The 455,772-nt window shown below is 66.7% G+C and carries 420 protein-coding genes, 12 tRNA genes, 1 other RNA gene, 1 pseudogene and 3 riboswitches (2 of these 437 only partly in view); of the genes and pseudogenes, 148 read left to right on the plus strand and 286 right to left on the minus strand.

Annotation, left to right across the window (positions count from 1 at the left end):
- Both ACIQCM_RS01320 and ACIQCM_RS01325 read left to right on the plus strand, forming a co-directional pair.
- On the plus strand, nt 1-1,014 hold the 3' portion of the coding sequence (locus ACIQCM_RS01320) for a glycosyltransferase family 9 protein (protein ID WP_400603803.1). Its footprint begins 129 nt before the window's first position; 1,014 of the gene's 1,143 nt are visible here — the last part of the coding sequence; its start codon lies beyond the left edge, outside the window; its stop codon occupies nt 1,012-1,014.
- Nucleotides 1,011-1,985 carry a glycosyltransferase family 9 protein gene (locus ACIQCM_RS01325; protein WP_400604291.1) on the plus strand — a complete coding sequence of 325 codons (975 nt, stop codon included), beginning with the start codon at nt 1,011-1,013 and terminating at the stop codon, nt 1,983-1,985. Before ACIQCM_RS01320 ends, ACIQCM_RS01325 begins: the two co-directional genes overlap by 4 nt.
- A gap of 76 nt (nt 1,986-2,061) precedes the next feature.
- Here ACIQCM_RS01325 and ACIQCM_RS01330 read toward each other — a convergent pair.
- Nucleotides 2,062-2,144: transfer RNA gene (locus ACIQCM_RS01330), tRNA-Leu, on the minus strand.
- A 163-nt stretch (nt 2,145-2,307) separates the two neighbouring features.
- Here ACIQCM_RS01330 and ACIQCM_RS01335 point away from each other — a divergent pair.
- Complete coding sequence (locus ACIQCM_RS01335) at nt 2,308-3,612, plus strand: M20/M25/M40 family metallo-hydrolase (RefSeq protein WP_400603801.1); 1,305 nt, start codon at nt 2,308-2,310, stop codon at nt 3,610-3,612.
- A gap of 15 nt (nt 3,613-3,627) precedes the next feature.
- Here the strand turns inward: ACIQCM_RS01335 and ACIQCM_RS01340 are convergent, their stop codons facing one another.
- Nucleotides 3,628-3,861 carry a DUF5703 family protein gene (locus tag ACIQCM_RS01340; protein WP_400603800.1) on the minus strand — a complete coding sequence of 78 codons (234 nt, stop codon included), beginning with the start codon at nt 3,859-3,861 and terminating at the stop codon, nt 3,628-3,630.
- Between the two features lie 39 nt (nt 3,862-3,900).
- Between ACIQCM_RS01340 and ACIQCM_RS01345 the strand changes: the two genes are divergently transcribed.
- Nucleotides 3,901-4,161 carry a hypothetical protein gene (locus ACIQCM_RS01345; RefSeq protein WP_400603798.1) on the plus strand — a complete coding sequence of 87 codons (261 nt, stop codon included), beginning with the start codon at nt 3,901-3,903 and terminating at the stop codon, nt 4,159-4,161.
- Nucleotides 4,162-4,176: 15 nt separating this feature from the next.
- Here the strand turns inward: ACIQCM_RS01345 and ACIQCM_RS01350 are convergent, their stop codons facing one another.
- Entirely contained in the window at nt 4,177-5,109 is a 933-nt protein-coding gene (locus ACIQCM_RS01350) for an aldo/keto reductase (protein WP_400603796.1), read from the minus strand.
- A gap of 52 nt (nt 5,110-5,161) precedes the next feature.
- Here ACIQCM_RS01350 and ACIQCM_RS01355 point away from each other — a divergent pair, with 52 nt between their 5' ends.
- Together ACIQCM_RS01355 and mshC are read left to right on the plus strand one after the other, a co-directional pair.
- Nucleotides 5,162-5,995, plus strand: coding sequence for an undecaprenyl-diphosphate phosphatase (locus ACIQCM_RS01355; RefSeq protein ID WP_400603795.1), 834 nt, complete (start codon nt 5,162-5,164; stop codon nt 5,993-5,995).
- 15 nt (nt 5,996-6,010) lie between these two features.
- Nucleotides 6,011-7,288, plus strand: a complete 1,278-nt coding sequence (gene mshC / locus ACIQCM_RS01360) for a cysteine--1-D-myo-inosityl 2-amino-2-deoxy-alpha-D-glucopyranoside ligase (RefSeq protein ID WP_400603793.1) — start codon at nt 6,011-6,013, stop codon at nt 7,286-7,288.
- Between the two features lie 16 nt (nt 7,289-7,304).
- Here mshC and ACIQCM_RS01365 read toward each other — a convergent pair whose 3' ends face one another.
- Nucleotides 7,305-8,210 (minus strand): PAC2 family protein, encoded by a 906-nt coding sequence (locus ACIQCM_RS01365; protein ID WP_400603791.1) that lies wholly within the window; start codon nt 8,208-8,210, stop codon nt 7,305-7,307.
- Between the two features lie 142 nt (nt 8,211-8,352).
- On the opposite strand from ACIQCM_RS01365, the gene ACIQCM_RS01370 reads away from it, so the two are divergent.
- From ACIQCM_RS01370 to ACIQCM_RS01455, 18 genes are all read left to right on the plus strand, one after another.
- Entirely contained in the window at nt 8,353-9,090 is a 738-nt protein-coding gene (locus tag ACIQCM_RS01370) for an HAD family hydrolase (RefSeq protein WP_400603789.1), read from the plus strand.
- Nucleotides 9,083-10,246 (plus strand): site-2 protease family protein, encoded by a 1,164-nt coding sequence (locus ACIQCM_RS01375; RefSeq protein ID WP_400603788.1) that lies wholly within the window; start codon nt 9,083-9,085, stop codon nt 10,244-10,246. The genes ACIQCM_RS01370 and ACIQCM_RS01375 overlap by 8 nt, the downstream gene beginning before the upstream one ends.
- 99 nt (nt 10,247-10,345) lie before the next feature.
- Nucleotides 10,346-11,410: a tRNA (adenine-N1)-methyltransferase gene (locus ACIQCM_RS01380; RefSeq protein ID WP_400603786.1), complete on the plus strand. Its 1,065-nt coding sequence runs from the start codon at nt 10,346-10,348 to the stop codon at nt 11,408-11,410.
- 84 nt (nt 11,411-11,494) lie between these two features.
- Nucleotides 11,495-13,246 carry a proteasome ATPase gene (gene arc, locus ACIQCM_RS01385; RefSeq protein WP_400603783.1) on the plus strand — a complete coding sequence of 584 codons (1,752 nt, stop codon included), beginning with the start codon at nt 11,495-11,497 and terminating at the stop codon, nt 13,244-13,246.
- A gap of 50 nt (nt 13,247-13,296) precedes the next feature.
- On the plus strand, nt 13,297-14,916 hold the full coding sequence (dop, locus tag ACIQCM_RS01390; protein ID WP_400604289.1) for a depupylase/deamidase Dop: 1,620 nt from the start codon (nt 13,297-13,299) through the stop codon (nt 14,914-14,916).
- A gap of 83 nt (nt 14,917-14,999) precedes the next feature.
- Entirely contained in the window at nt 15,000-15,203 is a 204-nt protein-coding gene (locus ACIQCM_RS01395) for a ubiquitin-like protein Pup (protein WP_400603781.1), read from the plus strand.
- Nucleotides 15,204-15,289: 86 nt separating this feature from the next.
- Complete coding sequence (prcB, locus tag ACIQCM_RS01400) at nt 15,290-16,108, plus strand: proteasome subunit beta (protein WP_400603779.1); 819 nt, start codon at nt 15,290-15,292, stop codon at nt 16,106-16,108.
- A 1-nt stretch (nt 16,109) separates the two neighbouring features.
- Nucleotides 16,110-16,829, plus strand: a complete 720-nt coding sequence (prcA, locus tag ACIQCM_RS01405) for a proteasome subunit alpha (RefSeq protein ID WP_400603777.1) — start codon at nt 16,110-16,112, stop codon at nt 16,827-16,829.
- The gene (pafA, locus tag ACIQCM_RS01410; RefSeq protein WP_400603775.1) at nt 16,829-18,193 is read left to right on the plus strand and encodes a Pup--protein ligase; all 1,365 of its coding nucleotides are present in this window, start codon (nt 16,829-16,831) and stop codon (nt 18,191-18,193) included. Before prcA ends, pafA begins: the two co-directional genes overlap by 1 nt.
- Before the next feature lie 112 nt (nt 18,194-18,305).
- On the plus strand, nt 18,306-19,232 hold the full coding sequence (locus ACIQCM_RS01415) for an FKBP-type peptidyl-prolyl cis-trans isomerase (protein WP_400603773.1): 927 nt from the start codon (nt 18,306-18,308) through the stop codon (nt 19,230-19,232).
- An 89-nt stretch (nt 19,233-19,321) separates the two neighbouring features.
- Nucleotides 19,322-19,717: an FKBP-type peptidyl-prolyl cis-trans isomerase gene (locus tag ACIQCM_RS01420; RefSeq protein ID WP_066275847.1), complete on the plus strand. Its 396-nt coding sequence runs from the start codon at nt 19,322-19,324 to the stop codon at nt 19,715-19,717.
- 101 nt (nt 19,718-19,818) lie between these two features.
- Nucleotides 19,819-21,819, plus strand: coding sequence for a helix-turn-helix transcriptional regulator (locus ACIQCM_RS01425; protein WP_400603772.1), 2,001 nt, complete (start codon nt 19,819-19,821; stop codon nt 21,817-21,819).
- A 10-nt stretch (nt 21,820-21,829) separates the two neighbouring features.
- Entirely contained in the window at nt 21,830-22,177 is a 348-nt protein-coding gene (locus ACIQCM_RS01430; RefSeq protein ID WP_400603770.1) for a hypothetical protein, read from the plus strand.
- A gap of 33 nt (nt 22,178-22,210) precedes the next feature.
- The gene (gene tatA, locus ACIQCM_RS01435) at nt 22,211-22,483 is read left to right on the plus strand and encodes a Sec-independent protein translocase subunit TatA (RefSeq protein ID WP_400603768.1); all 273 of its coding nucleotides are present in this window, start codon (nt 22,211-22,213) and stop codon (nt 22,481-22,483) included.
- Nucleotides 22,484-22,531: 48 nt separating this feature from the next.
- A complete protein-coding gene (gene tatC / locus ACIQCM_RS01440) occupies nt 22,532-23,326 on the plus strand; it encodes a twin-arginine translocase subunit TatC (RefSeq protein WP_400604287.1) in 795 nt (264 codons plus the stop codon).
- 20 nt (nt 23,327-23,346) lie between these two features.
- On the plus strand, nt 23,347-26,268 hold the full coding sequence (locus tag ACIQCM_RS01445) for a DEAD/DEAH box helicase (RefSeq protein ID WP_400603767.1): 2,922 nt from the start codon (nt 23,347-23,349) through the stop codon (nt 26,266-26,268).
- A gap of 43 nt (nt 26,269-26,311) precedes the next feature.
- Nucleotides 26,312-27,967, plus strand: coding sequence for an amidohydrolase (locus ACIQCM_RS01450; protein ID WP_400603765.1), 1,656 nt, complete (start codon nt 26,312-26,314; stop codon nt 27,965-27,967).
- Nucleotides 27,968-28,068: 101 nt separating this feature from the next.
- Nucleotides 28,069-28,809, plus strand: a complete 741-nt coding sequence (locus tag ACIQCM_RS01455; RefSeq protein ID WP_400603763.1) for a polyprenol monophosphomannose synthase — start codon at nt 28,069-28,071, stop codon at nt 28,807-28,809.
- 92 nt (nt 28,810-28,901) lie between these two features.
- Here the strand turns inward: ACIQCM_RS01455 and ACIQCM_RS01460 are convergent, their stop codons facing one another.
- From ACIQCM_RS01460 to ACIQCM_RS01495, 8 genes are all read right to left on the minus strand, one after another.
- Entirely contained in the window at nt 28,902-29,249 is a 348-nt protein-coding gene (locus tag ACIQCM_RS01460; protein WP_013600997.1) for an RNA polymerase-binding protein RbpA, read from the minus strand.
- A 249-nt stretch (nt 29,250-29,498) separates the two neighbouring features.
- On the minus strand, nt 29,499-30,461 hold the full coding sequence (locus ACIQCM_RS01465) for an SPFH domain-containing protein (RefSeq protein ID WP_400603761.1): 963 nt from the start codon (nt 30,459-30,461) through the stop codon (nt 29,499-29,501).
- Nucleotides 30,462-30,517: 56 nt separating this feature from the next.
- On the minus strand, nt 30,518-30,985 hold the full coding sequence (locus ACIQCM_RS01470) for an NfeD family protein (protein WP_400603759.1): 468 nt from the start codon (nt 30,983-30,985) through the stop codon (nt 30,518-30,520).
- A 159-nt stretch (nt 30,986-31,144) separates the two neighbouring features.
- Complete coding sequence (locus tag ACIQCM_RS01475; RefSeq protein ID WP_400603757.1) at nt 31,145-32,005, minus strand: putative RNA methyltransferase; 861 nt, start codon at nt 32,003-32,005, stop codon at nt 31,145-31,147.
- Nucleotides 31,998-32,696, minus strand: a complete 699-nt coding sequence (locus ACIQCM_RS01480) for a peptide deformylase (protein WP_400603755.1) — start codon at nt 32,694-32,696, stop codon at nt 31,998-32,000. The genes ACIQCM_RS01475 and ACIQCM_RS01480 overlap by 8 nt, the downstream gene beginning before the upstream one ends.
- A 55-nt stretch (nt 32,697-32,751) precedes the next feature.
- Nucleotides 32,752-33,906: an FAD-dependent oxidoreductase gene (locus tag ACIQCM_RS01485; protein ID WP_400603753.1), complete on the minus strand. Its 1,155-nt coding sequence runs from the start codon at nt 33,904-33,906 to the stop codon at nt 32,752-32,754.
- A complete protein-coding gene (locus ACIQCM_RS01490) occupies nt 33,899-34,576 on the minus strand; it encodes a class I SAM-dependent methyltransferase (RefSeq protein ID WP_400603751.1) in 678 nt (225 codons plus the stop codon). The genes ACIQCM_RS01485 and ACIQCM_RS01490 overlap by 8 nt, the downstream gene beginning before the upstream one ends.
- A gap of 14 nt (nt 34,577-34,590) precedes the next feature.
- The gene (locus tag ACIQCM_RS01495; protein ID WP_400603749.1) at nt 34,591-35,817 is read right to left on the minus strand and encodes a type III polyketide synthase; all 1,227 of its coding nucleotides are present in this window, start codon (nt 35,815-35,817) and stop codon (nt 34,591-34,593) included.
- Between the two features lie 243 nt (nt 35,818-36,060).
- Between ACIQCM_RS01495 and ACIQCM_RS01500 the strand changes: the two genes are divergently transcribed.
- Both ACIQCM_RS01500 and ACIQCM_RS01505 read left to right on the plus strand, forming a co-directional pair.
- On the plus strand, nt 36,061-36,312 hold the full coding sequence (locus tag ACIQCM_RS01500) for a helix-turn-helix domain-containing protein (protein ID WP_400603747.1): 252 nt from the start codon (nt 36,061-36,063) through the stop codon (nt 36,310-36,312).
- Nucleotides 36,313-36,703: 391 nt separating this feature from the next.
- The gene (locus ACIQCM_RS01505; protein ID WP_400603744.1) at nt 36,704-36,895 is read left to right on the plus strand and encodes a hypothetical protein; all 192 of its coding nucleotides are present in this window, start codon (nt 36,704-36,706) and stop codon (nt 36,893-36,895) included.
- A 169-nt stretch (nt 36,896-37,064) separates the two neighbouring features.
- Here the strand turns inward: ACIQCM_RS01505 and ACIQCM_RS01510 are convergent, their stop codons facing one another.
- From ACIQCM_RS01510 to ACIQCM_RS01520, 3 genes are all read right to left on the minus strand, one after another.
- Entirely contained in the window at nt 37,065-37,403 is a 339-nt protein-coding gene (locus ACIQCM_RS01510; protein WP_400603743.1) for a hypothetical protein, read from the minus strand.
- A gap of 170 nt (nt 37,404-37,573) precedes the next feature.
- Nucleotides 37,574-39,970 (minus strand): hypothetical protein, encoded by a 2,397-nt coding sequence (locus ACIQCM_RS01515; RefSeq protein WP_400603741.1) that lies wholly within the window; start codon nt 39,968-39,970, stop codon nt 37,574-37,576.
- Between the two features lie 700 nt (nt 39,971-40,670).
- Nucleotides 40,671-41,144 carry a VOC family protein gene (locus ACIQCM_RS01520; protein WP_400603739.1) on the minus strand — a complete coding sequence of 158 codons (474 nt, stop codon included), beginning with the start codon at nt 41,142-41,144 and terminating at the stop codon, nt 40,671-40,673.
- An 86-nt stretch (nt 41,145-41,230) separates the two neighbouring features.
- Between ACIQCM_RS01520 and ACIQCM_RS01525 the strand changes: the two genes are divergently transcribed.
- Nucleotides 41,231-41,641 (plus strand): DUF3054 domain-containing protein, encoded by a 411-nt coding sequence (locus ACIQCM_RS01525; protein WP_400603737.1) that lies wholly within the window; start codon nt 41,231-41,233, stop codon nt 41,639-41,641.
- 71 nt (nt 41,642-41,712) lie between these two features.
- The gene (locus tag ACIQCM_RS01530; RefSeq protein ID WP_377215891.1) at nt 41,713-41,994 is read left to right on the plus strand and encodes an Lrp/AsnC family transcriptional regulator; all 282 of its coding nucleotides are present in this window, start codon (nt 41,713-41,715) and stop codon (nt 41,992-41,994) included.
- 10 nt (nt 41,995-42,004) lie between these two features.
- Here the strand turns inward: ACIQCM_RS01530 and trpD are convergent, their stop codons facing one another.
- On the minus strand, nt 42,005-43,060 hold the full coding sequence (gene trpD, locus ACIQCM_RS01535; protein ID WP_400603735.1) for an anthranilate phosphoribosyltransferase: 1,056 nt from the start codon (nt 43,058-43,060) through the stop codon (nt 42,005-42,007).
- A gap of 112 nt (nt 43,061-43,172) precedes the next feature.
- Between trpD and ACIQCM_RS01540 the strand changes: the two genes are divergently transcribed.
- The 4 genes from ACIQCM_RS01540 (at nt 43,173) to ACIQCM_RS01555 (ending at nt 47,541) form a co-directional block, all read left to right on the plus strand.
- The gene (locus tag ACIQCM_RS01540; protein WP_400603733.1) at nt 43,173-43,847 is read left to right on the plus strand and encodes a heme-copper oxidase subunit III; all 675 of its coding nucleotides are present in this window, start codon (nt 43,173-43,175) and stop codon (nt 43,845-43,847) included.
- A gap of 86 nt (nt 43,848-43,933) precedes the next feature.
- The gene (locus ACIQCM_RS01545; protein WP_400603732.1) at nt 43,934-44,722 is read left to right on the plus strand and encodes a c-type cytochrome; all 789 of its coding nucleotides are present in this window, start codon (nt 43,934-43,936) and stop codon (nt 44,720-44,722) included.
- 100 nt (nt 44,723-44,822) lie between these two features.
- A complete protein-coding gene (locus ACIQCM_RS01550) occupies nt 44,823-45,893 on the plus strand; it encodes a Rieske 2Fe-2S domain-containing protein (protein ID WP_400603730.1) in 1,071 nt (356 codons plus the stop codon).
- Nucleotides 45,871-47,541, plus strand: a complete 1,671-nt coding sequence (locus ACIQCM_RS01555) for a cytochrome bc complex cytochrome b subunit (RefSeq protein ID WP_400603728.1) — start codon at nt 45,871-45,873, stop codon at nt 47,539-47,541. The genes ACIQCM_RS01550 and ACIQCM_RS01555 overlap by 23 nt, the downstream gene beginning before the upstream one ends.
- A 95-nt stretch (nt 47,542-47,636) precedes the next feature.
- Here ACIQCM_RS01555 and ACIQCM_RS01560 read toward each other — a convergent pair whose 3' ends face one another.
- Nucleotides 47,637-48,407 carry a GntR family transcriptional regulator gene (locus tag ACIQCM_RS01560; protein ID WP_400603726.1) on the minus strand — a complete coding sequence of 257 codons (771 nt, stop codon included), beginning with the start codon at nt 48,405-48,407 and terminating at the stop codon, nt 47,637-47,639.
- Nucleotides 48,408-48,611: 204 nt separating this feature from the next.
- Between ACIQCM_RS01560 and ACIQCM_RS01565 the strand changes: the two genes are divergently transcribed.
- Nucleotides 48,612-48,875 (plus strand): HPr family phosphocarrier protein, encoded by a 264-nt coding sequence (locus tag ACIQCM_RS01565; RefSeq protein WP_400633651.1) that lies wholly within the window; start codon nt 48,612-48,614, stop codon nt 48,873-48,875.
- 88 nt (nt 48,876-48,963) lie between these two features.
- On the opposite strand, the gene ACIQCM_RS01570 is transcribed toward ACIQCM_RS01565, so the two are convergent.
- The 5 genes from ACIQCM_RS01570 to ACIQCM_RS01590 all read right to left on the minus strand — a co-directional run bounded on the left by ACIQCM_RS01570 (nt 48,964) and on the right by ACIQCM_RS01590 (nt 54,092).
- On the minus strand, nt 48,964-49,365 hold the full coding sequence (locus ACIQCM_RS01570) for a cytochrome c oxidase subunit 4 (RefSeq protein ID WP_377216181.1): 402 nt from the start codon (nt 49,363-49,365) through the stop codon (nt 48,964-48,966).
- A complete protein-coding gene (gene ctaD / locus ACIQCM_RS01575) occupies nt 49,362-51,089 on the minus strand; it encodes a cytochrome c oxidase subunit I (protein ID WP_377216180.1) in 1,728 nt (575 codons plus the stop codon). Before ctaD ends, ACIQCM_RS01570 begins: the two co-directional genes overlap by 4 nt.
- Before the next feature lie 10 nt (nt 51,090-51,099).
- Nucleotides 51,100-51,972 (minus strand): cytochrome c oxidase subunit II, encoded by an 873-nt coding sequence (gene coxB / locus ACIQCM_RS01580; protein ID WP_400603722.1) that lies wholly within the window; start codon nt 51,970-51,972, stop codon nt 51,100-51,102.
- Between the two features lie 185 nt (nt 51,973-52,157).
- Nucleotides 52,158-52,547: a HesB/IscA family protein gene (locus ACIQCM_RS01585; protein WP_400603720.1), complete on the minus strand. Its 390-nt coding sequence runs from the start codon at nt 52,545-52,547 to the stop codon at nt 52,158-52,160.
- Between the two features lie 108 nt (nt 52,548-52,655).
- Nucleotides 52,656-54,092 (minus strand): dipeptidase, encoded by a 1,437-nt coding sequence (locus ACIQCM_RS01590; protein WP_400603719.1) that lies wholly within the window; start codon nt 54,090-54,092, stop codon nt 52,656-52,658.
- An 89-nt stretch (nt 54,093-54,181) separates the two neighbouring features.
- Here ACIQCM_RS01590 and ACIQCM_RS01595 point away from each other — a divergent pair, with 89 nt between their 5' ends.
- Entirely contained in the window at nt 54,182-54,784 is a 603-nt protein-coding gene (locus tag ACIQCM_RS01595) for a DUF3043 domain-containing protein (RefSeq protein ID WP_400603717.1), read from the plus strand.
- Nucleotides 54,785-54,858: 74 nt separating this feature from the next.
- On the opposite strand, the gene ACIQCM_RS01600 is transcribed toward ACIQCM_RS01595, so the two are convergent.
- Nucleotides 54,859-55,962, minus strand: a complete 1,104-nt coding sequence (locus ACIQCM_RS01600; RefSeq protein ID WP_400603715.1) for a quinone-dependent dihydroorotate dehydrogenase — start codon at nt 55,960-55,962, stop codon at nt 54,859-54,861.
- 107 nt (nt 55,963-56,069) lie between these two features.
- Between ACIQCM_RS01600 and ACIQCM_RS01605 the strand changes: the two genes are divergently transcribed.
- Nucleotides 56,070-57,092, plus strand: a complete 1,023-nt coding sequence (locus ACIQCM_RS01605) for an alpha/beta hydrolase (protein WP_400603713.1) — start codon at nt 56,070-56,072, stop codon at nt 57,090-57,092.
- Here the strand turns inward: ACIQCM_RS01605 and ACIQCM_RS01610 are convergent.
- From ACIQCM_RS01610 to leuA, 3 genes are all read right to left on the minus strand, one after another.
- Nucleotides 57,041-57,874 (minus strand): isoprenyl transferase, encoded by an 834-nt coding sequence (locus tag ACIQCM_RS01610; protein WP_400603711.1) that lies wholly within the window; start codon nt 57,872-57,874, stop codon nt 57,041-57,043. The two genes, ACIQCM_RS01605 and ACIQCM_RS01610, sit on opposite strands and share 52 nt — an antisense overlap.
- A gap of 2 nt (nt 57,875-57,876) precedes the next feature.
- A complete protein-coding gene (gene recO / locus ACIQCM_RS01615; protein WP_400603709.1) occupies nt 57,877-58,629 on the minus strand; it encodes a DNA repair protein RecO in 753 nt (250 codons plus the stop codon).
- Between the two features lie 107 nt (nt 58,630-58,736).
- Nucleotides 58,737-60,476, minus strand: coding sequence for a 2-isopropylmalate synthase (gene leuA / locus ACIQCM_RS01620; RefSeq protein WP_400603708.1), 1,740 nt, complete (start codon nt 60,474-60,476; stop codon nt 58,737-58,739).
- A 252-nt stretch (nt 60,477-60,728) separates the two neighbouring features.
- On the opposite strand from leuA, the gene ACIQCM_RS01625 reads away from it, so the two are divergent.
- On the plus strand, nt 60,729-62,681 hold the full coding sequence (locus ACIQCM_RS01625) for a M13 family metallopeptidase (protein WP_400603706.1): 1,953 nt from the start codon (nt 60,729-60,731) through the stop codon (nt 62,679-62,681).
- Nucleotides 62,682-62,705: 24 nt separating this feature from the next.
- On the opposite strand, the gene ACIQCM_RS01630 is transcribed toward ACIQCM_RS01625, so the two are convergent.
- From ACIQCM_RS01630 to ACIQCM_RS01650, 5 genes are all read right to left on the minus strand, one after another.
- Nucleotides 62,706-64,157 carry an LCP family protein gene (locus ACIQCM_RS01630; protein ID WP_400603704.1) on the minus strand — a complete coding sequence of 484 codons (1,452 nt, stop codon included), beginning with the start codon at nt 64,155-64,157 and terminating at the stop codon, nt 62,706-62,708.
- Nucleotides 64,158-64,393: 236 nt separating this feature from the next.
- A complete protein-coding gene (era, locus tag ACIQCM_RS01635; RefSeq protein WP_400603702.1) occupies nt 64,394-65,353 on the minus strand; it encodes a GTPase Era in 960 nt (319 codons plus the stop codon).
- The gene (locus ACIQCM_RS01640) at nt 65,337-66,668 is read right to left on the minus strand and encodes a hemolysin family protein (protein WP_400603701.1); all 1,332 of its coding nucleotides are present in this window, start codon (nt 66,666-66,668) and stop codon (nt 65,337-65,339) included. The genes era and ACIQCM_RS01640 overlap by 17 nt, the downstream gene beginning before the upstream one ends.
- The gene (gene ybeY / locus ACIQCM_RS01645) at nt 66,665-67,138 is read right to left on the minus strand and encodes an rRNA maturation RNase YbeY (protein ID WP_400603698.1); all 474 of its coding nucleotides are present in this window, start codon (nt 67,136-67,138) and stop codon (nt 66,665-66,667) included. The genes ACIQCM_RS01640 and ybeY overlap by 4 nt, the downstream gene beginning before the upstream one ends.
- Entirely contained in the window at nt 67,135-68,220 is a 1,086-nt protein-coding gene (locus ACIQCM_RS01650; protein ID WP_400603693.1) for a PhoH family protein, read from the minus strand. The genes ybeY and ACIQCM_RS01650 overlap by 4 nt, the downstream gene beginning before the upstream one ends.
- A gap of 405 nt (nt 68,221-68,625) precedes the next feature.
- Between ACIQCM_RS01650 and ACIQCM_RS01655 the strand changes: the two genes are divergently transcribed.
- Complete coding sequence (locus tag ACIQCM_RS01655; protein WP_400603691.1) at nt 68,626-69,534, plus strand: GerMN domain-containing protein; 909 nt, start codon at nt 68,626-68,628, stop codon at nt 69,532-69,534.
- Here the strand turns inward: ACIQCM_RS01655 and ACIQCM_RS01660 are convergent.
- From ACIQCM_RS01660 to hrcA, 3 genes are read right to left on the minus strand one after another with little or no spacing between them, the layout of a single operon-like run.
- The gene (locus ACIQCM_RS01660) at nt 69,521-70,300 is read right to left on the minus strand and encodes a 16S rRNA (uracil(1498)-N(3))-methyltransferase (protein WP_400603689.1); all 780 of its coding nucleotides are present in this window, start codon (nt 70,298-70,300) and stop codon (nt 69,521-69,523) included. The two genes, ACIQCM_RS01655 and ACIQCM_RS01660, sit on opposite strands and share 14 nt — an antisense overlap.
- 2 nt (nt 70,301-70,302) lie before the next feature.
- The gene (gene dnaJ, locus ACIQCM_RS01665) at nt 70,303-71,430 is read right to left on the minus strand and encodes a molecular chaperone DnaJ (RefSeq protein ID WP_400603688.1); all 1,128 of its coding nucleotides are present in this window, start codon (nt 71,428-71,430) and stop codon (nt 70,303-70,305) included.
- A gap of 27 nt (nt 71,431-71,457) precedes the next feature.
- Nucleotides 71,458-72,471, minus strand: coding sequence for a heat-inducible transcriptional repressor HrcA (gene hrcA, locus ACIQCM_RS01670; protein ID WP_400603686.1), 1,014 nt, complete (start codon nt 72,469-72,471; stop codon nt 71,458-71,460).
- A gap of 175 nt (nt 72,472-72,646) precedes the next feature.
- Here hrcA and ACIQCM_RS01675 point away from each other — a divergent pair, with 175 nt between their 5' ends.
- The gene (locus ACIQCM_RS01675; RefSeq protein WP_400603684.1) at nt 72,647-73,501 is read left to right on the plus strand and encodes a DUF3097 domain-containing protein; all 855 of its coding nucleotides are present in this window, start codon (nt 72,647-72,649) and stop codon (nt 73,499-73,501) included.
- Nucleotides 73,502-73,625: 124 nt separating this feature from the next.
- A complete protein-coding gene (locus ACIQCM_RS01680) occupies nt 73,626-74,045 on the plus strand; it encodes a DUF4870 domain-containing protein (protein ID WP_377216159.1) in 420 nt (139 codons plus the stop codon).
- An 83-nt stretch (nt 74,046-74,128) separates the two neighbouring features.
- Here the strand turns inward: ACIQCM_RS01680 and hemW are convergent, their stop codons facing one another.
- Nucleotides 74,129-75,358 carry a radical SAM family heme chaperone HemW gene (hemW, locus tag ACIQCM_RS01685; RefSeq protein WP_400603682.1) on the minus strand — a complete coding sequence of 410 codons (1,230 nt, stop codon included), beginning with the start codon at nt 75,356-75,358 and terminating at the stop codon, nt 74,129-74,131.
- Between the two features lie 36 nt (nt 75,359-75,394).
- The gene (lepA, locus tag ACIQCM_RS01690; protein WP_400603680.1) at nt 75,395-77,248 is read right to left on the minus strand and encodes a translation elongation factor 4; all 1,854 of its coding nucleotides are present in this window, start codon (nt 77,246-77,248) and stop codon (nt 75,395-75,397) included.
- A 425-nt stretch (nt 77,249-77,673) separates the two neighbouring features.
- On the opposite strand from lepA, the gene rpsT reads away from it, so the two are divergent.
- Nucleotides 77,674-77,934, plus strand: a complete 261-nt coding sequence (gene rpsT / locus ACIQCM_RS01695) for a 30S ribosomal protein S20 (RefSeq protein WP_056739236.1) — start codon at nt 77,674-77,676, stop codon at nt 77,932-77,934.
- Between the two features lie 86 nt (nt 77,935-78,020).
- On the opposite strand, the gene holA is transcribed toward rpsT, so the two are convergent.
- The 8 genes from holA to ACIQCM_RS01735 all read right to left on the minus strand — a co-directional run bounded on the left by holA (nt 78,021) and on the right by ACIQCM_RS01735 (nt 90,217).
- Nucleotides 78,021-78,914, minus strand: coding sequence for a DNA polymerase III subunit delta (gene holA / locus ACIQCM_RS01700; RefSeq protein WP_400603678.1), 894 nt, complete (start codon nt 78,912-78,914; stop codon nt 78,021-78,023).
- Nucleotides 78,863-80,722: a ComEC/Rec2 family competence protein gene (locus ACIQCM_RS01705; protein ID WP_400603676.1), complete on the minus strand. Its 1,860-nt coding sequence runs from the start codon at nt 80,720-80,722 to the stop codon at nt 78,863-78,865. The genes holA and ACIQCM_RS01705 overlap by 52 nt, the downstream gene beginning before the upstream one ends.
- A gap of 258 nt (nt 80,723-80,980) precedes the next feature.
- Entirely contained in the window at nt 80,981-81,910 is a 930-nt protein-coding gene (locus ACIQCM_RS01710) for a ComEA family DNA-binding protein (RefSeq protein WP_400603674.1), read from the minus strand.
- Nucleotides 81,911-82,036: 126 nt separating this feature from the next.
- Nucleotides 82,037-82,999: a DegV family protein gene (locus tag ACIQCM_RS01715; protein WP_400603673.1), complete on the minus strand. Its 963-nt coding sequence runs from the start codon at nt 82,997-82,999 to the stop codon at nt 82,037-82,039.
- 31 nt (nt 83,000-83,030) lie between these two features.
- The gene (gene leuS, locus ACIQCM_RS01720) at nt 83,031-85,559 is read right to left on the minus strand and encodes a leucine--tRNA ligase (protein WP_400603671.1); all 2,529 of its coding nucleotides are present in this window, start codon (nt 85,557-85,559) and stop codon (nt 83,031-83,033) included.
- 438 nt (nt 85,560-85,997) lie between these two features.
- Nucleotides 85,998-87,512 (minus strand): glycerol kinase GlpK, encoded by a 1,515-nt coding sequence (gene glpK, locus ACIQCM_RS01725; protein ID WP_400603669.1) that lies wholly within the window; start codon nt 87,510-87,512, stop codon nt 85,998-86,000.
- Between the two features lie 55 nt (nt 87,513-87,567).
- Entirely contained in the window at nt 87,568-88,317 is a 750-nt protein-coding gene (locus ACIQCM_RS01730; RefSeq protein ID WP_400603667.1) for an MIP/aquaporin family protein, read from the minus strand.
- Between the two features lie 88 nt (nt 88,318-88,405).
- Nucleotides 88,406-90,217 (minus strand): glycerol-3-phosphate dehydrogenase/oxidase, encoded by a 1,812-nt coding sequence (locus ACIQCM_RS01735; protein ID WP_400603665.1) that lies wholly within the window; start codon nt 90,215-90,217, stop codon nt 88,406-88,408.
- Between the two features lie 123 nt (nt 90,218-90,340).
- Here ACIQCM_RS01735 and ACIQCM_RS01740 point away from each other — a divergent pair, with 123 nt between their 5' ends.
- The 4 genes from ACIQCM_RS01740 to ACIQCM_RS01755 are packed head-to-tail and all read left to right on the plus strand — an operon-like array spanning nt 90,341 to nt 94,207.
- Nucleotides 90,341-91,306 carry a sugar-binding transcriptional regulator gene (locus ACIQCM_RS01740; protein ID WP_400603664.1) on the plus strand — a complete coding sequence of 322 codons (966 nt, stop codon included), beginning with the start codon at nt 90,341-90,343 and terminating at the stop codon, nt 91,304-91,306.
- A gap of 19 nt (nt 91,307-91,325) precedes the next feature.
- Complete coding sequence (locus tag ACIQCM_RS01745; RefSeq protein ID WP_400603662.1) at nt 91,326-92,195, plus strand: aldo/keto reductase; 870 nt, start codon at nt 91,326-91,328, stop codon at nt 92,193-92,195.
- A gap of 9 nt (nt 92,196-92,204) precedes the next feature.
- Nucleotides 92,205-93,134: an alpha/beta fold hydrolase gene (locus tag ACIQCM_RS01750; RefSeq protein WP_400603660.1), complete on the plus strand. Its 930-nt coding sequence runs from the start codon at nt 92,205-92,207 to the stop codon at nt 93,132-93,134.
- A complete protein-coding gene (locus ACIQCM_RS01755) occupies nt 93,131-94,207 on the plus strand; it encodes a glycosyltransferase family 4 protein (protein ID WP_400603658.1) in 1,077 nt (358 codons plus the stop codon). Before ACIQCM_RS01750 ends, ACIQCM_RS01755 begins: the two co-directional genes overlap by 4 nt.
- Here ACIQCM_RS01755 and ACIQCM_RS01760 read toward each other — a convergent pair.
- The 13 genes from ACIQCM_RS01760 to pyrR all read right to left on the minus strand — a co-directional run bounded on the left by ACIQCM_RS01760 (nt 94,204) and on the right by pyrR (nt 109,230).
- A complete protein-coding gene (locus tag ACIQCM_RS01760; RefSeq protein ID WP_400604285.1) occupies nt 94,204-96,228 on the minus strand; it encodes a primosomal protein N' in 2,025 nt (674 codons plus the stop codon). The genes ACIQCM_RS01755 and ACIQCM_RS01760 overlap by 4 nt on opposite strands.
- 114 nt (nt 96,229-96,342) lie before the next feature.
- Nucleotides 96,343-97,578: a methionine adenosyltransferase gene (metK, locus tag ACIQCM_RS01765; RefSeq protein ID WP_400603656.1), complete on the minus strand. Its 1,236-nt coding sequence runs from the start codon at nt 97,576-97,578 to the stop codon at nt 96,343-96,345.
- Nucleotides 97,579-97,664: 86 nt separating this feature from the next.
- Nucleotides 97,665-98,903, minus strand: a complete 1,239-nt coding sequence (gene coaBC, locus ACIQCM_RS01770; protein ID WP_400603654.1) for a bifunctional phosphopantothenoylcysteine decarboxylase/phosphopantothenate--cysteine ligase CoaBC — start codon at nt 98,901-98,903, stop codon at nt 97,665-97,667.
- 35 nt (nt 98,904-98,938) lie between these two features.
- Complete coding sequence (gene rpoZ / locus ACIQCM_RS01775; protein ID WP_003800778.1) at nt 98,939-99,199, minus strand: DNA-directed RNA polymerase subunit omega; 261 nt, start codon at nt 99,197-99,199, stop codon at nt 98,939-98,941.
- Nucleotides 99,200-99,239: 40 nt separating this feature from the next.
- Nucleotides 99,240-99,812 (minus strand): guanylate kinase, encoded by a 573-nt coding sequence (gmk, locus tag ACIQCM_RS01780; protein ID WP_400603652.1) that lies wholly within the window; start codon nt 99,810-99,812, stop codon nt 99,240-99,242.
- A gap of 61 nt (nt 99,813-99,873) precedes the next feature.
- Nucleotides 99,874-100,191, minus strand: a complete 318-nt coding sequence (gene mihF / locus ACIQCM_RS01785) for an integration host factor, actinobacterial type (protein WP_400603650.1) — start codon at nt 100,189-100,191, stop codon at nt 99,874-99,876.
- Between the two features lie 113 nt (nt 100,192-100,304).
- Nucleotides 100,305-101,174 carry an orotidine-5'-phosphate decarboxylase gene (pyrF, locus tag ACIQCM_RS01790; RefSeq protein ID WP_400603648.1) on the minus strand — a complete coding sequence of 290 codons (870 nt, stop codon included), beginning with the start codon at nt 101,172-101,174 and terminating at the stop codon, nt 100,305-100,307.
- The gene (gene carB / locus ACIQCM_RS01795) at nt 101,167-104,481 is read right to left on the minus strand and encodes a carbamoyl-phosphate synthase large subunit (protein ID WP_400603646.1); all 3,315 of its coding nucleotides are present in this window, start codon (nt 104,479-104,481) and stop codon (nt 101,167-101,169) included. The genes pyrF and carB overlap by 8 nt, the downstream gene beginning before the upstream one ends.
- Nucleotides 104,481-105,743 (minus strand): glutamine-hydrolyzing carbamoyl-phosphate synthase small subunit, encoded by a 1,263-nt coding sequence (carA, locus tag ACIQCM_RS01800; RefSeq protein ID WP_400603644.1) that lies wholly within the window; start codon nt 105,741-105,743, stop codon nt 104,481-104,483. Before carA ends, carB begins: the two co-directional genes overlap by 1 nt.
- A 19-nt stretch (nt 105,744-105,762) precedes the next feature.
- Nucleotides 105,763-106,284, minus strand: a complete 522-nt coding sequence (locus tag ACIQCM_RS01805; RefSeq protein ID WP_400603643.1) for a hypothetical protein — start codon at nt 106,282-106,284, stop codon at nt 105,763-105,765.
- Complete coding sequence (locus tag ACIQCM_RS01810) at nt 106,284-107,624, minus strand: dihydroorotase (RefSeq protein WP_400603641.1); 1,341 nt, start codon at nt 107,622-107,624, stop codon at nt 106,284-106,286. The genes ACIQCM_RS01805 and ACIQCM_RS01810 overlap by 1 nt, the downstream gene beginning before the upstream one ends.
- A complete protein-coding gene (locus ACIQCM_RS01815; protein WP_400603639.1) occupies nt 107,624-108,646 on the minus strand; it encodes an aspartate carbamoyltransferase catalytic subunit in 1,023 nt (340 codons plus the stop codon). The genes ACIQCM_RS01810 and ACIQCM_RS01815 overlap by 1 nt, the downstream gene beginning before the upstream one ends.
- Nucleotides 108,643-109,230, minus strand: a complete 588-nt coding sequence (pyrR, locus tag ACIQCM_RS01820; RefSeq protein ID WP_400603637.1) for a bifunctional pyr operon transcriptional regulator/uracil phosphoribosyltransferase PyrR — start codon at nt 109,228-109,230, stop codon at nt 108,643-108,645. Before pyrR ends, ACIQCM_RS01815 begins: the two co-directional genes overlap by 4 nt.
- Nucleotides 109,231-109,390: 160 nt before the next feature.
- On the opposite strand from pyrR, the gene ACIQCM_RS01825 reads away from it, so the two are divergent.
- The gene (locus ACIQCM_RS01825) at nt 109,391-110,629 is read left to right on the plus strand and encodes a PrsW family intramembrane metalloprotease (protein WP_400603635.1); all 1,239 of its coding nucleotides are present in this window, start codon (nt 109,391-109,393) and stop codon (nt 110,627-110,629) included.
- A gap of 79 nt (nt 110,630-110,708) precedes the next feature.
- Here ACIQCM_RS01825 and nusB read toward each other — a convergent pair whose 3' ends face one another.
- From nusB to mltG, 8 genes are all read right to left on the minus strand, one after another.
- The gene (gene nusB / locus ACIQCM_RS01830; RefSeq protein WP_400603633.1) at nt 110,709-111,119 is read right to left on the minus strand and encodes a transcription antitermination factor NusB; all 411 of its coding nucleotides are present in this window, start codon (nt 111,117-111,119) and stop codon (nt 110,709-110,711) included.
- Entirely contained in the window at nt 111,119-111,682 is a 564-nt protein-coding gene (gene efp, locus ACIQCM_RS01835) for an elongation factor P (protein WP_377216132.1), read from the minus strand. Before efp ends, nusB begins: the two co-directional genes overlap by 1 nt.
- 194 nt (nt 111,683-111,876) lie before the next feature.
- Nucleotides 111,877-112,395 (minus strand): tetratricopeptide repeat protein, encoded by a 519-nt coding sequence (locus ACIQCM_RS01840; protein WP_400603631.1) that lies wholly within the window; start codon nt 112,393-112,395, stop codon nt 111,877-111,879.
- Nucleotides 112,395-113,486 carry a 3-dehydroquinate synthase gene (aroB, locus tag ACIQCM_RS01845; RefSeq protein ID WP_400603629.1) on the minus strand — a complete coding sequence of 364 codons (1,092 nt, stop codon included), beginning with the start codon at nt 113,484-113,486 and terminating at the stop codon, nt 112,395-112,397. The genes ACIQCM_RS01840 and aroB overlap by 1 nt, the downstream gene beginning before the upstream one ends.
- Nucleotides 113,483-113,992, minus strand: a complete 510-nt coding sequence (locus ACIQCM_RS01850; RefSeq protein ID WP_400604283.1) for a shikimate kinase — start codon at nt 113,990-113,992, stop codon at nt 113,483-113,485. Before ACIQCM_RS01850 ends, aroB begins: the two co-directional genes overlap by 4 nt.
- A gap of 68 nt (nt 113,993-114,060) precedes the next feature.
- On the minus strand, nt 114,061-115,260 hold the full coding sequence (gene aroC, locus ACIQCM_RS01855; protein WP_400603627.1) for a chorismate synthase: 1,200 nt from the start codon (nt 115,258-115,260) through the stop codon (nt 114,061-114,063).
- A gap of 26 nt (nt 115,261-115,286) precedes the next feature.
- Nucleotides 115,287-116,147, minus strand: a complete 861-nt coding sequence (locus ACIQCM_RS01860) for a shikimate dehydrogenase (RefSeq protein ID WP_400603625.1) — start codon at nt 116,145-116,147, stop codon at nt 115,287-115,289.
- The gene (gene mltG, locus ACIQCM_RS01865; protein ID WP_400603623.1) at nt 116,144-117,235 is read right to left on the minus strand and encodes an endolytic transglycosylase MltG; all 1,092 of its coding nucleotides are present in this window, start codon (nt 117,233-117,235) and stop codon (nt 116,144-116,146) included. The genes ACIQCM_RS01860 and mltG overlap by 4 nt, the downstream gene beginning before the upstream one ends.
- A gap of 6 nt (nt 117,236-117,241) precedes the next feature.
- Between mltG and ACIQCM_RS01870 the strand changes: the two genes are divergently transcribed.
- Nucleotides 117,242-117,451 carry a hypothetical protein gene (locus tag ACIQCM_RS01870; protein WP_400603622.1) on the plus strand — a complete coding sequence of 70 codons (210 nt, stop codon included), beginning with the start codon at nt 117,242-117,244 and terminating at the stop codon, nt 117,449-117,451.
- Between the two features lie 362 nt (nt 117,452-117,813).
- Here the strand turns inward: ACIQCM_RS01870 and ruvX are convergent, their stop codons facing one another.
- The 6 genes from ruvX to ACIQCM_RS01900 all read right to left on the minus strand — a co-directional run bounded on the left by ruvX (nt 117,814) and on the right by ACIQCM_RS01900 (nt 124,231).
- Nucleotides 117,814-118,413, minus strand: a complete 600-nt coding sequence (gene ruvX, locus ACIQCM_RS01875) for a Holliday junction resolvase RuvX (protein WP_400603620.1) — start codon at nt 118,411-118,413, stop codon at nt 117,814-117,816.
- An 8-nt stretch (nt 118,414-118,421) separates the two neighbouring features.
- Complete coding sequence (gene alaS, locus ACIQCM_RS01880) at nt 118,422-121,100, minus strand: alanine--tRNA ligase (protein ID WP_400603618.1); 2,679 nt, start codon at nt 121,098-121,100, stop codon at nt 118,422-118,424.
- A gap of 130 nt (nt 121,101-121,230) precedes the next feature.
- Nucleotides 121,231-121,482, minus strand: coding sequence for a DUF6167 family protein (locus ACIQCM_RS01885; RefSeq protein ID WP_400603616.1), 252 nt, complete (start codon nt 121,480-121,482; stop codon nt 121,231-121,233).
- Nucleotides 121,483-121,501: 19 nt separating this feature from the next.
- The gene (locus ACIQCM_RS01890; RefSeq protein ID WP_400603614.1) at nt 121,502-121,876 is read right to left on the minus strand and encodes a DUF948 domain-containing protein; all 375 of its coding nucleotides are present in this window, start codon (nt 121,874-121,876) and stop codon (nt 121,502-121,504) included.
- Nucleotides 121,877-122,021: 145 nt separating this feature from the next.
- Nucleotides 122,022-122,648 (minus strand): 30S ribosomal protein S4, encoded by a 627-nt coding sequence (rpsD, locus tag ACIQCM_RS01895; RefSeq protein WP_009357431.1) that lies wholly within the window; start codon nt 122,646-122,648, stop codon nt 122,022-122,024.
- Nucleotides 122,649-122,818: 170 nt separating this feature from the next.
- The gene (locus ACIQCM_RS01900) at nt 122,819-124,231 is read right to left on the minus strand and encodes a replication-associated recombination protein A (RefSeq protein WP_400603612.1); all 1,413 of its coding nucleotides are present in this window, start codon (nt 124,229-124,231) and stop codon (nt 122,819-122,821) included.
- Nucleotides 124,232-124,369: 138 nt separating this feature from the next.
- Here ACIQCM_RS01900 and ACIQCM_RS01905 point away from each other — a divergent pair, with 138 nt between their 5' ends.
- Nucleotides 124,370-125,047, plus strand: a complete 678-nt coding sequence (locus ACIQCM_RS01905; RefSeq protein ID WP_400603610.1) for an acVLRF1 family peptidyl-tRNA hydrolase — start codon at nt 124,370-124,372, stop codon at nt 125,045-125,047.
- A 132-nt stretch (nt 125,048-125,179) separates the two neighbouring features.
- Here ACIQCM_RS01905 and aspS read toward each other — a convergent pair whose 3' ends face one another.
- Nucleotides 125,180-126,970 (minus strand): aspartate--tRNA ligase, encoded by a 1,791-nt coding sequence (aspS, locus tag ACIQCM_RS01910; protein WP_400603608.1) that lies wholly within the window; start codon nt 126,968-126,970, stop codon nt 125,180-125,182.
- Between the two features lie 105 nt (nt 126,971-127,075).
- On the opposite strand from aspS, the gene ACIQCM_RS01915 reads away from it, so the two are divergent.
- Nucleotides 127,076-128,335 carry an APC family permease gene (locus tag ACIQCM_RS01915; protein ID WP_400603606.1) on the plus strand — a complete coding sequence of 420 codons (1,260 nt, stop codon included), beginning with the start codon at nt 127,076-127,078 and terminating at the stop codon, nt 128,333-128,335.
- A 1-nt stretch (nt 128,336) separates the two neighbouring features.
- On the opposite strand, the gene hisS is transcribed toward ACIQCM_RS01915, so the two are convergent.
- Nucleotides 128,337-129,695 (minus strand): histidine--tRNA ligase, encoded by a 1,359-nt coding sequence (gene hisS, locus ACIQCM_RS01920; protein ID WP_400603605.1) that lies wholly within the window; start codon nt 129,693-129,695, stop codon nt 128,337-128,339.
- A gap of 220 nt (nt 129,696-129,915) precedes the next feature.
- Here hisS and ACIQCM_RS01925 point away from each other — a divergent pair, with 220 nt between their 5' ends.
- The 3 genes from ACIQCM_RS01925 to ACIQCM_RS01935 all read left to right on the plus strand — a co-directional run bounded on the left by ACIQCM_RS01925 (nt 129,916) and on the right by ACIQCM_RS01935 (nt 133,074).
- Entirely contained in the window at nt 129,916-130,722 is an 807-nt protein-coding gene (locus ACIQCM_RS01925) for a peptidylprolyl isomerase (protein ID WP_400604282.1), read from the plus strand.
- Between the two features lie 66 nt (nt 130,723-130,788).
- On the plus strand, nt 130,789-132,231 hold the full coding sequence (locus ACIQCM_RS01930) for a DUF349 domain-containing protein (protein ID WP_400603604.1): 1,443 nt from the start codon (nt 130,789-130,791) through the stop codon (nt 132,229-132,231).
- Between the two features lie 102 nt (nt 132,232-132,333).
- Complete coding sequence (locus tag ACIQCM_RS01935) at nt 132,334-133,074, plus strand: type IV toxin-antitoxin system AbiEi family antitoxin (protein ID WP_400603602.1); 741 nt, start codon at nt 132,334-132,336, stop codon at nt 133,072-133,074.
- Here the strand turns inward: ACIQCM_RS01935 and ACIQCM_RS01940 are convergent.
- The 9 genes from ACIQCM_RS01940 to pdxT form a co-directional block, all read right to left on the minus strand.
- Entirely contained in the window at nt 132,955-135,345 is a 2,391-nt protein-coding gene (locus ACIQCM_RS01940) for a RelA/SpoT family protein (protein ID WP_400603600.1), read from the minus strand. The genes ACIQCM_RS01935 and ACIQCM_RS01940 overlap by 120 nt on opposite strands.
- A gap of 128 nt (nt 135,346-135,473) precedes the next feature.
- A complete protein-coding gene (secF, locus tag ACIQCM_RS01945; protein ID WP_400603598.1) occupies nt 135,474-136,490 on the minus strand; it encodes a protein translocase subunit SecF in 1,017 nt (338 codons plus the stop codon).
- A complete protein-coding gene (gene secD, locus ACIQCM_RS01950) occupies nt 136,490-138,247 on the minus strand; it encodes a protein translocase subunit SecD (RefSeq protein ID WP_400603596.1) in 1,758 nt (585 codons plus the stop codon). The genes secF and secD overlap by 1 nt, the downstream gene beginning before the upstream one ends.
- Before the next feature lie 97 nt (nt 138,248-138,344).
- Nucleotides 138,345-138,794, minus strand: a complete 450-nt coding sequence (yajC, locus tag ACIQCM_RS01955; protein ID WP_400603594.1) for a preprotein translocase subunit YajC — start codon at nt 138,792-138,794, stop codon at nt 138,345-138,347.
- Between the two features lie 138 nt (nt 138,795-138,932).
- Nucleotides 138,933-140,018, minus strand: a complete 1,086-nt coding sequence (gene ruvB / locus ACIQCM_RS01960; protein WP_400603592.1) for a Holliday junction branch migration DNA helicase RuvB — start codon at nt 140,016-140,018, stop codon at nt 138,933-138,935.
- Nucleotides 140,011-140,655: a Holliday junction branch migration protein RuvA gene (ruvA, locus tag ACIQCM_RS01965; protein WP_400603590.1), complete on the minus strand. Its 645-nt coding sequence runs from the start codon at nt 140,653-140,655 to the stop codon at nt 140,011-140,013. The genes ruvB and ruvA overlap by 8 nt, the downstream gene beginning before the upstream one ends.
- 88 nt (nt 140,656-140,743) lie before the next feature.
- A complete protein-coding gene (gene ruvC / locus ACIQCM_RS01970; protein WP_400603588.1) occupies nt 140,744-141,322 on the minus strand; it encodes a crossover junction endodeoxyribonuclease RuvC in 579 nt (192 codons plus the stop codon).
- A 10-nt stretch (nt 141,323-141,332) separates the two neighbouring features.
- Complete coding sequence (locus tag ACIQCM_RS01975) at nt 141,333-142,088, minus strand: YebC/PmpR family DNA-binding transcriptional regulator (RefSeq protein ID WP_400603586.1); 756 nt, start codon at nt 142,086-142,088, stop codon at nt 141,333-141,335.
- A 3-nt stretch (nt 142,089-142,091) separates the two neighbouring features.
- A complete protein-coding gene (pdxT, locus tag ACIQCM_RS01980; protein WP_400603585.1) occupies nt 142,092-142,802 on the minus strand; it encodes a pyridoxal 5'-phosphate synthase glutaminase subunit PdxT in 711 nt (236 codons plus the stop codon).
- A gap of 89 nt (nt 142,803-142,891) precedes the next feature.
- Between pdxT and ACIQCM_RS01985 the strand changes: the two genes are divergently transcribed.
- From ACIQCM_RS01985 to ACIQCM_RS01995, 3 genes are all read left to right on the plus strand, one after another.
- Complete coding sequence (locus ACIQCM_RS01985; protein ID WP_400603583.1) at nt 142,892-144,184, plus strand: MurT ligase domain-containing protein; 1,293 nt, start codon at nt 142,892-142,894, stop codon at nt 144,182-144,184.
- Nucleotides 144,181-144,933 carry a type 1 glutamine amidotransferase gene (locus ACIQCM_RS01990; protein WP_400603581.1) on the plus strand — a complete coding sequence of 251 codons (753 nt, stop codon included), beginning with the start codon at nt 144,181-144,183 and terminating at the stop codon, nt 144,931-144,933. The genes ACIQCM_RS01985 and ACIQCM_RS01990 overlap by 4 nt, the downstream gene beginning before the upstream one ends.
- Before the next feature lie 63 nt (nt 144,934-144,996).
- Complete coding sequence (locus tag ACIQCM_RS01995; protein ID WP_400603579.1) at nt 144,997-147,009, plus strand: M3 family metallopeptidase; 2,013 nt, start codon at nt 144,997-144,999, stop codon at nt 147,007-147,009.
- A 241-nt stretch (nt 147,010-147,250) separates the two neighbouring features.
- Here the strand turns inward: ACIQCM_RS01995 and pdxS are convergent, their stop codons facing one another.
- The 6 genes from pdxS to ACIQCM_RS02025 all read right to left on the minus strand — a co-directional run bounded on the left by pdxS (nt 147,251) and on the right by ACIQCM_RS02025 (nt 155,400).
- Nucleotides 147,251-148,177: a pyridoxal 5'-phosphate synthase lyase subunit PdxS gene (gene pdxS / locus ACIQCM_RS02000; RefSeq protein ID WP_377216101.1), complete on the minus strand. Its 927-nt coding sequence runs from the start codon at nt 148,175-148,177 to the stop codon at nt 147,251-147,253.
- 144 nt (nt 148,178-148,321) lie between these two features.
- Nucleotides 148,322-148,945: a phosphatidylinositol phosphate synthase gene (gene pgsA, locus ACIQCM_RS02005; protein ID WP_400603577.1), complete on the minus strand. Its 624-nt coding sequence runs from the start codon at nt 148,943-148,945 to the stop codon at nt 148,322-148,324.
- The gene (locus tag ACIQCM_RS02010; RefSeq protein ID WP_400603575.1) at nt 148,938-149,522 is read right to left on the minus strand and encodes an HIT family protein; all 585 of its coding nucleotides are present in this window, start codon (nt 149,520-149,522) and stop codon (nt 148,938-148,940) included. Before ACIQCM_RS02010 ends, pgsA begins: the two co-directional genes overlap by 8 nt.
- Before the next feature lie 17 nt (nt 149,523-149,539).
- Nucleotides 149,540-151,549: a threonine--tRNA ligase gene (gene thrS, locus ACIQCM_RS02015; RefSeq protein ID WP_400603574.1), complete on the minus strand. Its 2,010-nt coding sequence runs from the start codon at nt 151,547-151,549 to the stop codon at nt 149,540-149,542.
- A gap of 72 nt (nt 151,550-151,621) precedes the next feature.
- Nucleotides 151,622-155,062, minus strand: a complete 3,441-nt coding sequence (locus ACIQCM_RS02020; protein ID WP_400603572.1) for a DNA polymerase III subunit alpha — start codon at nt 155,060-155,062, stop codon at nt 151,622-151,624.
- Nucleotides 155,059-155,400, minus strand: a complete 342-nt coding sequence (locus tag ACIQCM_RS02025) for a DUF6504 family protein (protein ID WP_400603571.1) — start codon at nt 155,398-155,400, stop codon at nt 155,059-155,061. The genes ACIQCM_RS02020 and ACIQCM_RS02025 overlap by 4 nt, the downstream gene beginning before the upstream one ends.
- Nucleotides 155,401-155,528: 128 nt before the next feature.
- Here ACIQCM_RS02025 and ACIQCM_RS02030 point away from each other — a divergent pair, with 128 nt between their 5' ends.
- Complete coding sequence (locus ACIQCM_RS02030; protein ID WP_400603570.1) at nt 155,529-155,918, plus strand: hypothetical protein; 390 nt, start codon at nt 155,529-155,531, stop codon at nt 155,916-155,918.
- A 6-nt stretch (nt 155,919-155,924) separates the two neighbouring features.
- Here ACIQCM_RS02030 and ACIQCM_RS02035 read toward each other — a convergent pair whose 3' ends face one another.
- Complete coding sequence (locus ACIQCM_RS02035; RefSeq protein ID WP_400603568.1) at nt 155,925-156,245, minus strand: chorismate mutase; 321 nt, start codon at nt 156,243-156,245, stop codon at nt 155,925-155,927.
- 19 nt (nt 156,246-156,264) lie between these two features.
- Here ACIQCM_RS02035 and ACIQCM_RS02040 point away from each other — a divergent pair, with 19 nt between their 5' ends.
- Entirely contained in the window at nt 156,265-156,687 is a 423-nt protein-coding gene (locus ACIQCM_RS02040) for a VOC family protein (RefSeq protein WP_400603566.1), read from the plus strand.
- 36 nt (nt 156,688-156,723) lie between these two features.
- Here ACIQCM_RS02040 and ACIQCM_RS02045 read toward each other — a convergent pair whose 3' ends face one another.
- Nucleotides 156,724-157,488 (minus strand): SOS response-associated peptidase, encoded by a 765-nt coding sequence (locus ACIQCM_RS02045; RefSeq protein WP_400603564.1) that lies wholly within the window; start codon nt 157,486-157,488, stop codon nt 156,724-156,726.
- A gap of 98 nt (nt 157,489-157,586) precedes the next feature.
- Here ACIQCM_RS02045 and ACIQCM_RS02050 point away from each other — a divergent pair, with 98 nt between their 5' ends.
- Nucleotides 157,587-157,844 carry a mycoredoxin gene (locus ACIQCM_RS02050; RefSeq protein WP_050684421.1) on the plus strand — a complete coding sequence of 86 codons (258 nt, stop codon included), beginning with the start codon at nt 157,587-157,589 and terminating at the stop codon, nt 157,842-157,844.
- Nucleotides 157,845-157,989: 145 nt separating this feature from the next.
- Nucleotides 157,990-158,151: pseudogene (locus ACIQCM_RS02055) on the plus strand (MBL fold metallo-hydrolase); the annotation flags it as partial.
- A 91-nt stretch (nt 158,152-158,242) separates the two neighbouring features.
- Here the strand turns inward: ACIQCM_RS02055 and ACIQCM_RS02060 are convergent.
- A complete protein-coding gene (locus ACIQCM_RS02060; protein ID WP_400604281.1) occupies nt 158,243-158,989 on the minus strand; it encodes a biotin/lipoate A/B protein ligase family protein in 747 nt (248 codons plus the stop codon).
- Between the two features lie 16 nt (nt 158,990-159,005).
- Between ACIQCM_RS02060 and ACIQCM_RS02065 the strand changes: the two genes are divergently transcribed.
- Nucleotides 159,006-159,398 carry a DUF2177 family protein gene (locus ACIQCM_RS02065; protein WP_400603563.1) on the plus strand — a complete coding sequence of 131 codons (393 nt, stop codon included), beginning with the start codon at nt 159,006-159,008 and terminating at the stop codon, nt 159,396-159,398.
- A 28-nt stretch (nt 159,399-159,426) separates the two neighbouring features.
- On the opposite strand, the gene ACIQCM_RS02070 is transcribed toward ACIQCM_RS02065, so the two are convergent.
- A complete protein-coding gene (locus ACIQCM_RS02070; RefSeq protein WP_400603561.1) occupies nt 159,427-160,230 on the minus strand; it encodes a thioesterase family protein in 804 nt (267 codons plus the stop codon).
- Between the two features lie 161 nt (nt 160,231-160,391).
- Here ACIQCM_RS02070 and ACIQCM_RS02075 point away from each other — a divergent pair, with 161 nt between their 5' ends.
- A complete protein-coding gene (locus tag ACIQCM_RS02075) occupies nt 160,392-161,069 on the plus strand; it encodes an endonuclease/exonuclease/phosphatase family protein (protein ID WP_400603559.1) in 678 nt (225 codons plus the stop codon).
- Here ACIQCM_RS02075 and ACIQCM_RS02080 read toward each other — a convergent pair.
- Together ACIQCM_RS02080 and ACIQCM_RS02085 are read right to left on the minus strand one after the other, a co-directional pair.
- On the minus strand, nt 161,066-161,569 hold the full coding sequence (locus ACIQCM_RS02080) for an NUDIX domain-containing protein (protein WP_400603558.1): 504 nt from the start codon (nt 161,567-161,569) through the stop codon (nt 161,066-161,068). The two genes, ACIQCM_RS02075 and ACIQCM_RS02080, sit on opposite strands and share 4 nt — an antisense overlap.
- Before the next feature lie 85 nt (nt 161,570-161,654).
- A complete protein-coding gene (locus ACIQCM_RS02085; protein WP_377216083.1) occupies nt 161,655-161,846 on the minus strand; it encodes a DUF1918 domain-containing protein in 192 nt (63 codons plus the stop codon).
- Nucleotides 161,847-162,024: 178 nt separating this feature from the next.
- Here ACIQCM_RS02085 and ACIQCM_RS02090 point away from each other — a divergent pair, with 178 nt between their 5' ends.
- A complete protein-coding gene (locus ACIQCM_RS02090) occupies nt 162,025-162,918 on the plus strand; it encodes a glucose 1-dehydrogenase (RefSeq protein ID WP_400603557.1) in 894 nt (297 codons plus the stop codon).
- Nucleotides 162,919-162,958: 40 nt separating this feature from the next.
- On the opposite strand, the gene ACIQCM_RS02095 is transcribed toward ACIQCM_RS02090, so the two are convergent.
- Genes ACIQCM_RS02095 through ACIQCM_RS02105 form a run of 3 tightly spaced genes read right to left on the minus strand, consistent with a single transcriptional unit; the run spans nt 162,959 to nt 164,269 of the window.
- Nucleotides 162,959-163,411 carry a DUF1810 domain-containing protein gene (locus tag ACIQCM_RS02095; RefSeq protein WP_400603555.1) on the minus strand — a complete coding sequence of 151 codons (453 nt, stop codon included), beginning with the start codon at nt 163,409-163,411 and terminating at the stop codon, nt 162,959-162,961.
- Complete coding sequence (locus tag ACIQCM_RS02100; protein ID WP_400603553.1) at nt 163,404-163,916, minus strand: DNA alkylation repair protein; 513 nt, start codon at nt 163,914-163,916, stop codon at nt 163,404-163,406. The genes ACIQCM_RS02095 and ACIQCM_RS02100 overlap by 8 nt, the downstream gene beginning before the upstream one ends.
- A complete protein-coding gene (locus ACIQCM_RS02105) occupies nt 163,913-164,269 on the minus strand; it encodes a TraR/DksA family transcriptional regulator (RefSeq protein WP_400603551.1) in 357 nt (118 codons plus the stop codon). The genes ACIQCM_RS02100 and ACIQCM_RS02105 overlap by 4 nt, the downstream gene beginning before the upstream one ends.
- A gap of 435 nt (nt 164,270-164,704) precedes the next feature.
- Nucleotides 164,705-164,874: riboswitch (cyclic di-AMP (ydaO/yuaA leader) on the plus strand.
- A gap of 3 nt (nt 164,875-164,877) precedes the next feature.
- Between ACIQCM_RS02105 and ACIQCM_RS02110 the strand changes: the two genes are divergently transcribed.
- Nucleotides 164,878-165,696, plus strand: a complete 819-nt coding sequence (locus tag ACIQCM_RS02110; RefSeq protein WP_400603550.1) for a LysM peptidoglycan-binding domain-containing protein — start codon at nt 164,878-164,880, stop codon at nt 165,694-165,696.
- 88 nt (nt 165,697-165,784) lie between these two features.
- On the opposite strand, the gene ACIQCM_RS02115 is transcribed toward ACIQCM_RS02110, so the two are convergent.
- Nucleotides 165,785-167,275, minus strand: a complete 1,491-nt coding sequence (locus tag ACIQCM_RS02115; protein WP_400603548.1) for a YdiU family protein — start codon at nt 167,273-167,275, stop codon at nt 165,785-165,787.
- A gap of 63 nt (nt 167,276-167,338) precedes the next feature.
- Nucleotides 167,339-167,578, minus strand: a complete 240-nt coding sequence (locus ACIQCM_RS02120; protein ID WP_400603546.1) for a hypothetical protein — start codon at nt 167,576-167,578, stop codon at nt 167,339-167,341.
- A gap of 171 nt (nt 167,579-167,749) precedes the next feature.
- Between ACIQCM_RS02120 and ACIQCM_RS02125 the strand changes: the two genes are divergently transcribed.
- Genes ACIQCM_RS02125 through ACIQCM_RS02135 form a run of 3 tightly spaced genes read left to right on the plus strand, consistent with a single transcriptional unit; the run spans nt 167,750 to nt 169,822 of the window.
- On the plus strand, nt 167,750-168,613 hold the full coding sequence (locus ACIQCM_RS02125) for a universal stress protein (RefSeq protein ID WP_400603543.1): 864 nt from the start codon (nt 167,750-167,752) through the stop codon (nt 168,611-168,613).
- 32 nt (nt 168,614-168,645) lie between these two features.
- Nucleotides 168,646-169,512 carry a universal stress protein gene (locus ACIQCM_RS02130; RefSeq protein WP_400603541.1) on the plus strand — a complete coding sequence of 289 codons (867 nt, stop codon included), beginning with the start codon at nt 168,646-168,648 and terminating at the stop codon, nt 169,510-169,512.
- Between the two features lie 25 nt (nt 169,513-169,537).
- Nucleotides 169,538-169,822: a DUF3040 domain-containing protein gene (locus ACIQCM_RS02135; protein ID WP_400603539.1), complete on the plus strand. Its 285-nt coding sequence runs from the start codon at nt 169,538-169,540 to the stop codon at nt 169,820-169,822.
- A 262-nt stretch (nt 169,823-170,084) separates the two neighbouring features.
- Here the strand turns inward: ACIQCM_RS02135 and ACIQCM_RS02140 are convergent, their stop codons facing one another.
- Nucleotides 170,085-170,555, minus strand: a complete 471-nt coding sequence (locus tag ACIQCM_RS02140) for a DUF4383 domain-containing protein (protein WP_400603537.1) — start codon at nt 170,553-170,555, stop codon at nt 170,085-170,087.
- A 184-nt stretch (nt 170,556-170,739) separates the two neighbouring features.
- Nucleotides 170,740-171,771, minus strand: coding sequence for an ANTAR domain-containing protein (locus ACIQCM_RS02145; protein ID WP_400603535.1), 1,032 nt, complete (start codon nt 171,769-171,771; stop codon nt 170,740-170,742).
- Between the two features lie 322 nt (nt 171,772-172,093).
- On the opposite strand from ACIQCM_RS02145, the gene ACIQCM_RS02150 reads away from it, so the two are divergent.
- From ACIQCM_RS02150 to ACIQCM_RS02180, 7 genes are all read left to right on the plus strand, one after another.
- Nucleotides 172,094-172,561 (plus strand): Hsp20/alpha crystallin family protein, encoded by a 468-nt coding sequence (locus ACIQCM_RS02150; RefSeq protein ID WP_400603533.1) that lies wholly within the window; start codon nt 172,094-172,096, stop codon nt 172,559-172,561.
- Nucleotides 172,562-173,089: 528 nt separating this feature from the next.
- A complete protein-coding gene (locus ACIQCM_RS02155; RefSeq protein WP_400603531.1) occupies nt 173,090-173,836 on the plus strand; it encodes a glucose 1-dehydrogenase in 747 nt (248 codons plus the stop codon).
- Nucleotides 173,837-173,854: 18 nt separating this feature from the next.
- Nucleotides 173,855-175,669, plus strand: coding sequence for an acetate--CoA ligase (gene acsA / locus ACIQCM_RS02160; RefSeq protein ID WP_400603529.1), 1,815 nt, complete (start codon nt 173,855-173,857; stop codon nt 175,667-175,669).
- Entirely contained in the window at nt 175,666-176,685 is a 1,020-nt protein-coding gene (pdhA, locus tag ACIQCM_RS02165; RefSeq protein WP_400603527.1) for a pyruvate dehydrogenase (acetyl-transferring) E1 component subunit alpha, read from the plus strand. The genes acsA and pdhA overlap by 4 nt, the downstream gene beginning before the upstream one ends.
- On the plus strand, nt 176,682-177,662 hold the full coding sequence (locus tag ACIQCM_RS02170; protein ID WP_400603525.1) for an alpha-ketoacid dehydrogenase subunit beta: 981 nt from the start codon (nt 176,682-176,684) through the stop codon (nt 177,660-177,662). Before pdhA ends, ACIQCM_RS02170 begins: the two co-directional genes overlap by 4 nt.
- A complete protein-coding gene (locus tag ACIQCM_RS02175; protein ID WP_400603523.1) occupies nt 177,655-178,950 on the plus strand; it encodes a dihydrolipoamide acetyltransferase family protein in 1,296 nt (431 codons plus the stop codon). The genes ACIQCM_RS02170 and ACIQCM_RS02175 overlap by 8 nt, the downstream gene beginning before the upstream one ends.
- Nucleotides 178,947-179,189: an acyl carrier protein gene (locus tag ACIQCM_RS02180; protein ID WP_400603521.1), complete on the plus strand. Its 243-nt coding sequence runs from the start codon at nt 178,947-178,949 to the stop codon at nt 179,187-179,189. The genes ACIQCM_RS02175 and ACIQCM_RS02180 overlap by 4 nt, the downstream gene beginning before the upstream one ends.
- Before the next feature lie 36 nt (nt 179,190-179,225).
- Here ACIQCM_RS02180 and ACIQCM_RS02185 read toward each other — a convergent pair whose 3' ends face one another.
- From ACIQCM_RS02185 to ACIQCM_RS02210, 6 genes are all read right to left on the minus strand, one after another.
- Nucleotides 179,226-180,260: an ATP-dependent 6-phosphofructokinase gene (locus ACIQCM_RS02185; protein ID WP_400603519.1), complete on the minus strand. Its 1,035-nt coding sequence runs from the start codon at nt 180,258-180,260 to the stop codon at nt 179,226-179,228.
- Entirely contained in the window at nt 180,257-183,439 is a 3,183-nt protein-coding gene (locus ACIQCM_RS02190; RefSeq protein ID WP_400603518.1) for a beta-phosphoglucomutase family hydrolase, read from the minus strand. Before ACIQCM_RS02190 ends, ACIQCM_RS02185 begins: the two co-directional genes overlap by 4 nt.
- Nucleotides 183,440-183,482: 43 nt before the next feature.
- Nucleotides 183,483-185,900: a phosphoenolpyruvate synthase gene (gene ppsA, locus ACIQCM_RS02195; protein WP_400603516.1), complete on the minus strand. Its 2,418-nt coding sequence runs from the start codon at nt 185,898-185,900 to the stop codon at nt 183,483-183,485.
- Nucleotides 185,901-185,984: 84 nt separating this feature from the next.
- Nucleotides 185,985-188,552: a cation-translocating P-type ATPase gene (locus ACIQCM_RS02200; RefSeq protein WP_400603514.1), complete on the minus strand. Its 2,568-nt coding sequence runs from the start codon at nt 188,550-188,552 to the stop codon at nt 185,985-185,987.
- The gene (locus tag ACIQCM_RS02205) at nt 188,549-190,477 is read right to left on the minus strand and encodes a heavy metal translocating P-type ATPase (protein ID WP_400604280.1); all 1,929 of its coding nucleotides are present in this window, start codon (nt 190,475-190,477) and stop codon (nt 188,549-188,551) included. The genes ACIQCM_RS02200 and ACIQCM_RS02205 overlap by 4 nt, the downstream gene beginning before the upstream one ends.
- Nucleotides 190,478-190,530: 53 nt before the next feature.
- Nucleotides 190,531-191,001, minus strand: a complete 471-nt coding sequence (locus ACIQCM_RS02210) for a pyridoxamine 5'-phosphate oxidase family protein (RefSeq protein WP_400603512.1) — start codon at nt 190,999-191,001, stop codon at nt 190,531-190,533.
- Nucleotides 191,002-191,174: 173 nt separating this feature from the next.
- On the opposite strand from ACIQCM_RS02210, the gene ACIQCM_RS02215 reads away from it, so the two are divergent.
- The 3 genes from ACIQCM_RS02215 (at nt 191,175) to ACIQCM_RS02225 (ending at nt 192,539) form a co-directional block, all read left to right on the plus strand.
- Entirely contained in the window at nt 191,175-191,615 is a 441-nt protein-coding gene (locus tag ACIQCM_RS02215; protein WP_400603510.1) for a flavodoxin family protein, read from the plus strand.
- Nucleotides 191,616-191,634: 19 nt separating this feature from the next.
- Nucleotides 191,635-192,009, plus strand: a complete 375-nt coding sequence (locus ACIQCM_RS02220; protein WP_400603508.1) for a DUF5655 domain-containing protein — start codon at nt 191,635-191,637, stop codon at nt 192,007-192,009.
- 65 nt (nt 192,010-192,074) lie between these two features.
- A complete protein-coding gene (locus ACIQCM_RS02225) occupies nt 192,075-192,539 on the plus strand; it encodes a GyrI-like domain-containing protein (protein WP_400603506.1) in 465 nt (154 codons plus the stop codon).
- Nucleotides 192,540-192,563: 24 nt separating this feature from the next.
- On the opposite strand, the gene ACIQCM_RS02230 is transcribed toward ACIQCM_RS02225, so the two are convergent.
- Together ACIQCM_RS02230 and ACIQCM_RS02235 are read right to left on the minus strand one after the other, a co-directional pair.
- Nucleotides 192,564-193,028 carry a DUF1003 domain-containing protein gene (locus ACIQCM_RS02230; protein WP_400603504.1) on the minus strand — a complete coding sequence of 155 codons (465 nt, stop codon included), beginning with the start codon at nt 193,026-193,028 and terminating at the stop codon, nt 192,564-192,566.
- Between the two features lie 155 nt (nt 193,029-193,183).
- Nucleotides 193,184-194,611: a DUF5129 domain-containing protein gene (locus ACIQCM_RS02235; RefSeq protein WP_400603503.1), complete on the minus strand. Its 1,428-nt coding sequence runs from the start codon at nt 194,609-194,611 to the stop codon at nt 193,184-193,186.
- Between the two features lie 272 nt (nt 194,612-194,883).
- Here ACIQCM_RS02235 and ACIQCM_RS02240 point away from each other — a divergent pair, with 272 nt between their 5' ends.
- Genes ACIQCM_RS02240 through ACIQCM_RS02255 form a run of 4 tightly spaced genes read left to right on the plus strand, consistent with a single transcriptional unit; the run spans nt 194,884 to nt 198,742 of the window.
- Nucleotides 194,884-195,747: a universal stress protein gene (locus ACIQCM_RS02240; protein ID WP_400603501.1), complete on the plus strand. Its 864-nt coding sequence runs from the start codon at nt 194,884-194,886 to the stop codon at nt 195,745-195,747.
- A 6-nt stretch (nt 195,748-195,753) separates the two neighbouring features.
- Entirely contained in the window at nt 195,754-196,653 is a 900-nt protein-coding gene (locus ACIQCM_RS02245) for an HNH endonuclease (RefSeq protein WP_400603499.1), read from the plus strand.
- 40 nt (nt 196,654-196,693) lie between these two features.
- Nucleotides 196,694-197,743, plus strand: a complete 1,050-nt coding sequence (locus ACIQCM_RS02250; protein ID WP_400603498.1) for an alpha/beta hydrolase — start codon at nt 196,694-196,696, stop codon at nt 197,741-197,743.
- A gap of 48 nt (nt 197,744-197,791) precedes the next feature.
- On the plus strand, nt 197,792-198,742 hold the full coding sequence (locus ACIQCM_RS02255; RefSeq protein ID WP_400603496.1) for an alpha/beta fold hydrolase: 951 nt from the start codon (nt 197,792-197,794) through the stop codon (nt 198,740-198,742).
- Here ACIQCM_RS02255 and ACIQCM_RS02260 read toward each other — a convergent pair.
- Complete coding sequence (locus ACIQCM_RS02260) at nt 198,739-199,485, minus strand: glycosyltransferase (RefSeq protein WP_400603494.1); 747 nt, start codon at nt 199,483-199,485, stop codon at nt 198,739-198,741. The genes ACIQCM_RS02255 and ACIQCM_RS02260 overlap by 4 nt on opposite strands.
- Before the next feature lie 288 nt (nt 199,486-199,773).
- Between ACIQCM_RS02260 and ACIQCM_RS02265 the strand changes: the two genes are divergently transcribed.
- The 3 genes from ACIQCM_RS02265 to ACIQCM_RS02275 all read left to right on the plus strand — a co-directional run bounded on the left by ACIQCM_RS02265 (nt 199,774) and on the right by ACIQCM_RS02275 (nt 203,465).
- A complete protein-coding gene (locus ACIQCM_RS02265; RefSeq protein WP_400603492.1) occupies nt 199,774-200,520 on the plus strand; it encodes a dienelactone hydrolase family protein in 747 nt (248 codons plus the stop codon).
- Between the two features lie 190 nt (nt 200,521-200,710).
- Entirely contained in the window at nt 200,711-202,267 is a 1,557-nt protein-coding gene (locus ACIQCM_RS02270; RefSeq protein WP_400603490.1) for a DUF222 domain-containing protein, read from the plus strand.
- Between the two features lie 571 nt (nt 202,268-202,838).
- Nucleotides 202,839-203,465, plus strand: a complete 627-nt coding sequence (locus tag ACIQCM_RS02275; RefSeq protein ID WP_400603488.1) for a GNAT family N-acetyltransferase — start codon at nt 202,839-202,841, stop codon at nt 203,463-203,465.
- A gap of 21 nt (nt 203,466-203,486) precedes the next feature.
- Here the strand turns inward: ACIQCM_RS02275 and nrdF are convergent, their stop codons facing one another.
- The 8 genes from nrdF to ACIQCM_RS02315 form a co-directional block, all read right to left on the minus strand.
- Complete coding sequence (nrdF, locus tag ACIQCM_RS02280) at nt 203,487-204,461, minus strand: class 1b ribonucleoside-diphosphate reductase subunit beta (RefSeq protein ID WP_400603486.1); 975 nt, start codon at nt 204,459-204,461, stop codon at nt 203,487-203,489.
- Nucleotides 204,462-204,553: 92 nt separating this feature from the next.
- Nucleotides 204,554-206,674 (minus strand): class 1b ribonucleoside-diphosphate reductase subunit alpha, encoded by a 2,121-nt coding sequence (gene nrdE, locus ACIQCM_RS02285; RefSeq protein ID WP_400604278.1) that lies wholly within the window; start codon nt 206,672-206,674, stop codon nt 204,554-204,556.
- A gap of 20 nt (nt 206,675-206,694) precedes the next feature.
- A complete protein-coding gene (nrdI, locus tag ACIQCM_RS02290) occupies nt 206,695-207,153 on the minus strand; it encodes a class Ib ribonucleoside-diphosphate reductase assembly flavoprotein NrdI (protein ID WP_400604276.1) in 459 nt (152 codons plus the stop codon).
- Nucleotides 207,154-207,275: 122 nt separating this feature from the next.
- Nucleotides 207,276-207,521, minus strand: coding sequence for a glutaredoxin-like protein NrdH (gene nrdH / locus ACIQCM_RS02295; RefSeq protein ID WP_377216047.1), 246 nt, complete (start codon nt 207,519-207,521; stop codon nt 207,276-207,278).
- A gap of 409 nt (nt 207,522-207,930) precedes the next feature.
- Nucleotides 207,931-208,500, minus strand: a complete 570-nt coding sequence (locus tag ACIQCM_RS02300) for a TspO/MBR family protein (RefSeq protein ID WP_400603484.1) — start codon at nt 208,498-208,500, stop codon at nt 207,931-207,933.
- 71 nt (nt 208,501-208,571) lie between these two features.
- Nucleotides 208,572-209,906, minus strand: coding sequence for a class I SAM-dependent methyltransferase (locus tag ACIQCM_RS02305; protein ID WP_400603482.1), 1,335 nt, complete (start codon nt 209,904-209,906; stop codon nt 208,572-208,574).
- Nucleotides 209,903-210,652, minus strand: a complete 750-nt coding sequence (locus ACIQCM_RS02310; protein ID WP_400603481.1) for a DUF1365 domain-containing protein — start codon at nt 210,650-210,652, stop codon at nt 209,903-209,905. The genes ACIQCM_RS02305 and ACIQCM_RS02310 overlap by 4 nt, the downstream gene beginning before the upstream one ends.
- A complete protein-coding gene (locus tag ACIQCM_RS02315) occupies nt 210,649-212,040 on the minus strand; it encodes an NAD(P)/FAD-dependent oxidoreductase (RefSeq protein ID WP_400603480.1) in 1,392 nt (463 codons plus the stop codon). The genes ACIQCM_RS02310 and ACIQCM_RS02315 overlap by 4 nt, the downstream gene beginning before the upstream one ends.
- 143 nt (nt 212,041-212,183) lie before the next feature.
- Here ACIQCM_RS02315 and ACIQCM_RS02320 point away from each other — a divergent pair, with 143 nt between their 5' ends.
- Nucleotides 212,184-213,101, plus strand: coding sequence for a LysR family transcriptional regulator (locus ACIQCM_RS02320; RefSeq protein WP_400603479.1), 918 nt, complete (start codon nt 212,184-212,186; stop codon nt 213,099-213,101).
- Between the two features lie 45 nt (nt 213,102-213,146).
- On the plus strand, nt 213,147-213,653 hold the full coding sequence (locus tag ACIQCM_RS02325; protein ID WP_400603478.1) for a DUF2004 domain-containing protein: 507 nt from the start codon (nt 213,147-213,149) through the stop codon (nt 213,651-213,653).
- Nucleotides 213,654-213,713: 60 nt separating this feature from the next.
- On the opposite strand, the gene metE is transcribed toward ACIQCM_RS02325, so the two are convergent.
- Nucleotides 213,714-216,056, minus strand: a complete 2,343-nt coding sequence (gene metE, locus ACIQCM_RS02330) for a 5-methyltetrahydropteroyltriglutamate--homocysteine S-methyltransferase (RefSeq protein WP_400603477.1) — start codon at nt 216,054-216,056, stop codon at nt 213,714-213,716.
- 87 nt (nt 216,057-216,143) lie between these two features.
- Nucleotides 216,144-217,100, minus strand: coding sequence for a methylenetetrahydrofolate reductase (locus ACIQCM_RS02335; RefSeq protein WP_400603476.1), 957 nt, complete (start codon nt 217,098-217,100; stop codon nt 216,144-216,146).
- A 376-nt stretch (nt 217,101-217,476) separates the two neighbouring features.
- Here ACIQCM_RS02335 and ACIQCM_RS02340 point away from each other — a divergent pair, with 376 nt between their 5' ends.
- Nucleotides 217,477-217,680 carry a hypothetical protein gene (locus ACIQCM_RS02340; protein ID WP_400603475.1) on the plus strand — a complete coding sequence of 68 codons (204 nt, stop codon included), beginning with the start codon at nt 217,477-217,479 and terminating at the stop codon, nt 217,678-217,680.
- A gap of 25 nt (nt 217,681-217,705) precedes the next feature.
- Here ACIQCM_RS02340 and ACIQCM_RS02345 read toward each other — a convergent pair whose 3' ends face one another.
- The 6 genes from ACIQCM_RS02345 to ACIQCM_RS02370 form a co-directional block, all read right to left on the minus strand.
- Nucleotides 217,706-218,524 (minus strand): carbohydrate ABC transporter permease, encoded by an 819-nt coding sequence (locus ACIQCM_RS02345; protein ID WP_400603474.1) that lies wholly within the window; start codon nt 218,522-218,524, stop codon nt 217,706-217,708.
- Nucleotides 218,521-219,402, minus strand: a complete 882-nt coding sequence (locus ACIQCM_RS02350; RefSeq protein ID WP_400603473.1) for a carbohydrate ABC transporter permease — start codon at nt 219,400-219,402, stop codon at nt 218,521-218,523. Before ACIQCM_RS02350 ends, ACIQCM_RS02345 begins: the two co-directional genes overlap by 4 nt.
- Nucleotides 219,403-219,405: 3 nt before the next feature.
- Nucleotides 219,406-220,770, minus strand: a complete 1,365-nt coding sequence (locus ACIQCM_RS02355; protein ID WP_400603472.1) for an extracellular solute-binding protein — start codon at nt 220,768-220,770, stop codon at nt 219,406-219,408.
- Between the two features lie 3 nt (nt 220,771-220,773).
- Nucleotides 220,774-221,976, minus strand: a complete 1,203-nt coding sequence (locus tag ACIQCM_RS02360; RefSeq protein ID WP_400604274.1) for an ROK family transcriptional regulator — start codon at nt 221,974-221,976, stop codon at nt 220,774-220,776.
- Between the two features lie 289 nt (nt 221,977-222,265).
- Nucleotides 222,266-223,495, minus strand: a complete 1,230-nt coding sequence (locus ACIQCM_RS02365) for a class I SAM-dependent methyltransferase (RefSeq protein WP_400603471.1) — start codon at nt 223,493-223,495, stop codon at nt 222,266-222,268.
- Between the two features lie 67 nt (nt 223,496-223,562).
- Entirely contained in the window at nt 223,563-224,645 is a 1,083-nt protein-coding gene (locus ACIQCM_RS02370; protein ID WP_400603470.1) for an FAD-dependent oxidoreductase, read from the minus strand.
- A 110-nt stretch (nt 224,646-224,755) separates the two neighbouring features.
- Here ACIQCM_RS02370 and ACIQCM_RS02375 point away from each other — a divergent pair, with 110 nt between their 5' ends.
- Entirely contained in the window at nt 224,756-226,075 is a 1,320-nt protein-coding gene (locus ACIQCM_RS02375; protein ID WP_400603469.1) for a class I SAM-dependent methyltransferase, read from the plus strand.
- A gap of 90 nt (nt 226,076-226,165) precedes the next feature.
- On the opposite strand, the gene ACIQCM_RS02380 is transcribed toward ACIQCM_RS02375, so the two are convergent.
- The 13 genes from ACIQCM_RS02380 to ACIQCM_RS02440 all read right to left on the minus strand — a co-directional run bounded on the left by ACIQCM_RS02380 (nt 226,166) and on the right by ACIQCM_RS02440 (nt 239,744).
- Nucleotides 226,166-226,238 (minus strand) — tRNA-Ala (locus tag ACIQCM_RS02380).
- A 206-nt stretch (nt 226,239-226,444) separates the two neighbouring features.
- Nucleotides 226,445-226,517: transfer RNA gene (locus tag ACIQCM_RS02385), tRNA-Ala, on the minus strand.
- A 115-nt stretch (nt 226,518-226,632) separates the two neighbouring features.
- On the minus strand, nt 226,633-227,034 hold the full coding sequence (rsfS, locus tag ACIQCM_RS02390; RefSeq protein WP_400603468.1) for a ribosome silencing factor: 402 nt from the start codon (nt 227,032-227,034) through the stop codon (nt 226,633-226,635).
- A 45-nt stretch (nt 227,035-227,079) separates the two neighbouring features.
- Nucleotides 227,080-228,375 (minus strand): hypothetical protein, encoded by a 1,296-nt coding sequence (locus ACIQCM_RS02395; protein ID WP_400603467.1) that lies wholly within the window; start codon nt 228,373-228,375, stop codon nt 227,080-227,082.
- A gap of 7 nt (nt 228,376-228,382) precedes the next feature.
- Nucleotides 228,383-229,012 (minus strand): nicotinate-nucleotide adenylyltransferase, encoded by a 630-nt coding sequence (gene nadD, locus ACIQCM_RS02400; RefSeq protein WP_400604273.1) that lies wholly within the window; start codon nt 229,010-229,012, stop codon nt 228,383-228,385.
- A 40-nt stretch (nt 229,013-229,052) separates the two neighbouring features.
- Entirely contained in the window at nt 229,053-229,286 is a 234-nt protein-coding gene (locus ACIQCM_RS02405) for a hypothetical protein (RefSeq protein WP_377216029.1), read from the minus strand.
- Nucleotides 229,287-229,362: 76 nt separating this feature from the next.
- Nucleotides 229,363-230,742, minus strand: coding sequence for a glutamate-5-semialdehyde dehydrogenase (locus ACIQCM_RS02410; protein ID WP_400603466.1), 1,380 nt, complete (start codon nt 230,740-230,742; stop codon nt 229,363-229,365).
- On the minus strand, nt 230,739-231,938 hold the full coding sequence (gene proB / locus ACIQCM_RS02415) for a glutamate 5-kinase (RefSeq protein WP_400603465.1): 1,200 nt from the start codon (nt 231,936-231,938) through the stop codon (nt 230,739-230,741). The genes ACIQCM_RS02410 and proB overlap by 4 nt, the downstream gene beginning before the upstream one ends.
- The gene (obgE, locus tag ACIQCM_RS02420; RefSeq protein ID WP_400603464.1) at nt 231,928-233,517 is read right to left on the minus strand and encodes a GTPase ObgE; all 1,590 of its coding nucleotides are present in this window, start codon (nt 233,515-233,517) and stop codon (nt 231,928-231,930) included. The genes proB and obgE overlap by 11 nt, the downstream gene beginning before the upstream one ends.
- 116 nt (nt 233,518-233,633) lie before the next feature.
- Nucleotides 233,634-233,897, minus strand: a complete 264-nt coding sequence (rpmA, locus tag ACIQCM_RS02425) for a 50S ribosomal protein L27 (RefSeq protein ID WP_400603463.1) — start codon at nt 233,895-233,897, stop codon at nt 233,634-233,636.
- Between the two features lie 61 nt (nt 233,898-233,958).
- Nucleotides 233,959-234,267 (minus strand): 50S ribosomal protein L21, encoded by a 309-nt coding sequence (gene rplU, locus ACIQCM_RS02430; protein WP_003803420.1) that lies wholly within the window; start codon nt 234,265-234,267, stop codon nt 233,959-233,961.
- A gap of 334 nt (nt 234,268-234,601) precedes the next feature.
- The gene (locus ACIQCM_RS02435; RefSeq protein WP_400603462.1) at nt 234,602-236,125 is read right to left on the minus strand and encodes a bifunctional hydroxymethylpyrimidine kinase/phosphomethylpyrimidine kinase; all 1,524 of its coding nucleotides are present in this window, start codon (nt 236,123-236,125) and stop codon (nt 234,602-234,604) included.
- Nucleotides 236,115-236,212: riboswitch (TPP riboswitch) on the minus strand. Its footprint overlaps the gene before it by 11 nt.
- 118 nt (nt 236,213-236,330) lie before the next feature.
- Complete coding sequence (locus ACIQCM_RS02440; protein WP_400603461.1) at nt 236,331-239,744, minus strand: Rne/Rng family ribonuclease; 3,414 nt, start codon at nt 239,742-239,744, stop codon at nt 236,331-236,333.
- Between the two features lie 537 nt (nt 239,745-240,281).
- Between ACIQCM_RS02440 and ACIQCM_RS02445 the strand changes: the two genes are divergently transcribed.
- Both ACIQCM_RS02445 and ACIQCM_RS02450 read left to right on the plus strand, forming a co-directional pair.
- Nucleotides 240,282-240,932, plus strand: a complete 651-nt coding sequence (locus ACIQCM_RS02445) for a vitamin K epoxide reductase family protein (RefSeq protein ID WP_400604271.1) — start codon at nt 240,282-240,284, stop codon at nt 240,930-240,932.
- A gap of 146 nt (nt 240,933-241,078) precedes the next feature.
- Complete coding sequence (locus ACIQCM_RS02450; RefSeq protein ID WP_400603460.1) at nt 241,079-241,366, plus strand: hypothetical protein; 288 nt, start codon at nt 241,079-241,081, stop codon at nt 241,364-241,366.
- 131 nt (nt 241,367-241,497) lie between these two features.
- Here the strand turns inward: ACIQCM_RS02450 and ndk are convergent, their stop codons facing one another.
- From ndk to ileS, 4 genes are read right to left on the minus strand one after another with little or no spacing between them, the layout of a single operon-like run.
- Nucleotides 241,498-241,917: a nucleoside-diphosphate kinase gene (gene ndk / locus ACIQCM_RS02455; RefSeq protein WP_400603458.1), complete on the minus strand. Its 420-nt coding sequence runs from the start codon at nt 241,915-241,917 to the stop codon at nt 241,498-241,500.
- Nucleotides 241,918-241,958: 41 nt separating this feature from the next.
- Nucleotides 241,959-242,429: a DUF4233 domain-containing protein gene (locus tag ACIQCM_RS02460; protein WP_400603456.1), complete on the minus strand. Its 471-nt coding sequence runs from the start codon at nt 242,427-242,429 to the stop codon at nt 241,959-241,961.
- 2 nt (nt 242,430-242,431) lie between these two features.
- Nucleotides 242,432-243,802: a bifunctional folylpolyglutamate synthase/dihydrofolate synthase gene (locus ACIQCM_RS02465; protein WP_400603455.1), complete on the minus strand. Its 1,371-nt coding sequence runs from the start codon at nt 243,800-243,802 to the stop codon at nt 242,432-242,434.
- A 4-nt stretch (nt 243,803-243,806) separates the two neighbouring features.
- A complete protein-coding gene (gene ileS, locus ACIQCM_RS02470; protein WP_400603454.1) occupies nt 243,807-247,124 on the minus strand; it encodes an isoleucine--tRNA ligase in 3,318 nt (1,105 codons plus the stop codon).
- A gap of 419 nt (nt 247,125-247,543) precedes the next feature.
- On the opposite strand from ileS, the gene ACIQCM_RS02475 reads away from it, so the two are divergent.
- The 4 genes from ACIQCM_RS02475 (at nt 247,544) to ACIQCM_RS02490 (ending at nt 250,518) form a co-directional block, all read left to right on the plus strand.
- The gene (locus ACIQCM_RS02475; protein ID WP_400603453.1) at nt 247,544-248,089 is read left to right on the plus strand and encodes a hypothetical protein; all 546 of its coding nucleotides are present in this window, start codon (nt 247,544-247,546) and stop codon (nt 248,087-248,089) included.
- Nucleotides 248,062-249,297, plus strand: coding sequence for a sensor histidine kinase (locus tag ACIQCM_RS02480; protein ID WP_400603452.1), 1,236 nt, complete (start codon nt 248,062-248,064; stop codon nt 249,295-249,297). Before ACIQCM_RS02475 ends, ACIQCM_RS02480 begins: the two co-directional genes overlap by 28 nt.
- On the plus strand, nt 249,287-249,994 hold the full coding sequence (locus ACIQCM_RS02485) for a response regulator (RefSeq protein ID WP_400603451.1): 708 nt from the start codon (nt 249,287-249,289) through the stop codon (nt 249,992-249,994). The genes ACIQCM_RS02480 and ACIQCM_RS02485 overlap by 11 nt, the downstream gene beginning before the upstream one ends.
- Before the next feature lie 137 nt (nt 249,995-250,131).
- Nucleotides 250,132-250,518 carry a hypothetical protein gene (locus ACIQCM_RS02490; RefSeq protein WP_400603450.1) on the plus strand — a complete coding sequence of 129 codons (387 nt, stop codon included), beginning with the start codon at nt 250,132-250,134 and terminating at the stop codon, nt 250,516-250,518.
- A gap of 7 nt (nt 250,519-250,525) precedes the next feature.
- Here the strand turns inward: ACIQCM_RS02490 and ACIQCM_RS02495 are convergent, their stop codons facing one another.
- The gene (locus tag ACIQCM_RS02495; protein WP_400603449.1) at nt 250,526-251,287 is read right to left on the minus strand and encodes an SDR family oxidoreductase; all 762 of its coding nucleotides are present in this window, start codon (nt 251,285-251,287) and stop codon (nt 250,526-250,528) included.
- Nucleotides 251,288-251,357: 70 nt separating this feature from the next.
- On the opposite strand from ACIQCM_RS02495, the gene valS reads away from it, so the two are divergent.
- Nucleotides 251,358-253,976 (plus strand): valine--tRNA ligase, encoded by a 2,619-nt coding sequence (gene valS, locus ACIQCM_RS02500; RefSeq protein ID WP_400603448.1) that lies wholly within the window; start codon nt 251,358-251,360, stop codon nt 253,974-253,976.
- Between the two features lie 289 nt (nt 253,977-254,265).
- On the opposite strand, the gene ACIQCM_RS02505 is transcribed toward valS, so the two are convergent.
- The 6 genes from ACIQCM_RS02505 to ACIQCM_RS02530 form a co-directional block, all read right to left on the minus strand.
- A complete protein-coding gene (locus ACIQCM_RS02505; protein ID WP_400603447.1) occupies nt 254,266-254,898 on the minus strand; it encodes a disulfide bond formation protein DsbA in 633 nt (210 codons plus the stop codon).
- 36 nt (nt 254,899-254,934) lie between these two features.
- Nucleotides 254,935-256,215: an ATP-dependent Clp protease ATP-binding subunit ClpX gene (clpX, locus tag ACIQCM_RS02510; RefSeq protein ID WP_400603446.1), complete on the minus strand. Its 1,281-nt coding sequence runs from the start codon at nt 256,213-256,215 to the stop codon at nt 254,935-254,937.
- 175 nt (nt 256,216-256,390) lie between these two features.
- Nucleotides 256,391-257,050, minus strand: coding sequence for an ATP-dependent Clp protease proteolytic subunit (locus ACIQCM_RS02515; protein WP_058267539.1), 660 nt, complete (start codon nt 257,048-257,050; stop codon nt 256,391-256,393).
- 36 nt (nt 257,051-257,086) lie between these two features.
- Nucleotides 257,087-257,707, minus strand: coding sequence for an ATP-dependent Clp protease proteolytic subunit (locus ACIQCM_RS02520; protein ID WP_400604269.1), 621 nt, complete (start codon nt 257,705-257,707; stop codon nt 257,087-257,089).
- A 248-nt stretch (nt 257,708-257,955) separates the two neighbouring features.
- Nucleotides 257,956-259,320, minus strand: a complete 1,365-nt coding sequence (tig, locus tag ACIQCM_RS02525) for a trigger factor (protein ID WP_400603445.1) — start codon at nt 259,318-259,320, stop codon at nt 257,956-257,958.
- Nucleotides 259,321-259,400: 80 nt separating this feature from the next.
- Nucleotides 259,401-259,475, minus strand: a tRNA-Pro gene (locus tag ACIQCM_RS02530).
- A 116-nt stretch (nt 259,476-259,591) separates the two neighbouring features.
- On the opposite strand from ACIQCM_RS02530, the gene ACIQCM_RS02535 reads away from it, so the two are divergent.
- Nucleotides 259,592-259,665, plus strand: a tRNA-Gly gene (locus ACIQCM_RS02535).
- Nucleotides 259,666-259,715: 50 nt separating this feature from the next.
- On the opposite strand, the gene ACIQCM_RS02540 is transcribed toward ACIQCM_RS02535, so the two are convergent.
- From ACIQCM_RS02540 to ACIQCM_RS02550, 3 genes are all read right to left on the minus strand, one after another.
- Entirely contained in the window at nt 259,716-260,645 is a 930-nt protein-coding gene (locus tag ACIQCM_RS02540) for an Fpg/Nei family DNA glycosylase (RefSeq protein ID WP_400603444.1), read from the minus strand.
- Nucleotides 260,645-261,139: a ribose-5-phosphate isomerase gene (locus ACIQCM_RS02545; RefSeq protein WP_400603443.1), complete on the minus strand. Its 495-nt coding sequence runs from the start codon at nt 261,137-261,139 to the stop codon at nt 260,645-260,647. Before ACIQCM_RS02545 ends, ACIQCM_RS02540 begins: the two co-directional genes overlap by 1 nt.
- Nucleotides 261,140-261,216: 77 nt before the next feature.
- On the minus strand, nt 261,217-262,236 hold the full coding sequence (locus ACIQCM_RS02550; RefSeq protein WP_400603442.1) for a hypothetical protein: 1,020 nt from the start codon (nt 262,234-262,236) through the stop codon (nt 261,217-261,219).
- A gap of 146 nt (nt 262,237-262,382) precedes the next feature.
- Between ACIQCM_RS02550 and pepN the strand changes: the two genes are divergently transcribed.
- From pepN to ACIQCM_RS02570, 4 genes are all read left to right on the plus strand, one after another.
- On the plus strand, nt 262,383-264,977 hold the full coding sequence (gene pepN, locus ACIQCM_RS02555) for an aminopeptidase N (protein WP_400603441.1): 2,595 nt from the start codon (nt 262,383-262,385) through the stop codon (nt 264,975-264,977).
- Nucleotides 264,974-265,447 (plus strand): OsmC family protein, encoded by a 474-nt coding sequence (locus tag ACIQCM_RS02560; protein ID WP_400603440.1) that lies wholly within the window; start codon nt 264,974-264,976, stop codon nt 265,445-265,447. Before pepN ends, ACIQCM_RS02560 begins: the two co-directional genes overlap by 4 nt.
- Nucleotides 265,448-265,516: 69 nt before the next feature.
- On the plus strand, nt 265,517-266,200 hold the full coding sequence (locus ACIQCM_RS02565; protein WP_400603439.1) for a mechanosensitive ion channel family protein: 684 nt from the start codon (nt 265,517-265,519) through the stop codon (nt 266,198-266,200).
- Nucleotides 266,201-266,202: 2 nt separating this feature from the next.
- Nucleotides 266,203-266,655 carry a globin gene (locus tag ACIQCM_RS02570; RefSeq protein ID WP_400603438.1) on the plus strand — a complete coding sequence of 151 codons (453 nt, stop codon included), beginning with the start codon at nt 266,203-266,205 and terminating at the stop codon, nt 266,653-266,655.
- 14 nt (nt 266,656-266,669) lie between these two features.
- Here ACIQCM_RS02570 and ACIQCM_RS02575 read toward each other — a convergent pair whose 3' ends face one another.
- On the minus strand, nt 266,670-267,329 hold the full coding sequence (locus ACIQCM_RS02575) for a hypothetical protein (RefSeq protein ID WP_400603437.1): 660 nt from the start codon (nt 267,327-267,329) through the stop codon (nt 266,670-266,672).
- 62 nt (nt 267,330-267,391) lie between these two features.
- Between ACIQCM_RS02575 and ACIQCM_RS02580 the strand changes: the two genes are divergently transcribed.
- Nucleotides 267,392-268,372: an acyl-CoA thioesterase gene (locus tag ACIQCM_RS02580; protein WP_400603436.1), complete on the plus strand. Its 981-nt coding sequence runs from the start codon at nt 267,392-267,394 to the stop codon at nt 268,370-268,372.
- Nucleotides 268,373-268,459: 87 nt separating this feature from the next.
- Here the strand turns inward: ACIQCM_RS02580 and ettA are convergent, their stop codons facing one another.
- The 3 genes from ettA to ACIQCM_RS02595 all read right to left on the minus strand — a co-directional run bounded on the left by ettA (nt 268,460) and on the right by ACIQCM_RS02595 (nt 271,410).
- Nucleotides 268,460-270,142: an energy-dependent translational throttle protein EttA gene (gene ettA / locus ACIQCM_RS02585; protein WP_400603435.1), complete on the minus strand. Its 1,683-nt coding sequence runs from the start codon at nt 270,140-270,142 to the stop codon at nt 268,460-268,462.
- Nucleotides 270,143-270,194: 52 nt separating this feature from the next.
- A complete protein-coding gene (locus ACIQCM_RS02590) occupies nt 270,195-270,788 on the minus strand; it encodes a DUF6993 domain-containing protein (protein WP_400603434.1) in 594 nt (197 codons plus the stop codon).
- A gap of 61 nt (nt 270,789-270,849) precedes the next feature.
- Complete coding sequence (locus ACIQCM_RS02595) at nt 270,850-271,410, minus strand: single-stranded DNA-binding protein (protein WP_400603433.1); 561 nt, start codon at nt 271,408-271,410, stop codon at nt 270,850-270,852.
- A gap of 220 nt (nt 271,411-271,630) precedes the next feature.
- Here ACIQCM_RS02595 and ACIQCM_RS02600 point away from each other — a divergent pair.
- A tRNA-Arg gene (locus tag ACIQCM_RS02600) sits at nt 271,631-271,703 on the plus strand.
- 455 nt (nt 271,704-272,158) lie between these two features.
- On the opposite strand, the gene mptB is transcribed toward ACIQCM_RS02600, so the two are convergent.
- Nucleotides 272,159-273,715 carry a polyprenol phosphomannose-dependent alpha 1,6 mannosyltransferase MptB gene (mptB, locus tag ACIQCM_RS02605; protein WP_400603432.1) on the minus strand — a complete coding sequence of 519 codons (1,557 nt, stop codon included), beginning with the start codon at nt 273,713-273,715 and terminating at the stop codon, nt 272,159-272,161.
- 175 nt (nt 273,716-273,890) lie between these two features.
- Here mptB and orn point away from each other — a divergent pair, with 175 nt between their 5' ends.
- The 3 genes from orn to def all read left to right on the plus strand — a co-directional run bounded on the left by orn (nt 273,891) and on the right by def (nt 275,384).
- Nucleotides 273,891-274,517 carry an oligoribonuclease gene (orn, locus tag ACIQCM_RS02610; protein WP_400603431.1) on the plus strand — a complete coding sequence of 209 codons (627 nt, stop codon included), beginning with the start codon at nt 273,891-273,893 and terminating at the stop codon, nt 274,515-274,517.
- Nucleotides 274,518-274,645: 128 nt separating this feature from the next.
- Nucleotides 274,646-274,718 (plus strand) — tRNA-His (locus ACIQCM_RS02615).
- 93 nt (nt 274,719-274,811) lie between these two features.
- Nucleotides 274,812-275,384: a peptide deformylase gene (gene def / locus ACIQCM_RS02620; protein WP_400603430.1), complete on the plus strand. Its 573-nt coding sequence runs from the start codon at nt 274,812-274,814 to the stop codon at nt 275,382-275,384.
- A gap of 12 nt (nt 275,385-275,396) precedes the next feature.
- Here the strand turns inward: def and ACIQCM_RS02625 are convergent, their stop codons facing one another.
- The 5 genes from ACIQCM_RS02625 to rnpB all read right to left on the minus strand — a co-directional run bounded on the left by ACIQCM_RS02625 (nt 275,397) and on the right by rnpB (nt 279,273).
- Complete coding sequence (locus ACIQCM_RS02625) at nt 275,397-276,194, minus strand: HNH endonuclease family protein (protein WP_400603429.1); 798 nt, start codon at nt 276,192-276,194, stop codon at nt 275,397-275,399.
- 119 nt (nt 276,195-276,313) lie between these two features.
- The gene (locus ACIQCM_RS02630; RefSeq protein WP_400603428.1) at nt 276,314-276,523 is read right to left on the minus strand and encodes a hypothetical protein; all 210 of its coding nucleotides are present in this window, start codon (nt 276,521-276,523) and stop codon (nt 276,314-276,316) included.
- Between the two features lie 66 nt (nt 276,524-276,589).
- A complete protein-coding gene (locus ACIQCM_RS02635) occupies nt 276,590-278,068 on the minus strand; it encodes a glyceraldehyde-3-phosphate dehydrogenase (RefSeq protein ID WP_400603427.1) in 1,479 nt (492 codons plus the stop codon).
- Nucleotides 278,069-278,313: 245 nt separating this feature from the next.
- On the minus strand, nt 278,314-278,823 hold the full coding sequence (locus ACIQCM_RS02640) for a TspO/MBR family protein (RefSeq protein ID WP_400603426.1): 510 nt from the start codon (nt 278,821-278,823) through the stop codon (nt 278,314-278,316).
- Between the two features lie 62 nt (nt 278,824-278,885).
- Nucleotides 278,886-279,273, minus strand: an RNA gene (gene rnpB, locus ACIQCM_RS02645) — RNase P RNA component class A.
- A gap of 55 nt (nt 279,274-279,328) precedes the next feature.
- Between rnpB and ACIQCM_RS02650 the strand changes: the two genes are divergently transcribed.
- Nucleotides 279,329-280,093 (plus strand): YaaA family protein, encoded by a 765-nt coding sequence (locus ACIQCM_RS02650; RefSeq protein ID WP_400603425.1) that lies wholly within the window; start codon nt 279,329-279,331, stop codon nt 280,091-280,093.
- Between the two features lie 15 nt (nt 280,094-280,108).
- On the opposite strand, the gene ACIQCM_RS02655 is transcribed toward ACIQCM_RS02650, so the two are convergent.
- On the minus strand, nt 280,109-280,846 hold the full coding sequence (locus tag ACIQCM_RS02655; RefSeq protein WP_400603424.1) for a zinc ribbon domain-containing protein: 738 nt from the start codon (nt 280,844-280,846) through the stop codon (nt 280,109-280,111).
- Nucleotides 280,847-280,936: 90 nt separating this feature from the next.
- On the minus strand, nt 280,937-281,875 hold the full coding sequence (locus ACIQCM_RS02660; RefSeq protein WP_400603423.1) for a Nif3-like dinuclear metal center hexameric protein: 939 nt from the start codon (nt 281,873-281,875) through the stop codon (nt 280,937-280,939).
- Nucleotides 281,876-281,954: 79 nt separating this feature from the next.
- Between ACIQCM_RS02660 and msrA the strand changes: the two genes are divergently transcribed.
- The 3 genes from msrA (at nt 281,955) to epsC (ending at nt 284,102) form a co-directional block, all read left to right on the plus strand.
- Nucleotides 281,955-282,479 carry a peptide-methionine (S)-S-oxide reductase MsrA gene (msrA, locus tag ACIQCM_RS02665; RefSeq protein WP_400603422.1) on the plus strand — a complete coding sequence of 175 codons (525 nt, stop codon included), beginning with the start codon at nt 281,955-281,957 and terminating at the stop codon, nt 282,477-282,479.
- Nucleotides 282,480-282,543: 64 nt separating this feature from the next.
- On the plus strand, nt 282,544-283,479 hold the full coding sequence (gene cysK, locus ACIQCM_RS02670) for a cysteine synthase A (protein ID WP_400603421.1): 936 nt from the start codon (nt 282,544-282,546) through the stop codon (nt 283,477-283,479).
- 38 nt (nt 283,480-283,517) lie between these two features.
- On the plus strand, nt 283,518-284,102 hold the full coding sequence (epsC, locus tag ACIQCM_RS02675; RefSeq protein ID WP_400603419.1) for a serine O-acetyltransferase EpsC: 585 nt from the start codon (nt 283,518-283,520) through the stop codon (nt 284,100-284,102).
- An 89-nt stretch (nt 284,103-284,191) separates the two neighbouring features.
- Here the strand turns inward: epsC and gndA are convergent, their stop codons facing one another.
- On the minus strand, nt 284,192-285,628 hold the full coding sequence (gene gndA / locus ACIQCM_RS02680) for an NADP-dependent phosphogluconate dehydrogenase (RefSeq protein ID WP_400603418.1): 1,437 nt from the start codon (nt 285,626-285,628) through the stop codon (nt 284,192-284,194).
- A gap of 194 nt (nt 285,629-285,822) precedes the next feature.
- Between gndA and ACIQCM_RS02685 the strand changes: the two genes are divergently transcribed.
- Entirely contained in the window at nt 285,823-286,548 is a 726-nt protein-coding gene (locus ACIQCM_RS02685; protein ID WP_400603417.1) for a FadR/GntR family transcriptional regulator, read from the plus strand.
- Between the two features lie 124 nt (nt 286,549-286,672).
- Here ACIQCM_RS02685 and ACIQCM_RS02690 read toward each other — a convergent pair whose 3' ends face one another.
- The 5 genes from ACIQCM_RS02690 to ACIQCM_RS02710 all read right to left on the minus strand — a co-directional run bounded on the left by ACIQCM_RS02690 (nt 286,673) and on the right by ACIQCM_RS02710 (nt 289,073).
- A complete protein-coding gene (locus ACIQCM_RS02690; RefSeq protein ID WP_400603416.1) occupies nt 286,673-286,963 on the minus strand; it encodes a hypothetical protein in 291 nt (96 codons plus the stop codon).
- Between the two features lie 104 nt (nt 286,964-287,067).
- Nucleotides 287,068-287,143: transfer RNA gene (locus ACIQCM_RS02695), tRNA-Val, on the minus strand.
- A gap of 92 nt (nt 287,144-287,235) precedes the next feature.
- Nucleotides 287,236-288,156 (minus strand): NAD-dependent protein deacetylase, encoded by a 921-nt coding sequence (locus ACIQCM_RS02700; RefSeq protein ID WP_400603415.1) that lies wholly within the window; start codon nt 288,154-288,156, stop codon nt 287,236-287,238.
- Between the two features lie 6 nt (nt 288,157-288,162).
- Nucleotides 288,163-288,657: a peroxiredoxin gene (locus ACIQCM_RS02705; RefSeq protein WP_400603414.1), complete on the minus strand. Its 495-nt coding sequence runs from the start codon at nt 288,655-288,657 to the stop codon at nt 288,163-288,165.
- Entirely contained in the window at nt 288,654-289,073 is a 420-nt protein-coding gene (locus ACIQCM_RS02710; RefSeq protein WP_400603413.1) for a DUF3052 domain-containing protein, read from the minus strand. Before ACIQCM_RS02710 ends, ACIQCM_RS02705 begins: the two co-directional genes overlap by 4 nt.
- A 426-nt stretch (nt 289,074-289,499) precedes the next feature.
- Between ACIQCM_RS02710 and aceE the strand changes: the two genes are divergently transcribed.
- The 6 genes from aceE (at nt 289,500) to ACIQCM_RS02740 (ending at nt 297,449) form a co-directional block, all read left to right on the plus strand.
- Complete coding sequence (gene aceE / locus ACIQCM_RS02715; RefSeq protein ID WP_400603412.1) at nt 289,500-292,241, plus strand: pyruvate dehydrogenase (acetyl-transferring), homodimeric type; 2,742 nt, start codon at nt 289,500-289,502, stop codon at nt 292,239-292,241.
- A 171-nt stretch (nt 292,242-292,412) separates the two neighbouring features.
- Entirely contained in the window at nt 292,413-293,657 is a 1,245-nt protein-coding gene (locus ACIQCM_RS02720; protein WP_400603411.1) for a PucR family transcriptional regulator, read from the plus strand.
- Between the two features lie 88 nt (nt 293,658-293,745).
- Nucleotides 293,746-294,675 (plus strand): ACP S-malonyltransferase, encoded by a 930-nt coding sequence (locus ACIQCM_RS02725; RefSeq protein ID WP_400603410.1) that lies wholly within the window; start codon nt 293,746-293,748, stop codon nt 294,673-294,675.
- Nucleotides 294,672-295,733, plus strand: a complete 1,062-nt coding sequence (locus ACIQCM_RS02730) for a beta-ketoacyl-ACP synthase III (RefSeq protein WP_400603409.1) — start codon at nt 294,672-294,674, stop codon at nt 295,731-295,733. Before ACIQCM_RS02725 ends, ACIQCM_RS02730 begins: the two co-directional genes overlap by 4 nt.
- Before the next feature lie 79 nt (nt 295,734-295,812).
- A complete protein-coding gene (locus ACIQCM_RS02735; RefSeq protein ID WP_377215979.1) occupies nt 295,813-296,058 on the plus strand; it encodes an acyl carrier protein in 246 nt (81 codons plus the stop codon).
- 155 nt (nt 296,059-296,213) lie between these two features.
- Nucleotides 296,214-297,449 (plus strand): beta-ketoacyl-[acyl-carrier-protein] synthase family protein, encoded by a 1,236-nt coding sequence (locus ACIQCM_RS02740; protein WP_400633646.1) that lies wholly within the window; start codon nt 296,214-296,216, stop codon nt 297,447-297,449.
- A 139-nt stretch (nt 297,450-297,588) separates the two neighbouring features.
- On the opposite strand, the gene ACIQCM_RS02745 is transcribed toward ACIQCM_RS02740, so the two are convergent.
- The 17 genes from ACIQCM_RS02745 to ACIQCM_RS02825 all read right to left on the minus strand — a co-directional run bounded on the left by ACIQCM_RS02745 (nt 297,589) and on the right by ACIQCM_RS02825 (nt 310,782).
- Complete coding sequence (locus ACIQCM_RS02745; RefSeq protein WP_400603407.1) at nt 297,589-298,092, minus strand: DUF3145 domain-containing protein; 504 nt, start codon at nt 298,090-298,092, stop codon at nt 297,589-297,591.
- A gap of 269 nt (nt 298,093-298,361) precedes the next feature.
- Nucleotides 298,362-299,288: a tyrosine recombinase XerC gene (locus tag ACIQCM_RS02750; RefSeq protein WP_400603406.1), complete on the minus strand. Its 927-nt coding sequence runs from the start codon at nt 299,286-299,288 to the stop codon at nt 298,362-298,364.
- A 78-nt stretch (nt 299,289-299,366) separates the two neighbouring features.
- Nucleotides 299,367-300,551 (minus strand): DNA-processing protein DprA, encoded by a 1,185-nt coding sequence (gene dprA, locus ACIQCM_RS02755; RefSeq protein WP_400603405.1) that lies wholly within the window; start codon nt 300,549-300,551, stop codon nt 299,367-299,369.
- A gap of 11 nt (nt 300,552-300,562) precedes the next feature.
- Nucleotides 300,563-302,107, minus strand: a complete 1,545-nt coding sequence (locus ACIQCM_RS02760) for a YifB family Mg chelatase-like AAA ATPase (protein WP_400603404.1) — start codon at nt 302,105-302,107, stop codon at nt 300,563-300,565.
- Nucleotides 302,107-302,463, minus strand: coding sequence for a YraN family protein (locus tag ACIQCM_RS02765; protein ID WP_400603403.1), 357 nt, complete (start codon nt 302,461-302,463; stop codon nt 302,107-302,109). Before ACIQCM_RS02765 ends, ACIQCM_RS02760 begins: the two co-directional genes overlap by 1 nt.
- Nucleotides 302,464-302,572: 109 nt before the next feature.
- Nucleotides 302,573-302,899, minus strand: a complete 327-nt coding sequence (locus ACIQCM_RS02770) for a DUF2469 domain-containing protein (protein WP_056335405.1) — start codon at nt 302,897-302,899, stop codon at nt 302,573-302,575.
- Between the two features lie 39 nt (nt 302,900-302,938).
- Nucleotides 302,939-303,724 (minus strand): ribonuclease HII, encoded by a 786-nt coding sequence (locus tag ACIQCM_RS02775; protein WP_400603402.1) that lies wholly within the window; start codon nt 303,722-303,724, stop codon nt 302,939-302,941.
- A 2-nt stretch (nt 303,725-303,726) separates the two neighbouring features.
- A complete protein-coding gene (gene lepB / locus ACIQCM_RS02780) occupies nt 303,727-304,542 on the minus strand; it encodes a signal peptidase I (protein ID WP_400603401.1) in 816 nt (271 codons plus the stop codon).
- The gene (gene lepB / locus ACIQCM_RS02785) at nt 304,543-305,220 is read right to left on the minus strand and encodes a signal peptidase I (RefSeq protein WP_400603399.1); all 678 of its coding nucleotides are present in this window, start codon (nt 305,218-305,220) and stop codon (nt 304,543-304,545) included.
- 79 nt (nt 305,221-305,299) lie between these two features.
- The gene (rplS, locus tag ACIQCM_RS02790; RefSeq protein WP_377215969.1) at nt 305,300-305,659 is read right to left on the minus strand and encodes a 50S ribosomal protein L19; all 360 of its coding nucleotides are present in this window, start codon (nt 305,657-305,659) and stop codon (nt 305,300-305,302) included.
- Nucleotides 305,660-305,880: 221 nt separating this feature from the next.
- Complete coding sequence (gene trmD, locus ACIQCM_RS02795; RefSeq protein ID WP_400603398.1) at nt 305,881-306,675, minus strand: tRNA (guanosine(37)-N1)-methyltransferase TrmD; 795 nt, start codon at nt 306,673-306,675, stop codon at nt 305,881-305,883.
- Nucleotides 306,676-307,221, minus strand: coding sequence for a ribosome maturation factor RimM (gene rimM, locus ACIQCM_RS02800; protein WP_400603397.1), 546 nt, complete (start codon nt 307,219-307,221; stop codon nt 306,676-306,678).
- Nucleotides 307,222-307,326: 105 nt separating this feature from the next.
- A complete protein-coding gene (locus ACIQCM_RS02805; RefSeq protein ID WP_377215966.1) occupies nt 307,327-307,569 on the minus strand; it encodes an RNA-binding protein in 243 nt (80 codons plus the stop codon).
- A 1-nt stretch (nt 307,570) separates the two neighbouring features.
- The gene (rpsP, locus tag ACIQCM_RS02810) at nt 307,571-307,993 is read right to left on the minus strand and encodes a 30S ribosomal protein S16 (protein ID WP_377215965.1); all 423 of its coding nucleotides are present in this window, start codon (nt 307,991-307,993) and stop codon (nt 307,571-307,573) included.
- 199 nt (nt 307,994-308,192) lie between these two features.
- The gene (locus ACIQCM_RS02815) at nt 308,193-308,633 is read right to left on the minus strand and encodes a hypothetical protein (protein ID WP_400603396.1); all 441 of its coding nucleotides are present in this window, start codon (nt 308,631-308,633) and stop codon (nt 308,193-308,195) included.
- A 90-nt stretch (nt 308,634-308,723) separates the two neighbouring features.
- The gene (locus ACIQCM_RS02820; RefSeq protein WP_400603395.1) at nt 308,724-309,620 is read right to left on the minus strand and encodes a VOC family protein; all 897 of its coding nucleotides are present in this window, start codon (nt 309,618-309,620) and stop codon (nt 308,724-308,726) included.
- 64 nt (nt 309,621-309,684) lie between these two features.
- Nucleotides 309,685-310,782 (minus strand): amidohydrolase family protein, encoded by a 1,098-nt coding sequence (locus ACIQCM_RS02825; RefSeq protein ID WP_400603394.1) that lies wholly within the window; start codon nt 310,780-310,782, stop codon nt 309,685-309,687.
- Nucleotides 310,783-310,861: 79 nt separating this feature from the next.
- Nucleotides 310,862-310,969: riboswitch (TPP riboswitch) on the plus strand.
- Between ACIQCM_RS02825 and thiC the strand changes: the two genes are divergently transcribed.
- Complete coding sequence (thiC, locus tag ACIQCM_RS02830; RefSeq protein ID WP_400603393.1) at nt 310,964-312,769, plus strand: phosphomethylpyrimidine synthase ThiC; 1,806 nt, start codon at nt 310,964-310,966, stop codon at nt 312,767-312,769. (Overlaps the previous riboswitch by 6 nt.)
- A gap of 70 nt (nt 312,770-312,839) precedes the next feature.
- On the opposite strand, the gene ACIQCM_RS02835 is transcribed toward thiC, so the two are convergent.
- The gene (locus ACIQCM_RS02835; protein WP_400603392.1) at nt 312,840-313,427 is read right to left on the minus strand and encodes an alpha/beta fold hydrolase; all 588 of its coding nucleotides are present in this window, start codon (nt 313,425-313,427) and stop codon (nt 312,840-312,842) included.
- Between the two features lie 48 nt (nt 313,428-313,475).
- The gene (gene ffh, locus ACIQCM_RS02840; RefSeq protein WP_400603391.1) at nt 313,476-315,056 is read right to left on the minus strand and encodes a signal recognition particle protein; all 1,581 of its coding nucleotides are present in this window, start codon (nt 315,054-315,056) and stop codon (nt 313,476-313,478) included.
- A 79-nt stretch (nt 315,057-315,135) separates the two neighbouring features.
- Between ffh and ACIQCM_RS02845 the strand changes: the two genes are divergently transcribed.
- Complete coding sequence (locus tag ACIQCM_RS02845; RefSeq protein ID WP_400603390.1) at nt 315,136-316,560, plus strand: glucose-6-phosphate dehydrogenase; 1,425 nt, start codon at nt 315,136-315,138, stop codon at nt 316,558-316,560.
- Nucleotides 316,561-316,653: 93 nt separating this feature from the next.
- On the opposite strand, the gene ACIQCM_RS02850 is transcribed toward ACIQCM_RS02845, so the two are convergent.
- Together ACIQCM_RS02850 and ACIQCM_RS02855 are read right to left on the minus strand one after the other, a co-directional pair.
- Nucleotides 316,654-316,992: a P-II family nitrogen regulator gene (locus ACIQCM_RS02850; RefSeq protein ID WP_050687078.1), complete on the minus strand. Its 339-nt coding sequence runs from the start codon at nt 316,990-316,992 to the stop codon at nt 316,654-316,656.
- Complete coding sequence (locus ACIQCM_RS02855) at nt 316,989-318,347, minus strand: ammonium transporter (RefSeq protein ID WP_400603389.1); 1,359 nt, start codon at nt 318,345-318,347, stop codon at nt 316,989-316,991. Before ACIQCM_RS02855 ends, ACIQCM_RS02850 begins: the two co-directional genes overlap by 4 nt.
- Nucleotides 318,348-318,574: 227 nt before the next feature.
- Between ACIQCM_RS02855 and ACIQCM_RS02860 the strand changes: the two genes are divergently transcribed.
- Nucleotides 318,575-319,813 carry an MFS transporter gene (locus ACIQCM_RS02860; RefSeq protein WP_400603388.1) on the plus strand — a complete coding sequence of 413 codons (1,239 nt, stop codon included), beginning with the start codon at nt 318,575-318,577 and terminating at the stop codon, nt 319,811-319,813.
- 40 nt (nt 319,814-319,853) lie between these two features.
- On the opposite strand, the gene ftsY is transcribed toward ACIQCM_RS02860, so the two are convergent.
- The 7 genes from ftsY to coaD all read right to left on the minus strand — a co-directional run bounded on the left by ftsY (nt 319,854) and on the right by coaD (nt 327,909).
- Nucleotides 319,854-321,056: a signal recognition particle-docking protein FtsY gene (ftsY, locus tag ACIQCM_RS02865; protein WP_400603387.1), complete on the minus strand. Its 1,203-nt coding sequence runs from the start codon at nt 321,054-321,056 to the stop codon at nt 319,854-319,856.
- Between the two features lie 23 nt (nt 321,057-321,079).
- Complete coding sequence (smc, locus tag ACIQCM_RS02870) at nt 321,080-324,685, minus strand: chromosome segregation protein SMC (RefSeq protein ID WP_400603386.1); 3,606 nt, start codon at nt 324,683-324,685, stop codon at nt 321,080-321,082.
- Nucleotides 324,686-324,851: 166 nt separating this feature from the next.
- On the minus strand, nt 324,852-325,802 hold the full coding sequence (gene mutM / locus ACIQCM_RS02875; RefSeq protein ID WP_400603385.1) for a bifunctional DNA-formamidopyrimidine glycosylase/DNA-(apurinic or apyrimidinic site) lyase: 951 nt from the start codon (nt 325,800-325,802) through the stop codon (nt 324,852-324,854).
- A 5-nt stretch (nt 325,803-325,807) separates the two neighbouring features.
- The gene (gene rnc / locus ACIQCM_RS02880; RefSeq protein ID WP_400603384.1) at nt 325,808-326,500 is read right to left on the minus strand and encodes a ribonuclease III; all 693 of its coding nucleotides are present in this window, start codon (nt 326,498-326,500) and stop codon (nt 325,808-325,810) included.
- Between the two features lie 20 nt (nt 326,501-326,520).
- A complete protein-coding gene (gene rpmF / locus ACIQCM_RS02885; RefSeq protein WP_009356569.1) occupies nt 326,521-326,724 on the minus strand; it encodes a 50S ribosomal protein L32 in 204 nt (67 codons plus the stop codon).
- 36 nt (nt 326,725-326,760) lie between these two features.
- Complete coding sequence (locus ACIQCM_RS02890) at nt 326,761-327,285, minus strand: YceD family protein (RefSeq protein ID WP_400604267.1); 525 nt, start codon at nt 327,283-327,285, stop codon at nt 326,761-326,763.
- A gap of 123 nt (nt 327,286-327,408) precedes the next feature.
- A complete protein-coding gene (gene coaD, locus ACIQCM_RS02895; RefSeq protein WP_400603383.1) occupies nt 327,409-327,909 on the minus strand; it encodes a pantetheine-phosphate adenylyltransferase in 501 nt (166 codons plus the stop codon).
- A 43-nt stretch (nt 327,910-327,952) separates the two neighbouring features.
- Between coaD and ACIQCM_RS02900 the strand changes: the two genes are divergently transcribed.
- A complete protein-coding gene (locus tag ACIQCM_RS02900) occupies nt 327,953-329,182 on the plus strand; it encodes an aminotransferase class I/II-fold pyridoxal phosphate-dependent enzyme (protein ID WP_400603382.1) in 1,230 nt (409 codons plus the stop codon).
- Nucleotides 329,182-329,970: a spermidine synthase gene (locus tag ACIQCM_RS02905; protein ID WP_400603381.1), complete on the plus strand. Its 789-nt coding sequence runs from the start codon at nt 329,182-329,184 to the stop codon at nt 329,968-329,970. The genes ACIQCM_RS02900 and ACIQCM_RS02905 overlap by 1 nt, the downstream gene beginning before the upstream one ends.
- Before the next feature lie 24 nt (nt 329,971-329,994).
- Here ACIQCM_RS02905 and rsmD read toward each other — a convergent pair whose 3' ends face one another.
- From rsmD to thiL, 4 genes are read right to left on the minus strand one after another with little or no spacing between them, the layout of a single operon-like run.
- The gene (gene rsmD / locus ACIQCM_RS02910; protein WP_400603380.1) at nt 329,995-330,600 is read right to left on the minus strand and encodes a 16S rRNA (guanine(966)-N(2))-methyltransferase RsmD; all 606 of its coding nucleotides are present in this window, start codon (nt 330,598-330,600) and stop codon (nt 329,995-329,997) included.
- Nucleotides 330,601-330,660: 60 nt separating this feature from the next.
- The gene (locus ACIQCM_RS02915; protein ID WP_400603379.1) at nt 330,661-332,961 is read right to left on the minus strand and encodes an ATP-dependent DNA helicase RecG; all 2,301 of its coding nucleotides are present in this window, start codon (nt 332,959-332,961) and stop codon (nt 330,661-330,663) included.
- Entirely contained in the window at nt 332,951-333,943 is a 993-nt protein-coding gene (locus tag ACIQCM_RS02920; protein ID WP_400603378.1) for a DAK2 domain-containing protein, read from the minus strand. The genes ACIQCM_RS02915 and ACIQCM_RS02920 overlap by 11 nt, the downstream gene beginning before the upstream one ends.
- Nucleotides 333,944-333,965: 22 nt before the next feature.
- On the minus strand, nt 333,966-335,039 hold the full coding sequence (gene thiL, locus ACIQCM_RS02925) for a thiamine-phosphate kinase (protein ID WP_400604266.1): 1,074 nt from the start codon (nt 335,037-335,039) through the stop codon (nt 333,966-333,968).
- Nucleotides 335,040-335,164: 125 nt separating this feature from the next.
- Here thiL and ACIQCM_RS02930 point away from each other — a divergent pair, with 125 nt between their 5' ends.
- Entirely contained in the window at nt 335,165-335,689 is a 525-nt protein-coding gene (locus ACIQCM_RS02930) for a DUF3515 domain-containing protein (protein ID WP_400603377.1), read from the plus strand.
- Between the two features lie 127 nt (nt 335,690-335,816).
- Complete coding sequence (locus ACIQCM_RS02935; protein WP_400603376.1) at nt 335,817-336,794, plus strand: hypothetical protein; 978 nt, start codon at nt 335,817-335,819, stop codon at nt 336,792-336,794.
- Nucleotides 336,795-336,810: 16 nt separating this feature from the next.
- Here ACIQCM_RS02935 and ACIQCM_RS02940 read toward each other — a convergent pair whose 3' ends face one another.
- From ACIQCM_RS02940 to leuC, 6 genes are all read right to left on the minus strand, one after another.
- On the minus strand, nt 336,811-337,959 hold the full coding sequence (locus tag ACIQCM_RS02940; protein ID WP_400603375.1) for a D-alanine--D-alanine ligase family protein: 1,149 nt from the start codon (nt 337,957-337,959) through the stop codon (nt 336,811-336,813).
- Between the two features lies 1 nt (nt 337,960).
- On the minus strand, nt 337,961-339,013 hold the full coding sequence (locus ACIQCM_RS02945) for an NAD(P)H-dependent glycerol-3-phosphate dehydrogenase (RefSeq protein WP_400603374.1): 1,053 nt from the start codon (nt 339,011-339,013) through the stop codon (nt 337,961-337,963).
- Nucleotides 339,010-339,777, minus strand: a complete 768-nt coding sequence (locus tag ACIQCM_RS02950) for a lysophospholipid acyltransferase family protein (protein WP_400603373.1) — start codon at nt 339,775-339,777, stop codon at nt 339,010-339,012. Before ACIQCM_RS02950 ends, ACIQCM_RS02945 begins: the two co-directional genes overlap by 4 nt.
- A gap of 10 nt (nt 339,778-339,787) precedes the next feature.
- On the minus strand, nt 339,788-341,113 hold the full coding sequence (gene murA / locus ACIQCM_RS02955; protein WP_400603372.1) for a UDP-N-acetylglucosamine 1-carboxyvinyltransferase: 1,326 nt from the start codon (nt 341,111-341,113) through the stop codon (nt 339,788-339,790).
- Nucleotides 341,114-341,285: 172 nt separating this feature from the next.
- On the minus strand, nt 341,286-341,888 hold the full coding sequence (leuD, locus tag ACIQCM_RS02960; protein ID WP_400603371.1) for a 3-isopropylmalate dehydratase small subunit: 603 nt from the start codon (nt 341,886-341,888) through the stop codon (nt 341,286-341,288).
- Nucleotides 341,889-341,897: 9 nt separating this feature from the next.
- On the minus strand, nt 341,898-343,352 hold the full coding sequence (gene leuC / locus ACIQCM_RS02965) for a 3-isopropylmalate dehydratase large subunit (RefSeq protein ID WP_400603370.1): 1,455 nt from the start codon (nt 343,350-343,352) through the stop codon (nt 341,898-341,900).
- 138 nt (nt 343,353-343,490) lie between these two features.
- On the opposite strand from leuC, the gene ACIQCM_RS02970 reads away from it, so the two are divergent.
- On the plus strand, nt 343,491-344,210 hold the full coding sequence (locus tag ACIQCM_RS02970) for an IclR family transcriptional regulator (protein ID WP_400603369.1): 720 nt from the start codon (nt 343,491-343,493) through the stop codon (nt 344,208-344,210).
- Nucleotides 344,211-344,265: 55 nt separating this feature from the next.
- Nucleotides 344,266-344,826, plus strand: coding sequence for a DUF1697 domain-containing protein (locus ACIQCM_RS02975; protein WP_400603368.1), 561 nt, complete (start codon nt 344,266-344,268; stop codon nt 344,824-344,826).
- Here the strand turns inward: ACIQCM_RS02975 and ACIQCM_RS02980 are convergent.
- The 20 genes from ACIQCM_RS02980 to ACIQCM_RS03075 form a co-directional block, all read right to left on the minus strand.
- On the minus strand, nt 344,798-346,408 hold the full coding sequence (locus tag ACIQCM_RS02980) for a GTPase (RefSeq protein ID WP_400603367.1): 1,611 nt from the start codon (nt 346,406-346,408) through the stop codon (nt 344,798-344,800). The genes ACIQCM_RS02975 and ACIQCM_RS02980 overlap by 29 nt on opposite strands.
- Nucleotides 346,405-348,114 carry a dynamin family protein gene (locus ACIQCM_RS02985; RefSeq protein WP_400604265.1) on the minus strand — a complete coding sequence of 570 codons (1,710 nt, stop codon included), beginning with the start codon at nt 348,112-348,114 and terminating at the stop codon, nt 346,405-346,407. Before ACIQCM_RS02985 ends, ACIQCM_RS02980 begins: the two co-directional genes overlap by 4 nt.
- A 166-nt stretch (nt 348,115-348,280) precedes the next feature.
- Nucleotides 348,281-348,356 (minus strand) — tRNA-Glu (locus ACIQCM_RS02990).
- A gap of 131 nt (nt 348,357-348,487) precedes the next feature.
- Nucleotides 348,488-348,559 (minus strand) — tRNA-Gln (locus ACIQCM_RS02995).
- 151 nt (nt 348,560-348,710) lie between these two features.
- Entirely contained in the window at nt 348,711-349,448 is a 738-nt protein-coding gene (locus ACIQCM_RS03000; RefSeq protein WP_400603366.1) for an HAD family hydrolase, read from the minus strand.
- Nucleotides 349,448-350,962 carry a glutamate--tRNA ligase gene (gltX, locus tag ACIQCM_RS03005; RefSeq protein ID WP_400603365.1) on the minus strand — a complete coding sequence of 505 codons (1,515 nt, stop codon included), beginning with the start codon at nt 350,960-350,962 and terminating at the stop codon, nt 349,448-349,450. The genes ACIQCM_RS03000 and gltX overlap by 1 nt, the downstream gene beginning before the upstream one ends.
- Before the next feature lie 55 nt (nt 350,963-351,017).
- On the minus strand, nt 351,018-351,794 hold the full coding sequence (locus ACIQCM_RS03010; protein WP_400603364.1) for a fumarylacetoacetate hydrolase family protein: 777 nt from the start codon (nt 351,792-351,794) through the stop codon (nt 351,018-351,020).
- 5 nt (nt 351,795-351,799) lie between these two features.
- Nucleotides 351,800-352,603, minus strand: coding sequence for an MBL fold metallo-hydrolase (locus ACIQCM_RS03015; RefSeq protein WP_400603363.1), 804 nt, complete (start codon nt 352,601-352,603; stop codon nt 351,800-351,802).
- 115 nt (nt 352,604-352,718) lie between these two features.
- Nucleotides 352,719-353,831 (minus strand): branched-chain amino acid aminotransferase, encoded by a 1,113-nt coding sequence (locus tag ACIQCM_RS03020; protein ID WP_400603362.1) that lies wholly within the window; start codon nt 353,829-353,831, stop codon nt 352,719-352,721.
- Nucleotides 353,832-353,932: 101 nt separating this feature from the next.
- Entirely contained in the window at nt 353,933-354,982 is a 1,050-nt protein-coding gene (locus ACIQCM_RS03025) for a 3-isopropylmalate dehydrogenase (protein ID WP_400603361.1), read from the minus strand.
- Between the two features lie 125 nt (nt 354,983-355,107).
- A complete protein-coding gene (locus ACIQCM_RS03030; RefSeq protein ID WP_400603360.1) occupies nt 355,108-355,950 on the minus strand; it encodes a hypothetical protein in 843 nt (280 codons plus the stop codon).
- Between the two features lie 292 nt (nt 355,951-356,242).
- Nucleotides 356,243-357,802, minus strand: coding sequence for a methionine--tRNA ligase (gene metG / locus ACIQCM_RS03035; protein WP_400603359.1), 1,560 nt, complete (start codon nt 357,800-357,802; stop codon nt 356,243-356,245).
- Between the two features lie 35 nt (nt 357,803-357,837).
- Nucleotides 357,838-358,593: an ABC transporter ATP-binding protein gene (locus ACIQCM_RS03040; protein ID WP_377215926.1), complete on the minus strand. Its 756-nt coding sequence runs from the start codon at nt 358,591-358,593 to the stop codon at nt 357,838-357,840.
- Nucleotides 358,590-361,385 carry an ABC transporter permease gene (locus ACIQCM_RS03045; protein ID WP_400603358.1) on the minus strand — a complete coding sequence of 932 codons (2,796 nt, stop codon included), beginning with the start codon at nt 361,383-361,385 and terminating at the stop codon, nt 358,590-358,592. Before ACIQCM_RS03045 ends, ACIQCM_RS03040 begins: the two co-directional genes overlap by 4 nt.
- 228 nt (nt 361,386-361,613) lie before the next feature.
- Entirely contained in the window at nt 361,614-363,203 is a 1,590-nt protein-coding gene (gene serA / locus ACIQCM_RS03050) for a phosphoglycerate dehydrogenase (RefSeq protein ID WP_400603357.1), read from the minus strand.
- A 123-nt stretch (nt 363,204-363,326) separates the two neighbouring features.
- The gene (gene ilvC / locus ACIQCM_RS03055) at nt 363,327-364,352 is read right to left on the minus strand and encodes a ketol-acid reductoisomerase (RefSeq protein WP_400603356.1); all 1,026 of its coding nucleotides are present in this window, start codon (nt 364,350-364,352) and stop codon (nt 363,327-363,329) included.
- A gap of 62 nt (nt 364,353-364,414) precedes the next feature.
- On the minus strand, nt 364,415-364,927 hold the full coding sequence (gene ilvN, locus ACIQCM_RS03060) for an acetolactate synthase small subunit (RefSeq protein ID WP_018768340.1): 513 nt from the start codon (nt 364,925-364,927) through the stop codon (nt 364,415-364,417).
- Nucleotides 364,928-364,930: 3 nt separating this feature from the next.
- On the minus strand, nt 364,931-366,835 hold the full coding sequence (locus tag ACIQCM_RS03065) for an acetolactate synthase large subunit (protein WP_400603355.1): 1,905 nt from the start codon (nt 366,833-366,835) through the stop codon (nt 364,931-364,933).
- A 367-nt stretch (nt 366,836-367,202) separates the two neighbouring features.
- A complete protein-coding gene (gene ilvD, locus ACIQCM_RS03070; protein ID WP_400603354.1) occupies nt 367,203-368,921 on the minus strand; it encodes a dihydroxy-acid dehydratase in 1,719 nt (572 codons plus the stop codon).
- Nucleotides 368,922-369,069: 148 nt separating this feature from the next.
- Nucleotides 369,070-369,987 carry a LysR family transcriptional regulator gene (locus ACIQCM_RS03075; protein ID WP_400603353.1) on the minus strand — a complete coding sequence of 306 codons (918 nt, stop codon included), beginning with the start codon at nt 369,985-369,987 and terminating at the stop codon, nt 369,070-369,072.
- Nucleotides 369,988-370,128: 141 nt separating this feature from the next.
- Here ACIQCM_RS03075 and ACIQCM_RS03080 point away from each other — a divergent pair, with 141 nt between their 5' ends.
- The 3 genes from ACIQCM_RS03080 (at nt 370,129) to ACIQCM_RS03090 (ending at nt 372,386) form a co-directional block, all read left to right on the plus strand.
- Nucleotides 370,129-370,986: a hypothetical protein gene (locus ACIQCM_RS03080; RefSeq protein WP_400603352.1), complete on the plus strand. Its 858-nt coding sequence runs from the start codon at nt 370,129-370,131 to the stop codon at nt 370,984-370,986.
- A 54-nt stretch (nt 370,987-371,040) separates the two neighbouring features.
- Nucleotides 371,041-372,195 (plus strand): PQQ-dependent sugar dehydrogenase, encoded by a 1,155-nt coding sequence (locus tag ACIQCM_RS03085; RefSeq protein ID WP_400603351.1) that lies wholly within the window; start codon nt 371,041-371,043, stop codon nt 372,193-372,195.
- Nucleotides 372,196-372,310: 115 nt separating this feature from the next.
- Nucleotides 372,311-372,386 (plus strand) — tRNA-Lys (locus tag ACIQCM_RS03090).
- A gap of 213 nt (nt 372,387-372,599) precedes the next feature.
- On the opposite strand, the gene ACIQCM_RS03095 is transcribed toward ACIQCM_RS03090, so the two are convergent.
- On the minus strand, nt 372,600-373,052 hold the full coding sequence (locus ACIQCM_RS03095) for a MarR family winged helix-turn-helix transcriptional regulator (protein ID WP_400604264.1): 453 nt from the start codon (nt 373,050-373,052) through the stop codon (nt 372,600-372,602).
- A 96-nt stretch (nt 373,053-373,148) separates the two neighbouring features.
- Between ACIQCM_RS03095 and bcp the strand changes: the two genes are divergently transcribed.
- The 8 genes from bcp to ACIQCM_RS03135 all read left to right on the plus strand — a co-directional run bounded on the left by bcp (nt 373,149) and on the right by ACIQCM_RS03135 (nt 382,997).
- Nucleotides 373,149-373,622, plus strand: coding sequence for a thioredoxin-dependent thiol peroxidase (bcp, locus tag ACIQCM_RS03100; RefSeq protein WP_400603350.1), 474 nt, complete (start codon nt 373,149-373,151; stop codon nt 373,620-373,622).
- A gap of 86 nt (nt 373,623-373,708) precedes the next feature.
- Nucleotides 373,709-373,790 (plus strand) — tRNA-Leu (locus tag ACIQCM_RS03105).
- A 212-nt stretch (nt 373,791-374,002) separates the two neighbouring features.
- Nucleotides 374,003-374,665 carry a fasciclin domain-containing protein gene (locus ACIQCM_RS03110; RefSeq protein WP_400603349.1) on the plus strand — a complete coding sequence of 221 codons (663 nt, stop codon included), beginning with the start codon at nt 374,003-374,005 and terminating at the stop codon, nt 374,663-374,665.
- A gap of 123 nt (nt 374,666-374,788) precedes the next feature.
- Complete coding sequence (locus tag ACIQCM_RS03115) at nt 374,789-376,459, plus strand: ABC transporter substrate-binding protein (RefSeq protein WP_400603348.1); 1,671 nt, start codon at nt 374,789-374,791, stop codon at nt 376,457-376,459.
- Nucleotides 376,460-376,538: 79 nt separating this feature from the next.
- The gene (locus ACIQCM_RS03120) at nt 376,539-378,041 is read left to right on the plus strand and encodes a malate:quinone oxidoreductase (protein ID WP_400603347.1); all 1,503 of its coding nucleotides are present in this window, start codon (nt 376,539-376,541) and stop codon (nt 378,039-378,041) included.
- Nucleotides 378,042-378,062: 21 nt separating this feature from the next.
- The gene (locus tag ACIQCM_RS03125) at nt 378,063-381,302 is read left to right on the plus strand and encodes an efflux RND transporter permease subunit (protein ID WP_400603346.1); all 3,240 of its coding nucleotides are present in this window, start codon (nt 378,063-378,065) and stop codon (nt 381,300-381,302) included.
- A gap of 123 nt (nt 381,303-381,425) precedes the next feature.
- Complete coding sequence (locus tag ACIQCM_RS03130; protein ID WP_400603345.1) at nt 381,426-382,535, plus strand: LLM class flavin-dependent oxidoreductase; 1,110 nt, start codon at nt 381,426-381,428, stop codon at nt 382,533-382,535.
- Complete coding sequence (locus tag ACIQCM_RS03135) at nt 382,536-382,997, plus strand: MarR family winged helix-turn-helix transcriptional regulator (protein ID WP_400603344.1); 462 nt, start codon at nt 382,536-382,538, stop codon at nt 382,995-382,997.
- Here the strand turns inward: ACIQCM_RS03135 and ACIQCM_RS03140 are convergent.
- Together ACIQCM_RS03140 and ACIQCM_RS03145 are read right to left on the minus strand one after the other, a co-directional pair.
- Entirely contained in the window at nt 382,994-383,797 is an 804-nt protein-coding gene (locus ACIQCM_RS03140) for a transglutaminase family protein (RefSeq protein ID WP_400603343.1), read from the minus strand. The two genes, ACIQCM_RS03135 and ACIQCM_RS03140, sit on opposite strands and share 4 nt — an antisense overlap.
- Before the next feature lie 74 nt (nt 383,798-383,871).
- A complete protein-coding gene (locus ACIQCM_RS03145; RefSeq protein ID WP_400603342.1) occupies nt 383,872-384,696 on the minus strand; it encodes a hypothetical protein in 825 nt (274 codons plus the stop codon).
- Nucleotides 384,697-384,825: 129 nt separating this feature from the next.
- Between ACIQCM_RS03145 and ACIQCM_RS03150 the strand changes: the two genes are divergently transcribed.
- A complete protein-coding gene (locus ACIQCM_RS03150; protein ID WP_400603341.1) occupies nt 384,826-385,485 on the plus strand; it encodes a DUF1684 domain-containing protein in 660 nt (219 codons plus the stop codon).
- A gap of 19 nt (nt 385,486-385,504) precedes the next feature.
- Here ACIQCM_RS03150 and ACIQCM_RS03155 read toward each other — a convergent pair whose 3' ends face one another.
- The 6 genes from ACIQCM_RS03155 to ACIQCM_RS03180 all read right to left on the minus strand — a co-directional run bounded on the left by ACIQCM_RS03155 (nt 385,505) and on the right by ACIQCM_RS03180 (nt 392,027).
- Nucleotides 385,505-386,665 (minus strand): cysteine desulfurase family protein, encoded by a 1,161-nt coding sequence (locus ACIQCM_RS03155; protein WP_400603340.1) that lies wholly within the window; start codon nt 386,663-386,665, stop codon nt 385,505-385,507.
- A gap of 3 nt (nt 386,666-386,668) precedes the next feature.
- Nucleotides 386,669-387,568: a carboxylating nicotinate-nucleotide diphosphorylase gene (nadC, locus tag ACIQCM_RS03160; RefSeq protein ID WP_400603339.1), complete on the minus strand. Its 900-nt coding sequence runs from the start codon at nt 387,566-387,568 to the stop codon at nt 386,669-386,671.
- The gene (nadB, locus tag ACIQCM_RS03165; RefSeq protein ID WP_400603338.1) at nt 387,561-389,348 is read right to left on the minus strand and encodes an L-aspartate oxidase; all 1,788 of its coding nucleotides are present in this window, start codon (nt 389,346-389,348) and stop codon (nt 387,561-387,563) included. Before nadB ends, nadC begins: the two co-directional genes overlap by 8 nt.
- A 10-nt stretch (nt 389,349-389,358) precedes the next feature.
- Nucleotides 389,359-390,669 carry a quinolinate synthase NadA gene (gene nadA / locus ACIQCM_RS03170; RefSeq protein ID WP_400603337.1) on the minus strand — a complete coding sequence of 437 codons (1,311 nt, stop codon included), beginning with the start codon at nt 390,667-390,669 and terminating at the stop codon, nt 389,359-389,361.
- Nucleotides 390,666-391,376 carry an NUDIX hydrolase gene (locus ACIQCM_RS03175; RefSeq protein ID WP_400604262.1) on the minus strand — a complete coding sequence of 237 codons (711 nt, stop codon included), beginning with the start codon at nt 391,374-391,376 and terminating at the stop codon, nt 390,666-390,668. The genes nadA and ACIQCM_RS03175 overlap by 4 nt, the downstream gene beginning before the upstream one ends.
- A gap of 183 nt (nt 391,377-391,559) precedes the next feature.
- The gene (locus tag ACIQCM_RS03180) at nt 391,560-392,027 is read right to left on the minus strand and encodes an Lrp/AsnC family transcriptional regulator (protein WP_400604261.1); all 468 of its coding nucleotides are present in this window, start codon (nt 392,025-392,027) and stop codon (nt 391,560-391,562) included.
- A gap of 180 nt (nt 392,028-392,207) precedes the next feature.
- Between ACIQCM_RS03180 and ACIQCM_RS03185 the strand changes: the two genes are divergently transcribed.
- The 4 genes from ACIQCM_RS03185 to ACIQCM_RS03200 all read left to right on the plus strand — a co-directional run bounded on the left by ACIQCM_RS03185 (nt 392,208) and on the right by ACIQCM_RS03200 (nt 395,601).
- A complete protein-coding gene (locus ACIQCM_RS03185; protein ID WP_400603336.1) occupies nt 392,208-393,638 on the plus strand; it encodes an amino acid permease in 1,431 nt (476 codons plus the stop codon).
- A gap of 140 nt (nt 393,639-393,778) precedes the next feature.
- Entirely contained in the window at nt 393,779-394,036 is a 258-nt protein-coding gene (locus tag ACIQCM_RS03190) for a biotin/lipoyl-containing protein (protein WP_400603335.1), read from the plus strand.
- A gap of 4 nt (nt 394,037-394,040) precedes the next feature.
- Nucleotides 394,041-394,868 (plus strand): alpha/beta fold hydrolase, encoded by an 828-nt coding sequence (locus tag ACIQCM_RS03195; protein ID WP_400603334.1) that lies wholly within the window; start codon nt 394,041-394,043, stop codon nt 394,866-394,868.
- An 85-nt stretch (nt 394,869-394,953) separates the two neighbouring features.
- Nucleotides 394,954-395,601 carry a phosphoribosyltransferase gene (locus tag ACIQCM_RS03200; RefSeq protein WP_400603332.1) on the plus strand — a complete coding sequence of 216 codons (648 nt, stop codon included), beginning with the start codon at nt 394,954-394,956 and terminating at the stop codon, nt 395,599-395,601.
- 133 nt (nt 395,602-395,734) lie between these two features.
- Here the strand turns inward: ACIQCM_RS03200 and ACIQCM_RS03205 are convergent, their stop codons facing one another.
- Nucleotides 395,735-397,069: an MFS transporter gene (locus ACIQCM_RS03205; RefSeq protein ID WP_400603331.1), complete on the minus strand. Its 1,335-nt coding sequence runs from the start codon at nt 397,067-397,069 to the stop codon at nt 395,735-395,737.
- Nucleotides 397,070-397,306: 237 nt separating this feature from the next.
- Here ACIQCM_RS03205 and ACIQCM_RS03210 point away from each other — a divergent pair, with 237 nt between their 5' ends.
- Complete coding sequence (locus ACIQCM_RS03210; protein ID WP_400603330.1) at nt 397,307-398,044, plus strand: IclR family transcriptional regulator; 738 nt, start codon at nt 397,307-397,309, stop codon at nt 398,042-398,044.
- Here the strand turns inward: ACIQCM_RS03210 and ACIQCM_RS03215 are convergent.
- The 3 genes from ACIQCM_RS03215 to ACIQCM_RS03225 form a co-directional block, all read right to left on the minus strand.
- Complete coding sequence (locus ACIQCM_RS03215) at nt 398,041-401,085, minus strand: AAA family ATPase (protein ID WP_400603329.1); 3,045 nt, start codon at nt 401,083-401,085, stop codon at nt 398,041-398,043. The genes ACIQCM_RS03210 and ACIQCM_RS03215 overlap by 4 nt on opposite strands.
- On the minus strand, nt 401,082-402,260 hold the full coding sequence (locus tag ACIQCM_RS03220) for an exonuclease SbcCD subunit D (protein ID WP_400603328.1): 1,179 nt from the start codon (nt 402,258-402,260) through the stop codon (nt 401,082-401,084). Before ACIQCM_RS03220 ends, ACIQCM_RS03215 begins: the two co-directional genes overlap by 4 nt.
- 67 nt (nt 402,261-402,327) lie before the next feature.
- Nucleotides 402,328-403,266, minus strand: a complete 939-nt coding sequence (locus tag ACIQCM_RS03225; RefSeq protein WP_400603327.1) for an aquaporin — start codon at nt 403,264-403,266, stop codon at nt 402,328-402,330.
- A gap of 147 nt (nt 403,267-403,413) precedes the next feature.
- Between ACIQCM_RS03225 and ACIQCM_RS03230 the strand changes: the two genes are divergently transcribed.
- Nucleotides 403,414-404,505: an ADP-ribosylglycohydrolase family protein gene (locus ACIQCM_RS03230; protein WP_400603326.1), complete on the plus strand. Its 1,092-nt coding sequence runs from the start codon at nt 403,414-403,416 to the stop codon at nt 404,503-404,505.
- On the opposite strand, the gene ACIQCM_RS03235 is transcribed toward ACIQCM_RS03230, so the two are convergent.
- Entirely contained in the window at nt 404,486-404,965 is a 480-nt protein-coding gene (locus tag ACIQCM_RS03235) for a DUF4395 domain-containing protein (protein WP_400603325.1), read from the minus strand. The genes ACIQCM_RS03230 and ACIQCM_RS03235 overlap by 20 nt on opposite strands.
- Nucleotides 404,966-404,989: 24 nt before the next feature.
- Nucleotides 404,990-406,018, minus strand: coding sequence for an exonuclease domain-containing protein (locus ACIQCM_RS03240; protein ID WP_400603324.1), 1,029 nt, complete (start codon nt 406,016-406,018; stop codon nt 404,990-404,992).
- Nucleotides 406,019-406,086: 68 nt separating this feature from the next.
- Here ACIQCM_RS03240 and ACIQCM_RS03245 point away from each other — a divergent pair, with 68 nt between their 5' ends.
- Entirely contained in the window at nt 406,087-406,881 is a 795-nt protein-coding gene (locus tag ACIQCM_RS03245; protein ID WP_400604259.1) for a DedA family protein, read from the plus strand.
- 31 nt (nt 406,882-406,912) lie between these two features.
- On the opposite strand, the gene rdgB is transcribed toward ACIQCM_RS03245, so the two are convergent.
- From rdgB to clpS, 6 genes are all read right to left on the minus strand, one after another.
- Nucleotides 406,913-407,581, minus strand: coding sequence for an RdgB/HAM1 family non-canonical purine NTP pyrophosphatase (gene rdgB, locus ACIQCM_RS03250; RefSeq protein WP_400603323.1), 669 nt, complete (start codon nt 407,579-407,581; stop codon nt 406,913-406,915).
- Complete coding sequence (gene rph, locus ACIQCM_RS03255) at nt 407,578-408,336, minus strand: ribonuclease PH (protein WP_400536266.1); 759 nt, start codon at nt 408,334-408,336, stop codon at nt 407,578-407,580. Before rph ends, rdgB begins: the two co-directional genes overlap by 4 nt.
- Nucleotides 408,337-408,406: 70 nt before the next feature.
- A complete protein-coding gene (locus ACIQCM_RS03260) occupies nt 408,407-409,204 on the minus strand; it encodes an MBL fold metallo-hydrolase (RefSeq protein WP_400603322.1) in 798 nt (265 codons plus the stop codon).
- A complete protein-coding gene (murI, locus tag ACIQCM_RS03265) occupies nt 409,201-410,187 on the minus strand; it encodes a glutamate racemase (RefSeq protein WP_400604258.1) in 987 nt (328 codons plus the stop codon). The genes ACIQCM_RS03260 and murI overlap by 4 nt, the downstream gene beginning before the upstream one ends.
- Nucleotides 410,188-410,286: 99 nt before the next feature.
- On the minus strand, nt 410,287-410,853 hold the full coding sequence (locus tag ACIQCM_RS03270) for a DUF2017 domain-containing protein (RefSeq protein WP_400603321.1): 567 nt from the start codon (nt 410,851-410,853) through the stop codon (nt 410,287-410,289).
- Nucleotides 410,846-411,229 (minus strand): ATP-dependent Clp protease adapter ClpS, encoded by a 384-nt coding sequence (gene clpS / locus ACIQCM_RS03275; RefSeq protein WP_400603320.1) that lies wholly within the window; start codon nt 411,227-411,229, stop codon nt 410,846-410,848. The genes ACIQCM_RS03270 and clpS overlap by 8 nt, the downstream gene beginning before the upstream one ends.
- A gap of 155 nt (nt 411,230-411,384) precedes the next feature.
- Here clpS and ACIQCM_RS03280 point away from each other — a divergent pair, with 155 nt between their 5' ends.
- Together ACIQCM_RS03280 and ACIQCM_RS03285 are read left to right on the plus strand one after the other, a co-directional pair.
- Nucleotides 411,385-412,713, plus strand: coding sequence for a nicotinate phosphoribosyltransferase (locus tag ACIQCM_RS03280; protein WP_400603319.1), 1,329 nt, complete (start codon nt 411,385-411,387; stop codon nt 412,711-412,713).
- Nucleotides 412,713-413,339, plus strand: a complete 627-nt coding sequence (locus ACIQCM_RS03285; protein WP_400603318.1) for an isochorismatase family protein — start codon at nt 412,713-412,715, stop codon at nt 413,337-413,339. Before ACIQCM_RS03280 ends, ACIQCM_RS03285 begins: the two co-directional genes overlap by 1 nt.
- Nucleotides 413,340-413,343: 4 nt before the next feature.
- On the opposite strand, the gene ACIQCM_RS03290 is transcribed toward ACIQCM_RS03285, so the two are convergent.
- The 8 genes from ACIQCM_RS03290 to ACIQCM_RS03325 form a co-directional block, all read right to left on the minus strand.
- A complete protein-coding gene (locus ACIQCM_RS03290) occupies nt 413,344-415,125 on the minus strand; it encodes a DEAD/DEAH box helicase (protein WP_400603317.1) in 1,782 nt (593 codons plus the stop codon).
- A complete protein-coding gene (locus ACIQCM_RS03295; protein ID WP_377216911.1) occupies nt 415,125-415,466 on the minus strand; it encodes a DUF3039 domain-containing protein in 342 nt (113 codons plus the stop codon). Before ACIQCM_RS03295 ends, ACIQCM_RS03290 begins: the two co-directional genes overlap by 1 nt.
- A 123-nt stretch (nt 415,467-415,589) precedes the next feature.
- The gene (gene nagB, locus ACIQCM_RS03300; RefSeq protein WP_400603316.1) at nt 415,590-416,363 is read right to left on the minus strand and encodes a glucosamine-6-phosphate deaminase; all 774 of its coding nucleotides are present in this window, start codon (nt 416,361-416,363) and stop codon (nt 415,590-415,592) included.
- A gap of 70 nt (nt 416,364-416,433) precedes the next feature.
- Entirely contained in the window at nt 416,434-418,002 is a 1,569-nt protein-coding gene (locus tag ACIQCM_RS03305) for a transporter (RefSeq protein WP_400603315.1), read from the minus strand.
- The gene (locus ACIQCM_RS03310) at nt 417,984-418,772 is read right to left on the minus strand and encodes an ABC transporter ATP-binding protein (RefSeq protein WP_400603314.1); all 789 of its coding nucleotides are present in this window, start codon (nt 418,770-418,772) and stop codon (nt 417,984-417,986) included. Before ACIQCM_RS03310 ends, ACIQCM_RS03305 begins: the two co-directional genes overlap by 19 nt.
- A gap of 16 nt (nt 418,773-418,788) precedes the next feature.
- Nucleotides 418,789-419,886, minus strand: a complete 1,098-nt coding sequence (locus tag ACIQCM_RS03315; RefSeq protein ID WP_400603313.1) for an NADH:flavin oxidoreductase/NADH oxidase — start codon at nt 419,884-419,886, stop codon at nt 418,789-418,791.
- Nucleotides 419,886-420,875 (minus strand): co-chaperone YbbN, encoded by a 990-nt coding sequence (locus tag ACIQCM_RS03320; protein WP_400603311.1) that lies wholly within the window; start codon nt 420,873-420,875, stop codon nt 419,886-419,888. The genes ACIQCM_RS03315 and ACIQCM_RS03320 overlap by 1 nt, the downstream gene beginning before the upstream one ends.
- Nucleotides 420,876-420,931: 56 nt before the next feature.
- Entirely contained in the window at nt 420,932-422,644 is a 1,713-nt protein-coding gene (locus ACIQCM_RS03325) for a hypothetical protein (protein WP_400603310.1), read from the minus strand.
- A 438-nt stretch (nt 422,645-423,082) separates the two neighbouring features.
- Between ACIQCM_RS03325 and ACIQCM_RS03330 the strand changes: the two genes are divergently transcribed.
- Nucleotides 423,083-424,267 (plus strand): AI-2E family transporter, encoded by a 1,185-nt coding sequence (locus ACIQCM_RS03330; RefSeq protein WP_400604256.1) that lies wholly within the window; start codon nt 423,083-423,085, stop codon nt 424,265-424,267.
- Nucleotides 424,268-424,342: 75 nt separating this feature from the next.
- Here the strand turns inward: ACIQCM_RS03330 and ACIQCM_RS03335 are convergent, their stop codons facing one another.
- Complete coding sequence (locus ACIQCM_RS03335) at nt 424,343-425,140, minus strand: alpha/beta hydrolase (protein WP_400603309.1); 798 nt, start codon at nt 425,138-425,140, stop codon at nt 424,343-424,345.
- A gap of 92 nt (nt 425,141-425,232) precedes the next feature.
- On the minus strand, nt 425,233-425,592 hold the full coding sequence (locus tag ACIQCM_RS03340; protein ID WP_400603308.1) for an ATP/GTP-binding protein: 360 nt from the start codon (nt 425,590-425,592) through the stop codon (nt 425,233-425,235).
- A gap of 71 nt (nt 425,593-425,663) precedes the next feature.
- Here ACIQCM_RS03340 and nucS point away from each other — a divergent pair, with 71 nt between their 5' ends.
- Both nucS and ACIQCM_RS03350 read left to right on the plus strand, forming a co-directional pair.
- On the plus strand, nt 425,664-426,359 hold the full coding sequence (gene nucS / locus ACIQCM_RS03345) for an endonuclease NucS (protein WP_400603307.1): 696 nt from the start codon (nt 425,664-425,666) through the stop codon (nt 426,357-426,359).
- A gap of 276 nt (nt 426,360-426,635) precedes the next feature.
- Nucleotides 426,636-426,839, plus strand: coding sequence for a cold-shock protein (locus tag ACIQCM_RS03350; RefSeq protein WP_011692441.1), 204 nt, complete (start codon nt 426,636-426,638; stop codon nt 426,837-426,839).
- A gap of 90 nt (nt 426,840-426,929) precedes the next feature.
- Here ACIQCM_RS03350 and ACIQCM_RS03355 read toward each other — a convergent pair whose 3' ends face one another.
- The 16 genes from ACIQCM_RS03355 to ACIQCM_RS03430 form a co-directional block, all read right to left on the minus strand.
- The gene (locus tag ACIQCM_RS03355; RefSeq protein WP_400603306.1) at nt 426,930-427,319 is read right to left on the minus strand and encodes an ArsR/SmtB family transcription factor; all 390 of its coding nucleotides are present in this window, start codon (nt 427,317-427,319) and stop codon (nt 426,930-426,932) included.
- Nucleotides 427,282-428,646, minus strand: a complete 1,365-nt coding sequence (locus ACIQCM_RS03360) for an MFS transporter (protein WP_400603305.1) — start codon at nt 428,644-428,646, stop codon at nt 427,282-427,284. The genes ACIQCM_RS03355 and ACIQCM_RS03360 overlap by 38 nt, the downstream gene beginning before the upstream one ends.
- A gap of 82 nt (nt 428,647-428,728) precedes the next feature.
- Nucleotides 428,729-431,344, minus strand: coding sequence for a bifunctional lysylphosphatidylglycerol flippase/synthetase MprF (locus ACIQCM_RS03365; protein ID WP_400604254.1), 2,616 nt, complete (start codon nt 431,342-431,344; stop codon nt 428,729-428,731).
- A 44-nt stretch (nt 431,345-431,388) separates the two neighbouring features.
- Entirely contained in the window at nt 431,389-432,726 is a 1,338-nt protein-coding gene (locus ACIQCM_RS03370) for an alpha/beta hydrolase (RefSeq protein ID WP_400603304.1), read from the minus strand.
- A 5-nt stretch (nt 432,727-432,731) separates the two neighbouring features.
- A complete protein-coding gene (locus tag ACIQCM_RS03375; protein WP_400603303.1) occupies nt 432,732-433,163 on the minus strand; it encodes a DUF2550 domain-containing protein in 432 nt (143 codons plus the stop codon).
- A gap of 10 nt (nt 433,164-433,173) precedes the next feature.
- Complete coding sequence (locus tag ACIQCM_RS03380) at nt 433,174-433,458, minus strand: F0F1 ATP synthase subunit epsilon (protein ID WP_400603302.1); 285 nt, start codon at nt 433,456-433,458, stop codon at nt 433,174-433,176.
- A gap of 1 nt (nt 433,459) precedes the next feature.
- The gene (atpD, locus tag ACIQCM_RS03385) at nt 433,460-434,914 is read right to left on the minus strand and encodes a F0F1 ATP synthase subunit beta (RefSeq protein ID WP_400603301.1); all 1,455 of its coding nucleotides are present in this window, start codon (nt 434,912-434,914) and stop codon (nt 433,460-433,462) included.
- Nucleotides 434,915-434,998: 84 nt separating this feature from the next.
- Nucleotides 434,999-435,889 (minus strand): F0F1 ATP synthase subunit gamma, encoded by an 891-nt coding sequence (locus tag ACIQCM_RS03390; RefSeq protein ID WP_400603300.1) that lies wholly within the window; start codon nt 435,887-435,889, stop codon nt 434,999-435,001.
- 73 nt (nt 435,890-435,962) lie between these two features.
- A complete protein-coding gene (gene atpA, locus ACIQCM_RS03395; RefSeq protein ID WP_400603299.1) occupies nt 435,963-437,600 on the minus strand; it encodes a F0F1 ATP synthase subunit alpha in 1,638 nt (545 codons plus the stop codon).
- 82 nt (nt 437,601-437,682) lie between these two features.
- Nucleotides 437,683-438,510, minus strand: a complete 828-nt coding sequence (locus tag ACIQCM_RS03400; RefSeq protein ID WP_400603298.1) for a F0F1 ATP synthase subunit delta — start codon at nt 438,508-438,510, stop codon at nt 437,683-437,685.
- Complete coding sequence (locus tag ACIQCM_RS03405) at nt 438,510-439,061, minus strand: F0F1 ATP synthase subunit B (protein WP_400603297.1); 552 nt, start codon at nt 439,059-439,061, stop codon at nt 438,510-438,512. The genes ACIQCM_RS03400 and ACIQCM_RS03405 overlap by 1 nt, the downstream gene beginning before the upstream one ends.
- A 52-nt stretch (nt 439,062-439,113) precedes the next feature.
- Complete coding sequence (gene atpE / locus ACIQCM_RS03410; protein WP_009356484.1) at nt 439,114-439,317, minus strand: ATP synthase F0 subunit C; 204 nt, start codon at nt 439,315-439,317, stop codon at nt 439,114-439,116.
- Between the two features lie 79 nt (nt 439,318-439,396).
- A complete protein-coding gene (gene atpB / locus ACIQCM_RS03415) occupies nt 439,397-440,197 on the minus strand; it encodes a F0F1 ATP synthase subunit A (RefSeq protein WP_400603296.1) in 801 nt (266 codons plus the stop codon).
- Between the two features lie 81 nt (nt 440,198-440,278).
- A complete protein-coding gene (locus ACIQCM_RS03420) occupies nt 440,279-440,617 on the minus strand; it encodes a hypothetical protein (protein ID WP_400603295.1) in 339 nt (112 codons plus the stop codon).
- Complete coding sequence (locus ACIQCM_RS03425; protein WP_400603294.1) at nt 440,610-441,092, minus strand: hypothetical protein; 483 nt, start codon at nt 441,090-441,092, stop codon at nt 440,610-440,612. The genes ACIQCM_RS03420 and ACIQCM_RS03425 overlap by 8 nt, the downstream gene beginning before the upstream one ends.
- Nucleotides 441,093-441,205: 113 nt before the next feature.
- Nucleotides 441,206-442,318 (minus strand): MraY family glycosyltransferase, encoded by a 1,113-nt coding sequence (locus tag ACIQCM_RS03430; protein ID WP_400603293.1) that lies wholly within the window; start codon nt 442,316-442,318, stop codon nt 441,206-441,208.
- Between the two features lie 290 nt (nt 442,319-442,608).
- Here ACIQCM_RS03430 and ACIQCM_RS03435 point away from each other — a divergent pair, with 290 nt between their 5' ends.
- Nucleotides 442,609-443,505, plus strand: a complete 897-nt coding sequence (locus tag ACIQCM_RS03435) for a glycosyltransferase (RefSeq protein ID WP_400603292.1) — start codon at nt 442,609-442,611, stop codon at nt 443,503-443,505.
- 82 nt (nt 443,506-443,587) lie between these two features.
- Here the strand turns inward: ACIQCM_RS03435 and ACIQCM_RS03440 are convergent, their stop codons facing one another.
- The 10 genes from ACIQCM_RS03440 to argS form a co-directional block, all read right to left on the minus strand.
- Nucleotides 443,588-444,343, minus strand: a complete 756-nt coding sequence (locus ACIQCM_RS03440; RefSeq protein WP_400603291.1) for a WecB/TagA/CpsF family glycosyltransferase — start codon at nt 444,341-444,343, stop codon at nt 443,588-443,590.
- A complete protein-coding gene (locus tag ACIQCM_RS03445) occupies nt 444,343-445,146 on the minus strand; it encodes an L-threonylcarbamoyladenylate synthase (RefSeq protein ID WP_400603290.1) in 804 nt (267 codons plus the stop codon). The genes ACIQCM_RS03440 and ACIQCM_RS03445 overlap by 1 nt, the downstream gene beginning before the upstream one ends.
- Before the next feature lie 12 nt (nt 445,147-445,158).
- Nucleotides 445,159-446,025 (minus strand): peptide chain release factor N(5)-glutamine methyltransferase, encoded by an 867-nt coding sequence (gene prmC / locus ACIQCM_RS03450; RefSeq protein ID WP_400603289.1) that lies wholly within the window; start codon nt 446,023-446,025, stop codon nt 445,159-445,161.
- 9 nt (nt 446,026-446,034) lie between these two features.
- Nucleotides 446,035-447,108 (minus strand): peptide chain release factor 1, encoded by a 1,074-nt coding sequence (gene prfA, locus ACIQCM_RS03455; protein WP_400603288.1) that lies wholly within the window; start codon nt 447,106-447,108, stop codon nt 446,035-446,037.
- A 314-nt stretch (nt 447,109-447,422) separates the two neighbouring features.
- Nucleotides 447,423-449,489 (minus strand): transcription termination factor Rho, encoded by a 2,067-nt coding sequence (gene rho / locus ACIQCM_RS03460; protein WP_400603287.1) that lies wholly within the window; start codon nt 449,487-449,489, stop codon nt 447,423-447,425.
- 293 nt (nt 449,490-449,782) lie between these two features.
- Nucleotides 449,783-450,757: a homoserine kinase gene (gene thrB, locus ACIQCM_RS03465; RefSeq protein WP_400603286.1), complete on the minus strand. Its 975-nt coding sequence runs from the start codon at nt 450,755-450,757 to the stop codon at nt 449,783-449,785.
- Nucleotides 450,758-450,759: 2 nt separating this feature from the next.
- The gene (thrC, locus tag ACIQCM_RS03470; RefSeq protein WP_400603285.1) at nt 450,760-451,866 is read right to left on the minus strand and encodes a threonine synthase; all 1,107 of its coding nucleotides are present in this window, start codon (nt 451,864-451,866) and stop codon (nt 450,760-450,762) included.
- Nucleotides 451,867-453,183 carry a homoserine dehydrogenase gene (locus ACIQCM_RS03475; RefSeq protein ID WP_400603284.1) on the minus strand — a complete coding sequence of 439 codons (1,317 nt, stop codon included), beginning with the start codon at nt 453,181-453,183 and terminating at the stop codon, nt 451,867-451,869.
- Complete coding sequence (gene lysA, locus ACIQCM_RS03480; protein ID WP_400603283.1) at nt 453,184-454,677, minus strand: diaminopimelate decarboxylase; 1,494 nt, start codon at nt 454,675-454,677, stop codon at nt 453,184-453,186.
- 5 nt (nt 454,678-454,682) lie between these two features.
- Nucleotides 454,683-455,772 carry the 3' portion of an arginine--tRNA ligase gene (argS, locus tag ACIQCM_RS03485; protein ID WP_400603282.1) on the minus strand. 575 nt of this gene lie beyond the right edge of the window, so the window shows 1,090 of its 1,665 coding nt (coding positions 576-1,665); its start codon lies beyond the right edge, outside the window; the stop codon is at nt 454,683-454,685.

Raw genomic sequence — 455,772 nt, forward strand, 5'->3', positions numbered from 1 at the left:
TACGCCCTGCCTGCGGTAAGTGCCCTGGCGGCGGCCTACCCTGAGGCGGAAATCACATTACTCGGCACCCCCATCCACCAGGAGGTGCTGGCCGTAACGGACAGCCCCGTGACCGGGGTAGAGGTCCTGCCGTATGCCGTGGGAGTGCGGCCGGGCGAGGAGGACCCGGCAGCCGTGGAAGCTTTCTTCAGGCGGATGGCGGGCTTGGACCTGGACCTTGCTGTACAGCTGCATGGCGGGGGACGTTACTCGAACCCCTTTCTGCTCCAGCTGGGCGCGCGGCACACCGTGGGCACGAGGACCCCGGATGCGGCGCACCTGGAGCGCAGTGTTCCGTACCTCTACTACCAGCACGAACCGCTGCGCGCCCTTGAGGTGGCAGGGTTCGCCGGCGCCTATCCCTGCGACCTCGAGGCCCGGCTGGCGCCCGCGGGCCAAAAGGCGGACAACCTTCCATCCGACGACGGCGCCAGCGCACCCCTGGTGGTAATTCATCCGGGAGCAACGGATCCCCGGCGCCGCTGGCCGGCCTCGCGGTTTGCTGACCTCGCGCGCGCGTGCGCGGCCGAGGGCTTCCGGGTTGATGTGGTGGGGGACCGCAGCGAACTGTCCCTGGCGGAGGACATCGTCGCGGGAGCCGGATCCAGCGGCGTCCGGTCCGTGGCGGGATCCCTGGACATGGAGCAGCTCGTCGTTTTACTGTCCTCGGCTTCGGTGGTTGTTGGCAATGACAGCGGCCCACGGCATCTCGCCCAGGCCCTTGGTGTTCCGACGGTGGGCATCTACTGGGCAGGCAACATCATCAACGCGGGTGCGCTCGGACGAAGCCTGCACCGGCTGCATGCGTCCTGGGTGACTGTCTGCCCCGTCTGCGGCATCGACGTCACGCAGGTGGGATGGACGGCACCGCGTTGCCCGCACGATGAATCCCTCGTGGCCGGGATACCGGTGGAAGGTGTCCTCGATGATGTCCGCAGCCTTGCCGCGACTGGCGGAACCGGGTGGCAGGTTTGACCGCCGCCGGGGCGGGAACCGAGGCAGCGGGTGTTGCGGCTTTGTCCGGCCACCGGCCGGAACTGCTCGTGCTTCGCGCATTGAAGCTGGGGGATCTGCTGGTGGCCGTGCCGGCCCTGAAAGGACTCCGGCGGGCCTTCCCCGAACACCGGCTTTTGTACGCCGCGCAGGGATGGCTTGCGGAGGCACTGGACCTGGTGGGCGGCTATGAACTGCTGCCTACGCAAGGGCTGGAGCAGCCCTTGGCCAAGGAACCCGGCGCCGTGGATGTTGCCGTCAACCTGCATGGCGGCGGACCGGAGAGCCGGGCGAGGATCGACGCCCTAAAGGCGAAGCGCACCATCGCTCATGCGGGCCCCAAGCATGAAGGACCTCCGTGGCGGGACGATCTGCACGAGCGCGAACGCTGGGTACGGTTGCTCGAGTGGCACGGAATTGCTGCCGATCCTGCGGACGTGGGAATCGCCCGTCCCCAGGAAGCCGGTCCGGCTCCGGGCGCAGCCGTCCTGCACGTCGGCGCGGCATATGGGAGCCGGCTGTGGCCCGCCGGAAGGTTCGCGGAGGTGGCATCGGTGCTCGCCGCTGCGGGCCACCGGGTGGTCTTTACCGGAGGATCGGCAGAAGCGGCGCGGGCGGTGGAGGTGTGCCGGCTGGCCGGGCTTCCGGCCGAAGCCGTGCTGGCCGGACGGCTGGGGCTTGCCGCCTTTGCCGCGGCTGTGGCGGAAGCCTCGGTCGTCGTCTCCGCTGATACGGGTGCCGCACACCTGGCTTCGGCGTACGGGACGCCGTCCGTGGTCCTGTTCGGGCCGGCGCCGCCGGAAATCTGGGGACCTCCGCCGGGCCCCCACGTGGTACTCACGCGCCCGGAGCTTCGGCGCGGTGATGCTTTTGCTGCCGACCCTGACCCTGCCTTGCTGGGCGTCCAGGTCTCCGACGTGCTGGCAGCGCTGCGGGGACTCGGCGTACTCTGAGAGGCAATGGTCGTTAAAAGCCGAACACCCCGGTCCAAAGACCGGGGTGTTCCCTGATGAATCAATTCATCTTTTGTGCGCGGAGGGGGACTTGAACCCCCACCCCCTTTCGAGGACTAGCACCTCAAGCTAGCGCGTCTGCCATTCCGCCACCCGCGCAGGTGGTATTTCGGGAAGCGTTCCCGCTTTTCAGCGTTTCGCGCCTCTCCGAAGCAGCGAGAAAAACTCTAACACGAACTTTCCGGAAACATGGAATCGGCCCTCTTGGGTAGTCTGGGGGCAGCAATCCAGCCGGTGACGTTGCCCATCAAAAGGAGTTCGCATGCCTGACATCCTGCCCGAGGACGAGGTCGTCCGGATTTGCCAGGAACTCATCCGGATCGACACTTCCAACTATGGAGACGGCTCGGGTCCGGGGGAGCGGGCGGCTGCTGAATATACGGCCGGGCTGATCGCGGAGGTCGGCATGGAGGCCGAGATCTTCGAATCGGCACCCGGCCGGGCCAATGTTGTCACCAGGCTGGAAGGGCAGGATCCTTCCGCCAGCGCCCTGGTGGTGCACGGCCATCTCGACGTTGTCCCCGCGTTGCGTGACCAGTGGTCCGTCGATCCGTTCGGCGCGGAACTCAAGGACGGCCTGATCTGGGGCCGCGGCGCCGTGGACATGAAGGACATGGATGCGATGATCCTCTCCGTCCTGCGCAGTTTCGTCCGGTCCGGCACAAAGCCGAAGCGGGACATCATCTTTGCGTTCTTCGCGGACGAGGAAGCCGGCGGCGCTTATGGCGCGCGCTACGCCGTGGAGAAGCGCCCCGAACTCTTCGACGGTGCCACCGAAGCGATCTCGGAGGTCGGCGGTTTCTCCGCCACCATCGGAGGCCAGCGGACTTACCTCCTGCAGACGGCCGAGAAGGGCATTTCCTGGCTGCGCCTCGTAGCCCATGGCCGGGCTGGGCATGGCTCCCAGATCAGCACGGACAACGCCGTTACCCGGCTCGCGGCAGCGGTCACCCGCATCGGCGAGTATCAGTGGCCCATCGAACTGACTCCCACCACGCGGCAGTTCCTGGACGGGGTGACGGAACTCACGGGAGTGGAGTTCGACGCCGGTAATCCGGACCTCCTGCTGGACCAGCTGGGTACGGTGGCCAGGTTCGTCGGAGCCACCTTGCAGAACACCACCAACCCCACGCTTCTAAAGGGCGGCTACAAGCACAACGTCATTCCGGAGTCGGCTGAGGCGCTGATCGACTGCCGCACCCTCCCGGGCCAGCAGGAACAGGTGTTGGAGATTGTGCGTACCCTGGCCGGTGCCGGAGTGGACGTCAGCTATGTGCACCAGGACGTGTCGCTTGAAGTGCCGTTTGCAGGCAACCTGGTCGACGCCATGATCGATGCCCTTCACTCCGAGGACCCCGGCGCGAAGGTGCTGCCGTACACGCTCTCCGGCGGTACGGACAACAAGTCATTAAGCCGCCTGGGCATCACGGGTTATGGCTTCGCACCGCTGATGCTGCCGGACGACCTGGATTTCACCGGCATGTTCCACGGCGTGGATGAGCGCGTACCGGCCGACAGCCTGAAGTTCGGCGCACGGGTACTGAACACGCTGCTGACGAACTACTGACGGCACGGGCGGGAGCTAAACGGTCCGCTGGACCTGCATCACCCTGCGGCGGAGCCAGAAGCGACGGCCGCCGCCCATGTACAGCTTGCTGCGCTCCAGTTCCCACTTGCCGTATTCGGAGTGCTCCACCAGGCGGCGCCGGGCTTCATGCAGGGAATCGACGGGGCTGACCGTCAGTACGAGGTACTCGTACTGCCTCAAATAGTCCCGTTCCCGCCGGACCGAGCTGGTGAGAAATTGTTCCTTCATTGCCCTCCATTTTCGTCCTTTTCCGGCTAACGTGAAGTCATGAGCATCGATCCGCGTGTCGCGCTTCAGTCCCTGACCACCGCTTTGGAAGAACACCTTATAGCAGCATCCAACCGCCGCGGGGACGGTGATCCGTCCGTGGAAGCAGCGTTTTTCGCCGTGGCGGACGCCTTCGAAGTCTACGAAGACGCCCTCTATGAGGCCTACAACGAGGTGACTCCGCTTCAGGTCTTCGACGACGAGGACGATGAAGAAATGGACGTGGACGACGACGAGGATCTGGAGATCGTCGACGAGTAGCCTGTGTGCGCAGCCCTAGGCGGCCGAAACGTCCTCAAGTGCCAGGGAGATTTCCGGAGGCAGGGGAACGAGCTGGGCGTCAAGCACTTCCTTGAGCTGGGCCGGGGTCCTGGCGCCCACCACCGCAGTTGCCACGCCGGGCTGTGCCAGCAGCCAGCTGAGTGAAACGTCCAGGGGGGTACGCCCGAGCCCCTTGGCAGCCATGCAGACCGCATCCACCGTCCGGGTCGGCGCCTCGCCGAGGTACCGTTCCACGTAGGAGGCCTCGGTGGCCGAAGCAGCACGCGACCCGGACGGAATCCCCCCACGGTACTTGGCTGTCAGCACGCCGCGCCCAAGAGGGCCCCACGCCATCAGCCCAAGGCCCGCGTCTTCGACGGCCGGTATCAGCTCCGGCTCCGGAGCGCGGTTCAGGAGTGAGTACTCGGCCTGGGCCGCCACGAGGGGGAACCGGGCCAGGGCCGCCGCCTTGGCCGCCTGCCAGCCTGCGAAATTGGCAATGCCCGCGTACCGCGCCCGGCCCGTCCGCACCGCGAATTCCATGGCCGAAAGCGTCTCGTCGAGGGGAACGTTGCCGTCCCACGCCTCGGCAAGCCAGACGTCAACGTAGTCCGTCCCCAACCGCGCAAGGCTTGCGTCGAGTCCGTTGAGCAGGGCGCCGCGGGAGGTATCGATCCTTCGGCGGCCCCCCGCCGTCGTCATTCCTGCCTTGGTGCTGATGGACACTTCGGTCCGTGCAACCACGTCACCGAGCAGCGACCCGATCAGGGCCTCGGCCGCGCCGTCGCCGTAGGAAGCCGAGGTATCGATGTGCCGGCCGCCGCCGTTGAGGAACGTCTGCAGCAGCTCGGAGGCATCCTGTTCATCCGTTTCGGCGCCCCAGGACATGGTGCCGAGTGAGAGGGCGGAGACCCGCAATCCGCTGTTGCCGACGTAACGCTGCTGCATAGCAGCAAGCTTACGGCCAGAATCCCTGGCGGCCATGACGTAGTGTCGTAGCGTGAACTGGTTTGAGGCGGCCCTGTTGGGCCTTGTGCAGGGACTGACCGAATTCCTACCCATTTCGTCCAGCGCCCACCTGAGGATCGTCGGGCAGTTCCTCCCCAACGCTGCCGATCCCGGCGCCGCCTTCACCGCCATTACCCAACTGGGCACGGAGACCGCCGTTCTCGTCTATTTCTGGCGTGACATCGTCCGCATCGTGAAGGCCTGGGCGGGCTCGCTGGCCGGGAAGGTCTCCCGCCAGGATCCGGATGCCCGGATGGGCTGGCTGGTGATCCTGGGCAGCCTTCCCATCGTGGTCCTGGGGCTCCTTTTCCAGGACCAGATCGAATCGGTGCTGCGCAGTTTATGGATCGTCGCCACGATGCTGATCGTCTTCGGTTTGATCCTCGCTGTGGCTGACGCCGTAGGCCGGCAGGAACGGGAGCTCAGCCGCCTGACGTACAGGCACGGCATTCTTTTTGGCTTTGCCCAGGCCCTGGCTCTGATCCCCGGGGTTTCACGGTCCGGCGGAACCATCACGGCCGGGCTGCTCATGGGGTACACGCGTGAGGCCGCTGCCCGCTACTCGTTCCTCCTGGCCATTCCGGCGGTGTTCGGCAGCGGGCTCTTCCAGCTCTACAAGGTGGTGTCCAAGGACGGCGTAAGCGGCCCCTTCGGACTGCCGGAGACTGCGCTGGCTACCGTGATTGCCTTCGTGGTGGGCTACGTCATCATTGGCTGGTTCCTGAAGTTCGTCTCCACGCGCAGCTACCGGCTGTTTGTCTGGTACCGCATCGGCCTGGGACTCGCCGTGTATCTGCTGCTCGGTTTCGGCGTCATCAGCGCGTAGCACTAGGCTTGGCATGTGAAATCCTGGACTTCCCGCCCCGTCCCTGGCCTGCCCGGCGCCATGCCTTCCATCCGGCTGTTCGACACTGTCGCGGGCCGCGAAGTGGAACTCGACGGAGGCGCAGAACCGTCCATGTATGTCTGCGGAATCACGCCGTATGACGCCACGCACATGGGGCATGCCGCCAGCTACGTTGCCTTTGATCTCCTGAACCGGGCCTGGCGGGACGCAGGCAGCCAGGTGGCCTACGTGCAGAACGTGACGGACGTGGATGACCCCCTCCTGGAACGGGCAACTGCCACCGGTGTGGACTGGCGCGACCTCGCCGCCAGCCAGATCGAGCTGTTCCAGACCGACATGGAGGCGCTCAACGTCCTGGCGCCGGACCGATACATAGGCGCCGTCGAATCGATCGGCCTGATTGTGCCCGAGGTTGAACGGCTGCTGGACATGGGCCTGGCCTACCGGGTTGCCGGCACCGGCGGGGAGCCGGACGGGGATGTTTATTACGACGTCGAGGCGGCCGGCAAACAGTCCGTGGCGCCGGACGCCTGGACCCTGGGCTCCGTCTCAGGCCTCAGCGAAAGTGAAATGCTCGAACTCTTCGCCGAACGGGGCGGCGATCCCGGCCGCGCCGGCAAACGCCAGGCCCTTGACCCGCTGCTGTGGCGGGTGGAGCGCGAGGGCGAGCCCAGTTGGCCCGGAGGATCCCTCGGTGCCGGACGCCCGGGATGGCATATTGAGTGCACCGTCATCGCTCAGCGTTATCTCCCGGCGCCCTTCACAGTGCAGGGCGGCGGATCGGACCTGATCTTCCCGCACCACGAGATGGGCGCGGGACATGCGTATTCCCTGGCCGGCGTGCCGCTGGCCCGGCACTACGCCCACGCAGGCATGGTGGGGCTGGACGGCGAGAAAATGAGCAAGTCGAAGGGCAACCTGGTCCTGGTCTCAAAGCTACGGGCAGCCGGTGAGGATCCGGCGGCAATCCGCCTGGCCATCCTGGCCCACCACTACCGCTCTGACTGGTCCTGGACCGACGAAGGGTTCGCCGCAGCCAAGCGGGACCTCGAGGTATGGCGGCGCGCCCTGGAGCACGCCCCGCAGGGATCTGCCGTGCCGCTTCTTGCCGCCATGCGCACCGCGCTGGCCCAAGATCTGAACGCACCTGCCGCCATCGCCGCCGTTTCGCGGTGGGCTCGTGAGGCAATGGACAATGCCGGGCCCGCCAGCGGGACCGACCGCGACCTGGTGGCAGATGCGGTGGACGCACTCCTGGGAATCAGGCTCTGAGTTTTAGGACGTCCGGCTAGGGCCGGTCCTGGCCGCGCCGCTTCAGGTACCGCTCGAACTCGCGGGCGATGGATTCGCCGGTGGCCTCGGGGAGATCCGCCGTATCCTTGGCCTCTTCCAGTTGCCGCACGTAAGCGGCAATTTCCGGGTCCTCCGTTGCGAGCTCATCCACGCCGCGTTCCCAGGCGGCCGCTTCCTCAGCGAGCTCGTGGGTGTCCAGCGGAACCTGGAGCAGTTCCTCAATCCTGTGCAGCAGCGCCAGCTGGGCCTTAGGTGACGGAGCCTGCGCCACGTAGTGCGGCACGGCCGCCCACAGCGAAACGGTGGGAATTCCCGCGAGCAGCGCAACCTCGGCCATCACGCCAACGATGCCCACGGGCCCCTCGTACTGCGAGGCTTCCAGGTTCATGCGCTCACGGAGTGCGGCGTCGTCCGAGGAAGTGCTGACCGGAATGGGCCGGCTGTGCGGCACATCCGCGAGGAGCGCTCCCACCAGCACCAGGTATTCGACGTGCAGGGCCTCGGCGTGCACCAGCAGTTCGGCCGTATAAGCCCGCCACTTATAGGACGGTTCGATCCCCTGGACGAAGATCACGTCTACGTTTGAGTTCGGGACGCTGGCCTTGAAAATCCGGGTGGAAGGCCACTTGATCTTGCGTTCACCGGCTGCGTTGCGGCGCACCGTGGGCCGGGTGAACTGAAAATCGTAGTACTCATCGGCATCGATGGATGCGACCTTCTTGCCGCCCCAGGCCCTGTTCAGGTAGCGCAGTGAATCGCTGGCGGCTTCCCCTGCGTCATTCCAGCCCTCGAACGCCGCAAGCATCACGGTTACGCGCTGTCCCTCAGCCGCCGGCTGCAGGAACCGTTCCCGCCCGGGTTCGGCACCTTGCCCGCTGGTGTCTTCCTCGAAGCTATTCATTTCTTCACCCTACGTCCAAGACGCGCCCTTGCGCAGGGATTGCAGCGCGCCCGCCCCTCTGCGCGCCATGGGCGGCACTGCGGCGGTACGCCCATGGCGTACCTGCCGGAAAGCCCTCTGGCTCCCACCGTAGACTTGACCCATGGAACCCACACCCGCCCACGCCCCACTCAAAGCCGTCCTGTGGGACATGGATGGAACCATCGTGGACACCGAGCCATACTGGATCGCGGCCGAGCATGCCCTGGTGGAAGCCCATGGTGGAACCTGGAGCCATGAGCAGGCAATGCAGCTGGTGGGGCAGTCGCTGAGCTACTCTGCCGGGGTGCTCCAGAAGGCCGGTGTGGCGCTGGAGATCCGGGAAATCATCGACACCCTCACGGAAGCGGTGGTCGGCAGGGTCAAAGAGCAGGTGCCTTGGCGTCCCGGGGCCCGCGAACTCCTCGAGGAACTGCACCACGCCGGCATCCGGTGTGCACTCGTGACCATGTCCGAGGGGCCGCTGGCCCGCCAGGTGGTGGCCAGCCTGCCCCGGCCCTACTTCGACGTCGTGGTCACCGGAGACACCGTCACCCGGGGCAAGCCGCACCCCGAGGCGTACCTGACCGCCGTCGACCTGCTACGGGAAATCGACGCCCCCCTGGAAATCAGGCACTGCGTGGCACTGGAAGATTCGGCACCGGGGGTCGCGGCAGCCGTGGCTTCCGGCGTCGCCACCGCCGCCATTCCGCACATCGTGCCGCTCCCCGAACACGACGCCTATACACTGTGGGATTCGCTGGCCGGACGGTCCGTCGCAGACCTCCGGGAACTGCTGTCCGCTGCCGGCAGCAGCGAAACGGACGCTGAGGCGGCTTCGCTTGGGACCGCCCATGGCTAATCCCCAGCCGGCTGGGCGCCGCGAGGGCATTCCGCTGGGACGGATCGCCGGCGTACCCGTCATCCTGGCCTACTCGTGGTTCATCATTGCGGCCTTCACCGTGATCATCTATGGCCCCATGCTGCTCAGGAACAACCCGGCGCTTGGCTTCAGCGCATACCTTGTGGCCTTCGCCTACGCCCTGCTGCTCCTGGTTTCGGTGCTGGTCCATGAGCTGGCCCACGCCCTGACCGCCCGGATTTATGGCTGGCCCACGCAGAAAATCGTCTTGAACCTGTGGGGCGGGCATACGCATTTCGAGAGCTTCACGGCCACCCCGGGCAGGTCTGTCCTGGTGGCGCTGGCCGGGCCGGCCGCCAACCTGCTTCTGGCGGGCGGTGCCTGGGTCGTGTTGAGCACCGCGAACCTGGCCAGTGTCGCCGAAATCCTCACCAATATCTTTATGTGGGCCAACTTCCTGATCGGCATTTTCAACGTACTGCCGGGACTGCCGCTGGACGGGGGACGCCTGGTGGAATCCGCCGTGTGGAAGGTCACCGGCAGCCAGGCCAGGGGCACCGTCGCTGCCGGCTGGGCGGGGCGCGTAATCGTGGTCGCCATCGGCTACTGGTTCATTGGCAGGCCGGTGCTCGCGGGCAGCCCACCGGATTTCTCGTTGCTGATGATTTCGCTGCTTGTAGGCGGCTTCCTGTGGGTGGGTGCCTCTGCGGCGATCCAGCAGGGCACGCTCCGCGGCCGCCTGCCCCTGGTCACTGCGGCGGGCCTGTCGACGCCGGCGCTTGGCCTGCCTGCGACAGCTTCCGTTGACGAGGCGCGCCGGTACGCCGGGCAGGCGGGCGCCGTGGTGGTCTGCGGACCGGACGGCCGGCCGCAGGGTGTGGTTGACCCCGCGGCGCTGGCTGCCGTTCCGGCTGCTGTGTCGCCCTCGACGCCGGTCACTGCGGTTTCGTACGCGCTGGCGCCCGGCGCCTACGTCCCCGAGTGGTCCAGGGGCCAGGAGCTGGTGCAGTTCCTTTCCCAGGTGGAGGGCCGCCAGTATGCCGTGGTGGATCACAACGGCATCGTGACCGGTCTCCTGTCCCAGGAAGCGGTGGTCGCTGCCATCACGGGCAGGCGGCAGGCAGCAGACAGGCGCGCTAAGGGCCGGAACGGGTAGAGTTACCTGCCGGTCGTGCATTGCCGCAGCAGCCGCCACACCATCATCCGGGTGCCGGCCTGCACAGGCATAAAAGGTTTACAGGAGCGAGGAAACATCATGAGCAGCGAAACTGCCGTCAACGACGCCCACGGAGCAGCCCGGGCCGGTGCTGCCGCCGGAGGCTCGCAGCCGGTGGGCGCTGCCCGCCGCCGAGGCCCGTTCCGGGAAGGTGAGCGCGTCCAGCTCACCGATGAGCGCGGCCGGATGAACACGGTCACCCTGGAGCGCGGCGGAGCCTTCCACACCCACCGGGGTTTCCTGAACCACGATGACATCATCGGCAAAGTGGACGGCTCCGTTGTGGTCAACAACGTGGGCCAGCAGTACCAGACCCTGCGACCGTTGCTGTCCGATTTTGTGCTGTCCATGCCGCGCGGTGCCGCCGTCGTCTACCCGAAGGACGCCGGCCAGATCGTGACCATGGCGGACATTTTCCCAGGCGCGCGGGTGGTTGAGGCCGGTGTCGGCTCCGGCGCACTGTCCATCTCGCTGCTGCGGGCCGTGGGGGACAACGGCTACCTCCACTCCTTTGAGCGTCGGGAAGAATTCGCTGACATCGCACGCGGCAACGTGGAAACCATCTTCGGCGGCCCGCACCCCGCGTGGCAGATCTCCCTGGGCGACTTCCAGGAAGAAGTGGTCCGCAGCGAAGCACCGGGTTCAGTGGACCGCGTAGTGCTGGACATGCTGGCGCCCTGGGAATGTCTGGACGCAGTGGCTACCGTGCTGGCGCCTGGCGGCGTCTGGATCAACTACGTGGCTACCGTTACCCAGCTGTCCCGCACCGCAGAGGCAATCCGCGCCGACGGCCGCTTCACGGAGCCGGACGCGTGGGAGTCGATGGTCCGCGGCTGGCACCTGGAGGGACTGGCTGTCCGCCCGGACCACCGAATGGTGGCCCACACCGGTTTCCTGCTCGTGACCCGCCGGCTGGCGGACGGCGTCACGGGCATCTCCGTCAAGCGCCGGCCTTCCAAGACGGAGTTCAACGAAGAGGACGTCAACGCCTGGACGCCCGGCGCGGTGGGCGAGCGTGCCGTGTCGGACAAGAAACTGCGCCGCGCAGCCCGGGACGCCATTGCCGGCACCAACGTCAAGGACGCACCCGAGGTTACGAACTAGTCCACATTTCGGGAGTCTCCCCGTCCTACCTGCCTTCTTGGGACTAATGTCTTAAAGAGAAGCGCAGGAAGGGGCTGATACATCATGGAGACGCCGAACCAGGACTCCGGACGTACACCGGCAGAGGAGTCTGCCGCCAATGACCTCTCGGTCGCCGACCGCCAGGTCAACATCCTCCGGGACAAGCTCAGGCACATTGACCGCCAGCTGGCGGCGGCAACGCAGAACAACTCCAAGCTGGTCAACATGCTTGAGACGGCGAAGGCCGAAATCCTCCGGCTCAAGAACGCCCTGGACCAGGAAGGGCAGCCGCCCTACAGCTTTGGCACCGTCCTGCAGCTGAACCCGCGCCGCCAGCCCTCGCCCGGCGCCAGCGGCCAGGCGGCCACCGAAGAGTCCGTTGACATCTTCAACGCCGGCCGGAAAATGCGCGTGGGAATCAGCCCGCTGGTGAACATGAACCAGCTTGCCGTCGGGCAGGAGGTGCTGCTGAACGAGGCACTCCTGATCGTGGCGGGCCTGGGCTATGAACGTGCCGGCGAGCTGGCCACACTGAAGGAGATGCTCGGGTCCGACCGGGCCCTGGTGGTGGGCCGTGCCGACGAGGAACGGGTAGTGCGCCTCTCCGGGGCCCTCATGGCCGAGCAGCTTCGGGTGGGGGATGCGCTTTCGGTCGACTCCCGCACAGGCTACGCACTGGAAAAGGTGCCGCGTTCGGAAGTCGAGAACCTGGTGCTGGAAGAAGTCCCGGATATTACGTATGAGGACATCGGCGGCCTGGGACCGCAGATTGAGCAGATCAGGGACGCTGTGGAGCTGCCTTTCCTGCACCCCGGCCTCTACCGGGAGCACGGGCTCAAGGCGCCGAAGGGCATCCTGCTCTACGGGCCTCCGGGCTGCGGTAAGACGCTGATTGCCAAGGCCGTCGCCAATTCGCTGGCCGCCCGTGCCGCGGAGCGGTCGGGAAACGTGGACCTGAAGAGCTACTTCCTGAACATCAAGGGCCCGGAACTGCTGGATAAGTACGTTGGCGAGACGGAACGCCACATCCGGCTGATTTTCTCCCGCGCCCGTGAGAAGGCATCTGACGGCAGCCCCGTAGTGGTGTTCTTCGATGAGATGGACTCCCTGTTCCGGACCCGTGGCACAGGCATCTCATCCGACGTCGAGACCACCATCGTGCCCCAGCTCCTGAGCGAGATCGACGGCGTGGAGCGCCTGGACAACGTCATTGTCATCGGCGCGTCCAACCGGGAGGATATGATCGACCCCGCGATCCTGCGGCCCGGCCGCCTGGACGTGAAGGTCAAGATCCAGCGCCCCGACGCGGAGGCCGCCGCGGACATCTTCAACAAATACATCACCACGGACCTGCCGTTCCATGAGTCCGACCTGGCGGAGCATCACGGAGATGTCCAGGCGACGGTGGACGCCATGGTCCAGCGCACGGTGGAGGCCATGTACTCCACCGACAAGTCCAATGAGTTCCTGGAGGTCACCTACGCCAACGGCGATACTGAAATGCTGTACTTCAAGGATTTCAACTCCGGTGCTGTGGTCCAGAACGTGGTAGACCGGGCCAAGAAGTACGCCATCAAGGACCTGCTCACCACCAACCAGAAAGGCCTGCGCATCGAGCACCTGCTGCGGGCGGTGGTTGACGAGTTCCGCGAGCACGAGGACATGCCGAACACCACGAACCCGGATGACTGGGCAAGGATCTCCGGCAAGAAGGGCGAACGGATCACGTACATCCGCACCATCGTCCAGGGCAAGGCCGGCCAGGAGCCCGGGAAGTCCATCGAAACCATGCCGACCACCGGACAGTATCTGTGACGCCTGCAGCTGAGCCCGCCGGCGGGGAAGCGCTCCCCGCCGGCGGGGCCATGCGCGTGATGGGGGCGGAGACCGAGTACGGCATCCACGCACCGTCGGCGCCCTCTGCCAACGCCACCATGATGAGCGCCCGGGTAGTGCAGGCGTACGCGCAGGTAACCCGCCAGCGTGCCGCCGGGGGAGCGGAGACCCGCTGGGACTACACGGACGAAGAACCCCTCCACGATGCCCGCGGCTGGACCCTCGAGAGGTCCGCCGCCCATCCCAGCCAGCTGACGGACCAGCCGCCGGTGCTCGACGCCGAAGCCGTGGCCCTTGCCTACGGCCAGGAGGACCTGGAACTCGACGGGGAGGACGAGTCCGGTACCCTGCTGATGAATATGGTCCTGGGTAACGGCGCACGCCTGTACGTGGACCACGCCCATCCCGAATATTCCAGCCCGGAAGTCACCAACCCCCGTGACGCCGTCGCCTGGGATGCCGCCGGGGACCTGGTGGGGCTTGCGGCTGTACGCCGCCTGGCGGCCGACCCGGACCTGCCGCCGGTGAACCTCTACAAGAACAACACGGACAACAAATCGGTCTCTTACGGGTCGCACGAGAACTACCTGATGCCCCGCTCGGTGCCCTTTGGCGAGATAGTGCGTGGCCTGACCCCCTTCTTCGTCAGCCGGCAGGTGATCTGCGGTTCCGGCAGGGTGGGCATCGGGCAGGACAGCTCCACTCCCGGCTACCAAATCAGCCAGCGGGCGGACTTCTTCGAGGCTGAAGTAGGGCTTGAAACCACCATCCGCAGGCCCATCATCAATACCCGCGACGAACCGCACGCCACCGCTGATAAATACCGGCGGCTGCACGTGATCATCGGCGACGCCAACCTGAGCCAGGTTTCCAATTACCTGAAGTTTGGCACCACCGCCATGGTGCTGAGCCTGATCGAGGCCGGGCTCGCCCCCAGGATCGGGGTCCACGAACCGGTCGCGGCGCTGCAGGCGATCAGCCATGACACCCTGCTCACCACAAAGGTCCGCCTGCTGGACGGCAGACGCGTCACGGCGCTGGATCTGCAGTGGATGTACCACGAGGCAGCGGCGAAGCTTGCCCAGGACACCGGGGTGGGCGATGCCGCCTACGGTGACGGCCACACCCATGACGTCCTGGACCGCTGGGCAACAGTCCTCACCCAGCTGGACATGGACCGTGCGGCAGCAGCAGGTTCGGTGGAGTGGGTGGCCAAGCTTTCCCTCCTGAATGGCTACCGGGACCGCGACGGACTGGAGTGGAACGATGCCCGGCTTGGCCTGGTGGATCTCCAGTGGGCTGATCTCCGGCCGGAGAAGGGTCTCTACTACCGGCTCCTTGCCCGCGGCCGTATGCAAAGGATCGTGGACGACGCCGGCATCGCGGCTGCAGTATCCGAGCCGCCACCGGATACGCGCGCCTTTTTCCGGGGGAGGTGCGTGAGCAGCTTCGGCAAGAACGTGGTAGGCGCCAGTTGGGACTCGGTCATCTTCGATGTGCCGGGATCCGGACGCCTCCAGCGCGTGCCCACCAGGGAGCCCCTGCGGGGAACCAAAGCGCTCACCGGCCCGTTATTCCAGCGCCACCGTGAAGCCGGCCCGTTCCTTGCGGAACTGCTGGGGCACAAATCTTCTCCGCCTGCGGCGTAAACCCTTCCGGAGGGGCGCCACCGTGGCAGGATGGGCTTATCGCCGGATCCACAGGGTCCGGCTGGGAAGAAAAGAGGGTAGAAATGGCAGGCCAGGAGCAGCAGCAGCCGCAACCGCGGGACAGTCAGGTGGAAGAGGAGCTCCCCGAAGCCCCTCCCGCCCCGCCCGAGGCCCAGGCCTCGGCGTCCACGGAAGGTGTCGATGACCTCCTCGACGAGATCGATGGTGTCTTGGAATCCAATGCCGAAGAATTCGTCCGGGCGTTCGTCCAAAAAGGCGGCCAGTAGAAGGCAGCCCGGAGGTGGCGGAAGCCGCAGACTGCCGGGGGCTGGACCGACGCTGAGTTGAACCACCACGTTCTAGGAGTGCATGAGTGCAGGAATCATCCGCCAACCAAGTAGCTGCCAACGCCACCTCGTCCTTCACTGAACACCTGCAGCGGGACCGTCCTGACCTTCTGCCCTACAACCGGCATGTCCAGCACGGTGCTCCAACTGCGCCGCTGCAGGCGCCGCACGCCACCACCATCGTGGCGATGAGCTACGGGGGCGGCGTGCTGATGGCAGGAGACCGGCGCGCCACCATGGGCAACATCATCGCGAGCCGGCACATCGAAAAGGTCTTTCCTGCAGACCACTACTCGGTCCTGGGCATCGCGGGAACTGCCGGCATCGCCATCGACCTGACCAGGCTCTTCCAGGTGGAGCTGGAACACTACGAAAAAATCGAAGGCACACAGCTGAGCCTCGAAGGTAAAGCGAACCGGCTTGGCGCCATGATCCGCGGGAACCTGCCCATGGCCCTTCAGGGCCTGGCGGTGGTACCGCTCTTCGCCGGGTTCGACACCGGCGCGGGCGTGGGACGGCTGTTCTCGTACGATGTCACCGGGGGCCGGTATGAGGAACGCGAGCACCACACGGTCGGCTCCGGCTCAGTCTTCGCCCGCGGCGCCCTGAAGAAACTGTGGCGGCCCAACCTCAGCGAAGAGGAAGCCGTGGCCATAGCGGTGGAGTCCCTTTACGACGCAGCCGACGACGATTCCGCCACGGGCGGTCCGGACACCGTCCGCCAGCTCTGGCCAGTGGTGTACACGGTGGATGCCTCCGGCGCACGGCGCGTCTCCGAGGAGCGGCTTGCCGCGGCGGCCCGGAACGTGATCGAAGCGCGGACCATCGCCGGACGGGAGGCCTAGGATGACGCAACAGTTCTACGTCTCGCCTGAACAGCTCATGAAGGACCGGGCGGATTTTGCCCGGAAAGGAATTGCCCGCGGACGGTCCGTGGTGGTCATCAGCTGTGCGGACGGCATAGCGCTCGTGGCCGAGAACCCTTCTCCATCCCTGCATAAGATCGGGGAGATCTACGACAAGATCGCGTTCGCCGCGGTTGGAAAGTACAACGAATTCGAAAGCCTCCGCCAGGCGGGCGTGCGCTACGCTGACGTCCGGGGCTACTCCTACGACCGTGAAGACGTCACCGCGCGTGGGCTGGCAAGTGTCTACGCCCAGAGCCTCGGAGCCGTCTTCACTGCCGAACAGAAGCCCTTCGAGGTGGAGTTGGCCGTCGCCGAGGTAGGCCGGACCCAGGCCGAGGACCACCTATACCGGTTGACGTTTGACGGTTCCATTGCGGACGAACACAGCTTCGTGGTCATGGGCGGGCAGGCTGAGAAGGTCTCCGCCGCCATCGAGGGCGGCTGGCAGGCGACGCTTGGCTTTGCCGACGCCGTGCGCCTGGCCATGTCCGGCCTGGCCGCCGCAACGGAGTCCGAAGGGCCGGCCGTCCCCGTTCCCTCCCGCGCCCTTGAGGTTGCCGTCCTGGACAGGCTCTCGGAAACCACGCGCGGCACCCGTCGCGCGTTCCGGCGGCTCAATGACGCGGACATTACTGCAGTGCTGGCCCGGGAGGACTGATGGACAAACGGATTTTTGGCATCGAAACCGAATTCGGGATCTCCTATTCGAGCCCGGATTCCCGGCCCCTCGCCCCGGAGGAAGTGGCGCGGTACCTGTTCCGCAAAGTGGTCAGCTGGGGACGCTCCTCCAATGTGTTCCTCACCAACGGGTCTCGCCTGTACCTCGACGTCGGCTCGCACCCCGAATATGCCACGGCGGAATGCGACGACCTCGCACAGCTGATTGCCCATGACCGTGCCGGTGAACTGATCCTGGACGACCTGGTGGATGAGGCCCAGGCGCGGCTGGCGGCCGAGGGTTTCAACGGCACCGTCTACCTTTTCAAGAACAACACGGATTCGGCGGGCAACTCCTATGGCAGCCATGAGAACTACCTGATCCCCAGGCGCGGCGAGTTTTCCAGGCTTGCCGAGATCCTGATTCCCTTCCTGGTGACGCGCCAGCTTATTGCCGGCGCCGGCAAAATCCTCAAGACCCCGCACGGGGCCACCTACGCGTTCTCCCAGCGCGCGGACCACATCTGGGAAGGCGTCTCTTCCGCCACCACCCGGTCCCGCCCGATCATCAACACCCGTGACGAACCCCATGCGGATGCCGAGTTCTACCGGCGCCTGCACGTCATCGTAGGGGACTCCAACATGTCTGAGACCACGGCCCTGATGAAGGTGGGCACCGTGGACCTGGTGTTGCGCATGATCGAGGCCGGGGTCATTATGCGGGACATGCGGATGGAAAACCCCATCCGGAGCATCCGCGAGATCTCCCACGACCTCAGCGGCAGGGCGCTGGTGCGGCTCGCCAACGGCCGGCAGCTGACCGCACTCGAAATCCAGCAGGAGTACTTGTCCAAAGTCACAGCCTTCGTCCACGACCACGGCGCGCACAACCCGCATGTGCCCCTGATCCTGGACCTCTGGGAACGGACGTTGAAGGCCATTGAATCCGGCGACACCCGCGGCATCGAAACCGAAATCGACTGGGCCATCAAGAAGAAGCTGATGGACTCCTACCGGGAACGCCACGGCCTTGGCCTGGATGCACCGCGCATCGCCCAGCTCGACCTCACGTACCACGACATTTCCCGTTCCCGCGGCCTCTACTACCTTCTGCAGTCGCGGGGCGCCGTCCGGCGGATCGTGGACGACACCGTCATCAAGGACGCCGTCGACGCCCCGCCGCAGACCACACGGGCCAAACTGCGCGGCGACTTCGTCCGCCGTGCCCAGGAACTGGGCCGGGACTACACCGTGGACTGGGTGCACCTGAAGCTCAACGACCGGGCCCACCAGACCATCCTGTGCAAGGATCCCTTCCGGAGCGTGGATGAACGCGTGGATGCGCTCCTGGAGACTATGGGCTGACTCCCAGCTTTAGGGGCTATTCTGGACAGGGCCGTTTTCCCGGCCCCTGGCGACGCCGGCCGCGTCCTGCGGTCCCGTCGCATCCATCCTGCCCCAACGAAAGTTTTCTTACGTGCGCCGACTACTAGCAATCCTTCTCCCCGGCCTCCTGATGCTCACCGCCTGCAGCGGTACGGCATCAGAGCCGGAGCCCACCAGCCAATCGGCCGGGGAGACTGCAAAGTTCGACTCCCTCAAACTGACGGACAACGGGGATAAGAAAGCCCCCGGCGTCGAGTTCGACAAGCCCCTGGAGGTCGCAGAGCCCACCGTCAAGGTGGTCGCCGAAGGCAGCGGTGAACCCCTCAAGGCGAACCAGGTGGCAAACATCTCCATCCTTGCGCTGAACGGAACCGACGGCAGCACCCTGGAGGACACCTTCCCGAATGATCCGGAACCGCTGGAGCTGAACGAGGAGCTCAAGACCGGCAGCGCCGTGATCTACAACGCCTTTGTAGGTGCCAAAGTCGGCTCCAGCCTGGCCCTCGCCGTGCCCGGCCAGGCCGGTGCTGAAGGAGCCCAGGCGCAGCCCACGCAGCTGCTCGTCATCAAGGTCGTGTCCGCAAAGGATGTCACGCCTGCCCTCGAGAAGCCCGAAGGTGAGGCTGTAACTCCGCCTGCCGGCCTGCCCACTGTCACCGAAAAGGACGGCGTCCCAGAAATCTCCGTAAAGGGTGCTTCCGCTCCAAAGAAGCTCGTGGCACAGGACCTGATCAAGGGCAAGGGGGCCGTGGTCAAGGCCACCGACACCCTGACCGTGAACTACGTGGGCGTGAACCTTGAGGGCGGTGACAAGTTCGATTCGAGCTTCGACCGCGGCGAACCTGCCTCCTTCGCGCTGAACCAGGTCATCAAGGGCTGGACCCAGGGACTGGCCGGCAAGACTGTCGGATCCCGCGTCCTCCTGGTGGTCCCCAAGGACCTGGCGTACGGCGACGCCGGCCAGGGCAAAGCAAAGGGTGACCTGGTGTTCGTAGTGGACATCCTCGGCACCAAGTAGCCAGACTGGGTGCAGCGCGGCCCGTGCAGCGAAGCCAGGCACCCGCAACAAGGACCCCACAAGCACAGCACCAGAACAAAGGAGCAACCATGTCATTTGGACAGCGCGAATTCGACCGCCAGAAGCCTGAGATTGATTTTCCGGAAGGTGACGTCCCCACGGAACTCGTCATCACGGACCTGATCGAAGGCGACGGGCGCGAAGCCAAGGCCGGAGACACCGTGTCCACGCATTATGTGGGTGTCGCATGGTCCACCGGCGAAGAGTTTGACGCTTCGTGGGGCCGCGGCGCACCGCTGGACTTCCGCGTAGGCGTTGGCCAGGTCATCCAGGGCTGGGACCAGGGGCTCCTGGGCATGAAGGTCGGCGGCCGCCGCCGGCTGGAAATCCCGTCCGAACTGGCCTACGGCTCCCGGGGCGCCGGTGGAGCCATTGCGCCCAACGAAGCCCTGATCTTCGTGGTGGACCTGGTGGGCGTGCGCTAAACGCCCTCCCGTCCGGCAAGCGCGGCAGCTCCAGGCGACATTGTCGCCCGGTGCTGCCGCGCTTCCTGCGTTCCAGGGCCAGGTTTAGTAACGTAGCGAGCGTGCCTGTATCGCGTACCGAACGTCTCCTGAACCTGCTGATAGCGCTCCTCAATACCCGCTATGGCCTGGGGCGCGATGACTTGCGCGAGAAGGTCTACCACGACACGTCCGGCAATGACGTGGCATTTGGCCGGATGTTCGAACGGGACAAAAACGACCTCCGCCGGATGGGCTTCGAGGTGGAGACCCTCACCGACACCGGCTGGGCAGAAGATGACAGCACCACCACGCGCTACCGGATCGGCAAGGATTCGAACCGGCTCCCGGAAGTCCAGTTCGGACCCGAGGAATGGACGGTCCTCCTTCTGGCATCCCAGCTTTGGGAGCGCGCGGCGCTGGGCACTGCCGCCCGCAGCGCCGTCCGGAAACTCCAGTCGTCCGGAAGCCTGGCTGCCGTTGAGCTGCCCGCAGGCGTCCAGCCACGCATCAAACCCGCCGGCCAGGCGTTCGACGACCTCGTCGCCGCCATGCATGCCCGCCACCCGGTCGCCTTCACTTACCTGGCCGGAAGCACCGGCAGGGAAGAACTCCGCACCATCGAGCCCTGGGGGCTGGGCAGCCGGTTCGGCCAGTGGTATCTCATGGGTTATGACCGGGCCCGGCAGGCGCCCCGCCATTTCCGGCTGTCGCGGTTCACCAGCGCGGTCACCACGCTGGACAAGGACACCTACACCCCGCCTCCCGGTTTCAACATCCGCGAAGAACTGGACCGCCTCCCCGAATTGCCGCTCCGCACCGCCGTCGTACGCGTCAGGAAAGGCCGCCTGCTGGCACTCCGCCGACGCGCCGCGGATGGCAATGGCGTCCCGCCCGCTCCAGCGGAGGAAACAGACGACGGCGGCTACGACACTTTGGGCCTTCCGTTCCGGGACCCCGAGGTGCTCGCCGAGGAAATCGCATCCTACGGTCCGGACGCTGTTGCGGTGGCACCCGGGGAGCTTGTTGCCGCCGTCCGGCGGCGGCTGCGCGCTGCAGCGGAATTCAGCGCTTCCCCGAAGCCGCGCTACGAATTTCCCGGCGCCGGCGCCGGTGCCCGCAGCACCGGCAAGGGGACTTCGGAAGACCAGTTGCAGCGGATGCTCCAGCTGGTGCCGTTCCTCGTCCATAACCAGGGCCTCCGCATCGAGGAGGTGGCCTCGCACTTCGGGATCAGCCGGCGCCAGCTGGAGAGCGACCTTCACATCCTCATCTGCTCGGGCCTTCCCGGCGGTTACCCGGATGACCTGCTGGATATCCAGTGGGAGGACGGGCGCGTCTATATCAGCCAGGACCTGGACCTCACCCGGCCGGTGCGGTTCACGGTAGAAGAGGCATCGGCGCTGCTGACCGGGGTGGAGACCCTGCGCGGGCTGCCGGGAGTGGCCGGGGGAGGGGCGCTGGAGGCGGTTGCCCTAAAGCTCAGCGCCGCTGCCGGCGAGGAGGGACGCCGCGCGGCCGCCCTGTCCGGCCCCCCGGTCACCCCGGCAGCCGCGGATATGCACGGCACCGTCCGCGACGCCATCGCCGGCGGCCGTCAGTTGCGGCTGACTTATCTTTCACCTCAGCGGGACAGCCTGACCGTCCGCGACGTTGATCCGGTACGCCTCTATTCCCAGGACGACGTCTGGTACTTCGAAGCGTATTGCCACCTGGTGCAGGGGACCCGGAATTTTCGGCTGGACCGGGTTCAGGAACTGGAGCCCAACGGCCGCGAGGTCTCCGCCACGGTCCCTGCCGCGGGGGGATCACCAGACAGGCTTTTCACGCCGAACAACGGCGACACCACCGTAACGGTGCAGCTCACCCGGCAGGGCCGCGGGCTGGCGGAGGATTACTACGCCGAGCGGGTGGCGGAATTGCCCGACGGCGGGATGGTTGTGGACATCCGGTTCGGCAACACGGCGTGGCTGCCGATGTTCGTCGCCCAGCACGGCGGTACGGCCAGGATCCTGGCGCCGGACGAACTCGGTGATGCCGCCCGGCACTGGATCGCCGACGCGCTGGCCAAATACGACGGCTAGACTTTTCAGCATGCCTTGGTGGTCGTGGATCCTGATCTGGGTGTCTCTCGTGGCACTTGCCCTGCTGTTCTATGTCCTCCTGGGCATCCGCCTGTTCCGGCAGTTCATGGCTGCCATGGCGGACCTCAGTGCGGCAGGGGAACGGCTGGGCAGGCTTGGGCCCCTCGACCCCGGGGCGGAGGTGGCAGGCACCGGCCAGGCGGTTCCGGGGTCTGCTGTTTTTGCCCCGCCCGCGGCGATGCGACATGATTACGAGGCATCCAAGGCGGTCCGCAGCGATGAACGGCGCCGGCGCCGGGTGCAGCGCAAAGCTGACCGCGGCCAGCCGCAACGGCTAAAAGATCTGGACCTCGCCTAGAGGTAGGATGTATGCAGACGAAAGGATTTAGACATGAGGCTTGAGGGCTGGCACCTGATCATCATTATCGTTTTGGCGCTTGTGCTGTTTGCAGCGCCGAAACTGCCCGGAATGGCGCGGAGCCTGGGGCAGTCCATGCGCATCTTCAAATCCGAAGTGCGCGAAATGAAAAAAGAGGGCAAAACGGAGGACACCTCCGGACAAACGGGTCCCGGACCGGTGGAGGGCAGGGTTGTCAACCACCCCCAGTCGAACGCCGGCGGTCCCGCGGACGGCACTGACGTTCCGCCTTCATCCCGCGCCTGACACCACGTGGCCATAGCGATGGGGCGGCAGGCAAACCCCGAGGGCCGCATGCCGCTGGTGGACCACCTTCGGGAACTGCGGAACAGGCTGTTCAAGTCCGCCATCGGCGTCGTCCTGGGAACGGTCGCGGGATTCATCCTCTACCAGCCCATGCTTGCGGCCCTGATCAGGCCGATTACGGACCTCAATGAAAAAGAGGGTCGACTGGCGAGCCTGAACTTCGACGGGGTTGCTAGCTCCTTCGACCTGATGGTTCAGATTTCGGTGTTCATGGGTCTCATTTTGGCCAGCCCGGTTTGGCTCTACCAGCTCTGGGCGTTCATCGTTCCCGGGCTCCACAAAAAAGAACGGCGTATGGCCCTGGGCTTCGTGGCAGCCGCCGTTCCCCTGTTCGTCGGCGGCGTGGTGCTGGCGTGGCTGGTCCTGCCCAACGCGGTGCGGGTGCTGACGGACTTCACTCCCGCCGGTGCGTCCAACTTCATCACAGCCCAGGTGTACCTGTCTTTCGTGACCCGGCTGATGCTGGCCTTCGGCATCGCCTTCCTCCTGCCCGTAGTCCTCTTCGGACTCAACGTGGCAGGCCTCCTGCGCGGGGCCCAGCTGGTGAAAAGCTGGCGCATTACAGTCTTCCTGGTCTGCCTGTTCGCTGCCATGGCGGCGCCGGGCGCGGATGCCATGAGCATGTTCTACCTGGCGGTCCCCATGCTGGCCCTGTTCTTCCTTGCCGTGGTCCTGTGCCTGATGAACGACAAACGGCGGGACCGGCGCACGGCAAAACGCGCAGAGGAGACGGAAGCCTCGGCCAACATCGCCACGCCAGGCAGCGAGCTCAAGAACCTCTGAGCTCCTATTAGGCTTGGGGTATGTCCTCCAATACCGGGCCGATTTCTTCCGGGCCCCCGCCCGGCGGTCCCAGCGATCCCGAAGAACTTTCCCCGGCCGAAAGGTACCGTGCCAGCGCCGAGCGCAGGGCGGAGGCGGCCACCTACCTGGGTTCCTTTATCCGGACACTGGACTTTGAGCTCGACGACTTCCAGCGCCAGGCGTGCCGTTCCCTGCAGGAGGGCAGGGGAGTCCTCGTGGCTGCGCCCACCGGAGCCGGAAAAACCATCGTGGGCGAGTTCGCCATCTACCTTGCACTGCAGCGCGGCCTCAAGGCGTTTTACACCACGCCCATCAAGGCGCTGAGCAACCAGAAGTTCAGCGAACTGGGCGAAAAATACGGCGCAGAAAATGTGGGACTCCTCACCGGCGACACCAGCATCAACGGGGATGCCCCGGTAGTCGTCATGACCACCGAAGTCCTGCGCAACATGCTCTACGCGGACTCGGAAACGCTGTTCGACCTTGGCTACGTGGTGATGGACGAGGTGCACTACCTCGCGGACCGGTTCCGTGGCGCCGTCTGGGAGGAGGTCATCATCCACCTTCCCAGTGAAGTGCAGGTGGTTTCGCTCAGCGCCACAGTCTCCAACGCCGAGGAGTTCGGCGCCTGGCTGGACACGGTGCGGGGCGACACGGACATCATCGTCTCCGAACACCGTCCGGTGCCGCTGTGGCAGCACGTTATGGTCGGCCGCCGGATCATTGACCTGTTCGCCGGTGAAACCACCTTCGACGAAATCGCACCGCCGGTCGACGGGGAGCGCGCCGGATCCGCCAGGGAAGTGCAGCCGGGGCGCGGCTTCGACGTCAACCCGGACCTGCTGGCGGTGGCCCGCAGCGAGGTCCGGCAGGGTTTCCGGAGCAGGCCCGGGCGGCGGGACCAGCGCGGCCGCCGCGGCAACGAGCGTCCCGCCCCCCGCGGCCAGGACGGGTCAGCAGTACGGCGGGCCAGCCGTCCGCAGGTCATCGCCAGCCTGGACCGGATGGACCTGTTGCCGGCCATCACATTCATCTTCTCCCGGGCCGGCTGCGATGCCGCCGTAGCGCAGTGCGTGGCTTCGGGCCTGTGGCTGACCACCGAAAAGGAGCAGCGCATCATCGCCCAACGGGTGGACGAGGCGGCCCTGGAAATCCCATCCGATGATCTGGACGTCCTCGGCTTCTGGAGCTGGCGGGACGGACTGCTCCGCGGATTCGCTGCCCACCACGCCGGCATGCTGCCCACCTTCAAGGAAGTCGTGGAAAAGCTCTTCGTGGACGGCCTGGTCAAAGCTGTCTTCGCGACCGAAACGCTCGCTCTGGGCGTGAACATGCCGGCCCGCTCCGTGGTCCTGGAGAAGCTGGACAAGTTTAACGGCGAATCCCACGTGGACATCACGGCAGGGGAATACACACAGCTCACGGGCCGGGCCGGGCGGCGGGGCATCGACATTGAAGGCCATGCCGTGGTCCTGTGGCAGCCGGGAACCGATCCCACCGCGGTGGCCGGGCTCGCCTCCCGGCGGACGTATCCGCTGAACTCCAGTTTCCGTCCCACCTACAACATGAGCATCAACCTGCTGGCCCAGTTCGGGCGGGCCCGGGCGCGTGAGATCCTCGAATCCTCGTTCGCCCAGTTCCAGGCGGACCGTTCAGTGGTGGGACTTGCCCGCCAGGTCCGGAGCCGCGAGGAGTCCCTGGCCGGCTACGCCAAATCGATGACCTGCCACCTGGGGGACTTCACCGAATACGCTCGCCTGCGCCGCGAACTCTCCGACGCGGAAAACGCCGGCTCCCGGTCCATGTCCCGCGCGCGGAAGTCCCTCAGCGCTGATTCCCTGGCCCGCCTGCTTCCCGGCGACGTGGTCAACATTCCCGGCGGCAGGGCGCCGGGACCGGCCGTCGTCCTCAGTGCCGACCACGGCAGCCGGGATCCCCGTCCGGCCATCCTGACCCTGGACAGCCAGCTGCGCAGGATCGGCACCGATGATCTCGAAGGTCCCATCACCCCGGTGACGCGCATCCGCATCCCCAAAGCCTTCAACGCCAAGGTTCCGAAATCCCGCAGGGACCTGGCCTCGTCCGCACGGAACGCTCTGCGGGAGAACAGGCCGCCGTCGCCCGGGAACAACCGGAGCAACGACTTTGGACGCGCGGCGGGATCACCCAACCAGGAGAAGCGCATCACCGAGCTGCGCCGCGCCCTGCGTGCGCACCCCTGCCATGGGTGCAGCGAACGGGAGGACCACGCCCGGTGGGCGGAACGGTGGTGGAAGCTCCGGCGCGAGACGGACGGGCTGGTTCGCCAGATCCAGGGCCGTACCAATACCATTGCCAAGACATTCGACCGTGTGTGTGACGTTTTGGCCGCCTACGGATACCTGGAGGCGGCCGGCGACGGCGGGCTGGCGATCAGCCCCCACGGCCAGCGGCTGCGCCGGATCTACGGAGAGAAGGACCTGCTGATTTCGCAGTCCCTCCGGCTGGGCGCTTTTGATGACCTCGACGCCGCAGAGGTTGCTGCCCTTGCCAGCGTGCTGGTGTACCAGGCCAAGCGCGAGGACCGGGGCCTGCGCCCGCGGATGCCCAGCGTATCGCTGGAGACGTCGGTGGATATCGTGGTCAGGGAATGGTCTGCGCTTGAGGACGTGGAGGAAGACCACAAGCTTCCGCTCACGGGGGAGCCGGAGCTCGGGCTCGTGTGGCCACTCTACAAATGGGCCCGCGGCCGCCATCTCCAGGACGTCCTGAGCGGCACCGACCTCGCAGCCGGCGACTTTGTCCGCTGGGTGAAGCAGGTGGTGGACCTCCTGGACCAGCTGGCCAAGATCCCCGGCCTGGATCCCCGACTTGCCCGGCTGTGCGGTGACGCCATCGCCCTGGTCCGCCGCGGCGTCGTAGCTTATTCGTCTGTTCTCTAACCCGCCGGTCTCATTGGCCGGCGCGCACCCAGGAGCCTTTCCTATGACCCAATCCACGTCCGCCACCCGCCGCGCCCCGGTCCTCTACCGGAACGGCTCGGTTTACACTGCCGCTGACCCCTTCGCCACAGCGATGCTGGTGGACGGCGACACCGTCGCCTGGGTCGGCTCCGAGCAGGCCGCGTCCTCCATTGCAGACAGCTCCATGGATGTCATCGACCTGCGGGGAGCCCTCGTTGCTCCGGGATTCGTCGACTCCCACGTGCACCTGACGGAGACGGGCCTTGCCCTGGATTCCCTCCAGCTCGGGACGGTGCGTTCAGCGCGCGAGCTGCTGGACGCCGTCGCGTCCGCCCCCGGTGAAGGCCCTGTCCTGGGGCACGGGTGGGACGAGACAACCTGGGGCGACGCTGTTCTCCCGGACGCCGCGGAACTGGAGCGCGCCGCCCGCGGCAGGCACGTTTACCTGGCCCGTGTGGATGTCCACTCGGCGCTGGTGTCAGCGTCCCTCGCCGACGCTGCGGGGCTGGCCGGGCAGGCCGGGTACGACGGCGGCGCGCGGGTATCGCGCGCGGCGCACGCGGCCGCGCGCCAGGCCACACGGAGGCTGCCGGAGCACGAGCTGCGCCGCCACCAATCGCGTGCACTGGCCGAAGCCGCCGCCAATGGATACGTGGCGGTGGCTGAAATGGGTGCACCGCACATCGGCGGTGAGGCCGACCTGCGCGTCGCTGCCGGCTGGGACGGGACTGGCCCTGCCGCCGGTCCTGGACCATTCCCCGAGGTGCTCCTTTATTGGGGCGAGCTTGCCGTGTCCGAAGACCATGCCCGGCACCTTGCCGCCCAGTTCGGCGGCACCGTACGCGGACTCGCCGGAGACCTGAACGTCGACGGATCCATCGGTTCGCGCACCGCCGCACTGCGGGACGGGTACGCCGACGCGCAGGGGGAACGGGGCAGCCTGTACCTGTCCGCGGAGGAGGCTGCGGCTCATCTGGCTGCATGCTCGCTGGCGGGGCTTCAGGGCGGCTTCCACATCATCGGTGACGCAGGCCTCGATACTGCGCTGGAGGCACTGGACCTGGCGGCCGCCGAGGTGGGCGGGCAACGGATCCGCGCGGCGGGACACCGGTTTGAACACGTTGAGATGATCGATGCGGCCGCCGTGAAGAAGCTGGCCCACTATTCCGTGACCGTCAGCGCACAGCCGGCCTTCGATGCGGCGTGGGGCAACCCGGGCGGTCTGTACGGGAAGCGGCTGGGGGAGCGGAGCCACGGCATGAACCCGTTCGCCACGCTCTATGCGGCCGGCGTCCCCGTCTGCTTTGGCAGCGACAGCCCGGTGACCCCGCTGCGGCCCTGGGCCAGTGTCCGCGCCTGCCTTGAGCACAACACGGACGCGGAACGCATATCCGCCCGCGCGGCGTTCCTGGGACACACCCGGGCCGGTTGGCGGGCAGCGAGGTACAGCAACCCCATGGCGGGACAACTTGTCCCGGGCGCCCCGGCGAGTTTCGCCGTGTGGGATGTTGAGGAATTGATGGTCCAGGTGGCCGACGGCCGGGTGCAATCCTGGAGCACGGATCCGCGGGCGCGCACGCCGCTCCTGCCCGCACTGGACACGGGGGCGGATCCGGTCTGCCTCCAGACTGTCCGGGACGGAGCGGAGCTGTTCGCCAGCCCGGCGCTCCGTTCCTGACAACGGATCAGCCGTCGCCCGCCCTATAATGGATAGTTGCGCCTGCCGCTCATCCCCTGACGGCCAGGCGCCCCGACCGCTCCCACCCGGAAAGGCCCTCAGTGCGCGTCCTTACCATCATCCCCACCTACAACGAGCTGGAATCGCTGCCCAAGACCCTTAAGCGTCTTCGGGACGCAGTGCCGGCGTCGGATGTCCTGGTGGTTGACGACAACAGCCCTGACGGTACCGGCAAGCTGGCGGACACGTTTGCCGCGCAGGACGCCCAGGTCCATGTACTGCACCGCAAGGGCAAGGAAGGGCTCGGGGCTGCCTACATCGCAGGTTTCAAATGGGGCCTTGACGCCGGATACGACGTTCTCGTTGAGATGGACGCGGACGGCTCCCACCAGCCGGAACAGCTGCCGCAGCTCCTCGACGCCATCGGGCAGGGGGCGGATTTGGCCATGGGGTCCCGCTGGGTACCCGGCGGCAGCGTGGTGAACTGGCCGCTCTACCGTCAGGCCATTTCCCGCGTTGGCAGCACCTATGCGCGCCTGATGCTGGGCCTGAAGATCAAGGACGTCACGGGCGGTTACCGCGCGTTCCGGCGCACCACGCTGGAAAAGCTCAACCTCGACCAGGTGGACTCTGTCGGCTACGGCTTCCAGGTGGACCTCGCCTGGCGCGTGGCCAAGCTGGGCCTGCGGATCGAAGAGCGGCCCATCACCTTCGTTGAGCGGGAGCTGGGTGCTTCCAAGATGAGTGGAAACATCGTCGTGGAGGCAATGGTCAATGTCACCAAGTGGGGCCTGCTGGCCCGCTGGAACACCCTGACCCGGGGGAAGGCCGCCCGTCGGTAGGGGTTCCTGCCACGCGCAAGGGGCGGCGGCTGCATCTGCAGCGGCCGCCCCTTTTTGCGTTAGGCATATGTTCCGGTGACGGAGCCTGGTTCCTAGGCGCTGCGCCGTTCGCCGCGGCGTTCCCGCAGGATGGTCAGCCGGTCCTCGAGGATCTGCTCAAGCTCAGGCAGGGAGCGGCGTTCCAGCAGCATGTCCCAGTGCGTCCGGACAGCTTTGTCGTTGCTTGTGTCAGGGCGTTCGCCGTCAACCAGAAGGGCTTCCTTGCCGGTCTTGGAAACCCATACCGGGGGAATCTCTGCCTCGGAGGAGAAGGTGACAAACACCTGCTCGCCGTCCTCGCAACGGTATTCAACGCGCTGGCGCGGAGCCGGCTCAACTCCGGACTCGGTCTCCATGCTCTGCGCACCAAGGCGCATGCCCCGCAGGCTGCGATCGCTCATGATTTCTCCCTCTGGTCGGTTCGCGGAGCAGGACTCCGCGGCAGCCGGCGGCGCCGGGGCGCCACCGGACTATCGTTTGCGCTTTGCTGCATCATAGGATTCAACGCATCGCCAAGCTCTCTTGTTCCAGCGGATTTGCACCGGCCGGACAAATACCCCATTATACGGGCGTATATGGCTGTGCGGCAAAAACAGGGGGCCGGCAATTCGGATACCTTCCGGTTCCGCCGGCCCTTGCCCGCGGCGCGCTTAAGGTTCGGCCCGGTCCACCACGGGATCCGCCGGCTTGGCGCCCACCTCATCGAACAGTCCACCTGATGCGCCGGAGCTGGTCCCGCCCAGCGCGTTCCCGATTCCCTTCAATGCCTCGCCCACTTCGCTGGGAATGATCCACAGCTTGTTGGCCGAACCCTCGGCCAGTTTGGGCAGGGTCTGCAGGTACTGGTACGCCAGGAGCTTCTGGTCGGGATTGCCGCGGTGAATGGCATCGAAGACCTTCTGGATGGCCTGCGCTTCACCGTCCGCCCGAAGGATGGCCGCCTTGGCGTCGCCTTCGGCGGCGAGGATTGAGGCCTGGCGCTGCCCTTCCGCCGTGAGGATGGCCGACTGTTTGGTGCCTTCGGCGGTGAGGATGGCTGCCCGGCGGTCGCGCTCGGCGCGCATCTGCTTTTCCATCGAGTCCTGGATGGAGTGCGGCGGATCGATGGCCTTCAGCTCCACACGGGAGACCCGGATGCCCCAGCGGCCTGTGGCCTCGTCGAGGACACCCCGCAGCTGACCGTTGATCTGGTCGCGTGAGGTAAGCGCCTGCTCGAGGTTCAGGCCACCCACCACGTTTCGAAGCGTGGTTGTGGTGAGCTGCTCCACGGCCTGGATGTAGTTCGCGATCTCATAGGTGGCCGAACGTGCATCGGTGACCTGGAAGTAGACCACGGTGTCGATGGACACCACGAGGTTGTCCTCGGTGATCACCGGCTGGGGCGGGAAGGAGACAACCTGCTCCCGCAGGTCCAGGAGGGGAAGCAACCGGTCCACGAACGGGATGAGGATGGTCAGCCCCGGGTTCAGCGTGCGCTGGTATTTGCCCAGCCTTTCCACCACCCCTGCCCTGGCCTGCGGAATGATCCGTACCGAACGGACCAGGACGATAATCACAAAGACGATCAGGACCGCGAGCACTATGGTCAGCGCGGCACCTCCGGCGTTACCCATGCATTCCTTCTTCCCAATCCATTGTGGCTGTGGCGGTACCGGCTATGCCGGGGCGGTCAGGTACCCGGAGGCGGCGGCGGTTCCACGGCGGATACCACGGCGGTGGCTCCCTCGATGGCGGAAACGACCACGCGCTGCCCGGCCGGCAGGACGCCCGAGGTGGAACGCGCAGTCCAGATGTCGCCTCCGATCTTGACCAGGCCGCCGTCGGACGTTATGGGTTCCATCACCACGGCTTGCTCACCGATCAGCCGGTCGATGTTGCTCCGCTGGGCCGCCGGCCCGCTTTTAAGGTGCGCCAGGGCAACAGGGCGGACGAAACCGATCATCAACAGCGACACCACGCAAAAGGCCACGATCTGGAGCCAGAGGTCCGCCCCCGCGAAGTCGGCGATGAGTGCTGCCAGAGCGCCGCCGCCGAGCATGATGAAGAAGAGGTCCAGGGTGATCATCTCGACCACGGCAAAGGTCAGGAAAGCGGTGAGCCACAATGCCCACCAGTTTTCGCCCAACCACTCGAACAATTCGTGCCCCCTTTGCAGCGCGTCTGCCGTGTGTGCCGCCCGTGCCTTTCTTCCCATCGTAGGCGCGGCCGCCGCAATGTGGGCAGGATCATACGGCCGGGAGCTTCACCGTGGCCAAGTCGTTACCGCAAGGCTGCCGTTCCGTGCTCACGAGGCGTGTCAGCGGAGCGTGAAAACCGACACCTGGAACCGTGCGTCGGCTGCCAGGGGTTCCGCCACGGCGGCGAGGCGCGCTTCAACGCTGTTCCTGTCCAGGTGGTGCCCTGCCGGACCCATGAGTGCCAGGTGGGCGGCGTCCTGGCGGGAGAGCTGCAGCGGAATATCCACAGCGGTCGAACCCTGGGTGTCAAAGTATTCCGCCATTGCCTGGCCCAGGCGGTCCTCCTTGCTTTCCTCGATCCCGAGCATGCCGGTCAGCGCCGCGATGGCGGCGAGGTGCCCGCGACGCGGGGTAACCACCACGAGCCGGCCGCCCGGCCGTAGGACGCGGGCGAATTCGGCGGGATTGCGCGGTGCGAAAATGACCGTAACGGCGTCCACTGAACTGTCCGCCAAGGGCAGCGGCCGCCACACATCCCACACCAGATTCAGGGCTTCGGGGTTCAGGCGCGCGGCGCGGCGAAGCCCAAACTTCGAGATGTCCAGGCCCAGCGCGGCGACCGGCCGGCCCGTTGCCGCAGCAGCATCCAGGACGGCCCTCAGGTAGTGGCCGGTTCCCGTCCCGGAGTCCAGGACTGCCGGGTGTTCACCAAGGGAAGGAACGACGGCGGCCGCCACGGCTTCTGCCAACGGATCATAGTGCCCGCGGGACAGGAAGTTCACGCGCGCCTCCACCATCGCGGCGGAGTCGGGTTCAAAGGGTGTGCCCTTGCCCACCAGGAAGTTGAAGTAGCCTTGGCGAGCGGCATCGAAGCTGTGGCCGGACGCGCAGGAGAGACTGCGCGGAGCGGTCCCGTCCCGATCGGGGCTGAGGGGCCCGGAGCACACCGGGCACAGCAGAGGCAGGCCCAGGTCAGGCACGGAAGTCTTCCCGGGAACTGCTGATTCCGGCCGGTGCGGCTTCAAAGCCGAGTCCCTCCTGTGCCTTGCTGATTCCGGCCTCGGCCCAGTGCGCGGCATACTCGGCATTGGTGCTCAGGGAACGGAGCTGCGCCCGGTCAACGTAGAGAACTCCGTTCAGATGATCCGTCTCGTGCTGCACGATGCGGGCCTGCCAGCCGGAAAACTCCCGCCGCTGCGCCACGCCGTCGGGCGTCTGGAACTCCAGCAGAACCGACTCGGGGCGCGCCACCACCGCCTGGAGGCCATTGAGCGAGAGGCAACCTTCATAGAAGGACGCAGTGGCCGATCCGGCGGGGCTGTAGCGCGGGTTCAGGATGGCCAGGAACTCCAGGGGGCTTCGGCGCCGCAGGGCAGCTGCCTCCGGATCGACGTCGAACTGGTCCTCGAGCACCGCAAGCTGCAGGGGAATGCCCAGCTGGGGTGCCGCCAGCCCGACACCGGGGGCTTCGTGCATCACCTGCCGCATAAGTGCGATGAGCCGGTCCAACCGGTCCCGTGACAACTGCCCGTCGAAGACCGCGGACCGCTGGCGCAGGGCCGGATGGCCCGCCTGCACGATAGAAGGCAGGGTTCCGGCCTCGAGGATGCTGTCCACGAGCCCGCTGATTTCAGCGGCGCCCAGCGGCGTCACCGGAGGGGTGTGCTTCATGGCCCCAGCCTATCGGCCGGACCGCGTCAGGCTGGTACTTCGTCCCGCTGATGCCCTACTGCATGGTGAAACGGCGGGCCACCCATCTGTTGACGGCGGGAACTGCTGCAGCCGTGCCGACGGCCGCATTGCGGACGGTGAGCAGGGGAGCGGGCAGGGGTCGGCCCAGCATCATGTTGATTTCCGCCTGGCGCCTGGCCACGGTGGCTGCCCGCCGCCGGGCATGCCGGTAGGCCCGGATTTGCCGTTCCGGCCAGGGCCCGGTCAGGATGCGCCGGACCAGGGGTGCAACGCTGGCGGCGTCCAGCCAGCCGAGGTTCATGCCTTGGCCGCCGATGGGGCTGATCTCATGCGCCGCGTCGCCCAGCAGGATGGTCCGGCCACGCACCGTTTCGCGGGCAATGGCGGAGCGGACACTAAAAGCGCTCAGCATGGTGTTCGTGGCAGGAGCCGGACTGATTCCGGTTCTCTGGCTCACGAGCCGGGCCAAGTCCGAGGCATCGGCGTCCCCGGCAGGGGCTGACAGCCGCACCACCCAGCGCCGCAGACCGCCGGGCAGGGGAAAGGATTCCACGATCCCCTCAGGCTCCAGAAAAAGCAGGGCCCGTTCCGGGTCCAGGTCCCCGGCCGAAAAATCACCCATCAGGTAGTGGTCCGGGTAGCTTCTCCTGGCCACGTGCGGGCCGAAGTACTCCCGCAGCCCGGACCGGGCTCCGTCCGCGGCGACCAGGACGCCCGCGGTGAGTGCGGCCCGGGGCGTCCCGCCTGCGGCACGGCGGACCGAGAAGGTGACCGCGCCGCCGTCGTCCGTTAAGTGTGTAACTTCCGTTCCACGCACGATGGCCTCGGGATCGAGGGCAAGGACCCGCTCCTCCAGGATCTCCTCTGTCCTGAACTGCGGAAGCGCCAGGATGAAGGGGAAATCCTCCGCGACCCGGCCGAAGTCCATGATGCCCACCTCCCGCCCCCGGCTCATGGCCGCTCCGGAACGGATCGCCGCCCCGTCCCGGACCATCGCCGAAGCGGCCCCGGCCCGGTCCAGGGCGCGCAGTGCCGGCGGATGGACGCCGATGGCCCGCGAGTGGCGCTCGCGCGTATGCCGTTGTTCGTACACCCGGACGCTCAGGCCTTGCTGCAGCAGCAGGGCGGCGAGGTACAGGCCCACGGGACCGGCGCCGGCAATGGCGACGTCCGGCCCCGATTCAGCCATGCCGCACAAGGGCGTGGTGGAACGCGGCGGTGCGGGCGACGGCCCAGCCTGGAGGCGCGGCGGCGGACAGTTCCGCCGGCGTATAGCTGCGGCGGATGGATGTCAGTCCGTCCGCCCGGATGAACGACTGCCGAAAGGGGAGTGCGGCAACGCTGAACAGCGCGTAGGCCGCCGGGCTGCGGCGCAGGTCGTTGTGGAGGCAGACACGGGTGGCGAGGGTTTCCGAGTCGTGCAGCAACTGGCTGAGCCCGCCCGCGCTCAGATGGTGGAGGACGTGGTTGGAGATGACAACGTCGTAACGCCTCCCTTCCGCCACCAGGTCGGAGCTGTGTGCCTGGCGGAATTCCACCCCCGGCACCGGAGGCCGGCGGAGCGCAAAGGAAGTGGCCCGGGGGTCGGGATCGATGCCGGTAATTCGCAGGTCCAGGCCGTCCCGCCAGCCCCAGAGACGCAGGGTCACGGCGAGATCTCCAGCGCCGGAGCCGACATCGAGCAGCGTGCCCCTACCGGAGGCGGCGGCGAGCGGACGTATTTCGCGGGTGTAGAGCCTGCGCCACCCGGACAGCAGCCGGTTCACGACGCCGAACTGGCGGTAGGTGTTTTCCAGCCGCACGGGGTCGCAGTCCGGCTGGTCCATGAGCTCTTCCGCCGCTGCCGCCCTGTGGCGCATCAGGAGGGGCACGCTCAGCCCACCGGCGCTTCCGCCCGGTCATGATCCGCCACACTTGTGGTGGCGCCCGGTTGCTGCCGCAGCTTGGTGAAGAGACCAGTCTCCACGGTCAATCCAGGTCCGAATGCCATGGAGCAGATCCTTTCGCCGGCGTCCCGCTCCTGTCCGGTGTACCGCCCCTGTCCGGTGTCCGTTACGGGCGGCTGCGCGAGGATGTGCTTTAGAACAAAGAGGACCGTCGCACTGCTCATGTTGCCGTAGTCGCGGAGGGTTTCGCGCGCCGGGACGAGCTGCGTATCCGTGAGCCCCAGACGGGACTGGACCTTGTCCAGGATGCTCCGGCCGCCCGGGTGGATGGCCCAGTGGGGGATGGAGGCGTAGGGGAGTGGCTCGAGCTCCGGATCCCGTGCCAGCAGGGGCTGGAGGGCGCCGATGATGTGGTCATCGATGATGTGCGGCACATAGTTTCCCAGGATCATCTCGAATCCGTGGTCGCCGATGTTCCAGGCCATGGAATCCTCGCCGACGGGGGTCAGGACTGTTTCGAAGTGGTCCAGCTGGAGCAGGGCTGACCCCCGCGCCCCGGGACGGGCGGTGATCACTGCCGCTGCGGCACCGTCGGCAAAGAGGGCGGACCCCATGATAGTGTCCGGGTCGTTGGAGGTGCGGACGTGCAGGGAGCAGAGTTCCGCGCAGACCACCAGGACCACAGCGTCGGGGTCTGCCTCGCAGAAATGTTTCGCCGCGCGGAGGGCGGGAAAGGCCGCATAGCAACCCATGAACCCCAGGTGATAGCGCTGCACGGCCGGATTGAGGCCAAGTTCCCTGACAATTTTGTAGTCCGGACCGGGGTTGAAGAAGCCGGTGCAGGAGACGGTGACCAGATGAGTTATGTCAAGTAAGTCCAAATCCGGGCACGCATCCACCGCTGCCCGCGCTGCCTCGACGAAGAGCTTTGTGGCCTCGCGGCCGAAAATCTCGTTGCGGATCTTCGTGCTCGGGTTCAGAAGGAGGCCGGTGGCGGCGTCAAAGAACTGCGGATCTTCGGCGCGGTGCTCCCGGGTCAGCTCATCGACGGCCGTATACCGCGTATCAATGGCAGCGGAATCGAAGCACGTACTGACCAGCCTCGAGCCGAGCCTGGTGAGGCCGGGCTGTGCGGCAAACACGTCCCGGGCCTCGGACTGGATGAGCTTCGTCCGTGGAACTGCAGTTTCGAGTGCTTGCACGTAGACCGTCATCAACACATTCTTAGTGAGCCTGCAGAATTAGACAATGGCCTGACCTGCCTGTTTGCTGCCGAAAAGGGCTGTGCAGCACTGCTTCCCGTCAGGGCCCCGGGCGCCGATAATCTACATTATGTCACGTTGTACTCTTCGTATCTCATCAGATGAATCATCGTCACCCCTCTCCCGCGGAATTCCGAACCACGCGTTCAGGGCGGCTTCCGCCGCGCCATTCAGGGGTTTTACCCGACTCCAAACGTGGCCGAGCGCGGCATCATCCTGTCCCGGCCGCAGGTCTACCGCATCGTCAACCAGAAGCCGGAGCGGGTCGCTCTGCAGGTTATCGCAGCTATCTGCAACATCTTTGCCTGCGGCCCCGAAGACCTCATCACCATCACCGCCGCTGACGTCCGGGCACGCAAGACCGGTACCGGCAACTCCCCCAATGTCGTGGACCTGAACCGCACCGTCCGCCCGCGCCGGGCCCGCATCATCGACGATGACCACTGAACTCCCGGAAGGACTCACGCCGCGCAACACCGTCCGCGGGCGGCCCCGCACGACCGGCTGCGTCCAGTGCGCGCGCTGCGGCCGCAACGCCGGCAGGACCAGGGCGAGCTGGCCAGAAGGCAAGATATGCGGTCCCTGCTTCACCATTGCAACCCGAACCCACGGCACCTGCCCCGACTGCGGGCAGCACAGGCTACTCCCCGGCCCAGCCGCACAGGATGGAGGACCACGGTGCGCACCCTGCGCCGGTATCCTCCATAACTTCCACTGCGCCCGCTGCAACCAAGAGGGTGAGTTCTACCGCCGCGGCATATGCGCCCGCTGCGCACTCCGGGACGACCTCACCGCCCTACTGCTCACCAATCCGGCGGATCCGACAATTGCAAACCGCATGGTCGAAGTCCTTTGCCAAGCCGATCGACCGGAAAGCATCATCACTTGGAAACGCTCCCTGGACGACCACCTGGCCGTCACACCGGCACCACTGGTCGCGGACGCACTCGGCTACAGCTACCAGGTCGCCTTCCTCCACGCCGACGCCGCAGGTGAACCGTGGTCCAGATATGTCGACCGGCGGACTTGACCTAGAGGGGGTCCGGCTTCATCCGGAAACCAGGACTCTCACCCCAGGCCACGCCGTGGATTCCCTCGGCAGCGGCCACGATTCGGCTCCTCCCATCTATGACTAGCAAGGAAGCCACCCGGCGCATTGATCTCGCCTTTTGGATGCGCCCTAACACTGCCTCCGGCGCCTACGAGAGGTAATCCTCGATCGCAGCTAATGCATCCAGTCGCCATCGATCATCAACTTCATATAGGAGATGTCGCAGTTCTGCGAGTGTTTCAAATGGTGCAGCCAGAAGGTCTACGGGAGGTGCAAGACCAACGAACTCAGCTTCATTGGAGTCCGGCACTAACAACTTTGTCCGTTCCTCATAGAGGCGTATCTGGTCGTCGAACATGGCCCCAGCCACGTCTTCCCGACCCCGGGCTACCAACTGATCGAGACTCCGACGGAAGACATCCGACATCAGTTCCGTCGGTTCCGGCAACGCAACTGTGTGGCACACGCCTTGCTCGTCAACCCACACTTTTCCTCCGACTGCAGTTGTCGGTCATGCCACTCCTTGGTAAAGGCTCATCGGCCGAAGAGATCAGATTACGCTCCAAACTTGATACCCAGGGGTGCCAGAGGTTGCTCTGCGAATTTCATCTTTGCGAACATCGTTGCCGCTCTACGTGTGGCCCTTCGTTCAGGTTGTCAGCGTCGCTTGCCCTTATTCTTCATCCGCTTTATTGCCCGACGCGCCGAAGGCGGAATAGGCGGGATTCTCCGACCTACTGGCTGGAGCTTCATTTCCGCGATAAGCCCGTCGAGCACGGAATCACTCTGTGGGACCGAGTTGAAATAGAAGGTGTCCTCCAGGGAGCCGTTCTCGTCGAAAATCCAGCCGTAGGCGCGATCTGCTTGCAACTGGTAATGCTTGACCTTCGCGTAGAGCTGCAGCCGTTCCTTGACCTCGATGATCGGGGTGCCAGAGGGGCATGTAGCCATAAACACCGTCGAGAAACCCCACATGCCCGCATTTGCGGTCATGGCGTCGTGGTACATGCCGTCCTTGCGAGTAGCTCGGGCGCAAGTCTTGATCATTGACAAGAGGCGCATCTGCCCTTCGCCGGATAGCGCGAGAAGGTCCGCTCCGCAGCGGAACCAGCCGGGTTTGCCTGCCGCGGTAAGTTGGTCGATCAATTCGAGCATCTCGGCCGGCGCGTTCATGGTTGGCTTGGCGGGGTGCTCATCCTGCGGGAGCTTGTCGCGGTTCATCCAGGCTGTCAGCTCAACACAATCGTCGCTGACCATAGTGCCCACGGCTGAACGTTGGTAACGACGGCGTGCCGCCTTCGTGACCGGTGGCAACGTCGGATGTGTGGCCTTGACCTCATCTGGGTCCGCTTCGACATAGAGATCGGCAGCGAGGAACAGCATGTAGAGATCGAGCTCGTCGAGAGCGCGGTAGTAGGTGGTCACGGGGCTGTCGGTGCGCCGCCTCAGGTAGAGCAAAAACTCTGACGGACGTTCGCCGATCTCCGCTATGACAGCGAGATCGTGCAGCGATAGAATCAGCGGCGGCCGGTCTTTGGGTAGGATCCCCGCGTGCTGGAGATCGGCGAGGTTAGTGCCGAGCGGACCGATGTCGTCGAGCACCACGACAAGAGTCCGTACCTCACGAATGCTTGATAGGTCCAGCCAGGTGGTGGGGCTCTCCCAGATGCCGTGATTGGTTTCGATGAGCTCGCGAAGGCGGGTGGCTTGGCGCGCGCCGTCCCCTAGGGTCGCCTTGAGGTCGTTCGTCAGGCGTCGCACATCGCCGCGTCGAGCCTGGTCGGCGATCGACTTCCCCTTCACTTCTACGACGACCGCGACATCATCAATTACGAAGAGTGCGTCGCCTTCAACATCGTCGGCGGATTGACGATGGGTCGTACTGTCGGGCCCGAGCTCGTCTGCGGAGACACCCGCCTTGGGAGCAAGGTAGTGGTAACTCTCGCGAAAGGTCCTAGCCCCGAGAACAGTCTCCAGGTAGCTCTTGGCGAGTTCCTCACTGACCGGTTGCCTGGCCTTTTGGTCATACCTGCGCACATCGGGGGAATTGGGAGGAAGCGCGCGCTCGAAAATCCGCCGGAGCACGTCCAGGCCGATCTCATTGGATGTCAGCGCAAAATTGTCGTCTCCGTCGGACATCAACGGTCGCACTAGGAACGGATTATTGCCCATCAGTAGATCGAAGACTCGCTCGCCCGGGCTTCTCGAGTCGTCGAACTGCTGCGCGAACGAAGTGAGGACCCTCCTCGCTGTTGCGACGTCCAATCCCGACGCGATTGCGACGTCGGACGACGTGATGATGGACCGGTCGGCGGGGAGGAACATGAACGGGATCATCCCGGACATGAACTGCTCTATGACCTCGCGAGGAACGTCCTTGGGGTCGAGGTGCTGGTGCGCCATCAAGAGATCACCGGTCTCGTCGCGGAGGCGGGTCATCCGTTCAGCAGAGATTTCATTCATCGCCGATCGCACTGCCACTACGTCGGAGTACCCGTAGCCGAGGTGCGTCCGCATGAGTTCGCTCGAGACTGCCGTCTCGAACAACCTGCCGTCGTGTCCGTCGCGGATGTGGTCGTATTGCAAGTTCCGAATGTTCAGTACAGCGCCCTGGTACTCGCTAGCCAGCCGACCGAGCGGTTCACGGCGGAGTTGGCCCTCTACCAGCTGACGATAGCTAGCTATTCTGGCCAGCCTGACGCAGCGCTCGTGCAAGCCCGAGATCACCTCGTGCGGCCGAGTGTCCCCCCGTGGGATGGGATCTGGCTTGCGAGATGGCCTCGCCAGTAGGATGGCTGCGACGATCTCCACCGGCAGTGATGCGCCGCCAGGCGGTGCGAGCCGGGGGTCGGGGACGATGGAGAACTCCCGCATCCGCATCAACTCGATGACATCAAAGGCGTCGGCGTCTGCGACCAGATCGAGGATTGCTGCGACATCCTTCTCGATGTTCTCGCGCAGGATCGCGCGTGCATCCGAAGGGGTCCTGCAGTTGCGGAAGGGTAGGAGTTCATTCAGCGAGTCATCAAACGACTCTGGATCGAAATCACCCATTACCCTTCCCAGCGGGTGAAAGGTAGACATGCCACACTCCTGATCTCGGGGTTACGAGCATAAAACGCGCCGACGACAATCGGAGGCGCGCCGAGCTGGAGGTCTCTCCATTCGGCATCCACTTTCCTGTCCGGAGCACGCTTGCGCTCGGTGACGCGCTGAGGCGAATGAGATTGGCGTGCCCGGGCCACAGGAACTTCCTGACCGGCGACAGTATGACGGCCTTGCCGCACGCGATGGAGCCTGCAATCTGATCCCTGTCCTAAGGGACAGGACTACGTCCATGCCGGTCTTGTTGGCCATCGACTGGAGACAAGCGCGCCCTCGAGCCCCTGCTGCCGCCGACTCGGCCACCACGCTTGTCCTGCGTTCCATGTCCTCCCTGAGCGAATACACCCATAGTTGATACGCAGAGGTGCCAGTAGTCTTCAACCTTTGCATCCCCCAATGACGTTCTCTCTATGAGTTTCCACAACAGGCCTGGGCCACTCCAGCAGTCGTGCAACTACGCACTCCGCCTGATGGACGCACCGACAAGTGCCCCCAGGCCGAGCCCCAGCGCGAAACCCAGCACCGGATTGTCAAAGACAGCCAGTCCGAGCGTGATACCCACGGCCGCACCGACCAGTGAACAGATCCACAACGCCTTATTCATCGCCGGCCGTTCGCAAAGTATGCCGCTCCCCTGCCCACAAACCACTCAGCCCCCGTAGGCCCTCTGGAGTGCTTCGATGTCCAGCTTGCCCATTCCCAGCATTGCGTCCATGGCCCGGCGCGACCCGGCGGCATCCGGGCCGCCGATCAGCGCGGGCAGTCCGGTGGGTATGATTTGCCAGGTCAGACCGAACCGGTCCGTAAGCCATCCGCAGCGCCCCCCGGAGCCGCCTTCGGTCAGCGCATTCCAGTACCTGTCGATCGTTTCCTGGTCCTCGCAGTCGACCACCAGCGAGACAGCCTCCGTAAACGGGGCTCCCCGGGAGCCGTTGAGCGCCATGAACCGTCGCCCCTCAATCTCGAACTCCACGGCGGCAGCGTGAGCCGAACCTCCCGGTCCGCCGTCGCCAAACCGCGACACATTCAGAATCCGGCTTTCGTCAAAGACAGATGTGTAAAACTCTGCTGCCTGCTCCGCCTGGTCTGTGAACCACAGGCAGGTTCCAATGTTCCGCGGCATGGTGCCCCCTTTCGCCCCGAGCCTAGCCCCACCATGTGACGCGCACAACGGCCGAAGGCGCAGCCTCCGGACGCTAGGCTCAAAGCATGCCTTTTTTGCATCACCGCCGCGTCCCTCCGGCCGCCTCGTCCGTGACCGCCGCGGCATTTGCTGACGCCCTCCTGATTATGCTGTTCGCCGCCGTGGGCCGCGGAGCCCACGAACGCGGAGACGTCGTGACGGGCGTCCTGCTGACTGCCTGGCCGTTCCTGGCGGGTGCTGCCGTGGGCTGGCTTGCGTCCAGGGCGTGGCGCTCACCGCTGTCGGTGCGCAGGGCCGGCGTCGTGATTTGGCTTTGCAGCCTCGCGGTCGGAATGCTCCTGCGGCTTCTGACAGGACAAGCCGTGGTGCTCCCCTTCGTGATCGTCGCGTTCCTGAGCCTTGGCGTGTTGCTGCTCGGCTATAGGATGCTGGCTGCAGTGGCTGCGCGTTCCACAGCGAAGGGAACAGCGCGCTGATGTAATAGGCTGGCAGCACCGAAAAGCCTGCCGGGCCCTGCTACGGCGCAACTGATCCGAAAGGATTCACTGTGATCACCGCATTCGTTCTGATCAAGACCGACGCCGCCCGCATCCCGGAAACGGCTGAAGAGATCTCAGCCATCGAAGGCATCAGCGAAGTTTACTCGGTCACTGGCGAATGGGACCTGATCGCCGTGGCGCGGGTGGCCAGGCACGAAGACCTTGCCGACGTCATTGCGGACAAGCTTTCCAAGGTGCCCGCGGTAGTTCACACCACCACGCACATTGCCTTCCGGGCCTACTCACAGCACGACCTCGACGCCGCCTTCGCCCTCGGATTCGAGCAGTAGGCAGTACGGATCAGGGCCGGGTCAGCGTTACCCATTTTTCAAGGATGGCTGCCGCAGCGCCGGAATCAATCGACTCTTCGGCCCGGACATAGGCGTTCCGCATCCGTTCGAGGAACGTCCCATCAGCACTTGTGTCGAACGCCACCAGCCCGGCCGCCGCGTTAACGAGCACCGCATCACGGGCCGGGCCGGCTTTTCCTGCCAGGACGTCCCGGACCACCTGGGCGTTGGCCTGCGCGTCTCCGCCACGAAGCTGTTCAACCGTCGCCAGCCTGATGCCCAGGTCTTCGGGCGAAAAGCCCACTTCCGTCACTGCACCGTCCCGGATCTCCCACACGGTGGAGGGTCCGGTGGTGGTCAGCTCGTCCAGTCCGTCATCGCCGCGGAACACCAGGCCCCTGCTCCCCCGCCGGGCCAGCACCCCTGCCACCAGCGGCGCCATCCGGGCGTTGGCGACGCCGACGGCCGACGCCTGCACCCGTGCCGGGTTCGTCAGTGGGCCCAGGAAGTTGAACGCTGTGGGGATGGCAAGTTCCCGGCGCGGCACAGCGGTGTGCCGGAAGGACGGATGGAAGACCTGGGCGAAGCAGAAAGTGATGCCCGCCTCTTCGGCGTTCCTCGCCACACCTTCGATGGGAAGGTCCAGGCGAACACCGAGCGCTTCGAGCACGTCGGCGGAGCCCGAGGACGACGACGACGCCCGGTTTCCGTGCTTGACGACCCTTGCGCCTGCCCCGGCGGCCACCAGGGCGGCCATGCTGGAAATATTCACCGTGTTGAGCTGGTCGCCGCCGGTGCCGACGATGTCCAGTTTCTCACCTGCAATGGAGATGGGCTTGGCGTGCAGCAGCATCGTCTCCACCAGGCCGGACAGTTCCTCTACCGTCTCCCCCTTGGCGCTGAGGGCCACAAGGAAACCCGCAATCTGGGCAGGTGTTGCTTCTCCGGACATGATCCTGTCCATCGCCCAGGAGGTGTCGTCCGCAGTGAGGTCCGTACCCTTAATCAACGCCGAGATGAGGCGGGGCCAGGAGTTGGCCGGCGCCGCGGATGCCTGAGAAGTCACGTCCTGATGCTATCGATCACACCAGCGGGTGACCAATGTGAACGGCCCCGGGGAACTTTTCACCGCGATTTCGCGTCTTTGTAGAAAAAGTCTTTCCAAAAGGCGGTTTGCGTTGGGCAGCACGGACTTTTACAGACATAATGTCTATGTGACATCTGCGACCCATGCCCCCAGTACCCCGGCGCACCCCACGCTGAACCGCCCCAATATGGTTTCCGTTGGAACCGTAGTGTGGCTCTCCAGCGAGTTGATGTTCTTTGCCGGCCTCTTTGCCATGTACTTCACGCTCCGCTCCACCAGTGGTGAGATGTGGGCGGAAGAGACCGCCAAACTGAACTTCCCGTTTGCGCTCGCCAACACCATCGTCCTCGTGGCAAGTTCCTTCACCTGCCAGATGGGCGTCTTCGCCGCTGAGCGCCTCCAGCCCCGCCGCGCCGGTGGTGTCTTCCAGTTCGGTCGCTGGGGAATGAACGAATGGTTCACCCTCACGTTCCTGATGGGCGCGTTCTTCGTCGCCGGCCAGGCCACCGAATACGCGATGCTCGTCTCTGAGCACGTTTCGCTCTCCTCCAATGCGTACGGCTCGGCCTTCTACATGACCACCGGCTTCCACGGCCTGCACGTCATCGGCGGCCTCGTGGCCTTCCTGCTGATCATGGGCCGCTCCTTCGCGGCCAAGAAGTTTGGCCACTTCGAGGCAACTTCAGCGATTGTCACGTCTTACTACTGGCACTTCGTTGACGTGGTGTGGATCGGCCTCTTCCTGGTCATCTACGTACTGCAGTAGCCAGCTTTGATTCTTTTTCTACAAGAGGCAGAATTTCAGGTAGCGGCTCCCGGAGCCGGCGCACGAACGAATAAAGGAACCACCACGTGAAGGCACTCTCACAAAAGCGGCGTCACCCACTTGCAGCACTAGCGCTGCTTCTGATGGGCCTCCTCCTCACGGGTGGAATCTACGCTGCGGCCACCTCCGTTAACGAGGCGAAGGCCTCCAGCACGAGCTACAGCTCCGAGGACGTTGAAGAGGGCGGCAAGCTGTTCGCCGCAAACTGCGCCACCTGCCACGGCATGGGTGCAAGCGGCACCCAGGATGGTCCGTCCCTCGTGGGCGTCGGCGCAGCATCCGTGGACTTCCAGGTGGGAACGGGCCGCATGCCGATGCAGATGAACGGTCCGCAGGCGTTGAAGAAGCCCGTCCAGTTCAACGACGAACAGACCCAGCAGCTTGCAGCGTACGTTGCTTCCCTGGGCGCCGGTCCGGCAATCCCCGGTGAAGAACTGCTCGACGAAGGCGGCGACGCAGCAGAAGGCGGCGAGCTGTTCCGGGTTAACTGCGCCATGTGCCACAACGCTGCAGCCGCCGGCGGCGCGCTGACCAGGGGCAAGTTCGCGCCCGCCCTGGCAGACGTGTCCGGCAAGCACATCTACGAGGCCATGGTCACCGGCCCGCAGAACATGCCCGTCTTCAGCGACTCAAACATCTCCCCTGAAGGCAAGCGCGACATCATCACCTTCCTGAAGCAGATTGAGACCACCGGTTCGCCCGGTGGCGCCGACCTGGGCTCCCTGGGTCCGGTCGCTGAAGGTCTGTTCGTTTGGGTCGCCGGCCTGGGCGTCATCATCGCCTTCACCATCTGGCTCACGTCACGCACGTCCTAGGCACCCGCCCGCATGGGCATCGACTTCTGCTGGTCAACAGCAGCTTGAAATTAGAAACTAACCCGGCACCCGCCGGGACGAGAGAAGGATGAGGCGAATTATGGGCAACCATAGTGACGGCAGTCCGAACCACTCGGGCACCGTAGCTACGGCTGGTCAGAATGAGGTGGAGAAGTTCCAGGACCCTGGAATTCCCCCGCACCGTTTGCGCCTGGCTGACACGGACCCGAAGGCCGCAAAGCGGGCAGAACGGCAGGTCGCCTTACTATTTGGCATCTCTGTTGTTGGAACCCTGATCTTCCTGGTGGCGTACTTCGCCATCGACCTGAGCGAGGATTCCGGCATTGCCACCATCCGGCTCCAGAACGCACTGCTTGGCCTGGGCACTGCCTTTGCCATGCTGGGTATCGGAACCGGCATCGTGCACTGGGCCAAGGCCTTGATGCCCGACCATGAAGTCTCGGAAGAGCGCCACGCGATCCGCTACGAAGAGGACCGCCAGGCGGCCGTCCGCATCGTTGACGACATCGTTGAGGAAACCGGCATCAAGCGCCGCCCGCTGATCCGGAACACCCTCCTGGGTGCTGTCGCACTGGCACCCCTGCCCGCCGTCGCCATCTTCGGCGATCTGGGACCGCGTCCGGATAACAAGCTGGCGCACACCATGTGGGCACCGCAGGAGGGCAAGCTCAAACGGCTGACCCGCGACCCCGACGGTACTCCCATCAAGGCCTCCGACGTCACGATCGGTTCTGCCTTCCACGTCATTCCGGAGGGCCTCAACGAGCTCCACGAAGGCAAGCTGAACGAGAAGGCCAAGGCCGTCGTCCTGCTCATGCGTCTGGATCCCGCGTCGCTCAACCCTTCCGAGGGCCGTGAAGACTGGGGCTACAACGGTATTGTTGCGTACTCCAAGATCTGCACCCACGTGGGATGCCCTGTTGCCCTTTACGAGCAGCAGACCCACCACCTGCTGTGCCCGTGCCACCAGTCCACCTTCGACCTCACTCAAGAGTGCAAGGTGATCTTCGGACCGGCCAGCCGCCCGCTGCCCCAGCTGCCCATCGCAGTCGACGACGAGGGCTACCTGGTCGCTACCAGCGACTTCAAAGAACCTGTAGGACCGAGTTACTGGGAGCGTGATATGCATGAGCGCAGCATCAACAGCTGAGCCCGCTTTCGTCGCCAAAACCAAGACAGGCCGGATCACCGACTTTGTTGACGCACGCGTTGGCGGTTCCGGTATCCTCCGTGAATTCGGCCGCAAGGTTTTCCCGGACCACTGGTCCTTCATGTTCGGTGAAGTGGCACTGTACTCCTTTGTGGTGCTGCTGCTCTCGGGCACGTTCCTGACGTTTTTCTTTGATCCCTCCATGGCTGAAACGCACTACGACGGCTCCTATGTGCCGTTGAAGGGCGTCGAGATGTCGGTGGCTTACAGCTCGTCACTGGACATCTCGTTTGACATCCGCGGCGGCCTCTTTATGCGCCAGGTGCACCACTGGGCTGCACTGCTCTTCGTTGCCTCCATTGCAGTCCACATGCTGCGCGTGTTCTTTACGGGCGCCTTCCGGAAGCCCCGCGAGATGAACTGGGTGGTGGGCGGCGTCCTGCTCATCCTGGCTATGGCTGCAGGCTTCACCGGCTACTCGCTCCCCGATGACCTGCTGTCCGGCAACGGCCTCCGCATCATCGACGGCGTCATCAAGTCCATTCCGGTCATCGGTACCTACATCTCGTTCTTCCTCTTCGGCGGCGAGTTCCCTGGCACAGCAGTCATTGGCCGGCTGTATGTCCTGCACATCCTGCTGGTGCCGGCCCTGATCCTGCTGATGATCGTGCTGCACCTCTTCATGGTTGTGGTCCACAAGCACACCCAGTACCCCGGCCCCGGACGTAACGACAACAACGTGGTGGGCTACCCGCTGGGTCCTGTCTACGCAGCAAAGGCCGGCGGCTTCTTCTTCATTGTGTTCGGTGTCCTGGCGCTGATGGCAGCGTTCTTTACCATCAACCCGATTTGGAACTACGGCCCGTACGACCCCTCCCCTGTTTCGGCCGGCACCCAGCCGGACTGGTACATCGGTTTCGTTGACGGCGCGCTGCGGCTCATGCCGGGCGTTATCGGGGACTTCCACTTCGAGTACGTGATCTTCGGTTACACACTCACCCTGAACGTGCTGCTCCCGGCTTTGGTGCCGGCGGGCATCCTCTTCACGGTCATGTTCATGTACCCGTGGATCGAAAGCTGGATCACCAAGGACACCCGCGAGCACCACGTCCTGGACCGTCCACGCAACGCTCCCACCCGTACCGCGATCGGCATGGCAGGCTTTGTCTGGTATTGCGTGATGTGGGCTGCTGCAGGTTCCGACCTCATCGCCACGCATTTCCACGTTTCCCTGAACGACGTGACCTACTGGCTGAGGGCGCTGTTCTTCATCGGTCCGGTCATCGCCTTCATCGTCACCAAGCGCGTGGCACTTGCCCTCCAGCGCAAAGACCGTGAAATCGCGCTCCATGGCCGGGAGACCGGCCGTATCGTGCGCCTGCCGCATGGCGAGTTCATTGAAGTTCACGCACCGCTGGATGAGTACAAGCGCTACAAGCTCGTGGGCTTCGAGTCACCCACGGTGATTCCGGCCCAGCCGAACGAGCACGGCGTGGTCACGCGCAAGGAGAAGCGCCGCGCGTTCCTCTCACAGTGGTTCTTCGAAGACCGCGTTGCCCCGGCGACCCCTGCGGAGCTCGAGGCCGCCCACGGCCACGGACACGCGGCCGTTGAAGCAGCCGACGAGTCCAGGAGCCTGAGCCACTAGGCTCCGCTCGTTATACGAAGAAGGCCCGGTCCATGCGGACCGGGCCTTCTTGTATCTGCCTGACGTCCATGGCGACCAAGGCAGGGCACGCGGACTCAGTGGTTTCGTGCCCGCCGCGCCCCGGGCCGCTGCAGCGGAACCCACAGTTTATAGCGGTCGGCCCGGTAATAGGAGACGGAGTAATCCACCATGGCGCGGGCCACGAAGGCATGCCTCTGGATCTTCAGCAGGGGCGAACCCACTTCCACATTCAGCAGCCTCGCCGTGGACGGTGAGGCGGCGGTCGCTTCGATCATGTCCTCGCCCCACTCCATCACAAGCCCGAACTGCTCACTGAGGACGTTGTAGAGCGACGTGGGCGGCTCCTGGTCCAGCAGGCCGGGCACACGGTGGGCCGGGATGAAGTTCTCATCGACGCTCATCGGCTCCCCATCGGCCAGCAGGAGGCGCCGGAAGCGGATCAGGGGTGTCCCCTCCTCCACCTGCAGCTCGCGGGCAAGGAAGGCACTGGCGCCGATCTGTTCAAAGCTCAGGACCTTCGCGGCGGGTACCATGCCGCGTCGCTGCATCTCTTCGCTGTACGATGTCAGCTTCACCTGCAGGTCCACTTTCGGCTTGCGCACGAAGGTCCCCAGCCCCACCACGCGTTCGATGACCTCCTCCCCTACCAGGGCATCGATCGCCTGCCGTACGGTCATCCGGGCCAGGCCGAAACGCTCGGCGAGATCCCGCTCGGACGGCAGGGCAGAGCCTGGAGGACACGACTCCGAGATGTAGCTCCGCAAAATTTCCCGGAGCTGGACGTAAATGGCGATGCCGCTTTCGCGGTCAATGGTTCCTGTGACGGCCGCAGCGCTGCCTGCCATGGTTTTGTTCTCCCTGCCGTTGGGTGCAGCATCCATTTTATGACAGGTCTAGACCGCCGTATCGCCTGACGCAATGTGGCAAGTACGTGCCCCGGGCACGCAGACGATGCGGATATATTTGATGGGAAATTGCACAGCGGCTTCCCGGAGGAGCCGAACCGAGGAGTACTTTTGCCATCACGCAAGGCCGTAGTCAGGGCCCTGGTGGGCCTGCACGCCCGACCCGCCGCTGAATTCGTCCGTGCCGTTAATGAGTCCGGGCTTCCTGTCGTGATCAGGAAGGACGGAACGGCCGACGCCGATGCCCGCTCGTTGCTGCAGGTTATGGCAGCGGACTTCCAGCACGGCTGCGAAGTTCGCCTGGAGGTCGACGCAGGTGCGGTACCGGAAGCGCACGGCGCCGGGGACACCGATCGGATTCTTGCATCCCTTGCGGCCCTCCTCGAGTCCCAGGGAAGCGTCCACTGACGCGGAAGGGCGGCCTACTTGCGGGACACAAAACGACGACGGGCCCCACCGGTGGTGGGGCCCGTCGTCGTTACTTATGTAGTCTGCGCTAGTGCGCGTGATCTCCGCGGCTGTACTCGTAGACCCAGCCGACCAGGGCTACTACCGCCAGGCCGGCAGCTACGAAGACAATCCACCAGCCCACGGCCAGGCCCAGGAATCCGCCCGCGCAGGCGAGGCCGAGTACCAGCGGCCACCAGCTCCAGGGGCTGAAGTGTCCCTGCTCGCCGGCGCCTTCGTGGATTTCGGCGTCGCTGCGGTCCTCGGGGCGCAGGCCCACGCGCTTCGCGGTGAAGCCCAGGTAAGCACCAATCATGCCTGCGAGTCCGCCGACCAGGAGGACTCCCAGGATGCCGACCCATTCGCTCCAGTCGGTCAGGAACCCATAAACGATCGAAACGGGAACGAAGAAGAAGACTCCGGCTCCAAAGATCCAAGATTCGATTTTCACTGGGCGGTGTCCTTCTGGTCAGCGTTGCCCAGTGCCTGTGCAACGGGAGCGGGCGACTCAACGGTGTGCACCTGGCGAAGCTCGGGGTGGTGCAGGTCCAGGGCGGGACGCTCCGAACGGATCCGGGGCAGGGACGTGAAGTTGTGGCGCGGCGGCGGGCAGGAGGTTGCCCACTCCAGCGACGCACCGAAGCCCCACGGGTCGTCCACGGTGACGCGGTCGTTGCTGCGCCAGGTGATGTAAACGTTCCAGAAGAACGGGATCAGCGAGGCGCCCAGGACGAATGAAGCCACGGTGGAGAATTGGTTCATCCAGGTGAAGTTGTCCTCCACCAGGTAGTCGGCGTAACGGCGCGGCATGCCCTCGACACCCAGCCAGTGCTGGATGAGGAACGTGCCGTGGAAGCCGAGGAACAGCAGCCAGAAGTGGATCTTGCCCAGGCGCTCGTTCAGCATCTTGCCGGTCCACTTGGGCCACCAGAAGTAGAAGCCTGCGAACATGGCGAAGACAACCGTGCCGAAGACCACGTAGTGGAAGTGCGCCACCACGAAGTAGGAGTCCGAAACGTGGAAGTCAAGCGGGGGTGAGGCCAGGATGATGCCGGTCAGGCCACCGAAGAGGAACGTAATGATGAAGCCGATGCTCCACAGCATGGGGGTCTCGAAGGTCAGCGACCCCCGCCACATGGTGCCGATCCAGTTGAAGAACTTCACGCCGGTGGGCACCGCGATGAGCATGGTCATGAACGCGAAGAACGGCAGCAGAACAGAGCCGGTGACGTACATGTGGTGGGCCCAGACCGTAACGGAAAGGGCAGCGATCGCAATCGTCGCGTAGACAAGACCCTTGTAACCAAAGATCGGCTTGCGGCTGAACACCGGGAAGATCTCGGAAACGATGCCGAAGAAGGGCAGGGCGATAATGTACACCTCGGGATGGCCGAAGAACCAGAACAGGTGCTGCCAGAGGACTGCGCCACCGTTTTCCGGGTCGAAGATGTGAGCACCGAAGCGGCGGTCCGCGCCGAGCGCAAACAGGGCTGCTGCCAGCGGCGGGAAGGCCATCAGTACCAGGATCGCGGTGATAAGCGTGTTCCAGGTGAAGATCGGCATGCGCCACATGGTCATGCCCGGGGCGCGCATGCAGATGATGGTGGTGATGAAGTTGACCGCACCGAGGATCGTACCGAAGCCGGACAGCGCCAGGCCGAAGACCCACAGGTCACCGCCGACGCCCGGGCTGAACGTGGTGTTGGACAGCGGCGCGTAAGCGAACCAGCCGAAGGAGGCCGCGCCCTGCGGGGTGATGAAGCCGGACACAGCAATCGTGGAGCCGAACAGGAAGAACCAGAACGCCAGGGCGTTCAGCCGCGGGAAGGCAACGTCAGGCGCCCCGATCTGGAGCGGCATGATGACGTTCGCGAACCCGGCGAAAAGCGGAGTCGCGAACATGAGCAGCATGACCGTGCCGTGCATGGTAAACAGCTGGTTGTACTGTTCCTTGGTCTGCAGGATCTGCATGCCCGGCTCGAAGAGTTCGGCACGGATAAGCAGCGCCATGACGCCGCCGAAGCAGAAGAACACGAAGGACGCGATCAGGTACATGTACCCGATGGTCTTGTGGTCGGTGGAGGTGATCCAGTTGACGACGATGCGTCCCTTGGATTTGGGGACCACGGGAGCAGCCAGGGCTCCGGTGGGTGCGGGTTGGGTGTATGTAGCCACGTCGCTGCCCTTACTTGATTTCGTTCACGTTCGGGTTGCGGTCGTACTCGTTGCCGATGAGGCCCGTGTTTCCGGCCGCCTTCAGTTCATCCAGGTGTGCCTGGAATTCAGCTTCGGACACCACCTTGACTCGGAACAGCATTTCGGAGTGGTACTCACCGCAGAGTTCGGCGCACTTGCCGTCATAGGTTCCCTCCTTGGTGGGAGTGAACCGGATGTAGTTGGTCTTGCCGGGGATCATGTCGCGCTTCTGCAGGAAGGCAGGAACCCAGAAAGAGTGGATAACGTCGCGGGCGTTAAGCTCGAGGTCAACAGACTTGTTCACCGGCAGGTACAGCGTGGGCAGCAGTTCCTTGTTGATGGTGTTGCCCGTCAGGTGCGCCTGGACGCCGGCCTCGTGGACGTCTTCTTCAATGACGTCCCCGGCCTTGTAGTTGAAGTCCCAGGCCCACTGCTTGCCGCGGACATCCACAACGACGTCCGCAGGCTGCGACCGGTCGTCAATGGCCTGCTGGTCGCGGTCGGTGAAGTAGAAGAACACCAGGACCATGAAGATGGGGATGGTCAGGTAGAAGACTTCCAGGGGCAGGTTGAAGCTGGTCTGCCGCGGGAAACCCACGGTCCCCTTGCGCCGGCGGTAGGCCACCAGGCACCAGATGATCAGGCCCCAGGTAATGACACCCACCACGAGGGCGGCAATCCATGAGTTGACCCAGAGGTCCATGATGCGGTCGGTGTTGCTGGTGGTGCCACGCTCGGTGGGCAGCCACCCCTTCTCTACCTCTGGCGAACATCCGGTCAAAGCCAACGCGCCGGCAACTGCCAAGCCTGTGATCGTGGTGATCGTTTTGCGTCGGCTGCCGGTTCGGTTCTGCGAACTCACAGACGGCCCTTCCTACTTGATGCTGTTGCCCGGGCAGCCATTGGCGCTCCGGGCACACTAAAAGTTTTACTACTCGGTGTAGAGCTTACCGCTCCGCCGGGCGTTTCGCCCACATGTCGGCGCCGTGGCTCCCCACTGTTCTGCTCGCGGGGCGTCCGGCGCCGGCATCGGGCGAAATGACCGGGCTAGTGGAAGGAATCTCCACAGGCGCAGGAGCCACCGGCGTTGGGGTTGTCGATGGTGAAGCCCTGCTTGGAGATGGTGTCCTCGAAGTCAATGCTGGCGCCGGTGAGGTACGGAACGCTCATCTTGTCTACGACAACTTCCACGCCGTCGAAGTCACGGACGGCGTCCCCGTCCAGCAGCCTTTCGTCGAAGTAGAGCTGGTAGATCAGCCCTGAGCAGCCGCCGGGCTGCACGGCAACCCGAAGGCGCAGGTCCGTGCGGCCTTCCTGTTCGAGAAGGCTGCGTACCTTGCCTGCGGCGACGTCGGTGAGGTTAACCTCGTGGACGGGCAGTTCGTCACTGGCCGCGGCGGTGGTTTCAGTGCTGTTCTCATTGGTTGCGGTGCTCATGTGGCCTACCTTCTTTGAGCGGTCCTGGCGGCACTGCCGTGGCAGTGCCTGCCCTTACGGATTCGGTATGGGCTATAGCTACATGCTACGTCGGACAGGCGTGTAGCTCTAACTCCCTGCGTAACCATGCCCGGCCTGCCCTTGTTCCCGGAGGCCATCATTATTCAGCCGGACCAGCATGAGCGCTTCGGCCAGGACCGCGTTGCGGAAATCGCCAAGGTGCAGTGACTCGTTGGCGCTGTGCGCCCGTGAGTCCGGGTCCTCCACCCCGGTCACCAGGATCTGCACGTCGGGATACATCTCGGTGAGGTCCGCGATGAAGGGGATGGAGCCGCCGATGCCCGTCTCGACGGCCGGCACTCCCCATGCTTCGCCCAACGCCCACATGGCCAGCGCGGCCGCGGGCGAGGACGTATCGGTGGAAAAGGGGTTGCCGCTCTCGCCCGGGGTGAAAATGACTTTGGCGCCGAAGGGTGCGTTCTCTTCGACATGCCGGCGCATGGCCGCCATGGCCTCGGCGGGGTCCTGCCCCGGGGCCAGGCGCAGGCTGAACTTTGCCCGGGCGCGGGGCAGCAGCGTATTCGACGCGACATCCACTGCCGGCGCATCAATACCGATGATCGACAGCGCAGGCTTGGTCCAGAGGCGCGAGGCGATACTTCCCGTCCCGGCCAGGCGCACCCCGTCAAGCACGGACGCATCCGCCCTGTAGTCCGCCTCCGGCAGGTCAACTACCGCCGTGTCCGTGGCCACGAGCCCGCGCACCGCCACATTCCCGTCATCGTCATGGAGCGTCGCAATCAGGCGGGACAGCAGGGTGGGAGCATCCAGCACCGGACCGCCGAACATGCCCGAGTGCACCGCATGGCTGAGGACCTGGACCTCGATGGTGCCGTCTACAAGGCCGCGCAGGCTGGTGGTCAGCGCCGGCGTGCCCACCTTCCAGTTGCTGGAGTCGGCAACCACGATGACATCAGCCCGGAGCAGCTCCCGGTGCGTTTCCAGGAACCTGCGGAAAGTCGGCGACCCGGCTTCCTCCTCGCCCTCGAAGAAGAACGTCACGCCCAGGCCGAAGGAATCGCCCAGAACCTCCGCCGCCGCGGCGTAGGCGGCAATGTGGGCCATGATTCCGGCTTTGTCGTCCGCCGCGCCGCGGCCGTAGAGCCTGCCTTCCTTTTCGACGGCGACGAACGGCCGGGTCTCCCACAGGGCCTCATCACCGGCCGGCTGGACGTCATGGTGGGCGTAGAGCAGGATGGTCGGCTTGCCTTCTCTTGCAGGACGGCGGGCGACGACGGCCGGTCCCCCTGGCGTTCCGTCCTCCTTGTCGCAGCCCAGCACGCTGACCTCGGCCAGGCCGGCGGCCCGCAGCAGGGCGGCGGTGGCGTCCGCGCTCCGGTCCAGCGGGGCGCGGTCGAAACTGGGCCACGCGATCCCCGGGATGGCCACCAGTTCCTTAAGCCTGGCAAGGGTGTCGTGGAAACTGTTATCGATTGCTGCGCGGAGGTCTTCCGTCAGGCTGCTTTCGGCAGGGGTGGAGGTCATGCAGAAAACATTACCTCCGTCACATCCGCCGCTTTCCACGCCCCGGCCGGGAAGGAACCGGCAGCCCCCGCGCAAGGTATTCTGTACGGGTGTTCGGACGTAAAAAGGAAGCGCCCTCGGCGCAGGAAACAGTAGACCAGCAGGCGGCAGAAGCCGCGGCGCGCCAGGGCGGAGTGTCCGGCAAGGGCGCCCCCACCCCTACCCGCAAGGCCCAGGAAGCGGCCCGCAAGCGGCCGTTGGTGCCGGAGGACCGCAAGGCATCCAAGGCAGCCGAACGCCAGGCAGTGCAGGAGCAGCGCCTGAAAATGCGGCAGGCCCTGGACACCGGAGACGAGAGGTTCCTGCCCCTGCGGGACAAGGGCCCGCAGAAGCGCTTTGCCCGCGACTTCGTGGACGCACGGTTCAGCCTGGGCGAGTACTTGATGTTCGGCGCACTGGTCTTCGTGCTGGTTTCCCTGGTGGTTCCTGCTTCCAGCGACCTGATGGTCTACGTGCTGGGCGGCTTCTGGCTGATGTTCCTGGCCGTCTTCGTGGACGTGTTCATCCTGTCACGCAAGCTCCGCAAGGCGCTCACCGCCAAGTTCGGCGAGGTGGAACGCGGCACCGTCTGGTACGGCTCCATGCGTTCACTCCAGTTCCGTAAGCTTCGGCTTCCCAAGCCGCAGGTCAAGCGCGGGCAGTACCCGGCCTGACGGCATCATCATCGCATCGCCGTTTAGGACGGCAGCACAGAACCCCGGCGGAGCAGCCCGCCGGGGTTCGTTCTTTAAGAAAATGGAACTGCTTCGGGCGGCTGGCCTGCCTGGCGGCGGTTCCGCGCCAGCCCCTTGTTAATGCGGGCCGCCCAGAACGGACCCTCATAGAGGAAGGCCGTATACCCCTGCACCAGGGTGGCACCCGCATCCAGCCGGTCCTGCACGTCCCGGGCCGTCTCCACGCCTCCCACTGCAACGAGGGTGAGCTGGTCACCGACGGCGTCCTTGAGCCGCCGCAGGACTTCAAGGGACCGCTGCTTAAGCGGTGCGCCGGAGAGCCCGCCGGCGCCGCAGCGCTCCACTTGGTCGGCAGGTGTGGCCAGGCCGCTCCGCCCGATGGTGGTGTTCGTGGCGATGATGCCGTCAAGCTTCAGCTCCAGCGCAAGCCGGGCAACATCGTCGATATCCTCGTCGCTGAGGTCCGGCGCGATTTTGACGAGAAGGGGAACGTGCCGCCCGGCCGCCCGGTCCGCCTCCTCCCCCACCGCCAGGAGGAGCGGACGCAGCGTTTCGACGTCCTGCAGCAGCCGAAGGCCGGGGGTGTTGGGAGAACTGACATTGACCACCAGGTAGTCGGCCGCCGGGGCGAGGCTCCTGGCACTGACAAGGTAGTCCGCCACGGCATCCCCGAGCTCAACGGCCTTGGTCTTGCCAATGTTCACGCCGATGATGGGCCGGACCGCCGGGTGCCTGCGCTGGAGGGCAGCCCGCGCAGCCTTCAGGCGGGGCGCAACTGCCGCGGCGCCGTCGTTATTGAACCCCATGCGGTTGATGACCGCACGGTCCTGGACCAGCCGGAAAAGCCGGGGCTTTTCATTGCCCGGCTGGGCCTGCCCGGTGATGGTACCCACCTCCACATGGCCAAAGCCGAGCTCGGTCAGCGCCTCGATACCGTGGCCCTCCTTGTCAAACCCCGCGGCGAGCCCGAAAGGAGAGGGAAATGTCAGGCCGAACGCCGGGGTCCGGAGCGATGCGGCCGGGGCTGTCAGCTTCTGCAGGACCTTCCCGGCGCCTGTCCGGTGCGCCAGCCGGATCCCCTTGAATCCGAGGGTGTGGGCGCGCTCGGCGTCCATCCATGAAAAGGCCAGCCTGAAGAAAGTGGGGTAAACGCGCATGCCTCTAGTTTTCCGTCTTCCGAGGCCCAGACCAAACCGCGCCCTGCCGTGCCCCGCAGATCGGTTAGCCGGGTGGCAGTTCCTGGCCGGGCGGTTAACATGGGCCCATGCAGTGGCAGCAGGACATCCTGGGCGGCGGGTTCGAGTCATTGGCGTTCGTTGCCTCCGGGGTGGACGGCGTGGAACGCACCGCCACCCTGGTGCGGCTCCGCCCGGGGCCGGGGACCGCGGATCAACCGCCAAGGAAATCCCCTGCGGGCAGGACGCCAGGGGGTGCCGTACTGTTCCTGCACGGATGGAGCGATTACTTCTTCAACACCGACCTTGCCCGCTTCTGGACAAACCGCGGTTACGCGTTCTACGCCCTGGACATGCATAACCACGGGCGCAGTATCCGCCCCGGGCTGCCGGGCGGCTTCGTGGCAGACCTCGCCGACTATGACGCCGAACTGGCCGTGGCCATCAGCCTGATCCGCAACGAGGCCGGCGCGCCCTTGACGTTAATGGGACACTCCACGGGCGGCTTGGTCGCTGCCCTCTGGGCCAGCCGGCACCCCGAAGGCCTCGCCGCACTGGTACTCAACAGCCCTTGGCTGGAAATGCACGGCAGCGCACTGGTCCGTCGGGCAGCGGCGGGGGTGGTTGGCCCCGTCGCACGCTTCCGCCCTGAAGCGGTGCTCCGCCTGCCGGAGCGTGGCTACTACTGGCGGACCATCAGCAGTGCAGCGGAAGGCGAATGGGACCTGGACGACCGGTACCGGCCGCCCATGGCCTTTCCCGTCCGCGCGGGCTGGCTGAACGCGGTGCTGGCAGGCCACGCGCGGGTGGCCCGGGGGCTCGGCCTGGACATTCCGGTTCTGGTGCTGCTCTCCCGGGCCAGCGCCACGGGACTCTCATGGTCAGACGAGATGCGGCGGGCTGATGCGGTCCTTGACGTGGGCATCATCGCAGCCCGGGCCCTGACGCTGGGCCGGACGGTGACAGTGGAACGGATCGAGGGCGGGCTCCATGACGTTTTCCTCTCACCTCCGGAAGTCCGGCGCGACGCGTATGCCCGGCTTGGCCGCTGGCTGACCGCCTATGGAGCTGAAAGGCGCGCTGGAGGCGCTGCATCCACGGCACCGCCATAACGCCGGTCACGCCGTGCGTACTCTTCCACGGCAGCCCACAACGTTCTGCGGTCCACGTCCGGCCAAAGAGTGTGCATGAACACGAACTCGGCGTAAGCCGACTGCCAGAGCAGGAAATTGGAAAGGCGCTGCTCACCGGAACTGCGCAGGAACAGGTCCACGTCCGGCAGGTCCGGTTCGTCCAGGTACTTCTGGATGGTGCGCTCGGTGATGGCGCCGGGCTTGAGCCTGCCGGCAGCGACATCCCCGGCAATGGCGGAGACCGCGTCAGTAATCTCCGCCCGGCCGCCGTAATTGACGCACATGGTCAACGTGCAGGTGCTGTTCCCGGCCGTGAAGTCTTCCGCCTCCTCCAGTTCCCGGATCACCGATCCCCAGAGCCGCGGCCTGCGGCCGGCCCAGCGGACCCGGACGCCCCATTCGTCCAGCTGGTTCCTCTGGCGGCGTAGCACGTCCTTGTTAAATCCCATCAGGAAGCGGACTTCCTCCGGGGAGCGGCGCCAGTTTTCCGTGGAAAATGCATACACGCTCACGTACTCGATGCCCAGTTCAATGGCACCGGCCATGACATCCAAGAGCGCCGGTTCCCCGGCCTTGTGTCCTTCGATGCGCGGAAGGCCCCGTTGGTTGGCCCACCGACCGTTGCCGTCCATCACGATGGCCACGTGCCGGGGGATGAACTCCTGCGGGATGGATGGTGCCACCGCTCCTGAGGGGTGCGGGTAGGGTGCCACGACTGGGCGGGTGCGCCGGGCGGGGTTCTTCTTTTTTCCGAGGGCCACAGTCAGCTACGCTCCACATGCTTGAGGGATTTCAGTACTCGTTCCAGGTGCCACTGGAGGTAGGCCGCCACCAGGCCGGCGGCTTCCTTGCGGTGGACGGGCAGGGAAGCATCGGCGGTGGCCCAGTCCCCCGTCAGCAGTGCGGCCAGCAGCACCACGGTCTCCGCTGCCGGCGCGGGTGAACCCGGTGGCCGGCAGTCCCCGCACACCATGCCGCCGAGGGGAGCCGCGAAGGCCGAGTGGGGGCCGGTGCGCCCGCATCGGGCGCAGTCCGTGAAGCTGGGCGCCCATCCACCGGTTGCCAGGGCACGCAGCAGGTAGGAGTCCAGGATCAGCCCGGCTGCATGGTCATCCCGGCTAAGCGCCGCGAGGGCGCCCACCAGCAGGTTGTACTGGGCGGTGCCGGCTTCACCGTCCACGTCTGTCAGCTTCTCCGCGGTCTCCGTCATTGCCGCCGCAACGGTGTACCTGCCGTAGTCCGCGGCGATGCTGCCGCCATAGGCGCCCTTGGCCACGGCCTGCGTGACGATGTCGAGGGTCCGCCCCGAAACGAGCTGCAGGTCGGCCACCATGAAGGGTTCCAGGCGGGCGCCGAAGCGGCTGCTGGTGCGGCGCACGCCCTTCGCCACCGCCCTGACCTGGCCGTGGTGCTTGGTGAGCAGGGTGATGATACGGTCCGCTTCGCCGAGTTTGTGGGTACGGAGCACGACGGCGTCGTCCCGGTACGCGCGGGAAGCGAAAGACTGTTGGGCCACGCTTTATCTTCCCATCCCCGGCGGCGGCAATGCTCCGCTGCCGCACCGCGCAGTTCGAAAAACGACAAAGTGCCGCCGGAACCTCCGGCGGCACTCTGGACGAAGGGTCAGGCCTGCGCGTCCCGGATGGCCCGGTTGACGGCCGAGATGACGGCCTTCAGGGAGGACATGCTGGTGTTGGCATCGATGCCGACACCCCACAGGACCCGCTCCCCCACCGCGCATTCCACGTACGCGGCGGCCATGGCGTTGCCGCCCTCGGAGAGGGCGTGCTCGCTGTAGTCCAGCACCCGCACGTCCACGCCGTCTTCGCGCAGGATGCTCAGCAGTGCGGCGATGGGGCCGTTCCCGGTGCCTGTGCGGCTCACCTGTACTCCGTCAACGGTGAGCGCTGCATGCAGCGTCATGCCGCCGTCGTCGTCCGTTTCCGTCTTCACCGCACCCAGGGAGTAACGGCCCCACTGGCCGTCTTCCTCGCCCGAGGGCAGGTATTCGTCCTGGAAGATCTGCCACAGCTGAGCGCCGCTGACTTCCCCGCCAACGGTGTCCGTGCGGCGCTGGATCACGCCGGAGAACTCGATCTGCGCGCGGCGGGGAAGGTCCAGGCTGTGCTCGTTCTTAAGCAGGTAGGCAACCCCGCCCTTGCCGGACTGGGAGTTCACCCGAATCACGGCCTCGTAGCTGCGGCCCAGGTCTTTGGGATCCACGGGCAGGTACGGCACCTCCCACTTGAAGTCCGCAATCTCCTGGCCGGCTGTGGCGGCATCACGCTCGAGCGCTTCCAGGCCCTTTTTGATGGCGTCCTGATGCGAGCCGGAGAAGGCCGTGAACACAAGATCGCCGCCGTACGGGGAACGCTCGGGAACCGGCAGCTGGTTGCAGTATTCGACGGTCCGGCGGACGTCGTCGATGTTGGAGAAATCGATCATGGGGTCAATGCCCTGCACGAACATGTTCAGGCCCAGCGTGACCAGGTCCACGTTGCCCGTGCGTTCACCGTTGCCGAAGAGGCAGCCTTCGATGCGGTCCGCCCCGGCCATGTAGCCCAGCTCGGCAGCAGCCACGCCGGTTCCCCGGTCATTATGCGGGTGCAGCGAGAGGATGATGCCCTCACGGGGGTGCAGGTGCCGGCTCATCCACTCGATCGAATCGGCGTAGACGTTGGGCGTGGCCATCTCCACAGTTGCGGGCAGGTTGATGATCACCTGGCGGTCCGCAGAAGCTTCGAACACATCGGCAACGGCGTTGCACACCCGGGCTGCGTACTCCAGTTCGGTGCCGGTAAAGGACTCCGGGGAGTATTCGTAGGTGACGTGCGTGTCCACGAGGGTTTCCTCGTACTTCTTGCACAGCCGCGCACCCTGCAGGGCGATGTCGAGGATACCGTCTTCATCCTGGTTGAAAACCACCCGGCGCTGAAGCACCGAGGTGGAGTTGTACAGGTGGACGATGGCCTGCTTGGCGCCGACCAGGGATTCGTAGGTCCGTTCGATCAGGTGTTCGCGGGCCTGGGTGAGGACCTGGATGGTGACGTCATCCGGAATGTGGTTGCCCTCGATGAGCTGGCGGACAAAATCGAAGTCCGTCTGTGACGCCGACGGGAACCCGACCTCGATCTCCTTGTAGCCCATGCGCACCAGCAGGTCGAACATCTTCATCTTGCGGGCGGGGCTCATGGGGTCGATCAGCGCCTGGTTGCCGTCCCGCAGGTCGACCGCGCACCAGCGCGGAGCCTTGGTGATGACCTTGTCCGGCCAGGTGCGGTCAGGCAGCTCCACCTTGATAACGTCCTGGAACGGGGTGTAGCGGTGGGCAGGCATTCCTGAGGGCTTCTGTGCGTTTCGCATTACTATCGGGGCCTTTTCTGGGGTTCTTCGTTGAAAGGTGGCCGGGCAACACAAACTCCGCAGCGAGGGTGGGCCTTGCGCTAGATCGCGTCTGAGGCCTCGCCGCGGCAGCTAAGAAGGAGCAGTTCTGCACGCACCATTTGAGGGTAACACGGGTGCGTAAGATGAAAGGGCGCTACCGTCCGTAAAGTCCACCATGCAGACGCCTGGCCGTTCGACACCGGAACCGGGCCCGCGGCAAAAGGAGTTTCAGTGCCCAATTCCGGCATCGACCTGTCCACCTTCGACCACACCGTCAGGCCGCAGGATGACCTGTACCGGCACGTTAACGGGGCATGGCTGAAAGCCACGCAGATCCCTGAGGACCGGCCGCTGGAAGGTACGTTCACTGCCCTGCGCGACGGTTCCGAGCTGGCAGTGCGGGCCATCATCGAAGAGGCCGCCGGCAAGGGGGCCGCAGCGAACGGCATCGAGCGGAAGATCGGCGACCTTTACAACAGCTTCATGGATGAGGCCGGAGTGGAGGCCAAAGGCATGGAGCCCATAAGGCAGCGGCTGGCGGATGTCCACGCCACGGCGTCGGCGGCCGACCTGGTCTCCCTCACGGGCCGCCTGTTCCGGGCCGACGTGGGCGGACTCTTCTACATCTACCCGGCTCCCGATGCCGGGAACCCTGACCGGATCCTGCTCTACATCGGCCAGGGCGGCCTGGGTCTTCCGGACGAGTCGTATTACCGCGAAGACAAGTTCGCACCGCTGGTGGCCGAATACACCGGCCACGTGGAACGCATGTTCGCCCTGGCTGGACTGCCGGACCCTGCAGCGGCCGCCGCGCGGGTGGTGGAGCTCGAAACCCGGCTTGCTGCACACCACTGGGACAACGTCACGCTCCGCGACCCCCGGAAGACGTACAACCTGAAGACCGCCGGCGAGGCCGCCGCGCTCTTCCCCCACCTCACCGCGTGGTGCGAGGCGGCCGGCATCGACGCGGACAAGCGCGCCGAACTGGTCGTCAGCACCCCGGGATTCTTCGAGGGCGCGGCAGGACTTCTGGACGAGGTGCCGCTCTCCACCTGGCAGGAGTGGCTGGCCATGCGGGTCATCGGTGCTGCCGCCCCCTATCTGCCTTCCGCGTTCGTGGACGCCAACTTCGACTTCTACGGCACGGCCCTTAGCGGCACGCCGCAGAACAAGGCCCGCTGGAAGCGGGGCGTCGCCGTCGTGGAGGCTGCCCTCGGTGAAGCCGTAGGGCAGATATACGTGCAGCGGCACTTCCCGGAGGCCCATAAAGCCCGCATGCAGGCACTGGTGGACAACCTCATCGAGGCGTACCGCCGGAGCATCACCTCGGTGAGCTGGATGGGCGGGACAACCATCGCCGAAGCGCTGCGCAAGCTGGAAGCCTTCCGCGCAAAGATCGGCTACCCGGAAAAGTGGATCGACTACTCAGCCGTGGAGATCGACCCGCAGGACCTCCTTGGCAACGTGGAGCGTGCCCACAATGCCGACGTCGAACGCCATCTCGACGAGGTGGGCAAACCGGTGGACCGGGACAAGTGGCTGATGACGCCGCAGACGGTCAACGCCTACTACCACCCGATGATGAACGAGATCGTGTTCCCCGCCGCTATCCTGCAGCCGCCGTTCTTCACGGCAGACGCTGACGATGCCGTCAACTACGGGGGCATCGGCGCCGTTATTGGCCACGAAATCGGGCACGGCTTCGACGACCAGGGATCCCAGTTCGACGGCGGCGGCGCGCTGCGGAACTGGTGGACCGAGGAGGACCGCAAGGCGTTCGAATCCCTGACCGCCAGGCTCATTGCCCAGTACGATGCACTCTCGCCGTATGCGGCACCCGGCCACAACGTCAACGGGCGGCTCACCCTGGGCGAGAACATCGGGGACCTGGCCGGCCTGGCCATTGCGTATAAGGCCTACCTGATCAGCCTGGACGGCAAGGAGCCGGAAGTCCTGGACGGCTTGACCGGCCGGCAGAGGTTCTTTGCCTCATGGGCCGCCGGCTGGCGCCAGGTGATCAGGCAGGAGGAAGCAATCCGGCGGCTGGCCACGGACCCGCACTCCCCCAACGAATTCCGCACCAACGCAATCGCCCGGAACCTGGACGCTTTCCATGACGCCTTTGCCGTCACCGACCAGGACGCCATGTGGATGGCTCCGGAGGAACGCGTCAGTATCTGGTAGCCGTTCCGCACCTGCCGGCCTGCGCTACTCCTGCACGATCAGGGCAGGATTGGCCTGCTGGCAGGTGCTGTCCTTGGCGGTCTGGTTGACGATGTCCTTCGGCAGCGCGACCCCGCCATACTTCACCCCTGAAGGGAAATCGGTTCCCAGGTAGACCTGGACGCCGTACACGCCGTCCGCGGGGAGGATCTGCGCCGCCGGGATTCCGAAAATCTTAGCCACGTCCGGTGCCACGTCCGCGAAGTCGGGGCCGTAGTACACCACAGACTGTTCCACCGCAGGAGCCTCGTACTGGCTGGCCTGGGTAAACCCTGCCGCGATCACGGCTTCGACGATTTCCTGTGCGCGGCCGGGCTCTCCGGTTCCGTTGGCTACCGCCACGGGCTGCAGGCTCTTGTCATACGGCGACGCAGGCGGAGTGGTGGGCTTGGGGGCGGTTGGCTTGGGCGTGGCGCCGGGCGACGGCGTGGCCGGGGCCGGGGCCGAAGGGTCGGTAAGGTCCACGTCCTTGCGCATGGCGGCGAAGAGCTGTGACCCTGCCGGTTCTGCGATCTCCAGCCGGTTGGGGTCGCTTTCGGCGGGCCTGGTGGGCACCGCGACGAAGGCGACCTTGCTGACGTCGATGTCCTTGAGCCTGGTGCCGATGGTCAGCAGGGTGGGCACGGAGGCCAGGCCTTCATCTACGGTCAGGTTCTGCGTGACCACGTCCGCGATCTTGAGCATCCGGGGCGGATCGGACAGGGTGCCTTCGTCCTTGATCTTGCGGGTGAGGGAGGAAAGGAAGCCCTGCTGGGCCTTGATCCGGCCCAGGTCGCCGCCGTCGGCAAAAGCGTGGCGGGTGCGGAGGAACGCCAGTGCCATCTCGCCTTGGACGGAAGAGGTTCCGGCGGGGAGGCGCAACCGCGAATCGGGATCGTAGACAGCGTCGCTGATGCATACCTCCACGCCGCCCACCGCGTTGGAAAGCTCTTTGACGGCGTTGAAATCGGCCATCATGAAGTGGTCCACCTCAAGGCCGGTGATTTCGTTGACCGTATCGACGGCGCAGCCGATGCCGGCCTCCGCCATGGCCTCATTGATCATGACGCCGGACCGGGCCGGGAACGTCCGGCCCGAGCCGGGGTCCCGGCACTCAGGAATGTCCACCAGCAGGTCGCGGGGGAAGCTGATCACGCTGACACGCTTGTTGTCCTCGGAAATGTCCATCAGCATCATGACGTCCGAGTTGCCGTAGCCGGTCGAATCCTCCGCGGCACCGTATTTTGAGTTCTTGCCGTCCCGCGTGTCCGAGCCCAGAATCAGGATCTGCAGCCGCCCCTTGGCGTCGTCGGGGACTTCGCTTCCGCCGCCGCCGGCATTCAGGGGCGCCTTGGAGATGTTGTTCTGCAGCCGAAGGAACCAGAAACCGGCAAAGGCGAGGGCTCCTGCCAGGGCCACCGCCAGGATTCCTGTGACGATCTTTAGCCAAAGGGGCATGCCGTGCGGAGGGCCCATATGGCGCGCGGCTCCGGCAGGACCGGTGCCGGCGTGGCGGGATACCGGCGCCGGCCCTCCGGAGGCATCCGCTCCGTTCCCGCGCATGTCACGGCCTCGACCCACGTCCTGAACCTTCCTCTAAAAAAAATCAAAATCCGGTCCATTTTAGTGGTCCAGTCTGGGAACTTGCCGGGCAGCGCGCCGGACTGCCCGGGCTAGGCCCGGGCGTTGGCCGGTCAGAACCCGAGTTTAACCAACTGCTTCGGGTCACGCTGCCAGTCCTTGGCCACCTTCACATGGAGGTCCAGGTAGATCCTGGTTCCGAGCAGCGCTTCAATCCCCTTGCGGGCGTTCGTGCCCACTTCGCGCAGCCTGCTTCCACCCTTGCCGATGATGATGGCCTTCTGCGAGGGCCGCTCGACGTAAAGGTTCACGCGTACGTCCAGCAACGGGTTGTCCTCTGGCCGGTCCTCCCGCGGAACGATCTCCTCCACGACGACAGCCAGTGAGTGCGGCAGTTCGTCGCGGACGCCCTCGAGGGCGGCCTCGCGGATGAGCTCGGCCACCATAACGGCTTCGGGTTCGTCCGTGAGCTCACCGTCCGGATACAGCGGAGGCGACGGCGGCATGTGGCTGATCAGTACGTCAGCCACGGTGTCCACCTGGAAGCCGTCGCTGGCGGAAACGGGCACGATGTCCTTCCAGCCTTCCGCCCCGAGAACCTCCCGGCCCAGCGCAGCAACCGCGAGCAGCTGCTCCGTCAGTGCCTGGCGGTCCACCAGGTCCGCCTTGGTCACTATCGCGATGACCGGCTTCCGTCCCACCGCGGCCAATTGGGCTGCGATGAACTTGTCGCCGGGGCCGATTTTCTCATTGGCCGGAAGGCAGAAACCGATCGCATCGACCTCGGCCAACGTGTCCGCCACAAGGTCGTTCAGGCGCTTGCCCAAGAGAGTGCGGGGCCGGTGCAGACCCGGGGTGTCCACCAGGATCAGCTGCGCATTCCCGCGGTGCACGATTCCACGGATGGTGTGCCGGGTCGTTTGCGGTTTCGCGGAGGTGATGGCCACCTTCTTGCCCACCAGCGCATTGGTGAGAGTGGACTTACCGGCATTGGGCCGGCCCACCAGCACCGAAAACCCTGCCCTGAAACCACCGAATTCTTCCTCGCCGGCTGCCTTATTTTTCTTGCTCACGTGGAACTCCCTGCTGGGTTGCTTCCGCCTCGTCGAGGAGGTCTTCAAGGTCAGTGTCTTCTTTTGTCACCCGTGCCGCAATGATGTGGCTGACACGGTTGCGGCGGCCTTCGAGGCGGTCGGCTCGTAAAGCCAACCCGTGCACGTGCACGGCGCTGCCCACGATGGGGACGCGGCCCAGCGCTTTGGCGAGGAGCCCGCCCACGGTGTCCACTTCGTCGTCGTCGAGCTCAATGTCAAAAAGTTCGCCGAGATCGTCGATGCTCATCCGCGCGCTGACCCGGTAGGAACCGTCCCCCAGTTCGACGGCCTCGGCGCTTTCGGTGTCGTATTCGTCGACGATTTCGCCGACAATTTCCTCAATAAGGTCTTCGAGTGTGACCAGCCCGGCCGTGCCCCCGTATTCGTCGATCACGATCGCCACATGCGTGGATTCCTTCTGGAGCTCGCGGAGCAGGTCGCTGACCGGCTTGGACTCGGGCACGTAGCGCACTTCCCGGGCCAGTGTTTCCACCGGCGGCGGCTCCTCGCCCGGGGCCAGCCCGTGCAGGACGGCGGCGACGTCCTTGAGATAGACGATTCCGAGGATGTGGTCCGCGTCCTCGCGGATCACCGGCACCCGGGAGTAGCCGGAGCGCAGGAAGAGTGACATGGCCTGCCGGAGGGTGGAACCGGCGTCTATGCTCAGGATGTCCGTCCGCGGGACCATCACGGCGCGCACCAACGTGTCCCCGAAGTCGAAGACTGACTGGATCATTTCCGCTTCGGTGTCCTCGATCATGTCCGATTCGCTGGCCCGCTCCACCAGCTCGCGGAACTCCTGTTCGCTGAAGAACGCCTCGTCACCGACAGGCGCGCCAGGGGCTGCTGAGCTGCCGAGTGCCACAAGCCAGCCGGGGATCGGTCCAAGGACCCAGGTCAGGAAGCGGATCATGGGCGCAGTGAACCGGACCACGGCGGTTGAGTGCAGCCGGCCGAACTGGCGGGGCGATACGCCGACAATGACGAAACCGAGAATTGCCATGATGCCGGTGGCAGCGAGGCCGGCCAGCCAGACGTTATCGAGCAGGCTGTAGAGCAGCACCGCGACTGCCACCGCCGAGGCCATCTCGAACCAGATGCGCCAGAACCGCAGGGCCCGGATGTGGGCTACGGGATGGGCCAGGATTTTGCGCATGGCGCCCGCGGGGTTCCGGTCCAGGGCGTCTTCTGCCTCGTGCCGGGGAAGGAAGTTGAATGCGGCCTCGGCCGCCGTCAGTACAGCCGCCGTGCCCAGGAACACCAGGGACATGACGACCAGGAGCGATTCGGTCACTGGGTGGTCTCGGCAGGCGCTTCTTTGCCGGTGAACCCGGAAAGGAGTTCCCGCTGGAGCCCAAACATCTCGGCTTTCTCCTCGGGTTCTGCGTGGTCATAGCCCAGCAGGTGCAGGATTCCGTGGGTAGTAAGGAGCAGCATCTCGTCCTCGAGGCCATGCCCGGCGTTCCGGGCCTGGATTTCGGCGACCTGGGGGCAGATGGCAATGTCGCCCAGCATGCCCTGCGGCGTGGGGCGGTCCGGCGTCCCCGGAGTCAGCTCGTCCATGGGAACGGACAGCACGTCCGTGGCCCCGGGCTCGTCCATCAGCTCGATGTGCAGCTTTTCCATTGCCGGCTCATCGACCAGCATGATGGAAAGTTCAGCCTGCGGATGGATAAAGAGCTGTCCGAAGATGTACCTAGCCAGTGCCACAAGCGCGGCTTCGTCCACCTGGACGCCGGATTCGTTGTTGACCTCGATGCTCACGCGTGTTCCCCCCGCTTTTCCCGTACGGCCGAATGTTTCACGCGGCTGCGCTGCGCGTCGTCCCAGATGCTGTAGGCGTTGACGATGTCGCCTACCAGCCGGTGCCGCACTACATCCGCTGCGTCCAGGACAGAGAAGTTGACGCCCTCGATGCCGCGCAGGATCTCCTCCACGATGCGGAGCCCGGAGCGCGTGCCGAACGGCAGGTCCACCTGGGTTACGTCGCCGGTCACCACCATCTTGGAACCGAAACCAAGCCTGGTCAGGAACATCTTCATCTGCTCCGGAGTCGTATTCTGGGCCTCGTCCAGGATGATGAACGCGTCGTTGAGGGTGCGGCCGCGCATGTACGCCAGCGGTGCCACCTCGATGGTCCCGGCAGCCATCAGCCGTGGAATGGACTCGGGGTCCATCATGTCGTGCAGCGCATCGTAAAGCGGGCGCAGGTAGGGGTCGATCTTGTCGCTGAGTGTGCCTGGCAGGAAACCCAGCCGCTCGCCCGCTTCAACCGCAGGACGGGTGAGAATGATCCGGCTGACTTCCTTTTGCTGGAGCGCCTGGACGGCCTTGGCCATCGCGAGGTAGGTCTTTCCGGTACCCGCAGGGCCGATGCCGAAGATCACCGTGTTGTCGTCGATGGCGTCAACGTAGTTTTTCTGGTTCAGCGTTTTGGGCCGGATGGTGCGGCCCCGGCTGGAGAGGATGTCGTGGGTAAGGACGTCTACGGGATTCTGCAGGGACTGGCTGCGCAGGAGGACGGCAAGCTGCTGGAGCACTGCCGGGGTGATGACGGTCCCTTTCGACACGAGCCCACGGACCTCGTCGAGGAGGCGCATGATCCGCGGCACCTCGGCGGGCGGCCCGCTGATGGTCAGCTCGTTGCCGCGGACGTGGAAACTGACGTTGGGGAACTGCTCTTCGATAAAGCGCAGCGCTTCATCATGGCTGCCCAGGGACTGAACCATCTGGTCGGAGTTATCGAAGAGGACCACCTCCGTCCGGACTCCCGGAAGGGAATGGGGGAACTCTGCTGCGGCGCCCTCTCCGGTGAGCCGGCGCTTTCCGTTCGCTGATTCAGTCATAGTGCTGGCCCGCGGGCCCGTGATCCCCTTCAAGTCTGAGAAACGTTTGCCGCCGGGAAGCGCAAGGCCGGTGCCGGCGTCGTTTTTCCCAACGGGTCCTTACATCTTACGCCAGGAGGCCCCTGCGGCGGCGCCTGTCCGCTCCGGGAAGCGCGCCCGGAGGAGAGCCGGCCGCCGGCGCCGGGCGGTTATGTCTCAAGTTCATATCAGCCGGATATCGTTCCCGTTGCAGTTCGCGCGGGAGGGCCTGATCCGGGTTTCCAGAGCCTCTTGCTGTGCCATGCTTGAAATCCAGCTTCCGTTGGAAGGAGCCGTCCGGGGACCGGCCCACCACCCAGAAAGGACAGGGCCATTATCGTGCCGGAAACCACCGCTCCCCCTAGGGGTGCACGGACGGGCCGCCGTGTGCGTGCCGCGGTCGTGGCGGGTTTCCTGGCTGTGCCCCTGCTGCTGACCGGCTGCGTCGTCGAACCTGTCCCGGCGCCTTCCGGACCGCTTGGGCCGGGCACCACTGCCGGGGGAGGAACCCCCGGGGTCCCTGCCACCAGCGCCCCGCTTGAAACGACGCAGTCCTCCAACAAGGCCCCGGTGTATTGGATTGGCCGCAGCGGCCAAAACGTCTTTCTTTACCGCGAGTTCCGCGATGTGCCGGAGCAGGAAAATCCGGTCACCCGGGCACTGCGGGCCATGATGTCCGAGCAACCGCTGGATCCTGATTTCTTCACGCCATGGCAGAATCCCAGCAGCCTTGCCACGTCCATCTCGGGCAAGGATGTCATCAACGTGGACGTCTCCGAGGACGCATTCAACAGCAACCTGGACGCGGACATGGCTGCCCGTGCCGTCCAGCAGCTCGTGTACACGGCAACGGCCGCCGCTGCGAGTTCAGGCCTGATCGACTCCGGCCAGCAGATCAGGGTACGGATCCTGGTGGACGGCCATACTGACTACCCTGCCTTCAAACACATCCGGCTGGGCGACCTGATGTCCCGCGCCCCGGGCATGGTGGCCCCGGTGTGGATTATCGACCCGCAGGAGGGCGTGGAGGTGGGTGCCGGCAGCGTCAAGATCACCGGGCGCAGCACCAAGGCCGGAAGCAGGCTGCGCTGGCAGATCCTGAAAGGCACGGAGGGCGCAGTGAAGATGCCGTACCTCACGGGCGAAACCACCGCCGCCGCAGAGGCCGGACAGTCGGGCATCTTCACGCTGGCCCCCAAGCTTCCCGCCGGGGACTACGAGCTGAAGGTTGCCCAGGCGGGAACCGGCGACGGCCCGGACCTGAATGCGGACACCAGGACGTTCAGCGTCCGGTAGTGCCCCAGCGTCCCAGCACATCGCTGGCGAGGACGACGGCGGCCGGCCCGGCCGTGGAGGAGCGCAGGACGTGGCTGCCGAGCAACGCGGTCACCGCCCCCTTATCGCAGAGCCGCGTCACCTCGCGCGGGCTGATGCCGCCTTCCGGCCCCACGATCAGCAGCACCTCCCGAACGCCCGCCCCATCGCGTCCCTGCCATGATTCAAGGACGCTCCGCAGCGGGCGGACGGCGTCCTCATGGAGGATCACTGCCAGGTCCGCGGCTTCGACGGCCGCGGCAAGGGCGGAGGTGTCGACGGCGGGACGCACCTCCGGCACCCAGGCGCGCCGCGCCTGCTTTGCCGCAGCTGCAACGACGGACTGCCACTTGGCGTGCGCTTTTGCGGCCCGGTCACCCTTCCAGCGCACGATGGAACGTTCCGACTGCCATGGGACCACCGCATCGATTCCGAGTTCCGTCGCCGTCTCGATGGCCAGTTCGTCGCGGTCGCCCTTGGCGAGGGCCTGGACCAGCACCAGCCGGACGTCCGGCCGGGCCTCGTCAGTAAGGGAGAGGCACTCGACTTCCAGGCCGGACGGGCCGGCCGACGCCACCGTTCCGGTCAGGCGCCGGCCGGCACCGTCGACGATGTCCACGGGTTCACCCTGCGCGAGGCGTTTGACCGCGACCGCATGCCGGGCTTCGGGTCCTTCCAGGACAAACGTGTCACCAGGACCGGTCCCGTCGAGGCCGCCGGCAGAGGTGAAAAAGACGGGGTTGCTCACCGCTACAGGTTACCCAGCCGATCCCGAAGCTTTGCGAACATGCCGCCGCTGGCGGCGAGCTTGCCCTCGGTGATCTGTTCGCCGCGGAGCTTGGCCAACTGCCGCAGGAGGTCTTCCTGCGCAGCGTCCAGCCGGGCGGGGGTTTCCACCTGCAGGTGGACCTTCAGGTCCCCCCGGCCGTATCCGCGCAGGTGGGTCACGCCCAGTCCGCGGAGGGTGATGATTTCGCCCGACTGGGTGCCGGGCTTGACGTCGATTTCCTGGACGCCGTCGAAGGTTTCCAGGCTGACATCCGTGCCCAGCGCTGCCGCCGTCATGGGGATGTTCAAGGTGGCGTGCAGGTCATCGCCGTCACGGACGTACGTGGGATCGTTGTTGACCCGGATTTCCACGTAGAGGTCGCCTGACGGCCCGCCCGCGGGACCGGCCTCCCCCTGTCCCGAGAGCTGGATGCGGGTTCCGGTGGCAACGCCGGCAGGAACCTTGATGGTGAGTGACCGGCGGCTGCGGATGCGGCCCTGGCCGCTGCACTCGTTGCACGGATCCTTGATGACGGTGCCGAAGCCCTCACACGTACCGCAGGGTGCGGCGGTCATGACCTGTCCAAGAATGGAACGGACTGCCCGCTGGACCTGGCCGCTGCCGCCGCAGATGTCACAGCGCTCAGGGTGCGATCCCGGCTGGCAGCAGGAGCCCTCGCAGGTGGGGCAGGTAACGGCGGTATCGACCTCAAGCTTCTTGTTGACGCCAAAGACGGCGTCGCGCAGTTCAATGCGCACGCTGATCAGGGCGTCCTGCCCGCGGCGGACACGCGACGCCGGGCCGGTGGTGCCTCCGGCTCCGAAGAATGTGTCGAAGATGTCCTGGAAGGCGAAGCCCTGGCCGGCATATCCACCGCCGCCGAACCCGTTGTCCGTGCCGTTCTCGTTGCCCGTGGTGTCGTAGACGCGGCGCTTCTGCGGATCCGAGAGGACCTCGTAGGCGTGGGTCACTGCCTTAAAGCGGTCCGAGGCATCCTGGCCGGGGTTGACGTCGGGGTGGAGCGTGCGGGCCAGCTTGCGGTAGGCCTTCTTGATCTCTTCCCCCGTAGCCTCCGGCGAGACTCCAAGGACGTCATAGTGGCTGCTCAAAGTTGGTTTCTCTTCCTTGTTGTAACGTCAGGGTCCCAGGATCCGGGACAGGTACCGTGCCACGGCGCGCACGGCGGCCATGGTGGTGGGGTAGTCCATCCGCGTGGGTCCGAGTACTCCGATTTTCGCTGCACTGTCCGGACCGTAGCCCGTAGCCACCACGGAAGCTTCCGCCAGGCCGTCGTACGGGTTTTCCCGTCCGATGCTCACGGCCACGCCGCGGTGGTCCTGCGCCATTTCGCCCAGGAGCCGCAGCATGACCACTTGCTCCTCCAGTGCTTCCAGGACCGGCCCGATGCTGAGTGGAAAGTCCACGTTGGAACGGGCCAGGTTGGCGGTGCCGGCCATGACCATGCGGTCTTCCCGGCTGGTGTGCGCCAGTCCTTCCAGGCCATGCGCCAGAGCTTGGGCCGCCTGCCGCTGGCCGGGGCCCACCGCGGAAACCACCGCCGGCAGGGACTGGGCCAACTGGCTGAGCGCCGTACCGCCCAGCGATCCCAGGAACCGGGTCCGCAGCGCGGCAAGTGCGTCGTCTCCCAGGTCCTGCCCGACGTCGACCACCCGCTGGTCCACCTTGCCGCTGTTGGCGATCAGCACCACCAAAACCTTGCGCGGGGCAAGCAGGACGAATTCGATGTGGCGGACCAGCGCCCGGCTGAGGTGTGGATACTGCACCACGGCAACCTGGTTGGTGAGCTGCGACAGCAGGCGCACGGTCCGGTCCAGGACGTCGTCGAGATCGTCCGCGCCCTCCAGCAGCGACTGGATGGCGCGGCGCTCCGCCTGGGAAAGGGGCTTCACAGCCGAGATCTGGTCCACGAACAGGCGGTAGCCCTTGTCCGTGGGAATCCGGCCCGCACTGGTATGGGGTGCTGTAATGAGCCCCTCATCCTCCAGCGCCGCCATGTCATTGCGGATGGTCGCACTGGAGACGCCGAGATGGTGCCGCTCCACGAGGGCCTTGGAACCGACCGGCTCGCGGGAGTGGACATAGTCCTCAACGATGGCCCGCAGCACTTCCAGCTTGCGCGGTTCGCTCACACTCCACCTCCATCCAGGGTCCGGGGCGGCCTCGCCGGCCCGGTCAGCGCCACCATGACTGTTAGCACTCGACATGCCTTAGTGCTAACAGTCTATTATGACTCGCCCCGTTGTTAGCATTGGTACCGCTCCGGGGGAACGGGGCAACTGATCTATCACTAGGCGGAATGAATCCATGGATTACCAGAACTGGGGCCCCCGGGATATGTCGGCTCCTGCCAGGACCGCGCTGCCCGAGGTGCCGGTGGAGCGCGGCATGGTCCTTGAGGACGTCCAGTCGGGATGGGTGGGTGCGGTCACCCGGGTAGAGAAGTCCGGCGGCATGCATGTGGTCGCGCTGGAGGACCGGCGCGGAAAGTCCCGCTCCTTCAAACTGGGCTTCGGCTTCCTCCTCGAGGGCCGGCCGATCCGGCTGCTGCCGCCGGCTCCACGCACCGCCGCAGGACAGGCAGGCGGACCTGGCCGTACCGCGTCTGGTTCCGTGCGGGTCCCCGGCCAGCGCGCACAGGTGGCCAAGGCGAGCCGCATCTGGGTGGAAGGCAAGCACGACGCCGAACTGGTGGAGAAGGTATGGGGAGACGACCTCCGGGTGGAGGGCATCGTCGTCGAACCCCTCCACGGCATTGACGACCTCGCCGCGGCGGTGGCGGAATTCCGCCCCGGCCCCGGACGGCGGCTTGGTGTCCTGGTGGACCACCTCGTTCCCGACTCCAAGGAATCCCGCATTGCGGAGGCCGTGATGTCCTCACCGGGCGCGGCCGGCAACGTCCTTATTGTCGGTCACCCGTACGTGGACGTGTGGCAGGCAATCCGCCCGTCCGTGCTGGGCATCGAACAGTGGCCGGTGGTGCCCCGCGGGCAGGACTGGAAGACCGGGATACTGGCCGCCTTCGGCTGGCCGCATGAAACGAAGGAGGACATCGGCCTGGGCTGGCAGAAACTGCTGGGCGCCGTCCGGACCTACGCAGACCTGGAGGCGTCGCTGCTGGGACGCGTGGAAGAAGTGATCGATTTCCTCACCGTCCCCTAAAAGGCGGAGCCATGCCTGGCAGACAGTATTCTTATTAGTGCAGGTTCGCCAATTCCCGGCGGACCGGCAGCACAGGGCACCATGTACCCGCCGGCACCAATAGCACTCCAGAAGGAATCAGACCGTGGCAGAAAACGCACGTGATCACAGGAACCGCCAGGACGGCCCGGGCCGCTCCGAATACCACGGCGTTCCGGCGAATGCGCTGCCGCTGACGGCCAGCGAGGACCGGCAGTGGGCCACGCTGGCGCACTTTGGCGGCATCCTTGGCTGTGTGCCGTCTCTCCTGATCTACCTGATCTTCCGGGACCGCGGGCCGTTTACCGCGCAGGAGTCCAAGGAAGCACTGAACTTCAGCCTGCCACCCACCATCGCGGCCGTCATCGCCAATATCCTGGTGTTCGTCCCGGTGGTGGGCAACATCTTCGCCGTGATCGCGACCCTCATCTGGATCGCCCTCACGTGCTTCTCGGTCTCCGCCGGTATCCACGTGAACAAGGGCCAGCCGCACCGCTACCAGTACAACCTGCGCTGGATCAAGTAAGCCCACTGCAACGCGGGGTCACTTTTCGCCTCATATCGGCACGTTATGGGGACCGGAGTGACCCCGCGTTTCAGTTCACGGAACTAGTCCGGCAGCAGACGTCGGACCACGGCGTCAGCCAGGAGCCGGCCTTTGAGGGTCAGGACCAGGCGGCCGCGGAAGGCGGCGGCCGGTTCCACCAGGCCGTCGGCTATCAGTCCGGCCACTTCGTGGCGGCCCGCCGGTTTCAGCGAGGCAACGTCCAGCCCCGTGGAGAGTCGGGTCTCCAGCATCACGTGCTCCACGGCACGGGTCTCCAGGTCCAGAGTTTCCCTGCCGGCTGCCGGTGAGAGCCCCTGGCCCAGCCGGCCGGCATAGGCGGTGGGGTGCTTGACGTTCCACCAGCGCACGCCGCCCACGTGGGAGTGCGCGCCCGGACCGATGCCCCACCAGTCATCCCCGCGCCAATAGGCGAGGTTGTGGCGGCAGGCGTGGCGCGGCGTCCGGGCCCAGTTGCTGACCTCGTACCAGCCGAGCCCTGCTTCGGTGATGAGCTGGTCGGCGAGTTCATACTTGGCGGCATGATCGTCGTCGTCAATTTCCGGTACCTGGCCCCTGCGGATCTGCCCCGCAAGCTTGGTTCCGTCCTCAACGATCAGCGCGTAGGCGCTGATGTGGTCCGGGCCGTAGGACAGCGCCGTTTCGAGCGAGAAGCGCCAGTCATCCAGCGACTCCCCCGGTGTCCCGTAGATCAGGTCCAGGCTCACGTCCAGGCCGGCCTCGCGGGCCCACCGGACCACCTGCGGCACCCGTGCCGGCGAATGCGTCCGGTCCAGGACCTTGAGCACGTGCGGGACCGCGGACTGCATGCCGAAGGAAACCCGGGTGAACCCCGCCTCCTTCAGGACGGCAAGCGATTCCGGCGTGACGGAATCCGGGTTGGCCTCAGTGGTGACCTCGGCGCCGTCCTCGATTCCCCACCGATCAACGGCGGCGCGCAGGACCAGGGCAAGGTCCGCGGCAGGCATGAGCGTGGGCGTGCCGCCACCGAAGAACACGGTGCTGAGCGGACGTTCCGGCACGCCGGACGCGGACAGCACCCGGCCCGCGAACTCCACCTCGGCAGCGGCGGTGCCGGCGTAGGCGTCCTGCGATGCCCCGCCGCCCAGCTCGGTGGCCGTGTAGGTGTTGAAGTCGCAGTAGCCGCAGCGCACGGCGCAAAACGGAATATGGACGTACAGCCCGAAGCCGCGCCCCGCCGCGCCTTCCGCTGCCTGGCCAGGCAGGAGGCCGTCCGACGGCGCGGGGGCGCCCAGGGGAAGAACGCTAGGCATTGCTGCGGCCCTGGGAAAGTCCGGCCACGGTAACCACTACTTCTTCGCCTTGTCCTTGGACTCGTCGGTGGTCAGCGCGGCAATGAAGGCTTCCTGCGGAACCTCCACGCGGCCGACCATCTTCATGCGCTTCTTGCCCTCTTTCTGCTTTTCGAGGAGCTTGCGCTTTCGGGAGATGTCACCGCCGTAGCACTTGGCCAGGACGTCCTTGCGGATGGCCCGGATGCTTTCGCGGGCGATGATCCGGGATCCGATGGCAGCCTGGATGGGCACCTCGAACTGCTGCCTGGGAATGAGTTCACGGAGCTTGCCGGTCATCATCACGCCGTAGGCATAAGCCTTGTCCTTGTGGGTGATGGCACTGAAGGCGTCCACCTGTTCGCCCTGGAGCAGGATGTCCACCTTGACCAGGTCGGCGACCTGCTCGCCGTCGGCCTTCCAGTCCAACGATGCGTAGCCGCGCGTCTTGGACTTCAGGATGTCGAAGAAATCGAAGACGATCTCGGCCAGCGGAATCCAGTAACGCAGCTCCACCCGGTCCTCGGAGAGGTAGTCCATGCCCTTCATCTGGCCGCGGCGTCCCTGGCACAGCTCCATGATGGCCCCCACGAACTCATTGGGCGCCAGGATGGTGGCGGCGACCATGGGCTCACGGACCTCGCGGATCTTGCCGGAGGGGAACTCGCTGGGGTTGGTCACGGTGAGGACGCTCTTGTCCTCCATCGTCACTTCGTAAACCACGTTGGGTGCGGTGGAAATGAGGTCCAGGTTGAACTCCCGCTCCAGGCGTTCGCGCACAATCTCCAGATGGAGCAGGCCCAGGAAACCCACGCGGAAGCCGAAGCCAAGGGCCGCGGACGTTTCCGGTTCGTAGATCAGGGCGGCGTCGTTGAGCTTGAGCTTGTCCAAGGCATCGCGCAATACCGGGTAGTCGGTGCCGTCCAGGGGGTAAAGGCCGGAGAACACCATCGGCTTGGGGTCGGCGTAACCGCTGAGGGATTCCGACGCCGGTTTGGCCAGGTTTGTGACAGTGTCACCGACCTTGGACTGGCGGACGTCCTTCACACCGGTGATCAGGTAGCCCACCTCGCCGACGCCCAGGCCCTTGGAAGGTGTGGGCTCCGGGGAGCTGACGCCGATCTCGAGCAGCTCGTGCGAGGCCTTGGTGGACATCATCTGGATGCGCTCACGGGGGTGCAGCATGCCGTCGACCACCCGCACGTACGTGACCACGCCACGGTAGGTGTCGTAAACGGAGTCAAAGATCATGGCACGGGCCGGAGCGTCCGCGTTCCCTACGGGGGCGGGCAGGTCCATGACGATCTTGTCCAGCAGTGCTTCCACGCCCACGCCCGTTTTGCCCGACACCCGCAGCACATCTTCGGGCTCGCCGCCGATCAGGCTCGCCAGTTCGGCGGCGTACTTCTCGGGCTGGGCGGCAGGGAGGTCGATCTTGTTCAGCACCGGGATGATGGTGAGGTTATTTTCCATCGCCAGGTACAGGTTGGCCAGGGTCTGGGCTTCGATGCCCTGGGCGGCGTCAACCAGCAGCACAGCGCCTTCGCATGCTGCGAGGGACCGGGAGACCTCGTAGGTAAAGTCCACGTGGCCGGGGGTGTCGATCATGTTCAGGGCATAGCTGACGCCATCGACTTCCCATGGCATGCGGACCGCCTGGGACTTGATGGTGATGCCGCGCTCGCGCTCGATGTCCATCCGGTCCAGGTACTGTGCCTTCATGTCGCGTGCCTGCACCACGCCCGTGGACTGCAGCATGCGGTCTGCCAGGGTGGACTTGCCGTGGTCAATGTGCGCGATGATGCAGAAGTTCCGAATGATGGCCGGATCTGTCGCGGCGGGCACCGGGGCGGTGCGGGCCATGGGAGACACGCAGGGTCCTTACTGTTGGCTTTTCCGCGGCCGGCCGGCAGGAACGTTCACCGTTACCTTCGGAGGGCCGCACATCTTCAGCCTCCAGTGTCCCACGTCCCGGGGCGTGCCGCCGCATTCCGGCGCGGATTGCCGCCGCCGCTGCACGGCCCGCCGGGGCCGGGAGGGCAGGACCGCGGCCGTGGCAAAGCCCGGCCGGTTCGGTGCTCCGCGCTGGCGGGCGGGCGAGGAGGCCGTCCCGCAGCGGACACGGTCGTTCTGAAAATGGCCAGCCCGGGCGCTGACCTGCTATTCTTTATAGCTGTGTGTCCGTGCAGGTCGACGGCCACTGATGGTTGGCCGCCATAGGTATCCCCACGCCGCTCAGTCAATGGCCAATCTGAAAGCCCTCTAGACCATTTCCGCATTAAAAAGAGAGTTCACACGTGGCGAATATCAAGTCCCAGAAGAAGCGCATCCTCACCAACGAGAAGGCCCGTCTGCGCAACAACGCAGTCAAGTCCGAGCTGAAGACGGCCATCCGCGCCGTCAACACCGCCGTTGAGTCCACGGACAAGGATGCAGCTGCCGCTGCCCTGGTTACTGCCAGCCGCAAGCTGGACAAGGCTGTCAGCAAGGGTGTTCTGCACAAGAACAACGCAGCGAACCGCAAGTCGGCGATCTCCAAGAAGGTCAACGCACTGTAAGGTTTCCAGTTCGTTTGAACTGATGGCTGTGGCCGGTACCCCTCGGGTACCGGCCACACCTCTTTAAGCCGCATGCTTCAGCGGGGCTACCTGCCCTTGACCGACGTGGCGATGATACGGACGGCATGTTCCACCGCATAAACGGGGTCGCGCGAGAGCCCCTTCACCTGAGCGTCAGCCTCGGCGGTGGCCTGGATCGAGCGGACCAATCCATCGGGGGTCCAGCGGCGGACATCACGCTGCGCCTGCTCCACCAGCCATGGCTGCATCCCGAGTTCCGCGGCGACCTGCGCCGCCGATCCGGAGGCGCCGGCAACCCGGGCAACAGTCCGCAGCTTCGCCGCGAGTGCCGCCACAAGGGGCACCGGGTCGGCGCCGGTTGCCAACGCGTGCCGCAGGGTGGACAACGCCAAAGGGCCGTTGCCGGCCATTGCGGCATCAGCCACTTTGAAGGCGGTGGCTTCGATCCGGCCGCCGTAATAGCGGTCCACTACTTCCACCGTCACCGCCGAGGCCGCGTCCGCGATCAGTTGGCTGCAGGCTGCGGCGAGCTCGGACAAATTGGCTCCCACCGCATTGACCAGCGCATGTACGGCTTCTTGGTCGATCCGGCGGCCAGCGGCTTTGAACTCGGTGGCCACGAAGGCTGCCTTGTCCGCGTCCTTCTTGAGCGGCTGGCAGTCCACCACTGGCCAGCCGGCCTTCTTAATGGTGTCCAGCAGCTTTTTCCCCCGGTTGCCGCCCGCATGGCGCAGCACCAGGACGGCGTCATCACCGGGGTGGCCCAGATACGCCAGGGCGTCCGCCAGGAACGCGTCATTCATGGCCTCAACGGCCTCAACCTCGATGAGCTTGCTTTCGCCAAAAAGGGAGGGACTGACCTGCATGGCAAGCGTGCCGGCCTCGTAGCCGGAAGCGTTGATGCGGGTTACCTCCACCTCCGGGTCCGCGGCCCTGACTTGGGCGCGGATGCTGTCCACCGCCCTGGCGGCCAGGTAGTCTTCCGGGCCACTGACCAGGACGACGGCGGCCGGGGCAGCGTCCCGCCAGGCAGACGCGTTCGACGCCGGCGGACGGGTTGCACGCTTTTGCGCAGCGGCCATCGGGGGTTCCTTCCGGAAAGTGCTGTTGAGTAGTCAAGCCTGCCATGTCCGCGCGCCGCGTCCAAGCCGCGCGGACCGCCTATGGAGGCAACAGTGTGCTCCAGGTTTTCGAGCAGGCGTTCAGTCCTCCGGTGCGCCCGCACCACGAGCCTCGCCGCAGCAGCGGGTCGCAATGCGGCGGCCAGGAGGCTGTAGGTGAGCGCCGACAGCAGGACCATGGTCGCCATTCCTGCAGGTCCCTCCGGCCACGGCAGTGCGGCACCGGGAAGCCGTGCGGCGCCCCTGGCCACTGCGGCAACCACGCCGCAAAAAGTTCCCGACACCCCAATGAGCGCGGCCGCAAGCCAAGGGGCCAGGGCAACGAGCGGTACCGCAGCAGTCCCGAGGAGCGTGACGGGAGCCACCAGCGGCGCCGCCACCACGTTGGCGGGCAGCGAGTAGGTGGCGAACTGTGGCTGAAGCAGGACGATCACGGGCCCGCAAAGAAGTTGCGCGGACAGGGGAACCGCCACCAGGGCTGCTGCCCACCGCGGAACCCAGTGTGGCGTGGCCTCGATGATCCTGCGGCCGAGCACGATGATGCCCAAAGTTGCCAGGACGGACAGGAGGAAGCCGACGCTGCTGCCCAGGGCGGGGTCGGACAGAAGCAGGCCAATAACCGCCACGCAGAGGAAACTCAGGCCGCGGCCGGTCCGTCCGCCGGCAAGTGCCGCCACCGCCACAGCTCCCATCAGTGCCGCCCGCAGCACGCTTGCGTCAGGCCCCACCAGGACCACGAACAGTCCAAGCCCCGCCAGGGCGCCCGCCGCGGCCGGAACCCGCGGCAGCCTCGCCCCCCTGCAGGCGAAGAGGAGCGCGCCCAGGACCAGGCTGCAGTTGGCACCGCTGACAGCGGTCAGATGGGTCATGCCCACCATCTGCATGGCGCTTTCGAGTCCGCTGTCCAGCGCTGTGGTGTCGCCTGTGACCATACCCGGCAGCAGTCCCCGGGGGTCCGGCGCAAGAAAAGCCGCGGCCGCGACGAAGCGGGTCCTCAGGTCCCTGGCCGCGCCCTGAAGCCCCGTCCCCGCACCTGCCGGGGGCATCACGGCGGACGCGGCCAGGATGCCCGCTTCCACCTGTCCGGGTTCCGCCGGCCGCAGCGTACCGGCCACCCGGAAGACCTGTCCGGGAACCACGGCACCCCACCCTCCCCCGCCGATCACGACGAGCCGGGCCCGCGTCCTGATCAGGGTGCTGCCGGCGGTCAGTTCCCGGGTCCACACCGGCACGGCCCAACGGCCCGGCGTCACGGTCTCCGAATACGCGGCCGGGCCGGCTTCAGCCGCTGCTTCCCCGGCCCGGTCCGCGGCCGCTCCCGGATTGACCAGTGCCCTGGGCGGCCCGGCGATTTCGACCAGGGCCACGGCCGTGCGCTTGGCCGCCACCGCGTCGGCAACCGGACCGTCGAAACGCTGCCCGGCCGCTGCAGACGAATGTGCGGCGGCCGCCACCGCGAGGAGCAGCGCCACGGCACCCGTGGCAAGGAAGCTCCGGCCGCGTGGTCCACGTCCGCGCAGGAAGCAGAGCATGCAGGCCGCGGCTCCGGCCAGCAAGGCGCAGAGTACCGCCAGTGCAGCAGGTATCAGCCACAGCCCGGCGACGGACGCGCCCCAGACCGTCACAGCGGGAACGGCGAGCCGCACGTCGGTGCGCCGGCGGGGAGCCCTGGGGGCGCCATCGGACGTTCTCCCGGAGGAGTCTATCCGTGTCCACCGGCGGACAGCGTCGGTGGCACGCACCGACGGGCGTGCCTGTTCCGACGGAAGTGTGGCCGTGGCGCATGTCCTCTGGCCCGCCGGCGGTCCCGGATTCCCGCCCCGGACAGCGGAGTCCACAAACCTGCTCCACGGGCTGGCATGCCGGACTGCGGGGTTTCTACGGCTCGTCGTCATCCAACCGCCTCATACAGTCACCAGCGGCAGCAGTGTTTCAAGCATCCTGGGGCCCACCCCGTCCACGGCGTCCAGGTCTTCCGCGCTCTTGAAGGATCCGTGGTCCTTCCTCCAGTCCAGGATGCGCTGCGCAAGGACAGGGCCTACCTTGGGTAAGGCGTCCAGCTCTTCGAGGGTGGCCGTGTTCAGGTTGACCTTGGGGCCGTCCGTCCCGCCGGCACCGCTTCCGTTATCTTCTCCCGCCGTGCCCGTTGCTGCGGAGTCCCCGGGTGCATCGCCGGAGTGCAGGACTTCACCCTTTCGCGGGACCTGGATCTTGGAGCCGTCGGCAAGCACAAGGGCGAGGTTCAGACGGTTGAGGTCCGCGCCGCGTCCGGCGCCTCCGGCCGCTGCTATGGCCTGGTGCACACGGCTGCCGGCCGGAAGCTGGACAACCCCGGGCTTTGCCACCGCCCCGGCCACATGGACAACTACCCTGCCTGCCGGCTCTTCGGCCGTAACCTCCGCAGCACCGGCGTGGTCAGGCGGCCCCCCGGCCGTGCCGGAGTTGTCACCCGGCGGCTCTTCGGACACGACGTCACTGAGCGGCAACACTTCCGGCCGCTCCGCCACCGCCTGCCACCAAAAGCCGGCAGCGGCGCAGAGGGCGAGGATGGCCACGAGAAGTGCCACGCGCAGCCCCATCCGCCAGCGCAGCCGGACAGGCCGTGGACCTGCGCCCGCCGGCGGTTCGGCCGGCCCGCGGGACCGGACTTCCCCCGTTGTGGCCGCCTTGGTCCCGCGACTGCCGGAATCGCCCGCCGCCCCGTGGTACTGGAACGCTTCTGCACCCTCCCCTCCGTGCAGGAGGGAGGCGCCCTGCTGGCCGCCGAGGGTGGCCTGCAGCCGGTCCCGGGCATGGCGCCGCTGGCGGCATGCTCCTTGCTCCCGGCGTGACATGGCTCCAACCTATGGTCCGGCCATGAACCGGAACAACGGGGCGGCGCCGTATGTGGATAGCGCCGTGTGCAGCTACCTGCTCAGTGTCACCTTCTGTGTGTGGAACCCGCCGGTCCCGACCAGAAGCTAACCCGGGCTGCCCTCCCCCACGATGACCGCCAGCACGCCCAGGCCGGCATGCGCTGCCAGGACCGCCGGCAGCGAGCTGATCTGCGCGGGCGGGCAGTCAGGCAGGGCAGCTCCCAACCGGACGGCGAGGGTCCCGGCTTCCTCCCGGTTGCCGAAGTGGTGGACCGCCAGCCGGACCTCTCCGGACCGCGCAGCGGCGTCCTCAACGACAATCTCCTCAAGGCGCGCCACGGCGCGCGCGGCCGAGCGGACTTTCTCGAGCGGAACAATCCGTCCGTCTTCCATGGCAAGGATGGGCTTGATGGCCAGCATGGTACCGAGAAACGAGGCCGCGGCCCCGATCCGGCCGCCCCGGCGGAGCTGCTCAAGGCTGGGTACGTAGAAATAGACCCGGGTGCGCCCGGCCTGGCGGGCAGCGGCCTGGGCTACTTCGTTCGCTGGAAGGCCTTGCGCGGCGGCCTCCACGGCCGCCTGGACGGCCATGCCCTGTGCCATGCCCGCGGTCCTGGAGTCCACCACTTCAACCGGAATGTCGACCCGTGAGGCAGCCAGCCGGGCCGCGTCCGCGGTGCCGGACAGCTCACCTGAAATATGCACGGACACTACGGACTCAAAACCGCGGTCCCTGGCCGACCGGTAGGCCAGTTCAAACTGCCCGGGCGATGGCCGCGACGTTTTGACCGGCGTGCCCGCGGCCAGGGCAAGGGCAACGGTCTCCAGGATGTCGTCTTCGCCTTCGCCGTAAATCTCATCGCCCACCATGACGGGCATGGGAACCACGGCCAGGCTGCCTTGCCCCGCCGCCCACTCCGCCGGAAGGGCGGCCGCGGAATCGGTCACCACGGCAGTGCGTACGACGGCGGCGGGCCGGGTTCCGCCTGGCCCCGGCGCGGGTGCCGCGCGCAGCCCGGCAAGGCGTGCCCTCAGCCACGGCCAGGCAGCAGCATTTCGGTCCGGCAAGCGGGCCTCCCCCGGTGTAGGTGTCCTCCGGCTAGGCCGGGACGATGTTCACCAGTTTAGGGGCCCTGACAATCACGGTACGGATACCGCGGCCGTCCAGGGCACGCTGCACGTTCTCCGATGCCAGCGCGAGCTCGCGCAGGCTGTCTTCGGAGACATCCGGCGAAACCTCAAGCCGGTCCCGGACCTTACCCTGCACCTGCACCACGGCGGTGACGGTGTCCTGCACCAGCAGGGACTCGTCGTGCGCCGGCCAGCCCGCATTGGCCACCGAGGCAGGGTGCCCCAGCACGTTCCACATGTCCTCAGCCGTGTACGGGGCGAACAGGCTCAGGATCACGGCAACCGCCTCGGCCGCCTCACGGACTGCCGGGTCAGTACCGCCCGCGCCTGAATCGATGGCCTTCCTGGTTGCGTTGACCAGTTCCATCAGCTTGGCCACCACGACGTTGAACTTGTTGGCGTCCAGGAGTTCGGCGGCATCTGCGATGGTCCGGTGCGTGACGGAACGCAGGGCGCGGTCACCGCTGGTCACGTCGACACCGGGCTCGCTGGCCACGTCCTGCGCCAGGCGCCAGGCGCGGGCCAGGAACTTCGCAGAGCCCGACGGCGAGACGTCCGCCCAGTCCACGTCGTCCTCCGGTGGGGAGGCGAAGATCATGGTCAGGCGCACCGCGTCCACGCCGTACTTGTCCAGCTGCTCCCCGAGGTCCACACCGTTGCCCAGCGACTTGCTCATCGCCTTGCCGCCGTTGAGGACCTGGCCCTGGTTGAGCAATGCGGTGAAGGGCTCGTTGGCGTCGATCAGGCCGAGGTCGTTGATGACCTTGGTGAAGAACCGGGCGTACAGCAGGTGCAGGATCGCGTGCTCCACACCGCCGACGTACTGCCCCACCGGCATCCAGTCGTTGATCTTCTGAGGATCGAAGGGGCCCTCGGTGTAGTGCGGTGAAACGAAGCGGAGGAAGTACCAGGACGAGTCCACAAAGGTGTCCATCGTGTCCGTGTCCCGCTTGGCCGGCCCATGGCAGGTGGGGCACTCAACGTTCACCCAGGCCTCGGCCGCAGCCAGGGGCGAGGTGCCCTTCGGTGACAGGTCCTCGCCGCGCAGGTCGGAGGGCAGCGTAACGGGCAGCTGCTCATCCGGCACCGGAACTTCGCCGCAGGACGGGCAATGGATGATCGGGATGGGAGTACCCCAGAACCGCTGGCGGCTCAGCAGCCAGTCCCGCAGCCGGAAGTTCACAAACTTCTCGCCGGTGCCCTGGCGTTCCAGGATGGCAATGGCGGCAGGGATGGCCTCCGCCTTGGGCAGCCCGTTGAGTTCGCCGGAGTTGATCAGCGTTCCCTCGCCCGCAGTTGCGGTTCCGGACACGGAAGGGTCTTCCTCTCCGGTGTCCAGGACCGCGCGCACGGGAAGGTCGAAGGTGCGGGCGAAATCCAGGTCGCGCTGGTCGTGGGCGGGCACGGCCATGATGGCTCCGGTGCCGTAGTCGGCCAGGACGTAGTCGGCCGCCCATACCGGCAGCTTCTCGCCGTTCAGCGGGTTGATGGCGTACCGGCCCGTAAAGACGCCGGTCTTTTCGCGTTCGGTGGACTGGCGCTCAATCTCGGAAAGCGCCTTGACCTGTTCGCGGTAGTCGTCCAGGGCGGCGGCGTGCTCGTCCGTGACGAGTTCGACGGCGAGCGGAGCGTCTGCGGCCACCACAAAGAACGTTGCGCCGTACAAAGTGTCCGGGCGGGTGGTGAAGACCGTGACCTCCCTGGCGGGCCTGCCGCCGTCGGCCTCGATCACGAAGTTGACGTGCGCACCCTCGGATCTGCCGATCCAGTTCTTCTGCATGGCCAGTACGCGCTCGGGCCAATGCCCGCGCAGCTGCTCCATGTCATCGAGCAGCCGGTCCGCGTACTCGGTGATCTTGAAGTACCACTGGTTCAGGGACTTCTTGGTGACAGTGGTGCCGCACCGCTCGCAGGCGCCGTTGACAACCTGTTCGTTGGCCAGGACGGTCTGGTCCTTGGGGCACCAGTTGACGGGCGAATTCTTCCGGTACGCCAGGCCGCGCTCGTAGAAGCGCTTGAACAGCCACTGGGTCCAGCGGTAGTACTCCGGGTCCGAGGTGTGCAGCCGCCGGGACCAGTCCGCGGAGATGGCATACCGCTTGAAGGACGCCGCCTGGGTGTCGATGTTGGCGTAGGTCCACTCGCTGGGATGGGCGTTGCGCTTGATGGCGGCGTTTTCGGCGGGCAGGCCAAAGGAGTCCCAGCCGATCGGGTGCAGGACGTCATAGCCCTTCTGGCGCAGGTAGCGGGCCACCACGTCGCCCATGGCGAACGCTTCCGCGTGGCCCATGTGCAGGTCACCGGAGGGGTACGGGAACATGTCCAGCACGTAGCGGCGCTCCCGCGACCCATCGTCGACGGGTGTGAAGACCTTAAGGTCCTCCCACACCTGCGGCCATTTGGCCTCCATCGCCGTGAAGCTGTAGGTGCCCTCCTCGGGCACGTCCGCTGACACTGTTGCTGCTGTTCCGGTCTCTGTCTCCGGCTGAACGCCCACTGCTGCCCTCTTCTGTTCTGTTACGGCATCTGTGCTGCCATAACGGCCTGATCCTCCTGCTGCCACCGGAAATGCTCCCGGACACACAAAAGCCCCTCACCATGGAGGGGCTGCCGCTCGGCTGTCCGCTATCCGGAAGCCGGCGGCTAACTAAGCAGAAGGATCGCACGCATACACCCACTTTAGCGCACCCAACCAGCCCCAGTCGCAAACGACCGGCTGATGGGACAGAAAATGCAGGCGGTCGGACCGGGAGCGCAAGCAAGGAAGGCGGCCGCCCGCCCGGGTGTGCCGTGCACCGCGATGGGCCCCCTGCTGCGAAGGCCCCACCGCGGGCTTGCGAGCGGAGGGAGCAGCAGGGGACGGACGGGGCAACGGCCGCCTTCCTTGCGTGGTGAGGCGGCTGTCCCGCCACACCGGAAGTTCGTGCCGAGTCTCCTACTTCACGTCCTCGTCGACCCAGTCCATGGACTTCGTGACGGCCTTCTTCCAGAGCCGCATCTGCCGTTCCTGCTCGGCCTGGTCCATCTGCGGTTCCCAGCGCTTGTCCTCGGACCAGTTGGCAGAGCACTCCCCCAGGTCCTTCCAGAAGCCAACGGCGAGGCCGGCCGCGTAGGCCGCACCAAGGGCGGTGGTTTCGACGACCTTCGGCCGGATGACGGGAACGCCCAGGATGTCCGCCTGGAACTGCATCAGTGCATCATTGGCCACCATGCCGCCGTCGACCTTCAGCTCGCTGAGCGGAACGCCCGAGTCCGCGTTCACGGCGTCCAGCACCTCGCGGGTCTGGAAGGCGGTGGCCTCCAGCGCAGCACGGGCGATGTGGTTCCTGTTCACGAACCGGGTCAGCCCGACAATCGCGCCACGGGCATCGGAGCGCCAGTAAGGCGCGAAGAGGCCGGAGAAAGCGGGCACGATGTAGACGCCGCCGTTGTCCTTCACCGATGCGGCGAGGGTTTCCACTTCCGGGGCGCTGCTGATCATTCCCAGGTTGTCCCGCAGCCACTGGATGAGCGAGCCGGTGACGGCGATGGAGCCTTCCAGGGCGTAATGCGGGGCAGCATCGCCGAGCTTGTAGCCGACAGTCGTCAGCAGCCCGTTCTTGGAATGGACGATCTCCTCGCCGGTGTTGAAGATCAGGAAGCAGCCCGTGCCGTACGTGTTCTTCGCCTCGCCGGCCTCGAAGGCTGCCTGGCCGAACGTGGCCGCCTGCTGGTCGCCCAGGATGCCGGCAACGGGAACTTCCCGCAGGAGCTGGGAGGTGTGCACGGTGCCGTAGGTTTCGGAGGAGGACCGGATTTCGGGCATCATGCTCCGCGGAACCCCAAAGATCCCCAGGATCCCGTCGTCCCACTGGAGCGTTTCCAGGTCCATGAACAGCGTCCGGGATGCGTTCGTGACGTCGGTGACGTGGACGCCGCCGTCAACGCCGCCGGTCAGGTTCCACAGGACCCACGAATCGGTGTTGCCGAAGACCAGGTCGCCGGCTTCGGCCTTTGCGCGCGCGCCTTCGACGTTGTCCAGGATCCACTTGATCTTGGTGCCGGAGAAGTAGGTGGCCAGCGGCAGGCCCACCTTCTGTTTGAACCGGTCGGGGCCGCCGTCCGCCGCCAGCTCGTCCACGATCGCCTGCGTGCGCGTGTCCTGCCACACGATTGCGTTGTACACCGGCTCACCGGTTGTTTTGTCCCACACGACGGCGGTTTCGCGCTGGTTGGTGATGCCGACGGCGGCTATATCGTGCCGCGTGAGGTTCGCCTTCGAGAGCGCCGAACCGATGACCTCCCGGGTGTTGTTCCAGATTTCGGCGGGGTCATGCTCCACCCATCCGGCCTGCGGAAAGATCTGTTCGTGCTCCATCTGGCCGCTGGAAACGATACTGCCGCTGTGGTCGAAAACGATGGCACGGGTGCTGGTGGTTCCCTGGTCGATGGCGATTACGTACTGGTTCATGGTGACGTCCTTGTCTGTGTGAAGGTTTGAAACTGTCGAAGCCGGGTCCTGCGGGTCAGGCGGCTGCGATGATAATGATGGGCGCTATCTTGGCGACGATACCGCCCAGGGACCCGCCCACAAGGGGTCCCACCACCGGAATCCAGGAATAACCCCAGTCGCTGGAGCCCTTCCCCTTGATAGGCAGGAGTGCGTGGGCGATACGCGGTCCAAGGTCGCGGGCAGGGTTGATGGCATAGCCCGTCGGTCCACCGAGGGAGACGCCGATGCCTACCACGAGCAGCGCGACGGCCAAGGGACCAAGACCCGAGGGCGTTCCGCCAAAGGTGAGGATGACGAACACCAGGACGAACGTGCCGATGATTTCCGTCACGAGGTTCCAGGGGGTGGAACGGATTGCCGGACCCGTGGAGAACACTGCGAGTTTGCTGGCTGCCTCCGGCTCCTCATCGAAGTGCTGCTTGTAGGCGAGCCAGCAGAACGCTGCCCCGAGTGCGGCGCCGAGGAGTTCGCCGCCGAAGTAGGTGAGGGTGGACGCGAGGGTCACCGGGACTTCCGGCGCATACTCGCCCTTGCCGTTGACCAGCAGCCCGAGCGTCACGGCCGGGTTCAGGTGGGCGCCGGATTTGGCGGCGACGAACACACCGGAGAACACGGCAATGCCCCAGCCCCAGGTGACCATCAGGAACCCGCCGCTGTTGCCCTTGGTCCCCCGTAGGGCGACATTGGCAACCACGCCGCAACCCAGCAGGGTGAGCATCGCCGTTCCGAATACTTCGGAGAGGAAAACAATTCCAAGAGACATCTTTGACTCCTTTGTAGAGGTTACCGGCCCGCGGCGGGTTGGCAGGCCGGGTGGTGGCCGGGCACGCTGGCCCGGCCGGCAGCGGGTCCTAGGAGACCAGGCTGGGTGTTTCCACGCGGTGGAACCGCCGCAGCACATCGTGTGCATGGGCGATCTCAGCCGAGCGTTGTGCGGTGTCCCAGCCGAGGCTGCGGGACAGGATGTCCGCCGCCTCATTGAGGAGCTCACCGGTGACCAGGCCGCGGAAAGCCAGGGAAGTGCGCCGGATAAGCACATCCACCAGGTGGCCCACCTGTTCGTGGGAAGCCATGAATTCCAGTTCGCGGACGCTCAGTTCCCTCGTGGAATGCAGGAGGCGGTCGGGACCGGCATCGAGGTACTCCATCACGGCCTCGGCCCGGGTGCCGTACCTGGTCAACAGGAGTGCGGTCCGGTCGGCATCGCGCCCGGTACCCATGTGCGCCTTGATCCATCGCTGGATACCGGCATCGTCCGACGGGAAACCTGCGCCGCCGCCGATGGGCAGCTGCGCCGTGGAGACCTTCCGCGTCATACCCAGTTCAGTGAGGACGTCGTCGGCCAGGTGCTCGGCCAGCGCGCGGAAAGTGGTCCACTTGCCGCCCACCAGGCTCAGCACGACGGCGCCGCTGCCGCCGGCTTCGGGGGCACGCCGTTCGATCCGGTAGTCGCGGGAGACGAATCCCGGCTGGGTGGCATCGTGGCGTGGCAGCGGACGGACGCCAGAGAAGGTGTAGACGATCTGATCCCGGGTGACCGGGATGTCCGGGAACACGTGGCCGATCAGGTCCAAGAAGTAGTCGATTTCCGCATCGGTGCAGACCGCATCCTGGGACATGTCCGCATCCACGTCCGTGGTGCCCACAAGCACCCGGTCCCCCATCGGGTAGATCAGGACGATGCGTCCGTCCGTGTGTTCGAAGAAAATTTCCCTGCCGCGGCAGGCAGTCAGCAGCCCGGGGTGGTCCAGGACGATGTGGGAGCCCTTGGTGCCTCCCATGAAGGAGGAGGCAGCACCCATGGCCCCGTTGGTCAGGTCCACCCAGGCACCGGTGGTGTTCACGATGACATCCGCCGTGAAGTCGAACTCTTCGCCGGACAGTTCATCACGCAGCCGCACGGTTCCGCCGCGGCCGGTGCCGGGATTCGGCGTGCCGGACATGGACACGAGCGAGACGTAGTTGCTGGCGCGTGCCGACGTGCCGGGTCTGCCGGAAGGCGCTGCCCCGGCCTTTTCGCCGTCCTGAAGGACGTCCAGGGTGAGTCGCTCGGGATTGTGCACGGACGCGTCAAAGTAAGTGGCCGTGTACTTTACGTCGTGCCTGAGCTCCGGCAGTTCGGCCAGGGTGCGTTTGCGGCCTCGGAACTGGTGCCGGGGAACAGCGCCTCCGTCCCGTGAGAACGAGTCGTACATGCTGAGCCCCAGCTTGATCAGGAAGGCGCCGCGTTCCTTGGGCCTTCCCTGCTGCTTGTGCGTCAGGAACCGCAGCGGTGCAGCGAGGACCCCGGAGAATGTGCTGAAGATCGGAATGGTGGTCTGCAGCGGCTTGACGTAATGCGGAGCTATCCGCAGGAGCCGGTTGCGCTCCACCACGGATTCCCGGACCAGCCGGAACTCCCCGTTCTCCAGGTAGCGGATGCCGCCGTGGATCATATGGGACGACGCTCCGCTGGCACCCTGGCAGTAGTCGCCGCGCTCGACGAGCGCCACGTCCACTCCCTGGAGAGCCAGGTCACGGAAGGTTCCCACGCCGTTGATGCCGCCGCCCACCACCAGGACCCGGGCATGGGGGCGCTGGCGAAGCCGGCGGACCGAGGGCCGTCCGGCACCCGGCGTGAACAGTGCGTCACCGGCGGAGCCGGCTGATTCCTTGCGTCCCAAAACTACTCCCTTGGGCTTTGGTGTGGTGCGGCCACCTTGGGTGCGCCGCCGTTCCCTACTATTCTTTGAATCGATGGAAAATGGCGTCAAGCACTATGCACAAACGTGCAGATTGGATATCTGATGGCTCCTTCCCGCACGGCTGACGCTCTTCGGGCAGCACAGATGTACTACCTCCAGGACCTGACCATGGATGCGATTGCCCGCGAGCTGCGCACGTCCCGGTCCACGGTTTCGCGGCTGCTGTCTTCGGCGCGCGAGACGGGCCTGGTGCAGATCCAGATCCGCAACCCGCTGGATACGGGCCCGGAACTCGAAGGCATGATCCGGCAGCGGTACAACGTGGACGTGCATGTGGTGCCGGTGCTGGAGAGCCTGAACGAAGCCGAAACCTTGGACCGCGTGGCCCTGCAGGCTGCCCGGACGATCGGCCCTCTGGTGGATTCAAACGCCATCATTGGCGTGGCCTGGGGTTCCACGCTCAGTGCCGTAAGCAGGCACCTTACCCGCAAGATCACCCATGACAGCGTGATCGTCCAGCTGAACGGGGCGGGCAATATGCACACCACCGGCCTTACGTACGCCAGCGACATCATGCGCCGGTTCGGCACCGCCTACGGTGCCCGGGTGGAGCAGTTCCCGGTTCCCGCATTCTTCGACCATGCCGCCACTAAAACGGCCATGTGGAATGAGCGCAGCGTGCAGCGGATCCTGGCCCTCCAGGCAAAGATGAGCATAGCGATCTTCGGTGTCGGCTCCGTGCACGCCGACTTCCCAAGCCACGTCTACGCCGGCGGCTACCTGGACGAGTCGGACCTGAACACCCTGGCCGCCTCGGATGTCGTGGGAGACGTGGCCACGGTCTTCTTCCGGGGCGACGGGTCCTCCGACGGCATCGTCCTGAATGAGCGCTCCACGGGCCCGTCACTGGCCCAGCTGCGCCAGGTGCGCCGCCGGATCTGCGTGGTCTCGGGTGAGTCCAAGGTCAACGGCGTCCGCGGGGCGCTGGCCGCCGGACTGGCCACCGACCTCATCCTGGACGAAGGGACCGCGCGCCGCCTGGTGGAGTTCGAGGGCGTCACGGCCTGAAGTGGGTAAAGTCGAAGCCATGAGGAAATCACCGCGGCTCAGCCTGAACAACGGCGTGCTGATCGACCAGCTGGGCTTCGGACTCTACAAGGTGCCTCCCGCGGATGCCGCGGACGTGGTGGCTACGGCGCTCAGCGCCGGCTACCGGCACTTCGACACCGCGGCCATGTACGGCAACGAGACCGGCGTCGCCCGCGGAATCAGTTCCCAACTGGACGGCCGCCCGGACAACGGCGGATCCGGGGAGTTCTCCCCTGCCCTGTCAAGGGAGGACATCTTCGTCACCACGAAGGTCTGGAATGACGACCACGGCTACGACGCCACGCTCAAGGCCTTCGACACCTCCATGGTCAATCTGGGCCTGGACTACGTGGACATGTACCTCATCCACTGGCCGTGCGCCAGGCGCGGCCTGTTCCCGGACACCTACCGGGCCCTTGAAACGCTGTACCGCGAGGGCAGGGTCCGCGCCATCGGCGTCAGCAACTTCCAGCCCGGCCACCTGGACCGGCTCCTGCAGACCGCAGAGGTGGTGCCCGCGGTGAACCAAGTGGAACTGCACCCCTGGCTGCAACAGGAAGAGCTCCGCGCCATCCACGCGGGACTGGGAATCCGTACCGAAGCGTGGAGCCCCCTGGGCCGCGGCCAGGTCCTTGCCGACCCCGTGGTGGCCGCCTGCGCCGCCGAACACCACCGGAGTCCGGCGCAGGTGATCCTGCGGTGGCACATGCAGCTGGGAAACATTGCCATCCCCAAAGCCAGCTCCGAAGCACGCATCCGCGAAAATCTGGACATCTTCGGGTTTGAACTTTCGGACCGGGACATGGCCGCGCTCGCCGGCCTGGAACGGGGCCAGCGCACCGGCTCCCACCCGGACAACGTCAACTAAGGGCGCAGCATGGAAACAGCAAACACCGGCCGGTCCCCCGCGTCCCGTTACTTCAGCCCCGGCCTGGCGGCGCGCACCACCGCAGCCACGGTGGACCTTGAGGATGCCACCGTGGCGTATTGGAGATACGAACCGGAACGGGCCGCACCGGACACCCGCACAATCCTGGTGATCCACGGCTTCCGCGGGGATCACCACGGGCTCCTCCGGGTGGCCGACCTGCTGCCGGATACACGCATCATCATGCCGGACCTGCCAGGCTTCGGGGCTTCCACGGCGTTCCGGACGGGCGAGCACTCCGTGGCGGGCTATGGCAGGTTCATCGCTGAATTTCTGGCTGCCCTCGACCTGGGGCCGGACACCGTACTCCTCGGCCACTCGTTCGGTTCCATCGTGGCTGCACACTTCGTGGCCAACCACCCGGGCGCGGTGACGCCCCTCATTCTGGTCAACCCCATTGCGGCACCGGCGCTTGAGGGCCGCAAGGGGATCATGACCCGGCTCGCTGTCCTCTATTACATGCTGGCGGCCCGGCTTCCCAGCGGCCCGGGCCATGCCCTGCTGCGCAGCCCGCTCATTGTCCGCGTGATGAGCGGGGCCATGGCGAAAACCCGGGACAGGGAACTGCGCCGTTTCATCCATGGCCAGCACCGTGCCTACTTCAGCGCCTTCGCAAGCCGCGACAGCCTGCTTGAGTCGTTCCGGGCATCTGTGGGAAGCCACGTGGCGGAAGTGGCCGGCAGCCTGGCCCTGCCCGTGCTGCTCATCGCGGGCGAAAAGGACGAGATAGCCGCCCTGCCTGACCAGCGCCGCCTGGCAGCTCTCCTGCCCGACGCCGAACTGAAGGTGATTCCCGGCGTCGGACATTTGATCCACTACGAAACGCCGGAGCCGGCCGCCCGCCTCATCCGCAGCTTCCTGAAGGACCATCCCGCGTGAAAATCATCATCGATGCACGTTTTACCAGGCTCGGCCACCACGACGGCATCAGCCGCTACGGCGCCAGCCTGATCGCCGCAACCGCCCGCATCGCCGACGTGTCGATGCTCATCTCGGATGTCCGGCAACTGGCGCTCCTGCCCGATGTTCCCTTTACGCTGATCAACAGCCCGTTATCCCCCCGAGAACTCTTCGTGGCACACACCGTCAACAAGCTGGGCGCGGACGTGGTGGTGTGCCCCATGCAGACGATGGGCAGCTGGGGCCGGCGCTACGGACTGGTGCTTACGCTTCACGACCTCATCTACTATGAGCACCCGGCGCCGCCCGGCTTCCTGCCCGCTCCGGTCCGGCTCCTGTGGCGCCTTTACCACAAGGCGTTCTGGCCACAGCGGCTCCTCCTGGACCGGGCGGACACGGTGGCCACGATCAGCCGCACAACCGAGGCTCTGATCGCGAAATACCGCCTTACCCGGCGCCCCGTACGGATCATCAGCAACGCTCCGCAACCGGGGCAGGAACCCCGGGACGCCGCCGCGGGAGCGGAAAAATCGCTGCTGTACATGGGTTCCTTCATGCCATACAAGAACGTCGAGGCAATGGTGGCGGGCATGGCCGGCCTGCCGGACTACACCCTGCACCTGCTCAGCCGGATTACGCCTGCGCGCCGGGCTGAACTCGAGGCGCTGGTCCCGCCGGGCGCTTCGGTGGTGTTCCACAACGGGGTCACGGACGAGGAGTACGACGGGCTGCTGCGCAGGGCCGCGGCGCTGGTGAGCCTCTCCCGTGCGGAGGGTTACGGGCTCCCGTTGGTGGAAGCCATGGCCGTCGGAACCCCGGTGATCGCCAGCGACATTCCTATCTTCCGTGAAGTTGGCGGCGATGCCGCCAGCTACGTGGATCCGGACTCCCCCCGCCAGTTCAGCGATGCGGTGCTGCGCCTGCGGGATCCGGACCGCTGGGAGGCCGCCTCCCGCCGTTCGGTGGCACGCGCCGCCGAATTCAGCTGGGATGAATCCGCCCGGCAGCTGGTGGATGTGGCAGCGGAAATCGTGGCGCGCCGCCGGCGCTAAAGGACGTCGACGCCGTCCAGGCGCAGCTGCACAGGTTCGTCGGTGCGTTTCGCCGCGGCGGCGGCTTTTGCGGCCCGGAGAACGCGGACGACGGCGGCTGCCTGGCCATACGGAAAGAAGAGCAGCGTCCGCACGTCCTCGGCCGGGCGCCGGGATCCGGCGGCACCGTGGAGCAGCGGGGCGGGGCCGGCGGTGCGGAGCGTGATGTCCGCTGCCGCAAGGTCGGCCGCAGCCGCGGCGGTGAAATGTTCGACGGCGGTCCGTGGTCCCGTGACTGCGGCAACGCGGACAGCGGGGGGGAGCTGGAGGTCAGCCCGCAGGGCGAGCTCGCGCGCTGCGTAGCCTGCGGGATCCCAGCGAAGCAGCGCCCCGACTGCGGCCGTTTCCGCTGCGGTGACCACCACGAGGCCGCCCTCCGCCGCCGGACGGACCAAGGCAGCAGCGTTAAACCAACGCCGCACGGTGTCCTCGCCGGCGCGCAGGTTCTCCCGCCGCAGGAGTGAGTCCCCGTCCAGCAGCAGCGCCGCGGCGTAGCCGCCGTCGGCCACAGGTTCTGCACCGATGGTCGCCACCACGAGGGCCTTCGCCGGGCCGACGGTTGCCTTCACCTGGTCCCCGGAGGACGTGATAACCGTTTTCCCGGGAAAGCCGCGGCCCAGTTCCTCGGCCGTGCGCAGCACCCCGGTGGCGCCTTTCCGCAGCCGGCGGCCCCCACAGTGCGGGCAGGCCCAGTCGGGCGCAGTGGTGGAGCACCAGCGGCATTGGGGCGCCGGCGAGCTGCCGGCGGCGAAGGCCAGCGGCCCCTGGCAGGACTGGCAGCGCGCAGGTTCGCGGCAGGTTTCGCAGGCCAGGGACGGCAGGTAGCCGGCACGGGCCACCTGGACAAGGACCGGGCCGCGCTGCAGGCCCTCCCGGGCTGCCCGCCAGGCGGCACCGGGCAGCCGCGCGATCCTGGCGAGGGGGTCGCGTTCCTGCTCGAAGCTGTCTGCCGTGTTCAGCAAACGCGGCACGGAGCGCCGCACCTCCGGCCGGTCGGCCTCGACGGGAAGTGCCCAACCGGACTCCACGAGCCTCTGGACCTCCGTGCTCCGGGAGTGCCCGGCCAGGAGGCATGCTGCGTTTTCCTGCCCGGCCCGCAGCAGGAGGACCTCCCGGGTGTGGGCATAGGGGGCGCGCTGTTCAAGGTGGAGGTCGTCGCCGTCGTCCCAACAGGCCACCATGCCCAGGTTCCGTACCGGCGCGTACGCCGCGGAGCGGGTACCGATCACGACGCTCGCCGTCCCGGCCAGGACGCGGAGGAAGTTGCGGTATCGGGGGGTGGGCCCGTCCTCGGCCGTCAGCCGGGCGACGGCACCGGCGGGGACCAGCTCCGCCAGCGCCGCTTCCAGCCTTCCCAGGTCGCGCTGGTCCGGCACCACCACGATGGCGCCGCGACCGGACGCATGGACTGCGGCGACGGCGGCGGCGAGAAGGTGCGGCCAGCCCGCGGGACCAAACCCCTGGAGCGGGTTGACGACGGCGCGCGGGCACCCGCCGTCGGCCAGGTGCCGGAGGAAGGCGGGACCGTTGCGGTAGGCGGACCAGGCGGCAGGCGCGGCCGGGCGCGCTACCGCCGAACCGGGCGTCTCTTGCGGAGGCGGCGCCTGCCCGGCCGCTGCCAGGTAGTCCTTGTCCACACTCGCCACCCGTGGGGGCACTGCCACACGCAGGACGTCGCTGACGGTGCCCGCGTAGCGGGCGGCCACAGTCAGGGCAAGATCCCGCACGGCAGGCGTCAGGACCGGAACCGCGGACACCACTTTGGCCAACGGCAGCAGGGTGTGGCCCGCGTCCGATTCGGCAACGCGTTCCAGGAGGTACCCGCCGAGGTCCTGGCCGCTGAATTTGACCTTCACCCGCACCCCCGGCTGCGCGGCGGCGTCCAGCTCCACCGGCACGGCGTAGTCGAAGGGACGGTCCAGGTGGGGCAGCGGAGAGTCCACCAGCACGCGGGCCACCGGCAGGTGCGGCGCCGGAGTCATGCCCGCCGGCAGGGTACGGGCCGGAAATCCCTGCAGGAGGGACGGCTGGAGGGATTGTTCAGCGGACACCCGGATGCCTCCCTTCAGTGCTGGGGTGCTGCGGTGCAGCTCGAATCAGGCGTTGAAGTAGGCCTTCAGCTCATCCACGCGGTCCAGCCGCTCCCAGGTGAAGTCCGGTTCGTCCCGGCCGAAGTGCCCGTGTGCCGCCGTCTTGGCGTAGATGGGGCGCTTCAGGTCCAGGGCGTCGATGATGGCGCGCGGCCGGAGGTCGAAGATCTCCGCGATCGCCGCGCTGATGCGGGCCGGATCCACCGTCTCGGTGCCGAACGTCTCCACATACGTGCCCACCGGGCGCGCCTGGCCGATGGCGTAGGCGATCTGGATTTCGGCGCGCTTGGCCAGGCCGGCAGCCACGACGTTCTTGGCAACCCAACGCATCGCGTAGGCGGCAGAGCGGTCCACCTTGGACGGGTCCTTGCCGGAGAACGCGCCGCCGCCGTGGCGGGCCATGCCGCCATAGGTGTCCACGATGATCTTGCGGCCGGTCAGGCCGGCATCGCCAACCGGGCCACCGATGACGAACTCACCCGCGGGGTTGAGGATGTTCCGGACCCGCGAGATGTCCAGGTTGGCACCGGCCAGGACCGGGTTGATGACGACGGCGGCAAGGTCAGCGCGCAACTGTTCCAGGCTGGCGCCCTCGGCGTGCTGGCTGGAGATCACCACCGTTTCCACCGAGACGGGCACGTCCCCGTCGTACCCGACGGTGACCTGCGTCTTGCCGTCCGGGCGGAGGTATGGCAGCTCCCCGCTCTTGCGGACCTCCGTGAGGCGCTCGGACAGGCGGTGCGCCAACCAGATGGGAGTGGGCATGTAGGACGGCGTCTCGTCGCTGGCATAGCCGAACATGAGGCCCTGGTCCCCGGCGCCCTGGAGGTCGTAGTCGTCCTCCTGGCGGCCCTCGCGCGCCTCGAGGGAGTTGAACACTCCCCCGGCGATGTCATTGGACTGCTGGCCGATGGAGACCGAGACACCGCAGCGGGCACCGTCGAAGCCGTTGGCGGATGAGTCGTAGCCGATGCCCAGGATGGTCTCGCGCACAATCTGCGGGATCTCCACATAGGCGTCGGTGGTGACCTCGCCGGCCACATGGACCAGACCGGTGGTGGCCATGGTTTCCACCGCCACGCGGGACTCGGGATCCGCGGCCAGAAGGGCGTCCAGGATGGCGTCACTGATCTGGTCGCAGATCTTGTCCGGGTGGCCTTCGGTCACGGACTCTGACGTAAAGAGCCGGAGCGCGGAGGGCATGGCCGCGTGGGACGGGGGAAGATGCAGCGGTAAAGTCACTCAACTACCTTACTGGTTGGGGTCCCTGCCCCGTCGGGAGACGTCGGCAGATGTCGCAGTTCGAAGCAAACGTGGGCCGGATCACGTCAGGGGCGGGGTGAGACCCGCTCCAGTTCAAGGCCGATCCGGGCCACGACAGCGGCGGCAACTTCGGTCTTGGTGCCGGCCGCCTCCTGTGGTTCGGCACCGGAGCGCGCCAGGATGACCACGGAATTGGTGTCCTGGCCGAAAACCCTGTCCGTGCCCACATGGTTGACCACCAGGAGGTCGCAGCCCTTGCGCTGGAGCTTGGCCTCTGCGTGGGCAAGGACGCCGCCCTCGTCGTCTCCCGTTTCCGCGGCGAAGCCAACAATGAGCTGGCGTCCCGCGTCCCCCGACGCATTCCGGCGTTCCACGAGTTCGTGGAGGATGTCCGGATTCCGCACCAGGGCGATCACGGGGTCAGCGGTGCCGTCGCGTTTCTTGATCTTGGTGTCCGACACCTCTGCCGGACGGAAGTCCGCCACGGCGGCGGACATGATGAAGACGTCGCAACCCGCCGCGGCGTCCAGCGCGGCTTCACGCAGTTGCAGCGCAGTATCCACCCTGACCACTTCCACGCCGGGAGGCGGCGGTACATCCATGTGCGCAGCGAGCAGCCGCACACTGGCACCGGCGTTGCGGGCAGCCACGGCGAGGGCGACGCCCTGCTTGCCGGAGGAACGGTTGCCCAGGAACCGCACGGGGTCGAGGGGCTCCCGGGTGCCGCCGGCACTGATGGTAACGGTGCGTCCGGCCAGCGGCAGCTGATAGTCGGAGCGGCCCTGGACCAATGCCATGGCCGCATCGAAGATGGCTTCCGGTTCGGGCAGCCGGCCGGGGCCTGAGTCCGCCCCCGTGAGCCTTCCTGTGGCGGGCTCAAGGACGGCCGCGCCGCGCGAGCGGAGGGTTTCCACGTTGGCCCGGGTTGCCGGGTGCTGCCACATCTCGGTGTGCATGGCCGGAGCGAACAGGACGGGCCCGCCGGCCATGAGCAGCGTGTTGGTCAACAGGTCGCCTGCCAGGCCGGCCGCAGCCTTGGCCAGGAGGTCCGCCGTGGCCGGTGCAATGACCACCAGGTCCGCCTCCTGGCCCAGCCGGACGTGGTTGACCTGGTGGACGCCGTCGAACACGCTGTTGCTGACCGGGTTCCCCGAGAGGGCCTCCCAGGTAGCGGTGCCGACGAAGCGGGTGGCCGCTTCGGTGGGGATCACCGTAACGTCATGACCGGCTTCAGTAAAAAGCCGGAGGAGCGATGCCACCTTGTAGGCGGCAATCCCTCCCCCGACCCCGAGGACTATGCGCACGTGACCTCCGTCAGGAGCGGATCAGCCTGGGCAGATTACTCTGCGGCTTCGATCGGCGTGGAAACGAGCTTGCCTTCGTTAATCTCTCGCAGTGCGATGGACAGCGACTTCTCGTTGAGCTTGGTGTCGACCAGCGGGCCAACGTACTCGAAGAGGCCCTCGTGCAGCTGGGCGTAGTAAGCGTTGATCTGACGAGCACGCTTGGCACCGAAGATCACCAGGCCGTACTTGGAATCGGCTGCTTCAAGCAGCGAATCGATCGGCGGGTTGATGATGCCTTCAAGGTTCGTGGACACGAATTCTCCAAATTCCTAGCGGGCTGATGCGGTCCGGCGGTCAGCGCGGGTGCGGGGTCAGCCCCATGAGTGAAACAAGCTCGTCCGCTGCCCGGCGGACATCGTCATTAATGACGGTGTGGTCAAACTCCGGTTCAGCAGCAAGTTCCAGTTTAGCGGTTTCCAGCCTGCGCTGCTGTTCCTCGGGGGTTTCCGTGCCGCGGCCCACCAGCCGGCGCACCATTTCGTCCCAGCTGGGCGGGGCCAGGAAGACAAACTGGGCGTCCGGAACAGCGGCCTTGACCTGACGGGCACCCTGCAGGTCGATCTCCAGCAGGACCGAGCGTCCGTCCGCGATGGCCTGCTTCACTGTGCTTCGGAGCGTGCCGTAGGTGTTCTGGCCGTGAACCACTGCCCACTCCAGGAGCTCGCCTTCAGCGACCAGGCGTTCAAACTCTTCCCGGGTCTTGAAAAAGTAGTGCACGCCGTCCACTTCTCCGGGCCGGGGAGCCCGCGTAGTGGCGGATACGGAAAGCCAGACTTCGGGGTAGTTGTCCCGGATGTAGGTGGAAACGGTGCCTTTGCCGACAGCCGTGGGACCAGCGAGGACTGTCAGTCCGGGTTTCTTGCTCACGTATTCCTTTAGTGGAGGGGGTTACGGGGGTGGGTGAAGCTGCGACGGAGACGATAGCCGCCTATTTCTCGTCTATAAAATCTACCAGCGCCTGCCGCTGGTGCACGCCGAGGCCGCGGACCCGCCGGGATGCGGCAATGCCAAGCTGCTCCATGATGGCCGCCGCGCGCACCTTGCCGATGCCCGGCAGCGCCTCAAGGAGTTCCACGACGCGCATCCGTGCCAGGGCGTCGTCCCCGGATGCGGCGCTGATGATATCCGCCGCGGACCGCTTGCCATTCTTGAGGCTTTCCTTCGCGGCTGCACGGGCGGCCCTGGCGGCAGCCGCTTTGTTGAGGGCATCAGCCCGTTCCGACGCGGACAACGGTCTCAGGACCATGGCAGGCACCCCCGGACTTTGGCGGATTTCGTCCAAGGGCGGCCGCCCATGGACCTGTCCTGAAACTACCCCCTGCCGCAGCATGAAGCAATGCACCATGCAAACCCGATGGGCTAGGCGGCCAGGAGCCCCTCGAGCGTGCGGGCAGCCGCCGAGCGGAGGGCAGCCGGATCCGGACCGGCCGAGAGGATGTCGCGGCTGGACGTGCCAAGCACCAGCGGATACGCGCTGCCAAAGGTGGCCCGCAGGTCGGCCGGGGTGGCCCCCTGGGCGCCCAGGCCGGGGGCAAGTACGGGACCCCGGACGGACGCGAGATCCAGGCCAAGGTCTCCCAGGGCCTGTCCCACCGTTGCGCCGACCACCAGGCCCACGGACCCCATGGCTCCCTCGTAGCGGGAGTTCTCGTGCGCGGCTGCCGTGGCGACCCGCCGTGCCACCGAATCGGCACCGCCGGCGTGCTGTACGGACGCTCCTTCCGGATTGGAGGTCAGCGCCAGGACGAAAACTCCCCGGCCGGTGGCTGCAGCAAGGTCCAGGGCCGGACGCAGCGATTCAAATCCCAGGTACGGGCTGAGGGTGACCGAGTCTGCTGCCAGAGGGGACCCGTCGCGCAGCCAGGCATCCGCGTAGGCGGCCATGGTGGAGCCGATATCGCCGCGTTTGGCGTCGGCGATGGTGAGAACCCCTGCTTCGGCCGCGGCGGCGAGGAGTTCCTCGAGGACGGCAATGCCGGCAGAGCCGTGCCGCTCGTAAAGCGCCACCTGGGGCTTGACCGCGGCAGCGAGGGACGCCACCGACTCGACAACGGTATGGGAGAAGCGGCGCAGCCCGTCGACGTCGTCCGCCAGGCCCCAGGCTGCCAGCAGCGAAGGGTGCGGGTCGATGCCCACGCACAACGGGCCGCGGGCAGCCATGGCCGCACCGAGCCGGGTGCCAAACGGCTCCCGGCCCGGCGCGGAGGCGAATGCTGCCTGCTCAGGCATGCTGCAGCGCCGCCTTCTTTGACTCGTCCAGCGCGGCAGCGTGCTCCTGCAGGCTGGTGACGGACCATTCGTAGGTGCGCATGGCCTCGATGGCCTGGACTGCCGCGTTGAACTCGGCCACCGTGGTGATGCAGGGAATGCCGATGGATGTGGCTGCCGCACGCAGTTCGTAGCCGTCGCTGCGGGCCTCGCCGCCGGAGGGCGTGTTGAACACCATGTCGATCTCGCCGGCGACAACGAGGTCGGCGATGGTGCCTTCGCCTTCGGCGCTGCTGCCTTCTGCCACTTTTCGGACCGGCGTCGCCTGGATTCCGTTGCGGCGCAGCACGTCTGCGGTGCCGCCGGTGGAGACGATCTCGAAGCCGAGGTCGGAGAGCCGCTTGACGCCCATGATCACCGAGCGCTTGTCGCGGTTGGCCACGGAGACAAAGATCTTTCCCTCGGTGGGAAGTGCGTTGTTCGCCGCCGCCTGGCTCTTGGCGAACGCGGTGTCGAAGTGCTTGTCGATGCCCATGACTTCGCCGGTGGAGCGCATCTCGGGGCCGAGGAGGCTGTCCACCACCTTGCCTTCGAGGGTGCGGAACCGGCTGAACGGCAGCACTGCTTCCTTGACGGAAACCGGCGAATCCAGCGGCAGCGTGGAGCCGTCACCGGTTTCCGGCAGCATCTTGTAGGCGCTGCGAAGCTGGCCGATGGTCACACCGGTACCGATCAGGGCCGCCGCCTTGGCCATCTGCACGCCGGTGGCCTTGGATACGAACGGCACCGTACGGGAAGCGCGCGGATTGGCTTCCAGGACGTAGAGCACGTCGGAGGCCAGCGCGAACTGGATGTTGATGAGGCCGCGAACTCCTACGCCCTCGGCGATGGCGCGCGTTGCGGTGCGTACCCGTTCCAGGACGTTGGCGCCCAGGGTGATGGGCGGCAGGACGCAGGCAGAGTCGCCGGAGTGGATGCCGGCCTCCTCGATGTGTTCCATGATGCCGCCCAGGTACATGTCCTTGCCGTCGAAGAGGGCGTCGACGTCGATTTCGACGGCGTCTTCGAGGAACCGGTCGATCAGCACCGGGTGGTCCGGGGTGATTTCGGTGGCGTTGGCGATGTAGCGGGACAGGTTGGGTTCGTCGTAGACGATTTCCATGCCGCGGCCGCCGAGGACGTAGGACGGGCGGACCAGGACGGGGTAGCCGATTTCGTCGGCGATCTTCTTGGCGTCCTCGAAGGACACGGCGGTGCCGTTCTTCGGGGAAACCAGCCCGGCCTTGTCCAGGACCCGGGAGAACATTCCGCGGTGCTCGGCGAGGTCGATGGCCTCCGGGGAGGTGCCAAGGATGGGGACTCCGGCGTCGGCCAGCTGCTGGGCCAGCTTGAGCGGGGTCTGGCCGCCGAGCTGGACGAATACACCCATGACGCCGCCGGTGCGTTCCTCGGCCGCGATGACCTCCAGGACGTCCTCGAGCGTCAGCGGCTCAAAGTACAGGCGCGTGGAGATGTCGTAGTCGGTTGAGACGGTTTCCGGGTTGCAGTTGACCATGACAGTCTCGTAGCCGGCCTTGCGCAGTGCCATGGACGCGTGGACGCAGGAGTAGTCGAACTCGATGCCCTGGCCGATGCGGTTGGGCCCGGAGCCGAGAATCAGGATCGACGGCTTGGCGTGCAGCGCCACCTCGTCCTCTTCGTCGTACGCCGAGTAGTGGTAGGGGGTGTACGCGGCGAACTCAGCCGCGCACGTGTCCACGGTCTTGTAGACGGGGCGGATGCCCAGGGCCTGGCGCACTCCGCGGACTACGGCCTCGGAGTTGTGGGTCAGGGAGCCGATCTGCTCGTCGGAGAAGCCGTGGCGCTTGGCCCGCTTGAGCATGTCAGCCGTCAGCGCGCCGGCCTGGCGGATTTCCCGGGAGATCTCGTTGAGGAGCTGGAGCTGGTCGAGGAACCAGGGGTCGATCTTGGTGGCTTCGAAGAGCTGTTCAACGGTGGCGCCGCCCAGGAGGGCGCGCTGGACCTGGTGCAGCCGGTCCGTCGTCGGGCGCTTCGCCTTTTCGATGAGCTCAGCGACTTCCCATTCGGGTACGGAGCTGAAGTCCAGCTGGGAGCCCTTCTGCTCCAGGGAACGCAGGGCTTTCTGCAGGGCCTCCGTGAAGTTGCGGCCCATGGCCATGGCTTCGCCCACGGACTTCATGGTGGTGGTGAGGGTGTTGTCCGCGGCGGGGAACTTCTCGAAGGCGAACCGCGGCACCTTGACCACAACGTAGTCCAGGGTCGGTTCGAACGACGCGGGGGTCTTCTGCGTGATGTCGTTGGGGATCTCATCCAGGGTGTAGCCCAGCGAGAGCTTGGTGGCGATCTTGGCGATGGCGAAGCCTGTCGCCTTCGACGCCAGCGCCGACGAACGGGACACGCGGGGGTTCATTTCGATGACCACCACGCGGCCGGTGGCGGGGTCGATGGCGAACTGGATGTTGCAGCCGCCGGTGTCCACGCCCACTTCGCGGATGACGGCGATGGAGATGTCGCGCAGGCGCTGGTACTCGCGGTCGGTGAGGGTGAGGGCCGGCGCCACGGTGATCGAGTCACCGGTGTGGACGCCCACGGGATCGAAGTTCTCGATGGAGCAGACCACCACGACGTTGTCGTTCTTGTCGCGCATCATCTCGAGCTCGTATTCCTTCCAGCCGAGGATGCTCTCTTCGAGCAGCACCTCGCTGGTGGGGCTGTACTGCAGGCCCTGGCCCACGATGCGGCGGAGGTCGTCCTCGTTGTAGGCGAGGCCCGAGCCCAGGCCGCCCATGGTGAACGAAGGGCGGACCACCATCGGATAGCCGAGGTCGTCGGCTGCCTTCAGCGCCTCATCCATGCTGTGGATGATGTGGCTGCGGGCGGATTCGGCGCCGCAGCGCTCCACCACGCCCTTGAACTTCTCGCGGTCCTCGCCGAGCTCGATGGCTGCAATGTTGGCACCGATGAGCTCCACGTTGTACTTCTCAAGCACACCGTTCTTGTCCAGCGCGATGGCCGTGTTCAGCGCGGTCTGTCCGCCCAGGGTGGGCAGGACGGCGTCGGGACGTTCCTTGGCGATGATCTTCTCCACCACCTCGGGGGTGATGGGTTCGATGTAGGTGGCATCGGCAAACTCGGGGTCCGTCATGATGGTGGCCGGGTTGGAGTTCACCAGGATGACGCGCAGGCCTTCATCCTTCAGGACGCGCAGCGCCTGGGTGCCGGAGTAGTCGAACTCGGCGGCCTGGCCGATGACGATCGGGCCGGAACCAATGACGAGGACGCTCTTGAGATCTGTACGTTTCGGCATTACTTCTTGTCCTCAGTCTGGTTGTCGTTCTGGTCGGCGCCCGGGTTTTCCGCCTCGGCGGGGTGCTTCGCGTCCACGGGCTCCTTGGAAAGGTTTGCGGTGCGCCCGTCCCGGGTGCCCTCCATGAGTTCGATGAAGCGGTCGAACAGGTAGGCGGCGTCGTGGGGTCCGGCGGCGGCTTCCGGGTGGTACTGGACCGAGAAGGCCGGGATGTCCAGGCACGCGAGGCCCTCAACGACGTCGTCATTGAGGCTCACGTGGCTGACCTCGACGCGCCCGTAACGTTGTTCGGGCGCACGGGTGGCACCGTCCAGCGGCGCGTCCACGGCGAAGCCATGGTTCTGGGAGGTGATCTCCACCTTGCCGGTACGGCGGTCCATCACGGGCTGGTTGATCCCGCGGTGGCCGTAGCGCAGCTTGTATGTGCCGAACCCGAGCGCGCGGCCCAGGATCTGGTTGCCGAAGCAGATGCCGAAGTAGGGAATCTTCTCATCCAGCACCGAGCGCAGCAGGCTGACCTGGGTGTCCGCGGTGGCAGGGTCCCCGGGTCCGTTGGACATGAAGAAACCGTCCGGGTTGACGGCTTTGACGTCATCCAGGGTGGCGGTTGCCGGCAGGACGTGGACCCGGACGCCGCGCTCGGCGAAACGGACGGGCGTCATGGCCTTGATGCCGAGGTCGATGGCGGCGATGCTGAACCGCGGTTCGCCTTCCCAGCCGTGGTCCTTGGGTTCCACGACGTAAGCTTCGTCGACGCTGACTTCCTCGGCCAACCGGGCGCCCTCCATCGGGGCGCTGGCCAGGACGGCCTCCACCAGCTCCTTGTCCGTGGCCAGTGCAGCTTCCCCGGAGAAGATCCCGGCGCGCATGGTCTTGTGCTCCCGCAGGTGGCGGGTGATCGCGCGGGTGTCCACGCCCTGGACACCTACGACTCCCTGGGCCACGAGTTCCTCGTCGAGTGAACGCTCGGAGCGCCAGTTGGACGGGCGGCGGGCGGCGTCGCGGACGACGTAGCCGGCCACCCAGATACGCCGGGATTCGGCGTCCTCGCTGTTGACACCGGTGTTGCCGATGTGCGGGGCGGTCTGGACCACCAGCTGGCGGGCGTAGGAGGGGTCGGTGATGGTTTCCTGGTAGCCGGTCATGCCGGTGGCGAAAACCGCTTCGCCCAGCGCGGTGCCGGTGGCGCCGTAGCTGGTTCCGCGGAAAATGCGTCCGTCTTCCAGGACCAGCGCTGCGGGAGCGGAGGTGGGTGCTGTCACTGAGTTCGCTTTCACTGTCTTACTTTCCACTGTTGGCGTCAGCCGCCGGGGTTGAAGAGATCAAGTTCCGGAGTGCCGTCAGCAGCACGTCCTTGTCCGCAGCCCGGCGGGTGCGGAAGCCCGTATCCAGCTCGTGCCGGCCGTGCAGCCAGGCAAGCACCAGCAGTCCGTCCGTTTCCACGAACTTACCGGCCATGCCGCTTTCCTGGCGAACGTCCGTCAACGCTGCTGCGGGGATGTACAGGGCGGGCGCGCCTGCGCGGTCGAAAATTACGCCGTGCGGGTAGATGGCCAGCGTGGCATTGGTGCGGATGCCCAGGCCATGGACCGCGACCCGGTCGAGCCAGTCGCCGCCGGTGGTGGTAGCGACGTACTGGCCCTCCGCTGCGGCGACCGGTTCCCCGGGCGCGCCGGGCACCTGGGGGAGGCTGTCGACATCGGCCTGGCGCCTGAGGCGGTTGCGCCACCCTGCGCGGATCATCAGCAGCGCGGCGGCGATCAGCACCAGGGTGATGACCGCCGTGAGGAGTTTGGTGTCCATCAGGCTGCACCCGCCGGAGTGTCCGGCGACAGGACGCAGGGGGAGTTCAGCTCGCCGTCCAGCACGGTGGGGTGGCCCCGGTAGAAGGTGGCCAGCACCTTGCCGGGCAGTTCCCTGCCCTTGAACGGGGAGTTCCGGCCCTTGGTGGCCATCCGGGACGGGTCCACGGTCCAGCGGGCGGCCGGATCCACGAGGATGAGGTTGGCGGGTTCGCCCGCAGCCAGCGGCCTGCCCTGGTCCGTGAGCCGGCCGATACGGGCCGGCGCGGTGGAGGTGACGCGGGCGAAGTCCGCCCATGTCATCAGGCCGGTCTCGATCATGGTGTGCTGCACCACGGACAGTGCGGTTTCCAGGCCGGTCATGCCCATGGCCGCCTGCGCCCACTCGCATTCCTTGTGCTCGCTGGGGTGCGGCGCGTGGTCGGTTCCCACGACATCGATGGTGCCGTCGGCGAGGCCGGCGCGCAGGGCCTGGACGTCGGCGTCGGTGCGCAGGGGCGGATTGACCTTGTAGACGGGGTCGTAGCTGCGGACCAAGTCGTCCGTCAGGAGCAGGTGGTGGGGAGTCACTTCCGCGGTGACGTTGATCTCCCGGGCCTTGGCCCAACGGATAATCTCCACCGACCCGGCCGTGGACACGTGGCAGACATGCAGGCGCGAACCCACGTGTTGGGCCAGCAGCACGTCCCGGGCAATGATGCTCTCTTCGGCCACGGCCGGCCACCCGGCCAGGCCCAGGACGGCGGAAACATCGCCTTCGTTCATCTGGGCCCCGGCGGTCAGCCGGGGCTCCTGCGCGTGCTGGGCCACCACGCCGTCGAATGCCTTGACGTATTCCAGTGCCCGACGCATCAGGACGGGATCGTGGACGCAGATGCCGTCATCGGAGAACATCCGGACGCGTGCGCGGGAGTCTGCCATGGCGCCGAGCTCGGCGAGCTGTTCGCCTGCCAGGCCCACGGTTACGGCACCGACCGGGCGTACGTCCACCCAGCCTGCCGCCCGGCCCAGGCTGTAGACCTGCTCCACCACGCCCGCAGTGTCTGCCACGGGGGTGCTGTTGGCCATCGCGTGCACGGCGGTGAACCCACCCAGGGCCGCAGCCCGTGAACCGGTTTCCACGGTCTCGGCGTCCTCGCGGCCAGGCTCGCGGAGGTGGGTGTGGACGTCCACCATGCCGGGCAGCGCCACCAGGCCGTCGGCCTCGATAACGGTGGCACCCTCGGCGGAAAGGCCGGTTCCGGTGGCGGCGATGACGCCGTCCCGGACCAGCAGGTCAGAGGCTTCCCCGCCCAGGATGGCGGCTCCGCGGATCAGGTACGTTCCGGTGTTGGCGGCCATCAGTTGCTCTCCTTGGTGGAATGGGTGCCGGCGTGGGCCAGGGCGGGGGCTGCCGGTGCACGGGTGTCCCCGGACAGCAGAAGGTACAGTGCGGCCATCCGAACAGAGACGCCGTTGCGGACCTGCGCCAGGACCGTGGACCTGGGCGAGTCCGCAGCGGCTGCGCAGATCTCCAGGCCCCGGTTCATAGGGCCGGGGTGCATGATGATGGTGTCCTTCATCCCGAGATTGTCCAGCGCCTGCAGCCTGCCGTCGCCGAAACCCCAGCGGCGCGAGTATTCGCGGGTGGTGGGGAAGAAGGATGCGTTCATGCGTTCGCCCTGGACCCTCAGCATCATGACCGCGTCAGCCCCCTGTGCCAGGGTGTCGTCGAGGTTGTAGCTGACCTTGCAGGGCCATTTTTCGACGCCGATGGGCAGCAGGGTGGGCGGCGCCACCAAGGTGACGTCCGCGCCAAGGGTCCGCAGCAGCCATACGTTGGAGCGGGCCACGCGGGAGTGCAGGACATCCCCCGCGATGACAACGCGCATGCCCTTGAGGTCTGCGCCCTCGGATGCGGTGCCGGACAGTCGGGACCAGTGCCGGCGCATGGTGAAGGCGTCAAGCAGGGCTTGGGTGGGGTGTTCGTGGGTGCCGTCCCCGGCGTTGATCACAGCTGCGTCGATCCAGTCGGTGGCAGCGAGACGGTGCGGTGCGCCGGAGGCCCAGTGCCGGATAACGACGGCGTCCGCGCCCATTGCGGACAGTGTCTGGGCGGTGTCCTTCAGGGATTCCCCCTTGGACACCGAGGACCCTTTGGCGGCGAAGTTGATGACGTCCGCGGACAGTCGCTTGGCTGCGGCCTCAAACGAGATGCGGGTGCGCGTGGAGTCCTCGAAGAAGAGGTTTACCACGGTCCGGCCACGCAGCGCGGGGAGCTTCTTGACTTCCCGCTCCCCTACCGCGGACATCTCTTCGGCGGTGTCGAGGATGCGGACGGCGTTGGCCAGGCTGAGGTCCTCAGTGGACAGCAAGTGCCTCATGGCCGTCCCTCGATTACAACCTCATTGACCGCGGCGGCACCGGCAGGAGTATCGGTTTCTTCGAGCCGGACCCGGACTTTCTCGGCCGAGGACGTGGGCAGGTTCTTGCCTACGTGGTCCGCCCGGATGGGGAGTTCGCGGTGGCCGCGGTCGATCAGGACGGCAAGGCGCACGATACGCGGGCGACCCAGGTCCACGAGGGCGTCCAGGGCGGCGCGGATTGTTCGGCCGGAGTACAGGACGTCGTCGATGAGGACCACTACTTTGTTGTCGATCCCCGTCCGCGGCAGCTTGGTGGGATAAGGGGGCCGGGTACCCTGGCGGGACAGGTCGTCCCGGAACATGGTGACGTCAAGCTGCCCCACAATTGCTGCGGCGTCCACGGAAGGATCGGCGGCTGCGATCTTGTGCGCCAGCCGGAGTGCCAGCGGGTAGCCGCGGCGCGGGATGCCCAACAGGACCAGGTCCTTGGACCCTTTATTGGCTTCAAGGATCTCATGGGCGATACGAGTGAGTGCCCGGTCGATATCGGCCTGGTTGAGGACAACCCTGGCCGGACCCGGCGCGCTGGTGACAGAAGTCAACGCTCGTCTCCCCTTTCCCCGCCTCACGGGACGGAATTAAAAAAGGATCATGTGCGTTCCAAAATTACCATAGGCACCACCCGCCGGCGTTCCGGCCGGGCGCGGTGCTGGTCACACTTTCCGCTCCCCGCCTGCCGGGACGCCCCGCTAGGCTTTCGGTATGCCGACATCTTCCCGCCTGCCTCGAGACGCCAATCCCAGCTGGATGGGACACATCCGGCCACAGGATTACCGTCCCGCGCCCGGGCATTATGGTCCGTCGGTGCAGGGATCGGCGCCTTTTGGCGGACCGCCTGCTTGGTCTGGCGGTCCCGGACCGGCAGCCCCGCGGCGCCGCGCCGGCCTGGGCTCCCTCACCCTCGCCGTCACCGGCCTGGCATTCGCCAGCCTTTTCCTGGTGGTGCCGTTCCTCGTGGCCAGCACCGGACCGGCCGGGTTCGTCGGGGGGTTCATCGCCTCCCTGTTTCCCTTGGGCGTGGTGCTGTTCACCGTCCGCGCGATCGACCGCTGGGAGCCCGAACCCAAGCGCCTCCTGTATTTTGCGTTCACGTGGGGTGCGGCGGTGGCAATCGCCGTGACGCTGTTACTGCAGCCACTGTTCCTGGCAGGGGCTGAGTTTTCCAGCGAGGCCGCCATGCGCACCTACCTGGCCACGGTTCAGGCACCCATCGTGGAGGAGACGGCCAAGGGCCTGGGACTGCTGGTCCTCCTGCTTGCAGCGCGCCGGCACTTTGACGGACCCGTGGACGGCATTGTCTTCGCCTTCACCATTGCGGCCGGCTTCGCGTTCACCGAGAACATTCTTTATTTTGGCCGCGCCATCGCCGATCCGGCCGGGTCCGGGGACCTGGCCCAGGTCTTCGTGCTCCGCGGCATCATGTCGCCTTTTGCCCACGCGATCTTCACCGGAACCGCCGGGCTGGTCATGGGCTTCGCCGCCCGCCGCTGGCACACCGGCGCTTCCCTCGCCGCCTTCTTGCTGGGCCTCCTTCCGGCCATGCTCCTGCACAACCGGTGGAACAGCATGGGGCAGAACTTCCTGGCCGAATACGTGCTGGTGCAGGTGCCGATTTTCCTGGCCGCGGTAACCGGTATCGTGGTCCTCCGCATTGCCGAGAAACGGCTCACCCGGCAGCGCCTGCTGGAGTACGCCGCGGCGGGCTGGTTCACCGCGGCCGAGGTGGAACTGCTTGCGACGCCGGCCGGACGGCGCGCGGCGCTGAAATGGGCGGGCGGCCTCGGCAGGAAGCGGCAGATGAAGGAGTTCCTGGCGGCAGTGACCCGGCTGGCAAACATCCGGCAGCGGATCCTCAGCGGGCGGGAAGTGCAGCTCCACCAGGCAGAAGAGCGGCATGAGCTGCAGCGCGTGATGGCACTGAGGGCCGCCGTTGCCGGTTGAACGGAGACAGCAAAGGAGCCGGCCGCCTGGTAGGCGGCCGGCTCCTTTAGCTGGATGGGTCCTGTCAGTGCGCCTTCAGCTACGCGAGCAAGGACGGCTTCAGCTGCTGGAGCCGGCCCAGCAGTCCGTTAATGAACTGCGGTGATTCGTCGGTGGAAAGCGTCTTGGCCAGGGCCACCGCTTCGCTGACGGCCACGCCGTCCGGAACATCGTCGTTGTAGAGCAGTTCCCAGGTACCGATCCGGAGGATGATCCTGTCCACGGAAGGCATCCGTTCAAGGCTCCAGCCCTGCGAATAGGTTTCGAGGAACTCGTCGATGGCGGCCTGCCGGGAGACGACGCCTTCGATGATGTCCACGGTGTACGGGTTGACCACCTGGTCAGTCTTTTCCCGCCGCGCCCGAAGGACGTCGAAGGCCGAGGCCGAACGCTGTTCGGCCTCGAAAAGGACATCAAGAGCCCTGCTACGGGCTTTGCCGCGGGCGCTCACTACTCAGAGACCCGGCCGAGGTAGCTGCCGTCGCGGGTGTCCACCTTGACCTTGGTGTTGTTCTCGATGAACAGCGGAACCTGGATCTCGTAGCCGGTCTCCAGCGTTGCGGGCTTGGTGCCGGCGGACGAGCGGTCGCCCTGGAGGCCCGGCTCGGTGTAGGTGATTTCGAGGACAACGCTCGGCGGCAGTTCGATGTAGAGCGGGTTGCCCTCGTGGATGGCGATGTTGACCATCTGGTTTTCGAGCATGAAGTTGGTGGCGTCGCCAACCGTGGCTCCGGAGACGGTGATCTGGTCGTAGTCCGAAGTGTCCATGAACACGAAGTCGGCGCCGTCCTGGTACAGGTACTGGTAGTCGCGGCGGTCAACCGTGGCGGTCTCGATCTTGAGGCCGGCGTTGAAGGTCTTGTCCACAACCTTGCCGGACATCACGTTCCGCATCTTGGTACGGACGAATGCACCGCCCTTGCCCGGCTTCACGTGCTGGAATTCGATGACGTTCCAGAGCTGGCCCTCGAGCTTCAGGACCGTTCCGTTCTTGATGTCGTTAGTGGTTGCCACTGGTTTCCTCTGGTTTCTGTTCCTGGCCACGTGGTCAGGCGTTGTATGCCGGCCGGCTGGGCCGACGGCCTGCCAGCGCGTGTTTGTCAAAAATCGCGGGTCTGCAAAAATCCAAGAACCATTCTACCGGTAAATCGCTCCGGCCTCCTGATCGGGGCCCGGGCAGCCCGTCGGGACCGGACGTCGGGAAGTTTTCAGCAGGCCAGGTCCAACACATCCCGGGCACGCTGCAGCGCCACCGTGGAGGAGTAGATTTGTGCGGCGTCCGCCGACTGCGCCACGCGCAGGTCCAGCGCCCGGGTGAACGAATCGACGGCGGCCGAAACCTGGCCGGCGGCGTACTGGGTCTTACCGAGGAACTGCAGCGCCTGCGCCTCCATCGGGGTGCCCTGGACCTCGGAGAGCAACTGCCGGAAGAGCTCCACGGCGTGGTCCAGGCGCTTGGAGACCAGGAGCACCTCGGCTTCGAAGGCACGCAGCCGGAACGACTCGGGATCGGCGAACCGGGCTTCCGCCAGAAGCTCAGCCGCTTCAGCTGCCTGGCCCTGAACCAGCAGCACGAAAATCCGGTCGGCAGGATCCGTGGAGGCTTCCAGCGCCGCCTGGCATGCTTCGGCGTTCACGATCTGCGGCAGGAGTGTCTCCGGGTTGACCCGGATGCCCGGGAAGCCGGTCTCCGGCCAGTCGCTGGTGCCGGTCATATCGCCCTGCATCAGGAGGCGATTTCCTGGTAGGCGGCAAAGAGCAGGGAGGTGTCCGGAACGTCGAGGATGCCCGGCTTTGCGATGCCGTCCAGCACCACGAAGCGCAGGAGGTCCCCGCGGGACTTCTTGTCGCGCCGCATGCCATCCAGCAGGCCCTGCCAGCGGTCCCGCCGGTACGTGACCGGCAGGCCGAGCCCTTCGAGGATGCTCCGGTGCCGGTCTGCGTCGGCATCGCTGAGCCGGCCCACGCTGCGGGCCAGTTCGGCAGCGAACATCATTCCGACGGAAACCGCCGCGCCGTGGCGCCAGGAGTACCGTTCCACCAGTTCGATGGCATGGCCCAGCGTGTGTCCGTAGTTCAGGATTTCCCGCAGCCCGGATTCCTTGAGGTCCTGCGATACCACCACGGCCTTGACGGCGATGGCCCGCTCGATGAGCTCGCGGATGGCCGGAGACTGCGGATCGACGACGGCTGCAGCGTCCTTCTCGACCAGGTCCAGGATGGCCGGATCGGAGATGAAACCGCATTTGATGACCTCTGCCATTCCGGACACGATCTCGTTCCGTGGCAGGGTCTGGAGGGTGTCCAGGTCCGCCAGGACGGCGGCCGGCGGGTGGAAGGCACCCACCAGGTTCTTACCCTCCGCTGTATTGATTCCCGTTTTTCCACCCACGGCAGCGTCCACCATGCCCAGGAGGCTGGTGGGCATGTGGATGACCTTGACGCCGCGCAGCCACGTTGCCGCGACGAATCCGGCGAGATCCGTGACGGCGCCGCCGCCGACGGCCACGATGGCGTCGGAGCGGGTGAAATCGTTCTGTCCCAGGACCTGCCAGCAGAATGCGGCTACCTGGATGTGTTTGCCTTCCTCGGCGTCCGGGATCTCGGCGGTGAGGGAGGTGAAGCCGGCTGCTGCCAGTTCGTCCCGCACGGTGTCCCCGGTGAGCCGCAGTGCCCTGGGATGGATGACCAGCACGCGCCGCACGCGCTCCCCCAGCAACGCCGGAAGGTCACCCAGCAGGCCGCGTCCCACGACGACGTCGTAATTTTCCGCGGCGGAGGCGCCCGTAACTTTGATGACCGTTGACTCGGTACTCACTTTTCAACTTCCTGTTTGGCAGTTGCGAAGTCACGCAGCGCTGCTTCCAGCCGGGCGCCGAGTTCGGCCACCGAGCCGTGCCGGACGTCCAGGGTGATGTCCGCAAGCCGCTCGTAAACGGGCCTGCGGGTGGCGAACATGGCCTGCCAGCGGCCCATGGCATCGCCGGCCAGCAGGGGGCGTCCGGAATTCCTGGCGATGCGCGACGCTACCGTATCGGCATCGCATTCGAGGTACACCACGGTACACCGGCTGATGGTCTGCTGCGTGCCCGAATCGAGCACCGCGCCGCCACCGAGGGAGATCACGGTGCCCTGCCCTTCCGCAGCCTCCACCGCGGCGGCGACAGTCCGCGCCTCGATCTCACGGAACGCATGCTCTCCCCGTCCGGCGAAGATATCGGCAATGGACCCATGCGCGGAGACAATCACCGCGTCCGTGTCCACGAACGGAGCACCCAATTGTTGGGCCAGTTGCTGGCCAAGAGCCGATTTCCCCACGGCCATTGGGCCGATGAGCACGATGGGGCGCCTGCCCGGCCCGGTGACAGCGCCGTCTTTGTTGCGATGGGGCACTACTGGCCGATCGAGTCCAGGGAGGCCGGGATGTTGTCCAGGTAGCCCTTGATGTTCCGTGCAGTCTCCGCAACGGAGTCACCGCCGAACTTCTCCATGACGGCTTCGGCCAGGACCAGCGCAACCATGGCCTCCGCCACGACGCCCGCGGCCGGGACGGCGCAGACGTCCGAGCGCTGGTGGTGCGCCTTGGCTGCTTCGCCGGTACTGACATCAATGGTCTTCAGCGCGCGCGGAACGGTGGCGATGGGCTTCATGGCTGCCCGGACCCGCAGGACGTCACCGATACTCATGCCGCCCTCAATGCCGCCGGCACGGTTGCTGGCGCGGACGATCCGGCCGTCCGTATCACGGACGATTTCATCGTGCGCCGCGGAGCCACGCCGGGCAGCGGTACGGAAGCCGTCGCCGACCTCCACGCCCTTGATGGCCTGGATACCCATGAGGGCGGCGGCCAGCCGGGAGTCCAGGCGCCGGTCCCAGTGGACGTAGCTTCCCAGTCCAGGCGGCAGTCCGTACGCCAGGACCTCCACCACGCCGCCCAGTGTTTCGCCTTCCTTGTGCGCGGCATCCACCTCGGCCACCATGGCGTTGGAGGTGTCGCGGTCAAAGCAGCGCAGCGGGTCGGCGTCCAGCGCCAGGACATCCGATGGAACGGGAAGCGGACGGCCTTCGGGGACCGTGACACTGGCGATGGACACCGTGTGGCTGACCAATTCGATGCCAAGGTGCTTGAGGAACTGCGCCGCTACGGTGCCCATGGCTACACGGGTGGCGGTCTCGCGCGCGCTGGCCCGCTCCAGGACGGGACGGGCCTCGTCAAAGCCGTACTTCTGCATGCCGGTGAAATCTGCGTGCCCCGGACGGGGCCGGGTCAGCGGCGCGTTGCGGGCCTGGTCTGCCAGGGCCCCGGGTTCAACGGGATCCGCAGACATGATCTGCTCCCATTTGGGCCATTCGGTGTTTCCCACCTGAACGGCCACGGGGCCGCCCTGGGTCACGCCGTGGCGCACGCCGCCGAGGATAGTGACCACGTCCTGCTCAAACTTCATGCGTGCGCCGCGGCCGTAGCCCAGCCGGCGCCGGGCCAGTGAGTCGGCGATGTGGCCGCTGGTGATTTCCACCCCGGCGGGGACGCCTTCAATAATTCCCATCAGAGCCGGGCCATGGGATTCACCGGCTGTCAACCAACGCAACATATCTTCCATCCTGCCACGGGGGGCGGTTACAAAGCCCGTCGGGGAAGGCCGACTGAGGCGCACATCACATCTATGACGGCCGCGTTGACATCACCGCCGCGGCGGGTGAAAAGGCGCACCTGTTCCACGGCCTGGTAGAGCAGCATCTCGAGCCCCGGTACCACGGTTCCGCCGGCGGCCTGCCATACGGAGGCGATCAGGCTCGGCCAGGGATCGTAGGCCACGTCCAGGAGGACGCCGGGTGTGCGGGTCTTCAGGGCGGCGATTTCCGACGCGAGTCCGTCCGCCGCCCGTGGCGGCAACGTGGAGATGACGACGTCGGCACCCGCCGCGGGGCGGGCGGCTTCAGTGAGCGGGCGGATATCAACGTTAACGCCCAAGCTGTCGGCAGCTGCACGGACATCCCCGGTCCGGGCGGGATCCCGGACATGGACGCGCACGCTGCCGGCACCCAGCTCCTTCAGCGCGGCCACGGCCGATGCAGCGGTTCCTCCGCCGCCCAGGATCACGGCAGAGGGGGTGTCGCCCGTTCCGGCGTGCCGGAGGGCATTGACAATGCCGGCGACGTCGGTGTTGGAACCGACAGCCCTGGCGGCGTCACCCTCGCCCTCGAAAGTCACCGTGTTCACCACGCCCAGCGTCCGGGCGATGCCGCGGACCTCATCCACGTGGGCCAGCATCGCGGTTTTCAGCGGCATGGTCACCGAGAGGCCCCGCCACCCGGACTGGTGGCGGACCTGCCGCATGAACCCGGGCAGCAGCTCCTCGGTCACGTCGATGGCGGTGTAGGCGATGTCAGCGCCAAGCCGGGCGTACGCTGCCCGGTGCAGTACCGGCGACTTCGAGTGGCCGATGGGATGTCCCAGGACAGCAGCCCGGAGGCTCACGTGCAGCGTCCTTCATTAGCCCGGCACCAGTTGTTGTACTGCTCGACGTACACGTTGTGCTCCGCCAGGGTCTTGGCGAACTTGGTTTCCCCGGTGTCCAGGTTGATGGTGACCCAGTAAAGGAAGTCATTCTTCGTTGGCTTGGCGGCAGCATCTATGGCGGTACGGCCCGGGGAGCCGATGGGGCCCGGCGGAAGGCCGGGGTTTGCGTACGTGTTGTACGGGTTCGACTTATCCTGCCGCTGCTCTTCCGTGAAGTTGAAGCTACGCGTGCCCAGCCCGTAGGTCACGGCGGAGTCCACCTGGAGGTAGCCGTTTGTCTGGTCGTTGGGCTTGAGCCGGTTGTAGATGGCACCGGCCACGTTGCCGTAGTCCGCCTGGCCGCCTTCGGCCTGGACGATGCTGGCTACCGTAACGGCCTGGTACTGCTTGGCGGGGTCGGTGATCCCCTGCGCCACCAGTTCCTCCACGGTGGTATCAACGAGCTTCTGCAGGATCTCCTTGGCCGGGGTACCCAGCGGGAAGCGGTACTCGCCCGGAGCCAGGTAGCCTTCGAGGTTTCTGGCGCCAGCCGGCAGGCCGAACTGGGCCGGCTTGTTGCTGAAGGCCTGCAGGTCCTGGACCGAGATGCCTGATCCTTCGGAGATGGCCTGCAGCGACTCGTCGATGCGGAGGCCCGCGCTCAGCGCGAAGTAGATGACCTTTTCAGAGCCTTCACCGAGGAGCACGTTCACGGCATCAGCGTTCTTCATCTCCATCTTGAAGGTGTAGTCCCCCGGCGAGAGCGTTCCGCCGGAGGCGTTAAAGGCCTGAAGGAAGGTATCAGCGTTGGCGATGACACGTTCGTCCTCGAGCGCGGCGGCCACCGAGCGGGTTCCTTCGCCGTTGGCCACGGTGATCTGCACCTCCCCCGTGCCGGGACCGGGAAAGTCGCTGGGCCGGGAGTCGCCGAGAAGCGGTTTGAGGAACTGTGCGCCCACGGCCACCGCGGTGATGAACACGGCCAGCGTGAGGAAGAGGGCAAGGAAACGGCGGCGGCGCCGCACCTTCTTCGAGGGGCGCGGCGGCGCCGAAACAGCTGCAGGCATCAGGACGTGGTGGAGATCGTCGTGGTGGAGGCCGTCGTGGTGGACGTCGTCGAGGTGGGGATCCCCGTGGTGGGGCTCCACGTGATGAACATCCTCCTGAAGGCGAACGGCGTCATGGTGCGGCTCCTGGCCCTCGTGGAACTCCTGGTACCCGTGGTGGCCTTCGTCATGGTGCGGGCCATTATCGTGGAAGCTGTCCGCATGGCCCGGATCTGAGGCATAGTGCTGACCGGCATAGTGCGGCTCTTCAACCTGCGGCTCTTCAGCATGCTGATCCGCCTGGCGCAGGTCGATTGCCGGGGGCGTGGCCGGAGCCGGCGGCACCGTGGCGGAAGGCTCCTGCGCGGCGGGCGGGGCCACCGGAGCCGGCAGGGCGGCCGCCTCCTCCTGCGGGGCGGCAACCGGTGGCTGGACCGGCTGGGGCGGGATGTCGTGGCCCGTTTCATAGGCCTGCTCGGGCACGGCCCCGTGTTTGCCGGTCTCCAGGCTTTTTTCCCGGGCGCGGAGCTCCTTCCGGGTCAGCGGACGCGCGGATCCCCCGCCCCAGGAGCCGGAAGCGTCGTCGATGTTGGCAGGGCTCACTGTTGCCTTCCATTATCTGAAGATCGGGCCGTATCCACCGGCATATCCGGGACAGACTTGTCCAGTCCGCCGGCTGCCGGTTTAACGGCAGGGGCCGGCACGTTCACGCGTGAACCGACGTCCGCTCCCCTGGCTTTTTGCATGTCGATCGCATGTTGGAGGATACCCGCCGCTGCGACCTGGTCAATTACTTTACGGTGGTCCCTGCTGCTCATGCCAGCCTGATGCAGGTTGCGGTGGGCGGTGACGCTGCTGAGGCGCTCGTCCACCAGGTGTACGGGCACCCCGATGCCACGTGCTGCCAGTTCCGCGGCCAGCAGCCCGGCGTACTCGGTGGCCATCTGGGCCGACGCCCGTTCCTCGCCCTTCAGCGTCCGCGGCAGTCCAACAAAAACCTGGACCACGTCAAGCTCGGCGACGAGGCCCGCAATGATGCGCACGTCCGAATTCTTCCTGGCGTTGCGGTCCAGGGTCTTGTACGGCGTGGCCAGGATCGAGTCGCGGTCGCAGAGCGCCACGCCGACCCGGACAGTGCCCACGTCCACCCCCAGTTTCACACCCTGGGGGTAACCGCCGGCCGTTGCAGCATGGTTCATGATGCGGTTTAGCGGGCCGAAATGGCGTCGACGATGGCTGTCAGGGCCGCCGGAACCTTGGTTGCGTCGGTGCCGCCGCCCTGGGCCACGTCGTCCTTGCCGCCGCCGCCGCCGCCAAGGACGCCTGCGGCGAGGCGCACCAGCGCACCGGCCTTGACGCCTGCTTCCCGGGCTGCCTCATTGGTGGCAACGAGGACCATGGGGCGGCCGTTCGCCACACCGGCCACAGCCACTGTGGCAGCAGCCGAACCGAGCCGGTTGCGCAGGTCCAGGGCGAGGCCGCGGAGATCGTCCGCACCGCTGACGGTTCCGGCGTCATGGGCGATGACGCGGACTCCGGCGGCGTCCTTGGCGCTGCCGGCCAGCTGCGCTGCCGCGGACGCCAGCTGCTCCTTGCGCAGCCGGTCCAGTTCCTTTTCCGTGGCCTTGAGCTTGGCAAGGGTGGTTGCGATGCGGTCGGCCAGCTGTCCCGAGGGCACCTTCAGCATCTCAGTCAGTTCCGTGACCAGCGCTCGCTCGGCAGCCAGGTGGCGGAAGGCATCCATGCCCACGAAAGCCTCGACGCGGCGGTTCCCCGAGCCTACCGACTGCTCGCCGAGCAGCGAGAGGCTGCCGATCAGGGAGGTGTTGGACACGTGGGTGCCGCCGCAGAGCTCACGGGACCAGGCGCCGTCGATCTCAACGACCCGGACCTCGCTGCCGTAGTTTTCGCCAAACAGCGCCATGGCGCCCAGCGCCTTGGCCTCGGCCAGGCCCATGACCTTGGTTTCCACCCGGAAGTTATTTCGGATGGCGAGGTTGGAGACTTCCTCAATCTCGGAGCGCGTGGCCGTGCTCAGTCCTTCGCCCCACGCAAAGTCGAACCGCAGGTAGCCGGCCTTGTTGAAGGACCCGCGCTGGGTGGCTTCCGGACCAAGGATCTGGTGCAGCGCCGCGTGCACGATGTGCGTACCCGTGTGTGCCTGCTCGGCAGCATGGCGCCGTTCACGGTCGACGGCGGCACGCACCAGGGCGTCTGCCGGAATTTCGCCCTCGCGGACAATGGCCTTGTGGACGCTCAGGCCTTTCAGCGGACGCTGGACGTCCAGGACCTCGACCACGAAGCCGTCTCCCGTGATCAGGCCGGTGTCCGCCGCCTGGCCACCGGCCTCGGCATAGAACGGTGTCTCGGAAAGCACCAGTTCGATTTCGTCGCCTGTGGACGCCTGCCGAACCGGAACGCCGTTGGTGAGGATCCCGCGTACCCGGGATTCGCCGTCGAGCTCGGTGTAGCCGGTGAAGACGGTTTCGCCCTGGGCGAGGATCTCCTGGAAAGCGCTCAGGTCGGCGTGGCCGCCCTTCTTGCCCTTGGCGTCGGCCTGGGCACGCTGGCGCTGTTCCTGCATGAGGCTGCGGAAGGCTGCCTCGTCCACCTTCAGGCCGGCTTCCTCGGCCATTTCCAGTGTGAGGTCAATGGGGAAGCCGTAGGTGTCGTGGAGGGTGAACGCGTCGGCGCCGGACAGTGGCTTATTGGCGGCCTTGGACTCGCGGACCGCGTCTTCCAGGCGGGCGGTGCCGGAGGCGATGGTGCGCAGGAACGCCTTCTCTTCGGCGTAGGCGATCCGGCTGATGCGGTCGAAATCGGTCTCAACCACGGGGTAGACGCCCTTCATGGCGTCCCGGGACGCAGGCAGCAGTTCCGGCAGGCAGGCCTGCTCCACGCCCAGGAGGCGCATGGAGCGGACGGCGCGGCGGATCAGGCGGCGCAGCACATAGCCGCGGCCCTCGTTGGAGGGGGTGACACCGTCGGAGATCAGCATGAGGGCGGAACGGATGTGGTCCGCGACCACGCGCATGCGGACGTCATCCGTGTGGTGCGGGTCATCGTCGGACTCCGCGGACGTGTACTCCTTGCCGGAAAGCTCTGCAGCCTTGTCGATGACGGGACGGACCTGGTCGGTCTCGTACATGTTCTCGACGCCCTGGAGGATCATGGCCAGGCGTTCCATGCCGAGACCGGTGTCGATGTTGCGCTTGGGCAGCTCGCCCAGCACATCGAAGTCCTCCTTGGAGCGGACGTTGTCGATCTGGTACTGCATGAACACGAGGTTCCAGATCTCGATGTAGCGCGTCTCATCCGCGAGGGGTCCGCCTTCAACGCCGTAGGCCGGGCCGCGGTCATAGTAGATCTCCGAGCAGGGGCCGGCCGGTCCGGGCTGGCCTGTGTGCCAGTAGTTATCCGATTTGCCCATCCGCTGGATGCGTTCGGCCGGAACGCCGGTGTTCTTCAGCCACAGTTCGGCCGCCTCATCATCTTCCTGGTAAACCGTGACCCAGAGGCGTTCCGGCGCGAGGCCATAGCCGCCGTCGTCAACGCTCTTGGTGAGCAGCTCCCAGGCAAATTTGATGGCGTCTTCCTTGAAGTAGTCGCCGAACGAGAAGTTGCCGCACATCTGGAAGAACGTTCCGTGGCGGGCGGTCTTGCCCACCTCTTCGATGTCGCCGGTGCGGATGCACTTCTGGACGCTGGTGGCGCGGGAGTAGGGGGCTTCCTCACGGGCGGTGAGGTACGGGATGAACGGCACCATGCCGGCCACCGTGAACAGCAGCGAGGGGTCGCTGGAAACCAGCGACGCGGACGGAACCGCCGTGTGGCCCTTGCTGACAAAAAAGTCCACCCAGCGCTTCGTGATCTCCTGCGACTTCATGTGCTGTCTACTTACCCTTCTTGGTCCGCCCGTGGTTGGTGCGGATGATGTCTCGCGTGGCAGGTCCCTGGAAACGGCCCCTGCCGGTGTGGTTCTGGTATTGCTGCGGGCGGGCGGGGTGCCCGGTCCGTCAGCGGAGGCCGACGCGCGCCTGGGGCGGGGCCCCTGCTGACTGGTCGACGCCCAGGGCCGAGCGGAGGTCGGTTTCCCGCTCGTGCATGCCGGCCCGTACGGCGTCCGCGAAGTCGTAGATGCCGTCCGCCAGCCGGCCCACCGCCCGGTTCAGTCCCTCCGGACCAAGGTTGGACTGGGCTTCGGTCACTTTCTTGAAGGCGATGACTCCAATGGCCACGCCGATTCCCATCCAGAAAAGTCGTTTCATGGTTTGTCTCTTCCCAGGTTCAGCGGCTGCGGCGGCCGGTAGCGTGCTTCTTGCGGTTGGCCAGCGCGGTGCGGACGCCATAGCTGAATGCTGCCACCTTGATCAGCGGCGATCCCATGGTGGCGGCAACCAGCGAGGAAAGTGCTGACAGGTTCGCCGATGCGTCAGAGACGTTGGAGGAGATGCCGTCCACCTTTTTGAGCTGCTGGTTGGTGGTGGAGACCGTGGCCGTCACTTCATCCATGAGGGGTGTGGCACCGTCGCTGAGGGACCTGATGGCGGTGCGGACCTCATCAAAGACCTTGCCCAGCTTCAGGATGGGCACGGCCAGCAGCAGCACCAGGAGTGCGAACACCCCGGCAGCGATCAGGCCGGCAATATCGCCACCAGACATATACGTTCATCTCCTCAAAATCCTGTGGACCGGCACCATCCCCGGGCGCCCGCAAAGGGCTGCGCCGCAGATGTCCCCCAAGTACCTTACATACAAAGAAGCCCGCGGCGCTTGCCACGGGCTTCTTTGGATACGCTGCTGGGATTTAGCGTGCGTAGAATTCGACGACGAGCTGCTCTTCGCAGGTCACGGGAATCTCGGAACGCTTGGGGCGACGGACCAGGCGGGCCTGCAGTGCCTCGAGCTTGACGTCCAGGTAGGCCGGAACGGCGGGCAGGACGTCGCGGTGGGCGCCGGCTGCTGCAACCTGGAGCGGAACCATGGTCTCGCTGCGGCTGTGGACGTGGACCAGCTGGCCCTCGCCGACGCGGAACGACGGGCGGTCCACGCGGACGCCGTCGACCATGATGTGGCGGTGCACAACCAGCTGGCGGGCCTGGGCGATGGTGCGGGCGAACCCGGCACGCAGGACCAGGGCGTCCAGGCGCATTTCGAGCAGCTCGATGAGGTTCTCACCGGTCAGGCCCTTGGTGCGGCGGGCTTCTTCGAAGGCACGGGTCATCTGTGCTTCGCGGATGCCGTACTGGGCGCGCAGGCGCTGCTTTTCGCGCAGACGTACGGCGTAGTCGGAGTCCTGCTTCTTGCGGGCACGGCCATGCTCACCGGGGCCGTACGGGCGGCGCTCCATGTACTTGGCGGCCTTGGGGGTCAGAGCGATGCCGAGGGACCGCGAGAGGCGGGCCTGACGGCGAGCACGAGTGTTGTTAGCCACTTGTGTCCTTCCAATATCTGCGGTGTGTCAGTGTTACTGGCCTCCACGATGGAGAGCATCGGCCAACCGCTGCCTTTTGCTACTGGGCACAGGGCATAACCTACTCGAAGGAAATTCAAGGGGATTGTGCGTCCGTGCCTTGCCAGACAAACATCCATCCTACCATGGGGCTACTTCCCCCGGACAATCCGCCGCAGGCGCTCCAGCCGCACCGCGATGTCCCGCTCGGCACCGTTGCCCGTCGGCCGGTAGTAGTCCTTCCCCACCAGGTCATCCGGCGGGTATTGCTGGGTGGCCACCGCGTGCGGAGCGTCATGGGCGTACTTGTACCCCAGGCCGTGGCCCAGCTGCTTGGAACCGGGGTAGTGGGAGTCGCGCAGGTGCGCCGGGATGCCGTTGCCCATGCCTGCCCGGACGTCGGCGATGGCCTGGTTGATGCCCATGTAGGCGGCGTTGGACTTCGGCGCCGTGGCAAGGTGGACCACCGCCTCCGCAAGGATGATCCTGCCTTCGGGCATGCCGATGAGCTGGACCGCCTGCGCCGCGGCAACGGCTGTCTGCAGCGCGGTGGGATCGGCCATGCCTACGTCCTCCGCAGCGGAGATCACGATCCGCCGGGCCACGAAGCGCGGGTCCTCCCCCGCCTCGAGCATCCGGGCCAGGTAGTGCAGCGCCGCGTCCACGTCCGAGCCGCGGATGGACTTGATGAACGCGCTGGCCACGTCGTAGTGCTGGTCGCCGGCGCGGTCGTAGCGGACGGCGGCCACGTCCAGGGCACGTTCGGTGTGCTTGAGTTCGACTTTCACCGGGCCGACATCACCATCAGCTGCGTCATCGGCGTCGCCAAAAGCGACGCCGGCGGCGGCCTCCAGGGCGGTCAGCGCGCGCCGGGCGTCACCGCCCGAAAGGCGCACCAGGTGCGCCAGGGCTTCGTCGGAAAGGGCAACCTTGCCGTCGAGTCCGCGCGGATCCTGCACCGCCCGGACCAGGAGCCCTTCGATATCGGCGTCGGTGAGCGGCTTCAGCGTCAGCAGCAGGGACCGGGACAACAGCGGCGACACCACCGAGAAGGAAGGGTTTTCAGTGGTAGCGGCGACCAGGACCACCCAGCGGTTCTCGACGCCGGGCAGGAGGGCGTCCTGCTGTGCCTTGTTGAAGCGGTGGATCTCGTCCAGGAAGAGGACCGTGGTGGTTTTGTAGAGGTCCCGGGCGGTGAGGGCATCGTCCATGACGCGCCGAACGTCCTTCACGCCGGCGGTGATGGCCGAAAGCTCCACGAATTTGCGCCCCGGTCCGCGGGCGATCACGTGTGCAAGGGTGGTCTTGCCCGTCCCGGGCGGTCCCCACAGGATCAGCGAGGCGGGCCCGGCGGGCCCTGCGGCGTCAGCACCGGCGGCCAGCTGCCGTAGCGGCGAGCCGTGGCCCAGCAGGTGTTGCTGACCCACCACCTCATCAAGGTTGCGGGGCCGCATGCGCACAGCGAGGGGGCTGCGCGGAGCTTTGGCGCCGCCCGCGCCGGGGCCGGCACTGTTGTCCGGCCCGTCATCGTCGCCGCCTGCACCCTGCCCGAAGAGATCATCCACATAGATAGGCTACTTGCAGTCAATCATTCGGCCAGCGCCGACGGCCCTTCCCGCGAGATGGCATTTCACGGCAATGCTGCCGGGGAACACTGCCGCGAAGTGCCATCTCGCGCAGTGGCAGCATTCAGAGGAGGCCCCATGCCGGCAGCAACCCGGGGCGGACGGCAGCCGTCCGTACGCACCACGTTCGTGCCCGGCGCCCGGCTGCCGGGCTGGGCGGAGCGCTTTGGCAGCGCCCACGGCGGCTGGGAAATCAGCGATGACGACGACGGCGTGCGGCTTGTCGCGGCCGACGGCACCACTGCACTCCTTCAGCCCCCGTGGCCGCCGGACGGCCGTCCGGGGCGGGGCGCCGACGCCGTGGAGCGGCTGGCCGCGCTGGCCACCCAACCGCGCCGGCTCGGCCTGGTGCTGGTGCGCCGGGGAGGCTACGGCATAGGCGTTGCCTCGGAAGGCCGGCTGCTCGCCAGCAAGGCGGGAACACGGTATGTGCAGGGCCGCACCTCCGCCGGCGGGCAGTCCCAGCAGCGGTTTGCGCGGCGCCGCGGGAACCAGGCGGACGCGCTGGTGGATGCCGTGGCCGCACAGGCGACGGCCGTTTTCGGCTCCGCCCCGCCGTTCGAATACCTGGTTCCCGGCGGCGACAGGATACTGGCGGACCAGGTCCTCGCGCATCCGGCCCTGCGGGCTTACTCCGGCGCACCGAGACTGGCCTGGCTGGATGTACCGGAGCCGCGCGCCGCCGTCGTGCTCAAGGCCGCCGGCGACGCCTGCTCCGTGCGTGTACAGGTCACCGACGCCGCCGGTCAGGCGTAGCCGGCCGGCCCGCTGATACAGCGTCCACGACCGGCTTTACTTGCAGCTTCAAGTATCGGGCTTGGGCTTAAGAAAGAGCTCCCTGCCGCCGGACCATCCCTGCAGCAGGGAGCTTTTCGAAGGTTTGCGGGCCTACTTGTCCTCGGCCTTCTTCTCTTCGGGCCTGGCCTGCGGTTTGAAGTCCACGCCGGCTTCCTTGCGCTGCTGCGCGGTGATCGGCGCCGGAGCCTGGGTCAGCGGGTCGTAGCCGTTGCCGGTCTTGGGGAACGCTATGACGTCGCGGATCGATTCCACACCGGCCAGCAGCGCAACCACGCGGTCCCAGCCGAAGGCGATGCCGCCATGCGGGGGCGCACCGAACTTGAAGCCCTCCAGCAGGAACCCGAACTTGGTCTGGGCGTCCGCACGGTCCAGGCCCATGAGTTCGAACACACGCTCCTGGACGTCGCGCTGGTGGATACGGATGGAACCGCCGCCGATTTCGTTGCCGTTGCAGACGATGTCATATGCGTAGGACAGCGCAGACTCCGGGTCCTTGTCGAAGGTGTCCAGGAACTCAGGCTTGGGTGAGGTGAACGCGTGGTGCACGGCGGTCCACTTGCCGGTGCCGACCGCAACGTCACCGGAGGCCACCGCAGCGGCGGCAGGCTCGAACATCGGAGCGTCAACCACCCAGCAGAAGGCCCAGTCGTCCGGGTTGATCAGGCCGGTGCGGTGGCCGATCTCCACCCGGGCGGCTCCGAGCAGGGCGCGGGACGGGGTCTTCTCGCCCGCAGCGAAGAAGATGCAGTCGCCCGGCTTGGCGCCGACGGCGTCGGCGAGGCCGGCGCGTTCGGTGTCAGTGAGGTTCTTGGCCACCGGACCGGCCAGTTCGCCGTCCTCTTTGTAGAGGACGTAGGCCAGGCCCTTGGCACCGCGCTGCTTGGCCCATTCCTGCCAGGCGTCCAGGGCGCGGCGGGCCTGCGAGGCGCCGCCGGGCATGACGACGGCACCGACATACGGTGCCTTGAACACGCCGAAGTTGGTGTCCTTGAAGAACTCCGTCAGCTCGGTCAGTTCCTGGCCGAAACGCAGGTCCGGCTTGTCCGAGCCGTAGCGGGCCATGGCGTCCGCGTACGTGATCCGCTGGATGGGTGTGGGGATCTCCACGTCGATCAGCTTCCACAGCGCCTTGACCAGGTTTTCGCCCAGGCTGATGATGTCGTCCTGGTCCACAAAGCTCGCCTCGATATCAAGCTGCGTGAACTCGGGCTGGCGGTCGGCGCGGAAGTCCTCGTCACGGTAGCAGCGGGCGATCTGGTAGTACTTCTCGAAGCCGCCAACCTGCAGGAGCTGCTTGAAAAGCTGCGGCGACTGCGGCAGGGCGTACCAGGAACCGGGCGCCAGGCGTGCCGGAACCACGAAGTCGCGGGCGCCTTCCGGCGTCGAACGTGTCAGCGTGGGTGTTTCGATTTCCACGAAGCCGTCCTGGTGGAGCAATTCACGGGCCACCCGGTTAGCCTCCGAGCGCAGGCGCAGGTTCCGGGCCGGGCCGGGCCGGCGCAGGTCCAGGTAACGGTGCTTCAGGCGGGCTTCCTCACCGACCTCGACGTGTTCGTCGATCTGGAACGGCAGCGCTTCCGCAGTGTTCAGGACGGTGACGTCCTCGGCGATGACTTCGATGTCGCCGGTGGCCAGCGCCGGGTTCTCGTTGCCCGCAGGCCGCTTGGAGACGGTGCCGGTGACCTGCAGGACGTACTCGTTGCGCAGGCCGTGGAAGATCTCTTCCTCGCGGACCACAACCTGTGCCACACCGGACGCGTCACGAAGATCAACAAATGCCACGCCACCGTGATCGCGGCGTCGGCCAACCCAGCCGGCCAGGGTTACGGTTTGTCCAATGTTCTCGGAACGAAGGGATCCGAGGTCATGTGTGCGCAGCACAGCACGCCTTTCTAGAGACGACAGCAGGAAATCAGCGGAAATTAAATAGGATCGTTCAGGAACGATCCCGTCTGAGTTTACCCGCTTGAAAGGCACGGTCCCCGCATGGGCGCACATCCGCAGCTGCAGCGGAGGCTCAGCACCACCGACGCCACCATCATCGGCCTGGGCTCCATGCTCGGCGCGGGTGTGTTCGTCGTTTTCGGCCCTGCAGCCGCACTGGCCGGCAATATGCTGGCGGTTTCCGTGCTCCTGGCAGGAGCCGTGGCCTACTGCAACGCCGTGGCATCAGCCGCACTGGCCGCGAGGTACCCCACCAGCGGAGGCACCTACGTCTACGGCCGGGAACGGCTGGGGCCCTGGCCCGGTTTCATCGCCGGCTGGGGCTTCGTCACCGGGAAGACGGCCTCCTGCGCCGCGATGGCGCTGACCTTCGGCAACTACATGGCACCCGGATACGCCGTCCCCGTGGCCGTCGCCGCCGTCGTTGCCCTGACCGGCGTCAACCTGCTGGGCATCACCCGGACTGCGCTGGTGACCCGCATCCTTCTCGCCGTGGTGCTGGCCACCCTCGCGTTCGTCGCGGCGGCAGCTTTGACCGGTCCGCACCCGTCGGGCGCAGGGATAGCCGCGGCGGGAGCGTCCGACGGCGGCGCGGCGGCGCCCGGTGGCGTCCTCACTGCGGCGGGCCTGATGTTCTTTGCGTTTGCCGGATACGCCCGGATCGCCACCTTGGGCGAGGAGGTCAAGGACCCGGCCCGCTCCATTCCGCGCGCCATCCTCGCGGCGCTGGCAGCGGCGTTCGCAATCTACCTGGGACTGGGGCTGCTCCTGCAGAACCACCTCCGGGACGGGCTGCTGGCAGCATCCCGTACGCCGCTGCTGGATGCGGTGCTGCACTCGCGGCTGGCCGACGGCGCGCCCCTGGTCCAGGCGGGTGCGGCGGCTGCCTGTCTCGGAGCCCTTCTCGCGCTGATCACCGGGGTGGGCCGGACCACGCTGGCGATGGCCCGGGAACGCGATCTTCCCTCGCCGCTCGCACGCGTGGGGGTACGCCACCGGGTGCCGTTCGCGGCGGAACTCGCCGTGGCCGCCGTCGTCATCCTGCTGCTGCTCAGCGTGGACGTAATGACCGTGGTGGGCTTCTCGAGCTTCGGCGTTCTGGTGTACTACGCCGTGGCCAATGCTGCCGCTTTCACGCTGGACCGCCATCCGGGCTATGCGCCCAAGTGGCTCAACGCGGCAGGATTCCTGGGCTGTCTGCTGCTGGCCCTGACGCTGCCGCCCGCCTCCGTAGCCACCATGGCAGCGGTTCTCGCTGCCGGTGTGGCCGGCCGCTGGCTGGTCCTGCGCTTTCGGCGCTAGCTCAGACCACCGATGCGGTGGCGGTAGTGGCCACCTGCACGGCCAGATCCTCCGACGGCGGCATCCAGGTCTCGGGGGCCGCGGCCACCTGCTCGCCGGTGCGGATGTCCTTGACCTGGTGCGTGCCGTCGTCGTCCGTGAACCAGACGAAGGGGATGCCGCGACGGTCCGCGAACTTGATCTGCTTGCCGAACTTTTCGGCCTTCGCAGCCACCTCCGTCGGGATACCGCGGCTGCGCAGCAGCGCGGCAACGTCCTGGGCAGCGTCCCAGCTGTCGTCATGCGTGAGCGTCACCAACACCGCGGTGGGTACCGCACGCGACGCCTTCGCGAGTTCCTGGCTGAGGATCCGCGACACGAGGCGCGTGACGCCGATGGACAGGCCGACGCCGGGGAATTTGCGGTTTCCCTTGGCTGCCAGGGCATCGTACCGGCCACCGGAGCAGATGGAGCCCAGCTGCTCGTGCCCCACCAGGACGGTTTCGACCACGGTGCCCGTGTAGTAGTCCAGTCCGCGGGCGATGCTGAGGTCGGCCAGCACCTTGCCCGGCGCGCGCTGCACTGCGGCGGCGATGACCTGTTCCAGTTCGGACAGGCCTTCTTCGAGGAGGTCGTTGCTCACACCGAGGGCGCGCACCTGGGCAACGAAGGACGTGTCGGCGGTGCGTATTCCGGCCAGCCGCAGCGCCTTCTCCGCCTGCTCCGCGGTGGCGCCCAGTTCTTCCTGCAGCAGTTCGGCAACCCTGGCCGGCCCCACCTTCTCAAGCTTGTCGATGCTCCGCAGCACCCCTGCCGTGTCCGTCAGCCCGATGCCGCGATAGAAGCCCTCGGCCAGCTTTCGGTTGTTGATCCGCAGGCGGAAGTCCGGGATGGGCAGGGCGCTGAGCGCCTCCGCGATGACCAGCGCGATCTCGACGTCGTAGCGGAAGGGAAGGTCGCCGTCGCCCACTACATCGATGTCCGCCTGCGTGAACTCGCGGGCACGGCCCTCCTGGGGGCGCTCACCGCGCCACACCTTCTGGATCTGGTAGCGCCGGAACGGGAAGGCGAGGTAGCCGGCGTTCTCCACGACATAGCGTGCAAACGGCACCGTGAGGTCGAAGTGCAGGGCCAGGGCGTGCGGATCGGTCTTTCCCCTGGCATCGCCTTCGTCGTCCTGCAGCCGGCTGAGGCCGTACACCTCTTTGTCGATCTCGCCCTTGCGAAGGAGCTGCCCGACGGTCTCGACCGCGCGCGTCTCGATCGAGCTGAAGCCGTGCAGTTCGAACACCCGGCGCAGCGTGTCCAGCACATGCAGCTCCACCAGCCGCTCCTCGGGAAGCCACTCGGGGAATCCGGACAGGGAGGCGCTGCGTGCCATGGTGGAAGTTCTCCTCTTGGTGAAGGCTGCCGGGATACTGCCGGTCTCCGAAAACGGTCCGCGGCGGAGTTGTCCAGGCAGTCATGCATAAACTATGTGCGGCAGTCAGTTTATGCGCCTTCAGCCGGCATCTCTAATACGGCGGGCCCTGCGCTGGCTGGGCAGGGAACTGCGCGCGGCCGGGACGGCAGGCGCGCGGCACTACTACGAGGAGGACCCCTTGGCGGCCAGTCCACGCAGCGCCCGCGAGACAAAGCGGCGCATCCAACAGATGGAAGCCAAGCGTGAGCTCCGGCGGGACCAGCAGAAGCGTCGCAGGCGCGACAACCTGATCGCCGCCGGTGCGGGCACCGCCGCCGTGGTGCTCGCCGTCGTCCTCCAGCTCACTTCCTTCGCGGGAAACCCCACGGAAGAGGAGTTCGCCGCCGCGCAGGCCGACCTGGCCGCACCGTCCGCCTCCGCCAGTCCCTCTGCCCAGGCCACCAACGGGGCCAACATCCCAGCCGCTGACACTGCTGCCGGCAAGACCTTCACGGGCAAGCTTGTCCTGAACGGAAGTGCGCTTGGCGTCGAAGTCAACGGAACCAAGGCGCCGCAGGCCGCGGCCGTCCTTAAATCGCTCAGCGACGAAGGGTACTACTCCGGCAAGACCTGCCACCGACTGACCACCGGCGAGGCGTTCGCCGTCCTCCAGTGCGGCTCCCCGACCGGCACCGGTGAAGGCGATCCCGAATACACCTGGGGTCCGCTGGAAAACACGCCCAAGGACAATACCTACCCTGCCGGCACCATCGCCGTGGCACGTACCGGAAACAACGCGTACGGTAACGGCACGCAGTTCTTCATCGTCTACAAGGACACGGTAATTCCGGCCGACAGCGCGGGCGGTTACACCGTGGTGGGCAAGGTGACCTCCGGGCTCGATGTGGTGTCCGATATTGCGGCGGCCGGAATTACGCCGGGTGCCGGCGCAACAGACGGCACACCTGTGGAACCAGTCACGATAGACTCGTTTTCTCTGAAGTAGGACGCCTGGCCCAGCGGCTACGGTGCAGTACCTGAGTATTTCCCTCCAAGCGAAAGACTTTTAGCGGTGACAGACAGTCAGAAATCCGACGAAACAGCAACCGACGCGGCCGAAGCAGCGGCGACCCCCGCGGCTCCATCACCTGCGCCTGCCCCGGCGAGACGGCCCGCAGCACCTTCACCCAAGGCTTTCGCCTCCCGGCCCAAGCCCGCAGCCGCGGCTCCGGCCGCACCGGTACAGGCACCCCCGGCAACCTCACCGGAAGAAGCCGCCAAGTGGGGCCGCGTGGAAGGGGACGGGCACGTCTTCCTGACCATCGATGGCGGCGAGCACCCTGTGGGCCAGTACCCCGGCGTGAGCAACGAGGAAGCACTGGCCTACTTCGCCCGGAAGTACGACGACGTCGTGGCCCAGATCGTACTGCTGGAACAGCGCGTGAGTTCCAAGGCTCCGAGCGCCGACATGCAGAAGACCGTCACCCATCTGCGCGAACAGCTCGCGGAGCGCAACATGGTGGGCGACCTCCGCTCCGCCGAAGCACGCCTGGACAAGCTCGAGGGGCAGATTTCCGAGCTGGAGCACGCGGAAAAGGCCGAGCATGACGCGGTGCGCGCGGCGGAACTGGCTGCGCGCGAAGCAATTGTGGCCGAAGCCGAGCAGATCTCCGGGCAGGATCCGGCGCAGACGCAGTGGAAAACCTCCAGCGCCCGCATGAACGAACTTTTCGAGAACTGGAAAGCCGCACAGAAGAGCGGCGTCCGCCTCGGCCGCAGCAACGAGGACGCACTGTGGAAGAGGTTCCGCGCCGCCCGCACCGTGTTCGACCGTCACCGCCGGGCCTACTTCTCCCAGCTGGACAGCAACAATTCGGCCGCCAAGGCCGCCAAGGAGAAACTGATCGCCGAAGCCGAGGCGCTGTCCAGCTCCACTGACTGGGGCTTTGCAGCCGGTGAGTACCGACGGCTGATGGACCAGTGGAAGGCCTCGCCGCGCGCCAGCCGCAAGGATGATGATGCCCTGTGGGCGCGGTTCCGCGCTGCGCAGGACGTGTTCTTCACGTCCCGCCAGGCAGCCAATGACGAGATCGACCAGGAGTACGCCGCGAACCTCACGGTAAAGGAAGCGCTGCTGGCCGAGGCCCACGCCATCCTCCCGGTGAAGGACCTGGCAGCTGCCAAGAAGGCCCTGCAGTCCGTGCGGGACCGCTGGGAAGAGGCCGGCAAGGTGCCCCGGGCGGACATGGGCCGCGTCGAAGCCGGACTGCGGAAGGTGGAAGACGCCGTCAAGCAGGCCGAGGACGAGCAGTGGCAGCGTTCCAACCCCGAGCGTAAGGCACGCACCAACAGCGCCCTCTCCCAGCTTGAGTCCGCCATTGCAGGACTTCAGGAGGATCTGTCAGCGGCGGAAAAGACCGGGGACCAGCGCAGGATCGCAGCGGCCCGTGAGGCACTCGAAGCCCGCCAGGCCTGGCTCGACCAGATCCAGCGCTCGGCCAGCGAACTGGCCTAAGCCGCTCCCGCGTCTGCGTGAGGGCCACAGGCCCGGTTCCGGTTATCCACATAACCGGAACCGGGCCTGTGGCTGTTAAAGCTTCCGCGGCAGGATGGGGGGATGGCACACCCCCAGCTCCACTCCCCTGCAGCAGCCCGCACGGAACCTCATCAGGCCGCCGAGCCGCCGGCGCTGCGATTTCCGGAGATGTACGCACCCGGCATGCCCTTCACTCCGCCCGAACTGCAGTCCCTGGCAGCGGACGGTGTGCTCACGCGGCTCCACCAGAACGGCTTCACGCTCCCGGACGTCCGGCATTCCGCCCAGCTCCGGGCGCGGGCCGCCGCGGTTTCTGTCCCGCTGCAGGTGCGGCAGCGGGTGGTGGCCGGGCGCATGACGGCGGCGTGGATCTACGGGTGCGCTGCGGAACCGGACAGGCTGGCGCTCCTGGTGGACGCCAAGCGCCGGGTCTCCGGGCTGCGCAATACCCGCGGCTGCACGCTCCACGAGGTCAGGCTGGGCCCCATGGACGTAATCAGCCTGGGCGGGCTGATGGTTTCCAGTCCCCTGCGGACGGCTTTGGACATCGCCCTGCACGTCGAGGCCGGATTGGCCCTCCCTGCCCTGGCAAGCCTCCTCGGCAGGCCGCAGCAGGACGTCCGGCTGAGGCTGCTGGTCCTGGCCATCGAGGCCACCCCGCGGGTGCCCCACAAACTCGCTGCCCTGGAGAAGCTGGCCCGGTTAGCTCCTCCGCTTGTTACCGGTGGTGCGGTAGACGTCGAAGACCCCGTCGATCCGGCGCACGGCGCTGAGAACGTGGCTGAGGTACTTGGGGTCGCCCATCTCGAAGGCAAACCTTGAGATGGCCACGCGGTCCGTGGAGGTGTGGACGCTGGCGGCCAGGATGTTCACGTGGTTCTCGGACAGGACGCGGGTTACGTCGGACAGGAGGGACTTGCGGTCCAGAGCCTCCACCTGGATCTCCACGAGGAACACGCTGGACTGCGTGGGTGCCCAGTCCACGTCCACGATGCGGTCCGGCTGGTCCTTCAGGTCGGAGATGTTGGTGCAGTCGGTGCGGTGCACGGACACGCCCGAGCCCCTGGTCACGAAGCCCAGGATGGGGTCCGGGGGCACCGGCGTGCAGCACCGTGCGAGCTTGACCCAGACATCGCCCACGCCACGGACCACCACGCCCGAATCGGAGAACTTTGCCTTGCTCAGATGGGTGGGGACACTGACCTCGGTGATGTCGTCGTCGGGGCTCTCGTTGCCGCCCAGGCTTTCGACGAGCTTTTCCATGACGGACTGTGCGGAGGTATGCCCGTCACCGACGCCGGCGTACAGCCCGGAGATATCAACGTATTTGAATTCCTCCGCCACTGCGGCCAGGGCCTCGTGGGTCATCAGGCGCTGCAGCGGCAGGTTCTGCTTCCGCATGGCCCGGGTCAGGAGCTCCTTGCCCCGGTCGATCGCTTCCTCGCGGCGTTCCTTGCTGAACCACTGGCGGATCTTGTTACGCGCACGGGCACTCTTGACGAAGTGTTGCCAGTCCTGGCTGGGACCTGCGCCCTCGGCCTTGGAGGTGAAGATCTCCACCCAGTCGCCATGGTTGAGCTCGCTGTTGAGCGGAACCAGTTTGCCATTGACCCGCGCCCCGATGGTTCGGTGGCCCACCTCGGTGTGGACAGCGTAGGCAAAGTCCACAGGGGTGGACCCGGCCGGCAGGGCCATGACCTCGCCCTTGGGGGTGAAAACGAAGACCTCGCGGGCGTTGATTTCGAAGCGCAGCGAATCCAGGAACTCACCGGGGTCCGAGGTCTCCTGCTGCCAGTCCACCAGGGAGCGCAGCCAGCCCATGTCACCGTCACGGGGACTGCCCGGCCCAACTGCTGTCCGGTTGGGCTGGTCCTTGTACTTCCAGTGGGCGGCCACGCCATACTCGGCCCGGCGGTGCATTTCATGCGTGCGGATCTGGATCTCCACGGGCTTGCCGCCGGGACCGATTACCGTGGTGTGGAGGGACTGATACATGTTGAACTTCGGCATGGCGATGTAGTCCTTGAACCTGCCGGGCAGCGGGTTCCAGCGTGAATGCATGGTGCCGAGCGCCGCGTAGCAGTCACGGACCGAGTCAACAAGCACCCGCACGCCCATGAGGTCGTTGATGTCGTCGAAGTCTTTGTCCCGGACCACCATCTTCTGGTAGATGGAGTAATAGTGCTTGGGCCGGCCGGTGATGGTGGCCTTGATGCGGGCGGCGCGCAGGTCTTCGGCAATCTGGTCGCGGATGACGCCCAGGCTCTTTTCCCGTTCCGGGGTCCGGTCCCCCACCATCCGTACAATTTCTTCGTACACTTTGGGGTAAAGTGCCGCGAAGGAGAGGTCCTCCAGCTCCCACTTGATGGTGTTCATGCCGAGCCGGTGGGCCAGCGGGGCGAAGATTTCGAGCGTCTCCCGCGCCTTCCGGGCCGAGGACTCGGCCGAGACGAAGCGCCACGTGCGGGCATTGTGCAGCCGGTCCGCGAGCTTGATCATCAGCACCCGAATGTCCTTCGCCATGGCCACGACCATTTTGCGGACCGTTTCGGACTGTGCGGCCTCGCCGAAGCTGACCTTGTCCAGTTTGGTGACGCCGTCCACCAGCATGGCGACCTCGGGGCCGAAATCGCGCTTCAGGTCGGCAAGGGTATAGGACGTGTCCTCCACCGTGTCGTGCAAAAGGGCGGCAGCCAGGGTAGTTCCCGAGAGCCCCAGTTCGGCAAGGATCGTGGCGACGGCGACAGGGTGGGTGATGTAGGGGTCCCCGCTCTTGCGCTTCTGCCCGCGGTGGCTGCGCTCCGCGACTTCGAAGGCACGCTGGATGAGGTCGAAATCCTCTTTGGGGTTATTTGCCCTGACGGTCCGGAGCAGTGGCTCCAGGATCGGCGAATACGTGGCGGTGCTGCGTCCGGTGAGCCGTGCAAGGCGTGACCGGGTCCGCTCCCGGCGGCCTGGAAAAGTGGGGCGCTGTCCCGAGTTGTCCACCGGAACGAGCGGTCCGGGGCGCGCAGGTCCGGCCGTACCGGCCTGCGGACCGGCAGGACCCTGGCCGCCCTGGGCCGTTGGCACCGACGACGAACGTTCTTCCAATGAAGCACCCCTCACCACGTTTAATTACTTCAGTCTATTCCTCACGGCGGAGACATCCGTAACCGGCCGTTAAGCGCCTGACGGCCCGGGCGGTGTCACTGGGACACCGTCCGGGCCGTCAGGACTGGTCAGGCCCCTGCGGGCGCCGCGGTGGCGGCACGGTCCGCCGAGCCGGCGCGGCGCTGGGCAACCCTCTTGGCCTGCTTGACCAGGTTGGGTTCGCCCTCGCGCAGCCAGGCGTACATCGGGGCGGCCACGAAGATCGTGGCTGCCGTACCGATCAGGATGCCCACGAACAGGGCAAGCGAAAGGTCGCGCAGCGTTCCTGCCCCCAGGAGTCCCGCACCGATGAACAGGATGGCACCGACCGGCAGGATCGCCACCATCATGGTGTTGATGGAACGCACCAGGGTTTGGTTGACGGCGAGGTTGACCTCCTCGCCGAAGGTCCTGCGCGTGGAAGCGTCTATTTCCGCGGTGTTTTCGCGGATCTTGTCGAAGACCACCACGGTGTCATACAAGGAGTAGCTAAGCACGGTCAGGAAGCCGATGATGGCCGAGGGCGTTACCTCAAAGTCGCTGAGCGCATACACCCCCGCGGTGATGAACATGGTCACTGCCATGCCCGCGATCGCCGACAGGGACATCTTCCAGGTCCGGAAGTACAACGCCATGAGCACTGCTGCCAGGATCACGAAGATAACCAGGCCGATCAGTGCCTGCTTGGTGACATCGGCGCCCCACGTGGGACCCACGAACGTGGAGGTCACCTCGTTGTCCGTCACGCCGTAAGCGGTGGTGAGGCCTTCCTTGATGCGCAGGGTCTCGTCGTCCGTCAGTTTGTCTGTCTGGATCCGCATGGTGGTTCCGGCCACGTTGGCCACGCGGGGGACGCTGCCAGGAACCACGTCCGTGACTGCCTTCTCGCCCAGCGCGGCGTCCTTGGTCTGCACGTTCGAGACGGTGAACTCAGAGCCGCCACGGAATTCAATGCCGAGGTTGAACCCGCCCTTGGCCACCGGGATGAGGATGGACAGGGCTACGGCCACGGCCGCGATGATGAACCATATTTTCTTGGCGTCAACGAAGTTGTAGGAGCGCTTACCGGTGTAAAGCTCATTGCCGAAGTTGGCGAAGCTGGGCATTATTTGTTCTCCTTCGCGGCGGACTTCGCAGAGCCTGCGAGCTGCTCCTGCTTTTCGGCCATGCGGCGCTCGGCGATGGTCATCCGGCGCTCCGCCTCAGCGGCGGCGCCGGTGTTCTTGGCCCGCGCCGCCACGGGGCGGGCCTCCGGCGTGCGGAGACGGCCCGCGCCCCGGTACAGCGGAACAGCACCCAGCCGCTCGGGGTCCAGGCCGGACAGCTTGTGGCCTTCACCGAAGAACTTGGTGCGGGCCAACAACTGCAGCGTCGGGTGGGTGAACATGAACACGACGATGAGGTCGGCAATCGCCGTAAGACCCAAGGTGAAAGCGAAGCCACGGACATTGCCCACCGCCACGAAGTAGAGAACCAGCGCGGCCAGGAGGTTGACGGCCTTGGATGCGAGCACGGTCCGCTTGGCACGCTTCCAGCCGTTCTCGACGGCGGAGACCAGTCCACGCCCGTCGCGCAGCTCGTCGCGGATTCGTTCGAAGTACACAATGAACGAGTCGGCCGTCTGGCCGATGGCTACGATGATGCCCGCCACGCCGGCGAGGGACAGGCGGTAGTTTTCCGTCCAGCCCAGGATTGCGATCGCCAGGTAGGTCAGCACGCCCGCCACGGCCAGGGACGCGATGGTGACGAAACCCAGGGCACGGTACTGGAACAGGGAGTAAACCACCACCAGCAGCAGCCCGATCAGGCCTGCCAGCAGGCCCATGCGAAGTTGCTCGCCGCCGAGGGTCGCCGAGATCTGCTGCTCGCTCTGGATCTCGAAGCTGATGGGCAGCGCGCCGAAGCGCAGCTGGTCGGAGAGGGCCTTGGCGGTCTGCTCGGTGAAACCGCCGGTGATCTGCGGCCGGCCGTCGGTGATTACGGCCTGCGCCCGGGGTGCGGAAATCACCTGGTCATCGAGGACAATGGCGAACTGCGCCTTCGGGTCGGTGCCGGAGTCGCCGCCGGCTGCCACATAGAACTGGTTCAGGCGTTCGGTGACGGCCTTGAACTTTTCCGTGCCTTCGCCGTCGAACTGGATGTTGACGGCCCACTGGTTGGTAACGGCGCCCTGGGCGCCGGCCTGCAGCTGGAAGGACGAGGTAACGATGTTGCTGCCTTTGACCTCAACCGGGCCCAGGATGTACTTGATCGCCGGTGTGGTCCCGGTGCCGGGTTCACAGGTCACCAGGGGCTTGGCGGGGTCGGACCGCTCGGCCTTCTCTGCTTCCGGGCTGTTGCAGTCCAGCGCCTCGAACTCCTGGTACACGTCCGGAGTGATCCAGTTGGTATCGCTGCTGTTCGCCGGCTCAGCGGAGGGCTTGGGAAGCTTGTCCGCGGGCGTCCGGGACTCTTTAGGCACTGCGGTGCCGTCCCCGTTGAGGAGCACGGGGCGGAAGTTCATGTCGGCGGAGGCCTGAATCAGTTCACGGGTCTCCGTGGAGGGCGTGCCCGGCAGGCTGACCACAACGTTGCGGCCGGACTGCGTGCTGATCTCGGCTTCGGCCACGCCGGAGCCGTCCACGCGCTGGCGGATGATGGCCACGGCCTGGTTCAGCTGTTCCTCGTTGATGTCCGAACCGCCCTCTACCCGGGGCGCAAGGATCATCTGGGTGCCGCCTTCCAGGTCAAGGGCCAGCTTGGGCGCCCAGCCGGCCTGTCCGGACATGGTGCCGCCGGCCAGGACAGCGGTCAGCGCGGCGATGATTACGCCGAGCCAGACCAGGACCCTGAGTCCTGGTTTCTTAGGGCCAGTTCGTGGCATTGTCGATCTTTCTCTTATTCACGGAAGAACCGCCGGTGCCTGCCGTGGCGTGCACCGGCGGTGAACCGCAGCGGTAGAGGTGGTGCGGGGCAGCGGACTAGCTGTCCTTCCTGCCCTCGCCGTTCAAGCGCTTCAGGGTTTCCTCGGGGGTCTCAACGGGGGCCGGCGCGTCCAGCGGCTCCGCCGTCGTGCCGGGCTGGGGAGCAGTGAGGGAGGAGGCGTCGTTAGGTACTGCCGGCACGGACGGCCCGGCAGCCACGGTGGGCTCATCGGCGACCGCAGGCTCCGCAACGGTGGTCGGTTCCACGATCTTGGTGACGGCCTGGCGGTGCACGGTGGCCAGGTTTCCGGGAGAGAGCTCCAGGGTGACCTTGTTCTCCGCGTCATCGATGGCCACGATGTGTCCGAACAGGCCAAAGCTGGTCATGACCTCAACGCCTGGGCCGAACTTCGACTGGAGTTCCGCCTGCTGCTGCTGCGCCTTTTTGTTCCGGCGGAACATCATGAAGATGAAAACGCCGAGCATGACGAACAGGAGAATTGACATTGGGTCCAAGGGAAAATCCATTCTTTAACTAGCCTGATGATGAGTCCGGCGCGGGCCGCGGTTGACGGCGGCCGCCGGACGAGACCCGAACGTGCCGAGCGTCATACCAAGTCTAAAGGGAAAAGCTGGAGGTAAGCCCTATTGGCCTTCCGTGGCCCAGTCTCCCGCCGGGGTTCCGCCTTCTTCCGGCTCGAAGAGCTCCAGCTGTTCCTGGCCGAAGAGTCCCGGCGGGACGGCGTAGCCCATATGGGTCCATGCCGCAGCCATGGCGATGCGGCCGCGGGGCGTCCGGCCCAGGAGCCCCTCGCGGACCAGGAACGGTTCGGCCACTGTTTCCACCGTTTCGGTTTCTTCGCCGACGGCGATCGCCAGGGTGGACAGCCCTACCGGCCCTCCGCCGAACTTGGTGATCAGGGCGTCCAGGACGGCCCGGTCCAGGCGGTCCAGGCCCTTCTTGTCCACCTCGTACATGTCCAGCGCCGCCGATGCCGAACGGGCATCGATTTGCTCCACACCGTGCACCAGGGCCCAGTCCCGCACGCGCCGCAGCAGCCGGTTGGCGATACGGGGCGTACCGCGGGAACGCCCGGCTATTTCACTGAAGCCGGCGGAGTTGACCTTCAGGTCCAGCAGTCCCGCGGAGCGGCGCAACACGAGTTCCAGCTCCGGCACTGAGTAGAACTCGAGGTGCCCAGTGAACCCGAACCTGTCGCGCAACGGACCAGGCAGCAGTCCGGCGCGGGTGGTGGCTCCCACGAGGGTGAACGGGGGAAGCTCCAGCGGGATAGCCGTGGCGCCGGCACCCTTGCCCACCACGATGTCCACCCGGAAGTCCTCCATGGCCATGTAGAGCATTTCCTCGGCCGGCCGGGACATCCGGTGGACTTCGTCAAGGAACAACACCTCGCCCTCGGACAGGGACGACAGGATGGCCGCGAGGTCCCCGGCGTGCTGGATGGCCGGGCCGCTGCTGATGCGCAGGGGAGCATTCATTTCCGCGGCCACAATCATGGCGAGGGTGGTCTTGCCGAGGCCGGGCGGACCGGAGAAAAGCACGTGGTCTGCGCTGCGTCCGCGCATCCGGGAGGCCTGCAGCACCAGCGAGAGCTGTTTCCGCACGCGGTGCTGGCCCACGAAGTCGTCCAGGTTCTTCGGCCTGAGCGCGGCCTCGATGGCCCGCTCTTCCGGCTCCTCCCCCGCAGCCACCAGGGATGGTTCAGCCACGGCTGCCTACGCGGTTGCCGGCACGCGCTCCGTCCTGGCCCAGCCACCGGAGGGTAGTACGCAGGATTTCCGGGACGTTGCCGCGGAACGAAACCTCTGGCTCGTCGGCCAGCGCCTTCTCGATGCTGCCGGAGGCGTCTTTCTCGGACCATCCCAGGCTGGTCATGGCGGCCACCACCTGGGGCTTCCAGGACGCTTCGGCGGCTGTCGGCGCCGCGGCTGCGCCGGATGTGCCGTGCGGCACCAGCTTTCCTGCCAGTTCCAGTACGATCCGGCCCGCCACCTTGGGCCCGATGCCGGGCACCTTGGTGAAGGTCTTGCTGTCACCGCTGTGCGCTGCAACCCGGATGGCCTCCGGTTCGTGGACGGCAAGTACTGCCAGCGCCAGCCGCGGGCCCACGCCGCTCACGCTGAGCAGCACGTCGAAAACTTCCCGTTCGTCGTCGGACGCAAACCCGAAGAGGGTGAGGGAATCCTCGCGAACGATCAGCGACGTGAACAGCTGCCCCTCTTCACCGAGGCGCAGTCCGCTCAACGTCTGGGGCGTGGCGTTCACGCTCATGCCGGCCCCGTTGAGGTCGATGACGGCCGTGGACAGGCCTACGTGCGCCACGGTTCCGCGGAGGAAACTGATCAAGGCCTGGCTCCTGGTGTACGGCCGGTTCCATCACGGAGGACCGGCTATCCGAACATATCTACGAATACCCTAGCAAGGCACCCGACATTCAGCGCGAGCGGCGCGCCTTGGCCTCAGCATCGGCCCATGCGCGCTGCGCCGGGGTCAGGGAAGAGCTTCCGGGGCCGGTGGTCGCGACGGCGGCACCACTGCCTGCCCGCCACGCGTGGGTGATGGCCAGGGCCAGGGCGTCTGCTGCGTCGGCGGGCCGGGGCGGCGCGTCCAGCCGGAGGATCTTGGTGACGAGCTTGGTTACGGCATCCTTGTTGGAGGATCCGCTGCCGGTAACAGCTGCCTTGACTTCCGACGGCGTGTGCAGCGCCACCGGGATGCCGCGGCGCGCGGCCGCGGCGATCACCACGCCGGACGCCTGCGCCACCCCCATGACGGTGCTGACGTTGAGCTGGGAGAAAACGCGTTCGACGGCGAGAACCTGCGGTTCGTAGCGGTCCAGCCATTCGTCAATGGCAGTGTCAATGACCAATAGCCGCTGATCCAGCGTCTCATCCGGGGCGGTGCCCACGACGCCGACAGCCACCATGGTGGCGCGCCGGTTCCGTTCCACGTCCACTACGCCGATGCCGCAGCGGGTCAGGCCCGGGTCAACGCCCAGGACGCGGAGCGTCACGGGCGTTCCGTCACTCGGATTCCAGGGCGGCCTGGACTTCGTCGCTGAGGTCGGCGTTGCTGTAGACGTTCTGCACGTCGTCGAGCTCTTCCAGGGCGTCCGCGAGCTTGAGGAACTTCCGCGCGCCGTCCACGTCCAGTTCCACCTGCATGGAGGGAACGAATTCCACTTCATCGGTGTCGTATTCGATGCCGGCTTCCTTGAGCGCCCCGCGGATCGCGGGGAGGTCTCCGGGCTCGGAGTGGATCTCGAAGGTCTCGCCGTTGTCCTTGACTTCTTCAGCCCCTGCATCGAGCACGGCCATCAGGACGTCATCTTCGGTGAGGCCGTTCTTGGGCAGGTTGACTACTCCCTTGCGGGTGAAGAGGTAGCTGACGGACCCGGGGTCGGCGATGGTGCCGCCGTTACGGGAGATCGCCAGGCGTACCTCGGACGCGGCCCGGTTCTTGTTGTCGGTGAGGCACTCGATCAGGAGGGCGGACCCCTGCGGGCCGCGGGCTTCGTACATGATCTCGGTGTAGTCCACCACTTCGCCGGTGAGGCCGGCGCCGCGCTTAATGGCACGGTCGATATTGTCGTTGGGAACCGAGGTCTTCTTGGCCTTGGTGACGGCCAGTTCCAGGCCAGGGTTGCCCGCGAGGTCCGGACCGCCCATGCGGGCCGCGACTTCGATGTTCTTGATCAGCTTGGCGAACGACTTGGCGCGGCGGCTGTCAATGATCGCCTTTTTGTGCTTGGTCGTTGCCCATTTGGAGTGGCCTGACATGCTTTACGCTTCTCCTCTGATCATGCGGATAAAAAGTTCGTGGATGCGTTTTTCCCCGGTCACTTCCGGGTGGAAGGAGGTGGCCAGGAGCTGGCCCGAACGCACTGCCACAATTCTAGCCGTCCCGGGCAGGGGCGCCGCGTGGGAGGCATGTTCCGGGTCGGCCGGCTCCACCTGTGCCAGCACTTCCACGTCCTGCCCAACGCGCTCCACCCAGGGCCCTCGGATGAACACGGCATGGACCGGCGCCACGCCGGAGCCGGTGGCACTGAACTCCAATCCCTTGAAGTCCAGGTCAGTTTCGAAGGACTCCCGCTGCCGGCCGAAGGCGTTGCGGCGCACCGTAATGTCCAGGCCGCCGAAGGTCTGCTGCGGCGCGCCGGACAGGTCGGTCGCAGGGTCTGCAATATCGGAGGCCAGCAGAATCATGCCTGCGCAGGACCCGTAGACCGGCAGGCCGGCGGCGATGCGTTCGCGCAGCGGCACTGCAAGCTCAAACGCGCGGGCCAGCTTGTCGATGGCGGTGGATTCCCCGCCGGGAATGATCAGGCCGTCCAGGCCTTCCAGCTCCTGTGGCCGGCGTACGGCCACCGCCTCCGCGCCACTGTCTGCAGCAGCGCGGAGGTGCTCGCGGAAGTCGCCCTGGAGCGCCAGTACACCGATCCGCAGCCCGGTTCCAGGACGTGCGGGAGCGGCGGAAAGGGAAGTTGTCATCCATCCAGCATACGGGCCGGGGCCATTCCCCCGGTCGCGGGTCATCCCGGCCGGCGGGATGCATGCCCCTGCTGGGATATATTCGAACTATGTTCTACTTCAGTGTTCCGCTCGGCAAGCTGGTCCGCCGGGTGTCCCGGCTTCGGGGCGGCGGCTCGGCCCTGCCCGGCCTGGTCGTCGAGAAAATCGACCCCGGCTTCATGCGGCGGACGCTGGCAGACCTCCCCCACGGCGTGGCGGTGGTCAGCGGCACCAACGGCAAAACCACCACCACGAAGATGGTGGTTGAACTGCTCGAAAGCCAGGGGCTGAAGGTGTTCACCAACCGCACCGGCAGCAACTTCACCCGCGGCGTGGCGGCGGCGCTGCTCGGCGAGGTTGACTGGCGGGGGCGGCTGGACGCGGACATCGCCGTCCTTGAGCTGGACGAGGCCCATGCCGTGCACTTCGTCAACAGCGTCCCGCCGCGGTACTGCCTGCTGCTGAACGTCCTGCGGGACCAGTTGGACCGGTTCGGCGAAATCGACAAGACAGCCCAGCTGCTTCAGCACATCGCGGCCAAGACCACCGGAACCGTCGTCCTCAACCGGGAAGACCCACGTGTGGCGCGGATCGCAGACACCCTCACCGGCCAGGAAGTGAAGTATTTCGGCCTGGACGACTCGATGCTCGGGACATTCCCCAACGACGACGACATGCGCGCCGCTCCCGGCAGCCCCGCTCCGGCGCGCCTGCCCGAAAAGCCCGCAGCCGACGTCGTACTCCGCTCGGTGGGCGCCGCCAGCGCCAGCTTTGAGTACGACGGCGGTACGGCCACCACAGGGATGAAGCTTCGCGGCGTCTACAACATCTTCAATGCCGCAGCCGCGCTCACCCTGGCGCGAAGCATCTGCGGCAGCGGCGCGGCCGCCGCTGACAACGATGCGCTGCTGGCCGCACTGTCCCGGGTTGCGCCGGCGTTCGGCCGCGGCGAGAGCCTGACCGTGGACGGCCAGCCGCTGGATCTGGTGCTGGTGAAGAACCCCAGCGGCTTCCGGCTGGGACTGAAGTCCTTCCCGGCAGCGGGCTATGCCACCATGGTGGCCATCAATGACAACTACGCCGACGGCCGCGACATGTCCTGGCTGTGGGACGTGGAGTTCGAATCCCTCCGGGAAGGCGGCGTGGACCAGCTGACCGGTTCACGTGCCTACGACATGGCGCTGCGCCTGCAGTACGACGAGGTGCCGGTTGGCTCCGTGGAGCCGGAAATCGCCCCGGCCCTGGCGTCGTTCATCAGGGAAGGGAAGGGCAAGCCCAAGCGGATATTCTGCACTTACACCGCCATGCTGGCCATCCGGCGTGAGCTGTCCAAGATCACCACCGTGGAGGTTGTCTCGTGAACCCAGAAGCAGCAACTACCGGCGGCGGGAGCAAAGGGACACTCCGGGTGGTGCAGCTGTACCCGCGGGACATGAATATTTACGGCGACTGGGGCAACGCCCTGGTGCTCCAGCGCCGCATCTCGTGGCACGGCTACACCCCGGAACTCATCGAATACAACGTGGGCGACGCCTGGCCGGAGGAGGCGGACATCCTGGTGGGCGGCGGCGGACAGGACAGCGGCCAGCTGATCATCCAGGACGACCTGCAGTCCCGCGCGCCGGTACTGAAGGCCCTCGCCGAGGACGGCCTGCCCATGTTGGTGATCTGCGGCCTCTACCAGCTCTTTGGGCGCTTCTTCAAGACGCGGACCGGCACCGTGATCCCCGGCATCGGCATCCTGGACGTGGAAACCCACGGCACGGACGAGCGCCTGATCGGCAACGTCAAAGTGGACACTCTTGAGTTTGGCGAGGTCCTGGGTTACGAGAACCACAGCGGCCAGACCACGCTCGGTCCTGCGGTACGGCCGCTGGGGACCGTTGCCAAGGGGACCGGCAACAACAGCAGCTCCGGCCACGAGGGCGCCCGTTACCGGAACATCGTCGCCAGCTACCTGCACGGGTCGCTGCTGCCGAAGAATCCCGCGATCGCCGACTTCCTGATCCGCACCGCGGCTGAGCGGAAGTTCGGCACGTTTGAACCCGGCGAGCCGGACGACCACTTCGCTGAGCTCGCCCGGCAGCACGCGGCGCGCCGACCCCGGTAGCCGGTTGGACGGCGGGCGGTCTGTCGCGTTGAGCCGCCGGGGCCGTTGTGAAAGGTTTGCCTCATGACAAACCCCCTTCTCACGCCCAGCCCGCTGGAGTACGGGCTTCCGCCGTTCAGCACGGTCACTCCCGCGCACTTCGAAGAAGCCATCGAAGCCGGCCTCAGTGAGCAGCTGGCGGAGATCCGGGCGGTCGCCGGCAACCCTGCTGCCCCGACTTTCCAAAACACCGCCGTGGAAATGGAACGCTCCGGCCGGCTCCTGGGGCGGGCATCGGCGTCGTTCTTCACGCTGGTTTCCGCGGACGCGTCGGAGGAAATCCGGGCACTCGAGACCAAGCTGGCGCCGCGGTTCTCCGCCCACCAGGACGAAATATTTCTCAACCGGGACCTATACGGGCGTTTCGCGGCCATCGACACCTCCGGGTGCGACGCCGAGGGGGCGCGGCTGGTGGAGGAGTACCTCAAGGAGTTCCGCCAGGCCGGTATCCAGTTGGACGCGGCGGGGCAGGAGCGTCTCCGCGCCATCAACGCCGAACTGGCACGGCTGGGAACCGACTTTGGCCAGAGGGTCAAGGAAGGAATGAAGTCGGGCGCCCTGCTCATTGAAGACCGGGCGGAACTGGCCGGCCTGCCGGATGACGAGGTTGCAGCCGCTGCCGAAGCCGCGCGCGCCGCAGGGCACGATGGCAAGTTCCTGCTCACCCTCCTCCAGCCGGGAAACCAGCCGGCCCTCGCCGCGCTGGGGAACCGGGACGTCCGCCGTCGGCTGTTCGAAGCGTCCGTGGGGCGCGGCAGCGGCGGCGGTGCACTGGACGTCACCGGACTTGCCCGGACCATGGCCGGCCTGCGCGCGGAAAAAGCGGCCCTGCTCGGTTTCGCCAATTACGCCGAACTGGTGGTGGATCTGCAGACGGCACCCTCCTTCGACTCCGTGCAGGCCATGCTGGACCGGCTCGCGCCTGCGGCGGTGCGGAACGCAGATGCCGAGGCGCGCGTCCTGGCAGAAGCGGCCGGGCACCCTCTGGAACCTTGGGACTGGGCCTACTACTCCGCAAAGGTCCGCCGGGAACGGCACCAGGTGGATGAGCACGCGATCCGTCCGTACTTCGAGCTGGAACGGGTCCTGGCGGACGGCGTCTTCTTCGCCGCCACTTCCCTCTACGGAATCACGTTCCATGAGCGCACCGACCTCGCCGGCTACCATCCGGATGTCCGCGTCTGGGAGGTGCGGAACGCGGATGGGAGCGGCCTGGGCCTGTTCCTGGGTGACTACTATCAGCGCGAATCCAAGCGCGGCGGCGCCTGGATGAACAGCCTCGTGGACCAGTCGGCCCTGCTGGACGCCCGGCCCGTGGTCATCAACACGCTGAACATCTCCAAGCCGCCGGCCGGTGAACCCACGCTGCTGACGCTCGACGAGGTGCGGACAGTGTTCCATGAGTTCGGCCACGCGCTGCATGGCCTGTTCTCCGACGTCACCTACCCGAAGCTCTCCGGCACGGCAGTGCCCCGCGACTTCGTGGAGTACCCGTCCCAGGTCAACGAGATGTGGATCATGTGGCCCGAGGTCCTGGCCAACTACGCCCGCCACCACGAAACCGGGGAACCGCTTCCGGCCGGGATCGTGGACCGGTTGGAATCCTCCCGGCTCTGGGGCGAAGGCTTCGCCACCACGGAGTACCTTGGCGCGGCGCTGCTGGACCTGGCCTGGCATGTCCTCGGACCGGACGATGTTCCGCAGGATGCCATAGCCTTCGAAGCGAAGGCCCTCGCCGCGGCCGGACTTGCACACCCGTTGATTCCGCCCCGTTACCGCACCGGCTACTTCCAGCACATTTTCGCGGGCGCGGGCTACGCGGCCGGCTACTACTCCTACATCTGGAGCGAGGTCCTGGACGCGGAGACGGTGGATTGGTTCACGGAACAGGGTGGCCTGACCCGTGCCAACGGCGAACGCTTCCGCCGGGAACTCCTGTCGCGGGGCAACAGCCGCGACCCGCTGGAATCATTCCGGATCCTCCGGGGCCGCGAAGCAAGGCTGGAACCGCTGCTCAAGCGCCGCGGCCTGGAATAGCCAGGCACCCCACCCACCCCACACCAGTTAAAGAAGTACGACGCCGGTCCCGCACCGCAAAGGGTGAGGAACCGGCGTCGTCATGACTTAGGCGAAGCGACCAGCGACCGGCGGGGCTGATCCGGCAGCGTGCGTAAAAGGGGCCCCGCCCCTAGCCATCGCCTGTCTGGCGGCAGCGGGAGGCGGGGAATAGCACGCAGAGGATCGCGCCGTCCGGCGCCCCCAAGGCGCTAAGAGAGAATTACCAGCCGCGCTCGGCGAGGCGGTGGGGCTGGGGGATCTCGTCGACGTTGATGCCCACCATGGCTTCGCCCAGGCCGCGTGAGGCCTTGGCGATGACATCGGGGTCGTCGTAGAAGGTGGTGGCCTTGACGACGGCGGCGGCCCGCTGTGCCGGGTTGCCGGACTTGAAGATGCCGGAACCGACGAACACGCCGTCAGCCCCGAGCTGCATCATCATTGCGGCGTCCGCCGGGGTGGCGATGCCGCCTGCGGTGAAGAGAACCACGGGGAGCTTGCCTGCGGCGGCAACTTCCTTGACCAGTTCGTACGGAGCCTGGAGTTCCTTGGCCGCGACGTAGAGCTCGTCCTCGGGCAGCGCGGACAGTTTGGCGATCTCTGCACGGATCTGGCGCATGTGGCCCGTGGCGTTGGAGACGTCGCCGGTGCCGGCCTCGCCCTTGGAACGGATCATGGCCGCGCCCTCGTTGATGCGGCGCAGTGCCTCACCGAGGTTGGTGGCGCCACAGACGAAGGGAACCTTGAAGTTCCACTTGTCGATGTGGTTGATGTAGTCGGCCGGGGTGAGGACCTCAGACTCGTCGATGTAGTCGACGCCGAGGGACTGCAGGACCTGGGCTTCAACGAAGTGGCCGATGCGGGCCTTGGCCATGACCGGGATGGACACGGCGTCGATGATCTGGTCGATCATGTCCGGGTCCGACATGCGGGACACGCCGCCCTGGGCACGGATATCCGCCGGAACGCGTTCCAGCGCCATCACGGCCACAGCACCGGCGTCTTCGGCGATGCGGGCCTGTTCGACGTTGACGACGTCCATGATGACGCCGCCTTTGAGCATCTCGGCCATGCCCCGCTTGACGCGGTTGCTGCCCGTGACGCTGTTCGCGGACGAACCGGCTTCGCTGCTTACATCAGGTGTAGACACAAAAACCCCTATGGGTAGATAGATGACCTTCGCCCGGCGTGCAGGCGGCACGGAACTGCCGGCCTTGACACACACGGATTGCCGGGTCCATTGACCGGGCAGTCCTAATACTAGTCCCACCGCGGGCCGCCGGCTTAATCAGGGTTAATCCGCCGGCGCTGCCTCGGCCATGGCCTGCCGGCGGACGGAAACGATGCGCTGCACCACGGTGATAAGACTGGCTGCGCCCAGCAGCACCAGAGTGGCCAGCAGCACCACCGGCGGCAGGCCCAGGCCGGTGAACCCGGTGACCACCAGGACGGACACCAGTCGTTCGGCGCGCTCGGCCACCCCGACGTTCGCGGTGAACCCCAGGGATTCGGCCTTGGCTCTGGCATAGGAAACCACCATGCCCAGGACCAGGCAGATGGTGGCCGCCATGGCAATGGGCACGTTGGACCCGCCGGTGAAGAACCAAATGGCCAGCCCGGCAAAGAGGGCGCCGTCAGCAATGCGGTCCAGCGTGGAGTCAAGGAAGTTGCCCCAGCGGCTCTTCACGTTCTGCATCCGGGCCATGATGCCGTCCAGGACGTCCGAGAAGATAAAGGCCGTGATGAACAGCGTGCCCCACCACAACTGGCCCGACGGGTAGAACACCAGCGCGCCAACCACCACGCCCGCCGTTCCCGCGATGGTGACCGCATCCGGCGAAACGCCGATCCGCAGCAGCCATCTGGCCAGCGGCGTGAAGAGTGCGGTAAAGAATCCCCTGGCGTGCCTGTTAAGCATCCGTCTCCCCGGGCCAGGCCTCGGCCACCTGCCGGCGGACCTCATCGAGGGTCTGGGTGATGGCTTTGGTCTGGGCAATGATCGGGAAGAAGTTGCCGTCGCCGCCCCAGCGGGGAACGATGTGCTGGTGCAGGTGGGCCGCAATGCCGGCGCCGCCCACGACGCCCTGGTTCATGCCAAGGTTGAAGCCGCCGGGATTGGATACCTTCCGCAGGACGCGCATGGCGGTCTGGGTGAGCTCGGCGAATTCGGCGGTCTCCTCCACGGTGAGGTCGGTATAGTCCGGAACGTGCCGGTAAGGGCACACCAGCAGGTGGCCCGGATTGTACGGGAACAGGTTCAGCACCACGTAGCAGGTCTTGCCTCGGTAGACGATCAGCGCTTCCTCGTCCGTGCGGGCGGGACCCACGCAGAAGGGGCAGTCGTCCTGGTTCTTGAACTGGTGCTGGCCGCCCTTGATATACGCCATGCGGTGCGGGGTCCACAGTCGCTGGAAGGCGTCCGGAACACCGGCGAGGTCGAAGTCGTCCGTTACGCCCGAATCCCCCGGATACCCGGCGCCTGTGTTTTCCTGCACGGTGTGTTCCGTTTCCGCTAGCTGGTCCGGTTGCGGACGGCTTCGGTGATCCGCTTGACCGCCTCGGCCACCGGCACGCCGTTGTCCTGGCTTCCGTCACGGAAACGGAAGGACACGGCGCCTGCCTCGGCGTCGTCCCCGCCGGCAATCAGCACGAACGGGATCTTGTCCTTGCTGGCGGTGCGGATCTTCTTGGGGAAGCGGTCTGAGGAGGTGTCCACCTCGGCTCGGATGCCCGCAGCCTTGAGCTGGTCAACGACGTCGAACATGTACTCGTTGAAGGCCTCCGCCACCGGGATGCCCACCACCTGGACAGGAGCCAGCCAGGCGGGGAACGCGCCGGCGTAGTGCTCGGTGAGCACACCCATGAAGCGCTCGATGGAACCAAAGAGGGCGCGGTGGATCATGACCGGCCGCTGGCGGGTTCCGTCGGCGGCCTGGAATTCCAGCTCGAAGCGCTCTGGCAGGTTGAAGTCCAGCTGGATGGTGGACATCTGCCAGGTCCGGCCCAGCGCGTCCTTTGCCTGCACGGAAATCTTGGGACCGTAGAAGGCCGCCCCGCCCGGGTCCGGAACCAGTTCCAGTCCGGACTCCTGCGCCACCTCGGCGAGGGTCCGGGTGGCTTCTTCCCAGGTGGCGTCGTCGCCAACGTACTTTTCGGGGTCTTTGGTGGACAGTTCCAGGTAGAAGTCGTTGAGCCCGTAGTCCTTGAGCAGGCCCAGGACGAAGTTCAGGGTCTTGGTGAGCTCGTCCTTCATCTGCTCGCGGGTGCAGTAGATGTGGGCGTCGTCCTGTGTCATGCCGCGCACGCGCGTCAGGCCGTGCACCACGCCGGACTTCTCGTACCGGTACACGGAACCGAATTCGAACAGCCGCAGCGGCAGTTCGCGGTAGGACCGTCCGCGGGAGCGGAAGACGAGGTTGTGCATGGGGCAGTTCATCGGCTTCAGGTAGTAGTCCTGGCCGGGCTTGCGCACGGTGCCGTCCTCGTTGAGTTCGGCGTCCACGTGCATGGCCGGGAACATGCCCTCCTTGTACCAGTCAAGGTGGCCCGAAACCTCGTACAGGTGGCCCTTGGTGATGTGCGGCGTGTAGACGAACTCGTAGCCGGCCTCGACGTGGCGCTGGCGGGAGTAGTCTTCCATCTCCTTGCGGATGATGCCGCCCTTGGGGTGGAACACCGGCAGGCCGGATCCCAGTTCGTCCGGGAAGGAGAACAGGTCGAGTTCGGAGCCCAGCTTGCGGTGGTCGCGGCGTTCGGCTTCGGCGATGCGTTCCTGGTAGGCCTTGAGGGCTTCCTTGGTGGGCCAGGCGGTGCCGTAGATGCGCTGCAGCTGCTGGTTCTTCTGGTTGCCCAGCCAGTAGGCGGAGGACGAGCGGGTCAGCGCGAAGGCGTTGGAGATCAGCTTGGTGTTGGGCAGGTGCGGGCCACGGCACAGGTCACACCAGACGGTGGTGCCTTCCTTGCGCTCCACGTTGTCGTAGATGGTGATGTCGCCGGCGCCCACCTCGACGTTGACGCCTTCCCCGGCTTCGGCGGCCTCGTTTTTCTTGCCCAGGAGCTCGAGCTTGTAGGGCTCGTTCTTCATGGCCTCGCGGGCTTCGTCCTCGCTGACCACGCGGCGGACGAACTTCTGGTTCTGATTGATGATCTTCTGCATCATCTTCTCGAGGGTCTTGAGGTCCTCGGGGGTGAACGGTTCTGCGACGTCGAAGTCGAAGTAGAAGCCGTCCGTGATGTAGGGGCCGATCCCCAGCTTGGCGTCCGGCCGCAGCTGCTGCACCGCCTGGGCCATGACGTGGGCGGTGGAGTGGCGGAGCACGTTCAGGCCGTCGGGGGAATCGATGGTGACGCCCTCGACGTCGGCGCCTTCCGGCAGCTCCTGGTCCAGGTCCTTCAGTTCGCCGTTGACGCGGGCCACGACCACGTCGCGGCGCTCAAAGAAGAGTTCCGCACCGGTTGTCCCGGTAGCCACCTTGGTCTCTTCGCCATCGACGAGAAGGGTGATCTGCTGGGCATCTGACACGGGTGTCTCCTATTCAAAGTTACGGCTTCATAGCTTGTGGCGTACGGGGACCACAGCCAGCCACCGTCAATGCTATAGGTTCTGCGGAGGGCCGACCAACGCGGCCGCGGGGACGGGGAGTGTCTCCGGGCGGGCAAGGTCCCAGGCCATGCTGGCGCTGAGGCTGATTCCCCGCGGCCCTGTCCGGCGGGTGGTCCCCCGGATCAGCAGCAGCCGGGTGCCGAACAGGAGCGGGCCGGCGTTTTCCTGGGCCTCGTGGAAGAAAACCGAGTCGATGCATCCGGTGCCGTCGTCAATGCTGATGAACACCACCCGCCTGCCCCCGCGCATGGGAGGCGTCTGGGTGGCGACCCGCACCCCTGCCACCAGCACTTCGGTGCCGTTGCGCAGGCCCAGCAGCTTGTCCGCCGTGGTCACCCCCAGGCTGTCCAGCAGCGGCCGGTGGCTGTCCATCAGGTGGCTGCTGACGTCCACGGCCAGCAGATCCAGCTCCGCACGGACATTGTCTGCCAGGGTGGGCGCGGGAAGGCCCGGCCGAACGTTGCGCAGTTCAATATCGCCCAGGGGCAGGGACAGCTGTCCCTCGAGGACTTCCCTGCCTTTCCGCGCGCTGCCCGGGGCGGAGAGCTCCTGAAGGTGGTGCACCAGGTCCGCCCGGTTTGCCGTACCGCCGGCTTCCCGGTGCAGCGAATCAAAAGCGCCCAGCTGGGCCAGCCGTTTGATGTTCGGCTTGCTGACCCTGGCCCGGGCGCGGAGATCGGCAAGCGAGTCGTACGGCTGGCCCGCAACGATCCGCTTAAGTTCGGTGGCGGACAGGCCGTAGATCCCATTCAAACTCAGCCGGATGCCCAGTTTTCCGGTATCAGGCCCGGACAGGATCCGCTCCACCCGGTACTCGGCGTGGCTGCGGTTGATGTCCAGGGGAAGGATGGGGATGCCCATCCGCCGCGCTTCAGCCACGAGCAGCCGCTTGGGATACATTCCCGGATCGTGCTCCCACAGGCCGGCCAGGAAGGCTTCCGGATGGTGCGCCTTGAGCCAGGCCGACTGGTAGGTGGGCACGGCAAAGGCGGCACCGTGGGCTTTGCAGAACCCAAAACTGCCAAAGGACTTAAGGGTCCCCCAGACCTTGTCCACCACTTCCGGGGTGTAGCCGTTTTTCCGTGCTTCCCTGCGGAAGAACTCCTCCACGCCCAGTTCGAGCGCTTCGTTGCCCAGGGCACGGCGGAATTCGTCCGCCCGCGCCAGGCCGCAGCCGGTCATGACATCGAAGGTCTTCAGGATCTGTTCGTGGAAAACCGTGACCCCGTGTGTTTCCGCCAGGACGGGCTTCAGGTCCGGGTGCGGATAGACCTCGGGGGCGAACCCGTGCCGGTGTTCCAGGAAAGGGCGTACCATGTCCGATTTCATGGGCCCCGGCCGGAACAGCGAAATATCGATGATGAGGTCGTTGAACTCGCGCGGCGCCATTTTGCCGATCAGCTCCCGCTGCCCCGGGGACTCGATCTGGAAACAGCCCAGGGTGTGGGTGCTGCGGATGAGTTCGAAAGTCGCTTCGTCATCCAGGGGCACGGCGTTGAGGTCGATGCGGCCGTTGTCCGCAATGTAGTCGGGCCCGGAGCCGTCAGGTCCGGGCGCGTGGCGGCCCGCGGACACCACGTCCTCCTTGCCGGAATGGATGCGGATGACCTCCCGGACAGCAAAGGCCATGGCACTCTGCATCCGGACGCCCAGCACGTCCAGCTTGAGCATCCCCATGGGGTCCATGTCGTGCTTGTCGAACTGGCTCATGGGCAGCCCGAGGCCGCTGGGCTGCACGGGAGTGCGGTCCAGCAGGGTGGCATCCCCCAGGATCACCCCGCACGGGTGCATGGAGATGTGCCGGGGCAGCCGGTCCAGGCGTTCGGTGAGGTCCACCAGCATGTCCAGCTGCTGGTTTCCGTCCGCGTCCCGCCGCTCCACACGGCCGGCGAACCCGCGCAGCTCCGGTTTCTCCTGCAGCGCCTCGCGGAACTTTCCGGCCGAAAACCGCCACAGCTGCTTGGCGATCTCCCCCACTTCACCGTCATCCATGCCCAGGGCAAGCCCCGCGTCCCGGACAGCACCCCGGGCACGGTAACCGTTCTGCATGCTCATCAGCGTGACCCGCTCCGCGCCGAAGCGTTCGAAGATGCGGTGGTAGACGTTATGGCGTTCGGCGCTTTCGACGTCGATATCAATGTCCGGCAGGGTGGCCCGGTCCCGCGACAGGAACCGCTCGAAAATCAGGTCGTGCTGCAGGGGGTTCACGTGGCTGACCTCGATGAGGTAGTTAACCAGGCTGGACGCCCCCGAGCCGCGCGCAGCGGCGCGGACCCCCATTTCCTGGATCATCCGGGACACTTCTGCCACGGTCAGGAAGTAGGCGGAAAACCCCAGGTTCCGGATGATGCCCAGTTCATGCTCCAGGCGGGCCAGCATGTCCCGTTCAGCTGACCCGGCGATACCGGGGAACCGCCTGCCGATCCCGGCGTGGCAGCGCTGGGTCAGTTCCGCATGCGGGTCCTGGCTGATGCCAAGGACGGAGGCTTCGGGAACCACCGGCCGCTTCCAGCCCATATCCGATGCGGGATCGATCCGGCAGAGGTCCGCGAGCGCCTCGGTCTGCGCCATGAGCTGTTTGAGGTCCGCGGCGCCATAGCCGGCCGCGGAGATGATTTCCTTGCCCAGCTGGAGCATCTGCGCGGATGTTTTCAGCCAGCCCCGGCCGGTGGGCTGCAGCAGCGGTTCGCCGGCGAGCTCCGGGAGGGATTTCAGGGTGCGGGCCGAGTCCAGGACGTCCGCTGTGGGCGCCCCGTCCGCGGCACAGTACCTGACGGCGTTGGTGAGGATGGCGGGGATGCGGTGCTCTTCGGCGAGCTTGAGCATCCGGACGGCGTGGGCCGTGCTGAGCGGCGTCCCGGGAGGGCTGAGCTGGGAGACGATTTCGGTCACCACGGTGCCGGCGGGCATGGCGTCCAGCCATGCCTTGAACAGGGTGCGGGGGCGCAGGTAGCGCCGTCCGCCCATGGCACGGCCCACGTCCGAGTCAGGGCCGATCAGCACGGTGAGGACGGGTTTGAGGGTGTTCGGGTCCAAGGTGCGCGATGCCAGTTCCGCGCGGGTGACGGCAGCCGGGACCGCTCCCCCGGATTTGCCCGAGGTGCGGGCGTGGGCATCCGATACCAGCCGGCACAGGGCACGGTAGCCTGCCCCGTTGTTGTTTCCGCGCGCCAGTACCACCACCCGGCCGGACACCTGGGTGCGGTGGTCGCCGTCGTCGTCGAAAACTGCGAGGTCCACCCCGACGATGGGATCGATTCCCGCGGCCATGCAGGCTTTGAGGTGCTTGACGGTTCCGTACAGGCCGTCCCGGTCCGTGCAGGCGAGCGCTGTTGCCCCGTCCGCCGCGGCGGCCTGGGCGAGTTCCTCGGGCCAGGAGACCCCGTAGTGCGCACTGAAGGCGGTGGAGACGTGGAGGTGGGTGAAGCTCATGCTGTCCGGGGCCGCAGTGCATCGTGGATCCGCAGGAGCCGCCAGCGGCCGCTGCCGGTATGGCGGGAAAGGTCCAGGGTGAGCGGCTCCCCCGCAGCATCCGGACCGTTGGCTTCCGGACCGGCGGTGGGGAGGACCTGGACGCGCCAGATTTCATGGTCCACCAGGCCGGGCCCGCTGCCCAGGGGCGCGCGGCGTTCCTCCGCCCACCATTGGCGGCGCTCATACCAGCGGACCGGTTCGGCGCAGACCGTGTATGACCGCCCGCCCCAGCAGAGTTCCCGGGGCTCGCCGTCCGGAGAGCACGCCACATCCACGGATTCACTGAACAGGCCCATGGCTGCCTCCCCGGATGGAACGAACGAATTATTCGAATATGTGTTCGAATAATTCCAGTCTACGACGGGGCCAGGACAAAACCTAGACGGGGGTGGACTGACGGTGCGGCAGGGAGCAGGATGGAGCCATGAGCACCGATGACGCACTCCTCAAGCAGGCAAGCCTCACAACGCAGGACTCCACTGCCATCGCCACTTTTGACATAGACGGCAGCATTCCCGGTTCCGGCGCCTATGTGGTGGGCCTGATGGGGGCCACGCCGGACTACTCCGCGCAGCGGCGGCTGTGCATCGAATTCATGAACGGGGAGGCCATCGCCTTCTACTCGTTCAACCGGGACCAGGGCATAGAAGAGGACTATGACCTCTCCGGCGTGACCCATTCGGCCACCAGCATTACCGGGCAGTTCCCGCTCGCCGCCATCAACGGGCTGGGCGAGGGCCACGTGATGACCGCCTTCAGCGAGGCAGACGGAAGGGACTTCCAGTCCGGCGTGCCGGTCTCCGAGTCCCTCTAGAGGGTTTTAGCCGTTGCCCTTGTGCACGCGCATTTCGAGTTCGATGAACCCGGAGATCATGGCCCGGTAGGTGGATTCGACGATGTCCGGGTCGATGTCCTTCTTTTCCGCGGCCGAACGGACGTGCTCGATGATCCGTTCCACGCGTCCGGGTGCCCGCACTTCGGCGTCGTCCCCTTTAAGGGTTCCGGCGATGCGGATGAGCCGTTCGCGCCGGGCGATGAGGGTGACGATCTGGTCATCCACCTCGTCAACGGCGACCCGTACGGCAGCAAGCTGCTCTTTGTCCGCCAGGGCGTCCCTATCATTTCCTTGAATTGTCGCCATCGTCTGACAGTATCGAAGCATGCAACCCAGAGTCGACTTCATCTCGCTAGGTGTCCGCAGTGTTGCCGCGTCCCGCGCGTTCTACGTCGACGGACTCGGATGGCCGGTCCACCGCGAACTGGAGGGCGACGTCGTATTCATACAGGTCAACCACGGCCTGGTCCTCTCCCTCTGGGATGCAGGCCAGATGCAGGCCGAGGCGGGCGTGGACGCCCCTGGCCCGGTTCCCTGCATTACACTGAGCCACAACCTGCCCGGCACCGATGAGGTGGACCGGGTCATGGCGGAGGCGGCCGCTGCCGGCGCAAGCATCATCGCCGAACCGGTCACCCAGCCCTGGGGCGGTTACAGCGGCTACTTTGCGGACCCGGACGGCTTCCGCTGGGAAGTTGCGTACAACCCCTCCTGGACAGTGGACGACGCCGGCACGGTCACCGTCTGAGCGGCGCCGCCGCCAGACGGGCTGCTTGAGGGGCTGCTAGAACAGCGCCTCCACCGGCCGGATGAGTTCCGGGCCGTTATTGCGTACGTTGCCCACCTCCCGGCCAACCGTTTCCACTTTCCAGTCCGCCGCCACGTCCCGCACCCGCGCCCGGACCAGATCCACCAGTTCCGCGGCGTCGTCCGCTGCAGGGTCGAGCCAGGCACGCATGGTGTCCTTGTCCATGGGCAGCGGCACCCGGTCATGCAGCTCCGTCAGCTTGCCGAAGACAGTTGATTCCGTCCCGGGCGGCGGGGTGTCTGCCGTCAGGATGGAAGTGGAGAGCAGCCAGCGTGCCGGCTCCCCGTCCGGCACGGAAGGGTCTTTCCACCATTCGTAGAGGCCGGCAAAGGCCAGCCCGTGGTCCGTGCCGGGGTGCACATAATAGGGCTGCTTAGCTTTGCCGGGCCCCTGCTTCCATTCGTAGTAGCCGTCCGCGGGGACGGCGCAGCGCCGGGACCGCACAGCCTTCCGGAAAGCCGGCTTTTCCAGCACGGACTCACTCCGGGCATTGATCATCCGGGAACCGATCGAGGGATCCTTCGCCCAGGAGGGCACCAGGCCCCAGCGCGCCACGTGCAGCTGGCGCACGTGCCGTGGCGCTGGTCCGCCGTCCTCCACCAGGCGCTCCAGGACGATGGGAACCTCATCGGTGGGCGCCACGTTCCACGACGGCGGGATGTGCACCTCGTCCTCCAGGGCGGCGTCGAACCCGGCCAGCAGGTCACCCACGGCACGTGCCATCACATAGCGTCCACACATGGCTCCAGCATGCCATCCTGCGAAGCCGCCCGGGAATAGCGCCGGTCGCGATACCGTTGACCCCGACGGACCCCATTACCAACAGCAAGGAGAGCCCTGTGGACTTCACTCCCGAATCCGGCACCATCACCATGTTTTCCACCACCTGGTGCGGCTACTGCAACCGGCTGAAGAAGCAGCTGGACGCGCAGGGCATCGGGTACACCGAGATCAACATCGAGGAAGTGGACGGCACCGCCGAGCTCGTGGAGCAGCTTAACGGGGGCAACCGCACGGTTCCCACGGTCCTCTTCCCGGACGGCACCGCTGCCACCAACCCCTCTGCCGCCGAGGTCAGGACCCGCCTGGCCGCGTAGCGGAAAGCGCCCCAGAAAGCGCGTTTGATAGACAGAACGGGACCGGCGGTGCGCTGCCGGTCCCGTTCTGTCCATCTGCATTAGGGAAGCCTTCCATGGTCCATAAAGTCAAAGGTGTCATCGCCCGCCCCAAGGGTGCGCCCGGACGTTTTCGCCCGACGTCGGCACCTGGGACGTCGACAACACCGTGTGGATCGTGGGCAATGACAGCGACTGCGTGGTGATCGACCCCGCGCACGACGCCGACGCGGTGGCCGCCGCAGTGCGAAGCCGGACTTTCAAGGCCATCCTGCTGACCCGCGGCCACGGGCATGGCGAGAGCACCACCACCGGCGCCGAGGCGCCGCAGCTGGACGAATGGATCGCACGCGGGCACTGACCGCGGCCTCCTGCGCGGGTCACGCCTCCAGGCTGCTGAAGGGAGCCGCCGCCAGGCTGGCGTGGCCCGCATAGGTTTCCAGCAGCGCCTTTTCCACGGCGTCCACGTCAAGGCCGGGCACCAGGTCGTCCGCCGCGCCGGCGGTGGACGGTTCCCACTCCAGACCAAGCGCCGCGTAGGTGTCCGTCAGAACCTTCCGGATGGGCCCGGAATCCTCCACCACGATCACGGAACTGAACAGCCAGCCCCCGGCCACCACGCGCTGGGCGGTGCCTACCAGCTTGATCTGCGAGCCGTTGGCGGCATCGGTGCCGTGCACGCTGAATTCCCCGGGGCAGTACTCGCCGGGAATCTCGCCCACTGCGGCCTGCACTCCGACCCTGAGCAGCGTTTCGGCGAAGAGACCGCCAAAGTAGCCGAAGCGCGTCTTTGATCCGGCGATGGCGTCATGGTCCGGTTCGATATGATCCACCACCAGTGTGCCTTGATGGTACGCCGCCGCACGCCCGCCGGCCCTGCGGACCAGCGGCTCAAAGCCGTCATCGCGGCACGCCTGTTCAGCGGCCGCGAAGCCGGGCAGCCTGGTGTCCCGCTGGCCGAACGCCACCGTGGGCTCCGGCCGGTAGAGCCGCAGGGTGGGTCCAAGTCCGCCCGCCTTGGCCCTGGCCAGCAGTTCCAGGCCGAACTCAAGGTCCCGCCCGGCGCCCAGCGACGTTTCCTGACGCACCACCGTCAGGGTGCGCCCTCCGGGGCCGGTGTCCTGCATGTTGCTAAGCTCCTTTATGGTCATCTTGCAATTCCTCGTTGTCGCCGCCGCGTTCGCCGTGATTGACGCCGTCTGGCTCAAGCTCATGAACCCGTTCTACCGCAGTCACATCGGGGAGCTGCTGGCGGACAAGCCACACCTAGGTTACGCGGTGGGCTTCTACGTCCTTTACATCGCCGGAATCGTCTTCTTCGCCCTTCGTCCCGCGCTCGACGGCGGCACCTGGCTGACCGCGCTGGGCTACGGTGCCGCTTTGGGCGCCTTCGCCTACGCCACCTATGACCTGACCAACGCGGCCACCCTGAAGGTGTGGCCGCTGCGGCTGGTAGTGGTGGACGTCCTGTGGGGTGCTGCCCTGACCGGGCTGTCCACCGTTGCCGGCTGGCTGGTGTTCCACAACAGGTCCTGACGCGCGGAGCCCGGCGCAGGGCCAGGACTCAGGTGCGGCGCAGCGTCAGGATCTGCTCGGCCCGGCCAAAGGGCCCCTGAAGGTCGTGAAGCACCGTGGAAGTCAGGCCGATTCCGTCCCGGCCAAAGGACACGGCGTTGTCCAGTCCCAGCCATTCGCCTTCCGGGCGGCGGTACATGTGGATCTGCAGGTCCAGGTTGGGGAAGGCATAGCTGTCCTTGCCCGGGGGAACGCGTGCGGCGATGCCGTTGGCCGTATCCACCATGCCCATGAGACGGGCCAGGTCGCCGCTGTCCGCCCGGTCCGTCAGGGGGTGATCGGTGCGGAGCCAGACCTTGCCGGCGCCCGGGCGATGCCCTTCGGCCACGCGCATCTCGAGGGAGCGGATATAGCCGCCGGGCCAGACGGCGGACCCGTCGTAGGGCTTGCAATCGTCCGGCCCGGCAATGGCGGCATCCTCCATGGCGGCAACGGCTGAGGTGTCCGAGGTGGCCATGCGCCAGGCGGTGGCCCGGATGGCGGTGCGGCCGTTGGCCACGAGCTCAGCCTGGACCAGTTCGATGGTCCGGCCGGGCCGGAGCGTGGTGGTTTCAATATGGAAGTCGCCGCCGGGGATCAGGCCGAGGATTTCATAGCTGAGCCGTGCCATCCGCATGTCGGTGCGGGGTTCGTGCCGCTCCAGGCGATCGGCCAAAAGGCCGGAGGCCGGCGCCATGTGCTGCTCGTGGACGTTCCAGGCACCCTGGGCGTGGATCGTGGAACGGAACCGGCCGCCGTCGAGCTCCTGGTAGTAGAAATGTCCTTCAGCCAGTTCAGGCAGGTCTGTGGTCACCGTTGGCCCCTTCTGCATGTTTAAGTGAATCGGCACTAACTCTAACGGCTTGTCCAAAACATCCCGCCGCCGGGACTCGCCGAAATGTTGGAGTCCGGACGGCGCCGTCTGGGTAGACTCAGGAACTGGGTCCTGTCAGCAACCCTCGGAAGAGGAGTTACATGCGCGTCATCAGCTACAACCTCCGCAAACACAAGGCCAGCGGCGAGCTCCTTGCCCTGGCCCGGAACCATGACATCGATGCGATGTGCCTGCAGGAAGTGGATTCCAGCGACCTGCCGGAGACGCTGGGCCCGCTCCATCTGGCCGACGCCACCAAGGGCAACCGGCTGGGGCTGGCCATCTATTACCGCACCAGCCGCTTCACGGCCATGAACACGCAGTCGTTCGCGCTGAAGAAGTCGATGCATGACCGGGTGCTGGCCCCGGCACATGAGCGCCTGATCGGCACGCGGGTCATGGACAATGAGACCCAGCACGAACTGGTGATCGGCTCCTTTCACGCTGCCCCGCTGACGGCATCCAACTCGCTGCGCCGCAAACAGATCCACGCGGCGCACGCTGAACTCCTGACCATGGGTAAAGGCCTGATGACGCTCATGGTGGGTGATTTCAACTACCCGTTCTTCACCAAGAACCTGGACATGCACATGAAGAACTCAGGCTATGCGCTGTCCCTCAGCAACCGCCGGACGTACACGCGGTACAAGGTATTCAAGGGCCACTTCGATTTCGCCACGTCGCTGGGACTGGACATCCAGAGCGTGGAGACACTGCCGCGCGGGAACTCGGACCATCTTCCCATCCTGGTGACGGCGGAGTACGGTCCGGACTATTAGGCGGGTTTCCGGGCTTCCAGCCGCTTCCGCAGTTCCGGCCAGGCAGCAGCGAAGCCGGGGTGCAGTTCCTTGCGCTCCACGTCGGCCAGCGGCACCCAGAGTAATTCAATGCTCTCGGGATCACTGATCACCGGGTCGAACGGCTCACGCGCCAGCACCACCACGGTGGTGTAGGACCAGTAGCCCAGGTCCAGCACCGAGGTGAAGAGGACATCAACGTTCGACGCCGGAACCGCAGCTTCCTCCCACGCCTCACGGAGGGCACCGGCCACTGCCCCTTCCCCCTCGTGCAGCGCACCTCCGGGCAGGCCCCAGGTGCCGCCGTTGTGACTCCAGGTGGCGCGGTGCTGCAGCAGGACGCCCTTCGCGGGATCGTAGGCCAGCACGCCGGCGGCGCCGAAGCGGCCCCAAAACCGTCCCTGCCCGCCCTCCACCCAGGCATCGCCGGGATCACGCGGGCCGGTCCGGACGGGCGGGGTGGAAGTCACTGAATGATCCATGCGCACCAGTCTGACAGGCGCACCCTCCGCGGCGCACCCGTTCGTAACAGGCGGCTTCAGTAAAAATGCTTCAGCAAAAAGTGGTTCAGTTACCGTGCCCGCGGTCTACGGCGAAATCACCGCCGGGGTACATGACTGTTTCGTGGCCGTCGTCAAAGCGGACCAGGTACGGCGGTGTCCCGCCAGGCCCCCTGACTTCGACAATAACGCCGTGCCGGTCGGAGGACCCGACGTTCCGTCCGTGCACGATGATGCGGTCTCCCTGTGCTGCCTCCATCGCATTCACCTCCAGTCCCAGATTACGACTGCGGCCGTGGACGCGACAGGGGCGCCTCACCCGGTTTCCACCTGCGGCCGGTTTGCGGGTTGGCAGGGAGAGCTTCAATGCCTAGGGTAGAAATGTAAGCCTACTTACTTTTGCTGCGAAGCATTCCCAGTCGTCAGGAGGACCACCCATGACAGACCAGTACACCTTTCGCAACCCGGTCACCGCGTACGAGGAAATCTCCCCGCCGAAGCAGCACCAGCCGGAGCCGGGCCTGGATGCGGCACTGGTTCCCAAGGCAGACCTCGGCGAAGAAACCTACCGCGGAACCGGCCGCCTGGAAGGCCGGAAGGCGATCGTGACAGGTGCCGACTCCGGCATCGGCGCCGCGACAGCCATCGCGTTCGCCCGGGAGGGGGCCGACGTCGTCCTTTCTTACCTGCCCGAGGAAGAGGAGGATGCCGGGCGCATTGCGGGCCTCATCGAGGCCAGCGGGCGGAAGGCCGTCAAGGTGCCGGGCGACCTCAAGGATCCCGCCGTGTGCCGGGAAGTGGTGGACACCGCAGTGTCGGCCCTGGGCAGCATCGACATCCTGGTGAACAACGCCGGCAAGCAGGTGGCCCAGGAGGAACTGGCAGGCATCACGGATGAGCAGTTCGACCACACGCTTAAGACCAATGTGTATGCCATGTTCTGGCTCACCAAGGCCGCCCTGCCGCATATGCCGCCGGGCTCGACCATCATCAACACCACCTCCATCCAGGCCTACAGCCCTTCCCCGACGTTGGTCGATTACGCCACCACCAAGGCCAGCATCAACAACTTCACCAAGGGCCTGGCGCAGCAGCTTGCGCCCAAGGGCATCCGGGTCAATGCCGTGGCGCCGGGTCCCATCTGGACACCGCTGCAGGTCAGCAGCGGCCAGCCCAAGGAAAAACTGCCGGAATTCGGGCAGTCCACTCCCCTGGGGCGCGCCGGCCAGCCGGCCGAGCTGGCACCTGCCTACGTCTTCCTGGCCTCGCCGGAGTCCAGTTACGTGGTGGGCGAGACGCTGAACGTCAACGGCGGCAACCCAACGCCGTAGCCCGGCACGACCGGCTGCCGGCGCCGCCGCCGGAGCGCAGCTATTCTGCCGCCTGGTCCGGCATGTCCAACAGCAGCCGGTCCGTCGCGGCGTCGGGCACGCCGTCGAAGAACGTGGCGAGGACGGTCTTGAACACCGTCTCCCCAGGCGCTGCGCGGAGGAACAGGGTCGCGGACGAGTGCAGTTTGCGCGCGTCGATGCCGCCCAGGATTTCGTCCGCGGAGCGCCCGGCATGGGCGGCGAGTGCCTGTGCGCATTCCAGGAGCCGGGGGCCCAGCACCGGATGCGCCAGATAGGCTCTGGCTTCTTCGAGAGATCCGATCGCGTAGCGCTGTGACGTGGGGCTTTGGCCGAGCCCGGCAACCTGCGGGAACACAAACCACATCCAGTGGCTGCGTTTATGCCCTGTCTGCAGCTCGGCCAAAGCCTGGTGGTATGTCCCACCGCTGTCCTGGGCGGCCGTGAACCGCTCAAGGTTGTACCGGTCATTCATGGTTCCCTCCGATCCGGGCCGCGGCCCGTAGCTGACGATCCGGATCCGCCTTCCAGCGATCCAGCACCGAAACGGCCCGCCTCCGGTCCTTTTCGCCGAGTGCGCCAAGCAGCGGAACAAGGACGTCGGCCATGAGCGGATCTGTCAGTTCCGGGGTGTGCGCGGACCTGAGGAACCCTTCGATGCGGGTCAGGTCGGTGTGCCGCAGCAGACCCACCCTTGCCTGAAGCAGCACCACCGCTGCAAGTCTCCGTTCAAAGACAGGCCTGCTCCCCGGCTTCGGCACGCCCCAAAGTGCCGAAGCCAGGAACACCACCCCGTCATGGTCCAGGTCCCGGAACTTCCGCAGCGCGTCCCTGACGGTTCCCCGCACGGCACCCACAGATGCCCCGTAGGAGGCCAGACTGCCGCCCAGCCGCCCCTCGACGTCGTCCGCCCTGTACCAGGTACCCTCGTTCTGCAACGTGCGGTCGATGAATGCGGCCACATCCTGGACCGCTGTCACCGGCGTCCCGCCGCTGCGTGCGTGATGCAATAGGGCGTCCAGGGCCTGGCCTCCAGACGGCCCTCCGCAATGGCTTCGCCGCACACCGCGCAGATGCCGTACGTCCCGTCATCGATTCGGTCCAGCGCGGCCTCCACCTGGTCCAGGCCGGCGCTGCTCTGCTTGAGGAGCGCGGAGGCCTGCGACAGTTCAAACGCGATGGTGGAGCCTTCTGGATCGTGTTCGTCGTCCACATTTGCGTTCTGACGTGCCGAATTAGCCGAGGCGATATCCGCACGAAGGGCCGGCAGGAGCGCCACCTTGCGGGTGCGTTCCTCCTCCAGCATCAGCCGGAACCGCTCAAAATCAGGCATGCCCAAAGCCTAGCCCCGGCCGCCACGCACGTCAGTACCGGCCCACCGCCATCCAATGGCCCCATGCCCTGCAGGGCGACCACCACCGGTCACGGATGCAGGCTTCCGGGGGCACGGCGCGGGGCCGTGATCGCGGCCCCGGGACATAGTCCGCAATACCACATCCTTCAAGGGCTGACTGAGCTTGCAGGCGCGCAAACCGCAGGCAGCAGTCCGGGATTGTTACGATGTGATGCATTTCACTTCGGACCCGTCGGCTGCGGGCGTCTTTCGAGGTCAGCGCGCCATGCAGGGTGAATCCAAACGATAGCCTAATCCGAGAGAAGGGCCTCGGATGTTATCCAAACGTGACATTTAGGTGGACGGCGGGTTACGGTCGAGTGGTGTCCCTCCCCGATGGGACATTCCCACCAGCCTGCCGAGCCCTGCCGCTGGACCGGGATACCACCGTTTCCAATTGGCAGGGACGGGGGAACCAAGTTTCCACGGCCTCATTGAGGCCTAGGGGTTAAGTCGAAAGCCTTTCCGCTTGTGCGGATGCTTCCGACCGGGCATCTCCAGCCCGAACCCGACAGCTCACCCCGCAGGCATGGGAGAGGCGATTCACTGTGTCAAAAATTTCCACCACCGCCCGTCATCGTGCAACTCCGACCGGCTCCATCACCGTCCAAGGCCTGGCCCGGACCTTCGGCCGTCCCGCACTGGCAGTAGCCGCGGCATCCGGCATTGCGCTCAGCGTCGGCGCCCCCGCCCAGGCAGGTGTGAGCGGCCCGGACGCTGAAGCAACGTCGGTCCAGACGTCCTCCGCACCCGCGGCAACTGCTGCCGCGGCAACTGCTGCCACCGTGCACACCGTGGTTTCCGGCGACACCCTGGGCGCGATCTCCGCTGCCCACGGTGTGGCTCTGGCCGATGTCCTCGCGGTCAACGGCCTCTCCATCGACACGATCATCTACCCGGGCGACCAGATCGAGATCCCCGGCGCAGGCTCTGCGGCGGCTGCACCGGCAGTTGCACCTGCGCCCGCACCCGCACCGGTCCAAACGACTGCAGCGGCGCCGACGAACACCGGCATGAACCTGTCCTACGCGTCCACCGCGCCGGCCGAGTCCACCGGCACGGGCACCGGCGCAGGGATCCTCGCCTCCGCCTACAGCCAGATCGGAATCAACCAGGACTGCACCGCCATGGTCGAGACCGCCCTGCGCTCGGTCGGAAAGAGCGTTGGCGACCTTGCCCCCACGCAGTTCTACCAGTACGGAACCGTGGTCTCCACCCCGGCCCCCGGCGACCTGGTGATCACCTCCGGCCACGTCGGCGTTTACGCCGGCGACGGCCAGGTTGTGAGCGGCGGCATCGACGGCTACAAGACGGACGTGCACTCGCTCAGCTGGCTCGCCGGCGCCTCCTTCGTGCGCGTGGCCTAGGCAGCACCAAGGGCCGGAAAGGGCGGCATTCGGAAATCATCCCGAATGCCGCCCTTTCCCCCTTAAACATCCGGCAGTTGGCTGGCGTTCAGGTTCCGCAGAACGTCAGGTAATCACCAAAGCTTTCGGGGGCTGCCTCCTCGTAGCGCTCCAGCCCCGGCCGCCGCCGGTATGGCTCGGAGAGGACTGCGACGAGGCGCTGGAACGGGCCGATGTCACCTGCGGTGGCTGCATCCAGGGCTTCTTCCACCAGGTGGTTGCGCGGGATATAGACGGGATTGACGCGGTCCATCAGGCTGGCGTCCGGCGCCATGGCCCGCCACCGCTCCGCCCAGGCATCGAAGGCGGCAAGGTCCAGGACCATTCCGCGCGCCGGCCCGGTGTTTCCGAGGGCCGCATCGCCGAGGCGGCGGAAAAACTGCGTATAGTCCACCGGACCGTCCCTAAGCAGGGCTATGACGCCGTCGACCAGTTGGGACACCTCCGCTGCCTCCGGGCTTCCTGCCGGATGTCCGGCCAGACCCAGCTTCGAGGCCATGCCCGCTGTCCAGGCGTCGCTGTAGCGGCGGCGGAACTCCCCCAGCACTTCCACTGCGGGCTCTACCGCTTTTTCCTGGTCCTCGTTGATAAGGGGAAGCAGCGATTCGGCCAGGCGGGCCAGGTTCCACTCCGCCACCACAGGCTGGTTGGCGTAGGCGTACCTCCCGCCGGTGTCGATGGAGCTGTACACGGCGGCCGGATTGAATGCGTCCATGAAGGCGCAGGGCCCGTAGTCAATGGTTTCACCGGAGATGGTCATGTTGTCCGTATTCATGACGCCATGGACAAACCCCACCAGCATCCACTGCGCCACCAGCGACGCCTGGGCCTCAACCACGGCCCTGAACAGCGCCAGGTAAGGGTTGCCGGCCTGCGCTGCCGCCGCATAGTGGCGTGCTATGGCGTGGTCAGCGAGCCTGCGCAACAGGTCGGGATTGTCCGTGGCCCGCGCGTACTGGAACGTACCCACGCGCAGGTGGCTGGCGGCAACCCGTGCCAGCACCGCACCGGGCAGCATCGTGTCACGGCGCACGGGGCGGCCGGTGGCAACCACGGCCAGGGAGCGGGTGGTGGGGATTCCCAGCGCGTGCATCGCCTCGCTCACCAGGTACTCGCGAAGCATGGGTCCGACGACGGCACGGCCGTCCCCGGCTCTGGCAAAGGGTGTGCGGCCCGACCCTTTGAGGTGGATGTCCCGCAACCGGTCGCCGTCGGACGAACTCCCGTGCAGCGGCAGCTCACCCAGGAGGAGGGCGCGCCCGTCGCCGAGCAGCGGCGAATAGCCGCCGAACTGATGCCCGGCATACGCCTGGGCGACCGGCGCAGCGTCCGGCGGGACGTCGTTGCCCACCAGGAACCTGGCGCCCTCCGGGCTGCGCAGGAAAGCCAGGTCCAGTCCCAACTCCCCTGCGAGGGCCTCGTTGAGGACGAGCAGCCGGGGTTCGGGCGCCTCTTCCGCCTGCCAGGGAACAGCAAGTTCGGGCAGCTCCCGGGCGAAACGTGATTGAAAGCTGACGGTCGATTCCGCTACACCGCTCATGGGTTAACCCTAGCCCCGCCCGGCGCGCTGCGGGCCGTCACTGGGTGGCCGCTCACGGCAGCCTCACGTGACTGCGTGCCCGCCGGGAAAGTCGCCATGTTCCCCGGCCTGGGCCTCCTCCTGGAGCAGTGGGTCCTCCTGCCAGGCGTCCGGGTTTTCCTCGGCAGCGCCCGGATAGCTGTCCGGTTCTCCGTGGACGGGGTCCAGTTCGAGGGAAGAGGCAGCGCCGGGGGCCTCGTCCAGGATGACGTCCTGCTCCGGAACAACTTCCAGTTCGTCGTCGGGGAGCTCCTGCTCAGTCATGGTGATGCCTTTCCACGTATCGGATCAGTCAATAAAGTAAGCATACTGATGAAGATGGTGCTGTGTGAACGGCCAGGCATGGGAAAAGGGTGACTTTGGGCCCTACCTCCCCGGGGGTTTTGCGGCCACGCTGGTGGCATACGCCCGTAAAGGACCCCGCAGGAGCAGGACATGGCAGCCCGCAAGCCCATTGCCGTCGGCACGAATGACACGCCCCAGAGCCACGCAGCAGTGTCCTGGGCGGCCCGGCGGGCCCACAGGGACCGGCTCCCGCTGGTGATCCTGCACGTCGTGGACGAGCGTTGGCTTTCCGAACCCTACCCGTGGCGCAGCGTACTCCAGGAGTCTGGGGAACGGATCCTTGAGGCCGCAGCGGCACGGGCGCGGGCGTTCCCATCCCTTGAGGTCAGTACCGCCGTCCTGGCTGGCGGAGTGGGCCGGTCCCTGGCCAACTATTCGGACCGGGTGTCCATGCTGGTGGTGGGGTCCGGCAGCGGGCACCTCGGCGGCGTGCTTGCCGACCGGGCGCTGCAGGTGGCGTCGTCGGCGGATGTCCCTGTCGCCGTCGTCGGAACCCAGGCTACGGAGGGCCGGCCCGGGGTGGTGGTCGGCGTCGACGGATCGGAAGAAGCGGTGCGCGCGGTGGCCTTTGCAGCCGCCGAGGCGGACCGGGAGGGCGACGAGCTGACCGTGGTGTACGCCTACAGCCCCCCTGACCGTCTTCCGGATGCAGGATTCACCCCGGAACTCGTTGCCGAGCTGATGGAAAAAGAGGAGCGGATCGTTCTCTCTGAAACCGTCGCCGGTCTGATGGCCGACTATCCGGACCTGGTGGTTCACCAGCGGCTCGAGCCGGGCCGCGATCCGGCGCAGGCCCTGGTTCAGGCAGCAGAGGGTGCCAGGCTGCTGGTGGTCGGCAACCGGGGACGCGGCGGGATCAGCCGGCTTGTCCTGGGCTCAACGGCACACGGTGTCCTCAAGCGCCTGCCCTGCCCCACGATCATCACGCGAATTCGGCCACTGAACCAGAAATGAAGTCCACTCGAACAGGAATGAGGACAGGATCCATGACATCCAGCCAGCCCATCGCCGTCGGCATCAGCGACACCGAAGCGTCCAGTGCGGCACTGATGTGGGCAGCGGCCCGTGCCAATCGCCGAAAGGTGCCGCTTGCGGTGCTCCATGTCATCGACGACCGGTGGATGGCCGGCGAGGCGCTCCCCTACGTGGACGTCCTGCGCCAGTCCGGACTGGACCTGCTCGAGGTCGCCGGACAGCGGCTGCGGGCGGCTGAGCCCGGCCTGGCCTTCACGCTCGATCTCCTCGAAGGCGGCATCGGCTCAACGTTGGGCGACTATGCGAAGAATGCTTCGATGCTGGTGGTGGGTTCCAGCAGCCACGCACGCGGCGCGCTCACCGACCGCGCGCTTCAGGTGGCGGCGACGGCGGAAGTCCCCGTGGCCGTCGTCGGTACCCACGAGGCCCAGGGCAAGGGAGTCGTGGTGGGCGTGGACGGATCCCGCGAGTCCACCCAGGCAGTCGCCTTCGCCGCTGCCGAAGCGGACAACCTGGGTGAGGAGCTTACCGTGGTGTACGCCTTTACCGGGCCGAACCGCTGGATCAAGGCCGGACTGCCGTCCAGCAGCTTTGCCGAGCTGGTGGTTGAAGAAGAACAGATTGTGCTTTCCGAAGCAGCCGCGGGAATCCGGCAGGACTACCCGGGACTGGTGATCAAGGAGGTCCTGGAAACCGTCATGGAGCCCGCAGACGCGCTGATCAACGCGGCAACAGGGGCAGCCCTGCTGGTGCTGGGCAGCCGGGGCCGCGGCAGCTTCGGCCGGCTCCTGCTGGGATCCACGGCGCACGGCGTCCTGACCAATCCGCCCTGCCCAACCATAATCACCAGGCTGAAGAAGTCCGCCCACAAAGGCTGACAGAGGCAGCCTTGAGGAGGCCCTGATGTCACTCTCTGAGTTCGAGAAGCGGGAACTCGACCGCATCGGCGATGAACTGCAGCACGAGGACCCGCGATTGTCCTCGCTGCTGGACGGTGACGCCCTCCTGCGCGGGAACCGGGCACGGGCCCGCCGCGGACTGACGCTGCTGGCTTTGGGGCTGTGCCTTATGGTGGCCGGCCAGGTCCTGCAGACTTCCATCCTGGGCGTTTCCGGGTTTGCCCTGCTTTGTGTTGGGGCCTTCCGGACCGTGCGGGATGTGCAGAAGATGCTGGACCGCGGCAACTAGCCTGCGGGATCTTTTTCCGGCACGGCCTGCGCGATTCCCAGCGCGGCCTGCGCGATCTTTTCCCGGAAGGTGCGCGATCTTTTCCCGGAAGGTGGGGGCGTTCCCGGAAGGTTTCCCGGAAGGTGGGGGCGTTCCCGGAAGGTTTCCCGGAAGGTTGGGGGCGCGTTCCCGGAAGGTGGGGCGCGCCTGGCGGAGTTCGCCGTCGTCGGCCGCTGAGCCCGGGGAGCTCAGCGGCCGCAACTGTCCGGCTGCAATTGTCCGGTTACTGGCGCCTGGGGCTGCCCGAGACCGCTCGGCCAAGGAAGATTCCCAGGCCCAACATGACGACCGCAAGCACGACGTGGAGCCAGTTGTCCGCGGCGTTGACGGGGATGAAATTCACGGAAGATGCCTGATCGATCAGGAGCCCATAGAGCGCGATCACCAGATAGAGCGCACCGCCGCCGATCAGGTAATACTTCGACTGGATTGCGGTCCTGCCCATGACCAACCCTGCCGCTCCGAAGAGCAGGTGGACGATATTGTGCAGGATGGAGACTTGGAAGACACCGAAGAGCATGGCCCCTGAGTCGGGTCCGGCAAAAGCCATTTCCGAATAGCTCGTAGTGACGCCCGGGATGAAACCCAGAACGCCGACGAGGGCGAAGACGGCACCCGCGGCAAGTGCAGTGAGCTCGAGTGATGTTCGATGGTGGCCGGCACCTATACCCGGATGCGCTGATGATGCAGACATCTCATACTCCCTTGGTCCGTTCTTTGTTGCTGATGGCGTCCTGGAAAGAATCCGGCCATGGTGTGGACTGAGCACGGCCGCGCCCCCGGCTTGCAGTTCAAGCTTCCACCCCCGGGAGGCTGGCATGTAGAGGCTTTGGTCCTGCTTCGCAGCTCCACGTACGCACTGAGAGTTGCGGGACAGACTAGGCGTCAAAGTGCACTGGGAGGTGTTCCTCGGAGACGGAAACGAGAACGGACGCCGCGACGTCCCGCAGTTTCACGTTTCTGGAGCTCGATGCACCACGGAGGATGGCGATGGCGGCGTCGTGACCGCAGTGGTTCTGGGCCATGATCACCCCCAAAGCAGTGTCGATGACAGTTCTGGTGGCCAAGGCCGCGTGGAGATTCTCCACCGTGTCTTTCAGCTCGGCGATCCGAAGTGCCGGCCGGAGGATCCGTGATGCCTGTGCGGCGAATTCTTGCGCAGCACAAATGCCGGCATAGTCAAATGCGTCCGGTCGGTCGACGCACAAGGTCAGTACGGTGCTCACCCCATCCTCAGTGGGCACGGGCACGCCCAGGACGGACCTTATGCCATGGCTGGCAGCGGGCCGGGCTAACCGTGGCCAGCGGTAATCGTCGGCCAGATCCCGGACCAGGACTGTGGCCTGTTCGGTTCTGGCCGTGATTCCCGGCCCCTCACGGAATCCGGTCTGCAGGTCATTCAGCAGTTGCACCAGCACCCCGCTGCCGCCGAAGGCGGAAGTCCTCTTTGGGCGGGAAAGGGTGAGTCCGCATGAGACGCCCGAACTCGTGAGGGAGAGGGTGCTCACCGCGTGGCCTGCCAGGCCGGCGAGCACCTCCCCGACGTGTTCACTTTCCATGGCAAAGCCGTCCGGCCGCCCGGGTTCGCGCCCGGAGCCGAAGGAAGCTTTAGCCCTTCTCTTGGCGGCCGTTCTCTGTAACTGGTTCCGGGTGCGGGGGTGGCTGGGCGTGCCGATCGCCTCAGCCGCGCGGGCAGCAACGCAATGGTCTTCGATGAGGCCCATGCCTGCACACGCGCGGACGTCGGATATGGCTGTCGCCACGGCTTTCTTATCACTGAAGCGCGCTGAAACCGCCAGCAACGCTCCGTCAGGCGCCATGAGCCGGAAACGGACGTAGGAACGGCGGTCGATGAAGACTTCGAAATGTCCAGCCATGATCCAGACCTTCCAGACCCCTGAGGGCTTCATCTGACGAGGCTTCAGGCCGGAAAGGAGCTAGTCGACATAAAGTCTTGCCATAGGTGTTTCGGGCAGGCCGGGCCTGCATCCGCTGATGACAGCTCAAGCCGCACCTAGTGCTTATTACAGACTAGCGCCTGCACCAGCCCGGGGACAGAAGTGGAAACCCCCTGTCCGCTGTTCGCCAATGCGTGTGGACCGACAGCGTCGATCAGCGTCGATCCAGAGGGAGGGCCTTATGGCCCTGTTGCACGTGCCCCGGGCGGGTATGTAATCGAAGGACACCGGCCCTCACGCTGGCCTTCCCTGCCTAAAACCTGGAGAACCCGTCATGTCTGACTTACTCAAATGGTCGCCGTTTACATCCTCCCGCTTGACTTCCCCTTTCAACATGGCGTTGCGCTCCCCGGCAGAAATGCTGGACTCGCTGGAACGCGCGTTCCACTTCGCAGACGTCCCGGCTCCGCTCCGGGTTGAGGAATACGTCGATGGCAGTAATCTCGTAATCCGCGCCGAAATGCCCGGTGTCGATCCGGACAAGGACGTCGCGGTCACCTTGGAGGACGGGGTCCTGCGGATCCGTGCCGAACGCCAGGAAAGAGAAGAACACAAAGACAAAGGCACCTTCCGTTCTGAATTCCGCTACGGATCCTTCAGCCGCAGCGTTCCCCTTCCGGACGGTGTAAAGGAAGAAGACATTACAGCCACGTACACCAACGGAGTCCTGGAAGTCCGCGCGCCGCTTCCCGACGAAGCGCAGCCTACGGAGCCGAAGAAGCTCCCCATCACCCGCGGGTAAGGTGGCAGCACCCCTGAACAAGACGAGATCCGGGATCGATATCCAGGCTCAACACCGACGACGTGGTGTTCAGCCGCAACCGTGCCCACAGTGCCTTCGCCCTTCACGGCCCCGCGCGGTATTCGGGGCAGTACGCTGTCGCCCGCGCCGCCACATGCCGTCTGCGCGCGGCGCTGTTCCGACACAGAACCCGTTCCGGCGCAGTCAGGCAACCAGGACCTCACCTTCGAACCGGGCGCAGGAAGCATTGCCGCTTTGCCGCTTTGACCTTTGATGCAGGCGCCAACGCTGCGGGCCTGCCCCAGATCCTTGCCCGGGAAGATCGGACCGGTCACGGCACTACTTCCAGAGTCAGGACTTTTGGCTCTGGATCGGTGCGTACCCAGGGCGGATGGTGGAGGTGCCGGGCAAACCCCGGTCCGGCGTTAACCACGGCACGGCAGCGCCCGGCCATAAGCCTTTCGGGAGCCATTCACTCCGCTGGAAACAACCCACACGCCTTTGGTGCAATCACAAGGAGGAACTCGAATGGAACGAGTCATCGACAAAGTAGCCCTCGTCACCGGCGGGGCACGGGGCATTGGGGCGGCTGTGGCGGCCAGGCTGCATGGCGAAGGGGCACGCGTGGTCATAGCCGACGTCCTGGACGAGGAAGGAAAGAAAACCGCTGAGCGCCTGGGGTCGGGCGCCCTCTACGTCCACCTGGACGTGACAAGCCCGCAGGAGTGGGAGGCGGCGGTGAAAGCCGCTGTAGAGGCATTTGGTGCCCTGAACATCCTCGTCAACAATGCAGGCATCGTGAATTTTGCTTCCATCGAAGAGTACACATTGGATCAATGGAACGCGGTGATCGCCGTCAACCTGACCGGAACCTTCAATGGGATCAAGGCAGCTATACCGGCCCTCAAACAATCAACGGGAGGCTCAATCGTCAACATTTCCTCGATTGCGGGCCTTCGGGGATATGAGCAGATTCCTGGTTACACGGCTTCAAAGTTCGGGGTGCGCGGACTGACAAAAAGTGTGGCCCTCGATTTGGGACGCTACGGCATTAGAGCCAATTCCGTGCATCCAGGAGTCATCTCCACACCCATGACGGCCGGTTTGGAGATGGACATGAGCCGCGTTGCCATAGGCCGGGAGGGGCATCCGGGTGAAGTGGCGAACCTGGTCCTCTATCTTGCGTCCAACGAATCGTCGTTTGTCACCGGCGCTGAGTTTGTCATTGATGGTGGGGACACGGCCGGCACAGTCACGCCTCCCAAACCCGAATAGCCGAAACCTGATGAGACGATGAGGACTCGAATCGAGAGACCCACCCGCTGGCCGTTGATCACCAAAGACCCCGCGTCGTTTCGCATACCGCCCAACCTTGCGGACTACGACGGGGCCTGCCAGGCCTTCACGTGGGATGAAGCGCGGCGGGAGCTGTCCGGGCTGCCCGGGGGCCGGGGGCTGAACATCGCGTATGAAGCGGTTGACCGGCACGTGGACGGCGGGCAGGGCGGACGGGAAGCAGTACGTTTTGTTCGGGCAGACGGCCAGGTGCGTTCACTGACCTACCTGGCTCTGGCAGAAGAGTCAGGGAAATTTGCCTCCGTCCTCCGGGAACTTGGTATCCAGAGGGGTGAACGGGTCTTCTCGCTGCTGGGCCGGTGCCCCGACCTCTATGCGGCGGTACTGGGGACCTTCAAGAACGGCAGCGTCTTCTGCCCACTTTTCTCCGCCTTCGGCCCCGAACCGGTGCGGCAAAGACTGCATCTTGGGGCGGGACGGGCGCTGGTGACCACCAGGGCCCTGTACCGCAAGAAGGTGGCCCCTATCCGGGACAGCCTCCCCGACCTGCGCGTTGTCCTGCTGGCTGACGCGGAGGGGACGCCGGAACCGGGAACCTTTGACCTTGCAGAACTCATGGCGGCTGCCGCCCCCTCGCCGGACATCACCGTGACCCAACCGGATGATATGGCCCTGCTGCACTTCACGAGCGGCACCACCGGCACCCCCAAAGGGGCTGTACACGTCCATGAGGCCGTAGTTGCGCACTACGCCACCGGGACCTACGCCTTGGACCTCCACCCGGATGACATCTACTGGTGCACCGCAGATCCGGGCTGGGTGACCGGCATGTCCTACGGCATCATCGCCCCACTGGCGCATGGGGTCACTGCCGTCGTCGATGAGGAAGAACTGGACGCGGAGCGCTGGTACCGGATCCTCGCCGAGCAAAGGGTGGCCGTCTGGTACACAGCCCCCACCGCGCTGCGCATGCTGATGAAGGCCGGCGCAGACAAGGCCGCCGGGCATGACCTCTCCGCACTTCGGTTCGTGGCCAGCGTGGGCGAGCCACTGAATCCCGAAATAGTCATGTGGGGCCAGGACTTCCTCGGCCTGCCCGTCCACGACAACTGGTGGCAAACCGAGACCGGCGGCATCATGATCGCCAACTACCCGGCAATGCCTATCCGTCCCGGCTCCATGGGCCGGCCCCTGCCCGGGATCGAGGCCGCCCTGGTCGCCAGGGACGGCCAGGGCAAGCCGGTCATCGAGGACGGCACAGCCCGACTCGTCACCGCACCCGATGTCATGGGCGAATTGGCGCTCCGCCCTGGCTGGCCATCGATGTTCCGCGGCTACCTTAACGAGGAGGAGAGGTACCGGCGCTGTTTCGCGGGAGGCTGGTACCTCACCGGCGACCTTGCAAAGCGCGACGCCGACGGGTACTTCTGGTTCGTAGGACGCGGGGATGACGTCATCAAGTCGTCAGGCCACTTGATCGGCCCCTTCGAGGTCGAAAGCTGCCTGATGGAGCATCCTGCAGTGGCGGAGGCCGGCGTGATCGGTGTGCCCGATCCCGTAGCGGGCGAAGTGGTCAAGGCCTTTATCGAACTGCGGCCAGGATACGAACCGTCCGAAGGTCTCCGGTTGGAAATCATCGGCTTCGCCCGCAAACGACTGGGATCAGCCGTCGCCCCCAGGCTGGTCGATTTCACTCCAGACCTGCCCAAGACCCGCAGCGGCAAGATCCTCCGCCGGCTGTTGAAGGCCCGTGAACTGGGCCTGCCGGAGGGCGACCTGTCGACGCTGGAGCAAGCAGGGCAGCGGCCATGAACGCCATGCGGGGCCAGGACATCCCGGATGCAGAGCACGCCCGGCATCTCCTGCGGCAAATGCTGCGGGTTCGCAGGCTTGAGGAAAAGTGCATCGAACTCTACAGCGCCGCCAAAATCCGCGGATTCCTGCACGTCTACATCGGCGAGGAAGCCGTGGCCGCAGGCGTACTTGAAATTCTCGCGTCCGAGGACGCGGTGGTGGCCACCTACCGTGAGCACGGCCATGCACTCCTGCGCGGTGTATCGGCAGGGGCCATCCTCGCAGAAATGTATGGCCGGCTCGAGGGATGCTGCCGCGGCCGTGGAGGCTCCATGCACCTCTTTGATGCCGCAACCAGGTTCTACGGCGGAAACGCGATCGTGGCGGGTGGACTTCCACTCGCAGTCGGGCTGGCCCTGGCAGACAAAATGTGCGGCCGGCGCCGGATCACCGTCTGTTTCTTCGGTGAAGGCGCGGTGGCCGAGGGCGAATTCCACGAAAGCCTGAACCTGGCAGCACTGTGGCAGCTTCCCGTGCTTTTCTGTTGCGAAAATAACCTGTACGCGATGGGCACGGCACTGAGCCGTTCGGAGTCCCAGACGGACATGGCACTCAAGGCCTCGGGCTATGAGATTCCGGCCTGGACCGTTGACGGCATGGACGTGCTCGTGGTCGAGGAAGCTGCCCGGCGGGCGGTGGATGCGGTTCGGGCCGGCGGCGGCCCGCACTTCCTGGAGCTGCGCACCTACCGCTTCCGCGCCCACTCAATGTTCGATCCTGAGCTGTACCGGGATAAATCGGAAGTAGCCCGCTGGATGGAGCGGGACCCCATCCTCCTGCTCAAGGCCGCGCTGGAGTCGGCCGGTCAATTGCCGGAAGAGCAGTGGGCCGGCCTGCAGGCGGACATCGACGCGGAGATGGCAAACGGCGTCGATTTCGCCGAGGAGGGAACCCTCGAACCCGTGGAAGACCTCACCCGGTTCGTCTACAGCGAGAGAAGCGTTGACGCCGAGGAAGGACGGGCAGCAGGATGAAGACCACGTACCGCGAAGCCATGCGTGCGGCCCTCCGCGACGCCCTGCAACGCGACGGCCGGGTCTTCTTGATGGGCGAGGATGTGGGCCGCTACGGCGGGAGCTTCGCCGTCAGCCTTGGCCTGCTGGAGGAATTCGGGCCGGAACGCATCCGCGACACGCCGCTGTCCGAGTCGGGTTTCGTAGGCGCCGGCATCGGGGCCGCGCTGGGCGGGATGCGGCCGGTCGTCGAAATCATGACGGTCAATTTCAGCCTCCTGGCGCTGGACCAGATCGTCAACAACGCAGCGACGCTGCTGCACATGTCCGGCGGGCAGTTCAACGTGCCGATCGTCATCCGGATGACCACCGGAGCCGGCCGTCAGCTGGGCGCGCAGCACTCGCACAGCCTGGAAGGTTGGTACGCGCACATCCCCGGCCTGCGGATCCTGGCCCCTGCCACGCTGGCCGACGCCCGCGGCATGCTCTGGACCGCGCTGGAAAACCCGGACCCGGTCCTGATTTTTGAGCACGGATCCCTCTACAACGTCGCCGGAGAGCTGGCGGACGACGCCGGACCGGTGGACATCGGCACGGCCGCCGTCCTGCGCCCGGGCACCGGCGTTACGCTCATCACGTACGGCGGCACCCTTCCGGCCGTGCTTGAAGCCGCTGACCAGCTGGAAGCGGAAGGCGTCGACGCGGAGGTCATCGATCTGCGGACCCTGCGGCCGCTCGACGATGCCACCATCCTCGGCAGCGTCGGCAGGACGCACCGGGCAGTGGTGGTGGACGAGGGCTGGCGCAGCGGCAGCATCTCAGCTGAGATAGCAGCCCGGATCAGCGAACATGCCTTCTTTGACCTGGATGCCCCGGTGCAACGGGTTTGCAGCGCGGAGGTGCCGGTGCCGTATGCCAAGCACATGGAGCTCGCCGCTCTGCCGTCGGTGGAACGGGTGGTGGCTGCGGCTCGGGAAGCTGCGGGTGTCCATGACTGAGTTCCGGATGCCGTCCCTGGGCGCCGACATGGAGCACGGCAAGGTGGTGGAGTGGCTGGTCAGGCCCGGCGACTATGTCCGCAAGGGCGATCTCATTGCGGCTGTGGACACGGACAAGACCGTGATGGATATTGAGTCTTTCGAGGAAGGCGTCGTTGCCGAGTTCCTCGTGGAAATCGGCGACACGGTGGATGTGGGGACGCCGATCGCCCGGATCACGGCCACGCCCGCACAGCTGCCCTCCGAACGCCCACCCCGTGACCAGGCTGCAAAGCTTCCGCCCCCCGTACGGCACCTGGCGCATTCGTTGGGAGTCGACGTCGGTTCGCTCCACGGGAGCGGCAGGAACGCTGAGGTGACGCGTGCCGACGTCGAACGCGCCGGGGCGGCGTCCCTCACCAAGGCGGCCGTTCTCCCGCCACCGCCCCGGAGGCCGCACCCGGCACCGCCCGGCGCGGCCGGTGGCGGCCGGGTGCGCTCCTCGCCGCTGGCGCGCCGGCTGGCGGAGCGGCTCGGCGTGGACCTGAAGGGCTTGGCCGGAACCGGACCCGGCGGGGCTGTGACCGAGGCGGACGTGCGCCGCGAAGCATCCGGCGGACCCCGGAAGGAGGCGCCGGGCGGGAAGGCGGAAAGCCTCCGGCAGGCGGTGGGAGCGCTGATGTCCCGTTCCAAGAAGGAGATCCCGCACTACTACCTGGCCACAACCCTGGACCTGGCGGCTGCCATGGCGTGGATGGCGTCGGCCAACCAGGAGCGGCCGGTCGCCTCGCGCCTGGTTCCGTCAGCATTGCTGCTCAAGGCCACGGCGCTGGCGGCGAAGGAAGTGCCGGAGATGAATGGCTTCTTCGCGGACGGCTCCTTCCGCCCCGGCACAGCCGTGCACCTTGGGGTGGCGGTGGCCCTGCGCCAAGGCGGGCTCGTGGCACCTGCCCTGCATGATGCGGACGCCCTGACGCTCGACGAACTCATGGAGCAGCTGCGGGGCCTCGTTGCCCGGGCGCGGGCCGGCCGGCTGCAGCGGGCCGAGATGGCCGATCCGACCATCACCGTCACCAACCTGGGCGACCTCGGTGTGGAAAGCGTGTACGGGGTCATCTATCCGCCGCAGGTCGCCATGGTTGGCTTTGGCAGGGTCACGGAGCAGCCCTGGGCCCATCACGGCATGCTCGGAATCCGCCACGCCGCCACTGCAACCCTGTCCGCGGACCACAGGGTCAGCAACGGCCTGCGCGGCGGCCGTTTCCTGTCCCGTATCGATGAGCTGTTGCAGACCCCGGAGGAGCTATGAACCGGCAGGATGCCCGGGCGGCAGTCCAGGCGGCAATCGGCCAGGTGGCGCCCGACGTCGAACCCGGGGACCTCGTCGACGGCGCGAGGCTGCGCCAGGACCTGGAGCTGGATTCCCTCGACTTCCTCCGCCTGGTGGAGTCCATCGCAGGATCCACGGGGGTGGACATCCCCGAGCGGGACTATCCCACGGTGGCCACCGTGGGGGGCCTGGTGGAATACGTGGCCGCCCACGCCTAGCTGCGTATACCTGGCCGCCGCTGCACGCGCCGCCTGTCAGCCGAACAGCACCGCCGCCTCCTGGTAGCGCGATTCGGGGACCACCTTCAAGGCTCCAATGGCCTGTTCCAGCCCGACGTTGACGATCTCGGTGCCGCGGAGAGAAACCATCGTTCCCCACAGGCCTGCAGCTGCTGCCCCCGCCGCGGCCATACCCAGCCTGGTGGCCAGGACGCGGTCGAAAGCAGTCGGTTCGCCGCCGCGCTGGATGTGGCCGAGGACGGTGGCCCGGGTTTCAATCCCCGTCAGCTCTTGCAGCTCCCGCTCAAGGGCAAGGCCGATTCCGCCGAGCCGGGGCCGTCCAAAGGTATCCAGGCCGCGGGGCGCGTAGGGCGCGTCTTCCCCTTCGGGCGTAAATGCCTCAGCCACCACCACCAGCGGTGCCCGCCCGCGGTCCCGGGCCGAGGTCACCCAGGCGGCTACCTGCTGCAGGGCCACCCTGTGTTCCGGAATCAGGATGGCATGGGCGCCGGACGCCATTCCCGCATGCAGCGCGATCCAGCCGGCGTTCCGGCCCATCACCTCGGCAATCATGCAGCGGTGGTGCGATTCGCCCGTGGTCCGCAGCCTGTCGATGGCTTCGGTGGCGGTCTGCACTGCCGAATCGAACCCGAAGGTATAGTCCGTGGCGCCGAGGTCGTTGTCGATCGTTTTGGGCACCCCGATGACTTGGAGGCCCTGGTCCGCGAGTGCCTTCGCCGCGGCCAGTGTGCCTTCGCCGCCGATCGCGATGAGGCCCTCCAGCCGGTGGCGCAGGAAACTGCCACGCACCGCCTCCGCCCCGCCTTCCGACAGCGGGTTGGTGCGGGATGTTCCCAGGATGGTTCCGCCCAGCCGGGAGATGCCGCGCACGGCGTGCCGCGGCAAGGGCAATGCGTCGTGCTCCACGACTCCCCGCCAGCCGTCGCGGAAGCCGACGAACTCGTAGCCGTGCGTGACGGCTCCCGCCAGCACGGCACCGCGGATCACCGCGTTCACCCCCGGGCAGTCGCCGCCACTGGTCAGGATCCCCAGTCGTTCCACCGGTGTCATGAGGCGGCCGGTCCCTTCGTCTGGCGGGGAGAGGCGAAGTCCCTTGCCTGGCCGGGGGCAAGCGTCGTGTTCCGGCCGTCCACCCGGAGCTTGATGGGCAGCGCCTCTCCCGGCGCGGAGGAGACGCCCATGTGCCCGTCTTTGAGGCGCACTGTAAGGAAGTGGCCGCGGTACCGGACTTCGAAGGCGACGGCGTTCAGGCCCGTGGGCAGGTTGGGGGCGAACTCCAGGGTGTCGCCGCTCATCCGCAGCCCGGCGAAACTGCGCTGGATGACGTCGATGGTTCCCGCCATGGCACCCAAGTGGATGCCGCCCCTGGTGGTGCCGTGCTGAGTGTCGTCCAGGTCGGCATCCAGTGCCTCGCGGAAACTGTCCCAGGCGCGGTCGGCATCGACCCCGGCCAGCACCGATGCGTGGGCAACACGGCTGAGGGTGGATCCGTGTGCCGTCCTGGCGAGGTAGTACTCAATGGTCCGGTGCAGCTGTTCCATTGTGAACGCATAGCCGAGCCCGTTGAGGAAAGCGACGAGGCCTTCATGCCCCAGCAGGTACGGCAGCATGAGGACGTCGGCCTGCTTGGCAAGTTTGTACCGGTTGGTTTTGTCCCCCTCGGCTTCCAGGATCAGGTCAAGCCGTTCAATGCTGTCGTAGTGTTCCCGGTAATGCTCCCAGTCCAGTTCCTGCAGGTGTTCGTAGCCTTCGAACTGGCTGATCAGACCGTCGGGGCCAAAAGGCACGTACATTGCATTGCCGACGCGCGCCCAGCCGTCCGGTTCACCGCCGGCCACGCCAAGGCGTTCCAGCAGTTCGGCCAGCTCGCTGCCGTGGGCGGTGGTGGTGAGTTCTGCGGCCTGCACGCACACCCAGGCCGCCATGACATTGGTGTAGGCGTTGTCGTCCAGTCCGGGCCGGCTCCGCGCCGGGTAGCCGGTGTGGTATTCATCGGGTCCCACCACTCCTTTGAGGTGGTATCGCCCGGAGGCTTGGTCGTACTCGGCCAGGGATGCGAAAAACCGGGCGACTTCGATCAGGAGTTCCGCTCCCCGGTGATGGAGCCACGCTGAGTCGCCCGTGGCCTGGAAGTACTGCCAGGCGTTGAAGGCGACCGCCAGCCCGGCGTGCAGCTGCATGTGGGAATGGTCCCGGACCCACCGCCCGGATCTTTCGTTGTACAGCCACTTCGGGGTTTCCTCCTGGCCGTCGCTGCCGCTTTGCCATGGAAACTTTGCTCCCCGCAGCCCCAGCAGCCGTGCAGCGTGGCGGGCAGCCGGAAGCCTGCGCCAGCGGTAGTTGATCAGGGCGCGGGCGACATACGGCGTCCGCGACGTCAACAGGGGCAGCACGAACAGTTCGTCCCAGAAGACATGCCCCCGGTATCCCTCCCCGTGCAGGCCCCGGGCGGTGACTCCGGCATCGAGCTCGGCGGTGTGGTGGGCGAGGGTCTGCAGAAGGTGGAAAATATGCAGGTTCAGCACCATCCGGACCTGCACGGGGGCGTCCATCTCCACCAGGAACGGCCGCAGCTCCTGCCGCCACGCCGAACTGTGGGCAGCCAGCAGCGCGTCGAAGTCGCCGCCCGCGCGGTCCAGCACCGCCCTTGCTTCGGATTCGGGACTGGAGATCGCGTGGTCGCGGGATGTCACCACCGCCACCGTCTTGGTGACCGACGCCGTCGCCCCCTCCTCGAGGGCGACCGTGAAGGATTGGAAGTGCAGGCCACCTTTGCGGCCCGACAGGCCTGGCAATGCTCCGCCGGCCACGCTGGTTCGGAAGGCCGACGCGATCCGGACCAGGCTTTGTGTGGTCTCCGCCTGCACCACAGCCGTGCTGTCCGCCGGATCAGTGCCGGCCAGTCCGGGGCCGGTCCTGTCCGTGAGGTGGATTCCCGGCCCCGCGGAAGGATGGGTGATATTCGCGTTCCGGACGCCGGTGTTGATGCCGCTGCGCACTTCAAGGGTTCCGCTCCAGCCCAGGGGTGTGATCCTCGTGGCGAGGCCCAGCAGATGGGGCTCGGCCATCGAGACGAACCTGGTCTGGACCACTTCCATGCGCCGCCCGCCGGCAGCTTCCAGGAGCAGCCGCCGTTCCAGGACGGCGGCCCGAAGGTCCAGGGTCCTGCGTTCCCGAAGGACCACCAGCCCTCCCTCGGACCACCAGGTTCCGCCCGGCAACCTCAGGTCCAGGGGAAGGCAATCGGGGCCGTTCACCATGTGCTCTTCCAGCAGCTCTTCACCCGCCACGGAGGCAACCACGCGGTTGTAGACCCCGGCAAGGTACATGCCCGGATAGCTGAAGGGCCCCCCTTCGGGGGCGGCGCCCCGTACGGCAAAGTAGCCGTTTCCCAGCGTGGTTAGCGCTTCCCGGTGCCCCTCGTGCCCGGGATCGAATCCTTCGTAGACAAGCTGCCAGGGATCACCGGCAACGAGTCCCAGGTCCAGTTCCGCAACGTCATTGAGTACGACGGCGGCCCCGGCCGCCTCGAGTTCGCGCCGGATTCCGTTGCGGTCAATTCCCACGACGAGGCCGAAACCGCCGCGGCGGGCGGCCTGCACGCCCGCGCCGGCATCCTCGATGACGACGGAGCGGGACGGGAGGACTCCGAGCCGGGACGCTGCCGCGAGGAAGGTGTCCGGGGCGGGCTTTCCCTGCAGCCCGAGGCTTGCGGCCAGGTTGCCGTCCACCACCGCGTTGAAATAGCGGGTAAGTCCTGCTGACTCCAGGATCGCCGAGGCGTTGCGGCTGGACGTGACAAGGGCGGCCCGCACCCCGGCGCCGGAAAGCCGCTGCAGGAGCTGCAGTGTTCCCGGGTAGGCCTGGACGCCGCCGCGCTTCAGGCGTTCCAGGAACAGGCGGTTCTTCAAGGCGCCAAGGCCACCCGCTGTCCATGCCCCCGGCTCGTCGGCCTGCGTCCCGCGGTCTATCTCCACTCCCCTGGCGGCGAGGAACTTCAGGACGCCATCCTCGCGGGGAAGGCCGTCGATGAAGTTCAGGTAGTCGGCCTTGGTCATCGGGGCGCGGTTTGCCGCCGGCGGGATCCGGGGGTCCTGCAGGATCCGGTCAAACGCGTCCTTCCACGCGGCGCGGTGCACGGATGCGGTATTGGTGACCACGCCGTCCAGGTCGAAGATCACAGCGTCGAAGGGCGGCTTCGCAGCAGCAGCGGTCGGCGACGTGGTCATGGCTTCATCAGTACCAGTGAAGGCGCCGACGCTTCCAGTGCCTTTAGGCCTGTTTGCCAAGCCGCTGTTCGGCCGCCGCGATGATGGGGATGGTCCGCAGGTACGTGTCTGGATTCAGCGAGATGGAGTCGATGCCCTGGTCCACCAGGAATTCGGCGAGGTCGGGGTGGTTGCTGGGGCCCTGTCCGCAGATGCCGATTTTGATCCCGGCGGCGTGGGCCTTGCCGATGGCCTCGGCAATCATGGTGGTGACCGCCGGATCCCGCTCGTCGAAGAGCGCGGCGAGCTGCTCGGAATCACGGTCCACTCCCAGGACCAGCTGCGTAAGGTCGTTCGAACCAATGGAGAAGCCGTCGAAACGCCGCGCGAAGTCGCCGGCCAGCACCACATTGGCCGGTATTTCACACATCATGTACAGCTGGAGCCCCGCTTCACCGCGGACCAGCCCGTGGTCCGCCATGGCCTTGATCACGAGGTCAGCTTCGCCCACCGTCCGGCAGAACGGGACCATGACGACCACGTTGGAAAAGCCGATGTGTTCCCGGACCCGCTTGAGGGCTTCGCATTCCAGCGCGAACCCCTCCCGGTACTGTTCGCTGTAGTAGCGAGAGGCTCCGCGGAAGCCGAGCATCGGGTTCTCTTCGGGTTGTTCGAAGGCGCCGCCTCCGATGAGGTGGCTGTATTCGTTGGTTTTGAAGTCGCTGAGGCGGACAATGACGGGCTTGGGGTAGAAGGGCGCCGCGATTTTCGCGATCCCGGTGGCCAGGACATCGACGAAATACTCCCGGCGGTCCCGGTAGCCCCGGGTCAGGTCTTCGATCAGCGCGGTGGCCTCCGGATCGGCGACGCGCTCGGGATGGACCAGGGCCATGGGATGGATGCGGATCAGGTTGGTGATGATGAATTCCATCCGCGCGAGGCCAACCCCCGCGGCCGGCAGGCGCCACCACTTGAATGCGGCGGCTGGGCTGCCAATATTGACCATCACAGCCGTCCGGGTGGCGGGAAGGGTGGCCATGTCCACTTCTTCCACGGCGAAGTCCAGCAGCCCTTCATAGACATGGCCTTCTTCGCCTTCGGCACAGGACAAGGTCGCCGGTGCGCCGTTGGCGAGGACTTCCGTTGCGTTCCGGGTGCCGACGACGGCCGGCACCCCCAGTTCGCGGCTGACGATCGCGGCGTGGCTGGTGGGTCCTCCATGGTCGGTGACGATTCCTGACGCCCGCTTCATCACCGGCACCCAGTCCGGATCGGTCATCCGGGTCACCAGGACGGAGCCGTCCACGAAGTCTTCAATGTCCTTTGGGTCACGGATGACGCAGGCAGGACCGCGGGCAATGGAATCCCCGATGGCAGCCCCGGACGTCAGGAGCCTGCCCTGCTGCCGAAGACGGTACGTCCGGAAGGTTGAGCCCGTCCTCTGGGCCTGCACGGTCTCCGGCCGCGCCTGCACCATGAACAGTTCGCCGGTGATGCCGTCCTTTGCCCACTCCATGTCCATCGGACGCCCGTAGTGGTCCTCAACGGCCGCGGCCCACCGTGCCAGCAAGACAACTTCCGGGTCCGACAACACCAGGGACCTGCGTTCGTGTGCGGTGGTTTCCACCATTTGCGTGCGGGCATCACCGCCGTGGCTGTAGACCATTTTCCGTTCTTTGGCCCCTACGTGCCGTTCAATGACGGGGCTCAGCGAAGCATTGGCCAGCAGGGGCTTGAACACCTGGTACTTGTCCGGGTTGACGGTTCCCTGCACCACGGTTTCCCCGAGTCCCCACGCGGCACTGATGAGGACGGCGCCGGGAAACCCCGACTCGGTGTCGATCGAGAACATCACTCCGGAAGCACCGACGTCGGACCGCACCATCCGCTGGACACCCACGGACAGGGCAACATCGAGGTGGTCAAACCCCTTGATCTCGCGGTAGGTGATGGCCCTGTCGGTGAACAGCGAGGCGTAGCAGCGGCGGCAGGCGTCCAGGACCGCCCGCTCCCCCGCCACGTTCAGGAACGTCTCCTGCTGGCCTGCGAAACTGGCATCGGGCAGGTCTTCAGCCGTGGCGCTGCTCCGGACGGCCACCGGCACCTGCTGCTCCCCTGCCCGGCGGCAGAGTGCCCGGTAGTGTTCGCGGATGCCGGCAGCCGTGTCCTCCGGGAAGGTCGCTGCGAGGAAAAGCTCCCGAATGGCGGCGCCTGCCTGCCGCAGCGTTGACTGTCCGCTGCGGTAGTCCGCAACGAGTTCCTTGATCCGCGGCACCAGGGCGTTGGCTTCCAGGAACGCCCTGTAGGCCGACGCCGTGGTCGCAAACCCTTCCGGAACGCTGACGCCGGCCGACCGCAGGGACCGGCTGAGCTCCCCGAGTGAAGCATTCTTCCCTCCAACGGAGGCTATGTCCCCGATGCCCGTCTCCTCGATCCATATCACACGGGCGTTATTGACGGATGTTGGCGCGGCAGCTTTCATTCCTCGATTCTGTGCCCGTCCGGAACCCGGCGGGCAGAGTCTTTGGTCCTGCGGGGACGGGCGGGCGGGCACGGGTGGCCGCGGCTAGCCCGGGCGCTTCCGGCCCCTGATTTCCTTGTAGGCCCAGTCGGCGGCAAGGACCGCCGGTATCGCCAGGAGCGCCAGGACGAAGCCGGCAGGCGGCGGCGGGGCGTGCCCCAGCAGCGCAGCGGCCTGGGGAATGTACAGGCACGCGGCGAGGACGGCCAGTTCGGCCAGGACGGCCCAGGCCAGGAGCCTGTTGGTGCCCCAGCCCAGGCTCCACGGCGCCGCCGTCGCGCTCCGGCACGCATAGGCGTTGGCGAGCTGGCCAAGGACGACGGCGGTGAAGGCGGCCCCGGAGGCTGCCATCAGGAGCCCCGCCTCCGGGGCTTCGCCGCGGATCCAGCCGCCGCCGAACAGCACGGCGGAGAACGCCGCCATTTCCACCGCCGCCTCCACGGGCCCCAGCACGCAGAAAACCCGGATCATGAGCTGCCTGTCCATCAGGTGCCGCCGCTCCGGCGGCCGGGCCAGGACGTGCTTGCCAGGGGGTTCAGCACCCAGTGCCAGCGCGGGAAGCAGGTCGGTGCCGATGTCCAGGGCCAGGATCTGGAGCACGCCGAGGGCAAGCGGAAACTGCCCGCCGGAGAGCGCCCAGATGACGAAAGGGGTCAGCTCGGCCACATTGTCCGTGAGGTGGTAGGTCAGGAACCGGTGGATGTTGGAATAGGTGGCGCGGCCTTGCTCGATGGCGGCCACGATGGTGCCGAAGTGGTCGTCGAGGAGGACCAGGTCCGCGGCCTCGCGGGCCACATCGGTGCCGGTCAGGCCCATGGCCACGCCGATATCGGCTTCGCGGAGTGCCGGCCCGTCGTTGACGCCGTCGCCCGTCATGGCCACCACGTGGCCCCTGGACTGCAATGCCTTGGCCACGCGGAGTTTCTGTTCCGGGGACACCCTGCTCACCACCACCCCGTCCCGGTCCAGCAGTGCACCGAGCATCTGTTCGTCGTCGGGAAGGCCGGCGCCTTCCAGCACGCACTCCGGTGACCCGATCAGGCCGATTTCGCGGGCGATGGCCGCGGCAGTTTCAGGATGGTCGCCAGTGATCATGCCCAGCTTGAGCCCCGCCCTGCGCGCGGCTTGAATGACTTCCGCCGCGTCGGTCCGGGGCGGATCATGTAGGCCGACCAGGCCCAGCAGCTCCATATGACGCTCGATGAGCTCCGCAGGACAGAACTCCCATCTTCCGGCCGCAGGATCATCGGCGTCCAGCCGGCGCCGTGCCACGGCGATCACCCGCAGGCCCCTCGATGCCATGCCCGTCACCTCGTCCCGCAGGAGCGCCGGCACGTCGCGGCACAAGGGGAAAACGGCTTCCGGGGCGCCCTTGCAGTACGCGTCCGTTCCGATAACCGCCGTTTCGCGGCGGCGCGCAGGATCGAAGGCGATGCGGCGTGAGGGTGTTTCCCGCTGTGCGGTACGGCCGGTCAGCCTGCGGGCAAGCACATCGATGGCGGCTTCCATTGGATCCCCCTGTGCCCGCCATTGCCCGTCGCGGAACTCTGCGCCTCCTTGGGATGCGGCGAGCGCCGCGAGCGCTGCCTCTGCTGCCCGGTCGATCCCTTCCCCTTCCACCGCCGCTTCGGGCTGGTACCCCTCGCCCGCCAGCTGGACGCGGCCGGCCGTCGTGAGGACTTCGACGGCGTTCATCCTGTTTTGGGTCAGCGTTCCGGTCTTGTCGGTGCAAATGAAGGTGGTGGAGCCGAGGGTCTCCACGGCTTCCAGGTTGCGCACCAGTGCCTTGCGGGATGCCATCCGCTGGGCGCCCATGGCCAGCGAAAGAGTGACAGTGGGCAGCAGGCCTTCGGGGACGAGGGCCACGGCCACGCCGATGGCGAACAGGAAGGCGTCCCGCCACTGGAAGCCCACCAGCAGCGAAGTGGTGAAGAAGAGTGCGGCGATTGCCAGGGCCACACCTGCGATGACCCGGACTATCCTGCGCAGCTCGAGGGACAGCGGTGTGGGTGGAGGCGCGGCCTGGCTTGTCAATGCAGCGATTCCGGCCAGCCGGGTCCGGGCACCGGTTGCCGTCACAACCGCTTCGCCCTCCCCGTTGACCAGGAAGGTTCCACCCCATGCGGCATCACCTGCCTTCTTGGGCACCAGCTCGCTCTCGCCGGTCAGCATGGACTCGTCCACAGTGCAGGCTGATGCCGTGTCCAGGACCGCGTCGGCCGGCACGCGGTCACCGGCGGCCAGGAGCACCACGTCTCCGGTCACGAGTTCGCTTGCGTGGACCGTGCGGACCCGTCCGTCCCGCCGCACCACCACGTCCGCGGGCAGAAGCCCGCGGAGCCTGGCGGCAGCGTGCTGGGCACGTTCCTGCTGGATGTGGGCGAAGACGCCGTTGACGATGACGACGACGACAATCGCCACTGCCAGTTGCGGCATGTCGGCGACGTAGGCAAGGACAGCGGCGCACCACAGCATCAGGGCAAAGAAATGTGTCATCTCGCCCCAGAGTTTCCGCCACTGGGGTACGGGCTTTTCCGCCGGAAGGAGGTTGGGTCCTGTCCGCTGGAGAAGCTCCGCCGCCTGCGTGGAGGTCAGGCCGTCCGCCGTCCTCACATGTACTCCGCCTCCTGGGTGGTTGAGGCGGAGGACATCATGCCCGGAAGGCGGTCTGCACCGTGAAGGGCCCGCAACCCGTTCACAATCGTGGCCAGGTCGACGAGTTCCTGGAGGAGGGCCCCGGTGACCGCCGGTATGTACCCGGTCATGGCCACTGCCATCAAGGCGATGCTGGCACCGATTCCGACCCAGATACTGGTCAGCGCCACTGACAGCGTGCGTTTTCCAACGGCCACTGCCAGGGCCACTTTGGAGAGGTCATCCAGCATGACAACGACGTCGGCGGACTCGCTAGCCGCCGTCGCACCCTTTGCGCCCATGGCGACGCCAACATCCGCCGCGGCCAGGACCGGGGCGTCGTTGACGCCGTCGCCCACCATGAGGACCGGGCGGTCGGCGATGGCGGCCACGGACCTGACCTTGTCGGCGGGCAGGCATTCAGCTTGGACGTGCCGGATGCCGGCCTCCCGGGCGATATGGGCTGCGGTCGCGCCGGCGTCGCCGGTGAGCAGCATGGTGTGCCGGATGCCAAGGCGCCGGAGCGCAGAGAGCGTATCCAATGCGTTAGCGCGCAGCGGGTCCTTCATGACCAGAGCGCCGGCGTAGGTTCCATTGACGGCGACATAGACGGCCAGTTGCCCGCTTTCCAGCGCGACTGCCCGGAACCCGCTTGCTGAAGCGTGGACGAGTCCTGCCTTGCCTACCAGTACCCTTTGGCCGCCGCACTCTGCTTCCACACCCTGCGTGGCCTGTTCCGTTGCCTGAGCCACCGGGAGGAGCCGAAGGTTCCTCGCGGCAGCGGCTGCGATGACGGATGAGGCAAGGACGTGGGACGAGAACTGTTCAGCGGATGCGGCCAGCTGCAGCAGCCGGTCCTCGTCAAGAGCGCCGCCGGACCCTGTTTCCGGCCCGGCGGCCAGTTCAACCCTGTCCAGCACCGGCCGGCCGGACGTGAGGGTTCCGGTCTTGTCAAAGACGGCGGTCCGCGCCCTGGCCAGCTGTTCGAGGGTGCTGGTGTTCTTGATGATGATGCCCTTGCGGGCCGCCTGGCTGGTGCCCGCCAGGAATGCCACCGGTGCGGCTATGAGGAGCGGGCAGGGCGTCGCCACTACCAGGACCTGGGCGAAACGGACAGCGTCCCCGGACAGCAGCCACGCAGTTCCCGCCATGGCGAGGGCGAGAACGGTGAAAGGCACCGCGTAGCGGTCCGCCAGCCGCACCACCGGAGCCCTGCTGGCGGAAGCTTCCTCCACCAGGGCGATGATCCGGCTGTACTGGGAATCGGCAGCAGTGGCGGCCGCGCGCATCCTGATGGCCGCCTCGCCGTTGACTGACCCGCTCAGCAGCAGTTCCCCGCGGCGCCGCTCCACCGGCAGGCTCTCCCCCGTCAGCGACGATTCGTCCATGCCGGCCGAATCCGACAGGAGCTCGCCGTCCACCGGCACCAGCTCGGAGGGACGCACCACCAGCACATCCCCCGGCACCACCGCATCGACGGGTATGTCGTCCAGGACCGGTCCGGCCATCTCCCGGTGCGCGAACCGGGGCGCGCGGTCCAGCAGGGACCTCAGCTCGCGTACTGCCCGGCCGTGGGCGAAGTCTTCAAGCCCTTCTCCGCTGGCAAGCATGAGGATCACCACTAGCGCGGCGAGGTATTCGCCCACGGCGACGGTACTGGCCACGGCCATGAGCGCCAGGAGATCAATGCCCCAGCGGCCCTTTCGGAGGGACCGGATCATGGACACGGACCTGGCGAGCACAACGGCGGCGGCATAGGCCGAAGCGAGCAGCCGGACCGGCTCTTCGAGGCCGAACTGCGGCAGGAGCAGGGTGACCAGGATGATGCTTGAGGTCAGCGCCACCAGGGGATATAGCCGGAGAAGTCTGCCGGCACGGCTTCCCCGGGGAGAACCGGCGGCCATGTGCCCAGTCAGCCCGGTGGTGTCCGCAGCCTCAAGCGGACCTGCCGGCCGCCTCATTCACGGTCCGCCCGCGGGGCACTGTCCAGCTGGTTCCACCAGGTCAGCGGTGACGTGATTCCAAACCGGCGTCCCGTGACCGATCCGGGAACAATCCGGACAAAATGGTCTTTCTGCCCGGCCTGCCACGGGAAAAGCGTCAGCCCGACGCCGGTCAGCAGCTCCGGGGATGGCTTCAGCACAACGGCGTGGCCTTTGACCAGGACGCTCCAGGCCGTCCGGGTGGTGGCGTCGAATCCATCGGCTTCCAGTGCGACGGCGGAATGGCCGCCGGTACTTCGAAGCTTGGTCCCCTCGCCGGTCCGGAACACGAGGGATTCGTCGTCCACCTTGAAGTTCACCGGAAAGATTTCCGGATGGTCGTCCACCGTCACTGCCAGGTGCCCCACCGAAACACCGTGCAGGAGGTCCCAGCAGTCGCCCGGGCGGAGGACTTCGGTGGCAGGCTGCGGAGGGTCGTTATGCATACGCCGAAGGTATCCGGCCCCGCGCGGGCAAACTAGGGCATTTAGGCCCGAGCTCCAGCCTGTATTTTCCACCCGGTCTGGTGACTTTTGACCCTGCCGCATGCCTGCGCTTTGCGGGTACCTTGCTGGAACGGAAGGTCCGCTTTTCCTGGTACCGCAAAGGACGCGACGATATGAAGGCTGTCATCCTGTACGACTCCGGCTACGGAAACACCAAGGCGATTGCCGAGGCCGTTGCTTCCGGACTCGGCGCCGGTGCCAGGGCTGTTCCCGTGGACGGGTTCGAGCCCGGGAGCATCCAGGCCGGCGATCTGCTCGTCGTCGGTAGTCCGATCAATGGCTGGCGGCCCACTCCGGCGATCGTCCGGGCACTCGGAGACCTGGCCGCCCGCGGACTGGCCGGAGTGAAGGCGGCTGCGTTCGATACCCGGCTCAAGCTGTTCATCCACGGGGACGCGGGCAGGAAGATTACCCGCGCCCTCAAGGAGGCCGGGGCCAGCATTATCGGCGGACCCATGGCGTTCTACGTCAAGGGCACGGAAGGGCCACTGCTCACCGGCGAGGAAAGCCGGGCGGCCAAATGGGCGGACGACCTTGCCGACGCCGCGAAATAGGGTCAAGGGCTTCGGGCACGTGGAACCCGACGGCAATGCCTGGACCGTTGCCCGCTTCCTGGAAGGGTCACCCCCGGCCCAGGCAATCTACGAGGCGGCGGAACGGATGGCCGCCAGCCTGGGGCCGATGGATATCCGTGTCAGCAAGAGCCGGATCGCGTTCAGCCGGCGCCGCAGCTTCGCGTACCTGTGGCGTCCGGGCATGTATGTCACCTCGAACATTCCGCTTGTCCTTTCACTTCCCCTTCCGCGGCATGATGTATCACCACGCTTCAAGGAGGTGGCCCATCCCTCCCCCGGCGTTTGGATGCACCACCTGGAACTCCAGGACAGCAGCGCCCTCGACGGCGAGGTGCAGGAGTGGATGCGCGAGGCCTACGTTGCAGCCGGCTGAGGCGGCACCTGGTTTAGGGGCTTTATGCCCTGTCCCGCCGGCCGCCGGCAGCGGAGGCTGGTGCCATGAACGATGCACAGCCCAGGAAGATCCACACCACGGAGCAGCCGGCCGCTGTACTTCGTGAGCGTGTCCCCATGAGCGCGCTCACAGAGTTTTTCGGCCGTGCCTTCGGCGCCGTCATGGCGGCCACCCAGAAACAGGGCGTCTTCCCCGCCGGCCCTCCTTTCGCCAGGTATCGCGGCATGCCCACGGACACCGTGGACGTCGAAGCGGGCTTCCCCATAGCCGACCCCTTCACCGGAGCAGATGGAGTGCAGACGGTGGTGTTGCCCGGGGGTGACGCCTTCGAAGCCATCCACATCGGACCCTACGACACCCTTGGGGAGACCTACGGCGCCATCCAGCAGCGGATGCACGCGGAGGGCCTCACGCCGTCCGACAGCATGTGGGAGTACTACCTGACTGATCCGGAGAAGGAACCGGATCCCGCCAAATGGCAGACGAAGGTGGTCTGGCCGGCGTCGTAACCGCCAGCCGGCCGCCGTCGTGTTTTATGTGCCCGCCCCCGTGGTGCGGGCCGGGCCGCCGTCATCCTTGTCCGCGAGCGCTTCGGCCCGCTGCAGCAGTGCCCGCAGCTCGTTCAGCAACTCAAGTTGTTCATTGTTGATGGCCGTCAGCCGTTCGATTTCTGACTCGGACTGCACGTCCGTCTCGTAATCATGGCGGGCCATCGCCGCGGCGATCGCATCCTGCCGCTTGGCAGCGATCAGCAGGATGGCGCCCTGGAGGCCGGCCAGCATGGACAGGAAGAGGTTGAGGAGGATGTAGGGATAGGGGTCCCATGCGCCTCCTGCAAGGACGTAGGAGTTGACCACGGCCCAGGCCGCCATGAATGCGAGGAAGAATCCTACAAAGGGCCAGCTGCCCATACCGTTGCGGAGGACATCTGCCGCGCGCTCGCCGCGGCTCAGGCTCTCCTTGTGGCGCACATGCCAGGTACTGCTTCGCTCGCTCATGTGCCCAGAGTATGTGGACATCCGTACTATGCGCCGCAGTTTCTGCGGCGGCGACGGTGATTGGTTCCGTGATGGATAACGTCGCCGCGTCAGGTCTGGGGGCGGAGCGTGCGCCGGGCGCGGTAGTCCTGGTCCTCCAAAGGGCCGGGAGCCCTTCAGAAGCTGGACGAACTGCCGGACCCGGAGAAGCTCCCGCCGCTGCTCCCGTACCCGGTGGTGCTGCCGCCCCCGCTGCGGGCAGAGCTGACGCTGCTGACGCCGGTGTTGAAGCCTGAGTTGAAGGTGGCAACGGAAAAGAACTGGTAGGAGGGGTAAACGGTGCCGAGGATGCTCGGCTTGTAGCTCGGCCGGCGTTTGTGGTTGAGGCCGTCCTGTGCCGCTTCCATCTCCTTGCGCATCAGCTCTGCCTCACGCTTATTCTTCGCATAGCCTTCGATGACTGTCCCTGCGTGGTTCTCCAACAGGCCGGCCAGCCGGGTCCGGGCTTCATAGAGGCCGTCCAGCGCCCTTTCCGGGCTGATCCTTTCCTCTGCCAGGTCAACGGTCCACCGCTCGATGTCCCGCAGGCTCTGGGCGCGGAAGGACCGGAGCGCCGCCGCCGTTGCCGAACCTCCCTGCCCGTGCCGCCTGTTGAGGAGCTGTTCCAGTCCCGCGAGGTCGCTGCGGAAGGGCGCCAACTGCCGGTCCCAGGCCGTTTGCCAGGTGCTGCCCCGGTTCAGGAGGGCATTGCTGTCCGCAATGACGTCGTCCAGGGCGTCCAGTTCGGACGCGGCATCGGCGTAGTCACGGGCGAGCCTGAGATTCCTGCGCATGCCCAGCGACCCCTTGGACAAAGCATGCACCCTGTTGGCGAGTCCGCTGGCCAGGTCATAGCGGTTGAGGAAGGTGCGGTGCTTCTCCAGCACCTGGCCTCCGTACCGCGATGACCCGGGGATGGTACCGGCGTTCAGTTCCGTCACCTCAAGGTCCATGCTGACGTTGGCGTAGCTTTGGTCCCCGCGTTCTATTTCCTTTCGGCTGGCAGACCTGGTGACTGCGCGCACGATCAGCCAGGCCGCCGCTCCCAGGGCCGCCGTCCCCGCCGTAAGCCACGCAGTGATCAGGAAGGCCGCGGACTGATACCACGGCTGGTTGATGAGCTCTGCCGCGCGCCGGACGCCTGCAATGGTCCCCTCCGTCCATTGGGCTTCACGCAAAAGCTCCCTGGCCGCGTCCTGGATGGCGTCCCGCTGCTGGAGGGAGACTTTGCGGTCTTCACCCATGTAGGTACCGACATGGCGGCCTACGGGGTCAAGGGCGAAGATGAAGAGTCCGTCCGCCCACTTCTGCCCGTCAGGGCTGATCCACTCCGGATGCCCGGCCCGCGCGAACCTCAGGACTTCCTCGTTGAGGTTGTCCTCCGCGCTGCCGTTGTAGGTATACACAACCACCCGGGTAGGCTCGTGAAACTTGATATCCTCCAGGGCCGGCAGCAGCGTGTTCCGGTCCAGGACCCCTGCCGTATCTTCAATCTGAACAGTTTCTGGCGGAACAGCCTCAGCAGCGGCGGGGAAGCCGGGCAGCAGGGCTGCCAGGGCAAGCATGGCGCCAATGATCCTCCGCACCGGACGTTCGCCATCCCGATGCCGGTTGCCGCCCCGATCACGATGACGTTCTGGCCATCGAATCTGCCCGGGGTGATGTCTTCCTGCCACACCGTTCATGCGATGCTCCTCGGATGTCAGCGTCTTGCTTCCCCCAGCCTGCAACGCCTGCTTAGATAAGCGGGTGGACAGTGCCCCACCACATCAGCATGGAGCGCCCCCGCAGGCCCTTCCAGTGCCGAAGGTCCCCCCGGGCAGGAATGGAGGAGCGGGTGCAGGAGGACAAAGCCATCATTGCCGGCTGTGACGGGTCGGCCGAGGCTGAGGGGGCCCTCCGTTGGGCAGCGCACCAGGCGGACCTGCGCGGCTGTCCCCTGCACGTGGTTCATGTCTCCATTTGGCCCCTGTTGACCAGGAACCTGGGTCCGGTCCCCGGTGTTGCCGACAGCGGGCTTGAGCGTTCAGCACAGGCGGTCCTTGAGGAAGGAGTGGACACAGCCAGGTCAGCCGTACCAGGGCTGGAGGTTGAAGGCACCCTGCTGCACGGACTGCCTGCATCGCAGTTGGCCCAAGTGTCTTCCGGCCAGGCTATGGTTACCGTGGGCAGCCGGGGTTTGGGCGGATTCCTTGGCCTGCTGGTGGGATCGGTAAGCCTCGAACTGGCCGCCACCGCAACCTGCCCCGTTGCCGTCATCCGGTCCGACACCCACCCCGAAGGACCCGTCGTCGCCGCCGTCGACGGGTCGGGGTCGTCTACTGCACTTGAAGATGCCTGTGCGATGGCGTCAGTATCACGGGCCGGACTTACGGTGTTGCACGTCCGGCACACCCCTGCCGGCTACGGGCACCCCGATCCGTTCGACGCCCTGGCCGCCGAAATGGCAGCCAGGGAAGTCATTGCCTCGGCGGTCAGCCGCGCCCGGGCCCTGGCGCCCGGCGTCCCTGTAGACGGCAAGGTCGTCGCCGACACCTCAGTCGCCCATGCCCTCCTGAAAGCCTCGACCCAGGCACGGATGCTCGTTGTGGGAACCAAGGGGCACGGTTTCCTCAGGGAGACGATTGGTTCAACAGCCCATGCCGTCCTCCACCACGCCCGGGGCCCGGTTCTCATCTCCCGGCGCGGACCGGCCGGGTGATCGTTCATGGCAGGAACTGAGCCCGGAGCGGCCGCGGCCGCCGTGATCCTGGTGTGGAGCGCCGTACGCTGGACCCGCTGGAACTACCGTGCCGCCGTCGACCAGGTCCTTGAATCCGGCCGCTACCTGGCCAGCTGGCATAACGGTGGTTACCGCAACATCCGGCCAGGTACGGAAGCCTGGCTGCTGTTCCAGGGCAGCAGTGAGGCAGGCAGCGGGATCGTCGGGCACGGCGTGGTGGTTTCCCGGGCCGCCGGGCCCGGGCATGGAATCGCGGGCGTTCCCGGCGGCCGGTACGTGGGCATTGCCTTTGACGCCCTGGTGCCCCTGGGCGAGCAGATACCGCTTGCCGCCCTTGCCGCGGCAGTGCCGGACATCCACTGGGTCGACGCGCCGGACGCCGATGTCCTGTCCGTCCCGCCATCGGCCGGTCCGGGCATTCGCAGGCTCTGGCGGGAACTGGGGCCAGTAGCGGCGGACCCCTTCGACGTCGTTCCCGGCACCTGCCCGCCCGAGGCGACCCGCACTGTTGGCGCCAACCGCTATGAGCGCGACCCCGATGCACGCCGCGTTTGCCTGGCGTTCCATGGAACTTCCTGCACCGCCTGCGGCTTCTCCTTCGAGGCCTCCTACGGAGAAATTGGCGATGGCTTCATCCACGTGCATCACACCGTACCGGCGAGCCGCCTGGGCGCGGGCTACGAACTGGATCCTGTCACGGACCTTGTCCCACTCTGCGCCAACTGCCACGCCATGGTGCACCATGGCGCCAGCACGCCGCGCACAGTCCCGGAACTCCGGCACATCCTCTCCGCGGCGGGCCACTTGCGGGGCGAAATTGTAACTGGGCAGGCATTGGAGGCGCAGGAGAACGCAAGGCGCATCCTCGAGGGCCGCCAGGACTGACGGGGTCCACACGCCCGGCGCAGCCCGGTAAAATGGCGGGATGACCGCGGTGCCCGCCCAGTCCGGGAGCCCATTTTCGCTCGCCCGCAACGCACGGGGAGTGCTGCGCCGCGTGCCGGTGTGGACCTGGCGGCTTCTGATGATGGCCGTGGGACCGCGCGAGCGGGCAAGGTTCAACACAGACCCCATCACGGATGTGGAGTACACACACGACATTGACTACGCCGGTGACGGCATGCCTGCCCACCGTCTTGATGTCCTGGCACCCATTGACCTGACGGACATTGACCTGACGGGCCCGGCGTCCCCGGATCAGGCCGCCGCAGATCCGTTACCCGTGTACGTCTATTTCCATGGCGGAGGTTGGACGTCCGGGGACAAGGCGGCAGTGACCAAATACTGTGCCAGCCAGGTGCTGGGCGGAATGGTGGTAGTCAACGTCAACTACCGCCAGGCACCGCGGTTCCATATGGGCCACGTTCTGGAGGACGCGAATGCGGCGCTGGCGTGGGTGGCCGGCCACATTCGCGATTACGGCGGGGACCCGGAGCGCCTGGTCCTGGGCGGTGATTCGGCCGGCGGGCAAATCGCAGCTTTGCTCGCAGCAGCAAGCCTGCGGCCTGAACTGGCTGCCCATTACTCCCTGCAGCCCGCGGTTCCGGGTGCGCACGTCAAGGGACTGGTACAGCACTGCAGCGCCGTTGATTTCTCCGTATTCTTCGAAGACAGCTTTGTCCTCAGCTTGAACTTTGTCCGGATGCTGCTGCCGGCATCGGTGCCGCCTGCAGGCGCGCGGCGGTCGCGCCGGCAGCTCCGCCACCTCAAGGACGCGGCCGCTTTTGTGTCACCGATTGAGTGGCTGGACGAGGGGCACCCGCCGGTTTTGGTCACCACGTCGGAACGCGACTTCTTCTACCGGGCAAACCTCAACTTCATTAGGCGGCTTCGGCAGTTTTCTGTTCCGGTGGAAACCCTCATTTATGGCTGGTCCAGCACAAACACAGAGCACACATGGCAACAGGATTACCGCTACCCCGAGTCCCAGGAGGTGTACCGCCGGCTCCGTGCCTTCGTCAGGCGTGTTGCCTGACGGCCCCTGCCGCCGGCCAGGCACTGCCGCCGGGGCTATCTTTGGAGCATGGCAGATCCAGGCACGGAACTTGACCCCGAGGAGTTTGGCTCTGCCCGGGTGGATGCCGCGGCCCGCCTGGATGCAGAACTGGGCGACGTCGACTGGACCACACCTCCCGAGGGATCGGTGCGCCGCACCATCGAAGCGCCCAGCGGCAGCCTGGCGGCATTGGCCCTGGGGAATCCGGACAATCCGTGCATCGTGATGGTTCCCGGCGCTACTGGTTCCAAAGAGGATTTCGTGCTCATGATGCCCGACCTCGCCGACGCCGGCTACTTCGTGCTGAGCTACGACCTCGCCGGGCAGTACGGCTCCGCGGCCGCTGGCCCGGAAAACCTGGTTCCGCCCCGGCGGCACTACGACTACCAGCTGTTCGTCGATGACTTCGTGGCCGTCCTGGAAACCACGGCCACCCCGGTCCATGTGGTGGCCTATTCCTTCGCCGCCATCGTTGCCCAGCTTGCCTACGCGCAGCGCCCGCAACTGTTCAGGTCCCTGACCCTCCAGAGCTGTCCGCCCGAGGCCGGCCAGAGCTTCAGGGGCGTAAGCCGCGTGGGCCGCTTCAGCAGCTGGGTGAATGGCAGGATCGGTGCTGCCCTGCTGATCTGGGGCATCCGCAGTGGCAGGTTCGTCCATGTCCCGCCGGGGCGGCGCAGGTTCGTCAACTACCGCTTCCGGTTCACCCGCAGGCAAGCCGTCCGCGACATCTACACCCTGATGCAAAAAGCGCCGGACCTCCGTGGAACACTGGCGGAGGCATCCCTTCCCAAGTTTGTTGCCGTGGGCGAACACGACCTGTGGCCGCTCCGGCTGCACCGGCTCTTTGCCCAGGACATCAAGGCACGGATCGGCATCTACCGTGGAGGCCACAGCCCCTGCGAAACGACACCGCACCAGTTCAGCCGGGACCTCATCACCCTCTACGCCAAGGCGGACCGGCCGGCGCCACAGGACTAGAGCTGTTCCCGGCGCCACCGAACACGGTCCCGCCGCCGGCGCAGGGGCGGTTCGTCCCGGAATTCGACGCGGAAGGTCACCAGCGACATCACGATGCGGCGCCGGAAGGATGACCAACTGGCGAAGGGCCGAGCCGAAACCCCGACTTTCAGCGTCGGATCGTACACAACGCCCATGTCCGGCCGCAGCCGGTAGGAGATGTCCAGGTCGTCATGGACCAGGTCGTTGTCCCGGACGACGGAGGCGCGGATTGCCGCCCAGAGCTCGCGGCGCAGGGCGAAGTTGGAGCCATACACTGGCGGATGGCCCAGCAGGAAGCCGATCACGCTGAAGTAGGCGCCGAGGAATACGTGCCGCCCCGCCCAGCGGACCAGGGCGTTTCCGCCATAGAAATCACCAGGGCCCGTCACTGCCGTGCGGGCTCCGGCGGTGCGGAGGATCCGCTCCACGTGTTCCAGCCAGTCACGCGGCGGCCGCGAATCCGTGTCAAGCCGGGCGATGATCGCCCCCGCTGCCGCGTCAAACCCGGCGGCAGCAGTCGCAGGGATGCCCGGCAGGTCCACGGATATCCGATTCACGCCTGCTGCTGCGCAGATGGCAGCAGTGTCGTCACTGCTCGAATTGTCCACCACGATGATTTCGTCGGCGGGCCTGGTCTGCCCGGCCAGCATGGCAAGGCAGACCTTCAGCTCGGGACCGTCATTGCGGGTAGGGATGACTACCGAGACTGTGGGAACCTCCATAGCGAGAGCCTACCGGCACCTTGCGCTCAAGGAGCCTGTAGATCGCGATACGGAAGCGGCGTCAGCAGCGCGGCGATGCAGACCTCCTGCCCTGCGCTCCGGCCTAAGTGCCACGTCGCCCAAGAACCCACCACGCCGGTGAGCGCCCTTCCGCGCGCCTGGTTGTCGGATTCGAGGCGGTGCGGATGGTCGAGGAGGGGCATTCCGTTGACGCATACCCCATCTTCCCGACTTCCGTCCGAAAGCGGCTGCCGCCCGCGTGAGTGCGCCGGACGGTATCCTGACCGAATGATCGAGATCACCGCCCCGGACGGCCTGGCCGAAGCCGTCCTCGCCCGGCCGTCAACCGGCGAAGGCCCTTTTCCGGGCATCCTCTTTTACATGGACGCCTTCGGGCTCCGCCCCCGAATCGAGGAAATGGCACAGCGCATCGCAGACTGGGGCTACATCGTCATGGCTCCCAACGTGTTCTACCGCGAGGGAACGGTTGCCCAACTGGACCCCGGTGTCGATCTGACCAGTGAGGCCGGGCGCAAAACCGCAGGGCAGCTCGCTTTCCCCCGCATCGGCCGGCTAACCGCCGGGCTAGCCCTTCGGGACATCGACGCCTGGCTCAGCGCCCTCAACGCAGTCGACGGCGTCTCCCCCGGTCCCATGGGCACCACGGGCTACTGCATGGGTGCCCGCCTTGCAGTCCGAACAGCTACGGCCCACCCGGAAAGGATCGCCGCATGCGGGGGCTTCCATGGGGGCGGACTGGCCACGGATGCCCCGGACAGTCCACACCTTGGGCTAGCCCACGCGAAAGCACGCTTTGTCTTCGGCCATGCCGACCATGACAGGAGCATGGACCGGGATGCTGTCGCCCGCCTGGGCAAGGCGCTGGCGGCGGCCGGCCTTCCGGCGTCGAACGAAATTTACCTCGGCGCCGCCCACGGCTACACCATGGCTGATTCCGCGGCCTACAACGACGCTGCAACAGAACGCCACTTCAGCGAGTTGCGGGAACTGTTTGACTCGACGCTGAAGCGTTGAGCCGGCGGCCCTGGAGATGGGTGCTCTCCGCCCTCCAGCGCTCAACCGGGCCTCAGCGAACGGGTAGCAAATACTTGGCACCGCTTTGGCCGCCCGGATGTAGGCCCACGCAAAAAAGGTTTTTGAAAGTTTTTTTGCGCGGGCCCCCAAACCCCCTCAAAATGTCAGACCCCCTTTTCATAGTTAGTACATGGCAAGCGAAGCGGCGATGGGGGCATTCGAGGCGATCGATGCCGCCCTTGCCGTGCTGCACGCCGAGGTAGCCGCATCGGCTGCCCGGGTCCCTGAGGCTAACGATCCCCTGGCGGCTGTCGCTGACGAATGCCTGGACATCCTGGCGGGCGTGGCACAGACCGAGGCCCGCGTTTCCGCCCTGAAAGCCGATGCCGCAGCCCGGTACGCGGACTCCGCCCGGTCTATCGCTGCCCCGGGCATGCCCGTGCAGGCCCAGGAAATGGCCATCGCCGCGGAGGTCGGCTGCGTCCTCGCCATCGGCGACCGGGCGGCCGGCGCCCTCCTGTTACAGTCCTACGCCCTGTCGACCACACTGCCCCGGACGCTGGCAGCCCTTCGTGCCGGGACGGTGTCGTGGCAGCACGCCCGGGTGATGGTGGAAGAGACCGCGACCCTCGACCGTGACGCCGCAGCCGCGCTGGAGACCCACTTCCTCGACCCCGACGCACTTGACGCTGCGCGCGGCTGCCCACCCGGGGAGATGCCCGCCTACCGCTTCCGCCGGAAAGCCCGAATCTGGCGGGAACGCAACCATCCGCACAGCATCGAAACGCGCCATGCAAAAGGCGTGGCGGACCGGTGCCTCGAATACGCTCCCGAGCAGGACGGCATGGCCAGGGTGTCCGCCTACCTTCCGGCCCACCAGGCGAACGCGATCTGGAACCGCATCACCGCCGTCGCCCGCGGCCTTCAGGGCCGGGACGAGGAGCGAACGCTCACCCAGCTACGCGCCGACCTGTTCGCTGCGGCAGCACTTCGGGGTGACAGCGGCTGCATCCGCTGCACCGGCGCCGGTGACAACGCGAGCAGCAGCGCGGACGACGGCGGGACAAGGGGACCGGCCGACGCTCCCGCTCCCCGCGCTGAAGTCTTGGTCACCGTCCCCGTCTTCGCCCTCCTTGGTACGACCGACGAGCCTGCAATGCTGGATGGCTACGGACCGATCCCGGCCTCGATGGCGCGGCAGCTGGTGGCCAGCGGAGCGGACTCCTTCCACCGGGTGCTCGTGGACCCCCGCGACGGTGCACCGCTGGAAATCGGCCGTACCAGCTACCGGCTCACTAAAGCCATGCGGAACTGGCTTCGTCTCAGGGACGGAAAGTGCCCATTCCCCGGATGCAGCAACCACTCCCTCGACAACGAGGCCGACCACCTGCTGGCCTGGCACCACGGCGGAACCACCGGAATCAGCAACCTGGGACAGCCCTGCCCCAAGCACCACCGGCTGAGGCACACCAGCGGCTGGAAACCAACTCCGGCAACGAAGAACGAACCGCCCGGCTGGGTCGCGCCGTCAGGGCGCAGATACAAGAGCGAGCACCAGGACTGGGAGCCACCCCACTGGCCTCCTTCGGTGCGTCCCGAAGTTTCGCTGAGCCCGGAACGGGGGAACATCAGCAATTCGTTCCTGACCCCCTTTACGGCCGCCGCACGCCGGGGAACCGTGGACTACTTCCGCCTGCCGCCCTCGATCGGAGAAGACAGCCTGCGGGAGTACCTCGCCGCGCGGTGATCTCTCGGTGGCCGGACGGCGGGCGCCCAGCTTCCGGGCCGGGAGCTTATCCCCATGGGCCCTAAGAAGCGTTGCTCATCCCAGCTGCCGGCTGCCCTGCAACCCGCTCCCGTGCCGTCCACACCAACGGCTGGTGGCGCACAGTCGCGTGGGGGCAGTGCCAATTGCTGCAGTGGGCCGGAATGGACAGGTAGTGCGGAGTTGGGCTTCCGGGCCACGTGACGTCAACCTTCTGGTACACCACCGAGCTGCCGCATAGTGCACAGACCTCATTCATTGCCTTTGTTCCTCCGCGCAGATCGCCCGCTCCACATGAGGAACCATTGGATCGCCGGAAGGTAAATCGATCCCCCATTCCCGGCGGAGGCGGGGTATCGCGGGGGTGAACAGAAGCCGACAACATGTGCACAGAAGCAGCTCCGCGGCGTGATTAAATGACGGTCTGACGCGTTCACCTGCAGTTCATCTTTGTACCCGACGATGTAGCACGCTGCAGCACGTGTGCGGTCAGCAACGGCCAGTCGGCCGACCCTCACACAGGCTTACCCTCGCATTAGAAAGGGGCTCCGGCGTGCTGCGCCTTCCCGACACCCTCCCTACCCTGGCGACCAGCACCGGACGCTTCACGCTCACGCCGTTCACCGCGCTCGATGTGGAGCCTTTGGCGCGCATCCTGGGCAACGATGAGATCTGGGCACAGGGCTTCGGCGACGGTGAAAGCCGGCCGTCAAACCCGGAGGAAGTCAACGCGTACATCCACCGCCGCTTCAGCGGGTTACCGATTTTCGCCATTCACTACACGGGCTTGCCCGGCGGTCCCCTTTTCGCGGGAACCACCGGCCTGACAGAAATTACGGGTCAGTACGACCGGGTCAAAGTTGGCCGCACCGTCATCAACCCGGCTTTCTGGGGCACGGGGGCAAACCACGAGGTGAAAACCGCCGTCTTCGACTGGCTGTTCTCCATGGGCACCGGTCGCCTTGAATGCGACGTGGACCCCCGAAACGAACGGTCCATCCGTTCCCTCATCCGTTACGGATTCACCGTAGAAGGCACCCGCCGGCGCTCCTCCCAGCGCGCCGACGGGACCTGGCGTGACATTGTCGTGCTGTCACTCCTGGTGGAGGAGTGGCCGGAAACCAGGCAGCGCGCACTGCGCGCACTGGACGGTTCGGCTGGCTGGCAGATCCCGGCCTAAATTCAAGACACCACAACCGGGTTAGAAGTCCCAGTCCTCGTCTTCGGTGTTTACGGCCTTGCCGATCACATACGAAGAACCCGAGCCCGAGAAGAAGTCGTGGTTTTCGTCGGCGTTCGGGGACAGCGCCGACAGGATGGCCGGGTTCACGTCGGTGACGGATGCCGGGAACATCGCCTCGTAGCCCAGGTTCATCAGGGCCTTGTTGGCGTTGTAGTGCAGGAACTTCTTGACGTCCTCGGCCAGGCCGACGCCGTCGTAGAGGTCGTGCGTGTACTGGACCTCGTTCTCGTACAGCTCGAAGAGCAGCTCGAACGTGTAGTCCTTGATCTCCTGGCGCTTCTCCTCGGAGACCTTTTCCAGGCCCTTCTGGAACTTGTAGCCGATGTAGTAGCCGTGCACGGCTTCGTCGCGGATGATCAGGCGGATGAGGTCGGCCGTGTTCGTCAGCTTGGCGCGAGAGGACCAGTACATCGGCAGGTAGAAACCCGAGTAGAACAGGAAGCTCTCCAGCAGCGTGGAGGCAACCTTGCGCTTCAAGGGATCATCGCCCTGGTAGTAGTCCATGACGATCTGTGCCTTCTTCTGAAGGTTCGCGTTCTCGGTGGACCACCGGAACGCCTCGTCGATCTCCTTGGTGGAGGCCAGCGTGGAGAAGATGGAGGAGTAGCTCTTGGCGTGCACCGACTCCATGAAGGCGATGTTGGTATACACGGCCTCTTCGTGCGGGGTCAGCGCGTCCGGAATCAGGGATACGGCGCCAACGGTGCCCTGGATTGTGTCCAGCAGGGTCAGGCCGGTGAAGACGCGCATGGTGAGCTGCTGCTCGGCCGGCGTCAGCGTGTTCCAGGACTGGACGTCGTTGGACAGCGGCACCTTCTCCGGCAGCCAGAAGTTGTTGACCAGGCGGTTCCAGACGTCTACGTCCTTCTCGTCCTGGATCCGGTTCCAGTTGATGGCCTCGACGTGGCTAAGCAGCTTGACCTTTTCGGTCATGTCATCCCCTAAGAAGTTGGGTGGGTTTCTCTAAGTTAAAGCGTACGACGGCGGGCGGGCACCCGCCGTCGTACTGGCACCTTCAGTTGAAACTACAACATGCAGGAAACGCAGCCTTCTACCTCAGTTCCTTCCAGCGCGAGCTGACGGAGACGGATGTAGTAGATGGTCTTGATGCCCTTCTTCCAGGCGTAGATCTGGGCCTTGTTGATGTCGCGCGTTGTGGCGGTGTCCTTGAAGAACAGCGTCAGGGACAGGCCTTGGTCCACGTGCTGGGTGGCAGCGGCGTAGGTGTCGATGACCTTCTCGTAACCGATCTCGTACGCATCCTGGTAGTACTCCAGGTTGTCGTTCGTGAGGTACGGCGCCGGGTAGTACACGCGGCCGAGCTTGCCTTCCTTGCGGATCTCGATCTTGGACGCCACCGGGTGAATCGAGGAGGTGGAGTTGTTGATGTAGGAGATCGAACCGGTGGGCGGAACAGCCTGCAGGTTCTGGTTGTAGATGCCGTGCTCCATCACGGAAGCCTTCAGCGCACGCCAGTCTTCCTGCGTGGGGATGTGGACATCCTTGAAGAGCTCGCGGACCTTCCCGGTCTGCGGCACCCACTCCTGCTCCGTGTACTTGTCGAAGAACTCACCGGAGGCGTACTTGGACTTCTCGAAGCCGCCGAACGTCTGGCCGGTCTCGATGGCCAGCAGGTTGGAGGCGCGGACCGCGTGGTACACCACCGTGTAGAAGTAGATGTTGGTGAAGTCCAGGCCCTCTTCGGAACCGTAGTGGACCCGCTCGCGGGCCAGGTAGCCGTGCAGGTTCATCTGGCCCAGGCCAATGGCGTGGCTCTGGTCGTTGCCCTTGGCGATGGACGGCACCGAGGTGATGTTGGACATGTCGGACACTGCCGAGAGCGACCGGATGGCGGTCTCGATGGTGAGTCCGAAGTTGGGGCTGTCCATGGTTTTGGCGATGTTCAGCGAGCCCAGGTTGCAGGAGATGTCCTTGCCGGTCTCGTCGTAGGACAGGTCATCGTGGTAGGTGGTGGGCTGGGAAACCTGGAGGATCTCCGAGCACAGGTTGGACATGATGATCTTGCCGTCAATCGGGTTTTCCCGGTTCACGGTGTCCTCGAACATGATGTACGGGTAGCCGGATTCGAACTGGATCTCCGCGAGGGTCTGGAAGAACTCGCGCGCCTTGATCTTGGTCTTCTTGATCCGGGAGTCGTCCACCATTTCGTAGTACTTCTCGGTGACCGAGACGTCGGAGAACGGCATGCCGTAGACGCGCTCGACGTCGTACGGCGAGAACAGGTACATGTCCTCGTCCTTCTTGGCCAGCTCGAACGTGATGTCCGGGATAACGACGCCAAGTGAGAGGGTCTTGATGCGGATCTTCTCGTCCGCGTTCTCACGCTTGGTGTCCAGGAAGCGGTAAATGTCCGGGTGGTGTGCGTGCAGGTATACGGCACCGGCACCCTGGCGGGCACCAAGCTGGTTGGCGTAGGAGAAGCTGTCTTCGAGGAGCTTCATCACGGGGATGACGCCGGAGGACTGGTTCTCGATCTGCTTGATCGGAGCACCCACCTCACGGATGTTGGTCAGCGCGAAGGCCACGCCGCCGCCGCGCTTGGACAGCTGCAGGGCGGAGTTGATGGAGCGGCCGATGGACTCCATGTTGTCTTCGATGCGCAACAGGAAGCAGGAGACCAGCTCGCCGCGCTGCTTCTTGCCCGCGTTCAGGAAGGTGGGGGTGGCCGGCTGGAAGCGGCCTTCGATGATCTCGTCCACCATCTGGGTGGCGAGCTGCTCGTTGCCGCGGGCAAGGTGGAGGGCCACCATGCAGACGCGGTCCTCGTAGCGCTCCAGGAAGCGCTTTCCGTCAAACGTCTTGAGCGTGTAGGAGGTGTAGAACTTGAACGCGCCCAGGAACGTCTCAAAGCGGAACTTTTTCTTGTAGGCGCGGTTGAACAGCTCACGGATGAAGTTCATCGTGTACTGGTCCAGCGTCTCGCGCTCGTAGTACTGGTTCTTCACCAGGTAGTCGAGCTTCTCCTCCAGGTCATGGAAGAAGACGGTGTTGTTGTTAACGTGCTGCAGGAAGTACTGGTGCGCAGCCTCCCGGTCCGCCTCGAACTGGATTTCGCCGTTGGGACCGTACAGGTTCAGCATGGCGTTCAGCTCGTGGTAGCCCAGGCCCTTGTACGCGGCGGGCATCTCGGGCTTCTGGGCCCTGGTTACTTCCGTGTCTGCGACAGTCGTGTCCAAAACGTGTCCAATCCTTGGTTGACCCGGGTGACGTCTTCCGGCGTTCCCATAAGTTCGAATCTGTAAAGGCGGGGTACCTGGCATTTGGCGGCAATGATGTCCGCCGCCAGGCAGTAGTTGTCCCCGAAGTTTGTGTTGCCGGCCCCGATGACACCGCGCAGCAGTTGCCTGTTCTGCGGGATGTTCAGGAACCGGATGACCTGCTTGGGAACGGAGCCTTCTCCCCCGGTGCCGCCGTATGTGGGAACCACGAGCACGTACGGCCTGGTGGCCAGGAGCGGTGCGTCCTTGGCATACAGCGGGATCCGGGCCACCTGGCGGCCAAGCTTCGAAACGAAGCGGCTGGTGTTCTCGGATGTGGAGGAGAAGTAGATCAGCTGGCTGTCCGTGACAGCCGGCCGGGGAAGGTCTTCATGGGAAGCCGGCATAGCCACCTCCACGCGCTGAGCCGCGTGCGGGTGGCCGGTCCTGCGGTAATGCTGTGCTGCTGGTGCTGCCACGGGAGCCACCTCAGCTGGTTGATACGGGTGCCGGCAAAAAGTGCTGTTTCCTAGGCAACAGAAGAAACGGAAGCCTGTGCCAGTTCTTCGATCTTGTCCGGGCGGAAGCCTGACCAGTGGTCCTGGTCCGTGACCACAACGGGGGCCTGCATGTAGCCAAGATCCTTCAGGCGGGCCAGGGCTTCGGCGTCCTGGGAGATGTCAACGCTCTGGTAGGTAATGCCCTTCTTGTCCAGTGCGCGGTAGGTAGCGTTGCACTGAACACAAGCAGGCTTGGTGTAAACCGTTACGGTCATTGTTCCCTGTCCCCTTAGTCGAAATCCTCGCTGGTCCGATGTCCCGGCCCAAGCTGTATGTAGATACTACATGTAGTGCAGACGCCTCTTCGGAACCCCAAGATGATGTATTACAAGTATGTCATTTAATGCACTTTTAATCCACAGGCGGGGGCCGCCAAAATGTCCGGATTCCCGGGATTTTTCGCCCCTCCGTCCACATGCTGTGGACGACTTAGCCACAATTAACCGCCCCGCGTGTCGCGAAAACTGCGGCGTGTCGCCCGCCCGCCCCGCCACAAAGAAAAGGGTCCTTCATCACTACATGTGGTGATGAAGGACCCTCACCCAGCGGCCAGGACGCTGGGCCGGCAGCCCGCTGCCTGCTCGTGGGACCAGGCTGCCCCCTGCGGAGCCCGGATGTCCCCTGCTATCTGGCTGAGGGGTTGAGCCTGGCGATCGCCGCGGACAGGATCGTGGCGAATCCGCACCATGCGGCGTACGGCGCGAGTGAAACACCGGCTGCCCGGTTCAACCGGTAAGTGCGCCGCACCAGGTCGGCACTGCTCGCTGCGAGCACCGCCGCTTCGGCAGCACCCAGCCACGGCCTGCGGGAGCGCCAGAAGAACCAGCTCCACGAAGCGTTGAGGACCAGATTAGCGGCGAGTACCCTCCGGTAGGCACGCAGTTCCCGGCGCGCGGCAGTGGCATCAACATCGGCGCCCGTGCTGCCAGCACCTCCGGGCGGGTCCGCAACACCGGCCCGGCCGGGTGTACCTGCCCCGCCCTTCCCGCCAGCCCGGTCCAGGGCCACGGCGGACGCCACAGCCAGGTCAGCATAAAGTGCCGTCCACACGATCGGAAAGGCAAGGGCCGGCGGCTGCCAGCGCGGCTTACGCAGCCCGATGTACCAGCTGCTCCCGGGGTCCGTAGCCGCGGCGCCGGCCGCGGCGGTGGCCGCCGTTGCCGCCGTCGTCCATGCCAGTGTCGTGAGTTTCATGCCCGCCCACTCCCCTTCCCTGGAAACCAAGGACCCGGCCCCACGCCCAGCCCACACACACCAGGCTGAACCTACAGCTGCGCCTCCCGGCGGTCCAGCACGATCTGCTGCACGTCCAGGTAGCCGGATTGGAACCCGGCCCGCGAGTAGCAGAGGTAGAACAGCCACATCCGCTGGAACACGGCGTCGAATCCCAGCTCCCCCACCTCGCGGGAACGCGAAAGGAACCGTTCCTCCCAGAGCCGCAGCGTGGCGGCGTAGTGGTCGCCCATGCCCAGCCGCTCGCGGACCCGCAGTGTGGTGTGCTGCTGCGTCACCGACTCGATGGCCCGCACCGACGGCAGGAACCCGCCCGGGAAGATGTATTTGTGCACCCACGTGTAGGCATTCCGCGTGGCCAGCATGCGCCCGTGCGGCATAGTGATCGCCTGAATGGCCACCTTCCCCCCGGGGGCCAGGACGCGGTCGATGGTCTGGAAATAGATGGGCCAGTACTCATAGCCCACAGCTTCGATCATTTCCACGGACACCACTGCGTCGTACTCGCCTTCCACGGCGCGGTAGTCCTGCAGGGCCACGGTTACCCGGTCCGCGTACCCGGCGGCCGCGATCCGCTCCTGCGCCAGCGCCTGCTGCTCGCTGGACAGCGTCACGCTATAGACCGTGGCGCCGCGGGCCGCGGCGCGCAGGGACAGCTCACCCCATCCCGTGCCGATTTCCAGCACCCGGGTGCCGGCCCCAACGCCCGCCTTGTCCAGCAGCCGGTCAATCTTGAGCTGTTGGGCGTCCGCCAGTCCGTCCCAGTCCACGGTCTCCAGCGGTCCGGCTGCCAGCGGGAACAGCGCCGAGGAGTAGCTCATCGTGTCGTCAAGGAAGCTCGCGAACAGGTCGTTGGAGAGGTCGTAGTGGCGGGAGATATTGCTGCGCGTGTTCTGCTCGGCGTTCCGTTCGGTCCGGGGCGTGCGCGGCAGGTACAGCGAGCGCAGTTTCTGCAGCGGCACGGGGATCAGCGTGTCCACGGACGCGGCGAAGACCTCCAGCACGCCCGCGAGGTCATTGGCTTCCCAATCGCCGGCCATGAACGACTCCCCCAGCCCGATAAGCCCGTTGTCGCCGATCCGCGCCTCGAACGCGTCCGGCCGGAGCATCGTCATCACGGGTGCATCCGGTCCGCCGGTTCCCAGGACCGTCCCGTCCGGATACTGCACCCGCAGCGGCAGTCGTTTCACGGCGCCCTTGAACAGCAGCCCGGCAGCCCTTCCGGCCACCATCGATTTAGTGCCCGACGGCGGTGAGGCCACTCCGGGCCACACGTGCGGATCGATGATGGCGGGCGACGCCGGAACGCGGCCAGGGTGCCCGGCCCTCCCGGCAGGGGCGGTTCCGCTGTTGTCCGTCAGTGTCATTGAACTGCCTCCTGTGATGGGTGGTGTGGCCTGGTGACGACGGGCAGCCGCCTGGCCCAAAGTTTGATGCCCTGCACCCTGATGAGCGCGGAAACCAGCAGCGGCGCGGCCGGGACGGCCAGCGCAGCTGCGAGGATGTTGCGGATTGTGGCCGGCTGCCGGTTGCCGTCCATGGTGGCCACGAAGGGCCGGTGTCCTTCGCGTTCCAGCACGACCGACACGGCAAGCCGCTCCCCCGGCGGCGGCAGCTTCATCCGGTACTGCCCGGACACGTCGTTGAACGGCGAGACGTAGAAGGCTTTGGGTACGGAGGCCCGGCCGGCCTGGTCTGTCCGCAGCAGGTAGCAGTGCCGCTCACCGTAAGTGTTGTGGACTTCCGCGACTACGCACTCGAGTTCCCCGCCGGCCCGGTAGCACCAGAAGATCGAGAGCGGATTGAAGACGTAACCCAGGACCCGTGCGCTGGCCAGCATGTGGATGCGGCCGCCGTCGGGCGTTACCCCCTGGGTGCGCAGGAAGCGCTCCACGTTGGCGCGGATGCTGGCGTCAGGGTCGCCCAGATGGTCGGCTGACCGGAAGCCGGCTAGGGGCCGCAGCAGCCGTGGAAGGCGCGGTAGTTCGTCCACATCCACGAGCCAGCTGTAACTGCGGTAGGTGAAGGCGTTCTTCAGGGGGCTGTGCCGCACATGCGAGATCGATGTGCGGTAGATCGCGGCTCCGGCTGCCCCGGGACCAAGGGGTTTCATGCCGGCTCCCCGGCGGCCAGCAGGTCCCGTTCCTCCCGCACTGAATCTTCCGTGGCGCCTGCCACCCACGTACGTCCCAGCCTTTCGGCGGCGCGGACACCGGACAGGGCCCCGTCCTCGTGGAAGCCCCAGCCCAGGTAGGCGCCGGCGTAGGCGATCCGCGGATCTGCGAGGGCGGCGATGGCCTGCTGCGCCGCGAGGGATTCGGGCGTGTACTGGGGGTGCTCGTAGACCATCCGGTCCAGCACCCGGTCCTCGGCGATCAGGTCCGATTCGCCCAGGCTGACCAGATACGGCAGCCCATCTGCCGGCTCCAGCCGCTGCAGCCGGGTGAGGTCGTAGCTGACCAGCACCCGGTCCGGCCGGGCGTCGCAGGACGGCAGCCGGTAGTTCCAGGACGCCCTGGCGTTGTCCGTGGCCGGCAGCACGGCCGCGTCCTGGTGGAACACCGTGTGGTTCACCGAGTAGGGCATCCCGCCGAGCGCTGCTTTTTCCTCCGGGGTGGCGTCCGCCAGGAAGCCGAGCGCCTGGCCCGGATGCGTGGCAATGACCACGGCTTCGAAGTCCTCCACGCCCTGTTCCGTCACCAGCTCGACGCCGAGGGCATGGCGCCGGACGGCGCTGACCGGGGTGCCCAGGCGGACGTCAGTGAGCCTGGCGGCAAGTTTCTCCACGTACCGGGCCGACCCGCCCGTGACCGTCCGCCACTGCGGTGAGCCCTTGACGCCCAGCATTCCGTGGTGCCCCAGGAACGTGAACAGGTAGCGCGCAGGGTAGGCCAGCGCCGTGGTGGGATCGCAGGACCACACCGCGCTCACCACAGGGGTCATGAAATGTGAGGTGAAGTAGGGGCTGAATTTCTGCCGTGCCAGGAATTCGCCCAGGGTCAGTTCGTGCGCGGCAGACGACGGCGCCGCAGAGTTGAGCAGGGCCCTGGCCTTCCGGTAGAAGCGGGTCACCTCGAGGAGCATCAGCAGGTAGCGCCCGCGCAGCAGACTGGACGGGCGGGCGATGATGCCGCGGGCGCCGTCCCGGGCGCCGGCGTATTCGAGCCCGCAGCCGTCACACCGGATGGACATGCTCATTTCGGAATCCTGTGTCTCCACGCCCAGCTCGGCGAACAGCCGCAGCAGGGTGGGATAGGTCCGTTCGTTGTGCACGATGAACCCGGTGTCAACGCCGAGGGTGGTGCCGTCGGGCTGGGGCATGTCGTGCGTGTGCGCGTGCCCGCCGAGGCGTGCGTCCGCCTCGAAGACCGTGACGTCATCGTGCCGGCTGAGGACGTAGGCTGCGGTCAGTCCTGCCACGCCGCTGCCGACCACCGCCACCCGGCGCCGGCCGCTGCCTGGAGGCGGGATTGCTGACCCTGCTGTGGGGCTTGCTGACAAGGGATGCTCCTCTGCTGAACATTGCCGCTGGGACATGTATACGGCCGCGACGCGTATACAGGGGGCAATTCGGCGCGGCCACGCCGGTGGATGGGTGGATGGGGAAGCTTTTTCACCGGGTGTCCGCAGAGTAGGGTGGGCGGGTGGTAAATCCGGTACATCTGAAGACCCTCCTGGAGGTCACGCGCCAGGGCTCGTTCGCGGCCGCCGCGGCCACCCTGGGCTACACTGCCTCCGCCGTCTCCCAACAGATGTCTGCGCTGGAACGCGACACCGGCGTCGTCCTGTTCCAGCGTTCGGCGCGCAGCGTGGTCCCGACGGATGCCGCCGTCGTCATGACCCGGCACGCTGCCAAGGTGCTCACCGACATCGAGGCGCTCATGGCCGCCGCCTCCAGGACCCAGGACACTGCCAGCCAGGAGCTGCGGCTGGGCATCTTTCCCAGCCTGGCCACCTACGTCCTGCCGCGGATCCTGAAGAACCCTGCCTGGAAGGACCTGGGCATTGACCTGAAGGTGTCCGTGGCGGAGCCCGGCCAGACCATCCAGGGGCTGCGCACCGGCGGCGACCTGGATGTCGCCGTGGTGTTCCAGGTGGGGCAGACCGGGTTCGCCTGGCCCAACACCATCAACCGGCAGTGGATCGGCGACGACGACTTCCGGGTGGTGCTGCCGGCGGGTTGGGGCTTCCGCAGCGACGCGAAGGTGGCAGCGGACCATCTGTCGGAGATGCCCTGGATCATGCACCATCCCGGCACCAGCGATGCGATGGTGATCGAGCGGCTGTTCGCCGGCTGCAACCTGCACCCCCGCGTGGTGGCCCACAGCGACGACTTCCACGCCAGCCTGGAAATGGCGGCAGCGGGCCTGGGCGCCGCCCTGGTTCCGGAACTCGCGCTGCGGAAGAAGCCGTCCGGCGTCGTGGTCCTTGACGTCCCGGAAATCCGGCTGGCCCGCAACGTCTTCGCCCTGCTCATCAACGACCGGAAGACCGCCCGCGTGCAGTTGTTCGTGGACCTGCTGGCCGAAACGCTGGCCGGAATGCGCACGGCCGTGAATTAGCTGCCAACGCTGGAATGCACCGGGCTTCGGGTCTATGTTGAAACTATGAACAAGGTAGCGAGCCAGCATTTTGGGGAGATCGAGCTCAACCACGGCCGGGAGCACTCCGTCGCAGCCAAGCACGAACTGCGCGGGCATCCGCTGGAACTCGACCTGAACATCGCCGCCCACGACCACTTCGACGAAGCCGCCCTCCGCAAGGTGGAATACCGGCTGCGCTTCCTGCCCGAACTGGTGGACGAGGTCCGCGAGATGATCGCCGAGGAGCTGGACCAGGAAGGCACCAGCCCCCAGGAATACCTGCACTTCCACTGCAACGCCCTCAAGGACGAGCATCTGCAGAAGGTTTTCGGCGTGGAGGACCGCAGCCAGCTCACCAAGGATGTGTTCCTCAAGGCGCTCAAGCTGGGCCATGTGGGCATCTATCCCGGCCAGCCGGAACGCTATTTCGTCATGGATTTCACCCTCGGGGAGCACTTCACGGACGAGGTCCTGGTGGCCTCGGCGGACGAGGACGGCGTAGTGGACGACGAGATCCTCTGGGAATCCTGAAAAGCAGTTAAAGGACGACGGCGCCCCCTGCCATTGTGGCGGGGGGCGCCGGTCTTTGTGCTACTTGGCAGTTTCCAGCAGTTCCGCGCGGATGGCCTGCGTTGCCTTGACCAGGTTGCGCAGCGACTCTTCGGTCTCGGCGTAGCCGCGGGTCTTCAGGCCGCAGTCCGGGTTGACCCACAGCTGGCGGGACGGGACGTGCTTGACGGCGGTGGCCAGCAGTTCGGTGACTTCCCGCTCTCCCGGCACGCGGGGCGAGTGGATGTCGTAAACACCAGGGCCCACGCCGCGGCCGAAGCCGTGGGACTCGAGGTCGTGGACAACCTCCATGCGGGACCGGGCCGCCTCGATTGAGGTGACGTCGGCGTCAAGGCCGTCGATCGCGTCAATGATCACGCCGAACTCCGAATAGCAGAGGTGGGTGTGGATCTGCGTGGCGTCTTTGGCGCCCGCGGTGGCGAGGCGGAAGGAGTCCACGGACCACTTCAGGTAGTCGGCCTGGCCGGCCCGGCGCAGCGGAAGGAGTTCGCGGAGCGCGGGTTCGTCCACCTGGATCACCTTGATGCCGGCGGCTTCGAGGTCGGCGATCTCGTCCCGCAGCGCCAGGCCAACCTGGTTGGCGGTCTCGGCCAGCGGCTGGTCGTCGCGGACGAAGGACCAGGCCAGGATGGTGACCGGGCCGGTGAGCATGCCCTTCATCGGCTTGCTGGTCAGGGACTGCGCATATTCGGCCCACTTCACCGTGATGGGGGCGGAACGGGTCACGTCACCCCAGAGGATGGACGGGCGGGTGCAGCGGGAACCGTAGGACTGGACCCAGCCGTGCACCGTCACGTCGAAGCCCTCGAGGTTCTCGGCGAAGTACTGGACCATGTCGTTGCGCTCGGGCTCGCCGTGCACCAGGACGTCATAACCCAGCTCTTCCTGCAGGCCCACGACGCGCCTGATCTCGTCCTTCATCAACTGCTCGTACTGCGCGTCGTTGAGCTCGCCCTTGGTGTTGCGGGCACGGGCGGAGCGGATCTCGGACGTCTGCGGGAAGGACCCGATGGTGGTGGTGGGCAGCGGCGGCAGGTGCAGCGCTTCCTCTTGGGCTGCTGCCCGGACCAGGTACTCGGAGCGGCTGAAGTCGGCGGCGGTGAGGGCCTCGGTGCGGGCACGGACGTCCGCGCGGCGGACGCCGTCCGCGCTGGCACGGGAAGCGATCACTGTGGTTGCCTCGTCAATGGCTGCCTTGGCCGAGGCGGGATCGGCCAGGTAGGACGCGAGGGTCTTGACCTCCACGGCCTTCTGGTCGGAGAACGCCAGCCAGCTGCGGAGCTGTTCGGAGAGCTGTGTTTCCTCCGCCACGTCATGTGGGACGTGCTGGGTGGAGGTGGAGGTGGAGACAGTTACTTTGCCTGCAGCTGCCTTCAGTGCGTCCAGCTTGGCAGCCGAAGCGGCGAGGTCGTTGCGCCAGATGTTGTGGCCGTCCACCACGCCGGCAACCAGGGTCTTGCTGCCCAGCCCGGCGAGTGCCGCGCCGGAAGGAACGTCACCCTTGAAGACATCGATGTGCAGGGCGTCGATGTTGGTGGCCGCGACAGTGCCCAGCTGGCCGTCCAGCGAACCATAGGGAGTCGAGACCAGGACCTGCGGACGGTTGGCAGCCGAGGTGAGGACCTCGTAGGCGCGGGCCACTGCTGCTTCGATCTCAGCTGCCGGAGTGTCCTGGTCAACCACCAGGGCCGGCTCGTCCAGCTGGACCCAGCTTGCACCGGCAGCCGCCAGCTTCTCCAGGAGCCGGACGTACACGGGCAGGATGTCCTCAAGCCTGGACAGCGGTGCGAAGCCGGCGGGGGCGTCGTCGGAAGCCTTGGACAACAGCAGGTAGGTTACCGGGCCCACGATGTAGGGCCGGGTTTCGATGCCGTTCTCCAGGGCGTAGGCGAACTCTTCCACCTTTGCAGTGGAGGCCAAGGTGAAAGCGGTCTCGGGGCCGATCTCCGGCACCAGGTAGTGGTAGTTGGTGTCGAACCACTTGGTCATTTCCAGCGGCTGCTGCTCCTTGGTGCCCCGGGCCAGGGTGAAGTAGCCGTCGATGTCCAGCTGCCCTGCTTCGTTGAGGAGCCCGCCGAAGCGGGCCGGCACCGCCCCCAGGTGCGCAGTGGTGTCGAGGACCTGGTCGTAGAAGGAGAACGTCCCGGGAACTGCGGCGGCCTCGGTCAGGCCGAGCTCCTGCAGGCGCCTGGCAGTGGTGAGCTGGATGTCCTTGGCGGCGGCGTCCAGGGCCGCGGCGTCGATCTTGCCGGCCCAGTAGGCCTCAACGGCCTTCTTGAGCTCGCGGCGGCGGCCGATCCGGGGGTAGCCCAGGAGGGAAGCAGACGGGAAGGGGTTGTTTTTGGGCGTGCTGAAGTCAGTCATGGCGATTCCTCGAATTCTTAGTGGTCTACAGGCGTGGAAGGCTTGGGCCCAGCCAGCGGGGCCGGGTCTGAGCCGGCTACCCGGGTGTCAGACGGCGAGCCGGCGGCCGGCACTGCCGATGGCCCGGCGGCTGGGCCGGGGAAGGGCCAGCTTGTCCAGCACCTGGAGTGCGCTCTGGTGTTCGTTGAACGTATACAGGTGGATGCCGGGAGCGCCGGCATCCAGTGCGGCGTTGGCCAGGTCCACCGTGGCGTTCACGCCGATGCGGAGCCGGTCGGCGTCGGTATCCGCGGCGGCCAGGCGCTCGGTGAGGTCGGCCGCGGGCTCTACCCCGGTCAGTTCCCCCAGCCGCTTCAGGCGGCGCAGGCTGGTCAGCGGCATGACGCCGGGAATGATAGGGATGGTGACCCCGGCACGGCGGGCCCGGGTCAGCAGGTCCGCGTATTGCCCGGCATGGAAGAACACCTGCGTGATGGCAAAATCGGCACCGGAGCGCTGCTTCGCCAGCAGCACCTCGACGTCGTGCGCTTCACTGGGCGACTCAGGATGCCTGGTGGGGTAGGCTGCAACGCCAACCGCGATCTTGCCGGCGCAGAGGAGAGCCGAACGGCGCTGCTCCACGCGGCGGATCAGGTCGATCAGGTCCTGTGCGTAGCGCAGGGAACCATCCCCCGGGCTCGCGCCGTCCTTGGGCAGGTCACCGCGCAGGGCCAGGATGCCCCGTACGCCGGTGTCCAGCAGCTGGCCGATAATCCCTGCCAGTTCCTGTGGCGTATTGCCCACGCAGGTCAGGTGCGCCAACGGCCGGAGGGTGGTTTCCAGCAGCAGCCGGTTGATCAGGTCCACTGCCGTGTCCCGGTTGGAGCCGCTGGCACCGTATGTCACGGAGACATAGTCGGGGCTTGTGGCTTCCAGTTCACGGATGGTGGTCCACAGGGTTTCGGCCGCAGCAGGCGAACGAGGCGGGAAGAGCTCGTAGGACAGCGCCACAGGGGCGGTCTCGGAGAGGGGTGGATGTGTGTCAATAAGGCTTGGTGGCGACATTTGCGTCCTTGGCTTTGGGTCACTGGGGCCGGCTGCCCAAAGGGCGGCACCGATCCGGCAATGAATTTGAGTTTGGGAACACGGAAAAAGAACTCCAACAGGGACGCAGCCGCGACTGTTACGCCTGGATTGAAGCTTTCCGTGAGCAAATGTCAGGCCCACATGGGGGCACCCACACCCTCCGGACCGGAGGATCGCTGACACGTTACCGCGGTAACTTGTCTACGACTCTATGAGCAGCCGGAGGCGCTTTCAAGTCGGCCGCCGAATTAAGACGCAGCTTTACGGCCATCCGCGACACTGGGCTGAATATTGTTCGACCAGGCCGGACCCTCGCCCTCTCCCCAACCATCGCCCGCGGGTCTATTCTTTTGCCATGATCGAGCTTCCAGCCAGTTACCAGGAGTTCCTCGCCGGCAAGAGCGAGATGTTCGTCAGCACCGTACGGCCCGTCCTCATGCAGTCCGCTGCAGACAAGCTGCACGGCGTCCGGGTCACCTACAACCCGGGATCCACCGGCCACCAGGCGCACCTTGATGAGTCGCTCCCCTACGGGGTGGTCCTGGAGGACATCGACTAGCGTCCTGCCCGGCAATGGTTCCCCCTCAGCCGCGCACGGCGCCGGACAGCGCAAAGGTGCTGCCCGAAGCTTTGGCCACGATGGCATAGAGGGCGAGGACGGGCGCGGAGTACAGGATGGAGAAGGCGGCCAGCTGCCCGTAGGCCACTGCTCCATGCTGGCCGAAGAAGCTGTAGATCGACACGGCCGCGGGTTGCGTCCCCGGGGACAGGAGCAACACGAATGGCACGAAGAAGTTGCCCCATGCCTGGATGAACACGAAGATGAACACCACCCCCAGCCCGGACCGCATCAGCGGAAGGACGATGGACCACAGCGCCGCCATCCGGGATGCGCCGTCCACCCAGGCTGCTTCTTCCAGGGAGACCGGCACTGAATCCATGAAGTTGCGGGTCATCCAGATGGCCATGGGGAGCGACGTTGCCGCCATGAACAGGATGGTGGCGGGCATGGAGTCCAGCAGTTCCAGCTGCACGAAAAGCCCATAGACCGGAACCATGATCGCGGTGATGGGCAGGCACGTCCCAAACAGGACCCCGTACATGAACGGGGCGTTGAAGCGGGACCGGTAACGGGACAGCGGATAGGCCGCCAGCACGGCCGCGCCCAGGGTCACCGCACCGGTGCCGGCAGAGAGGACCACGCTGTTCCACAGGGGCTGCAGCACCAGCTCCGGCGTCATGACGGCGGCGAAGTTGGCCAGGCCGGGCTGCTCCGGCAGGCGGGTTTCGTGGCCCGCCCGGGTGTCCAGGGAAGCCAGTACCAGCCACAGCAGCGGCAGCAGGAAGCAGGCGCCCACTCCCAGGAGCGCCGCGTCCGCAGGCGTGCTCCCCCTCCGCTTCACGCCCGGGCTCCGCGCAGCAACCGGATGTAGGCCGCCCCGAACACGGCCCCGATCAACAGCAGCACCACAGCCACGGCCGTTCCGTAACCGATGTCCCCAAAGCGGAACGCTTCCACGTAAGCCAGGACGGGCAACGTAGTGCTGGCGTCGGCCGGACCGCCGGCCGTCATGACCCAGATGAGGGTGAACACCGCCAATGTCTGGAGCGTGACCAGCATCAGGTTCGTCGCGATGCTGCCCCGGATGATGGGCAGGGTGATGAACGCCAGCCGCTGCCACCCTGTGGCACCGTCCACCTGGGCCGCCTCCGCCACCTCGGCCGGAACATCGTCCAGCGCCGCACGGTACACCAGCATGGAAAACGCCGTCCCCCGCCACACGTTGGCCATCATCACCGCCGCCACGGGAAAGGAATAGAGCCAGTCCGCGCCCGGCAGGCCCAGCCCCGCGAGGAGCTGGTTCAGGGTCCCGTCGCGGTTGAAATAGGCATAGGCGGCAAAGGCGGCCACAATCTCGGGCAGCACCCACGCCGCCACCACCGCCGTGCCCACGGCTGCCGAGACGCCCGGCCGCGCCCGGCGCATCAGTACCGCCAATGCCAGGCCCAGCAGGTTTTGGCCCAGAACGGCCGACCCCAGCACGAATACCAGCGTCACCGCCAGGGACAGGGGGAATACCGGATCCCCAAGCAGCCGGGCGTAGTTCTCCAGTCCGATCCACTGCGGGTTGCGGGCGCTGCGGCCGGTAAGACCGGCATTGGTCAAGGATGCGTGGAACGCCCAGGCCACGGGCCCGGCAAGGAAAACCAGCAGTAGCAGGACGGCGGGCAGGACCGGAAGGTACCGGAGGGCCTGCCGCGGGCGGGCAGCGGCGGACACGGGCTACTTCCGGACGGTGTTTTCGGCGCCCACGATCTGCTCCACGGCGGCGTCATAGCCGGCCGCGGCCTCCGCGGGTGTCCGGGCACCGGTAATCACCGCTTCCGTGGCTTCCTGCACCGCAGCCGAAATCCGGGGATAGTCTGAGGTGGCCGGACGGTACCGGGTAACCGGCACCACGGCGGAAACGTCCCGCACGAAGGGATTGGCGGACTGGTAGTCGGGATGCGCGGCAACGTCCTTGCGCACGGCAATCTGCGAGCTGGCCAGGGTGAACGCCAGCGAATTCTCCATGCCCAGTGCCGTCGTGAGGAAGCTGAAGGCCAGGTCAGGGTCCTTGGTGCCCGAACCCACAGCCAGCGTCCAGCCTCCGGACATGCTCACCGCGCCCGGGGCAGCGCCGTCGCGGGTGGGGAAAGGGGCCACACCCATGTCCTGCGCATAGCCCGGCCATTCGTAGCTGCCTCCCTCCTGCCAGAACGACGGCGCGTAGGAACCTTCCACGGTGCCGCCCAGGCGGGCCTTGGGGAACCATTCGCCAAACACCTTCTTCCAGACGTTTCCATCCAGCGCTTCCGCGGGAGACACTGCGAGTTCCTCGTCGTAGAGCGTCTTCAGGAAGTCCAGGGAATCAGTGAAGCCTGCCGAGCCCACCACCCACTTGCCGGTTTCGTCGTCATAGAGCCCGGTTCCCGTGCCGTACAGGAGCTCGTAGAAGCCCTGCATGACGGTGCCTTCGCCGGTGCCCTTGCCCGCATACATGTTGAAGGGAATGACGTCAGGGTCCTTCGCCTTGATGGTGCGTGCGGCCGTGAGGATGTCCTGCCAGCTCTTCGGCTGCCACGGGACATTGATCCCGGCGGCGGCGAAAACTTTCTTGTTGTACCAGATGACCCGGGTGTCGGTGCCCAGGGGCACTGCGTACGTGCCGCCGTCGTCCGCCTTTCCCGCCGCCTTCGCTGCTTCCTCGAAGGCTCCCCAGCCGTCCCATTGGCCAAGGTGGGAGTCCAGCTTGAGCAGGTAGCCGGCGTCAACATCGGAACGGACCTTGAAGGTGTCCTCGTAAAACACGTCCGGCGCCGTGGCCGGTGAGCGCAAAGCCAGCGCCAGCTTGGTTCCGTAATCCTCGTCGTTGCCCTCGATCGGCTGCAGCTCCACGGTGACGCCCGGATGCGCCGCCTCAAAGTCCTTCTTGGCGGCCTGGAACATGGCGTCCAGGGCAATGAATGAATCCGTCTTCTGGTAGGCCACCTTAAGGGTGGTGGCGGAGTCAGCGTCGGACCCCGGCGCGCAGGAGGTGAGGCCCATCAGAGCTGCGGCCGCAACGGCCCCTGCCTTCAGCGCGGAGCGGCGGGTGGTCCGGGCCATGGTTCAGGACTCCAACAGCAGGCGCTGCGCACGGGGTGCGAGTGCATCTTCCAGGACCAGCGACGCGGCGCCGATGGCCCCCACATCCTCGCCCACCCCAGTGCCCACCACCTCGATGGGGTGGATGAGCCGCGCTGCACTGTTGGCGTCCAGCATCTCCGGCACCAGCTCCAGGTAACGGCCGGAAAGCCGGCTCCAGAACGGGCCCCCGAACACCACGCGCTCCACGTCCAGCGCGTTGGCCACCACGGAAGCTGCGCGCGCCACCAGCAGGGCGGACTTGTCGATGATTGCCAGTGCCCTTTGATCTCCGCCGTCGGCGAGGTCGCACAACTGCCCGAAACTCTGCTGGATTTCAGCTCCGCTGTTGCCGGCGCGCAGGCCGTTCAGGATGCCTGCCGCCTCGGCTTCGGCAACGAGGACCTGCGGGATGGCAGAGGACTTCACGCAGCCGCGCTGGCCGCAGTCGCACAGCGGGCCGTCCGGATCAACCACGATGTGCCCTATTTCGCCGGCGTTGCCGGAGGTGCCGCGGACTACTTCATCGTTAAGGACGATTCCGCAGCCAATGCCGGTGCCCATATACATGAAAACGAAGCTTCCCGCACCGCTGGGACCGCCGGCCCAGGTTTCCGCCACCGCCGCGCTGGTGCCGTCCTTGTCCATCAGGACGGAGTAGCCGGTGGCCTCGGACAGTGCGTTACGAAGCTCCACCCGGTCCCAGCCCTGCAGCAGGGGCGGGTCCACCACGGTACCGTGTTCGGGGTCGATGGGGCCGGGCGCGGCGATGCCAAGTCCGGCAATCCGTCCCCGGTCAACGCCTGAGTCGGTGACCAGATCCGCGATCCCGGCGGCAATGGTGGAAATGACGGCAGCGGGATCATTGCCGCCGGGGGTTTCAATCCGTGCGTGCTGCACTACCGCACCCACCAGATCCAGCACCACCAGGGTGGTAACGGCGGGGTCCAGGTGCACGCCCAGCGCGTACATGCCGCCGGGGTTGAGCCGGAGAATGGTGCGGGGCTTGCCGGGTCCGCTGCCTTCTTTGCCCGCTTCGACGATGAGGTTCTGGTCCAGAAGCCTCCGCGAAATATTGGAGATGGTCTGCGGCGAAAGACCCACGATCTGGGCCAGCTCCACGCGGCTCAGGCCGCCGCCTGCGCGCCGGATCGCATCCAGGATCACCGTGAGGTTGAAGTCGCCCATCCGGGGCAGGTTGGTTCCTCGCCTTGGCGCGGATTGGCGGGTCTCAGTCACTGCGTCCCCTAAACGTCTTCGGCCACCCGGATATGGTGCTGCTTGAAATCGTACGGTACACGCCCGGGCCGGCCCATACGCCGCTGCGGCGTGGCGGGGGCAGGTCAGACGGCGTGGGGCAGGTCAGACGGCGTGAGGCAGGTCAGGCGGCGTGAGGCAGGTCAGGCGGCGTGGGGCAGGTCAGGCGGCGTGGGGCAGGTCAGCCGGGTGCCCGGCTGGCCACCGGTTGCGGCTGCGGTCAGGCCCGGCGCAGGCTGCGGGTCACCGTGAACTTGGGGTTCTGGCCCTTCACCACCGTTGGCCCCACCTCGCGTTCCAATGCCGGCAGGTACGGCAGGTGCCGGTTGAATACTGTCCACAGCTCGCCTCCCGGTTCCAGGACCCGGCCCGCGGCGGTAATAAGCTTCAATCCTGCGCCTGCGTGCACACCCGCGCCCACATGGAATGGCGGATTCAGGAGGACCAGCCCTGCCGCCGCATCCGGGAGCGTACTGAGGGCGTCGTCCTGCAGGACACTGATGCGCTCCCCCAGTCCGTTCGCCTCCGCCGTGGCGCGCGCGGAAGCCACCGCGGCAGCGGATTGGTCCGAAGCCGTCACGGCTGCCTTGGGAAACTGGCGGGCGTACATTGCTGCCAGGATGCCCGTGCCGCAGCCCAGGTCCACGGCATGGCGGGCGGGTTTCATCTCCGGCAGGAACGCCAGGAGGAACCGGGTCCCGATGTCCAGCCTGGCCCCTGCGAATACCGCACCATGCGCGGCGACGTCCAGGTCCAGTTCGGCGAGGTGTTCGACGGCGGGAAAGCGGGCGGCCTCCGTGTCCGGTCGAGGGCCTGTGGCCAGCAGCACCCGCGACTTCTGCCGGGCGTGCTGGGGCTGGACGGTTTGGAAATGCCTGGCCAGGACGGCGTTCATGCCCAGGGACATGTGCTTGACCCGGCCGCCGGCCAGGAGCACGGCGCCCGGTGCGGCGTACCGGGCAACGGCTGCGGCGGCCTCGTCCAGTTCGGCGAGGGTCTTGGGCAGCTGCATCAGGACCGTTTCCGCTCCGGCGAGCAGGGCGGGGCCCAGCGGCATCTGCCGGAAGCCCGGCGCGGAAGGGCCGCCGCCGTCGTGCGTTCCTGCCTGGTGCGCTGCTTCCTGGTGTGCCGTTTCCTCCTGCGCCGGCGAATATCCCGCTGCCGGGTAGGCCGCGGCAAGGGCGGCCGCGTTCAGCTGCAGCGCGCGCTCCCCCGTGATCAGGTCCTGGTGCACCCGCAGCGTTCCCGGCTGGAGGACTGTGCGGGCGCCCAGGGTCAGGGCGCCGTAGCGATCGCCGATGACGGCAACCGTGCTGCCGGGCCGGACGTGGACGGATGCTGTCTCCAGCAGGAGGCGGTCCGTGGCGTCCCAGGCCTGGAGGTTGGACGCTTCCACATCCGGCCGGCGGCGCAGGACCCCGAAGATGTCCTCAAGGGTGGGTGCTGTCACGTCGCTGGTGCCGCCTTCCGGGTTGTGGGGGTGTTCCTGCTGGTTGCCGCTGCGCGGAAAGGGCCTGTCAGCCCCATGCCGGCGCCGCCTGGCCTGGTGCGATGCCGGGGAGTTTGAGGATGGAGTTTACCGCTGCACGCCCTGCCCGGTTTGCGCCGATAGTGGACGACGACGGACCGTAACCCGCCAGGTGTACGCGCGGCTCCGCTGCCACCCGGGTTCCGTCCATGGCAATGCCGCCGCCGGGGCCGCGGAGCCCCAGCGGTGCCAGGTGATCGAGTTCGGCCCTGAAGCCGGTGGCCCAGAGAATGGCGCCGGCAGCCAGGAAACCACCGTCCGCCAAGCGGACACCGTCCGGTTCGATTGCGGTAAACATCGGGCGCCGATCCAGCACCCCGCGTGCTGCTGCGGCCCGCAGTGCCGGCGTCCAGATGAGCCCGGTCACCGAGACAACGCTTTGCGGCGGCAGCCCCTGGCGGACCCGCTCTTCCACAAGCGCGACGGCGTCGTGGCCGGCCTGGGCGTCGAACTCCGCGTCCCGCCACACCGGCTCCCGGCGGGTGAACCAGGTGGTGGTGGTGACCTGGGAGATTTCATCCAGCAGGCCTACGGCCGAGATGCCGCCTCCCACCACAACCACATGCCGCCCCGCGAATTCATCCCGGGAGACATAGTCGGCCACGTGCAGCTGCCGGCCACGGAAGGTTTCCCGGCCGGGATAGAGGGGCCAGAAAGGCCGGGTCCAGGTGCCGGTGGCATTGATGATGGCCCGGGCGCTCCAGTCGCCTTTGTCTGTCCTGACGAGGAGCCGCCCGGCCGGGTCCGCATCTTCCCGGTGCACTGAGCGGACTTTGACCGGCCGGTGCACGTCGAGGCCAAGTTCTTCCTCATAGCCGCTGAAGTACCGGGTGAGGAATTCGGAGCTCGGTTCCCGGGGGTCAGGCGTGGGTTTGGCAATGCCGGGGAGGTCGCTGATTCCGTTCACGGTGGCCATCCGCAGGCTCCTCCAGCGGTGCCGCCAGGCGCCGCCGGGGCCGTCTTCGGCGTCGAGGACTACGAAGTCCAGGCCGCGGCGCCGGAGGTGGTAGGCGGCGGAAAGGCCGGCCTGGCCCGCCCCGATGACCACGACGTCGGCGCGGGTGGGATTCACTCCCCCATGATAGCCGGACGGTAGTTGGCGGCATGAGTTGCCCGGCGCGTCATAGCCTGGCGGTGCGCCGTGGCCATAGTCTGGGCACACACGGGGACGGGAGGACCACCATGACGCGAAGCGACGGCGCGGCCGGACAGCTCAGCAAAGCCCTTGGCATTGTCCTGGGGACGAAAACAATACCCCTGCGGCTTAGGGCGTGGGACGGGTCGGAGGCGGGCCCCGAGGGGGCTCCCGTTATCGAATTCCGTTCGCGCCGCGCCCTGCGGCGCATGCTCTGGTCTCCTGGCCAGCTGGGCCTGAGCCGGGCCTATGTGGCAGGGGAAATCGACGCGCCAGGCGATATCTTTGCTGCGTTTGCCGCACTGAGCTCGGCCGGCAAGTTTGCCGAGCCGGGCCCGTTCCGCGCTCCGACCCCGGGCGAACTCTGGACATTACTGCGGACCGCCGTCCGGCTGGGCGCGCTGGGCCCCAACCCGGCTCCGCCCCCGGAGGAAGCAAAGATAGCGCGGCGGGGACGCCTGCACTCGCGGCGCCGCGACTCTGCAGCGATCTCCCATCACTACGACGTGGGCAACGGGTTCTACTCCCTGGTGCTGGGTCCTTCGATGGTCTACTCGTGCGCGGTCTGGCCCGGAGACGACCACCCGGACAGCCAACCCGACACGTCATCGGGAGGACCCGGGCTGGAGGCTGCCCAAGAGGCCAAGCTGGACCTCGTGTGCCGGAAGCTGGGCCTGGAACCGGGCATGCGGGTACTGGACGTTGGCTGCGGCTGGGGCAGCTTCGCCCTGCACGCCGCCGGGAAGTACGGGGCCACGGTGGTGGGAGTGACTCTCTCGTCGGAACAGGCGGACCTGGCGCGGCGCCGGGTGGCTGATGCGGGGCTTTCGGGCAAGGTGGAGATCCGGGTCCAGGACTACCGCGACGTCACTGACGGGCCTTTCGATGCCATCAGCTCCATCGGAATGTCCGAGCACGTGGGCCGGGAGCAGACCCCTGGCTATGCGGCTGCCCTGTATGCACTGCTGAAGCCCGGCGGGAGGCTGCTGAACCACGCGATATCATGGAACGCTGGCCCCACCGACCCGGATCCGGATTCGTTTATCCCCCGCTACGTGTTTCCCGACGGCGAAATGATCAGCCTGGGCGAGATGGTGACGGCGCTGGAAGCGGCCCGCTTCGAAGTGCTGGATGTGGAGGCCCTGCGCCGGCACTATGCCCTGACCCTGCGGGCGTGGGTCCGGCGGCTGGAAGAGAACTGGGACGAGGCCGTCAGGCTGGCCGGCGGCGGGCGCGCCAGGGTGTGGCGGCTGTACATGGCCTCCAGCGCCGTGGGGTTCGAGAACGGGCTCACGGGTGTCAACCAGGTTCTGGTCCAGCGCGCAGGCGGCAAGGAACCGCCCCTGCGCCGTACCAGCTGGCTGTGAGGCGGATTCGCGGCCCTGAAGCAGGCGCCGGAAAACAATCCAGCAATGAAAAACACCCCGGTCCGAAGACCGGGGTGTTTTTCATATCCGTGGAGCTGAGGGGACTCGAACCCCTGACCCCCTGCATGCCATGCAGGTGCGCTACCAGCTGCGCCACAGCCCCGGATTGTTGCAGTCCCGGCGGTTTCCGCCGGAGCAACCTGATCAGCTTAATGCACTTTCGCGCCGGGCGCCAATCGGCGTGCCGCCGGAAACGAACCGGACCGTGAACCGCTGCTTCCAGATTGATGAACCGCCAAACGGCCAAAAGTTAACACGCCGGACAACAAAAAAATCCGCCGGAACCAAAGGTTCCGGCGGATCGTCTTGTGGAGCTGAGGGGACTCGAACCCCTGACCCCCTGCATGCCATGCAGGTGCGCTACCAGCTGCGCCACAGCCCCGAACTATTGCCGCTCCGTGAGCGTTTTTCCGTGGTCTCCCCGGAGCAACTCAAATATCTTAGAACAGCAATTCCGAAAATTCCAAATCGGGCATATTCGGCGGGTTCCCCTGGTCCTAGTCGCCTTCGGCGGCCACGGCGGCCTTGGCAGAAGCGTCGTCTCCGAGCTCCAGGTCCACCACGGGGCAGTCCTTCCAGAGCCGCTCCAGGGCGTAGAACACGCGGTCCTCTTCATGCTGAACGTGGATCACGATATCCGAGTAGTCCAGCAGGACCCAGCGGCCGCCGGAACGGCCCTCGCGGCGGACCGGACGCAGGTCCAGCTTGGCCAGTTCCTCCTCGATTCCGTCCACGATCGCGTTAACCTGGCGTTCGCTGGGTGCCGAAGCAATGAGGAAAACGTCCGCCAGCGCCAGGCGCTCGCTGACGTCCAGGCCCACCACGTCCTGGGCGAGCTTGTCAGCAGCAGCCTTGGCGGCAGCGCGGGCTGTGGTGATGGATGATTCTGATGCAGTCACGGGACTCCTTGTTGGGTTAAAAATACTGTTGGCGCGGCCGGACTGCTAGCCGGAGAATCCGCTGATGATGAGGATAATCCCGGCAATGAGCGCCACGATGCCCAGTGCCAGGACGAAGATCTGAAGCATCCGGTTGCGGTTGGCCCGGGCCAGCCCTGCCGTGGCTGCGTCCAGCGGCTCCAGGCCGTAGGCCGATGCGGCCGGAACACGGGGAAGGTTCTCCAAAAGGTCGTCCGCCAAGGGCTCGGCCGCCGGCTCCGGCGCGGGCCGTTGCGCTGCTGCCGGCTCCACCTGCACCGCCTGGCGCTGCCGCATGGACTGTTCTGCCCCCGCAGCGCGCGCTGCGGCCTCGGCGCGCGCAATCATGTGGGACCGCTTCGGGCCGGAGGCGCCGGGAACCGGAACCGCGGGACGCGTTGGAGCGCCGGCTCCCGAGCCGCTGTCCGGGGCAGCCGGCGCGTTGGTCCCGCGCACCGGAACTTTGGTGCCCTGGTGCGTGGTGACAGGCACATAGGACGTGGCCGGAGGCTTCATCACGGGACGGTCCACGCCGGGAACCTGGACGAACTCCAGCGGTGTGACCATTGCCAGGTTGGTGGCCGTGGAGGGCGCCTGCCGTTCTTTCGATGCGGCGTCCCTGGGCAGGGGAACTGACGCCTGTTCAGCCAGTTTTTGCCGTGCCATGGCCCGGCGGTTCATCACGGCCGCGCGCTCCGCAAGGGCGATCTGCTCTGCGAGGATTTCCGGGTCGACGGCTTCCGGATCCAGCGATGCAATGTGCTCCATCCTGGCGATCTGGTTGCGCGCCTGCTCGGCGATCAGGGAGCGTGCCGCGAGTGCCTGTTCCACCGTCATGGCCTGGGGCCCCGGGCCATTCCCGCCGCCCTGCCGGTCATCCTCGGAGGCAGCAGGTCCGCTGGAGTCCGCAGCTGCGGGCGGGGCGTCCACCCCTGCCGGCGGGACGACCGTGTTCAGCCCGGTCAGGGCCTGTTCCTTGAGCTGCTGGAGCCGGAGCTGGCGCCGCGTCACGGGACCGCCCGCCGAGAGCTGGCTTTCCTTCTCCTCCATCTCTTTGATGGCACGGAGCGTCGCGCGGTCCCGGGCGCGGACCTGCGAGGAGCGTTCCGCCGGAACCGGGCGCGCCGCTGCGGGCACAGCGGACGGGACAGGGGCAGGGGCAGCGCCCGGGGCCGGGGCGGGAGCAGCAGCGGACGAAGGCTTGCCGGAAACGGCCGGTGCCTGTCCGTCGTCGTGCGTATTTCCGGCGGCGGCCGCTCGCTGTGCGTCGCGGGCTTTTCGGAGTTCCCGGCGGCTGGGGATGGGGGGCTGTTCGTGACTCATGGAGGACTCATTCAGTACTTGCTGGTTCACGTGCACCGGCCCCGGCGTCTGTCCCGGCAGGCGGTACGTCCGCGTAGAGGCCGTATTTGGCGATGTATTGCACTACTCCGTCCGGCACCAGGTACCAGACCGGATTGTTCGCGGCCACGCGGCTGCGGCAGTCCGTCGAGGAGATGGCCATGGCCGGCACTTCGAGCAGGCTGACGTCGTCCCGTCCCATGCCGTCCAGGACATGCCCCGGCCGGGTGACGCCCACAAAGTGGGCCAATGACCAAAGCTCGTCAATGTCCTTCCAGGAAAGGATCTGGGCCAGCGCATCCGCGCCGGTGATGAAGAAGAGGTCCGCCTCCGGCCGCTGGGCCCGCAGGTCGCGGAGCGTGTCGATGGTGTACGTGGGGCCGGGCCGTTCCACGTCCACGCGGCTGACGGTGAACCGGGGGTTCGAAGCTGTGGCAATCACGGTCATGAGGTAGCGGTGTTCCGCTTCACTGACCTGTTTGTGGGACTTCTGCCACGGCTGTCCCGTGGGGACAAAAATCACCTCGTCCAGTTCGAACTCGGCGGCAACTTCGCTGGCAGCCACGAGGTGGCCGTGATGGATGGGGTCGAACGTCCCGCCCATCACGCCTACCCGCAGCCGGCCGGTGGCACCTTGACGGTGCAGAGCGCGCGAAATGTTAGTGGCCCTGCCCGTGATCGTGCTTGTTCGGGTGCTGGCGGTGCGGGTCGGCGTGTTCTTCGGTCACCTCGTGCCGGTTGCCCAGGTTGGTGTAGGAGAGGGTGATGAACATCATCACCAGCAGGATGGCGAAAATGACCACACCGAAGACCCACGGCTCTGCCCAGAGAGGAGCAAGTTCGTGTTCTTCGGCCTCAGCGGCTGCGGTCATGGCAATCTGCTGGAACAGCATGTTCTCCCCTAGGGTTCAGGAATTGCGGCAGCGGAAGTGACCGCTGCGAATGGTTCTGGTCTATGTTACCGCGTTGCTACCCGCGGACCTGGCCCTCGCCCTGGACGATCCACTTAGTGGTGGTGAGCTCCGTCAGGCCCATGGGACCGCGCGCGTGCAGCTTCTGCGTGGAAATGCCCACCTCGGCTCCCAGGCCCAGCTCGCCGCCGTCCGTGAAGCGGGTGGAGGCGTTAACGATTACCGCCGCCGAATCGATCTCGGCGATGAACCGCTCGGCGTTGGCCAGGTTGTTGGTGAGAATGGCCTCGGTGTGGCCCGTGGACCACGTGCGGATGTGCTGGACGGCCTGGTCCAGGTTGTCCACCATGGCCACGGCCAGATCCAGGTCCATGTACTCGGTCTCCCAGTCCTCGTCCGTGGCGGCTTCGGCCTCTACGCCTGCCGGCAGGGCAGCGCGGACACGTTCGTCCACGTGCAGCCGGACGCCGGCTTTGTGCAGGGCCGTGGCGACGGCGGGAAGGACCGTGGAACGCGAGTGCACCAGCAGCGTCTCCACGGTGTTGCACACGCTGGGGCGCTGGGTCTTGGCGTTCAGCAGGATCTCCACGGCCATCTCTTCGCCGGCCGATTCATCGATGAAGATGTGCACGTTGCCCTCGCCTGTTTCGATGACGGGCACGGCGGAGTTGGTGACGACGGACTGGATCAGGTCGCGGCCGCCGCGGGGAATCAGGACGTCTACCCGTCCGCGGGCCCGCATCAGCGCCGTGGCACCGGCGCGGCCGTACTGGTCCACCGTCTGGACGGCGTCGGCGGGCAGCCCCACGGATTCCAGGGCCCCGCGCAGGATCCGCACCAGGACCTCGTTGGTGGACTCCGCGGCGCTTCCGCCGCGCAGGATGACGGCGTTGCCGCTCTTGAGCGCGAGGCCGGCGATGTCCACGGTGACATTGGGGCGTGCCTCGTAGATGGCGGCCACCACGCCCATGGGAACGTTGACCTGGCGCAGGCGCAGGCCGTTGGGCAGTGTCTGGCCACGGACCACGTTTCCTACAGGGTCCGGCAGGTTGGCCAGGTTCTCCAGGGCGTCGGCGAGCCCCTGGATGCGGGCCGGCGTCAGCGTGAGACGGTCCAGCATGGCCGCGGAGGTTCCATTGGACTTGCCCCTGGCCACGTCCCTGGCATTGGCCGCGAGGATGTCCTGCTGGTTTTCTTGCAGTGCAGCACAGACGGCGCGCAGCGCCCGGTCCTTCCAGGCCCGGTTCGCCGTGGCCATCCGGCGGGCCGCGTGGCGCGAGCGGTCCGCAATGGCGTGGACGCCCGCCTCGACTTCATCAGCGGATACGGGAGCGGTGCCCGACGCCGCAGACTCCGCGGATTCCAGCGGCTGCGCCAGGGCAGCAGCGTTGGTCTCTCCGGAATTTTCAACAGCGTTGTGGATCAGGGCCTCAGTCATGTTCCAAGTTTAGGCGAGCGGGCGGCCCGGACCAGCACCAGGTCGTCAACATGAACAACTTCACGCTCATAGCCGCTGCCCAGTTCCTCGCCGAGGTCCCTGGTGGTCCGGCCCAGCATGCGTGGCAGCTCGGCCGAAGAGTAGTTGACCAGGCCGCGCGCCACGACGGTGCCGTCCGCGCCCGCTATCTCGACGGCGTCGCCTGCTTCAAACTCGCCGTGCACCGCGGAAATCCCGGCCGGGAGCAGGGAAGTCCGGTGATGCCGGACGGCCCGGACCGCTCCTTCGTCAACGACCAGGCGGCCCTGCACGGACGCGACGTGCGCCAGCCAGAGGAGACGGACGGGCTTGCGGGCACCGTTTACCGTAAACCAGGTCCCCACGTCCTCGCCGCTAAGCGCGGCCGCGGCGTTGGGCGTAGAGGTGACAAGGGCGTGGATGCCGGAGCCGGCGGCCATGGTGGCTGCCTCGACCTTGGTCATCATGCCGCCGGTGCCGACGCCGGCCTTGCCCGCCTTGCCGATGGAGACGCCCTCCAGGTCCTGCGGGCCTTCCACCAGTGGAATCCGCTTGGCACCTTGGGAAGGCGGACCGTCATAGAGGGAGTCGACGTCGGAGAGCAGCACCAGCGCGTCGGCCCGGACCAGGTGCGCCACCAGGGCGGCGAGGCGGTCGTTGTCTCCGAAACGGATCTCATGCGTGGCCACGGTGTCGTTCTCGTTGACCACCGGCACCACACCGAGGTTCAGGAGCCGGTTGAGCGCCCGGAAGGCATTGGCGTGCTGGCTTCGGCGCATGAGGTCCTCCGCGGTGAGGAGGACCTGGCTGACGGTCACGCCGTGGGCACCGAAGGCCTGGGTGTACCGGGCCATGAGCAGGCCCTGGCCCACGCTGGCAGCAGCCTGCTGGGTAGCCAGGTCACGGGGGCGTTTGGCCAGTCCCAGCGGAGCGAGTCCCGCGGCGATGGCACCGGAGGACACCAGGATGATCTCGGCACCGGTGTTGCGCTTGGCCGCGAGGGCGTCTGCGAGGCTGGTCAGTGACTCCTCGGAGATGCCTCCCTTGATACTCGTCAGGGACGACGAACCGACCTTGACCACGATCCTGCGGGCATTGGCCAGTACGCTCCGGTCTGACGCGGGTACCGCTGCCGGGGCAGGCGCGGATGCGCGCGCGTCGGCGGGCCTAGAACTCATCGCCTGCGTCCAGTCCACTCTCCTTGAGGGGCTTGGCCACGCGGCGGCTGCTCACGGACTCGGTCCAGATGCCGGCCTTGCGCTCAGCCTCAAGCTCGGCCCGGGCCGCAGCCTTGGCATCCTTGCGTTCCTGCTGCTCTTCGCGCTTCTGGCTGCGGGTGGGACGGTCGCCGATGTCCGCGAACCGGACGTCGGTGCCGCGCGGGGACGCCAGGAGTTCGGCGCCTGCCATCATGGTGGGCTCCCAATCGAAGACAACGCCGTCGTCCTCGCCGATAACCACGGTGTCGCCGGGCTTGGCCCCCTGCTTGAACAGCTCGGTTTCCACGCCCAGCTTGGCCAGGCGGTCAGCCAGGTAGCCGATGGCTTCCTCGTTGGTGAAGTCCGTCTGCTTGACCCAGCGCACGGGCTTTTCGCCGAGGACGCGGAACAGCGGCTCCAGGCCCTTCTCTTCGCGGCGGATCCGGAAGCCGGTCTCATTGACGGCGCGGGGACGCAGGACAACAGGCTGCACCTTGGGCGGGGCTGCGGCCACGGCATCGCGGGCGGCCTTGACGATTTCAGCCATGGCAAAGCCCAACTGGCGCAGGCCTTCATGGCTGGTGGCGGAAACCTCAAAGACGCGGTAGCCGCGGGACTCAAGCTCGGGGCGGACGAACTCGGCCATGTCCTTGCCGTCCGGAAGGTCCACTTTGTTCAGGGCCACCAGGCGCGGGCGGTGGTTCAACGGGACGACTTCGCCGTTCTGCCCGGCGTAGCTCATGTCCACGGCGTACTTCTCGAGTTCAGCCTCGATGATTGCGAGGTCGGAGAGCGGATCGCGGTCCGATTCGAGGGTGCCGCAGTCCAGGACATGGACCAGCGCGGCGCAGCGCTCCACGTGGCGCAGGAAGTGGTGGCCGAGGCCCTTGCCCTCGCTGGCGCCCTCGATCAGCCCGGGCACGTCGGCAATGGTGAAGCGGACGTCGCCTGCCTGCACCACGCCGAGGTTGGGAATGAGGGTGGTGAAGGGATAATCGGCAATCTTGGGCCGTGCGGCAGACATGGCCGCGATGAGGCTGGACTTGCCCGCGGAAGGGAAGCCGACCAACGCGATGTCCGCAATGGACTTCAGCTCCAGGACGATGTCGCGCGATTCGCCTTCGATGCCGAGCAGCGCAAATCCGGGAGCCCGGCGCTTCTGCGAGGACAGGGCGGCGTTGCCCAGGCCGCCGATCCCGCCGGCGGCCGCGACGAACTCGGCGCCTTCGCCGACGAGGTCCGCAAGGACGGTGCCGTCCTTGGACTTGACGACCGTGCCGTCCGGAACGGGCAGGACCAGGGTCTCGCCATTCTTGCCGCCGCGCCAGTCGCCCATTCCGGGGCCGCCGTTGGTGGCGTGCCGGTGCGGTGCGTGGTGGTAGTCAAGCAGGGTGGTGGTCTGGTGGTCCACGCGGAGGATGACGTCCCCGCCGTTGCCGCCGTTGCCGCCGTCGGGCCCGCCGAGGGGCTTGAACTTCTCACGGTGGACGGAGACGCACCCATGGCCGCCGGTACCGCCGGATACGTGCAGTACTACCCGGTCTACAAAGCTGGCCACGTGGATCTCCTCAGATGCTGTTTCCCGGCGCCGCTGGACGCCAAGACGATTGTAATGCGGTTAAAAGAACAGTGGAGCGGACCGTATGGCCCGCTCCACCGCTTCAGAACTGTTTGTTACTCTGCAGCTGCAGCAGCAACGATGCTGACGACGCGACGACCGCGGCGGGTGCCGAATTCAACGGCGCCCGGGGTCAGTGCGAACAGGGTGTCGTCGCCGCCACGGCCAACGCCGGCGCCCGGGTGGAAGTGGGTGCCGCGCTGGCGGACGATGATCTCGCCTGCGGAAACAACCTGGCCGCCGAAGCGCTTCACGCCGAGGTACTGAGCGTTGGAGTCACGACCGTTGCGAGTGGAGCTCGCGCCCTTTTTATGTGCCATCTGAAATGCCTGCCTCTAAATTCTGGGGAATCTGCTGAAAAAGCTGAACAGTAACCGGTGGTTACTTGATGCCGGTGATCTTGACCTTGGTCAGTTCCTGGCGGTGACCCTGGCGCTTCTTGTAACCGGTCTTGTTCTTGAACTTCTGGATGACAATCTTAGGACCACGGAGGTCCTGGAGGATCTCAGCCGTAACAGTCACCTTGGCCAGGTCAGCAGCGGCGGAGGTGACCTTGTCACCGTCTACCAGGAGCAGTGCGGGCAGCTCAATGGTGCTGCCGGCTCCACCGGCGACGCGGTTCAGGGTAACGAAGTCTCCAACGGAAACCTTCTCTTGGCGGCCGCCTGCGCGGACAATCGCGTACACCACTTGGGAACTCACTTCTCTCGACGTTTATTACTAAATTTGCGTGCGGCACCCGGCGCTGAATGGCTGGGTTTCCGCTGTGCCTCAACGCCGTGGATTTCCCGGGGGAACCCGTGAGCTATCCCGGAAGATTCCGCTGCATGTCCTGGACACGCGGCGGCCCCCCAGGGTCATAACCCAAGTGTTGGCGTAAGCACCGAAGATCTAGAATACGCTAGTTTTGGCTTCGGCCGCAAATGAGGCTGGTTCCGGCGGGTCGTCTGTGATAGTGGCCACAGGTTGCTCCGGCGCCGGGACCGTGCGTCACTATATTAGCCGCGGCGGGGCCCCGCCGGGGTCAGCAATGAAGGCGCGGCGCGTCGAAAAAATCCACTTCCAGGCGGCAGGACTGCCGGAACGCCGTCGCCATGGCAGCCCTGTCGGTCTCAGACGCGTTCCGGCCGGCATCATCCACAATCCCCACCGCCCGGCGCGTTGCCGCCGCGAAGGCCTCGTCCGCGTAGGTGCGCAGCCATTCGGCGTACGGATGGCCTGCTGGCTCACCCGCTGCCACGAAAGCTGCGTGCAGAGTCCGCCCCACCTCCGCATACAGCCAGAAACAGGGCAGGACCGCAGCGGCCAGTACCGCATAACTGCCCGACGCCGACGCCGCAGTCAGGTGGTCCACGTACGCCTTGGTCACGGGGCCAAGTCCGCCCTGGGCAGGCCTCGTGTTCAGCCAGGACCGGTGCAGCCCGGATTCAACTTCAAGGCACTGCTGCGCGGACCTGGCCCAGAAGAGCTGTTCCGCCTCCGTGGGGGCCAGCGCACTGGCCCTCGCCAGCACGCGGGAGTACCCGGCCAGGTAGATGGCATCCTGGGCGAGGTAATACGCGAATTCGCTTTCGGGCAGGGTGCCGGCGGCCAGCGACCGAATGAACGGCAGGGCGTGGATTTGCCCGAGGTGATCCTCGGCGTCAGCCCAAAGCTGTTGGGCGAAGGAGCCCTCCGCCCGGAAAACCGGCTGGTGGTGGAAATGGTGCACGGGCCCGTTGCCGGTTCCCACGGAGAGCCGATCCGAAGCGGCGAGGGCGCCCGCGAGCCACGGCTTGACCTCCCGCAGCGACGCTTCCCAGTCACCCAGCCGGGCCTGCATCGTGGCCATGGCCGACGACAGCGAGCAGCCCGTACCGTGGCTGTTCCGCGTAGCGATCCGCTCCCCCGGCAGTTCCACCACCTCCGCCGACAGTCGGCCGGACGTATCCACCAGGGCATCCGGGCAGTCCCGGCCGGCGAGGTGGCCGCCCTTAACCAGGATGGTGGCTCCCGTGGTCCGGGCAAGGCAGCGGCCCTGGTCCAGCGCGCCGACCCAGGTCGACTGCAGCCCGCCGCCTGCCAGGAGGGCAAGTTCGGCCAGGTTGGGGGTGATGAGGTCGGCCAGCGGCAACAGGTCCCCCAGCGCGGCCTCGGCGGACTCCTGAAGGAGCCGGTCACCGCTGGTGGCAACCATCACCGGATCGAGGACGACGACGGCCGGGCGCGCCTTTTCGAGCCAGGTCCGGACCACCTCAATCACCGCGGCCTCCCCCAGCATGCCGATCTTGACCGCGTCCACGGTGATGTCTTCGCTGATGGCGTCCAGCTGCTGTGCAAGGAAGGCTGCGGGCGGAACATGCACCGCACGCACGCCACGGGTGTTTTGCGCAGTGAGCGCGGTGATGGCAGCCATTCCGTAGCCACCGAGGGCGGCGATGCTCTTCAGGTCCGCCTGGATGCCCGCGCCGCCGGAGGGATCGGAACCCGCAATGGACAGGACCCGCGGAACGCTGCGCACTGTGGCAGTGGTTTCCGGCGGTTGCAGCTGGACAGTGGTCGACGACAAGAGACATCCCTTCGCCGGTGCTAACCGGACAGGTTCAACGGGTCTGGATCTCAGCCGGCCCTCTGCGCGGCACCCCGTGTCGGTTTCCCAGCCTAGTCCTCTTGCCGTCCCGGACGCAGAAATCCCCGCCTTATGAACAACTCCCCCTGTAGTTCAAGGGGCAGCGTCCATGAGACGGGGACTTCCGGAGGGCGTTTGCGCGGAACTACAGCTCCGACGCCGGCACACCGACACCCAGGATGATGGGCTCCTCGGCCCGCTTCCCGGCGGGCCGGGCGGTTCCCGGCGCGGCGGCCGGTGCAGGCTCCGGAGCCTTGGCCGCGTGGGAGTGCCCGGCAGCCGGGGCGGGCACGTTTTCGTGCTGCTCCACCGTGGTTGCGTTGGCTGCGCCCTGGGCACGGCTGGCGCTGCGGTTGCGCCGCGGCCTGCGCTGGCGGGACTGCTCAAGCGTGTGGTCGGAGTAGTCCTTTTCGGCGGCCGCAACTGCCGGAGCCGCAGCAGCTGGAGCAGCCGAAGGGGCCGGCGCGGCGGAGTCAGCGTCCGCAACGGCGGGCACGGCGTCAGGCTGCCGGGCAGGCTCACCCAGGTGGGCGAACGCCTCGGCCAGCCGGTCCAGGGACAGTGAGGGCTGGGGCTGTTGCTCTTCCGTGTGCTCCACGAACGGCAGCGCGACCTTCTCGCCGCCAAAGGTGAGGACGGCTGCGGGCCGGGCGGAAGCACCGGCGTCGCTCTTTTCCGCCTCTTCGCCGCGTCCAGCGGGAACGGGCCCGGCAGCGGGAGCCGACGCTGCCTGCTTGCCTGCGGCCACCTCGTCATCGTGCAGGTGCGCTGCGTGGGCGGCTGCGGCAATGTTGGCCAGGGCCAGGCGGGTAGCTTCTGCCTTGGCGTGGCGTTCGGCATCCGAAGGGTCCGGGTGGACCGTGTGGACCTGGACCGCGGGTGCCGGTGTTGCCTCAACCTGCTGGCCGCCCCGTCCGCGCCGGCGCTTGCGCTCCGGGCGACCGCCCGGCTGGTTGGCGTCGCCGCGCTGGTTCTCGTTGCGGGACCCCTCCCCCCTGGCCTCGCCGCGGTTGTCGGCGCGGTGAACGTGGTGTTCGGCGGCCACAGTGTTGGCGCGGCGGTGCTCCACGGGATCGTCGTGGGTGATCATGCCGCGGCCTGCGCAGGCCTCGCACTGCTCACCGAAGACTTCCAGGAGTCCGGTGCCCATGCGCTTGCGGGTCATCTGGACCAGGCCGAGCGAGGTGACCTCGGCAACCTGGTGCTTGGTGCGGTCACGGCCCAGGCACTCCACCAGGCGGCGCAGGACCAGGTCGCGGTTGGACTCGAGCACCATGTCGATGAAGTCGATGACGATGATGCCGCCGATGTCCCGGAGGCGCAGCTGGCGCACCACTTCCTCGGCTGCCTCAAGGTTGTTCTTGGTGACGGTCTCTTCCAGGTTTCCGCCGCTGCCCGTGAACTTGCCGGTGTTGACGTCCACCACGGTCATGGCTTCGGTCCGGTCGATCACCAGAGAGCCGCCCGAGGGCAGGAAGACCTTGCGTTCCAGGGCCTTGTGGATCTGCTCGTCGATGCGCCAGGCGGAGAAGATGTCCTGGTCCTGGGTCCATTTTTCCAGCCGGCCCACCAGGTCCGGGGCCACATAGGTCACGTAGGCCTCGATGGTGTCCCAGGCTTCCTCGCCGGAAACGATGAGCTTGGAGAAGTCCTCGTTGAAGACGTCACGGACCACTTTGATGGTCAGGTCAGGTTCGCCGTAGAGCAGTTCCGGGGCAAGAATCTTGGTGGACCTGGACTGGCTCTCGATGCCCTCCCACTGCGCGCGGAGGCGGTTGATGTCGTGCGTCAGCTCTTCCTCGGAGGCGCCTTCGGCGGCCGTACGCACGATGACCCCGGCGTGCTCCGGGAGGCGGTCCTTGAGGATGCGCTTGAGGCGGTTGCGTTCCACGTCCGGCAGCTTCCGGGAGATGCCGGTCATGGAGCCGCCCGGAACGTACACCAGGTAGCGCCCCGGCAGCGAAATCTGGCTGGTGAGGCGCGCGCCCTTGTGGCCCACCGGGTCCTTGGTGACCTGGACCAGCACGGTATCCCCGGACTTCAGCGCGTTTTCGATGCGGCGCTGCTTGCCCTCGAGGTTCACGGCGTCCCAGTTGACTTCGCCGGCGTAAAGGACGGCGTTTCGGCCGCGTCCGATGTCCACGAACGCAGCTTCCATGGAGGGCAGCACGTTCTGGACCTTGCCCAGGTAAACGTTGCCGATCAGCGAGTCCTGCTGGGTTTTGGAGACAAAGTGCTCTGCCAGCACGCCGTCTTCCAGGACGCCGATCTGGATTCTGTCATCGCGCTGGCGGACGATCATCTGGCGGTCCACGGATTCCCGGCGAGCCAGGAACTCGGCCTCAGTGATGACGGTGCGGCGGCGGCCGGTGTCCCGCGATTCGCGGCGGCGCTGCTTCTTGGCCTCCAGTCGGGTGGAACCCTTGACGCTGGTGACGCGGTTGCTGGCCGGAACGTCGCTTACGGAGCGGGGGGCGCGGACGCGGGTCACCGTGTTGGGCGGGTCATCGTCCTCGCCGCCGGTGAGTTCAAGGTCCTGGTCGCCACGACGGCGGCGGCGCCGGCGGCGGGACGTCACCACGCCATCCTCGGCCGGCCCGGTGGAGTCCTCGTCGGCGCCGTCCGTGGTGTCTGAGCCTTCCTGGCCGTCCACGGTTTCGACGTCGCGGTCAGAGCGGCTGCGGCCCCGACGGCCCCGGCTGCGGCGGCGGCGCCGGTTGCCGGATTCCTCGGAGTCGTCCTCGTCCTCGTCTTCCTGGTCCGCTTCCACGGCGGCTGCCGCCGGACGGGCAACAGTGCTCAGGTCCGGGGCCTGGAACAGGACCGAGGTAGCCGAACCGGGTTCCATGAACAGCGAGCCAAACGCTGTGGCGGGGGCTGTTTCTTCGACCGGTTCTTCGCTGGCGGGTTCCGCGGTGGCGGCTTGCGCGGCGACAGGTTCCTCTGTCCCGGGCGCGGCGACAGGTTCTTCGGCGGACGGTGCGGTGGCAGGCGCTTCCACCGCGGTGGCTGCAGCTGCTGCTCCCACCACTGCTGGTTCAAGGCCGGCTTCCGCCGTTTCCGCGCCAGTGGCGGCCTGCACCTTGCGCGTTGACGTACGACGGCGGCGCACCGGCTTCGCGTCCGGCCCGTCTGGGGTGTCCTGGCTGGATTCTGCCGGCGCGCCAGGTTCGTGGGCAGTTGCCTCGGCCGGGGGAACTTCCGCACCTGTTTGAGCCGTTTCAGCAGCGGGCTCTGCTGCGTCCGGCTTCTTGCGGGACCGCGTGCGCCGGGCCGGGGCAGCTTTGGCCGGGACCGGAGTTTCCTCTGCAGAACCTGCTCCAGCGGCAGCCTCGGCCGGCGCAGAAGTGGTCGGTGCAGACGTGGTCGGTGCAGACGTGGTCGGTGCAGACCCAGCCGGAGCAGTCCCGGCCGCAGTCGGACCATCCGTTGCCGTTACTTCTGCGGCGTCCTTCCCGGGCGCAGCCTTGCGCCGGGTCCTGGCGGCCTTCTTGGGGGCAACTGCGGCCCCCGCCGCACCAGCATCTTCGTTAACGGCCAAACCTTGTTCATTTTCCATATGTGGCAACACTCCTGCCCCTGACGTACCGCCACATCCGGCACCCATTGGGGCAAATATTGTCAAAACCCGCAGGCGTTGACAGAAGTCAAGTGGATACTCCCAGGTTCGCACCGGCGTTGGGGTGCGGCAGCCCTTGGGAGCCGGCAGGATGTTCTGAAACCCGTTGTTCTACGTGCCACAACCAGGTGCCGCCCAATGGAGTCGCGGGAGTCTGATCCGAATAAAACCGAAGCCTGCCCTGCTCATCATTGGCGGTCTTGCAAACAAGCCACCGGACCGGAGTCCGAATGTGGATCGGCTTCCAGCCACGCTTATTGTCTCACACCCCGGCAATCACAGGGCGGAAGCGCGGCCCGGACCCGCCCGGCTGGACGGCCCTCCCAGCACGCGGCGTTACAATCGGGGCAGGAGCACCCTGACGAAAAGGACGCTATGCCAATGCCCAGCATCTCCCCCGCCAACGGCACGCCTGCACTGGACGGTTCAGCACTGGACGGTTCAGCAGCGGACGGTTCAGCAGCGGACAGGACTGCCATGGACCGGGCCGCACTGGACCGGACAGGCGGCCCGGCCGCCGGGAGCGCCGCGTCCGTCCCCGCGATGACCCTCACCCGGCCGTTCGGCTGGCTCCTGGTGATTACCGGCGTCGTTGGCTGGTTTGCCTCCGGCGTGCTGGTGCTGGAGAAGCTCGAAGTCCTCAAGGACCCCGGCCACACTACGGTGTGCGACGTAAACCCGTGGATCTCCTGCGGACAGGTCATGCAGACATGGCAAAGTTCGGTGTTCGGCTTCCCAAACATGTTCATCGGAATTGTGGCGTTCGCGGTGGTGATCACCATCGGCATGGCCTTGTTGGCGGGCGCAACATTCGCGCGGTGGTACTGGATTGGCCTGCAGGTCGGCGTGACGCTGGGATTCGCCTTCGTGGTGTGGCTCTGGTCCCAGGCTCTCTATGTCATTAATATCCTCTGCCCGTTCTGCATGGTGGTGTGGGCCGCCATGATTCCCCTGTTCGTCTGGGTGACCATCCGCAACATCACTGCCGGGGTTATCCCCGTTCCGGCCAGGGCGGCCCGCGTCCTGGGCGATTCGGGCTGGGTGGTCACTGCCTTGCTGTATGTTGCGGTGATTGCCACGATCTTCTTCGCGTTCATCCAGGTATTCGCCGGAACCTCCGGATACTAGGTCTGCGGCTACGGATCCGCTGCTGCGAAACATGAGTACCTGCTACTCGTGCCAAGGCAGCATGTCGGCGTTCTGATGGAACTTCCCAACAGCGGGAAACCGTTCGGAGCGGACGGTAATTCCTTCAGACGAGAGGATCCATTGCAATGCGCAAAAACCTTTTCAGGGCAGCAATACCGATGGCGCTGGGTCTGTGCCTGGCCGGCGGCGCAGGCGTGCCGGCCATGGCTGCAACTCCGCCGGCCGCCGAGCAATCACCTTTGGGCGGAGAACACGCCCACCAGCACGTCGTCATGACTCCCAGTGGCTGCGTGGATATCGACCAGGTTCTGTTTGAGCCTGACGTCAGGGGCCTGCACCGTGCCGCTAATGAATCGGGACCGGCCAAGGGCCCCTGGCACATCTTCCCCGGGCTTGGCTGCGACGATCTTTAACGTCAAACAGCCTGGCACCCGCAGCTGGAGCTGCGGGTGCCGGGCTGGAGTCCTGTGGGACGGACAGGCGGCTCCGGCTGCCCGGATCACCTGTCCGTCCATCCCCGGCGTGGCTGCCGGGGCACGGAGCATCAGTCCTGGAACCAGATCTTGATCTCGCGTTCGGCTGACTCGGTGGAGTCGGAGCCGTGCACCAGGTTCTGCTGGACCTTCAGGCCCCAGTCGCGGCCGAAGTCGCCGCGGATGGTGCCGGGGGCCGCCGTCGTCGGGTCCGTGGTGCCGGCCAGGGAACGGAAGCCTTCGATGACCCGGTGCCCCTCGAAGATCGCAGCCACCACCGGGCCGCTGAGCATGAACTCCACGAGGGGCTCGTAGAACGGCTTGCCTACGTGCTCTTCGTAGTGCTGCTCGAGCAGTTCGCGGGTGGCGTCCACCTTCTTGAGTTCTGCCAGGGTGTAGCCCTTGGCTTCGATCCGGCCGAGGATGGCGCCGGTCAGGTTACGGGCGACGCCGTCTGGCTTAATCAGGACGAGGGTGCGCTCAGTGGTCACAACTGCTCCAATGCGTTTTTGGGGGGATTTCGGAAATTAGTCTACGGGGCCTGGTCCGGATGCGCCTGGCCATGGCCTGCCTGGTCAGGATGTGCCGCTTCCCACTCGGCCTGTTCCCGTTCGCGCTGGGCTCCTTCACGGTCCAGCCTGATTCCGGTCCGGATGCCGTACCACCAGGCGAGCGCAAACATGGCGCCCACCAGGAACATGGCCGGTTCAATGAAGCCGGTGAGGATCAGCACCGCCTGCAGCGCCCAGCCCAGGCCGATGCCCCACGGCCGGCTGAGGAAAGCGCACGCTGCCACCATCACCAGGCTGAGGCAAATGCCCACGGACAGGATGAGGACAGGGGAAATCTCGCCGCGCCGCAGGCCGAAGACCGCCAGTGTGGCAAAGAACATCACGAACGCTTCGAGCAGGAGCACGGAGGACGCGAACATGACCTTGGTGGAGCGCCGTTTCTTCGGCATGCCCGGCCGCCATTCGCGCTGGGCCTTGGTGAGCCTGGCCATCGCTATGCCTCCGTCTTCCCGAGCAGGATGCGGGCTTCGGCCACCAGGGTGATGGAGCCGGTGACCAGCACGCCGCCGGACAGGTCGTCGTTCGCCTCGGCCCGTTCGACGGCCCACTCGATGGCGTCGTCGAGCTTCTCAGCGATGTGCACGTTGTCCTCGCCGAAGCCCAGGTCCACTGCGAGTTCGGCCAGCTCCGCGGCAGGCACTGCGCGCGGCGAATTGGACTGCGTGAAGCAGTATTCTTCCGCAACCTCCCCCAGGGACTCCTTCAGCTGGCGCAGGATCTCTTCGGCGTCTTTTTCCTTCAGCACCCCGACCACCGGCACCAGCCGGGTGAAGGTGAAGGCTTCCTGCAGGGCGGCGGCCGAGGCCTTGATGCCGTCCGGGTTGTGCGCGGCGTCCACGATGATAGTGGGTGCGGTCCGCACTACCTCCAGCCGGCCCGGTGAGGTCACCTCAGCGAAGCCTTCCTGCAGCACTGCGAAGTCCAGCTCCTTCCCGCCGCCGAAGAACGCCTCCAGCGCCGCGATGGCCACGGCGGCATTCTGGGCCTGGTGGGCACCGTGGAGGGGCACCAACAGGTCGGGGTAGCGGCCGGCGATGCCCTGGACGGTCACCATCTGGCCGCCGACGGCAACCGTCCGGGATTCGACGCCGAACTCCACGCCTTCAAAGCGGAACGGCACCCCTACGTCCTTGGCTTTCTCGAGCAGCACCTGGGCGGCGTCCAGTGGCTGGGCGGCACTGATGAGGTAGCCGCCGGGCTTGATGATCCCGGCCTTTTCGTGCGCGATGTCCTCCGTGGTGTCGCCCAGCAGGTCCGTATGGTCCAGGGAGATCGGCGTGACCACCGAAACCTGGCCGTCGCCAACGTTGGTGGCATCGGTGATGCCGCCAAGGCCAACCTCGATGACGGCCACGTTCACCGGCTGGTCCGCGAACACGGCGAATGCCAGGATGGTAAGGCACTCGAAGTAGGTCAGGCGCGGCTGGCCTTCGGCCTCCAGCTCCGCGTCCACGATCTGCAGGTACGGGCGGATTTCGTCCCAGATCCGGACGAATGTCTCATCCGGGACCGGGTGCCCGTCAATGCTGATGCGTTCGGTCACCTTGGACAGGTGCGGGCTGGTGTAGCGTCCGGTGCTCAGGCCGTGGGCGCGCAGCACCGATTCGATCATGCGGGAGGTGGACGTCTTGCCGTTGGTTCCGGTGATGTGGATGATCGGGAACGCCTTGTTGGGCTCGCCCAGCACGTCCATGGCGCGGAAGAGCGGTGCGAGCCGGGGCTCCATTTTGTTCTCCGGCGCGCGTCCCAGCAGTTCGGCGTAGACGCTTTCGACCGAAAATTCGTCGGGCGTGTGTTCGGACATGTGGTCAGGCCTCCACTTTCGACACCATGACGGCAGGCTCGTCAAGGTCCGCCGGTTCGGCGGTGAGGTCCACGCTCAGCGTTTCCCCCTTGACCAGCTCTGCATTGGCCAGCAGTGCGTCCACCACGTTCTGACGGGCGGACACAGAGGTCCGGATCCGGTCGCTGACGTTCAGTCCGGCATCCTTGCGGGCCTGCTGGATGGCGCGGACCATGTCGCGGGCCAGGCCCTCGGCTTCCAGCTCCGGGGTGACCTCGGTGTTGAGGACCACGAAGCCGCCGCCGGGCAGCACCGCCACCGACGCGGAGACGCCCCCGGACTCAGCCACCACGGTCTCCAGGGCGTACTCCTGCGGTTCCAGCTCCAGGCCCCCGGCGGTCACAACGCCGGAATCCGAGACTGACCAGTCGCCGGACTTGGAGCCCTTGATAGCCGTCTGGACGTTCTTGCCCAGTCGCGGGCCGGCCGCGCGGGCGTTGACCACCAGCTTCTGCTGGATGCCGAATTCCTCCGGAGCGGCCGTGGCCGCGTCCAGCAGGCGGACCGAGCGCAGGTTCAGTTCATCGGCGACGACGGCGGCGAACCCGTCCAGCGCATCCGCGCCGGGTGCCACCACAGTCAGTTCCTGCAGCGGCAGGCGGACGCGCAGGTTCGCGGCCTTGCGCAGCGACGAGCCCGTGGAGCAGATCTGCTGGACCCGCTCCATGGCTTCGACCAGCTCCGGGTTGGCCGGGAACAGGCTGGCATCCGGCCAGTCTGCCAGGTGCACCGAACGGCCGCCTGTCAGTCCGCGCCAGATCTCCTCCGAAACCAGGGGCAGCAAGGATGCTGCCGTCCGGGTAACGGTTTCCAGGGCTGTGAAGAGCGCGTCGAAGGCATCGTGGTCCTCGTCGAAGAACCGCTGGCGGCTGCGCCGGACGTACCAGTTGGTCAGCATGTCCAGGTAGCCGCGCAGCGCGTCGCAGGCACCGGAAATGTCGTACTCGTCCAGCTTGGCGGTCATGGTCCGTACCAGCTCGCCGGTGTGTGCCAGCAGGTATTGGTCCAGGGTGTCGGCGTAGCCGCCATAGCGCAGCTTCGCGTCGTAGCCTCCACCGCCGTTCGCCGCGTTGGTGTAGAGCGTGAAGAAGCTGTACACGTTCCACAGCGGCAGGATGACCTGGCGGACGCCGTCGCGGATGCCCTGTTCGGTGACGATCAGGTTGCCGCCGCGGAGGATCGGGCTGGACATCAGGAACCAGCGCATGGCGTCGGACCCGTCGCGGTCCAGGACCTCGGACACGTCCGGGTAGTTGCGCAGGCTCTTGGACATCTTCTGCCCGTCGGAGCCAAGCACGATGCCGTGGCTGATGACGTTGCGGAACGCCGGCCGGTCGAACAGGGCCGTCGAGAGGATGTGCAGCATGTAGAACCAGCCACGGGTCTGCCCGATGTACTCGACGATGAAGTCGGCGGGGTTGTGGGTGTCGAACCAGGCTTCGTTCTGGAACGGGTAGTGCACCTGGCCATACGGCATGGAGCCTGAATCGAACCAGACGTCCAGCACATCCTCAACACGGCGCATGACGGACTGGCCCTCTTCGGGCGTGCGGGGATCGTCCGGGTTGGGCCGGGTCAGTTCGTCGATGAACGGCCGGTGCAGGTCCACCTGGCCATCCTTGTTCAGCGGCAGCCGTCCGAAGTCCGCCTCGATTTCGGCCAGTGAGCCGTAGACGTCGGTGCGCGGGTATTCGGGGTCGCTGGACTGCCACACCGGAATGGGGCTGCCCCAGTAGCGGTTGCGGCTGATGGACCAGTCGCGTGCGTTTTCCAGCCATTTGCCGAACTGGCCGTCCTTGACGTTGCCGGGGATCCAGTTGATCTCCTGGTTCAGTTCGGACATCCGGTCCTTGAACTTGGTGACCTCCACGTACCAGGAGGAGACGGCGCGGTAGATCAGCGGATTGCGGCACCGCCAGCAGTGCGGGTAGCTGTGCTCGTAGCTGGCCTGCTTGACCAGCCGGCCCTGGGCGCGGAGTACCTGGGTGATGGGCTTGTTCGCTTCGAAGACCTGCAGTCCCGCGATGTCGTGCAGGTCGCCGTGCTTGAAGAGCGGCAGGAACTTGGCGCCCTCATCGACAGAGAGGATCACCGGAATGCCGGCCTCTTCGCAGATTTTCTGGTCGTCTTCACCGTACGCCGGCGCCTGGTGGACGATGCCCGTACCGTCGGTGGTGGTGACGTAGTCCGCGGCGAGGATCCGCCAGGCGTTGTCCATGCCGTATTTTTCGTTGTCGCTGAAGTCCAGCCACAGCGGCCGGTAGGCCAGGCCGGCCAGTTCGGAGCCGGTGTGCGTCGAGCTGATCGCAGCGGCTGCTGCGGCGGCGTCCTCGTAGCCCAGGTCCTTGGCATATGCCGGCAGCAGGTCAACGGCCAGCAGGAAACTTCCCGTAACGGGCGCATCGGCAGCGGCAGCCTTGATCCCGGTGGGCCCGGCGGGCAGCACTGCGTACGTGATGGAAGGGCCGACGGCGAGCGCGGCGTTGGTGGGCAGCGTCCAGGGCGTGGTGGTCCAGGCGAGCGCCTGTACGCCGGCGAGCTGCTGCGAAAGCTCCGACTCCCCCGCCAGGATGGGGAACGTGACGGTGACGGTCTGGTCCTGGCGGTTCTTGTAGACATCGTCGTCCATGCGCAGTTCGTGGTTGGACAGCGGCGTCTCGTCCTTCCAGCAGTACGGCAGGACGCGGTAGCCGTTGTACGTCAGGCCCTTGTCGTGCAACTGCTTGAACGCCCAGAGGACGGACTCCATGTACTCGACATTGAGCGTCTTGTAGTCGTTGTCGAAGTCCACCCAGCGGGCCTGCCTGGTCACATAGTCACGCCACTCGTCGGCGTACTTCATGACAGAGGCGCGGCAGGCGTCGTTGAACTTGTCGATGCCCATGGTTTCGATCTGGGTCTTGTCCGTCATCCCCAGCTGCTTCATGGCTTCAAGTTCGGCGGGCAGGCCGTGGGTGTCCCATCCGAACCGGCGCTCGACGCGCTTGCCGCGCTGGGTCTGGTAGCGTCCCACCAGGTCCTTGGCGTAACCGGTGAGCAGGTGCCCGTAGTGCGGCAGCCCGTTGGCGAAGGGAGGGCCGTCGTAGAAAACGAATTCGTTGCTGCCGGGGGCTCCGCCGGGGGCGTCCGCGCTGCGCTGGTCGATGCTGGCCTGGAACGTTCCGTCCTCGGCCCAGTACTTCAGGATGCGTTCTTCGATCTCCGGAAACTTCACGGAGGCGGAAACGCCGGCGCCACTGGGGGAAGTACTGCTGGAGGCTGAGGCCTTGGGGTAATACGTCATTCTCGACATCCTGGGTTGGGCTGGGCGAACCTCCGGCAGCCGCCGGGGATTCCGTTCAGGATGCGAGGACGGCTGCCGTGCTGCCTTTCCGGACTGCACGTGAACCGCGGTACCACCTCACTTACCGGCGCCGCCTGCTCCCGGAGGAACGGGCCGGCCGGCCGCTCATTACTGCTGTAACGGGCTTACCCGTCCGGTTCTACTGGCGACGGGCCACCAAGTGGTGGCCGGCGTGTTCTTCCGGAAGCTCGCCGGTGATAGCCGGGTCGACGCTGCTCGTTCCAGTTTAGGGTGCCCGGACGGCGGATGTCGAAAACATCAGCCGCCGGCGGACCCGGCGGGCCGCCCATCCTGAAGTCTGGACGCCGCGCCTGCCAGGGGAAATACTGCAGGTATCAGGGTCCAAAGGGGAGGATGCCATGCCATACGAAGAAGAAGCAGCTGCATACCCCGGTCCGGAGGAGGTAATTGTCTCCATTCAGGACACGCGCAGTGAGGACGCTGTCGCCGGGCATCTTGCCTGGGGCGAGCTCCTGTCACCGCAGCTGGTGGCTGTCCGCGGCAGTACCGGCTGGACCACGGATGGCCTGGCCCGCTTCGAAGTCCTGCTGGCTGCACCCGAACACATACCGCTGGACGCTGCTGCCATTGAGCGGATCAAGCCCAGGAGGATCGAAGTGATCCCGCCGGCGGCGGACGGCACCGAACGCGGCGCCCTGGTCTGGCTTGCCCAGCTGTCCGGGCTGCCGGCGCCCTACCCGGAAACGCTCGGTCCCGCTGATGCGCCGGGCGGGACGGCTGAAGGTCTCGAAGTCCAGGGCCCCCCGGAGTGGGACCCCGGCGCGGTCCTGGGTCCGGTGGCGGCCCGTGAAGAAGCTCTGCGCCAGGGCCTGGTCCGTCCGTCCGCCGGGTCAGGGGATGAGGAATTCCGGATGTGGTGGTGCTTCATTTTCGGCGGCTGCTGATGCACCGCGGCGGGGGAAACCGGCGCCGCTGGCGGCAATTGGGTGATGCCGCCGCCGTCGTCCTGTGCTATTTGCTGGAGCTGCTGCTGTCCTGGGACAAGGTGTCTGCACCCCATCCCGGCGGTGCCGCGCTTGTTCCCTGGCTGGTGGCGCTCCTGTACGTTCCCCTGCTGTTCCGCCGCAGCCGTCCGGCGGGTGTTTTCGCAGCCGTTGCAGCCGGAAGCGCCGCCATGAGTGTGCTGGTACCGGGCTTTGTTCCGCTGTTCAGTGTCTGGCTGGCCTTGTACGCGGCCGCCCTCCTATGCAGGCGCAGCACTGCCATTGCCGCAGCCGCGGCGGCCTGCGCCCTCATTGCACTCAACACCGCTGTGGAAGTGGGCAGGGGCGGCTTCGGGCAGGACCTTGAGGCGGCCACCGTCGGCGCGCTGGGCGGTGTGGTTATCACCCTTGCCGTCTTCGGACTGGGCAGGTGGGTCGCCTGGAGCGTTGAGCAGCGCCGGCTGGCGGCCAGGCACGCCGCAGAACGTGCCATCCGGGAGGAACGCTCCCGGATAGCCCGCGAACTGCACGATGTGGTGGCCCATGCCGTCAGCCTCATGGTGCTGCAGTCCGCCGGTGCCGCCCGCGTCATGCAGGCAAACCCTGAACAGGCTGCCGCGGCCCTGGAGAATGTCGCCCTGCTGGGGAACGAGGCCGTCGTCGAACTGCGAAGGATGCTGGGACTCCTGCATGAGGGCCCGGCGGCAGCTTCGGCGGCCCGCGGAGACACCCCGCCCCAGCACCTGCCCGGTCTTTCCCGGCTTGGTCCTCTGCTCAGGGACGCGGAGCAGGCCGGGATCCGCGTGCACCTTAGGGTCACCGGGGACCCCGTCCCACTGGAACCGGGGGTGGATGTCTCCGCCTACAGGGTGGTGCAGGAAGCCCTTACCAACGCGTCCAGGTATGCGGCCCCGGGCCACACTGTCAGCGTGTTCCTGCACTGGCAGGCCTCAGGGGTGCGGTTGGAGGTCCGTAACCGCTGCGCCCCGGAACGCCGGGATCACCCGCTGTCCACCGGCCACGGGTTGATCGGGATGGCGGAACGCGTGAAGGCAGCTGACGGCCGGCTCGACGCTTGCCGCCGCGGCGACGAATTCGTTGTGGAGGCCGCATTCCCAGGTTCCAACCGCCCGGCGGGTCCTGAGCCGGCAGCCGGCCGTGGGCGGTGACCCTGTGCCGCCGGTCCGCGTCCTGCTGGTCGATGACGAACCCCTGGTGCGCGCCGGCCTGGCCATGCTCCTGGGGGCGGAGCCGGGCATCACGGTTGCCGGGCAGGCCGGAAACGGCCGCGAAGGCGTGGACGCCGCCCGGCGCGGCATTGCCGACGTCGTAGTGATGGACCTGCGCATGCCCGTACTCGATGGGGTGTCGGCAACGAGGGAGCTGACCTCGGACGCGTTCCTGGCGGACGCGCGGCCACTGCCGGTCCTGGTGCTGACCACCTTTGACGGCGACGAACAGCTCTATGCCGCGCTGCGGGCCGGCGCTTCCGGCTTCCTCCTCAAAAGCGCGGCTCCGGAAAGCCTGGCGGAGGCGGTGCGTGCACTGGCTCGGGGTGAGGGCTGGCTGGACCCCGCGGTTACCCGGGCGCTGATAGCCCAGTTCGCGGACCGCGCCCCCGACGTCCTGCCTCCGCCTGCGGAGCTTGCCCGGCTTACCCGGCGCGAGCAGGAAATCCTTGCCGCCATGGCCACCGGGCTCAGTAACGCGGACATCGCGGGCAGACTGTTCCTCAGCGAAGCCACCGTCAAGACCCATGTGGGCCGGATCTTTGCCAAGCTGGGACTGCGCGACCGCGCCCAGGCCGTGGCGTTCGCCTACGAAAGCGGCCTCGCCCGCCCGGGCGCCCCCTGGCAGGGAGCTTAGCCCGGGCCCGCCCCTACGCCTGCGGACGTATGGCGCAAATACGCCTGGAGCCTGACGATCCTGACTGCCCGGAAGCGCACAGTTGAGGCATCGCGGGGCCTCAACCGGAAGCCCCCGGGACCTGCAAAGGACAAGCAATGACCATTCCAGCAGCCCCCAGCGTGAACATCCCTCCGACCGCGCGGGCCCCTAAGGGGCGCCGCGGATTCAGGAGGGCCGTGGCGGGTGTCGCCCTCGCCGCAGCCCTGGCGGGCGCCGGCGCCGGCGCCGCGCAGGCTGACGGCCTCGTCGCTCCGGGCTCGTCCACCTACGTCAGCACCAACGTCTGGGGTTCCTCCCGGATCTGCGTGACCAACTATGGAGCCAGCTGGGGCAGCTTTACGCTGTACGCCAGCTTCGCCAGCCCCGAACAGAACTGGGTGCCTGCCTACAGCACCCGCTGCCGCGAGGCCTGGTGGTTCGGGCAGAACGTCCGGGTCCAGAACACCGGCTACACCATGCTGTACGCGTACCGGGCCTTCTGAGCCGGCCTCAGCCCTGCTTCCGGATCAGCTTGTAGTTGGCCGCCTGCGCCACCGGCCTGATGACGATCTGGTCCAGGTTGATGTGGTGCGGCACGCTCACGGCGTACCGCACCACATCCGCCACGTCTTCGGCGGTGAGCGGCTTTTCCACGCCCTGGTAGACCTTCGCCGCCGCCTGGCGGTCGCCCAGCCGGTTGAGGGCGAACTCCTCGGTCTGCACTAATCCGGGGGCAACCTCGACCACCCGGATATTGTTTTCGGCTTCTTCCAGACGGAGCGCGCCCGTCATGGCGTGCTGGGCGAACTTTGCGGCGTTGTATCCGCCGCCGCCCTCGTATGCGGCCAGCCCGGCCGTGGACGTCAGGTTGAGCACGGTACCTTCCCCGTGGGCGCGCAGCATCGGCAGGAACGCACGGGTGAGCTTCATGGTGCCCAGGACATTGACCCGGTACATCCATTCCCAGTCTTCGGTGTCCGCGGAACCCACCGTGTCGGCGCCGCGGGCGCCTCCCGCAATGTTTACCAGTGTGCTGATGCCCCCGGTTTCGGTGACCTGCGCGAGGAGGCGTGCGACGTCGTCGTCCTCTGCAATGTCCGCAGGAAGCGCGACGGCGCCGGTTTCAGCCGCCAGCGCCGCAAGCCTTTCCGCCCGCCGCGCCACGGCGTAAACGGTCCATCCATCGGCCCGCAGTGCCCGGACGGTTGCTTCGCCGATTCCGCTGCTGGCGCCGGTCACCAAAGCTGTCTTGTTCTGCAATTCGTCAGTCATGGCACCACCCTAGCGGGACCGGGCCGGCCCCGGGTTCTGCGGGAGCAAGAGAGCATGAAAGAATTGCCCAATGGCTGAAGACACGCAGGGTACAGACACGCCCACCACCGCCCCCATCAACGTTCCGGACAAGCCGGCCCTCGAAGGCCTGGAAGCCTCGCTCACCCAGCGCTGGCTCGCCGAAGGGACCTACAAGTTCAACCCCGACACCACCCGGGAACAGGTCTACTCGATCGACACTCCCCCGCCCACGGCGTCAGGGTCCCTGCATGTGGGGCACATGTTCTCCTTCACCCAGACGGACGTCCTGGCACGCTACCAGCGCATGACCGGCAAGAACGTGTTCTACCCCATGGGCTGGGATGACAACGGCCTGCCCACCGAGCGCCGCGTGCAGAACTACTACGGCGTCCGCTGCGACCCTGCCATCCCCTACAACGCGGATTACCGCCCGCCTGCCCAGCCGGCGAAGAACCAGCGCGATTTCGACGTCGTGTCCCGCCGGAACTTCATCGAGCTGTGTGAAGAACTGGCTGTGGAGGATGAGAAGGTCTTCGAAAGCCTGTTCCAGCAGCTTGGCCTCTCCGTGGACTGGCAGTTGACGTACCGGACCATCGACGACGTTTCCCGCGAGGTGTCCCAGCGGGCGTTCCTGGCCAACCTGGCCGCCGGAGATGCCTACATGGCCGAGGCCCCTACGCTGTGGGACGTCACCTTCCGCACGGCCGTGGCGCAGGCAGAGCTTGAGGACCGCGAGGTGGCCGGTGCCTACTACCGCTACCCGTTCTTCACCGAAGACGGGGAAAAGGTCTACATCGAAACCACCCGTCCCGAGCTCCTCGCGGCCTGCGCGGCACTCGTGGCAAATCCCGATGACGAACGGTACCAGCCGCTGTTCGGCAAGACTGTCACGTCCCCGGTCTTCGGCGTCCAGGTTGAGGTCAAGGCCCACCCGCTGGCCAAGGCGGACAAGGGTTCCGGCATCGCCATGGTGTGCACCTTCGGCGACCTGACCGACGTGACCTGGTGGCGGGAACTCCAGCTGCCTACCCGCGCCATCGTGGGCCGCGACGGCCGCATCATCGGCGAGACGCCTGACTGGATCACCACTGAGGCCGGCCGTGCCGCGTTCGCGTCGATCGCCGGAAAGACCGTGTTCAGCGCCAAGGAAGGCGTGGTGGAGCTCCTGGCCGCCGAGGGCCTCCTGGACGGCGAACCGAAGAAAATCATGCACCCGGTGAACTTCTTCGAAAAGGGCGACAAGCCCCTGGAAGTTGTCACCTCGCGCCAGTGGTACATCCGCAACGGCGGCCGGGACGAGGACCGGCGCGAACGGCTGATCGGCCGCGGCCGCGAGATTGAATTCCACCCCGCGTTCATGCGGTCCCGCTTTGAAAACTGGATTTCGGGGCTCAACGGCGACTGGCTGGTGTCCCGCCAGCGCTTCTTCGGCGTGCCGATCCCCGTCTGGTACCCGCTGGACGCCGATGGCAACCCGGACTACGACGCGCCCATCCTGCCCTCCGATGAACAACTGCCGGTTGACCCCGCAGCCGACGCAGCCCCCGGCTACCAGGAAACGCAGCGCGATGTCCCCGGCGGTTTCACCGGCGACGCCGACGTCCTGGACACTTGGGCAACCTCTGCGCTGACCCCGCAGATCGTGGGCGGCTGGACCCGCGACGAGGAACTGTTCGCCAAGGTCTACCCGTTCGACCTGCGCCCCCAGGGGCACGACATCATCCGCACCTGGCTGTTCTCTTCCGTGGTCCGCGCGGACGCCCTGCAGAAGAGCGCTCCGTGGAAGCACGCCGCGATCTCCGGCTGGATCCTGGACCCGGACCGGAAGAAGATGTCCAAATCCAAGGGCAACGTGGTGGTACCTACGGACGTCCTGAACGAGTATGGCTCCGACGCGGTCCGTTACTGGGCCACCTCCGCGAAGCTCGGGGCGGACACAGCCTACGAAATCGCACAGATGAAGATCGGCCGCCGCCTGGCCATCAAGCTGCTGAATGCCTCCAAGTTCGTGCTGAACCTGGGTGCCACCGAGGACTCTGTGGTTGGCACGGACCTGTCCGTGCTGTCCAACGCGCTTGACCGCGCGCTGCTGGCCCAGCTCTCCGACGTAACGGCGCAGGCCACCAAGGCGTTCGAGAACTACGATTATGCCCGGGCGCTGCAGATCACGGAGTCGTTCTTCTGGCAGTTCACCGACGACTACGTGGAACTGATCAAGGACCGCGCATACGGTGCCGCCGGTGAGGCGGAGCAGGCTTCCGTCCTGGCGGCCCTGGCCACTACCCTGGACACGCTGCTGCGCCTGTTCGCCCCGTTCCTGCCCTTCGCCACCGAAGAGGTGTGGAGCTGGTGGCGCCGCGGTTCGGTGCACCGGGCAGCCTGGCCGGCGCCCGTCGCGGTGGACGGCGACACCACCATGCTGGCTACGGTGGGCACTGCCCTGAGCGGCGTCCGGAAGGCAAAGTCCGAGGCCAAGGTCAAGCAGCGCACCGAGGTGCTCTCTGCCACCATCACCGCTTCCGAGTCCCTGACCGCGCAGCTCAAAGCCGGCCTGAACGACCTGAAGGCGGCGTCCAACGCCCGTGAGCTGACCCTGGTGGCCGGCGACGGCGAACTGTCCGTCAGCGACGTGGTCCTGGCCGCTCCCGAGGAAGCAGCCGGCGCCTAGCCACGTTCGAACTGGCCTGTTTTCGGGCAAAGGGGAAGCCCCATCAGCGTTTTGCCGTTGGTGGGGCTTCGACTTTTTCGGCCATCCGGTGACGACTCTGATGGTCTGGCAGGATCCGCCGAACTCCAGGTCTTCCTACCACGTCACTGGTAGCTTGTATCCGGCTTTGCCGATGGCTGCGCCGGAAATACATATCACTGAATCTTTGGTTCCTGCGTCCCGCTTCTTTCGAAGTGGGTAAGAACCATTGTGGTCCTGGCGCTGCGCGTGCGCAAGGGCCCTGGAGTAACTACATGGCAGTAGTTTCCTGGTCGAACCGGGGGCTCTCGGTGCGGCTGCGCTTGAGCTCGAAGAAGGACGGGTAACCGGCCAGGATGGTGGCGGCGTCCCACAGTCTTCCGGCTTCTTCACCGCGGGGAATCCGGGTCAGGACCGGCCCGAAAAAGGCGGTTCCGTTGAAGGCCACGATGGGTGTGCCCACGTCCTGGCCCACCAGGGAGATACCTTCTTCATGGCTGGTCCGGAGCGGGCCGTCGTAGGCATCCGTGGTGGCCGCCTCTGCCAGGGACGCCGGGAGTCCGCATTCAGCCAGTGCTTTGCTGATGACTACCGAACGGTCTTTTTCGCCCGCCTCGTGGATCATGGTGCCCATGGCGTCGTAGAGCGGCTTGACGGTTTCGGGGCCGTGCTCCTGCTGGGCAGCGATGATCACCCGGACGGGACCCCAGGCGTTGTCCATGGCTTCGCGGTAACCGGGTTCCAGGTCCCGGCCTTCGTTCAGTACGGACAGGCTCATGACGTGCCACACGGTCTCGATGTCGCGGACGGACTCCACCTCACCGATCCAGCGGGAGGTAACCCAGGCGAAGGGGCAGGCCGGGTCAAACCAGAAATCGGCGCGGTTCTTGACAGGTTCAGGCATGGGAAACTCCTTGGTAGGCAGTGGGCGGCCGGGAGTTCAGGCGGACTTCCGTCTCTTGGCCGCGTGCGGAACGATGGTGGGTTCGGCGCCGTTGAGGACTGCGTCACGGGTGATGACCACACTGGCCACATCCTCGCGGCTGGGCAGGTCGAACATGACCGGGAGCAGGACTTCTTCCATGATGGCGCGGAGGCCGCGTGCCCCGGTGCCGCGTTCGAGGGCCTGCTCCGCGATGGCTTCCAGGGCGGTGTCGTCGAACACCAGCTCCACGCCGTCAATCTGGAACATCTTCTGGTACTGCTTGACCAGCGCATTCTTGGGCGTGGAAAGGATCTGGATCAGGGCATCCCGGTCCAGGTTGGAGACAGTGGTGATGACCGGGAGCCTGCCAATGAATTCAGGGATGAGGCCGAACTTCAGGAGGTCCTCCGGCATGACTTCACCATAGGAGTCCACCTTCTTGCTGGCCTCATTCAGCGGGGCACCGAAGCCGATGCCCTTCCGGCCCGAGCGGGAGCCGATGATTTCCTCAAGACCTGCGAAAGCCCCCGCCACGATGAACAGCACGTTGGTGGTGTCGATCTGGATGAATTCCTGGTGGGGGTGCTTCCTGCCGCCCTGCGGGGGCACGGATGCCACGGTCCCCTCAAGGATCTTCAGCAGCGCCTGCTGGACGCCCTCGCCGGAGACATCCCGGGTGATGGACGGGTTTTCGCTCTTGCGCGAGATCTTGTCGATCTCGTCGATGTAGATGATGCCTTGTTCGGCCTTCTTGACGTCGTAGTCGGCTGCCTGGATGAGCTTGAGGAGGATGTTCTCAACGTCCTCGCCCACGTAGCCGGCTTCGGTCAGGGCGGTGGCGTCGGCGACGGCGAACGGAACGTTCAGGCGCCGGGCAAGGGTCTGCGCGAGGTAGGTCTTGCCGCAGCCGGTGGGGCCGATCAGGAGGATGTTCGACTTGGCGATTTCGACGTCGTCGTGATGGCCGCCGTCAGCCAGCGTCCCGGCCTTGGGCGCGTGGCCGGCCTGGATGCGCTTGTAGTGGTTGTACACGGCGACGGCCAGGGAGCGCTTGGCAGGTTCCTGGCCAATGACGTATTCCTGCAGGAAGTCGAAGATTTCCCGGGGCTTGGGAAGTTCAAAACTGCCGAGGTCCGCAACCTCGGCCAGTTCCTCCTCGATGATTTCGTTGCAAAGCTCAATGCACTCATCGCAGATGTAGACACCGGGCCCGGCAATGAGCTTGCGCACCTGCTTCTGGCTCTTTCCGCAGAAAGAGCACTTCAGCAGATCCGTGCTCTCGCCAATCCGAGCCATATGTGAACCCCTTAGTATCGTGCTGCCAGGCAGCCTTGCCCCGTTGCTGGAAACTTCACCGGCCTGCATGGACCGGTTTGTGACGATATCCACTCTAGGTCACATCGGTGCCCAAGGGTGGAAGGAAAAGGCCGGTGCGGCCAAAAGAACTGGCCGCACCGGCGCGTGTTTGCTGCTAGCGGGTGATTGCCTGGGGCTTGATCTTGCGGGAATCCAGCACCTGGTCGATCAGGCCGTATGCGTGGGCCTCTTCCGCGGTAAGGATCTTGTCGCGCTCGATGTCGTTGTTGACCTGCTCGGACGTGCGTCCGGAGTGGTGCGCCAGCGTGTCCTCGAGCCAGGAACGCATCCGCATGACCTCGGCGGCCTGGATTTCGAGGTCCGACGCCTGGCCGCCCTGCCCGCCGGAGAGGGCCGGCTGGTGGATGAGCACACGGGCGTTCGGCAGGGCCAGGCGCTTACCGGGGGTGCCGGCTGCGAGCAGGACAGCAGCCGCGCTGGCGGCCTGGCCGAGGCAGACAGTCTGGATCTCGGGGCGGATGTACTGCATAGTGTCATAGATCGCCGTCATCGCGGTGAACGAACCGCCCGGCGAGTTAATGTACAGGGTGATGTCGCGGTCCGGGTCCGTGGACTCCAGGACCAGCAACTGGGCCATGATGTCGTCTGCGGAGGCATCGTCCACCTGCACGCCGAGGAAGATGATGCGGTCCTCGAACAGCTTGGTGTACGGATCCTGGCGCTTGAAGCCATAAGGAGTGCGCTCCTCGAACTGGGGCAGGACGTAGCGGCTGGACGGAAGATTACCGGCGGACCACCCGAAGTTGTAGTTCATGTTCTTTGCTCCTGATCTGAGTGTTCTTGGTGCCGGTTACTTCTGGGAATCCGGTCCGCCGGAACCGTTGGAGGTTCCGCCGCCGCCGGACACCGATCCGGCGTGCGCCGCGATCTTGTCGAAGAAGCCGTATTCCAGCGCTTCGGTGGCGGTGAACCACTTGTCACGGTCGTTGTCCTTGAGGATGGTCTCCACCGTCTGGCCGGTCTGCTCTGCGGTCAGTTCGGCCATGACCTTCTTCATGTGCAGGATCAACTCGGCCTGGATCTTGATGTCCGAGGCCGTGCCGCCGATGCCGCCGGAAGGCTGGTGCATGAGGACGCGGGCATTCGGGGTGGCGTAACGCTTGCCCTTCGTGCCCGAGGAGAGGAGGAACTGGCCCATGGAAGCGGCGAGGCCGGTGGCCACGGTAACGACGTCGTTAGGGATGAACTGCATGGTGTCGTAAATGGCCATGCCGGCGGTTACGGAGCCGCCCGGGGAGTTGATGTACAGGTAGATGTCCTTCTCCGGGTTTTCTGCGGAGAGGAGGAGCAACTGCGAGCAAATGGCGTTGGCGTTGTCATCCCGCACTTCGGAGCCCAGCCAGATGATCCGTTCCTTGAGGAGCCGGTTGTAGATGTAGTTGTCCTGGGCAGCGGGATCGACGGTCGCCATCCGGGGAGCCTCGTGGTGCTGTGACATGTGTACTTACCTCTCGCTGGTGACGGTGACATCACTGAAAATCTCTACTTGGACCCTAACCGGTTTCACCGGTGTTTTGTTCGTGCACCGTGGGCTGTTCGCTGACGGCGCACGATCAGCGGAATCGCGCAGCCGCGGCCGGTTCCGGAAATGCGAACGGCCTCCGGATCAGGTGATCCGGAGGCCGTTCGTCTGCGCATGCAGCAGGCGTTCAGAAGGGGCTAGGCCTTGGCCTCTGCCTTTTCTTCTTCAGCGACGCCGGCTTCAACGGCGTCGGCGGCAGGAGCCTCTTCACCGGCAGGCCGGACGAAGTCGCTCAGGTCCACGGACTTGCCCGCGGTGTCGGTAACCTCGGCCTGGCCCAGAACGACGGCAAGCGCCTTCCGGCGGCGGACCTCGGAGACCATCATGGGAACCTGGCCGCTCTGGTCGATGATCTGGGCGAACTGGTTCGGGTCCATCCCGTACTGGCTGGCCGTGGTGACGATGTAGTCGATCAGCTCGCTCTGGCTGACGTTGACTTCTTCCTTCTCGGCGATGGCGTCGAGGATGATCTCGTTCTGGAAGGCGCGGGCGGTGTTGGCGCGGACCTCTTCGCGGTGCTCCTCGGTGTCGTGCTCGCCTTCACCGTGGCCGTTGCCCTCCTTGAAGTGGGCTTCGAGCTGCTCTTCGACCACCGAGTCCGGCACGGGAACCTCAACGAGCTCGACAAGCTTGTCCAGGACCTTGTCGCGGGCCTCGACGCCCTGCTCGACAACCTTGGAGTCGGCCGCCTGCTTGGCGAGGTCTGCGCGCAGTTCCTCGAGGGTGTCGAACTCGGATGCCAGCTGGGCGAAGTCGTCGTTGGCCTCGGGGAGCTCGCGCTCCTTGACGGCCTTCACTAGAACCTTGACCTGGGCGTCCTGGCCGGCGTGCTCGCCGCCCACCAGGGTGGTGTTGAAGATGGCGTCCTCGTCGGCGCTCAGGCCGGTCACGGCCTCGTCCAGGCCCTCGAGCATGGTGCCGGAGCCTACCTGGTAGGACAGGCCGGAGGCGGAGTCAACTTCGTTGCCGTCGATGGAGGCGGTGATGTCGATGGTCAGGAAGTCACCGTCGGCCACGGGACGCTCCACGGACTTCAGCGTGCCGAAGCGGCCGCGCAGTTCGTCCAGGGCCTTGGTCACGTCGTCGTCGGAGGACTCCGCGGCAGCGACCTCGACCTTGATGCCGGCGTAGTCCGGCAGTTCGATCTCGGGACGGACGTCAACCTCGGCAGCGAACTTCAGGCCGCCGTCAGTAGCGGAGGGGTCCGGTACCTCGGTGATCTCCACCTCGGGGCGGCTCAGCGGGCGGATGCCGGATTCCTGCACGGCAGCCTGGTACCAGCCGTTGAGGCCTTCGTTGATGGCCGTCTCCAGGACGTAGCCGCGGCCCACGCGCTGGTCGATGAGCTTGGCAGGGACCTTGCCCTTACGGAACCCAGGGACCTGGATCTGCGAGGCAACAGTCTTGTAGGCCGAGTCGATGCTGGGCTTCAATTCCTCAAAGGGGACCTCAACATTGAGCTTGACCCGCGTGGGGGTGAGGTTCTCGACAGCGCTCTTCACGGTCTAAGTACTCCTGGGATTGTTGGATGGGTTTCTGCAAACGCAACGTTTTGTCCGGCCGAGTGGTCCGGGCAGCAGAGTCGGGGTGACAGGATTTGAACCTGCGACTTCCTGCTCCCAAAGCAGGCGCTCTAGCCAAGCTGAGCTACACCCCGTTAATGCACAGGCAAGTCTACGGTCTCCGGCGCGGGGATTGCACATTTGACACGTGGGGCATGAATTAGGTTTAGTTATATCCGGCTTGGACAGCCACCCCGGAGTTACCGGCCCCGGGGACGTAGCTTAATGGTAAAGCCTCAGTCTTCCAAACTGATTACGCGGGTTCGATTCCCGTCGTCCCCTCCAAAGAAATGCACCCCCAGTCTCCGGACCGGGGGTGCTTTTTTGTGGCCGGGCTACGCCTGGCAGGACGGACACCAGTAGAGCTTGCGCCCCGCCAGTTCGGCCAGCAGCACCGTGGTACGGCACACGCGGCACGGAAGCCCTTCCCGTTTGTAGACAAAGTGCGCGTCGGCGCCGGAGGGGTATTCCGCGGACTTCAGCGCCTGCCGCTGACCGGGGTCCACGCCGGGCCCGCTCCAGTAACGGGCCGGGGTGGTAATGATCCGGCCGTCCTCCACGCCGTCGTTCATCAGGACAGACACTTCCCGCCACAGCCGCCGCGCTGCGGCGGCCTCCACGGCGGAACCGGGCAGCCACGGGTCCAGCCGGCGCCGGAAGAGCACCTCCGCCCGGTACACGTTGCCCACGCCGGCGATGACGGCCTGGTCCATCAGTAGAGCGGCCAGGGGCGTCTTGCGGCCGCGCAGCCGTGCCTCGAACCGGCCGGCGTCGCCGCGGAGGTTCCGCAGCGGGTCGGGACCCAGCCGTGCGGACACTGCTTCAGCCTCCGCAGCAGTAATGGCGGCACAGGTCGTGGCGCCACGAAGGTCGGCCCAGCCGTGGGCACTGGCAAGGCGGACCCGGACGGCCCCCACCGGAGGCGGCGGACCCGCATAGGAGCCGCCGGCGTCGTACGCTTCCGCGGGAGTCTCCCGCTCCCCCACCCGGCGGGGCGCACCAATGCTGGACGCGCCGGCGAAGGAACTGTCGCCGCCGAAGCTCCACGCGCCGTAGAGCCCGAGGTGCACGTGCAGCACCAGGCCGTGGTCGAAGCGCAGGAACAGGTGCTTGCCGTGGGCATCGGCAGAGACCAGGGTGTGTCCGTCAAGCAGAGCGGCACCCGCGGCGAACCGGCCCTGCGGGCTGGACACCGCGAGCTGCCGGCCGCCGAAAACATCATCAAACTGCCGGGCCAGGCGCCGGACCGAGTGCCCTTCCGGCACTACTCGATGACCTCGCCGGTGGCCTCGTAGGCCGCGATCTTGCCGATGCGCCGCACGTGGCGTTCGTCGTTGCTGAACGGCTCGGCAAGGAAGGCCTCGATCAGCGCGGTGGCCTCGTCAACCGTGTGCTGGCGTCCGCCGACGGCCACGACGTTGGCGTCGTTATGCTCGCGGGCCAGGACGGCCGTGGAGTGGTTCCAGGCCAGGGCGGCGCGGATTCCTTTGACCTTGTTCGCGGCGATTTGCTCGCCGTTGCCGGAACCGCCCAGCACAATGCCAAGCGCGTGGACGCCGGCCTGCTGGTCCGCCACGACGGCGAGCGCCGCGTTGATGCAGAAGGACGGGTAGTCGTCCTGGGCGTCGTATTCCTTGGGTCCGTGGTCCACAACGTCGTAACCCTTGGCGGTGAGGTGGCTGACCAGGTGGGCGCTGAGCTCCATTCCGGCGTGGTCGGTGGCGATGTGGACCCGCGGGAAGGCAGGGGCTGAAGTCACGAGCAGTATCCGTTCAGTGGTGGGCGCTGGGCCGGGCCGGCGGGCCTGGCCGGGGCAGGACAACAGGCATAAGGATACTAGGACCCGCCCGCAGCGGTGGCGTCCGAGGGGCCGCCTCCGCGCCGGGCCCGCGCCGCTACCCGGGTGAGGACTTCCGCCAGGCGCGCGGCACTGGCCGGGCTTCCGCCGCTGACCGCCACCTGCTGGCCGTCGTTCTTGCGGACGACGACGGCGGGACCGCTGCTGACGAGCATGGCTGCGGTTCCGTCGTGGTGCCGGTAGCCCCATCCGCCATAATCTGCGGCCTTGACGTCCGCGGCGCTGGCCGCGGAGATGGCCCCGGCCGGAACGACCATGACCGGGACGAGCCCGGCGAGGCGGACCTTCAGCCCGCGGCGGTCCGCCGTTACGCGGGCGAAGAGGAACGCGGCGCCCATCACTGCGAGCAGGACCAGCAGCAGGCCCAGCCAGGGCACGGCGATGGCAATGAGTGCGGCCGGGAACAGGGATGCCACGGCGATCATCACGAACACTGAGCTCCGCGCATGGACCCACAGCCGGATGTTGTCCCGCACCAGGTCCGGATCCAGTTCGCGGGCTACGGCGGCTTCCAGGGCCTGGTCGTCTTCCGGCGACCACTGCCGGTCCGCTTTGTAGACGAAGGCCATGACCACGCCCAGGGACAACGCCGCACCCGATCCGAGGGCGAGGACGGTCAGGTCAACCCGGGACTGGCGTGCGTCCGCAAGCCCCGCCTGGCCCACGAGGCCCGCGGCAAGGACGCTGGTGATGAAGAGGGTGAGGAAGAGTCCGGTTCCCATCATGATCCGGCGCATCACCACGGGCCTGCCCAGCGGCACCGCCTGCATCAGGCCCAGCCATCCAACCACGATGATCAGGGCTGCGCCGATGCCCACGTAGGCACCGAACGGGGCGAAGGAGGCGCCGCCGTCGTCCGTCCAGCGGATGGCCAGCGGGTCGGGCAGGTCAGGGCGCAGCAGCGAGGCGCACACGGCGAACCCGGCTGCCAGGACAACGGGAAATCCCAGCGCGAAGCGCAGCGCCCTGGCGTCCACGGAATCCAGAAACTTTGCCATACCTTAACGCTACTCCGGCTCTGCCTGCCCGGCCGGTCCGGGCAGAGGACTGGCGGGGCAACTTAACTGTCAGCCGGGGATGCAAGAATGAACGAAGCCGGCGCTGGAGCCGCCAGCCGGTCACCGCAACTTCTCTGGAGGACCCCTTGCCAGGCATCAATCTGACGCGCGACGAAGCCCGCGAACGGGCACAACTGATTACCGTCGATTCCTACGAAGTGGACCTTGACCTGACGCGCGGCAGCGAAGTCTTCGGAAGCACCACCACTGTGAAGTTCGGGGCCAGGGCGGGTTCCTCCACCTTCATTGATGCCATCACGGCGGCCGTCCACAGTGTCACGCTGAACGGCCGCACGCTGGATCCTGCAGCCGTGTCCGACGGGGTGCGCATCCAGCTCCCGGAGCTGGCGGAACAGAACGAACTGACCGTGGTGGCGGACGCGCCGTACATGAACACGGGTGAAGGACTGCACCGCTTCGTGGACCCCGTGGACGACGAGGTCTACCTGTACACGCAGTTCGAGGTGCCGGACTCGCGCCGGATGTTCGCGGTGTTCGAGCAGCCCGACCTCAAGGCCACGTTCACCTTCACCGTCACGGCGCCGTCGCACTGGGACGTGGTGTCCAATTCCCCCACCCCGGCGCCCGTGGAAACTTCGCAGGACCACGACGGCGGCGCCCGCTCGGTCTGGGCGTTTGCGCCCACCCCCCGCCTGTCCTCCTACGTCACGGCGCTGATCGCCGGGCCATACCAGTCGGTGCGCAGCGAGGTCACCAGCTCGGACGGCCGGGTGGTTCCGCTGGGCGTCTTCGCCCGCAAATCCCTGATGCGGTACCTGGACGCTGAGAACATCTTCGAACTCACCCGGCAGGGGTTCGGGTTTTTCGAGGCGCAGTTCGGCTGCCCGTACCCGTTCGAGAAGTACGACCAGCTGTTCGTACCGGAGTTCAACGCAGGCGCCATGGAAAACGCCGGTGCCGTGACCATCCTGGAGGGCTATGTCTTCCGCAGCAAGGTGACGGACGCCCAGGTTGAACGCCGCGCCATCACGGTGCTGCACGAACTCGCGCACATGTGGTTCGGGGACCTGGTGACCATGCGGTGGTGGAACGACCTGTGGCTGAACGAGTCTTTCGCCGAGTACATGTCGCACCTGGCAGCCGTGGAGAACACCTCTTTCACCGGTGCGTGGACCACGTTCGCGTCGGTGGAGAAGTCCTGGGCCTACAGGCAGGACCAGCTGCCCACCACGCACCCGATCTTCGCCGAGATCAAGGACCTTCAGGACGTTGAGGTCAACTTTGACGGCATCACCTATGCCAAGGGTGCCTCGGTGCTGCGGCAACTCGTGGCCTGGGTTGGTCCGGAGCAGTTCATGGCAGGTGTCCGCGAATACTTTGCCAAGCACTCCTGGCAAAACACCGAGCTGCGGGACCTGATGGTGGAGCTGGAGAAGGCCAGCGGCCGGGACCTGGACAGCTGGGGCCGGCAGTGGCTGGAAACCGCCGGGGTGAACACGCTGGCCCCCGAGCTGGAAGTGGGCGCCGACGGCACGATCCGCACGTTCAGCATTGTGCAGACAGCGGTGCCGGAGTGGCCCACGCTCCGCCCGCACCGGCTCGCCGTGGGTTTCTACAACCTGGACGGCGCCGGCAAGCTGCAGCGGGTCCACCGGGAGGAACTGGACGTGGACGGGGAGCGCACGCAGGTGCCGGCCCTGGTCGGGCTGCAGCGCCCGGACCTGGTGCTGGTCAACGATGATGACCTCGCCTACGCCAAGGTGCGGCTGGACCCAATATCGCTGGCCACCGCCACCGCGCACCTGAAGGATTTCGCCGGCAGCCTGCCGCGGACCCTGGTGTGGAACTCCGCCTGGGACGCCGCGCGCGACGGCGAAAGTCCGGCCCGGGGCTACGTGGAGCTGGTGCTGGCCAACGTGGCGGCCGAGACCGACTCCTCCGTCATCCTGGTGCAGTTGCGGCAGCTGGCCACCACGCTGAACTTCTACGTGGCAGAGGAATACCGCGAGGCCACGGCGGTGGCCACTGCGGACCGGTTGTGGGAGCTCGCTTCCGGCGTGCCGGGCGGGTCCGACGCGCAGCTGCAGTTCGTCAAGGCTTTCGCGCTGCACGCCCGCACCGACTCCCAGCTGTCCAGGGTCGCGGGCCTGCTGGACGGCACTGCGGGCCTGGCCGGACTGACCGTGGACCAGGACCTGCGCTGGGAACTGCTGGCCTCCCTGGTGGCCGGCGGCCGGATGGGCCAGGACGGGATTGACGCGGAGCTGGCGAAGGACAACACGGCCAGCGGCCAGAATGCGGCCGCGCTCGCCAAGGCGGCGATCCCCACACCGGAGGCGAAGGCTGCGGCATGGGATTCGATCGTGGTCAAGGGCGAGCTGTCCAACGCGCTGCAGGGCTCCGCGGTGGCCGGGTTCATGCGCGTCCTGGACCGGACACTGCTGGAACCGTACGCGGAGAAGTATTTCGACGCGGTGCCGGGAATCGTCGAAACCCGCACGCACGCGCTCGCCCAGCAGATCGTCGTCGGGCTTTACCCGGCGCTGCTGACCACGCAGGAGACCGTGGACCGGACGGACGGTTTCATCGCCGCCCTGCCCCCTGCCAGCGCGGCACTGCGTCGCATGATGCTGGAAAACCGCGACGGCGTGGCGCGCGCCCTGCGCGCCCGGGCCACTGACGCCGAAGCCGGCCCGGACGCTGAGGGGGCGGGCCGGTGAATCTCGAGGAGCACCATTACGCACTGGAAGTCCGGTGGACGGGGAACCTTGGTGCGGGAACGTCGTCGTACCGCGGCTATTCGCGGGATCACGACATCGCCATCCCGGGGCTGCCCGTGATCAAGGGTTCTGCGGACCCCACGTTCCACGGCGACCGGGAGCGGTACAACCCTGAACAGCTGCTGCTGGCGGCCCTGGCGCAGTGCCACATGCTCTCCTACCTGCACGTGGCAGTCAGGCATGGCGTGGTGGTTACGGATTACCGCGACCCGGCCACCGGCCTGCTGCGACTGAATCGTGACGGCAGCGGGCAGTTCGAGCGGGTTATCCTGCGGCCGCAGGTCACTGTGGCGGAGGCCGGGCAGATCGACCTGGCGCAGCGGCTGCACCGCGAGGCCAACGCGGTCTGCTTCATTGCCCGGAGCGTGAATTTTCCGGTGGAGCACCAGCCGGTGACCTCGGCCGGTTGAGCGGAGCGGCGGTCGCGGGGCTAGGGTTGAAAATGAATGTAGCCGATCCCCAAGGAGTCCCTGCCGCTTATGGTCAGCATGTTGTCAGCCCTTCCGCCGGTCGCCGCCGATCCGGACGGGGTCAGCGTTCCGGGTGTTGCGATCAGCCTTGGCGTGGGCGTTGCCGTATGGCTGCTTGCCACGTACGTCATCTCCCGCATCACCAAGCGGGTGGCAGCCGGCAGCAGCCTGTTCAAGCGTCCCACCTTCAAGTGGGCTGCCCCGGCGTTCCGGGCACTGGATCATGAGCGCAGGGTCCAGCGCGCCGAGACGATCGGCTCGCTCCTGAACAGCATCGTGGGCGTCCTGGTGGTGGTGATCACGGGCATGTACGTACTGCAGAACCTGGACATCAACATCGCTCCCCTGCTGACCAGCGTCGGCATCCTGGGTATCGCCATGGGCTTCGGCGCCCAGCAGCTGATCCGGGATTTCCTGGCCGGCATCTTTATCACCATCGAGGACCAGTTCGGTATCGGCGACGTGATCGAGACCAGCGAGGTGGTGGGCGTGGTGGAATCCATGGGCCTGCGCATCACCCGCGTCCGGTCCGACGACGGCGCCATTTGGTACCTGCGCAATGGTGAGATCCTGCGGGTGGGAAACCGTTCGCAGGGAAACTATGTTCCCCTGCATGAGGGCCCGGACGGAACCACGGATCAGGGCAGCGCGAAGACTGACAATGACAAGACCGACCAGAAAGCCGGCGACTAGCCATGACCATCACGCCTGAACCGCGCCAGCCCCGCCAACTGATGCAAAACGATCCGTTCAGCCAGCCCGGCTACACGGACAACTTCTACGACGCCGTGGGCGGCCACGAAACGTTCGTGAAGCTCATCGACGTCTTTTACGACGGGGTTGCCACCGACCCGCTGCTGCGTCCCATGTACCCGGAAGAGGACCTGGGCCCGGCCAAACGGCGGTTCCTCATGTTCCTCGAGCAGTACTGGGGCGGCCCCACCACGTACGGCGACGAACGCGGGCATCCGCGGCTGCGCATGCGGCACATGCCGTTCAGGGTCACGCCGGAGGCGAAGGACCGGTGGCTGTTCCACATGCGGGCCGCCGTTGAGGCGCTGCAACTGCCACCACTGTACGAAGGCACGTTGTGGGACTACATGGAGCGGGCGGCGCTGTCCATGGTGAACAGCCCGTCCGAGCAGTAGGCAGGGCCCGTCGGTTACGGCAGGCCGCTGCCGGTCCGGGCGAGGACATGTCCGCGGGGTCCCGTCAGCCGGAACCAGCGGCCGGAGCGGTAAAGCTCCTGTTCCCCGTCGCCGAGGAAGCCCAGGGCGAGGGCCGCGAACGCCGCGCCGGCCGGCAGGCCGGAGCCGTCCAACTCTTTTCCCCACACCGCTGCCCGGGCGTTGTTGACGATCAGCGTTCCCGGTTTGTCCGGCACGATTCCGGCGACCTCGCTCATGCCGGCCTCCGCCGCGCCGCGCAGGAAGGCATCGGTGAGGGTTTCTGCGTGCTCCCAGCCGCCGCGGGGCGCGCCCACGCCCGTCCAGGATTCGGTGACGGTCGACGGCGGTACCGGCAGTTCGACGTCGTCCGCTCCTACGCGGGCAAGACGGTCCAGGACGGCCGACAAGGGCACCGTCACGTCCGTGCCGGAGGGCTGCGCCAGGGCCATGGTGCGCAGGCCGAGGATGGTGGGGGTCGACTCACCCAGCAGGCGGGGCCGCAGCACGCAGACGTAGGCGGCAAGGACGGTACCGGCCCCCTGCAGCCGAATGGCGCCGTCGTCAATGGCTTTAGCGCGGGTGGCGAAGGTTTTCAGGTCGGCCAGGTCCCGGGGGTCTGCGAAGCGGAAAGAGCGGGTAAGAAGATCGGACACACTCAAACCCTACCGGCTGGGCCCCGGTTGAGCGGTCCTTGGGTGACGTCTAGAGTCAAGCCATGACTGAAGCCGAAACCGGACTGTTGGCCCCGCCCGACGGTGACCCCACTGCATCGCTGATCAAGCTCCTGGACCTCGGCGAACTGGAAGGTGCCCGGACAGACGAGGACATTTTTTTGGGCCCCTCGCAGCAGCAGCCCCACCATCGGGTGTTCGGCGGGCAGGTCCTGGCACAGTCCCTTGTGGCATCCATCCGCACCGTTGATCCGGACCGTTTCGTCCACTCCATGCACGGCTACTTCCTCCGTCCGGGTGACGCCAACAAGCCCATTACATTTGGCGTGCAGCGGCTGCGCGACGGGCGGTCATTTTCTGCACGCCGGGTCCACGCCTACCAGGACGGCGTGCCGATCCTGTCCATGATCGCTTCCTTCCAGGGGGACGACGAAGGCATTGAGCACGCCTCCACCATGCCGGCGGGGATTCCGGATCCGGAGTCGCTTCCGAGCACGGCGGACCTGCTGGGCAAGTTCGACCACCCGGTGGCACGGCACTGGGCCTTCGAACGGCCGTTCGACATCCGGCACGTCGATCCGCCGCTGTATGTATCGGCAAAGGGACCCAGGGAGCCGCGCAACGCGGTGTGGATGAAGACGTTCGGGCCGATGCCGGACGACACCAACCTGCACCGCGCAGCCCTGGCGTATGCGAGCGACTACACGCTGCTGGAGTCGATCCTGCGCCGGCACGGGCTCAGCTGGATCACGCCGGGCATGAATGTCGCGAGCCTGGACCATGCGATGTGGTGGCACCGGCCGGCACGGGTGGACGAATGGCTGCTGTATGTCCAGGAGTCGCCCAGCGCGCAGGGCGCCCGTGGCCTGGCTGCGGGCAAGATCTTCAACCGGGAGGGCGAGCACGTGGCGTCCGTGGCCCAGGAGGGCATGATCCGCGTGCCGACGGACTTCAAGAACAAGGTGGTGGGCGCCTTCCAGTCCAAGGTGGTGGAGCACCAGATCCGAAAGGCATCCCGGGACTAGCCGGCGCTGGCCTGGCCGGGCAAGGGAGAGGCCGGCGTCCGCGTGTGGTTTACACGTGGACGCCGGCCTTCCGTATGCCTGCTGGTGTCAGTCGCGGGTCAGGCGGCGGTGCGTAACGCGGTGCGGCTTGGCAGCATCCGGTCCCAGGCGGTCGACCTTGTTCTCTTCGTAGGACTCGAAGTTGCCCTCGAACCAGTACCACTTGGAGGGGTTTTCCTCGTCGCCTTCGTAGGCCAGGATGTGGGTGGCCACCCGGTCAAGGAACCAGCGGTCGTGCGACACGACAACGGCGCAGCCAGGGAATTCGAGCAGCGCGTTTTCCAGGCTGCTCAGGGTTTCGACGTCGAGGTCGTTGGTGGGTTCGTCGAGGAGCAGGAGGTTGCCGCCCTGCTTGAGGGTGAGGGCAAGGTTGAGGCGGTTGCGCTCACCACCGGAGAGCACACCCGCCTTCTTCTGCTGGTCCGGGCCCTTGAAGCCGAAGGCGGCAACATAGGCGCGCGAAGGCATTTCGACATTGCCCACCTGGATGAAGTCCAGTCCATCCGACACAACTTCCCACAGGGTCTTGTTGGGGTCAATGCCGCCGCGGCTCTGGTCAGCGTACGAGATCTTGACCGAGTCGCCGATCTTGAGTTCTCCGCCGTCCAGGGGCTCCAGGCCCACGATGGTCTTGAACAGGGTGGACTTGCCCACGCCGTTGGGACCGATCACGCCGACGATGCCGTTGCGCGGGAGGCTGAAGGACAGCCCGTCAATCAGCACGCGGTCATCGAAGCCCTTCTGGAGGTTCTTGGCCTCCAGGACCAGGCCGCCCAGGCGCGGTCCCGGCGGGATCTGGATCTCTTCGAAGTCGAGCTTGCGGGTGCGGTCCGCCTCGGCGGCCATTTCCTCGTAGCGGGCCAGACGGGCCTTCGACTTGGTCTGGCGGCCCTTGGCGTTGGAGCGGACCCACTCCAGCTCCTCCGCAAGGCGCTTGGCCTGCTTGGCGTCCTTCTTCCCCTGGATTTCGAGGCGCGCACGCTTCTTTTCCAGGTACGTGGAGTAGTTGCCCTCGTACGGGTACAGGTGGCCGCGGTCCACCTCGGCGATCCATTCGGCCACGTGGTCCAGGAAGTACCGGTCGTGGGTGACCGCGAGGACAGCGCCTGCGTAGGTGGACAGGTGCTGTTCGAGCCACAGCACGCTTTCGGCGTCCAGGTGGTTGGTGGGTTCGTCGAGGAGCAGCAGGTCCGGCTTCTGCAGGAGCAGCTTGCACAGGGCCACGCGGCGCCGTTCACCACCGGAGAGGTTGGTCACGTCCGCATCCGCGGGCGGGCAGCGGAGGGCGTCCATGGCCTGTTCCAGCTGCGAGTCGAGGTCCCAGGCATCGGCGGCGTCGATGGCCTCCTGCAACTGGCCCATCTCTTCCAGGAGTGCGTCGTAGTCAGCGTCCGGGCTGGCCATTTCTTCGGAGATCTCGTTGAAGCGCTGGATCTTGCCGTAAATCTCGCCGACGCCTTCCTGGACGTTGCCCAGGACGGTCTTTTCCTCGTTCAGCGGGGGTTCCTGGAGCAGGATCCCGACGCTGTAGCCGGGGCTGAGCCGGGCCTCGCCGTTCGAGGGCGTGTCCAGTCCGGCCATGATCTTCAGGATGGTGGACTTACCGGCACCGTTCGGGCCCACGACGCCGATCTTGGCGCCCGGGAAGAAGGACATGCTTACGTCATCGAGAATGAGTTTTTCGCCAACGGCTTTGCGGGCCTTGGTCATTGTGTAGATAAATTCCGCCATGGTTCCAAATCTAGTGGGTTGGCGGTCATATCTCACATTCCGAACCTGCCGCTCAGGAACCCACGAAACACTTGCCGCTGGCCAGGACAGGCATCACGGTGACCGTCACGGCCCCTTCGCGGACCTGGCCGATCACGCAGTCCTTCCCCTGACGCACAGCGGCCTCGATCGACTCCGCCGCCAGGCCGGTGGGCGTGGTGCTTTCCGACACCTCAAGCGAGCGCGTATCAATGCCTGCCCCGGTGAGGGCATCACGGACCTGCGCCGTGGACGGTTTGGGCGCACCCGCGGCGAGCCTGCCCAGGACGTCGCTCACTTTGGTGCGTAATCCTGCAGCGGCAGCGGCCTTTCCAGTGGGGCCGGCCGTTGCAGTCCCTGTGGGTTCAGCGGCGGGAACCGTGATTTCCGCTCCCGGCGTACCGGCCTGGGCAGATGCCGAAGCCGCCGGCGAGCTGCCCGTGACCCGAGGATCCTGAGCGGCCCCGCTGCAGCCGGTGAGCACCAGGAGCGATGCCATGAACGCTGTCCCTGCCACCATTGCTGCCCTGCGGGGCCTTCCCCTCCTGCCACGCAGCAGGTGAAGGCCGGAAACACCCGGTGCAGGGTGGGCCGCACCGGGTGTCCGGCGGTCAGGCGATGTGGGCATGCTGTCATTGTGCCACGATGCCATGGCCGCTCGGCGGGCACCGGGTCATGGCAGCGCGGGCTCAGGCCGGCGCCGCCGTAAGCTCACCCGTGTTCGTGTCCAGCGACGAGAAGGCTCCGTCGCGTTCCTCGACTGTCAGTGTTTCGACGTCAAATTCACCCGGGTCTCCGCCGTTTCCTTCAACCCCGTCAAAGGCTTGGTCGGAGACCGGGGCTGAACCGGCGTCGTCCGTTCCTTCCTGGTCCACGAGCGAAAGAACGGGCCTGGTGGCGTTGCGGATGTAGTTGGCCGAGCCCCACTGCAGATCGTGGCCCACCGCGTCCGCGTCGATCTCGGTGGAGTGGTAGGTCCGGCCGTCCCGTTCCCAGCTGCGCAGCTTCAGCTTGCCGATCACAATGACGGGCTGGCCCTTGCGCACGCTGCAGGCCAGGTTCCCGGCAAGCTGGCGGTACCCCTGAACGTTGAACCAGTTCGTCTGCCCGTCCGCCCACGTGCCCGTCTCTTTGATGAAGCGGCGGGTAGTGGAGGCCAACCGGAAAGAGGCCGTGGGCACTCCCCCGGTGGTGGTGGAAGTCTTGACGTCCGTGGCCACGAAGCCACGGACCGTAATGAAGTCGCTCATCTCTTCGTCCTGTCTCAGATGGTGATGCCCGTTAGCAGGCACCACCAGCATGTCTCCGTGCGGGCGCCCGAAGGAGGGATGCCTTTGGCTATGTGCATAACCCGCCGGGTTCCGGCGGGTGTGGAGGACTGGTGTCCAAAGGTACAGCGGCTGATTCCCGCAGCACGCGGGGCAATGTAAACTTCTTGAGGCGCCCGGACTCAGCGTCCAGGGGTGCCCCGCCTCAGTAGCTCAGGGGATAGAGCAGCGGCCTTCTAATCCGCCGGTCGGGGGTTCGATTCCCTCCTGGGGCACCGTGTGATGTGGCGGGACATCCTTTACGGATTTGTCGGAACATCATTGACACCCCCGGTCTTCGGACCGGGGGTGTTTTGTTGTCCGGCCCCTTCCAAAGTCCGTCCTGTTTTCGACGCGCATCTTCATGGGCGCTGCGCATGTCCCCTGACGCACGCCATATATGGGCGTCGCCGGCGAGGATGCGCCTCGACCACAATTTTGCGCGTCGAAACCCGACGGCGCAGGACCAGGATCCGGGCGGTCAAGGCTTTCGGGCGCACTACATGGGCTGCTGTTCGGGTGGCGGGACCGGGATTCGACGGCCTTCAGGCCGGCATCGCGGTGACGGCGGGAACGAAGACTTCATGCTTCGACATCGCCCATCGTGCAGTTCACCGGAAAGCACCCCGGCCTTTGGACCGGGGTGCTTCGTTTTGCGCTTGCAGGCGGCCGGAACGGCTGGTGCGGCTGGTCAGATCACCGGGCGTTCAACGACGGGATCCCCGGTCTTGCGGAACAGGGTCCGTGTGCGGGGGTCCCAGAAGATCAGGTACAGGCCGAACAGCAGGCCCGTCAGCGCCGCAGCCACCCGCGCGAGGGCCAGCGCGATGCCGAGGTCCTCGGTCTGCAGGTACGGGAATACTTCCAGCTGGTCCGAGATGGCGTAGATCATGAAGAACGACACGACGAAGTAGAGCGCCTTGACCTGCCAGTCGTTGCGGATGCCGGTGACGGCGAACAGCGGAATGAGCCACACGACGTACCAGGCCTGGATGATTGGTGCCAGCACCACCACCGCGGCGAGTGCCAGGGTCAGCCGCCGCATCAGCCGGTCATGGTCGCCCCTGAAGATCTGCCAGGCAATGATGCCGAGGGCAAGGATCTTTCCGGCGCTGAATACCAGCCCGGAGAAGACGTCGTACTCCAGCCCAAACGCCCTTGCCAGCGAGCCCACCACCATGCCGGCCAGCCCCACGGGGGCGTACCAGATGGCGAGGCTGCCGGGCGCCGAAAGCCCGTTGATCCAGCCGAAGCCAAAGCCGTTGACCAGCGCCATCAGCACCAGAAGGCCCAGGCTCAGGGCGGCAGTCAGGCCCCAGAACCAGAACTTCCGCAGCCAGCCTGCTTCCTTGCCGGCCCACATCAGGCCAATGAAAGGCAGGAAGATGATCGTAATGGGCTTAACCGCAATGGACAGCGTGACCAGGACGATGCCCCGCACCACGCGCCGGGTGGCGGAGTAGTAAAGGCCCGCCAACGCCAGGCCGATCATCAGCGCATCGTTGTGCACGCTGGCGATGAAGTTGGTCAGGAAGAGCGGATTCGCAGCGGTCAGCCACAGGGCCCGGTGCGGGTTCACGCCATGCAGTTCCGCCAGCCGCGGCACATAGATGATGCAGAGCACCACACCCAACAGGGCAACCAGGCGGAACAGCATGATGCTGGCCTCCGGCTGGACGTTGGTCACCCACACCACGAACTGCTCGATCCACAGGAAAAGCTGGCCGTACGGGACGGGCGCCTCAGTCCACATCTTGTCAGCACCCAGCTGGAAATAGTTTGACAGCGCGGAGATCCCGTTTTCGTACGGGTTGAAGCCTTCCACCATCAGCCGGCCCTGGCCGATGTAGGCGTACACGTCCCGGCTGAACAGCGGGACGCTGAACATCATCGGAAGCCCCCAGGCCGCGACGGCCGCCAGCGTCGCCTTCCGCGCCGCAGGCCCCCATACGCGCACCTTCTGCCCCAGGCGCAGCCATGCCCGTACCAGCAGCATCCCGCCGGCGGCGAGCAGGATGATGGAGAGGGCCACCCCCAACGCTTCGGCGCGCATCCAGATGAACAGAGGCATCCGGCGCAGTTCGGAGACGGGTGCGAGCCAACCGACCCCAAGGGATCCGACCAGCATGAACATGGAACCCGCGAAGCCGGCGATCAGCGGCGAACGGGCACTGTCCATTTCGGCGCCCTCCGCAGGGACGGCCGCGTCAGCGGCCAGCTCTCCCGTCCCGGGCACAGGCGCCGTCATCTCAGGGTCGTCCAATCTTCTTGCGCGAAGAGGTGGTGTCTTGCGCGCAGCGGCCGGGCGCGGCGTCCCTCGTGGACCGCCGCGGCAGGTGGAACATGCGGCGGAATCATCCGCCGCGCGTCCCAAAATCCTAGCATCGGCGGTCCGCCGGGAGGTGTAAAGGTAGGCTGGTCGGGTGCCTATAACTAACGAACGAATCGTCTGGATCGACTGCGAAATGACCGGCCTGGACATCAAGAATGACGCCCTGATCGAGGTGGCCGCCCTGGTCACGGATTCGGAATTGAACATCCTGGGTGACGGCGTGGACGTTGTCATCAAGCCGGAAGACGCCGCCGTAGCGCAGATGGGCGATTTCGTCAGGGATATGCACACCAAGTCCGGCCTCCTGAAGGAACTGCCTCACGGCAAGACCATGGCGGAAGCGGAGGCACTCGTCATGGAGTACATCGCCGAGTGGGTGCCGGACCCCCGCAAGGCCCCGCTCGGCGGCAACTCGGTGGGAACGGACCGGGTATTCCTGTCCCGGGACATGCCGGCTGTGGTTGAGCACCTGCACTACCGGGTCATCGACGTCAGCACCATCAAGGAACTCTCGCGCCGCTGGTTCGCGCGCGCCTACTTCCAGTCACCTGCTAAGAAGGGCGGCCACCGCGCCCTGGGAGACATCAAGGATTCCATCGACGAGCTCCGGTACTACCGCGAGGCCGTCTTCGTTCCCGCGCCGGGCCCGGACAGCGCCACTGCCCAGCAGATCGCGCGCCGCATCACAGCGGGCGACCCGGAACTGCCGCAGGGGTAATCTGCGCCACGTTTCTACGAATTTTCGGGGAAAACGGGAAAAGTGGCCAAAACAGCACTCAACAGCAGGTAAGCTATTTGAGTTGCCTTTCCAGAGGGCCGGGAAGCCGGCCGTTATGCGGGCACATGGTGGGCGTAGCTCAGTTGGCAGAGCGCCTGGTTGTGGTCCAGGAGGTCGCGGGTTCAACCCCCGTCGCTCACCCTCACGGGAGGCCGTACCGGATATCCGGTACGGCCTCCTTTTTTGCGTAGCCCCCTGTACCGATTACCGGCCGTAGCGCGAAGGACGGACGCCATGACAGTTCTGCCGATCACTATCTGGGGAGAGCCCGTTCTCCACCGCCGGGCAGCCGAAGTTGAAGTGTTCGACGACGGGCTCCGCAGCCTCATCGCGGACATGTTCGAGACCAACGACGCCGCGAACGGCGTAGGCCTCGCCGCCCCCCAGATCGGCGTGGGTAAGCGGATCTTCGTCTACAAATACGCCAACGACGACGGCGTTCCCCCCACGGGCGTAGTGGTGAACCCCGTGCTGACGCTCTCCAAGATCTCCGGGGCGCTTCCTGATCCGGATGACGAGGAAGAGGGCTGCCTCTCCTTCCCGGGCGGCCACTACCCGCTGAAGCGGGCGGAGTGGGCGCGCGTGGAAGGATTCGACGGCTATGGCGAGCCGGTCCGGTTCGAAGCCACGGGCTGGTTTGCGCGGGTTATCCAGCACGAATACGACCATCTCGATGGCAAGCTCTATGTCAACCGGCTGATCGACCGCTACGCGCGAAAGGCGATGAAGCAGGCGAAGAAGAGCGGCTGGGGTGTTCCGGGGCTGACCTGGATGCCCGGCGTGGACCCGGACCCCTTCGGCCACTAGGTTCCACCGGCCTCACCGTGCGCGAATAGTCCCCTGGCCGGGGCAGGTTGCCAGAACCCTCTGCATGGCTTCCTTCTCGGCCGGGGTAACCCAGAGGCCGTAGGCGGCTTTGACCGATACCTGCCGGGCCACATAGTGGCAGCGGAACGCCTTGTTCCTGGGCAGCCAGGTTGCAGCGTCACCGGCCCCCTTTTGCTGGTTGGCGGCACCGTCCGCGGCCACCAGATTCACGGGATCGTTGGCAAAGTTCTGGCGTTGCCCTGCTGTAAGCTGCTGGGCGCCTTTCTGCCACGCATCCGACAGTGCCACCACATGGTCAATCTGAACTTCGCGGCTGGTGTCTGCGCCACGGCGGAAGTCGATGGTTTTCGCCGTATACGGATCCTGGAAGCGGCCAGCCGACACCCGGCACCCGGAACGTTCCATGAACTCAAGCTCTGCCAGGTCGCGCCGCAGGATGTCGTTGCGGGTATCGCAGCCGTTCCGGTCCGCGTCCAGCCATGCCTGGCCGAATGCTTCCCGCTGGTAGTTGGCCGCAGGGGCGCGTCCCTTGACCGGAAGCCCCTCGAGAACTGAAAGCGCGCTGGCGTCCGGCACCGGACGGACGGGCGCCACGGGCTTCATCCAAACGGGGTCGAACACGGGAGCTTCGGCGGGGCCGGCGCCCGTAGGCTCCGCCAATGCGAACTGGCCGTCGGTAAAAAACCACGCCAGTGCTGCCAGCGCCGAGACGACAGCCAGGGCCAGCAGTGCCCAGGCCTGACGGGAACGGCGGCGGGCACGGCGGTAGGCGGTCCAGCTGACGCTCATGGCGTCACCGCATTGCGATATACATCCTGCACCCGAAGAGCCTAGGGCACCGGTGCTCCCGCTCCGCAGATTTCCACAGTGTGGAGGACGAGTGAAGCGTCACATGGGACCGGTGGCCGCTACTGCTCGCGCATCACGCGACGCAAGTCTTCCTCGGCGATCGCCAGCAGGCCCTCAAGCTGGCGCACCCGCTCGTTGCCGACGTCGCCTGTTGCATGGGCTGCCCGCGCACCTTCGAGGAGGCGCACCGCTTCCTTGTGGTTGGCCTTGGCCACGTCAAGGGCATGTTCGAGGGTGGTTTCGTGCTGGACTGCCGTTTCCTTAGTCATGCCACCAGTGTGATCCGGTTTCCCGGCTGATTCCAGAGGATCAGGCGGGAAACCGGACGACCGTTGCTAGACCGAGATGGCTGCCAGCGCGGCAGCCGACTCCCTGGCCGGGAATGACGGCGGGTTAACCCCGGCCATTTCCTCCATGACCCGGACCACCTGGCAGCTGTAGCCGAACTCGTTGTCGTACCACACGTAGAGGACAAGGTTCTTGTCGTTGGAGATCGTGGCCAGCCCGTCCACGATGCCCGCACGCCGGGAACCGACGAAGTCCGTGGACACTACTTCCGGGGAGTCGATGTAGTCGATCTGCTTGCGCAGGTCCGAGTGCAGGGACATTTCGCGGAGGAAGTCGTTGACCTCGTCCTTGGTGGTGCCGTTCTCCAGGCTCAGGTTCAGGATGGCCAGGGAGACGTCCGGCGTGGGGACGCGGATGGAGCTGCCGGTCAGCTTGCCCAGGAGCTCGGGCAGCGCCTTCGCCACAGCCTTCGCGGCCCCGGTCTCGGTAATGACCATGTTCAGCGCGGCGGAGCGGCCGCGGCGGTCGCCCTTGTGGAAGTTGTCGATCAGGTTCTGGTCGTTGGTGAAGGAGTGCACAGTTTCCACGTGGCCGTGGACCACGCCGAACTTGTCATTGATGGCCTTCAGGACCGGGGTGATGGCGTTGGTGGTGCAGGACGCGGCGGAGACGATCCGGTCTGAGTCCAGGATGTCACCGTGATTGATGCCATGGACGATGTTCTTCAGCTCGCCCTTGCCCGGCGCCGTGAGCAGGACGCGGGCAACGCCCTTGCTCTGCAGGTGCTGGGACAGGCCTTCGCTGTCGCGCCAGCGGCCGGTGTTGTCCACTACCAGGGCGTCCTTGATGCCATACGCCGTGTAGTCGATGGTGGCGGGATCGTTCGAGTAGATGACCTGGATCTGGACGCCGTTGGCCGTGATGGTGTTGGCATCCTCGTCGATCCGGATGGTTCCTTCGAACGAGCCGTGGACGGAGTCGCGGCGCAGCAGGCTTGCGCGCTTGGAAAGGTCGTTGTCCGATCCGCGGCGCACCACGATGGCGCGCAGGCGAAGGCCGTGGCCGCCCCCGGCCTTCTCAACGAGGAGGCGGGCCAGGAGGCGCCCGATACGGCCGAAGCCGTAGAGCACGACGTCCGTGCTGGTGCGGTCGTCGCCGCCGCGCTTGCCCACAATCTCTGCCAGCTCGGCGCGGAGGAACTCCTCAAGGGTGGCACCGGCGCCTTCGTCCTTGAACTTCTGGTTCAGCCGGGCGATGTCAATGGCCGCCGCGCCCAGTTCCATGCCGGCGAGCGCGTTCAGCAGCGGGGCGGTCTCCTCCAGGCGCAGTTCGTCCTTGCTCATCCGGCGTGCGAAGCGGTGCGCCTTGAGGATGTTCATGGTGGACTTGTTGATCAGGCTCCGGCCGTGGATGCTCGTGACCACGTTGTTTTCGCGGTAAAGCCGCCCGATGACCGGGATCATGGCTTCGGCAAGGGCCTCCCGGCCCATCCACGTATCAAGACAAGAATCTGACGTCTGGCTCACAGAAATACCTTCCTCGGTTCAGCCGCATACGTCTTCGTACGCGGATGTCGGCCACCGGATGATGTCCAGGGGCACCGTGGCCTGCCGGGTTCGGCCCGCAGGCGCATGGGTCGCTGCAAAGAAAAACCGCCGGCTGCGAACGCAGCTCCGGCGGGAGAACTTCTACGTCCGGAATCCATTCTAGGTTGGCCGCCGCGCGCCGGGAGGCTCCGGACGCGTGAAATCACTCACACGCGCACAGGGGTTCAGTTGTGCATCGCCGAGTAGAGGTTGAGGCTGGCGGAGAAAACAACCCACGAAAAATAGGGCAACAGCAGCAGGCCCGCGGCTCCGCTGACGGGCCCGAAGCGGAGGATCAGGAAGGCCAGGGAGGCTGCCAGGGCAGTGATCAGGAGGAAGGCGGCCCACAAAGCGGGAGTGCCAAGGAGCGGGTACAACCCGAAGAATGCCAGCGGCCAAACGGCATTGAGTCCCAGCTGGGCACAGTAACCGGCCAGGGTGCTGCCGCGCAGGGCTCCCCGGCGCCAGACCAGCCAGGCGGCTATGGCCACCCCGGCGTAAAGGAGCATCCACATGGAACGGAACAGCCAGCCCGGGGGCATCCAGGGGGCCTGGGCTGAGGCGGCGAACCAGCTGCCGGCGGACCGGATGGGAACAGCGGCCAGGAACCATGTGGCGGCAGACAACGCGATGAACCCGGCGAGCGCGGGCAGGTCACGGGCCCGGCGGGGCGCGGGGGAAGTATCAGCAGGCACGGTTCAGATCCCCAACAGCGTTCCAGGTCAATCGACAGCGATCCAGGTCAAGCAAAAGCATGTGGATGGGACAGCCGATACGCCGGGTTCTGTACTCCCCCGCTGTTACCGGCGAAGGAGCGACGGCCATCCATCTACGGGTACCGTTGCCGGCACCCTCCAGCGGCCTACCCGGACACTCGGGCGGGCAGCCCTCAAACGTGTCCTGTCTGGCCTTGCTCCGGGTGGGGTTTACCTAGCCTTCCCGGTCACCCGGGAAGCTGGTGGTCTCTTACACCACCGTTTCACCCTTACCTGCGCTTGCCGTCCGGGGACGGCAAGGCGGGCGGTCTGTTCTCTGTGGCACTGGCCTGCGGGTTACCCCGAGTGGGCGTTACCCACCACCCTGCCCTGTGGAGCCCGGACGTTCCTCGAGCCACTTGCGTGACGCGCGGCCGCCTGGCTGTCCCATCCGCGTCCAGTCTACCGGCGCCTGTGCCTCTCCTGCCGCCGGTAGGATCGGACGGTGCTGATTCTGCTTCCCCCCTCTGAAGGCAAGACGCCGGCCCCCCGGGGCGCCGCGCTCGACTGGGACTCTCTCGCTTTCCCGGCCCTGAACGCCAGGCGGGCCGAAGTCCTCGAGGCACTGGGCACGGTCAGTGCGCACGAGGATGCCCTCGCCCTGCTGGGCGTGGGGGCATCCCTCCGCGACGACGTCGTACGCAATACACGGCTGCACGCCGAACCCGCGGCGCCGGCGCACCGGATCTATTCCGGCGTCCTCTACGACGCGCTGGGGTACGAAAGCATGAGTGCCGCCCAGCGGCGAAAGGCGGACGACGCCGTACTGGTCATTTCCGCGCTCTGGGGCGCCATCCGCTTCTGTGACAGCGTTCCCGCCTACCGGCTGTCAATGGGGACGGCACTGCCCGACGTCGGTCGCCTCGCCCCCTTCTGGAAGCCGCACCTGGCCGCTGCCCTCGCCCCGGTGGCGGAGGGGCAGCTGCTGGTCGATTGCCGCTCCAGCACCTACGCGGCCGCCTGGGCGCCGCCGCCGGAGCGGACCGCCGCCGTCAACGTCTTCACCGAAACCGGCGGGGTCCGCAAGGTGGTGAGCCACTTTGCCAAGCACACCCGCGGCGAACTGGCGCGGCATCTGCTGACCCGTCGGGGCAAGGCTCCCGCAACACCCCAGGCCCTCCTGAAGGCGGCGCAGGAAAAGTGGACGGCGGAACTGGTGCCCGGAACGGCCCGCAGGCCGCATGCACTGAATATCATCCTGCCGGGCTGAGAACAGCAGGGCCGGTCAGGCCCATTCTTCGGAGCGGACCAGAATGGCCCCCGAGTCCGGGCAGAACACGATGTCCTCCGGAGCTGCAGCCTTGATGTCCGCAAGGTCCCCGGGGCTGAGTTTCATGCCGGAGGCTTCCGAGGTGCCATGGAACAGCCGGGCTGCCCCCACCCCGCGCCTGGCAAGGGTTTTTTCATAGACCGCCAGCAGCGGGGCATCCAGCGTCCCGGCGAAGGAGGCGCGCCGGCCCTTGACCTCCGCCGCTTCTGCGTCGACCGCGGCCAGTTGCTGGTCGAGCTCGCTTCGGATCGAGCCGAAGGAGCCCTGGATGTCGTCCACGATCTGCTGCTGGGCGGCCTGCTTTTCGCGCAGGGTGTCCAGACGTTCCAGGACTTCCAGTTCCACGTCCTCCAGGTCCGAGCGCCGCTTGTTGAGCGAGGCGATGTCCTTCTGGAGGGCCACCAGGTCCTTGGACAGCCCGGTGCCGCTGTTGAGCCGGGCTTCATCCCGGTTGATCCGTGAGGTGACCTGTTCGACGTCGGCTTCCGCACGCTTGAGCTCGGCTTCAGCGTCATGGACGGCCACCTTGGCCGCGCCGAGTTCGCCGTTGGCCACACCCAGCGCCGCTTCGAGGTCCTTGATCCGCGGGTCCGTCTCCAGGGCGCGCCGGCGGTTGGCGAGCGCGGTGAGCTTGGCGTCCAGTCCCTGCAGTTCGAGCAACTTCAACTGTTCTGCCGGTGCTGCCTTGGCCACTTTTACCTCCGCTTAATCCCTACCGGCCGGAGCCGGGCACCGAACCGGCGCTTCCTAGACTCTAGCTGCTGGCCTGCTTCCCCGCCCGGCTTAGCCGGGAGTGAGGATGAAGTCCCACGGGTCGCTGTTGGTGGTGCTGACCCGGATTTCAACGTCGTGGCCCTGGTCGCTGAGCACGTTTCCGAGCGCCGATGCGGCCGCCGGCAGCCACAGCCATTCGCTGGCGAAATGCGAGACGTCCACCAGGTAGGGCCGGCCATTGAGGGCCGCTTCCCGCGCTTCCGAGGCAGGATGGTGCCGCAGGTCTGCGGTGACGTAGACGTCCGCGCTGCTCGCCCTGACCTCGTTGAACAGCGAGTCCCCGGCACCGCCGCACACTGCGATCCGCCGAACCAGGCCGTCTTTGTCGCCGGAAACGCGCACTCCGCCGGCCACCGACGGCAGGATGCCGAACACGCGGGCAGCGAAATCGCCAAGGCTCATGGCATCCGGCAGTTCGCCCACGCGGCCGATGCCCTCTTCCGGCAGTCCGTTGGCCGACGTCGCCAGCGGGGCGACGTCCTGGAGCCCCAGCGCATCCGCCAGGACATCGGAAACGCCACCGACGGCGGAATCGCCATTCGTGTGTACCGTCAGCAACGCGGTGCCCGACTCGATCAGGCGGTGGACGGCCCGCCCCTTGGGGGTGGTGGCGGCGACAGTGGTGACGCCCTTCAGCAGGAGCGGGTGATGAGTGATCAGGAGCTCGGCACCCCACTCCACGGCCTCCTCGATCACCTCAAGCGTGGGGTCCACGGCGAACATGACCCGCGAAACCGGTGCGGCCGGATGCCCGGCTACCAGACCCACCTCGTCCCAGTTCTCCGCCAGCGACTCGGGCCACAGCTCCTCCACCGCCAGGAGCAACTCGGCCAGGGTCGGAACGGTTTCGGAAGCCGCTGCCGCCGAACCGGAGCCACCGGGCCCGGCCAAGGGGGCATCGCCGTCGTGGGTCTCTGGTCCGGTAACGTCGGTGTCCTCAGGTTCCATAGTCTTATTTCTACCCCATCGTTTGGTCCGGCCGGCAGGAGCAGGGAATCATCCGGGCCCGCCAACCATTGAAGAGATCATGAAAACTTTTGTCCTGGGCGGAGGCTGCTTCTGGTGCCTCGACGCCGTCTACCAGAAGACCAGGGGTGTCACCTCCGTGGTTTCCGGCTACACCGGCGGCCATGATCCCGAGCCTGACTACTACTCTGTGTGCAGCGGCACCACCGGGCATGCCGAAGTGGTCGCGGTGACTTTTGATGAGGAAGTCATCCCCGCCGACGTTGTCCTGGACATGTTCTTCGCGCTGCACGACCCCACCACACTGAACCGCCAGGGATACGACGTGGGCACGCAGTACCGGTCGTCGATGTTCTATGAGACAACGGAAGAGAAGATCCTGTTCGAGGAGGCCATCGAACGCAACCAGGCGCTGTGGGCGGACCCGATCGTGACCGAAGTCAGCCGGCTGCCGCGGTTCCACGTGGCCGAGGAATTCCACCAAAACTACTACGCCCGGTACCCGGAACAGGGCTACTGCCAGGTGATCATCAATCCCAAGCTCGCCAAGGCCCGGAAATATTACTCTGCATGGCTTAACGCTTAGCCAGCCTTGGGCGGCCTCGTTAGGCTGACCTCAGTATCCACCCCTCAAAGATAGGCGTATGTACATGGCACGGATCTATGACGATGTAACCCAGCTGGTTGGCGGAACTCCGCTGGTCAGGCTGAACCGGCTCAGCGAGGGGCTGGACGCCACCGTCGCTGTCAAGCTCGAGTTCTACAACCCGGCCAACAGCGTCAAGGACCGCATCGGCGTGGCCATCATCGACGCAGCGGAAAAGTCCGGCGCCCTGAAGCCCGGCGGCACCATCGTCGAAGGAACCTCCGGCAACACGGGCATCGCCCTGGCCATGGTGGGGGCTGCCCGGGGTTACAAAGTCATCCTCACGATGCCCGAGACCATGTCCACCGAGCGCCGCGTCATGCTGCGCGCCTTCGGTGCCGAGATCGTCCTGACCCCCGGATCCGAGGGCATGCGCGGCGCGGTGGAAAAGGCCCAGGAAATCGTGGCCAACACTGAGAACTCCATCTGGGCACAGCAGTTCGCCAACGAGGCCAACCCCCGGATCCACCGCGACACCACGGCCGAGGAAGTCTGGGCTGACACCGACGGCGGGGTTGACATCTTCGTCTCCGGCGTGGGCACCGGCGGAACCATCACCGGCGTCGGCCAGGTCCTGAAGGAACGCAAGCCCGGCGTGCAGATCGTGGCCGTGGAGCCCAAGGACTCCCCCATCCTCAACGGCGGGGCACCCGGACCGCACAAGATCCAGGGCCTCGGCGCAAACTTCATCCCCGAACTGCTGGACACCAGCGTTTACGACGAGGTCCTGGACGCCAGCCTGGAGGATTCCGTCCGCGTTGCCCGCGAACTTGGCGTCAAGGAAGGCATCCTGGGCGGCATCTCCTCCGGCGCCATCGTCTGGGGTGCGCTTGAGCTGGCCAAGCGCCCGGAAAACAAGGGAAAGCTGATCGTCGCCGTGGTCTGCGACTTCGGAGAGCGTTACATTTCCACGGTCCTCTACGACGACATCCGCGGCTGATCAGTCGCACTCCCCCTGTTTCCTGTAGAAAGGACTTTGTGGGCTTTTTCGCAAGACTGAAGGAAGACCTCGACGCCGCCCGGTCACACGACCCGGCGGCGCGGGGTTCTTTCGAGAACTTTTTCGCCTATTCGGGCCTCCACGCCATCTGGATCCACCGGCTGACGCACCGGATGTGGCAGAGCCCTGGCCTGCGGTTCCCCGCGCGCCTGCTCTCCCAGCTGGGCCGGTTCCTGACCGGCATCGAGATCCACCCAGGCGCAACGATCGGCCGGAGGTTCTTCATCGACCACGGAATGGGTGTGGTCATCGGCGAAACCGCGGAAATCGGCGAGGACGTCATGATTTACCACGGAGTGACCCTGGGCGGCCGCTCGCTGGCACGGATCAAGCGGCACCCCACCATCGGCGACCGTGTCACCATCGGCGCAGGCGCGAAGATCCTTGGCCCCATCACCATCGGGCGGGACAGCGCCGTGGGTGCCAACGCCGTAGTGGTCAAGGACGCACCGCCGGAGTCGATCGTCACCGGCGTTCCCGCCAGGTGGCGCCATCGGGACGCCCAGCGGGAAACCAAACCCGCCGTGGACCCGGCCGAATACGACATCGAATACCGGATCTGACACTTCAAGCCGAAAGGCGGGCAGCTCCCCCGGATTCCCGGGAGGCTGCCCGCCTTTCGCGTTGCTGCTGAAACTCGTGGGCGCAGAGCCTAGTGGGTGTCCACGGCTTCAACCTCGGACTTGTCCTCGCCCCACAGCGTGTGGAACGTTCCCTCGGCGTCCACGCGTCCGTAGGTGTGTGCACCGAACAGGTCGCGCTGACCCTGGATCAGGGCCGCTGCGACGCGCTTGCGGCGCAGGCCGTCGTAGTAGGCCAGCGAGGAGGAGAACACGGGCACCGGAATGCCGAGCTGGACCGCGGTGGCAACGACGCGCCGCCAGGCGGGGAGGGCGTCGGCGATGGCTTCGGTGAAGGCCGGAGCGAACAGGAGATTGGCAGGCTTTTCCTCTGCCGCGTAGGCCTTGGTGATGTCCTTGAGGAGCTCGGCGCGGATGATGCAGCCGGCCCGCCACAGGCTGGCGATCTCGTCCAGCTTGAGGTCCCAGTTGTATTCCTTGGCGGCCGAGGTCAGCATGTCCAGGCCCTGGGCGTAGGAGACCAGCTTGGAGGCGTAGAGCGCCTGGCGGACGTCCTCGACGAACGTTTCCGGGATCTGCACCTCTGCCTCGCGGCCGGCCAGCAGTTCCTGGCCAAGCTTGCGCTGGCCTGCCTGCGAGGACAGTGCGCGGGCGAAGACGGATTCGGCGATGCCGGATACCGGCGAGCCCAGTTCCAGGGCGGAGATAACGGTCCAGCGGCCGGTTCCCTTCTGCCCGGCGGCGTCCACCACGACGTCGACGAACGGCTTTCCGGTCTTGGCGTCCACGTGGCCCAGGACCTCGGCGGAGATTTCGATCAGGAAAGAGGACAGCTCGCCCTGGTTCCATTCGGTGAAGATCTTGGCCTGCTCTGCGGGCTCGATGCCTGCGCCGGAGCGCAGCAGGTCGAAGGCTTCGCCGATGACCTGCATGTCCGCGTACTCGATGCCGTTGTGGACCATCTTCACGAAGTGTCCGGCGCCGTCGGTGCCAACCCAGGCGCAGCAGGGCTCGCCGTCCACCTTGGCCGAAATTTTCTCCAGCAGCGGGCCGAGGGCCTTGTAGGACTCCCTCGAGCCGCCGGGCATGATGGACGGGCCGTTGAGGGCACCTTCCTCACCACCGGAGACACCGACGCCCACGAAGTGGAGGTCCTTCTTGGCCAGCGCAGCCTCGCGGCGGCGGGTGTCCTCGTAGTGGGAGTTGCCGGCGTCGATGATGATGTCGCCCGGTTCCAGGAGCGGTTCCAGCTGCTCGATGACGGAGTCGACCGGCTTGCCGGCCTTGACCATGATCAGGACGCGGCGGGGCTTCTCCAGCGAATCCACCAGCTCCTGCAGGGTCTCGGTGCGGACGAAGTCACCTTCAGAGCCGTACCGCTCCAGCAGCGCGTCTGTCTTTCCCACGGAGCGGTTGTGGAGGGCTACCGTGAATCCGTTCCGGGCAAGGTTGCGCGCCAGGTTGGCACCCATCACCGCGAGGCCGGTGACACCGATGTGTGCAGACATCAAATACTCCAATTCATCTTCATGCGACGGACGGCGGCCCCGGTTCCGGGTGCACCGCTCTATCGAGGGGTCGGAATAAAGCATATATATTCCCCGGCGTGCGGAAAAGCGGTGACCGCACCGTGGAACCCTGTGTGTCGGGACCGGTTGGCGCAGCAGCGGACGCGGGTACCGTTCCCACTAGGCTTATCAGCATGACCAGCAGCCTGCACCACCGTGCCATCGAAAGCCTTGGCACCCGCATCATTTCAGGCGAGCTGGCTGCCGGCCACGTCATGCTCGCGGAGCAGTTGGAAGACGAACTGCAGGTTTCCCGGTCAGTCATCCGTGAGGCAGTCCGTGTCCTGCAGTCGCTGGGCCTGGTGGAGACGACGAAACGGGTGGGAATCCGGGTTCTGCCGTCGCACCGCTGGAACCCCTTCGACGCGCAGGTGATCAGGTGGCGGCTTGCCGGTGAGGCGCGCGGTGCCCAGCTGCGGTCCCTCGCAGAGCTGCGCGCCGCCGTCGAACCCGCTGCGGCGGAGCTGGCCGCGCAAAACGCCCCGGCCGGGCTCAGGCTGGAACTGGTGGACGCCGCCTACGCCATGCGGGAAGCCGGCCACAGCGGCGACGTGGCCCGTTTCCTTGAACTGGACATCCGGTTCCACTCACTGCTGCTTTCGGGCTCCGGGAACGAAATGTTCGCCAACCTCATGGGGCAGGTGGCCGAAACGCTGACCGGGCGCACGGTGCACGGCCTCATGCCGGAGCATCCGCACGAGGGCGCGCTGCAGTGGCACGTGGACGTTGCCGAAGCCATCAGCCGGGGGGACGCCGCGGCGGCCAGGGAAGCATCCGACCGCATCCTCCGCCGCACCATTTCCCGGATGGCCGATACCTGGACAGGCCAGCCCAGGGTCTTTGTTCCGGTGGCGCCCTGAAACCGGCCGCAATGTTTTTTTGTTTCCGGAAGTTCACGGTATATTCGTTTTCAGGCCCTCCCCCGCGGCATCCCCCAATAGTCGCGGTGGAGGGCTTTCCACTGCCCCGGGGCAGCGGGACGGGTCAGGCCGCATCTGCCGCCTGTTCCCGCAGCCGCCAGCCGCCGCCCAGGCCGTCGCGCTCCAGGACCATGGTGGTCAGGGCTGAATTCCGGTTGCGGCCCAGCCTGACCTGCAGTTGGAGGACCTCCACGTCCACACCCGCTGCACCGCGCGGCATCCGGCGATGAACCTCCCACCAATTGATGCGCTCATACCACCTGACCGGCTGGGCAGCCACGTCCCATTGCCGACCGTCCCGGAGCACCGCCGTCGGAAGCCCGTCCCTGCCGGTGCGCACTATTACCTGTTCCATACGCGCAACCTACGGCAGGGGTCCGACAATGCCCGGTGCCGGTGCCCGAAACGCGAAAACCCCGCCATCACAGGCCGTTTGGCCTGCAATGACGGGGTTTCCTTTGGTGGGTCCTACCGGGATCGAACCGATGACATCCACGGTGTAAACGTGGCGCTCTACCAGCTGAGCTAAAGACCCAGGATGCGGATTACCGGCGCTTCACGCCGCAACCAACGAACATAGACTGTACCCGAACAGGGGCGGCAAACGCGAATCGGCGCCGTCTGCGCCTACAGCGGCGGGAGTTCCGCGGCCAGCCATGCCAGTGCTTCGCTCACGCCGGCCTCGAGTTTGACCACGGCACGGTCGTCGCCGCGCGTGGCGCCGCGGTTAATGATGACAACGGGTTTGCCGTTCTTCGCGGCATGCCGCACGAACCGCAGGCCGCTCATCACCGTCAGGGAGGACCCGGCCACCACCAGAGCCGGCGAACCATCCACCACCGCGTACGACCGCTCTACCCGTTCCTTGGGCACGCTTTCGCCGAAGTACACAAAGTCCGGCTTGAGCGTTCCGCCGCAGGCCGGGCATACGGCAACTACGAAGCTGCTGATCAGCCTGCGGTCCTCCACGGTGGCATCCGCATCCGGGGCCATCTCCACGAGCCCGCTCCGGCCAGCCCGCTCCAGGAAGTCCGGATTCAGTTCTTCCAGGACGGTCGCCAGGAACTGCCGCGGATAAGTCCGGGCGCAGTCGAGGCACACCACCTGGTCATACCGCCCGTGCAGGTCGATGACGTTGATGCTGCCGGCTCCCTGGTGCAGGCGGTCAACGTTCTGCGTGATCAATCCGGAAACGTAGCCTCGGCGCTCCAGCTCGGCGGCAGCATAATGTCCGCGGTTGGGGTCGGCATGGCGGAGCCGGGACCAGCCGATATGGTTGCGGGCCCAATACCGTTGCCGGTTCGCGGCGCTGCGGATGAATTCCTGGTAGGTCATGGGAGACCGCGGCGGCGAATCGGGGCTGCGATAATCCGGAATCCCGGAATCCGTGCTGAGGCCGGCACCGGTCAACAGGGCAAAGGGGCTGCCTGCCAGGACCGCGGCTATGCGTTCAAGGAGGCGGACGTCTTCAGCGGAAGGAAGGGACGGGCGCGACGGCGGCATGCTGGCAAAGCCTGTCAGGCCCACCCCGTGCCGTCCGGCGGCCATGGTGCATCAGTCCCGCACCAGGGCGGCCAAAGCCGCCTTGTATTCTGCCAGGTCCCGGGCCTGACCGCGCGGGTTCACCACGCTGTAGCGGACGATGCCCGCACCGTCGATGATGAACGTCCCGCGCCGGGCCATCCCCGTTTCGAAGTCGAAAACCCCGTACTCTGACGCAACGGCGCCGTGCGGCCAGAAGTCGGCCAGCAGATCGAAGCTGTAGCCCTCCTGGGCCGCATAGGCCCGAAGGCTGAACTTGCTGTCCACCGAGACTGCCAGGACCGTCGCATTCGCGTCCTCGAACGCGGCGATGTTGTCGCGGATTTCGCAGAGTTCACCGGTGCAGATTCCGGAAAACGCAAACGGGTAGAACACCAGCACAACGTTCTGGCCGGCAAAAGAAGACAGACGGACGGGCTCCCCGTACTGGTTGACCAGTTCAAAATCCGGTGCCTGCTGGCCGACCGCAGGAACAGTCCCGGCGGCAGCAGCAACTGCGGACGTCACTTGTTCTTCCTGCTGACAAGACGGGACGCGCTCCAGTCCTTTGAAACGCCGGCGGACGTGGTCACGTGCAGCCCGGCGGTGGGCGCGGCTTCCTGGATGTCTGCAGGGGACACGTAGCCATCGCGGCCGGACTTCGGGGTCAGGACCCAGACAACGCCGTTTTCGCTCAGGGTGGTGAGGGAATCCATCAGGCTGTCAACGAGGTCGCCGTCACCGTCGCGCCACCAGAGGATGACGGCGTCCGCCACCTCATGGTCGTCCTCATCCAGCAGCTCGGCGCCGGTGAGGTCCTCGATGTCGTCACGCAAGTCGAAGTCGACGTCGTCGTCGTAGCCGAACTCCTGAATCAGATCCCCGTTCTTGAAACCCAATTTTTCCGCCACATTTACCGAAGTGGCGGCGTCGGCCTCGCTCACGTGTTCCTCCAATGCCTCATATATGCAGTGTGCATGGTGATTTCCATTACTCCCAAGCCAACACCCTTTGGGCCCGCGCTTCAAGCTGCCGCCCCCGCCGGACGCCATATTCTGCATCACACCGTGGCCGGAAACCCGTCCCGCGGCGGCTTCTGTCACACAACCAGTATGACGGCGAAATACAAAGGCGGCGCCCGGCCCGCAGCTACGCATCGGCTTCCAGTGGCGGCTAGAGTGGCTGATGACAACTATGCCTGCCGGACGACAACCATGTGACTCCGCGCCGGCATGGGAGAGCTAGGACCCTGCCCGGCACACATGACCGGGCTGTTGTAACCGATACGTCGCATCACGGCGTATGTACGCCGGGCAGTCACCCTGCCTGGCCTGAGTGCGCCGATTCACGCGCGCAAAGAGAGGTTGGACGTGGCTGCAGGAGAAGATACCTCCCATATCCTCAGCGGGTTGACTAACCAGCTGCCTGATCGTGATCCGGAAGAGACTGCCGAATGGGTTGAGTCCCTGGATGCCCTGATCAGGGAACAGGGCACCGAACGTGCCCAATACATCATGCGGAGCCTGCTGCAGCGCGCCGGTGCGCAGAGCGTCGGGGTGCCGATGGTGACCACCACGGACTACGTGAACACCATCCCCGTGGACCAGGAAGCCGAATTCCCGGGCAATGAGGAATACGAGCGCCGCTACCGGGCCTACATGCGGTGGAACGCCGCCGTCATGGTGCACCGCTCCCAGCGCCCCAACATCGGCGTGGGCGGACACATCTCCACCTACGCCGGCGCGGCCACCCTCTACGAAGTGGGCTTCAACCACTTCTTCCGCGGGAAGGACCACCCCGGCGGCGGTGACCAGGTCTTCTTCCAGGGCCACGCCTCCCCCGGCATGTACGCCCGCGCCTTCATGGAGGGCCGGCTCTCCGAACAGGACCTGGACGGCTTCCGCCAGGAGAAGTCCCGCGAAGGACACGCCCTGTCCTCGTATCCGCACCCCCGCCTGATGCCCGACTTCTGGGAGTTCCCCACGGTGTCCATGGGCATCGGTCCCATGAACGCCATCTACCAGGCGCAGTCCAACCGCTACCTGCACAACCGCGGCCTCAAGGACACCTCGGACCAGCAGGTATGGGCGTTCCTCGGCGACGGCGAAATGGATGAGCCCGAATCGCGCGGCCTGCTCCAGCTCGCTGCCAACGAGAACCTGGACAACCTCAACTTCGTGATCAACTGCAACCTGCAACGCCTTGACGGGCCGGTCCGGGGCAACGGCAAGATCATGCAGGAACTCGAAGCCTTCTTCCGGGGTGCCGGCTGGAACGTCATCAAGGTGGTCTGGGGACGCGAGTGGGATGACCTCCTCGCCAAGGACAGCGACGGTTCACTGGTGAAGATCATGAACGAGACGCCGGACGGCGACTACCAGACCTACAAGGCAGAGTCCGGCGGGTTCGTCCGCGAGCACTTCTTCGGCAAGACCCCGCAGACCAAGGACATGGTTGCGGACCTCACCGACGACCAGATCTGGAACCTCAAGCGCGGCGGCCACGACTACCGCAAAGTGTACGCAGCCTACAAGGCAGCCACGGAGTTCAAGGGCAAGCCCACCGTCATCCTGGCGAAGACCGTCAAGGGCTACGGACTGGGTCCGCACTTCGAGGGCCGCAACGCGACCCACCAGATGAAGAAGCTCACCCTCGACGACCTGAAGAAATTCCGCGACCACCTGCGCATTCCGGTCACCGACGAGCAGCTGGAAAAGGACCCCTACCAGCCGCCATACTTCCACCCGGGCACGGACGCTCCGGAAATCAAGTACATGATGGAACGCCGGGCAGCGCTGGGCGGCTCCGTGCCGGAACGCCGTTCAAAGCACGCCGCCGTCACCCTGCCGGATGCCAAGTCCTACGAAGTGGCCAAGCGCGGCTCCGGCAAGCAGCAGGCCGCCACCACCATGGCGTTCGTCCGTCTGCTGAAGGACCTGATGCGGGACAAGGAGTTTGGCAAGCACATCGCGCCGATCATCCCGGATGAGGCGCGTACGTTCGGCATGGACGCGTTCTTCCCCACCGCGAAGATCTACAACCCCAAGGGCCAGAACTACCTGTCCGTGGACCGCGACCTGGTCCTGGCGTACAAAGAGTCGCCCGCGGGCCAGCTGATCCACCCCGGCATCAACGAGGCCGGCGCCGTGGCGGCCTTCACCGCTGCAGGCACGGCCTACGCCACCCACGGCGTGCCGCTGGTTCCGGTCTACGTGTTCTACTCGATGTTCGGTTTCCAGCGCACCGGTGACGCCTTCTGGGCTGCGGCGGACCAGATGGCCCGGGGCTTCATCATCGGCGCCACGGCAGGCCGCACCACCCTGACCGGCGAGGGCCTGCAGCATGCTGACGGCCACTCCCCGCTGCTGGCGTCCACCAACCCTGCCGTGGTCACGTACGATCCCGCGTACGGCTATGAGATGGGCCACATCATCCGTGACGGCCTGGAGCGGATGTACGGTCCGGAGAGCACCGACCGGAACCTGATGTATTACCTGACGGTGTACAACGAGCCGATCACCCAACCCGCGGAGCCGGAAGAGCTCGACGTGGAGGGCGTGATCAAGGGCATCTACCTGCTGGCTCCAGCCAAGATCGACGGCCCCCGCACCCAGCTGCTGGCGTCCGGTGTGTCCGTCCCCTGGGCCATTGAGGCGCAGCGGATCCTTGCCGAGGACTGGGGCGTTTCCGCGGACGTCTGGTCCGTCACGTCATGGAACGAGCTCCGCCGCGACGGACTGGCCGCCGAGGAAGAAGCGTTCCTCAACCCGGGACAGCCCGCCCGTGTGCCGTTCGTGACGCAGCAGCTGGCCGGTGCCACCGGTCCGGTGGTGGCCGTGAGCGACTACATGAAGGCCGTCCCGGACCAGATCCGCCAGTTCGTGCCGAATGAGTTCGCCACGCTCGGCGCTGACGGTTTCGGTTTCTCGGACACCCGCGCTGCGGCCCGCCGCTTCTTCAAGAACGACACCCACTCCATCGTGGTGCGTTCGCTGGAGATGCTGGCACGCCGTGGCGAGGTCGATGCCGAGGCTCCGGCCAAGGCCATCGAGAAGTACAAGCTGCACAACGTCAATGCCGGCACCACCGGCAACGCCGGAGGCGAAGCCTGACCCTGGCGCCCTGAACGCGACGTAAGACGGCGGCCCCCACCTTTCGAGGTGGGGGCCGCCGTCGTTCCCGGGCAGCCCGGCCGCGGCGGCGCCGGGCTGTGGCGCAGGCCATGGCGAATTGTAGCCTTCTCACAAATGGAGCTTCCGCGGCACTGCCCGTATGCTCAGATCATGCCAGCTCCCGCCACCCCGTCCGCCAAACGCAAACCCCCCGTCCCCAAAGCCACCCCGGAGAAGACGGAAACGCTCAAAAAGCTCCGCGCCAACGTGGGGCAGCTGTCCACCACCACCATGCGGGAGCTGGAAAAATCCCTGCCCTGGTATAGCCGGCTCAGTTCGGACGAACGGTCAGCACTCGGGATGGTGGCGCAGAACGGCATCGCCGCGTTCGTGACCTGGTATGAGCGGCCCAGCTCCCCGTCCTGGATCCTGACAGACGTCTTCGGTACCGCCCCCACGGAGCTGACCCGTTCCATCAGTCTTCAAAAAGCGCTGCAGCTGATCCGGATCGTGGTGGAAGTGGTGGAGGACCAGGTTCCGGTGATCGCACCGGAGGCGGACCAGCCCTCCCTGCGCGAAGCGGTGCTGCGGTACTCGCGCGAGGTGGCGTTCGCCGCCGCGGACGTCTACGCCCGCGCTGCGGAATCACGCGGTTCCTGGGACACCCGGCTGGAGGCGCTGATCGTGGACGCCATCCTCCGCGGCGAGAACACGGACGCGCTGCGTTCCCGTATCGCCGCGCTCGGCTGGAAGGCACAGGAGCGCTTTACCGTCATGGTGGGCAACTCCCCGTCGGAACCCAGCGCCAGCTATGTCAGCGAACTGCGCCGCATGGCCGGGCGCTACGCCGAAGATGCCCTGGTGGGCATCCAGGGCGACCGGCTCATCCTCATCCTGGGCGGGGTCCAGGACAGGGAAACCGCCTACGTGAAGCTCAGCGAAATGTTTGCTCCGGGACCGGTGGTCTACGGCCCGGAAGCGGGCTCGCTCCTGGAGGCCAGCGGCTCCGCACAGTCCGCCTTCGCGGGCTTGACCGCGGCCCGGGCCTGGCCTGCAGCACCGCGCCCGGTGGCAGCCGACGACCTCCTTCCCGAGCGCGTCATCTCGGGAGACGACGCCGCCCGCAGGTCCCTGGTGAAGAACATCTATCGGCCCCTGCTGGCGGCCTCCAACGGCCTGGTGGAGACCCTGGGCACCTACCTGGAGCTGGGCCATTCACTGGAGGCAACGGCGCGCGAACTGTTCGTCCACGCCAACACCGTCCGCTACCGCCTCAAGCGCGTCTGCGACGTCACCGGGTGGGATCCGCTGCTTCCCCGGGAGGCATTCGTCCTCCAGGCAGCCCTGGTGGTGGGCCGCCTGTCCGCCCCTCCCAGGGCCGCGGCGGAACGTCATCCTTCGCGGAATCAGACCTGACACGTTGTAGACTTCCTACAACCTGACCACGTGAGCTTGGTGCAGACAAACACCGCTGGATCACACCGCAATTTGGAAAGCTGGATACGTGCTTGCAATAGTCTGCCCTGGACAGGGCTCACAGACCCCGGGCTTCCTTGCCCCCTGGCTCGAGCTGCCCTCCGTGGCGGACCAGCTGGCGTCACTGAGCGACATGGCGGGCATTGACCTGATCGCCCACGGCACCACCTCGGACGAGGAGACGATCAAGGACACTGCCGTGGCGCAGCCCCTGATCGTTGCGGCCGGCCTGGTCGCTGCCTCGGCGCTCTTTGATGTGGAACTCAGCAGCCTGCCGGTCATCCTGGCAGGACACTCCGTCGGTGAAATCACGGCGTCTGCATTGGCCGGCGTGCTCACTGAGAAGGAAGCAATGACGTTCGTCCGCGAACGCGCCAACAACATGGCGGCCGCTGCCGCGGTGACTCCCACGGGAATGAGCGCAGTCGTGGGCGGCGACCCCGCTGAGGTCCTGGCCGCCATCGAGGCAGCGGGCGCCACGCCCGCCAACGTCAACGGCGCCGGCCAGACCGTGGCCGCCGGAACGTTCGACCAGCTCAAGGCGCTGGCCGAAGACCCGCCCGCCAAGGCCCGCGTCATCCCGCTGAAGGTGGCCGGAGCGTTCCACACCAGCCACATGTCGCCCGCCGTCAGCGCCCTGAAGGCGCTCGAGCCGCAGCTCGCCCCACAGGCGCCGTGCGTTCCCCTGCTCTCGAATTACGACGGCGGCGAGGTCACCGATGGCGGTGCCGCCGTCGCCAGCCTCATTGCCCAGGTTTCGCGGCCTGTCCGCTGGGACCTGTGCATGGAATCGCTGGTCCGGCGCGGGGTGACCGGCCTGATCGAGCTGGCACCGGCCGGCACGCTTGCCGGCCTGGCCAAGCGGGGCATGCCCGGCGTAAAAACCGTAGCCGTCAAGACCCCCGATGACCTGTCCGCGGCACTGGCACTCTTCGCAGAACTGGAGGGCAACGCATGAGCGTTCCCACGCTGAAACAGGCTCCCATCCAGGAGTACACCCGGATCCTGGGCCTTGGCGCCTACCGCCCGGACGTCATCGTCACCAACGAGGACGTGTGCCAGTGGATCGATTCCTCGGATGAGTGGATCCGCCAGCGCACCGGCATTGTGACGCGCCACCGGGCCCCTGCAGACGTCAGCGTTATCGACATGGCAGAAGGCGCTGCGCGCGAGGCCTTGGCGAAGGCCGGGATCGAGGCGTCGGAACTGGGCGCCGTCATCGTCTCCACGGTGACCCACCCTTACGCGACACCCTCCGCCGCTGCAAGCCTCGCCGACCGGCTGGGCGCCACTCCGGCTCCTGCCTTTGACATCTCCGCAGCCTGCGCGGGCTACTGCTACGGCATCGCCCAGGGTGACGCACTGGTCCGCTCCGGCACGGCGAAGTACGTCCTGGTGGTCGGAGCCGAAAAGCTTTCCGACGTCATCGACAACCGTGAGCGCACCATCTCCTTCCTCCTGGGGGACGGCGCAGGGGCAGTCGTCATCGGCCCCTCCGATACGCCGGGCATCGCGCCCTCGGTGTGGGGTTCGGACGGCAGCAAGTGGGATGCGATCGGCATGACGCGTTCGCTGCTGGACGTCCGGGACCTGGGGATGGCTGCGCGGCAGTCGGACTCCACCGGCGACCTCGCCCTGCTGGAAGAAGCCCAGGAGCTGTACCCCACCCTCCGCCAGGACGGCCAGACCGTCTTCCGCTGGGCAGTGTGGGAAATGGCCAAGGTGGCCCAGCAGGCCCTCGAAGCCGCCGGCGTGGAAGCCGAGGACCTGGTCGCCTTCATTCCGCACCAGGCCAACATGCGCATCATTGACGAGATGGTGAAGAAGCTCAAGCTGCCTGAAACGGTTACAGTGGCACGGGACATCGCTGACGCAGGCAACACGTCTGCGGCTTCCATCCCGCTGGCCACCCACCGCCTGCTCCAGGAAAACCCCGGGCTCAGCGGGGGCCTTGCCCTCCAGATCGGCTTTGGTGCCGGCCTGGTATTCGGCGCCCAAGTAGTCGTCCTTCCGTAGGAACGTCCCCACGGACCGCATCCGCGGCCCGCACCGTTTCCGGCAGTCCCTGCCGGCAATACAAGAAAAGGAGCCATCAATGGCTAGCAACGAAGAGATCCTGGCCGGCCTGGCTGAAATCGTCAACGAAGAGACCGGCCTGGCCCCGGAATCCGTAGAAATGGACAAGTCTTTTACCGAGGACCTGGACATCGACTCCATCTCCATGATGACCATCGTGGTCAACGCTGAAGAGAAGTTCGGCGTCCGCATCCCGGACGAAGAGGTCAAGAACCTCAAGACCGTCGGCGACGCCGTCAGCTTCATCGCCGGAGCACAGGCCTAGTCAGCCTTCGCCGCAAGGCGCCTGCGGGGCTGCCGGTCCGGATTCTCCGGCCGGCACCCCGCTGTCTTTATCCGGCGCACCCTGCGCCGCCCACCAAATGTGCGGGACCCTCCGAAGAACCGGAGACGGACTCCCCATCGACAGAGAGTGATCCCATGACACGCAAAGTAGTCATAACCGGTCTGGGCGCCACCACGCCCATCGGCGGCGATGTACCCACCATGTGGAACAACGCGCTCAAGGGGGTCTCCGGTGCCCGCACCCTGGAGGACGAGTGGGTTGCCCGGTATGAACTTCCCGTCCACTTCGCCGCCCGCTGCAGCACGCCCGCACTGGATGTCCTGAGCCGCGTCGAGGCCAAGAGGATGGACCCCTCCACCCAGTTCGGCGTCATCGCTGCGCGCGAGGCCTGGGCCGACTCCGGCATCACCGAAGTGGACCAGGACCGCCTGGCCGTAGCCTTCGCCACCGGCATCGGCGGCGTGTGGACGCTGCTGGACGCCTGGGACACCCTGAAGGAAAAGGGTCCCCGCCGGGTCCTGCCCATGACCGTTCCCATGCTGATGCCCAACGGTGTCGCAGCCGCCGTCAGCCTGGACCTTGGCGCCCGCGCCGGTGCGCACACTCCCGTCTCCGCGTGCGCTTCCGGCACCGAAGCCATGCACCTGGGCCTGGAACTCATCCGGTCCGGCAAGGCCGACGTGGTGATGTGCGGCGGTGCCGAAGCAGCCATCCACCCGATGCCGCTGGCAGCATTCGCCTCCATGCAGGCCCTGTCCCGTCGCAACGACGACCCGCAGGGCGCTTCGCGCCCCTACGACACGGCCCGTGACGGCTTTGTCATGGGTGAAGGCGCCGGTGCACTGGTGCTCGAGGCCGAGGAACATGCCCTGGCCCGCGGAGCGCGCATCTACGCTGAACTTGCCGGCACGTCCGTCACCGCTGACGCCTACCACATCACCGCACCCGACCCCGAAGGCCTGGGCGCCACGCGCGCACTGAAGGCGGCCATGTTCGACGGCCGCATCCAGTCGGAGGACGTGGTGCACGTCAACGCGCACGCCACCTCCACCCCCGTCGGTGACAAGCCCGAGTACACCGCACTCCGGGCGGCGCTGGGTGGCCACGTGGACAATGTCGCCGTGTCCGCCACCAAGTCCCAGATGGGGCACCTCCTGGGCGCTTCCGGCGCCGTGGAGGCTGTCCTGACCGTGCTTGCCGTTTATGACCGCAAGGCCCCTGTCACCATCAACCTCGAGAACCAGGATCCCGAGATCCCCCTCGACGTTGTGACCTCCGCCCGCGACCTGCCCTCGGGCAGCATCGTGGCGCTGAGCAACTCGTTCGGCTTCGGCGGACACAACGCCGTAGTGGCAGTCTGCAGCGTCTAGTTCCCGGCTGCACCAGGGTTATCCGGGGTATCCGGGACAACGCAGAAGAGGCCCCGCCAGCCGGCGGGGCCTCTTCTGCGTTATTGCCTGTTGTTGTTTCCTTGCTGGAGGAGGCAGTTGAAACAACGTACGACGGCGGTCAGCCCACCTGGTGCAGCCAGCGCACCGGAGCGCCTTCCGCGGCGTGCCGGAAGGGTTCGAGTTCCTCGTCCCAGGCTTCGCCGAGGGCGAGCGAGAGCTCATGGTAGACGGCTGCCGGGTCGCCGGCACCGGATTCGTAGGCGTACCGGATCCGGTCCTCTGAGACCATGATGTTGCCGTGTACGTCCGTGGTGGCGTGGAAGATTCCCAGCTCAGGGGTGTGCGACCAGCGGCCGCCGTCAACGCCCTGGCTTGGCTCCTCGGTAACCTCGTAGCGGAGGTGGGCCCAGCCGCGCAGGGACGAAGCCAGCTTGGCCCCTGTGCCAGGCGTACCGGTCCACGACAGCTCGGCACGGAACATTCCGGGCGCAGCCGGCTGAGGGGTCCACTCCAGGTCCGTCCGCTTGTCAACGACGGACCCGATGGCCCACTCCACATGCGGACACAGGGCCGTAGGGGCCGAGTGAACAAACAACACACCGCGGGTCATTGCAACAGACATTCCATCCTCCATAGCTCTAGGTACGTCTTCCCCAACGCCCTCAGCCCGGATGGAACAGCGATGCCATTCACCTGCGGTTGCGGTCTTCCGCGATATTCAGCTGTAGATGATCCAAGGTAAAACACCGTCCGGGCTGCCAAGCCGCATGAAGCCTCTGAGCTTCAAGCGGCAGTTGAAAGTTGCCGGACGTGATTCTTATTGTGCCGTACGCCCTGGAATTACGCCAGTGCAATACAGCGCCCTTTCGGGCCTCCCGCTCCCTGGTGCTGTCAGGCGCGGGGATGAGCCTGCTGGTAACTCTTGCGGAGGCGGTCCACAGAGACGTGGGTATAGATCTGGGTGGTGGCCAGGCTGCTGTGGCCCAGGATTTCCTGGACTGCACGCAGGTCCGCGCCGCCGTCCAGCAGATGGGTTGCAGCAGAGTGCCGGAGCGCATGCGGGCCGGAGGCGGAGGTGTCCCCCAGCGCTTCGAAAAGCCCGTGGACCAGGGACCGGACCTGGCGCTGGTCCACGCGGCCGCCGCGGGCGCCCAGGAACAACGCGGGTCCGCTCCCGGCTTTGACGAGCCGCGGGCGTCCCCTGCGGAGCCAGTCATCCAGGGCAACGGCAGCAGGGACGCCATAAGGAACGGTCCGTTCCTTATCGCCCTTGCCGATTACCCGCAGGGTCCGGCGGTCCTGGTCGAGGTCGTCGATGTCCAGGCCTGTCAGCTCACCCACCCGGATCCCCGTGGCGTAGAGCAGTTCCACCAGCGCCCGGTTGCGGACCGCCAGCGGCTCCCCTTCTGCTGCGTCCTGTTCGAGCCCGTCCAGGACCCGCTTCAGCTGCGACTCCTGCAGCACGCCAGGCAGTTGCCGTTCCCGCTGCGGCGCCTTGAGTCTCAGCGCGGGGTCCGCATCGATGCGTTCTTCCCGCAGCGCCCATGCTGTGAAGGACCGGGCCGTCGCGGCCCGGCGCGCCAGGGTGGCCCGGGCGACTCCGGCCTGGCTCAGGGCACCGAGCCAGCGGCGGAACGTCCCGAGCTCAAGGTCCCGGGGATCCGTGCAGCCCTCCCCGGCTGCGAACGAGAACAGGCTGCGCAGGTCGCCCCTGTACGCCCGCAGCGTGTGTGCCGACATGGCCCGTTCTCCCGAGACATAGCGGCAAAAGGCAGCCAGGGAGTCCCCGAGTGCTGCCGGCAACTGGTCTTCTTCCATCCGTCCACTGTCTCAGGCCCCGGTGCCGGACGGGTCCCCGGACACGGCACTCGGCGCGGGATCATTCCCCGCGGCGCATCAGGCGTTGGTCCTGCCGCGTTTCCAGGCACCCCGTTCGGAGACAGCCAGCCCCAGCAGGCCGAGGCGGCCCAACCCGGCCCGCACTGAGTCAGTACCCAGCCCGGCGACCGCGGCGAGCTTTTCCACGGAAGTGGTGGACCGCAAGGGCAGGGCGTCCAGCAGGATGAGGTCCTCGAGGGTAAGCCCGTCCTGCACGTGCGACGCACCTTGCCGCGGTTCCGGCAGGTCCGAGCCGCTGGGCGAAGCCAGCTCTGCGATTTCGGCGGCATCAGTGACGCACACAGCACCGCCGTCCCGCAGCAGGCGGTGGCAGCCGGCGGAATTGGCACTGTGTACCGATCCGGGCACGGCACCCACCGCCCTGCCCAGGGCCTCGGCGTGATGGGCTGTATTCAACGCCCCGGACCGCCACCGGGCCTCCACGACGACCGTCACCGCCGAGAGTGCCGCTATAAGCCGGTTGCGTTGGAGGAACCGGTATCTTGTGGGCGCGGACCCCGGCGGAACCTCTGCCAGGACGGCGCCCTGGTTTGCCACGGCGCGCAGCAGTTCCTCATTGCCGGAGGGGTAGAACCGGTCCACGCCGCCGGCCATCACGGCGATGGTGGGAACAGATCCGCTGGCTCCGGCCAGTGCTGCACGGTGGGCGTGCGCATCGATGCCATAGGCGCCGCCGGACACCAGCGTAAAGCCGCGCTGCGCCAGGGAGTACGCCATGTCCCCCGTTACCGCGGCACCATAGCTGGTGCTGTCCCGGGAGCCGACCAAGGCGATGCTTCGCTCCGCCTGGGGCAACTGCTGTTCATGCCCACGCCACCAGAGGCAGATCGGCTCCTGGATGCCCAGATCGGCCAGCTGTTCCGGCCAGAGGTCGTCCGAGGGGATCAGCAGGCGGCCGCCCAGGCGCGCCATGGTGGCAAGGTCCCGTTCCGGCGCGAGGTCCGGGGCCCGGGGCAGCCAACGTTTCAGACAGGCAGCCAGGCCCGACCAGCCAGCCGCAACACCGTTGTCCGCGAGCAAGCAGCTGATTTCCTGTTCAATTCCGGCGCCGCCGGCCACCTGGCCCGTAGCGATCCGCAGGGCGTCCACGGACCCTGCGGCCTGGACAAGGGCCAGACCGGCGGCGTCCTGGGGCTCCAGGAGCCGGGAAAGTGCCGCGCGGGCAAGCCTTTCAGTGTCCATGGCTGTATCCCTCATGCCGCTGCCGCCGCTGCCTGCCGCAGGCCCAGGGCCTGACCAATGTCGTTGGACTCCGGAGCGTCCCGGTGCCCCAGGTCCGCCAGGGTCCAGGCCAGCCTGAGCACGCGGTCGTACCCGCGCGCCGTGAGGACGCCGCGTTCCAGGGACCGGTCAAGGATCCGCGTGGCGCCTGGGGCCAGGCGGAGATCACCGCGCAGGATGCGGCCCGGCACCTGGGAATTTGTTTCCAACCCGAAGGCCGCCAGCCTGTCCAGCTGCCGGGCGCGGGCTTCCTTGACCCGCCCTGCCACCACGGCAGTGCCCTCCTCGGCTGCGGACTGGCCGAATTCGGCCAGCGAAACCCGTTCGACCCGCAGCTGAATGTCCACCCTGTCCAACAGCGGACCGGAGAGCCGCGCAAGATAGCGGCGCCGCATCATTGGGGTGCAGGTGCACTCAAGACCTTTGCCGGACGCTTTGCCACAGGGGCAGGGGTTTGCTGCCAGCACCAGCTGGAACCTGGCAGGGTACGCGGCGGTCCCGGCCGAGCGGTGGATCACCAGCTCCCCGGATTCCAGCGGCTGGCGCAGTGCATCAAGCACGCGCCGCTCATATTCGGGCGCCTCGTCCAGGAACAGCACGCCCCGGTGTGCCCGGGATGCTGCCCCCGGCCGGGGCAGGCCGGATCCCCCGCCGATAATGGCGGCCGGCGTTGCGGTATGGTGCGGGTTTTCGAACGGCGGCCGCCGCAAAAGCTGCACTGCGGAGGAGGGCAGCCCGCTCAGCGAGTGGATGGCCGTGACCTCCATTGATTCCTGGTCCCCGAGGTCCGGGAGAAGGCCCGGAAGCCGCTCGGCGAGCATGGTCTTCCCGGCGCCGGGCGGGCCAGTCAGCAGGAGGTGGTGGGCCCCGGCGGCTGCAACCTCAAGGGCGCGGCGGGCGTCGCCCTGCCCGGAGACATCTGCCATGTCCGGGACCACCCCGGACTCCTGAGGGCCATCCCCTTCCTGGTCTGCGTCCTCGGGCTCGAAGTCCAGTGCGAGGTCCTGCGGGTCCGCTCCGAAATCGAAGGCGACCCGGGCAAGGGTCCGGTAACCGCGGACGTTGGCCCCGGGAACCAGCGCGGCCTCGGCATAGTTGGCCTGCGCCACCACTATGTCGGGGTAGCCGGCTTGGACGGAGGCCATGACCGCCGGAAGGATGCCGCGGACCGGGCGCAGCCGGCCGTCCAGCCCAAGTTCGGCGATGAAGACTGTCCGCCCGGACGGCCTGGTGTCGTTGGCGGCCCGAAGCACGGCCATGGTGACTGCGAGGTCGAATCCGGATCCGCGCTTGGGCAGTGAGGCCGGAATAAGATTGGCCGTGATCTTGCGCCGGCTCAGCGGAATGCCTGAGTTCTTGGCGGCCGAACGGATGCGTTCCTTGGCCTCATTAAGCGAGGCGTCCGGAAGGCCGAGGATCACGAATGCGGGCAGCGTCTGGCCGATGTCCGCTTCAACCTCCACCATGTATCCGTTCAGCCCCAGCAGCGCCACGGAGTAGGTGCGGCCCAGCGCCATCACCCCACCCCCTTGAGGTGCTCCAGCTGCGGCGCGCCGCCGCCGTCGTCCACTACCGCAATAACGTCCACGCGGCGCCGGGACATCCGCAGCTCCCGGTCACGGCACCAGGCTGTACCGAGGCGGTGGAGCCGGGCAAGCTTGTCAGCCCCCACCGCTTCAAAGGGATGTCCGTAGTCGAGCGAACGCCGGGTTTTCACTTCCGCAATGACCAGGGCGTCCCCGTCCAGGGCCACGATGTCGATCTCGCCTTCAGCGCAGCGCCAGTTGCGTTCCACCACCAGCATGCCCAGCGATTCCAGATAGCCTGCCGCGAGTTCTTCGCCCCGCCGGCCCAGCACGTCTTTGGATTTCATGTCCACCTCCACCACCAGCCTGACGGGGTGCGGGGAGCAGCGGGCAGGAAACTTTCGCTATGTGGACAGGCCGCCTGCCAAGGGCGGATGTGGAGGAGAAGTGGCCAGGTTAGTTGCCCAGGTCCACGTCCTTGGGAAGAGCCAGTTCCTCGTTGCGCGGCAGTTCTTCGACGTTGACGTCCTTGAAGGTGAGCACGCGGACGCTTTTGACGAACCGTGCCGAGCGGTACACGTCCCAGACCCAGGCGTCCTGCAGGGTCAGGTCGAAGTAGACCTCGCCGTCGGCGCTGCGCGCCTGGAGGTCAACGTGGTTGGCAAGGTAGAAGCGACGCTCGGTCTCGACTACGTAGCTGAACAGGCCCACAACATCCCGGTACTCGCGGTAGAGCTGCAGTTCCATGTCAGTCTCATAGTTTTCAAGATCCTCAGCACTCATGCTTCCATCTTGCACCATCGGCAGCCGCGTGGGCGCCCGTCAGGCCCCGGCCTCCTGGAGCTCCCCGTCCTGCAGCACTTCCAGATCGCCGCCAAGCAGCCGCCAGCTCACCCGGTGGTAGGGGGTGGGACCCTCAGTCCGGAGGGCGTCACGGTGCAGGGCGGTGGCGTATCCCTTGTTGACGTCCCAGCCGAAGCCGGGATATTCGGCGTGAAGGGTCCGCATGGCCTGGTCCCGTTCCACTTTGGCGATGACGCTGGCGGCGGCAACGCTGAGGCACTGCATGTCCGCCTTGACCTTGGTGTGCACGGGTGCTTCGCACCCGCTGTCCTGGACAGGTCCGTCGAAGAGGGACGGCTGCCCGGCCGGCGAAAGCCAGTTGTGGCTCCCGTCCAGGAGGACCATGTCAGGCGTGATGCCGGCAGCGAGGACCGTACTCCATGCCCGCGTACCGGCCAGGCGAAGCGCGGCGATGATGCCGAGCGCGTCGATTTCCGCCGCGGAGGCATGGCCTACGGCCGACGCGATGCTCCAACGCCGGACCAGCGGTTCAAGCCGCTCCCGTTCGGCGGCGCTCAGCAGCTTGCTGTCCCGGACCCCTGCCAGGGGTTTCTGGCGCTCAAGGTCCACCACCGCGATGCCTACGCTCACGGGTCCGGCCAGCGCTCCCCTGCCGACTTCGTCCACGCCTGCCAGGAATCGGACCCCACTGCTGCGGAACGTCCGTTCGTGCCGCAGGGTGGGCGCCTTGCGGCTGGCAGGGGTTTTCGCCGCAGCCACTTTGGCGGTGCGCGTTGGGGTGCTGGTCTGGTTCTCGGCAGGCATGGTCAGGACGCGGGCGGTACGTTCCGGAACACGTCGGGATAGTTGTCGAGGGCGGTGATCCGGTTCAGCGGCCAGGCGATGACGGCCGCCTTGCCCTCGAGGTCGTCCAGGTCGACGAAGCCGCCGTCCGCGTCCATATGCGCACGGGAGTCAGCGGAATGGTTCCGGTTATCACCCATGACCCATACTTTCCCTTCGGGCACCACCACATCGAATTCCCGTACCTGGGGGACTTCAGCCGGGTTGATGTAGCCCTCATCGATGGCTGTTCCGTTGATGGTCAGTTTACCGCCGGCATCGCAGCACACGACATGGTCGCCAGGCAGCCCGATCACCCTCTTGACGAGGTGCTGCTCGGAGTTGTCAGGCAAGAGGCCCACGAAGGTGAGGCCGTCCTGCACCCAGGTGAACGGCCCGTCCGCCTTGTCCGGCACCGCGGGCAGCCAGCCCTTGGTGTCACGGAAGACCACCACATCGCCTCGGTTGAGCGCGAACGGTTCGGGAACCAGGAGGTTTACGAAGATCCGGTCGTCCACATCCAGCGTATCCACCATCGACTCGGAAGGGATGAAGAACGCCCGGAACAGGAACGTCTTAATAAGGAAGGACAGTACGACGGCGATGACTATCACCGTGGCGATCTCTTTTAGCCACGTCATGACCGGATGCGCCTCACGCCTCCCGGCAGATTTGGCCGCAGCGCGGCTTTCCGCGCGGTTTTCGAGGCCGGGCACTGCCGCGTCTGCCTGCTCCGCGCCGGAAGCGCCAGGGGCGCCCTCGGGCTGTGGTTCAGGCATGCGGGAGTGGTTCTCGGGCATCTACTGTCCGTTCTGTGTGCTGGGGCCTGCCGCAGCCGGCCGTGGTACTGGTGCAAATCTATCAAGGGGCCAGATGATCTGGACGGGCCGGCCCAGCACCCGGCCCACAGGAACCATTCCTCCGCCCGGCGCGCCGAGCAGGCTGCGGGAATCCGCCGAAACCGACCGGTGGTCCCCCATCACCCAAAGCCGGCCGGCCGGAACCAGCGCCTCGAACTCCAAGGTGCTTGGCACGTCTCCGGGATAAATGTACGGTTCTTCGAGCGGTTCGCCGTTGACGGTTACCATGCCGGCTGGATCGCAGCAGGCCACCAGGTCGCCGGGGACGCCGATGACGCGCTTGATGTACACCGTGTCGCTCCCGGCCAGGCCCAGCCACGCGGCTGCACCGGTGACGGCCTCGCCTACCGGGCCACGGCCGCTCTCCAGCGGCGCAAAGGTTCCCCTGCCGTCGAACACCACGATATCGCCGCGGCGCACGGGCTCCGCTTCGAAGGCTGTCCTCGACACCAGAATCCGGTCATCCTGCCGGAAGGCGGGCTCCATGGACTGGGACGGGATGAAGTAACCATCTATCCAGAAAGCCCTGACCAGCCCGCTGGCCACGAGCGCGGTACCCAGGACTACTAACGCAAAACGCCAGCCCCTGATGCGGGGCTGGCGTTTTGTCTGGTCCATGTCCGTGTCCTCGGGCGCTGGTGCTGGGTGCTCCGGCGCCGGCCGGCTACGGCTGGGTCCGGCCTGTGGTCCGGGAGGACTACTTGGCGGTGTTGAAGTCGCGCTTTTCCTTGATCTTGGCGGCCTTACCGCGCAGGGCACGCATGTAGTACAGCTTGGCGCGGCGGACGTCACCCTTGGTGACAACCTCAATCTTTTCGATGATCGGGGAGTGAACCGGGAAGGTACGCTCCACGCCAACACCGAAGGAAACCTTGCGGACGGTGAAGGTTTCGCGCACGCCGTCGCCCTGGCGGCCCAGGACGAAGCCCTGGAAGACCTGGACGCGGGAGTTCTTGCCTTCGATGATGTTCACGTGAACCTTGATGGTGTCACCGGCGCGGAAAACGGGAACATCGCTCCGCAGCGAGGCTGCGTCGACGGAGTCGAGAATATGCATGGTATTTGCACTCCTGGTGAACGCCACAGGTCATTCACTTTAGGTCACGGCGGGCAAGCCCGCACACCTGGCGGTGCAGCGGAAATTCCAGCCGAAAGGTAATTGGTCCTGCCGTCTTCACCGATTGAAGCGGCAGGTTGTCAGGCTGTTGGCGGCGCTCCCCCTGTGGCAGGTGCGGGCCCAGCAGACACAAGGACTAATTTTGCCACACCCGAAGGGCATCAGCCAATCGGGCGGCGCACCAGCCGGCCGGCCACGATGTCGTACCCCAGCACATACAGTTCGGAACGGTCGGCACGCGGGAGGTTGCCGGCGTCGAACCCTTCCAGGAGGTCGGGCCGGCGCTCCGCAGTGCGCCGATATTGCTCGTGCCGCCGCCACTGGGCAATTTTGCCGTGGTTGCCGCTGAGCAGCACGGCGGGAACCTCGCGCCCGCGCCACTGGGACGGCTTCGTGTAGACGGGGTACTCAAGCAATCCGTCGGAGTGGGATTCCTCCACCAGCGATTCGGGATTGCCCACCACGCCGGGCAGGAGCCGGCCTACGGCCTCCACCATGGCAAGCACCGCCACCTCACCACCGTTTAGGACGTAGTCCCCCAGGCTCACGGGGCGCACCTCGAAGTGCTCCTGCGCCCATTCGAAGACCCGTTCGTCAATGCCCTCGTAACGGCCGCAGGCGAAAGTGAGGTGCTCCTCTTCGGCGAGTTCGTAGGCAAGGGCCTGGGTGAAACGCTCGCCGGCGGGCGAAGGGACAATCAGGACCGGCTTCCGGGCACCTTCGGGCCGGGCTTCGACCACAGCCGACAGCGCCTGCGCCCATGGCTCCGGTTTCATGACCATGCCCGCGCCGCCGCCGTACGGGGTATCGTCCACGGTCCGGTGCCGGTCGGTGGTGAAGCTGCGAAGGTCGTGGACGTGCAGGTCAAGCAGGCCGTCCTGGCGGGCTTTGCCGATCAGCGACAGGTCCAGCGGCGCCAGGTAGTCGGGGAAGATGCTGACGACGTCGATCCGCATCTAGGCGCTGCCTTCCGGGCCGTCCGTGGCAGCTTCCCCAGCGTTGAGTTCGAACAGCCCCGGCGGGGGCGTGATGAGGATGTACCCTTCGTCGATGTTGACCTCGGGAACGATCTCCTCCACGAACGGAACGAGGATCTCGTCGCCCTCCGGGGTGGCCACCACCAGCAGGTCCTGGACCGGCATGGTGTTCAACGCGGCAATCCTGCCCACCACGGCTTCTCCCACGCGGGCTTCCAGGCCGACGAGCTCGTGCTCGTACCAGCCTTCATCGCCGTCCTCGTCCAGTTCGGCCGTCTCGATGAACAGCTTTGCTCCGCGCAGCGTCTCGGCCTTGTTGCGGTCCGCCACTTCCTCAAAAGCGAGCAGGAGGATGTCCTTGTTCCACCGGGCGCTGGCTACCGTGAGCGGGCCGGAGGACGCAGGCTCCACGAGGAAACCGGTGCCGGGAACGAAACGGTCCTCGGGTGCGTCGGTCAGGACCTGGACCGTGACTTCACCACGGATGCCGTGGGGTTTGCCGATTCGCGCCACCTGAAGCTTCATCTGTTCCTCTGTTCGCTCTGTGGGTATTGGTTGGTGGGGTAAAAGCACTCCGGCCCCTCCACCTTGCGGTGGAGGGGCCGGAGCAAAACTGATGTTGCCGAGCGCTCAGCGGCGGCGGTCGGTGTCGACGACGTCGACCCGCACCGGTTCGCCGCCGGCCAGTGCTGCCACGACGGTGCGCAGGGCGCGTGCCGTCCGGCCCTGGCGGCCGATCACCCGTCCCAGGTCATCCTGGTGAACGCGCACCTCGAGGGTGTCCCCGCGGCGGTTGTTCTTCGAATTGACCTTGACGTCATCCGGGGAATCAACGATTCCCCGGACAAGGTGCTCCAGCGCTTCTGCCAGCAATCTACTCAGCCTCGGTGGTCTCTGCTTCGGCGTCGGCCGGCGCTTCGGCTGCGTCAGCCTTGGAGGCCTTCTTGGTGATTGCTTCCGGGATGATCACGGAACCCTTTTCCGGGGCAACGAAGGCTTCCTTCGGAGCCTTCGTCTTCAGGGTGCCTTCCTGGCCCGGGAGGCCCTTGAACTTCTGCCAGTCACCGGTGATCTTCAGGATTGCGGCAACCTGCTCGGACGGCTGGGCGCCGACGGACAGCCAGTACTGTGCACGCTCGGAGTCGACCTCGATGTACGAGGGCTCTTCGGTGGGGTGGTACTTGCCGATTTCCTCGATGGCGCGGCCGTCACGCTTGGTGCGTGAGTCTGCAACGACGATGCGGTAGTACGGGGCGCGCATTTTACCAAAGCGCTTAAGGCGAATCTTTACGGCCACTTTTGTGGTCACTCCTGTTTCAGAAAAGGGGTTGAACCCGGCGTTCTGCACCCGTGGGGCGGGCCGTACTTGCGGGCTCGAAGGACAGGATCAAAACGCGGAGAGAGGGGCCACGCAGATCGAGTACCTGTCCATTGTGCCAGATCAGCGCATGGATTTCGACTTTGCATCCGCGCGGCCTGCCGGGCGAATGCGGCGCTTAGGCCGACCACACATAGAGCGAGGTACGGTCAGCGTCGTCCACAGTGCCGGCCAGCCGGGCCACCTGTTCGACGTAGGTCCGTGACTGCCCGGCCCCGAACGGCATATCGTCCTGCCCGGCCCACTCCGCGGCAACATCATCCAGCACGTTTCCCTCGCCTTCCGTCTCATAGGTGAGGAGGTCCGCCAGGGCCCGGACCATGGCCGGCGGCACGGCCAGGAGCGAATCGCTGGCCACGTCAACCATGGTGAGTTCGTAGTCGGCGCCGCCTGCGTGCACAGCCCTGCCGGCAAGGTCGCCCAGCTGCTCGACCTCGAAGTCGCTGATGTCCGGAATCCGCACTGCCTGGCCGCCGGGAGCGGCTCCGCCTGCGTCCAGCTGGCCGGCACGCTTCAGGGCGGCGTCGTGCGTGGCGACAAAGATCTCGGTGAAGCCCATGGGAATTACCCTCGTTCCGTCGTCGGTACGGCGCGGCCGGAGGCGCGTGGCGCCCCCGCCGCTCCGGCTGTTGGCCGGGCCGTTTTCAGCCTAGTACAAGGCCGGGCCGGATCGGCGCACGGCCACCCGAAGCCGGTTGCGCCAGGGATCCTCGAACCGCAGTTCCGCTCCGGTGTGGTGCGCCGGCACCCCGGCGACCCTGAGCCGGTCCGCCAGGGCGCCGACGTCGTCCCCCGACGGCACCTCGATCAGCACTTCACCGAGCCCCAGGGTGTCCTTGCGCGGCCCGGCGCCGCGGCTGTTCCAGACGTTCATGGCCATGTGATGGTGGTAGCGTCCGGCGGAGACGAAGAGCGCCTGGCCGTGCCAGCCCGCCGTCTTTTCAAAGCCGAGGGTGCCCACGTAGAAGTCCCGCGCCGTCTGCACGTCACCCACCTGAAGGTGGACGTGGCCCACTCCTGCACCGGTCGCGCGCTGCCCGTCAAGGGATTCCTCGGTGAGGTACCGCTCGAGGTAGTGCTGGGGCGGCAGCGCCAGGCTGTCCATCACCACGTCGGTCCCGTTCCAGGACCAGTTGCTGCGGGGGCGGTCCCAGTAGAGCTCAATGCCGTTGCCTTCGGGATCGTTGAAGTAGAAGGCCTCGCTGACAAGGTGGTCGGCGCTGCCGGTGAAGAGCCGGGGGTTGAACCGGGCAGCCGTGGCGATCGTGGCGGCGAGCGCCTCCCTGGTTTCGAAAAGCAGAGCGGTGTGGAACAGGCCCGCCTCGCCCCTGCCGGGAAGGTGGAGCCCGGACGCCGGGGCCAGTTGGACCAGTGGCCTGCCCAGGCGGCCCAGGTAGACGCCGCCATCCTGTTCGGCCACGACTTCCAGGCCCAGCGCCTTCTGGTAGTAGTCCGTCATGAGCTTCATGTCGCCCACTTTGAGCATCACCGTGCCCATGCCGAGCCCGGCGGGAAGAAGGTCCTGGTTTACGGTTTCTGCGGTCATTGGAACACTCCGAACTCCTACGGCCTCCCGGGTGGCGGCCCTGTCCATTAAATGAGTTGAAGCTTCAATTTATTCCGCTGTCGTGGACGATCCGGCCGCCCAGTACCACCTGCTGCAGGTGGCGGATGGTTTCAGGCCGGCTCCGCGGATCCGCACTGCACACAACCACATCCGCCCGCGCGCCTTCGGAGATGGCCTGCGCTCCCAGCCACTGCCGCGCGGACCAGCATGCGGCATCCAGCGCTGCCGCTGCCGGCAGGCCCGCGGCGTGAAGCGCCAGGATCTCGTCCGCAATCCGCCCGTGCCGGATGACGCTTCCGGCGTCGGTGCCCGCGAAAACCCGCACGCCGGCGTCGAACGCTTCCGCCACGCGCTCCGCCCGGCGCTCCCAGAGCGCCAGCATATGGGCCGCGTAGCGCGGGAATTTCGGCTGCGCCTGCGCGGCAATGTCCGGAAAAGTGGCGATATTGATCAGGGTGGGCACGATCGGCACGCGCTGCTCGGCGAAGCGGGACAGGTGCCGCGGAAGGAGCCCCGTGGCGTGTTCAATGCAGTCGATGCCGCCGTCCAGCATCTGGTCCAGCGTGTCCTCGGCGAAGCAATGGGCGGTGACACGGGCGCCTTCGTCATGTGCCGCCTGGATGGCATCGCGGACGACGGCGGCAGGAAAGGACGGAGCCAGGTCGCCGGCGCCGCGGTCAATCCAGTCGCCAACGAGCTTCACCCACCCGTCGCCGTCGCGCGCCTGCTTCCGGACCGCTTCGACAAGGCCTTCCGGTTCAACTTCCCGGGCAAACCCGCGGAGGTAGCGCCGGGTGCGGGCCACGTGACGCCCGGCGCGGATCAGTACCGGAAACTCCTTGCCGCCCTGCATCCAGCGCGTGTCAGCCGGGGAACCCGCGTCCCGGACCAGCAGCGTGCCGGCGGCGAGGTCCGCCCGGGCCTGGGCTGCGGCGGTGTCCGCATCCACGGGACCGCCGGGCCCAAGGCCGATATGGCAGTGCGCGTCGACGAAACCCGGCAGCACCCAGCCGGGCAGGACGTGGTCAGGCCGCGCGGAGGGCCGCTGGAAGGTCAGGCGGCCGTCCACGGACCACAGCCCGCGCACTTCCCGGTCCGGGCCCGTGAGCACCGGTCCGCTGAAATGGATAACCGCCGGCATGGAACTCCTCTCATCCTGCCCGGTCAGGCTAGCACCGCGAATGTGACGCCGCTCCCCGTGGGGCCTGTGGTAGCTTCGTTCCTGACCACACGGGTGCCCCTGCAGGGGCTGAGATCGGGCTGACGCAGCCTGCGACCGTCGAACCTGTCCGGGTAATGCCGGCGAAGGAAGTGAGTATTCCTTGAATACACCAGAAACACAGCTGAACCCTGCCCTCGATGCGTCTGGCCGGGATCCTGCCACCCAGTCCCTGAAGTCCCACTCGCTCGCCTTCGTGGAAGACAGGGGGTCGGGCCTTCGGGTACCAGTCACCGAGATTACCCTGTCGGACTCCCCCGGCGGCGAGCCAAACGCTCCGTTCCGCGCCTACCGGACGGCCGGGCCGGGCAGCGACCCGGTCCGAGGCCTGCGGCCCTTCCGCACCGAGTGGATTGAGGCGCGCGGGGACACTGAAGCGTACAGCGGCCGGGAGCGGAACCTGCTCGACGACGGCCGGTCGGCTGTCCGCCGCGGCGCAGCCTCTGCGGAATGGAAGGGCGCACGGCCAGTGCCCCGCCGCGCCGTCGAAGGCAAGACAGTCACCCAGATGCACTACGCCAGGCAGGGCATCATCACGCCCGAGATGCGCTTCGTGGCGCTGCGGGAAAACTGCGACGTGGAACTGGTCCGCAGCGAGGTTGCCGCGGGCCGGGCCATTATCCCCAACAACATCAACCACCCGGAATCGGAACCGATGATCATCGGCAAGGCATTCCTGGTGAAGATCAACGCCAACATCGGCAACTCCGCGGTCACCAGCTCCATCGCGGAGGAAGTGGACAAACTCCAGTGGGCCACCCAATGGGGTGCGGATACAGTGATGGACCTCTCCACCGGCGATGATATCCACACCACGCGCGAGTGGATCATCCGCAACTCCCCCGTGCCGATTGGCACCGTGCCCATCTATCAGGCGCTGGAGAAGGTCAACGGCGAAGCCAACAAGCTGACCTGGGAGATCTTCCGCGACACCGTCATTGAGCAGTGCGAGCAGGGCGTGGACTACATGACGGTGCACGCCGGCGTGCTCCTGCGCTATGTTCCGCTCACTGCCAACCGGGTCACCGGCATCGTGTCCCGCGGCGGCTCCATCATGGCGGGCTGGTGCCTGGCGCACCACCAGGAAAATTTCCTGTACACGCACTTCGACGAACTCTGCGAAATCTTCGCCAAGTACGACGTCGCGTTCTCGCTCGGCGACGGGCTGCGGCCGGGCGCCACGGCGGACGCCAATGACGCCGCCCAGTTCGCCGAGCTGGACACCCTGGCCGAGCTCACCCGGCGTGCCTGGGAGTACGACGTGCAGGTCATGGTGGAAGGCCCCGGCCATGTCCCGTTCCACCTGGTCCGGGAGAACGTGGAGCGGCAGCAGGAGCTGTGCAAGGGCGCCCCGTTCTACACCCTGGGACCGCTGGTGACCGACGTTGCCCCCGGCTACGACCACATCACTTCGGCCATCGGAGCCACCGAGATCGCCCGCTACGGCACCGCGATGCTCTGCTATGTGACGCCCAAGGAGCATCTTGGCCTGCCCAACAAGGACGACGTCAAGACCGGTGTGATCACCTATAAGATCGCAGCGCACGCAGCGGACCTCGCCAAGGGCCACCCCGGTGCGCACGAACGCGATGACGCGCTGTCCAAGGCGCGCTTCGAATTCCGCTGGCGGGACCAGTTTGCGCTGTCCCTGGACCCAGTAACGGCCGAGGCGTTCCACGATGAGACCCTGCCGGCGGAACCGGCCAAGACCGCGCACTTCTGCTCCATGTGCGGGCCGAAGTTCTGCTCGATGCGGATCAGCCAGGACATCCGGGAGGAGTACGGGTCCGCGGAGGCGCAGGCAGCACTGGCGGAGGCGGCCTCCGGAATGCGGGAGAAGAGCCAGGAATTCCTGGCCGCAGGCGGCAAGGTCTACCTGCCGGAGCCGAAGGTCCCGGCCGGCGGCTGACCCGGACACAGTGGCGGGGCCCGGCAGTTACGGGGGCTCCGCCCCGCCACAGGCTGCAGGACGGACAGCCTTACGCAGCGAGGCTCCTGCCGGCCTCGCGGATGAATGACCGGATGGTCCGGTCACCTTCAACGGAATCGTGCGGCCGGTGCCCCCCGGCAGCAATGCGGTGCACGGCCCCGGTTTCCCGCAGGTAGCCGGCAATCTCCTCGAACAGCGGCTCCCATCCTCCGGTGAGCACCAGGGTGGGGACACCCGGAACGATATGCAGCGGGGCCTCTGCGCACTCACGAAATTGTGCCCGGTGCGCCGCTGTGGCAGGCAGGTCCGCCGTCAGGGACAGGCAGGCCGGCTCCACGAGGGCGAGTGAGTGGACAAGGTCAGGACGTTCCACCGCGGCCAGCATTGCCGGAATGGCGCCCTGGGCGTGGGCCACCACATGGCCGCCTGCAGCACCGCGGCCATCGTCCTGCAGCGAGCGAAGGATGATCGCGGCGTCCCCGGCAAAGGACGGCGCTGCCGGCCCGGCCGTTGGATCGCACCCGAGGCGCCGGAGGAAGAGGGCATCGTAGGCAAGTGCCATGCCGTGCTGGCGAGGCCAGGCAGCGGCGCCGAAGCTTCCGGCGCCGTGCACGAACACTACGCGTTGCTTGACCATGACCCCACCCTATTCCACGGCCCCGGCAGCACGCCGGAGCCCGGGCTGCTACTTGCCGAGGAACTTCTCGAAGCCCTTGGGCAGGTTCAGCTGCGCCGGGTCGAAATCACCCTGCTGGCCGAACGCCGCACCGGTGGGCAGCGCCTTGCCGGCGTTGGCGCGGCGCGCCTCCGCCTCCTTGCGCTCCTGCGCGGCCTTGGCCGGATTGCCGGACTTGGCCTTCTTCTTGGGCGCGTTCCTGGCGTTCTTCCGGGCTCCGCCACCGGCGCCGGGCAGGCCGGGCATTCCCGGCATTCCGGGCATGCCACCCTGCGCCATCTTCTTCATCATCTTCTGCGCCTGGGCGAAGCGCTCCAGCAGTCCGTTGACCTCTGAGACGTGCACGCCGGAACCGCGGGCGATGCGGGCGCGGCGGGAGCCGTTGATGATCTTGGGCGCGAGCCGCTCGTGGGGCGTCATGGACCGGACGATCGCTTCAACCCGGTCGATTTCGCGTTCGTCGAACTGCTCCAGCTGCTGGCGCATGTTCTGGGCGCCGGGCATCATCATGAGCATCTTCTTCATGGAGCCCATGTTGCGGATCTGCTGCATCTGCGCCAGGAAGTCTTCCAGCGTGAAGTCTTCCTGGTCGGCGAATTTCTTCGCCATCCGGGCTGCTTCATCCTTGTCCCAGGACTTTTCCGCCTGCTCGATCAGCGTCAGGACATCGCCCATGTCCAGGATGCGCGAGGCCATCCGGTCCGGGTGGAACAGCTCGAAATCGTCCAGGCCTTCTCCGGTGGACGCAAACATCACGGGCTTGCCGGTGACCGACGCGACGGAAAGGGCTGCACCGCCGCGCGCGTCGCCGTCGAGCTTTGAAAGCACGATGCCCGTGAAGTTGACGCCTTCATCGAACGCGAGCGCCGTGTTCACGGCGTCCTGGCCAATCATGGAGTCAATCACGAACAGCACTTCGTTGGGCACGATGGCGCGGCGGATCTGGCGCGCCTGCTCCATCATGTCCGCGTCAACGCCCAGGCGTCCGGCGGTGTCAACGATGACTACGTCGTGAAGCTTCTGGCGGGCTTCCTCCACGCCGGCACGGGCAACGGCGACGGGATCGCCGGCCGGCTGGTCCAGTTCCGTGGACGTGGCGCCGGGGTGCGGGGCGAAGACGGGCACATTGGCGCGCTTGCCTACTACCTGCAGCTGGGTGACGGCATTGGGTCGCTGGAGGTCGCAGGCCACCAGCATGGGGCTGTGGCCCTGGGCCTTCAGCCACTTGGAGAGCTTTCCGGCCAGTGTGGTCTTGCCTGCACCCTGGAGGCCGGCCAGCATGATGATGGTGGGACCGGTCTTGGCGAGGCGGATGCGGCGGGTCTCGCCGCCCAGGATTTCAACAAGTTCTTCGTTGACGATCTTGACGATCTGCTGGCTGGGGTTCAGGGCACCGGAGACCTCCGCGCCGAGGGCACGTTCGCGGACCCGGCCGGTGAATTCACGGACAACCGGAACGGCAACGTCGGCGTCAAGGAGCGCGCGGCGGATCTCGCGTACGGTGGCGTCAACGTCAGCCTCGGTGAGGCGGCCCTTGCCGCGGAGATTCTTGAAGGTTGCTGTCAACCGGTCAGAAAGTGAATTGAACACGTGCCGTTCTTTCAGTGGATGATCGGGACTCGACTATCTAGGGTACCAACTCGGACACGCAAGATGGCATGCTGGCAAAATGACCAGCCCAACAACTGTCAGGACCCTGCTCATCCTCGGCGCTTCCGGCGACCTCACGGGCCGCCTGCTGCTCCCGGGCCTCGCCCGCCTTGTGGCGCGGGGGCGCGCCACCGGCCTCCGCCTGGCCGGCGCGGGCTCTGATCCGTGGACGCCGGAACAGTGGCGCCAGCGCGTCACCGGAGCCTTCAGTGCCGCGGCCAAGGATGCCGGCCAGGAGGGCCGGCATGCCCTGGACTCCATCGCGCAGGATACCGCCTACCACCAGCTGGACGTTACGGCCGACGGCGCGCTGGCTGCCCTCGTGGCCGGGCTTGAAGGGCCCGTAGCCATCTACTTCGCCCTGCCGCCCCAGGTCAGCCAGCGCGCCTGCGAGGCCCTGCAACCCGGCCAGTTGCCACCCGGGACGCGCCTGGTGATGGAGAAGCCGTTCGGCTCCGGGGAGGAATCGGCGCGGAACCTGAACCGGACCCTGGTGCAGCTGGTCCCGGAGGACCACATCCACCGCGTTGACCATTTCCTGGGCAAGGCCACGGTGCTGAACATCCTGGGCCTGCGCTTCGCGAACAACTTCCTGGAGCCCGTCTGGAACCGGGAGCACGTGGAGAAGGTGGAAATCATCTTCGATGAGGACCTGGCCCTGGAGGGCCGCGCCCGCTACTACGACGGCGCGGGCGCCCTCCGCGACATGATTCAGAGCCACCTCCTGCAAATCATGGCGCTCATGGCCATCGAGCCGCCGGCCACCATTGGCGAACGCGACCTTCGCGACGCCGTCTCCACGGTGCTTCGTGCCGGCAGCGTCAGAGCCCCTTACGGCGGGTCCAGCCGGCGTGCCCGGTATACGGCCGGAACGGTGGCCGGCACCGCGGTCCCGGACTATGCCCGCGAGGAGGGCGTTGATCCGGCCCGGAACACCGAGACCCTCGCCGAAGTGGAGGTCCGGATCGAGAACTGGCGCTGGAGCGGCGTTCCCTTCATCCTGCGGTCGGGCAAGGCTATGGGGGCCAGACGCAAGGAGGCGGTGGTGACCTTCCGTCCCGTGCCGCACCTTCCGGAGGGCTTCACGGGGGTGGACGCCCCCAACCAGCTGCGCATCGGGTTCGGCCCGGACACGCTCCAGTTCGATGTGGACGTCAACGGCCCGGGGAATATCTTCAGCCTGGGCAGGGTCACCCTGGATGCGGAGCTGAGCGCCTCGGACCTCCTTCCCTACGGCGAAGTCCTGGAGGGCGTGCTCAATGGGGATCCGCTGCTGTCCGTCCGCGGCGACACAGCGGAGGAATGCTGGCGCATCGTGGAGCCGGTGCTTCGGTCGTGGGAGGAGGGTGCCGTGCCGCTGGAGGAGTACGACGCCGGCTCGGCGGGTCCCCGTTCCTGGGCCGCCCGGGGTGCGGCCCAGTCAGCGGATCGCACTCCGGGGTAAGGCCGGAACGAAACGGGGCGGGCGGGGCACCTTTCGGTGTCCCGCCCGCCTCGTCACGGCGTTGGCCTGCTGGTTCCGGGCAGGCCCGGAGCGTCAGATTGCGGCTACCCCGCGTTCGCCGGTCCGTACCCGGACGGCCTCAAAAACGTCCATCGTCCAGACCTTGCCGTCGCCGGCGCGGCCCGTGTTGGAGCTGGCGATGATAACGTCCAGGATGTCGTCCGCCTGCTCGTCCGTAGCCAGGACCTCCACCCGGATCTTGGGCAGCAGGTCAACGTTGTACTCGGCTCCGCGGTATACCTCCGTGTAGCCGCGCTGCCGGCCGTAGCCGCTGGCTGCGCTGACCGTGAGGCCCTGGACCCCGTAGGATTCCAGCCCTTCCCGGATGGCTTCGAGTTTTTCCGGCCTGACGATGGCAGTAATCAGTTTCATGCCCCCACGCTTTCCTTGCCTGTTGCCGATTCTGTGTTCTGCGTCCCGGCTGCTGCCTGGTCCGACGTCTGGCTCTTGCCGGTCATCACGTCGTGCAGGGGCTGGAACGAGCCGCCGTGCCCGGATACACCGAACTCGTAGGCCGTTTCAGCATGCAGGCTGAGGTCCACGCCCACGCTTTCCTGTTCCTGGGAGACCCGGAAGCCCATGGTCTTGTGGATGGCCAGGGCAATGATGACCGTAAAGACGGCCGAGTAGGCGATGGCGATGCCTGCCGCTGCCAGCTGGGCCCACATCTGGGTCATGCCGCCGCCGTAGAAGAGGCCGCCGCCCGCGCCCTCCTCCGGCAGTGCGATGAAGCCAAGGGCTACGGTGCCGATGATGCCCGAGACCAGGTGCACACCCACCACGTCCAGCGAGTCATCGAAGCCCCAGCGGAACTTCAGGCCCACGGCCAGGGCGGAGGCAACGCCTGCCACGATGCCCAGTCCCAGGGCGCCCACCGGGCTGACGTTGGCGCAGGCCGGGGTGATGGCCACCAAGCCGGCAACCACGCCGGATGCTGCGCCGAGGGAGGTGGGGTGGCCGTCGCGGATGCGCTCGGTGACGAGCCAGCCGATCATGGCCGCTGCCGGCGCTGCCAGGGTGTTGACCCAGATCAGGCCGCCCTGCTCAGCGGAGGACGCGAGGCCGCCGTTGAAGCCGAACCAGCCGAACCAAAGCATGGCGGCCCCGAGCATCACGAAGGGAATGTTGTGGGGACGGTGGTTCGGGTCCTTGCCGAAGCCTTTGCGGTTGCCGATGATCAGCACGAGGATCAGGGCCGCGACACCAGCGTTGATGTGCACCACGGTACCGCCGGCGAAGTCGATGGCGGGGCCCAGTGCCTGGCCGATGGCGCCGTCCTCACCAAAGAGGCCGCCGCCCCACACCATGTAGGCCAGCGGGCAGTAGACCAGCGTGACCCACACAGGCACGAAGACGGACCAGGCGCCGAACTTGGCGCGGTCGGCAATGGCACCGCTGATAAGGGCAACGGTAATGATGGCAAACGTCGCGCCGTAACCCACCAGGATGAGGCCATCCGGTGAATCCGCGGAGTTGACGCCTTCGAGGCCGAAGCTGGCCAACGGGTTGCCCACCATCTGCAGGAAGCCGTCACCGCCTGTCATCGAGTAGCCCCACAGCACCCACACGACACTGACGATGCCGATGGAGATGAAGCTCATCATCATCATGTTCAGCGCTGCCTTGGCGCGCGTCATGCCGCCGTAGAAAAATGCGAGCCCTGGTGTCATCAGCAGCACGAGTGCCGCCGCCACCATCAGCCATACGTGACCCGGGGTAAGTTCCATGGTGCACGTCCTCCCTATGATCGATTCTGCGGAATACTCCGCCTGCCAACGCCGTTTTGCGTCCTGTATCGAGTCTGGGGTCGGCGTGTTTCGGCTGCCGCGGATTTATATTGCGGCCCTGTTACAACAACCTCCAGGAAGTAAATGGTGAATATCCGGCTTGTTACGGTGGTGTTTCATCCCTTTCGCCGGTCCCCGGCACTGTCCACGGCAAGGATTGCGGCATCATGACGGCAGAACCCCGCGAAAGCGGCACATCGTCCCGGTTCTTCACGCGGTTCCTGCCGCGGCCCGGGAAGTTCCCGCGGGACATCAAGGTGATGCTTGCCGCTGCGTTCCTGATCGCCCTGGGCTTCGGCCTGGTGGCCCCGGTTCTGCCGCAGTTCGCCACCACGTTCGGGGTGGGAAACACCGAGGCGTCCGTCATCGTGGCCATCTTCGCGTTCATGCGCCTGGTGTTCGCTCCGGCGGGCGGGGCGCTGATCGGCCGGCTGGGCGAACGTCCCGTATATGTTGCGGGGCTGCTCATCGTCGCGGCGTCCACGGCCGCCTGCGCTTTCGCCCAGGACTACTGGCAGCTGCTGCTGTTCCGTGGACTTGGCGGGGCCGGCTCCGTGATGTTCACGGTTGCCTCCATGGCACTGGTGGTACGGCTGGCGCCTCCGGAAAGCCGCGGGCGGGTCTCCGGCGCCTATGCCTCGGCGTTCCTGGTGGGCAACGTGTGCGGGCCCATCGTCGGGGGCCTGTTGGCAGGTTTCGGCCTGCGCGTCCCGTTCCTGGCCTACGCCGCGGCGTTGGTAGTGGCCGCGCTGGTGGTCCAGACGCAGCTGAGCCACCAGCGCAGGGGCGGCGGCCCGGGCGGACAGCGCGCGCCGGAGCTGCCGTTCACTGAGGCGCTGGCGGCGGGCGCGTACCGGTCCGCGCTGGTGTCCAGCTTCGCCAACGGCTGGGCGACGTTCGGGGTGCGGATGGCCACGGTGCCGCTGTTTGCCGCTGCCGCGTTCGGCTCCGGGCCGGAGGCTGCCGGCCTGGCGCTGGCTGTGTTCGCCGCAGGGAATGCGTCCGCGCTGACGTTTTCCGGCCGCCTGGCAGACAGCCTTGGCCGCCGGCCCATGATGGTGTGGGGCCTTCTTGTGGCCGCGGCTGCCACCGCGGCGATCGGCGCCTCGGCGGACCTGGGCTGGTTCCTGGCCGCGTCCGCGCTGGCCGGTGTCGGTTCGGGCCTGTTCGGTCCGGCCCAGCAGGCCGCGGTTGCGGATGTGATCGGCAACGACCGCTCCGGCGGCAGGGTCCTGGCCGTCTACCAGATGGTGTCCGACGTCGGCGCGATCGTAGGGCCCATCCTGGCCGGCGTGCTCGCGGACCGGCTCGGCTATGGCTGGGCGTTCGGGGTGACCGGCGGGATCATGCTGGTGGCGGCCTGCAGCTGGCTCGGCACCCGGGAGACCCTGCGGCCGGCACGCTGACCGGCCGCAGGCTGGCTGTGCCCCCGGTTTTGCAGTACGGCTAGTTCAGCAGCGCGTCCACGAAGGCTTCGGCCTCGAACGGTGCGAGGTCGTCCGCGCCTTCACCCAGTCCAATGAGTTTGACGGGCACGCCGAGGCTCTTCTGGATGGCCACCACGATGCCGCCCTTGGCGGTGCCGTCCAGCTTGGTGAGGACGATGCCGGTGATGTTGACTACTTCGGAAAACACGCGGGCCTGGTTGAGGCCGTTCTGGCCGGTTGTGGCGTCCAGAACCAGCAGGACCTCGTCGACGTCCGCGAGTTTCTCCACGACGCGCTTGACCTTGCCCAGCTCGTCCATCAGGCCAACCTTGTTCTGGAGGCGGCCCGCGGTGTCGATCATGACCACGTCCACCTCCTGCTCGATGCCGGCCTTGACGGCCTCGTAGGCAACCGAGGCGGGGTCGGCGCCGTCGATATCCGACTTGACGGTGGGGACGCCCACGCGCTGGCCCCAGGTGGCCAGCTGTTCGGCGGCGGCGGCACGGAACGTGTCCGCGGCTCCCAGCAGGACGTCCTTGTCTTCGGCCACCAGGACGCGGGCCAGCTTGCCGACGGTGGTGGTCTTGCCCACCCCGTTGACGCCGACGACCATCATGACCGCGGGCTTGCCGTCCTGCCGCTCGATGTTGAGGCTGCGGTCCATGGCGGGGTCCACCAGCTTGACCAGCTCTTCGCGCAGGAGGGCCTTGACGTCCTCGGGCGTGCGCGTGCCCAGGACCTTGACGCGTTCACGGAGTGCATCCACCAGCTGCATCGTGGGCTCGGTGCCGAGGTCCGCCAGGAGAAGAGTTTCCTCCACTTCGTCCCAGACGCCCTCGTCGATCCGGTCGCTGGAGAGCAGCGCAAGCAGGCCCTTGCCCATGATGTTGTTGGACCGGACAAGCCGCTCCCGCAGGCGCATGAGGCGTCCGGCCACCGGCAGCGGGGTGTCTACGGGTATGGTTTCGAGCCCGGCGGCATCATCCGGGACCCCGGCGGTTTCCAGGCCCTCCAGATCCACACCGGCAGGCGCCGTCCGGTCCGCCACAGGCGCATCGGCCACCACGGTGCTGCCGCGGCGGGGGGTCTCCGGATCGTTGGCGTCGCGGGTTCCCGGGTACTGGTTGATGTTCCGGCGGGTCTTGAGCAGGACCGGAATCAGCCCGCCGACAACCACCAGGGCAGCAACAATGGACAGGATAATGGGAAGGATTTCATTCACTCCCCTAGCTTCTCACAGGGCAGCTACACGTCCGCGGTCGCCCGGTCCCCTGCCAGGCGCTGGCTGATCACGGTGGAAACGCCGTCCCCGCGCATGGTCACGCCATACAGTGCGTCCGCCACTTCCATGGTGCGCTTCTGGTGGGTGATGACGATCAGCTGGCTGGATTCGCGCAGTTCCTCGAAGATGGTGATGAGCCGGCCCAGGTTGGTATCGTCCAGGGCAGCTTCCACCTCGTCCATGACATAGAACGGGGACGGCCGCGCCTTGAAGATCGCCACCAGCAGCGCCACGGCCGTCAGCGAGCGTTCACCGCCCGAGAGCAGTGAGAGCCGCTTGATCTTCTTGCCGGCCGGGCGGGCTTCCACCTCGATGCCTGTGGCCAGCATGTCGTCCGGGTCGGTGAGGACCAGCCGGCCTTCACCGCCGGGGAACAGCCGTTCAAAGACCCGCACGAACTGGGCCTGGGTGTCCTCGAACGCTTCGGCGAACACCCGCTGCACGCGCTGGTCCACTTCCTTGATGATGTCCAGCAGGTCCTTGCGGCTGGCCTTCAGGTCCTCCAGCTGGGAGCTGAGGAACTGGTGCCGTTCCTCCAGGGCCGCGAATTCCTCCAGGGCCAGGGGGTTGACCTTGCCCAGGCTGGCCAGGTCCCGCTCCGCCCTGCGGAGCCGCTTCTCCTGCTCGGCACGCACGTAGGGTTTTCCCTCGACGATATCCTCGCCGGCCTCGTCCACAGGGGTGCGGAGGGCGGCCCATTTGTCCCCGGACTCCTCCGCCGGTAGGGGCACAGGGACGTGGGGCCCGAACTCTGCCACGAGCGCGTCCGGGGTAATCCCCAGTTCGTCGATGGCCCGGGTTTCCAGGGCCTCGATCCGAGCCCTTTGCTGGGCGCGGGCGAGTTCGTCGCGGTGGACAGTATCCGTCAGGTCCGCCAGCTCGCGGGCCAGGGCTTCGGTGGCCGAGCGCACCTCAGCGAGTTCCTTGTCCCGTCGTTCCCGGTTTTCCTCGGCGAGGTCCCGTTCGTGCCGCGCAAGGTCCACGGAAACGTCCAGGTACCGAAGGGAAAGGCCGACGGCGGCACCCACCGCAGCGGCCCGTCCCGCCTGCAGCCGGCGCCGGCGGGCCCGCTCCGCGGCTTCGGCCCGGGCACGCCGCTCGGTGACGGCGGCCCGTTCCAGCGAAGCGGCCCGGTTTCCCGTGGCGGACAGCTGTTCTTCGGCGCTGCGCAGCGCCAGGCGCGCCTCCATCTCGGCGGCACGGGCGGCCGACGCCGCCTGGGCGAGTTCGTCGCGGTGTGCGGTTGAAGGCTCCTCCTCCAGGGGCGCCTCCTGCGCTGCGGCAAGCCTCGCTGCCACAGCGGCGAGCGCTTCCTCCTCCGCGGCGACGTTGGCCTCGGCGCGGGCCAGGGACTGGGCCAGGCGGTCGCTTTCCCCCACAGCGCTGCGCAGGACGGAATTCAGGTGGCCCAGGCGTTCGGCTACGGCGGCGAGGCGGGCGTCGGACTCGTGCAGCCGCTCCATCGCGGCATCGGTCCGGTCCTGCGCGCCGGCCCGCCGCGCCTCTGCGGCGGCCAGTGCAAACCTGTTGCGCTCCAGAGTGGCGCTGACCTCCTGAAGGTCAGCTTCGGCGTCGTCCACGGCGGCCTGCACCTCAAGCAGCGACGGCCCCTTCGCGGAGCCGCCGGTGGCCGAGGCTGCCGTGAAGATGTCCCCGGCGCGGGTCACTGCCGTGATGCCGGGGTGGCGGGACACCAGCCCGGCGGCGGCTTCCAGTCCGTCAACGACGGCGGTGCGCGCCAGCAGGTGCCTGACCTGGTCGGCGAAGTGCCCGTCGCCGTCCACCACGTCCGCGGCCGGGACAGCACCTGCGGGGAGGCCCGGCAATGGCGGGCCGGGCTGTGCTTCCCCGTTTGGCGCCGGAGCCAGCAGCAGTGCCGCCCGGCCGGCGTCGTCCGCCTTGAGCAATCCGAGGAGTGCCACCGCGGTTTCCGGACTGTCCACCAGGACCGCCTCGGCGGCCTCGCCGAGGGCAGCTGCAACAGCGGCCTCATACCCGCTTTCCACCTCGATTGCGCCGGCGAGGCTGCCCCGGACCCCGGCGAGGCCCGACTGCAGGGCGTGGCTGGCCCCGTCCTTCCGTTCCAGTCCCAGCCTCAGTGCGTCCCGGCGCGCCACCAGGGCATCCCGGCGGCGGACCCCCTCGTTCACGTCCGCGGTGAGCGCGGCGATATCCTGCACCACGGCGTCCAGCGCTTCCGCTGCGGCCTCATACTCGGCGTCAAGGGACTCTTCGCCTTCTTCCACGCCGGCCACCTGGTTCTCCAGTGCGGAGAACTCGGCCTGGGCGCGCGCGCGGCGCTCCTGCCCGGCGGCCAGCGACTCGTGCAGCCTGCCGAGTTCCGCCTGTGCGGACTCCACCCGTGAACGGGCCGCGGCCACCTGGCCGGCCAGGCGGGCCATGCCTTCGCGGCGGTCTGCGGCCGCCCGCAGCTGCGAGGTGAGCCGCTTGTCCTCGGCCAGCGCGGCGCTTTCTGCCTGGGCCTTCACGGCCTCCGCCTGTTCGAGCGCCCGGCGGCGCTCCGCCGTGTCCCGTTCCAGCCCGGCGAGTTCTTCGCGGACGCGCGCGGCCTGGCGCTCCAGCTGATCGGGGTCCCGGCCGGATGCCGGTTCGGCATCCACGGCACCCAGGAGGCGGCTGCGCTCCTGTGCGAGCGAACCCAGGGACCGGAACCGCTCCCTGGCCGCGGTGAGCCGGTACCAGGTGTCCCGGGCCGCGTTCAACCGCGGTGTGGCCTGCGCCGCCAACTGCTCCAGCCCGGCCTGTTCCCGGCGTCCGGCGGCCAGATCGTGTTCGACGGCGGCCCGCCGGGCCTTGAGCGCGGCCTCGTCCGCCACTTCCTGCTCCAGGGCGGACTGCAGCTGGACCAGGTCGTCCGCCAACAGCCGGGCACGCGCGTCGCGCACGTCGAACTGTACGCGCTGGGCACGTCGGGCCACCTCGGCCTGCTTGCCCAGGGGCGTCAGCTGGCGCCGGATCTCTCCGGTGAGGTCCGTGAGCCGCTGGAGGTTCGCCTGCATGGCCTCAAGCTTGCGGACCGTGCGTTCCTTGCGGCGGCGGTGCTTGAGGATTCCTGCCGCTTCTTCGATGAAGCCGCGGCGGTCCTCCGGTGTGGCGTGCAGGACCCGGTCCAGCTGTCCCTGTCCAACGATGACATGCATTTCCCGGCCCAGCCCTGAATCGGAGAGCAGTTCCTGGATGTCGAGCAGCCGGCAGCCGGACCCGTTGATGGCGTACTCCGAGCCGCCGGTCCGGAACAGCGTCCGTGAGATGGTCACCTCGCTGTACTCGATCGGCAGTGCACCGTCCGAGTTGTCGATGGTGAGCGAAACGTGGGCCCGTCCCAGCGGCGGGCGGCCGGAGGTGCCGGCGAAGATGACGTCCTCCATCTTGCCGCCGCGCAGGGTCTTGGCGCCCTGCTCGCCCATCACCCAGGCCAGGGCATCCACCACGTTGGACTTGCCGGAGCCGTTGGGGCCCACCACGGCGGTGACGCCGGGCTCAAAATCGAAGGTGGTGGCCGACGCGAAGGACTTGAATCCCCGGACGGTCAGGCTTTTGAGGTGCAAGGTGTTTCGGATCTCCTCGTGGTGTCAGCGGGTGCCGGGCTGACACCAAATCTAACCCGCCTGCCCTCCCTCCCGGGGGCTTTTCGTCCACTTAGAGGGCTTAAAACGCGTTCTTAAGGCGCCTGGGGGACGAAATCCCGTGGGGCGGACGACGGCGGCGGGCCGGCTACCAGCGTCCGTTGCGAGGCCGCGGCTGGCAGACCGGGCACGTGTGTGACGAACGGTTCATGAACTGTTCGCGCCGGATGACGGCGTTGATCCCGGCGGCGGCACAGCGGGGGCATGCCTCGCCGCCCCGGCCATAGGCGTTCAGCGACCGCTCAAAATAGCCTGAGGCGCCGTTGACGTTGACGTAGAGCGAATCGAAGCTGGTTCCGCCGGCGGACAGGGCGTCGACCATGACCTCCCGGGCCGCAGCGACCAGGCGTTCGGCGTCCGCCCGGCGCAGGGTGTCTGTGGGCCGCGCATAGTGCAGGCGCGCCCGCCACAAGGCCTCATCCGCGTAGATGTTCCCGATTCCGGACACCAGCCCCTGGTCCAGGAGGGCCCGCTTCAGGCCGGTCCTGCGCGCGCGGAGCCGCCGGTAGAAGAGGTCAAAGGAAAAGTGCGGGTCCAGCGGATCCCGGGCAATGTGGGCCGCCTCGGCCGCAATCAGCGGCAGCGGGCTTTCCGCTTCGCCGCCGGGGCCGCCGTCGTCCGTGGGAACCAGGTCGGTGACGAAGAGGCCCCCGAAGATCCGCTGGTCCACGAACCGCAGCTGGCCCGGCATGCCGGGCGCGGAACTGAGGCGCAGCCGGACCTTCAGGTGTTTTTCGTCCGGGACCCATGCGTCCTGCATGAGCAGCTGCCCGCTCATGCCCAGGTGCGCCATCAGGGCCACGTGCGGCACGCTTCCTTCCGGAGTCTCCCCGTCCGCGAGCGGAAACCAGAGGAACTTTCCCCGGCGTACCACGTCGGTGACGGCGGCGCCTTCGAGATTGCCCGTAAAGTCCGCAGTACCCGCAGCGTGCCGCCGGATGGACCGCGGGTCCACCACGTCCACCGCTTCGATGGTGCGGCCGCGGACCCAGGTGGCCAGGCCGCGGCGGACCACTTCCACCTCAGGCAGTTCAGGCATGGCCGTTACTGTTTTGCGCCGGCGCCGTTGAGGGCACGCCAGGCGTCGGCGGCGGCTTCCTGCTCCGCTTCCTTCTTGGAGTGGCCGGAGCCCTTGCCGTACGCGGTACCGCCTACATGCAGCACGGCGGTGAAAGTGCGGGCATGGTCCGGCCCGGTGCCGTCCACGGCATAGTTGATGGTGCCCAGCTGCCGGCTCGCGGCCAGTTCCTGGATGCTGGTCTTCCAGTCCGTCCCTGCCCCCAGCGCAGCTGCATCCTTGAGCAGGGGCCCGATCAGCCGCATGACCAACTGGCGGGCGGTCTCGATGTCGTTGGAGACGTATGTGGCGCCGATCAGGGCTTCCATGGTGTCCGCCAGGATGGACGCCTTGTCCTTGCCGTGGGTCAGTTTCTCGCCCTGGCCCAGGTAGATGTATTCGCCGATGCCCAAGGTGCGGCCGATACCGGCGAGGGCACGGGTGCTGACCACGGCGGAACGGCGCTTGGCGAGCTCGCCCTCGGGCAGGTCCGGGTTGTCCCGGTACAGGGCATCGGTGACGGAGAAGCCCAGGATGGAGTCGCCCAGGAACTCAAGCCGTTCGTTGGTGGGGACGCCGCCGTTTTCGTAGGCGTAGGAACGGTGGGTGAGCGCAAGACGAAGCGTCCCGGCGTCAATAGAGACACCGAGACGCTTCAGAAGCTCTTCAGTTGAAGACATCGTGTCAGCCTGGCGGCCGATTAGACGTCCGCGACCTTGCGGCCCTTGTACTCAAGGAACAGCGCGGTGCCAGCCGAGTCGGTAACGACCTTTGCCTGGTGCGGCAGGCTGTAGGTGACCTGGCCGTTTTCAACGGTCTTCACCAGGTGGGGTGCGGTCGCCTTCCACTGCGAGCGGCGGGCGCGGGTATTCGAGCGAGACATTTTCCGCTTGGGAACAGCCACGGCTAACTCATTTCTCTCTAGACAAACACGTACAAATCAATTTTGCCGGTCAGGCTTAGCCATATCAGCTAGGGCAGCCCAGCGAGGGTCAAGGACCTCGTGGTGGTGCCCCGGCTCGTCTTCCAGGCGCGCTCCACATTCGGAGCAAAGGCCCTGGCAGTCTTCCCGGCACACCGGCTGGAACGGCAGCATGGTCACCACTGCGTCCCGCAACACCGGTTCAAGATCGATTACATCGTGCTCGACTCGACGTTGCTCTTCATCATCTTCTCCGTCCGAAAGCTCGACGCCTTCGTAGAAGAAAAGTTCTTGCACATTGACCTCAAGGTCATACGCAAGGGGATCCAGGCATCGGCCGCATTCACCGGTTACTTCGGCGAGCGCGGTTCCTGATACCAGAATTCCTTCGTGTACGGCCTCAAGCCTCAGGTCCAGCTCGATGTCCGAGCCTTCCTGAACGCCAATGAGCGCCACACCAAGATCACCTGGTGCGGGTACATGTTCCTTCAGTGTCCGCATGCTTCCCGGGCTGCGCCCGAGGTCCTTGACGTCGAACGCCAGGGGCGAACCTGCATCTCTTTTAATGAGAACTCCTGTTGAACATATGACCGACGTACCATCTTAGCCTGAAGAGCCGCGGGGACTCAAACCAGCAAACCGGCGGCGCCGAAGTACCGGTCAAGCCTACCCTCCCGGCCGCTGATCCGCGGCAGGCGCGCCAGCGGTCATCCGCCGCAGCACCGAGCGGGGCACGAAGTCCGAGATGTTCCCGCCCAGCGCCGCCACTTCCTTGATAAGGGTGGAGGACAGGTGCAGGTAGTGCGCCTCCGCGGGCAGGAAGACCGTCTCCACGCCGCTGAGCTGCCGGTTCATGGTGGCCATCGGCAGTTCGTAGTCGAAGTCCGAGGACGATCTCAGCCCCTTGACGATCGCTGAGACTCCCCGCTGACGGCAATATTCGGCGAGCAGTCCGTCCCCGACGGGTTCCACCACGATGCCTTTGAGGGAAGCCAGCGTTTCCCTGGCCATCTCCAGGCGCTCGGGCTGGGTAAACCGGTACTTCTTTGCATGGTTCGTGGACACGGCAACGATGACTTCGTCAAACAGGCCTGCGGCCCGGGCGATGACCTCGAGATGGCCGTTATGGATGGGATCGAAGGATCCTGGGCACACCGCTCGTCTCATGCTCCGAACCTACCGCATGGAAACGCCGGGATACCATGGCTGGATGCATCCAGCAGCGGAACTTTCCCCTTCCACGGAGCCTGCTCCCTGGCAGCGCACGGCCCTCGGAGCGAACCTCCTGTCCCCGGGCGGCGGCCTGGGCGTCACCATCTTCGAAGAGATGACCACCCTTGCCGCAAAGACCGGTGCCATCAACCTGGGCCAAGGCTTTCCGGACGAGGACGGGCCGCTGGAAATCCGGGAAGCTGCCCGCGCTGCCATCGCCGCCGGCGCCAACCAGTACGCACCGGGCAAGGGCATCCTGGAACTGCGCGAAGCGGTGGCAGCACACCAGGAACGCTTCTACAACCTCACCCCGGATCCGCAGACTGAAGTGATTGTCACCACCGGGGCCACCGAAGGGATCGCGGCAACGCTGCTGGCTTTTTGCCGGCCGGGCGACGAGGTCCTGACGCTGGAGCCCTTCTACGATTCCTACGGCGCGGTGATCGGGCTCTCCGGCGCCACGCATGTGACCGCTCCCCTGTTGGCTCCGGACTTCATGCCTGACATGGCGGCGCTGGAGGCGGCCTTCAGCGAACGCACCCGGGTGGTCCTGCTGAACAACCCGCACAATCCCACGGGGGCCGTCTTCCCGCGGCATGTGCTGCAGCGAGTAGTGGACCTCGCCGAACAGCACGGCAGCATCATCGTCACGGACGAGGTATACGAGCACCTCACCTTCGGCGCCACGCACATTCCGGTGGCCACCCTGCCCGGCGCGGCCGGGCGCACGCTCACCATTTCCTCCGCCGGCAAGACGTTCTCGCTCACCGGCTGGAAGATCGGCTGGCTGACCGGGCCGGAAGAACTCGTGGCGGCGGTCCGCACTGTTAAGCAGTTCCTTACATATAGCTCCGGCACGCCATTCCAGGCGGCGATCGCTGCGGGCCTGGCGCTGCCGGACGTGTTTTACGACGGCGTTGCGGCCGCTTTGGCGCGTAAGCGGGACATCCTGGGCGAAGGGCTGAGGGCGGCCGGCTTCGATGTGTTTTCACCCCAGGGCACCTATTTCATCAACGTGGATACGGCCCCGCTGGGCATCAACGACTCGGTGGACCTGGCCCGCCGACTGCCCGCGCTGGTGGGCGTTGCCGCCATTCCGGTGCCGGTGTTCTGCCACGAGGACGGCGCCCGCCGTACCCGCAGCCTGCTCCGTTTCGCTTTCTGCAAGAAGGTGGAAGTGCTGGAGGAAGCCGCCGGGCGGCTCGCCGCCCTGGGCGGAAAGCTCTGATGCCGGCGGGGACGGATATTCCGGCATCGCGCTTCCTCCGGGGCGCCGGCCTGCATGCGTCCATCGAGGCTGACGCGTTCACGGAGGGGAGCTTCGTGCTGAGCATCGGCGGCGTGGAGCAGTCGCACGTTAACCTCGCGCAGCCCGCGGAGATCTTCTACGAGTACCTCCGCCGGATCGGCCATCTGGTGGACCTGGCGGCCCCGGCAGGAGCTCCGCTGCGTGTCCTGCACCTCGGGGCCGGCGCGCTGACCCTGGCCCGCTACATCCAGGCCACCCGGCCGGGCTCGGAACAGTACACGGTGGAACTCGAACGTGAGCTCCTGGACTTCGTGCTGCGGCACCTGCCCCTGCCGGAGGGAACCGTCCTGCACACCGTCACCGGAGATGCCCGTGCCGAACTGGCCGGCCTCGATCCGGAGCTCCGCTTCGACGTGGTCATCCTGGATATCTTCTCGGGGCCCGACGCCCCGGCGCACCTGGCCTGCGCGGACTTCTACCAGGAGGTACGGGCGCGGCTCACCACGGCCGGGATCCTGGTGGTCAATGTTGGCGACGAGCCGGGATTGACGCTCGTCCGGAGTCAGGTCGCCGCCATGCGCCGCGCCATGGGTGACGTGGCCGCGTTTGCCGAGGCAGGCATGTTCGAGGGGCGCTATCCGGGCAACATCATCCTGGCCGGAACGCAGTCCGTCTGGCCGGCAGAGTGGAGCGCCGCGCTGGCAGACCGCGGACCCCACCCGGCCCGGGTCCTTGCCGGGCCTGACCTGGACCCGCTGGACGGTTAAAGGGCGGGAGGTCAGGCCGGGCGGTCAGGTCTGCGGCAGGTCGCCGCCATCGATCGCGTCCGGCACGGAGGGTTCGGCGAACCAGAGCCGCGTCTCCCCGTACTTCTTCTCCGCGAAGCGCGCCATCCCCCCGGGCCACTCCGGCTCGGGCGAACGCGACGACCGTTCCACCACCACCACGGCACCGGGCGCCAGGAGTCCGGAGAGCTTCTCCAGCACCGCGGAGAGCGCCACCTCATCCAGCGGGTAGGGCGGGTCCAGGAAAACCAGGTCCCAGGCCGCTGCCTCCGGGACGCGGCCCAGGAAGGGCTCCACCTTGGCCCGGTGGACGGTCACGGCTTTGCGGCCCAGGATCCCGTTGATGAGGTCCGCGTTCCGCTGGCACACGCCGCTGGCCTTGGCATCCGACTCCACGAGATCCACCGTTTGCGCACCGCGGCTGGCGCTTTCGACGCCCAGCGCCCCGGACCCGGCGTACAGATCCAGGACCCGGGATCCGGCGATGACGCCGAACGCGTCAAGGCGGGAAAACAGGGCTTCCTTCACCCGGTCCGTGGTGGGCCGGGTCAGCGATCCGGGCACGCCGGTGAGCGGCGTACCGCCGGCCGCTCCGGCAACAATCCTGCTCATGGCCGGCCCCTGCCTGCAGTCCGGTGCACCGCACGGCCGGCGTCGACGGCCGGAACCGTATTAACCGCGTTCAAGGAACGCCTCCTTCTCGGGGTTGAGGTACTTGTCGATGGCGTCCGCGAGCGCCGGATGCGCCGTGAGGTCCGGATCAATCGCGACGATCCGGTGCGCGTCATCGCGGGCCCGGGCGATCACATCCTCGTGTTCCAGGACCCGCAGCAGCTTCAGCGTCGACCGCCCGCCGGACTGGGAGGCGCCCAGGATGTCGCCTTCGCGCCGCAGCTTGAGGTCCTCCTGGGACAGCTCGAACCCGTCCGTGGTGGCCGCAACAGCGTCCAGCCGCCGACGGCTCGGATGCCCGGGTTCCAGGGCGGTAACAAGCAGGCAGGTGCCGGGCAGCCCGCCGCGGCCCACCCGGCCGCGCAGCTGGTGCAGTTGGGAGATACCGAACCGGTCGGCGTCGAGGATGACCATCAGAGTGGCGTTGTGCACGTCCACGCCCACCTCGATCACCGTGGTGGACACCAGGACCTTGATGCGGTTGGCGGTGAAGTCCGCCATCGCGGCGGACTTCACCGCAGGGTCCTGCCGGCCATGCAGCGGGGCCAGCGGCACCCCTTTGAGGGCCGGCTCCTGCGCAAGATGTTCGACGACGGCCGTCACCGAGGCGAGCTCCCGGACGGGGCCGGTGTCCAGGTCAGCCTCTCCCGGCCCCAGGTTCACCGGTTCCGCTTCGCCGGGTGCCGCTTCCCCGGGGCTGAAGTCGCCGTCGTCGTCCGTTCCGATCTTGGGGCACACCACGTACACCTGGTGGCCGGCATCAATCTCTTCCCGTGAGCGCGACCAGATGCGTCCGGCCCAGCCGGGGTTCTCGGCAAGGCCCACGACGTGGGTGGTGATCCCGGCGCGGCCGGCGGGAAGCTCGTCCAGCACGGAGGTTTCAAGGTCGCCGAACACGGTCATGGCCACCGTGCGCGGAATCGGCGTGGCGGTCATGACCAGCAGGTGGGGCGGCTTGCGGGCCTTGGCCCGAAGGGCGTCGCGCTGCTCCACGCCGAACCGGTGCTGCTCATCCACCACGATCAGGCCGAGGTCGTAGAAGGAGACGTTATCGCTCAGCAGGGCGTGGGTGCCGATGACGATGCCTGCCGTGCCCGAGGCTGCGTCGAGCATGGCCTGCTTGCGGGCTGCGGTGGGCATGGATCCGGTCAGCAGCGTGACCTGCACTGCAGGGCCGCTGCCGAGCCCGCCGAGCAGCCCGTCGCCTGAAAGCGGACCGAGCGTGCGGCGAATGGACTCGTAGTGCTGGGCCGCCAGGACCTCAGTGGGGGCCAGGAGGGCCGCCTGTCCGCCGGCATCCACCACCTGGAGCATGGCCCGAAGCGCAACCACGGTCTTGCCGGAGCCCACTTCGCCTTGGAGGAGGCGGTTCATGGGTGAATCCCGGCCCAGTTCGGCAGCGAAGGTTTCGCCCACTGCTGCCTGGCCGGCCGTGAGCGTGAAAGGCAGATTCGCGTCGAATGCCGCCACGAGCCCGTCTGGAACGGGCTTCCGCGCGGTGGCTTCCTCCGCGGCGATCTGGGCCCGGCGGCGGGCCAGGGCGGACTGGAGCACCAGGGCCTCGTGGTAGCGCAGCCGCTGGCGGGAACGCTTCCAGTCGTCAGCGGACTTCGGGGCATGGATCAGCCGGTAGGCATCCCCGAGCGGCATGAACCCCTCCCTGGCCGTGACATCGGCGGGCAGCGGGTCCGGCAGGGCATCGAGCTCCATCGTGTCCAGCAGAGCCTCCACGGCCTTCTGGATTTTCCAGCTGGGCAGTTTGGCCGTGGCCGGATAGACCGGGATGGGCATGGCTGCCAGTTTTTCGGCGTCTCCGCCGCCGGCCATGAAGGGGTCCTCGTCAAGGACCAGGTAATCCGGGTTGGTCAGGCCCAGCGCCCCCTTGAAGCTGGTGACCTTGCCCGAGAACAGCGCCCGCCGCCCCGGCAGGAGGTCGTTCCTGGCCCGGAAGCCGTTGAAGAAACTGATTTTCAGGGTGCCCGGGACTTTTCCGCGGTAGTCGGTGCCGCCCACAAGCCGAAGCCCGGCCTGGCCGTCGTCGTCAGAGACAACCACGTCCGTGATGGAGCCCTTCCGCTGCACCATCTTCCTGGTATTGCTGGAGAGCACCCGGGCAATGAGGGTGACTTCCTCGTCGCGGGGAATCTCGTTGATCGGCGTCAGTTCGCCGCGGGTCAGGTAGCGCCGGGGAAAGTACGTGAGCAGCCCGCCGACCGTGGAGATGCCCAGCTGCTTCTCAATGACAGCCGCGGAACGGTTGCCGATGCGCCGTTCCAGCGCCAGGTCCAGTTCAGCGGTCATGCCCGTTGGCAAGGGAGTCCACCGGGCCCGCCACCGGATCCCGGGGCAGGGCAAGTTCACTGACACTGATGTGGTCCGGATCACCGAGGGACCGAATGGTTTCCACGGCGGGTTCCGCCTCCGGGACGTGGACGTGCACCCGCCACCGGTAGTTCCCGTCGTGGTCCGCGCCGGAGCCCACCTGGCTCATGATCACGGACTCACCAATTTCGTCGAGCCGCTGCCGGAGGGTCGCGGCGTTCAGCGGCGACAGGCTGATGGTGCACATGACTTCCACTCCATCGTCGTCCGGCATGTCCGTGTGGATGTGGGGGTCCTGGACGTCGTAGCCGTGAAGGCCGTCCAGCAGTTCGCCCTGGAGTTCCTCTCCCAGCACCGCCGAGCGCAGGCAGTCCAGGATCAGGAGCATGCCCACCCCGCCGGCATCCACCACGTGGGCGCTGGCGAGCGCGGCCAGCTGGTCCTCGGTATGTACGACGGCGGCCAGCGCGCCTTCCACGGCGGCGTCCAGTGCCAGGCCCAGGGCATGGTTGCTGTCGTCGCCGTTCTGTCCGGCGTCGACGGCGGCGGCAGCGCGCGCCGCGGCCTCCATGACAGAGAGCATGGTTCCCGGCACGGGATCGCTAAGGGCGGACCAGGCGCGGATCTGGGCCCTGTTCAGGGCTGCGGCGAGCAGGGTGGAGGTCAGCCGGGTGTGCCCGGCGAGCGGTTCGGCGGCTGCGGAGAGGAAGACGGAGAACAGCGTTCCGGAGTTTCCGCGGGCTTCCTCCATGGCGGCCCGCCCGGCAACGGCCAGGACCTCGCCCACGTCGGCCTGCGCGGCCGTGGCATCGTCGCAGGCGAGCGATCTGGCGGCCGCCCGGACGGTCAGGTACAGGTTGGTGCCGGTGTCGCCGTCCGCCACCGGGAAAATGTTGATGGCGTTGAGCCGGTCGCTGTGGTTGCCCAGTGCCGTCTCAGCCTTGCCCAACCACCGCTTCATCGCTTGCGCGTTGGCGGTTACCTTAGTGTGCAAAATGATCCCATCCCCGGGTGCCGGCGGGCCGGCCCGCTATCGTCACGCCCGGGCCGTCCATACGCCCGGGTGCTTGTATCGAGCCTATCGCAGCGAATCCCTCCGGCAGCTGAACACCGGCCGGGAAGGTGGCCAGCAGTCCATGGTCCTCGCCGCCGCCCAGCACCCACTCCATGGGATCCGTTCCAAGGATTTCAGCCGCAGGAGCAAGCACACGGGCCAAAGCGGAGAGTGCCCCGGGATCAAGGTCCACGACCACGCCGCCCGCCTTGGCCAGGCGCATCCCGTCGCGCAGGAGCCCGTCGGACACATCCATCATGGCGGTGGCGCCGGCCTCTCGGGCCGCCGGGCCGGCAGCCAGCGGAGGCCGGGGCCTGCTTTGGAGTTCGGGAAAGACCTGCCGGGAAGGGCCGGGCTTCGCGTCCGCGGGGTCCGATTCCAGCAGCGCCAGGCCCGCGGCGGCATGCCCGGCTGTGCCTGCCAGGGCGACGGTGTCCCCCGGCTGCGCGCCGGAGCGCATCACCGGGCGGCCGCCGTCGAGCGTTCCCAGCACGGCGGCCGTAACCGAAATTTCCCGGCCCCGCCCAAGGTCGCCGCCAGCGACGGAGCAGCGCCCGGCGCCCAGTTCGCGTACCGCTGCCACCAGGCCGTCGGCCAGGTCCTCCACCCACGCGACCGGAGTGTCCGGGGGCAGGGTGAGGCTGACCACCAGGGACGTGGCCACGGCGCCCATCGCGTTGATGTCGCTCAGGTTCTGTGCCGCCGCTTTCCAGCCCACGTCGAAACCGGTGGTGCGGTAGCCGTTGGGCCACTCTAGGCGGAAGTCCTGGTCCTGGACCTGGGTGTCGATGCTGATGACAGTCCGGCCGTCCGGAGCAGCGATGATGGCCGCGTCATCCCCGGGCCCCAGCAGCGTTGCCTCCGTGTGGGTGCCGGCGAGGTCGAGGCGCGGGAAGATCCTGGCAAGGAGCTCCGTCTCCGAGAGTTGGTCAACCGTCAGGGCAGAGTCCGCCAGGGCTTCCGCGGACCCCGCCTCGGAACGGGGAGCGTCGGCGCGGCTCATAGGTTTTTCAGGCACGCTCCTACGCTACAGCCAGCCTCCGACACCGGGGACTCCGGCCTCGGAGGATCAGCTCCGGCCGCCCGGGAGAATTGGCGCCGCCTTGGCGGAACCGGGATGATGGACTCATGCGAGCCGTCCCCCAAATTTCCGTGTCCCTCCTGCGCGGAAGGACTTCCGTGAGGGCTTTGGGGACCGCTGCGGCATTGGCCGGGGGTCTGTCCCTGGCCGCCTGCTCCCCCGCTGTGGATGTTCCGGCCGCCGCGGACGCCGCGAACCCGGCATGCGCGCCGATGATGGTGGCGCTGCCCGATTCCCTCGGCGACGCCGAACTGCGCCAGACGAACAGCCAGGCCACAGCGGCCTGGGGCGAGCCGTCCCTCGTAATCCTGCGCTGCGGGGTGAACGTTCCCGGACCCACCACAGACCGATGCGTCACCGTGAACGGGATCGACTGGCTGCTCAAGGAAGGCGACCCCGTGTGGACCCTGACAACCTACGGCAGGACCCCGGCAACCGAAATCCTGATGGACCCGGACAAGATCAGCTCAGCCACGGTGCTGGCGGAACTGGCCAACGCCACCGGCAAGGTTCCGGCTGAGCGGAGCTGCATCGGCCAGGAGGAACTGCAGAACCTGCCGGACAGCCAGTAGCGCCAGGCACAGCACTTAGGGGCGACCGCGGGTCGTTGACAGAAGTCACTGTTGTCGACAATATTGCGCGCAGGATGGGCGGCAGCCCGAATCTGTGCGGATGCGAGGGCAAACGATGCGTTGGCGTGTGAGCAGGAACGGTGGTCGACGGCCGGCCACCTCAAACGACCCCGTCGCTGCGGCGATCGCCGCATCTGCAGCGGGCAGGCCGCTGATTCCGCGCCACCCGGACGTCGTGCCGAGGATCGAGGAGCTGCCGCAGTGGATTGACGTGCACGACTCCGACGACATTGACGGCTTCAACACGGTGGTTTGGTTTGACGACGAGATCAGCTCCTACTGCGACGCCTACGACGACGGCCTGGACCAGGCGCTGGCGGACCAGCCGGGCGTCGAGGACATCCTGGCCGAGGATCGCGAGGTTGTCTACCTGCGGACGAAGCTGGCTATCGCTGACGTGAAGGCTGCGGTGATCCGTGCTGTCGTTGAGGTAAACCGATCCCCCCGGGAGCCCGCACCCACCGATGTGCTTTCGATCGATACGGTCGACAGGCTGGCGTCCGGGGTGCTGCCGCTGCTCGGGCAGGCGGGATTCGCGAACACTCCGACTGGGCCGCGGTACTTCTACCGTGAAGGCAGCGAGGGTTTCGTCCAATCCATCGCGCTCGCACCCGGCGCAGGCACCTCCGGCGACGGCACCAGCTATGCCGGACTCGTGTGGGTGATGTCCGGCACGCACGTGCCCGGTTTTGGCCGGGACGTCCCCTCGAGCCCCGACCGCGTGGCGCCGGTGCACTGCGGCCAGCCCGCCTACCACTGGGTCGCACCGACCGTCGACGCGCTGACTCGGTTATTGCACGACGAGGTGTTGCCCGTTCTCAGCCTGACACGCGGCCGCGCTGAGTTCGCTGCCTGGGTAGGCGGCGACCCAACGAGGGTGCCGGTGCCGAACCATCGACCGACGTACGCGCGGCTGTTCGCGCAGTGGGGCCTGACCGATCAGGCGGCGCGCGTGGTGGCCCACGTCGACGAACACGAGAGGTCCCTACGACTTCACCCGGATATTGTCACTGCCCGTGAGCTCATCCGGGACGCGCGGCCGTAGCCCTCGCCGGCGGGGGTCAGCGCAGGCCGGTTTTCCGGTTCAGCGCCAGGTAGATCAGTTCGTCGATCAGTTCTGCGTAGTCCAGCCCGGAGGCCGCCCACATCTGCGGGTACATGCTCTTGGGCGTGAATCCCGGCATGGTGTTGATCTCGTTGATGATCAGGTCGCCACTGGCCGTGTAGAAGAAGTCCACCCGGCTCAGGCCTTCAGCCCCCACGGCGTCGAACGCGGCTGCGGCAAGCTCCCGGACCCGGGCAATGGCTTCTTCGGGAATATCTGCCGGGCAGCTGAGCGCCGCTGCGCCATCCTCGACGTACTTGGCGGTGAAGTCGTAGAACTCGTGGCCGCCGCCGGCCACAGAGATCTCGCCCGGCATGGATGTCCGGGGGGCGTCGGTCCCCCGTCCTTCCAGGACCGCGCACTCGATTTCACGGCCCACGATTCCGGCCTCGATGACCAGCTTGAGGTCGTGCCGGCGTGCTTCCCCGATGGCGGCGTCAAGGTCCGCCAACGAGTCCACCTTGGAGATGCCCATCGAGGAACCGGCCCGGGCGGGCTTGACGAAGACCGGGAAGCCGAGTCGGTCCACCTGCTTGCGGACAGACTCAGGATCGTTGCGCCACTGCCGGTCTGTGACGGCGACGTAGGGACCAACCTGGAGCCCGGCGGCCTCGAAAACCACCTTCATGTAGTGCTTGTCCATGCCGACGGCGGAAGCCAGGACCCCGGCGCCCACATACCGGGTGTCGGAAAGCTCCAGCAGCCCTTGGATGGTGCCGTCCTCGCCGAAGGGCCCGTGCAGCAGCGGGAAGACCACGTCCACGGTACCGAGCTCCTGCGGAACCTCGTTGGGCGCCGCCACGATGAGCTGGTGTTCGCCGCCGATTTCCGCGAGGGTCACCGTGCGGTCCGATGCCTCCACTTCGGGCAGCGACGCCGACGCCAGGGACCACTCGGCGGTGTCACCGGAGGCCAGCACCCACTGGCCGGACTTTGCGATCCCGATGGGGATGACCTCGTACTTGTCCCGGTTGATCGCGCCAAGTACGCCGGCCGCCGTTACGCAGCTGACCGCATGCTCACTGGAGCGGCCGCCGAAAAGAACGGCGACACGGGGCTTTGTCCGGCGGCCTGGTTCCTCCGCCGGCAGTTGGTGATGGGACATGTCAGTAATCGCCTTCAGGTTTCAGTTCCCGGGACAGCAAGGCGGGCCCCAGTTGGTCTACGGACAGTTTTCCGGCCAGGACGGCCACCACGGCGGCGGTGATGGGCATGTCCACCCCCAGCTTGCCGGCCAGCTCATGGACAGCCTGGCCGGACTTGATGCCTTCCGCGGTCTGCGTCATTTGCCGCCCCACTTCCTCCAGGGTGAGGCCCTGGCCCAGCAGGCGGCCGGCAGTGTGGTTGCGGGAAAGCGGCGAGGAACAGGTGGCCACGAGGTCGCCCAGTCCCGCCAGCCCTGCCATCGTCTTGGCTTCTCCCCCCAGTGCCAGGGCGAGGCGGGATGTTTCGGCCAGGCCCCGGGTGATGACCGAGGCCTTGGTGTTGTCCCCCATCTGCTTGCCCTCGCAAATGCCCACCGCCAGCGCAATGACGTTCTTCACGATGCCGCCAATCTCCACGCCGACGGTGTCGGTGGTGGTGTACGGGCGGAAATATGGCGCGGTGCAGCTCCTGGCGATCCACCCGGCCACGGCCGGGTCGGTGCATGCCACTACGGATGCGGTGGGCTCCTCGCGGGCGATCTCCATGGCCAGGTTGGGTCCCGACACAATGGCGATCCGGTGTGCAGGCAGGCCCAGCTCGGCAGCGATGACCTCACTCATCCGGGCATCCGTATCCAGTTCCAGGCCCTTCATCAGCGAGACCACGACGGCGTCCGGAGCAATGAAGTCCTTCCACGACCGCAGCTGCGCGCGAAGGGACTGGGCGGGAACGGCAAGGACAACCAGGTCCGCACCGGCCAGGACTTCGCGCACGTCAGTGGACGCCGTAATCGACGCAGGCAGTGCCACGTCCTTCAGGTACTGGGTGTTGACGTGCGCCGTATTGATCTGCCCGACGACCTCCGGACGCCGGCCCCACAGCCTGATGGCGCGTTCTTCACCGGAGGCCTGGGCTGCGTCAGCGAGGATCTTGGCGAAGGTTGTTCCCCACGAACCGGCCCCCAAAACGGCCGCGGAGCGGGCAGAGCCCTGGGCGGCCTGTTCCGGGTTCACTGGGCCCCTGTCCCCGGGCCGGGCCGTTCCCCGCGTCCCACGGTGCGTCCGGCGGGACCCCGCTTGCGGGACGGATCCCAGCGTTCAGCCGGAGGCTCTTCGGTGCGCAGCCCCGCCAGCAGTTCGGTGATCGCGTCCATGATGGCGTCCGTGGCGGCGGTGAGCGTGGCCTTGTCCAGGGGCTTGTCCGCGAAGGCGCTGAAGTCCACGGGATCGCCCACCACCACGCGGGATTTCTTCCTCGGGAAGAGGTGCAGTTTCTTGCCGTAACGCGGCAGGACCTCGTGCGCGCCCCAATGTGCGATGGGGACGACCGGGATCCCGCCTTCCAGCGCCAGCCTGGCCGCGCCGGTATGCCCCTTCATGGGCCACATGTCCGGATCCCGCGTCAGGGTGCCCTCGGGGTAGATGATGATCGCGCCGCCCTCGGCCACCACTTCCTGGGCCACCTGCAGCGACCGGTTCGCCCCCGCCGTCGAACGCTCCACCGGGATTTGCTTGGTGGCGCGCAAAAGCGGGCCCAGCCCCGGGACCTTGAACAGCGAGGCCTTGGCCAGGAAGTGCGGTGCCCGCTTGTGGTTGTAAAGCATATGGCCGACCACCAGCGGATCAAGTTCCGTGCAGTGGTTGGGGGCAGCGATGAAACCGCCGGCGGGCAGCTTCTCGGTTCCTGACCACTCCTTGCTCATCAGCAGGTTCATCAGGGGGCGGACCACGCTGGCGATAAACACGAACGTGGCCCTGCTCTTGGCCGATTCCTTCACAGCTGCACCGTTACTTCCTGGTCGAGATGTCGAAGTCGGCACCGAGTCCGGCCAGCTTCTCGGTGAACCGTTCGTAGCCGCGGTTGATGATGTCGATGCCGGTGACGCGTGACGTGCCGGTGGCCGCGAGTGCGGCTATGAGGTGGCTGAAGCCGCCGCGGAGGTCGGGAACGTCGATGTCGGTGCCCTTGAGCTGGGTGGGTCCTGAGATGACCGCCGAGTGCAGGAAGTTGCGCTGCCCGAAGCGGCACGGCACGCTGCCCAGGCATTCGCGGTGCACCTGGATGCTGGCGCCCATCCGGATGAGGGCGTCGGTGAAGCCGAACCGGTTTTCGTACACCGTTTCGTGGACGATGGACACGCCTTCGGCCTGGGTCAGTGCCACGACCAGGGGCTGCTGCCAGTCGGTCATGAAGCCGGGGTGCACATCTGTTTCCAGGACCAGGGGGTTCAGCTTGCCGCCGCGGTGGTAGAAACGGATGCCGTCCTCGCCGATGTCCATGCCGCCTCCCACCTTGCGGTAGGTATTCAGGAAGGTCATCATGTCGCGCTGGGACGCGCCCTCGACGAAGATGTCGCCGCGGGTCACCAGGGCGGCCGACGCCCACGACGCCGATTCGTTCCGGTCCGAGAGCGCACGGTGGTTGTAGCCGCCCAGGTCCCGGACGCCCTCGATGCGGATGGTGCGGTCCGTCTGCACGCTGATGATGGCGCCCATCTTCTGCAGGACGGCGATGAGGTCGATGATTTCGGGCTCGGTGGCGGCGCCGGAGAGTTCGGTGATGCCTTCCGCGCGGGTGGCACTCAGCAGCACCTGCTCGGTGGCGCCGACGGACGGGTAGGGCAGGGAAATCTTTGCGCCGTGCAGGCCCTTGGGGGCGGAAATGTGAATGCCGCCGGGGCGCTTTTCGACGACGGCCCCAAACTGGCGCAGTACGTCCAGGTGGTAGTCAATGGGCCGGTCGCCGATCTTGCAGCCGCCCAGGTCCGGGATGAATGCTTCGCCGATCGCGTGGATCAGCGGTCCGCAGAGCAGGATGGGAATCCGGGAGTCGCCCGCGTGCGCGTCGATGGCCGTGCTGGAAGCCGTCTTGGCGTTCTTTGGGTCCAGGGTGAGGTCACCCGTGGCGGGATCCTTGGCGACGGTCACACCGTGCAGCTGGAGGAGGGACGTGACCACTTCCACGTCCTTGATCTCGGGGACGTTGCGCAGCACGGAGGGCTCGTTGCCCAGCAAGGCTGCGACCATCGCCTTGGGGACAAGATTCTTCGCTCCGCGGACACTCACGCGGCCGGCCAGCGGAACGCCGCCGCGGATTGTCAGAACACTACTCATTTACCGGTTTCCTAACGATGACTCGCCCCCAAGATCCTTGCAAAGGCTCCAACCAAGCATAGGAGGTCACGTTACCGAACCGAAATAAGCACCGACCGCGGGTGGCCGTGGCGGTACGCGCCATGCCTCCGCTGTCCCGCGCCCGGTCCGGCCAGGCGAAGCCGGGACAGGCTCAGGAATGGCGGGCCGGCAGGGTGGTCGGCAGGAAAGACGGCCGGCGCGCCTCATAGGCCGTGATATCCGCCTCATGCTGCAGGGTCAGTCCGATGTCGTCCAGGCCTTCGAGCAGCCGCCACCGCGTGTAGTCGTCAATCTCGAAGGGGGCCACGATGTTTCCGCACACCACCGTCTTGGACGCCAGGTCCACCGTGATCTCGGTTCCGGGCGCGTTTTCGAGTTCCTTCCAGATCAGCTCGATGTCGTCCTGGGCAACCTGGGCGGCGAGCAGCCCCTGCTTTCCGGAGTTTCCGCGGAAGATATCGGCGAACCGGGAGGACAGGACCGCCTTGAAGCCGTAGTCCTTCAACGCCCAGACGGCGTGCTCGCGGGACGAACCGGTGCCGAAGTCGGGCCCGGCCACCAGGATGGACCCGGAGCTGAACGGTGCCTGGTTGAGGATGAAGGACGGGTCCTTCCGCCAGGCGGAGAACAGTGCGTCCTCAAAGCCGGTGCGGGTGATGCGCTTGAGGTACACCGCGGGGATGATCTGGTCCGTGTCGACGTTGCTCTGGCGCAGCGGGACGCCGATGCCGGTGTGGGTGGTGAATTTTTCCATGGCTGTGTCCTAGGCTGCGTCGGTACGGAGGGCGGCGGGTTCGGGGGCCGGTTCAAGGTCCGACGGTGAGCTCAGCGTTCCGCGGACTGCTGTCGCCGCGGCCACCACCGGCGAAACCAGGTGGGTGCGGCCGCCCTTGCCCTGGCGTCCTTCGAAGTTGCGGTTGGACGTGGATGCGCAGCGCTCCCCCGGTTCCAGCTGGTCCGGGTTCATTCCCAGGCACATGGAACAGCCGGCAAACCGCCACTCCGCACCGAAATCCTTGAACACCCGGTCCAGTCCTTCGGCCTCGGCTTCGAGCCGGACCCGGGCCGAACCGGGAACCACCAGCATGCGCACCTGCGGGTCCTTCTGCCGGCCCCGGATGATGTCCGCGGCGGCGCGCAGGTCCTCGATGCGGGAGTTGGTGCAGGAGCCCAGGAATACGGTGTCAACCCGGATGTCCTTCATGGGCGTGCCGGCCTCCAGCCCCATGTACTGCAGGGCGCGCTCGGCAGCAGCCTTCGCGTTCTCATCGCCGAAGTCCGACGGTGACGGCACTGACTGGGACAGCGAAACGCCCTGGCCGGGGTTGGTTCCCCAGGTGACGAACGGTTCCAGCGTGTCGGCGTCGAGGTCCACCTGCGCGTCGAAGAGCGCGTCGTCGTCGGTCCTTAGGGTGTTCCAGTATTCGACGGCGGCGTCCCACTCAGCCCCTTCGGGGGCGTGCGGACGGCCCTTCATGTATGCGTACGTGGTCTCGTCCGGCGCCACCATGCCGGCGCGGGCGCCGGCCTCGATGGACATGTTGCAGATGGTCATCCGGGCCTCCATGGACAGCGCGCGGATGGCCGAGCCGCGGTATTCCAGGACGTAGCCCTGCCCGCCGCCCGTACCGATCTTGGCGATGACGGCCAGGATGATGTCCTTGGCCGTGACTCCCGGGCGCAGAGTGCCCTCCACGTTGATGGCCATGGTCTTGAACGGCTTCAGGGACAGGGTCTGGGTGGCCATGACGTGCTCCACCTCGGAGGTGCCGATGCCCATCGCCAGCGCGCCGAACGCGCCGTGGGTGGAGGTGTGCGAATCGCCGCAGACAACTGTCATGCCGGGCTGGGTGAGGCCAAGCTGCGGGCCCACCACGTGGACGATGCCCTGCTCGGCGTCCCCGAGGGGGTGGAGCCGGACGCCGAACTCCGCGCAGTTGTTGCGCAGCGTCTGGATCTGGGTGCGGCTGGTGATGTCCGCGATCGGCTTGTCAATATCCAGTGTCGGAGTGTTATGGTCCTCCGTGGCAATGGTGAGGTCCGGGCGCCGCAGCGGGCGTCCCGCCAGCCGCAGTCCTTCGAAGGCCTGCGGGGACGTTACTTCGTGGACCAGGTGCAGGTCGATGAAGAGAAGGTCAGGCTGTGCGTTGGCTCCATCGCCGTCGCCTTTGCGCACCACGTGCGCGTCCCAGACCTTCTCGGCCAATGTCTTTGCCATGGCCAGCTCCCTTCCCCGCGTTTGAACGGAGTCCCGTAGACCGGGTTCCGTTTGGTTAGTCCTACTGAAGCAGGGCGGCTCCGCGCTGCGCCAGCCAAAAGATTTGCATCTCAGATATTGAGACGGCAATATCATTACATGGACAATTCTAGTGGAGTCGGCGTCATTGATAAAGCGGCCCAGGTGCTGGATGCGCTTGAGGCCGGACCGACGACCCTCGCGCAACTCGTGGCGGCAACCGGACTCGCCCGGCCCACTGTCCACCGCCTCGCCCTCGCACTGGTCCACCACCGCCTGGTCAGCCGCGACATCCAGGGCCGCTTCGTCCTGGGCAGCCGACTCGTCGAACTGGCCTCCGCTGCCGGTGAGGACCGCCTTATCGCGTCCGCCGGCCCTGTCCTCATGCAGTTGCGCGACGCCACCGGCGAGAGTGCCCAGATCTTCCGCCGCCAAGGCGACTGGCGGGTGTGCGTTGCGTCCGCGGAGCGCCCCATTGGCCTGCGCGACACCATCCCCGTGGGCACCCAGCTGTCAATGAAGGCCGGCTCCGCGGCCCAGGTCCTGCTCGCCTGGGAGGACCACGACCGCCTCCTCGAGGGCCTCCAGGCCGCGCGCTTTACGCCCACCGTCCTGGCCGGCGTACGACGGCGGGGCTGGGCACAGAGCCTTGGCGAACGCGAGCCGGGGGTCGCCTCCGTCTCTGCACCGGTGCGCGGGCCTTCCGGCCGCGTGATCGCCGCCGTGTCGATCTCCGGCCCGATCGAGCGCCTGACCCGGCAGCCTGGCCGGCTCCATGCCGAAGTGGTGTGCAACGCCGGACGCATCCTTACCGAAGCGCTGCGCAAGAACAACGACTGACTGCCACCTCCAACGCATTGGCAGGGCAGTCCGGACATGGCGCTACGCTGATGGCATGGGCAGCTATGCAGTGTTCCTCCGCGGCATCAATGTGGGCGGCATCAACATTAAAATGGCAGACCTCCGCCAGGCGCTGCAAGGCTGCGGTTTTGCGGACGCGAAAACCGTCCTGGCCACCGGCAACGCGGTCCTGACCAGCCGCCTGGGTGCCCGCCGCGTCAAACAGGAATGCGAAAAGTGCCTGCGCAGCGCCTTTGGCTACGAAGCCTGGGTGGTGGTACTGGACGCGGAGCGCACAGCCGAACTGGTGGCCGCCTGCCCCTACCCGGCGGACGACAAGGGTACCCACACCTACGTCACGCTCTCCTCCGACCCGGCCGTGCTGGACCAGCTTGAGACCGCCGGCTCTGCCTTTGACGGTGCCGGCCTGCAGCGGTTGGGCCCCGAGGCGCTGGCGTGGCTGGCACCGGCCGGCGGGACCCTGGACAGCCCATTCAGCAAGCTGTCAGCCAAGGCGAAGTACAAAGCCGCCACCACCACCCGCAACCTGCGGACCCTCATCAAAGTCCGCGATGCCGCGGCAGCGCTTACTTCGCCGCCTTCAGTGCAGCGTTAAACGCTTCAAGCCGCCGCACCTCGGCGTCAACGGGTTCCACCACCAGCTCGCCGGCGACCTTTGCGACGGCGGCGTGCAGCCGCCGTCGGGCCTTTCGGGCACGCGAACGCGCGGCTGCACCGGCGATGAAGCGCCCGAGGATGGCAAGGACGACGCCCAGGACCACCCCAAAGGCGATCATCAGGGTAGGCACGGGCCAGCCCTCCACCCGCGGCACTTCCGGGACGGGCAGCTGCAGGTACCCGAGTCCGGCGAGGACACCGAGCCAGCCCAGGCCGCCCAGAACGGTCAGCAGCGCCGCCCACTGCACCACATTGAAGACCTGCCACCACCAGGACCTGCGGTTGGCGGCGAGGTCCGCTCCCGCGATGGCCTGGTCCAGTGCATCCGGCAGGCGTTCCCTGCCCTCCCTGGCGGCGCCGCGGATGGCGGCCCGCCACGGACCCGGGGCGCCGGCGCCGGCGGCGTCGGCGAAGTGGCGCACGGCGGCGTCCGCCCTGGCGCGCTCCGGTGCGCCGGCTGCCGGAAGCGAAGTCCGGTTAAGCTCTGCCGGCGCGTTGCTGCGGAGGTTAAGCCGGCGCAGGGGATCCGGCCTGAAGCGGGACAGCCAGCGCGTCACCGGCCACCCGGTCCGCCTGGTGGCTTCCAGGCGGTAGGAGTCGGCCACCGCACGGACGACTACCGGGACGTTGGCCGCCGTCGCCAGCTCATCTGCGAGGCGGGACCTGGAGGCGGCTTTGATCCCGGCAGCTTCGCCTTCGCCGGAGGCCTCCCCCAGCAGTTCCGCGGCCTTGGTGACGTCCGCCGCGAGCCGCTGGGCCTGCGCCTTTCGTTGCACGGCGGCCCTCCGGATGGCCGCCCGGACGTCATGGATCCCCGTTCCGGTCAGCGCCGAAGCTGCCATGACATGCACCCTGGAAAGCCCGTCCCGGGCCAGGATGCCGTGCAGGGACTCCAGGACCGGCCGGACATCATGCTCCGGCAGGCGGTCCACCTGGTTCAGGACCACCATGGTCACCGCTCCGTGGGATGCAAGCGGGGCCAAAAAGTCCTTGTGCACCGCTGCGTCCGCATATTTTTGCGGGTCCAGCACCCACACCAGCACATCCACGAGGCCCACCATGCGCCGGACCACTTCGCGGTTGGCTTCCCGTGTTGAATCGAAGTCCGGCAGGTCCAGCAGAATGAGCCCGGTGTCCTCGTCAGCAAAGCCGTCCACGGGTGCCGCATGGTGACGTTTGCGTACGTCCAGCCAGTCCAGCAGGGGTTCACTGCCGGCAGCACCCCAGACCCCCGCCAAAGGTTCCGACGTCGTGGGGCGCCGGGCGGCCGCCGTCGCAATTTCCGCCCCGCTGACGGCATTGAAAAGTGAAGATTTTCCGCTTCCGGTGGCGCCGAAAAATCCCACCACCGTGTGGTCTGCGGAAAGCGAGCGCCGTGAACTGGCGCGTTCCAGCACCCCGAGGACGCCATCCAGCGCCTCGTCCGGCAGCACGCCCCCGGCAAGTTCACGGGCGTCGTTCAGCGCCTCCAGGCGACGGTCCAGGCGGGTGGCCTCCCTGGCCCCGCTGTGCCGGCTCACGCCGCGCCACCCAGGCGTGCGAGCGCCGCCGATTGCGCCGTGAGGTCGCCGGCCGCGGCGGGGTCGGCGGCCGGCAGGCGGACGAGGAACTTCTGCTGTTCCTCGTCCAGCAGCCGGCGGCAGCGGACCGCCAGGTCCTGCCGGGCCGTCGCCGCCATCCTGCGGACGGCGTCTTCGCCGAAGACAGCCTCGAGGAGCCGCTGACCCACCACGGCAGTCCCGCCCGCAATGCCGATTTCCAGCCCGGTGAGGCCTGCGGTCATCGAGAACACGACGATCATGAGCGCAGCGCCGAGCCCATTGACACCGAACGACAGCCAGCGCGCCTGGGTACGTTTTCCCTGCCCCTCCGTGCGGATCAGTTCCATCAGTCCCGCCTGCCAGTCGCGGATCTCGGCCGCGGCGCGGTCGGCAAACCCGGGGCTTGTGCCCGAGAGGTCGTCCGTGCCCAGCAGGCTCCGGCCGGCCGGATCCGAACGCCAGCGCTGGTCCGTCTCTTCCGCCGCGGTTGCCGCCTCGTCAAGGATGACCGCCTGCAGACCCGTTTCGATAGCGGCTTCCACCTTCACCGCGGGCGCCGGTTCCCCGCGGAAAAAGGCACCGAGGCGGTCGCGGAACCGGCCAACGTTCTGCTCGAGCGCCCGGAAGAACTCCCCGGTGCCAACGAAATCCTGCCAGCGGGCCAGCACTTCGCCGCGGAGCAATGCGCCGTCCCTGGTCGCCTCCGTGATGCGCCGGACGGCATCACCATAGGCCGCCACGGCATCTCTTTTGAGGCTCCCGGCAGCACTCTGCTGCTGCTCCAGCGCCCCGGCCACGCCCGCCACCCTTTCAGCCAGCGCGCGGACCGCCCCATTAAGGGTGCGCCGGGCCACGTCGGAACGGCCGACGGCGTCCGCGGCCAGGTCCTCCAGCCACGCCCGGAGCGGCTGCACCGCTTCCGGCTGCAGCATGCCGGCCGGACCCAGTGAGGTTTCCTGGACGATGAACAGCTGCGCCCCGCCCAGTCCTTCCCGGTCCAGGAGTCCGCGCAGGTCGGCGCTGACCTCCTCTTCGGCGCCTGGCGGGACCCGGTCCAGCACGACCGCGACCATGACGTCCCGCGACGCCGCGTCAAGGAGCAGCTTCCACGGCACGGCATCCGCGTAGCGGTTGGCCGTGGTGACGAAGATCCACAGGTCCGCTGCGGCCAGCAACTGCCCGGCCAGCCGGCGGTTCTCATCGGAGATCGAGTCGACATCGGGGGCGTCGAGGATGGCGACGCCGCCGGGAACTGCAGGATCGGCCAGCAGGATCAGGGAGGTGGCCGCGGTCTCCTCTGCTGGAATGTCCCCGCCGGGCAGCCGGGCGCTGTCCAGGCTTCCACGGATCCGGCTCAGCCCGGGCAGGACCCGCTGGCCCTCGAACCAGCTCCCTTCGGCCGGATGATGCAGGAGGATCGGCTGGCGGGTAGTGGGCCGAATGGCTCCTGACCGGGTGACGGGATGGCCTACCAGGGCATTGACCAGGGTGGACTTGCCGGCACCGGTGGAACCCCCGACGACGGCCAGCAGCGGTGCGTCGAGGCTGCGGTACCGGGGCAGGATGTAATCGTCCAGCTGGACGGCCGCTGCGGCAGCCTCCCGCCTGGCTGACTCCGCCCCCGGCAGTGCCAGAGGAAGTTCGATGGCCTGGAGGCCGCTGCGAACTTCTTCAAGAAGCGCCACCGCCGCCGTGATCCGTTGATCCGGCTGGGATTGCTGCTCCTGCTGGGGTTGCGGGCCCGGCCCGTTCTGAGACGACACACGTTCATCATGCCAGTTCAGCCCGGCACGGGGCGGAAGTGGCAGGGAAACAAAAATGGCCCCGGGCGTGTGCCCGGGACCATTTCGATGGTGACCCCAGCGGGATTCGAACCCGCGTTACCGCCGTGAGAGGGCGGCGTACTAGGCCGCTATACGATGGGGCCGTGTACTTTCTGTCAGCGTTTCCGCTGATCAAGCTCAGTGATTGTTTCACACATTTTGCTCTGGTTTCAAATCGGCGGAACCGGTTGAGACCGTCCTGGTTTTCAGCCAAATAGTGGCGATTAACCAAGCGCTGGGATACCAGGACTCGAACCTAGAATGACGGTACCAGAAACCGTAGTGTTGCCAATTACACCATATCCCAATGGCACTTTCGGGCCGGTTTTCAGGGCATTTGCCCCGCTCCGTGCGCCTCAGCACGAGAAATTACTTTACCCGAGACTTTGGGCTTTGCACAAATCGGGGAATCCTCAGGACGCCGAAGGGGCTGACAGGCCGTACCCGGGTGCCCCAGCCTAGGCAAGAAGCCCGGGCAGGGAGGTGACCATTCCGCCGTCGTACCCCTGCCCCGGCTCCCCCGTCCGGTTCAGCCAGACGCCCAGCAGGCCGGCCGCCGTCGAACCTTCAGCGTCCAGGAGGCGGTTGTCGCCGACGTAAAGCGTTGCGCCGGGCTCGGTGCCTAGCAGCCTGACGCCTTCGAGGTAGATGGCAGGGTCCGGCTTGGCCACTCCCAGGGTGTCCGTCCCGACGAGCCGCCGAACCCGTTCCAGGCCAGCGCCGTCCAGCTTGGCGCGCTGGTAGTCATGCACGTTGTTGCTCACTGCGCCGTACGGGATACCCGCGGCGTCCAGCAGGTCCAGGAACGGGAGCACGTCCGGGAACGGCTTGACGTAGGCGGGCTGCTTCTCCATGTAGGCGCTAAGCCAGCGGTGGGATTCCTCACCCTCGCCGAGGTCGACGCCGAAATGCCCCAGTGCCGCACGGCCCCGCAGCAGCCGCTGCTCGTTGAACGTCAGCTCGCCGGCCAGGTAGCGGTCATAGTAGTGCGTGGTTTCGTGCGTGAAAATCCGGCCAAACCGGGCCCACCCCGCCTGGTCCAGACCCGGCAGCAGGTGTTCGCTCACCTCGCGGAGAGCCGTGGTCATGGCGTATTCGAGATCAACGAGCGTGTCATCGATGTCGAAAAGGACCCCCTGCACCGCGCCGAAGGGGGTCTGCAGCACTGAGCCAGGAACCTGGCGGGTGGCAGTCATCAGCCGCGGAACGCGCGGAGCCGGGTGAGCGAGGACTCCTTGCCGAGGATCACCATGGACTCGAACAGCGGCGGTGAAATCCTGCGGCCGGACACCGCGGTGCGGACCGGGCCGAAGGCGAGCCGGGGCTTGAGGCCAAGATCCTCCACGAGCGCCTGCTTCAGCGCGGACTGCAGGTTTTCGGCGGTCCAGTCCGTCAGCGGCTCCAGGGCGGCGATCGCCGCATCGAGCACCTCGCCAAGATTCGCAGGCAGACCCTTCCGCGCGTCATCGGCGATGTCCACCGCGTCATCGGCTTTGAACAGGAACGCCAGCATCTCGGGGGCCTCGCCCAGAAGGGTGATGCGTTCCTGGATCAGCGGCGCGGCCTCGGTGACGATTTCCTCTTCCCGGTCCGTCAGGATTTCCCCCACCAGTCCCGCCTCACGCAGATAGTGGGCCACCCGGTCCCGGAACACTTTCGGCGCAAGCATGCGCACGTGCGTGCCGTTGATGGCCTCGGCCTTCTTCAGGTCGAAACGCGCAGGGTTGCCCAGCACATCATGGATGTCGAAGTGCTCCACCAGCTGTTCCACGGTGAAGATATCCTCGTCCGCGCTGAGCGACCAGCCCAGCAGCGAGAGGTAGTTGAGCAGGCCTTCGGGGATGAAGCCCCGCTCGCGGTGCAGGAACAGGCTGGATTCAGGGTCCCGCTTGGAGAGCTTCTTGTTGCCTTGGCCCATAACGTAGGGCAGGTGGCCGAACTCCGGCATGTACCGGGCCACGCCAACTGCATGCAAGGCCCGGTACAGGGCGATCTGGCGCGGAGTCGAGCTGAGCAGGTCCTCGCCCCGCAGGACGTGGGTGATGCCCATCAGCGCATCATCCACGGGGTTGACCAGCGTGTACAGCGGTGCGCCGTTGGCGCGCACCACGGCGAAGTCCTGCACGGATCCCGCCTTGAAGGTGATCTCGCCGCGGACCAGGTCGGTGAAGGTGATGTCCTCGTCCGGCATCCGAAGCCGAAGGACCGCCTGGCGGCCTTCGGCCTTGAACTGGGCGAGCTGTTCCTCCGTCAGGTGCCGGTCGAAGCCGTCGTAGCCGAGCTTGGGGTCGCGGCCGGCGGCACGGTGCCGGGCTTCGATTTCCTCCGGGGTGGAGTAGGACTCGTAGATGAATCCGCCCTCATGCAGCCGCTTGATGACGTCCTGGTAGATACCGCCGCGCTGCGACTGGCGGTATGGCTCGTGCGGACCGCCTACCTCCACGCCCTCGTCCCAGTCGATGCCCAGCCACTTCAGCGCGTCCAGCAGCTGATGGTAGCTTTCCTCGCTGTCGCGCGCCGAGTCGGTGTCCTCGATCCGGAAGACGAGCGTGCCCTTGGTGTGCCGGGCGTATGCCCAGTTGAACAGCGCCGTGCGGATCAGCCCGACGTGCGGGGTGCCGGTGGGCGAGGGGCAGAACCGGACGCGGACGGGGGTTTCCGCGGTGACGGGCGGGATGGAGGCAGCAGGCGACGGGGAAGCGATAGTCATAGTGGCTCCAACTTTACCGCCTGGCCGCCTCCGCCCTTTCGCGTGCCGGGTGCCCCTAGCGGCGGACGATCGGATTGGACAGCCGCCCGATCCCCTCGATCTCGACCTCGAAGCGGTCTCCCGCGTTGACCACGCCCACGCCGGCCGGCGTCCCGGTCATGATGACATCGCCGGGCAGCAGCGTGAACGCCTGCGACACGATGGACACGATTTCGCGGACGCCCCGGACCATCTGGCTGGTGCTGCCGTCCTGGCGCAGTTCGCCGTTGAGCCGGCCCTGGATCTGCAGGTCCTCCGTGTCCAGGTCCGTTTCGATCCAGGGGCCCAGCGGCGCGGAGGTGTCGAATCCCTTGGCACGGGCCCACTGCAGGTCGGTCTTCTGGACGTCGCGGGCGGTGAGGTCGTTGCCGCAGGTGTAGCCGAAGATCACATCGTCCACGCGGTCCTCGGGCACGTCCTTGCAGATCCGGCCGATGACTACGCACAGTTCGGCTTCGAAGGAGACTTCCTCGGAGAACTCGGGCAGGATCACGGGATCGTTCGGGCCCACCACGGATGTGTTCGGCTTCAGGAAGAGCAGCGGCTGCGCCGGCACCTCATTGCCCAGCTCGCGGGCATGTTCCACGAAGTTCCGGCCCACGCCCACTACCTTGCTGCGCGGAATGATCGGCGCCAGCAGGCGGACGTCTTCCAGCTTGTGGCGGACGGAGGTACGCTCCACGCCGTTAAAGAAGGGATCGCCGTGGATGACAGTGATTTCCTCACTGCCCGGCTCACCTTCCACAATGCCGTAGAGGGGATCGGAATCGACTACAAACCTGGCAATACGCATGGCTCCTAGCCTACCGTCCCGCTTTCGGTGCGCAGGTAGTGGAGCTGGGCGGCAACTGACGTTTCGGCCGCGCGCCTGACTGAAGGTCCGACGTCGGCATACACTGCGTCGGTGACGTCACCCGCGGACGCGTCCCGGCCCAGCCGGTTCAGGACGCCGCGGATCTGCGCCAGACGCTCCTGCCGGTGCCTGAGGTAGTCCCGGGCCGTGGCCTCAAGCGATGGCAGCGGCGGGCCGTGTGCGGGCAGGACCGCCGCCGGTCCCAGCTGCTCCAGGCGGATCAGCGTGGCCAGGTAGTCGCCCAGCGTTCCGTCCGGATAGTCCAGCATGGTGGTGCCGCGCCCCAGGATGGTGTCGCCGGTCAGCACGGCGCCCGCAGCGCCGTCCGCGGGGAGATGGAAGCACACCGAATCCGAGGTGTGGCCGGGGGCGGGAACCACCGCGATCTCCAGCCCGGCGGCCCGGATGCGTTCGCCCGCTGACAGGGGTGCGCCGCCGCCGTGGCAATGTTCAGGGTCCGCGGCACGGACCGGGGCCCCGGTGAGTTCATGGAGCCGGGCTGACCCCGCGGTGTGGTCCGCGTGGCGGTGGGTAATGAGGATGAGCTCCACCGGGCCGGCTCCGGCAAGGGCCTGCAGATGTGTTTCATCCGCCGGGCCGGGGTCCACCACCACCGCTGTGGGGTGTCCGGGAGCCCGCAGGACATAGGAGTTGGTCCCCTCCAGGCTCATGGGGCCCGGGTTCGGTGCAAGGATGTAGCCGGCGGACAGTGTGGCCCGCTGCAGGGCCGGAGTCGGTGCAGTGCTCACCAGGCAATCCTCCGAAACTTAACGCAATGCGGGGTCACGTTCGGCCGTCCCGGCCACCGGGAAGCGGCAGGAGTGACCCCGCTTTGCTTGGGATAGCTTGAGTTGCCTGGGACAGCTAGACCAGGCGGGTGAGCCAGCCGTGGGTGTCCGGGTAAGTGCCGGTCTGGATTCCCAACAGGCGTTCGCGGATGGCCATGGTGGTCTCCCCTGCCTTCGCGTCTTCGGCGCCGATGAACTCGGTGGCGTCCTTGAGCACGCCGATGGGCGTGATGACGGCCGCGGTCCCGCAGGCGAATACTTCCGTGATGTCACCGGAGGCCACGCCGTCGCGCCACTCGTCGAGGGTGATCTTACGTTCAGTGACTTCCCGGCCCATGTCCTTGGCTACCTGGATGACAGACATGCGGGTGACGCCTTCGAGGATGGTGCCGCTGAGCGCGGGCGTGACGAGCGAGCCGTCTTTCATGACGAAGAAGACGTTCATGCCGCCGAGCTCTTCCACAGCGTTGTCGTTGAACTGGTCCAGGAAGAGCACCTGCTTGCAGCCGTTGGCCTCGGCCTCCTGCTGCGCGATCAGCGAAGCCGCGTAGTTGCCGCCGCACTTGGCCGCACCGGTGCCGCCACGGCCGGCGCGGGCGTACTGACGGGAGATCCAGATGGACACCGGCTTCAGTTCGCCGCCGAAGTAGTTGCCGGCAGGCGAAGCGATGACGCGGAACGAAACCTCACGCGCAGCCCGTACACCCAGGAAAGCCTCCGTGGCGATCATGAACGGACGCAGGTACAGGGCTTCACCGTCGCCGGACGGAACCCATTCCCTGTCTGCGGCGACGAGTTCGCGGATGGCGCCCAGGAAGTATTCGGCGGGCAGCTCGGGCAGGGCGATCCGGCGCGCGGACTTGTTCAGCCGCGCCGCGTTGGCTTCCGGCCGGAAGGTCCAGATGGAGCCGTCCGCGTGCCGGTAGGCCTTGAGGCCCTCGAAGATCTCCTGCCCGTAGTGCAGCACAGCTGCCGACGGGTCAAGGGTGATGGGGCCGTAGGCTTCCACCCGGGGATTGTGCCAGCCGCCATTGCCGTTCTCGTCCACGCTGTAGTCGACGATTGCGGTGTGGTCGGTGAAGTGGTTGCCAAATCCCGGGTTCGCCAGGATGGCTGCACGCTCTTCGGCGGACTTCGGGTTGGCCGAAGGCAGCTGGGTGAATTCGACGCCAGGGGCAGTCTGAGTCATGGTTCCTCCACGATCGGCCGCCGGCGGTTCAGCGCTGAACGGCGGGCGGCATTTGGTGATTCGAGACAAGCTTACGCCGGTTGCCGCACGCGCTCGTGCCGTTACAGCCCGGCTGCTATCGCGTCGCCCACCTCGGCCGTGGTGCGCGTGCCTCCGCCGCGCTTTTCGACGTCGGCAATCACCGCCGCTTCGATCTTCCGGGCTGCCGAGGAGTAGCCCAGGTGATCCAGCAGGAGGGCCGCTGACAGGATGGCCGCCGTCGGATCCGCCTTGCCCTGGCCGGCAATGTCCGGCGCCGATCCGTGGACCGGCTCGAACATGGAGGGGGCGGTCCGGTCCATGTTGATGTTGCCGGACGCGGCCAGGCCGATGCCGCCAGTCACTGCAGCGGCGAGGTCGGTAAGGATGTCACCAAAGAGATTGTCGGTGACGATCACATCGAATCGTGAGGGGTCGGTGACCATGAAGATAGTGGCGGCGTCCACGTGCAGGTAGTCGTGGGTGACCTCCGGGAACTCCTTTGCCACGGCCTCCACGGTGCGCTTCCACAGGTGCCCGGCATAGACAAGGACGTTGTGCTTATGGACCAGGGTGACGTGCCTGCGCTCCCTCGCGCTGGCCCTGCGGAAAGCATCCCGGACAACCCGCTCCACGCCATGGGCTGTGTTCAGCGAAACTTCGGTGGCCACCTCGTGGGGAGTTCCGGCGCGCAGGGTGCCGCCGTTGCCCACGTAGGGTCCTTCGGTGCCCTCACGGACCACAATGAAGTCGATGGTGCCGGGATTGGCCAGCGGGCTTCCCACCGTTCCGTAGAGCCGGGAAGGCCTCAGGTTGACGTAGTGGTCCAGACTAAAGCGGAGCTTAAGCAGCAGCTCGCGTTCAATGATGCCGGAGGGGATACGGGTATCGCCCGGGGCGGCGCCCACCGCGCCGAAGAGTATCGCATCGCGGGTGCGGAGGTCTGCCAGTACCTCGTCCGGGAGGGTCTCGCCCGTCTCCATCCAGTGCTCGGCGCCGAGCTTGTAGCGGGTCTGCTTGAGTTCGACGCCCTCCGCGGCGGCCGCCTTTTCCAGGACTTTGACCGCCTCGGCGATAACCTCCGGGCCGATACCGTCGCCGGGAATGACTGCAAGATCAATGGAAGCGCTCATCGTTTCAGGGTAGCCAAGTGATCCATATGCTGGTCAACCTGTCTCAAGATACGAGAACCTGACAGAGCGGGGAGGACCCACGCTGTCAGCGCGGTGCCTCCCCGTCCCTATCGCATCAGTCGGCTCTACTTATAGCTGCTGGTGTGCCGCCCGGTCCCGCCTGGCATCATCCGGACAGCCACGACTGCTGCGGAAAGGAAGAGTGCGATCAGTCCCGCGGTCAGCGGTGCCCCGGATGGTGCAGCCGCCGCAGCCGTCTGGACGCTGTAACCCTGGTTCCTGCCCGCCGCGGTGCCCGATGCGGCTTCCACACTGCCCGGCGCCACCACGGCACCAGCAGTCACCGGTCCTGATGAAGGTCTCTCGCCTGGCTCCGAAGCATTTTCGTCTTCCGGGTCCGGCACAACCACCGGATCCCCCTCAACCGGATCAGGGTCAGGCACCACCACCGGATCCCCCTCAACCGGATCAGGGTCAGGCACCACCACCGGATCCCCCTCAACCGGATCAGGACCAGGCACCACCACCGGATCCCCCTCAACCGGATCAGGACCAGGCACCACCACCGGATCCCCCTCAACCGGATCAGGACCAGGCACAACCACCGGATCCGGACCAGGCACCACCACCGGATCAGGATCAGCGGGCGCTACAGGGTCCGGCGCCCCGCCAGGATCTTTGCACCCTGCTTCCCACCAGTCGATTTTGTCCAGGTTCCGCCCACCCGGCAGAACGCTGCCGTCATTCGGCGGAATGATGTCTTCGTCGTGGTGGGACCCCATATGGTCGTTCGGCCCGTTGATTGCGTCGACGCTGATGGTGACCGCAATGTAGGGGTTGAGTTCAGAACCTGTAGCGTGGCAGATCGTGATGGTCCTGCCGGCGTCTTGTGGCGAGGCTGTAGCAGTCGCCGTTGTTGCCAGCGCGGCCAAGCTCAAGACCCCCATCCCTGCAAGGATCCGTCTCATTTTCCCTCTCCATCCAATTCTTGGTCCAGGCCGACCAGCCAAGAGGGAGAAGGGGCCGCCCCGTACTGAAGGAAACAGCACCATCGCAAAACGGGGTGATGGTTCTCCCAGCTGAATCATCGGTTGCTTACCCAATGAGCGTAGGAGCGCCGCACCCGCTGGTCCCGAGTAGCGATTACCTGTATTGGCGCAGGTCAGATACGCAATGCGCGGGGCGGATACTCAAAAAAAGGCTCTGCCGGGACACCCTCCTGGGCATCCCGGCAGAGCCGGAGTGGAGCACGCGCTAGCGTCAGGAACCGGCAGGCTCCTCATATTTGGGGAAGACCGGCGTGGGCGCCGGCAGGACAGTGCCCGCCGCGATCGGGGTGCCCAGAGCAGCGAACGTACGGGCATCGCCATCAGGCTGCCCCAGTGCCGTGAGCAGCGATGCAGTGGCGGCGGGCATGACGGGCTGCGCCAGGATGGACACAATCCGCAGCACTTCGAGGGTGACGTACAGAACCGTGTTCATCCGTTCGACGTCGGTCTTCCGCAGCACCCAGGGGGCCTGCTCGGCGAAGTAGGCGTTCGTGTCGCCCAGGACGCCCCAGATGGTTTCGAGTGCGCGGCTGAACTCCTGCTTGTCGAAGGCCGTGCGGGCAGCCTCCAGCAGGGCGCCGGCCTGGGCCAGGATCGCCTTATCGGCGTCCGTGAACGCAGCAGGCACCGGAACCACTCCCCCGCAGTTCTTGGCCACCATGGAGAGCGAACGCTGGGCAAGGTTGCCGAAGTTGTTCGCCAGGTCGGAGTTCATCCGACCCACGATAGCCTCGTGGTTGTAGCTGCCGTCGGCACCGAAGGGCACTTCGCGCAGGAAGAAGAAGCGGACCTGGTCCAGGCCGTACTGCGCCACGAAGTCCGCCGGGGCCACCACATTGCCCAGGGACTTGGACATCTTCACGCCGTTGTTGTGCAGGAAGCCGTGGATCATGATCCGCTTGGGCAGCTCCAGGCCGGCGCTCATCAGGAATGCAGGCCAATAGATGGCGTGGAACCGCGAGATGTCCTTGCCGATGACGTGCACGTCCGCAGGCCAGAAGGTCCGGAACTTCTCAGAGTCGACGTCGGGATAGCCGACACCGGTCAGGTAGTTGGTGAGGGCATCCACCCACACGTACATGACGTGCTTGTCGTTGCCTGGCACCGGGACGCCCCAGTCGAAGGTGGTGCGGCTGATGGACAGGTCCTCGAGTCCGCGCCTGACGAAGCTGATGACTTCGTTGAAGCGGTACTGCGGAGCGCCGAATTCCGGCTGCGCCTCGTACAGCGCCAGCAGCTTCTCCTGGTAGGCGGAGAGACGGAAGAAGTAGCTCTCCTCCGCTGTCCAGGTCACTTCGGTGTCCGTCTCTTTCGAGTAGCGCACGCCGTCGTCCTTGACCACGGTGTCATCCTCGCCGTAGAACGCCTCGTCCCGGACCGAGTACCAGCCCTCGTACTTGGACAGGTAGATGTCTCCGTTCGCTTCCATCTTCTTCCAGATGGCCTGCGAGGCAGCGTAGTGGTCCGCGTCGGTGGTGCGGATGAACCTGTCGTACGTGATGTCTAGGGCAGCGTGTGCCGCCTTGTAGATCTCCGCGTTCCGGTCCACCAGTTCCTTGGGCGTAATGCCTTCCTTTTCGGCGGTCTGCGCGATCTTCATCCCGTGCTCGTCTGTTCCTGTCAGGAACATCACGTCATACCCGTCCAGCCGTTTGAACCGCGCCATGGCATCGGTGGCGATGTACTCGTAGGCATGGCCGATGTGCGGAACGCCATTGGGGTAGGTAATGGCCGTGGTGATGTAGAACGGGGTTTTCTCTGAAGCAGTCACGTTGCGGACGTTACCTTCGGGTGCGGAGGGACAGGCTAGATCAGTTCCGTCAGCGTATCGCTGAGCCGGACCAGTTCGTGGTCGTGGGATGCGACCAGCACCGCAATTCCATCCGACGTGGTGTCCTTCAGGATGCTGATGATCCGGTTGGCCGACGCGCGGTCCAGGCTGGCGGTGGGCTCGTCCACGACGAGGACCCGGGTTCCCAGGATCAGTGCACGCGCGATCGCGACGCGCTGGCGTTCACCTCCGGAGAGCTGCGCGGGACGGTGCCGCATGCGGCGTCCGAGTCCCACCAGGTCCAGGAGGTCCTTGGCCATATCCCGGCGCTGGTCAACTTCGCCGTCGGGAACTGCGGGCAGCAGGACGTTTTCCAGGGCGCTCATGCCGTCGATCAGGGCGCCGCCCTGGTCGACGTAGCCGATGAGTGCCCGACGGCGGTCAGCGATTTCGTCGTCGCCCATGCTTTCAAGGGAATCGCCTTCCCAAAAAACGCGGCCGGACGTCGGCAGGGTCAGCCCCGCGCCGACGGTGAGGATGCTCGTCTTGCCGGAACCGCTGCGGCCGGCGACGCAGTGCATCTCGCCGGCGTGCAGGGTGAGGTCGAAATTCTCCACCACCGTGACGGCTTCGGCGCCGCCCTTGCCTCCGCCGTAGCGGATGGTGATGTCGCTCAGCTCCAGCGGGGTGGCGTGATCCGTGGACTTGACGATGGTGTTGGCACGGGTCTGCAGGGGGACCTCACCGGAGCCGGCCCTGCGGCTCCGCTGGACGTTGGTCGGGTTTGTCATTGGACTACTTTCGTTGCAATCGGAATCCAGCAAAGTACAGCCAGGAGGCCGGCCAAACCGGCCCACAGTGCTGCGTAGGGGGCCAGGAGCAGGCCGATCCCCAGTGCGCCCAGGACGCCGAGCGGCAGGGCCACGGTGCCCACGAGGGCGTTCTCGAACAGGCGGACCTGGCGCAGCATGTCCGGGTTCCAGCCCATCGCCGCCAGGATGGCCAGGTACTGGCGCTTCGCATTGAGCTCAAACCGGCCAGTGACCAGCGTCAGGACCAGGCCCACCAGCACTCCGGCCAGTGCCAGCAGGATGCTGGGCAGGGCCACGCTCGTGGCGGCGAGCCCGCTGAGCGCGCTGGCGCCGGCCGCGCGGGGGATGTCGATCAGGAGCGCGATGAGTCCGCCCACCGCGGCGCCGAAGACACCGACTGCCACCGCGAGCGACAGGGTATTGAACTTGTTGGTGGCCAGCTGCCGGTTGGCGAAGGTCAGCGGGGAGTCCACCGGAATGAGCCGCTCGTCATGCTGCGGCTCCTGGTCGATCTCGTCGCGGTGGCGCAGCTGCCGGGCGGCGAAGTATGCTGCGCCGGCGTACAGTGCCAGCACCGCCGCTGAGACAAGGACTGTGGGCAGGCTCCAGCTGACCAGGCTGAGGACGATGCCGGCGGCGGCCAGCAGGACCGCGCCGACTCCGAATTCCTCCAGGACCCAGTTGCGGATGCGCCGCTGCGTCCAGCCCATGGCCCGGAGGGTGCCGGCTTCCGTCCTTCGCTTGCGGATGTAGCTGACGGTGGAAGCACCGGTCAGCAGAGCCGCACCGCACAGGGTGAGGAAGAGCAGGGTGATGTTCGTCCCGGAGAGGGAGCCGGACACGGCATCAGCGGCGTCCTGGCGGACCCACGACTGGGTGACGGTGCCCAGGTCGGATTCCTTGCCGGCGTCGTCCTTGGAATATCCGGGGACGAAAATGCTGGCGTCTTCCCGGGCAGAACCTGCCACGATGGTGGCTTCCAGGCCCATGTCTCTGATTTCCGCGGCGAGTTTCTCGACCTCCGGCTGGGCTTCCTTCCAGCTGCCCGGCGCCGCGGCACGGACGCGGACGGCGTCGATGACCGCTGCGTTGTCCGTGTAGCCGCGCGCCGCGGCAAGTCCGTAGTAGTCCGTGATGGCACCGGCGGACTGGCTGGCCAGGCCCGTGGCGCTCAGGGAGGGCTTCAGCTCTGCGGCCTGCACCTCCTTGCCCTGAGCGTCCTGGACCAGGGTGTAGGGGGTCGGGTCGTAGCCGCCGAGCGGCAGCTTGTTGACGTCGCCGGCGGCTTCCGCCACGGTGGCCGGGCTGAACGTGCCGTAGACCATGGCGAGCGGTGCCGCGACCTTCTCCCCCGTTTCCAGGTTTTCGCGGTAGGAGCGTTCATCCACCGGTTCCCGCTGCGTCTGGTCCACGGGGGCGCCGTTGGCGCCCGTCTCGGGCAGCCGGTTCACCGTGACCCATTCACCGGGCACCGCAGTCTTGGCGACGGCGCCGTTGGCTGCAGTCTCGCCGTCAGTGTATTTGGGCGCCGCGGCGAAGTCGGTGCTCCATTCCGCGGGCGTGTACAGGCCCTGGTTGAAGTTGCCGGTCTTGCCGAGCAGGGCAGAGTGGTCCGTCGATCCGGGCCAGTCCAGCGCGAACGGGTCCTTGGATACGAAAGGCAGGTAGTCCTTGTCCAGCGACCGCGAGGCCGTGCCGACTTCCTTGACCACTTTGCCGGCGTCGTCGATTTCTTCGATCTTGACGTTGTACTTGAGGTCCAGCGAAGTGCCCTCGCGCACGATCAGCGGGATCGCCTGCGAGTCTTCGGTCAGCTGGCCGCTGCGCTTGGCCTGCTGGTACTGGGTCATCAGGGGTGCCCAGTACTTAAGCTTCACGCCAAGGAAGTCCGGTCCCTCGTCGAGCTCCTCCAGGCTGATGCCGTTGGTGAAGAGGCCTTCGAAGTAGCGGCCGATCGCTCCGGCGTCGCGGGCATCTGCCGGCGGTGCCTTCTCCAGCGGCGCCAGGAAGTCGCCGGCGGAACCCAGCAGCGCACGTTCGGCCGCAGGGTCCACAGCCACCACGGACTCGGTGACCTCGGGGGCCAGGGGCAGCGAAATCGAGGCATTGAAGAGGTTGTGCTCGGAGCCTCCGGCCGGAGCCGGGAACTTGATGCCGGTTTCGCCTTCCGGCGCGGCAATGCGGATGCTCTTGCCACCCTCTGTCTGTTCCTCCACCAGCTTCGCTTTGCCCAGCGTGCCTTCCGCGGTGGATTTGAACAGCGTGGTCTCGGAAACACCGTCGGAGCTGACTGCGGTGGCGGTGAGGCGGTACTTGGTCGGCTCGTCATTGAGCACCGACTCCGCTGCCGGCCACTGCTCCGGGGCAGTGGCTCCTGCCGCCTGGTCCGCCGCCGCGGTCCCGGCAAGGCCTGCGTTGTAACCGAGGAAGTCCATGGCGTCCAGGCGGGGCGATTCAAGGTTCTGCGTGACCCGGGAGACCAAACTGATGGGGGCGGCAACGGACGTTCCGGAAAGGTTCCGGATGGCTTCGAGCTGGTCGAAGGTGATCCCGCCGGAACCGTTGGCGATGTCCGGCTGCATCAGCGCACCCGAGCCTGCCTTGGTCTGGACAAGGACGTCGTAGAGTCCGCGTGAATTTTCATCCACGGTCCGGTTGAGGGCAGCCTGCGACTGTCCCTGGACGAGGACCGACAAGCACATGGCTGCGATCAAGATGGCCGCGGTCAACAGCAGCACTTTGCTTCTGATGAACCTCTGGACGGCGTTCATTAATCTCCCTGGAACCTGGTTTGCGTGCGCACTGACATGCCCGCCGCCGGCGGACACGGACGATGACGGACGGATGTGCAAAAGGTATTGGCCGGTCTGCGGGCCTGGTCCCGGAACGGGACCCAGCCATTGTAAGCAGACCGGCCAATCATACGTGGACCCGGACGGACACGCCCACCCGGAAAGGAGGCCGTCGGCGTTGCGCCGGAGTCCCCCACACGGTGTTCCTTAGTCCTCCAGGTCCACTTCCCGGACCATGTCCGCGCCAATGCCGGCCTTGATGGCATCGAGCACCTGCTGCGGGACGGAGCTGTCGATGGTGAGGAGCGCCAGCACCTGTCCGCCCTCGTCCGAGCGTGCCACCTGCATGCCGGCGATATTGATGTTGTTCATTCCCAGGATGTGGCCGATGGTGCCGATCACGCCGGGCCGGTCCGTGTAGGCGACCACCACCAGGTGCTCGCTGATGGGAATCTCGACTTCGAAGCCATTGATCCCCACGAGCTTCTCCACCTGCTTGGGTCCGGTGAGCGTACCGGCCACTGAGATCTGGCTGCCGTCGCTGAGGGCACCGCGCAGGGTCAGGACGTTGCGGTAGGACTCGGTCTCCGGGGTGGTGATGAGGCGGACGTTGATGCCGCGCTGCTCCGCGATGACCGGGGCGTTGACGTAGGAGACCTGCTCGGTCACCACGTCGGCGAAGATTCCCTTCAACGCCGCCAGTTCGAGGACCTTGACGTCCAGCGAAGAGATTTCCCCGGCCACTTCGACGTCGAACTGCGTCAGCGAGTCGTGAGTCAGTGCGGTGAAGATCCGGCCCAGCTTCTCCACCAGGGCGATACCGGGGCGTACGTCCGGTGCGATGATGCCACCGGCCACGTTGACCGCGTCCGGCACCAGTTCGCCGGCCAGCGCCAGACGGACGGACCTGGCTACCGAAACGCCGGCCTTCTCCTGTGCCTCATCGGTCGACGCGCCCAGGTGCGGGGTGACCACCACGTTGTCCAGTTTGAAGAAGGGCAGGTCCGTGCTGGGTTCCTTGGAGAACACATCCACGCCCGCACCGGCGATGTCGCCGTCCTGAAGGGCGGTGAAGAGCGCCTCTTCGTCCACCAGGCCACCGCGGGCCACGTTGATGACGTAGGCGGAGTTCTTCATCTTCTTGAAGGCGTCCGCGCCCAGCATGCCCACCGTCTCGGGCGTCTTGGGCATGTGGATGGTGATGAAGTCGGACTGGGCCAGGAGTTCATCCAGGGTGACCAGCTGCACGCCGAGCTGGGCGGCCCGGGCAGAGGTGATGTAGGGATCGTAAGCCAGGATCTTGGTGTCGAAGCCCTTGAGCCGGGCCGCCACGAGAGCGCCGATCCGGCCGAGGCCGATGATTCCGATCTTCTTTTCGAACAGTTCGATGCCGGTGTACTTGGAGCGCTTCCATTCCCCGTCCTTGAGGGCGGCACTCGCCTGTGGAATGTGGCGGGCCAGGCTCAGGATGTGGCCCACGGTGAGCTCGGCGGCGGAAACGATGTTGGAGGTGGGCGCGTTGACCACCATGACGCCGGCCTGGGTGGCCGCCTTGATGTCCACGTTGTCCAGTCCGACGCCGGCACGGGCAATGACTTTCAGGTTCTTCGCCGCGGCAATCGCCTCCGCATCCACCTGGGTGGCCGAACGGACCAGGATGGCGTCAACGTCGGTGATCGCCGAGAGGAGCTGGGAACGGTCGGAGCCGTCTGTCTGGCGGATTTCAAAGTCCGGGCCGAGGGCCTCCACGGTGGCGGGGGAAAGTTCTTCGGCGAGCAGTACTACGGGTTTTGACACGGCTGATCCTCTGCGTTGCAGTCCTGGGGATGGAACAAGTCTAGGCCGACGGAAAGGCCGGGCTCACATTGTTAAGTGTGAACCCGGCCCCGGCGCCGATGGCGTGGCGAACGGCTGGCTGCCTTAGCGGGCAGCGGAGCCTTCGACGTAGTCCACGTCCTGCTGCTGCCAGGAGAAGAGGGAACGCAGCTCGCGGCCCACGGCCTCGATGGGGTGCTGCTCGGCCTTGGCACGCAGTTCCTTGAACTCCACGGCGCCGTTGTCCTGGTCCTCGATGAACCGCTTGGCGAACGCGCCGGACTGGATGTCGGCCAGGACGGCCTTCATGTTTTCCTTCACCTCGGGGGTGATGACGCGCGGGCCGGAGACGTAGTCGCCGTACTCTGCGGTGTCGGAGACGCTCCAGCGCTGCTTGGCAATGCCGCCTTCCCACATCAGGTCCACGATGAGCTTCAGCTCGTGCAGGACTTCGAAGTAGGCGATCTGGGGCTGGTAACCGGCCTCGGTCAGGGTCTCGAAGCCGTACTGGACCAGCTGGGACACACCGCCGCAGAGAACCGCCTGCTCGCCGAAGAGGTCCGTCTCGGTCTCTTCGGTGAAGGTGGTCTGGATGACGCCGGCGCGGGTGCCGCCGATTGCCTTGGCGTAGGACTTGGCGAGGTCCCAGGCGGAGCCGGAAGCGTCCTGCTCCACGGCGATGATGTCCGGGATGCCGCGGCCCGCTTCAAATTCGCGGCGGACGGTGTGGCCCGGCGCCTTCGGCGCGACGAGGATGACGTCGACGCCCTCCGGTGCCTGGATGTAGCCGAAGCGGATGTTGAAGCCGTGGGCGAAGGCAAGGGCCTTGCCCGGGGTCAGCTTGTCCTTGATTGAGTCGTTGTAGATGGCGCGCTGGTGCTGGTCCGGCGCGAGAATCATGATGACGTCGGCCCATTCGGCGGCGTCGGCAACGTTCTTGACCGTGAAGCCGGCTTCTTCTGCCTTGGCCGTGGACTTGGAGCCGTCCTTGAGCGCGATGACGACCTCGACGCCGGAATCGCGCAGGTTCAGTGCGTGGGCGTGGCCCTGGGATCCGTAGCCAACGATGGCGACCTTGCGGCCCTGGATGATCGACAGGTCTGCGTCGTCGTCGTAGAACATTTCAGTCACTTGCGTAACTCCTCTTGAGTGGTGTGTAGATATTTGTCTGGTGGTGCTGCGGTTACGGGCGCCTACGCGGAGCGCAGCGCCCGGTCACTCATGGAGCGGGATCCCCGTCCAACGGCCAGGGTGCCGGACTGCACGATTTCGCGGATGCCGAAGGGCTCAAGCACCGAGAGCAGTGCCGTGAGCTTTTCGGGGTGGCCGGTTGCCTCAATGACGACGGAATCGGTGGAAACGTCCACCACTGAGGCGCGGAACAGGTCTGCAGCCTGGGTGACCTGCAGGCGTGTTGCGGCATCCGCACGTACCTTGACCAGGATGTGGTCTCGCTGTACGGAAGATTCGGGGGTCAGCTCAACGATCTTGATGACGTTGATCAGCTTGTTGAGCTGCTTGGTGACCTGTTCGATCAGGTCGCCGTCGGCGTCGACCACGACGGTCATCCGGGACACGCCCGGGACCTCCGTGGGGCCGACGGCCAGGGAGTTGATGTTGAAGGCGCGGCGGGCGAAGAGGCTGGCTACCCGGGTCAGGACACCCGGCTTGTCCTCCACCAGCACGGACAGTGTGTGACGGCTCATGGCCTAGTCCTCCTCTTCCCATTCCGGGGTCATGTTGCGGGCAACCTGGATCTGGTCGTTGCTCACGCCGGCGGGCACCATCGGCCACACCATGGAGTTGGGGCTCACCACGAAGTCGATGACCACCGGTCGGTCATTGATTTCGAGGGCCTTCTGGATGGTGGCATCGATGTCCTCGTCGCGTTCACACCGGAAGGACGCACAGCCGTAGGCCTCGCCCAGTTTAACGAAGTCCGGGATGCGGACGGTGTCGTGGCCGGTGTTGAGGTCTGTGTTGGAGTAACGGCCTTCGTAGAAGAGCGTCTGCCACTGGCGCACCATGCCCAGCGAGGAGTTGTTGATGACGGCAACCTTGATGGGGATCTTGTTGATGGCGCAGGTGGCCAGCTCCTGGTTGGTCATCTGGAAGCAGCCGTCGCCGTCGATGGCCCAGACCACACGGTCCGGCTCCCCCACCTTGGCGCCCATGGCGGCCGGAACGGCGTATCCCATGGTGCCGGCGCCGCCGGAGTTCAGCCAGGCATGCGGGCGCTCATACTTGATGAACTGCGCGGCCCACATCTGGTGCTGGCCCACACCCGCAACATACACGCCTTCAGGTCCGGTAAGGGCGCCGATGCGCTCAATGACCTTCTGCGGGGCAGTGAGGCCGTCGTCCGGCTCGGTCCAGCCGAGGGGGTAGGTCTCCTTGAGGTTGTTCAGGAAGGCCCACCAGGTGGTCAGGTCAGGGGTGCCGGCCACCTCGAACTGTGCGCGGACCGCGTCCGTCAGCTCGGGGATGATCTCCTTGACGGAGCCGACGATGGGGACATCGGCGGTGCGGTTCTTGGAGATTTCGGCGGGGTCGATGTCCGCGTGGATGACCTTGGCCGTGGGCGCGAAGGTCTTCAGGACACCGGTGACGCGGTCGTCGAAGCGGGCGCCCAGGGTAATCAGGAGGTCGGCCTGCTGGAGCGCGGTGACGGCGGAGACGCTGCCATGCATGCCGGGCATGCCCACGTGCTGGAGATGCGAGTCCGGGAAAACTCCCTTGGCCATCAGGGTGGTGACCACGGGAGCTCCGGTTGCTTCCGCCAGGGCCATAAGCTCGGCGGAGGCGTGGGCCTTCACCACGCCGCCGCCCACGTACAGGACCGGCTTGCTGGAAGCGGCAATCAGCTTGGCGGCTTCGCGCACCTGCTTATTGTGGCCGCGGGTCACGGGGCGGTAGCCGGGCAGGTCGATCTTCGGCGGCCACGAGAAGGTCATCTGGCCCACCTGGGCGTCCTTGGCCACGTCCACCAGGACGGGGCCGGGGCGGCCGGTGGAGGCCAGGTGGAAGGCCTCGGCCATGACATGCGGGATGTCGTTGGGGTCGGTCACCAGGAAGGAATGCTTGGTGATGGGCATGGTGATGCCCACGATGTCCGCCTCCTGGAAAGCATCGGTGCCAATGACGCCGCTGGACACCTGGCCGGTGATGGCCACCATCGGCACGGAGTCCATGTGGGCATCCATGATGGCGGTAACGAGGTTGGTGGCTCCCGGGCCGGAGGTGGCGATGCAGACGCCCACCCGGCCGGTAACCATGGCGTAGCCTTGCGCGGCGTGGCCGGCTCCCTGTTCGTGACGGACCAGCACGTGATTCATGCTGGAGGCCATCAAGGGGTCGTAGGTGGGCAGGATCGCGCCACCGGGCAAACCGAAAATATCGTCGACGCCGAGTTCTTCGAGCGAACGGACAATAGCTTGCGAGCCGGTCATCACCGTTGGGGGTACAACGTTGTTCGGCCCAAGGACAGGAGAGGCGGCAGCAAGGTCGGCGACGGCGGCGTTGTCAGCCATCCGGTCGGCACGGTCCGAAGCCTTGGGGGCTCCGGCGGACTTGGCGGCCATCAGCGAGGGGCTGATCGGCGATCCTTTGCTCATCGGACTCTTCCTTGTGGATCATCTTGTTTCGTGGAACTGCGGGGAATAAAAAAACCCCTCAGCCTGACGGCTCTTCGAGGGGTTCGCGCGTGACGGTTCGTTACCGGGGCTAGTGTGCCACGCGCTTGGTAAGTACGACGACGGTGCCGATAACGAAGGTCATGCGTTCAGTTTTCCCTCTGGCTGAGACAGGTGTCAACGAAGACCGGACCCATCTCACCATGTGGACGCCGTTGTCCACGGGGTGATCCGAACCCCGAACGTCCGGCGCGGGCGCCGTCAGCCCGGGGCCCTTTGGATCACCCCTTATTAGGCCCTTCCACCCCAGGCGGGCACCATCCCCCGCCGAAGGCTTCGGGCCCGCGCGTCACCCGCAGTATGCGCCCGTGCTGGCGCTGTGCACCAGCTTGGCGTATTTGGCCAGGACACCCTTGGTGTAACGTGCCGGAAGCGGCTCCCAGCCCACCTTGCGGGCCTCGAGTTCGGCGTCGTCCACCAGCAGGTCGAAGCTGCGCGCGGCGATGTCCACCCGGATCCTGTCGCCGTCCTTGACGAAGGCGATGGGGCCGCCGTCGACCGCTTCCGGCGCAACGTGCCCGATGCACAGGCCCGTGGTGCCGCCCGAGAACCGGCCGTCGGTCAGGAGCAGGACGTCCTTGCCCAGCCCGGCACCCTTGATGGCGCCGGTGATGGCGAGCATTTCGCGCATGCCCGGGCCGCCCTTGGGGCCTTCGTAGCGGATGACGACGACGTCTCCGGCCTTGATCCGGCCGTTGTCCAGCGCGTCCAGGGCGCCCTGTTCACGCTCGAAGACGCGGGCGGTGCCCTCAAAGACGTCGGCGTCGAAGCCGGCGCTCTTCACGACCGCGCCTTCCGGGGCCATGGTGCCGTGCAGGATGGTGATGCCGCCGGTCTTGTGGATCGGATTGTCCAGCGCGCGCAGGATCTTGCCGTCAACGTCCGGCGGGTTGATCGCCTCGAGGTTTTCGGCGACGGTCTTGCCCGTGACGGTGAGGCAGTCCCCGTGCAGCAGGCCGGCGTCGAGCAGTGCCTTCATGATGACCGGCACGCCGCCGATCTTGTCGACGTCCGTCATCACGTAGCGGCCGAAGGGCTTGAGGTCGCCAAGGTGCGGGATCTTGTCGCCGATGCGGTTGAAGTCGTCCAGCGTCAGCTCGACTTCGGCTTCGCGGGCGATGGCAAGGAGGTGGAGCACGGCGTTGGTGGAGCCGCCGAATGCCATGGTGACGGCGATAGCGTTCTCGAAGGCCTTCTTGGTCATGATGTCCCGGGCGGTGATGCCCTGGCGCAGCAGGTTGACCACGGCTTCGCCGGACTTGCGGGCGAACTCATCTCGACGGCGGTCTGCCGAGGGCGGGGCTGCGGAGCCGGGCAGGGACATGCCCAGGGCCTCACCGATGCAGGCCATGGTGTTGGCGGTGTACATGCCGCCGCAGGCACCTTCACCGGGGCAGATGGCCTTTTCGATCCGGGTCAGGTCCTCCATGCTCATCTTGCCCGCGGCGCAGGCGCCCACGGCTTCGAAGGCGTCGATGAGGGTGACTTCCTTTTCGGAGCCGTCCTCAAGCTTGACCCAGCCGGGCATGATGGAGCCGGCGTAGAGGAACACGCTGGACAGGTCCAGGCGGGCGGCGGCCATGAGCATGCCGGGAAGCGACTTGTCGCAGCCGGCCAGCAGCACGGATCCGTCAATGCGCTCAGCCTGCATGACGGTTTCCACGGAGTCTGCGATGACTTCGCGGGACACGAGGGAGAAGTGCATGCCCTCGTGTCCCATGGAGATGCCGTCGGAGACGGAGATGGTGCCGAACTGCATGGGGAAACCGCCGCCGGCGTGGACGCCTTCCTTGGCGCCCTGGGCCAGCCGGTTAAGGGAGAGGTTGCAAGGAGTGATTTCATTCCACGAGCTCGCGACACCGACCTGGGGCTTCGCGAAGTCGTCGTCCCCCATGCCGACCGCCCGGAACATGCCACGTGCGGGTGCAGCGTGGATTCCGTCGGTTACGACCCGGCTACGGGGTTTGATGTCAGGCTTGTTGTCGGTTGCGATGGTGGTCTCACTCATAGGGGAAAGTCTAGGGCTCCGCCCGCGCGCACCAGGACGGAAAAAGCGGCGAACGCCGTAATATCCGGAATATTTCTATCAAATAGTGGACTGACGTCCCACAATTTGGACACTACGGACGTGCCGGGACCGTGCGCGGTGGCCGCCGTCACGTTCCACTCCCCTGCTCAACGGCTTTCGCTTCCCAAGAGAGCATCGCGAGGACGTCGCGGACGGAGGTCCGTTCAGCAATGTCCGCACGGACCAGCGCAACGATGCTGCGGCGGGCCGCAACTCCTTCGAGTGGCCGCAGCACGAAGCCCCGCCCCTGGTTGCCCGTGGCGGTGTAACGGGGCAACAGGGAAAGCCCGTGCCCGGCACTCACCAGCGCTTCCAGGACCCGCAGGTCCGGGAACCGCTGGGCCTGCACCGCACTGCTTCCCGCCTGCTGCTCGATTTCCCGGAACACCGCGTCGAAGGGAAAGCCCTCCGGCACTCCCAGCCAGGGATAGCCCACCACGTCCTTTGCGGTCAGCCTGGTTTTGCCGGCAAGGGGGTGGCCGGCCGGAACCGCAACGTCCAGTGGTTCCTTCAGCAGGGGTACCACCGTGACTCCCTGCCGGGAGAAGACATCCGGACCGTCCACACTGTGGGCCAGGACGATGTCATAATCGGCCACGAGCTCAGGGAAGCCGGAAACGCCCGGGTCTTCCAGGCAGGCTTCGAGCTGGAGGCCGGGCACTGCCTTGACCCGGTTCAGCAGCCCGGGCAGGAACATTTCGGCTGCACTGGGAAAGAACGCCGCCCGGATATGCGCCTGCCAGCCCTGGCGGTAAGTGTCGATGGTCGCTTCGGCCTTCGCCATCGCGGTGGAAACCTCAGCGGCAGCAGTGGCCATGGCCCGGCCCGCTTCGGTCAGCCGGACGCCGCGGCCGGATTTTTCGATAAGCGCGACGCCCAGTTCGTCCTGGAGGGTGCGCAATTGCTGCGATACCGCGGAAGGGGTGACGTGGAGGGCCTCGGCGGCGGCCCCGACCGTTCCCCGGTCCGCCAATTCGCGCAGGATCTGCAGGCGCTTGAAGTCCATGTAGCGAGGCTACCGTCAGCACAGCCCAAACCGCGGGTGTGCTCAACAACGCGGGCCCCGGCGTCCTCTCTGGACAGCAGTGGGTGCCCGACGTAGCGTCGGGGTGGAGGCTACCGTTCCATCCAAACAGAAGGGCTTGCCATGGACATCGTTCTCTGGATCATTCTCATCGCCGTTGCAGTGGCCGTCGTGTGGTGGCTGCTGAACCGCAGCAGTTCCTCCCCCGCCCGGCCCGGCCACGATGATGCCCCGGCGGCGCACGCCGACGGTGCCCTCTCCCGCGGAGGCGCTGCTCCCTCTGCTGAGGCAGCGGCAACCACCGGACTTCCGGGCGCGGCCGGCTTCGGCGTTCCTGCGGAACCTGTCGCACCCACAACGGCAGAGGAGCCTGCGAACGCGGCGACGGGCGGCGGCCGGCCGGGCAGCGAATGGGAAACCCAGTGGTCCGAAGGCAGTGCGCCCGGCGCTACGGGGGACACTCCCGGGGCGCGCACAGGCACGGTCCCGGCCCCGGGCGGGGAACCGACCCACACTGCTGCTCCCGTGCATCACGCCGAGTACACGGACCGCCATGCGCCCACGCTTCCGGGCGCCGAGTCGGCCGCACTCGAGGAAGACGCTCGCGACGGCGCAGGTCACCACCACGCCGTCGCCGACGTTCCCGACGGCGCGGCTGCCGCAGAAACCATGGACCGGACGCAGTCTTCCGCGCTTGTGGAGACCGGCACTGACCGGATCCAGGATGAACCGGGCAATGCAGCACAGCCGGAGCCTGCCGGTCACTTGGCGGCCGACGAGCCGTACGGCGCCGGCTCTGTCGCCGCCAGTACGGACGGAACGGGCCCTGCGGGCTACCCCGTCAAAGGCGTAGCCACGGACATGGTCTACTACGACGAGGACCACCCCGCATATGGGGAAGCCCGTGCTGAGGTGTGGTTCGAGTCTGCCGCCCACGCGGAAGCAGCCGGTTTCCGGGCACCGCGCAGGCAGCGGCTTTAGGGCCTTCCAGGTGCAGCGCCGGCCCGCTTCGGGATCCACACCCGCTACGCCCCCATGATCCGCACCGGGCGCGCCAACGGCACAGGGCCCATGGTGGCCGCGGCTCTTCTCTTCCTCCTTGCCACCTGCAGCAGCCCGGACGCGGCGCCAACACAACGTCCCGGAGCCACGGTTCCATCCGCGTCAGGGACCAGCCCGGTGGCGGCAGCTGGCAGTTCCCCGGCCGCCAGCTCCAACGCATCCCCGTCCGGCGGCGCCGTCCGGGTCGCCGGCCGGCTGGACCTGCGGCTCGACATCCCATGGTCCGGAGTATTCCTGCCCGACGGTACCGCCGTCGTTTCCGAACGCGGCACCGCCGCGCTGAAGGCCGTGCGCGGAGCTGACGCCACCCTTATCGGTACGGTCCCGGGCGTGGCACCTGCCGGAGAAGGCGGCCTGTTGGGACTGGCACTCTCCCCCGGGTTCGCCACGGACAGGCTGCTCTACGCATACCTCACCTCCGACGCGGACAACCGGGTGGTGCGGCTTCGCCTGGCGGACTCCGGCAACGGCGCGCTGTCCCTCGGCGCCCCCGAGGTGGTATTTGCCGGCATCCCCAAGGCCGCGACACACAACGGAGGCCGCATCCGCTTCGGGCCGGACGGCTACCTCTATGTGGGCACCGGAGACTCGCAGCGCCGCGACCAGCCCCAGGACCCTGCGGCGCTGGGCGGGAAAATTCTCCGGCTCACACCGGACGGTGGCCCGGCGCCCGGCAATCCGTTCGGCAACGCCGTCTACAGCCTTGGCCATCGAAACGTCCAAGGGCTGGCGTGGGACACCGACGGGCGGTTGTGGGCCACTGAGTTCGGGCCGGACGTGGACGACGAACTGAACCTGATCCTGCCGGGCGCCAACTACGGGTGGCCGGAGGTCACCGGGGCACCCGGCAGGCCGGAGTTCCAGGACGCCAAAGTAGTCTGGCCCACCAGCGATGCTTCGCCCAGCGGACTCGAGATCGCGGGCTCCACGGCCTATGTTGGCGCCCTGCGCGGGCAGCGGCTTTGGACCATCCCCCTTTCCGGCGCCGAGGCCGGAAAACCTGTGGCCCATTTCACAGGAATGTATGGGCGGATCCGGGACGTGGTGCGGACCCCAGAGGGTGGTTTCTGGCTGCTCACCAACAACCAAAACCCTGATTTCGCGGTTGTTTTAGGGCCCGCCGGCTGATGCGGCAGGCACCCGGCCCGCCGATTTCACATGGGCGAAAAGTTCGTGTAGAGTTTCATGTCGTTGCGGAGAACAACGGGGAAACAAAAGCCCCGATGAGCAAAGCAAAGAAGATGCACCTCTAGCTCAATTGGCAGAGCAATTGACTCTTAATCAATGGGTTCCGGGTTCAAGTCCCGGGGGGTGCACCAAAGGGAAAACAACCCCTGGCCGGCGGAAACGCAGGCCAGGGGTTGTTTTGTTTTCTGATTGTTCCGTTTCCGGGAAGAAGCGCTGAACTGCACGCCCTTCCACCAGCGGAACAACACCGGGCGGAAACAAAAACGCGGCCTCCGGCCTGGGCCGGGGTCGCGTCGTGCGGCCCTCTCGTGGGACCGCGCTGGATGCCTTGGAGACCGGATCTTTTAAGGCGTATTGTCCACCAGTGCCGCGTTGGCCGGGGTGGAACCGAACTGGCTGGCCAGCTCGCGGACCACGGCCTGGAGTTCCTGCCGGAGGACTTCCGGGTCGATGGATGCGGAGGCCAGCACGGAGCGTTCCATCTCCACTGCGGCTGCAACTGCTTCCTTGCCTCGTTCGGTCAGCGACACAACGTGGCTCCGGCGGTCCGAGGTGCTGCGTACCCGGGCAATGTGGCCATGGGCTTCGAGCCTGCTGAGGGTCTTGCCCATCGTCTGGGCCTGGACCCGGACGTACTGGGCGAGCTGCGCCTGCGTCATGGGACCCTGGGCTTCCAGAACTTCGATGGCAATGACGCCCGCATGGGTCAGCCCGATCGCGGCAAGTTTTTCATTCCATGAGTGTTCAACGAGGCGCGCAGCAGTGGACAAGAGGCGCCCCGTGGGCCAGTGATCCATATCAGGCATACAAGCCAGTATAGCGAAATGCCGATTGGCACAGTCGAACACCCGTTACTAGGCTGGTGTGTCACCCCAGCAACCAGGAGAAAAACAATGGCTGAAAGACTTCTTACCGGTGACCAGGCACCGGCGTTCACGCTCACGGACTCCGCCGGTAAGGATGTCAGCCTCGCCCCCGGCAACGGCCGGAGCACCATTGTGTACTTTTATCCGGCAGCCTCCACGCCCGGGTGCACCAAGCAGGCGTGCGACTTCCGGGACAGCCTGGCATCCCTGCAGGCAGCCGGATACGACGTCCTGGGAATTTCCCCCGATCCCGTGGCCAAGCTTGCCAAATTCGCGGAAAAGGAAGCATTGACCTTCCCGCTGCTGTCCGATGCAGACCACGCCGTGGCCGAGGCCTACGGCGCGTGGGGAGAGAAGAAGAACTACGGAAAGACGTACGAGGGGCTTATCCGGTCCACTGTCGTCGTGGACTCGGACGGAAGGGTTGCCCTGGCCCAGTACAACGTCCGGGCCACGGGGCACGTCGCCAAACTCCGCCGGGACCTGGGCCTCGACAGTTAACTGTTCCGGACCCCGGGCGACGTTACAATGGAGACTGGCTTCCGCCGTCGTGCGTTTGGGCGCGCGTCTGAACAGCGGCAAGCTTTGCGCGAGTGGTGAAATTGGCAGACACGCAGGATTTAGGTTCCTGTGCCTTCGGGCGTGGGGGTTCAAGTCCCCCCTTGCGCACATTGTGACAGAACACCCCCAGCCTTCGGGCCGGGGGTGTTCTGCGTTTTCGACAGCCCCCCGAAAAACTCCTTGGCATCCACCCATCCGCAGCCGCGCATCGGCCGAATACCCAGTGAGACATCAGCCACGCGGCAGATGTCCACCGGCCAGATCAACGCTGCGGACACCGGTCCGCGGCAGGCACATGCCACAAACCAAGGAGATCCGAAATGCAGACCATCAAGCGCACAACTTTCTCGGTCGCAGGCGTTGCAGCCGCCGCACTGCTCAGCCTGACCGCCTGTGGCGGATCCAGCACCGCGGAGTCCTCAGCCCCGGCAGAGACGCCGGCGGCCACCACTGCCCCTTCAGCCTCGGCCAGCGCCGACATGATGGATCCGGCCGCCAACCTGGTCGGCCCCGGCTGCGCCGCCTACGCCGAGCAGGTTCCCACCGGTGCCGGCTCCGTGGAGGGCATGGCCCTGGACCCCGTAGCTGTTGCAGCCTCCAACAACCCGATCCTCACCACGCTCACGGCAGCCGTCTCCGGCAAGCTGAACCCCAAGGTTGACTTGGTGGACACCCTCAACGGCGGCGAATTTACGGTCTTCGCACCGGTGGACGACGCCTTCGCCAAAATCGACGCCGCCACCATCGAGACCCTGAAGACGGACGATGCCCTCCTGAGCAAGATCCTGACCTACCACGTAGTCCCCGGCCAGATCACCCCGGATGAGATCGCGGGCACGCACGCTACGGTCCAGGGCGGTTCGGTGACCGTGACCGGCAGTGGAGACAATCTCAAGGTGGACAACGCCAACGTGGTCTGCGGCGGCGTCCAGACCAAGAACGCCACCGTATACCTGGTGGACTCCGTCCTGATGCCCAAATAGGACCCACACCACGGCTCCTGAGGCGGGTCCCGGCCGACAGGCCGGGACCCGCCAAGCTGCGTCAATTAGACTGGGGTCCGGCCCGCAGGCGGCGGAGCCGGAACATCCCGAGGTGGTAAACGAGTGCCCAGCAGTACATCGCGGCGGACTGTCCTCCTGACCGGAGCCGCCTTCCTGGCGCTGGGCGCAACGTCGTGCACCGGCTCGCCCGGCCCGTCGCCGTCGTCCGGCGCCGCTGACCCCTCTGCGGGGCCCCGGCCCACCGCAACCTTCAACTTCGGAACGGCAGCCCAACCGCTCGGCCTGGACCCCGCACTCTCCAACGACGTGGAGTCCCAACGCATCACCCGCCAGATCATGGAGGGCCTGGTGGGGGTGGACCAGACCACCGGCCAGCCCACCCCCCTCCTCGCCACGGAGTGGAGCGAATCCGACGAGGGCCGTTCCTACACGTTCAAGCTCCGCACAGATGTCACTTTCCAGGACGGCACTCCTTTTAATGCCGAAGCCGTGTGTACTAACTTCAACCGCTGGTTTGGCCTGCCGAGCGCCCTTCGCGACCAGGCCCCGGGCATCTCCTTTAAAGGCGTGTTCAAGGCGCACGCTGATGACCCGGGGCTTTCGATCTTCAAAAGCTGCACGGCGGTGTCGGCACACACGGTGCGGATCGACCTGACCCAGCGCTTTACCGCATTCCTCCAGGCGCTGACCCTGCCGGCGTTCGCGATCGCCTCCCCTGCGGCTCTCGCCAAGGACACCGCAGACGTGTTGGACCAGGACCGCGGCGGCCAGCGGCTCTCCAGATTCGCCACCCGCCCCGTGGGCACCGGGCCTTTCAGGCTGGCCGCCTGGGACGAAGCAAGTGTCACGCTCGCCACCAACGATGCCTACTGGGGCGACCGCGGCCAGATAGCCACCATTAACTTCAAGGCGTACACCCACCCCCAGTCACGCCTGCATGCCCTCCTGGACGGCACGATCGACGGCTATGACGCCGTCACCGTCGGAAACTTCGACCAGCTGGTCAAGCGGGGCAAACAGATTGTCCAGCGGGATCCGTTCTCCGTCATGTATGTGGGAATCAACCAGGAGATCCCGGTGCTGCGAAAACTCAAGGTGCGGCAGGCGATCGAGATGGCGATCGACAAGGAAACACTGATCCGCCGCTTCTTCATCGATAACACCGGCAAAGCGACACAATTCGTCCCGCCCAAGATCAGCGGGTTTAACAACGACGCGCCTGAGCTGGGGCATAACCTGGCGAAGGCGAAGCAGTACCTCCAGGACGCCGGCTACGCGGGCGAGCCGCTGAAGTTCTACTATCCGCTCAACGTCACGCGGCCCTACCTGCCCACGCCGGAGAAGGTGTATGCCGAGATCAGCCGCCAGCTCACGGCCGCAGGGCTGAACATCCGCCCCGTTCCCGTGGAGTGGTCCGAAGGCTACCTCCAGGACGTTCAGTCGGCCGGCGACCACGCGCTGCACCTCCTCGGATGGAACGGCTCCTATTCAGACGCAGACAACTTCGTGGGCCCGCTCTTCGGTGAGAAGAACGGCGAGTTTGGCTACCAGGATCCGCAGGTCTTCGCCAAGATCAACCGGGCCCGGGGACTGCCCCAGGGCGACGAGCGGGATGAGCTGTACCACACCATCAACGAGCAGATAGCGGCCACAGTCCCGGCCGTCCCGATCGCATTCCCTATCTCGGCATTGGCCCTCTCGGACCGGGTCATCAGCTACCCGGCGTCTCCGGTGCTGCATGAAGTTTTCACGAAGGTCCAGCTAAAGCCTTGACGGACCGGCTCAATTTCAGTATGTCCGCCGGGCGGGGATATTCTGTGACAGCCAGAGCCGCTGCAATCGGAGACTGATCGTGACCTTCATTTCCAAGACCCCTCATGCCGACGTCGTCCTGATTGGCGGAGGCATCATGAGCGCCACGCTGGGGGCTTTCCTCAAGCAGCTGGAGCCTGACTGGACCATTTCGCTCTTCGAACGGCTGGACGAGCCAGGACTGGAAAGCTCCGGGCCCTGGAACAACGCCGGCACCGGCCACGCCGCCCTCTGCGAGCTCAACTACTCCCCCGCAGCCAAGGACGGCTCGGTGAACCCCGCCAAGGCGCTGCACATCAACGAGCAGTTCCAGCTTTCCCGCCAGTTCTGGTCCCATCTGGTGGACCGGAACCTCATCGGTTCGCCCAAGGGCTTCATCAATACGGTTCCGCACATGAGCTTTGTCATCGGCGAGGACCACACCCGGTTCCTCAAGACCCGCTACGAGGCGCTGAAGTCCCACACCCTGTTCCGGAGCATGGAGTACTCCGAGGACCACGGCCAGATCGCCAAGTGGGCGCCGCTGATCGTCAAGGGGCGCGACCCCAAGCAGCGCATCGCCGCTACCCGCGCCGCCGAGGGCACGGACGTCGACTTCGGGGCGCTGACCCGTGAACTGACCACTTACCTCGGCAAGAACGGCGTGGAGGTCAACTACGGCCACGATGTCACCGGCATTTCCCGGGCGGCCGACGGCGGCTGGGACCTCTCCCTGAAATACCCGCGTTCCGGCGAGCACGGCAAGATCCATGCCAGGTTTGTGTTCGTGGGTGCCGGCGGCGGCGCACTCCACCTGCTGCAGGCCTCGGGCATCCCGGAGAGCAAGGGCTATGGCGGATTCCCGGTGTCCGGGCAGTTCTTCCGCTGCACGGACGAGACCATCGCTGCCCAGCACAGTGCCAAGGTTTACGGGCAGGCATCGGTGGGCGCTCCCCCCATGTCGGTGCCGCACCTGGACACCCGCTACGTCAACGGCAAGCGGTCCCTCCTCTTCGGTCCCTACGCCGGCTTCTCCACCAACTTCCTCAAGAACGGCTCCTACCTGGACCTGCCTCTGTCCATCCGGCCGGGGAACATCATCCCCATGCTGGCCGTGGCCAAGGACAACATGGACCTCACCGCATACCTCATCAAGGAGGTGGCCAAGCGCCACGGCGACAAGGTGGAAGCCCTGCGGGAGTACTACCCCGAAGCCCGCGACGGCGACTGGGAACTGATCACCGCCGGCCAGCGTGTACAGATCATCAAGAAGGACCCGCAGAAGGGCGGTGTCCTGCAGTTCGGCACCGAGGTGATCGCCAGCCGCGACGGTTCCATCGGAGCATTGCTGGGCGCATCCCCCGGTGCATCCACTGCGGTGCCCATCATGATTGAGCTGCTGCAAAAGACGTTCCCCCGGAACTTCAAGGGCTGGCAGTCCAAGCTGAAGGACATGATGCCCGGCTACGGGGTGAAGCTGGATGAGAATCCGGACCTCGCCGTGGAGCTTGAAAAGGCTACGGCCAAATCCCTCCAGCTGGAAAGCGTTTCCGCCAGCTTCTGACCACCACCAGGAGAGCATGCGATGTTCCGGCTGGCACACCTTTCACTCGCAAACCGGGCCCTGATCGCACTGATCACCGTCTTTGCCTCCGTCTTCGGCGTGATCACCATGTCCTCGCTGAAACAGGAACTCATTCCCTCCATCGAGTTCCCGCAGATTACGGTGCTCACAGCCATGCCCGGTGCGTCACCGGAAGTGGTGGACAAGCAGGTAAGCGCTCCCCTGGAAACCGCACTGAACGGCGTGGAGGGGCTGGAATCCACCTCCTCCACGTCGCGCGACGGCGTCTCCCGGATCACCTTGGCCTTCACCTATGGCTCGGACCTTGACCGTGCCCGGAACCAGATCGACCGGGCCATCTCCAATGCCAAGCGGACCCTGCCGGAGGACGTCCAGCCGCAGGCCATCGCCGGCAACATCAGCGACTTCCCCATCGTCTTTTTGGCGGTGTCCTCGGACAAGCCGCTCAGTGAGCTCAATGCGGACCTCCAGCGGCTGAGCGTGCCGCGGCTGCAGAAGATCGACGGCGTCCGGGGCGCCGACGTCACGGGCGGCGCCACCCAGCACATCGAGATCCTGCCGAGGACCAGGGAGATGGCCGCGGCCGGTACCGGCCTCAGCGCCATCCGCGACGCACTGTCCAACAACGGGGCGCTCATCCCCGCCGGGACGCTTGAGGAAAAGGGCAAGACGCTCTCGCTGCAGGTGGGCAGCCCGGTGGACTCCATCGAAGCGATCCGGGCGCTTCCACTCTCCGGGGCAAAGAAGGCGGCCACCATCGGTTCGGTGGCCGATGTCTCAATCCAGGACGACGGGCGGACCTCCATCACCCGGACAAATGGCGAGGAGACACTCGCGGTATCGGTCACCAAGAAGCCCGAGGGGGACACCGTGGCCATTTCCCACGCCGTCCGTGACTCCCTGGCTGAACTCGAAGCCGAACTCGGCTCCAACGCGAAATTCACCCCCGTCTTTGACCAGGCGCCCTTCATCGAGAAGTCCATCAAGGACCTGACCACGGAAGGCCTCCTGGGCCTCGGCTTCGCCGTGGCCGTCATCCTGGTGTTCCTGATGTCCACCCGGTCCACCCTGGTCACCGCCGTATCCATCCCCCTGTCCCTCCTGGTGACGTTCATCGGACTTTCCGCCACCGGCTACTCGCTCAACATCCTCACCCTGGGCGCGCTGACCATCGCCATCGGCCGCGTGGTGGACGATTCGATCGTGGTCATTGAGAACATCAAGCGCCACCTCACCTACGGCGAGGACAAGGTCACGGCCATCCTCACCGCCATCCGCGAGGTGGCCGGCGCCATCACCGCGTCGACGCTGACCACCGTGGCGGTCTTCCTGCCGATCGCGTTCGTCGGGGAACTGGCCGGCGAACTGTTCCGCCCGTTCGCCCTGACGGTGACCATGGCGCTGCTCGCCTCGCTGCTGGTCTCGCTGACCATCGTCCCCGTCCTGGCATACTGGTTCCTCAAAAACCCGGGGGCCGCCGTCGGGTTTCCCCCCGGAACCCCCGGGGCCCGCGCGTACGCTGCGGAAGCCCGTGCCAAGGCACTGGCCGCCGAACAGCGGAGCAGGCTCCAGCGCGGCTACCTGCCCATCCTCCGCACCACCCAGAAACACCCTGTGGTCACGCTGGTCGCCGCGGCCCTGGTGCTGGGAGCCACCGCCGCCATGACGCCGCTGCTGGCCACGAACCTGCTGGGCGGCTCAGGACAAAACAGCATGACCGTCCGGCAGGTCCTTCCCGCGGGTACCAGCCTGGCGGATACCAGCGCCGCCGCCATCCGGCTGGAGGAGAAGCTGCGGACCATCGACGGCATCAAGGACATCCAGGTCACGTCCGGCAACGCCCAGGCAGGCTTTGCCGCCCTCGTCTCCACGGGATCGTCCAACTCCACTTTCACCGTGGTCACGGACGAGAAAGCGGACCAGGACGAGCTGCAGGAGACGGTCCGCGCTGAACTGGCCGAGGTGCCCGGTTCGGGCAAGGTATCGGTGGGAACCCAACAGGGAGGGTTCGGCACATCGTCCACCGTGGACATCACCCTGAAGGCGGCAACGACGGCGGACCTCCGGACCGCAAGCGAGGCCATGATGGCCGCGATGGAGGGCACGCCCGGCACCAGCGAGGTGGCGACCAACCTGGCCGAGGGCCAGCCGGTGGTCCAGATCCGGGTGGACCGGGCCAGGACGGTGGCAGCCGGACTCAACGAGGAACAGGTGGCAGGCGTGCTCGCCTCCACCATCAGCCCGGTGCCGGCCGGTGAGGTGCGTATCGGCACTACTGATTTCCCGGTGCGGATCGGCAAGGGGACCCAGTTCACCAGCATCGAAGCGGTCCGTGGCATCGCGCTGCCCGGCGCCCGGGGGCCGGTCCGGCTCGGCAGCATCGCCAGCGTGGAGCAGGTGGATGTCCCGGTGAGCATCACTGCGAGCAATGGCCAGCGGACCGCCAAGGTGTCGGTGACGCCGTCGGGCTCCAACCTTGGTGCCGTGAGCGCCGAAGTGGAAAAGCGCCTCCGGGGCGTCGATCTGCCTGCGGGCGTCACTGCGGAGCTGGGCGGCGCCACCACGCAGCAGGCCGAATCGTTCCGCCAGCTGGGCCTGGCGCTGCTGGCCGCGATCGCCATCGTCTACGTGATCATGGTGGCCACGTTCAAGTCCCTCGTCCAGCCGCTGATCCTTCTGGTCTCGGTTCCCTTCGCGGCCACCGGAGCGGTGGCGCTGCTGCTGGTGACGGGCGTCCCGCTGGGGCTCCCCTCGCTGATCGGCATGCTGATGCTGGTGGGCATCGTGGTGACCAACGCCATCGTGCTCATTGACCTCATCAACCAGTACCGCCGGCCTGGAGAGGGCCGGCCCGCGATGAACGTCCCGGACGCCATCACCCACGGCGCGCGCCAGCGCCTGCGGCCCATCCTGATGACCGCGCTGGCCACCGTCTTCGCCCTGACGCCGATGGCCCTGGGGCTCACCGGAGGAGGCGGCTTTATCTCCCAGCCGCTTGCCGTCGTCGTTGTTGGCGGGCTGGTCTCCTCCACCGCCCTGACGCTGGTGCTGGTACCCGTGCTGTACCGGCTGGTGGAGGGCCGGCGCGAAAAGAAGGACCTGATGCGCGAACTGAAGCGCCGTCCTGAGTTCGCGGCCGCATCCGATGTCGAGGAGGAGTTCCGGGACTGGACCACGGGCATGGTGCCCAAAGTCAGCGGGCGGCGGGCAGCCAACGGCGGGCCGGAGCAGGCCGGCTAAAGCCCGCGCTGCCGCCGGGAATAATTGACGGCCAAACGCGTTGCACGGGACAGTAGATGCAAATGCATCTAAATTGGTTTACTGTTAAATCAATGAACCGGGCCCGCAACGGAAAGGCACACCATGCAGATCGGTGTTTTCAGCGTCAGTGACATCACCGCCGACCCCACCACGGGCCGGACTCCCACGGAACACGAGCGCATCAAGGCCTCGGTGGCCATCGCCAAAAAGGTCGAGGAAATCGGCATGGATGTGTACGCGCTCGGCGAGCACCACAACCGGCCGTTCTTCTCCTCCTCCCCCACCACCACGCTGGCCTACATCGCCGCCCAGACGGAGCGGATCATACTGTCCACGGCGACCACGCTGATCACCACCAACGACCCGGTCAAGATCGCCGAGGACTTCGCCATGCTCCAGCACCTGGCAGACGGCCGCGTGGATCTGGTCCTGGGCCGCGGCAACACGGCTCCGGTGTACCCCTGGTTCGGGAAGAACATCCAGGACGGCGTGGAACTGGCCATCGAAAACTACAGCCTGCTCCGCAAGCTGTGGGACGAGGACACCGTGAACTGGTCGGGCAAGTTCCGCACGCCGCTGCAAAACTTCACTTCCACGCCCCGCCCGCTGGACGGCGTGGCGCCATTTGTGTGGCATGGATCCATCCGCACACCGCAGATCGCCGAAGTGGCGGCCTACTTTGGCGACGGCTTCTTCGCCAACAACATCTTCTGGCCCAAGGAGCACTACCAGCAGCTGATCGGCCTGTACCGCGAACGGTACGAACACTACGGCCACGGCAAGGCAGACCAGGCCATCGTGGGCCTTGGCGGACAGTTCTTCATGCGGAAGAACTCCCAGGACGCCGTGAAGGAATTCCGGCCATATTTCGACAACGCGCCGGTATACGGCCACGGACCGTCGCTGGAGGACTTCACGTCGCAGACGCCACTGACGGTGGGCAGCCCGCAGGAAGTCATCGAGAAGACCCTGACTTTCCGGGAATACTTCGGCGACTACCAGCGGCAGCTGTTCCTGATCGACCACGCCGGCCTGCCGTTGAAGACTGTGCTGGAACAGCTGGACCTGTTCGGCGAGGAGGTACTCCCGGTCCTCCGCAAGGAATACGCGGAGAAGAAGCCCGCGCACGTCCCGGAGCCGCCCACCCACGCCAACCGCGTCGCAGCCACGCTGGCGGCGCAGGAGGCTTCCGAGACCCCCGCGGAGGCATAGGTGGCCGCCGAAAGCTCCACCTCCCCCGTGCGTCTGGCCGCCGAAACGTGGGAGTCCCTGTTCCGCACGCAGGTGGCCGTGATGCGCAGGCTCCAGGCAGGGCCGGCGTTCAGGAAGCTGGCGGTCAACGAGTACGATGTGCTATTTACCCTGTCCCGGTGCCCGTCCGGCTGGCTCCGCCTGAACGAGCTCAACGACAACGTCCTGCTCAGCCAGTCAAGCCTCAGCAGGCTGGTGGAACGTCTTGAGAAGCGCGGGCTGGTGGCCAGGATGCCGGCCCCAAACGATGGCCGGGGCGTGCTGCTCAAGCTCACAGAAGCCGGCCGGGAACTGCAGAAGGAGATCGGACGCGAACACGTCCGGGACATCGCTGGGCTGATGACGCCGGCGCTGACTGCTGCGGAGCAGAAAGAGCTCCAGCGGCTGACGGAGAAACTGCGGGCGGCGCTGGGGAAGCGCTAGCCCAGCTGCACCGGCCGGGAGGGGTCCTCTTCGGGAAGGACGTCTGCCACTGCTGTCACCCGCAGCTGGCTGAGGGTGAGGCTTCCTCCCACCGTGGACAGGAATGCCGTATCGGACGAGTCCCGTCCGGCGGTGATCCGCAGCATCGATTCGCGCGGCGCAAGGCCGGTCGGGTCGATGACATGCCAGGCGCCATCGACCCAGGCCTCGGCCACGGCGTGGAAATCCATGGGCTTCAGCCCCGGTGCATAGACGGCCGCGAGCCGGGCGGGGACGTCCTTGGCCCGCAACAGGGCGATGGCCAGGTGCGCAAAGTCGCGGCACACCCCCCGGCGGGCGAGCAGCGTCTCTACGGCACCGTCCGTGCCGCGGGAGGACCCGCTGATGTAGCGCAGCTCCCGGTGCACCCACGCGCGGACTTCCTCCACCAGCGCGGACCCGTGTGCCCGGCCGAACGTGGCGTACGCCGTTGGCAGGAGGCGGTCCGATTCGGCGTACCGGCTGGGCCGGACGTACCGGATGCGGTCGGCCAGATCTGCCTCCTGCGGCAGCCCGCGGCCGGATACGGTGGCCGAGTACTCGACGGTGACCTCTGTTGGATCAGTGAACTCCATGTAATGGAACCGGCCGCCGTGATGGTCCGCGACGGCGGTCAGGGGAACCTGTGCGCCGCCGGCTTCGACGGACAGCGATTCCCCGAGCCGGGAGTACCCGGTGTTTTCCGCGACGGCGATGGCCATGGCCACCTTGGTATTGGCGGTGGTCTTGAAGACCAGGCGTGCGGAAACAGTGCGTTCCATGACTCTCCGGGGGTGTGGACGGCGGGAAGCCAGCCTCCGCACCTTCCGGCCTGAGGTGGCGGCCGGCAGCGGGACTAGTCTTCGATCTCCAGAGACATTAGCATCCGCTGCACGTTGGCAAAGTCTTCGCTTTCCGCCGCGTACTCCCCCGCCTCCGCCAGGGTGTTGAACGCCTTGGCCGGGGCCACCTTCTCGTCCGGGGCGAACGACCGCAGCACGGGGACGTCGCCGAACGAGTAGTCGCCTTTGGCAGCAGGGCCGCGTACGGTGTTGCGGAGTTCGCAGGCCCGGCCGTCGGTCCCGGCCACCACGTTCGTGATGCCGTACGAGCCGAAGTACCGGTACCCCTTGATGACACGGAACACCACCCTGGGCGGGATGGTTCCCGCAACCGTTCCGGCTGCCAGGTTTCCGGCCGGGACGCTGCTGAGCACCGTATATTCCCGCTTGGCGGCTTCGGTGCATGTGGCGGACGACGGCGGGAGTCCCGTCCTGAGCGCGGCCATGAATGTTCCGTCGGGCTTCTTGACCTCGATGGAAAGGGCGCCTGCCAGAGTGCCCTTCGCGGGCGGCACGGACTGCACGATCCATTCTTCCGGCAGTTCGAACAGGACCGACCTGTCCGGAGCGGAGTAGGTTTTCCAGGCGGACGCGGTGGCCGCGGGCTGCGGCCCGGCGGTCGGGTCCGCGGTGCCGGAGGCACCGGCTGGGGGTCCGGGCGTGGCGGTGGCCCCGGGGTCGTCGCCGCCCGCTTCGGATGCCGTTGGCGCCTCCGGTGCGGCCGTCCAGCCGGGCCGGCCGTCTCCCGGGCCGCTGCAGCCGGACAGCAGCAGTGCCGTTGCCAGGATGACCGCCGGGGCGGTGGCCTGATAGGGAGTGCGTGCTGCCGGGCCTCTCATGCAGCCAGCCTAGCTTCCTGGCGGGCGGGTGCCGCGGCGACTCCCCGGTGCGGCGGCTCCCGGCGCGGCCGCTCCCGGCGCGCACCGCCGTCGTACGCCTGTCGCGGTTCCGGGCACTAGGGTGGACGTATGGCGCAAGAGCAGCACGGCGGAACCCACGAAGACCTGGCGGAGATGTCCGCCCTCGATGTTGCCGACTGGCGGCTGCGGACGTTTGCCCTGTACGACACGGTCCGCCGGATCGCCGCGGACAACCCGGCGGAAGCGCACTCTTACTGGCGCCACCAGCGGGACCTGATGTTCGCCACGCACCCCGCTTCGCCGCTGACTGCCGAAGGCAAGGCCAGTTTCTCCGGCCTCCGGACCGCGGACTATGACCCGATCTACCGTTTCCATGTCCCACTCACCGGCGAGGGCGCCGGGCGCCGGATGAGCGTGGAGACCGGGACCGATGGCGTGGTGAATTTTGTCCGCCTGGGCACATTCGACCTGCCTGAGATGGGCCAGTTGGCGGTATGGAAGCTCCGCGGGTACGGCGGGGGGATATTCCTGCCGTTCCGGGATGCCACCGCCGGCCAGCCCCACGGAACCTATGGCGCCGGGCGCTACCTGCTGGACACCATCAAGGGGGCGTTCCACGGAGCCGGCGGTAAGGACGGCGCCTTTGTGCTCGATTTCAATTTCGCCTACAACCCGTCCTGCGCCTACAACGAGGCGTGGGCGTGCCCGCTGCCCGGGCCTGCCAACCGGCTCGCGGTGGAGATTCCGGCCGGCGAGCTGTACAACTAGGGCCGGCAGCGGAGGGTTCTTACCGGCGGTTTGCCAGGCCCTTCACACCGGCAACAGCCGCCGCGACCGCACGGGCCGCCGCGTCCAGGTCCTCCGCGCTGACCGAGGCGTCAAAGCTGAAGCGGACGGCGGTCTGCGCCACTCCTGCGGGGATGCCCATGGCGGTCAGCACGGCGGAGGGTTCGTCGGATCCTGCAGCGCAGGCGGAGCCGCTGGAGCACACCACGCCCTGCCGCTCCAGCTCGAGCAGCACAGACTCTCCGCTGGTGCCCGGGAAGCAGAACGACGCCACCGAGGGGAGCCGGTGGACCGGGTGCCCTGTCAGCTCCGCGCCCGGCACCCCGGCGAGCACTGCTGCGGTGAAGGCGTCGCGCAGCGCAGAGACCCGTCCTGCTTCTTCGTCCTGCCGCGAACGTGCCAGCGCCAGTGCTGCGGCGAGGCCCACCGCCCCGGCAACATTGGAGGTCCCGGACCTGCGCCCGCGTTCCTGACCGCCGCCGTGGACCAGCGGTTCCAGGCTGGTCCGGCTCCGGATGTAGAGCGCCCCGCAGCCCTTGGGCGCCCCGAGCTTGTGCCCCGAGATGCTCAGCGCATCAACGCCCAGGGCCCGCACATCCAGCGGCAGCCATCCGGCTGCCTGAACAGCGTCGGTGTGAAAGGGGATGCCGCGGCGCCGGGCAAGGTCCGCGAGCGCCGCCACGGGCTGGACGGTGCCCACCTCGTTGTTGGCATACATCACGCTGGCCACGGCAGTGCCGGGCTGCAGGGCCGCCGCGAACGCACCGGGGGTGACCAGTCCGTTGCCGTCCACGGGCACCACGTCCACCGCGAAGCCGTGGAATTTCGCCAGGTACCGCGCGGATTCCTCCACGGCCGGATGCTCGACCGCGCTGATCACCACCCGGTTCAGACTCGGGTCCATGGCCTGGCGGGCCAGGGCGATGCCCTTGACGGCCAGGTTGTCCGCTTCGGTGCCGCCGGAGGTGAACACCACCTCTCCCGGCCGGCAGCCCAGGGCGGCGGCCACGGACGAACGGGCCGCCGCGAGCGCGGCGGCCGCCGACTCCCCCAGGCCGTGGTGGCTGGACGGGTTGCCGAACTCCCCGGTCAGGTAAGGCCACATGGCTTCGAGCACTTCGCGCCGGACGGGCGTGGTGGCGGCGGCATCGAGGAAGATCATGGCCTACTCCACGCTGAGTTCGAGATCCAGGCCGAGGTCCAGGGCGGCCACGGTGTGGGTGAGCGCGCCGATGGAGATCACGTCCACTCCCGTGGCGGCGATGGCGGCCACGGTGCCCTGGTTGACGTTGCCGCTGGCTTCCACTCGTGCCCGTCCCGCCACCAAGGCAACCCCTGCGGCCAGGTCAGGGATGCTGAAGTTGTCCAGCATGATGGTGTCCACTCCCGCGGCGAGGACCGGCTCGATCTGGTCCATCCGGTCCACCTCCACCTCGAAGTGGGTGGTGTGCCCCAGCCGGGCCTTCGCTGCGGCGAGCAGTGCCGTGAGCCGGGCAGGGTCGCCGCCGGTCATGACGGCCAGGTGGTTGTCCTTGGCCAGGACTGCGTCGGACAGGCTGTACCGGTGGTTGGCGCCGCCGCCGCAACGGACGGCGAAGCGTTCCAGGATGCGCAGGCCGGGAGTGGTCTTGCGCGTATCGGTGATACGGGCCCTGGTCCCTTCGGCCAGCCTGACGAACTCGGCGGTCCGGGTGGCGATGGCGGACATGCGCTGCACAAGGTTCAGTGCCACGCGTTCTGCAAGGAGGACCGAACGCGCGGGCCCGGTGACCCGGGCAAGGTGCGTGCCGGCGTCGAACGTTTCTCCGTCCGCCACGAGCAGCTCGACGCTGATGCCCGCGTCCACCAGCTGCATGGCGTCGCGGAAGACGGTGGCCCCGCTGAAGATTCCGGGCACGCGGGCGTTCAGTACTGCCGTGGCCCGGGCGGACGATGGGATCAGGAGCTGCGACGTGATGTCCCCGGCGGGGGCGTCCTCGGCGAACGCCCGTTCCAGGATCTCCCGCACCGGCGCCGCCGGCAGGGCCAGGTCAAGGCCGCGGACACGGACGCTGGTTTCAGTCATGAAGGAGGCTCGCTTTCGGAAGTGGCATGGTTTCGACGGGATCGTCGTCTCGGTAATGGGCACCGAGGGAGTCGCAGCGGCGGAGGGCGGCGGAAACCAGCAGCTGCGCCGCGAGAAGCAGGTTCCGGTCCTCGTGCGCCGCAGGATCAACAGAAGCGGCAGCACTCACGGCTTCGGGACGGACGGCGGCGGCCCACCCCCTGAGGACCAAAGCCGCCTCTGCGAGCAACGCCCCGGAGCGCAAAACGCCGGCATGGGACGTCATCAACCGCCGCAGAGCCTCCCTGGAAAACGGCTCACAGGTCGCCACAGACCTGTCAGCAACAAAAGAACCGGCCGCGCCGGCCGGTGAGCCCGCCGAAACGGTGACGGCACTCTCCGCGGCCCGCGGCAGGGCTGCGGGAGCTTGCGTCAAGGGGAGGCCGCCCGCGGCCGAGACAGCAAGCGGAGCATCGCTGCCTGGGGCCATCCCCCGGCGCGCCGCACCGGAAAGGAAGTCTTCGACAGCGCGGCGGCCGAAGACGAGCCCTTCGAGGAGCGAGTTGCTGGCCAGCCGGTTGGCCCCGTGGACCCCGGTGCAGGCCACCTCACCGGCGGCGTAGAGGCCAGGCACAGACGTACGGGCGGAGAGGTCGGTGGCTACTCCCCCCATCCAGTAGTGGGCTGCCGGGGCGACCGGGACGGGTTCCCTGGTCCAGTCGATGCCCGCGTCCAGGGTTTTCCGGGTGAGGGTGGGGAACCGACGGGCCAGGTAGCCGGCGCCGCGTTGCTTTTCGATGACCCGCGCATCCAGGTACACGTGGCCGTTGGGGTCGCCGAGTTTGGCCAGGTGCAGGGCGATGCTGCGGGAGACGACGTCCCGGGGAGCCAGCTCGGCGTCCTGGTGATAGGCGCGCATGAAGCGGCGGCCACCGGCGTCCAGGAGGACGGCGCCGTCGCCGCGGACGGCTTCGGAGATAAGCAGCGGCCCGTCCTGGGCGGCCGTGTGCCCACCGCCTTCAGGGGCCGTGGTCCGGACCAGGCAGGTGGGGTGGAACTGGAAGAACTCAAGGTCCGCTACGGCGGCTCCGGCACGGGAGGCGAGCGCCAGTCCGTCCGCCGTCGCAACGGCCGGGTTGGTGGTCTGGGCAAACAGCTGCCCGGCCCCGCCGGTGGCGAGCAGGACGGCGCGTCCCGCCAGGGTCCGGACGCGCCCTTCGCGCAGGTATTCGACGCCGGTGACCCGTCCGCCGTCCCGGATGAGCGTCGTGACGTGGGCGCCGGAGACGACGCTGATCTTCCCCCGGGCCTGCCGGTCCAGGACGGCACGGACCAGGGCGTGCGAAACCCGGGCGCCCGTCGCGTCTCCCCCGGCGTGGAGGATCCGCGGAGCGCTGTGGGCGGCTTCGAGGCCCAGGGAGGGACCGCCGCCGTCGGGCTCCGCGTCGAACCGCACGCCAAAACGGCGGAGGCCGGCGATATCCCGGCGCGCTTCCGTGCACATGGCCCGCACCGCAGCCTCGTCGCAGTGGCCGGCGCCGGCAGCCAGGGTGTCCGCGGCGTGCGAGTCCACCGTGTCCCCGGGCGCCGGCCCGTCCAGCACCGCGGAAATACCGCCCTGGGCATACCAGGTGTTGCTCACGCCGAGGCCGCCCTTGGTCAGAAGGACCGCCGGGACGCCGGCCTCCGCGGCGACCAGTGCCGCGTACAGTCCCGCAATGCCGCTGCCGACGACGATGAGCCGGGACTGCGTGCTGCCTCCGCTGTGCCTGGCCGGGCCGGCCGTGGGGAAAGTGGACATGGCGGGCGCCTTACCCTTGGGGCCTTGCGGCCAGCATGCGTTCCAGTGCGGTGCGGGCGTTTTCCTGCACCGAGGAATCCACGATGATGCGGTTGACCACCCGGCCGGCCACGAGTTCCTCCAGTACCCACGCCAGGTAGCCCGGGTGGATCCGGTACATCGTGGAGCAGGGGCAGATCACCGGGTCAAGGCAGAAGATGGTGTGCTGAGGGTTCTCGGCGGCCAGCCGGTTCACCATGTTGATTTCGGTGCCAATGGCAAACGTTGTGGGTTCCGCGGCGGCCGCGATGGCCTTCCTGATGAAGTCGGTGGAGCCGGCCGAATCCGCGGCGTCCACCACTTCCATGGGGCACTCGGGATGGACGATGACCTGCACGCCCGGGAAGTCCGCCCGGGCCTTCCCGATCTGGGCCACGTTGAAGCGCTTGTGCACCGAGCAGAAGCCGTGCCACAGGATCACGCGGGAATCCAGCAGATCCTGTTCGCTGTTTCCGCCCAGTTCCTTCCGAGGGTTCCACATCGGCATCTGCTCCAGCGGCACGCCCAGCGCCTTTGCGGTGTTGCGGCCGAGGTGCTGGTCGGGGAAGAACAGCACCCGCTGGGCGCGCTCGAACGCCCATTCCAGCACGGTGGCCGCATTGGAGGAGGTGCAGACGATGCCGCCGCGCTCGCCGCAGAAAGCCTTCAGGGCGGCGGAGGAGTTCATGTAGGTGACGGGAAGGACCGGAACCCGGCCGTCGGCGTCGGGCTCTGTTCCGAAGATCTCCTCGAGCTGTTCCCAGCACTCGGACACCGAGTCGGCGTCCGCCATGTCCGCCATGGAGCAGCCGGCCGCGAGGTTGGGCAGGATCACCGCCTGCTCCGGCGCCGAGAGGATGTCTGCGGTCTCGGCCATGAAGTGGACGCCGCAGAAAATGATCGCTTCGGCGTCAGGCCGGGTCAGCGCCGCGTTGGCCAGCTGGAAGGAGTCGCCCACGAAGTCGGCGAACTGCACCACCTCGTCGCGCTGGTAGAAATGGCCCAGGATGACGGCCCGGTCCCCCAGCGTTGCCTTGGCGGCCAGGATCCGGCGGGCGAGTTCTTCGTCGCCGGCCTGCTTGTATTCCTCGGGCAGCTGTCCCTGGCGCGGCGTGGCTGCAGGCGCGATGTCTCCGCTTGAGGCGCCGGGGCCGTAGGCGGGTGCGCCGGCCAGCGCCTCGGCGAGGTCGAAGTCCCAGGGTCCCTTGGCGAGAGCGGGGCTGCAGGTGCCCGCTCCGGCGGTGCCGCTGTTGGCGGCCTGCTCTCGCGTGATCAGCTGGATGGCAGTGTTGACGCTGCTCATGGTGTGCTCCTGTTGTCTGGATCCAGGCCGGGCCGGCCGGTGTAACGGTAAAGGCGGGGCGGACGGTGCTTGCCGCCCTGGAGGTACTCGCCGGTTTCTTCGATTTCCGGAGCAGCCTTGAGCTGCCGGCGGAAGTTTGCGGGATCCAGCCTGCGGTCAAGGACCGCCTCATAGACCTCGCGGACCTGGGCCAGCGTGAAGTACTCGCCCAGCAGGTGGTAGGCCACCGACCCGTAGGCCAGCTTGTTCCGCAGGCGCCAGAGGGCATAGTCCACGATGGCGTTGTGGTCGAAGGCCAGGCGGCCAGGGCGGTCAGCTCGGAACCAGCGGACATTTTCCGATTCGTCAGCCAGGGCGGCCTCGGTGGGCTGGACCAGGGCCCAGTACACGATGGACACCACCCGTTGGGACGGCGAGCGGTGCAGGCCGCCAAAGGCGTAAAGCTGTTCCAGGTAGGTGGGGGCCAGGCCGGTAGTCTCCCGCAGGTTGCGGGAGGCCGCGTCCTGCAGCGACTCATCGTGGCTGAGCGGCCCTCCCGGCAGGGCCCACATCCCCTTGTAGGGTTCGCGGATCCGGCGGACCAGTGGCAACCAGAGCGTGGGGCGGCCGGAGGTGGCACTGGGGCGCAGGGCAAAAATTACCGTGGAGATGGCCAGCGCGGGCGGCGCGGTGCGGCGCTCCGAAACGTTCGCAGCACTGTTGAACAAGATTCCACCACCCTCGGCCGCCGGGCCTGCCCCGGCAGCAATCCCAGTTATGGTCACTTTGACCAGAACTCATTCTACGGCCATATCTGTCCGAGCCGGAAATGTTTCTGCGGGAGCTGCGGGGATTTGCCGCCGACGCCGGCCTCCACGTCCTGGAAGTGTTGCGGGCGTTGCGTCCCGGGGTTACTTGGCGGCAGCCTCGAGGAGGTTCAGCGTCCGGCCCTGGAAGTGGGTATTAAGGACGATGACCGAGGACGCCCGCTGCACCATCCGGGTGGCTATCATCGCGTCCAGGACCCGCTGCAGGTCCGGGTTGGAGCGGGCCGCCACACGGGCCATCAGGTCCGAACTGCCGGAGACGGTGTGCACCTCGATAATTTCGGGAATGGCGGCCAGTGCCCCCGCGACGGTGTCATGCCCGGCATCCTGATTGATGGTGAGCGAACAGAACGCCACGACCGGGAAGCCGAAGCGGGCCGGGTCGGGCAACGGTACCCACGAACTGATGACGCCCGTCTCCGTCATCCGGTCCAGCCGCGACTGGACCGTCGCCCTGGCCACGCCAAGGGTCCTCGAAGCTTCGAGGACCGAGGCCCGGGGTTGCTCCGTGAAGAATCGGACAATCTTCGCGTCCAGCGCATCAACCACCAGGCAAACTCCTCGCACAACCCTGGCAGGGCCACGCAACCTGCGTTGAATTCCTGCCATTTTCCGGACAACTTGCTTCCATCGTCCCACGACCTGCATTCTCCGGAGCCGGTCTGCAGGCGGTAAATTCGACTGGGCCCACAAGGCGCCACACCCGTTAACCCCAAGAAGGTCCCCCTGCTCATGACAACGAAGTCCCTCCCCGCACGGCCCACGGCCGCTGCGGGCCACAGCATGAAATCCCGCCAGCTCACCATGATGGGGCTGGGCAGCGCTATCGGCGCGGGCCTGTTCCTGGGCTCCGGCGCGGGCGTCCAGGCGGCGGGCCCGGCTGTCCTGGTCTCCTATCTGGTGGCCGGCACCCTGATCATCCTGGTGATGTGGGCGCTTGGGGAGATGGCCGCAGCCAACCCGAACAGCGGAGCGTTCTCCGTATACGCCGAGCGCGCCATGGGCCGGACGGCAGGGGCCACGATCGGCTGGCTCTGGTGGCTCCAGCTGGTGGTGGTCATCGCGGCCGAGGCACTCGGCGCGGCGGGGCTCCTGTTTTCCATTTGGCCGGCGGTCCCGGTCTGGGCGCTGGCGCTCATCTTCATGGTGGTCTTCACCGCCATAAACCTCGCCGGCGTCCGGAACTTCGGCGAATTCGAATTCTGGTTCGCCATCCTGAAGGTGGCCGCCATTGTACTGTTCCTTGCCATCGGGGCCGCCCTGCTGCTGGGCCTCCTGCCCGACGTGAAGTCCCCCGGACTGAGCAACTTCACCACGGATTTTGCCCCCAACGGGCTGGCTGGCATTGCCTCGGCACTGTTCGTGGTCATCTTCGCCTTCGGCGGCACGGAAATCGTCTCGGTGGCCGCGGCTGAAACCGAAAACCCCCGCCAGAGCGTGGCAAAAGCCATCCGCACGGTCCTATGGCGGATCCTCGTCTTCTACATCGGCTCCGTCTTCGTCATCGCCGCCGTCCTGCCCGCCACGTCGGAGGGCCTGGCGTCCCCGTTCGCGGGCGTCCTGGACGTCGCCCGCATCCCCGGCGCCGGGACGGCGATCACCCTGGTGGCCGTCGTCGCGCTTCTCTCTGCCCTGAACGCGAACCTGTACGGCGCGTCCCGGATGGTGGCCTCGCTGGCGGAACGCTCGGAGGCTCCCCGGTTCCTCACCCGGCTCAGCGGTACACACGTGCCCATGCTTGCCGTGGCTGTTTCCGTCGCGTTCGGCTTCGCCGCCACCGTACTGGAACTGCTGTTTCCCGAGCGCATCCTGCCTGCGCTGTTCCAGCTGGTGGGCTCCACCTGCCTGGTGGTCTGGGGCGCCGCCCTGGTTTCCCAGCTGATCCTGCGCCGCCGCGCCGACCGTAACGGCATTGAACTGCCGCTCCGGATGAAGGCCTTCCCGGCCCTGACCATCCTGGGCTTGGTGCTGCTGGCCGTGATCTTCGCGGTGGGCTTCAGTGCGGAGGCCAGCCGGGTGCAGCTGTTCAGCACCTTTGCCCTGGTTGCCGGCATTGCGGTGGCCTGCAGGATTGCTGCCCGCATCAGCAGCCGGCGTCCCGGTGAAGAGGCCGGAACCGCTGCCAGGCATACCGCGGCCGCGGACGCCGACCAGTCCCGCTGATACACCGGGGCGGCTGCGCGCTGCCGCCCCAGGCAGGCTCCGCCTGCGTGGCCCCGCCCACAGCCGGCGTGGCTGAAATTTCCTTCCCGCTACCGGATCCTGGCGAGGGCCTGATCGAAGCAACCGTGCTGGAGTGACTGGTGGCTCCGGGCGAACTGGTGAAGCGGAACCAGCCCCTGGCGGAGGCGGAAGCAAGCAAATCCGCCGTTGAATTGCCCGGTCCGCAGGCGGGTAGAGTGGTGCGTACCTTCGGGGAACCGGGCAGGCCGATACGCGTCGGCCAGCCCCTGACCATGTTCGAGGTGCCGGACAACACGGCCGGGATCGTGGGCACGGTGCCGAAGGAAGAAGCCCCCACGCGCCGGGTCCGCCTGAGCGCCGTACTTAATGAGGACTGACACCATGAGCGGCAGGCACACCGGCCCCCAGCAGGCGCACACCGTGGAAGGCACGGACCCCCAGATGTACGTGGAGGTCCATGAACCCGCCACGGACGCCGGGCTCCGGCCGGTCCTGCTGGTGCACGGCTTTTCCTCCTCCAGCAAGCTGAACTGGGTTGACACCGGCTGGCTCCCCGCGCTGCTCGAGGCCGGCCGCCGGGTGATCATGGTTGACCTGCCCGGCCACGGCCGCAGCGGCGCCCCGGAGGACCGGGACTCCTACTCCCCCAGCAGGATCCGCGCTGACCTCCTGCAGGCGGCGTTCGACGCCGGTGTGCGGCCACTGCGGGACGGCGACCCTTCCAGCGGGCTGGACGTGGCGGGGTATTCCCTCGGCGCCAGGCTCGCTTGGGAGTTCGGGGCCACGCAGCCCGAGATCGTACACCGCCTGGTCCTCGGCGGGCCCAACATCAGCGACCCTCTGGCCGCGTTCGACCTCGTCGCCGCCCAGCAGTACCTGGCGGACGGAACACCGATCGCGGACGAGTCCACGGCGCGGCTGCTGAAAATGGCGCTGCTGCTGCCCGGCAACAACATTTTCGCGCTCCTGACCCTGGTGGAAGCCATCAAGGACGAACCCTACGACCCCGCCGAGGCCGTGCCGCACGTGCCCATGCTCCTGGTGGCCGGAGACCAGGATGAACGGGTGGACAGCCTCCCGAAACTCGCGGATCTTGCCCGCGGCGCCGGTTCCATGGCAGAAGTACTGACCCTTCCGGGACGGAACCACACCAACGCAGTCACCAGCCGGGCCTTCAAACAGGCAGCCATTTCATTCCTCGCGGTGTAGCGTCGCCGCGGCCCGGGCCGTTTCGGAGGACCTGCGCTCCGGGCGTTTGCCGGCGGTACCCTGAAGAAAGATACGGGGAGGACACATGCGCAGGCGATTCAAGGACCGCACCGACGCAGGCATGCGCCTGGCAGAACTGCTGGCAGGCTACCGGGACCGGCCGGACACGCTGGTCCTGGGCCTGGCCCGCGGCGGGATCCCGGTGGCGATGGCGGTGGCGGAAGGGCTGCACCTGCCGCTGGGCGCCGTGCTGGTCCGCAAGCTGGGCATTCCCGGCCATGAGGAGACGGCTTTTGGTGCATTGGCCTGGAGCCAGGGCCGCACGGTACGCCTGCTGAACGCGCCGCTGGTGCGGCGCATCCTCGAAGACGGGGTGCGGCAGGATCTCCTGGAGGCGGTCGAGGAGCGCGAACGCGCCGAACTGCTCCGGCGAGTGGACCTCTACCCCGGAACGCAGCAGGACGTGGCCGGCAAAACCGTGCTCCTTGTGGACGACGGCCTGGCAACGGGTGCCACCATGCGGGCTGCCATCGAGGCTGTCCGCGGGGGTGGTGCTGCTGCCGTGGTTGCCGCAGCTCCGGTGGCATCGATCGAAGCTGCTGCCTCCGTGGAGGAAGCCTGCGATGCGGTCCTCTGCCTGCACCTGCCGGGCAGGTTCGGTGCGGTGGGCAGCTTCTATGACCGGTTTGAGCAATTGACCGACGACGACGCCATCCGCCTCCTCAGTCCGTAAGCGGCCGTAGCCGGGCCAGCAGCCTTGCCTGTCCGGCTCAGCGGGGAAAGCGCCAACGGGTCCGGACCGCTGTAGGTCCGGACCCGCCGTCGTGCGTTATTGGTGTGGAACTCCTGCCTTGGCGGGCGGGATGCTAGTGGTGGCTGCTGACGCCGAGGGGATTGCCTTTGGTTTCCTTGGCCAGCACCACGCCGATGGCCGAAATAACACACAGCACCATGATGTAGATGCCGATGGATCCGGCCCATTTGGTGCTTTGCAGCAGCGCTTCGGCGATAGTGGCGGCAAACGCGCCGCCCAGGATGGCGCCGAAGGCATAGCCGATGGAGATGCCCGAGTACCGCACGTGGGCGGGGAACATCTCCGCGTACATCGCGGACATCGGGCCGTAGGACAGGCCCAGGCCGACGGTGAGGACGAACAGTGCCACGCCGTACAGCCAGATGTTCCTGGTATCGATCAGCGCGAACATCGGGAGCATCCAGGCGAAGACGATCGCGTAACCGGTGAGGAAGGTCTTGACGCGCCCGATCCGGTCCGAGAGCCAGCCGCCCACCAGCGTGAAGATCAGCCAGCCGAAGGAAGCGAGGGTGGTGGCGAGCAGGACCTCAGGGACCGGCATCTTCAGGGTGCGGGTGGCGTAGGCGATGAAGAATGCGATCAGGAGATAGCCCGCGGCGTTGTTGGCGATGAAAATCATGGTGGAGTAGAGCACAGACTTCTTGTGGCTGCGGAGCAGTTCACCCAGGGGCGCCTTGCTTTCTGCCTTGCGTGCAGCCATTTCCTTGAACACCGGGCTCTCGGCCACGGCGCGGCGGATCAGGTAACCCACCACGATCAGGACGATGGAGAGCAGGAACGGCACCCGCCAGCCCCAGGAGGCGAAGTCCTCCTTGGACATGCTGGTGTTCAGGAAGTAGAGCAGGCCCGTGGCCAGGATCATCCCGACGGGAACGCCGATCTGCGGGTATGCGCCGAACAGGCCGCGCTTGTGCAGGGGCGCGTGTTCCACGGCCATCAGCGCGGCACCGCCCCATTCGCCGCCGGCGGAGAAGCCCTGGACGATGCGGAGGGTGATGAGCAGGATCGGTGCCCAGGCACCGATCTGCGCGTAGGTGGGAAGCATGCCGATCAGGGCGGTGGCCGCACCCATCATCACCAGGGTGAAGACCAGCATGGCCTTGCGTCCCAGCCGGTCGCCGAGGTGGCCGGCAATGACCGCACCGAGGGGGCGGAAGAGGAAGCTGATGCCGATCAGGGCAAAGGAGAGAATCTGTGCCAGGCCGGGGTTCTTCTCGTTCAGCGGTGCCAGGAAAAGGGGCGACAGCAGCGTTGCCGTCAGCTGGGCAAAGATGAAGAAGTCATACCACTCGATGGTGGTCCCTACGAGGGTGCCGGCGAGGACTTTTCGCTCCTCCCGCCGGCTGCTGGGGCCAGCGGGTGTGTCCACCGCGGAAGGTGAGGTCATTGAAACTCCATTGTTTATTGGCGGCGGGGCCGCCGGGTCGCCTTCAGGATTACTGACAGAACGGTCAGTTAGTTAGCAGGGTACTACGAAAAGGTGATACAGGACACGAATTTCGGAACATTAAGGTTCCGGCGCCGTTAGTTCTATAGTTGAACTAGTAATTCGTAATGAGAACACTACGGTCGGAGCGTCCGCCACACAAGAGGCTTCCGTCCCCCGACACCTAGGATGGAGGCCATGAACGTCCCCGCAACGGCCGCGACCGGCGCCGCGCCTGCCCAGGCCTCGCCCTCCCAGACGCTCTCCCGGGGAATCCGTGCGCTCGAGATCCTCGCCGCCGCGCCCGGACCCCTGACGATTGCCGAGCTCGCGGACGCCATGGGGGTGCACCGCTCCGTGGCGTACCGGATACTGCGCACGCTGGAGGACCACTCACTGCTGGTCCGGGACGACGCCGGCCGGGTCCAGCCGGGGCCGGGGCTCGCCGTCCTGGCCCGGGGCGTCTCCCGCAACCTGCAGGCAGCGGCATTGCCTGAACTGACACAGCTGGCCAACAGCCTGGACATGACGGCCTTCATCGCGGTGTGGGACCACCACGACTGCATCACACTGGTTACCGTTGAACCGCGGCATTCCGGCGCCACGGTGGCACAGCATCCAGGAACCCGGCACCCAATCAATGCCGGCGCCCCGGGAATTGCGATCCAGTCCGCGCTGACCGAGGCGGAATGGGAGCACCTGGGCACCGGCATCGCCTACCGTGCCGAGGCTGCAGAGGCACGGCGCAGGGGCTTCTCCGCCAGCCATGACGAAGTCATCCCCGGGGTGTCCTCGCTGGCGGCCCCGGTCCGGGTCCCCGGCGGGCGTCCGGCCGCGCTCGCCGTCGTGTACATCAGCTCCCTGCACGACCCGGAGGCGGTGGTGGGGCCGGCGCTGGCGGAGAGCGCCGCCAGGATTGAGCAGCAACTCGCCTAGGCTGCGGGCTCCAGCACCTCGGAAACCTGCAGGGTGGATCCGTTCCGGCCTTTGAGCACCTGAAGCTGGGTGCCGATCCGCTGCTTCATCTCAGCCACATGGCTCACCAGGCCCACCACACGGCCGCCGTCACGCAGCCCCTCCAGGGCATCCATGACCTGCTCCAGCGACTGCTCATCAAGGCTTCCGAATCCTTCATCCACGAAGAGCGTTTCGATTTCCACGCCACCCGACTCCTGCTGGACCACATCCGCCAGGCCCAAGGCCAGCGAGAGCGACGCCATGAAGGACTCCCCGCCGGAGAGGGTGGAGGTGTCACGGCGGTGGCCGGTCCATTGGTCCACCACTTCGAGCCCAAGCCCTGACTTGGCGCCGCGGGCTGCCCTGGCGTCCGTGTGCTGCAGCAGGTAGCGGCCGTCACTCATTGCCACCAGGCGCTCGGACGCCGCCACAGCCACCTGCTCCAGCCTGGCCGCCAGGACGTAGCTGTTCAGGCTCATCCGGTAGGTGTTCTCACCGCGGCCCGACGCGGCCTCAGCGAGCCCGGCCAGCATCTGCGCCCGCTCCGCCGGGCCGCGGCAGGCCCCGGCCGCCTCGTGGTATTCAGCCGTTATGGCCTGCAGTGCGGTGAGGCAACGGGAAGCCACACCGGCAGCCACTTCGGCATCCCGCGCTCCGCGGACTGCCTCCGCGGCTTCGGCGCGCAACCGCTCCAGCCGCTGCGTATCAGCCTCGAAGCCGGCGGCTTGTTCGTCCAGCGCCAGGACAATGTCTTCGGAATCGAAGAGCTCTGCGACCCGGGCAGCCTCGTCCTGCGCGGTGCGCACTGCTTCCTGGAGCGCTGCCGCTGAGGGGGCGTCCAGCAGCTGGCCGCGGACTTCCGCTGCGGAATTGAAGCCCGCAGCAGGCAGGGCGAGGTCAAGCCGGGCCGTGGTTTCCCGTTCGTGCTCTTCCGCCGCAGCCAGGACGGCATGCGCCTCAACAGCCTGGTCCAGGACGGCCACGGCCTTGCCAAGTGAGCGCAGCCGGCGTGCCAGCGAGGGGTGTCCGGCACGCAGCTCCGCCAGGGCCTGGTTGAGGGCGTTCTGCTGCTCTGCCAGGTCCCTGCCCGCGGATGCGGACCTGGCAAGTTCCTTGTCCGTTTCCTGCCGGGACCGAGAGGCAGCGTCCAAGTCGTCTTTCAGCGTGCCCAGGCGGGACCGCAGGGTTTCAAGCTCTTCTGCTGCGAGCGCGGCATCGTCGGCAGCACGGACCGCGTCCGCGCAGTCCTTTGCGGCTTGCTCCTCCGCGGCGTCGCCGCCCTGGCCGGCGAGGACGGCCACCAGTTGCTCCGCTTCGGCCAGACTGCGGGCGACGTCCGAGTGTGCAGCGTCTGCGTCCTCGTAGGCCTGCCGGGCGTCTTCTTCCTGTTGCGCGAGGCCCGGGCCTGTGGCCCTGCCCTTCGCGGGGTCCGGGTGGGCGGCGCTGCCGCAGACGGGGCAGGGAGCTCCATCAGCAAGGCTTGCCGCGAGCTCCGCCGCAGTGTTGGCCAGGCGCTCTTCCCTCAGGTCCAGCCATACCTGCTTGGCTTCAAGCTGGCTGCTGCGGGATTCTTCCCAGCGGGCTTTGACGGCGTCCCGGGCCTCAGCGGCCCGACGATAGCGCCTCACCACCTCAAGCAGTTCCTTTGCGTCCCGGGCTTCCTTGGCGAGCAGCGGGGCCGCCGCCGCGCGCTGTTCCAGCGGACCCGATTCCTCCAGCAGGCGGTCCTGTTCACCCTGCAGTTCCGCGGTCCTCCGGCCCAAGTCCGTGAGCGCAGCCGCAAGCTTCTCCTGCTCCTTGACCAGGCCGGCCTGCCGGCCCCGAAGCGACTGCAGCCGCTCCTCATCCGGGAGCCGCGCCTCCACCACGGCCTGCAGGGAACGCAACCGGCCAAGTTCGGCCGCGGCATTCGCCGGCAGGCCGGCCGAATCCCGCAGCTCCAGCCCGGCAAGCTCCGCTTCTTCCGCCGCGGAGACCCGCAGCAGGGTGAGCGAGGATCCGGCGGCCCCTGCGGCGGCACGCACCTTTGCTGCGGCGGCATCAACGCTGTGCAGCTGGCCGGCAAGCACTTCTGCCTGGCGGTGCCGTGCAAGCCGGAGAAGGTGCCCTTCCAACTCCGGGCCGCCAGCCTCTACGGCAGCCTTCCGGACCGAAGCAGCGCGGAGCCTCCGCCCGCGTTCGGTCCGGGCTTCCTCGGCTTCGGCCGCCGCCACCCGGCCGCGGCTGATCTTCCCTGCCTCGTCCGCGTCAGCTTCCAGCGCCGCCAGACGGTCGACGGCGGCCTGCTGCAGCCAGGCAAGCCGGGCCTCGGCACCTGTGTCCTGCTGTTCTGCGGCGTCGAGGCCCAGCGCTGCGGCTTCTGATTCCGCCCTGCCCGCAAGCATCGCAAGCTGTCCGGAAATCGCGGCAACTTCCTGGCGGGCCAACTGCGCCTGGCGGACCAGGTCCTGTTCCACGGCTTCGAACCGCTGCGTTCCAAAAAGCTTCTGCAACAGCTCCAGCCGGTCCGTGGCCTTGGACCGCAGGAAGGCAGCAAAGTCCCCCTGCGGGAGCATCACCACACGGGTGAACTGTTCCCGGTCCATTCCCAGCACGGCCATGATCTCCGCACCGGCCTCGTCGTTGCGGGCGGACAGCTCTTTCCAGTCCGCCCCGATCCGCTCCCGAAGAAGCGTCTTGGCCTGCTGCGTAGTGAAACCGTTGCGGCCACGAGCACTGGGCTTATCCCATGCCGGCGAACGAGTCACCTCGAACCGGCGCCCCTGGGCCGAGAAGACACAGGTCACCGCCGGTTCCCGGGAGGGATCCGCGTGGTCGCTGCGGAGCCGCTTTCCCTCCTGGCGGGCGCCCGGCACGGAGCCGTACAGGGCGAAGCAAATAGCATCCAGGACACTGGTTTTTCCGGCGCCCGTCGGTCCGTTCAGGAGGAAGAGGCCGTGGGCGCTGAGCCGGTCGAAGTCGATCTCCTCCGTACCCGCGAACGGGCCGAACCCGGAAATCCGCAGGGAATGAATCCTCACCCCGACACCTCCTGCAGGCGGACATTTTCAAGGGCGGCGGCCAGCGCGGCCTGCTCCGCTTCATCGGCGTCCCTGCCGCGGACATGGGAGAGAAAGCCGCAGCACACTGCGAGATCGTCCGGAGCCTCGGCGAGCCGGCTGCTGTAGGTGGCGGGTGTGCCGGCGGCGCCGCCCTCGGGGTCGAAGCCCAGCACCAGCGTGTCGGGGAAACGGGTCCGCAGGCGCTCCATGGCGCGCGCAGGCCGCTGCGCATCCGTCAGGGTGATCTGGCAGTAAGCGGACTCGGCCCACTTGTGGTCTTCGGACGCCAGGAGGTCCTCAAGCCTGCCCCGCAGCACGGCCAGGGCGCGGGGCGCCGCCCAGGTCACCTCCTGGATTTCCTCCAGCCCGTCCGGACCAATGTCCACCAGCCACGCGCCCTTGCGGTGGTTTGCTTCCGAAAACGAATAGGCCAGGGGCGACCCGGAGTACCGGACCGTATTCGAGAGTTCCTGCCGGCCGTGCAGGTGGCCGAGCGCGGTATAGGTGAAGGCGTCGAACAGGTCCAGCGGCACCGCCCCCACGCCGCCGATGCTCAGGTCCCGTTCGCTGTCGGAGCTGATGCCTCCGCTGGCGAAGGTGTGGGCGAGGACCACCGAATGAACCGGCGACTGCTCCGAGCGCCGTTCAATGTCCGCCTGAACCAGTGCCGCGGCCGCACGGGTCACCTCGAAATGGCTGGCGGTCTCCACACCCAGCTGGTCCGCCACGAGCCTGGGTTCCAGCCACGGGATGCCATAGACGGCCAGGACAGGACTGCCTGCCCCGGTGCCGGGTCCCAGCGGCAGGACAACAGGCTCGGCAAGTCCTTCGACCCTGGTGCGAAGGTGCACTCCCCCGCGTTCCAGCAGCCGCGAGGCGAAGCCCAGCCTGATGGCGGAATCATGGTTTCCGCTGGTGAGCACCACCTGCGCGCCGGCAGACGTCAGCCGCACCAGCGCGTCATCCAGCAGGCGGACCACGTCCACACCGGGGAGTGCACGGTCGTAGACGTCCCCGGCGATCAGGACCACGTCCACCGCGTGGCGGGTGACGGCATCCAGCAGCTGCTCGACGAAGTCCCGCTGGGCATCGAGCATGCCTACGCCGTGGAAGGACCGGCCCAGGTGCCAGTCGGAAGTGTGAAGTAACCGCATGTTCCTACGCTATCGGCTGGCACTGACAGAACGTGGCCGCACCCGCAGCTCCACGCAGCGGTCTGCCCTATCGCTTCCCGTCGCCGTCAAAGAATGCCTGCGCCTCACCGGCCCGGGCCGCAGGCAGTCCGGACCGGGACGGTTCGGCTGCAGCTGCCCGCGGATCACCCAAAGGGGAGCCGGCGGTGGTCTCCTCCGCTGCCGTCAGGCCGCCGTCCGCACCCGGCCCCGCCACCTCCACGGAAGCCCCGGCCGCTGGGGAGGGGAGGGCGCGGAAGACCAGTCCCGCGATGGCAGCGCCGGCCAGCGGCGACAGGACGAAGACCCAAAGCTGCTCCATGGCCCAGGCCGAGCTGAACACCGCGGACGCAGCGGCACGCGCGGGGTTGAACGGCAGGTTGCCGATGGCCTGTCCCAGCTGGAGCAGGACGGCGAAGCTCAGGCCAACCGCCAGGGCAGCCGCCGGCGTGTTCGAGTTGTTGCGGCCGGCCGCCCCCAGGAATACGGCGACGATCAGGGCAGCGCCCAGCATTCCAAGCAGCAGCCCCGCTGCCAGCGGCGCCTGGATAATGGAGTGCTCACCGTACCCCGGGCTGACGGTGTCGAACGCCGTCCGGCTGTCCGCGATGCCGGGAAGGGTCCGCAGGACGCCATAGAGCACCAGGGCGCCCGCCATCGCTCCCGCCAGCTGTGCGGCCATATAGGCAGCCGCCGCCACGGTGCGGATCCGGCCGGCCAAGAGGTGCCCCAGCGTAATGGCTGGATTGAAGTGGCCCCCGGAGACATGCCCGAACGCCAGCATTGCTGCTGTTACGGCAAGGCCCGCAGCCAGCGGGGCGGGCAGCGGGCTGGACTGCGGGATGGTGAACAGCGGCACGCCGACCGCGGCCAACATCAGGAACAGGGTTCCGAAGGCCTCAGCTGCAAGGCGGGGCACCAGCCCGTACTGCGCCGCCGCCGTTCCGGGCAGCGAGGTATCTTGGCGGTCGGTGCCGGGCATGCTCATGTGTGACCTCGGGGTAGGTGCGGGAACGGGTGCTGCACGGGGCAACCCCACCATTATTCCAGCCCGGTCCGCAGTTTTGGACCCGGGCCGGCCGGGTGCCGCAGTCCGGGTCGCCCCCCTCCCCGCAGGCCACGGTAAATTTGGCCCATGAGCAACGACCCGGCACTTCCCGCGCCCACCTTGAAATCCCGCATCCACGGCTGTCTCCTGGGTGGTGCGTTGGGCGACGCCCTGGGCTACGCCGTGGAGTTCGACTCCATCGGCAGCATCCGGCAGCGGTTCGGCGGCCGGGGTCTCACAGATTTTGCGCAGCTCCCGGACGGGGGCGTGTTTTCGGACGATACCCAGATGACGCTCTACACCGTGGACGGGCTGGCGGAAGCACTGGAGTGGGCGAATTCGGGGGTCGGAGCAGACGTCAATGCCTGCCTTTGGCTTGCGTACCTGCGCTGGCTGGCCACGCAGGGCGAGGACGCCGGCCCCTCCGCGCCCGCGCCCCAGCCCCGCTGGATCGACGGACAGACGGTCTTGCACCAGCGCCGGCACCCCGGCAAGGCCTGCATTTCCGGCCTGGCCAACGGGGAGATGGGCACCTCGGCCCGTCCCGTCAATCCCGATTCGAAGGGCTGCGGCACCGTGATGCGCTCAGCGCCGTTCGGCCTGATTCCGCACATAGCGTCCGACGCCGTCTACAAGCTAAGTGCCGACGCCGCCGCCCTGACACACGGACATCCTTCGGCGCGGCAAAGCGCCGGAACATTCAGTCTCCTGATCCATCGGCTCGTGGCCGGCGAGGGCCTGCAGGAGGCGGCCTCCGCGGTGGCGGCGTCCGCCCGCGACCTGCCGGACGTTGCGGCCGAGCTGCCCGATCGCCTGGCCGCTGCCCTGGACCTGGCGGCCAGGGGCTTAGTCTCCCCCGAGGAACTGAACCAGGCACTCGGGGAAGGCTGGGTCGCGGAGGAGGCTCTCGCCGTCGGACTTTATGCGGCACTGGCCACCCTGCCGGGCCGGCGCGCAGGCACCCGGGACGCGGCGCAACGGCACTTCCGCGAAGCGCTGGCGGTGGCCACCAACCACAGCGGGGACAGCGATTCCACCGCGTCGGTTGCGGGCAACATCCTGGGTGCCCTCTATGGCGAGGACTGCCTGCCGGAGGAATGGCTGGGCGCACTGGAAGGCCGGGACGTCATCCGCGGGACGGCCGGCCTGCTGGTAAAGGTCACGACTGGCGAAGGCTGATGTTGTTGCACGCCTCGCAGACGTCCTCGGGGATCAACCCCCGGCTCTGGAGGAGTGCGAAAGCCCGGCATCCCAGGCAAAACCCGGCGAAGGCTTCCAGGGAGGCCGCCACCACCAGGATCCCGAGCACCGTCCAGGCAGCGGGCTGTGCGCCGGCGAGGAACAGGGCGAGTGCCAGTGTGGACATCGCCGCACCGATGCCCTGGGCAAAACGCTTGGGCGGGCCGGGCACCAGCTTGGTCCGGCCCAGCCTGGGCGCGATGACCTTGACTGACAAAAGCGCCAGCGGGGAAAAGCGCGGCCCGGACAGGACCCTCAGCCAGAAGCCGGCGGCGATCGCCAGGAGGCCCCAGCCCGAGCCGGTGACAGCGGTGACCAGTGCCAACAGCACTACGAGGCCGGCGGTGATGCGTGCTGCATACTCGTTGACGGGGTTCGGGAAGGCAAAAAGGGAACGCATAGAGCAAGGGTAGGGGCGCGCCTGCTAGGCGGAGAAGCTTTGTTGCCTCGCGTGAACTGATGTGCCGTGGCCCACCATCTGAAGGAACTCGCCCTCAGAGAGCACCTCGATGGCCTGGCCGCGGCCGTGGAGCTCCAGGACCCGGCGTGCCTTCCCCGTCAGCCGGCCGGACCGCAGGTCGGCGGCGTCGAAGCCGTCGCCCACCACCAGGACCGTAGTGCGGCCGGTAACCCGGCTTTCCGTGCGCGCGCCCAGCTCCGCGGAGCGCATCTTCGCCTCGGGGCGGGCCATGGTGAGCTGTCCGGTGAACACCACGGTTTGGCCGAAGAGCGGGTGGCCCGGTTCGGCGTCCGGATTGGGCACGGGGTTCTCGCCTTCCTCCGGCCATCCCGGAAGGAAGGGCCGTGCCGGCGCCGCTGCCCCTCCTGCAGCCTGTGCCATGGCGGCGATGCTGGGCTTGGACAGTACCCCCGTGGCCGGATCGAAGGCCGGCTGCCGGGGCATGGCCAGGCCCAGCGAAAGGAACAGCTCGGCCAGGCTGTTGGCGCCGTTCCGGCGGGCGATGTCGATGAGGATGCCGGCACAGGCGCGGGCATCCTCCACGGCGTCGTGGTGGTTCAGCAGCGGCACGCCTGCTTCTTCGGCGGCGAACGGCAGCGAATTGGACACCAATGAATAGCAGCGCCGCGAGAGCATGACGGTGCACACATAGTCATACGCCGGCCCCGGCAGACCTGAAACCTCCAGGGCGGAACGGATCACGCCCAGATCGAATGCGGCGTTGTGGGCCGCCAGGACATCGTCGCCGATGAACGCGCCGATCTCCGGGAACAGGTCCCCGAAGCGCGGCATGCCGGCTACGTCCGCGGCGGTGATGCCGTGGATGCGCACGTTGTGATATTCAAAGTGGTCATGGTTCGCGGGGGGCCGCATCAGCCAGGACGCCTCCTCCACGATCCGGCCGTTCCGCACCTTGGTCAGGCCCACGGAGCACGGGGATCCACGGAAGCCGTTGGCCGTCTCAAAGTCGATCGCCGTAAAGTCCAAACCCACGGCCCCCACTTTACCGCCGGTGTCCCCACAAACCGGTCAAGTACCCTTGAGGGGTGAACTTTCCTGTGATAACTGACCTCGCCGTGTCCATGCTGGGCGGGGCAGGACCGGTCCAGCCGCAGCTGGCCTCTTTCCTGCCCGACTGGCTGAACCCCCAGGTCTTCCTGGCCGATCCCGCTCTCGCTCCCTGGGTGGTGCTGCTGGTCTGCGGCATTGTCTTTGCCGAGACCGGCCTGCTGGTAGGGTTTTTCCTTCCCGGCGATTCCATGCTGTTCACCGCCGGCCTCCTGGTGGCCACGGACACCATCAAGTTCAATGTCTGGATGTTCGCCCTGCTGATTGTGGTGTCCGCGATCATTGGCAACCAGACCGGTTACCTCATCGGTTCCAAAGCCGGCCCGGCCATCTTCAACAAGCCCAATTCACGCCTCTTCAAGCGCGAGAACGTGGAGAATGCGCATGCCTTCTTCGAAAAGCACGGCGGCAAGGCACTGATCCTGGCGCGGTTCGTTCCGATCATCCGCACGTTCGTTCCGGTCATCGTGGGCGTTGCGCAGATGAACCGGAAGAAGTTCTTCCTCTACAACGTCATCGGGGCCCTGCTGTGGGGCGGCGGCGTCACCCTCCTCGGCTACCTGCTGGGCGACCGCATCCCCTGGGTCCGCGACAACCTGGACGTCATCTTCATCGTCATCGTGCTGGTTTCGGTGCTGCCCATCGGCGTCGAAATCCTGCGCGGCATATCCGCAAAGCGCCAGGCGGTAGCCTACGGCACTGACCCCGTGGACGAGTTCATCGAAGAGCACACACCGGAAGAAGAACACCGCACGCCCCGCGACACCCAGGGCCTCCGTCCGGAATAGCCCGCCCCGGCACCACGCCCGGTTCCGGGGGTCAGCGGTGGTTCAGGGCCTCGACGACGGCCGGCAGCAGGGCGCGGAAGGCCTTCCCCCGGTGGCTGATCGCGTTCTTCTCCGCGGGCGTCAGCTCCGCGCAGCTGCGGTTGTCCCCGACGGGCTGCAGGACCGGATCGTACCCGAACCCGCCGGCTCCGCGCGGTTCGCGCAGCAGGAAGCCTTCAAGCTGCCCGTACTCCACCACCTCGCGGCCGGGGAGGCCGCCTGCGTCCGGAACGGCCAGTGCTGCGGCGCAGACGAAAGCCGCGCCGCGGTGTGCGTCCGGCACATCGCGTAACTGGGCGAGGAGCAGCTGCAGGTTGGCCTCGTCATCGCCGTGCCCGCCAGCCCAGCGTGCCGAGAAAATCCCCGGCGCCCCGCCCAGCACGTCCACGGCCAGGCCGGAATCGTCCGCAATCGCCACAAGCCCGGTGGCCTCCGCCACAGCGCGCGCCTTCAGCAGCGAATTCTCGGCAAAGGTCACACCGCTTTCGACGACGTCGGGGGCACCTGCCGCCGCTGCGTCCACTACCTGGGTGTCGACGTCGAGCCCCGGCACCTGCCCGCGCAGCAGTTCGCGCAGCTCGCGCAGCTTGCCCTGGTTATGGGTCGCGAGCACCAGCCGCGCGCCCTGCCGGCCGGAACCGGCCGGAGTCCGGACACTCACAGGGTGTCCGCCAGGGTTTCGCGCTGGATTGCCGCGAGCTGCCCGGTGCCCAAGAGTGCCAAATCCAGGAGCGCGTCCAGCTCGGCGCGGTCGAACGGGGCACCTTCAGCGGTTCCCTGCACCTCGACGAATTTTCCGGAGCCGGTGACCACCACGTTCATGTCCGTCTCGGCCCGGACGTCCTCCACGTACGGCAGGTCCAGCATGGGAACGCCGTCGATGATCCCGACCGAGACGGCGGCAATGGTGTCCACCAGCGGCTCCGCGGTTCGGGCAATCAGCTTGTTGTCCCGGGCGAACCGGATGGCGTCGGCGAGCGCAACATAGGCGCCCGTGATGGCAGCGGTGCGGGTGCCCCCGTCGGCCTGGAGGACATCGCAGTCCAGGACGATGGTGTTCTCGCCCAGTGCCTTGGTATCGATGATCGAACGCAGCGAACGTCCAATCAGCCGGGAAATCTCATGCGTGCGGCCGCCGATCTTCCCCTTGACCGACTCACGGTCCGAGCGGGTGTTCGTGGCCCGCGGCAGCATGGCGTATTCGGCGGTGACCCAGCCACGGCCTTCCCCTTTAAGCCAGCGGGGCACGCCGGCGGTGAGCGATGCCGTGCACAGGACCCGGGTGTTTCCGAACTCGATCAGCGCCGAGCCTTCGGCCTGGTTGGACCAGCCGCGCGTAATGCTGATGGGCCGGAGCTGGTCCGGTGCACGGCCGTCGGCGCGCACGATGGGCACTGCAGTTGCTTCAGAAGTCATGCCTTTAGCTTATCCACTGCACCGGCACCGGTTCGCGCCGGAAGCCGGCTTGCCGCCCACTCCAGCGACGCTAGATCGTGTAATGCACTCCGGCCACGGCGACTGCAACATCCCCGCCGAAGACCGGGCGGGCCTCCGCCATGACGGTGGTGGGCGAGGTCCACACCGGGATGTGTGTCAGGAGGAGCCGCCGGGCACCGGCCGCCGCCGCAGCCTCGCCGGCCCGTTTTCCGGTCAGGTGCACGTCCTTGATGGCGTCGTCACGGCCCTCTTCGAAAGCGGCTTCGCAGAGGAACAGGTCTGCGTCCTTCGCGGCCTCTTCGAGGCCGGGGCAGGAATCCGTGTCGCCGGAATACGTCAGGGTGCGGGAAACAGGGTTGCCGTGCTTGTCCGGTTCCACCACCTCAACACGCAGGGCGTAGGCCTCTTCGACGGGGTGGTTCACCGCGAAGGGGGTGACGGTGAAGGGGCCCACAGTGACAGATTCGCGTTCGGCCCAGTTGGTGAAGTCGAATTCCTCATGCATGCCCGGGTCGAGGTCCAGGCCGTAGGCGGTGGCCATCCTGTCCGCCGTGGCTGCCGGTCCCCATACCGGGATCCGGTCGCGGCCCCAGCCGCCGGGCTTCCACCGCACCGCCACGTGCAGGCCGCAGAGGTCCATGCAGTGGTCCGGGTGCAGGTGGGTAAGGAAGATGGCGTCGATGTCTTCCAGGTCGGTGTAGCGCTGGATGGCGCCGAGCGCCCCGCTCCCCAGGTCCATGACGACTTTCCACGTCCGTTGGCCGTCCGTGGCGGTGAGCAGGTAGCAGGAGGCCGGAGATCCGGGCCCGGGGAAGGATCCGGTGCAGCCCACGATGGTCAGCTTCACAGTCCCGGCCCTCCCACGAAATTGGAGATGCGCGGGCGCGTCCGGGAACTCCGCGCGGCGGCGATCATTTCCGGGGTGATGCGCGCCAGGCTGCCCGTGGGGTACTGCGCGGCGACGTGGTCCACGTGCCGGACGGAGAGGACCTCCGGGCCCAGGAAGCGGCGGGCCAGGGTTTCGAACTGGCGGGCATCCCCGGTGGCGACGAAATGGTGTTCCGGCGGGTCGGCGGCGTCCCTTTGCAGCCCGTGCGTGGCCAAGGCGCGGTACACGTCCTTGGCCGTTTCCTCCGCGCTGGAGACGAGGGTGACGTCGGCGCCCATGACGTAGGAGATGACGCCGGTCAGCAGCGGATAGTGCGTGCAGCCCAGGACCACGGTGTCCACCTCAGCGGCCTTTAGCGGCTCCAGGTATTCTTCCGCGACGGCCAGCAGTTCGGCCCCGGTGGTGATTCCCGCCTCCACGTATTCCACGAAGGCCGGGCAGGCAACGGAGGTGATGGACAGGTCCGGAGCGGCGGCGAAGGTATCCTCGTACGCGCGCGAGCCCACCGTGGCGGAGGTGCCGATGACGCCGACGCGGCCGGTGCGCGTGGCAGCCACGGCGCGCCGGACGGCAGGCTGGATGACCTCGATCACCGGGATCCCGTACCTGGCGGTGTAGCGTTCACGGGCGTCGCGGAGGACAGCAGCCGACGCCGAGTTGCAGGCTATCGTGAGCAGCTTGACTCCGGAGTCCACCAGTTCGTCCATCACGCCCAGGGCGTTCGCCCTGACTTCCGCGATGGGAAGGGGACCATAGGGCCCATTGGCGGTGTCGCCGACGTAGAGGATGGATTCGTTGGGGAGCTGGTCGATGATGGAGCGGGCCACGGTGAGCCCGCCAACTCCGGAGTCGAAAACCCCAATCGGGCGGGAGGCCACCGGCGCAGCCGAATCCGCGGACGGGTCCTGGAGCGGCGCGGGTGTGTCCGGGGATGTTGTCATGGTCATTCGAGGATAGGTGTTCCGGGGCGCGTCAGCCATGATGGTGTGGCCTTCGCCTCATGTCTGGTTTCTCACAGGCCGGCAGCGGCACGGCAGCGGTCACCGGCGGGGTTCCAGCGACAGCAGCATGGCCTGGACCAGCGACTCCTGCAGCCAGGTGGCGAAATTGTAGACCAGGGCCAGGTAGCTCTCCACGTCCTCGGCCTGGGACCAGTCCTGCATCCTGTGGACGTGGTCCGCGTCCGCCTCATCGCGGATATCCAGCCGCTCGGCCAGCACCAGCCGGACGTCGTTGAGCGCCATGGACCAGTGCTTTGCGCCCTGGGGCGTCAGGATGATCTCGTCCTTGTCCAGGTCCAGTGCGGCCGCGCGCAGGGCGCCGATCTTGGTCTCCCGCAGCGAGCGTTCGGTGAGCTGGCGGAACTCCAGGGAAGCGCCGTCGTCGTCCTTGGACACGTTGGGAAGGAGCCGCTTCATGGCGCGGTCCGACGGCACGGCGACGTCCATATCCAGCCCGATCAGGGCGGCCAGGGGGTCCTGCCCTTCCCGCTCTTCGGGCTCCAGCATGGAGATGACGTCGCTGAAGAGGCTGCGGAGGAGGTCCCGTTCCGCCGGTTCCAGGAACCCGGTGATGCCTTTGAGTCCGTTTTTGAATGCCTTAGCCACGTTTCCCCTTGCCCTGGCCGGATCCGCCGGACTTCCCGGAGTTGCCGCCGGGGCCGCCGCTCGCTTTCTCCACGGTGGCCCACAGCCCGAAACCGTGCATGGCCACCGCGTGCCGTTCCACCTGTTCCTTGCTGCCGTGCGCCACGATCGAACGGCCCTTCCTGTGGACCTCCATCATGAGCTTGTTCGCTTTGCTCTCCGAGTAGCCGAAGTAGCTTTGGAACACGTAGCTGACGTAGCTCATGAGGTTGACGGGATCGTTCCAGACCACCAGGTTCCAGGGGACGTCCGGGGCGGTCAGGGAGCCGGTGGCCTCCGCTGTCCCGGTCCGGGTGCCCTCCTGGGTATCAGGGCCGGGCGCAACGCTAATGGTCATCTGTCCATTCTATGGGGCGGGTGGGCCCACACCGGCGAGGGCCCCGCGGCGAAGCGAAGCGAGACGCGGGAGCCGGTGGGTGGGCCCACACCGGCGAGGGCCCCGCGGCGAAGCGAAGCGAGACGCGGGAGCCGGTGGGGACTAGAGTGATTTTCGTGAGTACTTCAGCCGGCTGGGACCATCCCCGCACGTCCTTTTACACCGACCATTACGAGCTCACCATGCTCCAGGCCTCGCTGCATTCGGGCGCCGCGCACCGGAAATCGGTGTTCGAGGCATTTGCCCGGCGCCTTCCGGATGGCCGGCGGTACGGCATCGTGGCGGGCACGGGGCGGCTGCTCGAGGGGATCGCAAACTTCCGGTTCGGCGATGCTGAGCTCGAATTCCTGGAACGGACCAACGTGGTCAACGGGAAGACCCTGGACTTCCTGGCGTCCTACCGGTTCAGCGGGGATATCTGGGGCTACGCCGAGGGCGATGCCTACTTCCCGCATTCCCCCATCCTGATCGTGGAGGGGACCTTCGCCGAGGCGTGCATGCTGGAGACCTACATCTTGTCCGTTCTTAACCACGACAGCGCCATAGCATCCGCGGCGTCCCGCATGGTCAGTGCCGCCCACGGCCGGCCCTGCATCGAGATGGGCTCCCGGCGTACGCACGAGGAAGCGGCCGCGGCCTCTGCCCGCGCCGCCGTCATCGCAGGCTTCGACAGCACCTCCAACCTGGAGGCGGGCATCCGCTACGGCATCCGTACCGTGGGCACCGCCGCCCACTCCTTCACCCTCCTGCACGACACTGAACGGGACGCCTTCGAGGCCCAGATCGCCTCACTCGGGGAGGGCACGTCCCTCCTGGTGGATACGTACGACGTCGAAGCGGCCGTCCGCAGGGCCGTTGACCTTGCCGGTCCCCGGCTGGGCGCGGTGCGGCTGGACTCGGGCGACCTGGTAGACCAGGCACAGTGGGTGCGCCGGCTCCTGGACGACCTCGGCAATGAGAACACCAAGATCGTGGTCACGTCAGACCTGGACGAGTTCGCCATCGCTGCACTGCAGTCGGCCCCCGTGGACGCCTACGGGGTAGGCACTTCGCTGGTCACCGGTTCCGGCGCGCCCACGGCCAGCATGGTCTATAAACTGGTCAGCCGCACTGATGACGCCGGAGATTTCGTTTCCGTGGCAAAGGCGGCCAAGAACAAGGCCAGCGTGGGCGGCCGCAAATACGCCCTGCGCAAGCTCAACGAACGCGGCACCGCCACCGCCGAGGTGGTGGGCGTGGGCCAGCGCCCCGAGGATGACGGTAACGACCGGCCCCTCCTGCAGCAGTTCATGAAAAACGGCGAGCTCCTGCCCGGCTGGACCGGCCATGACGGCGTGGTCCGGGCACGGCAGCGGCACGCGGATTCGATGGCCGAACTCCCGCTGGTGGTCAACCGCCTGCAGCGGGGCGAGGCCGCCATTCCCACCATCTATGAGGAGGACTGATGTCGCGCGCCCTGATCATTGTCGACGTGCAGAACGATTTCTGCGAGGGCGGTTCGCTGGCTGTTGCCGGCGGCGCAGCCGTGGCCGGAGCCATCAGCGACTACGTGGATTCGCACCACACTTCGTTCGACCACATCGTGGCCACCCAGGACTGGCACATCGACCCGGGAAGCCACTTCTCCGACACTCCCGATTTCAAGGACAGCTGGCCCCCGCACTGCGTGGCCGGCACCCGGGGAGCCGAGCTGCACCCGGAACTGGACACCGAATACATCGAGGCCTATTTCCAGAAGGGCCAGTACGCCGCCGCCTACTCGGGCTTCGAGGGCCTGCTGGCGCCCGAGGACGCCGTCCCTACCGGTGAACGCCAGCCCGGCACCGGGGATCCGAACCGGTTCGCCCCCGACGGGGACGCCATCGGCCTCGACGACTGGCTGCAGAGCCACGACGTGGAGGACGTGGTGGTGGTCGGCATCGCCACGGACTACTGCGTGCGGGCCACGGCGCTGGACGCCGTCCAGGCCGGCTACTCGGTCACCGTGATCCGCTCATTGACCGCGGGCATCGCCGAGGACCTCGAAGAAACAGTCGCTGAGCTGGAGCTCGGCGGCGTGGACGTGGCCTGAGCGGCTACTTCCGCCCGATAAACCAGTCCTGGAGCTTCCGCAGGCGCGCCTGCAGCTGCTCCTCGTTCGCCTGGGCCACGGCCGGGCCGCCGCACACTGTCCGCAGCTTGGTATGCACAACGCCATGCGGTGTCCCGGTGCGGGCGGACCACGCGGCCACGTTCTTCGCCAACTCGTTCCGAAGGTCCATCAGCATCCGGTGGTCCGGTACGGCGGGCGCCTGGCTTTCGCCGGCCTGCGCGGGCGCCTTCCGGCCCTTGCGGCTCAACTGCTCGTGCTGGCGCTGCCGCAGCAGTGTTCCCACCTGCTCTGCGTCCAGAAGCCCGGGGATGCCCAGGAAGTCCAGTTCGTCGTCGGACCCCACCTCGCCGCCGGTGCCGAACTCGCCGCCATCGAAGAGCACGCGGTCGAAGGAAGCCTGCGAATCGAGCGCCTCGAATTTGCCCTTGGTCAGGCTGTCCGAGGCCTTCTCCTCACGGTTGGCCTCATCCATCAGTGAGTCTTCAGGAGTGAAGAGGCCGTCCCCGTCCTTCTCCGGCCGGTCCAGGGCGTGGTCGCGTTCGGCCTCCATGCTGTTGGCCAGCGCCATCAGCTGCGGGACCGACGGCAGGAAGACCGACGCCGTCTCGCCCCTCTTGCGGGCACGGACGAAGCGTCCTACGGCCTGGGCGAAGAACAGCGGGGTGGAGGTTGAGGTTGCGTAGACGCCCACCGAGAGCCGCGGCACGTCCACGCCTTCGGATACCATCCGCACAGCCACCATCCAGCGCTTGTCCCCGGCGGAAAACTCTTCGATCTTGCTGGAGGCCTTGGCGTCGTCCGAGAGGATCACCGTGGGCGATTCCCCCGTGATCCGCTTCAGCTGGCCGGCGTACGCGCGGGCGTCCTCGTGGTCCGTGGCGATGACCAGGCCGCCGGCGTCCGGCACCGTGCGGCGGACTTCGCTGAGCCGCTTGTCCGCGCCGGCCAGGACCGCGGGGATCCATTCGCCGGCGGGGTTCAGCGCGGTCCGCCAGGCCTGCGAGGTGACGTCCTTGGTCACCGCTGCCTCGCCCAGGGACGCAGCCATTTCCTCGCCACCGCTGGTGCGCCAGCGCATCTGCCCCGAGTACGCCATGAACATCACGGGCCGGACCACGTGGTCCCGCAGGGCGTTGCCGTAGCCGTACGTGTAGTCAGCCTTGGAACGGCGGATGCCGTCACGGTCCTGCGCGTACTCGACAAACGGGATGGGCGATGTGTCCGAACGGAACGGCGTACCGGTCAGGGACAGCCGGCGCACGGCGGGGTCGAAGGCCTCGCGCAGGCCGTCGCCCCAGGACAGGGCTTCGCCGCCGTGGTGGATCTCGTCCAGGATGACCAGGGTGCGGGCGGCCTCGGTCTTGGCACGGTGCAGCATCGGCTTGCTGGCCACCTGGGCGTAGGTGACGGCGACGCCGATGAAACCGCGCCCGTGCTGGCCGTCCGAGTTCTTGAAATTGGGATCGATGGCGATCCCCACCCGCGCGGCGGCGTCAGCCCATTGCCGCTTCAGGTGGTCCGTGGGTGCCACGATGGTCACCCGGTTGACCACGCCGGAATCGATCAGTGTTGACGCCACGCGCAGCGCAAAGGTTGTCTTACCGGCGCCGGGGGTGGCTACGGCAAGGAAATCCCTGGGGTTGTTGCCCAGGTAGAGATCCAGCGCTTCCTGCTGCCAGGCACGGAGTTTCGGGGCGGTTCCCCAGGCTGCACGTTCCGGGTAAGCCGGAGGCAGGGTGGGGCCGCCAAAGAGCGTCTCCGTCACTATTTGTTGTTGCCCGAGTCCCCTCCGGGACCCTTGCCGCCGTCATTGCCCGGGCGGAGGCCTTCGTAAACCTCTTTGCACGTAGGGCACACCGGGAACTTCTGCGGGTCCCGGCCAGGCGTCCAGACTTTACCGCACAGGGCGATGACGGGCTCCCCGGTCAGTGCGGACTCCATGATTTTTTCCTTGCGCACGTAGTGCGAAAAGCGCTCCCGGTCGCCTGGCTCCACTTCCTGGCGCAGTTCCTCGCGCTCAATGGTGGCCGTGGACGTTCCAGCCCCGGAAAGCTCGCGCATCGGGTCGTTTTCGAGAGGGTCCGTCATGCTAGTCATGCCTTCCATCTTAGCCGTTAGTCAGGCTCCGCGTTCGACGGCGGCGTGTCACCGGCATGCCCGCGGGAACCCGCCGCCGTCGCGCGTTCCGCCCTGGCCGGGAGGCTCCGACGTCGCACCTTGGGGCCCCGCCTAGAGCCCCTGCCAGGCGGGCTTGCTGTCGTAGGTGTGCCGGTAGAAGTCGGCGAGTTTCAGGGCAGAGGCCGCCGCTTCATCCAGCAGCACGGTGGCGTGCGGGTGGAACTGCAGCACCGATGCCGGGCAGACAGCTGAAACCGGGCCCTCCACCATGTCCCGCACGGCCTGTGCTTTCCGCGCGCCCGTGGCCAGGAGCACTATGTGCCGGGCGTCCATGATGGTGCCCAGGCCCTGGGTGATCACATGATGCGGCACTTCGGACAGGCCGTTGAAGAGCCGGGCATTGTCCCGGCGGGTCTGCTCGACCAGGCTGGTGATCCGCGTCCGCGAGGCCAGCGAGGACCCCGGCTCGTTGAAGGCGAGGTGCCCGTCGGTGCCCACGCCCAGCAGCTGCAGGTCAATGCCGCCGGCGGCCGCGATGGCTTCCTCGTAGGCCGCGCAGGCGGCCGGAATGTCCGCTGCCGCACCTTCCGGGGTGTGAACATTCTCCGGCCGGATGTTCACCCGGCTGGTGAACCCGCGCCGGATCACTTCGCGGCAGGACCCGGGGTGGCCCTCGGGAAGCCCCACGTACTCGTCCGGCATGAAAGCGGACGCACGGTTGAAATCGAGGCCTGGCCTGGCCGCGAGCTCATCATAGACGGGCAGCGGCGAGGACCCAGTGGCAAGGCCCAGGACAGCGTCCGGCGTGCGCTCGAGGAGGGCTTGGATGGCGTCCGCGGCCAGCCGTCCCAAGGCTTTGCTGCCGTTGAGGATCACTACTTCCATGGGGTTCCCTTCCGGTTGTCCGCGTCAGCGGGCGTTCACCTGAGCGGTTGTTTCACAAGGGCGGGCTGCTTCACCGGTTCACCGCCACCTGGGCCAGCAGTTCCGGGCCGCGGGCGTCCAGCCACCGTCCACCCAGCCGGACTCCGCCGGCGAGCAGCGCCAGGCCGAGCAACGGGCCCGCTGCAAGGTTGACCCAGCCCAGCGCGCGGTTCCCGGTGAGGAACTCCCCCGCCAGCAAGGCCGATTGGGGAAGGACCAGGATCCCCAGGACCGCCATGCCGATAACCTGCACTGCGAGGGTCTGCGCCACGTTCCCGGGCGGTTTCTTGAACGGGCTGTCGCCGGGGAGCGGAACGGCCACCGTGTACCTGGCGGACACCACCGAGGCCAGGCCAAGGCCGGTCAACAGGATCCCCAGGCTCAGGCCCAGCAGCCCCGGAAGCCCCGCCCACGACCCATTGAGTGCGGCCTGCCCCACAGCGAAGGCGAACACCACCGGCAGGGCGAAGGCGAGGCAGGCCAGCACGCGCCCCAGCCGGTCCGCCGTGCCGGAGACTCCGGTGGCCAGGTGCAGCGCGAAGGCGGTGTTGTCATACGAGACATCCGCCGAAATCGACCAGGCCAGGATGAATGCCGCCAGCGGGGGCAGGATCACCAGCCCGCCGAAGTCCCCGGTTTGGACGCCCTGGAAATAGAGGATCACGGGCAGCAGCGGGATCACCGCAAGGGACCCTGAATAACGCGGGTCCTTGACCCAGTACGTGAGGCACCGGGCCATGACGGCGGCTGCAGGGGCGGCCGGTACCGCGCCGAGGAGTCCCAGGTGACCACCGCTGCGCTTGGCCGCTCCCGCAAACGGCGGGGTTACCAGGGCACGTTCCATGAGCACCTTCCAGCACCAGGTCAGCCCTGCAACCGTGCCGGCCGCGATCAGCAGCTTAAGGACCGCCGCGCCGGCCTGGCCGGCGGCCGCCTCCCCGCCCAGCGACCAGGCGGCACCCAGTGGTGTCCAGGACAGCACCCTGGCCAAACCGGGCAGGAACCCAGGCGCCTGGCCTTCCTTTGCCAGAACCGCCAGCAGCGGCACCAGGACCACCAGCGGCACCATGAAGGCAAGGCCGCTGGCGTCCTTGAACCGCCGTGAAGCTGCCAGGCCCGCCGTCGCGGTCGTGACCACCTTGGCCAGGATGACGCAGCCGGCAACGCCCAGCAGGGCGCCGGCGAGGGCCGCGAGCGCCGGAATGATGCCGGTGGACCAGGTGGCAACCGTGGCCAGTGCCGCCAGGAGGGTGGCGAGGCCAGGCACTCCGAGCAGGCCGCCAAGGGCCAGTCCCGTGAGCAGTTGCGGCACCGGAACGGCAAAAGTGGTGAACCGGGACGGATCCAGGGTCAGGTCTGCAGCGGAGGCCACCACCGGCACGACCCCCCAGCCCCCGATCACTGCGGCTCCGCCGAGGACGACGGCGGTGTAGGCAACCTCGTGCGGCGCGGAGCGCAGCGCCACGAGGACGATGGCCGCGGCGGCCACCACGCCCAGCGCATAAAGAGCCGCCAGCACCATGCCGGCCAGCTGCCACGGGCTGCGACGCAGTGCGTTGCGCAGCAGTGCCAGTTTGAGCCTTAGAAGGTGCGCAACCATTCCAGCCCCTCGGCGCTGTTCCGGCCGCCCACCAGCTCCACGAAACGCTCCTCCAGCGTGGCGTTGCCGCGCACCTGTGCAACCGTCCCGGCCGCAAGCAGCCGGCCGGAGGCCACCACCGCCACGTGGCTGCACATCCGCTGGACCAGGTCCATGACATGGCTGGAGACGATCACCGTTCCGCCGGATGCCACATAGCGGTCCAGGATGGCACGGATGTTGGCTGCGGACACCGGATCGACTGCTTCGAAAGGTTCATCCAGCACCAGGACCCTCGGGGCGTGGATGAGCGCCGAGGCGAGCGCGATCTTCTTGGTCATGCCGGCCGAGTAGTCCACCACCAGGGTGCCCGCTTCCTGCTCCAGGTCCATCGCCGCCAGGAGCTCGGCCGCCCGGGGCGCCACCGTTGCGCGGTCCATGCCCCGCAGCAGGCCCGCATAGGTAAGCAGCTGCTCGCCGCTCAGCCGGTCAAAGAGCCGGACACCGTCCTGAAGGATGCCCAGCAACCGCTTCGCTTCAAGAGGATGCTGCCAGACGTCAACACCATGGACCAGCGCGGTGCCGAATTCGGGCCGCAGCAGCCCCGTGGCCATGGACAGCATGGTGGTCTTTCCGGCACCGTTGGGGCCCACAACGCCGAAGAAAGACCCGGCGGGAACGTCCAGGCTGATCCCGTCCACAGCGATCTTGGCGCCAAACCGCTTGGCCAGGCCACGGATGGACAGTGCCGGGATTTCCGCGCGGGGCACCGGCGGCGACGGGACGGTCATGCTGCCAGCCTAGACCCTAGAACGATTGCCGGGGCATGGCCCGTTCGTACTGGGGCGGCCAGGGAAGGTCATGTCCCAGTTCAAACGCGGCGCGGAGCCACCAGTGCGGATCGCGCAGCGCCGCCCGTGCAATGAGGACAGCGTCGGCCTGGCCGGTGGCCACGGCATGCTCAGCCTGGTCCGGCGAGGTCAGCAGGCCCACGGTTCCCGTGGGCACCTGCGCCTGGCTACGGATGTCGGCGGCGAATCCGGTCTGGTACCCCGGGCCCGGCTTGATCTGCTGGTGCGCCACCAGTCCCCCGCTGGAGACGTCGATCAGGTCCACACCGCGGTCCACAGCCTCCCGCGCCAGGCGCACCGAAGCGGCGAGGTCCACGCCGCCGGCCGCCCAGTCGGTCGCGGAAATCCGCAGGAGGAGCGGCATGGAATCGGGAATGGCGCCGCGCACCGCATCCACCACGGCGAGCATGAGCCGGTTGCGGCCGGCTTCGTCGCCGCCCCAGCTGTCCTCGCGCGTGTTGCTCAGCGGGCTCTGGAACTGGTGCAGGAGGTAGCCGTGCGCACCGTGGATCTCGACGGTGTCGAACCCGGCGTCCACCGCGCGGCGGGCGGAGGCGGCGAAGTCCGCAATGACCTGGCGGATCTGGTCCTCCGTCATGGCGGCAGGTGCGGCGTAGCCGTCAAACGCCACCGGTGACGGCCCCACGGTGGCCCATCCGCCGTCGGCCGTTTCCACTGTGCCCCGGCGGCCGGAGAAGGGCCAGTAGGCCGATGCCTTCCTGCCCGCGTGGGCCAGCTGGACGCCGGTCCGGACACCGGCGGTACCGTGCCGGTGGACGAAAGCGGTGATGCGCTGCCACCCTTCCTGCTGCGCATCGTTGTAAAGGCCTGTGTCGCGCGGGCTGATCCTGCCCTCCGGATTGACCGCCGTCGCTTCGGTCAGGATCAGTGCCGCCCCGCCGGCGGCGAAGGATCCCAGATGCATAAGGTGCCAGTCGTTGGGCACCCCGGGCGCTTCAGGATCGTCGCAGCTGTACTGGCACATCGGGGAAACCCAGCCCCGGTGCGGGACCTCAAGGCCGCGCAGTGTCAGCGGCTGAAACAGCGCCGGCACTAGAACAGGACCCGGGCCAGCGCCTGGCGGGCCTTGGCCACCCTCTCGTCGCCGGTGCCCACCACATCGAAAAGTTCAAGCAGGCGGACCCGGGCAGTCTCCCGTTCCGGCCCGAAGTTCCGGCCGATGAAGGCAACCAGTCGGTTAAGGGCGTCTTCGACATGCCCGCCGGCCACGTCGAGGTCCGCCACCGCCAGCTGCGCCTCCAGGTTGTCCGGCTCATTTGCGGCCTGCGTCCGCACGGCTTCGCTGTCCTGGGCCGAAAGCGGCTGCAACCTGGCCATCAGCTCAACCTGCGCCAGGCCGGCCTTGGCCTCGTGGTCCGATGGCATCTCGTTGAGCGCCTGCCGGTAGGCATCGGCGGCTGCGGCGTAATCGCCGGCCTCGATCGCGTCAAAGGCGGCCTGGTGGAGCGGCGGCAGCGGCGCAGGGCCGGCATCGCGCGGCTCGCCCCCGCCCAGGCTGCCGGTGACGCCGTTGGCGGCCGCCACCTTGAGCAGTTCATCGAAGAGGGCCCGGACCTGCTGCTCGTCGGCGCTCCCCTGGAACAGCGGGACCGGCTGGCCCTTCAGCACCGCAACGGCCGTGGGCACAGCCTGCACCTGGAAGGCCTGGGCCAGCTGGGGAAAGGCGTCAATGTCCGCGGTGCCCAGCACCAGGCGGCCGCCATAGCCGGCCACCAGGCGCTCCAGGGTGTCCACCACTGCCGCAGACTCCGGCGAGTAGGCAGCCCACAGCGCGAAGACGACGGGGACCTGCGCGGACAGCTCCACCAGTTGCTGGAAATTGCCCTCGGTGACGGCCACGGTCAGTTCGGGGTTGCCCTGGGCTGCGGGGGCGTCCTGGGTCGCCGGACTGCCCGGAGCACCGCCGGGGGCCGGCGCTGCAGGCGGGGCGGGGCGTTTCAGGGAGGAAAGGTCGACGGCGCCGCGCAGGTTAACCAGATTGGCAGCGGCAGGAGGGACTGGGCGGGAAGCTGGCGAACTCATGCTTTCCACTCTAGCCACTCCGGCCGCTGCCGGAAGTACTGCGCGCGGGTAGGGGCCTACTTGAAGCTGGCACCCACCAGGCCGCGGGTTGCGGCCACCAGTTTCATCGGATCCGCCGAACCGGCCGGTGGAACATAGACAGCCACCGATTCGGCGAAGGTGAGCACCATGCCGGTGGTGGTTTCCGTGCCGCCGGCCAGCGCGGCGGCGTCGCTGCCGATAGTGAGTTTGTCCCCCTCGGCCTTGGGTGTGCCCTGGAAACCGAAGTTAATCCTGCCCAGCACCAGTGCGCCGCCGTCCGAGGTGCGGAACACCACGGTGCTGCCCGGAACCACCTTGTGCGTGAAGGTGAAGTTGCCGTTGGTTCCTGCCTTGGCCACCTCGGCCTGGTAGGAGAGCGTGTCCGCGATGTACGGCGAGGAGTTGCCTTCCACCAGCTTGGACTTGAAAGCGGAGTTGGACTTGGTGAGGCGGTCCGCCAGACCGGCCATGGCCTCGGCCCCGCTGTAGAGCAGGCCGGACTTGTCATCCGCTGCCAGCGTGTCTGTTCCTTCACGGCTGATGGAGGGGAACGTGGCTCCGGGCTGCAGGGGCGTGGTTTCCACGAGCTTGTAGTTTTCGCGCGGGGAAGCCTGGACAAGTGTCAGCAGCTGCGGAACCACATTTCCGTCACCCTGGGTGACCGCAAGGACGGAGCGCGGCCAGTCACGGTCGGTGGTCACCACCGTGGTGAGGAGCTTGGTGGCCCGGACGGGCATCCTGGCCGCATACGTGCCCACCTTGGAACGGATCTTGTAGTTCTGGGTGCGGACCTCCAGCTCGGTGCCCGCCACCCGGCTGGCCAGCTTGCCTGCGTTCTTTGCGGCGTCCGCGGCCTCAACAGCACTGGAAACCTGCTCCAGGATGCGGCGGAACTGCGTGTCCAGGAGGACCGGCGATGCCGCGCCGGGTCCGCCCGGGGAAGTTTCGGCGGACGAGGCGCCCCCGGTGGGTTCGGGGCTCGGGCTGGCCGCGTGGGCCACCGGCGCGGAGAGTGCGATGAGGAAGGCGGCCAGGCCGGCAGCCACCAGGCTGAGCCCGGACGCCTGCCCGGACCGGGCCTTGGCCTTCGCCTCGCTGCGGGCGCGGGCCTTCCGGGCAAAGCCGCCGCCGAAGCCCCTGCCGCCGCCGCGGACCGCTGCCGCACCGGCGAGGGCGATGAAGATGCCGGCCAGGATGAGCAGACCGCCCAGGATCATGAGCGGGATGGCCCACGGGGTGGAAGTGTCGTTGGGAAAGGTTACCGAAACCTTGGACGGAGCCGGCTTGGTTCCGTCGGAGGCCAGCAGGAGCGACCAGTCGCCGTCCGCAGGCGGCGTCCAGGAGTATTCCAGCTCCCCGCTGGCGTTCTCGGTGGCCACCCAGAGGTCTGAAGCTGCGGGGTTCGGCGCAGCGGCTTCGCCGTCGGCGTGCTCCACCTGCAGTTCCTTGCCGTCTTCGGAGACCCCCGTGACGGTATTGTGGGCCGTCTTTCCCACCCAGGCTTCGACGTCGTCCGGCCGGCCGGCTGCAAGCAGGAAGCTGCCGTCGCCTTCGATGTTGATGGTGGGCGTGCCGCCGTGAAGCGTACGCAGCCCTTGGTCAATGACCGTCAGGGGAGCTTCGGCGGAGCCCCCGGGCAGGGACGCCGTAAACGTCTCGGCGGGTGCCCAGATGGTTCTCTGGCCGATACCGGCCAAAAGTGTCAGGAGGCCGAGCAGCACGAGTGCGGCTGCAGTCTTTAAACGCAAGGGAAACACCTATCATCAGCGGGGGTTTACCTTCAATAGTAACCGTTTTGTTACCAGCCCCGCGGATTGCGGCGGCGGGCCGGGTCCTGCGGCCCGGTCGACAAGGCTGCTGATAGTGTTTGCGAAGATCAACACACCGGCCCGCCCACGCGGTGCCACGCACGGAACGGGCCCCAGAATTCAGTGACTGACAAGACGGACGGCGGCCCCGCGTCAGCGGGACAACCGGGCGGGAACCACGCCCCCGGCACCGGCCCCTCCGCAACGCCGGATTCCGCAGCCGGGGCAGCCCCTGCGCAGGCGACCCAGAGCCAGGTTTCGCAGAGCCGGGCGGCCGGGCTCCCTGGTTCCGCGGCGGGCCCCGGCGCCGCACGGCCTGGTTCCGCGGCGGGCCCCGGCGCCGCACGGCGGAAATTCTCGGCTGCGGCCGGCCTGGGTATGGTCATGCGCCGGCTTCGCCAGCCGCTGCCTGGCGCCCAGCCCAGGCTGCGGTTCGAAATGCCTCCGGAAGCGCAGCATAACGGCAGCAGCGAAGTCGGGGATCCGGAGCAACTGGAACCCCGGTTTGGCGACCTTGGCCCGAGGATGTCCCCGCAGCATCCCTTGTACATGGGTTTCATGGGCACGGTGGGCGTCGGCCTGGCGCTGCTGGTCTACTGGATAGGATCGAACACCACACAGCTGCTGCTGTGGATCGTTGCCGCCCTCTTTATCGCGCTGGGCCTGGAACCGGTGGTTAGCTGGCTCGAAGGCCGCAGGATCCCGCGGCCGGCGGGCATCCTCGTATCCGTCACCGTCCTGGTGGGCGCCGTCGTCGGATTCTTTGCCACACTGATACCCACCATCGTGGAGCAGGTGAGCGAAATCGTGGAGCAGGCACCCCTGTGGATCCGCGACTTCATCGATTCCGACTTCTTCCGGAGCCTGGACGACCAGTTCGGCGTGCGGGAACGGGTCACCGAGGAGCTGGACAAGTTCGTCAACGATCCCGCCGCCATGGGCGGCATCTTCGGCGGCGTGGTGGGTTTCGGATCAACCGTGGCCAATGGGCTGTTCGGCGCCCTGATCGTCCTGGTGCTCAGCCTCTACTTCCTGGCGGCGCTGCCGGCGATGAAGAAGTGGGGCTACCGGCTGGCGCCGCGTTCCCGCCGGGACCGCGTGGAGGCCCTCTCCGAGGAAATCACCCGCTCCGTGGGCAACTACGTGATGGGCCAGGCCATCGTGGCCCTGCTCAACGCCACGTTCGCATTCATCGTGATGTCCATCGTGGGCATACCGTTCGCCCTGCTGCTGGGCTTCGTCGTGGCACTGCTGGCATTCATTCCCCTGGTGGGCGGGGTAATTGCCGGGGTGGTGGTGGTGCTGGTGTCCCTGACTGAGGGGTGGCAAAGCGCAGCAGTTTACGCAATCGCCTACTTCGCCTACCTGCAGTTCGAGGCGTACTTCATCTCCCCGCGCATCATGCAGAAAGCCGTGGCGGTTCCCGGCGCTGTGGCGGTGATCTCGGTAATCGCCGGCGGCAGCCTCCTTGGGGTCCTGGGCGCGCTGATCGCGATCCCCACCGCCGCGGCAGCGCTGCTCCTCATCCGGGAAATCTTCATCGTGCGCCAGGACAAGCACTGACCGCTCCGGGCAGGAACCGGGACAGGCCCCCGCCAGGGCAAGCACCGGCCCGTCCCGGACGGCCGGTCTGCACTGCTAGGCCGTTGCGGCTGCAACCGGCCCGTTCCACTCCTGGGGAAGCCCGCCCGGGGCCCCTCCGGGAACCACAGTGTCCACGATTTCCTTCAACGCGCGCGAGGCCTGCTTCTCCCCCACCCAAAGGTGCTTTGCCCCGTCAACACCCACGACACGGGCCTGCGGCACGAGGCTGAACCGCGAGGCGGCTTCGGCCGGCTGCAGGTAGTCGTCGTGCTCCGGGACCACCACGGTCAGCGGCTTGCCCGACTCGGCCCACTGCACCAGGTTCTTGTCCGTCGCGCGGTGCAGGGGCGGGGACAACAGCACCGCACCCTCCACCTGCTGCGCCACGGGGTCCACGGCACCGTACATCAGGGCCAGTTCAGTCCCAAAGGACCAGCCCACCAGCCAGCGGTTGGGAAGGCCGCGGTCCGCGGCGAAAGCCGCCGCCGCCTCAACGTCGTACCGTTCACCGATCCCCTCCTCGAACGAGCCGCTGCTGGTGCCCCGCGGCGAGGAGGTGCCGCGCGTGTTGAACCGCAGCACGGCCACGCCGGCCAGCGCGGGCAGGCGGTAGGACGCCTTCCGGAACACGTGCGAATCCATGAATCCGCCGTGGGTAGGCAGAGGGTGAAGGGTGATCAGCGTGGCTTTGGCCTCGCCCGATTCCGGCAGCGCGAGCTCGCCTACCAGGGTGTGTCCGTCCGCCGTGCGCAGTTCCACGTTCTCGCGCCGCGCCGGCAGGACCGTTGCGGCACGGATGGGCACTGGGCCCTCGGACTGGGTGAACGCGTACGACGCCGGATCAAAAGTCATGCCTGCAAGCTTAGCCAGTTTGGCACCGTCTTCGCCCGGGACCGGGTCAGGCGGCGCGGGCGCACGCATGCGGCAGGTTCCCGGCACGGACTCTACCGGTAGCGGTAGCTGCGGGTCATCCAGCAGTTGGTGTGCCAGTGGCGGCGCTCTGCCAATCCGGCGGCTGCCCCAAAGAGGTGGTCGTCCTTCCACACCACCAGGTGCGCCACGCCGGGAAGGACCGCGGTGGAACATTCCGGGCAGATGTACGTCTTCTCAGCGTTCCGGGCGGTCATGGTCCGGACCATCCACTCACCGTCCGGCGCGCTTTCACGGCGGGCAATACCGGCGCGGGCCCGCTCCAGATCGAGTTCCGGCACCTCCCCGCCGCCCCTCTTGCCTGCACCCCTGGCACCGCCGGGGTGCAGGCCCTTCCCGGAGACCGGACGGCGGGGGCGGTTGGAGCGCGGCATGGTTCCATTCTGCCCGACGCAGGCGGCGTCCGGGGCCAGCGCCTGCACCCGCAGACGGTAGTCTGTACGGCGTGCGACTCGTGATTGCTAAATGTTCCGTTGACTACGTCGGCCGGCTCAAAGCCCACCTTCCCCTTGCCACCAGGCTGCTGCTGGTCAAGGCGGACGGCTCCGTCCTGGTCCACTCCGACGGCGGTTCCTACAAGCCCCTGAACTGGATGAGTCCACCGGCGACCCTGCGCGTCATCTCTCCGGACGAGGTGGACCTGGAACTGGGTGTCGTGGAGCAGTGGACGGTCCAGTCGGCCAAGACCGACGACCGCCTCATCATCAACATCCACGAGAAACTGGATGAGTCCTCGCACGACCTCGGCGTGGACCCGGGCCTGATCAAGGACGGAGTGGAAGCGGACCTCCAGCGCCTCCTTGCCGAACAGATCGAGACGCTGGGCTCGGGTTATTCGCTGATCCGCAGGGAATACTTCACGGCCATCGGCCCGGTGGACATCCTGGCCCGGGATGCGGATGGCGGCACCGTGGCCATCGAACTCAAGCGCCGCGGCGATATCGACGGCGTGGAGCAGCTCACCCGGTACCTTGAACTGCTGAACCGCGACCCCCTCCTGGCTCCGGTCCGGGGCATCTTTGCGGCCCAGCAAATCAAGCCCCAGGCGAAGGTATTGGCGACTGACCGCGGAATTGATTGCGTCACGCTGGACTATGACGCAATGCGCGGCGTGGACGACAGCGAATCCCGGCTCTTCTGAGCGCCTGCAAGCGATAGTGCCCACGCGGTTAACCCGTTTTTTACCAAAATTTGCGTTTTTGGCCTCTCCGGGCCGTTGACCTGCGGGAATGGGCATGAAATTCTTGAAGCAGTCTTTGTGTAGGTGTTTTTCATGCTCGCAAGACATGTTGCGAGCGCGAAGCTCCTGCAGCACCGGCCCTGTCGAGGGCGGGTAAGCCAGGATTCTTCTCGCGGAGTGACCAAGCCCGGTGCGAGGTGTGCCGGTCTTAAACAAGTTCCAAATGAGGAGAAATACATGGCACAGGGAACCGTGAAGTGGTTTAACGCAGAAAAGGGCTTCGGCTTCATTACTCCGGACGACTCAGATGGTGACGTATTTGTTCACTACTCCGAGATCCAGACCGGTGGATTCAAGACCCTCGACGAGAACCAGCGCGTTCAGTTCGAAATCGGCCAGGGCGCCAAGGGCCCCCAGGCCACCGGCGTGACGCTGGTCTAGTCTCCCCCGCCGACGGGCCGCACGCAGGTCCGCAGCGACAAATGATCCCCGGCGACACCGCCGGGGATCATTTTTTTATCCCGGAATCTTCTAACCGTGGGCGGGTTCGCCGGTCCTTCGATGGTCCGCGAGGTTGATGGCTTCCTGGATCAGCCGCAGCAGGTGCCCGTCATGGAGGGAGTAGATGACGCGGCGGCCGTCCTTCCTGGCATCCACCAGTCCGCTGAGCCGCAGCTTTGCCAGATGCTGGCTCACCACGGTCCGCGGCACTGCGGCGACATCCACGAGCTGCGTTACGGATTGCGGCCCCTGCGCCAGCTGCCACAGAAGCTGCAGCCTGGTGGGTTCGGCCAGCATGCGCAACGTGCCCGCGGCACCTTCCAACAACTGGGCATCGGGAGTGACGGCGTGGAAAAGGGAGGGCTGGTCGGTGCTTCCGCCGTTACCCGTCCCGCCCGCGCCCGGTTCGCTGCCCTGCACTGTGGTCCTCCTCTGCTGCGTTTCCGGCTCCAGTATTCCCGGTACCAATCTGCCTCGCTCCAGCGCGCCCGGCTCCGGTGTGCCCGGCTCCGGTGTGCCCGGCTCCGCCGGTCTGGCCGGGCCAGGCGGCGAACGCCCCCGCAGTGCCCAGTGCCGCGACGATTGTCAGTGCCGTCGCAGCAACACCCAGGCCGGCGGCAGCGCCAAGCCATCCCGCCAGCGGATAGGCCACGATATAGCAGGCATGGGAAAGCGAAAACTGCGCCGTGAAGACGTAGGGGCGCGTCTGCTCCGTCGATGCCCCACGCAGCAACCGCGCGGAGGGCGTCAGGATGGTCGAGATGCCCGCCCCCAGCAGGAACCACAGGGCAGGCAGCCACCACCAATCCTGCCCGGGCCCGGCACGGGAGGTGGCCAGGAACGTCACTGCGGTGGCACCGGCCAGGACCAGCGGGACCAAACCTGCTCCCGCGAGCATCACTGCGCGGTCCCCGAAGCGCGCCAACAGCCCGGGCGCCGAGAGTGCCACGAGCATGGATCCGACGCCGAAACAGGCCAGCACGAGGGCCAGGTCCGTCTCCGGGCGCCGCAACACCTCCCGCACATAGACCACGGAGTTCACCAGGACCAGCGCGGTGGGAGCTGCCGCCACCATGTTCAGCGCCAACAGCGGGCGCAGCCTGCCGTCCCGCCAGAAGAGCAGCACTCCCAGCGTGGTGCGCTGCCATAGCGAACCGGCCGCGGGCGGGGCGGCGTCCGGCTTTGGCAGGACCGTCACGGCAACCAGGCCCGCGGAGAGCAGGAAGCCAGCCACCGTGCCCAGGAAGAGATTGTTGTAGCTGACCTGGGTCAGGAGCAATGCCGCCACCGCAGGGCTGGCGAGTGCCTCCAGGTCGTACGCAAGCCGGGACAACGACAGCGCCCGGGTATAGTCCTGTTCCTCCTTCAGCACGCTGGGAATCAGCGCCTGGAAGGTCGGCGTGAAAGTGGCCGACGCAGACTGCAGCAGGAAGATGACTGCGTAGATCTGCCAGGCTTCGGTGATGAACGGCAGGCTTAACGCCATGCCTGCCCGCACGAGGTCAGCGCCGATCAGCACCGGCTTCCTGGGCAGGCGCGCCACCAGCGCGTTCACTACCGGGGCGAAACCCACGTAGGCCAGCATCTTGATGGTCAGCGCCGTGCCCAGGACCGCACCGGCGTTGCTGCCCGCAATGTCGAACGCCAACAGGCCCAGCGCGACCGTCAGCAGGCCCGTCCCCAGAAGGGCCACCACCTGGGCGGAGAACAGCCTCCGGTACGTCGTGTTCCGCAATACCGCCAACATCGGACCCTCCATCAAGTGCACATGTGCATCTTCATGCACTGAATTGTAGCGCGGGCCTGACTCCCAAGCGGGGGCGGCGCCGCTACCGCACGAGGGTGCGCAGCAGGCGTGCGCCTTGCCCGAATGAGAGCCCGGGCAGGTAGGCGCGGGTCAGGGCCCGCCCGATCGCAGGCAGGTGCAGGGGGTCCTGGTAGTAAAGGTAAAGGGAACGGTACTCCGGCTTGAACCTCGATTTAAAGGCCGCCAGCGAGCGGAAGCCATACACCGGTTCCAGGGCCTTGCCCACCACGTCCAGGATCCGCACCAGGTTCTCCTGGCCGCCGTCGCCCGAACCTTCTTCGGCGCCGTTGCCGGACGCGCCGCCAGAATCCGCGACGCCGGAACCGGTTCCGCCGTCGGTCCTTGCCGTTCTCTGCGTGGCCGCCGGCGCGCCTTCCACGGCTGCCAGGCCATGCATGCCTGCGGCGCCCTCTGGCCGGCGGGCCAGCGGCGAGCCGGACAGCGAGATGGTGTCCACCGACCCGCGCAACTCCACCACGGCGCACGCGATCAGGAACTCCATCACTCCCGGGAATGCTCCGGCGCCCCGGCGCATGACATCCAGCGTGCGGCTGACCAGCCTCCCGCCGTCGTACACGGGAAGCCAGCTGGTAACCCCGTGGACGGCGCCGTCCGGATCAACAGCCAGGCAGCACAGGATTTCCGGGTCGTCCAGTTCGTCGACGCCGCCCAGGGTAAAGCCCATCTCCGGCACCTTCTTGCCGGCAGCCCACTCCTCGGAGACCTCGTCAAGGCGGGCCCGCAGTCCTGGAGGAAGTTCGCGGTAGGGCGCCCATACGGACCGGATGCCCAGCTTCGCGGCGCGGTTCTGCGCCGTCCTGACGTTCTGCCACTCCTTGCCCTTGAACTCCAGGTTGCGGATGTCCAGCCTGGTCTCCTGCGCCACCTCCACCCGCGCGAAGCCGCGGCCGCTCAGGGCCGGCCAGATCTCCTCGCCGCAGGAGTAAAGCGCCGGTACCAGGGCATGCTCACGGCAATAGGCAAGGAAACCTTCCAGGGACCGCTGCCGGTGCCCGGACGGTCCGAACGGATCGCCCAGCGTCAGCGCGACGCTGCCGTGCTGCTGGAACGCGACGGCGCCGTTTTCCCCGGGACTGAACCAGTAGGAGTTGGGCTCCCACAGAGCCATCCAGGACAGCGGTCCTCCGCCCTGGCGCAGCAGGCGCCGCGCTTTGGCGCGCTCTTCCTGTCCCGCATCCTGGGAGCGGTGGCTGCCGCGCAAGGCCAACCACACAGCCACCAACGCAACGCACCAGAACACTGGTCCCGCCGCGGCGAACAGCACGGCCTCGGCGCCGCTCCGGCCGGCAAAGACGTCCTGATAATGCTGCGGCAGTGGAACGGGCAGATACTGCCGGGCCAACTCCGCGAAGAGCCCCGAAACGCTTTGGTCCCGCTGCCGGCCGCCCGGGGCGGACCACGCGGCGGTGTAGGAGCCGGCCAGCAACAGCCAGGTTCCGCCTGTTGCCGCGCCCAGTTTCCGCCGGACAGCGGGCGGCGTTCCTACGCGAAAGTGGCGCCGGTTCAGCCAGAGCACGCCCGCCAGCAGCAGCGGAGCCAGGGCAACCGGCAACAGGTGGACGGCTGCGGTGCCGGGCGGTCCACCCCGGACGCCAGCCGGCGCCGGAACATCCGCGAACATGGCCAGATACACGACGGCGAGTGCGGCCACCGACAGCTGGACCGCCAGGACGATGTTGAGCGCCAGCCTCCGGCCACGGCGCATGGCATCCGCGCAAATGAGCAGCAAAGCAACCGGCACCACGGACAGGGCAAGGCCCAGCGGATCCCCGAACCCTGCGGTTCCGCGCTCAAGGCAGGCTGTGCCCTCGGCAGTTCCGCAGCCGGCTGCAAGCTGTCCCAGCGTGGGGACCGGGCTGAGGACGATGTCACGGAGCAGGGCCAGCGGTCCCCTGGGTGCCCGCGCAACCCCCGTGAGGATGGGCCCGACCGCAAACACGGCCACGGTGAGAGCCAGGAGGTTCCGCGTTTCCCTGCCCGTGGAGTGGTGGCGCCGTGGCTGGCCGTCGCCGCTTTGAATCCACCAGCCTGCCGCCAGGCCGAGCAGCGCACCCATCAGGCCCACCACCGTTTCAGGGTGGCCGACGTAGAGAACCAGCAGCAGAGAACCGGCCAGCACCGCGGCGCGGAGCCGGCGCTGCCACAGCACCGGAAGGCGGGCACTGGCGGCCAGCCCCGCCGTCAGGACCGGCGCATAGGGACCAATCAGCGTCCCGTCCGCCATGTTCCCGAGCCAGCTGTCGCCTGCATGCCCCGCCACCTGCGTCAACAGCAGGAAGAGCGTCACCGCAGCGAATTGCCCGCCGAAGAAAAGCACCGCTGCGGCTGGCGTGCCCAGTTTCCGCTCAGCAGGGCCCAACAGGAACAGGAGCATAACCGACGCTGCCGCGTAGGCCAGCGGGTTTGTTGCAAAGAACAGGCTGGTAAACATGGACCACCAGTTCCCGGACCGGAGCCCGGATGCACTCACGCCGGCGATATCCTGCAGGCCCTGCGGTGGTCCGGCGAGGATACTGCCCGTCACCGCCCCCAGCCCCAGCAGCATCACGAGAACGGTCACCGTCAGCGGTGCCGAAGCCGCGGTCTGCCGGCTCCACTGTGCGGCCGTCCGGATCATGCCGCGCCACGCGGACGCGGGCTGCGGGTCCTGTTGCGACAGCGTCACGGGCCGATCCCCCACCGCCGGGCCAGCTGGCCCAGCGCGTCCGCGAAGCGCAGCGAGGAAGTATCCCACGAGTGGCCCGCGCCCTTGACCTCATGGGAATCGACGCTGAACCCGGCCCTCTCTGCGGCTGCGGTCAGCGTGTGCAGGTACCCGAGGAACTCGGGGTCTTCACTCCCGGCCGTGAGGTATGCAAGGCTGCCGTCGAATCTTTGCCGTTCCATGATGGCCAGCGGTGTCTGGCGGGTGAAGGCGTCCGGATCGCCCGGAAACGCTGCCTCGATGGTCCGGTTCCGATCCTTTGCCAGTGCCGGTTCGGCCTCGGCAGAGAATGCCAGGACGGCTGGGAAAAGCGCAGGATGCCGGGTGCCCAGCTGCAGCGCGCAGGTGCCGCCGAACGAGAAGCCGCCCACCGCCCACCGCCTGTGGTCCGTGTCCACGGCCAGGGTTGAGTGGATCCAGCCCACCACGTCCCTGCTCAGGAACGTATCAGCCTGCGCAATCCTGGTGTCCATGCACATGGTGTTGGCGGACTGGGAGCCGTTGGGATCCGGCACCACCACCACCGGGGCAACGCCGCGGTGCGAGGCGGCGAAAGCGTCCATGTGCTCCTGCAGCCTGCCGCCGGTCAGCCAGTCACCGGGCCCTCCGGGCTGGCCCGCCACCAGCACCAGGACTGGAAGCGCGGGACGGTTCTGCGCAAAGTAGGCCGGCGGCAGGTAGATGTAGGCGTCGCGGGTAGTCATGCCCGAGGCGGTGCCGGGAATAGCGGACCTGCGCAGGACTCCCCCGGCGGGAATCCTGCCTTGCGGCTGCCACCGGTGGAGGGCGGCGCCGTCGGACACTCCCGCTTCCCGCATCAGTGAGGGCTCCAGGGGCGGCACCCGGTCCGCTGCGCCACCTGCAAGGTCGGCCACCGAGCGGTTCAGCCCGTAAAAGGCGTTGACCTGGAGGGTGGCCATCAGGACCACCAGGAGGGCCGCCGCTGTGGCGGCGGCCCGGGCTCGTGGCCGGCTTTCGCGCCAGCGTGCTGCGGAGATAAAGCAAGCGGCTGCCGCAAGGACAACCCAGAGCAGTACGCGGTCAGCAATGTTGCCGGGAAAGACGGCAAAAACGTTGACCAGGAGCCAGTGCAGGGTTTCCACCAGCGCGAAGGCCCACGCTGCAGACCCCGCGACCCGGCAGGCCCAGCTCCAAAACCGGTCACCGCGGGAAGAAGACCGGCGGGCCGGGAGGGCGGAGGGAGAAAGCAGGTACGCCAGCGCGCCTGAACCGAGGAGAAAGGCAGACCACCAGAGCGGGCCGTCGGTAAGCCGGACGTCAAGGATCCAGTCCACGCGGGCTAGCGCCAGGTCCCCACGCCAATGACCGGGCCGGCTTCGAGCCACGAGGACAGGCCCGTATAGGCGTCGAATTTCATGGCCAGGTGGAGATCCTGGCCCTCATAGCGCAGATCAACAATCACGACGTCGGGCTGGACCTTCACGGCCTCGGCCTCCGTGGGTGCGCGGCGCCCCAGGAGTTCCAGGGAACTGCGCCTGAACCTGTGCTTGGGCCGGACGCTCAGCGAGAAGAGACGAAACCACTCGAGGTCATTGTCCTGATAACGACAAACCCCCATCTGCCAGCTGTTTCCAGCTGTGCAAATGGAGGCGTCCACCGTGCCGAGGGCACGCCGCAGATTGAAGCGGCGCACCCCCGAAAGGCACAGTGAAAATACCAGCAATCCAAAAATGACTGCCATGGCGATGAACGGAAGACTCGATGCGTCCATCAGGGTGTTGCTAGCGGATCCCAGCGGTAGCCGAGCCGCCCAGCTGGGCGTTGTCAGCAACAATAACCACCCGGTTGTTGTCGACGGAGAAGAATCCGCCGTCAACATCTACCGAAATACGGTCACCCGACACCGGCTGGATGGCCAATTCACCCTCGGCCAGGATCGCCAGCAGGGGCGAGTGGCCGGGCAGGATTCCGATTTCACCATCGCTGGTGCGGGCCTTGACCATCTTGGCCGCTCCGGACCACACGAAGTGGTCCGCTGCGACAATCTCAACCTCAAGCTCAGCCATATTACTTGGTCTGTTCCTGGATCTTGGCCCACTGGCGCTCAACGTCATCGAGGCCACCGACGTTGAAGAACGCCTGCTCCGCGATGTGGTCCAGCTCGCCGTCGCAGATGGCAGCGAAGCCTTCGACGGTGTCCTTGATGGAAACCGTGGAGCCCTCGACACCGGTGAACTGCTTGGCGGTGTAGGTGTTCTGCGACAGGAACTGCTGGATGCGGCGTGCACGCGACACGACGATCTTGTCCTCTTCGGAGAGTTCATCCACACCGAGGATGGCGATGATGTCCTGGAGTTCCTTGTTCTTCTGCAGGATCTGCTTCACACGGACGGCCGTGTTGTAGTGGTCCTTGCCGATGTACTGCGGGTCCAGGATTCGCGAGGTGGACGTCAGCGGGTCAACGGCCGGGTACAGACCACGGGAAGCGATTTCACGGGAGAGTTCCGTGGTCGCGTCCAGGTGTGCGAAGGTCGTTGCCGGAGCGGGGTCGGTGTAGTCATCTGCGGGAACGTAGATGGCCTGCATCGAGGTGATGGAGTGGCCCTTGGTGGACGTGATGCGCTCCTGCAGGAGGCCCATCTCATCAGCCAGGTTGGGCTGGTAACCCACGGCGGAGGGCATGCGGCCCAGCAGGGTGGACACCTCGGAACCTGCCTGGGTGAACCGGAAGATGTTGTCGATGAAGAGCAGCACGTCCTGGTTCTGGACATCGCGGAAGTACTCCGCCATGGTCAGTGCGGACAGGGCCACGCGCAGACGCGTTCCCGGCGGCTCATCCATCTGGCCGAACACAAGGGCGGTGTCCTTCAGGACGCCTGCCTCTTCCATTTCTACCCAGAGGTCGTTGCCCTCACGGGTACGCTCGCCCACACCGGCGAACACGGAAGTACCACCGAAGTTGCGGGCAACACGGGTGATCATTTCCTGGATGAGAACGGTCTTGCCCACGCCGGCGCCGCCGAAGAGGCCGATCTTTCCACCCTTGATGTACGGGGTGAGAAGGTCGATGACCTTGATGCCGGTTTCCAGCATCTCGGTGGAACCCTCGAGCGAAGCGAAGCTGGGTGCCTTGCGGTGGATGGGCCAGCGTTCGCTGACGTCCAGTTCCGACTCGGCAACGTCGAGGGGCTGGCCCAGGACGTTGAAGATGTGGCCCTTGACACCGTCGCCGACGGGCACGGAGATGGGGGCGCCGGTGTCTACCACGGAGGTGCCGCGGACGAGTCCGTCAGTAGCCTGCAGGGAGATGGCACGGACGAGGTTGTCACCCAGGTGCTGGGAGGTCTCGAACGTAATGGTCTTGGTCTCACCGTTGAGAGTAATCTCGGTGGTGAGGGCATGGTAGATCGACGGGATTGCGTCAGCCGGGAATTCGACGTCGACAACCGGGCCGATTACGCGCGCAATGCGGCCGGTGGCACCGGACGTTGCGGCTACGTTTTCGGTAGCAGTGGCAGTCATCTCTCTCACTTCACTCAGTAGATGGCGTGGGGTTAAGTTTATCTGTTGTGGTGCAGGTTCCGCGGGAACCGAGTCTGGTGCAGGCTAGGACGCGAGGGCGTCCGCACCGGCAACAATCTCGGACAGTTCCTGCGTAATTTCGGCCTGACGGGCCGTGTTGCGCAGACGCGTGTACTTCTTGATCAGTTCCGTGGCGTTGTCCCCGGCCGACTTCATCGCGCGCTGGCGGGCAGCCAGTTCGGACGCTGCAGCCTGCAGCATGGCTGCAAAGAGGCGCGATTCGATGTAGCGCGGCAGCAGTGCGTCCAGAACCTGCTCGGTTTCCGGCTCGAACTCGTACAGGGGCAGCAGGTCCGATTCGGAGGCTGCTTCCTCTTCCACGACTTCCAGCGGCAGGAGGCGGATGACCGTGGGCTCCTGGGTAACCATCGACTTGAAGCGGGTGTAGACAACGTGGATTTCGTCCACGCCTCCGTCCTCGAAGTCAGCGGCAAAGTCGGCCAGCAGTGCCTCGCCGATTTCACGGGCGGTGCCGAACTCCGGGGAGTCAGTGCCGCCGGTCCATACGCGGGCGTACTCGCGGTTCCGGAAGTCGAAGTAGGCCTGCGCCTTTCGACCCACGAGGTAGGTTTTGACTTCCTTGCCTTCAGCGTGGAGAAGCTCGTTGAGACCTTCCGCCTGCTTGAGCACACCGGCCGAGTAGGAACCAGCCAGGCCGCGGTCCGAGGTAAGTACCAGGACGGCGGCGCGGCGGATCTGCTCCGGCTCAGTAGTCAGCGGGTGGTCGATTTCGCTTTGGCTTGCGACAGCAGAAACGGCGCGCGTGATCGCGTTCGCGTAAGGCAGTGAAGCTGCTACGCGCGCACGGGCCTTCCCGATGCGCGAGGTAGCGATCAGTTCCATCGCCTTGAAGATCTTGCGCATCGACGTGGTCGAGCTGATCTTCTGGCGGTAGACCCGGATCTGGGCTCCCATACTTATCCTTTCCTAACATTCCGTAGCCGGGTGTGCCGGACCCATGGGGTCCCGGCACACCCGGCGGGCGGAACTAGCGCTTCTGCTTGACGATCTTTTCCTGGTCAACGTCGCCTTCGGAGATAGCATCATGCTCCTCGTGGCCGGCGCCTACCAGGTGGTTGTCACCCTCGCCGAAGAAACCCTTCTTGAAGTCGACGATGGCCGACTTCAAGGCTTCGACGGTGTCATCGTCCAGCACGTTGGTCTGCGCCAGCGTGGTCAGGATCGAGGACTTGTGCGCCAGGTGCTCCAGGAATTCGCTCTCGAAACGGCTGATGTCCTCAACCGGAACGTCATCCAGGTAGCCGTTGGTGCCGGCCCAGATGGAGACAACCTGGTTCTCGACCGGGAACGGCGAGTACTGGCCCTGCTTGAGAAGTTCCATCAGCCGCGCTCCACGGGTCAGCTGCTGGCGGGAAGCCGCGTCCAGATCCGAGGCGAACATGGCGAAAGCCTGCATGTCGCGGTACTGGGCGAGGTCCAGCTTCAACGTACCGGAGACCTTCTTCATGGACTTGACCTGCGCCGCACCACCCACGCGGGACACCGAAACACCCACGTCGACAGCAGGACGCTGGTTGGCGTTGAAGAGGTCCGACTGGAGGAAGATCTGGCCGTCGGTGATGGAGATGACGTTGGTCGGGATGTAGGCGGAAACGTCGTTCGCCTTGGTCTCGATCAGCGGCAGGCCCGTCATGGAACCGGCACCCAGTTCGTCAGACAGCTTTGCACAACGCTCCAGCAGGCGGGAGTGCAAGTAGAAGACGTCGCCCGGGTAGGCTTCGCGTCCCGGCGGGCGGCGGAGGAGCAGGGAGACCGCACGGTAGGCTTCAGCCTGCTTGGACAGGTCATCGAAGACAATGAGGACGTGCTTGCCGCCGTACATCCAGTGCTGGCCGATGGCCGAGCCGGCGTACGGAGCGAGGTACTTGAAGCCTGCGGGGTCGGAAGCAGGAGACGCCACGATGGTGGTGTACTCCAGTGCGCCGTTGTCCTCGAGGGTCTGGCGGATGGCGGCAATGGTGGACGCCTTCTGGCCGATTGCCACGTAGATGCAGCGAACCTGCTTGGTCACGTCGCCCGAAGCCCAGTTGGCCTTCTGGTTGATGATGGTGTCGATCGCGATGGCGGACTTACCGGTCTGGCGGTCACCAATGATCAGCTGGCGCTGTCCGCGGCCGATCGGGATCATGGCGTCGATAGCCTTGAGGCCGGTCTGCATCGGCTCGTGCACCGACTTGCGCTGGGTTACGCCCGGGGCCTGGAGTTCCAGCGCACGGGTGGTCTCAGCCTTGATCTCGCCGAGGTCGTCGATGGGCACGCCCAGCGGGTCGACCACGCGGCCAAGGAAGGCGTCACCGACGGGAACGGACAGAACCTGCCCGGTGCGGTGTACTTCCTGGCCTTCTTCGATCCCGGTGAAGTCACCGAGGATGATAACGCCGATTTCGCGGACGTCCAGGTTCTGGGCAAGGCCCAGGGTGCCGTCCTCGAAGCGCAGCAGCTCGTTCGCCATGACCGAGGGAAGGCCCTCAACACGGGCGATGCCGTCACTAGCGGTGGTTACGCGGCCGACCTCTACGCGCTCTGCGTTTCCGGGTTCGTAGGACGCCGCGAACTCGTTCAGCGCATTACGGACGTCGTCGGCGTTGATGGTCAATTCGGCCATCTGCAGTCCCTGCTCTCCTGTTTTGTGATCATCGTTGTCCACGATGACCGGGGTTTCTATCAGTTAGGTTGTGCGTGTCCGGCTAGCCGGCCAGCTGGCGTTGCAGCTCGCCCAGGCGGCTCAGCACCGAAGCGTCGAGCACTTCGTCACCGATCTGGACTCGGATACCGCCAATGAGCGACGGGTCAACGTTCACGTTGACCTTCAGCTCCCGGCCGTACATCGCATTCAGACCCGCCTCGAGGCGTTCCAGCTGCGTCGGCGTCAAGGGGCGGGTCACGCTGACCGTTGCAATCCAGCGCTGCTGGCGCTTTGCTGCAAGCTCGGCGAACCGTTCCACAAGCCGCGTGGGCTTGATGCCGCGGGGCTGAGTGACAGCCTGGACGATGAGGACCTTGGCTTCCTCACTGGCTCCGGGTACCAATTTCTCGGCCAGCGATGCCTTTGCTGCACCACTTGCCTGCGGCTCGGACAGAGCACGTTGTACCTCGTGGCTGGAGGCAACAGTCTGGTTGAAGGAGAACAGATCGTTCTCCAGCTCTTCCAGGCCGGAGATTCCGGAGGCAGAAACGGCCGACTTGTTTTCAGCAACGGAAATGACCACCGTTGCGGCAAGAGTCTCGAGTGCATCGCCGATATCCCGCGCCGATGCCCAGCGTGAACTGGCCAGTCCGCCCGCGATCTCTGCAGCATCAGCGGAGACTTTCCCGCCAACCAGCTGCTTGACCAGCGCCGACTTTTCGTCACCGTTGCGGGACGGGTCAGTCAGGGCACGGCGCAAGCCAGCCGAGCTGTCCACCATTCCCAGAATTCCGAAGAGTTCCTTTGCCAGCTGCAGCGACGCCGTGGGAAGTTTTGCTTCCAGCGCGGCCAGGGCTGTTGCCAGCGATTCGCTCGATACGCCTGCCATTACTTAGCTGCACCTGCGTTCTGGGACTCCAGATCTGCCAGGAAGCGGTCCACTACCCGCGCTGCACGCTCGTCGTCGGACAGTGCTTCGCCAACGATGCGGCCGGCCAGGGTGGTGGCCAGCGTGCCGACCTCGGAACGCAGGGACACAACTGCGGCCTGGCGCTCCGATTCGATCTGCGCGTGGGCCTGGGCCGTGATGCGGGCAGACTCAGCGGCCGCCTTTTCCTTGAGATCCGCGAGGATCTGTGCACCTTCGGCGCGGGCTTCCTCACGGATGCGGTTGGCTTCGGTGCGGGCGTCGGTCAGCTGCTGCTTGTACTCTTCGAGTGCAGCAGACGCCTCAGCCTGGGCCTTTTCAGCCTTCGCGATGCCGCCTTCGATAGCCTCGGCGCGCTCTGCGAAGGTCTTCTCGAACATCGGGACAACGAACTTGACCACGATGAACATGAGGATGGCGAAGCCCACGAGGGTAACGCCCATTTCCCAGAGGTTGGGCATCAGGGGGTTAACTTCGCCCTCAGCGGCGGCTGAGATGATCAGCTGATTCATATTTCACCCGTCCTTTTCTACTCGGTTTTGAAAGTTCGCTTCGCTCTAAGGACTAGAGAACGAAGGCGAAGACCAGACCGAGGATGGCGAGGGCTTCGGTCAGTGCAAGGCCGAGGAATGCGATCGGCTGCAGGACGCGCTGTGCCTCAGGCTGACGGGCGACGCCGTTGATGTAGGCAGCGAATACCAGACCAACACCGATACCACCGCCGATTGCGGAGAGACCGTAACCTACGAGGTTGAGATTGCCTTCCATTTTTCTTCCTTTCAAGATGCCATCTGTGTGGCAGGTTGTTTGGGTTGCTCTATCCCCGTGAGGGGAAGCTTAGGTGTGCCTAGTGGCTGTCGGCGTGGAGTGCGCCTTCGATGTAGATCGCGGTCAGCAGGGTAAAGACATAGGCCTGCAGGACCATGATCAGGGCTTCAAGCATGTACATGGCGATGGCACCGGCGAGGACCAGGAGCGAGGTTCCCTTGAGCAGGATGTTCTCCTGCATCACAAGGAACTCGATACCGGAACCGGCGATCATCACGATCAGGTGGCCGGCCAGCATGGTGGCGAACAGACGGAGGCTGTGCGTCACGGGCCGGACCAGGAAGTTGGAGATGATCTCGATCGGGATAACGATCGGCAGGATGAACCACGGGACACCCGAGGGAACGGTGGCCAGCTTGAAGTAGCGCAGGCCGTTCTTCTTGACACCGATGGCGATCCAGGTGAAGTAGACCAGGCCGGCCAGCACGTAGGCGCCGCCCACGTGCGAGAAGGTGGGCAGCTGGAACAGCGGAATGGCGCCGTAGATGTTGTTCACCAGGATGAAGAAGAACAGGCTGAACAGCAGCGGGACATACTTGATGAAGTCCCTGCCGCCGATGATGTCCTTGGCGATGCCGTTGCGGACGAAGCCATAGGCGGCTTCGCCGGCGAACTGGAGCTTGCCGGGTACCAGCTGCTGCTTGCGTGCGGCGAGCACGAAGAAGACGGCGATAAAGACGACAGAAAGGAGGACCAGCAGCATCTGCTTGGAGAATCCCTCTGCGGCACCCCACGGCAGGATTGCCGGCAAATGCATTTCGTTAATACCAGGAGGAGTGAACTCTCCTGAATCTTGGGCCGGGAGCGCAAGCGCGATCAACGCGTTTCCTCTCTGCAGTGTCCATCATTGGGCGTTGGGCGGGGTCCGGCAGCCTGAAGGCCTGCTGTTTCCCCTGTGAAATTATTTGGCATTAGTGTCGCCGTCCGTGGACGGCCCGCTGGCAGCATGACGTTCCCCAGCTTTTTGTCGAGAACTGGTGAGGCCATGCATGTGGGAAAGGTAAAAACCTCCGACGGCTCCAAGCAGAGCGCCTGCGAGCACAATCCAGCGCGTTCCCCACAGATAATCCAGCCCCCACCCTATCAAACTCCAGACGATGATTCCGCCAATGATGTAGCTGAAGACAGCCATTCCGGCGTTGTATCCGCCGTCAGAGCTGTCGCTGGATACACCCGGGGCGGAGGGGCCCGTTCGGCGCGCGGCGGAGCCGCCGTCGCGGTGGTTCTTGCGGTCACGCATCGGGGCTGTCCTTGCTGTGCGGGTCGTTGTAGATCTGGAGGCGGGCCTTGCTGAAGCCGTACATCTCCGCCGCCTGCCACAGGATGACGGCTGAGACGGCGCCGGCGACAAACCAGGTGCTTTCCAGCCAGGCAGGCTGGCCGACGGCGAACAGCACGGCAGCGAAGCCCACCACCTTGATGAAGTACATGGCGACAAACACCCCGATCGCACCGGACGGGTTGTTTCGTCCCACCACGTGGCCGGCCAGCAGGCTGATGCCGAAGAAGAGCATGACCAGGAGTCCGCCTGCCGCGCTGGACAGGATGGCTTCGGGTCCTGCCAGCAGCCAGCCCGCAACGGCGCACACCACCAGTCCTGCGGCTGACGCCACCGAACTGAGCTTGAGGAGGTGCAGCCACAGCGACGCCGTGGGACCGGATGCGCCGACGCGTCCGCTGCCGGAGGCAGGTCCGGGGTCGGCGTTGGCGGTCATGAGATCCCAATCGTCGGCGTCTGATGGCAGGGAGCCACCAGGCTGGTAAAGGAGGGGGCAGCTTTATGGCTGCCCCTGAATTCTACATGAGATAGAAATTATTTGGGAACCGGTCATGCCCGTGCGTCATCGCCCCGCCTTACCACGTACGGCCACGCGGTCACGAGGCCCATGACAAGGGTCGCGGAGATGTCCACCACCAGCACTACCTGCCAGGGGAAGACCGCAAACGCGAGGCCTCCGAAGGACAGAATCGCGGTCCAGAGGTACATGAGGACGACGGCGGTGCGGTGCGAGTAGCCGATGTCCAGCAGCTTGTGGTGGAGGTGCCCGCGGTCCGCCGACCAGGGCGACCGGCCGCGGGCGGTGCGGCGGACCACCGCGAGCCCCAGGTCCAGCAGCGGCAGGAACAGGACGGCGAACGGCAGCAGGATGGGGATGATGGTGGAAATACCGTTGGCCCGGTCATAAAGGCCGGAGGTGATCTGCCCGGTGGACACCACGCCGGCGGAAGCCATCAGCAGGCCGATCAGCATGGCCCCGGAGTCCCCCATGAAGATCTTGGACGGGAACCAGTTGTGCGGCAGGAAACCCAGGCACGCGCCTACCAGGACGGCGGTGAGCAGCGTCGCCAGGTCCGAATAGTCCAGCAGTACGGCGTTGCGGTGGACCCAGTAGGCAGTGAAGAAGAAGGCCGTCCCGCCGATGACGGCCACGCCGGCCGCCAGCCCGTCCAGGCCGTCGATGAAGTTGAAGGCGTTCATGGTGACGACGATCAGGCCCGCCGTCAGCACCACCCGCAGTGTCTCGTTCTCGAGGTGGATCGGCTCGGGCACCCACGGGACAATGGTCATCTGGACGCCCCACAACGCCACCGTGAAGCCTGCAATGCTCTGGCCGATCAGTTTCACCCACCAGCGGATGTCCAGGAGGTCGTCCGCGACGCCCACCAGGACGATCACGGCAGCACCGGCCAGGACACCCCACGGCGAAAAATTGTTGCGGTAGATGTCCTTGACGAAGAAGGACTGGCTGGCCACCACCAGCGCCACCATCACGCCCAGGAACATGGCCACCCCGCCCAGCCGGGATACCGGCGTCGAATGCATGTCGCGGCTGCGGATGGGCAGGTGGAGTTCCATCCGCCGCCCCACCACACGGGCAGCCCAGGTGGCGGCATAGGACACTACCGCGGCGGTCAGCCCCATGAGGAGGTACATGATCATGGCGTACGGGCCGTTTCAGCAGGAGCTTCGCTGCGGGAAGGCTGCAGCCGGACGGTCAACCGGCCTTGCATAGGAGGGCTCACTGGCAGGGAATCTGTTCGTTGATAAATGAAACTTCTCCGTCGCCGAGCGCGCAGCAGGCCCGCGGTTTTTCCTATACGCGCGGCCTTACAGGGCTGTATTACAGTGGACTCTAGTCAAAGATACTAGCGCCAACGGCTCCATGGCTTCGCGCAACACGGGCGCACTCCCACCGGGGACATCCCTGACAGCCATGCTGAAAGGACCCCATGACACCCCCCGTAGCAGTCGCCGCCGTAACGTTCAACCGGCCCAAGGAACTTGCGGTGCTCCTGCGCGCCATCAATGCCCAGACGGCGCCCGTGGAAACCATTTGCCTCGTGGACAGCGGGACCGCCCCTGCGCGGGAGGTTGCCGCCGGGCACGCCAACGTTGACTACATCCGTTCGGAGGCGAACCTCGGCGGCGCCGGTGGTTTCGCCCTGGCCGCGTTGAAGGCGGTGGCCAGCGGAGCGCGGTGGATCTGGATGATGGACGACGACGCCGAACCGGCCGATCCGGAATGCCTCGCCACGCTGATCCGCGAGGCTGAGGCACGCGACCTTGAGGCGGTGGTCCCCCTTGTTACGGCTCCCGGGCATCCGGACCGGCTCTCCTTCTTCTTCCGCCTGGACGGCAAGGTCACGCACAGCCGCGCGGACGTCGAGAAGCTGGGATTCCTCCCAGACAACGGACATTTCTTCAACGGCGCCCTGATCCGTTCGGACGTGTTCTTCAAGGTGGGGCTGCCGGACATGCGGCTGTTTATCCGCGGCGACGAAGTGGACTTCACCATCCGGCTGCGGCGGGCAGGCGTCAGGTTCGGCACCGTCACCACCACAGCCATCACCCATCCGCACGCCTTCACCGAGACACAGCACGTCTATGGTGCGCGGTGGCACGTGATCGTGCCGGATTCCGCGTTCAAGCGCCACTACTACTACCGCAACCGCGGCTACCTGATCCGGCGCTACTTCCGCGTGAAGTCCCTGGTTGCGGACGTGGGCGGCTACTTGGGCTACTTCGTGCAGCGCCGTGACTTGGCCGGGCTCACCGCGTGGGCGAAGTCCTTCGGGGCCGGCCTGCGCGGGAAGGGCTTCGGACCGCTGGAGGACCAGAAGTTCTAGGCGAATTGGCCGGGAACCCGGCAGTGCCGCGCTCCCGCAGTACAGTGCCAGGCCCTACGGCACCGGTCCGCCGGGCCCCAGCTCATCCCCTCCTGAGCCGCCGGCGCGCCAGCAGCCAGAGCAGGACCCAGGGTTCGCCAAAGACCCGGTAAGCCACACGGCGGGGATGGAGCAGCAGCCGCCACGCCCATTCCAGGCCAAGCCGGCCAAGCCAGCGCGGAGCCAGTTTCTGGACACCGGCGAGCTGCTCGATGGCTCCCCCCACGGCGCAGTACACCGCCGGCGGCAAGGAGCCGAGCCTTCTCTGCAGCACTTCTTCCTGCAGCGGCATACCCAGGCCCAGGAGGACCAGTTGCGGCTGCTCGCGCTGGAGCCACTGCACGGCTTCCTGTTCCACGGCACTGTTCCACCCGGCGCCCGGAAAACCGGAGACGCGGGCGCCGGGGACGATGGCCTGCAGCCTGCGGACCGCACCGGCGTTCGCTTCCGCCCCGGCGCCCACCACAGCGATACGTTCCAGTCCTGCCACCTGCCCTAGGGCCGGCAGCCAGTCGTTGGTGCCCAGCCGATAGTCCATCACCGGCCCCTCGGCATCGCCGGTCCGGCCCCACAGCCACAGCAGCGGCGCACCGTCCAGGAGGACCACATCGCTTCGGTCGTAGAAACTGCGGAAAGCCGGATCCGAATGGGCAAGGGTCACGCTGTGCAGGTTGTGGCCCAGCACGGTGCGGGTGCCGCCTTCCCGAACGAACCGGCCCAGTTCCACCATCAGCTCAGGGACCCTGAGCGGGGTTGCGTCGACGTCCAGGACCGGGACCTGCCGGCGCTTTGGCGCCATCAGGCGTCTGTGGCCGCGGCGGAGTCTCCACTGGCGGCGGAGGGGCCATCCGAAACCGGCGCGCCGTCGTCGTCCGCGGGACTGCCATCGGCGGAAAGCCTGCCGTCGGGAACGGGCATGGCAGCATCCTCCGCCGGGGCAGCCTCGCCCAGCCCAAGCACTCCGGGGACCTGCTCACGCAGCTGCTCCAGGCTGACGGCGCCCTGGCGTACGACGCGCAGCACCGGGCCGGTGGCATCCACGATGGTGGACGGGACGGCGTCGCTGCCTTCGAGCGGCCGGAAGCCGCCCTCAAGGTAGACCTCCACAGACTCCGCGAGCTGTTCACGGGCCTCCGCACCGGTCTGCGCCGCGGGCCGGCCGGTGCGGTTGGCCGAGGAGACCGCCAGTGGACCGGTGAGGGTCAGCAGTTCCTGGGCGATCTCGTCGGCAGGCATGCGCAGGGCAACCGTGCCCTTTGTTTCGCCGAGGTCCCAGTCCAGGGAGGGCTGCGCGTGGAGGATCAGGGTCAGGCCACCGGGCCAGAAGGCCTCCGCGAGCTTCCGCGCATCGGCGGACACGTCTGTGGCCAGCCCATCCAGCGCGTTGATCCGCGGAATCAGGACCGGCGGCGGCATGGCGCGGCTGCGTCCCTTGGAGGCGAGAAGCAGAGTGACGGCCTGCGGCGAGAAGGCATCGGCGGCGATTCCGTACACCGTATCCGTGGGAAAAACGACGCACTTGTTCTCGCTGATGGCTCGCTGGGCGTGCTCCAGTCCCTCGGCGAGCTGTTCGGTGCTGGTGCAGTTATACGTTGTGGTCACTGGCCTATTCTTTCATTCCGTACGGCCCGGGGCAGCACGCAGCGCACTCGTGGCACGCTCCTTGCCGTTGAGGTCCAGGTGCGTGGTGATGCCCTGCCATGCCCCGGCGTGCTCCATCATTGCCGCGATCCATCCGGCCTGGACTTCCGCATGCTCCATCACGAAGTAGCCGCCGGGGCGGAGCAGCCTCGCAGCGGACTCCGCTGCCGCCGTCGGGAGCTCCATGCCGTCCGCTCCCCCGCCATACAGGGCCTCGGGAGGGTCGTGAAGCGCCACTTCAGGTTCGTTCGGGACCGCCTCGGCGGGGATGTAGGGCGGGTTGGAAACCACGACGTCGACAGTTCCGTTCAGTTCCTGCAGCGCGTCCCGCAGGTCTCCGAGCACCAGGTGGACACCCAGCGGTGCCAGGTTCCTGGCGGCCCAGGCATGAGCGAGAGGGCTGAATTCCACGGCGTGGACCTCGGCCCCGGGCACTTCGGAGGCGACGGACCCGGCAATCGCACCGGAGCCGGTGCCCAGGTCGACAACACGCGGCGCTGCCGCTCCCTGAAGGTGGTCGATGACCAACTGGACCACGGACTCTGTTTCCGGCCGCGGGATGAAGACCCCTGGGCCCACCGCGAGTTCGAGGTAGCGGAAATGCGCCACTCCGGTGATGTGCTGCAGGGGCACCCGCCCGGCGCGCTCGGCCACCAGTTCCGCATACCCCTCCGGCGCCGGGGCATCCCCCAGCATCAGGGAGCGGAGACGGCCCAATCCCACATTGAGGAGATGGTCCGCCAACAGTTCAGCGTCGACGCGCGGGCTCGGAACACCGGCATCGCGCAGAATGGCGGTAGCTTCAGTGACCGCTTCCGCCAGGGTCTGGCCTGCACTCATACTGCGGTACTAGTCGCCGAGGGCGTCCAGGCGGGCCTGTTCGTCCATTTCGATGGCCGACTGGATGACCGGTTCCAGATCGCCGTTCATGACCTGGTCCAGATTGTAGGCCTTGTACCCGGTGCGGTGGTCAGCGATGCGGTTTTCCGGGTAGTTGTACGTGCGGATGCGCTCCGAACGGTCCATGGTGCGGATCTGCGACTTCCGCTGCTCCGAGTTGGCGGCGTCGATCTGTTCCTGCTGGTGGGCGAGGATGCGCGCCCGGAGCACGCGCATGCCGGCTTCGCGGTTCTGCAGCTGCGACTTCTCATTCTGCATGGCCACCACGATGCCCGTGGGCAGGTGGGTAATGCGGACGGCGGAGTCGGTGGTGTTCACTGACTGGCCGCCCGGTCCGGAGGAACGGTAGACGTCGATCTTGAGGTCGTTCTGGTTGATTTCCAGTTCCTCGGGCTCGTCGACTTCGGGCAGGACCAGCACGCCGGCGGCCGAGGTGTGGATGCGGCCCTGCGACTCGGTGACGGGAACCCGCTGGACACGGTGCACGCCGCCTTCGAACTTCAGCCGGGCGTAGACGCCCTCGGCAGGATCGTTCGAGCTGCCCTTGACGGCCATCTGGACGTCCTTGTAGCCGCCCAGGTCCGACTCGGTGGCGGAGATGATTTCGGTCTTCCAGCCGCGGGACTCCGCGTACCGGGTGTACATGCGCAGGAGGTCGCCGGCGAACAGCGCGGCCTCATCGCCGCCTTCACCGCCCTTGACCTCAAGGATCACGTTGCGGGCATCATCCGGGTCGCGCGGGATCAGCAGGCGGCGCAGCCTGGCGGCGGCTGCTTCCAGCTTCTCCTCCAGCTCAGGCACCTCGGCAGCAAACTCGGGATCCTCCGCAGCCATCTCCCTGGCCGCGGCCAGGTCATCCCGCAGGCCCTCCCAGCGGTGGTAAGCCTCAACAATGCCGTTCAGCTGAGCCGACCGCCGGCCCAGTTTACGGGCCAGCCGCTGGTCGGCATAAACAGCAGGATCCCCCAGCTGCGCCTGGATGGAATCATGCTCATCAAGCAGGCCTTGTACGGACTCAAACATTTTTCAAAACCTCTTTCGACTTGTACAAGTCTAGTAACCCGAGGGCGAAGGTAGACAAACGGGGAAGGTGACCCTGCTGGGTGGCGTTCGGTTTTGCCGCCCCGGGAGTGGCAGGTGACGTGCGGTCGTCGTCGCATTTTTGCCGGCCAGGGGCGGCATCTAAGGGTCGGGCCGAGGGGCCCGACGCGAGCTTGCGAGCGTTGGGAAGGCCCCTACCGCTGTCGGAGCGTTGCTGCTGACGTACGCAGTACGTCAGCAGCAACGCGAAGGGGCGGGGCCGGCAAAAAATGCGGCGACCCCACCCCTCAACTCAGCTACTTGTCGTTATCCGACTTCGCGCCAAGCGTCGTCTTCTGGACCTGCATGAGGAACTCGACGTTGCTCTGGGTTTCCCGGATCTTGTTGGTGAGCAGTTCAAGGCTCTGCTGGGTTTCGAGTCCGGAGAGGACGCGGCGCAGCTTCCACATGATCTTGACTTCCTCGGGGGAAAGCAGGTTCTCTTCGCGGCGGGTACCGGACGCGTTGACGTCCACGGCAGGGAAGATGCGCTTGTCGGCCAGCTGGCGGGACAGGCGGAGCTCCATGTTGCCGGTGCCCTTGAACTCTTCGAAGATGACCTCGTCCATCTTGGAACCGGTCTCCACGAGCGCGGTGGCCAGGATGGTGAGCGAGCCGCCGTTTTCGATGTTGCGGGCGGCGCCGAAGAAGCGCTTGGGCGGGTACAGGGCTGCGGAGTCCACACCACCGGACAGGATGCGGCCGGAGGCCGGTGCCGCCAGGTTGTAGGCGCGGCCCAGGCGGGTCATGGAGTCCAGCAGGACCACCACGTCCATGCCCATTTCCACCAGGCGCTTGGCGCGCTCGATGGAGAGTTCGGCCACGGTGGTGTGGTCATCGGCGGGGCGGTCGAAGGTGGAGGCAATGACCTCGCCCTTGACCGTGCGCTGCATGTCCGTGACTTCTTCGGGACGTTCGTCAACCAGCACCATCATGAGGTGGACCTCAGGGTTGTTGGTGGTGATCGCGTTCGCGATGGACTGCAGGATGAGCGTCTTGCCTGCCTTGGGCGGGGAGACGATCAGGCCGCGCTGGCCCTTGCCGATGGGGGCAACGAGGTCGATGACGCGGGGGCCGATCTTCTTGGGATCGGTCTCCAGGCGCAGGCGCTCGGACGGGTAGAGCGGAACCAGCTTGGCAAATTCCACCCGGTCCTTGAGTTCTTCGGCAGTCTTTCCGTTCACGGAGGTGACGCGGACCAGTGCGTTGAACTTCTGGCGGTTGGACTGCTGGCTGCGGTCTTCGCCTTCACGCGGTGCACGGATCGCGCCGACGACGGCGTCACCCTTGCGCAGGTTGTACTTCTTGACCTGGGCCAGGGAGACGTAGACGTCGTTGGGGCCGGGCAGGTAGCCGGAGGTACGGATGAAGGCGTAGTTCTCGAGGACGTCCAGGATGCCGGCTACCGGCAGCAGGACGTCGTCCTCGGTGACCTCGACGTCGTCCACATCCGGGCCCTGATTGCGGCCGCGGCGGCGGTCGTTACGGTCGCGGAAGCGGTCGTTGCGTGAGCCCTCGCGGTCCTGGCCGCCCGAACGGTCGCTGCGGTCGCGGCGGTTACGGCGGTTGCGGCGGCTTCCGCCGTCGGAATCATCGTCCCGGTTGTCATCACGGCGGTTTTCGCGCTGGCCGGAATCGCGCTGGCCGGAGTCACGGCCGCCGTCGGAGCCGTCGCGGCCGCCGCGGTTGCGGCCGCCTTCGCGGCGTTCGCGCTGGCCTTCGCCTTCGCCGGAACCCTCGGTGCGGGTTTCGGCAGCCCGCTCGGCGCCTGCCTGCTCGGCCGGTGCCTCGCCTGCCGAGGCACCCTGGGGTGCAGCAGCGGCGGCCTCGCCACGGCGGCGGTTACGGGTGCGGGGCTGGCGGCGGTCGGCGCCGGCCTCCGCAGTTTCGGAGGCCGCTTCGGGCTGCGCCGGAGCGGCTGCCTCGGCTGCGGCGGGCTCGACGGCGGCGGGAGCCACCACGCCGTCGCTCACGGCACGCCGGCTGCGGCCGCGGGTGCGGGTGCGGGCAGCGTCCGCGGCCGGGGCTTCGGACGTTTCCGGAGCAGCAACCGGGGCGGCGGCCGGAGCAGCTGCGCTCTCGGCGGCCTTCTCGGTGCGGACCGGAGCCTTGGCGGGCGTGCCGGCACGGTGGGCCGAGATCGCCGCGACCAGGTCCCCCTTGCGCATGCGGGAGCCGCCGGAGATGCCAAGCTGGCTGGCAAGGGCCTGCAGCTGGGCGAGCTTGAGGCCGGCCAGGCCGCTGCTCTTGGCGGATGCTGCCGGCGGTTCGGCAACAGAAGATGATAGTTCCACAGCTGGCGACAGCTCAGTGGTTTCGGTCACGAAGGATCCTTCCCCCTCGACGGCGTCCAGACCGGGAGCTGGACGCGATGATTTGATCTGGGCTGCAGTTCAGATCTGCAGCCGGGATTTCGGCCTTGCCGGATGGATTTCGGCCAGCAGGGCCGGATACTTCTCACCTTGCGTTCCGCCCGTGGCGGAACGCTTGACTGACGCTTGAGGGGCAGTTTGATGCTGCAGGTTCCTGCGACAGGCCAAGCAGGCGGCACCGGAATAGATTGCGCAGTAGAAGGCCGATGAGCAGCTAGGTGCAACAGCAGATCAGATAGGCGGAATTACCGCCGGTGCACGTCCACCTTAGCACCTTCAACGTCCACCGACAGCTTCAGCACGCGCCAGCCCACATCCGGCGTGTTGGCGGCTGTGAAGCCCGCAATGAAGTCCAGCGTCTTCGCGGCGTCCGATTCCCCGTTTGCCAGCACCAGCACCGTAGGTCCTGCGCCGGAAACCACGGCTGCGTGGCCCTGGGCACGGAGGGCCGCGATAAGTGCCGCGCTGGGCCGCATGGCCTCTGCCCGGTAGCTCTGGTGGAGGTAGTCCTCGGTGCCGGCCAGCAGGAACTCGGGGCTGTGCGTCAGCGCGTGGATCAGCAGCGCGGCGCGGCCGGCGTTCATGGCGGCAGCATGGTGGCCTACTGATGCAGGCAACAGGGCCCGCGCGGCCTCGGTGGAAAGCTCGAAGTCCGGAACGGCAACGATGGGAACCACCTGCTCCACTACGGTAGCCGTGGTGCTCCTGTACTGGTCACTGTCCTGCCAGGACAGCGCCAGTCCGCCGAAAATAGCGGGAGCGACGTTGTCCGGGTGGCCTTCCATTTCACTGGTCAGCTGAAGGATCCAGTCGCGTCCCCTGCGGCTTTCGGCCGGGACGAGCTGGTTGGCGGCAGTCACCGCGGCCACGACGGCAGAGGCGGACGAACCGAGGCCGCGGCCGTGCGGGTTCACGTTTTCCGCCGTGATCTTCAGGCCGCCGTGCTGGAACCCAAGCCGCCGGAAAGCTGCCTCCATGGCCCGTACCACGAGGTGGCTTTCGTCCCGCGGCAACGTTCCTGCCCCTTCGCCGCGCAGGTCGAAAAGCAGTTCGTCCGTGTCCAGGGTCTCCACGGTCAGGGTGTCATGCAGGCCAAGTGCCAGCCCCAGGCTGTCATAGCCGGGCCCCAGGTTGGCCGTGGTGGCCGGAACCCGCACGGTAACGCTCTGTCCCGCGTCGATAAGGTGCAGGCCCACGGACGGCCGGGATGTGGTGTCCAAGTCTATTTTTCTTCCAGTCCCAGTTCAGCTGCCACGGTGACGACGTCGTTCGGAACCTTTACGGGCTGGACGTCGCTGCCGTCCTCGGTGCGGAGCGCCCACTGCGGGTCCTTCAGGCCGTGGCCTGTGACCGTGATGACGATGGTCTTGCCCGAAGGCACCTCGCCTGCGGCGTGCTTCTTCAGGAGGCCGGCCACTCCTGCGGCGGAGCCGGGTTCCACGAAGACGCCCTCCTTGGCGGACAGCCAGCGGTGGGCCGCCAGGATTTCGTCATCGGTGACGGCGTCGATGAGTCCGCCGGACTCGTCCCGGGCGCCAATGGCGCCGTCCCAGGAGGCCGGGTTTCCGATGCGGATGGCCGTGGCGATGGTGTCCGGCTCCGTGATGGGGTGGCCGGCGACGAAGGGTGCGGCGCCTGCGGCCTGGAAGCCCCACATGGCGGGCGTCCTGGTGGAAACAGGCTCCAGGGTGCCGGCCGTGGCGGATTCGAAGGGTGCTGAGTACTCCTTGTAGCCCTTCCAGTACGCAGTGATGTTGCCGGCGTTGCCCACGGGCAGGACGTGGATGTCCGGGGCGTCACCCAGGGCGTCTACCACCTCGAACGCACCGGTCTTCTGGCCCTGGATGCGGGCCGGGTTCACGGAGTTGACCAGGAATACCGGGTAGGACTCCCCCAGTTTCCGGGCGATGTCCAGGCAGTTGTCGAAGTTGCCGTCTACCTGCAGCAGGGTCGCGCCGTGGGCGATGGCCTGGCTCAGCTTCCCCATCGAGATCTTGCCTTCGGGCACCAGCACGGCGCACTTCAGGCCGGCAGCGGTGGCGTAGGCGGCGGCAGAGGCGGAGGTGTTGCCGGTGGATGCGCAGACCACGGCCTTGGCGCCGGACTCCACGGCGGCGGTCATTGCCATGGTCATGCCACGGTCCTTGAACGAACCCGTCGGGTTCATGCCCTCGACCTTAAGGTACACCTGCGAGCCCGTAAGTTCGGACAGCTTCTGTGCGTGCACCAGCGGGGTTCCGCCTTCGCCCAGCGTAATGACGCGGGTGGCCGCGGTGACAGGCAGACGGTCAGCGTATTCGCGGATGACGCCGCGCCATTGGTGAGCCACTTAGACTCCTTCTACCCGCAGAACGGATGTAACTGAATTAACGACGTCGAGGCGCTTCACGGCCTCGACGGTGGCCGCCAGGGCAGCCTCGGGTGCGCGGTGGGTGACGATCCGAAGTTCGGCGGACTCCACGCTGGATTCCGCGTCGCGGTGGATGGTCTGCCGCATGATCTCAATCGACACGCCCTGCTCGGCGAACAGCTGCGTGATCCGGGCCAGTACGCCGGGCTGGTCTGCAACGTCCAGGCCGATGTAGTAGCTTGTGACGGCCGCGTCGATGGGCAGCGCCGGGATGTGGCCGGTGGTGGTTTCGGTGCGCTGGGGTCCGCCCAGGACGAGCCGGCGCGCCGCCGACACGAGGTCGCCCAGGACCGCCGAGGCCGTCGGCGTACCGCCGGCGCCCTGCCCGTAGAACATCAGCTCGCCGGCGTTTTCCGCCTCCACGAATACCGCGTTGAAGGCGCCGCGGACGGCGGCCAGCGGGTGTTCGCGCGGGAGGAGCGTGGGGTGGACCCGCACGGAAACCCCTTCGCCGCCGTCGGAATCAGTCAGCTTTTCAGCGATCGCAAGCAGCTTGATGACGAAGCCGGCGTCCTTGGCTGCGGCGATGTCGGCGGCGGTGACGCCACTGATGCCCTCGCAGTAGACCTCTTCCAGCGGGAAGCGGGTGTGGAAGGACAGGGTGGCCAGGATGGCGGCCTTGGCGGCGGCGTCGTGGCCCTCCACGTCTGCCGTGGGGTCGGCTTCCGCGTAGCCCAGTCGCTGGGCCTCCGCGAGGGCGTCGGCGAACTGTGCGCCCGTGGAGTCCATCTGGTCAAGGATGAAGTTGGTGGTGCCGTTGACGATACCCAGCACGCGCGTGATCCGGTCGCCGGAGAGGCTGTCGCGGATTGGGCGAAGGATGGGGATGGCGCCGGCGACGGCGGCCTCGTAGGAGAGCTGGACGCCGGCCTTGTCCGCTTCCTCGTAGAGGGTGGGGCCGTCCTGTGCGAGGAGTGCCTTGTTGCCGGTGACCACGCAGGCGCCGTTGCTTAGTGCGGAGAGGATCAGGGTCCGGGCCGGCTCGATGCCGCCCATGAGCTCGATGACCAGGTCCGCGTCCTTGACCAGCGTCCCGGCGTCGGTGGTGAAGAGCTCCTGCGGCAGGTCCACGTCGCGAGGAGCGCTGACATCGCGCACCGCGATGCCGCTGAGCTGCAGGCGGGCGCCGGTGCGGGCAGCAAGGGCGTCGGCGTCCTCAATGAGAATCCGCGCAACCTGGGCCCCAACGTTGCCACAGCCCAGCAGGGCTACTTTCAGGGTTCGCATTTCCGTCATTCAGGCTCCCATGTCGCGGTTCAGCAGGTCTTCTTCGGTTTCCCCGCGGACAATGAGCCGGGCTTTTCCGTCGCGCACCGCGACAACGCCCGGCCGGGCCAGATAGTTGTAGTTGCTCGAGAGGGCCCAGCAGTAGGCGCCGGTTCCCGGTACAGCAAGCAGATCACCGGCTGCCACGTCCCCGGGCAGATATACATCTCTAACAACTATGTCGCCGCTCTCGCAATGTTTGCCCACTACGCGGGACAGCTGCGGGGCCGCTTGGGACGTGCGCGAAGCCAGGATTGCCGAGTAATCCGCGTCGTAGAGCACCGGCCGGGCGTTGTCGCTCATGCCGCCGTCCACCGAAACATACCGGCGCGGATACGTAACGTTGTAACCGCCGTCACTCCCCGCAGCCTCCGGCGCATCCACGCGGACGGTCTTCAGCGTGCCTACTTCATAAAGCGTGAAAGTGGTGCTGCCCACGATGGCGCGTCCGGGCTCAATCGAGATGCGGGGAGACTTGATGCCCAGCTCACCGCAGGTTGAACGCACGACGGCGGCCATCGCCACCGCGATTTCCGCTGCGGGGCGGGGGGTGTCCACGGGGGTGTAGGCGATACCGTACCCGCCGCCGAGGTCCAGTTCCGGCATGGTGATGGCGTACTTCTCCTGCATCGCCGCCAGGAAACGGAGCAGTTTCTCTGCGGCCAGAGCGAAGCCGTCAGGCTCGAAAATCTGGGACCCGATGTGGCAGTGGAGTCCCAGGAGCTCGATGCCTGGATGGGCCGACGCTGCGGCCACTGCTTCTTCCGCGGCGGAGATGCCTGCCTCGGCCGTGGTGTCCGCGGCCATGGACAGACCGAACTTCTGGTCCTCGTGGGCGGTAGCGATGAATTCGTGGGTATGTGCGTGGACGCCGGGGGTCAGGCGCAGCATCACTTTCGCCTGCACGCCGCGCGCCTGCGCGATGTTGCCAACACGGACCAGTTCGTCGAGGCTGTCCACCACGATACGGCCCAGCCCCATGTCCAGGGCGCGATTGATTTCGGCGTCGGACTTGTTGTTGCCGTGCAGCGCCACGCGCTCGCCCGCGATGCCGGCACGGGCCGCAACGGCGAGTTCACCGCCGGAGGCAGTGTCCAGGCGCAGACCCTCTTCCTCCACCCACTTCACCACTGCGGTGCACAGGAAGGACTTGCCGGCGTAGTAGACGTCCACCCCGCCGCAGATGTCGGCGAACGCCGCGTCGAAGGAGTCCTTGAACGCCCTGGCCCGGTCACGGAAGTCCGCCTCGTCCATGACGAACAGGGGCGTCCCGAACTGTTGCTTCAACTCAGCGACGCCCACGCCGCCCACGGTGATGGCGCCGTCGGCCGCGCGGTCCACGCTGCCCGCCCACATCGGTGCGTGCAGCGCGTTCAGGTCCTCGGGGACGGCAAGCCAGCCGGGGGCCAGCGGTGACTCGGCAGGGTTGGGCGTGGCCGCCGCATTTCCGGTTTGCGCAGACATGCGCCTCACATCCGTTCCGGCGCCGAGACGCCCAGCAGGTCGAGTCCATTGGCGAGCACCTGGCTGGTGGCGTCATTCAGCCACAGGCGGGTGCGGTTGAGGTCGGTGACGGGCTCGTCGCCCATGGGTGCCACACGGCAGGCGTCGTACCAGCGGTGGTAGGCGCCGGCGATGACTTCCAGGTGGCGGGCCACGCGGTGCGGTTCGCGCAGCTCCGCTGCCTTGGCCACAATGGACGGGTAGCTGCCCAGGTGCGAGAGCAGTTCGTTTTCCGTGGCGTGGTCCAGCAGGGACGCGTCGAAGCGGTCAGTGCCGTCCACCTGGCGCTCCACGCCGGCAGCCACCGCGTTGCGGGCGGCACCGCGGGACCGCGCGTGGGCGTACTGGACGTAGAACACCGGGTTCTCGTTGCTGTGCTTCTTCAGCAGCTCCGGGTCCAGGGTCAGCGGCGAGTCAGCAGGGAAGCGGGCCAGCGAGTAACGGACGGCGTCCTTGCCCAGCCAGTCGATCAGGTCCTTGAGCTCGATAATGTTGCCCGCGCGCTTGGACAGCTTGGCGCCGTTGACGGACACCAGCTGACCGATCAGAACCTCGATGTTCTTCTCCGGATCGTCGCCTGCCGCGGCGGCAATGGCTTTGAGCCGGTTGATGTAGCCGTGGTGGTCCGCGCCCAGCAGGTAGATCTTTTCCGTGAAGCCGCGGTCCTTCTTGGACAGGTAGTAGGCGGCATCAGCTGCGAAGTAGGTGGGTTCGCCGTTGGCGCGGATCATCACACGGTCCTTGTCATCGCCAAAGTCGGTGGTCCGCAGCCAGACCGCACCGCCGTCGTCGAAGACGTGGCCCTGCTCGCGAAGGCGCGCCACGGCACTTTCGATGGCGCCGGCGTCGTGCAGTTCCTGCTCCGAGAAGAATACGTCGAACTCAACGCCGAAATCCGCCAGGGTCGACTTGATGTCCTTCATCTGCGCCTCGTAGGCGGCGGCGCGGATGACCGGGAGGGCGGCAACTTCGGTGAGCTCGCGGATATCGGGGTGCGCGGCAAGGACTTCGTGGCCCAGGTCCTGGATGTACTGGCCCGGGTAGCCGCCTTCGGGC

Origin of the sequence: Pseudarthrobacter sp. NPDC092439, from assembly GCF_044754945.1 — a bacterium.
Classification (GTDB): domain Bacteria; phylum Actinomycetota; class Actinomycetes; order Actinomycetales; family Micrococcaceae; genus Arthrobacter.

What these genes read in the sequence shown, in the direction of transcription:
- ACIQCM_RS01335 (WP_400603801.1), top strand. Translation starts at nt 2,308, where the DNA reads ATGCCTGACATCCTGCCCGAGGACGAGGTCGTCCGGATTTGCCAGGAA.
- ACIQCM_RS01340 (WP_400603800.1), bottom strand. Translation starts at nt 3,861, where the DNA reads ATGAAGGAACAATTTCTCACCAGCTCGGTCCGGCGGGAACGGGACTAT.
- ACIQCM_RS01345 (WP_400603798.1), top strand. Translation starts at nt 3,901, where the DNA reads ATGAGCATCGATCCGCGTGTCGCGCTTCAGTCCCTGACCACCGCTTTG.
- ACIQCM_RS01350 (WP_400603796.1), bottom strand. Translation starts at nt 5,109, where the DNA reads ATGCAGCAGCGTTACGTCGGCAACAGCGGATTGCGGGTCTCCGCCCTC.
- ACIQCM_RS01365 (WP_400603791.1), bottom strand. Translation starts at nt 8,210, where the DNA reads ATGAATAGCTTCGAGGAAGACACCAGCGGGCAAGGTGCCGAACCCGGG.
- ACIQCM_RS01370 (WP_400603789.1), top strand. Translation starts at nt 8,353, where the DNA reads ATGGAACCCACACCCGCCCACGCCCCACTCAAAGCCGTCCTGTGGGAC.
- ACIQCM_RS01375 (WP_400603788.1), top strand. Translation starts at nt 9,083, where the DNA reads ATGGCTAATCCCCAGCCGGCTGGGCGCCGCGAGGGCATTCCGCTGGGA.
- ACIQCM_RS01380 (WP_400603786.1), top strand. Translation starts at nt 10,346, where the DNA reads ATGAGCAGCGAAACTGCCGTCAACGACGCCCACGGAGCAGCCCGGGCC.
- arc (WP_400603783.1), top strand. Translation starts at nt 11,495, where the DNA reads ATGGAGACGCCGAACCAGGACTCCGGACGTACACCGGCAGAGGAGTCT.
- dop (WP_400604289.1), top strand. Translation starts at nt 13,297, where the DNA reads ATGCGCGTGATGGGGGCGGAGACCGAGTACGGCATCCACGCACCGTCG.
- ACIQCM_RS01395 (WP_400603781.1), top strand. Translation starts at nt 15,000, where the DNA reads ATGGCAGGCCAGGAGCAGCAGCAGCCGCAACCGCGGGACAGTCAGGTG.
- prcA (WP_400603777.1), top strand. Translation starts at nt 16,110, where the DNA reads ATGACGCAACAGTTCTACGTCTCGCCTGAACAGCTCATGAAGGACCGG.
- pafA (WP_400603775.1), top strand. Translation starts at nt 16,829, where the DNA reads ATGGACAAACGGATTTTTGGCATCGAAACCGAATTCGGGATCTCCTAT.
- ACIQCM_RS01420 (WP_066275847.1), top strand. Translation starts at nt 19,322, where the DNA reads ATGTCATTTGGACAGCGCGAATTCGACCGCCAGAAGCCTGAGATTGAT.
- ACIQCM_RS01430 (WP_400603770.1), top strand. Translation starts at nt 21,830, where the DNA reads ATGCCTTGGTGGTCGTGGATCCTGATCTGGGTGTCTCTCGTGGCACTT.
- tatA (WP_400603768.1), top strand. Translation starts at nt 22,211, where the DNA reads ATGAGGCTTGAGGGCTGGCACCTGATCATCATTATCGTTTTGGCGCTT.
- tatC (WP_400604287.1), top strand. Translation starts at nt 22,532, where the DNA reads ATGCCGCTGGTGGACCACCTTCGGGAACTGCGGAACAGGCTGTTCAAG.
- ACIQCM_RS01445 (WP_400603767.1), top strand. Translation starts at nt 23,347, where the DNA reads ATGTCCTCCAATACCGGGCCGATTTCTTCCGGGCCCCCGCCCGGCGGT.
- ACIQCM_RS01450 (WP_400603765.1), top strand. Translation starts at nt 26,312, where the DNA reads ATGACCCAATCCACGTCCGCCACCCGCCGCGCCCCGGTCCTCTACCGG.
- ACIQCM_RS01460 (WP_013600997.1), bottom strand. Translation starts at nt 29,249, where the DNA reads ATGAGCGATCGCAGCCTGCGGGGCATGCGCCTTGGTGCGCAGAGCATG.
- ACIQCM_RS01465 (WP_400603761.1), bottom strand. Translation starts at nt 30,461, where the DNA reads ATGGGTAACGCCGGAGGTGCCGCGCTGACCATAGTGCTCGCGGTCCTG.
- ACIQCM_RS01480 (WP_400603755.1), bottom strand. Translation starts at nt 32,696, where the DNA reads ATGAAGCACACCCCTCCGGTGACGCCGCTGGGCGCCGCTGAAATCAGC.
- ACIQCM_RS01485 (WP_400603753.1), bottom strand. Translation starts at nt 33,906, where the DNA reads ATGGCTGAATCGGGGCCGGACGTCGCCATTGCCGGCGCCGGTCCCGTG.
- ACIQCM_RS01490 (WP_400603751.1), bottom strand. Translation starts at nt 34,576, where the DNA reads ATGCGCCACAGGGCGGCAGCGGCGGAAGAGCTCATGGACCAGCCGGAC.
- ACIQCM_RS01495 (WP_400603749.1), bottom strand. Translation starts at nt 35,817, where the DNA reads ATGACGGTCTACGTGCAAGCACTCGAAACTGCAGTTCCACGGACGAAG.
- ACIQCM_RS01505 (WP_400603744.1), top strand. Translation starts at nt 36,704, where the DNA reads ATGGTCGAAGTCCTTTGCCAAGCCGATCGACCGGAAAGCATCATCACT.
- ACIQCM_RS01515 (WP_400603741.1), bottom strand. Translation starts at nt 39,970, where the DNA reads ATGGGTGATTTCGATCCAGAGTCGTTTGATGACTCGCTGAATGAACTC.
- ACIQCM_RS01520 (WP_400603739.1), bottom strand. Translation starts at nt 41,144, where the DNA reads ATGCCGCGGAACATTGGAACCTGCCTGTGGTTCACAGACCAGGCGGAG.
- ACIQCM_RS01525 (WP_400603737.1), top strand. Translation starts at nt 41,231, where the DNA reads ATGCCTTTTTTGCATCACCGCCGCGTCCCTCCGGCCGCCTCGTCCGTG.
- ACIQCM_RS01550 (WP_400603730.1), top strand. Translation starts at nt 44,823, where the DNA reads ATGGGCAACCATAGTGACGGCAGTCCGAACCACTCGGGCACCGTAGCT.
- ACIQCM_RS01555 (WP_400603728.1), top strand. Translation starts at nt 45,871, where the DNA reads ATGAGCGCAGCATCAACAGCTGAGCCCGCTTTCGTCGCCAAAACCAAG.
- ACIQCM_RS01560 (WP_400603726.1), bottom strand. Translation starts at nt 48,407, where the DNA reads ATGGCAGGCAGCGCTGCGGCCGTCACAGGAACCATTGACCGCGAAAGC.
- ACIQCM_RS01585 (WP_400603720.1), bottom strand. Translation starts at nt 52,547, where the DNA reads ATGAGCACCGCAACCAATGAGAACAGCACTGAAACCACCGCCGCGGCC.
- ACIQCM_RS01590 (WP_400603719.1), bottom strand. Translation starts at nt 54,092, where the DNA reads ATGACCTCCACCCCTGCCGAAAGCAGCCTGACGGAAGACCTCCGCGCA.
- ACIQCM_RS01600 (WP_400603715.1), bottom strand. Translation starts at nt 55,962, where the DNA reads ATGCGCGTTTACCCCACTTTCTTCAGGCTGGCCTTTTCATGGATGGAC.
- ACIQCM_RS01605 (WP_400603713.1), top strand. Translation starts at nt 56,070, where the DNA reads ATGCAGTGGCAGCAGGACATCCTGGGCGGCGGGTTCGAGTCATTGGCG.
- leuA (WP_400603708.1), bottom strand. Translation starts at nt 60,476, where the DNA reads ATGCGAAACGCACAGAAGCCCTCAGGAATGCCTGCCCACCGCTACACC.
- ACIQCM_RS01630 (WP_400603704.1), bottom strand. Translation starts at nt 64,157, where the DNA reads ATGCCCCTTTGGCTAAAGATCGTCACAGGAATCCTGGCGGTGGCCCTG.
- ACIQCM_RS01650 (WP_400603693.1), bottom strand. Translation starts at nt 68,220, where the DNA reads ATGACTGAATCAGCGAACGGAAAGCGCCGGCTCACCGGAGAGGGCGCC.
- ACIQCM_RS01675 (WP_400603684.1), top strand. Translation starts at nt 72,647, where the DNA reads ATGGATTACCAGAACTGGGGCCCCCGGGATATGTCGGCTCCTGCCAGG.
- hemW (WP_400603682.1), bottom strand. Translation starts at nt 75,358, where the DNA reads ATGCCTAGCGTTCTTCCCCTGGGCGCCCCCGCGCCGTCGGACGGCCTC.
- ACIQCM_RS01710 (WP_400603674.1), bottom strand. Translation starts at nt 81,910, where the DNA reads ATGTCACGCCGGGAGCAAGGAGCATGCCGCCAGCGGCGCCATGCCCGG.
- glpK (WP_400603669.1), bottom strand. Translation starts at nt 87,512, where the DNA reads ATGAACCAGTACGTAATCGCCATCGACCAGGGAACCACCAGCACCCGT.
- ACIQCM_RS01730 (WP_400603667.1), bottom strand. Translation starts at nt 88,317, where the DNA reads ATGTCTCTTGGAATTGTTTTCCTCTCCGAAGTATTCGGAACGGCGATG.
- ACIQCM_RS01740 (WP_400603664.1), top strand. Translation starts at nt 90,341, where the DNA reads ATGGCTCCTTCCCGCACGGCTGACGCTCTTCGGGCAGCACAGATGTAC.
- ACIQCM_RS01745 (WP_400603662.1), top strand. Translation starts at nt 91,326, where the DNA reads ATGAGGAAATCACCGCGGCTCAGCCTGAACAACGGCGTGCTGATCGAC.
- ACIQCM_RS01750 (WP_400603660.1), top strand. Translation starts at nt 92,205, where the DNA reads ATGGAAACAGCAAACACCGGCCGGTCCCCCGCGTCCCGTTACTTCAGC.
- ACIQCM_RS01760 (WP_400604285.1), bottom strand. Translation starts at nt 96,228, where the DNA reads ATGACTCCGGCGCCGCACCTGCCGGTGGCCCGCGTGCTGGTGGACTCT.
- mihF (WP_400603650.1), bottom strand. Translation starts at nt 100,191, where the DNA reads ATGGTCCTGAGACCGTTGTCCGCGTCGGAACGGGCTGATGCCCTCAAC.
- pyrF (WP_400603648.1), bottom strand. Translation starts at nt 101,174, where the DNA reads ATGCCTGAGCAGGCAGCATTCGCCTCCGCGCCGGGCCGGGAGCCGTTT.
- carB (WP_400603646.1), bottom strand. Translation starts at nt 104,481, where the DNA reads ATGCCGAAACGTACAGATCTCAAGAGCGTCCTCGTCATTGGTTCCGGC.
- ACIQCM_RS01805 (WP_400603643.1), bottom strand. Translation starts at nt 106,284, where the DNA reads ATGGACACCAAACTCCTCACGGCGGTCATCACCCTGGTGCTGATCGCC.
- ACIQCM_RS01810 (WP_400603641.1), bottom strand. Translation starts at nt 107,624, where the DNA reads ATGGCCGCCAACACCGGAACGTACCTGATCCGCGGAGCCGCCATCCTG.
- ACIQCM_RS01815 (WP_400603639.1), bottom strand. Translation starts at nt 108,646, where the DNA reads ATGAGGCACTTGCTGTCCACTGAGGACCTCAGCCTGGCCAACGCCGTC.
- ACIQCM_RS01825 (WP_400603635.1), top strand. Translation starts at nt 109,391, where the DNA reads ATGCCGACATCTTCCCGCCTGCCTCGAGACGCCAATCCCAGCTGGATG.
- ACIQCM_RS01840 (WP_400603631.1), bottom strand. Translation starts at nt 112,395, where the DNA reads ATGCAGGGCGATATGACCGGCACCAGCGACTGGCCGGAGACCGGCTTC.
- ACIQCM_RS01850 (WP_400604283.1), bottom strand. Translation starts at nt 113,992, where the DNA reads ATGGCCGTGGGGAAATCGGCTCTTGGCCAGCAACTGGCCCAACAATTG.
- aroC (WP_400603627.1), bottom strand. Translation starts at nt 115,260, where the DNA reads ATGTTGCGTTGGTTGACAGCCGGTGAATCCCATGGCCCGGCTCTGATG.
- mltG (WP_400603623.1), bottom strand. Translation starts at nt 117,235, where the DNA reads ATGCCTGCAGCTGTTTCGGCGCCGCCGCGCCCCTCGAAGAAGGTGCGG.
- ruvX (WP_400603620.1), bottom strand. Translation starts at nt 118,413, where the DNA reads ATGAACCATGCTGCAACGGCCGGCGGTTACCCCCAGGGTGTGAAACTG.
- alaS (WP_400603618.1), bottom strand. Translation starts at nt 121,100, where the DNA reads ATGAAGTCGCAGGAGATCACGAAGCGCTGGGTGGACTTTTTTGTCAGC.
- ACIQCM_RS01885 (WP_400603616.1), bottom strand. Translation starts at nt 121,482, where the DNA reads ATGAAACGACTTTTCTGGATGGGAATCGGCGTGGCCATTGGAGTCATC.
- ACIQCM_RS01890 (WP_400603614.1), bottom strand. Translation starts at nt 121,876, where the DNA reads ATGTCTGGTGGCGATATTGCCGGCCTGATCGCTGCCGGGGTGTTCGCA.
- ACIQCM_RS01905 (WP_400603610.1), top strand. Translation starts at nt 124,370, where the DNA reads ATGCCGGCAGCAACCCGGGGCGGACGGCAGCCGTCCGTACGCACCACG.
- ACIQCM_RS01915 (WP_400603606.1), top strand. Translation starts at nt 127,076, where the DNA reads ATGGGCGCACATCCGCAGCTGCAGCGGAGGCTCAGCACCACCGACGCC.
- hisS (WP_400603605.1), bottom strand. Translation starts at nt 129,695, where the DNA reads ATGGCACGCAGCGCCTCCCTGTCCGGATTCCCCGAGTGGCTTCCCGAG.
- ACIQCM_RS01935 (WP_400603602.1), top strand. Translation starts at nt 132,334, where the DNA reads ATGGCACACCCCCAGCTCCACTCCCCTGCAGCAGCCCGCACGGAACCT.
- secF (WP_400603598.1), bottom strand. Translation starts at nt 136,490, where the DNA reads ATGCCCAGCTTCGCCAACTTCGGCAATGAGCTTTACACCGGTAAGCGC.
- secD (WP_400603596.1), bottom strand. Translation starts at nt 138,247, where the DNA reads ATGCCACGAACTGGCCCTAAGAAACCAGGACTCAGGGTCCTGGTCTGG.
- yajC (WP_400603594.1), bottom strand. Translation starts at nt 138,794, where the DNA reads ATGTCAATTCTCCTGTTCGTCATGCTCGGCGTTTTCATCTTCATGATG.
- ACIQCM_RS01975 (WP_400603586.1), bottom strand. Translation starts at nt 142,088, where the DNA reads ATGTCAGGCCACTCCAAATGGGCAACGACCAAGCACAAAAAGGCGATC.
- pdxT (WP_400603585.1), bottom strand. Translation starts at nt 142,802, where the DNA reads ATGACAACTTCCCTTTCCGCCGCTCCCGCACGTCCTGGAACCGGGCTG.
- ACIQCM_RS01985 (WP_400603583.1), top strand. Translation starts at nt 142,892, where the DNA reads ATGTTCTACTTCAGTGTTCCGCTCGGCAAGCTGGTCCGCCGGGTGTCC.
- ACIQCM_RS01995 (WP_400603579.1), top strand. Translation starts at nt 144,997, where the DNA reads ATGACAAACCCCCTTCTCACGCCCAGCCCGCTGGAGTACGGGCTTCCG.
- pgsA (WP_400603577.1), bottom strand. Translation starts at nt 148,945, where the DNA reads ATGCTTAACAGGCACGCCAGGGGATTCTTTACCGCACTCTTCACGCCG.
- ACIQCM_RS02020 (WP_400603572.1), bottom strand. Translation starts at nt 155,062, where the DNA reads ATGAGCTTCACCCACCTCCACGTCTCCACCGCCTTCAGTGCGCACTAC.
- ACIQCM_RS02025 (WP_400603571.1), bottom strand. Translation starts at nt 155,400, where the DNA reads ATGGGCCTGTTCAGTGAATCCGTGGATGTGGCGTGCTCTCCGGACGGC.
- ACIQCM_RS02030 (WP_400603570.1), top strand. Translation starts at nt 155,529, where the DNA reads ATGAGCACCGATGACGCACTCCTCAAGCAGGCAAGCCTCACAACGCAG.
- ACIQCM_RS02035 (WP_400603568.1), bottom strand. Translation starts at nt 156,245, where the DNA reads ATGGCGACAATTCAAGGAAATGATAGGGACGCCCTGGCGGACAAAGAG.
- ACIQCM_RS02040 (WP_400603566.1), top strand. Translation starts at nt 156,265, where the DNA reads ATGCAACCCAGAGTCGACTTCATCTCGCTAGGTGTCCGCAGTGTTGCC.
- ACIQCM_RS02045 (WP_400603564.1), bottom strand. Translation starts at nt 157,488, where the DNA reads ATGTGTGGACGCTATGTGATGGCACGTGCCGTGGGTGACCTGCTGGCC.
- ACIQCM_RS02060 (WP_400604281.1), bottom strand. Translation starts at nt 158,989, where the DNA reads ATGCAGGACACCGGCCCCGGAGGGCGCACCCTGACGGTGGTGCGTCAG.
- ACIQCM_RS02065 (WP_400603563.1), top strand. Translation starts at nt 159,006, where the DNA reads ATGGTCATCTTGCAATTCCTCGTTGTCGCCGCCGCGTTCGCCGTGATT.
- ACIQCM_RS02075 (WP_400603559.1), top strand. Translation starts at nt 160,392, where the DNA reads ATGCGCGTCATCAGCTACAACCTCCGCAAACACAAGGCCAGCGGCGAG.
- ACIQCM_RS02080 (WP_400603558.1), bottom strand. Translation starts at nt 161,569, where the DNA reads ATGGATCATTCAGTGACTTCCACCCCGCCCGTCCGGACCGGCCCGCGT.
- ACIQCM_RS02085 (WP_377216083.1), bottom strand. Translation starts at nt 161,846, where the DNA reads ATGGAGGCAGCACAGGGAGACCGCATCATCGTGCACGGACGGAACGTC.
- ACIQCM_RS02090 (WP_400603557.1), top strand. Translation starts at nt 162,025, where the DNA reads ATGACAGACCAGTACACCTTTCGCAACCCGGTCACCGCGTACGAGGAA.
- ACIQCM_RS02095 (WP_400603555.1), bottom strand. Translation starts at nt 163,411, where the DNA reads ATGAATGACCGGTACAACCTTGAGCGGTTCACGGCCGCCCAGGACAGC.
- ACIQCM_RS02105 (WP_400603551.1), bottom strand. Translation starts at nt 164,269, where the DNA reads ATGCCTGATTTTGAGCGGTTCCGGCTGATGCTGGAGGAGGAACGCACC.
- ACIQCM_RS02115 (WP_400603548.1), bottom strand. Translation starts at nt 167,275, where the DNA reads ATGAGCGGTGTAGCGGAATCGACCGTCAGCTTTCAATCACGTTTCGCC.
- ACIQCM_RS02120 (WP_400603546.1), bottom strand. Translation starts at nt 167,578, where the DNA reads ATGACTGAGCAGGAGCTCCCCGACGACGAACTGGAAGTTGTTCCGGAG.
- ACIQCM_RS02125 (WP_400603543.1), top strand. Translation starts at nt 167,750, where the DNA reads ATGGCAGCCCGCAAGCCCATTGCCGTCGGCACGAATGACACGCCCCAG.
- ACIQCM_RS02130 (WP_400603541.1), top strand. Translation starts at nt 168,646, where the DNA reads ATGACATCCAGCCAGCCCATCGCCGTCGGCATCAGCGACACCGAAGCG.
- ACIQCM_RS02135 (WP_400603539.1), top strand. Translation starts at nt 169,538, where the DNA reads ATGTCACTCTCTGAGTTCGAGAAGCGGGAACTCGACCGCATCGGCGAT.
- ACIQCM_RS02140 (WP_400603537.1), bottom strand. Translation starts at nt 170,555, where the DNA reads ATGTCTGCATCATCAGCGCATCCGGGTATAGGTGCCGGCCACCATCGA.
- ACIQCM_RS02145 (WP_400603535.1), bottom strand. Translation starts at nt 171,771, where the DNA reads ATGAAGCCCTCAGGGGTCTGGAAGGTCTGGATCATGGCTGGACATTTC.
- ACIQCM_RS02150 (WP_400603533.1), top strand. Translation starts at nt 172,094, where the DNA reads ATGTCTGACTTACTCAAATGGTCGCCGTTTACATCCTCCCGCTTGACT.
- ACIQCM_RS02155 (WP_400603531.1), top strand. Translation starts at nt 173,090, where the DNA reads ATGGAACGAGTCATCGACAAAGTAGCCCTCGTCACCGGCGGGGCACGG.
- acsA (WP_400603529.1), top strand. Translation starts at nt 173,855, where the DNA reads ATGAGGACTCGAATCGAGAGACCCACCCGCTGGCCGTTGATCACCAAA.
- pdhA (WP_400603527.1), top strand. Translation starts at nt 175,666, where the DNA reads ATGAACGCCATGCGGGGCCAGGACATCCCGGATGCAGAGCACGCCCGG.
- ACIQCM_RS02170 (WP_400603525.1), top strand. Translation starts at nt 176,682, where the DNA reads ATGAAGACCACGTACCGCGAAGCCATGCGTGCGGCCCTCCGCGACGCC.
- ACIQCM_RS02175 (WP_400603523.1), top strand. Translation starts at nt 177,655, where the DNA reads ATGACTGAGTTCCGGATGCCGTCCCTGGGCGCCGACATGGAGCACGGC.
- ACIQCM_RS02180 (WP_400603521.1), top strand. Translation starts at nt 178,947, where the DNA reads ATGAACCGGCAGGATGCCCGGGCGGCAGTCCAGGCGGCAATCGGCCAG.
- ACIQCM_RS02185 (WP_400603519.1), bottom strand. Translation starts at nt 180,260, where the DNA reads ATGACACCGGTGGAACGACTGGGGATCCTGACCAGTGGCGGCGACTGC.
- ACIQCM_RS02190 (WP_400603518.1), bottom strand. Translation starts at nt 183,439, where the DNA reads ATGACCACGTCGCCGACCGCTGCTGCTGCGAAGCCGCCCTTCGACGCT.
- ppsA (WP_400603516.1), bottom strand. Translation starts at nt 185,900, where the DNA reads ATGAAAGCTGCCGCGCCAACATCCGTCAATAACGCCCGTGTGATATGG.
- ACIQCM_RS02205 (WP_400604280.1), bottom strand. Translation starts at nt 190,477, where the DNA reads ATGGCCGCCGGTTCTCCCCGGGGAAGCCGTGCCGGCAGACTTCTCCGG.
- ACIQCM_RS02210 (WP_400603512.1), bottom strand. Translation starts at nt 191,001, where the DNA reads ATGCATAACGACCCTCCGCAGCCTGCCACCGAAGTCCTCCGCCCGGGC.
- ACIQCM_RS02215 (WP_400603510.1), top strand. Translation starts at nt 191,175, where the DNA reads ATGAAGGCTGTCATCCTGTACGACTCCGGCTACGGAAACACCAAGGCG.
- ACIQCM_RS02225 (WP_400603506.1), top strand. Translation starts at nt 192,075, where the DNA reads ATGAACGATGCACAGCCCAGGAAGATCCACACCACGGAGCAGCCGGCC.
- ACIQCM_RS02230 (WP_400603504.1), bottom strand. Translation starts at nt 193,028, where the DNA reads ATGAGCGAGCGAAGCAGTACCTGGCATGTGCGCCACAAGGAGAGCCTG.
- ACIQCM_RS02235 (WP_400603503.1), bottom strand. Translation starts at nt 194,611, where the DNA reads ATGCTTGCCCTGGCAGCCCTGCTGCCCGGCTTCCCCGCCGCTGCTGAG.
- ACIQCM_RS02245 (WP_400603499.1), top strand. Translation starts at nt 195,754, where the DNA reads ATGGCAGGAACTGAGCCCGGAGCGGCCGCGGCCGCCGTGATCCTGGTG.
- ACIQCM_RS02250 (WP_400603498.1), top strand. Translation starts at nt 196,694, where the DNA reads ATGACCGCGGTGCCCGCCCAGTCCGGGAGCCCATTTTCGCTCGCCCGC.
- ACIQCM_RS02255 (WP_400603496.1), top strand. Translation starts at nt 197,792, where the DNA reads ATGGCAGATCCAGGCACGGAACTTGACCCCGAGGAGTTTGGCTCTGCC.
- ACIQCM_RS02260 (WP_400603494.1), bottom strand. Translation starts at nt 199,485, where the DNA reads ATGGAGGTTCCCACAGTCTCGGTAGTCATCCCTACCCGCAATGACGGT.
- ACIQCM_RS02265 (WP_400603492.1), top strand. Translation starts at nt 199,774, where the DNA reads ATGATCGAGATCACCGCCCCGGACGGCCTGGCCGAAGCCGTCCTCGCC.
- ACIQCM_RS02270 (WP_400603490.1), top strand. Translation starts at nt 200,711, where the DNA reads ATGGCAAGCGAAGCGGCGATGGGGGCATTCGAGGCGATCGATGCCGCC.
- nrdF (WP_400603486.1), bottom strand. Translation starts at nt 204,461, where the DNA reads ATGACCGAAAAGGTCAAGCTGCTTAGCCACGTCGAGGCCATCAACTGG.
- nrdE (WP_400604278.1), bottom strand. Translation starts at nt 206,674, where the DNA reads ATGCCCGCCGCGTACAAGGGCCTGGGCTACCACGAGCTGAACGCCATG.
- nrdI (WP_400604276.1), bottom strand. Translation starts at nt 207,153, where the DNA reads ATGCCGGCTTCCCATGAAGACCTTCCCCGGCCGGCTGTCACGGACAGC.
- nrdH (WP_377216047.1), bottom strand. Translation starts at nt 207,521, where the DNA reads ATGACCGTAACGGTTTACACCAAGCCTGCTTGTGTTCAGTGCAACGCT.
- ACIQCM_RS02300 (WP_400603484.1), bottom strand. Translation starts at nt 208,500, where the DNA reads ATGAAACTCACGACACTGGCATGGACGACGGCGGCAACGGCGGCCACC.
- ACIQCM_RS02305 (WP_400603482.1), bottom strand. Translation starts at nt 209,906, where the DNA reads ATGACACTGACGGACAACAGCGGAACCGCCCCTGCCGGGAGGGCCGGG.
- ACIQCM_RS02310 (WP_400603481.1), bottom strand. Translation starts at nt 210,652, where the DNA reads ATGAAACCCCTTGGTCCCGGGGCAGCCGGAGCCGCGATCTACCGCACA.
- ACIQCM_RS02325 (WP_400603478.1), top strand. Translation starts at nt 213,147, where the DNA reads ATGAACAAGGTAGCGAGCCAGCATTTTGGGGAGATCGAGCTCAACCAC.
- metE (WP_400603477.1), bottom strand. Translation starts at nt 216,056, where the DNA reads ATGACTGACTTCAGCACGCCCAAAAACAACCCCTTCCCGTCTGCTTCC.
- ACIQCM_RS02335 (WP_400603476.1), bottom strand. Translation starts at nt 217,100, where the DNA reads ATGTCGCCACCAAGCCTTATTGACACACATCCACCCCTCTCCGAGACC.
- ACIQCM_RS02340 (WP_400603475.1), top strand. Translation starts at nt 217,477, where the DNA reads ATGATCGAGCTTCCAGCCAGTTACCAGGAGTTCCTCGCCGGCAAGAGC.
- ACIQCM_RS02355 (WP_400603472.1), bottom strand. Translation starts at nt 220,770, where the DNA reads ATGGCCCGGACCACCCGCCGCTCCGCGCTGAAGGCAGGGGCCGTTGCG.
- ACIQCM_RS02360 (WP_400604274.1), bottom strand. Translation starts at nt 221,976, where the DNA reads ATGGGCGACTTCAACCTCACGGTGATCCTGGATGCGATCCGGCGCGCA.
- ACIQCM_RS02375 (WP_400603469.1), top strand. Translation starts at nt 224,756, where the DNA reads ATGACGCGAAGCGACGGCGCGGCCGGACAGCTCAGCAAAGCCCTTGGC.
- ACIQCM_RS02395 (WP_400603467.1), bottom strand. Translation starts at nt 228,375, where the DNA reads ATGAGTCACGAACAGCCCCCCATCCCCAGCCGCCGGGAACTCCGAAAA.
- ACIQCM_RS02405 (WP_377216029.1), bottom strand. Translation starts at nt 229,286, where the DNA reads ATGCTGTTCCAGCAGATTGCCATGACCGCAGCCGCTGAGGCCGAAGAA.
- ACIQCM_RS02410 (WP_400603466.1), bottom strand. Translation starts at nt 230,742, where the DNA reads ATGACTGAGGCCCTGATCCACAACGCTGTTGAAAATTCCGGAGAGACC.
- proB (WP_400603465.1), bottom strand. Translation starts at nt 231,938, where the DNA reads ATGAGTTCTAGGCCCGCCGACGCGCGCGCATCCGCGCCTGCCCCGGCA.
- rpmA (WP_400603463.1), bottom strand. Translation starts at nt 233,897, where the DNA reads ATGGCACATAAAAAGGGCGCGAGCTCCACTCGCAACGGTCGTGACTCC.
- ACIQCM_RS02440 (WP_400603461.1), bottom strand. Translation starts at nt 239,744, where the DNA reads ATGGAAAATGAACAAGGTTTGGCCGTTAACGAAGATGCTGGTGCGGCG.
- ACIQCM_RS02445 (WP_400604271.1), top strand. Translation starts at nt 240,282, where the DNA reads ATGGACCGGGCCGCACTGGACCGGACAGGCGGCCCGGCCGCCGGGAGC.
- ACIQCM_RS02450 (WP_400603460.1), top strand. Translation starts at nt 241,079, where the DNA reads ATGCGCAAAAACCTTTTCAGGGCAGCAATACCGATGGCGCTGGGTCTG.
- ACIQCM_RS02460 (WP_400603456.1), bottom strand. Translation starts at nt 242,429, where the DNA reads ATGGCCAGGCTCACCAAGGCCCAGCGCGAATGGCGGCCGGGCATGCCG.
- ACIQCM_RS02465 (WP_400603455.1), bottom strand. Translation starts at nt 243,802, where the DNA reads ATGTCCGAACACACGCCCGACGAATTTTCGGTCGAAAGCGTCTACGCC.
- ileS (WP_400603454.1), bottom strand. Translation starts at nt 247,124, where the DNA reads ATGACGTATTACCCCAAGGCCTCAGCCTCCAGCAGTACTTCCCCCAGT.
- ACIQCM_RS02475 (WP_400603453.1), top strand. Translation starts at nt 247,544, where the DNA reads ATGCCATACGAAGAAGAAGCAGCTGCATACCCCGGTCCGGAGGAGGTA.
- ACIQCM_RS02490 (WP_400603450.1), top strand. Translation starts at nt 250,132, where the DNA reads ATGACCATTCCAGCAGCCCCCAGCGTGAACATCCCTCCGACCGCGCGG.
- ACIQCM_RS02495 (WP_400603449.1), bottom strand. Translation starts at nt 251,287, where the DNA reads ATGACTGACGAATTGCAGAACAAGACAGCTTTGGTGACCGGCGCCAGC.
- valS (WP_400603448.1), top strand. Translation starts at nt 251,358, where the DNA reads ATGGCTGAAGACACGCAGGGTACAGACACGCCCACCACCGCCCCCATC.
- ACIQCM_RS02505 (WP_400603447.1), bottom strand. Translation starts at nt 254,898, where the DNA reads ATGCCTGAACCTGTCAAGAACCGCGCCGATTTCTGGTTTGACCCGGCC.
- clpX (WP_400603446.1), bottom strand. Translation starts at nt 256,215, where the DNA reads ATGGCTCGGATTGGCGAGAGCACGGATCTGCTGAAGTGCTCTTTCTGC.
- ACIQCM_RS02515 (WP_058267539.1), bottom strand. Translation starts at nt 257,050, where the DNA reads ATGAACTACAACTTCGGGTGGTCCGCCGGTAATCTTCCGTCCAGCCGC.
- ACIQCM_RS02520 (WP_400604269.1), bottom strand. Translation starts at nt 257,707, where the DNA reads ATGGCGACCGTCGATCCCGCTGCCCAGGACAACTACATCTACAACCGG.
- ACIQCM_RS02550 (WP_400603442.1), bottom strand. Translation starts at nt 262,236, where the DNA reads ATGGCAAAGTTTCTGGATTCCGTGGACGCCAGGGCGCTGCGCTTCGCG.
- ACIQCM_RS02565 (WP_400603439.1), top strand. Translation starts at nt 265,517, where the DNA reads ATGGTCAGCATGTTGTCAGCCCTTCCGCCGGTCGCCGCCGATCCGGAC.
- ACIQCM_RS02570 (WP_400603438.1), top strand. Translation starts at nt 266,203, where the DNA reads ATGACCATCACGCCTGAACCGCGCCAGCCCCGCCAACTGATGCAAAAC.
- ACIQCM_RS02580 (WP_400603436.1), top strand. Translation starts at nt 267,392, where the DNA reads ATGACTGAAGCCGAAACCGGACTGTTGGCCCCGCCCGACGGTGACCCC.
- ettA (WP_400603435.1), bottom strand. Translation starts at nt 270,142, where the DNA reads ATGGCGGAATTTATCTACACAATGACCAAGGCCCGCAAAGCCGTTGGC.
- ACIQCM_RS02590 (WP_400603434.1), bottom strand. Translation starts at nt 270,788, where the DNA reads ATGCCCACATCGCCTGACCGCCGGACACCCGGTGCGGCCCACCCTGCA.
- ACIQCM_RS02595 (WP_400603433.1), bottom strand. Translation starts at nt 271,410, where the DNA reads ATGAGCGACTTCATTACGGTCCGTGGCTTCGTGGCCACGGACGTCAAG.
- mptB (WP_400603432.1), bottom strand. Translation starts at nt 273,715, where the DNA reads ATGACGGCGCCTGTGCCCGGGACGGGAGAGCTGGCCGCTGACGCGGCC.
- def (WP_400603430.1), top strand. Translation starts at nt 274,812, where the DNA reads ATGACAGTTCTGCCGATCACTATCTGGGGAGAGCCCGTTCTCCACCGC.
- ACIQCM_RS02625 (WP_400603429.1), bottom strand. Translation starts at nt 276,194, where the DNA reads ATGAGCGTCAGCTGGACCGCCTACCGCCGTGCCCGCCGCCGTTCCCGT.
- ACIQCM_RS02630 (WP_400603428.1), bottom strand. Translation starts at nt 276,523, where the DNA reads ATGACTAAGGAAACGGCAGTCCAGCACGAAACCACCCTCGAACATGCC.
- ACIQCM_RS02660 (WP_400603423.1), bottom strand. Translation starts at nt 281,875, where the DNA reads ATGGAACCTGAGGACACCGACGTTACCGGACCAGAGACCCACGACGGC.
- msrA (WP_400603422.1), top strand. Translation starts at nt 281,955, where the DNA reads ATGAAAACTTTTGTCCTGGGCGGAGGCTGCTTCTGGTGCCTCGACGCC.
- cysK (WP_400603421.1), top strand. Translation starts at nt 282,544, where the DNA reads ATGGCACGGATCTATGACGATGTAACCCAGCTGGTTGGCGGAACTCCG.
- gndA (WP_400603418.1), bottom strand. Translation starts at nt 285,628, where the DNA reads ATGTCTGCACACATCGGTGTCACCGGCCTCGCGGTGATGGGTGCCAAC.
- ACIQCM_RS02685 (WP_400603417.1), top strand. Translation starts at nt 285,823, where the DNA reads ATGACCAGCAGCCTGCACCACCGTGCCATCGAAAGCCTTGGCACCCGC.
- ACIQCM_RS02690 (WP_400603416.1), bottom strand. Translation starts at nt 286,963, where the DNA reads ATGGAACAGGTAATAGTGCGCACCGGCAGGGACGGGCTTCCGACGGCG.
- ACIQCM_RS02700 (WP_400603415.1), bottom strand. Translation starts at nt 288,156, where the DNA reads ATGGCCGCCGGACGGCACGGGGTGGGCCTGACAGGCTTTGCCAGCATG.
- ACIQCM_RS02720 (WP_400603411.1), top strand. Translation starts at nt 292,413, where the DNA reads ATGCCAGCTCCCGCCACCCCGTCCGCCAAACGCAAACCCCCCGTCCCC.
- ACIQCM_RS02730 (WP_400603409.1), top strand. Translation starts at nt 294,672, where the DNA reads ATGAGCGTTCCCACGCTGAAACAGGCTCCCATCCAGGAGTACACCCGG.
- ACIQCM_RS02735 (WP_377215979.1), top strand. Translation starts at nt 295,813, where the DNA reads ATGGCTAGCAACGAAGAGATCCTGGCCGGCCTGGCTGAAATCGTCAAC.
- ACIQCM_RS02740 (WP_400633646.1), top strand. Translation starts at nt 296,214, where the DNA reads ATGACACGCAAAGTAGTCATAACCGGTCTGGGCGCCACCACGCCCATC.
- ACIQCM_RS02745 (WP_400603407.1), bottom strand. Translation starts at nt 298,092, where the DNA reads ATGTCTGTTGCAATGACCCGCGGTGTGTTGTTTGTTCACTCGGCCCCT.
- ACIQCM_RS02750 (WP_400603406.1), bottom strand. Translation starts at nt 299,288, where the DNA reads ATGGAAGAAGACCAGTTGCCGGCAGCACTCGGGGACTCCCTGGCTGCC.
- dprA (WP_400603405.1), bottom strand. Translation starts at nt 300,551, where the DNA reads ATGGACACTGAAAGGCTTGCCCGCGCGGCACTTTCCCGGCTCCTGGAG.
- ACIQCM_RS02760 (WP_400603404.1), bottom strand. Translation starts at nt 302,107, where the DNA reads ATGGCGCTGGGCCGCACCTACTCCGTGGCGCTGCTGGGGCTGAACGGA.
- ACIQCM_RS02765 (WP_400603403.1), bottom strand. Translation starts at nt 302,463, where the DNA reads ATGAAATCCAAAGACGTGCTGGGCCGGCGGGGCGAAGAACTCGCGGCA.
- ACIQCM_RS02770 (WP_056335405.1), bottom strand. Translation starts at nt 302,899, where the DNA reads ATGAGTGCTGAGGATCTTGAAAACTATGAGACTGACATGGAACTGCAG.
- ACIQCM_RS02775 (WP_400603402.1), bottom strand. Translation starts at nt 303,724, where the DNA reads ATGCCTGCCGAGAACCAGACCAGCACCCCAACGCGCACCGCCAAAGTG.
- lepB (WP_400603401.1), bottom strand. Translation starts at nt 304,542, where the DNA reads ATGCCCGAGAACCACTCCCGCATGCCTGAACCACAGCCCGAGGGCGCC.
- lepB (WP_400603399.1), bottom strand. Translation starts at nt 305,220, where the DNA reads ATGGACCAGACAAAACGCCAGCCCCGCATCAGGGGCTGGCGTTTTGCG.
- rplS (WP_377215969.1), bottom strand. Translation starts at nt 305,659, where the DNA reads ATGCATATTCTCGACTCCGTCGACGCAGCCTCGCTGCGGAGCGATGTT.
- trmD (WP_400603398.1), bottom strand. Translation starts at nt 306,675, where the DNA reads ATGCGGATCGACGTCGTCAGCATCTTCCCCGACTACCTGGCGCCGCTG.
- rimM (WP_400603397.1), bottom strand. Translation starts at nt 307,221, where the DNA reads ATGAAGCTTCAGGTGGCGCGAATCGGCAAACCCCACGGCATCCGTGGT.
- ACIQCM_RS02815 (WP_400603396.1), bottom strand. Translation starts at nt 308,633, where the DNA reads ATGGGCTTCACCGAGATCTTTGTCGCCACGCACGACGCCGCCCTGAAG.
- ACIQCM_RS02820 (WP_400603395.1), bottom strand. Translation starts at nt 309,620, where the DNA reads ATGACCGCAGAAACCGTAAACCAGGACCTTCTTCCCGCCGGGCTCGGC.
- ACIQCM_RS02825 (WP_400603394.1), bottom strand. Translation starts at nt 310,782, where the DNA reads ATGCCGGCGGTTATCCATTTCAGCGGACCGGTGCTCACGGGCCCGGAC.
- ACIQCM_RS02835 (WP_400603392.1), bottom strand. Translation starts at nt 313,427, where the DNA reads ATGGTCAAGCAACGCGTAGTGTTCGTGCACGGCGCCGGAAGCTTCGGC.
- ACIQCM_RS02845 (WP_400603390.1), top strand. Translation starts at nt 315,136, where the DNA reads ATGACCAGCCCAACAACTGTCAGGACCCTGCTCATCCTCGGCGCTTCC.
- ACIQCM_RS02850 (WP_050687078.1), bottom strand. Translation starts at nt 316,992, where the DNA reads ATGAAACTGATTACTGCCATCGTCAGGCCGGAAAAACTCGAAGCCATC.
- ACIQCM_RS02855 (WP_400603389.1), bottom strand. Translation starts at nt 318,347, where the DNA reads ATGGAACTTACCCCGGGTCACGTATGGCTGATGGTGGCGGCGGCACTC.
- ACIQCM_RS02860 (WP_400603388.1), top strand. Translation starts at nt 318,575, where the DNA reads ATGACGGCAGAACCCCGCGAAAGCGGCACATCGTCCCGGTTCTTCACG.
- mutM (WP_400603385.1), bottom strand. Translation starts at nt 325,802, where the DNA reads ATGCCTGAACTGCCTGAGGTGGAAGTGGTCCGCCGCGGCCTGGCCACC.
- rnc (WP_400603384.1), bottom strand. Translation starts at nt 326,500, where the DNA reads ATGTCTTCAACTGAAGAGCTTCTGAAGCGTCTCGGTGTCTCTATTGAC.
- coaD (WP_400603383.1), bottom strand. Translation starts at nt 327,909, where the DNA reads ATGAGACGAGCGGTGTGCCCAGGATCCTTCGATCCCATCCATAACGGC.
- ACIQCM_RS02900 (WP_400603382.1), top strand. Translation starts at nt 327,953, where the DNA reads ATGCATCCAGCAGCGGAACTTTCCCCTTCCACGGAGCCTGCTCCCTGG.
- ACIQCM_RS02905 (WP_400603381.1), top strand. Translation starts at nt 329,182, where the DNA reads ATGCCGGCGGGGACGGATATTCCGGCATCGCGCTTCCTCCGGGGCGCC.
- rsmD (WP_400603380.1), bottom strand. Translation starts at nt 330,600, where the DNA reads ATGAGCAGGATTGTTGCCGGAGCGGCCGGCGGTACGCCGCTCACCGGC.
- ACIQCM_RS02915 (WP_400603379.1), bottom strand. Translation starts at nt 332,961, where the DNA reads ATGACCGCTGAACTGGACCTGGCGCTGGAACGGCGCATCGGCAACCGT.
- ACIQCM_RS02920 (WP_400603378.1), bottom strand. Translation starts at nt 333,943, where the DNA reads ATGAAGCGGTGGTTGGGCAAGGCTGAGACGGCACTGGGCAACCACAGC.
- thiL (WP_400604266.1), bottom strand. Translation starts at nt 335,039, where the DNA reads ATGAGCCGCGCCGACGCTCCCCGTTCCGAGGCGGGGTCCGCGGAAGCC.
- ACIQCM_RS02930 (WP_400603377.1), top strand. Translation starts at nt 335,165, where the DNA reads ATGCGAGCCGTCCCCCAAATTTCCGTGTCCCTCCTGCGCGGAAGGACT.
- ACIQCM_RS02940 (WP_400603375.1), bottom strand. Translation starts at nt 337,959, where the DNA reads ATGTCCCATCACCAACTGCCGGCGGAGGAACCAGGCCGCCGGACAAAG.
- murA (WP_400603372.1), bottom strand. Translation starts at nt 341,113, where the DNA reads ATGAGTAGTGTTCTGACAATCCGCGGCGGCGTTCCGCTGGCCGGCCGC.
- leuD (WP_400603371.1), bottom strand. Translation starts at nt 341,888, where the DNA reads ATGGAAAAATTCACCACCCACACCGGCATCGGCGTCCCGCTGCGCCAG.
- leuC (WP_400603370.1), bottom strand. Translation starts at nt 343,352, where the DNA reads ATGGCAAAGACATTGGCCGAGAAGGTCTGGGACGCGCACGTGGTGCGC.
- ACIQCM_RS02970 (WP_400603369.1), top strand. Translation starts at nt 343,491, where the DNA reads ATGGACAATTCTAGTGGAGTCGGCGTCATTGATAAAGCGGCCCAGGTG.
- ACIQCM_RS02975 (WP_400603368.1), top strand. Translation starts at nt 344,266, where the DNA reads ATGGGCAGCTATGCAGTGTTCCTCCGCGGCATCAATGTGGGCGGCATC.
- ACIQCM_RS03000 (WP_400603366.1), bottom strand. Translation starts at nt 349,448, where the DNA reads ATGACTGCCACCCGCCAGGTTCCTGGCTCAGTGCTGCAGACCCCCTTC.
- gltX (WP_400603365.1), bottom strand. Translation starts at nt 350,962, where the DNA reads ATGACTATCGCTTCCCCGTCGCCTGCTGCCTCCATCCCGCCCGTCACC.
- ACIQCM_RS03010 (WP_400603364.1), bottom strand. Translation starts at nt 351,794, where the DNA reads ATGCGTATTGCCAGGTTTGTAGTCGATTCCGATCCCCTCTACGGCATT.
- ACIQCM_RS03020 (WP_400603362.1), bottom strand. Translation starts at nt 353,831, where the DNA reads ATGACTCAGACTGCCCCTGGCGTCGAATTCACCCAGCTGCCTTCGGCC.
- ACIQCM_RS03025 (WP_400603361.1), bottom strand. Translation starts at nt 354,982, where the DNA reads ATGAGCGCTTCCATTGATCTTGCAGTCATTCCCGGCGACGGTATCGGC.
- ACIQCM_RS03030 (WP_400603360.1), bottom strand. Translation starts at nt 355,950, where the DNA reads ATGAGACGGATCCTTGCAGGGATGGGGGTCTTGAGCTTGGCCGCGCTG.
- ACIQCM_RS03040 (WP_377215926.1), bottom strand. Translation starts at nt 358,593, where the DNA reads ATGACAAACCCGACCAACGTCCAGCGGAGCCGCAGGGCCGGCTCCGGT.
- ACIQCM_RS03045 (WP_400603358.1), bottom strand. Translation starts at nt 361,385, where the DNA reads ATGAACGCCGTCCAGAGGTTCATCAGAAGCAAAGTGCTGCTGTTGACC.
- ilvN (WP_018768340.1), bottom strand. Translation starts at nt 364,927, where the DNA reads ATGAGCCGTCACACACTGTCCGTGCTGGTGGAGGACAAGCCGGGTGTC.
- ACIQCM_RS03065 (WP_400603355.1), bottom strand. Translation starts at nt 366,835, where the DNA reads ATGAGCAAAGGATCGCCGATCAGCCCCTCGCTGATGGCCGCCAAGTCC.
- ilvD (WP_400603354.1), bottom strand. Translation starts at nt 368,921, where the DNA reads ATGAGTGAGACCACCATCGCAACCGACAACAAGCCTGACATCAAACCC.
- ACIQCM_RS03075 (WP_400603353.1), bottom strand. Translation starts at nt 369,987, where the DNA reads ATGGACTTCAAGCGCCTGCAGATCCTGCGCGAATTGGCGGACCGGGGA.
- ACIQCM_RS03080 (WP_400603352.1), top strand. Translation starts at nt 370,129, where the DNA reads ATGGACATCGTTCTCTGGATCATTCTCATCGCCGTTGCAGTGGCCGTC.
- ACIQCM_RS03085 (WP_400603351.1), top strand. Translation starts at nt 371,041, where the DNA reads ATGATCCGCACCGGGCGCGCCAACGGCACAGGGCCCATGGTGGCCGCG.
- ACIQCM_RS03095 (WP_400604264.1), bottom strand. Translation starts at nt 373,052, where the DNA reads ATGGATCACTGGCCCACGGGGCGCCTCTTGTCCACTGCTGCGCGCCTC.
- bcp (WP_400603350.1), top strand. Translation starts at nt 373,149, where the DNA reads ATGGCTGAAAGACTTCTTACCGGTGACCAGGCACCGGCGTTCACGCTC.
- ACIQCM_RS03110 (WP_400603349.1), top strand. Translation starts at nt 374,003, where the DNA reads ATGCAGACCATCAAGCGCACAACTTTCTCGGTCGCAGGCGTTGCAGCC.
- ACIQCM_RS03125 (WP_400603346.1), top strand. Translation starts at nt 378,063, where the DNA reads ATGTTCCGGCTGGCACACCTTTCACTCGCAAACCGGGCCCTGATCGCA.
- ACIQCM_RS03130 (WP_400603345.1), top strand. Translation starts at nt 381,426, where the DNA reads ATGCAGATCGGTGTTTTCAGCGTCAGTGACATCACCGCCGACCCCACC.
- ACIQCM_RS03140 (WP_400603343.1), bottom strand. Translation starts at nt 383,797, where the DNA reads ATGGAACGCACTGTTTCCGCACGCCTGGTCTTCAAGACCACCGCCAAT.
- ACIQCM_RS03145 (WP_400603342.1), bottom strand. Translation starts at nt 384,696, where the DNA reads ATGAGAGGCCCGGCAGCACGCACTCCCTATCAGGCCACCGCCCCGGCG.
- ACIQCM_RS03150 (WP_400603341.1), top strand. Translation starts at nt 384,826, where the DNA reads ATGGCGCAAGAGCAGCACGGCGGAACCCACGAAGACCTGGCGGAGATG.
- ACIQCM_RS03155 (WP_400603340.1), bottom strand. Translation starts at nt 386,665, where the DNA reads ATGATCTTCCTCGATGCCGCCGCCACCACGCCCGTCCGGCGCGAAGTG.
- nadC (WP_400603339.1), bottom strand. Translation starts at nt 387,568, where the DNA reads ATGACTGAAACCAGCGTCCGTGTCCGCGGCCTTGACCTGGCCCTGCCG.
- nadB (WP_400603338.1), bottom strand. Translation starts at nt 389,348, where the DNA reads ATGTCCACTTTCCCCACGGCCGGCCCGGCCAGGCACAGCGGAGGCAGC.
- nadA (WP_400603337.1), bottom strand. Translation starts at nt 390,669, where the DNA reads ATGAGCAGCGTCAACACTGCCATCCAGCTGATCACGCGAGAGCAGGCC.
- ACIQCM_RS03185 (WP_400603336.1), top strand. Translation starts at nt 392,208, where the DNA reads ATGACAACGAAGTCCCTCCCCGCACGGCCCACGGCCGCTGCGGGCCAC.
- ACIQCM_RS03195 (WP_400603334.1), top strand. Translation starts at nt 394,041, where the DNA reads ATGAGCGGCAGGCACACCGGCCCCCAGCAGGCGCACACCGTGGAAGGC.
- ACIQCM_RS03200 (WP_400603332.1), top strand. Translation starts at nt 394,954, where the DNA reads ATGCGCAGGCGATTCAAGGACCGCACCGACGCAGGCATGCGCCTGGCA.
- ACIQCM_RS03205 (WP_400603331.1), bottom strand. Translation starts at nt 397,069, where the DNA reads ATGACCTCACCTTCCGCGGTGGACACACCCGCTGGCCCCAGCAGCCGG.
- ACIQCM_RS03210 (WP_400603330.1), top strand. Translation starts at nt 397,307, where the DNA reads ATGAACGTCCCCGCAACGGCCGCGACCGGCGCCGCGCCTGCCCAGGCC.
- ACIQCM_RS03220 (WP_400603328.1), bottom strand. Translation starts at nt 402,260, where the DNA reads ATGCGGTTACTTCACACTTCCGACTGGCACCTGGGCCGGTCCTTCCAC.
- ACIQCM_RS03225 (WP_400603327.1), bottom strand. Translation starts at nt 403,266, where the DNA reads ATGAGCATGCCCGGCACCGACCGCCAAGATACCTCGCTGCCCGGAACG.
- ACIQCM_RS03230 (WP_400603326.1), top strand. Translation starts at nt 403,414, where the DNA reads ATGAGCAACGACCCGGCACTTCCCGCGCCCACCTTGAAATCCCGCATC.
- ACIQCM_RS03235 (WP_400603325.1), bottom strand. Translation starts at nt 404,965, where the DNA reads ATGCGTTCCCTTTTTGCCTTCCCGAACCCCGTCAACGAGTATGCAGCA.
- rph (WP_400536266.1), bottom strand. Translation starts at nt 408,336, where the DNA reads ATGACTTCTGAAGCAACTGCAGTGCCCATCGTGCGCGCCGACGGCCGT.
- murI (WP_400604258.1), bottom strand. Translation starts at nt 410,187, where the DNA reads ATGACAACATCCCCGGACACACCCGCGCCGCTCCAGGACCCGTCCGCG.
- clpS (WP_400603320.1), bottom strand. Translation starts at nt 411,229, where the DNA reads ATGACCATTAGCGTTGCGCCCGGCCCTGATACCCAGGAGGGCACCCGG.
- ACIQCM_RS03285 (WP_400603318.1), top strand. Translation starts at nt 412,713, where the DNA reads ATGTCGCGCGCCCTGATCATTGTCGACGTGCAGAACGATTTCTGCGAG.
- ACIQCM_RS03295 (WP_377216911.1), bottom strand. Translation starts at nt 415,466, where the DNA reads ATGGAAGGCATGACTAGCATGACGGACCCTCTCGAAAACGACCCGATG.
- nagB (WP_400603316.1), bottom strand. Translation starts at nt 416,363, where the DNA reads ATGGAAGTAGTGATCCTCAACGGCAGCAAAGCCTTGGGACGGCTGGCC.
- ACIQCM_RS03305 (WP_400603315.1), bottom strand. Translation starts at nt 418,002, where the DNA reads ATGGTTGCGCACCTTCTAAGGCTCAAACTGGCACTGCTGCGCAACGCA.
- ACIQCM_RS03310 (WP_400603314.1), bottom strand. Translation starts at nt 418,772, where the DNA reads ATGACCGTCCCGTCGCCGCCGGTGCCCCGCGCGGAAATCCCGGCACTG.
- ACIQCM_RS03320 (WP_400603311.1), bottom strand. Translation starts at nt 420,875, where the DNA reads ATGAGTTCGCCAGCTTCCCGCCCAGTCCCTCCTGCCGCTGCCAATCTG.
- ACIQCM_RS03330 (WP_400604256.1), top strand. Translation starts at nt 423,083, where the DNA reads ATGGTCATGCGCCGGCTTCGCCAGCCGCTGCCTGGCGCCCAGCCCAGG.
- ACIQCM_RS03335 (WP_400603309.1), bottom strand. Translation starts at nt 425,140, where the DNA reads ATGACTTTTGATCCGGCGTCGTACGCGTTCACCCAGTCCGAGGGCCCA.
- ACIQCM_RS03340 (WP_400603308.1), bottom strand. Translation starts at nt 425,592, where the DNA reads ATGCCGCGCTCCAACCGCCCCCGCCGTCCGGTCTCCGGGAAGGGCCTG.
- ACIQCM_RS03350 (WP_011692441.1), top strand. Translation starts at nt 426,636, where the DNA reads ATGGCACAGGGAACCGTGAAGTGGTTTAACGCAGAAAAGGGCTTCGGC.
- ACIQCM_RS03360 (WP_400603305.1), bottom strand. Translation starts at nt 428,646, where the DNA reads ATGTTGGCGGTATTGCGGAACACGACGTACCGGAGGCTGTTCTCCGCC.
- ACIQCM_RS03365 (WP_400604254.1), bottom strand. Translation starts at nt 431,344, where the DNA reads ATGATCCGGACGGCCGCACAGTGGAGCCGGCAGACCGCGGCTTCGGCA.
- ACIQCM_RS03375 (WP_400603303.1), bottom strand. Translation starts at nt 433,163, where the DNA reads ATGGACGCATCGAGTCTTCCGTTCATCGCCATGGCAGTCATTTTTGGA.
- ACIQCM_RS03380 (WP_400603302.1), bottom strand. Translation starts at nt 433,458, where the DNA reads ATGGCTGAGCTTGAGGTTGAGATTGTCGCAGCGGACCACTTCGTGTGG.
- atpD (WP_400603301.1), bottom strand. Translation starts at nt 434,914, where the DNA reads ATGACTGCCACTGCTACCGAAAACGTAGCCGCAACGTCCGGTGCCACC.
- ACIQCM_RS03390 (WP_400603300.1), bottom strand. Translation starts at nt 435,889, where the DNA reads ATGGGAGCCCAGATCCGGGTCTACCGCCAGAAGATCAGCTCGACCACG.
- atpA (WP_400603299.1), bottom strand. Translation starts at nt 437,600, where the DNA reads ATGGCCGAATTGACCATCAACGCCGACGACGTCCGTAATGCGCTGAAC.
- ACIQCM_RS03400 (WP_400603298.1), bottom strand. Translation starts at nt 438,510, where the DNA reads ATGGCAGGCGTATCGAGCGAATCGCTGGCAACAGCCCTGGCCGCGCTG.
- ACIQCM_RS03405 (WP_400603297.1), bottom strand. Translation starts at nt 439,061, where the DNA reads ATGAATCAGCTGATCATCTCAGCCGCCGCTGAGGGCGAAGTTAACCCC.
- atpE (WP_009356484.1), bottom strand. Translation starts at nt 439,317, where the DNA reads ATGGAAGGCAATCTCAACCTCGTAGGTTACGGTCTCTCCGCAATCGGC.
- ACIQCM_RS03420 (WP_400603295.1), bottom strand. Translation starts at nt 440,617, where the DNA reads ATGCGTGACCGCAAGAACCACCGCGACGGCGGCTCCGCCGCGCGCCGA.
- ACIQCM_RS03425 (WP_400603294.1), bottom strand. Translation starts at nt 441,092, where the DNA reads ATGACCGCCAACGCCGACCCCGGACCTGCCTCCGGCAGCGGACGCGTC.
- ACIQCM_RS03430 (WP_400603293.1), bottom strand. Translation starts at nt 442,318, where the DNA reads ATGATCATGTACCTCCTCATGGGGCTGACCGCCGCGGTAGTGTCCTAT.
- ACIQCM_RS03435 (WP_400603292.1), top strand. Translation starts at nt 442,609, where the DNA reads ATGACACCCCCCGTAGCAGTCGCCGCCGTAACGTTCAACCGGCCCAAG.
- ACIQCM_RS03440 (WP_400603291.1), bottom strand. Translation starts at nt 444,343, where the DNA reads ATGGCGCCAAAGCGCCGGCAGGTCCCGGTCCTGGACGTCGACGCAACC.
- prmC (WP_400603289.1), bottom strand. Translation starts at nt 446,025, where the DNA reads ATGAGTGCAGGCCAGACCCTGGCGGAAGCGGTCACTGAAGCTACCGCC.
- prfA (WP_400603288.1), bottom strand. Translation starts at nt 447,108, where the DNA reads ATGTTTGAGTCCGTACAAGGCCTGCTTGATGAGCATGATTCCATCCAG.
- ACIQCM_RS03475 (WP_400603284.1), bottom strand. Translation starts at nt 453,183, where the DNA reads ATGACGGAAATGCGAACCCTGAAAGTAGCCCTGCTGGGCTGTGGCAAC.
- lysA (WP_400603283.1), bottom strand. Translation starts at nt 454,677, where the DNA reads ATGTCTGCGCAAACCGGAAATGCGGCGGCCACGCCCAACCCTGCCGAG.